This window comes from Enterobacter cloacae complex sp. 677-3DZ2D5B, assembly GCF_004136695.1.
GTDB classification, from domain to species: Bacteria; Pseudomonadota; Gammaproteobacteria; order Enterobacterales; family Enterobacteriaceae; genus Enterobacter; species Enterobacter hormaechei_C.
In genome coordinates, this window is the sequence record NZ_QFLS01000010.1 from 1 (window position 1) to 325,142 (window position 325,142).

At 55.5% G+C, this 325,142-nt stretch carries 331 protein-coding genes, 5 tRNA genes, 1 rRNA gene, 1 other RNA gene, 3 pseudogenes and 1 other annotated feature; of the genes and pseudogenes, 204 read left to right on the top strand and 137 right to left on the bottom strand.

Annotation, left to right across the window (positions count from 1 at the left end; genetic code table 11):
* Positions 1-197 precede the first annotated feature (197 nt).
* The 3 genes from rrf to dkgB all read left to right on the top strand — a co-directional run bounded on the left by rrf (position 198) and on the right by dkgB (position 1,409).
* Positions 198-313: ribosomal RNA gene (gene rrf, locus DD597_RS15880) — 5S ribosomal RNA — on the top strand.
* A gap of 55 nt (positions 314-368) precedes the next feature.
* Positions 369-445, top strand: a tRNA-Asp gene (locus tag DD597_RS15885).
* Between the two features lie 160 nt (positions 446-605).
* Entirely contained in the window at positions 606-1,409 is an 804-nt protein-coding gene (dkgB, locus tag DD597_RS15890) for a 2,5-didehydrogluconate reductase DkgB (protein ID WP_023315437.1), read from the top strand.
* A 30-nt stretch (positions 1,410-1,439) separates the two neighbouring features.
* On the opposite strand, the gene yafC is transcribed toward dkgB, so the two are convergent.
* Entirely contained in the window at positions 1,440-2,345 is a 906-nt protein-coding gene (yafC, locus tag DD597_RS15895) for a DNA-binding transcriptional regulator YafC (RefSeq protein ID WP_015571393.1), read from the bottom strand.
* Positions 2,346-2,448: 103 nt separating this feature from the next.
* On the opposite strand from yafC, the gene DD597_RS15900 reads away from it, so the two are divergent.
* The 3 genes from DD597_RS15900 (at position 2,449) to DD597_RS15910 (ending at position 5,413) form a co-directional block, all read left to right on the top strand.
* The gene (locus tag DD597_RS15900; RefSeq protein ID WP_003863248.1) at positions 2,449-3,624 is read left to right on the top strand and encodes an MFS transporter; all 1,176 of its coding nucleotides are present in this window, start codon (positions 2,449-2,451) and stop codon (positions 3,622-3,624) included.
* Between the two features lie 137 nt (positions 3,625-3,761).
* Positions 3,762-4,562: an endonuclease/exonuclease/phosphatase family protein gene (locus DD597_RS15905; RefSeq protein ID WP_003863247.1), complete on the top strand. Its 801-nt coding sequence runs from the start codon at positions 3,762-3,764 to the stop codon at positions 4,560-4,562.
* A gap of 77 nt (positions 4,563-4,639) precedes the next feature.
* A complete protein-coding gene (locus DD597_RS15910; protein ID WP_003863245.1) occupies positions 4,640-5,413 on the top strand; it encodes a class I SAM-dependent methyltransferase in 774 nt (257 codons plus the stop codon).
* 52 nt (positions 5,414-5,465) lie between these two features.
* Here DD597_RS15910 and mltD read toward each other — a convergent pair whose 3' ends face one another.
* On the bottom strand, positions 5,466-6,830 hold the full coding sequence (mltD, locus tag DD597_RS15915) for a murein transglycosylase D (protein WP_022650424.1): 1,365 nt from the start codon (positions 6,828-6,830) through the stop codon (positions 5,466-5,468).
* Positions 6,831-6,898: 68 nt separating this feature from the next.
* Entirely contained in the window at positions 6,899-7,657 is a 759-nt protein-coding gene (gene gloB / locus DD597_RS15920; protein ID WP_022650425.1) for a hydroxyacylglutathione hydrolase, read from the bottom strand.
* Between the two features lie 32 nt (positions 7,658-7,689).
* Between gloB and DD597_RS15925 the strand changes: the two genes are divergently transcribed.
* On the top strand, positions 7,690-8,406 hold the full coding sequence (locus tag DD597_RS15925) for a class I SAM-dependent methyltransferase (RefSeq protein WP_017383714.1): 717 nt from the start codon (positions 7,690-7,692) through the stop codon (positions 8,404-8,406).
* On the opposite strand, the gene rnhA is transcribed toward DD597_RS15925, so the two are convergent.
* Positions 8,407-8,985 (bottom strand): ribonuclease HI, encoded by a 579-nt coding sequence (gene rnhA, locus DD597_RS15930; protein ID WP_160840538.1) that lies wholly within the window; start codon positions 8,983-8,985, stop codon positions 8,407-8,409. It abuts the gene before it with no gap.
* On the opposite strand from rnhA, the gene dnaQ reads away from it, so the two are divergent.
* Positions 8,939-9,670: a DNA polymerase III subunit epsilon gene (gene dnaQ / locus DD597_RS15935; protein WP_003863237.1), complete on the top strand. Its 732-nt coding sequence runs from the start codon at positions 8,939-8,941 to the stop codon at positions 9,668-9,670. The two genes, rnhA and dnaQ, sit on opposite strands and share 47 nt — an antisense overlap.
* 132 nt (positions 9,671-9,802) lie before the next feature.
* Positions 9,803-9,879 (top strand) — tRNA-Asp (locus tag DD597_RS15940).
* A 99-nt stretch (positions 9,880-9,978) separates the two neighbouring features.
* Here DD597_RS15940 and DD597_RS15945 read toward each other — a convergent pair.
* Both DD597_RS15945 and fadE read right to left on the bottom strand, forming a co-directional pair.
* Positions 9,979-10,749: an amidohydrolase gene (locus tag DD597_RS15945; RefSeq protein WP_129256398.1), complete on the bottom strand. Its 771-nt coding sequence runs from the start codon at positions 10,747-10,749 to the stop codon at positions 9,979-9,981.
* A 108-nt stretch (positions 10,750-10,857) separates the two neighbouring features.
* Positions 10,858-13,302: an acyl-CoA dehydrogenase FadE gene (gene fadE / locus DD597_RS15950; protein WP_063855849.1), complete on the bottom strand. Its 2,445-nt coding sequence runs from the start codon at positions 13,300-13,302 to the stop codon at positions 10,858-10,860.
* A 239-nt stretch (positions 13,303-13,541) separates the two neighbouring features.
* Between fadE and lpcA the strand changes: the two genes are divergently transcribed.
* Positions 13,542-14,120, top strand: coding sequence for a D-sedoheptulose 7-phosphate isomerase (lpcA, locus tag DD597_RS15955; RefSeq protein ID WP_003863232.1), 579 nt, complete (start codon positions 13,542-13,544; stop codon positions 14,118-14,120).
* A gap of 48 nt (positions 14,121-14,168) precedes the next feature.
* Positions 14,169-14,936, top strand: a complete 768-nt coding sequence (locus DD597_RS15960; RefSeq protein WP_017383120.1) for a class II glutamine amidotransferase — start codon at positions 14,169-14,171, stop codon at positions 14,934-14,936.
* Here the strand turns inward: DD597_RS15960 and dpaA are convergent.
* Entirely contained in the window at positions 14,907-15,647 is a 741-nt protein-coding gene (dpaA, locus tag DD597_RS15965) for a peptidoglycan meso-diaminopimelic acid protein amidase (RefSeq protein WP_023315473.1), read from the bottom strand. The two genes, DD597_RS15960 and dpaA, sit on opposite strands and share 30 nt — an antisense overlap.
* A gap of 300 nt (positions 15,648-15,947) precedes the next feature.
* Between dpaA and DD597_RS15970 the strand changes: the two genes are divergently transcribed.
* The 8 genes from DD597_RS15970 to dinB all read left to right on the top strand — a co-directional run bounded on the left by DD597_RS15970 (position 15,948) and on the right by dinB (position 23,153).
* Positions 15,948-17,291: a Na(+)-translocating NADH-quinone reductase subunit A gene (locus tag DD597_RS15970; protein WP_032608602.1), complete on the top strand. Its 1,344-nt coding sequence runs from the start codon at positions 15,948-15,950 to the stop codon at positions 17,289-17,291.
* A 2-nt stretch (positions 17,292-17,293) separates the two neighbouring features.
* On the top strand, positions 17,294-18,529 hold the full coding sequence (locus DD597_RS15975) for an NADH:ubiquinone reductase (Na(+)-transporting) subunit B (protein WP_022647143.1): 1,236 nt from the start codon (positions 17,294-17,296) through the stop codon (positions 18,527-18,529).
* Complete coding sequence (locus DD597_RS15980; RefSeq protein WP_003863221.1) at positions 18,522-19,316, top strand: Na(+)-translocating NADH-quinone reductase subunit C; 795 nt, start codon at positions 18,522-18,524, stop codon at positions 19,314-19,316. The genes DD597_RS15975 and DD597_RS15980 overlap by 8 nt, the downstream gene beginning before the upstream one ends.
* The gene (locus tag DD597_RS15985; protein ID WP_003863219.1) at positions 19,309-19,947 is read left to right on the top strand and encodes an NADH:ubiquinone reductase (Na(+)-transporting) subunit D; all 639 of its coding nucleotides are present in this window, start codon (positions 19,309-19,311) and stop codon (positions 19,945-19,947) included. The genes DD597_RS15980 and DD597_RS15985 overlap by 8 nt, the downstream gene beginning before the upstream one ends.
* Before the next feature lie 6 nt (positions 19,948-19,953).
* Positions 19,954-20,550, top strand: a complete 597-nt coding sequence (nqrE, locus tag DD597_RS15990; protein WP_003863217.1) for an NADH:ubiquinone reductase (Na(+)-transporting) subunit E — start codon at positions 19,954-19,956, stop codon at positions 20,548-20,550.
* Positions 20,551-20,560: 10 nt separating this feature from the next.
* Entirely contained in the window at positions 20,561-21,784 is a 1,224-nt protein-coding gene (gene nqrF / locus DD597_RS15995; protein ID WP_003863214.1) for an NADH:ubiquinone reductase (Na(+)-transporting) subunit F, read from the top strand.
* 2 nt (positions 21,785-21,786) lie between these two features.
* A complete protein-coding gene (nqrM, locus tag DD597_RS16000; RefSeq protein ID WP_003863212.1) occupies positions 21,787-21,987 on the top strand; it encodes a (Na+)-NQR maturation NqrM in 201 nt (66 codons plus the stop codon).
* Positions 21,988-22,094: 107 nt separating this feature from the next.
* A complete protein-coding gene (gene dinB / locus DD597_RS16005) occupies positions 22,095-23,153 on the top strand; it encodes a DNA polymerase IV (protein ID WP_003863209.1) in 1,059 nt (352 codons plus the stop codon).
* 55 nt (positions 23,154-23,208) lie between these two features.
* Here dinB and pepD read toward each other — a convergent pair whose 3' ends face one another.
* On the bottom strand, positions 23,209-24,666 hold the full coding sequence (pepD, locus tag DD597_RS16010; RefSeq protein WP_003863206.1) for a cytosol nonspecific dipeptidase: 1,458 nt from the start codon (positions 24,664-24,666) through the stop codon (positions 23,209-23,211).
* A gap of 259 nt (positions 24,667-24,925) precedes the next feature.
* On the opposite strand from pepD, the gene gpt reads away from it, so the two are divergent.
* From gpt to crl, 3 genes are all read left to right on the top strand, one after another.
* The gene (gene gpt, locus DD597_RS16015; protein ID WP_003863205.1) at positions 24,926-25,384 is read left to right on the top strand and encodes a xanthine phosphoribosyltransferase; all 459 of its coding nucleotides are present in this window, start codon (positions 24,926-24,928) and stop codon (positions 25,382-25,384) included.
* Positions 25,385-25,488: 104 nt separating this feature from the next.
* Positions 25,489-26,733 carry an esterase FrsA gene (frsA, locus tag DD597_RS16020; RefSeq protein WP_023295967.1) on the top strand — a complete coding sequence of 415 codons (1,245 nt, stop codon included), beginning with the start codon at positions 25,489-25,491 and terminating at the stop codon, positions 26,731-26,733.
* A 56-nt stretch (positions 26,734-26,789) separates the two neighbouring features.
* Positions 26,790-27,191, top strand: coding sequence for a sigma factor-binding protein Crl (gene crl, locus DD597_RS16025; RefSeq protein ID WP_003863201.1), 402 nt, complete (start codon positions 26,790-26,792; stop codon positions 27,189-27,191).
* Between the two features lie 132 nt (positions 27,192-27,323).
* On the opposite strand, the gene phoE is transcribed toward crl, so the two are convergent.
* Positions 27,324-28,376 (bottom strand): phosphoporin PhoE, encoded by a 1,053-nt coding sequence (gene phoE / locus DD597_RS16030; RefSeq protein WP_003863199.1) that lies wholly within the window; start codon positions 28,374-28,376, stop codon positions 27,324-27,326.
* Positions 28,377-28,681: 305 nt separating this feature from the next.
* Between phoE and proB the strand changes: the two genes are divergently transcribed.
* From proB to DD597_RS16060, 6 genes are all read left to right on the top strand, one after another.
* Positions 28,682-29,785, top strand: coding sequence for a glutamate 5-kinase (proB, locus tag DD597_RS16035; protein ID WP_023324200.1), 1,104 nt, complete (start codon positions 28,682-28,684; stop codon positions 29,783-29,785).
* Between the two features lie 11 nt (positions 29,786-29,796).
* The gene (gene proA / locus DD597_RS16040) at positions 29,797-31,050 is read left to right on the top strand and encodes a glutamate-5-semialdehyde dehydrogenase (RefSeq protein WP_129256399.1); all 1,254 of its coding nucleotides are present in this window, start codon (positions 29,797-29,799) and stop codon (positions 31,048-31,050) included.
* Positions 31,051-31,161: 111 nt separating this feature from the next.
* Positions 31,162-31,237: transfer RNA gene (locus DD597_RS16045), tRNA-Thr, on the top strand.
* A gap of 568 nt (positions 31,238-31,805) precedes the next feature.
* Positions 31,806-31,964 carry a hypothetical protein gene (locus DD597_RS24880; RefSeq protein ID WP_023315491.1) on the top strand — a complete coding sequence of 53 codons (159 nt, stop codon included), beginning with the start codon at positions 31,806-31,808 and terminating at the stop codon, positions 31,962-31,964.
* Positions 31,965-32,069: 105 nt separating this feature from the next.
* The gene (locus tag DD597_RS16055; protein WP_032608608.1) at positions 32,070-32,612 is read left to right on the top strand and encodes a type IV secretion protein Rhs; all 543 of its coding nucleotides are present in this window, start codon (positions 32,070-32,072) and stop codon (positions 32,610-32,612) included.
* Positions 32,613-32,614: 2 nt separating this feature from the next.
* Entirely contained in the window at positions 32,615-32,971 is a 357-nt protein-coding gene (locus tag DD597_RS16060; protein WP_032608610.1) for a putative T6SS immunity periplasmic lipoprotein, read from the top strand.
* Positions 32,972-32,993: 22 nt separating this feature from the next.
* Here the strand turns inward: DD597_RS16060 and yecR are convergent, their stop codons facing one another.
* A complete protein-coding gene (gene yecR / locus DD597_RS16065; RefSeq protein ID WP_071785715.1) occupies positions 32,994-33,185 on the bottom strand; it encodes a YecR family lipoprotein in 192 nt (63 codons plus the stop codon).
* Here yecR and DD597_RS16070 point away from each other — a divergent pair.
* Positions 33,178-34,376, top strand: a protein-coding gene (locus tag DD597_RS16070) for an IS3 family transposase (protein ID WP_096888931.1) whose coding sequence is annotated in 2 segments (ribosomal slippage) — positions 33,178-33,457 and positions 33,457-34,376 — 1,200 coding nt in all. Because the reading frame shifts where the segments join, the coding sequence is not laid out codon by codon here. The genes yecR and DD597_RS16070 overlap by 8 nt on opposite strands.
* Positions 34,377-34,482: 106 nt before the next feature.
* Here the strand turns inward: DD597_RS16070 and DD597_RS16075 are convergent.
* The 6 genes from DD597_RS16075 to DD597_RS16100 all read right to left on the bottom strand — a co-directional run bounded on the left by DD597_RS16075 (position 34,483) and on the right by DD597_RS16100 (position 41,598).
* On the bottom strand, positions 34,483-35,229 hold the full coding sequence (locus tag DD597_RS16075) for a cyclopropane-fatty-acyl-phospholipid synthase family protein (protein WP_129256458.1): 747 nt from the start codon (positions 35,227-35,229) through the stop codon (positions 34,483-34,485).
* A 10-nt stretch (positions 35,230-35,239) separates the two neighbouring features.
* The gene (locus DD597_RS16080) at positions 35,240-35,497 is read right to left on the bottom strand and encodes a YjhX family toxin (RefSeq protein WP_003863178.1); all 258 of its coding nucleotides are present in this window, start codon (positions 35,495-35,497) and stop codon (positions 35,240-35,242) included.
* Positions 35,498-35,756: 259 nt separating this feature from the next.
* A complete protein-coding gene (locus DD597_RS16085) occupies positions 35,757-37,694 on the bottom strand; it encodes a bifunctional diguanylate cyclase/phosphodiesterase (RefSeq protein ID WP_045337345.1) in 1,938 nt (645 codons plus the stop codon).
* 17 nt (positions 37,695-37,711) lie between these two features.
* Entirely contained in the window at positions 37,712-38,206 is a 495-nt protein-coding gene (locus DD597_RS16090) for a molybdopterin-dependent oxidoreductase (protein ID WP_032608616.1), read from the bottom strand.
* A 383-nt stretch (positions 38,207-38,589) separates the two neighbouring features.
* The gene (locus DD597_RS16095) at positions 38,590-40,374 is read right to left on the bottom strand and encodes a diguanylate cyclase (protein ID WP_032608617.1); all 1,785 of its coding nucleotides are present in this window, start codon (positions 40,372-40,374) and stop codon (positions 38,590-38,592) included.
* A 114-nt stretch (positions 40,375-40,488) separates the two neighbouring features.
* Positions 40,489-41,598, bottom strand: a complete 1,110-nt coding sequence (locus DD597_RS16100) for an AI-2E family transporter (RefSeq protein WP_003863175.1) — start codon at positions 41,596-41,598, stop codon at positions 40,489-40,491.
* 157 nt (positions 41,599-41,755) lie between these two features.
* On the opposite strand from DD597_RS16100, the gene mmuP reads away from it, so the two are divergent.
* From mmuP to tauD, 6 genes are all read left to right on the top strand, one after another.
* Positions 41,756-43,156, top strand: a complete 1,401-nt coding sequence (mmuP, locus tag DD597_RS16105) for an S-methylmethionine permease (protein WP_129256400.1) — start codon at positions 41,756-41,758, stop codon at positions 43,154-43,156.
* Positions 43,143-44,075, top strand: a complete 933-nt coding sequence (gene mmuM, locus DD597_RS16110) for a homocysteine S-methyltransferase (RefSeq protein WP_022650442.1) — start codon at positions 43,143-43,145, stop codon at positions 44,073-44,075. Before mmuP ends, mmuM begins: the two co-directional genes overlap by 14 nt.
* A 173-nt stretch (positions 44,076-44,248) precedes the next feature.
* Entirely contained in the window at positions 44,249-45,211 is a 963-nt protein-coding gene (tauA, locus tag DD597_RS16115; protein WP_022650443.1) for a taurine ABC transporter substrate-binding protein, read from the top strand.
* A gap of 10 nt (positions 45,212-45,221) precedes the next feature.
* Positions 45,222-45,989 carry a taurine ABC transporter ATP-binding subunit gene (gene tauB / locus DD597_RS16120; RefSeq protein WP_003863171.1) on the top strand — a complete coding sequence of 256 codons (768 nt, stop codon included), beginning with the start codon at positions 45,222-45,224 and terminating at the stop codon, positions 45,987-45,989.
* Positions 45,986-46,813, top strand: coding sequence for a taurine ABC transporter permease TauC (gene tauC / locus DD597_RS16125; protein ID WP_129256401.1), 828 nt, complete (start codon positions 45,986-45,988; stop codon positions 46,811-46,813). The genes tauB and tauC overlap by 4 nt, the downstream gene beginning before the upstream one ends.
* A complete protein-coding gene (gene tauD, locus DD597_RS16130; protein ID WP_086581509.1) occupies positions 46,810-47,661 on the top strand; it encodes a taurine dioxygenase in 852 nt (283 codons plus the stop codon). The genes tauC and tauD overlap by 4 nt, the downstream gene beginning before the upstream one ends.
* Positions 47,662-47,730: 69 nt before the next feature.
* Here tauD and DD597_RS16135 read toward each other — a convergent pair whose 3' ends face one another.
* Both DD597_RS16135 and hemB read right to left on the bottom strand, forming a co-directional pair.
* Complete coding sequence (locus DD597_RS16135; protein ID WP_023315497.1) at positions 47,731-49,455, bottom strand: lysophospholipid acyltransferase family protein; 1,725 nt, start codon at positions 49,453-49,455, stop codon at positions 47,731-47,733.
* A 128-nt stretch (positions 49,456-49,583) separates the two neighbouring features.
* Positions 49,584-50,558: a porphobilinogen synthase gene (gene hemB / locus DD597_RS16140; protein ID WP_003859169.1), complete on the bottom strand. Its 975-nt coding sequence runs from the start codon at positions 50,556-50,558 to the stop codon at positions 49,584-49,586.
* A gap of 452 nt (positions 50,559-51,010) precedes the next feature.
* Between hemB and DD597_RS16150 the strand changes: the two genes are divergently transcribed.
* Both DD597_RS16150 and DD597_RS16155 read left to right on the top strand, forming a co-directional pair.
* Complete coding sequence (locus DD597_RS16150) at positions 51,011-53,785, top strand: autotransporter outer membrane beta-barrel domain-containing protein (RefSeq protein ID WP_129256402.1); 2,775 nt, start codon at positions 51,011-51,013, stop codon at positions 53,783-53,785.
* An 88-nt stretch (positions 53,786-53,873) separates the two neighbouring features.
* A complete protein-coding gene (locus tag DD597_RS16155; protein ID WP_129256403.1) occupies positions 53,874-54,500 on the top strand; it encodes a helix-turn-helix domain-containing protein in 627 nt (208 codons plus the stop codon).
* Between the two features lie 2 nt (positions 54,501-54,502).
* Here the strand turns inward: DD597_RS16155 and ampH are convergent, their stop codons facing one another.
* On the bottom strand, positions 54,503-55,663 hold the full coding sequence (gene ampH / locus DD597_RS16160) for a D-alanyl-D-alanine-carboxypeptidase/endopeptidase AmpH (protein WP_003859164.1): 1,161 nt from the start codon (positions 55,661-55,663) through the stop codon (positions 54,503-54,505).
* A gap of 351 nt (positions 55,664-56,014) precedes the next feature.
* Between ampH and sbmA the strand changes: the two genes are divergently transcribed.
* Positions 56,015-57,235, top strand: coding sequence for a peptide antibiotic transporter SbmA (sbmA, locus tag DD597_RS16165; RefSeq protein ID WP_003859162.1), 1,221 nt, complete (start codon positions 56,015-56,017; stop codon positions 57,233-57,235).
* Between the two features lie 12 nt (positions 57,236-57,247).
* The gene (locus DD597_RS16170) at positions 57,248-58,345 is read left to right on the top strand and encodes a DUF1615 domain-containing protein (protein WP_003859160.1); all 1,098 of its coding nucleotides are present in this window, start codon (positions 57,248-57,250) and stop codon (positions 58,343-58,345) included.
* Here the strand turns inward: DD597_RS16170 and DD597_RS16175 are convergent, their stop codons facing one another.
* The gene (locus DD597_RS16175) at positions 58,346-58,648 is read right to left on the bottom strand and encodes a DUF2755 family protein (RefSeq protein WP_003859159.1); all 303 of its coding nucleotides are present in this window, start codon (positions 58,646-58,648) and stop codon (positions 58,346-58,348) included.
* Positions 58,649-58,896: 248 nt separating this feature from the next.
* Between DD597_RS16175 and DD597_RS16180 the strand changes: the two genes are divergently transcribed.
* Positions 58,897-59,118: a DUF2754 domain-containing protein gene (locus tag DD597_RS16180; protein WP_003859157.1), complete on the top strand. Its 222-nt coding sequence runs from the start codon at positions 58,897-58,899 to the stop codon at positions 59,116-59,118.
* Between the two features lie 3 nt (positions 59,119-59,121).
* Here DD597_RS16180 and ddlA read toward each other — a convergent pair whose 3' ends face one another.
* Positions 59,122-60,219, bottom strand: coding sequence for a D-alanine--D-alanine ligase (gene ddlA / locus DD597_RS16185; RefSeq protein WP_003859156.1), 1,098 nt, complete (start codon positions 60,217-60,219; stop codon positions 59,122-59,124).
* A gap of 104 nt (positions 60,220-60,323) precedes the next feature.
* Here ddlA and DD597_RS16190 point away from each other — a divergent pair, with 104 nt between their 5' ends.
* The 5 genes from DD597_RS16190 to adrA all read left to right on the top strand — a co-directional run bounded on the left by DD597_RS16190 (position 60,324) and on the right by adrA (position 64,680).
* Complete coding sequence (locus DD597_RS16190; RefSeq protein ID WP_003859154.1) at positions 60,324-61,007, top strand: extensin family protein; 684 nt, start codon at positions 60,324-60,326, stop codon at positions 61,005-61,007.
* A 169-nt stretch (positions 61,008-61,176) separates the two neighbouring features.
* Positions 61,177-62,391: a multidrug efflux MFS transporter gene (locus tag DD597_RS16195; RefSeq protein WP_015571317.1), complete on the top strand. Its 1,215-nt coding sequence runs from the start codon at positions 61,177-61,179 to the stop codon at positions 62,389-62,391.
* A 208-nt stretch (positions 62,392-62,599) separates the two neighbouring features.
* Positions 62,600-62,860, top strand: coding sequence for an anti-adapter protein IraP (gene iraP, locus DD597_RS16200; RefSeq protein WP_129256404.1), 261 nt, complete (start codon positions 62,600-62,602; stop codon positions 62,858-62,860).
* Between the two features lie 293 nt (positions 62,861-63,153).
* On the top strand, positions 63,154-63,474 hold the full coding sequence (gene psiF / locus DD597_RS16205) for a phosphate starvation-inducible protein PsiF (RefSeq protein ID WP_022650447.1): 321 nt from the start codon (positions 63,154-63,156) through the stop codon (positions 63,472-63,474).
* 102 nt (positions 63,475-63,576) lie between these two features.
* Positions 63,577-64,680, top strand: coding sequence for a diguanylate cyclase AdrA (gene adrA / locus DD597_RS16210; RefSeq protein WP_023324219.1), 1,104 nt, complete (start codon positions 63,577-63,579; stop codon positions 64,678-64,680).
* 16 nt (positions 64,681-64,696) lie between these two features.
* Here the strand turns inward: adrA and proC are convergent, their stop codons facing one another.
* The gene (gene proC, locus DD597_RS16215) at positions 64,697-65,506 is read right to left on the bottom strand and encodes a pyrroline-5-carboxylate reductase (RefSeq protein WP_022650449.1); all 810 of its coding nucleotides are present in this window, start codon (positions 65,504-65,506) and stop codon (positions 64,697-64,699) included.
* Positions 65,507-65,603: 97 nt separating this feature from the next.
* Between proC and DD597_RS16220 the strand changes: the two genes are divergently transcribed.
* The 5 genes from DD597_RS16220 to ppnP all read left to right on the top strand — a co-directional run bounded on the left by DD597_RS16220 (position 65,604) and on the right by ppnP (position 68,240).
* Positions 65,604-66,062, top strand: coding sequence for a YaiI/YqxD family protein (locus DD597_RS16220; protein WP_003859141.1), 459 nt, complete (start codon positions 65,604-65,606; stop codon positions 66,060-66,062).
* Positions 66,063-66,206: 144 nt separating this feature from the next.
* A complete protein-coding gene (aroL, locus tag DD597_RS16225) occupies positions 66,207-66,731 on the top strand; it encodes a shikimate kinase AroL (RefSeq protein WP_023315502.1) in 525 nt (174 codons plus the stop codon).
* 44 nt (positions 66,732-66,775) lie between these two features.
* Positions 66,776-66,967: a protein YaiA gene (gene yaiA, locus DD597_RS16230; RefSeq protein WP_003859135.1), complete on the top strand. Its 192-nt coding sequence runs from the start codon at positions 66,776-66,778 to the stop codon at positions 66,965-66,967.
* A gap of 236 nt (positions 66,968-67,203) precedes the next feature.
* On the top strand, positions 67,204-67,881 hold the full coding sequence (locus tag DD597_RS16235; protein ID WP_003859133.1) for an AroM family protein: 678 nt from the start codon (positions 67,204-67,206) through the stop codon (positions 67,879-67,881).
* Between the two features lie 71 nt (positions 67,882-67,952).
* On the top strand, positions 67,953-68,240 hold the full coding sequence (gene ppnP / locus DD597_RS16240) for a pyrimidine/purine nucleoside phosphorylase (protein ID WP_003859131.1): 288 nt from the start codon (positions 67,953-67,955) through the stop codon (positions 68,238-68,240).
* A gap of 47 nt (positions 68,241-68,287) precedes the next feature.
* Here the strand turns inward: ppnP and rdgC are convergent, their stop codons facing one another.
* Positions 68,288-69,202 (bottom strand): recombination-associated protein RdgC, encoded by a 915-nt coding sequence (gene rdgC, locus DD597_RS16245; RefSeq protein ID WP_003859129.1) that lies wholly within the window; start codon positions 69,200-69,202, stop codon positions 68,288-68,290.
* A gap of 123 nt (positions 69,203-69,325) precedes the next feature.
* On the opposite strand from rdgC, the gene mak reads away from it, so the two are divergent.
* Positions 69,326-70,231 carry a fructokinase gene (gene mak / locus DD597_RS16250; protein WP_104468595.1) on the top strand — a complete coding sequence of 302 codons (906 nt, stop codon included), beginning with the start codon at positions 69,326-69,328 and terminating at the stop codon, positions 70,229-70,231.
* 97 nt (positions 70,232-70,328) lie between these two features.
* Here the strand turns inward: mak and sbcC are convergent, their stop codons facing one another.
* On the bottom strand, positions 70,329-73,460 hold the full coding sequence (gene sbcC, locus DD597_RS16255; protein ID WP_129256405.1) for an exonuclease subunit SbcC: 3,132 nt from the start codon (positions 73,458-73,460) through the stop codon (positions 70,329-70,331).
* Positions 73,457-74,662 (bottom strand): exonuclease subunit SbcD, encoded by a 1,206-nt coding sequence (sbcD, locus tag DD597_RS16260; RefSeq protein ID WP_129256406.1) that lies wholly within the window; start codon positions 74,660-74,662, stop codon positions 73,457-73,459. Before sbcD ends, sbcC begins: the two co-directional genes overlap by 4 nt.
* 187 nt (positions 74,663-74,849) lie before the next feature.
* On the opposite strand from sbcD, the gene phoB reads away from it, so the two are divergent.
* The 7 genes from phoB to DD597_RS16295 all read left to right on the top strand — a co-directional run bounded on the left by phoB (position 74,850) and on the right by DD597_RS16295 (position 86,098).
* Positions 74,850-75,539, top strand: coding sequence for a phosphate response regulator transcription factor PhoB (gene phoB / locus DD597_RS16265; RefSeq protein ID WP_003859122.1), 690 nt, complete (start codon positions 74,850-74,852; stop codon positions 75,537-75,539).
* A 21-nt stretch (positions 75,540-75,560) separates the two neighbouring features.
* On the top strand, positions 75,561-76,856 hold the full coding sequence (gene phoR / locus DD597_RS16270) for a phosphate regulon sensor histidine kinase PhoR (RefSeq protein WP_023315505.1): 1,296 nt from the start codon (positions 75,561-75,563) through the stop codon (positions 76,854-76,856).
* A gap of 409 nt (positions 76,857-77,265) precedes the next feature.
* Entirely contained in the window at positions 77,266-78,585 is a 1,320-nt protein-coding gene (gene brnQ / locus DD597_RS16275) for a branched-chain amino acid transporter carrier protein BrnQ (RefSeq protein ID WP_129256407.1), read from the top strand.
* 81 nt (positions 78,586-78,666) lie between these two features.
* Entirely contained in the window at positions 78,667-80,040 is a 1,374-nt protein-coding gene (proY, locus tag DD597_RS16280; protein ID WP_058659163.1) for a proline-specific permease ProY, read from the top strand.
* A 163-nt stretch (positions 80,041-80,203) separates the two neighbouring features.
* Positions 80,204-82,021, top strand: a complete 1,818-nt coding sequence (gene malZ, locus DD597_RS16285; protein WP_023315506.1) for a maltodextrin glucosidase — start codon at positions 80,204-80,206, stop codon at positions 82,019-82,021.
* A gap of 91 nt (positions 82,022-82,112) precedes the next feature.
* Complete coding sequence (locus DD597_RS16290) at positions 82,113-84,722, top strand: DUF2339 domain-containing protein (protein WP_059294128.1); 2,610 nt, start codon at positions 82,113-82,115, stop codon at positions 84,720-84,722.
* The gene (locus tag DD597_RS16295; protein ID WP_045330266.1) at positions 84,719-86,098 is read left to right on the top strand and encodes a DUF3999 domain-containing protein; all 1,380 of its coding nucleotides are present in this window, start codon (positions 84,719-84,721) and stop codon (positions 86,096-86,098) included. The genes DD597_RS16290 and DD597_RS16295 overlap by 4 nt, the downstream gene beginning before the upstream one ends.
* Positions 86,099-86,147: 49 nt before the next feature.
* Here DD597_RS16295 and DD597_RS16300 read toward each other — a convergent pair whose 3' ends face one another.
* Positions 86,148-86,750 carry a peroxiredoxin C gene (locus DD597_RS16300; RefSeq protein WP_003859113.1) on the bottom strand — a complete coding sequence of 201 codons (603 nt, stop codon included), beginning with the start codon at positions 86,748-86,750 and terminating at the stop codon, positions 86,148-86,150.
* Positions 86,751-86,877: 127 nt separating this feature from the next.
* A complete protein-coding gene (gene acpH, locus DD597_RS16305; protein WP_023315511.1) occupies positions 86,878-87,459 on the bottom strand; it encodes an ACP phosphodiesterase in 582 nt (193 codons plus the stop codon).
* A gap of 92 nt (positions 87,460-87,551) precedes the next feature.
* Between acpH and queA the strand changes: the two genes are divergently transcribed.
* The 7 genes from queA (at position 87,552) to DD597_RS16340 (ending at position 94,210) form a co-directional block, all read left to right on the top strand.
* Positions 87,552-88,622 carry a tRNA preQ1(34) S-adenosylmethionine ribosyltransferase-isomerase QueA gene (gene queA / locus DD597_RS16310; protein WP_006809916.1) on the top strand — a complete coding sequence of 357 codons (1,071 nt, stop codon included), beginning with the start codon at positions 87,552-87,554 and terminating at the stop codon, positions 88,620-88,622.
* A 53-nt stretch (positions 88,623-88,675) separates the two neighbouring features.
* Positions 88,676-89,803 (top strand): tRNA guanosine(34) transglycosylase Tgt, encoded by a 1,128-nt coding sequence (tgt, locus tag DD597_RS16315; RefSeq protein ID WP_003859110.1) that lies wholly within the window; start codon positions 88,676-88,678, stop codon positions 89,801-89,803.
* A 22-nt stretch (positions 89,804-89,825) separates the two neighbouring features.
* On the top strand, positions 89,826-90,158 hold the full coding sequence (gene yajC / locus DD597_RS16320) for a preprotein translocase subunit YajC (RefSeq protein WP_003859109.1): 333 nt from the start codon (positions 89,826-89,828) through the stop codon (positions 90,156-90,158).
* Positions 90,159-90,185: 27 nt separating this feature from the next.
* Entirely contained in the window at positions 90,186-92,033 is a 1,848-nt protein-coding gene (gene secD, locus DD597_RS16325; protein WP_003859106.1) for a protein translocase subunit SecD, read from the top strand.
* Between the two features lie 10 nt (positions 92,034-92,043).
* On the top strand, positions 92,044-93,015 hold the full coding sequence (gene secF / locus DD597_RS16330; RefSeq protein ID WP_003859105.1) for a protein translocase subunit SecF: 972 nt from the start codon (positions 92,044-92,046) through the stop codon (positions 93,013-93,015).
* Positions 93,016-93,153: 138 nt separating this feature from the next.
* A complete protein-coding gene (locus tag DD597_RS16335; protein WP_023315514.1) occupies positions 93,154-93,519 on the top strand; it encodes a VOC family protein in 366 nt (121 codons plus the stop codon).
* A 10-nt stretch (positions 93,520-93,529) separates the two neighbouring features.
* On the top strand, positions 93,530-94,210 hold the full coding sequence (locus DD597_RS16340) for a YafY family protein (protein WP_022650457.1): 681 nt from the start codon (positions 93,530-93,532) through the stop codon (positions 94,208-94,210).
* Positions 94,211-94,328: 118 nt separating this feature from the next.
* Here the strand turns inward: DD597_RS16340 and DD597_RS16345 are convergent, their stop codons facing one another.
* Positions 94,329-95,213 (bottom strand): nucleoside-specific channel-forming protein Tsx, encoded by an 885-nt coding sequence (locus DD597_RS16345; protein WP_032610182.1) that lies wholly within the window; start codon positions 95,211-95,213, stop codon positions 94,329-94,331.
* A gap of 268 nt (positions 95,214-95,481) precedes the next feature.
* A complete protein-coding gene (locus DD597_RS16350; protein WP_003859100.1) occupies positions 95,482-96,021 on the bottom strand; it encodes a DUF3251 domain-containing protein in 540 nt (179 codons plus the stop codon).
* A gap of 152 nt (positions 96,022-96,173) precedes the next feature.
* Here DD597_RS16350 and nrdR point away from each other — a divergent pair, with 152 nt between their 5' ends.
* From nrdR to thiL, 5 genes are all read left to right on the top strand, one after another.
* Positions 96,174-96,623 (top strand): transcriptional regulator NrdR, encoded by a 450-nt coding sequence (gene nrdR / locus DD597_RS16355; RefSeq protein ID WP_003859099.1) that lies wholly within the window; start codon positions 96,174-96,176, stop codon positions 96,621-96,623.
* Between the two features lie 4 nt (positions 96,624-96,627).
* Positions 96,628-97,731: a bifunctional diaminohydroxyphosphoribosylaminopyrimidine deaminase/5-amino-6-(5-phosphoribosylamino)uracil reductase RibD gene (gene ribD / locus DD597_RS16360; RefSeq protein ID WP_129256408.1), complete on the top strand. Its 1,104-nt coding sequence runs from the start codon at positions 96,628-96,630 to the stop codon at positions 97,729-97,731.
* 87 nt (positions 97,732-97,818) lie between these two features.
* On the top strand, positions 97,819-98,289 hold the full coding sequence (gene ribE / locus DD597_RS16365) for a 6,7-dimethyl-8-ribityllumazine synthase (RefSeq protein WP_003859098.1): 471 nt from the start codon (positions 97,819-97,821) through the stop codon (positions 98,287-98,289).
* Between the two features lie 21 nt (positions 98,290-98,310).
* Complete coding sequence (gene nusB / locus DD597_RS16370; protein ID WP_006809908.1) at positions 98,311-98,730, top strand: transcription antitermination factor NusB; 420 nt, start codon at positions 98,311-98,313, stop codon at positions 98,728-98,730.
* Between the two features lie 77 nt (positions 98,731-98,807).
* A complete protein-coding gene (thiL, locus tag DD597_RS16375; protein ID WP_023315516.1) occupies positions 98,808-99,779 on the top strand; it encodes a thiamine-phosphate kinase in 972 nt (323 codons plus the stop codon).
* Between the two features lie 69 nt (positions 99,780-99,848).
* On the opposite strand, the gene DD597_RS16380 is transcribed toward thiL, so the two are convergent.
* From DD597_RS16380 to xseB, 4 genes are all read right to left on the bottom strand, one after another.
* On the bottom strand, positions 99,849-100,823 hold the full coding sequence (locus DD597_RS16380) for an aldo/keto reductase (protein WP_023315517.1): 975 nt from the start codon (positions 100,821-100,823) through the stop codon (positions 99,849-99,851).
* A gap of 62 nt (positions 100,824-100,885) precedes the next feature.
* Positions 100,886-102,748 carry a 1-deoxy-D-xylulose-5-phosphate synthase gene (gene dxs / locus DD597_RS16385; RefSeq protein ID WP_045330256.1) on the bottom strand — a complete coding sequence of 621 codons (1,863 nt, stop codon included), beginning with the start codon at positions 102,746-102,748 and terminating at the stop codon, positions 100,886-100,888.
* A gap of 24 nt (positions 102,749-102,772) precedes the next feature.
* Positions 102,773-103,672, bottom strand: coding sequence for a (2E,6E)-farnesyl diphosphate synthase (ispA, locus tag DD597_RS16390; RefSeq protein ID WP_048210518.1), 900 nt, complete (start codon positions 103,670-103,672; stop codon positions 102,773-102,775).
* Positions 103,673-103,915, bottom strand: a complete 243-nt coding sequence (xseB, locus tag DD597_RS16395) for an exodeoxyribonuclease VII small subunit (protein ID WP_003859094.1) — start codon at positions 103,913-103,915, stop codon at positions 103,673-103,675.
* A gap of 178 nt (positions 103,916-104,093) precedes the next feature.
* Here xseB and thiI point away from each other — a divergent pair, with 178 nt between their 5' ends.
* Complete coding sequence (gene thiI / locus DD597_RS16400) at positions 104,094-105,542, top strand: tRNA uracil 4-sulfurtransferase ThiI (RefSeq protein WP_022650463.1); 1,449 nt, start codon at positions 104,094-104,096, stop codon at positions 105,540-105,542.
* A 125-nt stretch (positions 105,543-105,667) separates the two neighbouring features.
* Here the strand turns inward: thiI and yajL are convergent, their stop codons facing one another.
* The gene (gene yajL / locus DD597_RS16405; RefSeq protein ID WP_023315520.1) at positions 105,668-106,258 is read right to left on the bottom strand and encodes a protein deglycase YajL; all 591 of its coding nucleotides are present in this window, start codon (positions 106,256-106,258) and stop codon (positions 105,668-105,670) included.
* The gene (gene panE, locus DD597_RS16410; RefSeq protein ID WP_110108166.1) at positions 106,221-107,132 is read right to left on the bottom strand and encodes a 2-dehydropantoate 2-reductase; all 912 of its coding nucleotides are present in this window, start codon (positions 107,130-107,132) and stop codon (positions 106,221-106,223) included. Before panE ends, yajL begins: the two co-directional genes overlap by 38 nt.
* 125 nt (positions 107,133-107,257) lie before the next feature.
* On the opposite strand from panE, the gene DD597_RS16415 reads away from it, so the two are divergent.
* The gene (locus tag DD597_RS16415) at positions 107,258-107,749 is read left to right on the top strand and encodes a YajQ family cyclic di-GMP-binding protein (protein WP_017383179.1); all 492 of its coding nucleotides are present in this window, start codon (positions 107,258-107,260) and stop codon (positions 107,747-107,749) included.
* Between the two features lie 32 nt (positions 107,750-107,781).
* Here the strand turns inward: DD597_RS16415 and DD597_RS16420 are convergent, their stop codons facing one another.
* From DD597_RS16420 to DD597_RS16450, 7 genes are all read right to left on the bottom strand, one after another.
* Positions 107,782-109,143, bottom strand: a complete 1,362-nt coding sequence (locus tag DD597_RS16420; RefSeq protein WP_032608641.1) for an MFS transporter — start codon at positions 109,141-109,143, stop codon at positions 107,782-107,784.
* Positions 109,144-109,258: 115 nt separating this feature from the next.
* Positions 109,259-109,906, bottom strand: coding sequence for an L-fuculose-phosphate aldolase (fucA, locus tag DD597_RS16425; protein WP_022650466.1), 648 nt, complete (start codon positions 109,904-109,906; stop codon positions 109,259-109,261).
* Between the two features lie 28 nt (positions 109,907-109,934).
* Positions 109,935-110,930: a LacI family DNA-binding transcriptional regulator gene (locus tag DD597_RS16430; protein WP_022650467.1), complete on the bottom strand. Its 996-nt coding sequence runs from the start codon at positions 110,928-110,930 to the stop codon at positions 109,935-109,937.
* A gap of 60 nt (positions 110,931-110,990) precedes the next feature.
* Positions 110,991-112,580 (bottom strand): FGGY-family carbohydrate kinase, encoded by a 1,590-nt coding sequence (locus tag DD597_RS16435; RefSeq protein WP_032645866.1) that lies wholly within the window; start codon positions 112,578-112,580, stop codon positions 110,991-110,993.
* 11 nt (positions 112,581-112,591) lie between these two features.
* The gene (locus DD597_RS16440) at positions 112,592-113,542 is read right to left on the bottom strand and encodes an ABC transporter substrate-binding protein (protein WP_000858088.1); all 951 of its coding nucleotides are present in this window, start codon (positions 113,540-113,542) and stop codon (positions 112,592-112,594) included.
* A gap of 46 nt (positions 113,543-113,588) precedes the next feature.
* Positions 113,589-114,572, bottom strand: coding sequence for an ABC transporter permease (locus DD597_RS16445; RefSeq protein ID WP_017383183.1), 984 nt, complete (start codon positions 114,570-114,572; stop codon positions 113,589-113,591).
* Positions 114,573-114,574: 2 nt separating this feature from the next.
* Complete coding sequence (locus DD597_RS16450; RefSeq protein ID WP_032657379.1) at positions 114,575-116,074, bottom strand: sugar ABC transporter ATP-binding protein; 1,500 nt, start codon at positions 116,072-116,074, stop codon at positions 114,575-114,577.
* A gap of 407 nt (positions 116,075-116,481) precedes the next feature.
* Here DD597_RS16450 and fucI point away from each other — a divergent pair, with 407 nt between their 5' ends.
* Genes fucI through fucU form a run of 3 tightly spaced genes read left to right on the top strand, consistent with a single transcriptional unit; the run spans position 116,482 to position 120,134 of the window.
* Positions 116,482-118,260: an L-fucose isomerase gene (fucI, locus tag DD597_RS16455; RefSeq protein ID WP_032657382.1), complete on the top strand. Its 1,779-nt coding sequence runs from the start codon at positions 116,482-116,484 to the stop codon at positions 118,258-118,260.
* Positions 118,261-118,309: 49 nt separating this feature from the next.
* The gene (fucK, locus tag DD597_RS16460) at positions 118,310-119,713 is read left to right on the top strand and encodes an L-fuculokinase (RefSeq protein ID WP_181014319.1); all 1,404 of its coding nucleotides are present in this window, start codon (positions 118,310-118,312) and stop codon (positions 119,711-119,713) included.
* Positions 119,706-120,134 (top strand): L-fucose mutarotase, encoded by a 429-nt coding sequence (gene fucU, locus DD597_RS16465; protein WP_022650472.1) that lies wholly within the window; start codon positions 119,706-119,708, stop codon positions 120,132-120,134. Before fucK ends, fucU begins: the two co-directional genes overlap by 8 nt.
* A 41-nt stretch (positions 120,135-120,175) precedes the next feature.
* Here fucU and cyoE read toward each other — a convergent pair whose 3' ends face one another.
* The 7 genes from cyoE to DD597_RS16500 all read right to left on the bottom strand — a co-directional run bounded on the left by cyoE (position 120,176) and on the right by DD597_RS16500 (position 127,538).
* The gene (gene cyoE, locus DD597_RS16470) at positions 120,176-121,063 is read right to left on the bottom strand and encodes a heme o synthase (RefSeq protein WP_003859062.1); all 888 of its coding nucleotides are present in this window, start codon (positions 121,061-121,063) and stop codon (positions 120,176-120,178) included.
* Positions 121,064-121,074: 11 nt separating this feature from the next.
* A complete protein-coding gene (locus DD597_RS16475; protein WP_006809888.1) occupies positions 121,075-121,401 on the bottom strand; it encodes a cytochrome o ubiquinol oxidase subunit IV in 327 nt (108 codons plus the stop codon).
* Positions 121,401-122,015 carry a cytochrome o ubiquinol oxidase subunit III gene (locus DD597_RS16480; protein ID WP_003859057.1) on the bottom strand — a complete coding sequence of 205 codons (615 nt, stop codon included), beginning with the start codon at positions 122,013-122,015 and terminating at the stop codon, positions 121,401-121,403. The genes DD597_RS16475 and DD597_RS16480 overlap by 1 nt, the downstream gene beginning before the upstream one ends.
* On the bottom strand, positions 122,005-123,996 hold the full coding sequence (gene cyoB, locus DD597_RS16485; RefSeq protein ID WP_022650473.1) for a cytochrome o ubiquinol oxidase subunit I: 1,992 nt from the start codon (positions 123,994-123,996) through the stop codon (positions 122,005-122,007). The genes DD597_RS16480 and cyoB overlap by 11 nt, the downstream gene beginning before the upstream one ends.
* Positions 123,997-124,012: 16 nt before the next feature.
* Positions 124,013-124,960, bottom strand: coding sequence for a cytochrome o ubiquinol oxidase subunit II (gene cyoA, locus DD597_RS16490; RefSeq protein WP_003859054.1), 948 nt, complete (start codon positions 124,958-124,960; stop codon positions 124,013-124,015).
* A gap of 478 nt (positions 124,961-125,438) precedes the next feature.
* The gene (ampG, locus tag DD597_RS16495) at positions 125,439-126,914 is read right to left on the bottom strand and encodes a muropeptide MFS transporter AmpG (protein WP_023324230.1); all 1,476 of its coding nucleotides are present in this window, start codon (positions 126,912-126,914) and stop codon (positions 125,439-125,441) included.
* A gap of 45 nt (positions 126,915-126,959) precedes the next feature.
* Complete coding sequence (locus DD597_RS16500; protein ID WP_003859052.1) at positions 126,960-127,538, bottom strand: lipoprotein; 579 nt, start codon at positions 127,536-127,538, stop codon at positions 126,960-126,962.
* A 303-nt stretch (positions 127,539-127,841) separates the two neighbouring features.
* Between DD597_RS16500 and bolA the strand changes: the two genes are divergently transcribed.
* The 11 genes from bolA to DD597_RS16560 all read left to right on the top strand — a co-directional run bounded on the left by bolA (position 127,842) and on the right by DD597_RS16560 (position 138,920).
* On the top strand, positions 127,842-128,159 hold the full coding sequence (bolA, locus tag DD597_RS16505) for a transcriptional regulator BolA (protein ID WP_003859051.1): 318 nt from the start codon (positions 127,842-127,844) through the stop codon (positions 128,157-128,159).
* A gap of 331 nt (positions 128,160-128,490) precedes the next feature.
* Positions 128,491-129,789 (top strand): trigger factor, encoded by a 1,299-nt coding sequence (tig, locus tag DD597_RS16510; protein ID WP_015571277.1) that lies wholly within the window; start codon positions 128,491-128,493, stop codon positions 129,787-129,789.
* 260 nt (positions 129,790-130,049) lie between these two features.
* The gene (gene clpP, locus DD597_RS16515) at positions 130,050-130,673 is read left to right on the top strand and encodes an ATP-dependent Clp endopeptidase proteolytic subunit ClpP (RefSeq protein ID WP_006809880.1); all 624 of its coding nucleotides are present in this window, start codon (positions 130,050-130,052) and stop codon (positions 130,671-130,673) included.
* A 127-nt stretch (positions 130,674-130,800) separates the two neighbouring features.
* Positions 130,801-132,075, top strand: coding sequence for an ATP-dependent protease ATP-binding subunit ClpX (gene clpX, locus DD597_RS16520; protein WP_006809879.1), 1,275 nt, complete (start codon positions 130,801-130,803; stop codon positions 132,073-132,075).
* 184 nt (positions 132,076-132,259) lie between these two features.
* Complete coding sequence (lon, locus tag DD597_RS16525; protein WP_006809878.1) at positions 132,260-134,614, top strand: endopeptidase La; 2,355 nt, start codon at positions 132,260-132,262, stop codon at positions 134,612-134,614.
* Between the two features lie 210 nt (positions 134,615-134,824).
* The gene (gene hupB, locus DD597_RS16530) at positions 134,825-135,097 is read left to right on the top strand and encodes a nucleoid-associated protein HU-beta (protein ID WP_002444653.1); all 273 of its coding nucleotides are present in this window, start codon (positions 134,825-134,827) and stop codon (positions 135,095-135,097) included.
* A gap of 212 nt (positions 135,098-135,309) precedes the next feature.
* A complete protein-coding gene (ppiD, locus tag DD597_RS16535; RefSeq protein WP_032657391.1) occupies positions 135,310-137,181 on the top strand; it encodes a peptidylprolyl isomerase in 1,872 nt (623 codons plus the stop codon).
* Positions 137,182-137,329: 148 nt separating this feature from the next.
* Entirely contained in the window at positions 137,330-137,710 is a 381-nt protein-coding gene (locus tag DD597_RS16545) for a helix-hairpin-helix domain-containing protein (protein ID WP_003859045.1), read from the top strand.
* Between the two features lie 97 nt (positions 137,711-137,807).
* Complete coding sequence (locus tag DD597_RS16550; protein WP_003859042.1) at positions 137,808-138,206, top strand: YbgC/FadM family acyl-CoA thioesterase; 399 nt, start codon at positions 137,808-137,810, stop codon at positions 138,204-138,206.
* 47 nt (positions 138,207-138,253) lie between these two features.
* Complete coding sequence (locus DD597_RS16555) at positions 138,254-138,604, top strand: type II toxin-antitoxin system RelE/ParE family toxin (RefSeq protein ID WP_023324235.1); 351 nt, start codon at positions 138,254-138,256, stop codon at positions 138,602-138,604.
* On the top strand, positions 138,591-138,920 hold the full coding sequence (locus DD597_RS16560) for a DNA-binding protein (protein ID WP_022650480.1): 330 nt from the start codon (positions 138,591-138,593) through the stop codon (positions 138,918-138,920). The genes DD597_RS16555 and DD597_RS16560 overlap by 14 nt, the downstream gene beginning before the upstream one ends.
* A gap of 3 nt (positions 138,921-138,923) precedes the next feature.
* Here DD597_RS16560 and queC read toward each other — a convergent pair whose 3' ends face one another.
* Positions 138,924-139,619 (bottom strand): 7-cyano-7-deazaguanine synthase QueC, encoded by a 696-nt coding sequence (queC, locus tag DD597_RS16565; protein ID WP_015571271.1) that lies wholly within the window; start codon positions 139,617-139,619, stop codon positions 138,924-138,926.
* 66 nt (positions 139,620-139,685) lie between these two features.
* Positions 139,686-141,386, bottom strand: coding sequence for an SgrR family transcriptional regulator (locus DD597_RS16570; protein WP_023324236.1), 1,701 nt, complete (start codon positions 141,384-141,386; stop codon positions 139,686-139,688).
* Positions 141,387-141,487: 101 nt separating this feature from the next.
* Between DD597_RS16570 and cof the strand changes: the two genes are divergently transcribed.
* Positions 141,488-142,306, top strand: coding sequence for an HMP-PP phosphatase (gene cof / locus DD597_RS16575; protein WP_003859037.1), 819 nt, complete (start codon positions 141,488-141,490; stop codon positions 142,304-142,306).
* A 40-nt stretch (positions 142,307-142,346) separates the two neighbouring features.
* On the opposite strand, the gene DD597_RS16580 is transcribed toward cof, so the two are convergent.
* A complete protein-coding gene (locus DD597_RS16580) occupies positions 142,347-143,393 on the bottom strand; it encodes a PLP-dependent cysteine synthase family protein (RefSeq protein ID WP_003859036.1) in 1,047 nt (348 codons plus the stop codon).
* Between the two features lie 115 nt (positions 143,394-143,508).
* On the opposite strand from DD597_RS16580, the gene DD597_RS16585 reads away from it, so the two are divergent.
* The 5 genes from DD597_RS16585 (at position 143,509) to amtB (ending at position 149,399) form a co-directional block, all read left to right on the top strand.
* Positions 143,509-143,967, top strand: coding sequence for an Lrp/AsnC family transcriptional regulator (locus DD597_RS16585; protein WP_015571267.1), 459 nt, complete (start codon positions 143,509-143,511; stop codon positions 143,965-143,967).
* Positions 143,968-143,997: 30 nt separating this feature from the next.
* Positions 143,998-145,752 (top strand): SmdA family multidrug ABC transporter permease/ATP-binding protein, encoded by a 1,755-nt coding sequence (locus DD597_RS16590; RefSeq protein ID WP_032608655.1) that lies wholly within the window; start codon positions 143,998-144,000, stop codon positions 145,750-145,752.
* Positions 145,745-147,526: a SmdB family multidrug efflux ABC transporter permease/ATP-binding protein gene (locus DD597_RS16595; RefSeq protein ID WP_129256410.1), complete on the top strand. Its 1,782-nt coding sequence runs from the start codon at positions 145,745-145,747 to the stop codon at positions 147,524-147,526. Before DD597_RS16590 ends, DD597_RS16595 begins: the two co-directional genes overlap by 8 nt.
* 212 nt (positions 147,527-147,738) lie before the next feature.
* Positions 147,739-148,077 (top strand): P-II family nitrogen regulator, encoded by a 339-nt coding sequence (glnK, locus tag DD597_RS16600; RefSeq protein ID WP_006809867.1) that lies wholly within the window; start codon positions 147,739-147,741, stop codon positions 148,075-148,077.
* A gap of 35 nt (positions 148,078-148,112) precedes the next feature.
* On the top strand, positions 148,113-149,399 hold the full coding sequence (amtB, locus tag DD597_RS16605; RefSeq protein WP_022650485.1) for an ammonium transporter AmtB: 1,287 nt from the start codon (positions 148,113-148,115) through the stop codon (positions 149,397-149,399).
* A gap of 93 nt (positions 149,400-149,492) precedes the next feature.
* On the opposite strand, the gene tesB is transcribed toward amtB, so the two are convergent.
* Entirely contained in the window at positions 149,493-150,353 is an 861-nt protein-coding gene (gene tesB, locus DD597_RS16610) for an acyl-CoA thioesterase II (RefSeq protein ID WP_032657403.1), read from the bottom strand.
* Between the two features lie 203 nt (positions 150,354-150,556).
* On the opposite strand from tesB, the gene DD597_RS16615 reads away from it, so the two are divergent.
* Entirely contained in the window at positions 150,557-151,084 is a 528-nt protein-coding gene (locus DD597_RS16615; RefSeq protein WP_003859018.1) for a YbaY family lipoprotein, read from the top strand.
* A gap of 37 nt (positions 151,085-151,121) precedes the next feature.
* On the opposite strand, the gene DD597_RS16620 is transcribed toward DD597_RS16615, so the two are convergent.
* Entirely contained in the window at positions 151,122-151,433 is a 312-nt protein-coding gene (locus DD597_RS16620; RefSeq protein WP_003859016.1) for an MGMT family protein, read from the bottom strand.
* A 170-nt stretch (positions 151,434-151,603) separates the two neighbouring features.
* Between DD597_RS16620 and ffs the strand changes: the two genes are divergently transcribed.
* The 3 genes from ffs to DD597_RS16635 all read left to right on the top strand — a co-directional run bounded on the left by ffs (position 151,604) and on the right by DD597_RS16635 (position 152,410).
* An RNA gene (gene ffs / locus DD597_RS16625) (signal recognition particle sRNA small type) lies at positions 151,604-151,700 on the top strand.
* 246 nt (positions 151,701-151,946) lie between these two features.
* Entirely contained in the window at positions 151,947-152,198 is a 252-nt protein-coding gene (locus tag DD597_RS16630) for a hypothetical protein (protein WP_006809862.1), read from the top strand.
* Positions 152,195-152,410 (top strand): hypothetical protein, encoded by a 216-nt coding sequence (locus tag DD597_RS16635; protein ID WP_015571263.1) that lies wholly within the window; start codon positions 152,195-152,197, stop codon positions 152,408-152,410. Before DD597_RS16630 ends, DD597_RS16635 begins: the two co-directional genes overlap by 4 nt.
* 70 nt (positions 152,411-152,480) lie before the next feature.
* On the opposite strand, the gene DD597_RS16640 is transcribed toward DD597_RS16635, so the two are convergent.
* On the bottom strand, positions 152,481-153,902 hold the full coding sequence (locus DD597_RS16640) for a PLP-dependent aminotransferase family protein (RefSeq protein WP_048209268.1): 1,422 nt from the start codon (positions 153,900-153,902) through the stop codon (positions 152,481-152,483).
* An 84-nt stretch (positions 153,903-153,986) separates the two neighbouring features.
* Between DD597_RS16640 and DD597_RS16645 the strand changes: the two genes are divergently transcribed.
* The 3 genes from DD597_RS16645 to DD597_RS16655 all read left to right on the top strand — a co-directional run bounded on the left by DD597_RS16645 (position 153,987) and on the right by DD597_RS16655 (position 158,939).
* Positions 153,987-154,598 carry a YitT family protein gene (locus DD597_RS16645; protein WP_023324239.1) on the top strand — a complete coding sequence of 204 codons (612 nt, stop codon included), beginning with the start codon at positions 153,987-153,989 and terminating at the stop codon, positions 154,596-154,598.
* Positions 154,599-154,675: 77 nt separating this feature from the next.
* Positions 154,676-155,746, top strand: a complete 1,071-nt coding sequence (locus tag DD597_RS16650; RefSeq protein WP_023315532.1) for a LacI family DNA-binding transcriptional regulator — start codon at positions 154,676-154,678, stop codon at positions 155,744-155,746.
* A gap of 103 nt (positions 155,747-155,849) precedes the next feature.
* A complete protein-coding gene (locus tag DD597_RS16655) occupies positions 155,850-158,939 on the top strand; it encodes a beta-galactosidase (RefSeq protein WP_129256411.1) in 3,090 nt (1,029 codons plus the stop codon).
* Between the two features lie 51 nt (positions 158,940-158,990).
* On the opposite strand, the gene DD597_RS16660 is transcribed toward DD597_RS16655, so the two are convergent.
* Positions 158,991-160,550 carry an EAL domain-containing protein gene (locus DD597_RS16660; RefSeq protein WP_023315534.1) on the bottom strand — a complete coding sequence of 520 codons (1,560 nt, stop codon included), beginning with the start codon at positions 160,548-160,550 and terminating at the stop codon, positions 158,991-158,993.
* A gap of 216 nt (positions 160,551-160,766) precedes the next feature.
* Between DD597_RS16660 and DD597_RS16665 the strand changes: the two genes are divergently transcribed.
* Both DD597_RS16665 and ykgO read left to right on the top strand, forming a co-directional pair.
* Complete coding sequence (locus DD597_RS16665) at positions 160,767-161,027, top strand: type B 50S ribosomal protein L31 (RefSeq protein WP_015571255.1); 261 nt, start codon at positions 160,767-160,769, stop codon at positions 161,025-161,027.
* A 2-nt stretch (positions 161,028-161,029) separates the two neighbouring features.
* On the top strand, positions 161,030-161,170 hold the full coding sequence (gene ykgO / locus DD597_RS16670) for a type B 50S ribosomal protein L36 (protein WP_003859006.1): 141 nt from the start codon (positions 161,030-161,032) through the stop codon (positions 161,168-161,170).
* Here the strand turns inward: ykgO and DD597_RS16675 are convergent.
* Positions 161,167-161,877 carry a GNAT family N-acetyltransferase gene (locus DD597_RS16675; RefSeq protein WP_022650493.1) on the bottom strand — a complete coding sequence of 237 codons (711 nt, stop codon included), beginning with the start codon at positions 161,875-161,877 and terminating at the stop codon, positions 161,167-161,169. The genes ykgO and DD597_RS16675 overlap by 4 nt on opposite strands.
* A 101-nt stretch (positions 161,878-161,978) precedes the next feature.
* Between DD597_RS16675 and DD597_RS16680 the strand changes: the two genes are divergently transcribed.
* Positions 161,979-163,439, top strand: a complete 1,461-nt coding sequence (locus DD597_RS16680) for a PLP-dependent aminotransferase family protein (RefSeq protein WP_032608667.1) — start codon at positions 161,979-161,981, stop codon at positions 163,437-163,439.
* On the opposite strand, the gene DD597_RS16685 is transcribed toward DD597_RS16680, so the two are convergent.
* The 6 genes from DD597_RS16685 to acrA all read right to left on the bottom strand — a co-directional run bounded on the left by DD597_RS16685 (position 163,411) and on the right by acrA (position 170,248).
* The gene (locus tag DD597_RS16685; protein ID WP_022650495.1) at positions 163,411-163,878 is read right to left on the bottom strand and encodes a YlaC family protein; all 468 of its coding nucleotides are present in this window, start codon (positions 163,876-163,878) and stop codon (positions 163,411-163,413) included. The two genes, DD597_RS16680 and DD597_RS16685, sit on opposite strands and share 29 nt — an antisense overlap.
* A gap of 116 nt (positions 163,879-163,994) precedes the next feature.
* Positions 163,995-164,546, bottom strand: coding sequence for a maltose O-acetyltransferase (gene maa, locus DD597_RS16690; RefSeq protein ID WP_129256412.1), 552 nt, complete (start codon positions 164,544-164,546; stop codon positions 163,995-163,997).
* Between the two features lie 208 nt (positions 164,547-164,754).
* Positions 164,755-164,973 carry an HHA domain-containing protein gene (locus DD597_RS16695; RefSeq protein WP_015571250.1) on the bottom strand — a complete coding sequence of 73 codons (219 nt, stop codon included), beginning with the start codon at positions 164,971-164,973 and terminating at the stop codon, positions 164,755-164,757.
* 27 nt (positions 164,974-165,000) lie between these two features.
* Positions 165,001-165,375: an Hha toxicity modulator TomB gene (gene tomB, locus DD597_RS16700; protein WP_006809850.1), complete on the bottom strand. Its 375-nt coding sequence runs from the start codon at positions 165,373-165,375 to the stop codon at positions 165,001-165,003.
* Between the two features lie 510 nt (positions 165,376-165,885).
* A complete protein-coding gene (acrB, locus tag DD597_RS16705; RefSeq protein ID WP_022650497.1) occupies positions 165,886-169,032 on the bottom strand; it encodes a multidrug efflux RND transporter permease subunit AcrB in 3,147 nt (1,048 codons plus the stop codon).
* Between the two features lie 22 nt (positions 169,033-169,054).
* Positions 169,055-170,248 carry a multidrug efflux RND transporter periplasmic adaptor subunit AcrA gene (gene acrA, locus DD597_RS16710; RefSeq protein WP_022650498.1) on the bottom strand — a complete coding sequence of 398 codons (1,194 nt, stop codon included), beginning with the start codon at positions 170,246-170,248 and terminating at the stop codon, positions 169,055-169,057.
* A gap of 141 nt (positions 170,249-170,389) precedes the next feature.
* Here acrA and acrR point away from each other — a divergent pair, with 141 nt between their 5' ends.
* A complete protein-coding gene (acrR, locus tag DD597_RS16715) occupies positions 170,390-171,043 on the top strand; it encodes a multidrug efflux transporter transcriptional repressor AcrR (RefSeq protein ID WP_032608669.1) in 654 nt (217 codons plus the stop codon).
* 113 nt (positions 171,044-171,156) lie between these two features.
* Positions 171,157-174,504, top strand: a complete 3,348-nt coding sequence (mscK, locus tag DD597_RS16720) for a mechanosensitive channel MscK (RefSeq protein ID WP_032657418.1) — start codon at positions 171,157-171,159, stop codon at positions 174,502-174,504.
* 1 nt (position 174,505) lies between these two features.
* Here mscK and rsmS read toward each other — a convergent pair whose 3' ends face one another.
* Together rsmS and priC are read right to left on the bottom strand one after the other, a co-directional pair.
* Positions 174,506-174,682 (bottom strand): pleiotropic regulatory protein RsmS, encoded by a 177-nt coding sequence (gene rsmS / locus DD597_RS16725; RefSeq protein ID WP_023315540.1) that lies wholly within the window; start codon positions 174,680-174,682, stop codon positions 174,506-174,508.
* Between the two features lie 12 nt (positions 174,683-174,694).
* Positions 174,695-175,222, bottom strand: coding sequence for a primosomal replication protein N'' (priC, locus tag DD597_RS16730; RefSeq protein WP_045346373.1), 528 nt, complete (start codon positions 175,220-175,222; stop codon positions 174,695-174,697).
* Between the two features lie 50 nt (positions 175,223-175,272).
* On the opposite strand from priC, the gene DD597_RS16735 reads away from it, so the two are divergent.
* The 9 genes from DD597_RS16735 to DD597_RS16775 all read left to right on the top strand — a co-directional run bounded on the left by DD597_RS16735 (position 175,273) and on the right by DD597_RS16775 (position 184,662).
* A complete protein-coding gene (locus DD597_RS16735; RefSeq protein ID WP_045346375.1) occupies positions 175,273-175,650 on the top strand; it encodes a DUF454 family protein in 378 nt (125 codons plus the stop codon).
* Positions 175,651-175,801: 151 nt separating this feature from the next.
* Positions 175,802-176,353, top strand: coding sequence for an adenine phosphoribosyltransferase (apt, locus tag DD597_RS16740; protein WP_000127359.1), 552 nt, complete (start codon positions 175,802-175,804; stop codon positions 176,351-176,353).
* Between the two features lie 88 nt (positions 176,354-176,441).
* Entirely contained in the window at positions 176,442-178,370 is a 1,929-nt protein-coding gene (gene dnaX / locus DD597_RS16745; protein ID WP_045330208.1) for a DNA polymerase III subunit gamma/tau, read from the top strand.
* Positions 177,700-177,764, top strand: a sequence feature (DnaX frameshifting element). It overlaps the preceding gene by 65 nt.
* Positions 178,371-178,423: 53 nt before the next feature.
* Positions 178,424-178,756, top strand: a complete 333-nt coding sequence (locus tag DD597_RS16750) for a YbaB/EbfC family nucleoid-associated protein (RefSeq protein ID WP_003858972.1) — start codon at positions 178,424-178,426, stop codon at positions 178,754-178,756.
* Positions 178,756-179,361 carry a recombination mediator RecR gene (gene recR / locus DD597_RS16755; protein WP_006809843.1) on the top strand — a complete coding sequence of 202 codons (606 nt, stop codon included), beginning with the start codon at positions 178,756-178,758 and terminating at the stop codon, positions 179,359-179,361. The genes DD597_RS16750 and recR overlap by 1 nt, the downstream gene beginning before the upstream one ends.
* Positions 179,362-179,471: 110 nt before the next feature.
* Positions 179,472-181,346, top strand: a complete 1,875-nt coding sequence (htpG, locus tag DD597_RS16760; RefSeq protein ID WP_023324248.1) for a molecular chaperone HtpG — start codon at positions 179,472-179,474, stop codon at positions 181,344-181,346.
* A gap of 217 nt (positions 181,347-181,563) precedes the next feature.
* On the top strand, positions 181,564-182,208 hold the full coding sequence (gene adk / locus DD597_RS16765; RefSeq protein ID WP_006809841.1) for an adenylate kinase: 645 nt from the start codon (positions 181,564-181,566) through the stop codon (positions 182,206-182,208).
* 124 nt (positions 182,209-182,332) lie between these two features.
* Complete coding sequence (gene hemH, locus DD597_RS16770; protein ID WP_022650505.1) at positions 182,333-183,295, top strand: ferrochelatase; 963 nt, start codon at positions 182,333-182,335, stop codon at positions 183,293-183,295.
* Between the two features lie 62 nt (positions 183,296-183,357).
* Entirely contained in the window at positions 183,358-184,662 is a 1,305-nt protein-coding gene (locus DD597_RS16775; protein ID WP_022650506.1) for an inosine/guanosine kinase, read from the top strand.
* A gap of 93 nt (positions 184,663-184,755) precedes the next feature.
* Here DD597_RS16775 and ybaL read toward each other — a convergent pair whose 3' ends face one another.
* Complete coding sequence (ybaL, locus tag DD597_RS16780) at positions 184,756-186,432, bottom strand: YbaL family putative K(+) efflux transporter (RefSeq protein ID WP_022650507.1); 1,677 nt, start codon at positions 186,430-186,432, stop codon at positions 184,756-184,758.
* 232 nt (positions 186,433-186,664) lie between these two features.
* On the bottom strand, positions 186,665-187,885 hold the full coding sequence (locus DD597_RS16785) for an MFS transporter (protein ID WP_015571242.1): 1,221 nt from the start codon (positions 187,883-187,885) through the stop codon (positions 186,665-186,667).
* A 164-nt stretch (positions 187,886-188,049) separates the two neighbouring features.
* Here DD597_RS16785 and ushA point away from each other — a divergent pair, with 164 nt between their 5' ends.
* A complete protein-coding gene (gene ushA / locus DD597_RS16790) occupies positions 188,050-189,702 on the top strand; it encodes a bifunctional UDP-sugar hydrolase/5'-nucleotidase UshA (RefSeq protein WP_022650509.1) in 1,653 nt (550 codons plus the stop codon).
* Between the two features lie 120 nt (positions 189,703-189,822).
* On the opposite strand, the gene ybaK is transcribed toward ushA, so the two are convergent.
* From ybaK to copA, 3 genes are all read right to left on the bottom strand, one after another.
* Positions 189,823-190,302 (bottom strand): Cys-tRNA(Pro)/Cys-tRNA(Cys) deacylase YbaK, encoded by a 480-nt coding sequence (gene ybaK, locus DD597_RS16795; protein WP_003858950.1) that lies wholly within the window; start codon positions 190,300-190,302, stop codon positions 189,823-189,825.
* Between the two features lie 198 nt (positions 190,303-190,500).
* On the bottom strand, positions 190,501-191,295 hold the full coding sequence (locus DD597_RS16800) for a TraB/GumN family protein (RefSeq protein WP_045330198.1): 795 nt from the start codon (positions 191,293-191,295) through the stop codon (positions 190,501-190,503).
* Positions 191,296-191,345: 50 nt separating this feature from the next.
* On the bottom strand, positions 191,346-193,844 hold the full coding sequence (copA, locus tag DD597_RS16805; protein WP_003858946.1) for a copper-exporting P-type ATPase CopA: 2,499 nt from the start codon (positions 193,842-193,844) through the stop codon (positions 191,346-191,348).
* Positions 193,845-193,952: 108 nt separating this feature from the next.
* On the opposite strand from copA, the gene cueR reads away from it, so the two are divergent.
* Entirely contained in the window at positions 193,953-194,363 is a 411-nt protein-coding gene (gene cueR / locus DD597_RS16810; RefSeq protein WP_017383222.1) for a Cu(I)-responsive transcriptional regulator, read from the top strand.
* Here cueR and DD597_RS16815 read toward each other — a convergent pair.
* From DD597_RS16815 to DD597_RS16825, 3 genes are all read right to left on the bottom strand, one after another.
* Positions 194,360-194,812 carry an NfeD family protein gene (locus DD597_RS16815; RefSeq protein ID WP_129256413.1) on the bottom strand — a complete coding sequence of 151 codons (453 nt, stop codon included), beginning with the start codon at positions 194,810-194,812 and terminating at the stop codon, positions 194,360-194,362. The genes cueR and DD597_RS16815 overlap by 4 nt on opposite strands.
* On the bottom strand, positions 194,809-195,723 hold the full coding sequence (locus tag DD597_RS16820; protein WP_003858941.1) for an SPFH domain-containing protein: 915 nt from the start codon (positions 195,721-195,723) through the stop codon (positions 194,809-194,811). The genes DD597_RS16815 and DD597_RS16820 overlap by 4 nt, the downstream gene beginning before the upstream one ends.
* Before the next feature lie 154 nt (positions 195,724-195,877).
* Positions 195,878-196,732 carry a hypothetical protein gene (locus DD597_RS16825; RefSeq protein WP_023324252.1) on the bottom strand — a complete coding sequence of 285 codons (855 nt, stop codon included), beginning with the start codon at positions 196,730-196,732 and terminating at the stop codon, positions 195,878-195,880.
* A 142-nt stretch (positions 196,733-196,874) separates the two neighbouring features.
* On the opposite strand from DD597_RS16825, the gene fetA reads away from it, so the two are divergent.
* Both fetA and fetB read left to right on the top strand, forming a co-directional pair.
* Positions 196,875-197,546 (top strand): iron ABC transporter ATP-binding protein FetA, encoded by a 672-nt coding sequence (fetA, locus tag DD597_RS16830; RefSeq protein ID WP_015571235.1) that lies wholly within the window; start codon positions 196,875-196,877, stop codon positions 197,544-197,546.
* Positions 197,539-198,321, top strand: coding sequence for an iron export ABC transporter permease subunit FetB (gene fetB / locus DD597_RS16835; protein ID WP_017383223.1), 783 nt, complete (start codon positions 197,539-197,541; stop codon positions 198,319-198,321). Before fetA ends, fetB begins: the two co-directional genes overlap by 8 nt.
* 51 nt (positions 198,322-198,372) lie before the next feature.
* On the opposite strand, the gene DD597_RS16840 is transcribed toward fetB, so the two are convergent.
* From DD597_RS16840 to tesA, 3 genes are read right to left on the bottom strand one after another with little or no spacing between them, the layout of a single operon-like run.
* A complete protein-coding gene (locus tag DD597_RS16840) occupies positions 198,373-199,227 on the bottom strand; it encodes a co-chaperone YbbN (protein ID WP_003858935.1) in 855 nt (284 codons plus the stop codon).
* A gap of 58 nt (positions 199,228-199,285) precedes the next feature.
* Positions 199,286-200,095 (bottom strand): SDR family oxidoreductase, encoded by an 810-nt coding sequence (locus tag DD597_RS16845; protein ID WP_006809829.1) that lies wholly within the window; start codon positions 200,093-200,095, stop codon positions 199,286-199,288.
* Positions 200,076-200,708, bottom strand: coding sequence for a multifunctional acyl-CoA thioesterase I/protease I/lysophospholipase L1 (tesA, locus tag DD597_RS16850; protein WP_003858933.1), 633 nt, complete (start codon positions 200,706-200,708; stop codon positions 200,076-200,078). Before tesA ends, DD597_RS16845 begins: the two co-directional genes overlap by 20 nt.
* On the opposite strand from tesA, the gene ybbA reads away from it, so the two are divergent.
* From ybbA to DD597_RS16865, 3 genes are all read left to right on the top strand, one after another.
* Positions 200,679-201,365 carry a putative ABC transporter ATP-binding protein YbbA gene (gene ybbA, locus DD597_RS16855; RefSeq protein WP_129256414.1) on the top strand — a complete coding sequence of 229 codons (687 nt, stop codon included), beginning with the start codon at positions 200,679-200,681 and terminating at the stop codon, positions 201,363-201,365. The genes tesA and ybbA overlap by 30 nt on opposite strands.
* Positions 201,362-203,776, top strand: a complete 2,415-nt coding sequence (gene ybbP, locus DD597_RS16860; protein ID WP_048241268.1) for a putative ABC transporter permease subunit YbbP — start codon at positions 201,362-201,364, stop codon at positions 203,774-203,776. The genes ybbA and ybbP overlap by 4 nt, the downstream gene beginning before the upstream one ends.
* A gap of 182 nt (positions 203,777-203,958) precedes the next feature.
* The gene (locus DD597_RS16865; RefSeq protein WP_022650515.1) at positions 203,959-205,104 is read left to right on the top strand and encodes a porin; all 1,146 of its coding nucleotides are present in this window, start codon (positions 203,959-203,961) and stop codon (positions 205,102-205,104) included.
* A gap of 125 nt (positions 205,105-205,229) precedes the next feature.
* Here DD597_RS16865 and mnmH read toward each other — a convergent pair whose 3' ends face one another.
* The 5 genes from mnmH to ppiB form a co-directional block, all read right to left on the bottom strand.
* Entirely contained in the window at positions 205,230-206,300 is a 1,071-nt protein-coding gene (mnmH, locus tag DD597_RS16870; protein WP_129256415.1) for a tRNA 2-selenouridine(34) synthase MnmH, read from the bottom strand.
* A gap of 84 nt (positions 206,301-206,384) precedes the next feature.
* On the bottom strand, positions 206,385-207,452 hold the full coding sequence (purK, locus tag DD597_RS16875; RefSeq protein WP_003858922.1) for a 5-(carboxyamino)imidazole ribonucleotide synthase: 1,068 nt from the start codon (positions 207,450-207,452) through the stop codon (positions 206,385-206,387).
* Positions 207,449-207,958: a 5-(carboxyamino)imidazole ribonucleotide mutase gene (gene purE / locus DD597_RS16880; protein WP_129256416.1), complete on the bottom strand. Its 510-nt coding sequence runs from the start codon at positions 207,956-207,958 to the stop codon at positions 207,449-207,451. Before purE ends, purK begins: the two co-directional genes overlap by 4 nt.
* Before the next feature lie 118 nt (positions 207,959-208,076).
* Entirely contained in the window at positions 208,077-208,799 is a 723-nt protein-coding gene (gene lpxH, locus DD597_RS16885) for a UDP-2,3-diacylglucosamine diphosphatase (RefSeq protein WP_022650517.1), read from the bottom strand.
* A 3-nt stretch (positions 208,800-208,802) separates the two neighbouring features.
* Positions 208,803-209,297, bottom strand: a complete 495-nt coding sequence (gene ppiB, locus DD597_RS16890; protein ID WP_000256009.1) for a peptidylprolyl isomerase B — start codon at positions 209,295-209,297, stop codon at positions 208,803-208,805.
* A 175-nt stretch (positions 209,298-209,472) separates the two neighbouring features.
* On the opposite strand from ppiB, the gene cysS reads away from it, so the two are divergent.
* Positions 209,473-210,858 carry a cysteine--tRNA ligase gene (cysS, locus tag DD597_RS16895; RefSeq protein WP_045337209.1) on the top strand — a complete coding sequence of 462 codons (1,386 nt, stop codon included), beginning with the start codon at positions 209,473-209,475 and terminating at the stop codon, positions 210,856-210,858.
* An 89-nt stretch (positions 210,859-210,947) separates the two neighbouring features.
* Here the strand turns inward: cysS and DD597_RS16900 are convergent, their stop codons facing one another.
* The 5 genes from DD597_RS16900 to folD form a co-directional block, all read right to left on the bottom strand.
* Positions 210,948-211,475 (bottom strand): metal-dependent hydrolase, encoded by a 528-nt coding sequence (locus DD597_RS16900; protein WP_045337208.1) that lies wholly within the window; start codon positions 211,473-211,475, stop codon positions 210,948-210,950.
* A gap of 73 nt (positions 211,476-211,548) precedes the next feature.
* Complete coding sequence (gene malI / locus DD597_RS16905) at positions 211,549-212,565, bottom strand: Mal regulon transcriptional regulator MalI (protein ID WP_022650520.1); 1,017 nt, start codon at positions 212,563-212,565, stop codon at positions 211,549-211,551.
* 83 nt (positions 212,566-212,648) lie between these two features.
* Positions 212,649-214,148, bottom strand: a complete 1,500-nt coding sequence (locus DD597_RS16910) for a PTS transporter subunit EIIC (RefSeq protein ID WP_058659359.1) — start codon at positions 214,146-214,148, stop codon at positions 212,649-212,651.
* 233 nt (positions 214,149-214,381) lie between these two features.
* Positions 214,382-214,594: a ribosome-associated protein YbcJ gene (gene ybcJ, locus DD597_RS16915; protein ID WP_022650521.1), complete on the bottom strand. Its 213-nt coding sequence runs from the start codon at positions 214,592-214,594 to the stop codon at positions 214,382-214,384.
* 2 nt (positions 214,595-214,596) lie between these two features.
* Positions 214,597-215,463 carry a bifunctional methylenetetrahydrofolate dehydrogenase/methenyltetrahydrofolate cyclohydrolase FolD gene (gene folD, locus DD597_RS16920; RefSeq protein WP_006809817.1) on the bottom strand — a complete coding sequence of 289 codons (867 nt, stop codon included), beginning with the start codon at positions 215,461-215,463 and terminating at the stop codon, positions 214,597-214,599.
* 310 nt (positions 215,464-215,773) lie between these two features.
* Between folD and fimA the strand changes: the two genes are divergently transcribed.
* From fimA to sfmF, 6 genes are all read left to right on the top strand, one after another.
* Positions 215,774-216,337: a type 1 fimbrial major subunit FimA gene (gene fimA / locus DD597_RS16925; protein WP_003858911.1), complete on the top strand. Its 564-nt coding sequence runs from the start codon at positions 215,774-215,776 to the stop codon at positions 216,335-216,337.
* 69 nt (positions 216,338-216,406) lie between these two features.
* Positions 216,407-216,949 (top strand): type 1 fimbrial protein subunit FimI, encoded by a 543-nt coding sequence (gene fimI, locus DD597_RS16930; protein WP_003858910.1) that lies wholly within the window; start codon positions 216,407-216,409, stop codon positions 216,947-216,949.
* 34 nt (positions 216,950-216,983) lie between these two features.
* Positions 216,984-217,676, top strand: a complete 693-nt coding sequence (fimC, locus tag DD597_RS16935) for a type 1 fimbria chaperone FimC (protein WP_023315554.1) — start codon at positions 216,984-216,986, stop codon at positions 217,674-217,676.
* A 14-nt stretch (positions 217,677-217,690) separates the two neighbouring features.
* Positions 217,691-220,249 (top strand): fimbrial biogenesis usher protein, encoded by a 2,559-nt coding sequence (locus tag DD597_RS16940; RefSeq protein ID WP_129256417.1) that lies wholly within the window; start codon positions 217,691-217,693, stop codon positions 220,247-220,249.
* Positions 220,242-221,249 carry a type 1 fimbria D-mannose specific adhesin FimH gene (gene fimH / locus DD597_RS16945; RefSeq protein WP_003858903.1) on the top strand — a complete coding sequence of 336 codons (1,008 nt, stop codon included), beginning with the start codon at positions 220,242-220,244 and terminating at the stop codon, positions 221,247-221,249. The genes DD597_RS16940 and fimH overlap by 8 nt, the downstream gene beginning before the upstream one ends.
* Before the next feature lie 9 nt (positions 221,250-221,258).
* Entirely contained in the window at positions 221,259-221,780 is a 522-nt protein-coding gene (sfmF, locus tag DD597_RS16950; protein ID WP_023315556.1) for a fimbria assembly protein, read from the top strand.
* Positions 221,781-221,830: 50 nt separating this feature from the next.
* Here sfmF and fimZ read toward each other — a convergent pair whose 3' ends face one another.
* The 3 genes from fimZ to DD597_RS16965 form a co-directional block, all read right to left on the bottom strand.
* Positions 221,831-222,463: a fimbria biosynthesis transcriptional regulator FimZ gene (gene fimZ, locus DD597_RS16955; protein ID WP_003858901.1), complete on the bottom strand. Its 633-nt coding sequence runs from the start codon at positions 222,461-222,463 to the stop codon at positions 221,831-221,833.
* A gap of 809 nt (positions 222,464-223,272) precedes the next feature.
* Positions 223,273-223,989 carry a response regulator transcription factor gene (locus tag DD597_RS16960; protein WP_022650524.1) on the bottom strand — a complete coding sequence of 239 codons (717 nt, stop codon included), beginning with the start codon at positions 223,987-223,989 and terminating at the stop codon, positions 223,273-223,275.
* A 24-nt stretch (positions 223,990-224,013) separates the two neighbouring features.
* Complete coding sequence (locus DD597_RS16965; RefSeq protein ID WP_045330287.1) at positions 224,014-224,676, bottom strand: EAL domain-containing protein; 663 nt, start codon at positions 224,674-224,676, stop codon at positions 224,014-224,016.
* A 303-nt stretch (positions 224,677-224,979) separates the two neighbouring features.
* Here DD597_RS16965 and DD597_RS16970 point away from each other — a divergent pair.
* Positions 224,980-225,056: transfer RNA gene (locus tag DD597_RS16970), tRNA-Arg, on the top strand.
* Positions 225,057-225,071: 15 nt separating this feature from the next.
* Here DD597_RS16970 and DD597_RS25195 read toward each other — a convergent pair.
* From DD597_RS25195 to DD597_RS17070, 22 genes are all read right to left on the bottom strand, one after another.
* Positions 225,072-226,229 (bottom strand): site-specific integrase, encoded by a 1,158-nt coding sequence (locus DD597_RS25195; protein WP_232969542.1) that lies wholly within the window; start codon positions 226,227-226,229, stop codon positions 225,072-225,074.
* Positions 226,112-226,447: a helix-turn-helix domain-containing protein gene (locus DD597_RS16980; protein WP_071886183.1), complete on the bottom strand. Its 336-nt coding sequence runs from the start codon at positions 226,445-226,447 to the stop codon at positions 226,112-226,114. Before DD597_RS16980 ends, DD597_RS25195 begins: the two co-directional genes overlap by 118 nt.
* A 106-nt stretch (positions 226,448-226,553) precedes the next feature.
* Entirely contained in the window at positions 226,554-227,084 is a 531-nt protein-coding gene (locus DD597_RS16985; protein WP_129256418.1) for a hypothetical protein, read from the bottom strand.
* A 9-nt stretch (positions 227,085-227,093) separates the two neighbouring features.
* Positions 227,094-227,333 carry a DUF4222 domain-containing protein gene (locus DD597_RS16990; protein ID WP_032652766.1) on the bottom strand — a complete coding sequence of 80 codons (240 nt, stop codon included), beginning with the start codon at positions 227,331-227,333 and terminating at the stop codon, positions 227,094-227,096.
* Positions 227,311-227,649, bottom strand: coding sequence for a phage protein NinX family protein (locus DD597_RS16995; protein ID WP_058691403.1), 339 nt, complete (start codon positions 227,647-227,649; stop codon positions 227,311-227,313). The genes DD597_RS16990 and DD597_RS16995 overlap by 23 nt, the downstream gene beginning before the upstream one ends.
* Entirely contained in the window at positions 227,649-227,867 is a 219-nt protein-coding gene (locus DD597_RS17000; RefSeq protein WP_045896259.1) for a TraR/DksA family transcriptional regulator, read from the bottom strand. Before DD597_RS17000 ends, DD597_RS16995 begins: the two co-directional genes overlap by 1 nt.
* 339 nt (positions 227,868-228,206) lie before the next feature.
* Entirely contained in the window at positions 228,207-228,473 is a 267-nt protein-coding gene (locus DD597_RS25200; RefSeq protein WP_255571210.1) for a hypothetical protein, read from the bottom strand.
* A gap of 99 nt (positions 228,474-228,572) precedes the next feature.
* On the bottom strand, positions 228,573-228,818 hold the full coding sequence (locus DD597_RS25205; RefSeq protein ID WP_232969532.1) for a hypothetical protein: 246 nt from the start codon (positions 228,816-228,818) through the stop codon (positions 228,573-228,575).
* Positions 228,815-229,033 carry a hypothetical protein gene (locus tag DD597_RS17015; RefSeq protein ID WP_112032411.1) on the bottom strand — a complete coding sequence of 73 codons (219 nt, stop codon included), beginning with the start codon at positions 229,031-229,033 and terminating at the stop codon, positions 228,815-228,817. Before DD597_RS17015 ends, DD597_RS25205 begins: the two co-directional genes overlap by 4 nt.
* Positions 229,030-229,689: an MT-A70 family methyltransferase gene (locus DD597_RS17020; RefSeq protein WP_129256419.1), complete on the bottom strand. Its 660-nt coding sequence runs from the start codon at positions 229,687-229,689 to the stop codon at positions 229,030-229,032. Before DD597_RS17020 ends, DD597_RS17015 begins: the two co-directional genes overlap by 4 nt.
* Positions 229,686-229,838 (bottom strand): DUF1317 family protein, encoded by a 153-nt coding sequence (locus tag DD597_RS17025; RefSeq protein ID WP_032665753.1) that lies wholly within the window; start codon positions 229,836-229,838, stop codon positions 229,686-229,688. Before DD597_RS17025 ends, DD597_RS17020 begins: the two co-directional genes overlap by 4 nt.
* Positions 229,838-230,167 (bottom strand): hypothetical protein, encoded by a 330-nt coding sequence (locus tag DD597_RS17030; RefSeq protein ID WP_129256420.1) that lies wholly within the window; start codon positions 230,165-230,167, stop codon positions 229,838-229,840. The genes DD597_RS17025 and DD597_RS17030 overlap by 1 nt, the downstream gene beginning before the upstream one ends.
* A 20-nt stretch (positions 230,168-230,187) precedes the next feature.
* Positions 230,188-230,736: a 3'-5' exonuclease gene (locus DD597_RS17035; protein WP_129256421.1), complete on the bottom strand. Its 549-nt coding sequence runs from the start codon at positions 230,734-230,736 to the stop codon at positions 230,188-230,190.
* Between the two features lie 8 nt (positions 230,737-230,744).
* On the bottom strand, positions 230,745-231,320 hold the full coding sequence (ssb1, locus tag DD597_RS17040; protein ID WP_129256422.1) for a single-stranded DNA-binding protein SSB1: 576 nt from the start codon (positions 231,318-231,320) through the stop codon (positions 230,745-230,747).
* Positions 231,321-232,187 (bottom strand): ATP-binding protein, encoded by an 867-nt coding sequence (locus DD597_RS17045; protein WP_045897885.1) that lies wholly within the window; start codon positions 232,185-232,187, stop codon positions 231,321-231,323. It abuts the gene before it with no gap.
* 11 nt (positions 232,188-232,198) lie between these two features.
* Positions 232,199-232,357 (bottom strand): hypothetical protein, encoded by a 159-nt coding sequence (locus DD597_RS24885; RefSeq protein ID WP_165298139.1) that lies wholly within the window; start codon positions 232,355-232,357, stop codon positions 232,199-232,201.
* Positions 232,354-232,551, bottom strand: coding sequence for a hypothetical protein (locus DD597_RS17050; protein ID WP_032667076.1), 198 nt, complete (start codon positions 232,549-232,551; stop codon positions 232,354-232,356). Before DD597_RS17050 ends, DD597_RS24885 begins: the two co-directional genes overlap by 4 nt.
* A gap of 78 nt (positions 232,552-232,629) precedes the next feature.
* Positions 232,630-232,836 carry a cell division protein FtsZ gene (locus tag DD597_RS17055; protein ID WP_001752704.1) on the bottom strand — a complete coding sequence of 69 codons (207 nt, stop codon included), beginning with the start codon at positions 232,834-232,836 and terminating at the stop codon, positions 232,630-232,632.
* Entirely contained in the window at positions 232,833-232,991 is a 159-nt protein-coding gene (locus tag DD597_RS24890; RefSeq protein WP_165298141.1) for a hypothetical protein, read from the bottom strand. The genes DD597_RS17055 and DD597_RS24890 overlap by 4 nt, the downstream gene beginning before the upstream one ends.
* A complete protein-coding gene (locus tag DD597_RS17060; protein ID WP_129256423.1) occupies positions 232,988-233,497 on the bottom strand; it encodes a hypothetical protein in 510 nt (169 codons plus the stop codon). The genes DD597_RS24890 and DD597_RS17060 overlap by 4 nt, the downstream gene beginning before the upstream one ends.
* Before the next feature lie 154 nt (positions 233,498-233,651).
* Positions 233,652-234,290 (bottom strand): hypothetical protein, encoded by a 639-nt coding sequence (locus tag DD597_RS17065; protein WP_129256424.1) that lies wholly within the window; start codon positions 234,288-234,290, stop codon positions 233,652-233,654.
* Positions 234,291-235,015: 725 nt separating this feature from the next.
* Positions 235,016-235,768: a LexA family transcriptional regulator gene (locus DD597_RS17070; protein ID WP_129256425.1), complete on the bottom strand. Its 753-nt coding sequence runs from the start codon at positions 235,766-235,768 to the stop codon at positions 235,016-235,018.
* 41 nt (positions 235,769-235,809) lie between these two features.
* On the opposite strand from DD597_RS17070, the gene DD597_RS17075 reads away from it, so the two are divergent.
* From DD597_RS17075 to DD597_RS17210, 25 genes are all read left to right on the top strand, one after another.
* Entirely contained in the window at positions 235,810-236,043 is a 234-nt protein-coding gene (locus DD597_RS17075) for a hypothetical protein (RefSeq protein ID WP_000102594.1), read from the top strand.
* A 17-nt stretch (positions 236,044-236,060) separates the two neighbouring features.
* Positions 236,061-236,606 (top strand): toxin YdaT family protein, encoded by a 546-nt coding sequence (locus DD597_RS17080; RefSeq protein ID WP_129256426.1) that lies wholly within the window; start codon positions 236,061-236,063, stop codon positions 236,604-236,606.
* Positions 236,607-236,689: 83 nt separating this feature from the next.
* Complete coding sequence (locus DD597_RS24895; protein WP_015571544.1) at positions 236,690-236,836, top strand: hypothetical protein; 147 nt, start codon at positions 236,690-236,692, stop codon at positions 236,834-236,836.
* Complete coding sequence (locus DD597_RS17090) at positions 236,829-237,728, top strand: DNA replication protein (RefSeq protein WP_129256427.1); 900 nt, start codon at positions 236,829-236,831, stop codon at positions 237,726-237,728. Before DD597_RS24895 ends, DD597_RS17090 begins: the two co-directional genes overlap by 8 nt.
* Positions 237,718-239,151, top strand: coding sequence for a DnaB-like helicase C-terminal domain-containing protein (locus DD597_RS17095; protein ID WP_129256428.1), 1,434 nt, complete (start codon positions 237,718-237,720; stop codon positions 239,149-239,151). The genes DD597_RS17090 and DD597_RS17095 overlap by 11 nt, the downstream gene beginning before the upstream one ends.
* On the top strand, positions 239,151-239,450 hold the full coding sequence (locus tag DD597_RS17100) for a protein ren (protein WP_129256429.1): 300 nt from the start codon (positions 239,151-239,153) through the stop codon (positions 239,448-239,450). Before DD597_RS17095 ends, DD597_RS17100 begins: the two co-directional genes overlap by 1 nt.
* Positions 239,447-239,923 (top strand): hypothetical protein, encoded by a 477-nt coding sequence (locus tag DD597_RS17105; RefSeq protein WP_232969533.1) that lies wholly within the window; start codon positions 239,447-239,449, stop codon positions 239,921-239,923. The genes DD597_RS17100 and DD597_RS17105 overlap by 4 nt, the downstream gene beginning before the upstream one ends.
* The gene (locus tag DD597_RS17110) at positions 239,920-240,111 is read left to right on the top strand and encodes a hypothetical protein (RefSeq protein ID WP_129256430.1); all 192 of its coding nucleotides are present in this window, start codon (positions 239,920-239,922) and stop codon (positions 240,109-240,111) included. The genes DD597_RS17105 and DD597_RS17110 overlap by 4 nt, the downstream gene beginning before the upstream one ends.
* Before the next feature lie 3 nt (positions 240,112-240,114).
* Complete coding sequence (locus DD597_RS25210) at positions 240,115-240,732, top strand: hypothetical protein (protein WP_232969534.1); 618 nt, start codon at positions 240,115-240,117, stop codon at positions 240,730-240,732.
* Between the two features lie 33 nt (positions 240,733-240,765).
* On the top strand, positions 240,766-240,948 hold the full coding sequence (locus DD597_RS17125) for a hypothetical protein (protein ID WP_006808975.1): 183 nt from the start codon (positions 240,766-240,768) through the stop codon (positions 240,946-240,948).
* Complete coding sequence (locus tag DD597_RS17130) at positions 240,948-241,196, top strand: DNA polymerase III subunit theta (protein WP_129256431.1); 249 nt, start codon at positions 240,948-240,950, stop codon at positions 241,194-241,196. Before DD597_RS17125 ends, DD597_RS17130 begins: the two co-directional genes overlap by 1 nt.
* Entirely contained in the window at positions 241,193-241,816 is a 624-nt protein-coding gene (locus DD597_RS17135; protein WP_129256432.1) for a hypothetical protein, read from the top strand. Before DD597_RS17130 ends, DD597_RS17135 begins: the two co-directional genes overlap by 4 nt.
* Positions 241,817-241,995: 179 nt before the next feature.
* Positions 241,996-242,451, top strand: coding sequence for a YbcN family protein (locus DD597_RS17140; protein ID WP_032104836.1), 456 nt, complete (start codon positions 241,996-241,998; stop codon positions 242,449-242,451).
* Positions 242,451-242,621, top strand: coding sequence for a NinE family protein (locus DD597_RS17145; RefSeq protein ID WP_129256433.1), 171 nt, complete (start codon positions 242,451-242,453; stop codon positions 242,619-242,621). The genes DD597_RS17140 and DD597_RS17145 overlap by 1 nt, the downstream gene beginning before the upstream one ends.
* Positions 242,614-243,255, top strand: a complete 642-nt coding sequence (locus tag DD597_RS17150; protein ID WP_129256434.1) for a recombination protein NinG — start codon at positions 242,614-242,616, stop codon at positions 243,253-243,255. Before DD597_RS17145 ends, DD597_RS17150 begins: the two co-directional genes overlap by 8 nt.
* Positions 243,252-243,635 carry a hypothetical protein gene (locus DD597_RS17155; protein ID WP_129256435.1) on the top strand — a complete coding sequence of 128 codons (384 nt, stop codon included), beginning with the start codon at positions 243,252-243,254 and terminating at the stop codon, positions 243,633-243,635. Before DD597_RS17150 ends, DD597_RS17155 begins: the two co-directional genes overlap by 4 nt.
* A 109-nt stretch (positions 243,636-243,744) precedes the next feature.
* Positions 243,745-244,434 carry a bacteriophage antitermination protein Q gene (locus DD597_RS17165; RefSeq protein ID WP_129256437.1) on the top strand — a complete coding sequence of 230 codons (690 nt, stop codon included), beginning with the start codon at positions 243,745-243,747 and terminating at the stop codon, positions 244,432-244,434.
* A 190-nt stretch (positions 244,435-244,624) separates the two neighbouring features.
* Positions 244,625-244,867 carry a hypothetical protein gene (locus DD597_RS17170; protein ID WP_063407865.1) on the top strand — a complete coding sequence of 81 codons (243 nt, stop codon included), beginning with the start codon at positions 244,625-244,627 and terminating at the stop codon, positions 244,865-244,867.
* A 41-nt stretch (positions 244,868-244,908) separates the two neighbouring features.
* Positions 244,909-244,984, top strand: a tRNA-Arg gene (locus DD597_RS17175).
* Positions 244,985-245,449: 465 nt separating this feature from the next.
* Entirely contained in the window at positions 245,450-245,851 is a 402-nt protein-coding gene (locus DD597_RS17180; RefSeq protein ID WP_001514183.1) for a putative holin, read from the top strand.
* A complete protein-coding gene (locus DD597_RS17185) occupies positions 245,848-246,123 on the top strand; it encodes a phage holin family protein (RefSeq protein WP_001514184.1) in 276 nt (91 codons plus the stop codon). Before DD597_RS17180 ends, DD597_RS17185 begins: the two co-directional genes overlap by 4 nt.
* 2 nt (positions 246,124-246,125) lie before the next feature.
* Positions 246,126-246,668 (top strand): glycoside hydrolase family 108 protein, encoded by a 543-nt coding sequence (locus DD597_RS17190; protein ID WP_022651099.1) that lies wholly within the window; start codon positions 246,126-246,128, stop codon positions 246,666-246,668.
* Positions 246,665-246,937 (top strand): hypothetical protein, encoded by a 273-nt coding sequence (locus DD597_RS17195; protein ID WP_022651100.1) that lies wholly within the window; start codon positions 246,665-246,667, stop codon positions 246,935-246,937. The genes DD597_RS17190 and DD597_RS17195 overlap by 4 nt, the downstream gene beginning before the upstream one ends.
* A gap of 331 nt (positions 246,938-247,268) precedes the next feature.
* Positions 247,269-247,520, top strand: a complete 252-nt coding sequence (locus tag DD597_RS17205) for a hypothetical protein (protein WP_022651101.1) — start codon at positions 247,269-247,271, stop codon at positions 247,518-247,520.
* A 104-nt stretch (positions 247,521-247,624) separates the two neighbouring features.
* Complete coding sequence (locus DD597_RS17210) at positions 247,625-247,840, top strand: hypothetical protein (protein ID WP_022651102.1); 216 nt, start codon at positions 247,625-247,627, stop codon at positions 247,838-247,840.
* Positions 247,841-247,899: 59 nt separating this feature from the next.
* Here the strand turns inward: DD597_RS17210 and DD597_RS17215 are convergent, their stop codons facing one another.
* Complete coding sequence (locus DD597_RS17215; RefSeq protein ID WP_022651103.1) at positions 247,900-248,235, bottom strand: hypothetical protein; 336 nt, start codon at positions 248,233-248,235, stop codon at positions 247,900-247,902.
* A gap of 27 nt (positions 248,236-248,262) precedes the next feature.
* On the opposite strand from DD597_RS17215, the gene DD597_RS17220 reads away from it, so the two are divergent.
* The 24 genes from DD597_RS17220 (at position 248,263) to DD597_RS25045 (ending at position 268,300) form a co-directional block, all read left to right on the top strand.
* The gene (locus tag DD597_RS17220; RefSeq protein ID WP_015571553.1) at positions 248,263-248,835 is read left to right on the top strand and encodes a terminase small subunit; all 573 of its coding nucleotides are present in this window, start codon (positions 248,263-248,265) and stop codon (positions 248,833-248,835) included.
* Positions 248,822-250,294 carry a DNA-packaging protein gene (locus DD597_RS17225; protein WP_129256438.1) on the top strand — a complete coding sequence of 491 codons (1,473 nt, stop codon included), beginning with the start codon at positions 248,822-248,824 and terminating at the stop codon, positions 250,292-250,294. The genes DD597_RS17220 and DD597_RS17225 overlap by 14 nt, the downstream gene beginning before the upstream one ends.
* 11 nt (positions 250,295-250,305) lie before the next feature.
* Positions 250,306-251,757 (top strand): anti-CBASS protein Acb1 family protein, encoded by a 1,452-nt coding sequence (locus tag DD597_RS17230; RefSeq protein WP_129256439.1) that lies wholly within the window; start codon positions 250,306-250,308, stop codon positions 251,755-251,757.
* On the top strand, positions 251,693-252,697 hold the full coding sequence (locus DD597_RS17235; RefSeq protein WP_129256459.1) for a phage minor head protein: 1,005 nt from the start codon (positions 251,693-251,695) through the stop codon (positions 252,695-252,697). The genes DD597_RS17230 and DD597_RS17235 overlap by 65 nt, the downstream gene beginning before the upstream one ends.
* A gap of 18 nt (positions 252,698-252,715) precedes the next feature.
* Positions 252,716-252,973: a hypothetical protein gene (locus tag DD597_RS17240; protein WP_097339131.1), complete on the top strand. Its 258-nt coding sequence runs from the start codon at positions 252,716-252,718 to the stop codon at positions 252,971-252,973.
* 72 nt (positions 252,974-253,045) lie between these two features.
* Entirely contained in the window at positions 253,046-254,416 is a 1,371-nt protein-coding gene (locus DD597_RS17245) for a DUF2213 domain-containing protein (RefSeq protein ID WP_097339130.1), read from the top strand.
* Positions 254,416-254,877 (top strand): hypothetical protein, encoded by a 462-nt coding sequence (locus tag DD597_RS17250; RefSeq protein WP_015571555.1) that lies wholly within the window; start codon positions 254,416-254,418, stop codon positions 254,875-254,877. Before DD597_RS17245 ends, DD597_RS17250 begins: the two co-directional genes overlap by 1 nt.
* The gene (locus tag DD597_RS17255; protein WP_097339128.1) at positions 254,874-255,929 is read left to right on the top strand and encodes a major capsid protein; all 1,056 of its coding nucleotides are present in this window, start codon (positions 254,874-254,876) and stop codon (positions 255,927-255,929) included. Before DD597_RS17250 ends, DD597_RS17255 begins: the two co-directional genes overlap by 4 nt.
* A 33-nt stretch (positions 255,930-255,962) precedes the next feature.
* Entirely contained in the window at positions 255,963-256,196 is a 234-nt protein-coding gene (locus tag DD597_RS17260; RefSeq protein ID WP_129256440.1) for a hypothetical protein, read from the top strand.
* Between the two features lie 2 nt (positions 256,197-256,198).
* Positions 256,199-256,579 (top strand): hypothetical protein, encoded by a 381-nt coding sequence (locus tag DD597_RS17265; protein WP_097339127.1) that lies wholly within the window; start codon positions 256,199-256,201, stop codon positions 256,577-256,579.
* Entirely contained in the window at positions 256,579-256,749 is a 171-nt protein-coding gene (locus DD597_RS17270) for a 50S ribosomal protein L13 (RefSeq protein ID WP_129256441.1), read from the top strand. The genes DD597_RS17265 and DD597_RS17270 overlap by 1 nt, the downstream gene beginning before the upstream one ends.
* A gap of 151 nt (positions 256,750-256,900) precedes the next feature.
* Positions 256,901-257,251, top strand: coding sequence for a hypothetical protein (locus DD597_RS17275; RefSeq protein ID WP_006808949.1), 351 nt, complete (start codon positions 256,901-256,903; stop codon positions 257,249-257,251).
* A 2-nt stretch (positions 257,252-257,253) separates the two neighbouring features.
* On the top strand, positions 257,254-257,622 hold the full coding sequence (locus DD597_RS17280) for an HK97 gp10 family phage protein (protein WP_129256442.1): 369 nt from the start codon (positions 257,254-257,256) through the stop codon (positions 257,620-257,622).
* Positions 257,619-257,846, top strand: a complete 228-nt coding sequence (locus DD597_RS17285) for a hypothetical protein (RefSeq protein WP_129256443.1) — start codon at positions 257,619-257,621, stop codon at positions 257,844-257,846. The genes DD597_RS17280 and DD597_RS17285 overlap by 4 nt, the downstream gene beginning before the upstream one ends.
* On the top strand, positions 257,843-258,226 hold the full coding sequence (locus DD597_RS17290; protein WP_129256444.1) for a hypothetical protein: 384 nt from the start codon (positions 257,843-257,845) through the stop codon (positions 258,224-258,226). Before DD597_RS17285 ends, DD597_RS17290 begins: the two co-directional genes overlap by 4 nt.
* A gap of 58 nt (positions 258,227-258,284) precedes the next feature.
* Complete coding sequence (locus DD597_RS17295; RefSeq protein ID WP_063137383.1) at positions 258,285-259,040, top strand: Ig-like domain-containing protein; 756 nt, start codon at positions 258,285-258,287, stop codon at positions 259,038-259,040.
* Positions 259,041-259,090: 50 nt separating this feature from the next.
* Positions 259,091-259,834 (top strand): DUF6246 family protein, encoded by a 744-nt coding sequence (locus tag DD597_RS17300; RefSeq protein ID WP_129256445.1) that lies wholly within the window; start codon positions 259,091-259,093, stop codon positions 259,832-259,834.
* A gap of 72 nt (positions 259,835-259,906) precedes the next feature.
* The gene (locus tag DD597_RS17305; protein WP_032619448.1) at positions 259,907-260,281 is read left to right on the top strand and encodes a membrane lipoprotein lipid attachment site-containing protein; all 375 of its coding nucleotides are present in this window, start codon (positions 259,907-259,909) and stop codon (positions 260,279-260,281) included.
* Between the two features lie 57 nt (positions 260,282-260,338).
* Positions 260,339-262,663 (top strand): tape measure protein, encoded by a 2,325-nt coding sequence (locus tag DD597_RS17310; protein ID WP_129256446.1) that lies wholly within the window; start codon positions 260,339-260,341, stop codon positions 262,661-262,663.
* Positions 262,663-263,160 carry a hypothetical protein gene (locus DD597_RS17315; RefSeq protein WP_047716496.1) on the top strand — a complete coding sequence of 166 codons (498 nt, stop codon included), beginning with the start codon at positions 262,663-262,665 and terminating at the stop codon, positions 263,158-263,160. Before DD597_RS17310 ends, DD597_RS17315 begins: the two co-directional genes overlap by 1 nt.
* Positions 263,160-263,630 (top strand): hypothetical protein, encoded by a 471-nt coding sequence (locus tag DD597_RS17320; protein WP_049126293.1) that lies wholly within the window; start codon positions 263,160-263,162, stop codon positions 263,628-263,630. The genes DD597_RS17315 and DD597_RS17320 overlap by 1 nt, the downstream gene beginning before the upstream one ends.
* On the top strand, positions 263,593-264,009 hold the full coding sequence (locus tag DD597_RS17325) for an NlpC/P60 family protein (RefSeq protein ID WP_232969535.1): 417 nt from the start codon (positions 263,593-263,595) through the stop codon (positions 264,007-264,009). Before DD597_RS17320 ends, DD597_RS17325 begins: the two co-directional genes overlap by 38 nt.
* Positions 263,996-266,473 carry a host specificity factor TipJ family phage tail protein gene (locus DD597_RS17330; protein WP_129256447.1) on the top strand — a complete coding sequence of 826 codons (2,478 nt, stop codon included), beginning with the start codon at positions 263,996-263,998 and terminating at the stop codon, positions 266,471-266,473. Before DD597_RS17325 ends, DD597_RS17330 begins: the two co-directional genes overlap by 14 nt.
* Positions 266,474-266,533: 60 nt before the next feature.
* The gene (locus DD597_RS25045; RefSeq protein ID WP_129256448.1) at positions 266,534-268,300 is read left to right on the top strand and encodes a phage tail protein; all 1,767 of its coding nucleotides are present in this window, start codon (positions 266,534-266,536) and stop codon (positions 268,298-268,300) included.
* 32 nt (positions 268,301-268,332) lie between these two features.
* On the opposite strand, the gene DD597_RS17340 is transcribed toward DD597_RS25045, so the two are convergent.
* Genes DD597_RS17340 through DD597_RS17350 form a run of 3 tightly spaced genes read right to left on the bottom strand, consistent with a single transcriptional unit; the run spans position 268,333 to position 271,041 of the window.
* Positions 268,333-269,766: a glucosyltransferase domain-containing protein gene (locus DD597_RS17340; RefSeq protein ID WP_063444410.1), complete on the bottom strand. Its 1,434-nt coding sequence runs from the start codon at positions 269,764-269,766 to the stop codon at positions 268,333-268,335.
* Complete coding sequence (locus DD597_RS17345; protein WP_063444411.1) at positions 269,756-270,682, bottom strand: glycosyltransferase family 2 protein; 927 nt, start codon at positions 270,680-270,682, stop codon at positions 269,756-269,758. Before DD597_RS17345 ends, DD597_RS17340 begins: the two co-directional genes overlap by 11 nt.
* Positions 270,679-271,041, bottom strand: a complete 363-nt coding sequence (locus DD597_RS17350; RefSeq protein WP_045332015.1) for a GtrA family protein — start codon at positions 271,039-271,041, stop codon at positions 270,679-270,681. The genes DD597_RS17345 and DD597_RS17350 overlap by 4 nt, the downstream gene beginning before the upstream one ends.
* 113 nt (positions 271,042-271,154) lie before the next feature.
* Here DD597_RS17350 and DD597_RS17355 point away from each other — a divergent pair, with 113 nt between their 5' ends.
* The 9 genes from DD597_RS17355 to DD597_RS17395 all read left to right on the top strand — a co-directional run bounded on the left by DD597_RS17355 (position 271,155) and on the right by DD597_RS17395 (position 282,957).
* A complete protein-coding gene (locus DD597_RS17355; RefSeq protein WP_111946973.1) occupies positions 271,155-271,544 on the top strand; it encodes a S24 family peptidase in 390 nt (129 codons plus the stop codon).
* Positions 271,545-271,994: 450 nt separating this feature from the next.
* A complete protein-coding gene (yahO, locus tag DD597_RS17360; protein WP_003858898.1) occupies positions 271,995-272,270 on the top strand; it encodes a DUF1471 family periplasmic protein YahO in 276 nt (91 codons plus the stop codon).
* Between the two features lie 200 nt (positions 272,271-272,470).
* Positions 272,471-274,654, top strand: a complete 2,184-nt coding sequence (locus DD597_RS17365; RefSeq protein WP_023324262.1) for a TonB-dependent siderophore receptor — start codon at positions 272,471-272,473, stop codon at positions 274,652-274,654.
* A gap of 127 nt (positions 274,655-274,781) precedes the next feature.
* Complete coding sequence (locus DD597_RS17370; RefSeq protein WP_129256449.1) at positions 274,782-276,755, top strand: PhoX family phosphatase; 1,974 nt, start codon at positions 274,782-274,784, stop codon at positions 276,753-276,755.
* 102 nt (positions 276,756-276,857) lie between these two features.
* The gene (gene pheP, locus DD597_RS17375; protein ID WP_023324264.1) at positions 276,858-278,246 is read left to right on the top strand and encodes a phenylalanine transporter; all 1,389 of its coding nucleotides are present in this window, start codon (positions 276,858-276,860) and stop codon (positions 278,244-278,246) included.
* Positions 278,247-278,498: 252 nt separating this feature from the next.
* Positions 278,499-279,734 (top strand): MFS transporter, encoded by a 1,236-nt coding sequence (locus DD597_RS17380; protein WP_060579797.1) that lies wholly within the window; start codon positions 278,499-278,501, stop codon positions 279,732-279,734.
* Between the two features lie 15 nt (positions 279,735-279,749).
* On the top strand, positions 279,750-280,775 hold the full coding sequence (locus DD597_RS17385) for a sugar phosphate isomerase/epimerase (protein ID WP_045332440.1): 1,026 nt from the start codon (positions 279,750-279,752) through the stop codon (positions 280,773-280,775).
* The gene (locus tag DD597_RS17390; RefSeq protein WP_032645862.1) at positions 280,768-281,910 is read left to right on the top strand and encodes a Gfo/Idh/MocA family protein; all 1,143 of its coding nucleotides are present in this window, start codon (positions 280,768-280,770) and stop codon (positions 281,908-281,910) included. Before DD597_RS17385 ends, DD597_RS17390 begins: the two co-directional genes overlap by 8 nt.
* A gap of 75 nt (positions 281,911-281,985) precedes the next feature.
* The gene (locus DD597_RS17395; RefSeq protein WP_032608772.1) at positions 281,986-282,957 is read left to right on the top strand and encodes a LacI family DNA-binding transcriptional regulator; all 972 of its coding nucleotides are present in this window, start codon (positions 281,986-281,988) and stop codon (positions 282,955-282,957) included.
* Here DD597_RS17395 and DD597_RS17400 read toward each other — a convergent pair whose 3' ends face one another.
* On the bottom strand, positions 282,958-284,202 hold the full coding sequence (locus DD597_RS17400; protein ID WP_023315564.1) for a mechanosensitive ion channel family protein: 1,245 nt from the start codon (positions 284,200-284,202) through the stop codon (positions 282,958-282,960). It lies immediately after the preceding gene.
* A 67-nt stretch (positions 284,203-284,269) separates the two neighbouring features.
* Positions 284,270-285,706 (bottom strand): MFS transporter, encoded by a 1,437-nt coding sequence (locus DD597_RS17405; protein ID WP_129256450.1) that lies wholly within the window; start codon positions 285,704-285,706, stop codon positions 284,270-284,272.
* 107 nt (positions 285,707-285,813) lie between these two features.
* Here DD597_RS17405 and DD597_RS17410 point away from each other — a divergent pair, with 107 nt between their 5' ends.
* From DD597_RS17410 to DD597_RS17415, 3 genes and pseudogenes are all read left to right on the top strand, one after another.
* Positions 285,814-286,683 (top strand): helix-turn-helix transcriptional regulator, encoded by an 870-nt coding sequence (locus tag DD597_RS17410; RefSeq protein ID WP_003858886.1) that lies wholly within the window; start codon positions 285,814-285,816, stop codon positions 286,681-286,683.
* 191 nt (positions 286,684-286,874) lie between these two features.
* Positions 286,875-286,976: pseudogene (locus DD597_RS25340) on the top strand (type II toxin-antitoxin system RelE/ParE family toxin); the annotation flags it as partial.
* Positions 286,957-287,244, top strand: a complete 288-nt coding sequence (locus tag DD597_RS17415; protein WP_003858885.1) for a helix-turn-helix domain-containing protein — start codon at positions 286,957-286,959, stop codon at positions 287,242-287,244. The pseudogene DD597_RS25340 and the gene DD597_RS17415, both read left to right, overlap by 20 nt.
* 36 nt (positions 287,245-287,280) lie before the next feature.
* Here DD597_RS17415 and nfsB read toward each other — a convergent pair whose 3' ends face one another.
* The 3 genes from nfsB to DD597_RS17430 form a co-directional block, all read right to left on the bottom strand.
* A complete protein-coding gene (gene nfsB, locus DD597_RS17420) occupies positions 287,281-287,934 on the bottom strand; it encodes an oxygen-insensitive NAD(P)H nitroreductase (RefSeq protein WP_003858884.1) in 654 nt (217 codons plus the stop codon).
* A 120-nt stretch (positions 287,935-288,054) separates the two neighbouring features.
* Positions 288,055-288,423: an MmcQ/YjbR family DNA-binding protein gene (locus DD597_RS17425; RefSeq protein WP_003858883.1), complete on the bottom strand. Its 369-nt coding sequence runs from the start codon at positions 288,421-288,423 to the stop codon at positions 288,055-288,057.
* On the bottom strand, positions 288,413-289,003 hold the full coding sequence (locus DD597_RS17430; protein WP_047734313.1) for a TetR/AcrR family transcriptional regulator: 591 nt from the start codon (positions 289,001-289,003) through the stop codon (positions 288,413-288,415). Before DD597_RS17430 ends, DD597_RS17425 begins: the two co-directional genes overlap by 11 nt.
* A gap of 191 nt (positions 289,004-289,194) precedes the next feature.
* Between DD597_RS17430 and DD597_RS17435 the strand changes: the two genes are divergently transcribed.
* Entirely contained in the window at positions 289,195-290,298 is a 1,104-nt protein-coding gene (locus tag DD597_RS17435) for a RomA family MBL fold metallo-hydrolase (RefSeq protein ID WP_023315566.1), read from the top strand.
* 32 nt (positions 290,299-290,330) lie between these two features.
* Positions 290,331-290,720 (top strand): RamA family antibiotic efflux transcriptional regulator, encoded by a 390-nt coding sequence (locus DD597_RS17440; protein ID WP_058648735.1) that lies wholly within the window; start codon positions 290,331-290,333, stop codon positions 290,718-290,720.
* Between the two features lie 58 nt (positions 290,721-290,778).
* Here the strand turns inward: DD597_RS17440 and DD597_RS17445 are convergent, their stop codons facing one another.
* Positions 290,779-292,923 carry a TonB-dependent siderophore receptor gene (locus DD597_RS17445; protein ID WP_023324272.1) on the bottom strand — a complete coding sequence of 715 codons (2,145 nt, stop codon included), beginning with the start codon at positions 292,921-292,923 and terminating at the stop codon, positions 290,779-290,781.
* A gap of 123 nt (positions 292,924-293,046) precedes the next feature.
* On the opposite strand from DD597_RS17445, the gene DD597_RS17450 reads away from it, so the two are divergent.
* On the top strand, positions 293,047-294,615 hold the full coding sequence (locus DD597_RS17450; RefSeq protein WP_129256451.1) for an alpha/beta hydrolase-fold protein: 1,569 nt from the start codon (positions 293,047-293,049) through the stop codon (positions 294,613-294,615).
* On the opposite strand, the gene DD597_RS17455 is transcribed toward DD597_RS17450, so the two are convergent.
* Positions 294,601-294,849: a DUF1158 domain-containing protein gene (locus DD597_RS17455; protein ID WP_003858875.1), complete on the bottom strand. Its 249-nt coding sequence runs from the start codon at positions 294,847-294,849 to the stop codon at positions 294,601-294,603. The genes DD597_RS17450 and DD597_RS17455 overlap by 15 nt on opposite strands.
* A 488-nt stretch (positions 294,850-295,337) precedes the next feature.
* Between DD597_RS17455 and DD597_RS17460 the strand changes: the two genes are divergently transcribed.
* The 3 genes from DD597_RS17460 (at position 295,338) to DD597_RS17470 (ending at position 302,384) form a co-directional block, all read left to right on the top strand.
* A complete protein-coding gene (locus tag DD597_RS17460; protein ID WP_129256452.1) occupies positions 295,338-298,046 on the top strand; it encodes a cation-transporting P-type ATPase in 2,709 nt (902 codons plus the stop codon).
* A 108-nt stretch (positions 298,047-298,154) separates the two neighbouring features.
* Positions 298,155-299,219, top strand: a complete 1,065-nt coding sequence (locus DD597_RS17465) for an efflux RND transporter periplasmic adaptor subunit (protein WP_129256453.1) — start codon at positions 298,155-298,157, stop codon at positions 299,217-299,219.
* Positions 299,220-299,228: 9 nt separating this feature from the next.
* Entirely contained in the window at positions 299,229-302,384 is a 3,156-nt protein-coding gene (locus tag DD597_RS17470; RefSeq protein WP_129256454.1) for an efflux RND transporter permease subunit, read from the top strand.
* On the opposite strand, the gene DD597_RS17475 is transcribed toward DD597_RS17470, so the two are convergent.
* Positions 302,314-303,435, bottom strand: a complete 1,122-nt coding sequence (locus DD597_RS17475; protein WP_023324277.1) for a YbdK family carboxylate-amine ligase — start codon at positions 303,433-303,435, stop codon at positions 302,314-302,316. The genes DD597_RS17470 and DD597_RS17475 overlap by 71 nt on opposite strands.
* 105 nt (positions 303,436-303,540) lie before the next feature.
* Here DD597_RS17475 and DD597_RS17480 point away from each other — a divergent pair, with 105 nt between their 5' ends.
* The gene (locus DD597_RS17480) at positions 303,541-304,431 is read left to right on the top strand and encodes an oxidoreductase (RefSeq protein ID WP_058658487.1); all 891 of its coding nucleotides are present in this window, start codon (positions 303,541-303,543) and stop codon (positions 304,429-304,431) included.
* A gap of 52 nt (positions 304,432-304,483) precedes the next feature.
* Here DD597_RS17480 and DD597_RS17485 read toward each other — a convergent pair whose 3' ends face one another.
* The 4 genes and pseudogenes from DD597_RS17485 to DD597_RS17500 form a co-directional block, all read right to left on the bottom strand.
* The gene (locus DD597_RS17485; RefSeq protein WP_045335862.1) at positions 304,484-304,918 is read right to left on the bottom strand and encodes a hypothetical protein; all 435 of its coding nucleotides are present in this window, start codon (positions 304,916-304,918) and stop codon (positions 304,484-304,486) included.
* Positions 304,915-305,271: a tlde1 domain-containing protein gene (locus DD597_RS17490; protein ID WP_006809708.1), complete on the bottom strand. Its 357-nt coding sequence runs from the start codon at positions 305,269-305,271 to the stop codon at positions 304,915-304,917. Before DD597_RS17490 ends, DD597_RS17485 begins: the two co-directional genes overlap by 4 nt.
* A gap of 10 nt (positions 305,272-305,281) precedes the next feature.
* On the bottom strand, positions 305,282-305,773 hold the full coding sequence (locus tag DD597_RS17495) for an Hcp family type VI secretion system effector (RefSeq protein WP_003858859.1): 492 nt from the start codon (positions 305,771-305,773) through the stop codon (positions 305,282-305,284).
* A gap of 343 nt (positions 305,774-306,116) precedes the next feature.
* Positions 306,117-306,340 (bottom strand): annotated as a pseudogene (locus DD597_RS17500) (glutamate-cysteine ligase family protein); the annotation flags it as partial.
* Here DD597_RS17500 and DD597_RS17505 point away from each other — a divergent pair.
* Both DD597_RS17505 and DD597_RS17510 read left to right on the top strand, forming a co-directional pair.
* Positions 306,336-306,488 (top strand): annotated as a pseudogene (locus DD597_RS17505) (ketopantoate reductase C-terminal domain-containing protein); the annotation flags it as partial. The pseudogenes DD597_RS17500 and DD597_RS17505 overlap by 5 nt on opposite strands.
* A gap of 369 nt (positions 306,489-306,857) precedes the next feature.
* Positions 306,858-307,526, top strand: a complete 669-nt coding sequence (locus DD597_RS17510; RefSeq protein WP_023296073.1) for an epoxyqueuosine reductase QueH — start codon at positions 306,858-306,860, stop codon at positions 307,524-307,526.
* Positions 307,527-307,749: 223 nt separating this feature from the next.
* Here DD597_RS17510 and DD597_RS17515 read toward each other — a convergent pair whose 3' ends face one another.
* The gene (locus DD597_RS17515; RefSeq protein WP_023315576.1) at positions 307,750-307,944 is read right to left on the bottom strand and encodes a hypothetical protein; all 195 of its coding nucleotides are present in this window, start codon (positions 307,942-307,944) and stop codon (positions 307,750-307,752) included.
* A 290-nt stretch (positions 307,945-308,234) separates the two neighbouring features.
* Complete coding sequence (locus tag DD597_RS17520) at positions 308,235-309,116, bottom strand: LysR family transcriptional regulator (RefSeq protein ID WP_045335859.1); 882 nt, start codon at positions 309,114-309,116, stop codon at positions 308,235-308,237.
* A 105-nt stretch (positions 309,117-309,221) separates the two neighbouring features.
* On the opposite strand from DD597_RS17520, the gene budA reads away from it, so the two are divergent.
* The 4 genes from budA to DD597_RS17540 all read left to right on the top strand — a co-directional run bounded on the left by budA (position 309,222) and on the right by DD597_RS17540 (position 313,096).
* On the top strand, positions 309,222-310,001 hold the full coding sequence (gene budA / locus DD597_RS17525; RefSeq protein ID WP_003858848.1) for an acetolactate decarboxylase: 780 nt from the start codon (positions 309,222-309,224) through the stop codon (positions 309,999-310,001).
* A complete protein-coding gene (gene alsS, locus DD597_RS17530; protein WP_176602847.1) occupies positions 309,973-311,694 on the top strand; it encodes an acetolactate synthase AlsS in 1,722 nt (573 codons plus the stop codon). The genes budA and alsS overlap by 29 nt, the downstream gene beginning before the upstream one ends.
* Before the next feature lie 20 nt (positions 311,695-311,714).
* Positions 311,715-312,485 (top strand): (S)-acetoin forming diacetyl reductase, encoded by a 771-nt coding sequence (locus tag DD597_RS17535; protein WP_003858846.1) that lies wholly within the window; start codon positions 311,715-311,717, stop codon positions 312,483-312,485.
* 137 nt (positions 312,486-312,622) lie between these two features.
* Positions 312,623-313,096, top strand: coding sequence for a cold-shock protein (locus tag DD597_RS17540; RefSeq protein WP_129256455.1), 474 nt, complete (start codon positions 312,623-312,625; stop codon positions 313,094-313,096).
* 69 nt (positions 313,097-313,165) lie between these two features.
* Here DD597_RS17540 and DD597_RS17545 read toward each other — a convergent pair whose 3' ends face one another.
* From DD597_RS17545 to DD597_RS17565, 5 genes are all read right to left on the bottom strand, one after another.
* Positions 313,166-313,870 carry an ABC transporter ATP-binding protein gene (locus DD597_RS17545; RefSeq protein WP_045332421.1) on the bottom strand — a complete coding sequence of 235 codons (705 nt, stop codon included), beginning with the start codon at positions 313,868-313,870 and terminating at the stop codon, positions 313,166-313,168.
* Entirely contained in the window at positions 313,857-314,693 is an 837-nt protein-coding gene (locus DD597_RS17550; RefSeq protein ID WP_003858843.1) for an ABC transporter ATP-binding protein, read from the bottom strand. Before DD597_RS17550 ends, DD597_RS17545 begins: the two co-directional genes overlap by 14 nt.
* Entirely contained in the window at positions 314,686-315,519 is an 834-nt protein-coding gene (locus DD597_RS17555; protein ID WP_003858839.1) for an ABC transporter permease, read from the bottom strand. Before DD597_RS17555 ends, DD597_RS17550 begins: the two co-directional genes overlap by 8 nt.
* On the bottom strand, positions 315,519-316,532 hold the full coding sequence (locus tag DD597_RS17560; RefSeq protein WP_045335855.1) for an ABC transporter permease: 1,014 nt from the start codon (positions 316,530-316,532) through the stop codon (positions 315,519-315,521). The genes DD597_RS17555 and DD597_RS17560 overlap by 1 nt, the downstream gene beginning before the upstream one ends.
* A 71-nt stretch (positions 316,533-316,603) precedes the next feature.
* A complete protein-coding gene (locus tag DD597_RS17565; RefSeq protein ID WP_045324548.1) occupies positions 316,604-318,172 on the bottom strand; it encodes an ABC transporter substrate-binding protein in 1,569 nt (522 codons plus the stop codon).
* 200 nt (positions 318,173-318,372) lie between these two features.
* Here DD597_RS17565 and DD597_RS17570 point away from each other — a divergent pair, with 200 nt between their 5' ends.
* Positions 318,373-319,071, top strand: coding sequence for a GNAT family N-acetyltransferase (locus tag DD597_RS17570; protein WP_003858833.1), 699 nt, complete (start codon positions 318,373-318,375; stop codon positions 319,069-319,071).
* A 102-nt stretch (positions 319,072-319,173) separates the two neighbouring features.
* On the opposite strand, the gene betA is transcribed toward DD597_RS17570, so the two are convergent.
* Genes betA through betI form a run of 3 tightly spaced genes read right to left on the bottom strand, consistent with a single transcriptional unit; the run spans position 319,174 to position 322,925 of the window.
* Positions 319,174-320,838, bottom strand: a complete 1,665-nt coding sequence (gene betA / locus DD597_RS17575; RefSeq protein ID WP_129256456.1) for a choline dehydrogenase — start codon at positions 320,836-320,838, stop codon at positions 319,174-319,176.
* Between the two features lie 13 nt (positions 320,839-320,851).
* On the bottom strand, positions 320,852-322,324 hold the full coding sequence (gene betB / locus DD597_RS17580; protein WP_129256457.1) for a betaine-aldehyde dehydrogenase: 1,473 nt from the start codon (positions 322,322-322,324) through the stop codon (positions 320,852-320,854).
* 13 nt (positions 322,325-322,337) lie between these two features.
* On the bottom strand, positions 322,338-322,925 hold the full coding sequence (gene betI, locus DD597_RS17585) for a transcriptional regulator BetI (protein ID WP_129256461.1): 588 nt from the start codon (positions 322,923-322,925) through the stop codon (positions 322,338-322,340).
* Positions 322,926-323,053: 128 nt separating this feature from the next.
* Between betI and betT the strand changes: the two genes are divergently transcribed.
* The gene (gene betT / locus DD597_RS17590) at positions 323,054-325,087 is read left to right on the top strand and encodes a choline BCCT transporter BetT (RefSeq protein ID WP_003858825.1); all 2,034 of its coding nucleotides are present in this window, start codon (positions 323,054-323,056) and stop codon (positions 325,085-325,087) included.
* Positions 325,088-325,142 lie beyond the last annotated feature (55 nt).

Genomic DNA, 325,142 nt, shown 5'->3' on the forward strand with positions numbered 1-325,142 from the left:
CTTAACCTTACAACGCCGAAGATGTTTTGGCGAAGAGACGAAATTTTCAGCTTAGATTCAGAGTCCGAAGGATTTTGCGCTGAGACAAGGCGGCAAACGAAGGAAAGGAAGGAGCATACTGAGGTATGTGACTGACTTTACGAGAGCAGCCAACGCAGTATCAGTGCGAAAGACACAGGACAGAGCACAAGAATTTGCCTGGCGGCTGTAGCGCGGTGGTCCCACCTGACCCCATGCCGAACTCAGAAGTGAAACGCCGTAGCGCCGATGGTAGTGTGGGGTCTCCCCATGTGAGAGTAGGGAACTGCCAGGCATCAAATTAAGTAGTAAGCCGGTGCATGAATCCGGTGGTTACAGAAGTATTCGGTGGAGCGGTAGTTCAGTCGGTTAGAATACCTGCCTGTCACGCAGGGGGTCGCGGGTTCGAGTCCCGTCCGTTCCGCCACTTATTAAAAGCCCTGAGCGTTAGCTCAGGGCTTTTTTCTTATCTGTCGTTTGATTGTTGCGAAATTAGCAAAAATCCTCTGCTTTTTACGATCTTTTTCGTCATAACAACTACAGCGATAATCTTCCTCAGTTTACGAACATAACGATTGAGGAATCATATGACTATCCCTGCACTGGGTCTGGGCACTTTTCGCCTGAAAGACGATGTTGTTATTGCATCTGTTAAAACCGCACTCGAGTTGGGCTATCGTGCTATTGATACGGCGCAGATTTATGATAACGAAGCTGCCGTAGGCCAGGCCATCGAAGAGAGTGGCGTACCGCGCGACGAACTTTTCGTCACCACTAAAATCTGGATTGAGAATCTCAGCAAAGACAAGCTGATCCCAAGCCTGAAGGAAAGTCTGAAAAAGCTGCGTACTGACTATGTTGATCTGACGCTGATCCACTGGCCATCTCCTGATGATGCCGTCTCTGTGGAAGAGTTTATGCAGGCGCTGCTGGAAGCAAAAGAGCAAGGCTTAACGCGTGAAATTGGCATCTCTAACTTCACCATCCCGTTGATGGAAAGGGCCATCGCCGCAGTGGGTAAAGAGAATATTGCTACTAACCAGATTGAACTCTCTCCTTACCTGCAAAACCGCAAAGTCGTGGACTGGGCGAAACAGCATAGTATTCACATCACCTCGTACATGACGCTGGCATATGGTAAGGCGCTGAAAGATGAAGTGATTGCGCGCATCGCTGAGAAACACAATGCGACAGCCGCACAGGTGATCCTGGCATGGGCGATGGGTGAGGGCTATGCCGTGATCCCGTCTTCAACCAAACGTGAAAACCTGGCAAGTAACCTGTTAGCGCGGGATCTCCAGCTTGATGATGAAGATAAAAACGCGATCGCTGCACTGGAATGCAACGATCGTCTTGTCAGCCCGGAAGGGTTAGCACCAGACTGGGATTAATAAAAACCCTCCCTCTGTACCTTTAAACCCTCACACAGCTCCTCCGGGAGCTGTTTTTATATGTTCGCTAAGGAAGTCGATAAAAGCGCGTATGCGCGTACTTACCGCTCTGTCACTGTAATACACTGCGCTAAAAGGCATCTCTACAGGTAAGCGTTTGTCAGCCATCAGTTCTACAAGCTGACCCGCAGCTATTTCCTTATCAATCATATAGTCTGATAAACAGGCGATCCCATTTCCTTCAAGACAAAGCTGTTTCAGCGTTTCTCCGCTATTAGACGAAAGTCCGCAGGTGATCTCATGAAGTTGTCCGTCATGACAGGCTACGGGCCAGGTGTTCAGCGAGACAGGTTCCGTAAAGCCCAGGCACAGGTGCTGCTTCAGCTCCTCAACGGTCTCCGGTTTGCCATGCTCTGCAATATATTGCGGTGACGCGATAATTTTGCGATAGCTGGTGAACAGAGGGCGAGCGCGTAAGCTTGAATCCGTCAGGGTTCCGGCGCGGATCGCCACATCCACTTTACGCTCAATAAGATTGATAAACGTTTCCGAGGAGACCAGAGACAGGGTCATCTCCGGGTAGCGCTCACGAAAGGGCTTAATCAGCGGCATCAAAAAATGAAGCACGACCGGCGTAGCCGCATCGATGCGCAGCAATCCGCGCGGGGTGCTGCGCGATTCCATTATTTCCGTTTCTGCCGCCGCCATCTCCTGCAAAACGGACTGCACGCGTCGAAAATAACGTTCACCTTCTTCCGTCAGGCTGAGCTGCCGCGTTGTCCTATTAAGCAGACTCACTCCGAGCTTCATCTCCAGCTTTTTCACCGAGCGGCTAATGGCGGAGTTCGCCTGCCCGAGCTGTTCGGCCGCACGGCTGAAGCTGCCGCTTTCAACAACGGCAACAAAGATAGTCAGTTCTTCCGATGTGGCTTTCATTATTGCATCATCCGCAAAATTCTATTGAGATTCTAACCATTTTTGTTATTTAAACACTGGCGCATACTGCCTGTCATCTTAATCCTGAAGAGACGGAGTATTTATGCCACTGGCGCTTCTTGCCCTGACGATCAGTGCCTTCGCAATTGGCACGACCGAATTTGTTATTGTAGGACTTGTTCCCACCATTGCTGAACAACTCGCCATTTCGCTGCCTTCTGCCGGGCTGCTGGTATCTATTTACGCGTTAGGCGTCGCTGTTGGGGCGCCTGTGCTGACCGCATTGACTGGGCGCTTTGCGCGTAAAAAACTGTTAGTTGCCCTGATGGTGCTCTTCACCGCCGGCAATATTCTGGCGTGGCAGGCTCCGGACTACACCACTCTGGTCATCGCCCGTTTGCTGACTGGCCTCGCGCACGGTGTCTTCTTCTCCATCGGTTCCACGATTGCAACCAGCCTGGTGCCAAAAGAGAAAGCGGCGTCAGCCATTGCGATTATGTTTGGCGGCTTAACCGTTGCGCTGGTCACCGGCGTGCCGTTAGGAACGTTTATTGGGCAACATTTTGGCTGGCGAGAAACCTTCCTCGCGGTATCGCTGTTGGGCGTGATTGCTCTGGTAGCCAGCCTGCTGCTGGTACCCTCCAGTATTCCGGGGCGCGCGAGCGCCAGCCTGAGCGATCAGGTTAAGGTTCTCACACACCCGCGCCTGCTGCTGATCTATGCCGTTACGGCTCTGGGTTATGGAGGTGTGTTCACTGCGTTCACTTTCCTTGCACCGATGATGCAGGAACTGGCTGGTTTTTCTCCGGGCGCAGTGAGCTGGATTTTACTGGGCTACGGTATCTCCGTCGCAATCGGCAATATCTGGGGCGGCAAACTTGCGGATAAGCATGGTGCGGTACCGGCGCTGAAATTCATTTTCGCCGCGCTGGTTGTCCTGCTGATGATTTTCCAGTTCACCGCGTCGATACAATACGCCGCGCTGGTAACCGTGTTGGTTATGGGAATATTCGCGTTTGGTAACGTACCGGGATTGCAGGTCTATGTTGTACAGAAAGCCGAACGCTATACGCCCAATGCGGTGGATGTCGCATCCGGCCTGAATATCGCCGCATTCAATATCGGCATCGCACTCGGATCGGTTATCGGCGGGCAGACGGTTGAACACGTTGGATTAACCCAAACGCCATGGATTGGTGCGGTAATTGTGCTTGTCGCTTTCCTCCTTATTGGTCTGAGTGGACGGCTTGATAAACCCGCTCGTGTCGCGCTTGGGTAAGTATCAGTAAGTGCTTGCTTACAAAACTGGAAAGCGGTTTCTCAGTAATTGCGTTGAAAGTGTGACCTAAAATCCCTATAACATTAGAACCAGTCCGTTTTCCGGGCTGGTTCATGTTACAGAGGCCGTTTCCAAAAGTGCGAAAAAATACCTATGCCATGCGTTATGTTGCCGGAATGCCCGCGGAGAGGATCTTGCCTCCGGGGTCGTTTGCGAGCCTGGGTCAGGCATTACCAGCGGGTACGCCATTAAGCAGTGACGAAAAAATTCGCGTACTGGTGTGGAACATCTTTAAACAACAGCGTGCGGAGTGGTTATCCGTACTTCAAAATTTTGGTAAAGATGCGCATCTGGTTCTGTTACAGGAGGCGCAAACCACGCCTGAGCTGGTCAGGTTTGCAACGACAAACTATCTTGCAGCCGATCAGGTGCCTGCCTTTGTTCTGCCACAGCATCCTTCTGGGGTGATGACCCTTTCAGCCGCACATCCGGTCTATTGCTGCCCGCTGCGTGAACGTGAGCCGATCCTGCGTCTGGCAAAATCGGCGCTGGTCACAGTCTATCCGTTGCCCGACACCCGTCTGCTGATGGTGGTAAACATTCATGCGGTGAACTTCAGCCTCGGTGTTGATGTGTACAGTAAGCAGTTACTTCCCATTGGCGATCAGATTGCTCATCACAGTGGGCCGATCATTATGGCAGGGGACTTCAATGCCTGGAGCCGTCCGCGTATGAACGCGTTGTACCGCTTCGCGCGTGAAATGTCGCTGCGTGAAGTTCGTTTTAACGATGACCAGCGCAAGAAAGCGTTTGGCCGTCCTCTTGATTTTGTCTTCTATCGGGGTTTAAGCGTGCACGACGCCTCCGTTCTGGTGACGCGCGCCTCCGATCATAATCCTCTACTAGTTGAATTCAGTCCCGGCAAACCTGATAAATAATGGTGCGTCAGGTCTGCCGTGGGGCAGGCCTGTGCGGGTGCTGCCCTTTATTTTTTAACCCATAAAAGGACAGCAACATGACAACAACACACTCCCATCATGACAACGTCGAAAAACAGTTTGGTTCGCAGGCAAGTGCCTACCTGAGCAGCGCCGTGCACGCCTCTGGCCGCGACCTGGTGCGTCTCGGCGAGCGGCTCGCCGCGTTTCCTGACGCGCACGTGCTGGACTTAGGCTGCGGGGCAGGGCATGCCAGTTTTACCGCCGCAGAGCAGGTTGCTCAGGTGACGGCGTATGACTTATCGAGCCAGATGCTCGATGTGGTCGCTGAAGCGGCGAAAGCGAAAGGACTGAATAACGTCACGACGCGCCAGGGCTACGCTGAATCATTACCCTTTGAGGATGCATCGTTTGAGGTTGTGATTAGCCGTTACTCTGCACACCACTGGCATGATGTGGGGCAGGCATTACGGGAAGTGAAACGCGTACTCAAACCGGGCGGAATCTTCATCATCATGGACGTGATGTCTCCCGGACATCCGGTACGAAATATCTGGCTCCAGACGGTTGAAGCGCTGCGTGATACCTCGCACGTGCAAAACTACTCCAGTGGAGAGTGGCTTACGTTTATCACCGAAGCCGGCTTGATTTCACGCTCATTGATAACCGACCGTTTGCCGCTGGAGTTTGCGTCATGGATTGCGCGGATGCGCACCCCCGAGGCATTAACTCAGGCGATCCGATTGTACCAGGAGAGCGCCTCTGCTGATGTGAAGGCGTACTTTGAGCTGCATGACGATGGTTCGTTTACTAGCGACACCATTATGGCTGAAGCGCAAAAAGCAGGATAAACAAAAAAGGCACCGAGGGGAATCGGTGCCTTTTTAACAAGCGAACGTACTATCAGGAATCTGGCGTAGCGCTGTTTTTCACAAACAACGTCAGCTGGTCGCCAGGTTGCAGGTTGTCAGTATCGTTGTTCCAGCGCATCACATCTTTGATGTTTACGCCGTGACGCTTAGCAATACTGGACAGCGAGTCGCCTTTACGTACGCGATAGGTAATGCTATCGCTGTTTTTAGCGAGACGCTGTGCGCTGCTACCTGCACCTACGTTCAGCGTTTGACCCACTTTCAGACCAGATCCGCGCAGATTATTCCACTGCTGGAGATCTTTCGCATTCACGCCAAGACGTGATGCAATACCTGAAAGCGTATCACCTGAACGCACCTTATAGCTGCGGCTGCTTACAGGCGACGTATCAGCGATCAGCGTGGACTGAACGGCTGCGATTTCACCCGAAGCTAAAGACTCTCGTAACTGTTCCGCATGTTTCTGCGGAACCATCACATAGCGTGGGCCGCTAGCACCCAGCGTGGAGCCTTTAACACCTGCATTAAAGGTTTTAAGCTTACTTACCGACATACCCGTCATATCGGCAACCTGTTGAATATCAACCGGGCTGCTGAGGCGGACACGCGCCAGTGCACGACTTTCGTCTGGTGTTGGCAGTTGTACACCGTAACGTTTGCTGTTCTTGAGAATGTCACTCAGTGCCAGCATTTTCGGTACGTAAATCTTTGTTTCCTGTGGCAGTGAGAGCGACCAGAAGTCTGTGGATTTTCCACGCGCTTTATTCGCTTTCATTGCCTTCAGTACACGACCTTCACCACTGTTATACGCCGCGACAGTCAATAACCAGTCGCCGTCAAACATCTTGTTCAGACGTTGCATCATGTCGAGAGCGGCTGTCGTTGAAGCGACAACATCACGACGCGCATCGTAGTTGCGGGTCTGCTTTAAACCATAATTTCGCCCTGTGCTCGGAATGATCTGCCAGATGCCTGCTGCATTGGCGCCAGACGTCGCGTGCGGGTCAAAAGCGCTCTCCACTATGGGTAGTAGTACCAGTTCCATAGGCATGTTACGTTTCTTAACTTGCCCGGCTATCCAGTACATATACGGCTCTGCCCGTAATGTTACATCGTGGAGATAGCTCTTATTTCTCAAATACTTCTGTTTCTGTTCGCGAATCCGGCTGTTTTCCGGAATTCCCATCTTTAGCTCGTCGCCAATAGAGGCCCACAAGTCTTGTTCCTGCGCGAAGGATGTCCCATCGTCCAACCATCGCGCCTGACTCGTAAACTTCCCTGCTTCCCCTTGACCAGCCGCAGAAAGGCTCTGTGCGTGCTGTTGTACGTTGCTGCCGTTTTGTGACTGGCAACCTACAAGCAGGACAGAGGCGAGTAATATCGCTTTTGCCTTCATGTGTGTGTCAATAGTTGCTTAAAAGACGAGCGATGATAACGGCGAAATTTTGAAAAGGCAACCCGCAATTATCTGAAGTTATCTTTCTTTGACCTTAACCATGCAAATCGCGCTTCAGGTTGTAGCAAATTTGTTTCTTGATTAATTTTATTAATTAAATCAACATCATCAGTTCTTAAAAATAAATTAATTTGTCGTTCATTTTTCAGAATTACGGGGAGTGTTTTTTGGTTTTTTGCACGTAACTCCTTCACTTTCAGGTAATAATCCTGAATCGCCCGATCCTCAGGCAGCACGCTTGCAGCAAACTTCATATTCCCTAATGTATACTCATGTGCGCAACAAATTACGGTGTCGGCTGGAAGCGCATTAATTTTTTGTAAAGATTGATACATCTGTTCTGGCGTGCCTTCAAACAGCCTTCCACAGCCGCCAGAAAACAGCGTGTCGCCACAAAAAAGATAAGGTTTGCTGTAGAAACAGAGATGACCGGAAGTGTGACCTGGCGTAGCAAATACGGAAAACTCCCACCCGAGGATGAGGATACTTTCGCCTTCTTCGACAACTTGCGTCGTACCCTTATCCTGTGTCTCTGCCGGTCCGTAGACGGGAAGATGAGGATAGCGCGCAAGGAGATCGGGAACACCGCCGACATGATCGTGATGGTGATGGGTAAGTAGGATCGCTTCAGGCTGCCAGCCGTTTTCTTTTATCGCGTGCAGGATCGGTGCGGATTCGCCTGGATCAACAATGATGCATCTGCGATCGTCGTCGACTAAAACCCAGATGTAATTGTCCTGAAAGGCGGAAATACTGATAAGATTCATGCATTACCTCTTATAGCGTGGCGGGTGTTTTGATGAAACCGGCAAGGATACCTCAGACTGTCGCACCACCGGAACGTTGGGCAGAGTTGCCCTGGGGTGAATATTATCGCGAGGCCTTAGAACTTCAGCTTAAACCCTGGCTCGCGAAAATGTATGGTTTTCACCTGCTTAAGATTGGCAATCTGAGCGCAGAAATCAATACCGAAAGCTGCGCTATCTCGCATCAGGTTAGCGTATCGCTTAATGGCTCCCCGGTTCAGGTGAAAGCGGATCCGCTGCATTTGCCGTTTGCGGAAAAATCCATTGATGCCTGTCTGCTCGCCCATACGCTGCCCTGGTGCAGCGATCCCCATCGTCTGCTGCGGGAAGCCGACCGCGTTTTGATTGATGACGGCTGGCTGATCCTGAGCGGTTTTAATCCGCTGAGTCTGATGGGGCTACGTAAACTGACGCCCGTTCTGCGCCGCACGCCGCCCTATAACAGCAGGATGTTTACCATGATGCGCCAGCTGGACTGGCTTTCACTGTTAAATTTCGAAGTGCTGAGCTATGGGGGTTTTCAGGTCATCCCCTGGACGCGTAAAGGCGGGGTTTTATTAAGCACCCATTTACCCGCGCTGGGCTGCATGCAATTTATTGTCGCGCGTAAGAGGACGATCCCCCTTACGCTCAACCCAATGAAGCAAAGCAAATCAAAAACGCGGATCCGCCAGACCGTGGGGGCCACGCGGCAGTACAAAAAACCGTGATCAGGATTCAGGTTGATAACCTGCATCCTCATGGGTTGGGTTGGATGCCGCCGCGCGAGCCAGCTCGTCACAGCGTTCGTTTTCAGGATGACCGGCGTGCCCCTTTACCCACTCCCATTTGATTTCGTGCTGACCGAGGGCGGCATCAAGACGCTTCCAGAGATCGACATTCTTGACCGGTTTTTTCTCTGCCGTTTTCCAGCCGCGTTTTTTCCAGTTGTGGATCCATTGGGTAATGCCCTGGCGGACATACTGGCTGTCGGTACTCAGCACCACGTCGCAATGTTCTTTTAACGCTTCCAGCGCCACGATGGCCGCCATCAACTCCATGCGGTTGTTGGTGGTCAGGAAATAGCCTTCACTAAAGGTTTTTTCATGCTGGCGATAGCGCATAATGGCACCATAGCCGCCGGGCCCTGGGTTACCGAGACAAGATCCATCGGTGAAAATTTCTACCTGTTTACGCATCTCTGGTAGACTTCCTGTATTTGAAACGTTCAGTAAAACGATAAGTCTGACATAAATGACCGCTATGAGCACTGCAATTACTCGCCAGATTGTTCTCGATACCGAAACCACCGGTATGAACCAGATTGGCGCCCACTACGAAGGGCATAAAATCATTGAGATTGGTGCCGTTGAAGTGGTGAACCGTCGCCTTACGGGCAACAACTTCCACGTTTACCTCAAACCCGATCGGCTGGTGGACCCGGAAGCGTTCGGCGTTCACGGAATTGCCGACGAGTTTTTGCTGGATAAGCCCACCTTTGCCGACGTCGCAGATGAATTTCTCGACTACATCAGAGGTGCGGAACTTGTCATTCATAACGCGTCGTTCGATATCGGCTTTATGGACTATGAGTTCAGCAAGCTCAACCGTGATATTCCGAAGACGAATACGTTCTGTAAAGTCACGGATAGCCTGGCGCTGGCAAGGAAGATGTTCCCCGGCAAGCGTAACAGCCTTGATGCCCTGTGCTCTCGCTATGAGATAGACAACACCAAGCGAACGCTGCACGGCGCGTTGCTCGATGCCCAGATCCTGGCCGATGTCTACCTGACCATGACCGGCGGGCAAACGTCGATGAAATTCAGTATGGAAAATGAATCCCAGCAGACGCGGGATGAAGGGGGAATTCAGCGCATTGTGCGTCAGGCGAATCGCCTGCGGGTTGTTTTAGCCAGTGATGAAGAACTGATGAACCATGAATCTCGTCTCGATTTAGTGCAGAAGAAGGGCGGAAGCTGTTTGTGGCGCACGTGAAAATGTGCCGAAACGTTTGTTAAATCACCGTTTGGGTGAATTTTGCAGCAAACGATTCAAAACCTGAGAAAAAGCGTTGACGAGTTCAGAGGCAAACCGTAATATTCGCCTCGTTCCCCAAACGGGAACAGTGGAGCGGTAGTTCAGTCGGTTAGAATACCTGCCTGTCACGCAGGGGGTCGCGGGTTCGAGTCCCGTCCGTTCCGCCACTATTCAGGCCCACGTTATTTATAACGTGGGCCTTTTTCATTTCTGCTTTTCCCTGATGTTACGCAAGGCGATAAGCCAGGGTACATCGCGGGTTGCGTTTATCCGATCGTAAACTGATCTGCATCCTGCCAGGCCGGAAACTTCTCCCGATACTCCTTTAACGCCGTTAACGAGATCTCAGCGTCAATTCGTGTTGCCTGATGCGGCTCGGCGGTGGCAATAATCTCACCCTGCGGACTGATCACCCGGCTGTCACCGCGATAGTGATGCCCGTTGCCGTCCGTTCCTACGCGGTTACAGCCAACGACATAAGCCTGATTTTCAATCGCGCGCGCGGTCAGTAAAGCCTGCCAGTGCAGGGAGCGTGGGGCGGGCCAGTTGGCGACGTACAACGCCAGGTCATAATCGTTGCGGTTGCGCGACCACACCGGGAAGCGCAGGTCATAGCAGACCAGCGGCAGAATACGCCAGCCACGCCATTCAAATACCACGCGTTCGCTTCCGGCTTCATAATGTTGATGTTCATCCGCCATGCGGAACAGGTGGCGCTTATCGTAGAAATGCACCTTTCCCTCTGGCTCGACCAGCAGGAAGCGGTTAACCGGCCCGCGTTCGGTCTGGAGGGCGACGCTACCGGCAATCAGCGCGTTTGTCTCCTGCGCTTTGGCGTGCATCCAGGCCACAACCTCGTCCTGCGGCATCGACTGTTTTGCAGCCTCCATCGCAAAACCCGTGGTGAACATCTCCGGCAGGACAATCACATCGCGACCGTTAATCTCTTCGAGCTGGCGATCGAAATGGCGAAGGTTGGCTGGACCGTCCATCCAAACTAAAGGCTGCTGCAAAACAGAAATCTTCAAACCAGGCACGATACCGACTCCTTAAAAGATCGCTTTTTGACACTGTAGCACGTCATTACGAGAAAATGTGGCATTAAAAAACCCCGCACGGAGCGGGGTTGATGGACGCTAAACGTCTTATGCGGCTTCAGGTTTGCGGTGCTTCTCCGGCAGCTTTACCGGCTGTGTCGCCAGCTCTTCCGGTTCGAAATCATCCACGTTAATACTGCGCAGACGGCTCTCTTCGGCTTTCACCAGGAGTGCGGCTTCGCTGTTGTCGATGATGCCGCCCGCCAGGGCCTGTTTTGCCAGCTCGTCCAGGCGGGTGAACGGCAGGTTTTTACCCAGCTGTTTGCAGATCTTCTGGTGAATCGGGTCGGCGGCCATCACGTCCAGCAGCGCCTCTTCCAGCAGGCCGACAGGGTTATGCGGGGTAGGGGCCAGATACTGGCCGCGGCCAATACGGGAGCGGGTTGCGCTCGGAACCTGAAGGATCTTCGCCACTTTATGATCCAGCTTGTCAGACGGCGCCAGGTAATGACGACCGGTCGGGAAGATCGCCACGCGCAGGGCACCTGCCACAAAGCGGTTCGGGAAGTTCGCCAGCAGGTCGTCAATAGCCTGTTCTGCCTGATACAGCGCATCCTGTACACCCCAGTGCACCAGCGGCAGATCCGCTTCCTGACGGCCTTCGTCGTCGTAGCGTTTTAGAACCGCAGAGGCCAGGAAGATCTGGCTCAGCACGTCGCCCAGACGGGCAGAGATGCGCTCGCGACGCTTCAGGCTTCCGCCAAGAACGGCCATCGAGACGTCAGACAGCAGGGCCAGGTTAGCGCTCAGGCGGTTCAGGTGCTGGTAATAACGTTTAGTCGCATCGCTGGTCGGCGTCGCGCTGGTGAGGCCGCGCGTCAGGCCGAGCCAGAAGCTGCGCACTTCATTGCTGCCCACGTGACCGATATGTTTGAACAGCAGCTTGTCAAAGGCATCCACGTCGTTATTCTGCGCGGCGGCCATCTCTTCCAGCACGTACGGATGGCAGCGAATGGCGCCCTGACCGAAGATCATCATGCTGCGGGTCAGGATGTTTGCCCCTTCAACGGTGATGGCAATCGGAGCGCCCTGATAGCTGCGTGCCAGGAAGTTGCCTTCACCGAGCATGATCCCTTTACCGCCTGCGATATCCATTGCATCAATAATTGACTGCTGTGCACGGTGGGTACAGTGGTATTTCACAATTGCCGACAGCACGGCGGGTTTTTCGCCCAGCATAATTCCGTAGGTAATCAGCGAGGCTGCGGCGTCCATCACGTAGGCATTGCCCGCAATACGCGCCAGCGGCTCTTCGATACCTTCCATCTTGCCGATGGAGATTTTGAACTGACGGCGGATATGCGCGTAAGCCCCAATCCCCATCGCCACCGATTTCAGACCGCCGGTTGAGTTCGACGGCAGGGTAATGCCGCGGCCCACAGACAGACATTCTACCAGCATACGCCAGCCCTGACCGGCCATTTTCGGGCCACCGATGATGTAATCAATCGGGACAAAGATATCCTGACCGCGGGTAGGACCGTTCTGGAACGGTACGTTCAGCGGGAAGTGACGGCGACCAATCTCAACACCTGGGGTCGAGGTTGGGATCAGCGCACAGGTAATGCCCAGATCTTCTTCACCGCCCAGCAGTTTTTCCGGGTCAGAGAGTTTGAACGCCAGGCCCAGCACCGTGGCGATAGGCGCGAGGGTGATATAACGTTTGTTCCAGGTCAGGCGCATGCCCAGCACCTGCTGGCCCTGCCACTCGCCCATGCAAACCACGCCGGTATCGGGGATCGCGCCGGCATCAGAGCCCGCCTCCGGGCTGGTCAGCGCGAAGCACGGAATTTCCTGGCCACGCGCCAGACGCGGCAGGTAGTGATCTTTCTGCTCTTCTGTACCGTAATGCTGTAACAGCTCGCCCGGGCCTAAGGAGTTTGGCACGCCAACGGTAATCGCCAGGATCCCGGAGACACCCGCCAGTTTTTGCAGCACGCGAGCCTGAGCGTAAGCGGAGAATTCCAGACCGCCATACTCTTTCTTAATGATCATCGCGAAGAAGCGATGCTCTTTCAGGTATGCCCACAGCTCAGGCGGCAGGTCGGCCATTTCGTGAGTGATGGCAAAGTCGTTTGCCATGCGGCACGCTTCTTCTACCGGACCATCAATAAAGGCCTGTTCTTCGGCGGTCAGACGCGGCTGTGGATAGTTGTGAAGCTTTTTCCAGTCCGGGTTGCCCTGGAACAGATCGCCTTCCCACCAGGTCGTACCGGCGTCAATCGCTTCTTTCTCTGTACGCGACATCGGCGGCATCACTTTACGGAATCCCCTGAACACCGGCACAGAGATCATCGACTTACGCATCGGCGTCAGGTTAAACGGTAGTAAAATGATGGCCAGGGGAACAAGAACCCAGATATTCCACAGGCCAGCGACGCCAAGTGCAGCCGTCCAGGCCAGAAGAATCAGGCTACTCAGGAATAAACTGACACGGTGATAGAACAACACACCGAGCAGTACAACGGTTGCGAGAATGCTCAAAATCATCATAAAGAAAAGCTCCCTTGCTTGTAGGAGGTCTGACCACTTGTGATGATATGGTTGTAGTTGATGTCATTTCCTTTAGCAATGTGTTTACAAAATAATTACAACCTGGTTCACATTGTTCGCGTTTTAGCCGGCACAAAAAATCAAAACGCCGGACGATTCGCATGGCTTTAGCTTCTCGCTTTTACTGCTATCCGGTACACTCCACTGTGTTATTTCATCAATACTGAAGGATTATCCTCATGTACCAGGATCTTATTCGTAACGAACTGAACGAAGCGGCGGAAACGCTGGCGAACTTTCTGAAAGATGATGCCAATATTCACGCTATTCAGCGCGCGGCGGTCCTGCTTGCCGACAGCTTCAAAGCCGGCGGTAAAGTGCTCTCCTGCGGTAACGGCGGTTCCCACTGTGACGCCATGCACTTCGCCGAGGAGCTGACCGGACGCTATCGCGAAAACCGTCCGGGCTACCCGGCGATTGCGATTTCCGACGTGAGCCACATCTCCTGTGTAGGCAACGACTTTGGTTACGACCACATCTTTTCCCGCTACGTTGAAGCCGTAGGCCGTGAAGGCGATGTGCTTCTCGGTATCTCCACGTCCGGTAACTCCGCTAACGTGATCAAAGCGATCGCCGCCGCGCGTGAGAAGGGCATGAAAGTTATCACCCTGACCGGGAAAGATGGCGGTAAGATGGACGGTACAGCGGACATTGAAATCCGCGTTCCACACTTCGGTTATGCCGATCGCGTTCAGGAAATTCACATCAAAGTGATCCACATCCTGATCCAATTGATCGAAAAAGAGATGGTTAAGTAAGACTTCGCTGGGGGGCGCCGGTGTCCCCCGCTGTTGTGGAGGTGATCTATGTGCGAACTGCTCGGGATGAGCGCCAATGTGCCAACCGATATCTGCTTTAGTTTTACCGGGCTGGTTCAGCGCGGTGGAGGAACCGGGCCGCATAAAGACGGCTGGGGCATTACCTTCTACGAAGGCAAAGGATGCCGCACGTTTAAAGATCCACAGCCCAGCTTTAACTCCCCCATTGCCAGACTGGTGCAGGACTATCCTATTAAATCCTGTTCGGTGATCGCCCATATCCGCCAGGCCAATCGCGGCGAAGTGGCGCTGGAAAATACCCATCCGTTTACCCGTGAACTGTGGGGCCGTAACTGGACCTATGCGCACAACGGGCAGCTCTCGGGCTATAAATCACTGGAAACGGGCAACTTCCGTCCGGTGGGCGAAACGGACAGCGAAAAAGCATTTTGCTGGCTGCTGCACAAGCTGACAGAGCGCTATCCCCGTACGCCCGGCAACATGACCGCCGTTTTTAAGTACATAGCGTCACTGGCGTCTGAGTTACGCGAGAAGGGCGTCTTTAATATGCTGCTGTCTGACGGGCGCTACGTGATGGCGTTCTGCTCGACAAATCTGTTCTGGATCACCCGACGTGCGCCGTTTGGCGTCGCCACGCTGCTCGATCAGGATGTGGAAATTGATTTTCAGAAGGAGACCACACCGAACGATGTGGTCACTGTCATTGCAACGCAGCCACTGACGGGCAACGAAACCTGGCAAAAGATCATGCCAGGCGAGTGGGCGCTATTTTGTCTCGGGGACCGCGTAATTTGACGCCAGCTGCGGCTGAACCACTTCATGGCTGAGCGGTTTACTCACCACGTAACGGCCATTGACGATGGACACCACCGGCGGCTTATGGGTCTGCTCGAAGTAGTCATAGCCCGGTTTTAGCTGTTTCCAGAAATCTGTGTAAACAGAGTACTTATGGCGTGCCATGTTCGCATCCGTCATACGGAACGGATAGATGCTGACCTGAACATTCGGCTGACCGAAGACCAGTGCGCCCGTGACAAACTGGAAGATTTCATCAATGCCGGAATCCGTCATCGCATAACAGCCGACAGACACGCAGGCGCCGTGGATCATCAGGTATTTCCCTTCGTAACCGTGCGCACGGTCGAAGGCATTGGGGAAACCGATGTTAATCGCTTTATAGAAGCGGCTGTCCGGTTTTAGCTGGTTACGCTGAACGTTGTAAAACCCTTCCGGACTTTTGAAGTCACCCTGCCGCTGTTTCGGCCCCAGCCCGCCAGAATAGTTACAGATTTTGTAGCTATCGAGCAGCTGATACGTCTCGCCCATTTTGACAAACAGATCGAGTGTGCGCTCTTCCTTGAAGATTTGAATATAAACCGGGGATCCCATCAACTGCTGTTTATACTCTTTACTGATCGGCGTCGTTGAACTATTACTGCCAAGCAGCCCGGCAAACGACATGCACGGTATCAGAAGCATCGCAATGAACAATGCGATTTTACGCATACTACTGGTTCCTTGATAAAACAATGACCAACTTGCCAGAACGGCAAAAGACACCCGAAATCAGACTAATCTGGACAGGAGCGCTCACATTAGCACCGATGGAGATTTTCGCAAGAGCCAACCTTTGCGTTTACAAATTAGTTTTACTTTATAACCCATTCACATTGTCCTGACTCCAGGAACTTTGCGCAATAGCTCGCATTTCGGCGCGCCAGACGGCGGATTTGCTGCCCCTGGCAGGGCCGAAAATGGTACACTCCGGCCTCTCTGGATTGTTGTTCATGGATACCTGCTAACCACATGTTTAGAATCAGAAAAGGACTCGATCTGCCAATCTCTGGCGTGCCTGAACAGCACGTTACCACCGGCGCCAGTATTCATCATGTCGCCATTGTAGGTGATGATTACGTGGGCATGCGTCCTGCGATGCTGGTACAGGAAGGCGATCGCGTAATAAAAGGTCAGGCACTCTTCGAGGATAAAAAAAATCCTGGCGTTATGTTTACAGCCCCAGCCAGCGGCACCGTTGTTGCCATCCATCGTGGTGAGCGTCGCGTCCTGCAATCGGTTGTTATTCAAATTGAAGGTGATGAGAAACGCGAATTTGCGCGTTTTGACGCCGCCGATCTCGCCACCCTCAGCCACGACGTGGTGCAGACGCAACTGCTGGAGTCGGGACTGTGGACGGCGCTTCGCACGCGGCCCTATAGCAAAACGCCCGTGCCAGGCACTGTGCCGGCCGCTATCTTCGTTACGGCCATCGACACCAACCCGCTCAGCGCAGATCCGCAGCCTCTTATCCTGGCGGAACGAAAAGCTTTCGATGCCGGCCTCACCGTGTTAACACGCCTGACGCCGGGCAAAGTGCATGTCTGCCAGGCCAGCGGCGGTAAGCTGGGCGGTCATCCGCAAGGGCAGGTGGCCTTTAATGAATTTGCCGGCCCGCATCCGGCGGGGCTGGTGGGAACGCATATTCATTTCCTGGAGCCGGTAAGCCTGACGAAACAGGTCTGGCATCTTAATTATCAGGACGTGATCGCTATCGGTAAGCTGTTCACCACGGGTGAGCTGTGCGCAGAACGCATTATTGCCATCGGCGGCCCTCAGGCAACCCAACCGCGTCTGGTTCGCACGCTGCTTGGGGCAGACCTGACGGCGCTGTTGGCTGGCGAAACGAAAGAGGGTGAAAACCGTATTATTTCCGGTTCGGTGCTGAGCGGCAGGCACGCGACAGGCCCGATGGCCTGGCTGGGTCGTTTCCATCTTCAGGTGAGTGTTGTGCTTGAAGGACGCGAGAAAGAGCTGTTCGGCTGGGTACTGCCTGGCGCAGAAAAATACTCGGTAACCCGCACCACGCTCGGCCACTTCCTGCGTCATAAGCTGTTTAACTTCTCCACCAGCACCAACGGCGGTGAGCGCGCCATGGTTCCGATTGGCAACTACGAACGCGTGATGCCGCTGGATATTCTGCCCACCGTGCTGCTGCGGGATCTCCTGGCCGGTGATACCGACGGTGCCCAGGCGCTGGGCTGTCTGGAGCTGGACGAAGAAGATCTGGCGCTGTGTACCTATGTGTGTCCAGGTAAATACGAATATGGACCCGTATTGCGCGAGGTGTTAACCCGCATTGAGCAGGAAGGATAAACATGGGCTTAAAACACCTCTTTGAAAAAATTGAGCCGCACTTTACCGAAGGGAAGCTCAAAAAGTACTACCCGCTGTATGAAGCGACAACGACCATTTTCTACACGCCGGGTCTGGTAACGAAAGGCGCGGCGCACGTTCGCGACGCCATCGACCTCAAGCGAATGATGATTCTGGTTTGGTTTGCGGTCTTCCCGGCCATGTTCTGGGGAATGTATAACGTTGGGTTGCAAACTATTCCGGCGCTGCACCATATGTATGATGCAGAGCAGCTGGCGCAGGTGATTCAGTCTGACTGGCACTATCGTCTGGCACAGTCGCTGGGGGTGAGCTTTGCGGCAGATGCCGGCTGGATCAGCATGATGACGCTGGGCGCTGTCTTCTTCCTCCCCATCTATATGACTGTCTTTATCGTGGGCGGTTTCTGGGAGGTGCTGTTCGCCATTATTCGCAAACATGAGATCAACGAGGGCTTCTTTGTTACCTCTATTCTGTTTGCGCTGATTGTTCCGCCAACGCTGCCGCTCTGGCAGGCGGCGATGGGGATCAGCTTTGGCGTGGTGATTGCCAAGGAGATCTTCGGCGGGACCGGACGCAACTTCCTCAACCCGGCGCTGGCAGGACGCGCGTTCCTGTTCTTTGCTTATCCGGCGCAAATCTCGGGCGACCTGGTGTGGACGGCAGCAGACGGATTCTCCGGCGCGACGCCACTTTCACAGTGGGCGGCTGGCGGCGGCGAAACGCTGGTCAATAATGCAACCGGACAGCCTGTCACCTGGTTTGATGCGTTTATCGGCAATATTCCAGGCTCCATCGGTGAAGTGTCTACCCTGATGATTTTGATCGGCGGGGCCATCATCCTCTTTGGCCGCGTGGCGTCCTGGCGCATTGTCGCTGGCGTCATGCTCGGGATGGTACTCACCGCCACGCTTTTCAACTTCATTGGTTCAGACACAAACCCGATGTTCTCCATGCCGTGGTACTGGCACCTTGTGCTGGGAGGCTTTGCGTTTGGCATGATGTTCATGGCCACCGATCCGGTCTCGGCTTCGTTTACCGACAGAGGTAAATGGTGTTACGGCGCGCTCATTGGGGTGATGTGTGTACTGATTCGCGTGGTCAACCCGGCTTATCCGGAAGGGATGATGTTGGCCATTCTGTTTGCCAATCTGTTTGCGCCGCTGTTCGACTACCTGGTCGTGCGCGCCAACATTAAGCGGAGGAAGGCGCGTGGCTGAGATCAAAAATAACGACAGCATCAGCAAAACGCTGCTGGTGGTGCTGGTACTGTGTCTGGTTTGTTCCATTGTCGTGGCCGGTTCTGCCGTAGGGTTGAAACCGCTACAGCAGGAGCAACGTGCGCTGGATAAACAGCGTAACATCCTGGCCGTTGCCGGGCTGATGCAGGAAGGCATGACGAAGGATGACGTCGCAGCGGTGTTTGCCGAACGTATTACCGCACGGCTGGTGGATTTAAAAACCGGGGAGTTAATGGATAAAGACCCGGCGAAATACAACCAGGCGCTGGCGCTAAAAGATCCGCAAATGAGCACCACGCTTGACGCCTCGCAGGATCCGGCAGGCATTAAGCGCCGCAGCAATGTCGCGGAGATTTACCTCGTCCGTGACGAGCAAAAACGCATTCAGAAAATCGTGTTGCCCATCTATGGCAACGGTTTATGGTCAATGATGTACGCCTTTGTGGCGCTGGATACCGACGGCCGTACGGTTAAAGGCATTACTTATTACGATCAGGGCGAAACGCCGGGGCTGGGGGGCGAAGTTGAGAACCCTAACTGGCGGGCACAGTTTGTTGGTAAAAAAGTGCTCGACGACAACGGCCAGCCTGCGCTGAAGGTGGTAAAAGGGGGCGCGCGTCCCGGCGATGAATTTGCCGTTGATGGCCTTTCCGGCGCCACGCTCACCTCTAACGGTGTGCAGCACAGCTTTGATTTCTGGATGGGTGAACTGGGCTTTGGTCCCTTCCTGAAGAATGTACGTGAAGGAGCGCTGAATAATGGCTGATACGGGTGAACTGAAAGAAGTTAAAAAGGTGCTGATTGGCCCGCTGTTAGCCAATAACCCGATAACGCTTCAGGTGCTGGGGGTGTGCTCGGCGCTGGCGGTCACCACCAAGCTGGAAACGGCGGTGGTCATGACGCTGGCGGTAACGCTGGTGACAGCTTTTTCCAGCATGTTTATCTCAATGATCCGCCACCACATACCCAACAGCGTAAGGATCATCGTGCAGATGGCGATCATCGCCTCGCTGGTGATCGTGGTCGATCAGCTCCTGCGCGCCTTCGCCTATGAAACCTCGAAGCAGCTTTCGGTGTTTGTCGGCCTGATTATCACCAACTGTATCGTGATGGGGCGTGCTGAAGCCTATGCGATGAAAATGCCGCCGCTGGCGAGCTTTATGGACGGTATCGGCAACGGCCTGGGTTACGGCGTAATCCTGTTGACGGTTGGTTTCCTGCGCGAACTTATTGGCAGCGGCAAGCTGTTTGGCATTCCGGTGCTGGATACGGTACAGAACGGCGGCTGGTATCTGCCGAACGGCCTGTTCCTGCTGGCCCCAAGCGCATTTTTCATTATCGGTTTGCTGATCTGGCTGATTCGTACGTTGAAGCCTGAACAGCAGGAAAAGGAGTAACCGACAATGGCTCATTACCTGAGTTTATTTGTGCGCGCGGTGTTTGTTGAAAACATGGCGCTCGCTTTCTTCCTGGGCATGTGTACGTTCCTTGCCGTTTCTAAAAAGGTATCGACGGCATTTGGTCTGGGCGTGGCAGTTACCGTTGTGCTGGGGCTTTCCGTTCCGATTAACAACCTGGTATTCAACTTCGTGCTGCGCGATGGCGCGCTGGTGGAGGGGGTTGATCTTAGCTTCCTGAACTTCATCACCTTTATCGGAGTGATTGCGGCGCTTGTTCAGATCCTGGAGATGATCCTCGATAAATACTTCCCGTCGCTGTACAACGCGCTGGGGATCTTCCTGCCGCTGATCGCCGTGAACTGCGCCATTTTTGGCGGTGTTTCCTTTATGGTTCAGCGTGATTACAACTTCAGTGAATCGGTTGTGTATGGCTTCGGTTCCGGTATCGGCTGGATGCTGGCGATTGTTACCATGGCGGGGATCCGTGAAAAAATGAAATATGCCAACGTACCTGCGGGGCTTCGTGGCTTAGGGATCACCTTTATCACCACCGGCCTGATGGCGTTGGGCTTTATGTCCTTCTCCGGTGTGCAGCTATAAGGGCTAACAAATGGAAATTATTCTTGGCGTGGTGATGTTCACGCTGATAGTACTGGTGCTGTCAGGGCTGATCCTGGCGGCGCGTGCGAAGCTGGTCAATTCCGGGGATGTGATCATTGATATCAATGACGATCCGCAGAATCAGATCCGTACCCCGGCAGGGGATAAGCTGATTAACACGCTCTCCGGCAACGGGATTTTTGTCTCGTCTGCCTGTGGCGGCGGTGGCTCCTGTGGCCAGTGCCGTGTGACGGTGAAAGAGGGCGGCGGTGATATTCTGCCAACGGAACTGTCGCATATTACGAAGCGTGAAGCGAAAGAGGGATGCCGTCTGGCGTGCCAGGTCGCTGTGCGCCAGAACATGAAGATTGAGCTGCCGGAGGAGATCTTCGGCGTGAAAAAATGGGAGTGCGAAGTTATCTCTAACGATAACAAAGCCACGTTCATTAAAGAGCTCAAGCTGCGTGTCCCTGAAGGGGAGAGCGTCCCGTTCCGTGCGGGTGGGTATATCCAGATTGAATGTCCGGCACACACCGTCGCGTATGCTGACTTCGACGTGCCCGAAGAGTACCGGGCCGACTGGGATAAATTTAACCTCTTCCGCTTTGTTTCCGAGGTAAAAGAGCCCGCGCTCCGCGCCTATTCCATGGCTAACTACCCGGAAGAGAAGGGCATTATTATGCTCAACGTGCGTATCGCCACGCCGCCACCGAATGTGCCTGATGCCCCCCCTGGCGTCATGTCATCCTATATCTGGTCCCTCAAGCCTGGCGACAAAGTGACGATTTCCGGCCCGTTCGGCGAATTCTTTGCCAAAGATACTGACGCGGAGATGGTCTTTATCGGCGGCGGAGCGGGTATGGCGCCGATGCGTTCGCATATCTTTGACCAGCTCAAACGACTTGGCAGCAAGCGCAAGATCAGCTTCTGGTACGGAGCGCGTTCACTGCGCGAAATGTTCTATGACGATGAGTTTGAACAACTGGCACGTGATAACCCTAACTTTACCTTCCATGTGGCGTTATCCGATCCGCAGCCGGAAGATAACTGGACAGGCTATACGGGCTTCATCCACAACGTGCTGTATGAAAATTACCTCAAACAGCACCCGGCACCGGAAGACTGCGAGTTCTATATGTGTGGTCCACCAATGATGAACGCGGCCGTGATTAAGATGCTAAAAGATCTTGGCGTGGAAGATGAGAACATCATGCTCGATGATTTCGGAGGCTGATTATGCTGACCTTTCTGGCGACCTTTGCAGTGTTTGTGCTGGTGATCTTCGGCATGTCCTTAGGCTGGATCATCAAGCGTAAAAGCATTCAGGGCAGTTGCGGAGGCATCTCTTCCATCGGAATGGAAAAAGTGTGCGATTGTCCGGAACCGTGCGATGCGCGGAAAAAGCGGATGGCTCGCGAGCAGCAACGCATTATTTAGTCTTCCTGGTCGGGTAAGGCAACGCCGCCACCCGACAATTCCCATGCACACTTCTCAACCCTCATTTGTTTACTGTATACTTATCCAGTAACGAGTGAGGGCTTACTATGCGCAAAATAATCCATGTCGATATGGACTGCTTTTTTGCCGCAGTGGAGATGCGTGACAACCCGGCGCTGCGGGATATTCCCATTGCCATTGGTGGCAGCCGGGTACAGCGCGGTGTCATCAGCACCGCCAACTATCCTGCTCGCAAATACGGCGTGCGCAGCGCCATGCCGACAGCGATGGCGCTGAAACTGTGCCCGCATCTCACTCTTTTGCCCGGACGTTTTGATGCCTATAAAGAAGCATCGAGCCACATTCGGGAGATCTTTTCCCGCTACACCTCACTTATCGAACCGTTATCGCTGGATGAAGCCTATCTTGATGTCACCCACAGCGTGCACTGCCACGGCTCCGCCACCCTGATGGCGCAGGAGATCCGCCAGACTATTTTTAACGAGCTGAACCTGACGGCATCGGCGGGTGTCGCGCCGGTCAAATTTCTCGCCAAAATCGCCTCCGATTTAAATAAGCCCAACGGCCAGTACGTTATCACTCCGGAAGAGGTTTCGGCGTTTTTAAAGACGCTGCCGCTCAGCAAAATCCCCGGAGTGGGCAAAGTCTCCGCCGCGAAGCTGGAAAGTATGGGGCTACGCACCTGCGAAGACGTTCAGCGCAGCGATCTGGCGCTGCTGCTTAAGCGTTTTGGCAAGTTTGGCCGCGTACTGTGGGAACGCAGTCAGGGCATTGATGACCGGGATGTGAACAACGAACGGCTGCGTAAATCGGTCGGCGTTGAACGCACGCTGAGCGAAGATATCCATGACTGGACCGAATGTGAAACCATTATTACGGAACAACTCTATCCTGAACTTGAACGACGCTTACTGAAGGTCAAACCGGATCTGCTTATTGCCCGGCAGGGCATCAAACTGAAATTTAACGATTTTCAGCAGACGACGCAGGAACACGTCTGGCCACGCCTCAACAAAGAGGATCTTATCGCGACGGCAAAAAAGGCATGGGAAGAACGGCGGGGCGGGCGAGGGGTGAGGCTGGTGGGGCTGCACGTCACCTTGCTGGATCCGCAGCTGGAGCGTCAGCTGGTGTTGGGGCTGTAGATTACGCTAATTGTAGGCCCGGTAAGCGTAGCGCCACCGGGCAACAGACGACGAATTACTTCGCAGGGATTGCTTTCAGCAGCTCAGTCAGCAGCGTCCAGTAGTGACCGACGCTTTCAATATGAACCTGTTCATCCGGGGAGTGTGGACCCGTGATGGTCGGCCCAATGGAGACCATGTCCATATCCGGATACGGTTTCTTGAACAGACCACACTCCAGACCCGCGTGAATAACCTGAATGTTCGGGGTGCTGTTGAACAGTCGCTGATAAGTTTCACGCACCAGTGCCATGACCGGAGAACTTGCATCCGGCTGCCAGCCCGGGTAGCTGCCTTTTGCAGACGTTTTCGCGCCCGCCAGGGTACCCAGAGATTCCAGCATGCTCACAACGTACTCTTTACCGCTGTCGATCAGGGAACGGATCAGGCAGATGATCTCTGCGCTGTCGTCACCCATGGTCACCACGCCCACGTTCAGGGAGGTTTCCACCACGCCTTTCGCCACGTCAGAGTTGCGAATAACGCCGTTTGGCGTTGCGTTCAGCAGCTGGACGAACGTGTCACGAGACTGTGCGGTCAGCGCGGCTTTATCCGTCGTAACGGACTCCAGCACCACCGTCAGGTTTTTCTCTTTTGCAGACAGTTCGTTTTTCAGGATCTCCAGATACACGCTGGAGAGTTTTTTCAGTTCGTCCGCTTTCGACGCAGGCACTGCCAAGGTAGCGAAGGCTTCGCGAGGGATCGCGTTACGCAGAGTACCGCCGTTGAAGTCCACCAGACGCAGATCCAGTTCAGCGGCATGGCCCGCCAGGAAACGCGCCAGCAGTTTGTTGGCGTTGCCCAGGCCCAGGTGAATATCACCGCCGGAGTGACCGCCTTTCAGCCCTTTCAGCGTCAGCTTAAAGGTCTCGAATCCAGCAGGGATCGCTTCGCGGGACAGCGGCAGGGTAGAGATGAAATCGATCCCGCCCGCGCAGCCCATGTAGATCTCACCTTCTTCTTCGGAGTCGGTGTTGATCAGAATGTCCGCTTGCAGCCAGTTTGCCTGGAGACCGAACGCGCCATCCATGCCCGCTTCTTCAGTCATGGTCAGCAGCACTTCCAGCGGACCGTGTTCAACGCTGTCGTCAGCCAGCACGGCCAGCGCGGAAGCCATACCAATACCGTTATCTGCGCCCAGGGTCGTGCCGCGCGCCTTCACCCACTCGCCGTCGATGTACGGCTGAATCGGGTCTTTTGTGAAGTCGTGAACGGTGTCGTTGTTTTTCTGCGGAACCATGTCCAGGTGCGCCTGCAATACCACTGGCTTACGGTTTTCCATACCTGCGGTGGCAGGTTTGCGGATAAGAATATTGCCAACCTGGTCACGTTCAGCGTGCAGACCTTTTTCCTTTGCCCAGCCCATAATATGTTCGGCAAGCTGTTCTTCGTGATAGGAAGGGTGCGGAATGGAGCAGATTTTGGCAAAAATATCCCACAGCGGCTGTGGAGATAATTGAGACAGTTCAGACACGATAGGTCTCCTTGTCGTTGCGCTGCAAAACAATGTTGCAGGTCACAGGGTTAGCAGGTTAATCGTTACCACAAGTCAGGCTTGCGAGATGCAACTGAGAATACCACTTTCTCCCGTGGCTGGTAGCATTAAGCATGTAAAAACTCAGGCTCATGGCGCGTAACACTGGTTTTTAGTGCGTCAGATCTCTATAATCTCGCGCAACCTGGTTCACCCTCATTTTTTTTAAGCCGTATATAAACAGGCTGGGACACTTCACATGAGCGAAAAATACGTCGTCACCTGGGACATGTTGCAGATTCACGCACGCAAACTGGCTGCGCGTCTGATGCCTTCCGAACAGTGGAAAGGCATTATTGCCGTCAGCCGTGGCGGTCTGGTACCGGGGGCGCTGCTGGCACGTGAGCTGGGTATTCGTCATGTCGATACCGTATGTATCTCCAGCTACGATCACGACAACCAGCGCGAACTGAAAGTGCTGAAACGCGCGGAAGGCGACGGTGAAGGCTTTATCGTTATCGACGATCTGGTGGATACCGGCGGTACTGCGGTGGCTATCCGCGAAATGTATCCAAAAGCGCACTTCGTCACTATCTTCGCGAAACCAGCGGGTCGCCCACTGGTTGATGATTACGTCATTGATATCCCGCAGGATACCTGGATTGAACAGCCATGGGATATGGGCGTGGTCTTCGTACCGCCTATCTCTGGCCGTTAATTTCAGTACGTAACTTTACACGCCCGGTTATGCCGGGCGTTGTTCTTTTTACCCTGCCACGCGTTACAATGGTCTTCATATGACGTATCCATGGAGGCAACGCAATGACGCAGGCGAATCTCACCGAAACTCTCTTCAAACCCCGTTTCAAGCACCCTGAAACGTCGACGCTGGTGCGTCGGTTTAATCCGGGGACAATGCCTGCCGTTCAGTCAGCGTTAGACGGTAAAAACGTGCCCCACTGGTATCGAATGATTAACCGCCTGATGTGGATCTGGCGCGGCATCGATCCGCGTGAAATCCTCGACGTGCAGGCGCGTATCGTGATGAGCGAGTCCGAGCGTACCGACAGCGATCTCTACGATACGGTAGTGGGCTACCGTGGTGGAAACTGGATCTACGAATGGTCAAAGCAGGCCATGCTCTGGCAGCAAAAAGCGAGCCAGGAAGAAGATGCCACTCTCAGCGGCAAGCACTGGCTGCATGCGGCAAACCTTTACAGCATCGCTGCATATCCGCATCTTAAAGGCGACGAACTGGCAGAGCAGGCGCAGGCGCTGGCAAACCGGGCTTATGAAGAGGCTGCGCAGCGGTTGCCTGGCCGGATGCGTGAAATTGAGTTCGCCATTCCCGGCGGCAGCCCGGTGACCGGATTCCTGCATATGCCGGAGGGGGAAGGGCCGTTCCCGACGGTTCTGATGTGCGGTGGACTGGACTCGTTACAAATTGACTATTACAGCCTGTATGAGCGCTACTTTGCCCCAAACGGAATCGCCATGCTGACGCTTGATATGCCTTCCATTGGTTTTTCATCCAAATGGAAACTTACGCAAGACTCCAGCCTGCTGCACCAGCATGCATTAAAAGCGCTGGAGAATATCCCCTGGGTTGATCACACCCGGGTTGGCGCGTTTGGCTTCCGCTTCGGCGCTAACGTCGCGGTACGGCTTGCCTACCTTGAATCTTCACGCCTGAAGGCCGTCGCCTGTCTTGGTCCGGTGGTGCATGCTCTGTTAAGCGATCCTGCGCGTCAGGGTAGCGTTCCTGAGATGTATCTGGACGTACTGGCGAGCCGACTTGGCATGCATGATGCTTCAGACGAAGCGTTGCGCATTGAACTTAATCGTTATTCATTAAAAACGCAGGGCTTACTCGGCCGCCGCTGCCCAACCCCGATGATGTCCGGTTTCTGGAAGAACGATCCGTTTAGCCCGGAAGAGGAGTCACGCTTAATCACGTCGTCATCTTCTGATGGTAAATTGCTGGAGGTGCCCTTCAGCCCGGTGTACCAGAATTTTGACAAAGCGCTGAAAGAGATCACACGCTGGATCACGCAGAGATTGTGTTAATAGTTTGCTAAATTTCGTTGGTTTGGTAAAACAGTGCTTCACAAAAGGAGATCGCAATGACGTTACCGAGTGGACACCCGAAAAGTAGACTGATTAAGAAGTTCATGGCTCTTGGCCCGTATATTCGAGAAGAGCAGTGTGAAGAGAATCGCTTTTTTTTCGACTGCCTGGCTGTTTGCGTCAACGTGAAGCCTGCACCCGAAAAACGTGAGTTCTGGGGCTGGTGGATGGAAATGGAAGCACAGGAAAACCGTTTTACCTATACCTATCAGTTTGGCCTGTTTAATAAAGACGGGCACTGGCAGGCGACGAGCATCAAAGATCAGGAAGTGATCGATCGCCTGGAGCATACGCTAAAAGAATTTCACGGCAGAGCTCGCGACCTGCTGGCAACATTGGATCTGAAGCTGGAGCCTGCGGACGATTTTTCCAGCGAAGCGGTGAAACTGAGAGCCTGATGATGTCCCAGCCCCGGGTGGCGGCTACGCCTTACCCGGTCTGAAAAATGTACTATCCCGTACGCCCGGTAAGCACAGCGTCACCGGGCACAAAAAAACCGGCTCAGCGCCGGTTTTTTTATTACCACAACATCAGAACTGGTAGGTCATGCCCAGCGCAACGATATCATCGCTGCTTACGCCCAGTTTATTATCGTCATCAATCTGATTGATCTTATAATCAACAAACGCAGACATATTTTTGTTGAAATAATATGTCGCACCTACGTCGATGTATTTCACGATATCTTCATCGCCGATACCTTCGATATCTTTGCCTTTAGACTGCACGTAACCCAGAGATGGACGCAGACCAAAGTCAAACTGATATTGCGCGACCACTTCGAAGTTTTGCGCTTTATTTGCAAAGCCACCGGAAATAGGGGCCATATTGCGGGTTTCGGAATAGATAGTGGCCAGATAAATATCATTGGCATCATATTTCAAACCGGTTGCCCAGCCTTCTGCTTTTTTACCTTCGCCGCGTGCCTGAAGGTTTTGCTCGTTGGTGCGGTCGGAGCTGGCATACGCACCAATCACAGAAAAATCGCTGCCGCCGAAGTCATAGCTCAGTGAGGTACCGAAGCCGTCACCGTTTTGCTTCTTCACGTCGCGGTTTTCATTTTTGCCCTGGTATTGCAGGGTCATATTCAGGCCGTCAACCAGGCCAAAGAAATCGGTATTACGGTATGTGGCCAGACCGGAGGCGCGTTTCGTCATGAAGTTATCGGTCTGTGCCAGGCCGTCACCGCCAAACTCCGGGAACATATCGGTGTATGCGGCGACGTCATACAGCGCGCCCAGGTTACGGCCATAATCCAGTGAGCCGAAGTCTTTCAGTTTCAGCCCGGCAAATGCCAGACGTGTTTTTTGAGAAGAGTCGCTTTCAGCTTTGTTACCCGCGAACTCAGCTTCCCAACGTCCGTAGCCCGTCAGCTGATCGTTAATCTGCGTTTCACCCTTAAAGCCGAAACGAACATAAGTCTGGTCACCATCCTTAGCGTCATCATCACTGATGTAGTGCATTGCTTTTACTTTGCCGTACACGTCCAGTTTATTCCCGTTTTTATTATAAACTTCTGCTGCCTGAACAGATGCGGAAGCAACTACGCCCATTACCACTAATGCCAGAGTGCTCTTTTTCATTTTCAATCCTGATTTTATAAAAACGCGCTAATATTCGCTGAGTAATAAGATTCGGCTTATTACCCCGTGAAAAACAGGAAGGGTTTTATCGTTCGTGGGTGAAAGTTTTATGACAAAGTAAGAATATGTCTAAAAAAGTATGTTTTAATTTTTCGGTAATAAAATTGTCAAAATGTGCCGCTACGCTTCCTGATCCCGCGCAACAAAGTGACGGGTCATGCGCTAAGGCAGTTGGCAACGGGGCTGACACCTGTTAAAACGTCTGACTGACATCATTTTCCCTTATTGTTGAACGGCAGAGAATCATGAGTGACAGCCAGACGCTGGTGGTAAAACTCGGTACCAGTGTGTTAACAGGCGGATCGCGCCGCCTGAATCGTGCCCATATCGTTGAGCTTGTACGTCAGTGCGCTCAGTTGCATGCCGCAGGGCATCGTATTGTAATTGTGACATCCGGGGCGATTGCCGCCGGGCGTGAACACCTGGGCTACCCCGAACTCCCCGCGACGATTGCCTCCAAACAGCTGCTGGCCGCCGTGGGACAAAGCCGACTCATACAGCTCTGGGAACAACTGTTCTCCATCTACGGCATTCACGTCGGGCAGATGCTGCTGACGCGTGCGGATATGGAAGACAGAGAACGTTTCCTGAACGCCCGCGATACGCTGCGCGCGCTGCTGGATAACCATATCGTTCCGGTCATTAACGAAAACGACGCTGTTGCCACCGCTGAAATCAAAGTGGGCGACAACGATAACCTCTCTGCGCTGGCGGCGATCCTGGCAGGGGCTGATAAGCTGCTGCTTCTGACCGATCAGCAGGGGCTGTTTACCGCTGATCCGCGCTCTAATCCACAGGCTGAACTGATCAAAGACGTTCACGGCATTGACGATGCGCTGCGCGCCATCGCGGGTGACAGCGTTTCTGGTCTGGGGACAGGCGGCATGGGCACCAAGCTCCAGGCCGCGGACGTGGCGTGCCGGGCCGGTATCGACACCATCATCGCCGCGGGCAGCCGTCCGGGCGTAATCGGTGATGTGATGGAAGGCATCTCTGTGGGTACTCGCTTCCACGCCCAGGCGACCCCGCTGGAAAACCGAAAACGCTGGATCTTTGGTGCGCCCCCGGCTGGCGAACTGACCGTGGATGAAGGCGCGACCGCCGCTATTCTGGAAAGAGGAAGCTCGTTACTTCCAAAAGGAATTAAAAGCGTGACAGGCAACTTCTCGCGTGGTGAAGTGATCCGAATCCGTAACCTTGAAGGTCGCGACATCGCTCATGGCGTAAGCCGTTATAACAGCGACGCGCTGCGTCGGATTGCTGGCCACCATTCCCAGCAGATCGACGCCATCCTGGGCTATGAATATGGCCCGGTTGCCGTGCATCGCGACGACATGATTATTCGTTAAGGAGCCAGAACATGCTGGAACAAATGGGCGCAGCCGCGAAAGCCGCCTCGTATAAACTGGCGCTCCTTTCCAGCCGCGAGAAAAACCGCGTGCTGGAAAAAATCGCTGATTATCTGGAATCGCAGTCGCAGGAAATTTTGCTCGCCAACGAGCAGGATCTGCTGGAAGCGCGTCGCAACGGCTTGAGCGAAGCGATGCTCGACCGTCTGGCGCTGACCCCGGCGCGTCTGAAAGGTATTGCCGACGACGTCCGTCAGGTGTGCAACCTCGCCGACCCGGTAGGGCAGGTGATTGACGGTGGGGTGCTCGACAGCGGGTTACGCCTTGAACGTCGTCGCGTGCCGCTTGGCGTCATTGGGGTGATTTACGAAGCGCGTCCAAACGTGACCGTGGATGTCGCCTCCCTGTGCCTGAAGACCGGTAACGCCGCGATCCTGCGTGGCGGGAAAGAGACCTGGCGCACCAACGCCGCGACGGTAAATGTCATTCAGCAGGCGCTGGAGGAGTGTGGTTTACCGGCGGGTGCCGTGCAGGCGATTGAAAGCCCCGACCGTGCTCTGGTTAACGAGATGCTGCGCATGGACAAATACATCGACATGCTCATCCCACGCGGCGGTGCGGGCCTGCACAAGCTGTGCCGCGAGCAATCTACCATTCCGGTGATCACCGGTGGTATTGGCGTATGCCATATCGTGGTGGATGACACCGCGGAGGTAGAACCTGCGCTGAAGATTATCGTCAACGCTAAAACCCAGCGTCCAAGCACCTGTAATACGGTAGAAACGCTGCTGGTGCATCAGGGCATCGCCAGTACCTTCCTGCCAGCGCTGAGCAAGCAGATGGCGGAAAGTGGCGTCACGCTGCATGCGGACGAGAAGGCTTTCGCCCTGCTGAAAGACGGTCCGGCGAAGGTCGTTCCGGTTAACGCGGAGCAGTACGACGATGAGTATTTGTCGCTGGATCTGAACGTGAAGGTAGTTGCGGATCTCGATGACACTATTGCGCACATTCGTGAACACGGAACCCAGCATTCTGACGCGATCCTGACGCGCACCCTGCGCAATGCCGATCGGTTTGTGAATGAAGTGGATTCGTCTGCGGTTTACGTCAATGCCTCGACGCGCTTTACCGATGGCGGCCAGTTTGGTCTGGGCGCGGAGGTGGCGGTGAGCACACAGAAGCTGCACGCCCGCGGTCCGATGGGGCTGGAAGCGCTGACCACCTACAAGTGGATCGGCTTTGGTGATGATACCATTCGTGCGTAAATAATCGCGGGTGATGCAAAAATAGCCGTTTGATTCAAAAGGGCATTGACGCATCACCCGGTTAGATCTACTCTTTTGCCCCGTGGTTACGCTCGTAACCGGCCTTTCAGGGCCGATATAGCTCAGTTGGTAGAGCAGCGCATTCGTAATGCGAAGGTCGTAGGTTCGACTCCTATTATCGGCACCATCTAAGAAAATCAATCACTTATCGTCAAAAACCTAAAGGATTGTATCTTTCATTATCATCCTTGATAACACTTGGTAAACGCCTTTGCGTTGTATCGGCTCAAGGATTGTACAACGTACTGGCGGGTAGTTACCAGGCTCAAGCCCGAACAGCATTAGAAATTTTGCCATCCCTTGAAGCTGAAAGAGTTGCCGGACTCTCTAAACACATCACTTGAACCATTAGCGATACGTTCCGCGCTTCGTGCGGCGCTCAATGATGCTACACCTTGTGAAAGGTCACAGAGAATAAACAGGCGTAATGTTGGGAAGACTAACCGGATCGGGAAAGAATCCGGCTCTGCCACGGTTTCGATCACCGGAGTATAACGATCACCTGATAAGAGAACGTGCTAAGGCTTTATCCTCCCTGCGAAGGGATTACACCCTGCGGTAGCGCTATGCGCCGCCTTTTCTTATGTGCCCAACACGGCACGTAATGATCATCTATTATCTGCACCATTGTAACTTTCGTTGTACTGTCTCTCTGCTGTACGTTGAACGCTGGCAGATTCAGCGGAGGGGATACCATGTCAAAAGCCACGAATACAGCAGCCACTAAGCGCAACAACCGTAAGATTCACGCCCGTAAATTCCTGGCAACACCAGAGGGGAAAGCCTGGCTTGCTAAGAAGCAGGAAGAGCGAGAGGAAATCAAGTTGGCGCGAGCGGCTAACAACATGTTTTAAACTACCGAACACGCCGCTAATTGGCTTCTATTGTCCAAAATCTGTTAGTTGCGCATTTCCTGCTCTCTGGATACCCTGATATAAATCATACAAGGAGGACAGTTTATGAGCGCACAGGCAGAGGAAGGAACATTACGCCGGATGACCTTAGGCGAGATTGCAATGGCTCGCAGAGTGTTCGGTGATTCGATAGTGTATAGCCGTGTCTGGATTCATTGCGACAGCTATTTACCGTTCGGCCTCCAGAAACAGAACTACGCGATGACTCCCAACGGGGAGTTGTGGTACAGAAAACAGATGTACAGGGAAGACTTTTCCGCAAACTCAGTTTTCGTTGAAGATAAATATGTTTTCATCCATGAATTGGGGCATGTGTGGCAACACCAGCACGGGCAATGGGTGAGAATGCGGGGTGCGTTTAGCTGGGCTGCTGAATATACCTACAGGCTGGATAAAGAAAAGCTCACTGATTACTCTCTTGAGCAGCAAGCCTCTATTTTAGCTGATTACTGGTTACTGCTGGTTTATGGGATCAGTAAGTGGTCTTACTATCAGAGACCAGGGCGCATGGGGATGTACAGGGGCGTAGACAAATTGCAGGATGTCCCTTCGCTTTACCAGAAAATCGTAACAGGGAAGGGGCGTTAAACATGAAAAACAAAATGTTGCTGGGTGTTGTATTCCTCTTAACGGGATGCCCTGGGCCTGGTGATCGAATGGTAGATCGTGAATCTACAACGGCATTTATCAAAGATAATCAAGTTTGTGTGGTGTCACCACTGGAGCCACAGGAACGGATCACTGCTATCCAAATCAACAGTGATAATAGCGACTCTCTTCACAATATTTTTGATGACAAGCCTGTTTATGTACCGAAGGGTGAGTGTCTTCCTGTATTCGGATTTAAGTTTACACCTGGAGAGCGGTATAACTTCGCGTATGACGTCCAATCTGCTAAATCAGGGGCGTATTTAGTCACTGCTGAATTTTCTTATCCCAAAGAATAAGGGGGCATTCTGCCCCCAAATCTTATTTCTTCAAGTCACCAGTACATTGATATTCCATTGTGACCATTGTTTCCATACATCCGCTTGAGGATGGTTGAGAACAAACAGAAGTTGAACCACCGAAAGGCTCAGCACCAGAATAGCCCCATGCAGCGCAACGCTGTGTGAAGTGGTTTACTGAATTTGGCCACCTGAACAGAGGTGATATGCTCATCTCAGAACAATACAGGTGTCCCAATGAAAAAAGAAATTTCAGCGCAGAGTTTAAACGCGAATCCGCTCAACTGGTCCTTGATCAGAACTACACCGTTGCAGCTGCGGCCAGTGCTATGGACGTGGGGCTTTCTACCATGACGCGATGGGTAAAGCAGTTACGGGATGAACGACAGGGTAAAATACCTAAAGCCTCCCCTATAACCCCGGAACAGATTGAAATACGTGAGCTAAAGAAAAAGCTACAACGCATTGAAATGGAAAACGACATATTAAAAAAGGCTACCGCGCTTTTGATGTCAGACTCCCTGAACAGTTCTCGTTAATCGAAAAACTCAGAGCGCAGTATCCTGTGGTCACACTCTGCCAGGTGTTCGGGGTTCATCGCAGCAGCTACAAATACTGGGTGAAAAGCCCCGAAAAGCCAGACGGCAAGCGGGCTATATTACGTAGCCAGGTTCTGGAGCTGCATAACATTAGCCATGGCTCTGCTGGCGCGAGGAGTATCGCCATTATGGCAACCCTGAGAGGTTTCAGAATGGGACGCTGGCTTGCCGGCAGACTCATGAAAGAACTGGGACTGGTTAGTTGTCAGCAACCCACCCACCGGTATAAACGTGGTGGCCATGAACACATTGCTATCCCAAACCACCTTGAGCGACAGTTCGCAGTGACAGAGCCTAATCAGGTGTGGTGCGGCGATGTGACGTATATCTGGACAGGCAGGCGCTGGGCTTACCTCGCCATTGTTCTCGATTTGTTCGCCAGGAAACCGGTAGGCTGGGCAATGTCATTCTCACCGGACAGCAAGCTAACCATCAAAGCGCTGGAAATGGCGTGGGAAACCCGAGGTAAACCAGCGGGAGTGATGTTCCCCAGTGACCAGGGTAGCCACTACACAAGCAGGCAGATCCGGCAGTTATTGTGGCGTTACCGGATCAGGCAAAGTATGAGCCGACGCGGAAACTGCTGGGATAACAGCCCGATGGAACGCTTCTTCAGAAGTCTGAAAAACGAGTGGGTGCCAGTGACAGGCTATATAAACTTTAGCGAAGCAGCTCATGCGATCACAGACTATATCGTCGGGTATTACAGGTCGGTAAGGCCGCATGACTATAACGGTGGGTTACCCCCAAACGAATCGGAAAACCGATACTGGAAAAACTCTAAAGCCGTGGCCAGTTTTGGTTGACCACTTCAAACAACTCAACCCATCTATGCTGCACTTTCTGGCTGAATGCTTAACCCTGTCTGTTGAACGGCGGCATAACCCTAAAGGCTATACCGCCAGCGCCATATTATCGCGCCATTAACGCAAACACTCCCCAGCCAAAGTACTCCCGCGTGTACGTCACATGACGTTCAGGCGCTATCGTCAGCTCCGCCCGAACCTCCTGCGCGAAGTCATCGTCTGGGTTTTCCTCCAGCCAGCGCCGCATGGTCATCCATTTTGCGGCTTCGTACCTGTCCCAGCCTTCCTGGTCAGCCAGCACCATTTCAACCAGGTCATAGCCCTGTTGATCGAAAGACGCAACCAGACCGGGCAGAGTGAGAAAGTCTGTAATCGACGAGACGCCGCAGGCCTGGGCTGTCTCCTCCGTCGCGGGTACCTGACGCCAGTACGGTTCGCCGATGAGCATTATTCCCCCGGGCTTGAGGCTTTTTGCCAGCAGATCCATCGTCCCGGCTACGCCCCCCGCAATCCAGGTTGCGCCAACGCAGGCCGCCACGTCACATTTTTCATTCGCGACGTAGCCGGCCGCGTCGTTATGAATGAAATGGACGCGTTCGCTGACGCCGAGTTCCTCTGCGCGCCGCGTGGCCTGCGCGGTGAAGAGCGGGCTCATATCGATACCGATACCGGTAATGGCGTGATCCCTAGCCCAGGTACAAAGCATCTCTCCCGAGCCGCTGCCGAGATCGAGAATGCGAGTGCCTGGCTTCATGCGTAACACGCGGCCCAGCGTCGCGTACTTCTCTGGTGTAAAGGGGTTATGAATGCGGTGTTCGCTTTCGCTAACAGTAAAAATACGTGGGATATCCATCATCCTCTCCTTAACGATTATCAGGCTGAGCGCGAACGTTGTTCAGCCCGGTGGTGTTAATGCGATAGGGCTGACCGTTAACGGATTTGATCAGCTTTTTGGTTTTGAGCTTTTTGAAAACGGCGAGCGTGCAGTCAGCCAGCAGTAGCCCTTCGCGGCTATAGCATTCAACGGCGGTGACGCGGCCGGAGGTATCGCGGACGTGCACAATACGGCCACCTTTGGCGAGAACGTGTAAGGTACGTTGTTCCTGACGGGATAAATTCATACTGGAAAACCTGTTTAATCATCATGTGCAAAACGTGCAAACACACAGCGGTGTCCGCATACGATTTCGGCGCATTGATAATCAGTCCGGCCTGGAAAGGTCGGGAAGCTGATTATCGGATGATTACATTCTCCAGCATCAAAGCCTCGGTTTGAGTTGATAGGTATTTACGGGGTGAATGATAACACCTGGTTATTGTCAGTGAATACCCAGGGGTGAAAAATGTGATCCCGGTTGGTATCGGGCTGAGGAGAGGGGATCATTCCTGGCCGCTCTTAATTTTGCTGTCGACCTGAGGCTGTGGTTTGCTGAAAAGATATCCCTGCACAAGCTCGCAACCCAGAGCCTGAAGCCGCTCAAGCTGCTCTTCGGTCTCAACGCCCTCAGCTATGACGCCCATATTAAGGCTTTTAGCCATACCGGTAATCAGCTTCACAATATTAAGCGCATCTTCCTGCGTAGATATCGGATTGACAAAAGATTTATCGATCTTGATTTTATCAAAATTCAGTTCGCTGAGTCTGGAGAGCGACGAATAGCCCGTGCCAAAATCATCAATGGAGATTCTTACGCCCAGTGCGCGGAGTTTTTTCAGAATCGCAATGGGGTTATTTCTGTCACTGAAGAGGGATGACTCCGTGACCTCTAACTCAAGACGGTTAGCCGGGAGCCCGGTTTCAGCCAGAACGGACTGCACCGTATTAATAAATGATTTGCTGCCCAATTGAACAGGCGAGACGTTGACGGAGATCCTGGCCGGAACAGTCCAGGAGACCGCTTCCCTACAGGCCAGTTTAAGTACGGTTTTACCTATCTCGTTGATCATGCCTGTTTTTTCAGCGGCGAAAATAAAGCTATCTGGGGAGAGCACTCCCTTTACAGGATGCATCCAGCGAATCAGCGCTTCATAGCCGTAAATTTCCTTGCTGACGGAATTCACAATAGGCTGGTAATAAACAACAAATTCATCATTCTCTATTGCTCTTGCCATATCATTTTCAAGGGTTCTGCTTTCCTGCAACTTCTGTAGCATTCGCTGGCGGAATACTTTGATTTGCTGAGAACCTTCTTTCTTGGCTTCATAGAGCGCCAGATCGGCAAATTTATAAAGGTAATCTGAACGTCGTTCGTTATCCGATAAAACAATACCCACGCAGGTGGCTATTTTGATGAGTTGATTATTGATTGTATAGGGCTTGCTGATGCTATCACTGATTTCTCGCGCGCGTGAGACGGCTGCGGTTTCGGTTAAGCCACTGGAGAGAAACGCAAATTCGTCGCCGCCCAAACGATAAAATGTCTCTGAAAAGCGGCCCAAAGCATTAAGGCGCGTGGATACCTCACGTAACAGTAAATCCCCGGTATCATGACCGTAGGTATCATTCACCTCTTTGAACCGGTCTAAATCGAATAACATCACCGTGACCGAAATATGTTTTTTCTCAGCCTGTAGATTAAGTTTATTGAGATCATCCCAAAAGAAAAGACGGTTTTTCATGCCGGTAAGGGAGTCATGATAAACATCGTATTCCAGTTTTGTATTCTGGATTTGCAGGGTTTCTTTGGATAGCTGAAGTTCTTCAGCCAGCGTTTTCACCTGCATATGGGCTTTCAGGATATTTTTATTTTGATAGATAATCAAAAAGCCCAGTATGAAGCTTAAAATAACCAGCAACAGAGAAAGTGCCGAGTAAATATAATACAGAACCTGTATTTTAAGGTTGGTTTCATTGATTGTATTAACATCTTTTGTTAAAGCCGTGGATGAAAGCTGGCTTAGCGGGGCATCCAGTGAATGCATATTGTTCAGATAGAGCTTTAACTCTGAACGGCTCATTTTCTCAAGATGACCATCCAGATAGTTCAGTATATTTTCCAGGCGTAAGGCGAGCGCCTGATGCGCTTTTTCGCTGTTTATATAACGACCCAGGCCGCCCTCTTTCAATAAATCATTCTGGCTCAGCATGATTTCCAGGCGCATGCGAACCTGGTCTACCGTAACGTCATCAGTCTCGGTTGCGTACAGTCCAATCCATGATTCAAATCGGTAATATTCAGATACCAGTTGGGCTACAGACCAGGACTCAGTGTAGTGAGTCAATTTTTGCAACTCTTGCTGACGATCGTAAACAAGAAATGCTATATATCCCGTAGTGATAAAAAGAGAAAAAATGATACCAACCAGTATCCTGTTCATTATGTTCTCCTGAACTACTATTCAATCTTCATTTTGCTGACCTGCCATGCCGATCGCGAGTAATAAATCTGATTATTGAGTTCAGGAAGACTGTCATAAGGGTAGACGATGAATGACGGACCTTTATCGCGGATGCGCATATATTCGCCATTGACCTTTAAAGCCAGGATGGCGTTGTATTTCTGGAAGTCGCTGAGAGGGATGACGGTAGTGTAATCATTGAGTGCAATCACATTCAGGACAGAACCCTTTGCACCCACATACTCCATGAGTTTGCGCATCGGGATACCCTCAAACTTCGTGCGGCCATTATACCAGGGAGAGGTCGTCTGGAAACTCACCATGCCCAGTTTTTCAAGGCTGGCAATATCAAAAACGGCATTTCCATTTTCGTTCGTATTTTCTATATTACCGTTAATGGTTAAGATGGGTTTGCCCACAGGCTTTGGCAGTTCGCCAGCCCAGCTTAAACTTTGTACCAAAAAGCAGCACAGCATTAGGATTATTCGCATATTGGCCTCCTCTTTTTAACAGAAGTATAAGAATTATAAGTTATTTATCCTATAAGTTTGTCTATTTTGTTGAACGCCACGCCTTTTTGCAAACGCTACTTGATTAAAATCATAAAAATCAAAATGATAGCTGTATTTTGCCCCGTGATTGCAGACCGCTGGCTGAAGCTTACGTTTTTTAAAACATAAAAACTTAGTGTAATAAACCACCCGAGTTTAAAAAATGATCGCTTTGATTTATTGATATATTTACGCACCCCCATTTTTTATCAATGGTGGCATCGTTAAGATGAATTTATTTGTACAAAGAATGATAACGCACCCTCAATGTGAGGGAATAAGAGAGTGCGCGTACCTCTGACGTCGTTGGCACTGAGTTTCGCTTAACCCGCCTCCAGCATACTGAAACTGACGATCCGCGAGCGCCCCAGCTCTTTCGCCCGGTAAAGCGCAACGTCTGCCGCGCGCAGCAGGTCGTCGCTTTGGGCGTGCTGCGGGTAACTGGCGATCCCGATCGACACATCTACCGGGCCAATCTCAGCAAGCCCATAACGTAGCGACAGCGTATGGACGCCGTTATAAATCTCCGTTGCGCAGGCGTGAGCCGCTTCCTCATCCGCACCCGTAAGTAGCACCAGAAACTCTTCGCCACCAAAGCGGAAGGCCAGGCCGGCATCGTGCACGGCACGCTGTACAATTGTCGCCACGCTCTTAATCACATGATCGCCAGCCTCATGGCCGAAGCGATCGTTAATGCTTTTGAAGTGATCGATGTCGATCATCATGCAGCTCACCGGTTCATCATTGCGCATCGCCTGAGCTATCTGAGTGCGCAGGGTATCTTCAAGGTGGTGGCGGTTACGCAAGCCGGTGAGCGGGTCGAATAGCGCTTTTTCCAGCAGGGCATCGCGCAGACGCTGGTTGGCCAGCGCCAGACCCAGGGCTTCCGCCATTAATTCGAGATAGGCGCGGGACGGTGCCGTTTCAGGCGTGATGTTCTGAAACGACAGCAAACCAATGGCTTCCCCCTGCGCAATGAGCGGCACGCAGAGTGAACTGTCTTTTTGTGATTCAGGCAGATGCTGGCAACCGATATCCGGCTCGCCATTGACCGGTGGGTGGCTCTGACCACGGCGTATGGCCCAGCATTGATCGGGGTGGAAAGCATTTTTTTCTCCCTGGGGAGATAACCATTCCGCCGCACAGCGCATCTCCCACGGGTTTCGATCCAGAATATACAGACGCCCGGCGACACCCGGCGCAATGTTGGGAGCAAACAGCTCTGCCACCTCAATCACGTCGCTAACGTTCTCGCAGCCCTGCAAGCGCTGGGTCATTCGCGCGAGCAGCTCGCGGATGGCCCAGTCTGCGTCGCGTTCTTTTTCAAGCCGCTGCCTTGCCAGCCCGTTCTCGCGGAAAATGCGAATAGCCTGCGCCATATCGCCTATCTCATCGACCTGGTTGAAATTTGGCGTTTCGACGGCGTAATCCTGTGAGGCCAGCCGGTGAACCACATCACTGAGGCGCACCACAGGGCGCAGCACGCGGTGCTTGAGAATAAAACCCATCACGAATAAGAAGAGCAGGGCGGTCAGGCCGACCATCATTTCAGAGGCGGTACGCAGGGTTTTTGACGTGTTGGTCGCTGCCTGGACATCGGCGATAATGCGCTTATCCAGAAGCACACGAAAATGGTCAATCTTGCTTTGGGCGCGTTCCATTTCAAGTTCGTAGATTTTGCCGAAGAGTAACGCAATGGCCTGTTGTTCCTCACCCCGGGCGACGCTGGCAATTGCTGCCTGCTGTTCATCCTGTAGGTCATCGACAATCTTCAGCCCTTCGTACAGCAGCGCCAGCTCTTCGCCCGTTGCGCCCGTATCTTTTAACTGGCCCAGCTTGCGCTCGATATTCTTCAGTTCGCCTTCTTTCGCCTGGTACGTTTTCAGCACATCGGGCTCTTTTTTGATGGCGTAAAGGCGCGCTAAGTCGGAGAGCATCCAGGTTTCTGCTTCAATCTCTTCCGTAAGCTGGTCAAAAATTTGTCGTTGCTTAACAGCCTGACGTTCTACGTTGTCGGCATGGGAAGCCATCAGCATGACGATACCGGAGGCAATGGTCAGGCACACCGTGACACCATAAGCCCAGTTTGTGATCGTGGCGATTCGCACCTGTTGGATCCTTCTACGACAAATGTGGAAGAGCGTTCATTAAAGATTATAGAAAACCCCTGATTTATCGCGAAAAAAAAGGCGGCACCGGGCCGCCTGTCAAAACGCGTTTAGTTAGAGATCCGGAGGATTTTTTCCTTCTTCGATAAAATCTGCGTCCAGCTCCTCGGCGTTGCCTGCGTGGTCGCGGCCGGAGAAGAGGTTCCAGCAGGCGATAAACAGGGCGGCAATCAGCGGCCCAATCACAAAGCCGTTAATGCCGTACAGCTCCATACCGCCGAGCGTGGTGATCAGTATCAGGTAGTCCGGCATTTTGGTGTCTTTGCCCACCAGCAGCGGACGTAAAAGGTTGTCCACCAGCCCGACGATAATGACAAAGAAGCCCACAATGAACAGACCCTGCCACAGCTGGTGAGTGGCAAACAGGAAGATGGCGGCGGGAACCCAGACGATAGCCGAGCCGACGGCGGGCACCAGGGAGAGGAACGCCATCAGCGCTCCCCACAGTACGCTACCGTCAATACCGACGATGGCAAAGGCGATACCGCCAAGCGTACCTTGAACCACCGCCACGACCGCCGTACCTTTTACCGTAGCTCGCGAGACGCCGACAAACTTCGCGAACAGGTGCTGTTTGACGAAGTCAGACAGCGGCAGCGAGTCGAGGATCTGGCGCACCAGATAGGGCCCGTCTTTGAGCAGGAAAAACAGCAGGTACAGCATAATGCCGAAGCTAATAGCAAAGCCGAACGTCCCTTTACCAATCAGGAACGCGCTACCCGCCAGATACTGTCCGCCCTGTAACGCGACATCGGAAAGCTTTTTCTGGATCTGCGCGGCGTTGGTCAGGTTGTGATCCGCCAGGAAGCCGCTGGCCCAGTCCGGCAGGCGGTTGAAGATACCGGCGATGACTTCCGGGAACTGCGTGTTGTTCTGTTGCAGCTTGGTGTAAACCATGTTCAGTTCCACCGCGAGCGAGGAAAGGATCACCATCAACGGAATAAACACGATCAGGCAGATAATGCCGAGTGTGAGGAGGGAAGCCAGCCCGTTGCGATCGCCCAGCGCGGTACGCAGCTTGTTTTTCACCGGGTTGAAAATGATGGTCAGGATCGCGGCCCACAGAATCGCCGAGAAATAGGGTGACAGCACGTCAAAGAAAGCCCAGGTTACAAGGGCCAGGATGAGAATAAAGAAACCTTTGGTCAGTCCGTTAAATCGCATAGTGAGTCCTGGTGAAGAAGAAACTGTGTCGACTATAGAACTGATTTAAGGATTTACCAATAATTGCGCCGAAGTCGTGCCGGGTGGCTTTTTGTTAACAATCGCGGTATAACACCCTTCTTTGGATGTTTAGATGTCCATACGTTTAGAAGGTAATATGCAAACAGAACAACAAAACGGGCAGCTTAAGCGCACCATGAAAACCCGCCACCTGATTATGCTCTCGCTGGGTGGCGTTATCGGCACAGGGTTATTCTTCAATACCGGATACATCATTTCGACAACTGGCGCGGCGGGCACGCTGCTGGCGTATCTTATCGGTGCGCTGGTGGTCTGGCTGGTTATGCAGTGTCTGGGCGAGCTCTCCGTGGCGATGCCGGAAACCGGGGCGTTCCACGTCTACGCCGCTCGTTATCTCGGCCCGGCGACAGGGTATACCGTGGCGTGGCTGTACTGGCTTACGTGGACAGTGGCGCTGGGATCGAGCTTTACCGCAGCCGGGTTCTGTATGCAGTACTGGTTCCCGCAGGTTCCCGTCTGGACGTGGTGCGTCGTCTTTTGCGTGGTGATTTTTGCTCTTAATGTGATTTCCACGCGTTTCTTCGCCGAAGGGGAATTCTGGTTCTCGCTGGTGAAAGCCATCACCATCATCGCCTTCATTATTCTCGGCGGAGCGGCGATCTTCGGTTTTATCCCGATGCAGGATGGTTCACCGGCGCCGGGCTTGAGCAACATTACTGCCGAAGGCTGGTTCCCGCACGGCGGTCTGCCGATCCTGATGACCATGGTGGCGGTCAACTTTGCCTTCTCAGGTACAGAGCTTATCGGCATCGCGGCAGGGGAAACGGAAAACCCACACAAGGTTATTCCGGTTGCTATTCGCACCACCATCGCCCGGCTCATCATCTTCTTTATTGGCACCGTGTTTGTGCTGGCGGCGCTGATCCCGATGCAGCAGGCTGGCGTGGAGAAAAGTCCGTTTGTGCTGGTGTTTGAAAAGGTCGGCATTCCGTATGCGGCGGATATCTTTAACTTCGTGATCCTGACGGCGATCCTCTCGGCGGCGAACTCGGGCCTGTACGCCTCTGGCCGTATGCTGTGGTCTCTGTCTAACGAGAAAACGCTGCCGCGCTGCTTTGCCCGCGTCAACAAAAACGGCGTGCCGCTGACGGCGCTCTCCGTTTCCATGCTGGGCGGCGTGCTGGCGCTGTTCTCCAGCGTGGTCGCGCCGGATACGGTGTTTGTGGCGCTGTCAGCCATTTCCGGTTTTGCGGTGGTGGCAGTGTGGATCAGCATCTGCGCGTCGCACTTTGTGTTTCGTCGCCGTCACGTGCAGTCCGGGCAACCGCTTTCGGCGTTGCAGTATCGCGCGCCATGGTATCCACTGGTGCCCGTGCTTGGATTTATCCTCTGCCTGGTGGCCTGCGTCGGCCTGTGGTTTGACCCCAGCCAGCGTATTGCCCTTTATTGCGGGCTTCCGTTTGTCGCCCTGTGTTATGGTGCGTACTATCTGACCCGAAACCTGACCACGCAGGAGCCTGAACATGTCGCAGAATAATCCGCTTACCGCCCTCCTTGAAAACCAGCCGTTTGTCGTGCTGGATGGGGCAATGGCAACGGAGCTGGAAGCGCGCGGTTGTAACCTTGCCGACAGCCTCTGGTCGGCTAAAGTGCTGATGGAAAACCCGGAGCTGATCCGTGACGTACACCTCGACTACTACCGCGCGGGGGCACAGGTGGCGATCACCGCCAGCTATCAGGCGACACCCGCGGGCTTTGCCGCTCGCGGGCTGGACGAGTCGCAATCCCGGGCGTTGATTGGCAAAAGCGTAGAGCTGGCACGCAAAGCGCGGGAAGCGTACCTGGCTGAGAACGCAAATGCAGGCACGCTGCTGGTGGCGGGATCTGTGGGCCCTTACGGCGCGTATCTGGCCGATGGTTCCGAGTATCGCGGCGATTACGTGCGTAGCGCTGAAGAATTCACCGCCTTCCACCGCCCGCGTGTAGAGGCGCTATTGGATGCGGGCGCGGATTTGCTGGCCTGTGAAACGCTGCCTTCGTTCACTGAGATTAAGGCGCTGGCGGCGTTGCTGACGGCGTATCCCCGCGCCCGGGCATGGTTCTCATTTACCCTGCGTGACAGCGAGCACCTGAGTGACGGAACGCCGCTGCGGGATGTCGTTTCTGCGCTGGAAAACTACCCGCAGGTTGTCGCGCTGGGGATCAACTGTATCGCGCTGGAAAACACCACCTCGGCGCTGACGCATCTGCACAGCCTGACATCGCTGCCGCTGGTGGTCTATCCGAATTCCGGCGAGCATTATGATGCGGTGAGCAAAACCTGGCATCACCACGGTGAAGCGTGCGAGACGCTGGCGGGGTATTTACCGCAGTGGCTGGCGGCTGGCGCTAAATTAATCGGGGGATGTTGCCGGACCACGCCGAAAGATATTGCTGCGCTGACGGTTCAGCGCTGAGGTCTTTGCCGGGTGGCGGCTGCGCCTTACCCGGCGAAACAACCGCACAAAATTCACTATCCTTTCCCGCTTTTTTTCTAAAAACGAATCGTCATTAGCGATTCTTTTTTATTCCTTTATCAAAATTCTCGCGCCGGAAATACTGCTCTCATAACAACAAGGGAGCAGACATTATGGCAATTTCATCGCGGATCACACTTCTCGGCGCACTGGCGCTGTGGGCATTTCAGGCGCAGGCGGTGGACGTCACCGTCGCGTATCAGACTTCCGCTGAGCCGGCGAAAGTCGCGCAGGCGGATAACACCTTCGCCAAAGCGAGCGGGGCGAACGTCGACTGGCGCAAGTTCGACAGCGGCGCGGCGATTGTGCGGGCGTTAGCCTCGGGCGACGTGCAGATTGGCAACCTGGGCTCCAGCCCGCTGGCGGTGGCCGCCAGCCAGCAGGTGCCGATTGAAGTTTTCCTGCTGGCGTCGCAGCTCGGAAATTCCGAAGCCCTGGTGGTGAAGAAAAGCATCACGAAACCCGAAGATTTGATCGGCAAACGCATCGCGGTGCCGTTTATCTCCACCACGCATTACAGCCTGCTGGCAGCGCTGAAACACTGGGGCATTAAGCCCGGCCAGGTGCAGATCATCAACCTGCAACCTCCGGCCATTATTGCCGCCTGGCAGCGTGGCGACATCGACGGAGCATACGTCTGGGCGCCCGCCGTCAACGAACTGGAAAAAGAGGGCACCGTGCTGACCGACTCCGAAAAAGTGGGGCAGTGGGGCGCGCCAACCCTTGATGTCTGGGTGGTACGTAAGGACTTTGCCGAGAAACACCCTGAAGTGGTGAAAGCCTTCGCCAAAAGCGCCATCGACGCACAGCAGCCATACATCAGCAACCCGGATGAATGGCTGAAACAGCCCACCAACCTGGAGAAACTCTCACGTCTGAGCGGCGTGCCGGAAGCTGACGTGCCGGGGCTGGTAAAAGGCAACACCTATCTGACGCCTGATCAGCAGGTCCAGCAGCTGAACGGGCCGGTAAGCAAAGCGATTGTTGACACTGCGACGTTCCTGAAAGAGCAGGGCAAAGTGCCTGCGGTGGCGGCGGATTACAGCCAGTTCGTGACCGATCGCTTTGTGAAATAAGGGGGCTGCAATGCTGAACATTACAAACCTGTCTGCCGATTACGGCGGCAAACCCGCCCTGGAAGCGATCAACCTGACGCTGGACAGCGGTGAACTGCTGGTGGTGCTGGGACCGTCCGGCTGCGGGAAAACGACGCTGCTGAACCTGATCGCCGGGTTTGTACCGTATCAGCACGGCTCGATCCAACTGGAAGGGAAACGGGTCACGGGGCCGGGCGCAGAGCGCGGCGTGGTTTTCCAGAACGAAGGGTTACTCCCGTGGCGAAACGTTCAGGAAAACGTTGCGTTTGGTCTGCAACTGGCCGGTGTAGCGCGTGAACAGCGCCTGAATACGGCGCGCGATATGCTGAAAAAGGTCGGGCTGGAGGGGGCTGAAAAACGCTTTATCTGGCAGCTTTCAGGCGGGCAGCGTCAGCGCGTCGGGATCGCCCGTGCGCTGGCGGCTAACCCACAGCTGCTGTTGCTGGACGAACCTTTCGGGGCGCTGGACGCCTTCACCCGCGAGCAGATGCAAACCCTGCTGCTGCGCCTGTGGCACGAAACCGGCAAGCAGGTGCTGTTAATCACCCACGATATCGAAGAGGCCGTGTTTATGGCGACGGAGCTGGTGCTGCTCTCACCGGGGCCGGGACGCGTGCTGGAGCGCCTGCCGCTTGAGTTTGCCCGGCGCTATGTGGCGGGAGAACCGGTACGCAGCATCAAATCCGATCCGCTGTTTATTGAACAGCGTGAATACGTCTTAAGCCGCGTGTTTGAGCAACGGGAGGCGTTCTCATGAGCATTGTTTTCAGTGAAAAAACGCGGCGGACGCGCCTTGCCTTACGCTGGCCGTTCTCTCGCCAGCTCACTTTAAGCGTCAGCACGCTGGTGGTGTTGCTGGCGGTATGGTGGGCGGTTGCCGCGCAGCAGTGGGTCAGCCCGCTGTTTCTGCCCCCGCCAGGCCAGGTTCTGGAAAAACTGATTACTATCGCCGGGCCGGAGGGCTTTATGGATGCCACGCTCTGGCAGCATTTAGGTGCCAGTCTGACGCGTATTCTGGTGGCGCTGCTGGCGGCGGTCATTATTGGCGTTCCGGTGGGGATCGCGATGGGACTGAGCCCGACGGTACGCGGCATTCTCGACCCGCTGATAGAACTTTACCGTCCCGTCCCGCCGCTGGCTTACTTGCCCCTGATGGTGATCTGGTTTGGCATCGGGGAGACGTCAAAGATCTTACTGATATACCTGGCGATTTTTGCGCCGGTCGCGATGTCGGCCCTGGCTGGCGTAAAGAGTGCACAGCAGGTACGCATACGTGCGGCGCAGTCGCTCGGCGCCAGCCGCGCGCAGGTCCTCCTGTTCATCATTTTACCGGGCGCGCTGCCGGAGATATTGACCGGGCTGCGCATCGGCCTTGGGGTGGGCTGGTCTACGCTGGTGGCGGCAGAGCTGATAGCCGCCACGCGCGGCCTTGGGTTTATGGTGCAGTCGGCGGGAGAGTTCCTGGCGACCGATGTGGTACTGGCAGGGATCGCAGTGATCGCCGCGATCGCCTTTGGATTAGAACTGGGACTGCGCGCGCTACAGCGTCGCCTGACGCCCTGGCATGGAGAAATACAATGAGTGAACGTCTGACGATTATCCCGTTGGGGCCGTACATTGGCGCGCAAGTGTCGGGCCTGGACGTAACCCGTCCGCTGAGCGATAACCAGTTTGAGCAGCTGTACCACGCGGTGCTGCGTCATCAGGTGGTGTTCCTGCGTGAACAGGCCATTACCCCGCATCAGCAGCGCGCGCTGGCCCTGCGTTTTGGCGACCTGCATATCCACCCCGTCTATCCGCATGCGGAAGGGGTGGAGGAGATTATCGTCCTCGACACCCACAACGATAACCCGCCGGATAACGATAACTGGCATACCGATGTGACCTTTATCGACACTCCGCCAGCCGGGGCGATTCTTGCGGCGAAGCTGCTGCCAGAGACGGGGGGCGATACGCTGTGGGCAAGCGGGATCGCAGCGTTTGAGGCGCTCTCCGCGCCGCTCCAGACCCTGCTGAGCGGCCTGCGGGCGGAGCATGACTTCAAAAAATCATTCCAGGAATATAAGTACCGTAAAACGAAAGAGGAGCACCAGCGCTGGCTGGATGCGGTTGAAAAACATCCTCCGCTGCTGCACCCGGTGGTGCGTACGCATCCGGTGACCGGAAAGCAGGCGCTGTTTGTGAATGAAGGGTTTACCACGCGTATCGTGGACGTAGCGGAGAAAGAGAGTGAGGCGCTGCTCGGCTTCTTGTTCGCGCATATCACCAAACCGGAGTTTCAGGTGCGCTGGCGCTGGCAGGAGAACGATCTGGCGATCTGGGATAACCGCGTCACGCAGCATTACGCCAATGCGGATTATCTGCCGCAGCGAAGGATTATGCAGCGGGCGACCATCCTGGGGGATAAGCCGTTCTACCGTGCGGTTTGAGCCCCTCACCCTAACCCTCTCCCCAAAGGGGCGAGGGGACTGACCGGTGCGGTTTTCACCCTCTCCCTTTTAGGGAGAGGGCAGGGGGGAGGGTATTAAGTGCGCCTCTATATACCGCTGATAGCGGTTCGCCTTCAGATAACACAGATCCACCAGCACCAGCCCGTCGATACAGTTATTGAACGCCGGATCGCTGCCGAAATCGATAAACTGCACGCCGCCTGGTTCGCATAGCTCGGAATACTGTTTGTAGAGCGGCGGGATGCCGCAACCCAGGTTGCCGAGCAGGGATTTGAGCTTTGTCAGGTCATCCACGTAATCCACCCCGCCAAATTGCGCCAGCACGTCTGGCAGGGATGCGGGATAGGGCTGGCGCGAGGCGGCTAGAGGATGCGTCGCCGGGAACCACAAGCGGTAAAAGGCGACCAGCAGATCCCGCGCGGCAGGCGGTAACCCCCCGGAGATGGAGACCGGGCCAAACAGGTAACGGTAATGAGGATAGCGTGCCAGATAGGCGCCAATACCTGACCACAGATAGTCCAGACCGCGACGCCCCCAGTAGCGCGGCTGTATAAAGCTACGCCCCAGCTCAATGCCGTGCTCCAGTATGTCCTGCATTTTTTCGTCGTAGTGGAACAGGCTGTAGCTGTACAACCCCTCGACGCCGCGCTTTTCCACCTGCATGGCCGTTGGCATAAAGCGGTACGCGCCGACAATCTCCAGGTCATCGTCATCCCACAAAATGAGGTGCAGATAGTCATCATCGTAGCTGTCCGTATCCCGCCGCTTCCCGCTGCCTTCCTCCACGGCACGAAAGGCAATCTCGCGCAGCCGCCCCAGCTCGCGCAGCAGAGGCGCCTCTTCCTGCCCGTTGCGCTGCCAAAGATAGATGGCCTTACCATCGCTCGTTTTTCCCAGACACTCGGCCTGCGCCAGTTCGCGCTTCAGCGTGGCCCTGTCTTCCGGGCGGGCAATGGCGCACTGGGTTTTAAAGACGCCAGGCAATCCCTTGCCAAGACGTATCACGTGCTGACGACACTGCTCGGCCATCTCACGCGATGAAAGGGTAGAACTAAACCGGTCATTCCAGGCAATCTGCTGGCCGATTTTGATCGGCAACTGACTGTGACGGCGGCGAAACATCTGTTGCATCAACAGCAGCATGGATACCGTTGGCGAGACCAGGGTACTGGCATAAAACAGCAGGCTGTTGTGCGCCTGGATATGTACCGGAAGTAGCGGCACCCGTAATTTGCCAGCCAGCTTGATAAAGCCCGGATGCCATTTTTTATCGCGTATGCCTTTGCGCGTTGGGCGGGAAACTTCGCCCGCCGGAAAGAAGATCAGCACACCGGCGTTTTGCAGGTGCTGCTCCATCTGTATCAGCGAAGCTTTTGCGGTTCTGCCGCCCATATTATCCACGGGAATAAACAATGAACTGAGGGGCTCAAGGTGGGACAGCATCCTGTTGGTAACAACCCTGACGTCGCGGCGCACGCGGGAAACGGCGTACAGCAACGCCAGCCCATCCAGCGTGCCAGTGGGGTGGTTCGCTATCACAATGAGTGGGCCGTGTTCGGGGATTTGTTCGAGATCGCGGGCGGAAACGGAGCAGTGAATATCAAGGTGTTCCAGAACCTGATCCACCATATCCAGCCCTTTCAGGTGACGGTGGCTGGCGGCAAACTGCTGAAATTCGTCTTCGTGAAGCAGTCTTTTTAACAGACTTTTTTGCCAGGGTGCGGGCCTCGCCTGAGGCCAAAGGTCATCAAGAACGCTGTCGAGACTAAACATTGATCACTCCTCCTGCCGTCTTGCCCAGACAGTAGAAGGAGGAGATGTCGTTTGTATTGCAGTTTGGTGAAGATTAGCGCAGAGAGCAGGCCGGGTAAGGCGAAGTCGCCACCCGGCGCTAAAGCGGATTAACGCAGAATTTTCTTCTCGGCCAGATCCAGCGCGAAATAGCTGAAGATCAGATCCGCGCCCGCACGTTTGATCGCCCCCAGGCTTTCGAGGATCACTTTCTCTTCGTCGATGGCACCCGCCTGCGCGGCGAATTTGATCATCGCGTACTCACCGCTCACCTGGTAGGCGCCCAGCGGCAGTTCGGTGCGTTCGCGAATGTCGCGCAGGATATCCAGGTACGCGCCAGCCGGTTTCACCATCAGGCAGTCAGCGCCCTGGGCTTCATCAAGCAGAGATTCACGAATCGCTTCGCGGCGGTTCAGCGGGTTCATCTGATAGGTTTTACGATCGCCTTTCAGCGCCGTGCCCGCTGCTTCACGGAACGGACCGTAGAAAGAGGAGGCGAATTTGGTGGAGTAGGACATGATGGCGGTGTCGGTGAAGCCCGCGGCATCCAGCGCATGGCGAATCGCCTGTACCTGCCCATCCATTGCCGCAGAAGGCGCAATGAAATCCGCACCCGCGGCGGCGGCAACCACCGCCTGCTTGCCCAGATTCAGCAGGGTCGCATCGTTGTCCACGCCGTGATCGCACAGCACACCACAGTGGCCATGAGAGGTGTATTCGCAGAAGCAGGTATCGGACATGACGATCATCTCCGGCACACTCTCTTTGCAGATGCGCGACATGCGTGCCACGAGGCCGTCTTCTTTCCAGGCATCGCTGCCGGTCGCGTCAGTGTGGTGGGAGATACCGAACGTCATCACCGAGCGGATGCCCGCATTCGCAATGCGTTCGATCTCGCGGGCCAGATGCTTTTCAGGAATGCGCATCACGCCCGGCATCGCGTCGATGGCTTTGTAGTCATCGATCTCTTCTTCAACAAAAATCGGCAACACCAGATCGTTTAAGGTCAGTGTTGTCTCTTCAAACATGGCGCGCAGTGCGGGTGACTTGCGCAGGCGACGGGGACGTGCAATTAAATCGGTCATGGTATGCCTGATGTTTGTGGAACAAAGAGGTATAGTGTACCTGAAAGCAGGGAGCGGTGTTTTACTAAAGTTGTCTTTTAGATTTTCGAAATCGACTAATATACGCTGCATGTATTTAGTCTATATTATAAATCTTATTCTGATGTTCAGCGTGGCGTGTAATATTGGTGAGGCTTCTATATTGGTTTGGGATTATAAATATAAATGATTAATTGCTTTTTATTATATGTGTCGAAGCAACTAAAGTAGTTTGCAATCAGTTGAATTTATAATATTTATTCATAATGATTGATATTGCCGTGGGTTTATAAGCTTATTTGTCTGAATACGGACTTAATGGAATCATTCATTGAACCTTTTCGAAGTGAAACTGCATAATTCCTTCCGCAATTTAATGTTGCTAAATGATTTGATGGACAAACTTGCTTACGTCCCTGAGGAGGGATGACCCAATGCAAACATGGAAAAAGAAACTGGTTGTATCACAACTTGCATTAGCCTGCACACTGGCTATCGCTTCTCAGGCCAATGCGAAAGATATATCCGGCACGACATATAATACTTTTGGATATGACAATACTGCGTCCACGCCCTGGTATTATGGTTATGCTGACTGGAATTATTCAGATGCCACACATGATGGTGACATTTATCCGGTCGTCAATAAATCAACCGTAAACGGAGTTATTTCGACATACTATCTGGATGATGGTGTCAATGGCCGTGCGAACGCGTTGAGTATTTCTAACAGCACCATTAATGGCATGATCACCTCAGAGTGTATGACCACGACGTGTGCAGATGGCGTAGATACTGACGGCACCGCTCATACCCAGTATGATCGTTTTAGCCTGACCGTTGATAACTCCACCATCAACGATACCTACGAGCATTACGCGTATGATGTCGTCAATGGCGAAACCACTGAAACGCATTATCTGGACACCTATGATCTGGGTAACGCCATCACGCTGGACGTCGAATCTGATATCGTTATTCAGAACAATTCCCACGTTGCGGGTATCACGCTGACGCAGGGTTACCAGGATCTGGATAACACGCCATACGACGGTGTTGAAGGCGTTGCTAACAGCAGCAATGTCTTTACCGATACGCTGGTGGTGAAAGACTCTGTGCTGACCTCCGGTGCGTACAGCGATCTGGGTACCAGCGGCTTCTACGGTCAAACGGCGAAGCCGAGCGACTACGGTGAAACCAACGCCACGGCTGCGGATGATGCGGCGCTGATCGTTGTGGCTGGCGCGTCTGATAACGCTATGCAGACCACCGCTACCTTCGATCACTCTACCATTACCGGCGACATCCTTTTCTCCAGCACCTTTGATCACAACTTCTACGAGAATGGCGATCCGGCAACGGATACCACCGATGACGGCATCTATAACCCAACTACCAACGGCTGGGATGATACCGACAAGCTGGATGTCACGCTGACCAACGGCAGTAAATGGGTGGGTGCCGCGCAGTCCAGCGTTGAGGCCATCGGCACGGCGCAGATGTATGGTGAAGGCTACAGCAATGTAGACTGGCATGCACTTTCTCCAAACAGCATCTGGCCTGATTCTACCTTTGATAGCAACGGTCACGTTGCAGGTGAAGAGGTTTATCAGAGCGGCCTGTTCAACGTGGCGCTGGATAACGGTTCCGAGTGGGATACCCGTAAGATCTCCAACATCGACGCGCTGACGGTGAACAACCAGTCTCAGGTCAATGTTGAAAACTCCGGCCTGCTGGCGGATTCCATCACCCTGACCAATGCGTCTAGCCTGAACATCGGCGACAACGGCGCGGTAGCAACCGATAGCCTGTATCTGGATAGCTACAGCCGTGCGGCACTGACTGAAGAGACAGCTGAGCTGTATGCCAACACCATTACCGTGGACAACGGTGCAGAGCTGGCGCTGGGTCTGGGTCAGGTTGATACGCACAATATGGTGCTGACCGATGGCGGTGTACTCAACGTTGCCAGCCGCGATTATGTGCTGAACAGCGACCTGAACAACGCACGGTATATCACCAACGATCGCAATAAAGCGGACTACGACTATGGTGTTGTCGCGCTGAACTCTGACGGTCATCTGGCGGTGAACGGTGACGTTGCCGGTAACTATAAAGTGCGCATCGACGATGCGACCGGCGCAGGCTCCGTAGCTGACTACAAAAACAAAGAGATCATTCGCGTCTATGACAATAACGCGGATACCGCTGCCAGCTTTACTGCGGCAAATAAAGCTGATTTAGGTGCATACACCTATCAGGCGCAGCAGAAGGGCGACACCGTTGTTCTCCAGCAGGAAGAGCTGACTGACTACGCCAACATGGCGCTGAGCATTCCTTCTGCCAATACCAACATCTGGAATCTGCAACAGGATACCGTGGGTACCCGTCTGACCAACAGCCGTCATGGCCTGGCAGATAACGGCGGCGCATGGGTGAGCTATTTCGGCGGCAACTTTGACGCGGATAATGGCACCGTTAGCTACGATCAGGACGTAAGCGGCATTATGGTAGGTCTGGACACTCAGATCGACGGTAATAATGCGAAGTGGATTGTCGGTGGTGCGGCTGGTTTCGCGAAAGGTGATATCAGCGATCGTACGGGTCAGGTCGATCAGGACAGCCAGACTGCGATGATCTACGCGTCGGCGAAGTTCATGAACGATATCTTCCTCGACAGCTCACTGAGTTACACCCGCTTCAACAACGACCTCTCTGCCACCATGAGCAATGGTCAGTATGTTGACGGTAATACCACGACTGACGCCGTTGGTTTCGGGATGAAACTGGGCTATGACTGGAAACCAAACCTGTCTGGCTACGTCACGCCTTACGCGGCGATCTCTGGCCTGTTCCAGTCCGGTGATGACTACCAGTTAAGCAACGACATGCGTATCGATGGTCAGTCTTACGACAGTATGCGTTATGAAGTCGGCGTGGATGCAGGTTATACCTTCAACTACGGCGGCGAGCAGGCATTAACGCCTTACTTCAAACTGGCTTACGTGTATGACGATGCTGACAACAATGCTGATATCAACAACGACAGCATTGATAACGGCGTAGAAGGCTCTGCGGTTCGCGTGGGACTGGGTACTCAGTTCAGCTTCACGAAAAACTTCAGTGCTTACACTGATGCGACTTATCTGGGCGGCGGCGACGTTGACCAGAACTGGGGAGCAAACCTGGGTGTGAAATATACCTGGTAAGAAAAAAACGCGGGGGATTTTGCCCCCGCTTTTTTATGTGCTTTAAAAATAATAAAGAACCGACAGATACAGATGACTTGAGGTATGCATGAACGTTAATGCGAAACCACTTTCTGAATTAAGCCGGCTCATTAAGTGTCTGGAAATCGCCGGTACCCCATTTAAGACCGAACCACAACAATTAATAACTACCGGCAATAATGATGATGAACCATTGACCGTTCTCATACAATCCGGTCTGACTGCCGTCCACCGTAAATCAGACGAATTACTTATGGGTATTGCGCGGGCACCGTATATCCACGGTTTAAGCGCATGGATAAATGACAACTATCTTGAATATTCTCTGATTGCACAAACACCTTGTACCGGATTTTATTTGCCTGCCTCTACTGCATGCGAACTTATTCAAGAAGCGCATGTTTGGCAAGAAGCTTTCTGCTGGCTGTCATGGCTAAACCATTTACTGGGAAAACGTGATATACAGCTGATTGGAAATAATTCCTATAGCCAAATTCGGGCGATGCTGTTGAATATGGCCGAGTGGGATGATGCGCTACGTTCAAAAATTGGTGTTATGAATCATATTCAGCGTAGCACGCGTATTTCTCGTTCGGTCGTTGCGGAGGTTCTGGCGGCGCTGCGTCAGGGGAACTACATCAATATGAGCCGGGGCAAACTGGTCAGTATCAACCGTTTGCCCACGGACTATTGAGATCAGTTAGAGGCCGTAAGCACCTGCGCTTTATTGGCGCTCAGCTCGGCCACCAGATTATTTACGCCATCACTCATATTCACGAAGCGTGTATTTGGCGACCGGGTGACCACCACAAAAGCACCTACGTTTGATTGCGGAATCATCGCCATATAGGTGATGAATCCGCCACCTCCACCGGTTTTTTGAATAATCCCCGGTCGGCCATCTTTTGGCGCCATATACACCCAGCCCATGCCGAGGGCATCGGCTTTACCGGGTACATCCATGCCAATGACGCGACGTAACTGAGCACGCTGGTAGATGAGCGTCTGCATGCGGTCGGCCTGATTGCTGCGCGCGTAAAAATCCGATGAGAGGAACTGTTGCATCCAGCGCATCATGTCGCCAGGCGTAGAGTAAACTCCACCGCTGCCAATGGCGGCCAGCGTGTTATTGCACGGGCTGGCCCCTTTTTCCGCCACCATCAGACGCTTGCACTGGTCCGGGGAGGGGGTGTAAGTGGTATCTTTCATCCCGAGCGGACGCGTGATCTGCTCCTCAAACAGTTGAGGGTAGGGCTTACCCGAGGCCGTCGCTAAAGCGTCGGCCAGCAGATCAAACGCCAGGTTAGAATAGCCAGCCTGCGAGCCCGGGGCCGATTTCAGGGTTGCTGTGCTCAGGTAGTTCCAGCGTTGCTCACGGGTTGGCCAGACAAAGACAGGGCGATGCGCAGCGCCACCGGGCTGTTCTCGCGGCAGGGCGCTGGTATGGGTCGCCAGATTCACCAGTCTGATCGGCGTTCCCTGATATGTCGGAACGCGAGCGCCGGGCGGCGCATATTTGCTGAGCGGATCGTCGAGTTTCACCACGCCCTGATCGAGCAGTTTCACCAGCATTTCGCTGGTCATCAGCTTGGTTATCGACGCGACACGGATAACGGAATCCAGCTGCGGACGAACGTTATTTCCCGGTCGTGTTTCACCGAAGCTGCGAAATACCCGCTGGTTACCGTCGATCACGACCAGCGCCATTCCCGTCGCACCGCTGCCGTAATAAATAAGGTTCGCGTAGCGATCGGCGATGTCAGAGGCCAGAACCGGGGCCGTCAGAGGCTGTGCTGCCTGGGCGGTGGACAGGCTCACCGCACACAGCGCGGCGATAGAGAGCAGACAACGTTTCAACGAAAAGCATCCATCAAGTGAATAAGGAAAGTTACGGGTAGTTATACTACTAATCGGCGTCGGGCAATGGCCCGATTTGCATAACGATAGCGAGAAAAACGTAACCGTGGGTAAATTTGAATAATTTACTTGCAGCGTGGCTCCCATTTTGTGACATCGACCGTATGATAGACGCTACGATCGCTGTTGCGAATGAAACGCACCGAAACAATTCCTGAAAACGGGGAAGCGAACTAATAATTCACCCGCAGGTCTCACTTTTTTGCCTGAGCCGGGAGGCTGGTACAGGCAAGGTTTCGTGTGGCGATATGTTGAACGCAGCAACAGCCATAACAACAAGAAGGAAGCACAATGTTTAAGTCTTTTTTCCCAAAGCCGGGGCCCTTTTTCCTGTCGGCATTTATTTGGGCACTGCTGGCTGTCATTTTCTGGCAGGCCGGTGGCGGCGCGTGGCTGACCCGTCTTACGGGGGCAACGGGCGATATTCCCATTAGCGCAGCGCGCTTCTGGTCCATGAGCTATCTGCTTTTCTACGCTTATTACGTGCTCTGCGTAGGGCTTTTTGCCATGTTCTGGTTTGTCTATTCTCCTCACCGCTGGCAATACTGGTCGATTCTCGGCACGTCGTTAATCATCTTTGTCACCTGGTTCCTGGTTGAGGTGGGCGTAGCGGTCAACGCCTGGTATGCGCCGTTTTACGATCTGATCCAGACGGCGCTGAGTTCGCCGCATAAAGTGACCATTAACCAGTTCTACCATGAGGTGGGGATCTTCCTCGGCATCGCCCTCATCGCCGTGGTGATCGGCGTGATGAATAACTTTTTCGTCAGCCACTATGTGTTCCGCTGGCGTACCGCGATGAACGAACACTATATGGCGCACTGGCAGCACCTGCGACATATCGAAGGTGCCGCACAGCGTGTGCAGGAAGACACCATGCGTTTTGCCTCTACTCTGGAAGATATGGGCGTGAGCTTTATCAACGCCATCATGACGCTGATCGCCTTCCTGCCGGTGCTGGTGACGCTCTCGTCGCACGTTCCGGAGCTGCCGATTGTCGGCCATCTGCCCTACGGCCTGGTGATTGCCGCGATTGTCTGGTCGCTGATGGGAACGGGGCTGCTGGCGGTGGTAGGGATCAAGTTGCCGGGGCTGGAGTTTAAAAACCAGCGCGTGGAAGCGGCCTACCGTAAAGAGCTGGTGTATGGTGAAGACGATGCCAACCGTGCGTCACCGCCTACCGTGCGTGAGCTGTTTGGCGCCGTACGTCGTAACTACTTCCGCCTCTATTTCCATTACATGTATTTCAATATCGCGCGCATTCTTTATCTTCAGGTTGATAACGTTTTCGGGTTGTTCCTGCTGTTCCCGTCCATCGTTGCGGGTACGATTACGCTCGGTCTGATGACCCAAATCACCAACGTCTTTGGTCAGGTTCGCGGTTCGTTCCAGTATCTGATTAGCTCCTGGACTACGCTTGTGGAGCTGATGTCCATCTACAAACGTTTACGCAGTTTCGAGCGTGAGCTGGACGATAAGGACGTGCAGGAAGTCACCCATACATTAGGTTAAAAAGGAATTGCTATGCCATTTGCCGTACCACGTGCATTACCTCTGACGTTACTCGCCGCTTTCGTGCTGGCGGGCTGTGCCGAAAAAGGGGCTGCCCCGCTCAAAGAAGGGGAGAAGCCTGTGGATGTGGCGAGCGTGGTGCGGCAGAAGATGCCCGCCAGCGTGAAGGATCGCAGTGAGTGGGCTGATGCGCTGGCAACGACCTTCAAAAGCCAGAAGATCGCGCCTACCGAAGAGAATATCTGCTCGGTGCTCGCGGTGGCGCAGCAGGAATCGATGTATCAGTCAGATCCTGTTGTGCCTGGCCTGAACAAAATCGCCTGGAAAGAGATCGACCGCCGGGCCGAATCGATGCATATCCCGGTTTTCCTGGTACATACCGCCCTTAAAATCACCTCGCCAAACGGTAAAAGCTATAGCGAACGGCTGGATACGGTGAAAACCGAGAAGCAGCTTAGCGCCATTTTCGATGATTTCATCAATATGGTGCCGATGGGGCAGAAGCTGTTTGGATCGCTGAATCCGGTGCATACCGGCGGTCCGATGCAGGTGAGTATCGCATTTGCGGAAAAGCATACCGACGGCTATCCGTGGGATATCGATGGTACGGTGCGTCAGGAGGTCTTCTCCCTGCGCGGTGGGCTGTGGTTTGGGACGTATCACCTGCTGAATTATCCGGCCAACTACGATAAACCGCTGTATCGCTTTGCCGACTTTAATGCGGGCTGGTATGCCAGCCGAAATGCAGCCTTCCAGAATGCGGTAAGCCGCGCCAGCGGTGTGAAGCTCGCTTTGGATGGCGATCTCATTGCATACGGCAGCAGTGAGGCTGGGACCACCGAACGTGCGGTGCGAAAACTCTCGACGAAGCTGGAAATGAGCAACAGCGACATTCGCCGACAGCTGGAGAAGGGCGACAGCCTGGCGTTTGAGAAAACGGATCTCTATAAGCAGGTCTTTGCGCTGGCCGAGAAGAAAAGTGGAAAGGCATTACCCAGAGCCATTCTGCCAGGGATTCAACTGGAAAGCCCGAAGATCACGCGTAACCTGACGACCGCCTGGTTCGCGAAACGCGTGGACGATCGTCGGGCACGCTGTATGAGACTGTAATCAGTGGCGATTGCGCCAGCGCAGGACGAGGGCAATCACGCCCAGAACCATGCTGCCCGCGAGGAAGGGAATGAGTCCAAATACGGTGCTCACGCCTAAACCGATTTCAACGCGTGGGCGGCCTGTATCCTGCACCTGCATCAGATGCTCATACACGCCAGGAGCATGCACCAGCATATTCAGCAGTTGGGTTCCTGCCCAGAAACAAAACAGAACAAACAGGGCATAGGCAATATTCCCCGCCGTGGAGGTTTTTGGTTGTTTTCCGCCAAAAATCGGTTTCGACAATGTAAAGTCTGCCATAAGACCTCCCGAAAATATCACTCTGTTTTAATACGCGTCGTACAGGGTGAGTGTGACAGGTCATAGCATTTGTCAATATCAGAATCGTGGGAAATTCGGTTCAGGATTTCTCCTGGATTGTCGAATTCTGCATCACGTCACAAATTGATAACATAAGTGAAACTGCGCTGCTTTTCAGAATTTACGTATCCGCCACAGACGCCTTTATCAAACTGTGAGAGGATAGTTTTTTTTCTGCCGGAGTTGTCATGAAGCTCACTTCCAAACTACGCCGTGACTGGCATTACTACGCCTTTGCGATCGGGCTGATCTTTATTCTCAACGGTGTTGTCGGGCTGCTGGGATTTGAAGCGAAAGGCTGGCAAACCTATGCGGTTGGGCTGGTGACCTGGGTAATCAGTTTCTGGCTGGCGGGATTCATTATCCGCCGTCGCCCCGATGAGACGACGACGGCAGAGAAAACCGACTAACCGTTAGTTAACGGAGCTTTTCAGGGCGCTGTCAGCGGCGTGACGCTCCAGCGCCAGTTCAATCAGGCGGGTGATCAGTTCCGGATAGCTTATCCCGCTGGCCTGCCACAGTTTCGGGTACATGCTGATATTGGTAAAGCCCGGCAGGGTGTTGATTTCGTTAATCACCACCTCGTTATCCGGCGTCAGAAACACGTCGACGCGCGCCATCCCACAGCATCCCAGCGCCTGATAGGCTTCAACGGCGATCGCGCGGATCTTGTCGTTAACGTCAGGATCGAGCGCGGCGGGGACCACAACCTGGGCACCTTTGTCGTCAATATATTTGGTGTCGTAGGAATAGAAGTCGCTGTTCAGCACTACTTCACCGCAGGTACTCGCCTGCGGGAAGTCGTTGCCCAGTACGGCGCACTCAATTTCGCGTCCGTTAATTCCCTGCTCAACCACCACCTTATGGTCAAACTCAAAGGCCAGACGAACGGCTTCGTTAAACTGCGCTTCGCTGGTGACTTTGCTGACGCCAACGGACGAGCCCTGATTTGCTGGTTTCACAAATAGCGGCAGGCCGAGTTGCGCCTGGATCTGCGCGAAGCTATGTTTATCGCGGTTGGCACGAGTAAGCGTCACGAACGGCGCAATATTCAGACCGGCGTCGCGCAGGAGACGTTTTGTGACGTCTTTATCCATGCAGGCGGCAGAGCCCAGCACATCGGAACCGACAAACGGCAGGTTCGCCATCCGCAGCATGCCTTGCAGGGAGCCGTCTTCGCCCAGCGTGCCGTGAACGATAGGAAACACCACGTCAATCTGTGCCAGCGCCTGCGCGTTCCCGGCATCGATAAGCTGTCCCTGTACCACGCCTGGAACCGTTGCGACGCTGATATCAGAAGGATTAAGGGCGATGTGCGCCGGATCGTCAGCGTGTAACAGATACTGGCTGGCATCGTTAACATGCCACTGGCCCTGTTTATCTATGCCCAGCAGCACCACGTCAAAACGGCTTTTATCAATCGCATCAACGATATTTTTAGCCGATTGCAATGACACCTCGTGCTCTGCCGATTTTCCCCCAAAGACAATACCTACGCGCTGCTTTGCCATCTCACTCTCTTCCAGTCTGACGAAAAGCCAATAACATACCACGATGCCCGGCGGGTTTCGCGGCCTTCTGCCATAATGTTTTGAGGGATGCTGAAGGGGGGCGCGTGAAAGGAAAAGGTCTGTTTATTCTTATTGTTATTGCCGGGATCGTCACGGTGGGCTACCGCTGGTTGCCGTCGCAGTACAACCCTTTCGTGCCGCTTACGCTTGACGATCCGCCCGGAAAAATAACCCAGTTTAAACTTCGGCGTTTAACCCCCCAGGCGTGCGAAAGCCTGTTAACGCAGGCGAACCAACGTCGGCTTATCCGTACCCAGGCGGTCGCTGACAGCGCCGGGGAGTGTCCACTGAGTAACGTGGTGCGCGTACGTGATTTTGGCCCGGTCAGTCTGAACAGCAGCTTTCTTGCCAGTTGCCCGCTGGCGTTAAGTTCGGCGCTGTTTGTCAGCCAGCAGGCCCGGCCGCTCACCAAAACCTGGACGGGAAGCGAGCTTGCGCGTATTGAACATCTGGGCAGCTTTGCCTGCCGCAATATCTACAGCCGCCCGGATGCGCGGCGCAGCGAACATGCCACGGCGGATGCGCTGGATATCAGCGCTTTCAGGCTGGCAAACGGACAGCGTGTTACCGTTCTAAACGGCTGGAAAGCGGAAAAGACGCAGCCCTGGCTACAGGCGCTGCTCTCGGCAAGCTGTGGTTATTACGGTAACGGTCTGGGACCGGACTATAATGCCGCCCATGCCAACCATTTCCATCTGGGAATGCGCGGATATGGATTATGTCGATGAAGCATAATCTTCCGCCGAAATTTGGATAAATTGTGACTTATTTCACAAATATGATGACTGGGAAGATAAAACACCAAAGTCTGCAAGGCCGCATCTCTGGCGCTATGTCATTGCGCGTAACTTGCTAATCTGTCGGCGAATTCGCCTAAAAATGAAGACTATTTCTGTTATGGAATCCTGGAAAGTTAACCTCATTTCAGTCTGGTTCGGCTGCTTCTTCACCGGACTGGCTATCAGCCAGATATTGCCCTTCCTGCCGCTGTATGTGTCGCAGCTGGGGGTCACTTCCCATGAAGCGCTCTCCATGTGGTCCGGCCTGACGTTCAGCGTGACGTTTCTGGTCTCCGCCATTGTGTCGCCGATGTGGGGTAGCCTGGCAGATCGCAAGGGGCGCAAGTTGATGCTGCTCCGCGCCTCGCTGGGGATGGCGATAGCCATTTTGCTCCAGGCCTTCGCCACCAACGTCTGGCAGCTGTTTATTCTGCGGGCGATAATGGGGCTGACCTCTGGGTACATTCCGAATGCCATGGCGCTGGTGGCCTCACAGGTACCGCGTGAGCGAAGCGGCTGGGCGCTCAGCACGCTTTCCACCGCCCAGATCAGCGGGGTCATTGGCGGCCCGCTGCTCGGCGGCTTCCTGGCGGACCATGTCGGGCTGCGTGCGGTCTTTATCATTACTGCGATCCTGCTGACGATCAGCTTTCTGGTCACCCTTTTTCTGATTAAAGAGGGCGGGCGGCCTGTTGTCAGCAAATCCGAACGCCTGAGCGGAAAAGCGGTTTTCGCCTCGCTGCCTTATCCTGGCCTGATGATTAGCCTCTTTGTGACGACGATGGTGATCCAGCTTTGTAACGGCTCGGTGGGGCCGATTCTGGCGCTGTTTATCAAGTCGATGGCGCCGGACAGCAGCAACATTGCGTTTCTGAGCGGGATGATTGCCGCCGTGCCGGGCGTGTCGGCGCTGATGTCTGCTCCGCGCCTGGGGAAGCTGGGCGACAGGATCGGTACGGCACGTATTCTGATGGCAACGCTCATCATTGCGGTGATCCTTTTCTTTGCCATGTCATTCGTCACCACACCTCTTCAGTTGGGCATCCTGCGCTTCCTGCTTGGCTTCGCGGATGGCGCCATGCTGCCCGCTGTTCAGACGCTGCTGGTGAAATATTCCAGTGACCAGGTAACCGGCCGCATTTTTGGCTACAACCAGTCGTTCATGTATTTAGGCAACGTAGCGGGTCCGCTTATTGGCGCCTCGGTCTCGGCGATGGCGGGTTTCCGCTGGGTATTTGCCGCGACGGCGGTGGTGGTACTGCTGAATATTATTCAACTGGCCTTTGCCTTACGCCGTCGCAGGCGAATCGCTGAGGCAAAGTCGGCCCGGTAAACACGATAATATATTATTTATTCTTATGAACGCCGCATTTTTATATAACGAAATGCGGCGCCTTTCTTTTAGAAAAACGTTTCGCTTTCTCCACGAAATATCTTTTTTGGCAGCGATGTCACTTTTGCATAAGATAAAGCCAATCCATGCTTTTCATTATTCAGTGAGGGTGTTAATTTCAGGGGAAATCACATAAGGAAATAGCACCATGAAAAATCTCATTGCTGAGTTGTTGGTTAAGCTTGCCCAAAAGGAAGAAGAGTCGAAAGAGCTGGTTGCCCAGGTCGAGGCGCTGGAAATCGTTGTGACGGCGCTGCTGCGACAGATGGCAAAACCAGAGCAGGAGGCGTTGATCGACAACGTTGAAGACGCGCTGGAAAAAGCTCGCCCTGATTCACAGGTTCCCGCAGAGGATGCGGAGCTGCTTCAGCAATACGTAAAAAAGCTTTTGAGGCATCCTCGCAGTTAACCGGCCAGAGGTGAAATGACATGTCACAGAATTGTCATGCAGGATGCCTGGCGTCGCTCTGTTTTTATTTTTACACATTTTTCAGGGTAAATTAAATTGAGACAGAGCACAGTTTTCACCGCATAATTTCTGCTATTAATTACCGCCTCCCTGCCGGCGAAACCGGATAATGATCATTGTGCCGCTACAGGGCTGAAATAACCGCGGAGCCCGGCGAAAATCAGGTGCGCAGGGTGGTTTTTTTTCCGTAACGAACCAGACTTAACGTGGAACTTCACATAAAGGATGGTGCAATGAAAACAACAATACTGATTACCCTGCTCTCTGGCCTGTGTCTGATGGCATCAGCACATGCGGAAGAGAAAACGTTGACGCCCCAGCAGCAACGCATGACGACCTGTAACCAACAGGCGACATCGCAAAGCCTGAAAGGGGATGCCCGTAAAACGTACATGAGCGACTGCCTAAAAAATGGTGCGACAAAACCCGGTGAAAAAAGCCTGACCCCGCAGCAGCAAAAAATGCGCGAGTGCAATGCCCAGGCGACACAGCAGATGCTGAAAGGCGACGATCGCAGCAAGTTCATGAGCGCGTGCCTGAAAAAACAGGCGTAGTGCTAACGGGTGAGTCACGGCTGTGGCTCACCCAAAATTTCATACTTTCCCCGCTATCCCCCTCTCTATAATTTGGGAAAATGTTTCAGAATATTCCCAAAGATGATGAATGATGAGTTTTATGACAGTCACGAGAACATTCGGGAAGCGTGGCACCAGCAGCTTTCTCAGGATGATTCATACCGTTCCGGTCTGCGATTTGCCCGGCGAATACGGCTGGCACGCATCGTTGGTCTGGCGGCGCTATTTGTTCCGCTTGCCAGCGTTCTGGTGAGCCAGTTTCTTTCCGGCGTCTGGTGGTTATTGCTGGTGGGCTGGGTCTTTGTCTGGCCCCATCTGGCCTGGCAGCTGGCTTTTCGTTCGGCTGAACCCCACAGAAGTGAAATTGTTAATCTGAAAATCGATGCCATTCTTGCCGGTGTCTGGATGGGGCTAACAGGGTTCAATGCACTACCAACGGCGGCGCTGATCATGATGATCGGCATGAATATGATGGGATCGGGGGGATGTCGCTTATTTCTGACAGGACTGGCGCTGCTTGCCCTGTCTGCTCTGCTCACCGTGCAATCCACGGGTACTCCTGTGCTATTGACCTCTGAACCGCTGGCGTTGTGGCTGACGCTCCCCGTGCTGGTGGTCTACCCCATGCTGTTTGCATGGCTCAGCCACCGCACGGCGATCCGGCTGGCAGAGCATAAGCGTCGGCTTGAGCTGATGAGTACCCGCGACGGAATGACCGGCGTGTTCAATCGCCGTCACTGGGAAACGCTGCTGCGTTACGAATTTGAGGCCTGCCGTCGCAGCCATCGACAGGCGACGATACTGCTCATTGATATCGATCACTTCAAGACGATCAACGACACCTGGGGGCATGACGTGGGAGATGAAGCGATTGTTGCCATCACGCGCCAGCTTCAGCTGACTCTGCGCTCCGGCGATTATATTGGCCGCTTTGGTGGGGATGAGTTCGCGGTGATCATGTCCGGCACGCCTGCCGACAGCGCGATTGCAGCGATGTCGCGCGTCCATGAACGGCTGGTCAACATGCCGCTGCACGGAGCACCAACGGCGAGGTTGTGTATCAGCGTTGGGGTTGCCCCCTGGGGGGCGCAGTTCACCCACTATCGTGAATGGCTAAAGGCGGCGGACGTGGCCCTCTATAAAGCCAAAAATGCCGGACGGGGCCGTACCGAAGTGGCCGCCTGACGCCCGGCGTAGCGCATCAGGACTTACTGAGCTTCTCTGATTTTTCCATGCATTTTTCCATCGCCTCGATCACGGCGGAGCGGAATCCGCGATCTTCCAGCACGCGCACGGCTTCAATGGTTGTGCCCCCCGGCGAGCACACCATATCTTTCAATTCGCCCGGATGCTTACCCGTTTCCAGCACCATTTTGGCCGAGCCCATCACCGCCTGCGCTGCAAATTTGTAGGCCTGCGCGCGCGGCATTCCGCCCAATACGGCGGCATCGGCCATGGCTTCGATAAACATAAATACATACGCCGGGGCAGAGCCGCTCACGCCGACCACCGGGTGGATCATCGGTTCGGCAATCACTTCCGCTTCGCCGAAGCAGCGGAAGATATTCAGTACATCTGCCACGTCTTCAGATGTGACCAGCGCGTTCGGGGTAACGGAGGTCATACCGGCATTCACCAGCGACGGGGTGTTTGGCATGGCGCGAACAATCTTACGGTCGTGACCCAGCGCGCGGGCGAGCTGATCGAGGGTCACGCCTGCGGCAATCGACACCACCAGGGTCTCTTTGTTAAGGCTGGAGGTGATCTCGCTCAGGACTTTAATCATGATATTCGGCTTAACGGCGCCAAAGACAATATCCGCCACCTGAGCCACTTCCTGCGCGCTTTCGGCAGCGTTGACACCATACTCATCACGCAGCGCCGCGACTTTATCCGGGGATGGGGTATAGACCCAAATCTGCCCCGGCAGCACCTGCCCGCTGGCAATCAGTCCGCCGAGGATAGCTTTGCCCATGTTTCCGCAGCCGATAAACCCGATTTTCTTATCCATCACGTCTCTCCGTTATTATGCGTTGTTATCTCTCATTGATAGCTTAACAACGAAATGCAGGCGACAATAGTCGCCAGAATCATAATGGGGAGAGACGATGGCGATTTGGGTTGATGCGGATGCGTGTCCGAATGTGATTAAAGAGATTTTATTTCGTGCTGCCGAGCGCGTGCAGATGCCGCTAACGCTGGTCGCGAACCAGAATATCCGCGTGCCGCCCTCCAGATACATCCGATCTCTGCGCGTTCCGGCCGGGTTTGACGTGGCGGATAACGAGATAGTACGCCTGTGTGACGCAGGAGATCTGGTGATCACGGCGGATATCCCGCTGGCTGCCGACGTGCTGGCGAAGGGGGCCGCGGCGCTTAACCCGCGCGGCGAGCGCTACTCTCCGGCAACGATCCGGGAGAAGCTCACCATGCGTGATTTTATGGATACGCTGCGTTCCAGCGGCGTGCAAACCGGTGGGCCGGACAGCCTGTCGCAGCGCGATCGCCAGCAGTTTGCCGCCGAGCTGGATAAATGGCTGCTGGAAGTGAAGCGCCGCCCGGCGTAGCCCACCTCCGGGCGGTTTTGTGGTACAGTTTGGCTTCCACAGGCTTGTCATTCCGTACCGCTTTGCAGTAAAGTTAGCGCAACATCTACTGCAATCATTTCTTTACAGCCTTCAGTTATCCGGCAGCAAGGGGAACACCTGGTTATGAACCCACCCATCTTTTTAGTTGGCCCTCGCGGCTGTGGGAAAACCACCGTTGGTCTGGAGCTGGCGCGTTTGTGCCAGAGTCAGTTTGTCGATACTGACCACTGGCTTCAGGAGAATGCGGGTAAGACTATCGCCGATATCGTTGAAGATGAGGGTTGGGAGAGCTTTCGTGCGCGTGAAACGGCCACGCTGGAAGCGGTGACCGCGCCGTCAACCGTGATTGCGACCGGTGGGGGCATTATCCTGGCGTCGTATAACCGCCAGTTTATGCGCGAAAAGGGTGTCGTGATCTACCTCTGTGCCCCGGTCTCTACGCTGGTGGGGCGGCTGGAGGCGTTTCCGGAAGAGGGGCAGCGCCCGGCGCTGACCGCGAAACCGCTGAGTGAAGAGGTCAGCGAGGTCCTCGCCGAACGCGATGCACTGTACCGCGAGGCGGCACACCACGTTGTGGATGCGTCGGCGTCACCCGAAAAAGTTGCGATTCAGATTATTACCGCCCTGCGTTTGGCTTGCGCCAGCTAACAGCCGTCTATACTCATAGCTCAGACATAAAAAAAGGATGAGCTATGCCAACCAGACCTCCCTATCCACGTGAAGCCCGCATCGTTACCGTTGAAAAAGGTAATGGTGATCAAACCGTAACCTGGTACCAGCTGCGTGCCGATCACCCTAAACCTGATTCGCTGATCAGCGAACATGAAACCGAACAGGAAGCGCTGGATGCGAAACGGCGCTATGAGGATCCTGAGAAGTCCTGACAGGAATCCGAATTCGTTACAACCGTGCCTGAATCACACTTTTAACTTATCGCTGATGTTAAGCAGCAGTTAATATTTAGTTATTACAGGTGGATTCGGAAAGGCCAGTCGATCTTTACACTACGGTGTTGAGATCCCCTGCTACGCTTGGTGCTGTTTTGTTGAATAAATGAACAGTGCAGCGTAGTGAGCCTGCACCTGTGTGGCAGTTGTGGTAGTAACGGAAGGCGATCAAAATGAAGGCGACGTTGGCGATCCTCACGATTGGTGTGGTGCCTGTAAGCGAAGTATTACCGCTCTTAACCGAGCATGTCTCTGAACAACAAATTACGCATCTCAGTCTGTTAGGGAAGCTCAGTCGGGAAGAGGTCATGGAAGACTACGCGGTCGGAGAGGGGGAAGATCCCCTGGCAACGTTACTCAGTGACGGTAAACTGGCGCATGTGTCGCGCCAGAAAATCGAGCGCGCGCTACAGGGCGTGATCGAAGTGCTCGACAATCAGGACTATGACGTCATTTTGCTGATGAGCACGGCACCCGTTAAAGGACTCAGCGCGCGTAATGCCATTCTGCTCGAACCGATGCGGATTATCCCCCCGCTGGTGGCCTCTATTGTTGATGGTCATCAGGTTGGGGTCATCGTTCCCGTTGAGGAACTGCTGGATAACCAGACGGTGAAGTGGGCTGCGCTGGAGCACACCCCGCTGTACGCGCTGGCTAACCCGTTCTGGGACAGCGAAGCGAAGCTGATTGCGGCTGGGCAGGAATTGATCGACAGAGGGGCGGATGTCCTGATGCTCGACTGCCTGGGCTTCCATCAGCGGCATCGTGATTTATTGCAAAAGGCGCTGGATGTTCCGGTGCTGCTCTCTAACGTCCTGATGGCGCGTCTGGCGTCAGAATTACTGGTGTAATGATTTTGCGTGACAGGTCATGAGCATGGCCCCTATAGTGGATTTTTCTCTATAAATATAAGGGCCAGTTCATGCTTCAAAGTAACGAATACTTTTCCGGTAAAGTGAAATCCATTGGTTTTACCAGCAGCAGCACTGGCCGCGCCAGTGTCGGCGTAATGGCGGAAGGGGAATACACCTTTGGCACCGCAGAAGCGGAAGAGATGACGGTGGTCAGCGGCGCGCTGAACGTCCTGCTGCCGGGTGAAACGGAGTGGAAAGTATATAGTGCCGGGCAGGTCTTCAACGTGCCGGGCCACAGCGAGTTCCATTTACAGGTTGCAGAGCCAACCTCTTATCTGTGCCGCTATCTGAAATAAAAGCATGCCGGGTGGCGCATTCGCTTACCCGGCCTACGTTTTGCCTGTCAGCGCTGCGCTTCGCCGCCGAGACCTTCCACCAGGTTCTGAATCAGCGCCGCCAGCTCGCCGGTCATCAGGATAAAGTCTGCGTCAAAGCGCTGAGCATAATCTTCGCGGTCGATATCTTCGTTCTGATCGCGCAGTTCATCGCAGAATTTCAGGCGCTTCACGGAGCCGTCATCACACATCACAAACTGAATGCGCTGCTGCCAGTCGAGTGCCAGTTTGGTCACCACTTTGCCCGCTTCAATGTGCACGGCGATTTCGTCGCTCACCAGTTCCTGTTTCTTCGCGCGGATCACGCCGCCATCTTCCAGCAACGCTTTCAGCTCTGCTTCATCAAGGATCTGGAAGCCCTGCGCGGCAGTCCCGCTGCGCACCCACTCGGTCAGGGTCAGCTCAATCGGCGTTTCCAGCGCCAGCGGTACCACCGGTAATGAGCCAAGGCTCTTACGCAGCAGCGCCAGCGTATCTTCGGCTTTTTTGGCGCTGGCGCAGTCCACCATGATCAGCCCGTTAACGGTGTCGATCCACATCATGGTCTGGCTAAAGCGGCTAAACGCGCGCGGCAGCAGCGAGTGCAGCACTTCATCCTTCAGCGAATCTTTTTCGGTTTTTTTAAGCTTACGGCCCTGTTCAGCTTCCAGCTTGAAGATCTTCGCTTCGAGTGCCTGCTTAACCACGGGCGTCGGCAGGATCTTCTCTTCTTTGCGGGCGCAAACGATGATTTGCCCCGTGCTGCTGGCGTGGGTCAGCGCATCGCTTTGAGAACCCATTGGCGGAACCCAGCCGGTTTTTGCCATATCCTGGCTACCGCAAGGGGTAAAGGAGTAAGCGGCTAACTGTTTTTCCATCTCTTCTGCACGCAGCGAAACGTCGCGGCTGAGACGGTAAACCATCAAATTTTTGAACCACAGCATGATAATTTCCACGGCCTTGTCGTTAAATCAGCGGGCATGATAACGAATTGTCGCATCGCTTGCATTGCTAATCGGGAAGCGGGCTTCTACTCTGTTGATAATCAAAATAATGAGGAGTGTCTTGTGCGTATTGGGATTGATTTGGGCGGCACCAAAACAGAAGTCATCGCGTTGAGCGAGCAGGGGGAGCAACTGTTTCGCCACCGTCTGCCTACGCCGCGCGATGATTATCACCAGACCATAGAGACGATTGCCCGCCTGGTCGATATGGCAGAGCAGGCAACGGGCGAGACGGGCACAGTCGGGATGGGGATCCCTGGCTCCATTTCGCCGTATACCGGCGTGGTGAAAAACGCCAACTCCACCTGGCTCAACGGTCAGCCGTTTGATAAAGACTTAAGTCAACGCCTGAACCGGGAAGTGCGTCTGGCGAATGACGCAAACTGCCTGGCGGTGTCTGAGGCCGTGGATGGCGCAGCGGCTGGCGCGCAGACCGTATTTGCCGTAATTATCGGCACCGGCTGCGGGGCGGGCGTGGCCTTCGGAGGGCGCTCGCATATTGGCGGCAACGGCACCGCGGGCGAGTGGGGGCACAACCCGCTGCCGTGGATGGATGAAGATGAACTCAAATACCGCGCCGAAGTGCCGTGCTACTGTGGCAAGCAGGGCTGTATAGAGACCTTTATCTCCGGTACGGGGTTTGCCACCGATTATCATCGTCTGAGCGGCCAGCCGCTGAAAGGTAACGAGATTATGCGTCTGGTTGATGAGCAGGATCCGGTGGCTGAACTGGCGCTCAGCCGCTACGAAATGCGGCTGGCTAAGTCACTGGCGCATGTGATCAATATCCTCGATCCGGACGTGATTGTGCTGGGCGGCGGCATGAGCAACGTCGACCGACTTTACGCCACGGTGCCAACGCTGGTGAAACAGTGGGTATTTGGCGGCGAGTGCGAAACGCCGATCCGCAAAGCCGTCCACGGTGACTCCAGCGGCGTGCGAGGCGCGGCGTGGCTGTGGCCGGAATAAACGCAAAACGGCAACTTGCGTTGCCGTTTTTGATGTTTGTACCCTCTCCCACAGGGAGAGGGCCAGGGTGAGGGCATCAGACCGCACCGTCCCCCATTCAATTCACCGCAAACTCCCTGTCCAGCCTGCTATACCCCAGCCCGTTGATCTTCTTCACCTTGATCTGCACCGGAATACGCTCTTTCATCGCCTCAACGTGGCTGATCACGCCGATGGTTTTCCCGGTGGCGTTCAGTGCGTCGAGCGCATCCAGCGCGGTGTCCAGCGTTTCACTGTCGAGCGTGCCGAACCCTTCATCCAGGAACAGCGAATCAATGCGCGTTTTGTGACTGACCAGATCGGAAAGCGCTAAAGCCAGCGCCAGACTGACCAGGAAACTCTCCCCGCCGGAAAGGGTACGGGTATCGCGTATCGCATCGGCCTGCCAGGTATCGACCACTTCCAGCTCCAGCGCGTCGCTGGCTTTACGCTGAAGCAGATAGCGGCCATGCAGACGGTTGAGCTGCTGGTTGGCAAGCCACACCAGATTATCCAGCGTTAGCCCCTGGGCGAATTTACGGAATTTATCGCCGGTGCTGGAGCCTATCAGCGCATTGAGATAGCCCCAGTCGTCGGCCTGACGCGCCGCCTCCTCAATCTGCTGCATAAGCGCCTGCTGGTGCAGACGGTTATCGGCGTCCTGTTTGAGCTGCTGGCGGATCTCCCCCTGATGCGTGGTGTTGTCCCGAAGCTGTTGCGCCAGCTGATGTAACTGCGCCTGAAGCGTTGCGGCATCGGTTTCCAGCCCCTCGGGGCGCTGTGCCTGATGCGCCTGAAGCTGCTGGCTTGCCTGCACCGAAAGCGCCGTGGTCTGCTGGAGCTGGTTTTCCAGCGTCTGCTTTTGCTGTTCAAGCTGGCGGATCGACGCTTCATCCAGCAGGGCGGAGAGAAATGCCTCCCGATCGGCAAAGCAGCTCGCGGTCAGCGCGGCGTTGAACTGAGCCTGTGATTGCTGGAGCCGTTCACGCTCAAGCGTCTCCTGCTGCTGGAGGGTGGTGAGCTGGCTTTGCAGCGACACGCATTCGTCGTGGATGCCGCGCCACTTCTCAGGTATAACCGCGTCGGCTTCTGTATCATCGGTAACCGGCAGCGTCTCCAGGATTGGCATCAGGGCGTTAATACGTTCCTGAATCGTACCGTGCTGGGCCTGTTTTTCCTGCCACAGGGTATATTCAGCTTCGCGTGCGCTCAGCCAGGCGCTTTCGGCCCCTTCATCGGGCACGCTAAGCGACAGCGACTCTAGCGAGGCCGCCAGCGCCTGACGCGTCGCCGTCAGCTGCTGCTGGTACTGGCGCGCCTGATCTTCCTGTTCATTGAGCTGGTTTTGCTGCGTCAGACGCTGGCTAAGCTGATACAGCTGGCGTTCATACTGCTCCTGTTCGCTCATCCAGGGGGCAATATCATCCTGAATATTCAGCGCTATGTTCAGGGAGGCACAGACCTCCAGCCACTCTTTAGTGAGTGCTTGCTCTTCCTGAGAGAGAGCCTGTGCTTCCTCAGTCTCGCGCTGGATCTGTTGGGTCAGCGCATTCACCTGCCCGAGCACCAGCAATCCTTCCTCTTTTAGCGCGGCAACCTCTTTCTCCAGCGCGTCGCGGCGGCGCTGATTGTCAGTCAGTTCAAGCGCCTGATACTGCACAACTGCCGGGTGTTCGCGTGAACCGCAGAGCGGGCAAGGCTTACCCGCTTCCAGCTGAGCACGATAATTCTCAAGATCCTTGATTGTCGCCTCACGCTCACAGAGCGCTTTCAGGTCGGCATAGTGCTGATTTTTTTCTTTGAACTGCTGACGCCGCAGGATCAGCGTTTCATTGAGCTTACCCTGCTCAGCCTGCGCTTTCTGCACGCTTTCCGCATTCTGGCGCAGTCGTTTTTGCAGCGGCTGATAGCGAGCGTGAAGCGCAGTCAGACGCTGGCGGAGCGCCCGCGATTGTGCCTGTTGCTCCATTGCCGTCGCGAGATCCTCAGCCGTCAGCGTCAGCGTACTCTCCGGCAGCTCAGCCAGCTTCTGACGAAGCTCAGCCATGCGCGCTGCCTGGGCAACAAGCTGATTTTTATCGCGATTCAGCTGCGTAAAATGCGCCCGCCAGCCGGCAATTTCCTGTCCCCACTGACGGAAACGATCGTGTTCGGTTAGCCACTGCGTCAGCGCCGTGTGCTCTGTCTGCAACTGTTCACGGTTGCGCTGCGCACCGTTGCGGATACGCGCGCGCTGTGCCGCTCTGTCGAGTAAGCGAGTATTTACTTCGACAATTCGCTCTGCGGTTTGCGACAGGCGGGCGGTCTGCTCCTGCTGGTGCTCCCATAGCGGACGTAGCTGGGCGGCGGGTTGCGCCAGCTGGAGCTTCGCCAGTTGCGGCGCGGCGTCCGTCAGAGCCTGTTGCGCCTGCTGCTGCGAAGCGGCTGCGCGCTGCTGCTCACGTATCAGCTCGTCGTTACGCGTAAGCCACTGAAAATCTTTCTGTTGGCTCTGCTGCTGTGCCAGCAGGATTTTCTCTTCGTCAGTGAGCGCCTGCAAACTTTGCTGCAAGTGATGCTGCTGTTCCTCGCTCAACAGCACAACCCCTGCGGCCTGCGCTTCGCACATCTCCAGCGCGTTACGTGCCGCTTTGTGTTTTTCAAAAACCATGGCGGAAATCTGGCCGTAAATTTCCGTGCCGGTCAGTTCCTCCAGCAGCTCAGCGCGATCGCTCGGTTTAGCATTCAGGAAGGCGGCAAACTGCCCCTGCGAGAGCAACATCGAGCGGGTAAAGCGACCATAGTCCAGCCCGGTGAGTGCGGCGGTTTGTTCCAGCTTATCCGTGACTTTGTCGGCCAGAATTTTGCCGTCTTCGCAGCGGGCCAGCTCTACGCGCGGTGCCTGTAAGTTCCCGTCCGGCTGGTTGCGGGCGCGGTTCTGGCTCCAGAAAGCGCGATAAGCAACGCCTTTGACCTCAAATTCCACTTCCGCCAGGCATTCGGCGGTATCGCGCGTCATCAGGTCGTTTTGCGCCTGAGAGACCTTATTAAGACGCGGCGTTTCGTGGTACAGCGCCAGGCAGATGGCATCCAGCAGCGTGGTTTTACCCGCGCCGGTTGCGCCGGTGATGGCAAACAGCCCGTTGCTGGCGAACGGCTCCGCGGTGAAATCAATTTTCCACTCACCCTTTAGCGAATTCAGATTTTTCAGACGCAGGCTCAGAATTTTCATGCGTTTTCGTCCTCGTCATGGAGGGAGTGCAGGGTCTGGGCAAACAGCTCGTTAAGCCTGGTGCGTCTGGCCTCGTCCACCTCTTCATGCGCAAGCCGCCGCGCGAACACCTCTTCAACCCGAAGTTCGCTAAGCGTTTCACGCTGGGCGTTGAGCAGTATTTTCTCGCGCTGCTCGCGGCTGCGGCGTACCAGCAGTACTTCCACGGGAAGGTCTTCCGTCAGCGTCTGAATTTTACGCTGCATATCGTACAGGTAGTCGTCGGTGGTGATTTCGATATCGAGCCAGACGGGGGGATTAAGCGCTGCGCCGCGCCACTGCTCAAGCTGAGCGGTAATGGCGGCCAGATCGCCTTTCAGCACCGCCAGCGGCTGGGTGACCGGCACCTCGAGCGTCTCAACGGCGCTAAGTTTGCCTTCGGTGAAGCTCACCAGATGGACGGATTTGGCTTTGCCCGTTTCGTCAAAACTGAGCGAAATGGGCGAGCCGCTGTAGCGGATATGCTCGCAGCCGCCGACGATCTGGGCCCGGTGAATATGCCCGAGGGCAATGTAGTCGGCGGGGGGGAAGTTTTGCGCCGGAAACGCGTCCAGCGTACCGATATAGATCTCGCGCACCGCATCACTCTTACTGGCTCCGACGGTGGTGAGGTGTCCGGTGGCAATGATCGGAATGGCCTGATCGCCGCGCAGGGCGCAGGCTTCCGTATGCTGCTGGTGATAATAGCGGGTGATGGCCTGCAACAGATGCTGCTGTTTTTCGCTGCCGGACAGACCCGCCTGGCTTTGCACGATATCGCGCGGGCGTAAAAACGGGATTGGGCACAGCACCGCGCCCGGCGTGCCGTCGCGTTTTTTCAGGATCTGCGGCGCGTGCCCGGCGCTGGCCACCACGGTGGTATTGAGGAACGCCAGAATATCGCGGGATTCATTCAGCGTCGCCACCGAGTCATGATTTCCGGCGACAATCACCAGGTGACAACCGGTTTGCTGGAGGTTGACCACAAAACGGTTGTATAGCTCACGCGCATAGCTCGGCGGCGATCCGGTATCAAAAATGTCGCCCGCCACAATAATCGCGTCCACCTCGTGAGCCTGAGCCGCCTCCAGCAGCCAGTTCAGGAACGCTTCATGTTCCGCGGCGCGGCTTTTGCTGTAAAAATTTTGACCCAGGTGCCAGTCTGAGGTGTGAAGTATGCGCATAAAAGATCCGTGGCAATAATAAGAAAGCAGGATTATAAACTTTCGTGGAACGGAAAATAACCGCTGTAATAAAACAACAGTTTGCCATTTATAGTGGTAATGTTTTTCATAAATCTGTCATAAATCTGACGCATAATGACGCCGCATTACAGACTTGTAACTTAAATACGATAAGACAGGGCAAAGTATGGCGAGACGTATTCTGGTCGTAGAAGATGAAGCTCCGATCCGTGAAATGGTGTGCTTCGTGCTTGAACAAAATGGCTTCCAGCCGGTTGAAGCGGAAGATTATGACAGCGCGGTGAACCAGCTGAATGAACCCTGGCCCGATCTGATCCTGCTGGACTGGATGCTGCCTGGCGGTTCCGGATTACAGTTTATCAAGCATATCAAACGCGAGGCGATGACCCGTGATATCCCGGTGGTGATGCTGACGGCGCGCGGCGAGGAAGAGGATCGCGTGCGCGGTCTGGAAACCGGCGCGGACGATTACATCACCAAACCGTTCTCCCCGAAAGAGCTGGTGGCGCGTATCAAAGCCGTGATGCGCCGTATTTCACCGATGGCGGTGGAAGAGGTGATTGAGATGCAGGGGCTGAGCCTGGATCCTACCTCACACCGGGTCATGACCGGCGAAAATCCCCTCGATATGGGACCGACCGAATTTAAACTCCTGCACTTCTTTATGACACACCCGGAGCGCGTTTACAGCCGCGAACAGTTGCTGAATAACGTCTGGGGAACTAACGTCTATGTCGAAGACCGAACGGTTGACGTCCATATTCGCCGCCTGCGTAAAGCACTGGAACTGAGCGGCCACGATCGCATGGTACAGACGGTCCGCGGCACGGGTTATCGCTTCTCGACCCGTTTCTGAACAATGACAGGAGTGTGACGCGTGCTGGAACGTCTGTCATGGAAAAGGCTCGTCTTTGAACTGATCTTATGCTGTATTCCGGCCCTCATTCTGGGGGCTATCTTTGGCTATCTGCCGTGGTTTTTACTGGTGGCCGTGACGGGATTGCTCGTCTGGCATTTCTGGAATTTACTGCGTCTTTCCTGGTGGCTGTGGGTCGACAGAAGTATGACACCTCCGCCGGGAAGCGGGAGCTGGGAACCGCTACTCTACGGCCTGCACCAGATGCAGATGCGTAATAAAAAGCGCCGTCGTGAGCTGGGAAGCCTGATCAAACGCTTTCGTAGCGGTGCGGAGTCGCTGCCGGACGCGGTGATCCTGACGACGGAAGAAGGGACCATCTTCTGGTGCAATGGCCTCGCACAGCAGCTGTTGGGCCTGCGCTGGCCGGATGATAACGGTCAGAACATCCTCAACCTTCTGCGCTATCCCGAGTTCACGCTGTATCTGAAAAAGCGGGATTTTTCGCGCCCGCACAATCTGAAGCTCAATAACGGTCGCCATCTGGAGATCCGCGTGATGCCCTACAGCGATCGGCAGTGGCTGATGGTGGCGAGGGACGTTACCCAGATGCACCAGCTTGAGGGCGCGAGACGTAACTTCTTTGCCAACGTCAGCCACGAGCTGCGTACGCCGTTGACGGTGCTTCAGGGCTACCTGGAGATGATGCAGGAGCAAACGCTTGAGGGGGCGCCGCGTGAGAAAGCGCTGCATACCATGCGGGAGCAGACGTTCCGCATGGAAGGGCTGGTCAAACAGCTGCTTACGCTTTCAAAAATTGAGGCTGCCCCGTCGCTGGCGCTAAATGACATCATTGATGTGCCGATGATGTTGCGGGTGGTGGAGCGCGAAGCCCAAACGCTGAGTCATAATCAGCACACCCTGAGTTTTGACGTTGATAACACGCTGAAAGTGCTCGGCAGTGAAGATGAGCTGCGAAGCGCTATCTCAAACCTGGTCTATAACGCCGTGAATCACACCCCGAAAGGGACGCATATCGCGGTGCGCTGGCAGCATACCCCGGCGGGCGCTGAGTTTAGCGTCGAGGACAACGGGCCGGGGATTGGGCCTGAACACCTCCCGCGTCTCACTGAACGGTTCTACCGGGTGGATAAGGCGCGCTCGCGGCAGACCGGCGGAAGCGGACTGGGGCTGGCAATTGTGAAGCATGCCGTCAGCCACCACGAAAGCCGGCTCAATATCGAAAGCACCCTCGGTAAGGGCACGCGCTTTAGCTTCGTGATTCCGGAACGATTAATTGCCAAAAAAAGCGCCTGACAGCGTGTGTGTCAGGCTACCTTTCCACGGGCCAGCGATTGCTGGCCCGTTTGCTTTGCAGTCAAGCGAAACGCGGATGAATATTATACGGCTGGTGCTTTTTTGTTCGCATGATTAGCCATGAGTTTTTCTTATACATGGCATATTATGTTGGTCTGGATTTTCATGCTGGCATATTGTTCTGGTTTTACGATCCCTTCTTGCCTTTAAACGTTATAAGCGTTTAAATTGCCCCCCATATACTGTCAGACCGACTGTATTTGCGTGGTAAATCGAAAAACTATTCTTCGCCACGCCAGGACGGGAGCATATCCCGCTGAAATTGAGCAAATTTTCCGCTGTATCGTCCCATCAGGGATGGCGAAAATCTCAACGTATTCAACACCACATCCACAGGCAGTAAGGTTTTATGACCCATCACTTGAAATCGCGTGACATTATCGCGCTGGGCTTTATGACATTTGCGCTGTTCGTTGGCGCAGGTAACATCATTTTTCCTCCAATGGTTGGCTTACAGGCGGGTGAACACGTCTGGACGGCTGCGTTTGGCTTCCTGCTTACTGCCGTGGGCCTGCCGGTACTGACCGTTATCGCGCTGGCGAAAGTCGGTGGCGGTGTGGACAGCCTCAGCACCCCGATTGGCAAAGTGGCTGGCGTTCTGCTGGCAACCGTCTGCTATCTGGCCGTTGGCCCGCTGTTCGCGACCCCGCGCACGGCGACCGTCTCCTTTGAAGTGGGTATCGCCCCGCTGACCGGTGACGGCGCGATGCCACTGTTTATTTACAGCCTCATTTACTTCGCCATCGTGATTCTGGTTTCTCTCTATCCGGGCAAACTGCTGGATACCGTGGGTAACTTCCTGGCACCGCTGAAAATTGTGGCGCTGATTGTGCTGGCGGTTGCGGCCATTGTCTGGCCTGCGGGGCCCATCAGCTCCGCGATGGACGCCTACCAGAACGCGGCGTTCTCAAACGGTTTCGTGAACGGCTATCTGACGATGGATACGCTTGGCGCGATGGTGTTTGGTATCGTTATCGTTAACGCCGCGCGTTCCCGTGGGGTGACCGAAGCGCGCCTGCTGACTCGTTACACTATCTGGGCTGGCCTGATGGCCGGTGTCGGCCTGACGCTGCTGTATCTGGCGCTGTTCCGTCTGGGTTCAGATAGCGCAACGCTGGTCGATCAGAGCGCAAACGGCGCGGCGATCCTGCATGCTTACGTGCAGCACACCTTTGGTGGTGCAGGCAGCATGCTGCTGGCGGCGCTGATTTTCCTGGCCTGTCTGGTGACGGCGGTGGGTCTGACCTGCGCCTGCGCGGAGTTCTTCGCTCAGTATCTGCCGCTCTCTTACCGCACGCTGGTGTTTATCCTCGGCATCTTCTCCATGGCGGTTTCAAACCTCGGTCTGTGCCACCTGATCCAGGTGTCAATTCCGGTGCTGACGGCTATCTATCCGCCATGTATCGTGCTGGTGGTGCTGAGCTTCACCCGCCCGTGGTGGCATAACTCGACGCGAATTATTGCGCCGGCCATGTTTATCAGCCTGATTTTTGGTATCCTTGACGGGATCAAAGCATCAGCATTTGCAGAAATCCTGCCAGCCTGGACACAGCGTCTGCCGCTGTCCGAGCAGGGTCTGGCCTGGCTGATGCCTTCCGTTGTAGCGCTGGTTCTTGCGATTATCTGGGACCGTGCGGCCGGGCGTCAGGTGACATCCAACGCCCATTAATCAACGGCAACAAATTGTTTAACCACGGGGCTTAAGGCCCCGTGGTTTTTTGTTTTTTTCGTGTTGAATGGCAAGATTTTAATGGAAAGCACTAACAAACTTAAACGTGGATTGAGCACCCGCCACATCCGCTTTATGGCGCTGGGCTCGGCTATCGGCACCGGTCTTTTTTATGGCTCGGCAGATGCCATCAAAATGGCCGGTCCAAGCGTTCTGCTGGCCTACATCATCGGCGGTGCCGCGGCCTATATCATCATGCGTGCGCTGGGGGAGATGTCGGTTCACAACCCGTCTGCCAGCTCGTTTTCACGCTATGCACAAGAGAACTTAGGCCCGCTGGCCGGGTTTATCACCGGCTGGACTTATTGCTTTGAAATCCTGATTGTCGCCATTGCCGATGTGACGGCGTTTGGCATCTATATGGGAGTCTGGTTCCCTGCCGTGCCGCACTGGATCTGGGTGCTGAGCGTGGTGCTGATTATCTGCGCCGTTAACCTGATGAGCGTGAAGGTGTTTGGCGAGCTGGAGTTCTGGTTCTCCTTCTTCAAGGTCGCGACCATTATCATCATGATCCTCGCCGGTTTCGGCATCATCATCTGGGGTATCGGCAACGGTGGGCAGCCAACCGGCATCCATAACCTGTGGAGCAACGGCGGCTTCTTTAGCAACGGCTGGCTTGGGATGGTCATGTCGCTCCAGATGGTCATGTTCGCCTATGGCGGAATCGAGATTATCGGCATCACCGCCGGGGAAGCGAAAGATCCGGAGAAGTCTATTCCGCGCGCCATCAACTCGGTGCCGATGCGTATCCTGGTGTTCTACGTGGGCACGCTGTTTGTGATTATGTCCATCTACCCGTGGAACCAGGTGGGCACCAACGGCAGCCCGTTTGTCCTGACTTTCCAGCATATGGGCATTGCGTTTGCCGCCAGCATTCTCAACTTTGTGGTGCTGACCGCCTCGCTGTCGGCCATCAACAGTGACGTGTTCGGCGTGGGCCGTATGCTGCACGGCATGGCGGAGCAGGGCAGTGCGCCGAAGGTGTTTGCCAAAACGTCGCGTCGCGGCACCCCGTGGGTAACGGTGCTGGTCATGACCGTGGCGCTGCTGTTCTCGGTCTACCTGAACTACATCATGCCGGAGAACGTCTTCCTGGTGATTGCGTCACTGGCGACCTTCGCCACCGTGTGGGTATGGATCATGATCCTGCTGTCGCAGATTGCGTTCCGTCGCCGCCTGTCGCCAGAAGAGGCCAAAGCGCTGAAGTTTAAAGTGCCGGGCGGCGTGCCAACGACCTTTGTCGGTCTCATCTTCCTGGTCTTCATCATTGGCCTGATTGGTTATCACCCGGATACCCGTATCTCCCTGTACGTGGGCTTCGCGTGGATCGTCCTGCTGCTGGTGGGCTGGATGTTTAAATGTCGCCGCGATCGTCAGCTGGCGGAAGCACAGTAAGGTAAAAATGCCGGGTGGCGCTGCGCTTACCCGGCCTACATTCCCTTTTGCCCTGGAAAAAATCTCCTCCTCCGTTCTCCTCCCCCAATAATCCCGAACACGATGAGCTATCTTTAATCACCCTGTGGCAAGGTGACGTCAATTTCATCAAAGGGGATTCGTGATGTTAAACGCCTGGCACCTTCCGGTTGCCCCATTTGTTAAGCAAAACAAAGACAACCTTGTGATTACGCTCTGGCTGGCAGGGGACAATCAGCCTGAACGTGTGACCCTGCGCGCCGAAGTGGATAACGAAGAAACGTCGCTGAAAATGCACAAAGTGCGCAGCCAGCCGCAGCCGGGCGTCACGGCGTGGCGGGCAAATATCGATTTGCGCAGCGGGCAACCGCGTCGCCGCTACGGCTTCAAGCTGCTGTGGAACAACCGCCAGCTGTGGTTTACCCCGCAGGGTTTCAGCCGTTTCCCTCCGGCCAGGCTGGAGCAGTTTGCCGTGGATCACCCGGATAACGGCCCGCAGTGGGTTAACGATCAGGTCTTTTACCAGATTTTCCCGGACCGCTTTGCGCGCAGTGAAAAGCGCACCGTCGATCAGGACAAGGTTTATTACCATCATGCGGTCGGTCACGACATCATTCTGAAAAAATGGGACGAGCCGCTGACCGCCCAGGCGGGGGGATCGACCTTTTACGGCGGCGATCTCGACGGTATCAGCGAAAAACTGCCGTACCTGAAAAAGCTCGGCGTGACGGCGCTGTACCTGAACCCGGTGTTTAAAGCGCCAAGCGTGCACAAATACGATACGCAGGACTACCGCCACGTTGACGAGCAGTTTGGCGGTGACGAAGCGCTGCTGCGGCTGCGGCACAACACGCAAAAAGAGGGTATGCGCCTGATCCTTGATGGCGTGTTCAATCACAGCGGTGATTCTCATGCGTGGTTTGACCGTCACAATCAGTCGATGGGCGGCGCATGCCATAATCCGGACTCACCGCAGCGTGACTGGTACAGTTTTGACGAGAATGGCCGCGCCCTGGACTGGCTGGGCTACCCGAGCCTGCCGAAGCTCGATTTCCAGTCGCCATCGCTGGTGAATGAGATCTACGGCGGCGACGACAGCATCGTGCGCCACTGGCTGAAAGCGCCGTGGAACATGGACGGCTGGCGGCTGGACGTGGTGCATATGCTGGGTGAAGCAGGCGGGGCGCGGAATAACCTTCAGCATGTCGCCGCCATTACCCGGTCGGCAAAAGCGGCCCGGTCGGAAGCATTCGTCTTCGGGGAGCACTTTGGCGACGCGCGTCAGTGGTTGCAGGCTGATGCAGAAGACGCGGCGATGAACTATCGCGGCTTCACCTTCCCGCTGTGGGGTTTCCTCGCTAACACCGATATCTCTTACGATCCGCAGCATATTGACGCCGAAACCTGCATGGCGTGGATGGAAAACTATCGCGCTGGCCTGTCGCATCAGCAGCAGCTGCGGATGTTTAACCAGCTCGACAGCCACGATACCGCACGCTTTAAATCGTTGCTGGGTAAGGATGTGGCGCGTCTGCCGCTGGCGGTGACCTGGCTCTTTACCTGGCCGGGCGTACCCTGCATCTACTATGGCGATGAAGTCGGGCTGGACGGCAACAACGATCCGTTCTGCCGTAAAACCTTCCCGTGGGAGCCTGAAAAGCAGGATCAGGATCTGTTCAGCCTCTACCAGCGCATGGCGACGCTGCGCAAGCAGAGCCAGGCCCTGCGATACGGGGGCTGTCAGGTGATGTACGCCCACGATAACGTGGTGGTGTTTGTCCGCGTCTATAACCAGCAGCGCGTGCTGGTGGCGATCAACCGGGGCGAGGCGTGTGAAGTCGTGCTGGAAGATTCACCGCTGCTGGCTGGTAAAATGTGGAAGAGCAAAGAGGGTAAAGCGACGTTCCAGGGGAGCGTGCTCACGCTGCCAGCGATCTCCGCTGCGGTCTGGTTCGGCAGCTAAGCGCAGGCAGAATGGTTTTCACCTTTTAAGATGGCGCAAATGCAACGATTTGTGTCAATCTTAACGGATCGTTTACGGTGAAGGTGGAAACATGGACGAGCTTTACATCCTTGGCTGTTTGTTCCTGGTTTTTGCGCTGGTCGTGGCACCCGTGCTCGCGGTGATAGGCTTTAACCGAAGCACGGCGGCGCGGCAGGAGATCGCCCGGCTTCGCCAGCGCATTGAGGCGCTCGAGCAGCGTAGTGTGGCTGAGAAAGCACCGGAGCAGGTGCAGACCGCCGCGCCGGTGAAGACGCCAGCGCCGGTGTCAGAGGCCGTTAACGCACCTGTCGATCCCTGGCGTCCCGAACCGCCCGTCACTGAAGCAGAGCCTGTGCCTGTACCGGCGGCAAAACGTCCTTCCGCCTTTGGCGGCATCCTGTCCTCGCTGACGCGCTGGTTTATGCAGGGCAATCCGCTGGCAAAACTGGGGATTGTACTGCTCTTCCTCGGACTCTCTTTCCTGCTGCGCTATACCGTTGAACATTCACTGTTTCCGCTTGAGCTGCGTCTTGCCGCCACGGCGCTGTTTGCCATGGTTCTGCTGGCCGTTGGATGGCGGCTGCGGCACAGGCAGCGGATCTACGCGCTGATCCTCCAGGGCGGAGCGACCGGCGTGCTTTATCTGACCGTCTTTGGCGCATTCCGGCTGTGGCAGATGCTGCCGATGACGCTGGCGTTTGCGCTGCTGGTGGTGATTTGCGCGGCGAGCGTCGGGCTGGCCGTGTTGCAAAAGGCGCTGAGCCTTGCCATGCTGGCGAGCCTCGGCGGATATCTTGCGCCGCTGCTCCTGTCTACCGGGGGCGGTAGCTTTGTGGCGCTATTCTCCTTCTATCTCCTGCTGTCCATCGGCATTCTCGTCATCAGCATCTGGCAGCACTGGCGCGAGCTCAACCTGCTCGGGCTGCTCTTCACGTTTGGCGTTGGCGGGGTGTGGGGACTGAGCGACTACCAGCCGGAAGACTATGTTATTTGTCAGCTGTTCCTGATTGCCAATACGCTTATTTTTGGCGTGTTTAGCGTGGCGCTGTCGCTGCGGGCGCAGGAAAAAGGCAAACAGATTATTGACGGCGTACTGCTGTTTGCTCCGCCGCTGATTGGTTTTGGGATGCAGTATGGCATGACGTCTCACTGGACGTACGGCCCGGCGCTAAGCGCGCTGGGCTATGGTGCGTTTTACCTCTCGCTGGCGTTTCTCGCGCTGCGGCGTTACCCCTCCATCGGACGACCGCTGGTTATGGCGGCGCTGGCGATCGGCGGCGGGTTTGCCACGCTTGCCATTCCGCTGGCGCTTTCAGCGCGCTGGACGGCGATGGCCTGGGCGCTGGAAGGGCTGGGTATTCTTTGGTTGGGCGTGCAACAGCAGCAGCGGCGCATGAGCTATAGCGGGACGGCGTTGCTGGTGCTGGCGCTCGGCAGCGCGATATGGGCGCAAATGGACGGCGTCACTTCGCTGAGCCTCCTGCTTATTTTCGCAGTGCTCAGTCTTTGCTGGCTGGCTGCGGCCTGGCTGTGGCAGAAAATCGCGCTGCCGGGCAGCTGGGCATTGCTGGCCGGTGGGTTGCTGTTCTGGTTAGTGGCGTTGCTGGGCGCGTCGCAGTTGTTCCTGAAGCAGGAGTTATCGCTTCTGGCAGGCGTGCTGGCGCTGACGGCGGCGTCGACCTGGGGATGGCGGCAGGCTGCCGCTCGTCTGGCATGGTGGGAGCTGGATGCCAGCAAATGGCTGCTGTGGCCGGTGATGCTGCTGATGGTGCTGTATCAGGTCTCGCACCAGCAGATTCTGGCGGCCGGCTGGGCAAATCTGGCCTGGGCTATCGCGCTGCCTGCCGCCCTGATGCTGCTGCGGCGCGACGAAGATAAACTTCTGCCGCGCATCTCAATGGGGCTGCATCTGTCGCTGTTGTGGATGATTTTACTCGCCCTTGCCGCCGAGCTTTACTGGTTTGCCCGCTCCCTGCCATGGGGCATGGCGGCCTGGGGAAGCGGCATTGCGATGGCTGTCGGCGGTGGGGTGATTATGGCGCTCTCCGCGGCCGTACGGCGTCGCGGGTGGCCTTTCCGGGTATGGCCTGCGCTCTACGCCTGCCTTGCCGCGATCCCTGTGGTTGTGGCGCTGGTGGTATTGCTGGTCGTGACCAATTTCCAGGACGGTGTGGTCTATCGACAGACCTGGCTGCCGCTGGTGAACCCGCTTGAGGAAGGGGCGGCGTTCGCGCTGCTGGGGCTGGTAGTATTTTATCGGGCAGTGGATCGCTACTATCCGGCATCGCTTGCGCAGTCCCGACCGTGGCCCGCCGTTGTGCTGATGGCGCTTGGCTTCTGGTGGCTCAACGGCGCGTTGCTGCGTGCGCTGGCGTGGTACGGCGAGGTGGCCTGGAACATGGAATCACTGTGGCATTCGCGGCTTATTCAGACCACCTTTGCCCTGTTCTGGATGTTCTGCGCGCTGGTGGTGATGATCCGCGCCACCCGTCAGGCCTCCCGTCAGCAGTGGCTTGGCGGTGCGGCGCTGCTGGGGGTGGTCATGCTCAAACTGATGCTGGTGGACAGCGCGGGCGGTGGCGGCCTGGCGCGCGCCGTCGCGTTTATTGGCGTGGCGATCCTGGTCCTGATTGTGGGCTATTTCTCGCCGCTACCGCCTAAAGCAGGAGAAGAAAAATGAAATGGATGAATGCGGTTGTTTGTGCAGCACTGCTGGCCATGGCCGGTCCGGCATTCAGCGAGGGCGCGCCAGCGGAATCCCCGCGGGATTATGCCTACGGCCTGTCCCTTGATACCTCTGCCTCTTCGCCGTGGTATCGGGTCATGCTGCCGCTGGCGATTTATCAGCAGAGCACATCGCCCGATCTGCGCGACGTGCGCGTGTTTAATCAGTCGGGCGAGCCTGTACCGTTCAGCCTGGTTACTACGACGCGTCCGCAGCCGGCACCGACCACCACGGCGCTGCGCCTTTTTGCGCTTAACGCCTCGCCGGGCGGGGAAGAGGACAGCGGCGATAAAATTATGCTACGGGCCAGAAACGGCGTGGAAATTGTGCTGGAAGGGCAACACGCTGCGGCTGCCGGACAGCACTATCTGCTGACCCTGCCGGAAAACGCGACGGAGGTTCCGCTCTCTCAGCTCCAGCTTTTCTGGGACACGCCGCAGGGCTCGTGGCAGGGGACGGCATCGGTCTATTACAGCGAGGATCTGAAAAACTGGTATACCTTGCGCGAAGAGATGCCCCTGCTGGACGTGATGAGTGGACGGGAGCGCCTGAAGCTCGACCGCATCGATACCGATCTGGTGTTATCACCTGAGGCGAATCGCTATCTGCTGCTGGTGCTGAACACGGGACGTTCTGCCCTGACGTTAACCGGCGTCAACGCGATTAACGCGCCTGCGCCGCCGGAATCAGAGCACATTAGCCTGGCGGGAGAGGGGGAGCGGTTATCCGAAAGCGAAGCCGTGTGGCGCTGGAAACATCCGCAGCCTCTGAGTGCGATCGCCTTCATGCTGAATGGCGACGGCGTTCTCCCGGCAGAAATAGCCTGGCGGGGGGCGGACAAGGATCGATGGCATACGCTGAAAAAAGAGGTGATCTACCAGCTCGGCGGCAAAACGGCTGAACCTGTTCCGCTCCCGGGCGGGCTGGTCGAGGCGGTAAAAATTAAGACCCTCAATGCGCGACTGCCCGAGAACCTGCCAGGCGTGATAGGGCAGCGCGTGCGCTACGATCTGGTGTTTAACGCGCAGGGGAAGGGGCCGTACCTGCTCGCGTGGGGGAACGGGGCTGCGAAACCGGCGAGCGTGGAGACGGATATGCTGATCCCGACCGAACTGCGTAAAACCTACGATCTGGCAGCCCTGCCGATGGCGGATACGCTGGAACCTGTCCCGCTGGGTGGCGAGGCGCGTTTAACCGCGACGTCTGCGGCTGAGCAGGAAAGCAGAATGAAAACGCTGATGGTCTGGGGCGTACTGATTGCGGGGGTGATGGTGCTTGCGGGTATGGCATGGCGCATCTGGCGCGAGGTAAAAAAAGACGGCGCAGCATAAGCCATAAAAAAACCCGCGTATTCGCGGGTTTTTTCGTAAACCGTGCCGATTACAGGCTGGATACGTTCTCAGACAGGTATTTAGCTACGCCGTCTGGGGAAGCCGCCATACCTTCTTTACCTTTTTCCCACTGAGCCGGGCACACTTCACCGTGCTCTTCGTGGAACTGGAGCGCGTCAACCATGCGCAGCATTTCGTCGATGTTACGACCCAGCGGCAGATCGTTCACAACCTGGTGACGAACGATGCCGTTTGCATCGATCAGGAAAGAACCACGCAGTGCAACGCCAGCGTCCGGATGTTCGATACCGTAAGCCTGCTGGATTTCGCGTTTGATGTCCGCAACCATCGCGTATTTCACCGCACCGATGCCGCCGTTTTCGACAGGGGTATTACGCCATGCGTTGTGTACAAATTCAGAGTCGAAGGAGACGCCAACCACTTCCACGCCACGCTTCTGGAATTCTTCGTAACGTTTGTCGAACGCGATCAGCTCAGACGGGCAAACGAAAGTGAAGTCCATTGGCCAGAAGAACAGAACGGTCGCTTTACCGTTGGTATGCTGTTTGAAGTTGAAGTTTTCAACGATTTCACCATTGCCCAGAACGGCGGCAGCTGTAAAATCCGGAGCCGGACGAGTTACCAGAACCATATGATTCTCCTGTAGATACTAAGGTTATTTGGAACGCAACGCGGGCCAGTATAGAGGCAGTACGGGAATAAGACAAAGAGGTGGTAACAATCGTTCCACCAGCTTTTACCTATCAATCATACCGGCATCACAGTTCTTTATTTTTCGCCTGCGTCATCATACGCGGGTAGAACTGCCAGAAGCGGGTTTCCAGCGCATCGTAATGTTCATCCAGGTCATGCCATGAGTCGCGCAGCGCGTCCAGACGCGGTCGACGGCTCGCCATGCCGTTCAGGACGTTCTGAATGAAATCCATCTCGCGGTATCGCTCCAGCCAGCGTTCAGACCAGAGATAGTTATTCAGATTCACAAAGCGCGGCGGGGAGTCCGGCAAAATGATCGACACCTGCGCGTGGGCGTAGCGCACAAACTCAGGCAGCGACATATCAGGCGACAGCTGCGGCCAGTGGCGCGACAGGAAATGATCCCACATGACGTCGAGCGTGATCGGCGCCACCCGTCGCGTTTCGGGGCGGAACCAGGTTTTGGCTTCCGTCACTTCCGGCAGGTTATCGGTCAGCACGTCGATGCGGCGGTGCATAAAAATCCCGTCGACAACCTCAGGGGAATACTCTTCCGCCGGGTTACCGCGTACAAAATCGGCCAGCAAATTGCCGGAGAGGGAGCTGTCCGCGAGGTGAGCGAGATGCAGGTGAGCGAGAAAATTCATGCGTTTTCGTTGTCCGGTGGCGGCTAGTTGTTGCAGCAAAAGGGTGTGAGCACTAGACTATGCCGCCTGTTTTTAAGTCACGAGTATACGTCATGCGCGTCGCCGATTTCTCCTTTGAACTACCTGAATCCCTGATTGCTCACTACCCCATGCCTGAGCGTAGCAGCTGTCGCTTGCTGTCACTGGACGGGCCAACGGGCGCGCTGACGCACGGTACTTTCACCGATCTGCTCGACAAGCTCAACCCTGGCGATCTGCTGGTCTTTAATAATACCCGCGTGATCCCGGCGCGTCTGTTTGGCCGTAAAGCCAGCGGCGGCAAGATTGAGGTGCTGGTCGAACGTATGCTCGATGATAAACGTATTCTGGCACATATTCGCGCCTCCAAAGCGCCTAAGCCGGGCGCGGAGCTGCTGCTGGGGGATGACGAGAGCATCAAAGCGACCATGACCGCGCGTCACGACGCGCTGTTCGAGGTGGAGTTCAACGACGAACGCACGGTGCTTGATATCCTCAACGCCATCGGCCACATGCCGCTGCCGCCGTACATTGAACGCCCGGACGAAGAGGCCGACCGCGAGCTGTATCAGACCGTCTACAGCCAGAAGCCGGGTGCGGTGGCGGCGCCAACGGCGGGCCTGCACTTTGATGAACCGCTGCTGGAAAAGCTGCGCGCCAAGGGCATTGAGATGGCCTTCGTGACGCTGCACGTCGGCGCGGGGACCTTCCAGCCGGTGCGCGTGGACAGCATCGAAGATCACATCATGCACTCTGAGTATGCCGAAGTGCCGCAGGAGGTTGTGGATGCGGTGCTGGCGGCGAAAGCGCGCGGTAGCCGCGTCGTGGCCGTCGGTACAACGTCGGTACGTTCCCTTGAGAGCGCTGCGCAGGCCGCGAAAAGCGAGCTGATTGAACCGTTCTTTGGCGATACGCAGATTTTTATCTACCCGGGCTATCAGTACAAAGTCATTGATGCGCTGGTGACCAACTTCCATCTGCCTGAATCGACGCTGATTATGCTGGTTTCCGCGTTTGCGGGGTATCAGCATACGATGAACGCCTACAAGTCTGCGGTAGAACAAAAATATCGCTTTTTTAGCTACGGTGACGCGATGTTTATCACGTACAATCCGCAGGCTTTGAATGAGCGTGTCGGGGAATAAGTCCGCGGCACTGTGTTACAACGTTGGACTGTTTTTCTGACGTCGGAGAAAAAATGAAATTTGAACTCGATACCACCGATGGTCGCGCGCGTCGCGGTCGTCTGGTGTTTGATCGCGGCGTGGTAGAAACCCCCGCGTTTATGCCTGTGGGCACGTACGGCACCGTAAAAGGAATGACGCCGGAAGAAGTTGAAGCCACTGGCGCACAGATTATCCTCGGCAACACCTTCCACCTGTGGCTGCGTCCAGGCCAGGAGATCATGAAGCTCCACGGCGATCTGCACGACTTCATGCAGTGGAAAGGCCCCATCCTCACCGACTCCGGCGGTTTCCAGGTCTTCAGCTTGGGCGATATCCGTAAGATCACTGAGCAGGGCGTACACTTCCGTAACCCGATCAACGGCGATCCAATCTTCCTCGATCCAGAAAAATCCATGGAGATTCAGTACGATCTCGGCTCCGATATCGTAATGATCTTCGACGAATGTACGCCATATCCAGCGGACTGGGACTACGCCAAGCGTTCTATGGAGATGTCCCTGCGTTGGGCGAAGCGTAGCCGCGACCGTTTTGACTCCCTGCAAAACAAAAATGCGCTGTTCGGCATTATCCAGGGCAGCGTTTACGAAGATTTACGCGATATCTCGGTTAAAGGTCTGGTAGAGATAGGCTTTGATGGCTACGCTGTCGGCGGTTTGGCTGTGGGTGAGCCGAAGGAAGATATGCACCGCATTCTGGAGCATGTCTGCCCGCAAATCCCGGCGGATAAACCACGATACCTGATGGGTGTGGGTAAACCAGAAGATCTGGTGGAAGGCGTACGTCGCGGCATTGATATGTTCGACTGCGTTATGCCAACCCGAAACGCGCGTAACGGTCATCTGTTCGTTACCGATGGCGTGGTGAAAATCCGTAACGCGAAGCATAAGAGTGACACCAGCCCGCTCGATTCCGAGTGCGATTGCTATACCTGTCGCAATTATTCTCGCGCGTACCTGCATCATCTCGATCGTTGCAACGAGATTTTGGGGGCGCGTCTCAATACCATTCATAATCTTCGTTATTATCAGCGCTTAATGGCTGGTTTACGTAAGGCTATCGAAGAGGGTAAATTAGAGAGCTTCGTGACCGATTTCTACCAACGTCAGGGGCGGGATGTTCCACCGTTGAACGTTGATTAATTTTAATAATGAGGGAATTTGAATGAGCTTTTTTATTTCTGATGCGGTAGCAGCAACGGGTGCACCAGCGCAGGGCAGCCCGATGTCTCTGATTCTGATGCTGGTTGTGTTCGGTCTGATCTTCTACTTCATGATCCTGCGTCCACAGCAGAAGCGTACTAAAGAGCACAAAAACCTGATGAACTCCATCGCGAAGGGCGATGAAGTCCTGACCAATGGTGGCCTGGTGGGTCGCGTAACCAAAGTAGCGGAAAACGGCTACATTGCTATCGCCCTCAACGACACCACTGAAGTGGTTATCAAACGTGACTTCGTAGCTGCCGTTCTGCCGAAAGGCACCATGAAGGCGCTGTAATCCCAACTTTTCCCAAAGGGAACTGCCGTGTTAAACCGTTATCCTTTGTGGAAGTACATCATGCTGGTCGTCGTGATTATCGTCGGCCTGCTGTACGCGCTTCCCAACCTGTATGGTGAGGATCCGGCCGTTCAAATCACTGGCGCGCGCGGTGTCGCCGCCAGTGAGCAAACGCTGATCCAGGTCCAGAAAACGTTACAAGAAGAAAAAATTACCGCTAAGTCTGTGGCACTGGAAGAGGGCGCAATTCTTGCTCGCTTCGACACCACCGACACGCAGCTCCGCGCACGTGAAGCGCTGATGGGCGTGCTGGGTGATAAATATGTCGTGGCGCTTAACCTTGCTCCTGCAACCCCACGCTGGCTGGCTGCGCTGAACGCAGAGCCAATGAAACTGGGTCTTGACCTGCGTGGCGGCGTTCACTTCCTGATGGAAGTGGATATGGATACCGCGCTCGGCAAGCTACAGGAACAGAATATCGACAGCCTGCGCAGCGATCTGCGCGATAAGGGCATTCCGTACACCACCGTACGTAAAGAAGATAACTACGGCATGAGCATCACGTTCCGCGACAGCGCGGCACGCGATCAGGCTGTGACCTATCTGTCTCAGCGTCACCGCGATCTGGTTATCACCTCTCAGGGCAGCAATCAGCTGCGTGCGGTAATGACCGACGCGCGTCTGAGTGAAGCACGTGAATACGCCGTTCAGCAGAACATTAACATTCTGCGTAACCGTGTAAACCAGCTGGGCGTGGCTGAGCCACTGGTACAGCGTCAGGGTGCAGACCGTATCGTGGTCGAACTGCCGGGTATCCAGGATACCGCCCGTGCGAAAGAGATTCTGGGCGCGACGGCGACCCTGGAGTTCCGTCTGGTTAACTCCAACGTTGACCAGGCTGCTGCGGCTTCAGGCCGTGTGCCGGGCGATTCCGAAGTGAAGCAGACCCGCGAAGGCCAGCCGGTTGTGCTGTACAAACGCGTGATCCTGACCGGTGACCATATCACCGACTCCACTTCAAGCCAGGATGAGTACAACCAGCCGCAGGTTAACATCTCGCTGGATAGCGCAGGTGGCAACATTATGTCTAACTTCACCAAGGACAACATCGGCAAGCCGATGGCGACCCTGTTCGTGGAGTACAAAGACAGCGGTAAGAAAGACGCCAATGGCCGTGCCGTGCTGGTGAAAGAGGAAGAGGTGATTAACATCGCCAACATCCAGTCTCGTCTGGGTAACAGCTTCCGTATTACCGGTATCAGCAACCCGAACGAAGCGCGTCAGCTCTCTCTGCTGCTGCGTGCCGGTGCGCTGATTGCGCCAATTCAGATTGTTGAAGAACGTACCATCGGTCCAACCCTGGGTATGCAGAACATCAAACAGGGTCTGGAAGCGTGTCTGGCCGGTCTGGCGGTGTCCATCATCTTCATGATCTTCTTCTATAAGAAGTTCGGCCTGATTGCGACCTCCGCGCTGATTGCCAACCTGGTGCTGATCATCGGTATCATGTCCCTGCTGCCAGGGGCGACGCTAACCATGCCAGGTATCGCGGGTATCGTTCTAACCCTTGCGGTGGCGGTCGACGCCAACGTACTGATAAACGAACGTATCAAAGAAGAGCTGAGCAACGGTCGTTCTGTACAGCAGGCGATTGAAGAAGGCTACAAAGGGGCGTTCAGCTCCATCTTCGATGCGAACGTAACAACACTGATTAAGGTTCTTATCCTGTATGCAGTGGGTACTGGCGCGATCAAAGGCTTTGCGATTACTACCGGTATCGGTGTCGCAACGTCGATGTTTACCGCTATTGTCGGCACCCGTGCCATCGTGAACCTGCTGTACGGCGGCAAGCGCGTCAAAAAGCTGTCTATCTGAGGAGTGCGTTGTGGCACAGGAATATACTGTTGAACAATTGAACCACGGCCGTAAAGTCTGGGACTTTATGCGCTGGGACTACTGGGCCTTCGGCATTTCAGGTTTTCTGCTGATCTTGTCCATCGTCATTATGGGCGTGAAAGGCTTTAACTGGGGCCTGGATTTCACCGGTGGTACGGTGATCGAAATTACCCTGGAAAAACCGGTCGATATGGACCAGATGCGTGAGTCTCTGCAAAAAGCGGGCTTTGAAGAGCCGCTGCTACAGAACTTCGGCAGCAGCCGCGACATCATGGTGCGTATGCCGCCGGTACACGATGCCAACGGCAGCCAGGAGTTGGGCAGCAAGGTCGTTCAGGTTATTAACGAAACGACCAGCCAGGACGCAACGGTTAAGCGTATTGAGTTTGTCGGCCCGAGCGTTGGTGCTGACCTGGCGCAGACCGGTGCGATGGCGCTGCTTGTGGCGCTGATCTCGATCCTGATTTACGTCGGTTTCCGCTTTGAGTGGCGACTGGCGGCAGGCGTGGTTATCGCCCTGGCGCACGACGTGGTGATCACCATGGGCATACTGTCCCTCTTCCACATTGAGATTGACCTGACGATTGTGGCATCCCTGATGTCCGTTATCGGTTACTCACTGAACGACAGTATCGTGGTATCTGACCGTATTCGTGAAAACTTCCGTAAGATCCGTCGCGGCACGCCGTACGAAATCTTTAACGTGTCGTTGACCCAGACGCTGCACCGTACGTTGATCACCTCCGGCACCACCCTGATGGTGATCCTGATGCTGTTCCTGTTCGGTGGCCCGGTGCTGGAAGGCTTCTCGCTGACCATGCTGATCGGTGTGTCTATCGGTACGGCCTCGTCTATCTACGTCGCGTCCGCGCTGGCGCTGAAGCTGGGCATGAAGCGCGAGCATCTGATCCAGCAGAAAGTCGAGAAAGAAGGGGCGGATCAGCCGTCCATTCTGCCGTAAGCGTCTTATGCGGTATCGAAATCCCGGCCTGCTGGCCGGGATTTTTTTTGTCTGCATCTCACAAACACTCCTGACAGTATGCTGTCAGGAGCCCTGTCGTAGACTCCTTCTGAACCCTAACAACAGGCAGGAGGACGTATGAAAAGTGTTATTAACTGGTTTGAAATTCCGGTCGCCGATATGGATCGCGCCATCAAATTTTATGAGTCGGTGATGCAGGTCGCGCTGCGGCGCGAGAAGATGGACGTGGCTGAGCTGGCGGTTTTCCCGCACGAGGATCCGGCCACCGGCGGCGCGCTGGCGAAATTTGACGGCGTTACACCTTCTTCGCAGGGCGCTATTATTTACCTGCATACTGACAATCTGGCGGCCACGCTCGATCGTATTGCTTCTGCGGGCGGTGAGTGCGTGTTTGGCCCGCTGGAACTGCCGCAAGGCATTGGCACTATAGCCCTGTTTACCGACAGCGAAGGTAATCGCGTCGGCCTCCATCAACCGGTATGAGAGTAAACCGATGACCCGACGCGCTGACCGTTTGTTCCAGATTGTGCAGATCCTGCGGGGCAGGCGTCTGACAACGGCAGCGCATCTGGCGGAAAGGCTTGGCGTGTCCGAGCGCACGGTGTACCGCGATATCCGCGACCTGTCGCTTTCCGGCGTGCCGGTGGAAGGCGAGGCGGGAAGCGGATATCGGCTAATGTCGGGTTTTGATTTACCCCCGTTGATGCTGACCAACAAGGAGTCCGAGGCGCTGATGGTGGCGATCCGTCTGCTCAAAACCTGGGGCGGGGAATCGCTGTCGCGCGAGCTGGAGTCGGCCCAGGAAAAAGTGCTGGCGATCCTGCCAGAAGAGAGCCGCCGCAAAGCTGAACAGACGCGAATTTACGCGCCGGATATTGCCCTTCAGCCACACTCCCGTAGTGGTTTCGACGTGATCCACCAGGCAATTTCTGCCCTGCGTGTGCTGGCGCTGCACTATCGCGATGAAGCCGGGCAGTTAACCTGGCGTGAGGTTCAGCCGCTGGGGCTGTTCTTCTGGGGTGAGCACTGGCTGCTGGCCGCGTGGTGTGAACGGCGCGATGACTATCGATGCTTCCGTCTCGACCGGTGTTTGCATATTACGCTGACGGAAAGACACTTTAGCGAAAGCGCGGACAGGTCGCTGGCGGATTTTTTGCGCAAGGTGAAGCAGTAAAAAGCCGGGTGGCGAGGTAAAAGCAAAACGGCAACGATGTTGCCGTTTTTTGTGTTTGCGCCCTCTCCCGTGGGAGAGGGAAGGGGTGAGGGCACCAGCCCGCACAATCCCGCACTGATTAGAAGTTGTAACCCACGACCAGGTAACCGCCCCAACCGGTAGAACGAACGCTGAAGTCGCCGTTGCCGAAGTTCAGGCTGGCGTCGTCGTTCCACTGACCACCGTTGTGCCAGTAACGCGCAACAACAGAGTAGTGCCAGTGATCGTAGTTCAGCGCCAGGATGTGGCTGGACGCGATGGAGTCGTTAGTGCGCGCTTTTCTGCCGTTCAGGTCGCGGAAATCGTTATCGCCCAGGTCTGAACCCCAGTCAAAGTTGGTGAAGCCGATATAGCTCAGGTTGCCGCCCCACAGTTGGGTAATTGGCACAAAGTATTTCACTTTGAAACGGTAGCCATCCCACTCGTTCTCGTTCGCAGCGCCGTAGTTCTGCCACTGGTATTTTGCGTAGACGTTCATGGACAGGCTCATCGGCAGGCCAGTCTCAATGTCTGTACCCAGACCCATATACCAGGTGCTCTGGCGACCGGACTTGTTGCGGCCCATGTCGTAGATGTAGTTGTTTGCGAAATACCACTCTTTGAACGGACCAAACGCCAGACTGGTACCAGTCAGTTTATCAATGGAGAAGCGTGGTTCGATCTCCATGAACAGTGGGGAACCGTGGTTCCAGATACCTTTCGCGTCGGTGTTACCGCCGAAGAATACCGGTGCGTCCATGTAGCCATAGAAATCAAACCAGTCTTTTTTTGCGAATGCTTCGTACTCGAGGTAAGTATCGTTACGGATCTGCGGTCCGAAACGGGTATGGTAGCTGCCTACCACGTTAACGCTCTGGTGCCACCAGTCGGAGAGGTATTGTGGTTTGTCGTTTTCCGCTGCGTTAACAGTGAAAGAGGAGGACAGTGCCAGAACTGCACCGGCTGCGAGTAATGTTTTTTTCATAATCATGCCACTGATTGAAATTCCCTTCCGGGAGTGAAAAATGCGCGAATTGCGTTTCTAAATATTTCGTGTTTCTGCGGAGCCTATTATAGGAATCCTTGCTCACAAAAATATGTGTTGTTTCACATATCTCTCACATACGTAATCGATTGCGTTCACGTTTGCGTACTTTAGACGGGCGCGATTGTAGCGGCAATCATTTATGTTGCCAATCCATACGAAATGTAAATGTTAGCGGAGTGACATTTCACTCCGCTAAAAGGGCGGGTTATTGCGCGGCGGGTTGAATGTCGTGAATACGGATAAAGCCCAGCTGTTCTGGCGTCAGTCCGCTCAGCTGGAGCGGGATGTCAACATCGCTCGGCGCCAGCGTGCTGGCGGGGGCGGTGAAGAGCTGATTCTTCACGTTCACTTCCTGATAGCTCTCCGTGGTGCCCTGAATCTGGCCCCACTCTACGGTGCCGCTGAACGCGGGCAGCGGATCGTTGGACTCACCCTGAATGCGTAATGTTGCGCGAGTACCATCGGCATTCGCTGCAACATTCACCAGAGACATCTTTAGCGTGCCAATCTGGCTGTTCAGACGCGCGGGCGTGTTTGCACCTGGCAATAAATAAACGCCATTGCTGGATTTGGCATTCAGCGCGTTCTGCTGGGTGATCTTCACGGTTTCTTTATTAAGTTTGTCCATCGCCACGTTAAGCGTATTCACGCTTTGTTTCATCTCGCGGACTTCGCTTTGCTGTGCGCAGGCGCTAAGCGTGAACAGGCTCCCCACCAGCACTATTTTCAGGTAACGTCTTGTCATTGCGTTTAATTCCTTGAAATCACAGATTGCTGCAATGGTAGACAGGATAGTGCCGTCAGGCATAGATCCTTTGTCTCAAAAAGCTCTTCCTTTGTTGTCGGGCCAGTTCAGGGTAAAATAGAAATCAGTTAACCAGATAACAGGGACATCGTATGCATTGCCCATTTTGCTCCGCTGTGGATACCAAAGTCATCGACTCACGTCTTGTAGGCGAAGGGTCTTCCGTGCGTCGTCGTCGGCAGTGTCTGGTGTGCAACGAGCGTTTTACCACCTTCGAGGTGGCAGAGCTGGTAATGCCGCGCGTGGTAAAAAGTAACGATGTGCGCGAACCGTTCAATGAAGAAAAACTGCGTAGCGGGATGCTCAAGGCGCTGGAAAAACGGCCCGTCAGCTCCGATGACGTCGAAATGGCGTTAAACCACATTAAATCTTATCTGCGGGGGTTAGGTGAGCGCGAAGTGCCGAGCAAAATGATCGGCAATCTGGTGATGGAACAGCTGAAAAAGCTCGATAAAGTCGCCTATATCCGCTTTGCCTCCGTTTACCGCAGCTTCGAAGACATCAAAGAGTTTGGCGAAGAGATCGCCCGCTTACAGGATTAAGACCATGCACGACGAGATGTACATGGCGCGAGCCATGAAGCTGGCGCAGCGCGGTCGGTTTACCACTCACCCTAACCCCAATGTCGGGTGCGTCATTGTTAAAGATGGTGAGATCGTGGGGGAAGGTTTTCACTATCGCACAGGCGAGCCGCATGCTGAAGTGCATGCCTTGCGCATGGCGGGGGAGAAAGCGCGTGGCGCGACGGCCTATGTGACGCTGGAGCCATGCAGCCACCATGGGCGTACGCCGCCGTGCTGTGAAGCGCTGATTGCGGCGGGCGTCTCGCGCGTTGTCGCCGCCATGCAGGATCCTAACCCGCAGGTAGCGGGCCGCGGACTGTATCGTCTGCAACAGGAAGGAATCGACGTCAGCCACGGCCTGATGATGCAGGATGCGGAAGCCCTGAATAAAGGCTTCCTGAAGCGTATGCGCACCGGCTTCCCGTTTATCCAGCTTAAGCTTGGCGCGTCACTGGATGGCCGCACGGCGATGGCGAACGGCGAGAGCCAGTGGATCACCTCGCCACAGGCAAGGCGCGATGTGCAACGTCTGCGCGCGCAAAGCCATGCTATTCTCACCAGCAGTGAAACGGTACTGGCTGACGATCCGGCCATGACCGTACGCTGGGAAGAGCTGAATGCAGATACGCAGGCGCTCTATCCGCAGGAGAACCTGCGTCAGCCGCTGCGCATTATTATTGATAGCCAGAACCGCGTGACGCCGGAGCACCGCATCGTGCAGCAGCCGGGGGAAACCTGGATTGCACGCACCAAAGAAGATACGCGCGAATGGCCGCAAGGCGTGCGCAGCATTACGGTGCCGGAACATAACGGGCATCTGGATCTGGTGGTGCTGATGATGTTGCTCGGCAAACAGCAGGTCAACAGTATCTGGGTTGAAGCCGGTCCGACGCTCGCCGGCGCACTGCTTCAGGCGGGGCTGGTGGATGAGCTTCTCGTCTACGTTGCGCCTAAACTGTTAGGTAACGACGCGCGCGGCCTGTTTGTGCTGCCCGGCCTTGAAAAACTGGCCGATGCGCCGCAACTCTCATTCAGTGAGATTCGTCCGGTAGGCCCGGATGTCTGCCTCCATTTAACGACAGCGTAATTGCTCCTGAAATAGGGAAGCAGTACGCAAAGTATTATGATAAAATCCGCCCCCCTGCGGGGCCAAATGAACCCGTAAAGGAAGAGTATGAACATTATTGAAGCTGCTGTAGCTACCCCGGACGCTCGCGTCGCCATCACCATTGCGCGTTTCAACAACTTCATCAATGATAGCCTGCTGGAAGGTGCGGTTGACGCCCTGAAACGTATCGGCCAGGTTAAAGATGACAACATTACCGTCGTTTGGGTACCAGGTGCTTACGAACTGCCACTGGCAGCGGGCGCGCTGGCGAAAACCGGTAAATACGACGCGGTGATTGCGCTGGGTACTGTTATTCGTGGCGGCACTGCGCACTTCGAATACGTTGCGGGCGGTGCAAGCAATGGTCTGGCGCACGTTGCGCAGGATGCTGAAATTCCTGTCGCGTTCGGCGTGCTGACCACCGAAAGTATTGAACAAGCCATCGAACGTGCTGGCACCAAAGCCGGTAACAAAGGTGCAGAAGCTGCACTGACCGCGCTTGAAATGATCAATGTATTGAAAGCCATCAAGGCCTGATTTTTTTGTAAGGGGAATTCCGTGAAACCTGCTGCTCGTCGCCGCGCCCGTGAATGTGCCGTCCAGGCACTTTACTCCTGGCAGTTGTCCCAGAACGACATCGCTGATGTTGAATACCAGTTCCTGTCAGAACAGGACGTGAAAGACGTTGACGTTCTGTACTTCCGTGAACTGCTGTCGGGAGTGGCGACTAATAGCGCGTATCTCGATGGTCTGATGAAGCCATACCTGTCCCGTCTGCTCGAAGAGCTGGGCCAGGTCGAAAAAGCAGTGTTGCGTATCGCGCTGTTTGAGCTGTCTAAACGTGATGATGTGCCGTACAAAGTGGCCATCAACGAAGCGATCGAACTGGCGAAAACCTTCGGCGCTGAAGACAGCCACAAGTTTGTTAACGGCGTGCTGGATAAAGCCGCACCTGCGATCCGTCCCCACAAAAAGTGATCCGCAAACCGGAGTTCTGCATTGCCTGACGGGCAGTGCGGCTCCGGTTTTTTCTTTTATTTGCTGAGGCATAACGTATGGCATGCGGCGAATTCTCCCTGATTGCCCGTTATTTCGACCGTGTCAGAACCTCTCGTCTTGATGTTGAAACCGGCATTGGCGATGACTGCGCACTTCTCAATATTCCCGAAAAACAGACGCTGGCAATCAGCACCGACACCTTAGTGTGTGGGCGACATTTCCTGCCCGACATCGATCCTGCCGATCTGGCGTATAAAGCGCTGGCGGTGAACGTCAGCGATCTGGCGGCAATGGGCGCCGACCCGGCCTGGCTGACGCTGGCTCTGACCTTGCCAGAGGTGGATGAAGCCTGGCTTGAAGCCTTCAGCGATGCCCTGTTTGAGCAGCTGAATTATTACGATATGCAGCTGATTGGCGGTGATACCACTGCCGGTCCGCTGTCGATGACCCTGGCAATCCACGGCTATGTGCCTGCCGGGCGCGCGCTGAAACGTTCGGGCGCAAAACCGGGCGACTGGATCTACGTGACCGGTACGCCGGGGGATAGCGCGGCAGGGCTGGCAATCCTTCAGAACCGTTTAACGGTTGAAGATGCTGACGATGCGGCGTACCTGGTGAAGCGCCATCTGCGGCCCACGCCGCGTATTTTGCACGGTCAGGCGCTGCGCGAGCGGGCCAGTTCGGCTATCGATTTGTCTGACGGGCTGATCTCCGATCTCGGCCATATCCTGAAAGCCAGCGGCGTGGGCGCGCGGATCGATCTGGATCTGTTTCCTCTGTCAGAGCCTTTGCGTCGCCATGCCGAGCCTGAGCAGGCGCTGCGATGGGCGTTATCCGGTGGAGAAGATTATGAGCTGTGCTTCACGGTGCCTGAGCTGAATCGCGGAACACTGGATGTGGCGTTAGCGCATCTGGGGGCGAAATTTACCTGCATCGGGCAGGTGATGCCGGAAAGTGAAGGGCTGCTGTTTGTCCGCGACGGCGCCCCGGTTACGCTTGACTGGAAAGGGTACGATCACTTCGCGTAATTTTGTGCGCTCTGTATTGCCGGGTGGCGCTGCGCTTACCCGGCCTACGGATTTTGTTCCCTGAATTGTTTATTTAAACCCTACCACCGGATGTTGCTGATACGGCGTCTCCAGCTCGGCAATCTGCTCCGGCGTCAACGATAAGTCCACCGCACTCAACAACTCATCCAGCTGTTCTTCCCGCGATGTGCCCACAATCGGCGCGGCGACACCGCGCTTGCTCAGCAGCCACGCCAGTGCCACCTGCGCGCGCGTTGCACCGATATCGTCGGCGATCCCGGCTAAGCGTTCGGCAATTAACGCATCGCTGGTTTCTGTATCGTCATACAGGTTTTTACCCACTTCGTCCGATACCAGCCGGGCGGTGGTTTCGCCCCACGGACGGGTTAACCTTCCGCGCGCCAGCGGGCTCCACGGGATCACCGCCACGCCTTCCTGGTAGCAGAGCGGCAGCATCTCGCGCTCTTCTTCCCGGTAAATCAGATTGTAGTGATCCTGCATGGTGACAAAGCGCGCCCAGCCGTGCTGTGCCTGGAGATCGAGCGCCTGGGCAAACTGTGAGGCATGCATGGACGATGCGCCGATGTAGCGCGCTTTACCGGCTTTCACGACGTCGTTCAACGCTTCAAGCGTCTCTTCGATCGGGGTGTTGTAATCCCAGCGGTGGATTTGCAGCAGGTCGACGTAATCCATGTTCAGGCGTCTGAGGCTGTCATCAATAGAACGCAGGATCTGCGCGCGAGAAAGGCCTTCCGCCAGGTCGCCTGACGGGTAGTACACCTTAGTGGCAACCACAACGTCATCACGACGGGCAAAATCTCGCAGGGCGCGGCCAACAATCTCTTCGCTGCTGCCGTCGGAGTAGCTGTTGGCGGTATCGAAGAAGTTGATGCCGCCGTCAATGGCGCGCTTGATGATGGGGCGGCTGCTCTCTTCCGGCAGCGTCCAGGCATGATTTCCCCGGTCAGGCTCGCCAAACGTCATGCATCCCAGGCAAAGCCGGGACACCTTAAGGTCCGTTTTTCCTAATGTCGTGTATTGCATGGTTCCGCTCCTGCTGTTTAAACAATACGTTTAAGCATAGCAGGAGCAGAAAAGGGGAGGGATCAGGCCAGCCAGGTGCGGATTTTGGCTTCGATACCGGCGGCGTCCAGACCAATGTCGGCGCGCGCCTCATCCTGAGTGCCTTGCGGGATGAAGTGGTCCGGCAGGCCGAGATTAAGCACCGGAACGGCTTTATGGTTCGCCATCAGCACTTCGTTCACGCCGCTACCCGCGCCACCCATGATGGCGTTCTCTTCCAGCGTGACCAGCACGTCATGGCTTTCCGCCATGCTCAGAATCAGAGATTCATCGAGCGGCTTCACGAAGCGCATATCGACCAGCGTCGCATTCAGGTTTTCAGCGACTTTTGCCGCTTCCGGCATCAGCGTACCAAAGTTCAGGATCGCCACTTTTTCACCGCGACGTTTCACCAGACCTTTACCGATGTCCAGTTTTTCCAGCGGCTGTAATTCAACGCCAAGGGCATTACCGCGTGGATAGCGTACCGCGCAGGGACCGTCCTGATAGTGGTAACCGGTATACAGCATCTGACGACACTCATTTTCGTCGCTTGGCGTCATGATCACCATGTCCGGGATACAGCGCAGGAAGGAGAGATCAAACGCGCCCTGGTGCGTCTGGCCGTCAGCCCCCACAATGCCCGCGCGATCGATAGCAAACAGCACCGGCAGCTTCTGGATGGCAACGTCATGGATAACCTGATCGTAGGCGCGTTGCAGGAAGGTAGAGTAGATCGCTACCACCGGCTTGTAGCCGCCAATCGCCAGGCCCGCAGCAAAGGTTACCGCGTGTTGCTCGGCAATGGCGACGTCGAAATACTGGTCCGGGTATTTTTTGGAAAATTCCACCATGCCGGAGCCTTCACGCATGGCAGGCGTCACCGCCATCAGCATGTTGTCTTTCGCCGCCGTTTCGCACAGCCAGTCGCCGAAGATTTTTGAGTAGCTTGGCATCCCGCCGCTGCTTTTCGGCAGGCAGCCGCTGGTATGGTCGAACTTAGGCACTGCGTGGAAGGTGATCGGATCTTTCTCCGCCGGTTCGTAACCACGCCCTTTTTTGGTCATGATATGCAGGAACTGAGGGCCTTTCAGGTCGCGCATGTTTTTAAGCGTCGTCACCAGACCCAGCACATCGTGGCCGTCCACCGGGCCGATATAATTAAAGCCCAGCTCTTCGAACAGCGTACCCGGTACGACCATGCCTTTGATGTGTTCTTCGGTACGCTTAAGCAGCTCTTTGATCGGCGGTACGCCGGAGAAGACTTTTTTACCGCCTTCACGCAGTGAGGAGTAAAGCTTGCCGGACAGCAGCTGCGCCAGATGGTTATTCAGCGCGCCGACGTTCTCGGAGATCGACATTTCGTTATCGTTGAGGATCACCAGCATGTCCGGTTTGATATCGCCCGCGTGGTTCATGGCCTCAAAGGCCATCCCGGCGGTGATCGCCCCGTCGCCAATCACGCAGACAGTGCGACGTTGTTTATTCTCTTTTTCGGCGGCAACGGCAATACCAATGCCCGCAGAAATGGAGGTGGAAGAGTGGCCGACGCTTAACACGTCATATTCACTCTCGCCGCGCCACGGGAACGGGTGCAGGCCCCCTTTCTGGCGAATGGTGCCAATTTTATCGCGACGTCCGGTCAGAATTTTGTGCGGATAGGCCTGGTGGCCGACATCCCAGATCAGCTGATCGAACGGCGTGTTATAGACGTAATGCAACGCCACGGTCAGCTCAACCGTGCCAAGTCCGGAGGCGAAGTGGCCGCTGGAGCGGCTAACGCTGTCGAGCAGGTAGCGACGCAGCTCGTCACACAGCTTCGGCAGACTCTCTTTCGGCAACAGACGTAACTCCTGAGTGGAGTCAACTAACGCCAGTGTCGGGTATTTGGCAATATCAAAACTCATCAAAGGCTCATCGAGATTTATAGTTTATTTATCACGCTGGATTATGTAGTCCGCTAGCGCTTCCAGTGCCGAGGTATCCAGCGATTGCGCGGCCAGCCCATTCAGCGACTGGCGGGCATCGTCTATCAGATCCCGGGCTTTACGTTGGGCATGCTCAAGGCCCAACAGGGCGGGATAGGTACTTTTGCCAAGCTGCTGATCCGCACCCTGACGTTTTCCCAATGTTGCAGTATCGCCCACCACATCCAGAATGTCATCCTGAACCTGGAATGCCAGACCGATACTTTCTGCGTATCTGTCCAGAATCGGCAGGGCTTTACGCCCGCGTTCACCCGCGCTCAGCGCGCCCAGGCGAACGGCTGCACGAATCAGTGCGCCCGTTTTGTGACGGTGGATGCGCTCCAGCTGTTCCAGAGTAACCTGACGACCTTCAGCCTCTAAATCCAGCGCCTGGCCGCCGCACATCCCGGCGACGCCGCTGGCCATTGCCAGTTCGGACACCATTGCCAGACGATCGCGATCGCTCACTTCAACCATCGGCGCATCGCTCAGAATGGAGAAGGCCAGAGTTTGCAGCGCATCACCCGCCAGAATGGCATTCGCTTCGCCAAATTTGATATGGCAGGTTGGCTGACCGCGACGCAGATCGTCATCGTCCATGGCTGGCAAATCATCGTGGATCAGGGAATAGGCGTGGATACACTCCACGGCGGCTGCCGGGGCGTCCAGCGTGTTATCGCTGATACCGAACATGTTGCCCGTGGCATACACCAGGAATGGACGCAGGCGTTTACCCCCCAAGAGTGCGCCATAGTGCATGGCTTCAACCAGTGGAGTGTTCTGAAAAGGCTGCGGCTCAATGAAACGGCGCAGCGCGTCGTTGGCGCGGATGACGCGCGCCTGAAGCGCGTTGGAAAAATCCATTTACTCGGCGTCCGGTGTGAATGGCGTGGTTTTAGCGTCTTCGCTGTCGGAAAGCAGGATCTGCACACGCTGCTCGGCCTGCTGAAGCTTTACCTGCCCCTGGCGCGCAAGCTGCACACCGCGTTCAAATTCGTTGAGGGCATCTTCCAGCGGTAAATCGCCGCTCTCGAGGCGGGTAACAATCTGCTCAAGCTCACTCAGCGCAGTTTCAAAACTGGCCGGTGCGTCGTTCTTCTTCGGCATAGTGAATTAACTCTTATATTCTTCGCCCCAACATGGTAACGGACTCGGGGCAATTATCAAATAACGCGAGTGGCGCGATGGTGGTATACTTGCGCGCCTGGATGCAGCCACGGGTGTGGGCTGCTGTATCATTTTCCACTACAAGCCTTTATAAGCTTGCCTAAGAAACATTGCCGCCATGAAGTTTATCATTAAATTGTTCCCCGAAATCACCATCAAAAGCCAATCTGTGCGTTTGCGCTTTATTAAAATTCTCACCGGGAACATTCGTAACGTATTAAAACACTACGACGAAACGCTCGCTGTGGTGCGTCACTGGGACCACGTTGAAGTCCGCGCGAAAGACGAAAGCAAACGTCTTGATATTCGCGACGCGCTGACCCGTATCCCGGGTATTCACCATATTCTGGAAGTGGAAGACGTTCCGTTCAGCGATATGCACGATATCTTCGAAAAGGCGCTGGTACAGTACCGCGACCAGATCGAAGGCAAAACCTTCTGCGTGCGCGTGAAGCGTCGTGGTAAACACGAGTTCAGCTCGATTGAAGTCGAGCGCTACGTTGGCGGCGGTCTGAACCAGCACGTTGAGACGGCGCGCGTGCGCCTGACTAACCCGGACGTTACCGTTAATCTTGAGATCGAGAACGATCGTCTGCTGCTGGTTAAGGGTCGTTATGAAGGTATTGGTGGTTTCCCGATCGGCACGCAGGAAGATGTGCTGTCGCTGATCTCGGGCGGCTTCGACTCCGGTGTCTCCAGCTATATGCTGATGCGTCGCGGCTGCCGCGTGCACTACTGCTTCTTTAACCTGGGCGGCGCGGCGCATGAAATCGGCGTACGTCAGGTGGCGCATTACCTGTGGAACCGCTTCGGCAGCTCTCACCGCGTGCGTTTTGTGGCGATCAACTTTGAGCCGGTGGTCGGGGAAATCCTCGAAAAAGTGGACGACGGCCAGATGGGCGTGGTCCTGAAACGTATGATGGTGCGCGCGGCGTCCAAAGTGGCTGAGCGCTACGGCGTGCAGGCGCTGGTCACCGGTGAAGCGCTGGGGCAGGTCTCCAGCCAGACGCTGACCAACCTGCGTCTTATCGACAACGTGTCTGATACGCTGATCCTGCGCCCGCTGATCTCTCACGATAAAGAGCACATCATCGATCTGGCGCGTAAAATCGGTACTGAAGATTTTGCCCGTACCATGCCGGAATATTGCGGTGTGATCTCAAAAAGTCCAACCATTAAAGCGGTGAAGGCGAAGATCGAAGCGGAAGAAGAGAACTTCGATTTCAGCATCCTGGAAAAAGTGGTGGCGGAAGCGTCCAACATCGATATCCGTGAGATCGCCCAGCAGACCGAGCAGGAAGTGGTTGAGGTGGAGACGGTCAGCGGCTTTGGTGCTAACGATACGATTCTGGATATCCGTTCTGTTGATGAGCAGGATGACAAGCCGTTGCAGGTGGAAGGCGTGGAGGTGGTTTCGCTGCCGTTCTACAAGCTGAGCACCCAGTTTGGCGATCTCGACCAGAGCAAAACGTATCTGCTGTGGTGTGAGCGTGGGGTCATGAGCCGTTTGCAGGCGCTGTATCTGCGTGAGCAGGGCTTCGCGAACGTGAAGGTGTATCGCCCGTAGTTTATTGTCGAGGAGTGCGGCCTGATGCCCTCACCCCGTCCTTCTCCCGCAGGGAGAGGCCGCAAACATTAAAAACGGCAACCTCGGGTTGCCGTTTTGCTTTTACCTGGCGCCACCCGGCTTTTTTATTCGTAGTAGTTATAAATCCCCGCCGCCATCACCAGTGATGACGCGACTTCGTACGCTTTTTCGCGCCCAACCAGCAGGTCAATAATCTTCAGGCCAAAATCAATGGCGGTGCCCGGCCCCTGGCTGGTGAGCAGGTTAACGCGCGGATCCCAGACCACGCGTTTATCCACCCACTGGTCTTCCGGAATTGTATCCTTCAGACCAGGGAAGCCGGTCATATTGCCGATGGGGAAAATGTCGTGCGGAACCAGCACCGTACCTGCGGCTGCACAGATTGCCGCGATGATACGCCCGGAAAGATGAAACTGACGAACGGTTTCAACCAGCAGCGGGCTGTCGCGGAAACACTCAGCCCCCTTCAGACCACCCGGCAGAACGATAATGTCGTAATCACCGTCCGCCACCTGTACAAGCGGTGCATCCGCCAGAATCTTCACCCCACGCGAGCAGGTAATCGCCAGGCTTCCGTCGCTGGCGACGCTGGCGGTAGTAACCTTAATACCACCACGTACCAGCAAATCAATGGTGGTGACCGCTTCTGTCTCTTCGCTACCAGGGGCGAGGCATACCAGTGCCGATGCGCTCATACTCACTCTCCTTTCGTTTTACTAACTCAAACAGACGGCTATTTTCCGCAACGGTAATGCCGTGTGCCCGGGCGCGTTTTAACAGATAACCGGTAATGTAATCAATTTCGGTATGCCGCATAGCCCGGATATCCTGCAACATTGAGGAGATATTTTCTGCCGTACTCTCAATGACCTGGTCGACATAATAACGTAAATCGGACTCTGAGGTGTGGTAGCCTTCGCGTTCAATGACGGCGGCAACTTCCCGGCAAATCAGCGCTACCCGATGAGGATGCTGGCGCAGTTCACCGTTAGGGCAATCCAGCAGGGCGGTCAGCGGATTAATCGCGCAGTTCACCGCCAGTTTGCGCCACAGTTCCGCGCGAATGTTATTGTGCCAGGCGACGTCAGGCAGCGTGCTTTGCAGGGTATCCGCAAGATAGCTGTAATCGCCGGGCTGTTCACGCGCGGGACCGATATGAGTGATACCACTGGCAACATGGATAATGACGTTACCGTCGCGACGCGCCGCGTGGGTGGTTGTCCCCATCAGCAGCGGTTGCCGGACAGATTTTAGCTCTTCAATGGTACCCATACCGTTGTGAATCAGCAGGATTGGCGTGCTTTCAGGTAACTGGGCGGCCAGGCTTTTCACCGCATCGGAGACCTGCCAGGCCTTCAGCGTGACCAGCAGCAAATCGCTGGTGGCAAGAAATTCCGGATCGTTTGCCGTCAAAGACTCATTAAAAATTGAACCGTCTGTACCCATCACGTTCACACTGCAATAGGGCTGGGGAATTCGCAGCCAGCCCTGAACGTCGTGTCCCTGTTTGCATAGCGCTGTAAGCCAGAGTTGGCCAAGGGCTCCGCATCCAAGCACTGTTACTTTCATCGTTCCTCCTCACCTGCAACGGCGCCAGGTGCTATGACGCTAAGTATAGCGCCATCAGCTAAGCTTCTCGTTATGCCTCGTTGCGGGTATTATGCAACGCAACAAAAATGAAGGGAGAAGAAAAGATGCCATCTTTCGATATTGTTTCTGAAGTTGATTTGCAGGAAGCGCGTAACGGCGTAGAAAATGCTGTCCGTGAGGTTGAGTCACGTTTCGATTTTCGTGGCGTTGAGGCGACCATTGAACTGAACGACGCGAACAAGACGATCAAAGTCCTGAGCGAGTCTGATTTCCAGGTCAACCAGTTGCTGGATATCCTGCGCGCCAAGCTGCTCAAGCGCGGCATTGAAGGGACCTCACTCGATGTGCCGGAAGATTTTGTTCACAGCGGCAAAACCTGGTTTGTGGAAGCGAAGCTGAAGCAGGGGATTGAAAGCGCCGTGCAGAAGAAAATCGTGAAGCTTATCAAAGACAGTAAGCTCAAAGTGCAGGCGCAGATCCAGGGGGAAGAGATCCGCGTGACCGGAAAATCCCGTGATGACCTGCAATCCGTGATGGCGCTGGTGCGTGGCGGCGATCTCGGTCAGCCATTCCAGTTTAAAAACTTCCGCGATTAAGACAATCATGCCCGGCTAAACCGGGCATTTTTTCAGGCCTTCAGCGCCTGCTCTACCTCAAAGCGGTTAGTCACTTTGCTGTCAATTTTGACATACGCACTGCGCTCTTCCGGGACAATCAGCACTTCGCTCACGCCCTCTGTCGCTTCCAGACGCTGTTGTAACGCGTCACCGATTGCCACGTCATCGGGAATTTCTACCCGCAGGCTACTCACGTAACGCGGCTCTTTCATGGTGCTGGCCACAAACAGCCAGAGCATCGCCAGCAGCGCACCGGCGAGGAAAACGGTCTGGGAGTCAAACAGACCATCCACCCAGCCGCCGAGTGACCCGCCGATCGCCACGCCGAGAAACTGGCTGGTGGAGTAAATGCCCATCGCGGTGCCTTTGTATCCTGCCGGAGACTCTTTGCTGATAAGCGACGGCAGCAGGGCTTCCATCAGATTAAAGGCCAGGAAGAACAGTTGTACGCCAGCGATCAGCTCCCAGAAATGCGGGCCGGCGCCCCACAGCACAATCTCGGCAATCAGCAGTAACGCCACGCAGCCCACGAAGACGCGTTTCATTTTGCGCTTCACTTCGGCGTAAATAATGAAGGGCACAACGGAGACAAACGAGATCAGCATTGTGACCAGATAAATTTTCCAGTGCTCTGCCGCCGGAAAACCTGCTGAGGCCAGTTGACCGGGCAGGGCGACGAAGGTGGACATCAGCAGAATGTGCAGGCACATAATGCCGAAGTTCAGCTTAAGCAGGCGCGGCTCGGCGATGACTTTGCTGAAGCAGCCTTTGACCATCCCAGATTCACGGTTGAGGACGTGGTTTTTACTGTCAGGTACAACCCACAGCGTGAGTGCGATCCCGATGGTCGCCAGCACCGCAATCATCCAGAACAGGGCGTGCAGGCCGAGCGCATGAGTGATAACGGGCCCCAGCACCATGGCAATGGCAAACGTGACGCCAAAGCTGACGCCGATAAACGCCATGGCTTTGGTGCGGTTTTGCTCGCGGGTTAAGTCTGACAGCAGCGCCATCACGGCGGCGGCAATCGCCCCGGAACCTTGCAGGGCGCGCCCAAGAATAATTCCCCAGATGGAGTGGGAGAGGGCGGCGATGATGCTGCCGAGCACAAACACCAGCAGCCCGCCGACAATCAGCGGTTTGCGACCCACTCGGTCGGAGAGCAAGCCAAAGGGGATCTGGAATATTGCCTGCGCCAGGCCGTAGATACCGATCGCCAGACCGATCAGCGCTTCGCTGGCACCCTGTAACGCCATGCCATATGTGGTCAGAACGGGCAGGACCATAAACATGCCAAGCATCCGCAGCGAGAAAACAGTCCCTAAACCCCAGGTCGCACGCAGTTCGCCTGGCGTCATTTTATAATCGTTCATTACCACCTCTACCAAAAAGCAGGCCATAGTTTAGGCGGGGTGATAAGTGCGGTAAATAGGTGTTTGTTTAAGAGATATTACGAGGGTGTGATAAAAGCACCCCCGGATAAAAAAATTACGCCTCGACGCGCAATCCGTAGCTTTTGAATTTCTCAAGAACAATGGCAATTTCATCGTCACTGAGTACCGGAACGGGATCCACTATCGCCAGCGTGGTCAGGTAGAGTTTTGCCAGCACCTCTACCTCCTGCGCCAGCCACAGTGCCTTTTCAAGATTTTCTTCGCAGGTTATCAGGCCGTGGTGCTGTAAGAGCGTCGCTTTGCGATCGCGTAACGCGATCGCGACATGCTCTGAAAGCGCGCGCGTCCCGAAGGTCGCGTAAGGGGCGCAGGGAATGGAGTTTCCCCCGGCGGCGGCAATCATATAGTGAATAGCAGGAATGGGGCGGTTGAGTATCGAGACGGCGGTACAGTTAACCGCATGGTTATGGACGACGGCGTTAGCATCCGGGCGGGTCTGATACACAACCTGATGAAAACGCCATTCGCTGGAGGGCAGTTTATCTTCTTCGTGTCGCCCCTGTGCATCTACATAGACGATACTCTCTTCGGTCAGATGCTCGTAGGGAATTCCGGTCGGCGTAATCAGCATGCCGTCGCGATAGCGAACGCTGATATTGCCGGCGGTGCCCTGATTTAACCCCATGCGGGTCATCTCAAGGCAGGTGTCGATAATGTCTCTGGCTAATCGGGCTCGTTCCATTTTTTATTCTCCGGGTACAGTTTTATTTTTACTGGCGGGAACGTTTGACCAGCTTCATATCGACTTTCGCCGTCTCGTTGACCGCTTCGCCGTCGATGGCTCGCTGCATCAGTTCAAACGCTTTTTCCGCCCAGGTATCTTCGTCCTGCTGCATGGACCAGACGCTGTTAGGCAGGAACCCCAGCATGGGGTGCTCATCGAAGGTGCCGATATTGATGTGTTGGGGCACGGTGCCGGTACGCGTCCGCAGGGCTTCGATTGCCCCTTCCAGAACGGGTAACGATGAGGCGATAAACGCCTGCGGAACACCCTGGCTGTCGATAAGCGAATCCATCAGGGCATATCCGCCCTCCGGCGTATTGTCAGGCCCTTCGATGACCCACTCGCGATGGTGAATACCGGCTGTTTTCAGGGCCTGTAAGTAGCCGTTCAGACGGTCCGTAATACTGGGCAGTGCGGTATCGCCCACAAGGAACCAGAGCGGCATTTTTCTCTCTGCCAGCATGTTGCGGGCCAGTTCATCCCCCCCGGCCTCGTTATGACTCTCAACCAGCGCGTTGTCAGTAAAGCCAAAATCCCGGTCGAGGAGCACCAGTGGTTTTTGGATCTGCCGCAAATGATGCTGCTGGTTTTCCAGCGTCGAGGGAACGATAAACAAGCCGTCCACGTTGCGCGCCATCAGCGCTTTGACCAGCTTGTTTTCGTAATCCACATCGTTGTAAGTACAGCTGATCATCAGTTGGTAGCCCGAACGGCGGCAGCGCAGTTCGAGTTTCTCGGCGAGCGTTGCAAAGAACACGTTCGAGATGTTGGGCACGATGAGCCCCAGCGTCTCGGTTTTGTTTAGCTTAAGACTGCGCGCCGAATGGTTGAGGGTATAGCCGAAGCGCTCGACGTGCTCATTAATTCGGGACTGTGTTTTCACGCTGATCCGATACTGTTCGGCTTTCCCGCTCAGTACCAGCCGCACGGTGGTGACGGATAAATTCAGATCCTTCGCTATCTGTTCAACTGTTTTGGCCATCGCTACGCCTCAATCCTTAACGTACGTAAAAACTGCTGATAAAGCATACGCATCCTGCCATTACATTTCCTGCTGCATCAGGAGATTAAGCGCCTGCTGCTGGGTCCACAGCATCAGGTACGCCTCATATTTTTGCCGGTGGAAGGCCGCGGTTTCCGGCCGACGGGTGATGATGTCGCCGGCTTTGACCATTTCCCGGGTAGCGTCGGTGAGCGTTGTCCATGCACCGCTCGCCACTGCGCCGCAAATGGCCGCGCCGAGAGTGACGGCATCTTCTTCGGCTAAAAGATGAATATCGCAGCCCGTGGCATCGGCATACTCCCGCAGCCAGAGCCGGTTATGGGTGGCTCCTCCACAAATGACAATGCGCGACAAGGTGTGCCCGTGTTGTTTCAGGGTATCCATAATATGTCGTGTGCCATAGGCTATGGCCTGTAGCGTGGCCAGATAGAGCCTCGCCAGCGCACGTTCACCGGTTTCTAATGTCAGACCGACCACGCTGCCCCGCGCATCCGGACGCGAACGCGGCGAGCGGTTGCCGTGATGATCGGCCAGAATGTGCAGGTTGCGGGTGGGATATTTTTCTTCCTGTTCAAGCGCGGCTACCCAGTCGTTGAGCAGCGCCACCGGATGGCGTTGCGCCGCTTCTGCTTTTGCAAACAGATCTGCGCTGGCTCCGTGCTCGCGCAATGTCCAGTCGACCAGCGCCCCGGCAGCACTTTGCCCGCCTTCCGTCAGCCAGTAGCCCGGCAGCATGGCGCTCCAGTAAGGCCCCCAGACGCCGGGCGTATGGATCTCCGTCTGACTGGCAAGCATATGGCAGTTCGAGGTTCCGCTGATGAGCGCCAGCGTGCCCTCCGGGTGTGAGCCCGTCAGCGCCACGCCACCCGCGTGGGCATCGATCATGCCGCTTGCCACAACCACCTCTTCGGGCAACCCCAGAGCTTGCGCTGCCTGTGGGCTGAGTTTTCCGACGCATTCAGCGACGTCCAGAATAGTATCGGGAATTTTTGTCAGTAAGGTCTCCAGCCCCACCTCCCTGAGCAGCGATTCGCTGAACTGCGCCTCATGCGCAAGGTAGTTCCATTTGCAGGTGAGGGTGCACAGGCTGGCGGCGTCCTGGCCCGTTGCTTTCCAGACCAGAAAATCGGCAAGGTCGAAAAAGCGCCAGGCCTGATTCCATGTTTCAGGATGATGTCGCTGCAACCACAGCAGTTTTGGCAGTTCCATTTCAATACTCACCTCGCCGCCCACGTAGCACAAGGCCGGATCGCGTGTGGCATTGATGCGAACGGTTTCTTCGTGAGCACGATGATCCATCCACATAATGATGTCCTGCGATGCCGGACTGTCGGGGGACACGCTCAGGCCGTTACCCTCAGCATCCAGCGCGACCAGCGAGCAGGTGGCGTCGAAGCCAATCGAACGAATGGCGTCGGGTGAGATCCCTGAGGAGTCGACGGCTTCCCGCACCACCGCGCAAACCTGCTGCCAGATCTCCGCGGAGGACTGTTCCACGCGCGCGTTGCTGGCGTGAAACTGCGAAATCGGACGGGTCGCGAAGCTCAAACGCTCGCCTTGCGCAGAGTAAAGCCCAGCACGAACGCTGGCTGAACCCACATCGACCCCGAGGAAATAGCCGTCACTCATCATGAACTTCCTTATTTTTTACCAAACGGATGTAACAGTTTATCAATTTCAGGGGTGTTGATATTCTGCGCATTGACATATTTCACTGGAATATCAATTTCTTTAGCCACCGTCTGTCCGGAAATCACCGCGTTCAGCGCCTTTATGCCCTGATAACCAATCTGGTACGCGTCCTGCACCACAAAGCCCTGAATCACGCCGTTTTTGAGGAAGTTAATGATGGCTTCGGTGCTGTCAAAACCGATGACTTTCACTTTGCCCTTCAAATTCTGGCTGTCGATCGCGTTCGCAACGCCCAGGGTTGAGCCTTCGTTGGTGGCATAAATACCGGCGATATCCGGGTTGGCCTGAACCATATCAATGGTTTTATCCATCGCCTTTTGCGGGTCGCCATCGCTATATTGCACCGGCAGTACCTGAATATTCGGGTACTTCTCTTTCATTCGCTCGCTGAATCCTTCAGAGCGCTCAATGGCGGACGTCGTTCCGGCTACGTGGGCGATAATACCCACTTTCCCCTTCTGACCTACCTGCTCCGCCAGCGCATCCGCAGCCTGTGCGCCCGCCTTACGGTTATTGGTGGCGACAAAGCTGGCTGGGATATCGGAGTTCACGCCCGAGTCGAAGGTCACCACTTTGATCCCCCGGCTGTTGGCGGTTTCGACCAGCGGGGCAAGGGCGTTTGCATCAAGCGCGGCCAGCAACAGGCCGTTTGGCTTTTGTGCCATGGTGTTTTCGACTAACTGGATCTGCTCGGCGATTTGCGTTTCATCGGCAGGGCCAACGTAGCTGGTTTTGTCACCCAACTCTTTTGCGGCAGCTTCCGTCCCCATTTTGACCGTCTGCCAGAATTCGTGCTGGTAACCTTTACTGACTACCGGCAGGTTCAAATCTTTTGCCAGCGCGCTGCTGGACAGGATGGCAACGAGCGACAGGGCGCTCAGGATATGGCTGGTTTTCATTATTTTGCTCCGTTGTAGGGTTGGCAGGGCTTGTTGTATCGAGAACCTAACGCATTCTTTTACGTAACGTGTCCAGGTAGACGGCGGCAACGACGACCACGCCCATCGCCACCATCTGCCAGAACTGGGACACGCCCATGAGATTGAGGCCGTTTTTCAGCACGCTCATAATGAACGCGCCTATGATGGTGCCGCCAATCGTGCCCACGCCGCCCATCAGACTGGTACCGCCGATCACTACCGCCGCAATGGCTTCCAGTTCATAACCTACGCCTACGGTTGGCTGGCCTGAATTGAGACGAGAGGCGAGGATCACCCCGGCCACGCCGGTTAACAGGCCGCATAAGGCGTAAACGAAAATTTTCACTCGCTGGACTTTGATCCCGGAAAGATGTGCCGCCGTTTCATTGCTGCCGACAGCGTAGATATAGCGGCCCATCACCGTTTTCTTCAGGATCCACATGGCGATCAGTGCCACGATGACCAGGTAGAACACCGGATAAGGCAGGACGTCGAACAGGCGACCCTGCGCTAGCAGCTTGAACTGCGGGTAGTCAGAAAAATAAATTGCGCGGCCATCGGTCATCACCATATTGATGCCGCGTACCGACATCATCAGGCCGAGGGTGGCAATAAACGGTGGTATGGTCATTTTGGTGACCAGAAACGCGTTCACATAGCCGCAAAGCCCGCCGGCGAGCACGCCTGCCAGAATACAGACCGGCAGCGGCATACCAAACCCGGCGGCGATGCCCACCGCAACCCCTGAGAACGCCACCACCGATCCGAGCGACAGGTCGATCCCGGCGGTAATAATCACAAAGGTTACGCCAATGGCCATGATGCCAATCACCGCCGTTTGCAGGGCGATAGTCATGATATTTTCAGTATTAAAGAAGAACGGTGAGCTGAAGCTGAAAAACAGAACCAGCAATACCAGGCTAAAAAGAGGCGCCAGACGCATCAGGAGCGCTTTATTTATTTTCATCGTATGACTTCCGCTTTGCGGCGATGGAACGGTAACGGACATGATTAATCCTCCAGCGTGGCGTATTGCATGATTTTTTCCTGGGTGGCGTGCTCAGCCTCTATTTCGCCGGCAATGTGGCCGCTGCGCATCACAAGTATGCGGTCGCACATTCCTAATACTTCCGGCAGTTCGGATGAAATCATGATGATCGATTTACCTTTAGCGACAAGGCGGTTCATTAGTTCATAAATTTCCAGCTTGGCGCCAACATCAATTCCCCGGGTTGGCTCATCAAAAATTAAAATATCGGTATCTTTACAGACCCAGCGGGCAATAATGATCTTCTGTTGATTACCGCCGCTTAAATTCAGTGCCGCCTGTTCCAGATGCGGCGTTTTTATTCGCAGCGCATCCACCAGTTTCTGGCTGGACTCCCGGCAGCGTTTTTCATCGACATTACCCGCGACGCCAGCGTAGTCCGGGTAATTGCCGAGCATAATGTTCATCTCAACGGAAAGGCCGAGGGCGAGTCCCTCTTTCTTGCGGTCTTCTGTTAAATAGCTGATGCCTTTCTCAATGGCGTCAGCCACGTCTTTAATCCGTGTGGGGGTGCCGTTCAGCGTCAGGGTACCGGCGTCGATCGCATCGGCGCCAAACAGGGCCCGGCCCAGTTCCGTTCGGCCTGCGCCCATTAAGCCAGCGAGGCCGAGGATCTCACCGCGCCAGAGGGTAAAGTTGATGTCGTGCAGTACACCATTTCGCGTCAGGCCGTTCACCTCCAGCACTTTTTCTCTGCGCTGAGGCGGCGGCCGTTTTGGGTAGATGTTATCGAGATTGCGGCCAACCATCATGGCGATAAGCTCGCCGATCTGAACCGTTTCATAATCCACGGTGGCGATGTATTGTCCGTCGCGCATGACGGTCGCGCGATCGGCGATCAGCGCCAATTCTTCCAGACGGTGCGAGATGTAGACTATCCCCGTGCCCTGAGCCTTGAGCATCCGCGTGACGTCAAACAAACTCTCGATTTCACTTTCGGTCAGCGCGGCGGTGGGTTCATCCATGATTAGCACTTTGGCATTGACCGAAATCGCTTTGGCAATTTCCACCATCTGCTGCTGGGCTACGGTTAATTCACTGACGCGCGCGTCCGGGGCGATTTTTAAATTCAGCGTGTGCAGTATTTTCTCAACCGCCTGTCGCTGGGCGCGTTTATCTAACTGCCAGCGGCTATTTTTGCAGAATTCGCGGCCAATAAAGATATTCTCTTCCACGGTTAAATCGGGGAAGAGATTAAATTCCTGATGGATAATCGTAATACCTGCGTGCTGAGCACTTAGCGGATCGCTGAATGATACGGATTGCCCTTCAAAGCGAATTTCACCGGAATCGGGTTGGTAAACACCGGATAATATTTTCATCAGCGTCGATTTACCGGCACCGTTTTCACCTAACAGGGCATGTACTTCGCCGCGGCGTAAATCGAAATCAACCTGATTCAGCGCCAGCACGCCGGGAAAGCGTTTGGTGATGCACGTCATCTGAATAAGAGTCTCTGACATTGCAAAATTCCTGTGTTGGAAAGGCAATCAATCACAAGCCACAGTGATTTGGTTAATAAGCTAACTCGACTTAGCTTTCGTCCTTAAAAGCTATTTTAGGGTCATAATTTAGCCAAATCATTTGTATTCAAATTGTGACGCCGTGCAAAGGTATTTTGTTATTTAATTGAATTTAAACGATATATTTAGTTTTTGCTGAATCGTAATACCTGACGCTGATCGAATTTTGACCTCTCATCGTGAAACTGCTCACAGATCCTGCACATTTATCTTGTCTCATTTTTAGGGAGAACTCTAAGCTAATTCGAGTTAGCAAATTTCACCACTTTCCGTTCACGGTGCTGCCCGGGCGCTTTTTCACGGCTATGCCCCTGAGACGGATAGGTTAACCAACGTGAGGAAGGGCTATGAAAACGATAAAAGCGTTACCCCGGATTGGCATTCGACCTGTTATTGATGGCCGCCGAATGGGCGTACGCGAATCTCTGGAAGAGCAGACCATGAACATGGCGAAAGCCACGGCGGCGCTACTCACTGAAAAATTACGCCACCCCTGCGGTACGCCCGTAGAGTGCGTAATTGCCGACAGCTGCATTGCCGGAATGGCGGAATCCGCCGCTTGCGAAGAGAAGTTCAGCACGTGTCACGTTGGTCTGACGATCACCGTCACCCCATGCTGGTGCTACGGGAGTGAAACCATTGATATGGATCCGCTGCGCCCGAAAGCGATCTGGGGCTTTAATGGCACCGAGCGTCCGGGGGCGGTATACCTCGCAGCGGCGCTGGCAGCGCATAACCAGAAAGGGATCCCGGCGTTTTCCATTTACGGCCACGATGTACAGGATGCGGGCGACGAGACCATCCCGGCAGACGTTGAGGAAAAATTGTTGCGTTTCGCCCGGGCGGGCCTGGCGGTCGCCAGCATGAAGGGGAAAAGTTATCTGTCGGTGGGCGGTGTCTCAATGGGGATCGCGGGCTCGATTGTCGATCACAACTTCTTTGAATCCTGGCTGGGGATGAAGGTGCAGGCGGTGGATATGACCGAACTGCGTCGCCGCATCGATCATAAGATTTACGACGAGCAAGAACTTGAGCTGGCCCTGAGCTGGGCGAAGGCACATTTCCGTTTCGGCGAGGATAAAAACGCAGAGCAGTATCGTCGCAATGAACAGGAAAATGCCGCGATCCTGCGGGAGAGCCTGCTAATGGCGATGTGCATCCGCGACATGATGCAGGGCAACCCTAAACTCGCTGCAATGGGCCGCGTGGAGGAATCGCTGGGCTATAACGCCATTGCGTCCGGTTTCCAGGGGCAGCGCCACTGGACGGATCAGTATCCAAATGGTGATACCGCAGAGGCGCTGCTGAACAGCTCTTTCGACTGGAACGGTATTCGCCAGCCGTTGGTGGTGGCGACGGAAAATGACAGCCTTAACGGGGTAGCGATGCTTTTTGGGCATCTGATGACCGGCACCGCGCAGATTTTTGCTGATGTACGCACCTACTGGTCGCCGGAGTCGGTTGAGCGTGTTACCGGCCAGAAGCTCACTGGCCGGGCTGAGCACGGCATTATCCATCTGATCAACTCCGGCTCGGCGGCGCTGGACGGTACAGCGGAGCAGAAAGACGCCGAGGGGAAACCGACCCTGAAACCACACTGGGACATTACTGAGCAGGAAGCCAGCGCGTGCCTGGCCGCAACCCACTGGTGTCCGGCGGTGCATGAATACTTCCGCGGGGGCGGTTTCTCATCAAACTTCCTCACCCGGGGTGGCGTGCCATTTACCATGACCCGCGTAAACCTCATCAAGGGTGTGGGTCCGGTATTACAGATAGCGGAAGGCTGGAGTGTTGAGCTGCCGGAACACGTACATGACATTCTTAATAAGCGCACCGATTCAACCTGGCCTACCACCTGGTTTGCCCCACGCCTGACCGGTAAAGGCCCGTTCAGCGACGTCTATTCGGTGATGGCGAACTGGGGCGCTAACCACGGGGTATTAACCGTCGGGCACGTCGGCGCTGATTTCATCACCCTGGCGTCCATGCTGCGCATCCCTGTATGCATGCATAACGTACCGGAGGCGCTAATTTATCGGCCGACGGCCTGGGGCGCTCACGGTATGGATCCGGAAGGGCAGGATTACCGCGCCTGTGAAAATTACGGACCGTTATACAAACATTAAGCTGGCCTGCCAGCCTGCTCCGGCGGGCTGGCAGCCTGTGGGGATCGCGATGAAAAAATGTTTTCTGGTTCTCGATTGTGGCGCGACGAACGTGCGCGCCATTGCGCTGGATCCCGAAGGGAATATTGTGGCGCGCGCCGTGGTGGCGAACGAAAGCGAAAGCGCCGCTGAAAATCCGGCCTGGCACCAGTGGTCGCTCGACGCCATCATGCACCGTTTTGCCGTCTGTTGTCAGAAAATCAGCGCAGCGCTGAGCGAGCATCAACTGTGCGGAATGAGTGTGACGACCTTTGGCGTGGATGGCGCACTGGTAGATGAGCAGGGAGAACTGCTTTACCCGATCATCAGCTGGAAGTGCCCGCGAACCGTGCCGGTGATGGAAGCGGTTGCCCGTTCATGCTCCCCGGCAGAACTACAGCAGATCACCGGCGTTGGGCAGTTTAGTTTCAACACGTTGTATAAGCTAGGCTGGCTTCAGGACAACCATCCCGATCTGTTACAGCGTGCTCACGCCTGGCTTTTTATCTCCTCGCTAATCAACCATCGCCTGACCGGAAAGATGACGACCGATCTCACGATGGCCGGTACCAGTCAGATGTTCGATCTGCATCAGCAGCGCTTCAGCGAAACGATCTTAAGCAAGATCGGCGTGCCTCATTCCTTTTTCCCGCCGCTGGTTTCCCCCGGAGAAAGGATTGGTGAATTGCGGCCCGACGCTGCATCCAGGCTCGGATTGCCTTGCTGTGTGCCGGTGATCTCCGCCGGGCACGACACGCAGTTTGCCCTTTTTGGCGCCGGGGCGGGAATTAATGAGCCAGTTCTCTCTTCGGGTACCTGGGAGATTTTAATGGCGCGCACCACGCAGGTTGATACCGCTTTGCTGGGGCAATACCCGGGCGCGACCTGCGAACTGGATAGCCGGACGGGGCTCTATAATCCGGGAATGCAATATCTGGCGTCTGGCGTACTGGAGTGGATCCGCGCGCTGTTCTGGTCGCCTGGTACCGACTGGGACATTATTCTGGCTCAGGCGGCGGCAATTCCGAACGGCGCGGATGGCGTCACGATGAATACCCAACTGCTCGACTCTCCACTCGCCGGCTGGCAGGGCGTTACGCTCACCACCACGCCAGCCCATTTTTACCGCGCAGCCCTGGAAGGACTCACGGTGCATCTGCAAGAAAAATGCCTGGCGCTGGAGACGATCGCGCAATTTAAGGCGCGTGAACTCCTGCTGGTGGGGGGAGGTAGCCGCAATATGCTGTGGAATCAGCTCAAGTCCAATGCGCTTGGGATCCCGGTGAAGGTTCTTGAAGAGGCTGATACGACCGTGCTAGGGGCATCTTTGTACGGATGGTGGGGCGTCGGAGAAACGGCCAGCGCTGAGGCTGCTCGCGATCGGGTCCACTATCGTTACCGTTATTTCTATCCTGAGGAGCAACCTTGTGCTTAAAACGATATCCCCTCTGATTTCACCCGAGCTGCTGAAAACGCTGGCAGAGATGGGTCATGGTGACGAGATTATTTTTGCAGATGCTCACTTTCCCGCACACAGCCTGGGGCCAAAGACGATCCGCGCAGATGGCCTGCTCATCAGCGATTTGCTGGCCGCGGTGATACCGCTGTTTGAACTCGACAGCTATGCGCCACCGCTGGTGATGATGGCCCCTGTCGACGGGGATACGCTCGATATCCAGGTCGAAGCGCGCTATCGCAACGCACTCTTTGGTGAGGCGGAAGGGGAGGGGATTACGCGTATTGACCGTTATGCGTTTTATGCGCGGGCACAGAAAGCGTACGCCATTGTGGTGACGGGCGAGACCGCGAAATACGGCAATATACTGTTAAAGAAAGGGGTTACGCCGTACCCATAAAAAAACGCCGGGTTAAACCCGGCGTTTTTACTTAAGTCTTCTTACCAGACGTAAGTCAGCAGGTTTTGTGAATCAGGCACCATGAAGTCTACGGACATCATCACGGACAGGGAGGTGATGGCGACAATCGAGAACACAAACAGCTTGCGTGCCCAGACCTTGTCATCTTCCACTTTGTAACCGCGCAGGGCCATGCCGAGCCACCAGACGCTCACCGCAGCTGCTACCACCAGATATTTATATCCGGCGTAACCGCCCAGAGAGAGCATCAGCGTTGCCACGGCAAAAGCGATGATGTAGAGCGTGATGTGGTTCTTGGCAACCGAAATGCCTTTCACGACCGGCAGAACCGGAATGTTCGCCGCCTGATAATCCTTAAAGCGGAAAATCGCGATGGCGTAGGAGTGCGGCATCTGCCACAGGCTAAAGATAGCCAGCAGGATCAGCGCACCGCTGTCGAACTCGTTCGTGACGGCGCAGTAGCCAATCACCGGCGGCGCAGCGCCGGAGAGAGAACCAATTAGCGTGCCGTAGACGGAGTGACGTTTCATATACAGGCTGTAGACGCCTACATACACCACGAACCCCATCACCCCCAGCCAGCAGGCCAGCGGGTTAGCACCAAACCACAGCAGCATAAAGCCAGCAATACCCAGCAAGGTGGCGTACACCAGCGAGACGGAAGGGGCAATCAGGCCTTTAACCAGCACCCGATTTTTGGTCCTTTCCATCTTCTTGTCGATATCCATGTCGATGTAGTTGTTAAATACACAACCGGACGCAACCACCAGTGACACACCGACCAGGGTGTAAATAAAGAGGGTGTAATCAATGCTGCCTTTAGAGGCCAGCAGGAACCCTCCGATTACGGAGATCAGGTTGCCAAAGATGATGCCTGGTTTCGTGACTTGCAGGTATTGCTTAAACATACTCGCCGCTCTTAGTGAACCATCATGTTGTAGTTAAGATTCCACATAATCCAGATGGAACCGACTACCAGGATAGCGATGATAATCACGGTAAAGATAAAGGCCGTCATGTTCCAGCCTTCATCGGACTTGGTGTTCATGTGCAGGAAGCAAACCAGATGCACCAGAATCTGAATCACCGCGGTCACCAGGATTGCGCCCAGGATAACCGGCTTAGATGCAGAACCGTTCATCACCATCCAGAACGGGATCACCGTCAGAATGATCGACAGGATGAAACCTGTCATGTAGGTTTTTACGCTGCCGTGGGAAGCGCCATGATCGTTAGAATGACTCATTACATCGCCCCCATCAGATAGACAACAGAGAACACACAGATCCATACCACGTCCAGGAAGTGCCAGAACAGGCTCAGGCACATAATACGGGTACGGTTAGTACTGGTCAGGCCGCGACGGGAGATCTGGAACATCAGTACCGCCATCCAGATCAGACCCGAGGTCACGTGCAGACCGTGGGTGCCGACCAGCGCGAAGAACGCTGACAGGAAGCCGCTACGATCCGGGCCGAAACCTTCCATGATCAGGTGATGGAATTCATAGATTTCCATCCCGATAAAGCCAGCACCAAACAGCCAGGTCAACGCCAGCCAGGAGACAACCTGGCTCTTGTTGTTTTTGTACATGGCGATAGCCGCCATGCCGTAGGTGATGGAGCTGAATAACAGCAGTGCGGTTTCAACCAGTACGAACGGCAGCTCAAAGATGTCCTTACCGGTCGGGCCGCCCGCTGTGCCGTTCACCAGAACGGCATAGGTTGCGAACAGACAGCAGAACAGGATGCAGTCGCTCATCAGGTAGATCCAGAAACCGAAGACTTTCGTCGGTCCTGTATCATGGTGCGCATGTTCATGCGCGTGGGCAGTCGAGTGCGCCAGAGTATCAGTTGCCATTTTTCAGCCCCGCTTTAGAAATCTCGTCAAAATGCTGGTTTTCCAGCTTTTCAACTTCACGGACTGGTACGTAGTAGTCCACGTCCTCGTCAAAGCTCTTCACAATCCAGCTGATTACGATGCCAGCGAAGCCAACAATCGCCATCCACCAGATGTGCCAGATCATTGCGAAACCAAATACCGTTGCGAAGGCGGCAATGACTATGCCCGCACCGCTGTTTTTCGGCATATGGATCTCTTCGTAATGTTCAGGTTGCTTGTACGCTTCACCTTTTTCTTTCATTTCCCAGAATGCGTCACGCTCATGAATGTGCGGCACTACGGCAAAGTTATAGAACGGAGGTGGAGAAGAGGTAGACCACTCCAGCGTACGGCCACCCCACGGGTCACCGGTCAGGTCGCGGTTCAGGTTACGGTCACGGATAGACACGTAGTACTGAATCAGCTGGCACAGAATACCGCAGGCAATCAGCGCTGCGCCGCCCGCTGCAATCATCAGCATTGGGTGGAACTGCGGATCGATCTGCTGGCTCAGACGACGGGTCATACCCATGAAGCCCAGCACGTACAGCGGCATAAATGCTACGAAGAAGCCAATGATCCAGAACCAGAACGCGCGTTTACCCCATTTCTCGTTCAGCGTGAAGCCGAACGCTTTTGGCCACCAGTAGGTTACGCCAGCGAAGCAGCCGAAGACCACGCCACCGATGATAACGTTATGGAAGTGCGCAATCAGGAACAGACTGTTGTGCAGAACGAAGTCAGCACCAGGTACCGCCAGCAGTACCCCGGTCATCCCACCTACGGAGAAGGTCACGATGAAGCCGATGGTCCACAGCATGGCTGAGTGGAACACGATACGGCCCTGGTACATGGTGAACAGCCAGTTGAAGATCTTAACCCCGGTCGGGATCGCGATAATCATGGTGGTAATACCGAAGAAGGCGTTTACGTTGGCGCCCGCACCCATAGTGAAGAAGTGGTGCAGCCAGACGATGAACGACAGAACGGTAATACATACGGTTGCCCACACCAGAGAGGTGTAACCAAACAGACGTTTACGCGAGAAGGTTGCCGCGATTTCGGAGAACACACCGAACACCGGCAGAACCAGGATGTACACTTCCGGGTGACCCCAGGCCCAAATCAGGTTGATGTACATCATCATGTTGCCACCCATATCATTCGTGAAGAAATGGGTACCCAGATAGCGATCCAGGGTCAGCAGCGCGATGGTGACGGTCAGAATTGGGAACGACGCGATAATCAGGACGTTGGCGCACAGAGATGCCCAGGTAAATACTGGCATCTTGAACATCGTCATACCTGGTGCACGCATCTTCAGGATGGTCACGAAGAAGTTAATACCGGTCAGAGTGGTACCGACACCGGAGAGCTGAAGCGCCCAAATCCAGTAGTCAACGCCCACGCCCGGACTGTATTCAATTCCCGACAGCGGCGGGTAGGCCAGCCAGCCGGTCTGAGCAAATTCGCCCACACCCAGTGACAGGTTAACCAGGATAACGCCGACAACCGTGAACCAGAAGCTCAGGTTGTTCAGGAACGGGAACGCAACGTCGCGCGCGCCGATTTGCAGCGGAACGACCACGTTCATCAGACCGATTACCAGCGGCATCGCCACGAAGAAGATCATGATAACGCCGTGGGCGGTAAAGATCTGATCGTAGTGGTGCGGTGGCAGGAAGCCGGCTTCGCCCGCAGACGCAAGCGCCTGCTGGCTACGCATCATGATTGCATCCGCAAAGCCACGAATTAACATGACGATACCGACGATGCAGTACATGATACCGAGTTTTTTGTGGTCAACCGAAGTCAGCCACTCATTCCACAGGTAGCTCCACTTACCGAAGTAAGTGATCAGGCCAACTAAGGCCGCGCCACCAATGATAATTGCAGCCACCGTAACCATAATAATCGGTTCATGGTAGGGCACTGCATCCAGTGTCAATTTTCCGAACATTTTCTTCCTCGGCCCCTTAGTGAGCGGTTTCCGCGTGGCTCATGTCCATGCCTTCCATACCCTGGTGCGTGTTGTGCTCGCCTTCAGGCTGGGTCATGTCCATGCTCATGCCGTGATCCATAAATTTGCCAATAACATCTTTGAACAGATTCGGTTTCACGTTAGAGAAGTACTCCACCTTGTTGTATTCGCTAGGTGCAGCCACTTTTTCGAACGCCGCCATGTCAGACATGGTGTTGGTAGACTGCTTCGCTTTTGCAACCCACTGGTCGAAAGTCGCGCGGTCTGGCGTAGCGATAGCTTTGAACTTCATACCCGAGAAGCCCGGGCCACTATAGCTGGCGGAGATACCGTCGTAGGTGCCTGCTTCATTCGCGATCAGGTGCAGGTTAGTCTGCATACCGGCCATCGCGTAAATCTGGCTACCCAGACGTGGGATGAAGAAGGAGTTCATTACGGAGTTGGAGGTCACTTTGAACTGAACCGGAGTGTTCGCCGGGAAGGCGATTTCATTCACGGTAGCAATGCCCTGTTCTGGATAGATGAAGAACCATTTCCAGTCCATGGAGACCACTTCAATGGTAATAGGTTTTTCATCGTGAACCAGCGGTTTGCTCGGCTCAAGTGCGTGAGTGGTTTTCCAGGTCAGTACAGCAAGGAACAGGATGATCAGAATAGGTACCGTCCAGACCACAGCTTCCACTTTATTGGAGTGTGACCAGTTAGGGCTATACTTCGCATCTTTATTGCTCGCACGATACTTCCAGGCGAAACCAACAGCCATCAAGATGGCAGGAATAACCACAATCAACATCAGGCCAAAAGCCGTCAGTATCAATGAACGTTGTTCCAGTCCAATCTGTCCTTTGGGGTCTAGTAGTGCAGAATCGCAGCCACTGAGTAATACAGTGCCTGCGAATAATGACAACCATCCCAAACTTTTATTGTATTTCCTGAGTCTCATTTAACGACCTCAATTCCACGGGAGTCTGGTGGCGTTTAAAGTGTGGGGGCATTTTACGGGAAGGTTACATTACTGTAAACATCATTAGCCCTGTGTCAGGAAGGTGTTACCGGGTTCTGCCGCACATGTCACAAGTGTTGCAAATTATGTCGCGTTTTCCGGGGGAAGCCGCACGGAGTGGGCGTTATAACGAAAGGGTGCCCCAGCATACCGCAAAAGGGACAATTGGTATAACCATTGCGGAAAATACACAAATAATTAACAATTAATTATCAATAAAAAGACAACTAAAAAACGAAAATTCAATCTTTCGAATGCTGAATCGTTTAACGGAAAATAGCGTAGCGAAATAAGCTCCAATAATTTCCGAATGCTATCCCGCACAAAACAACAAATATTTTTTTTGCCGATGGCGGTTATTTCGCCGTTATAATTTCGTGTCGTTATTACAACGGGAAATAACCTTTCGCTTTTTACTTCATGTCATCTGCGTTTTCCGCAGTGACATGAAATCCAGCATCCCACCGGTCAGGATACCCACGATGGCGAGAAACACGCCTGCATCAAGCAGCTGGGTTTCAAAAGGAAGCGACAAGGTGGTCGTCGCATTGATAATGAGTACCGCGAGCCACACTACCAGCGCAAGACAACCTGCCATCAGCAGACGCAGGGCAAACCGGTAGGCAGCCTGATATTCCGTGCGCGGCATGAAGTGTTCCGTCCGCTGGGTATATTCCAGCGTCTGGCGACAGACCAGCAACAATAAAATCCCCGGCACAGCCGCCACCACCGAGAAGAGATAAAATGTCGGCCAGCCGTGGGCTTCAACAAACCAGCCCGCGACGGGACCTACGTACACGCGCCCGACGGCTGAGAGGGCAGAGAGCAGGGCAAACTGGGTGGCGGAAAATGACTTATTGCACAGCGTCATCAGCAGGGCGACAAATGCCGCTGTGCCCATACCTCCGCACAGATTTTCAAAGAATACCGCCGTCGCCATGCTGATCATATGCTTGTCGGTGATCGACAGCAGCCAGTAACCGGCATTCGAAGCGCCCTGAAGGATGCCGAAGATCAGCAGAGCACGGAACAGCGACAGACGCTGCATCAATACGCCGCCGTACAGCGCGCCGACGATCGTGGCAAACAGCCCCAGGGTTTTGTTCACCACGCCGACCTCCCCCGCATCAAACCCGACGCCGCGGATCAGGAAGGTGGTGGTCAGACTCATGGCGAAAGCGTCGCCGAGCTTATAAAGGACAATCAGCAGCAGGATCAGCCAGGCATTATTGCGACCAAAGAAGTCGCGGAGCGGTGCGGCGACGGCCTGCTCCAGCGAGCGGGGAACCGGAATCACATCGCTCGGTTCAGGCGCGAATAGCGTGGCAAAAATGCAGGGGATCAGCAGAGCGGCCATCAGCCAGTACATTCCCTGCCAGCCGAGATAGCGGTCGGCAAGCCAGAGGGCCAGCCCGCCGGAAACCAGCATACCCAGGCGGTAGCCAAGCACGCTGATTGCCGCACCGGCACCACGCTCTTCCGCTGGCAGGACGTCCGTCTTCCAGGCGTCAAAAACAATGTCCTGCGAAGCGGAGCAGAAGGCGATGACCACCGCAAGCGCGGCCATCCAGCGCAGCTGTGTTGACGGCTCAAGGAAACCCATTGCGGCAATGGCCAGCAACAGCAGCACCTGCGTCATCGCTAACCAGCCGCGACGGCGCCCGAGGAACGGTGGGGTATAGCGATCCATCACCGGCGACCACAGGAACTTAAAAACGTAAGCCTGGCCGACGAGCGAGAAGAAACCAATGGTTTTAAGATCGATGTTCTCAACCGTCATCCACGCCTGTAACGTGCCGGAGGTGAGCGCAAGGGGCAAACCGGAGGCGAAACCAAGGATCAGCAGAATAGCTGATTTCGGTTGCTGGAAAATGCGTAAGTAGTGACTGGACATGTTCTTATGAACTGACCCGGTGAAGCACCGGGTCAGTCAGCAGGATTAACGGGCGTTCTGCTTGATGAAGTCGTGAATGCTGGTGTCCTGTGCCATGTCGGCAATGGTGTCAGTCAGCACGCTGTTAACCGCGTCAGCGATATTTTTGTTGGAGGCCTGGAATGCGCCTTCAACGGAATAGCTCGCACGGTAGTTTTTGTTCATTTTGTTGCCGTTCTTCGCGGTAGCGATGATGGCGATATCGGCTTTAGTCGCAATGTTGTAGCGAACGTTACCCTGGGAGACGTCAGCGTACAGGTTGTTCACGATGATTTGCAGATCAACCGCGCCGCTTGGGCCAATCATGTAGCCGCGGGAGGTCATCTGTTTCTCCAGCACTTCCTGCAACAGGAAGCGCAGGTCGCGGGAGGCGGTCAGCGTGACCTGTTGGTTGTCGCGAGTCACTTTCGCCAGCGCCTGGTCCTGACGCTGATCGGCGCCATTAATGCTGACCGTAACGCCCATCAGGCTTGGATCCTGCTGAGGCAGGGTAATTTTTGGTGAAACGTCAATGGTCGTCGGCGGAGTCGCGCAGCCGGCGAGCATAAAGAGTGCTACCAACGGAAAGAAGAGTTTTTTTAACATTTTCGGGTTCTCAACGAATCGTAAGCAAAGAGAGAAAAATTGCCGCCATCATAACATCGCTAACGGCCAGGGGAAGTGGTCAACGCATGTAAATTCATCGCCTTGTCCGAAAACTGACCACCTTTCCGCTTTTCTCTGCCTGTAAGTGACAAAACGTATGAACCTCATAGTGAACTTCATTCGTTTGGGTGAGAAAATCAGACGAAAGCTAAATATTTGTTGTCAAGGTGTAATGGAACCGGTAAAAGCGGCTAATATTTAAAGGGATGGGTGACATCTTAGCGTTGTCGGAGGAGTGATTTCATGATGATACGTGAACAGATAGAAGAAAAATTAAGGGCAGCGTTCAACCCTGTGTTTCTCGAAGTTGTCGACGAAAGCTATCGTCATAACGTGCCGGCAGGTTCTGAAAGCCACTTTAAAGTGGTTCTGGTCAGCGATCGCTTCACGGGAGAACGTTTCCTGAACCGACACCGCTTGATCTACAGCACCTTGACGGAAGAACTCTCCACAACCGTACATGCGCTGGCGCTGCATACCTACACCATTAAGGAATGGGAAGGGCTACAGGATACGGTATTCGCATCACCGCCTTGTCGGGGTGCAGGCACCATCGCCTGATAAATCGGATTTGCAACCGCCGGAGTTTTTCCAGTATGTTGCTTACAGATTTCGTCAAGACGGCCTTCGGGCCGTTTTGTTTTGTCTGAGTTTTGAGCGGATGGCGCGTTTTTAAGGCTAAAAATAGCCTTAAAGTGTGAAAAAAGCCGCAGCAACATGCTCCAACCGTTCTCGACTCACCTAAGTGATGCCGCTATAATGCCGCGTCTTATTGAATGTCTTCGGGATGATTCTGGCGACAGGGAATGTGAATCTGCACATAAGAGAGCATCCCGGTATAACAGACAGATTCAGAGTTGACCGAGCACTGTGATTTTTTTGAGGTAACAAGATGCAAGTTTCAGTTGAAACCACTCAAGGCCTTGGCCGCCGTGTAACGATTACTATCGCTGCTGACAGCATCGAAACTGCTGTGAAAAGCGAGCTGGTCAACGTAGCAAAAAAAGTACGTATTGACGGCTTCCGCAAGGGCAAAGTACCAATGAATGTTGTTGCTCAGCGTTATGGCGCTTCCGTGCGTCAGGATGTGCTGGGTGAACTGATGAGCCGCAACTTTATCGACGCGATCATCAAAGAAAAAATCAATCCAGCCGGTGCGCCGAACTACGTTCCAGGCGAATACAAGCAGGGCGAAGACTTCACCTACTCCGTAGAGTTCGAAGTGTACCCGGAAGTTGAGCTGAAAGGTCTGGAATCTATCGAAGTTGAAAAACCGATCGTTTCCGTGACCGACGAAGACGTTGACGGCATGCTGGATACCCTGCGTAAGCAGCAGGCGAACTGGAAAGAGAAAGAAGGCGCTGTTGACGCGGAAGACCGCGTAACCATCGACTTCACCGGTTCTGTAGACGGCGAAGAGTTCGAAGGCGGTAAAGCGTCTGATTTCGTACTGGCGATGGGCCAGGGTCGTATGATCCCAGGCTTCGAAGACGGTATCAAAGGCCACAAAGCGGGCGAAGAGTTCACCATCGACGTGACCTTCCCTGAAGAATACCACGCTGAAAACCTGAAAGGTAAAGCAGCGAAGTTCGTTATCAACCTGAAGAAAGTGGAAGAGCGCGAACTGCCAGAACTGACTGAAGAATTCATCAAGCGTTTCGGCGTGGAAGATGGTTCTGTTGCGGGCCTGCGTACCGAAGTGCGTAAAAACATGGAGCGCGAGCTGAACGGCGCTGTACGTAACCGCGTGAAGTCTCAGGCGATTGAAGGTCTGGTGAAAGCGAACGACATCGACGTTCCTGCTGCCCTGATCGACAGCGAAATCGACGTTCTGCGCCGTCAGGCTGCACAGCGCTTCGGTGGCAACCAGCAGCAAGCGATGGAACTGCCACGCGAGCTGTTCGAAGAGCAAGCGAAACGTCGCGTTGTTGTTGGCCTGCTGCTGGGCGAAGTGATTCGTACCCACGAGCTGAAAGCTGACGAAGAGCGTGTGAAAGGCCTGATCGAAGAGATGGCTTCTGCATACGAAGATCCATCAGAAGTGATCGAGTTCTACGGTAAGAACAAAGAGCTGATGGACAACATGCGCAACGTCGCGCTGGAAGAGCAGGCTGTAGAAGCGGTACTGGCGAAAGCGAAAGTCACCGAAAAAGAGACCTCTTTCACCGAACTGATGAACCAGCAGGCGTAATTTCGCCCCAACGGTTTAAAGTTTGAACAAAAAACCCGTTGCCCTCCGGCGACGGGTTTTTTTTATCACAGCTTTAGTCCTGGAAGGGTGCTAAAACGCCCTTTCAGTGTTAGCGTTACAACAAAACGTTGTTATGCTTGAAATAGGGCATGGCGACCCCCATTAGTATGTAATCACGATGATTGAGACTGGCTGATAATCCGTCCATAAGGTTACAATCAGTACAGCAGGTGTTTTCAATTTTGAACCAGGAGACGGAAATGTCATACAGTGGCGAACGAGATAACTTTGCACCCCATATGGCGCTGGTGCCAATGGTTATTGAACAGACCTCACGCGGTGAGCGTTCTTTCGATATCTATTCCCGTCTGCTCAAGGAACGCGTTATCTTTCTGACCGGCCAGGTGGAAGACCATATGGCTAACCTGATCGTGGCGCAGATGCTGTTCCTGGAAGCGGAAAACCCGGAAAAAGACATTTACCTGTATATCAACTCGCCGGGCGGTGTGATTACGGCGGGCATGTCTATTTATGACACCATGCAATTCATCAAGCCGGATGTCAGCACCATCTGTATGGGGCAGGCGGCGTCCATGGGGGCTTTCCTGTTAACCGCAGGGGCGAAAGGTAAGCGTTTCTGCCTGCCTAACTCCCGCGTGATGATTCACCAGCCGCTGGGTGGTTACCAGGGCCAGGCGACGGATATTGAAATCCACGCCCGAGAAATTCTGAAAGTAAAAGCGCGCATGAATGAACTTATGGCGCAGCATACGGGTCAACCTCTCGAGCAGATCGAGCGCGATACCGAGCGCGATCGCTTCCTCTCTGCGCCAGAGGCAGTTGAGTACGGCTTAGTCGACTCCATTTTGACCCATCGTAATTGATGCCCGCGACGCGAGTGTGCCGCTATACTAAGGTAGGGCGGCACGTTGCCTGTAAGCAGCTTGCGTCTGAGAATGGCATTTGCGTCGTCATGTGCGGCACATAGAACTTAAAAAGAGGTTTGGACTCATGACAGATAAACGCAAAGATGGTTCGGGCAAACTGCTGTACTGCTCTTTTTGCGGCAAAAGCCAGCATGAAGTGCGTAAACTGATTGCCGGGCCGTCCGTGTATATCTGCGACGAATGCGTCGATTTATGTAACGACATCATTCGCGAAGAGATTAAAGAAGTCGCGCCGCACCGTGAGCGCAGCGCGTTACCAACGCCACACGAGATTCGCCACCACCTGGACGACTATGTTATTGGTCAGGAGCAGGCGAAAAAAGTGCTGGCGGTGGCGGTATACAACCACTACAAACGTCTGCGTAACGGCGATACCAGCAATGGCGTAGAACTGGGCAAAAGTAACATTTTGCTGATCGGGCCTACCGGTTCCGGTAAAACCCTGCTGGCAGAAACGCTGGCGCGCCTGCTGGATGTTCCGTTCACTATGGCGGATGCCACCACCCTGACCGAAGCCGGTTATGTGGGTGAAGACGTTGAAAATATTATCCAGAAGCTGCTCCAGAAGTGCGATTACGACGTACAGAAAGCCCAGCGCGGGATCGTCTATATCGATGAGATCGACAAAATCTCTCGTAAATCAGACAACCCGTCCATCACCCGTGACGTCTCGGGCGAGGGCGTGCAGCAGGCGCTCCTGAAGCTGATTGAAGGTACGGTTGCGGCTGTTCCACCGCAGGGTGGGCGTAAACATCCGCAGCAGGAATTCTTGCAGGTTGATACCTCTAAGATCCTGTTTATCTGTGGTGGTGCGTTTGCAGGCCTGGATAAAGTGATCTCTCACCGTGTGGAAACCGGCTCCGGCATTGGTTTTGGCGCAACGGTGAAAGCCACGTCTGAAAAACCAAACGAAGGCCAGCTGCTGGCGCAGGTTGAGCCGGAAGATCTGATCAAATTCGGTTTGATTCCGGAATTTATCGGCCGTCTGCCGGTTGTGGCGACCCTGAACGAACTGAGCGAAGACGCGTTGATTCAGATCCTGAAAGAGCCGAAAAACGCGCTGACCAAGCAGTATCAGGCGCTGTTTAATCTGGAAGGCGTTGAGCTGGAATTCCGTGACGAAGCGTTGGACGCGATTGCCAAGAAAGCGATGGCGCGTAAAACCGGTGCCCGTGGCCTGCGTTCTATCGTGGAAGCAGCATTGCTCGACACGATGTACGATCTTCCTTCTATGGAAGACGTCGAAAAAGTCGTGATCGACGAGTCCGTCATTGGTGGCCAGACCAAGCCGTTACTGATTTACGGTAAACCGGAAGCGCAGCAGGCATCTGGCGAATAATTCACCATTTCATACAATCAGTTAATCAAAAAGGGGGGATTTTATCTCCCCTTTACTTTTTCCGTATTCATGGCGTTGAATGTATGGGAAACATCCCCATATACTGGATTACATGTTAATGGTTGTGTGAAGCACAGTTACATGACCAGTTTACCTGGCGGACACTAAACTAAGAGAGAGCTCTATGAATCCTGAGCGTTCTGAACGCATTGAAATCCCCGTATTGCCGTTGCGCGATGTGGTGGTTTATCCGCACATGGTCATACCCTTATTTGTAGGGCGGGAAAAATCTATCCGTTGCCTCGAAGCCGCCATGGATCATGATAAAAAAATCATGTTGGTCGCGCAGAAAGAAGCATCAACGGATGAGCCGGGTGTAAACGATCTTTTCACCGTCGGGACCGTGGCCTCTATTTTGCAGATGCTGAAGCTGCCAGACGGCACCGTGAAGGTGCTGGTGGAAGGCTTACAGCGTGCGCGTATTACCACTCTGTCAGACGATGGCGAGCACTTCTCTGCGAAGGCAGAGTACCTTGATTCACCGGAACTTGATGAGCGCGAGCAGGAAGTGCTGGTACGCACCGCGATCAGCCAGTTCGAAGGCTACATCAAGCTGAATAAGAAAATCCCACCTGAAGTGCTGACGTCGCTGAACAGCATCGACGATCCTGCACGTCTGGCGGATACCATCGCTGCGCATATGCCGCTGAAGCTGGCTGACAAACAGTCCGTGCTGGAAATGTCCGACGTTAACGAACGTCTGGAATACCTGATGGCGATGATGGAGTCTGAGATCGATCTGCTCCAGGTTGAGAAGCGCATTCGCAACCGCGTCAAAAAGCAGATGGAAAAATCGCAGCGTGAGTACTATCTGAACGAGCAAATGAAAGCCATTCAGAAAGAGCTCGGCGAGATGGACGATGCTCCGGATGAAAACGAAGCGCTGAAGCGTAAGATCGACGCGGCGAAGATGCCGAAAGAGGCGAAAGAGAAAGCTGAAGCTGAGTTGCAGAAGCTGAAAATGATGTCTCCGATGTCGGCGGAAGCGACCGTTGTACGCGGCTACATTGAGTGGATGGTGCAGGTTCCGTGGAATGCCCGCAGCAAGGTCAAAAAAGACCTGCGTCAGGCCCAGGAGATCCTGGATACCGACCACTACGGCCTGGAACGTGTGAAAGACCGCATTCTTGAGTACCTCGCGGTACAGAGCCGTGTGAACAAAATCAAAGGCCCAATCCTGTGCCTGGTAGGGCCTCCAGGGGTGGGTAAAACCTCTCTGGGTCAGTCCATCGCCAAAGCGACAGGGCGTAAGTACATCCGTATGGCGCTGGGCGGCGTGCGTGATGAAGCGGAAATCCGCGGTCACCGCCGTACCTACATCGGTTCCATGCCGGGCAAGCTTATCCAGAAAATGGCGAAAGTGGGCGTCAAAAACCCGCTGTTCCTGCTCGATGAGATCGACAAAATGTCTTCAGACATGCGTGGCGATCCGGCGTCGGCGCTGCTGGAAGTGCTTGATCCAGAGCAGAACGTGGCGTTTAGCGATCACTACCTGGAAGTGGATTACGACCTGAGCGATGTGATGTTCGTGGCGACGTCGAACTCCATGAACATTCCGGCACCGCTGCTGGACCGTATGGAAGTGATCCGTCTGTCCGGTTATACCGAAGACGAGAAGCTGAACATTGCCAAACAGCACCTGCTGCCGAAGCAGATTGAGCGTAACGCGCTTAAAGCCAACGAGCTGACCGTTGAGGACAGCGCCATTGTCGGCATTATTCGTTACTACACCCGTGAAGCGGGTGTGCGTAGCCTCGAACGTGAGATCTCTAAGCTGTGCCGTAAGGCGGTGAAACAGCTGCTGCTGGATAAGAGCCTGAAGCACATCGTGATTAACGGCGACAATCTGCATGCGTACCTGGGCGTTCAACGCTTCGACTACGGTCGCGCAGACAACGAAAACCGTGTTGGTCAGGTGACCGGTCTGGCATGGACGGAAGTGGGCGGCGATCTGCTGACCATCGAAACCGCCTGTGTTCCGGGCAAAGGCAAGCTGACCTACACCGGTTCGCTGGGTGAAGTGATGCAGGAGTCCATCCAGGCGGCGCTGACCGTGGTACGCGCGCGTGCGGAAAAACTGGGTATCAACCCGGATTTCTACGAAAAACGCGATATTCACGTTCACGTTCCGGAAGGGGCGACGCCGAAAGATGGCCCAAGCGCGGGTATTGCCATGTGTACTGCGCTGGTTTCCTGCCTGACAGGTAATCCGGTTCGTGCTGATGTGGCCATGACCGGTGAAATTACGCTGCGTGGTCAGGTACTGCCTATCGGCGGGTTAAAAGAAAAACTGCTGGCGGCACACCGCGGTGGGATCAAAACCGTATTGATCCCTTACGAGAATAAACGCGATCTGGAAGAGATTCCGGACAACGTTATTGCCGATTTGCAGATCCATCCGGTGAAACGCATTGAGGAAGTTCTGACTCTCGCACTGCAAAATGAACCGTCCGGAATGCAGGTTGTAACCGCAAAATAGTGACCTCGCGCAAAGAGCGCCAATAAAAACAAGGCTGGTAAGTCATTTCGTACTTGCCAGCCTTTTTTTGTATAGCTAATTTAGATTGCTGATTGGGTTAGCCATCAACAACGGGTGTTGTAAGGTCATAGCAGGACTGATATAACTGCTGCGCGGTCGCGCTGTGAAGGATTCAGGTGCGATATAAATTATAAAGAGAGGAAGAGAACAGTGAATAAATCTCAACTGATTGACAAAATTGCTGCGGGTGCTGATATTTCTAAAGCGGCAGCTGGACGTGCTTTAGATGCTTTAATTGCTTCTGTTACTGAATCTCTGCAAGCTGGGGACGACGTTGCACTGGTAGGCTTCGGTACTTTTGCGGTTAAAGAGCGTGCAGCCCGTACTGGCCGCAACCCTCAGACCGGCAAAGAGATCACCATTGCTGCCGCTAAAGTGCCGGGTTTCCGTGCAGGTAAAGCGCTGAAAGACGCAGTAAACTGATTGCTTTCCCGCTCCAGGGAAGCTGAAAAGTACAAGGGCGCATCGTTTGATGTGCCTTTTTTGTTTGTCCAGACCTGATTTGTGCGAGTTTATGCGAGTTGTGGGCTGACAATTGCCCTGTTTTCTTGTCACAATACGCCTTTACGCGCGACGGTCAGGATTTTCCGTCAGCGTCAGGTAACCAGTCACCTACAGCGGAGTGTTGTTACACCATGATGGACAGCTTACGCACGGCTGCTAACAGTCTCGTGCTCAAGATTATTTTCGGTATCATTATCGTGTCGTTCATATTGACCGGTGTGAGTAGTTACCTCATCGGCGGTGGCGCGAACTACGCCGCAAAAGTGAATGGCCAGGAAATTAGCCGTGGGCAGTTCGAGAACGCTTTTGCTGGTGAACGTAACCGCATGCAGCAACAGCTGGGCGACCAATACTCTGAACTTGCAGCCAACGAAGGCTATATGAAAAACCTGCGTCAGCAGACGCTAAACCGCCTTATTGACGAGGCGCTGCTGGATCAGTACGCGAAAAGCCTGGGTCTGGGCATCAGCGATGAGCAGGTTAAAAAAGCCATCTTCTCGACGCAGGCTTTCCAGTCTAATGGGAAGTTCGACAACGCGCGTTACAACAGCATTGTTAACCAGATGGGTATGACGGCTGACCAGTACGCTCAGGCACTGCGTAACCAGTTGACCACGCAACAGCTAATCAACGCGGTGGTGGGCACCGATTTCATGCTGAAAGGCGAAACTGAAGAGCTGGCGGCACTGGTGGCGCAGCAACGCGTGGTGCGTGAAGCGACGATTGATGTCAACGCACTGGCAGCGAAACAGCAGGTTAGCGACGCTGAAGTTAATGCTTACTACGAGCAAAACAAGAACAACTTCATCTCTCCGGAACAGTTCCGCGTAAGCTATATCAAGCTGGATGCAGCTGCGATGCAGGAAAATGCGACTGACGCCGAGATCCAGTCTTATTACGACCAGCATCAGGATCAGTTTACTCAGCCGCAGCGTAACCGTTACAGCGTGATCCAGACCAAAACGGAAGCAGAAGCGAAAGCCGTGCTGGATGAGCTGAACAAAGGCGCTGATTTCGCCACCTTAGCGAAAGCAAAATCTACCGACATTATTTCTGCCAAAAACGGCGGTGATATGGGCTGGCTGGAAGAGTCAACTACCCCGGATGAGCTGAAAAATGCAGGCCTGAAAGAGAAAGGCCAACTGTCTGGTGTAATCAAATCCTCCGTCGGCTTCCTGGTGGCGCGTCTGGACGATGTTGTGGCGGCGAAAACCAAGCCGCTGACTGACGTTCGTGATGATATCGCTGCGAAAGTGAAGCAGGAGAAAGCGCTGGATGCCTTCTATGCTCTGCAACAGAAAGTGAGCGATGCCGCAAGCAACGACAACGAATCACTGGCGGGCGCTGAGCAGGCTGCTGGCGTGAAAGCGGTTGAGACGGGCTGGTTCAGCCACGAAAACCTGCCGGAAGAACTGAACTTCAAACCGGTTTCAGATGCCATTTTCAATGGTGGTCTGGTCGGTGAGAATGGTACGCCGGGCAGCAACTCAGACATCATTACCGTTGACGGTGACCGTGCGTTCGTACTGCGCGTCAGCGAGCACAAAGCCGAGGCAGTGAAGCCCCTGGCGGAAGTGAAAGATCAGGTGGTGGCGCTGGTGAAACACAACAAAGCGGCACAGCAGGCAAAACTGGATGCAGAGAAAATTCTGGCCGACCTGAAAGCCGGTAAGAACGATGCGCTGAAAGCGGCTGGCCTGAGCTTTGGTGAAGCAAAAACGCTGAGCCGTACCGGTCAGGATCCTGTCAGCCAGGCGGCGTTTGGTCTGAGCCTGCCGGCGAAAGACAAACCTGTCTTTGGCACCACGACCGATATGCAGGGTAACGTGGTGGTTCTGGCACTGGATGAAGTGAAAGCCGGCACGCTGCCAGACGCGCAGAAGAAGGCCATGGTTCAGGGAATTACCCAGAACAATGCCCAGATTGCTTTCGAAGCGTTGATGAGCAACCTGCGTAAAGAAGCCAAAATCAAGCTGGGTGATGTGGTCACTCAGGAGCAATAATTACGTGTCTGCTCGCAGATTTTCGTAACGTTCTGCAAAAACTAAAGGCCGCTTTCGCGGCCTTTTCCATTTCTGCAATCTGCTGTTTGTCCCTGTTTTCCCGTGCGGCTATCGTGGCATGGCTGTCAACAAACAAGGAGAAAACAGCATGAAATGTGGAATCAAAGCACTGTTAATTACACTGGCTATTGCCACTTCCGGGATGAGTGCGGGCGCGCTGGCGGCGTCACCCTCGTCTAAAGCCCAGGCTGCACAAACTCAGGCCGATGCAACGTCACAAGGTCAGGTTAAAGCCAACGCGACGGCCAGCACGAAAGCCATTGAGGACGAGGGTACGCGGGTCAGTATTAATACTGCCTCTGCGGACGATCTTGCCCGCGTAATGAATGGCGTGGGCCTCAAAAAAGCGCAGGCCATCGTCAGCTATCGTGAAGAGTATGGTCCTTTCAAAACCCTTGACGATCTCAAGCAGGTGCCGGGTATGGGCAGCGCGCTGGTTGAGCGCAATCTCGCACACCTGACGCTGTAATCGCGTAATCACTTGCACTGCGGCAAAAATTTGCCAGGATAAAGAGGTCATACCAGTTATGACCTCTGAACCTATAACAACGAAAGGCTATTGCGCTATGCAGACACAAATCAAAGTCCGTGGTTATCACCTCGATGTTTACCAGCACGTCAATAACGCCCGCTACCTTGAATTTCTTGAAGAGGCGCGCTGGGACGGCCTGGAGAACAGCGAAAGCTTCCTGTGGCTAACCGCACACAACATCGCGTTTGTGGTCGTCAATATCAACATTAACTACCGCCGCCCGGCTGTGCTGGGGGATGTGCTCACCGTGACCAGTGAGGTTCAACAACTGAATGGCAAAAGTGGTGTATTGAGCCAGGTCGTTACGCTGGAGCCAGAAGGGCAGATTGTGGCCGATGCGCTGATCACCTTTGTCTGTATCGATCTCAAAACCCAGAAAGCGTTGCCGCTGGAAGGGGAGTTGCGCGAAAAGCTGGAGCTGATGATCGCGTAAATTTTTGTCTTTTATAAAAGACAAGAAGGGTTTTCAGGGATAAAATCATGAACAGGGACTACGTTGTTAAACGTTACCGAACCCGCGACGGAAAAATACCGTTTGAGGATTGGGTAGCAAAGTTGAGACGAAAGGATCCGGAGCTGGCGTTTCGGATCCTTCTGCGAATCGACCGCGCTGAGAAGGGGAATTTTGGCGATTACCGTTATCTCAGAGAGGGTGTCTGGGAGTTGAAGGTTGATAGTGGTCCCGGTTATCGAGTCTATTTTGCGGTCCAGCATCGGGAAATCTTATTGTTGCTGATCGGCGGTGACAAAAAGAGCCAGAAAGCGGATGTGATGCTGGCAATAGATTACTGGAAAGATCATCAAAAGGATAAACTCCATGAGCAAAAGTGAGCGAAAATTCTCAAGTACCGTCAGCCATGATGAAGCTGTAGTCAAAATGCTGCGCGAAAATCCTTCTTACGCGCAACTCTATCTGCAAATTGCACTGGATGAAATTTACGAGGACCAGGGGATCCCAGCCTATTTGATTGCCCTCAGACGCGTTATCGAAGCGCGCGGCGGTATTGGAGAGATTTCAGCCAAAGCGGGGCTTTCACGTCAGCAGCTATACCGTACCCTGTCCGAAAATGGTAACCCAACGCTGACTACACTGATGAAAATTACCCGTGCTGCCGGTGTAAAACTGTTCGACAGCACGGTCAGGTAGCCCTTATTTCAGCCCGGTCTTTTTCTGCATTGCGGCCATAACGCCCGCTTTATCCGCAAAATAATGATTCAGACCGTTCGCGCGCAGGTTACAGGCGGCACACTGCCCACAGCCGTCCCCTTTAATGCCGTTGTAGCAGGTCAGGGTCTCGTTGCGAACGACATCCAGCTTGCCCCAGTAGTCGGCCAGCGCCCAGGTTTCAGCCTTATCCAGCCACATCAGCGGCGTTTCGAAGCGGGTCTCTTTTGCCATTCCCAGATCGACGGCGTGATTGAGTGCTTTCACGAATTCATCCCGGCAGTCCGGGTAGCCAGAGAAGTCGGTTTCGCACACGCCCGTGATCACCGCTTCGGCCTTCACCTGATAAGCGTATATTGCCGTCAGGGTCAGGAAGAGAATGTTGCGGCCCGGTACGAAGGTGTTCGGAATGCCGCTGGCATCAGGTTCGTAATCAGGCACCGGAATGCTGTCGCGGGTGAGGCTGCTGACGGCCAGTTCATTTAACAGCGTCACGTCCAGCACTTTATGAGCGCGGGCGCCCAGTTTGAGAGCCAGTTCACGAGCGACATCGATTTCAGCGCGATGACGCTGACCATAATCAAAAGTGACGCAGTGCACTTCATCATACTGGTGAAGCGCCTGAATCAGGCAGGTGGTGGAATCTTGTCCTCCGCTGAACACGACGACGGCACGTTTCATAGATCATCTCGACAGTTACAGTAAAAGCGTCATGTTAACGCCTGGCTAAAGCGGCGACCAGCTTCTTCACGCGTTTGGTGGAGGAAGCCAGGCTTCGGTGAAGTCAAACCAGCCGCGAGTGTTAAGGCGTATGCCGTTGACGCCCGGAGGCGCGCTGATTTGATACTGGTAGTTAAAGAGCGGCGTCAGGACGGCTGTCTCCATTAACCGGCTGAATATAGCCTGAAGTCCTGCGTGTCGGTCACGCTCGTCGGCCTGCGACTGCACCGCATCCAGCGTGGCCTGCAAATGGGCGAATGCCGGTGCGCTCAGCAGATGCGGCCAGAGCGCATCGCAGCGGAGCCACTGCTCAAGCGTGTACGCCGGCGCTTCGCCAATCAGTCTGTCTCCCATCATGATGTCTGCATCGGCAAGCTGCTGGCACCCGTCCCACGTTTTGGCGTCGTGAAAGATGACGGTCAGTTCACAACCCTGCCGCGCAAGGTATGCTTTTAACTGGCTGGCCATGGTGTGAAGCTCAACCGGCAGGTGGTAGACCAGCGTCAATGCCTCTGGCAGCGCAACGTCGGTTAAATCAGGCCACTGGGGGATCGCCCAGCCGGGAAGCAGTTCCTCGGTAGGAGTGATGAGCCCTTCGTTCAGGGGAAGCGTGTGCAGCAGCGTTGAGAGATGAATGATATTAATCAGCCGCTTTGCCTGAAGTTCGCTCAGACGTGGACTCTGTTTTAGCGTGAGGTAGCAGAAGCCCAGACTGGTGCTGTTACTCACCAGCCGCAGGCTGGCCAGCTCGTCGGCCTCGCCAATGGCGATTTGCACCGGGTGGCGACAGCTGGTGCCCAGACTGTAGTCAAAAAGCTGGGGCGTGATCCAGTACTCGATAGCCTTAAGCAACGGATGGCCAAGATGATACTGCTCGTGGCTTTCCAGACGCACCAGTTCAGGCTCAAAAACGCTCAGCCGAAAGGGACCGCTGCCTACCACAGGGTAATCGGGATGCGCCAGACGGCTACAGTAGGTTGCCAGCCTGTGCGCCAGCCAGTAGTCAGGTTGATGGAGAATAAACGTCAGGCACTGCGGGTGCGTGGTTTCGATACGTAAGACGCTGCGGAACAGCGTGCCCATGCCGGGCTGCGATAACAGCGCCGTCAGGCTTTGCCGGAGCTGTGCCGTCTCTATTTTATCGCCGTTATGCCAGTGCAGGGTGGAGCGAATGTAGAAATGCCAGCGCAGGCCGTCAGCAGAGACTTCCCAGTGATGCGCCAGATCGCCCGTGGGTTCACTGCTGTTACCATTAAAACGCGTCAAACCAGAGAATACCTGTCCCGCCAGATGCTGCTCCGCCCGGCCAGGGAGAAACCCCGGCTGAAGCGGCTCCAGCGAGCGATAGTAGGGAATACGCAGCGTCGGCGTATCGTTCTGCCACTGCCCGCCCATAAACGGATGCAGCAGCGATCGCAAATCTTCAGGCGCGAGCTGGGCCAGCTCCAGCGCGTTGTGCTGCTGTCCACTTTTCAGGGCCTCTTCCATCATCGTATTACGCAACGAATCCGGGGTGACGTGAAAGCGTAATTCCCCACGCTTACCTCGTCCGGAGCGGGCGTGCCAGCTTAGCCAGCCCGCCTCCTGCGCCTGGCGCAGCAGGGTGCGAACATGTCGCTCGCTGCAAAAGCAGCGGCTGGCAAGTTCACTGATGGTCACCTGCTGTGGTGCGCCGGCAGACGGGTGCCACAGACGCTGATACTGGTTAAGACGGTTAAGCTGGCGCATGAAAAACCCGGAACAATAATTATCATCTATTCACTATTACTTCCGTATATCCCACGTAATACTGATGCACAAGTTAACCGCATCACATTTCGGGAGTAATCATGGCTCGGCTCGCTGCATTTGATATGGACGGCACGCTGTTAATGCCGGATCACCGTTTAGGGGAGAAAACCCTGAACACTCTTAAGCGCCTGCGCGAGCGTGAAGTTACCCTGACGTTTGCTACTGGTCGTCATGTGCTGGAGATGCGCCATCTGCTGGGGACATTTGCCCTCGATGCGTTCTTGATCACCGGCAACGGAACGCGCATTCACTCCGTCGACGGCGATGTGCTGCACCGTCAGGATCTGAATCCGGAGGTGGCGGACATTGTCCTGCACAGCACCTGGGATACGCAGGCCAGCGTGCATGTTTTTAATGATGAAGGCTGGTTTACCGGGCGTGAGATCCCGGCCTTGCTGCACGCACACGTTTACAGCGGCTTTAAATATCAGCTTATCGATTTGCGCCGCATTCCGGCACACAAGGTGACCAAGATCTGCTTCTGTGGCGATCACGACGATCTCTGCCGTCTGCGTATTCAGCTTAACGAGGCGCTGGGCGAACGGGCGCACCTGACCTTCTCGGCGGTGGACTGTCTTGAAGTGCTGCCGGTGGGCTGTAACAAAGGATCCGCGCTGGCGGTGCTGAGCGATCATCTGGGGCTGACGATGCAGGACTGTATGGCCTTTGGTGACGCCATGAACGACCACGAGATGCTGAGCAACGTAGGTCGTGGGCTGATTATGGGGAACGCGATGCCGCAGCTTATCGCCGCGCTCCCGCATTTACCGGTTATCGGACACTGTCGTAACGAAGCGGTGTCCCATTTTTTGACGCATTGGCTGGACAAAAATAACCTCCCATATTCCCCCGAATAGTGAGACCCTTCCAGCAAGCCAGGCTAAAGCCTGGCTTTTTTTATTTCACCAGCTGCGAAATCTGCGCTTTCCACGGCTCAACATCGCCAATATTGGCCTGCACCCATTCTGCGTTGTAATAGGTGTCCAGGTATCGCTCCCCGCTGTCGCACAGCAGCGTGACGACAGAGCCGGTACGGCCTTCTTCACGCATCCTCGCGGCCAGCTGTAGCGCGCCCCACATATTGGTGCCGGTAGAAGCCCCGACTTTACGGCCAAGCTGTGTCTCCAGCCAGTGCGCCGTCGCGACGCTGGCGGCATCCGGCACGCGGAGCATCTCATCCACAACGTCCGGAATGAATGAGGGTTCGACGCGCGGGCGACCAATCCCTTCGATCTTGCTCCCCACGGGGCTGCGCAGGCTCGCATCGCGGGATTGCCAGTAATCGAGGAACACCGAGTTTTGCGGGTCAACCACCATCAGCTGCGTATCATAACCCTGACAGCGGATATAACGTCCGATGGTGGCGGAGGTTCCGCCCGTGCCCGCGCTCATGACAATGTAAGAGGGGACAGGATGCGGCTCATGGGTCATCTGGCGGAAAATGCTGTCCGCAATGTTATTATTGCCGCGCCAGTCGGTGGCGCGTTCGGCGAAGGTGAACTGGTCCATATAGTGACCATTCAGCTCGCGGGCCAGCATTTCGGAGGCCGCATAGATTTCGCAGGCGCTGTCCACAAAGTGGCAGCGTCCGCCGTAAAATTCGATCTGTTCAACTTTACGTTTCGCCGTGCATGAGGGCATCACGGCGATAAACGGCAGACCCAACAGGCGGGCAAAGTAGGCTTCGGAGACGGCAGTTGATCCGGACGACGATTCAATAATCGTGGTGCCTTCTTTAATCCAGCCGTTACATAAACCGTATAAAAAGAGTGAACGCGCCAGGCGATGCTTCAGGCTACCGGTAGGATGGGTACTTTCATCTTTCAGATAGAGCTGAATACCGGGAAATCCCGGCAGAGGCAGGCGGATTAAGTGGGTGTCTGCCGAGCGCTGATAGTCGGCATTTATTTCGCTGATGGCATGTTTAACCCAGGTGCTATTCATCGTAGTTATCCGTTTGTCATTTTGTGCCCAGCATAGCGAAAAGCACAGAAAAAATTGTTGCTATCTGACCTTTAAAATAGAATGTAAGGAGAATAATTTTCTCTTCGAGGTGGCTATGTTAGATAAAATTGACCGTAAGCTGCTTTCTTTGCTGCAAAGCGACTGTACCCTCTCTTTGCAGGCGCTGGCAGATGCCGTTAATCTGACCACCACACCGTGCTGGAAGCGCCTCAAGAAGCTGGAAGATGATGGCATTCTGCTGGGACGTGTGGCGCTGCTGGATCCCGAAAAACTGGGGCTTGGACTGACCGCCTTCGTCCTGATAAAAACGCAGCATCACAGCAGCGAATGGTACTGCCGCTTCGTCACGCAGGTTTCCGACATGCCCGAGGTGCTCGGCTTCTGGCGCATGGCGGGGGAATACGACTATCTGATGCGCGTTCAGGTGGCAGACATGAAGCGCTACGATGATTTTTACAAGCGGCTGGTCAATAGCGTACCGGGCTTGTCCGATGTCACCTCCAGCTTCGCCATGGAACAGATTAAATACACCACAGCGTTACCCATTGAATAACTTCTTAAAATACCTTCAGGAAAAGACCGCGTGCGATTATTTGCCCAATTAAGCTGGTACTTTCGTCGGGAGTGGCAACGCTACCTCGGCGCAGTGGCCCTGCTTATTATCATTGCCATTCTGCAACTGATCCCCCCCAAAGTGGTGGGCTACGTCGTGGATGGCGTTACCGAACAACATTACACCGCCGCACGGGTGATAATGTGGGTCGGTACGCTGGTGCTGACGGCCGTGGTGGTTTACCTGCTGCGTTATGTCTGGCGCGTGCTGCTGTTCGGTGCGTCCTATCAGCTTGCCGTTGAGCTGCGCGAGGACTTTTACCGTCAGCTGAGCCGCCAGCACCCTGAGTTTTATCTGCGTCACCGTACCGGGGATCTCATCGCCCGCGCCACTAACGATGTAGACCGCGTGGTGTTTGCCGCCGGTGAAGGGGTGTTAACGCTGGTGGATTCCCTGGTGATGGGCTGTGCGGTATTGATTGTGATGTCTACGCAAATTAGCTGGGAGCTCACGCTGCTGGCGCTGCTGCCAATGCCGCTGATGGCGCTGGCAATTAACCGCTACGGCGAGCAGCTCCATGAACGCTTTAAGCTGGCGCAGGCGGCGTTCTCGTCGCTGAACGATCGCACCCAGGAGAGCATGACCAGCATCCGCATGATCAAAGCGTTTGGTCTGGAAGACCGCCAGTCCGCGCTGTTTGCCGCCGACGCCGCCGATACCGGCGCGAAAAACATGCGCGTGGCGCGTATTGATGCCCGTTTCGATCCGACAATTTATATTGCGATTGGTATGGCGAACCTGCTGGCGGTGGGCGGCGGCAGCTGGATGGTGGTGCGAGGCACCATGACCCTCGGGCAGTTAACCAGCTTTGCGATGTACCTTGGGCTGATGATCTGGCCGATGCTGGCGCTGGCCTGGATGTTTAATATCGTTGAACGTGGGAGCGCCGCTTACAGCCGCATCCGCGCCATGCTGGCGGAAGTGCCGGTCGTGAACGATGGCAGCGAGCCGGTACCGGAAGGTCCGGGTATTCTCAAGGCTGATATCCGCGCCTTTATCTACCCGCAAACGGAACATCCGGTGCTTGAGAACGTCAGTTTCACGCTGCGTCCTGGTCAGATGCTGGGCATCTGCGGCCCGACGGGTTCCGGTAAAAGCACCATTCTGTCACTGATTCAGCGCCATTTTGACGTGAGCGAAGGCGATATCCGTTTCCACGACATCCCTCTGCCACGTCTGCTGCTGGATGACTGGCGCAGCCGCCTGGCGGTCGTCAGCCAGACGCCGTTTTTGTTTTCAGACACCATTGCCAACAATATTGCGCTCGGGTGTCCGACGGCGACACAGGACCAGATCGAGCACGTGGCGCGTCTGGCCAGCGTCCACGAGGATATTCTGCGCCTGCCGCAGGGCTACGACACGGAAGTGGGTGAGCGGGGCGTTATGCTCTCCGGCGGACAAAAACAGCGTATCTCTATTGCCCGCGCGCTACTGCTGGACGCTGAGATCCTGATTCTGGATGATGCGCTGTCCGCGGTTGACGGGCGTACTGAACATCAAATTCTGCATAACCTTCGCCAGTGGGGAGAGGGGCGCACGGTCATCATCAGCGCGCACCGTCTGTCGGCGCTTACCGAAGCCAGTGAAATTCTGGTGCTTCAGCACGGACATATTGCCCAGCGTGGTCAGCATGAGCAGCTCGCCGGGCAGACCGGCTGGTATCGGGATATGTACCGCTATCAACAGCTTGAAGCCGCGCTGGATGAGGAGGTGGCCGATGCGTAAGTTTGGACAGATGTGGCCGACGTTAAAACGGCTGCTGGCCTATGGCTCACCGTGGCGCAAACCGCTTTCCATCGCCGTGCTGTTGCTGTGGATCGCCGCGATTGCGGAGGTGACCGGTCCGCTGCTTATCAGCTATTTCATCGATAACATGGTAGCGAAAAGCTATTTGCCTCTCGGCCTGGTCGCCGGGCTGGGCGTGGCGTACGTCGGGCTACAGCTGACGGCGGCAGGGCTGCATTACGCGCAGTCACTGCTCTTTAACCGGGCCGCCGTGGGCGTGGTGCAGCAGCTGCGCACGGACGTGATGGATGCCGCGCTGCGCCAGCCGCTGAGCGAGTTTGATACCCAGCCGGTCGGGCAGGTTATTTCGCGCGTCACCAATGACACCGAGGTGATCCGCGACCTCTATGTAACCGTTGTTGCAACGGTTCTGCGCAGTGCCGCGCTAATTGGCGCGATGCTGGTGGCGATGTTCAGCCTGGACTGGCGGATGGCGCTGGTGGCAATCACCATTTTCCCGGCGGTGCTGATCGTGATGGTGATTTACCAGCGCTACAGCACGCCGATCGTGCGCCGCGTGCGCGCTTACCTTGCAGATATCAATGATGGCTTCAACGAAGTGATCAACGGCATGAGCGTTATTCAGCAGTTTCGCCAGCAGGCGCGTTTTGGTGAGCGAATGGGGGAAGCCAGCCGCTCGCATTATATGGCGCGGATGCAGACGTTACGCCTGGACGGTTTCCTGTTACGTCCGCTGCTGAGCCTCTTCTCGGCGCTGGTGCTGTGCGGACTGCTGATGCTGTTCGGCCTGACGACGCGCGGAACCATCGAGGTGGGGGTACTGTACGCGTTTATCAGTTACCTCGGACGCCTTAACGAACCGCTGATTGAACTCACCACGCAGCAGTCGATGCTGCAACAGGCAGTGGTCGCGGGCGAACGTGTATTCGAGCTCATGGACAGGCCGCGTCAGACCTATGGCGATGACGAACGCCCGCTGGAAAGTGGATCCATAGCGTTTGATCATGTCTCGTTTGCCTACCGCGACGACCAGCTTGTCTTGCAGGATATCAACCTCGAGGTACCGTCGCGTGGTTTTGTCGCCCTGGTTGGGCATACCGGCAGCGGCAAAAGCACGCTCGCCAGTTTGCTGATGGGCTACTATCCGTTGACGCAGGGGGAGATCCGTCTGGACGGACGGCCGCTTGCCTCGCTTAGCCACAACGCGTTGCGTAAGGGCGTCGCGATGGTGCAGCAGGATCCGGTGGTGCTGGCGGATACCTTTTATGCCAACGTGACGCTGGGACGCCCTTTCACCCCTGAGCAGGTATGGGAGGTGCTGGAAACGGTGCAGCTGGCGGATCTGGCGCGCGGGTTAAGCGAGGGGATCAATACCCGGCTGGGTGAGCAGGGCAACAACCTCTCCGTCGGGCAAAAGCAACTTCTGGCGCTGGCGCGCGTGCTGATTGAGACGCCGCAGGTGTTAATTCTGGATGAAGCGACCGCAAGCATTGACTCCGGTACCGAGCAGGCGATCCAGCAGGCGCTGGCTGCCGTGCGGGATCACACTACGCTGGTGGTGATCGCCCACCGCCTGTCAACGATCGTCGATGCCGATACCATTCTGGTTCTGCACCGTGGCCAGGCCGTTGAACGGGGTACGCACAGAGCGCTGCTTGAGGTAAAAGGACGCTACTGGCAGATGTATCAGTTGCAGCTGGCAGGCGACGAACTGGCCGCCAGCGTGCGCGAGGAAGAGTCACTCAGCGCCTGATGCACCATAACAAGGCAATGCGCTAACAGACTTAACCGTTGGTGCAAAACTGAAACGCACCCTGCACTGCCATGGTGCGTTTTTTTTTCACTTTTTCCCGGCGCATGCGCGCCGCGGCGCTTTCCTCCTCACCTTTCACTTCTGGCACACCCTTTGCAATATCACTCTCGTGTTAGCTGCGGCCATTACCGAATTCTGACTGGAGGGGATATATGAAGCTGGTTACGGTGGTAATCAAACCATTCAAACTCGAAGACGTGCGTGAAGCGCTGTCTTCCATGGGTATTCAGGGACTGACTGTCACCGAAGTGAAAGGCTTTGGGCGTCAGAAAGGTCATGCCGAGCTTTATCGCGGGGCGGAATACAGCGTTAACTTCCTGCCAAAAGTGAAAATTGATGTGGCGATTGCCGACGATCAGCTTGATGAGGTGATTGATGTCGTCAGCAAAGCGGCCTACACCGGAAAAATTGGCGACGGCAAAATTTTCGTTGCCGAACTACAGCGCGTTATTCGCATCCGTACCGGCGAATCTGACGAAGCGGCGTTGTAAGTAACTCCTGGCACACAGTGATAGGGATCAAGAAAATGAAGAAAGCAACAATGAAAACAGGTCTGGGGTCGCTGGCACTGCTGCCGGGCCTGGCAATGGCTGCACCTGCTGTGGCAGACAAAGCCGATAACGCCTTTATGATGATTTGCACCGCGCTGGTGCTGTTCATGACGATTCCGGGGATCGCGCTGTTTTACGGCGGCCTGATTCGCGGCAAGAACGTACTCTCCATGCTGACGCAGGTTGCCGTCACGTTCGCGCTGGTGTGCGTGCTGTGGGTGGTTTACGGTTACTCGCTGGCCTTCGGGGAGGGCAACGCCTTCTTCGGCAACGTTAACTGGGCGATGCTGAAAAATATCGAACTGACCGCGGTAATGGGCAGCTTCTATCAGTATATTCATGTCGCGTTTCAGGGCTCATTCGCCTGCATCACCGTGGGGCTGATTGTGGGCGCGCTGGCTGAGCGTATCCGCTTCTCTGCGGTACTGATTTTCGTGGTGGTCTGGCTGACGCTCTCCTATATCCCGATTGCGCATATGGTCTGGGGCGGTGGTCTGTTGGCTTCCCATGGCGCGCTGGACTTTGCGGGTGGTACCGTTGTGCACATCAACGCCGCGGTAGCAGGCCTGGTAGGCGCCTACCTGATTGGCAAGCGCGTGGGCTTCGGGAAGGAAGCATTCAAGCCGCACAATCTGCCGATGGTCTTTACCGGCACCGCCATCCTCTACTTTGGCTGGTTCGGCTTCAACGCAGGTTCAGCCAGCGCCGCTAACGAAATCGCTGCACTGGCCTTCGTGAATACCGTTGTGGCAACCGCCGGCGCTATCCTCTCATGGGTATTTGGCGAGTGGGCCGTTCGCGGCAAGCCATCGCTGCTGGGTGCCTGTTCCGGGGCGATTGCCGGTCTGGTAGGTATTACGCCAGCGTGCGGTTACGTGGGCGTAGGCGGTGCGCTGCTGATCGGTATCGTCGCAGGACTGGCGGGGCTGTGGGGCGTTACCGCACTGAAACGTGTTCTGCGCGTTGACGATCCGTGTGATGTATTCGGCGTGCATGGTGTGTGCGGCATTGTCGGCTGTATCATGACCGGTATCTTTGCTGCCCAATCTCTGGGCGGTGTGGGTTACGCAGAAGGCGTAACCATGGGGCATCAGGTGCTTGTACAGCTGGAAAGTATCGCGATCACCGTTGTCTGGTCGGGTGTTGTGGCCTTTATCGGTTACAAGCTGGCTGATATGACCGTTGGGCTGCGCGTGCCGGAAGAGCAGGAGCGCGAAGGCCTGGACGTCAACAGCCACGGCGAGAATGCCTATAACGCATAATTTGAGTGCCTTGCCGGGCGGCGGCTTCGCCTTACCCGGCCTGAAAAAGCGTAATTTGCAGGCCCGGTAAGCATAGCCACCGGGCTTTTTACCTCACCCGCGATTACGCATCACACCTTCCTGCACGGTAGAAGCCACCAGCACACCATCCTGGGTGTAAAATTCCCCGCGAACAAAACCGCGCGCGCTGGACGCAGAGGTACTTTCCACGCTGTAAAGCAGCCACTCGTTCATATCGAAAGGACGATGGAACCACATGGAATGGTCAATTGTGGCTACCTGCATCCCTTTTTCCAGGAATCCCACGCCGTGCGGCTGTAGCGCAACCGGCAGGAAGTTGAAATCCGACGCATAACCCAGCAGATACTGATGCACGCGTAAATCTGCGGGGACGCTGCCGTTGGCGCGGATCCACACCTGGCGGGCGGGCTCAGCGGTATGCCCCTTCATTGGGTTATGAAATTCGACCGGGCGGATCTCCAGCGGTTTATCGCACAGAAACTTCTCTTTTACCTGCGGCGGCAACAGATGCGCGAGTGCGCGGGCTATTTCGGTTTCCGATTTCAGATCGTCCGGCGACGGGGCAGACGGCATCTGTTTTTGATGCTCATAGCCCGGCTCTGGCGCCTGGAAGGAGGCGGTCATGTAGAAAATGGGTTTCCCATGCTGGATGGCCGCCACGCGACGGGCGCTGAAGCTTTGGCCGTCACGCAGAACTTCCACGTCGTACACAATCGGTTTAGCGCTGTCACCGGGGCGTAAAAAGTAGCTGTGAAACGAGTGCACCAGACGGTCTGCCGGGACGGTCTCCTTGGCGGCATACAGCGCTTGCCCCACGACCTGGCCGCCAAAAACCTGGCGTAAGCCTAAATCTTCGCTCTGTCCGCGAAATAGCCCTTCTTCTATTTTTTCCAGGTTAAGCAATGTCAGCAGATTGTTCAGTGCCTGACTCATAGTGGTCCTCAATAAACGCCGTGGCGAAAGATACGCTGAGTATAACGCAGAAACGATAGTGGTCCGATGGGTAGAATAATCTTAATACCTGGGCAAAATTAGGCATAAATCCGTGATTTGTGCCACACTTGTTTACGTTATGTGAATAAAACGACATCGGATGGGATCGATCCCGCCGGTGCATTGATGATAAGGAGACTTCAATGAAACTCGTGCCTATGTTAAGCGGTGTTGCAATGGCGGTGGCGTTGTCCGCCTGTGCGGATAAGAGTGCCGATGTAGCGGTACCAACGGCGACCCCAAACGGGATTAACACCCTTTCACAGCAAGCTATTCGACAGCCTAACGTGTCCGGTACCATCTGGATCAAACAGAAAGTCGCTCTGCCGCCGGACGCGGTTTTAACGGTCACGTTATCCGATGCGTCTCTGGCGGATGCACCGTCTAAAGTCCTTGCTCAGCGTGCAGTTCGTACAGAGGGTAAACAGGCGCCGTTCAGCTTCGTGCTGCCGTACAACCCGTCTGACGTCCAGCCTAACGCGCGTATCCTCCTGAGCGCGGCGGTAACGATCAACGATAAGCTGGTCTTTATCACCGATACCGTACAGGAAGCGGTCAACAAAGGCGGCACCAAAATCGACCTGACCCTGGTACCGGTGCAGCAAACTGAAGTGCCTGTTGCAACGCAAACCAATCAGCCGACTCTGCCTACACCCCCAACACAGATGTAATTTTCCTTCGCCCTCTCCATGTTGACGGGAGAGGGCGTCAGTACTCCCAGCGATACTTCTGCATATCAATCTGTCCTGCCCCGGACACCTGTACCCCTTCTGAGAGTAATGCCTGACGCTGGCGCTGCAAGTCTGGCCCGGTGAGGGAAATGGCGCCATGGCGATTGACGACCCGGTGCCACGGTAACGTGCTTCCCTCCGGTAGCCTTCTCAGCACGCCTCCAACCTGACGCGCCGCGCGCGGAGAACCCGCCAGCCGGGCGACTTCCCCATAGGTCGTGACACAGCCTTCCGGAATCGAAGCCACGATTTGCCACACTCGCTGTGGGAAAGTGTCATGTTCGTCCATTGTTTCTCCTGCGGGAAATCAGCGAAGGGTAATGTTATACGAAGATAAAGAAGATTGTCGGGGCAGTTTGCGCAATAATCCAGCATCCGGTTGTCAGCGGCTTGCAATTGAGGTGCTCCACAGGGATAATGCGCCAGCGCGTTGGTTATCAACGCTCTCAATGGGGGCTCTGTTGGTTCTCCCGCAACGCTACTCTGTTCACCAGGTCAGGTCCGGAAGGAAGCAGCCAGGGCAGACGACGTGGGTGCCGGGATGTAGCTGGCAGGGCCCCCACCCATTTGTGATCCTCTCAGTTGTTCCCCTGAATAAACCTTCTAAATTATGTGACTATTGTATTTTCTGTAATACAGCCTTCATTTAACTGAAATAATAATGTCATAAACCTGTAATAATAGACTGTCATTTTATTTTCGGATGCCTTTATTCTGTCATAAGCTAAAAAATATATATCTGGATAACAAACTTATCTTCGTGTATTAAATTAAACACGTGTTCCGAAAGGATGTGACAATCATGGTTACTGCGGTTTTAAACGTTAAAATTGATGAAGCGCTAAAAGAAAGACTTCGCCACTATGCGGAAGACAATAATGAGAATTTAAGCGTGACCACAGAGAAACTGCTGCTGCTGGCTTTTGAAGCAGTAGAAGAGGCGGGAGTATCGGAAGAGGATGTTGATAATCAGCATACGGAAGAAGAGAGCGTAACTCCATTTACTCCTAAAGAAATCAAAGCACTACGTAAACTTCTGAAGAAGAGAAAATGAAACAACAACTATCGACTGCCAGTGACTACAACGAGGCCTGCAATCTGTTACGTTCCGGCTACGTGAAACATGTTCGTCTTGGCTGGAATGTAGGAAGTGATGAGTTCTTTCGAATTGCGTCTGACTGGTGTGATACCGGTGCAAAAATAAAGAAAGAAGGGGATAATTTCATTATTTCGCTGAAAGGCTTCCCGATTCCTCCTCAACATTAAGCTGTTCTTCATGAAAACTGCTGACTGCATGCGTTACAGTCAGCAGTTTTTATTGTTTCTGGCGAATAATTTACACCAGGCTCCGTTTTACTGGCGCTACACTTTTATTTAACGCACGCCACAGCGGTTTGATCCGCAATAATGCCTCTTCAAGTTCTGGCGGACTGAGTGAGAAGGGCATTCGCAGATAGCGGTCAAACGCGCCTGAAAGCCCAAAGCGCGTGCCGGTGCCCATAATGATGCCTGTCGTCTCGGCGCGTGCCGCCAGCTGCGTCGCCAGCATGCCGGGTAATTCAATCCAGTATGAGAGCCCTCCCTCCGCTTCCTGAAACCGCCATTCGGGGAAATGTTCCCGCAGCATCTGGCCGCAGCGGTCGCGACGTTCTGCCAGCATTTCCCGCCGGGCAGGCAGGAAGGTTTCACTGTTTTCGATAAGCCACAGCGTGGCCAGTTGTTCCAGCACCGGAGAACCCAGATCCAGCGTGTCGCGCGTCTGCGCGAGCGTGGCGATAGTGCGGGACGAGGCGCGGATCCAGCCGAGACGCAGCCCACCCCAGAAACTTTTGCCTGCGGAACCCAGCGTCATCACCGCGGCCTCCGGGTTAAAGGCGGCCAGCGGCGGCGGCGGGGGAGCATCGAACCAGAGATCGACCATGGTTTCATCCACCACCAGCGTGGTGCGGGTTTGCGCGGCGATGTCGGTTATGGTCTGGCGCGTCGCGGCATCCATGCAACGCCCGGTCGGATTATGAAAATCCGGCATCAGATAGGCCAGACGCGGGGCGGTCTGGGCGAGCGTTGCGGCAAAACCGTCGGTATCCCAACCCGTTTCAGGCAGCGAGACGCCCACGGGCCGGCATAGCGCTCCCTGAATGGCGGCTATTGCCAGCGGGTAAGTGGGATGATCCACCACCACGCGATCCCCGGGACCGGTCATCATTCTTAAGATCAGGGCAAAGCCGCTGACGGCGCCGTTCACCACCATCACTTCGTCTGCCCGGGTGGGCAGACCGCGTGCGGTGTAGCGGGCGGCGATAGCTTCACGCAGCGCCGGAAGCCCAAGCTGATCGTACCCGGTCAGCGCCAGATTCGGCGTGATGGCCGTCAGCGCGTGGGCGTAGGCCTGGTGGATCTCTGGCCCCGCGTTGAGCGCGGCGGTTGAGAGATCCAGCGCCGCACTGGCTGTGGAAAGCGTGGGCACGGCGCGGCTGTCTGGCAGGATCGCCCGCGAACCGCTGCCGTGACGGCTCTCCAGATAACCTTCTTCCCGCAGATGCGCCAGCGCGCTGCTGATGGTGGTGCGGCTTATGCTCAGTGCGGTGGCCAGCTCCCGCTCTCCGGGCAGGCGCGTGTTTAGCGCCAGCCTGCCATCCAGAATCAACAGGCGTAACGCGTCAGCCAGCTGGCGCCACAGCGGGGTACGGGAAGAGGCTTGCTGCCAGTGCCCTAACAGGCGTACCAGAGACTGGCTTCCAAAACGACGTGATGACATGTGCAGTCCACTATTTGAAAACTGGACATTAATCATAGTGCCATTTTCACCGAAGATGGAACCTGGTTCTTCGGAGAAGAGAAAATGGTACGTCGTCTGGTACAACTTTATGTCGGTTTAGGCCTGTACGGGCTTTCAACCGCGATGTTTATTCGTTCGGATCTGGGTGTCGACCCTTGGGATGTCTTTCACCTTGGCGTCGCCATCCAGACAGGGATGAGCATCGGCACGGTGATTATTTTAACCGGGGCAGCGGTGCTGCTGCTGTGGATCCCGCTGCGTCAGCTGCCGGGGCTGGGCACTATCAGTAATGTGATTTGTATTGGTCTGGCGGCAGATGCGTCAATGGCGCTGATCCCTGAGCTCACCTCGCTGCCCGTGCGCATCACCCTGCTGGTTTCCGGCATTGTGGTTAACGCCCTTGCCACCGGGATGTATATCGGCGCGGGTTTTGGCGCAGGTCCGCGCGACGGCCTGATGACCGGCATACACGCCCGGCTGGGCTGGTCGATCCGCAGCGTGCGTACCGCGATCGAGGTGACTGTGTTGATCGTCGGCTACCTCCTCGGGGGAGCGTTTGGCGTTGGAACCGTGCTGTATGCATTAACCATCGGCCCGCTGATCCAGCTCTGTTTGCCGTGGTTTCGCCAGAGACCGCGCATTCAGAAAGCTGCACAGCCGGAGCGGATTGTTTAATTTTGCGAAGCGCTCACAGGCTATGATGGCGTAACTGTGTCAGAATAGAGACTTCTCTTTTCACGACGCCAGAATGTATGAAAGCGATCACTCTTTATGACGTTGCCCGCGTGGCAGGCGTTTCTTATCAGACCGTTTCCCGGGTGATTAACGACGCGGAACACGTTTCTGCCCGTACGCGGGAAAAGGTCCGGCAGGCCATGGCGGCGCTACACTATGTGCCCAACCGTGGCGCGCAGCAGCTGGCCGGGAAACGCACCCGTACGCTGGGGCTGATGACCAGCGATCTGGCGCTACATGCGCCGTCGCAAATCGCCTCAGCTGTAAAATCCCGGGCAGTGGAGCAGGGGGCTAGCGTACTCATCTCCATGGTGGAGCAACCCGCGCAGTGTCAGGCTGCTTTGCAGGAATTACTGGCGCAGCGCGTAGAGGCGCTGCTGGTGAACGTTCCGCTGGAAGATGCCCTGGCAGAAATGCTTCAGGAAATGGCCTCGCCGACCCCGGTTCTTTTTCTCGATGTGTCCCCCACAGCTCGGGTTAACAGTCTCGTTTTCAATGCCGAACAGGGCGCTGCCCTGGGGGCAGAGCATCTGCTTTCGCTGGGGCACCAGCGAATTGCGCTGCTCGCCGGGCCGGAAAGTTCTGTCTCTGCCCGGGCTCGTCTGGCGGGATGGAAAACCACGCTCGCTCAGGCCGGCGTGGAGGCGTTTGCGGTGGCGCAGGGCGACTGGAGCGCGGCTTCGGGCTATGAGAAAGGGCATCAGCTCCTGGCGGGCGCGCAGCTGCCGGAGGCGATCCTCGTCGCTAACGATCAGATGGCGCTTGGCGTTTTACGCGCCTGTGCGGAAAAAGGCGTTGCGGTACCGGGGCAAATCTCGGTTGTCGGGTTTGATGATACGGCTGACAGCGCGTGGTTTTCACCTCCGCTCACCACCGTTCGGCAGGCGTTCCGCGAGGCCGGTGAGCGCAGCGTGGAGTGGCTGATGGCACCTGCCCATCACGACGAATGCTGGCAGGAACAACTTCCCGTTACGTTGAGCGTGCGTCATTCCACCGCGCCGCGCGCCGCACAGCAGGCCGATCGTGAAGATCTTGCGCAACAGCTCAGAACGCTGGCGCTGCTGGCGGAGAAACTGGCGCGCAGCTAGCACTTTTGTGATCGTGCTCGCCTGGTGACGATCAAAGTCTTTACCGCTACCGTTTACCAGGGCATGTTGGCTAAAATTGTGAGCGCTTCGCAAAGAGGTTGATATGTCTTCTACATTGCCGCTGACTCTCAGCGCACTTCTGGCGCGTCGTGACTGGGAAAACCCGGGTGTGACGCAGTGGAATCGTCTGGCCGCACACGCGCCTTTTCATAGCTGGCGCGATGAAACCTTCGCCCGCGAGGATAAGCCTTCGCGGAGCAAGCGTCTGCTTAACGGCATCTGGCGATTCAGCTTTTTCCCGGCGCCAGAGCAGGTTCCGGAGGCATGGATAACGGACGATCTGGCTGATGCCGTTGAGATGCCCGTGCCGTCGAACTGGCAGATGCAGGGATTTGATACTCCCATCTATACCAACGTCACCTATCCGATAAATGTGAACCCGCCCTATGTTCCGGCTGAAAACCCAACCGGTTGTTACTCGCTCACATTTGAGATGGATGACGCCTGGATGTGCAGCGGGCAAACCCGCATTATTTTTGACGGGGTGAATTCAGCTTTTCATCTGTGGTGTAACGGCCAGTGGATGGGCTATTCGCAGGACAGCCGTCTGCCTGCGGAGTTCGATCTCAGCGCGGTGCTGCGACCGGGGCAGAACCGCCTGGCGGTGATGGTGTTACGCTGGTGCGACGGAAGCTATCTGGAAGATCAGGACATGTGGCGGATGAGTGGCATTTTCCGTGACGTCTCGCTGCTGCACAAGCCGGAAACGCGAATTGCCGATTATCAGATCGTGACCGATCTGAATGCCGAATGCGATCGGGCGAAACTCCGGGTTGACGTTGCGCTGGAAGGCACACGCTACGCCGAATGCGAGGTGGCGTTTACCCTGTGGCGTAACGGCGAAGCCTGCGCGCAAACCACGCAGCAGCCCGGATCGGCCATCGTGGACGAACGCGGCAGTTGGGCAGAACGGCTTAGGGTGGCGATACCCGTGAACGCTCCTGCGCTATGGAGCGCTGAAACACCGGAATGCTATCGGCTGACAATGTCGCTTCGGGATGCGCAGGGTAACGTGCTGGAGACTGAAGCCTGCAATGTCGGTTTCAGACGCGTCGAAATCAGCAACGGCCAGCTGAAGCTTAACGGCAAACCGCTGCTGATCCGCGGCGTGAACCGTCACGAACATCATCCTGAGAAGGGGCAGGTGATGGATGAGGCGACCATGCGCCGCGACATCGAACTGATGAAGCAGCATAACTTCAACGCCGTGCGCTGCTCGCATTATCCGAACCATCCTCTGTGGTACACGCTTTGCGATCGCTACGGCCTGTACGTGGTTGATGAGGCGAATATTGAAACCCATGGCATGGTGCCAATGAGCCGCCTGGCGGACGATCCGCGCTGGCTGCCTGCCATGAGCGAACGCGTAACGCGTATGGTGCAGCGGGACCGGAATCATCCGTCCATCATCATCTGGTCCCTGGGGAATGAGTCCGGGCATGGGGCGAATCACGATGCGCTGTACCGCTGGCTGAAAACCACCGATCCCACGCGGCCGGTGCAGTATGAAGGCGGCGGCGCCAGTACGGCGGCAACCGATATTGTCTGCCCGATGTACGCTCGCGTCGATCAGGATCAGCCGTTCCCGGCGGTGCCAAAGTGGTCGATTAAAAAGTGGATTGGTATGCCGGACGAAACCCGTCCGCTGATCCTGTGCGAGTATGCCCACGCGATGGGCAACAGCTTTGGCGGCTTTGCCAGCTACTGGCAGGCATTCCGCAGCCATCCCCGGTTGCAGGGCGGCTTTGTCTGGGACTGGGTCGATCAGGCGCTGACGAAAAAAGCGGAAGACGGCACGGTATTCTGGGCCTACGGCGGCGATTTTGGCGATAAGCCCAACGACCGTCAGTTCTGCCTCAACGGACTGGTGTTTCCCGATCGCACTCCGCATCCCGCCCTTTACGAGGCGCAGCGTGCCCAGCAGTTCTTTACCTTTACGCTGGTGAGCACCGCTCCGCTGGTCGTCGAGATCCAGAGCGATTATGTGTTCCGTCATACTGACAACGAGTATCTGCGATGGTCGGTGGCGCGTGACGGTGCGGTACTGGCTTCCGGCGAAACCCCCCTTTCTGTTGCGCCCGAGGGGACGCAGCACGTTGAGATCCCGCTGCCTGAACTTGTCGCTGAGCCGGGCGAGGTCTGGCTCAACGTGGAGATCGTTCAGCCGCAGGCCACGCCGTGGTCGCCGCCCGGCCACCGTTGTGCCTGGGATCAGTGGCTGCTCCCGGCGCCGCTGTACCTTGCGCCACCGAAAGCAGGCGGAACCCCTCCGCAGCTAACGGTGCAGGACGAGGCGCTGGACATTACTCATCAGCAGCAGCGCTGGCAGTTTAGCCGTCTCACCGGAAACTTGACCCAGTGGTGGAACGAGGGCGCTGAAACGCTCCGTTCTCCGCTAACGGATAACTTCACCCGCGCGCCGCTGGACAATGACATTGGCGTCAGCGAGGCGACCCGCATCGATCCGAACGCGTGGGTGGAACGCTGGAAAGCGGCAGGGATGTATGAGATGTCTGCGCGCCTCCTCCAGTGTGAAGCGGAGCAGCATAACCGTGAGGTGGTGGTGACCACGCAGCACGTCTGGGAGCATCAGGGTAAAGCGCTGTTTATAAGCTGCAAGGTCTGGCGGATTGATGACCACGGGGTGCTGCACGGTGATGTGCAGGTGACGGTGGCGTCTGACATTCCTGAGCCCGCTCGCGTGGGCCTGAGCGTTATGCTGGCGGATATCCCGGAAACGGTGCGCTGGCTGGGACTAGGCCCGCTGGAAAACTATCCGGACAGAAAACTGGCGGCGCAGCAGGGGCGCTGGGCGTTACCGCTGGAAGAGATGCAGACGCCGTATATCTTCCCGACGGAGAACGGTTTGCGCTGCGACACCCGCGAGCTGACGTTTGGCTCCCATCAGTTGCAGGGACAGTTCCATTTCTCCCTGAGCCGTTATAGCCAGCGGCAGCTGCATGAGACAACGCATCAGCACTTGCTGCGGGAAGAGGCTGGCTGCTGGTTGAATCTTGATGCGTTTCACATGGGCGTAGGGGGGGACGACTCATGGAGCCCGAGCGTAGCCCCGGCCTTCATTCTGCAAAACCGCCGGCTGCGCTACACGTTTAGCTGGCAGCAGAACGGCTGAGCCGAAACGTGCGGCCACTGCCGTGGCCGCACGTAACACCGCACAATCGGTTTATTTCCTGAGGTTGTGCGCGGCCCAGAGAATGAAATCCTCTTTAGGCAGCGCCTTGCTGAAATACCAGCCCTGGCCGTACTGCACGCCGTGGCGATGCAACCATTCGATCTGCCCTTCAGTTTCAATGCCTTCTGCGACCATCGCCAGTTTAAGCGATTTGGCCATTTCGATGATGTGGGGAGTCACGTGCTTGTACTCCAGCGCATCCACAAAGGATTTATCAATCTTCAGAGTATCGACATCCAGATCCTGCAAATAGCTCAGGCTGGAGTAACCCGTGCCAAAATCATCAATGTAGATAGCGTGCCCGGCGCGGCGAAATGCAGCGATAGCAGGTACGCTGACGGCAGGATCGGCAAACCCGCGCTCGGTTAATTCAAGGGCGATCTGGCGCGGGTGGACGCCCCATTTGTTGAGCAACTGACTCAGCTGGCGAGGCAGCTCGGGGGACGTTAAATCCGATGGCGCAAGGTTGACAGAAATATGCAGTTCCGGGTGATGGTGTAGCCAGGCGCCTAGATCCTCAAATACCTCATTTACCACTAGCCGCGTCAGCGTTGAAATAAGCCCTGTCTGCTCAGCCAGCGGAACAAAGAGATTAGGCGACAGGTTACTGCCATCTGGCTGCGGCCAGCGCATCAGCGCTTCAGCACCCACCAGTTTTCCACTACACAGCGCCACGATGGGCTGGTAGTGAACCTCGATCTCCCGGTTGTTGATCGCGTCGATCAGGCGGTGACGCGGGGACAGCAAACGGCGGAGAATGCGCAGGACAATAAGGGCAGCAACCAGGCTTAGCAGTATGCCAGCCGGTAGCCAGATGATCAGTTGCTGGTGCCAGGAAGCCGCCAGCGGTTTTAACGACGCCCAAGCGATCACCGTAAACCCCAGTTCGGGTACAGGTTTCATCACGTACATTGAGCCGTTGTATTGCACGCGCGTAACGTCCTGCTGCTCCTTAACGACAGAGAGAATATACGGGTCGAGAACATTGCTTCTGGCAAATATATGATGGGTTGAGCTGCCCACCAGGGCGGCATCCATTGAGATTTCACCAAACGGAACAACATCCACAAGCGACGCCGGATCGACCATTACCAGATAATGTCCTTTCCCCAGAACGGCCATATAACGCTGAATGCCGAGGTCGTTTTGCGAGGTGAGCCACGCGCTATAACCATCTTCGGTGATCCGCATTGGGGGCGGTAAGATCGCCGTATCACTGGATTGTTCAAGCGATGAGCAGAGCGGTTTCAGGTTATCGATATACATCACTTCCTGGATATAGCGCCATGAGAACGCGACCCGGCGCATTTCGCGTAAATGCGGGGGAGTGCAGGGCGGGGCGTGGAATGTCTGTAGGTGCGTGAGCGCCTGTTTTGCCTGCGCAACGACTCTGTCGGTACGGATCAGGACACGCGAGGCATAGCTGTCCAGCGCGTCCACAAATTTCTCCTCAGCCTGACGATGCGCCAGCCAGATACTGAGGCACACAGGGACCAGCACAGAGAAGATCAGTACGCCTGTCACCAGGCTGACCAGATGTCGGGTTCGCATGCTGTTTTATCCTTCCCATATGCCCGCCCCGGGCCTGGAGTTTGCGCGCCAGAGGAAAAAGTTTTTATCGGTAAATGATATATTTATAGCATGCAACCGTCTCAGGCAGGTATCTGAATAAACCTTTCAAAAACAGGCTGCGCGTCACAGGGGTTGTTTTTGCAGCAAAGCTCAGATAGTATTTTGTTATGTTATAACAATACATGAAGGCCAGAGATGAAACCGAATATCCATCCAACCTATCGCACCGTTGTGTTTCACGACACCACGGCTAATGAATATTTTAAAGTTGGCTCAACGATTAAGACAGATCGTGAAATTGAGCTTGAGGGGAAAACGTATCCTTACGTTACTCTAGATGTCTCCTCTAAATCACATCCGTTTTACACCGGGAAGCAGAAGACCTTCTCGACAGATGGCAGCGCGGCACGCTTCCGCAAGCGTTTTGGCGGCTTTCTTGATGCGAAGCGAGGCTAATCATGCAGGTGCTTAACTCATTGCGCAGTGCAAAACAGCGTCACCCGGATTGCCAGATAGTCAAACGCAAGGGACGCTTATACGTGATTTGCAAATCTAACCCGCGCTTTAAGGCGGTGCAGGGGCGTAAAAAAAGGCGCTAGACGCGCGTTTCTCGCCAGCTTTCCAGGGATCTTTTCTGTTTGCCATCGGCAGTAAAATTGTCGGTGGCAAGCCAGCTTTCAAAGGCGCTCGCCAGCGCTGGCCACTCTTTGTCGAGAATTGAAAACCAGTCGGTGTCCCGGTTTCGGCCTTTAATGACCAGCGCCTGGCGAAAACGCCCTTCAAACTGAAAGCCAAGACGCAGGGCCGCTTTGCGGGAGGGTTCGTTCAGGCTATTGCACTTCCATTCATAACGCCGGTAGCCCAGGGTATCGAACACGTACCGCATCAGCAGATACTGCGCTTCTGTCGACATGGGCGTGCGGCTTAACAGTGACGAGAAGTGAACATGTCCCACTTCCACGACGCCGTTTTTAGGATCGATCCGCATCAGGGACAGCGTCCCGACAGGAGACTGGGTCTGGTTATCGATAACGGTAAAGTGGATGGGATCGGCTAATTCGCTTACGCTCGCCACCCATTCGGCAAACTCCTCTGCGGTGGCATCGGGCTCACGCAGCAGCCACGTCCAGCTTCGGGTATCTCCGGCCACGGAATACGCAGAGAACAACGCGTGGGCATGCTCCATGCGCAGCGGCTCAAGCCGACAATAGCGACCCTGAAGTACCACCCGGGACGGGTGCGGCCGAGGCTGCCAGTCGATAAGGCTTTCCCCTACAGGTTGACCAAACTCATTGAATGTATTCATCTTTATTTCCATGATGTTAAGAAGATCTCCAGATTAATGAATTGCTGGTTCCTTAAAAAGAACCACCAGGTTATGTTTTTCTGGTACCACAAGGAGGAATGATGAATATACCGGGTGATGAGCTATACACCTTGCTCCATGCTGCGCTGAAAAAACGTGGGACAGAGACGCTCCAGCGCGCGCTCTATCTTGCTTTGCGGGAGGCCATACTGTGCGGAAGGCTTCGGTCCGGCAGCCATTTGCCCGGCTCACGAACGCTGGCGCATCAGATCTCGGTGTCCCGAAATACCGTCAACGCGGCGCTGGACCAGCTCACGCTCGAAGGTTATTTGCTGCGTAGCCGCCAGGGCACGCGGGTGGGGCAATTCGCTCCTCGTACGATTGCCCGGACATTACCGGACCCGGACGTCAGGCTGACAAAACGTGTCGCCCGGCTGCCCGCGCCTGTGCCGCGTGACACTCCGGTGATGGCGTTTACGCCGGGAACGCCTGCCATCAACTATTTCCCCTTGCCGCTGTGGCGGCGGTTGTACGATCGCGTCCTGCGCGAGGAGGGAAGCGCCCTGTTAGGGTATGGCGACCCTGCCGGCGAGCCGTCGCTACGGGCCGCCATTGCCCGCCATCTTGCGCTCTCCCGCGGCATTGACTGTGACGCCAGCCAGATAGTGATAACCGAAGGGGCGCTGGAGGGCGTCAATCTGTGCACAATGCTGTTAAGCGAGCCGGGGGATGTCGCCTGGGTGGAAAATCCCGGCTATAGCGGCGCCAAAAGCGCTTTTGTCAAAACCGGCCTGGCGATGACCGGCATACCGGTGGATGACGAGGGGATGTGCTGGGAAGGGCTGTGTGCGCCTTCACCCACGCTGATTTTTACCTCGCCATCGCATCAGTTCCCTTACGGAAGCGTACTCAGCGCGCGGCGGCGTCTGGCGCTGCTGGAACTGGCCCGGCAGCACAACGCGTGGATCATTGAGGACGATTACGACAGCGAATTCCGTTATACCGGTGAGCCCGTCCCGGCGATGCTGGGTATGGTCAACAACGCGCCCGTTGTGTATCTGGGGACGTTCAGCAAAACGCTGTTTCCGTCGCTCCGAATGGGGTTCATGGTGTTACCGCCAGCGCTGGCGAAGGCGGCACGTCCCGCCATCGGCTCGCTGCTGCGCGGCGGGCATCGCGCTGAACAGCGCACCCTGGCGCTGTTTATTGAGGAAGGCCACTATGCGCGACATCTTGCCGCCATGCGCCGACTTTATCGTAAGCGATACCGCCAACTGCGAGAGGTGCTAAGCGCAGAGCTTCATACGCCGCATCGCGTTCTTGCCGGAGAAGGAGGGATGCACCTGGCGCTGGCGATTGACGGTATCGACGACCAGCGGCTGGTGGAGCAGGCAAGAGCGTTTCAGCTGGCACCCGCTGCGCTGAGCGGATATTACCTTGAGACGAAGCAGGGGCAAACCGGTCTGGTTTTAGGTTACGGCAATACCTCTGCTTCGCAGTTTGCGCCGGGTATCCGACGTCTTCAGGCGTTAATTACGCAGCAGTGGGGCGGGAAAGGGTAAAGACATCATAAAAAGAGAGCTGGCCCTTGGTGGTGACCATTTTCTGCAACTTCTCTTTTTGCCCGGCTTCGACAGCCGGCGAGTGCAGGATGCTGTCGATCAGCTCCTTCGGCACGTAACGCGTGTTGTACCACTCCCCGTTGTAGCACACGCGGAAATCGAGTACGTCGATATCTTCATACCGGTAACGCGGATTGACGTCGAAAAAGAAAAACGCGTTAAACACCACGAACAGCACTACCAGCAGCCAGACGGAATCGACCAGCGTTTCAGACTTCAGCATGACGATAAGCGTTGCCAGCCAGGCGGCGTACATGGCGACGAACAACCCGGGGTGTTTGCGAATAAAGCTGATGCTAAAGCGCGGGCGATTGTCGCGCTTTTCGCGAGTATTGAGATCGTCGATGGTGGCGGTAAGCAGGCGCTGTATCTCTGTCATTTTTTGCCTTTATGATTGTTGAAAATACAGGTGATCTGCTTATTTTATGAGAGGGGTTTACGCGATGAAAGTAACAGTTATGCCAGGAAAAAGCATAACAGTTACTCAGGATGCGCTTAGAGCATTTTAATGATTTTCGCCGGATTGCCGCCCACGACAGCATTGGCCGGCACGTCTTTGGTCACTACCGCGCCGGAAGCGATAACCGCATTATCGCCAATGGTTACGCCCGGGTTAATGATCGCACGTCCGCCGATCCAGACGTTATCACCAATGGTGACCGGTTTACCGTACTCCAGCCCGCTGTTACGTTCGGTCGCATCCAGAGGATGCGTGGCCGTATAAATGTGCACCCCCGGCGCAAGCATACAGTTATCGCCAATGCGGACAGGGCAGACATCCAGCATGACGCAGTCAAAGTTGGCATAAAAATTTTTGCCCAGATAGATGTTATACCCGTAGTCGCAGCGGAAGCTCGGTTCTATATAGGCGCCTTCGCTTTGGCCCAGCAGGTCAGCTAATAAGGCGCGACGTTCGGCCTTCTCATCGGGTGCGGTATGGTTATAGAGGTGAACAAGATGACGCGCGCGTAAACGGTCAGCCCTCAGCGTGTCATCGCCAGGGCGGTAATATTCACCTGCAATCATCTTCTGTTTTTCTTCACTCATGGGAACCTCTCTGGAATCGTTTTACGCAGCGTAAAGAGGATTAACCAGAAAGGGAACGTTCCCTAAAAGCGGCTGTGACGGGAGTCACAACATTTATGCGCATAAATACGTTTTATACGGGAACCTGGCGTTTGCACTTGAAGCGTAATTCGAAAGGTAAATTCAGCTTAACAACGGGCGTAATGCCTTTACAGTCTCTCTTCAACGATTAACGAACAAATTTCCATACCGAAGAGGGGATCTTGTCATACAGTTTATTCATGGTTAGTTCAGCCAGACGATGGTCGGCAGCTGAATAAAATACCGCCAGTTCATTATCAGAGAGCTCGTATTTATTTTTTTCAATAACACGTTCGAGGGTGTCAATTGACTGGCAGCGTCGCAGGCGCATCAAATAATCGACTTTTGTTAATGGTTTATCAGACATAAATTCACCTTAGTAATTGTAATAATTTTAACAGGAAAGACTAACCGGATTAGCTCTGCTGACATTAGTGAAGCAGCGAAATAGGCGGTTTCCTGATTTACGCCATTTCTGCAAATCCTGTGCGTTAATGCCGTAGCTGCTGAACAACATAAAGGTGTCGTCCAGGTATTCATCAATTTGCTCTATCAACTTATTATCTTCATTGTACTTAATTTTATAATTAAGTGCGAAGGTGGCGATATGCTCGATCAGCTCGTTAAGCTGTAAATTGATAGCAGACGTTGGATCGTTCACCCAGCCATGGTTACTTTCTTCAAGATTGGCAAGGCAGTCATGGTACAAGGATTCGCAGAGAAATTTCAACTGCGCGATATCATGCCTTTTTGGCGAGTACTCGTCCATAGCGCATCCCCTTCTGAGTGATTTTTTACTCACCGAACATCATGTCGGGATGGATACAACTTGCTTAGCCACATGGGAGCTGTGTTCCTGATAACTCTAACTATAAGCCACTCTGATCAAGATTTCACCGCGCTATTACGAAAAATTACAATTAAATCGTTACTGTGCGAGCCTTTACGCAAATGTACCTTTTGCAGCAACCACGTTAATCAAATAAAAAAACATTTTTTATCGGTTCCTTAAAATTCATTGAGTTAGCGCAAAGTTTCATGTGAAGTCCGAAACCAGATATCTTCAGATAATTTCCGTTACTTAGGAATAGTCCGAATAATTTACGCCGCAAAATGATAATAAAAGAAGGCTGAGTCCCTGGTGTAAGTTATCGGCCTATTATGCCAGGCCTCATTTAAAAAGAAGAAAATAAATAGAAAAGCAATAGGTCTATTTTATGATTTTTTCTGAAAATGAAAAAGGCCGCAAATGCGGCCTTTTTATCATGTGAAACCGGTATCAGTGATGTTCTACCGAATGATTGTGCTCAACATCTTCATTTTTGCGGCTGAAACGGCGACGAACCACCACGAAGAACACCGGTACGAAGAAGATGGCGAGAACGGTCGCCGTGACCATACCACCCATTACACCCGTACCTACCGCGTTCTGTGCGCCGGAGCCCGCGCCGGAGCTGATAACCAGCGGCATAACGCCGAGGATAAACGCCAGGGACGTCATCAGGATTGGACGCAAACGCATACGAACGGCTTCCAGCGTGGCTTCAATCAGGCCTTTTCCTTCTTTCTCCATCAGATCTTTGGCGAATTCGACGATGAGTATCGCGTTCTTCGCCGACAAGCCAATGGTTGTCAGCAGGCCCACCTGGAAGTAAACGTCGTTGGTCAGCCCACGGAAGGTTGCGGCAAGCAGTGCACCGATAACCCCCAGCGGAACCACCAGCATAACGGAGAACGGAATCGACCAGCTCTCATACAATGCCGCCAGACACAGGAACACCACAATCAGTGAAATGGCGTACAGGGCAGGGGCCTGGTTACCGGACAGACGTTCCTGATAGGACATGCCGGTCCAGTCGTAGCCGATACCCGCAGGTAGTTTGCTGGCCAGTTCTTCCATCAGGTTCATGGCTTCACCGGTGCTTCGGCCTGGCGCTGCCTGACCGAGGATTTCCATCGATGGCAGACCGTTATAGCGTTCCAGACGCGGCGAACCGTATTCCCAGCGCGAGGTTGAGAAGGCGGAGAACGGCACCATCTGGCCATCGCTACCGCGAACGTACCAGTTGTTGATATCGTTCGGCAGCATGCGGTACTGCGCTTCGGACATGACGTACACTTTCTTCACGCGACCACGGTCGATGAAGTCGTTAACGTAGCTACCGCCCCAGGCGGCGCCCAGCGTGGTATTAATGTCACTGATGGAAACACCCAGCGCCTGCGCTTTTTCCTGGTCGATATCGATCTTGTACTGCGGCGTATCTTCCAGACCGTTAGGACGTACGCCCACCAGCAGGTCAGGGTGTTTTGCCACCTCGCCAAACAGCTGGTTACGCGCCTGCGTCAGTTTTTCGTGGCCCAGACCGCCCTGGTCAATCAGCTGGAAGTCGAAGCCGGTCGCCGTACCCAGTTCAACAATCGCTGGCAGGTTAAAGGCGAAGACCATCGCATCTTTAATCTGTGAGAAGGTGCCCATCGCGCGGCCGGTAATGGCTTCTACCTTGTTCTCTGCACCTGGACGTTCAGACCAGTCTTTCAGAGAAACGAAGGCGATACCGGTGTTCTGACCACGACCCGCGAAGCCAAAGCCGTTAACCGCAAACACGGATTCGACGTTGTCTTTCTCTTTGGTCAGGAAGTAGTCGGTCATCTCATCCAGCACTTTCTGCGTACGCTCTTGCGTCGCACCGGCCGGAAGCTGCGCCATACTCAGGAACACGCCCTGGTCTTCATCTGGCAGGAACGAGCTTGGCAGACGAACGAACAGGAATGCCATCCCCACCACGATGATGATATAGAGCAGCAGGTAACGACCGGTGCTGCGCAGGATGTTACCCACGCTGTCGGTGTAGTGGTGCGTGCTCTTATCAAACATGCGGTTGAACCAGCCGAAGAACCCTTTATGCTCGCCGTGTCCGCCTTTCTGAATCGGCTTCAGCATCGTCGCGCACAGGGCTGGCGTCAGGATCAGCGCAACCAGTACCGACAGCGCCATCGCCGAAACGATGGTGATGGAGAACTGACGGTAAATCGCACCGGTAGAGCCGCCAAAGAAGGCCATCGGGATAAATACCGCGGACAGTACCATCGCGATACCGACCAGCGCGCCCTGGATCTGGCCCATAGATTTACGGGTTGCTTCCTTCGGCGGCAGGCCTTCTTCCGCCATCACACGCTCGACGTTTTCGACCACCACGATGGCGTCATCCACCAGCAGGCCGATGGCGAGCACCATCCCGAACATCGTCAGGGTGTTTATCGAGTAGCCAAATATCGCCAGAACCGCGAAGGTCCCAAGCAATACAACCGGTACGGCGATGGTTGGGATCAGCGTCGCGCGGAAGTTTTGCAGGAACAGGTACATTACCAGGAAGACGAGGATGATCGCCTCAACCAGGGTTTTTACCACTTCGTGAATCGAAATTTTTACGAACGGCGTAGTGTCATACGGATAAACGATTTTCAGACCTGACGGGAAGAACGGTTCCATCTTCTTCAGCTCTGCACGAATAGCCGTCGCGGTGTCCAGGGCGTTAGCGCCGGTCGCCAGTTTGATACCCAGACCAGATGCCGGCTTGCCGTTGAACTTCGCGATAACGTCGTAGTTCTCGCCGCCCAGCTCCACTTTCGCTACGTCACGCAGGCGAACCTGCGAACCGTCCTGATTCACTTTCAGCAGAATTTTGCTGAACTCATCCGCGGAGGTCAGACGGGTTTGCGCGATGATCGAGGCGTTAAGCTGCTGGCCCTTGACCGGCGGCGTACCGCCTAACTGACCGGCTGCCACCTGGGCGTTCTGCGCTTTGATGGCGTTAATCACGTCAACCGGCGTCAGCTGGAAGTTGTTCAGTTTATTCGGATCCATCCAGATACGCATGGCGTACTGGGAACCAAACAGCTGAACGTCACCCACACCTGACGTACGGCTGATGGCGTCCTTCATGTTGGCGCCCACGTAGTCGGAAATATCCTCCTGCGTCATGGTGCCGTTGGTGTTGATCACGCCGACAACCATCAGGAAGCTACTGGACGATTTCTCGACGCTCACGCCCTGCTGTTGTACTTCCTGCGGCAGCAGAGGCATCGCCAGCTGCAATTTGTTCTGCACCTGAACCTGCGCAATGTCCGCATCCGTACCGGATTCAAAGGTCAGGGTGATCTGAACCGTACCGGTTGAGTCACTGTTTGAGGACATGTACATCAGGTTATCGATACCGTTCATGTTCTGTTCGATAACCTGCGTAACGGTATCCTGCACCGTTTTCGCATCAGCGCCCGGGTAGGTTGCGGAGATCGTTACTGCCGGTGGCGCAATCGTTGGATATTGCGCAACAGGCAGCTTCAGGATCGCAAGTCCCCCGGCCAGCATGATGATAATGGCGATCACCCACGCAAATATGGGGCGATCGATAAAGAAATTAGGCATGTCTTAACGGCTCCTGTTTAAGTTAAGACTTGGTTTGTTCTGACTGGCCAGCGGCCGACGCTTGTTGTTTGTCGTCAGATTTCACTTCCTGCGCTTTGACCTGCGCGCCAGGACGAACTTTTTGCAAACCAGTAATAATCACGCGATCGCCATCTTTCAGACCTTCCGTCACCAGCCACTTATCGCCAATCGCCTGCGTTGCAGTGATATTGCGCATTTCGACTTTGTTATCGGCACCCACAACCAGCGCGCTCGCATCGCCGCGTGGCGTACGGGTCACACCCTGCTGAGGAACCAGAATGGCGCTTGGGTTAGTCCCTTCCTCAAGACGGGCGCGTACGAACATACCCGGCAGCAGGGTTTTATCCGGATTCGGGAAAATGGCCCGGATGGTGATTGAGCCGGTGGTCTGATCGACGGTCACATCAGAAAATTCCAGTGTACCGGTCTGCGAGAACTCGATACCGTCGTTGGTAACCAGTTCAACCTTGGCTTTACCGTTTTCCTGTTTCAGTTGACCGCTTGCCAGCTCCTGTTTGAGACGCAGGAAATCGTTGCTGGACTGGGTAACGTCAACATAGATCGGGTCAAGCTGCTGCACGGTGGCCAGTGCGTTGGTCTGACCGTTTTGCACCAGTGCACCTTCGGTGACGGCAGATTTACCAATGCGACCGCTGATAGGGGAGGTCACTTTGGTGTAGGCCAGGTTAATACGCGCGGTTTCTACCGCCGCTTTCGCCGCCACAACGGCCGCGTTGGCTTGCTGCGCATCGGCCAGGGCTGAATCATAATCCTGTTGGCTGATGTACTGCGTGCCGAGCAGCTTCTTGTAACGATTCAACGTCAGCTGCGAAATTTTGGCTGCCGCTTCTGCTTTCGCCAGATCGCCTTTAGCGCTCTCATAAGACGCCTGGTAGGTTGCTGGATCAATCTGATACAGAGACTCACCTGCCTTGACATCACCGCCTTCGGTGAAGTTACGTTTCAGGATGATACCGCTTACCTGCGGACGCACTTCCGCAATGCGATAGGCGCTGGTGCGGCCCGGTAGTTCTGTTGTCATCTGGAGAGGTTCGGATTTGAGCGTCACGACGCCAACTTCTGGCACCTGCTGAGCTCCTTGTTGAGCCTCTTTGTCGTCACATCCTGTAAGCGCTAAGCTGCCTGAGAGCATCAGAACGACCGCCAGAGGCGTTAACCCTCTGTTTTTGTTCATATGTAAACCTCGAGTGTCCGATTTCAAATTGATCAAGGGTCCTGAGTCTAAAAACCCATTGCTGCGTTTATATTATCGTCATGCTATGGTACATACATTCATAAATGTATGTAAATCTGACTCCTGTAAATTCATCAACGTATGGCACGAAAAACCAAACAACAAGCGCTGGAAACCCGACAACACATTCTGGATGTGGCAATGCGTTTGTTCTCACAGCAGGGTGTTTCGGCAACCTCGCTGGCACAGATTGCTCAGGCCGCGGGCGTCACGCGGGGAGCGATTTACTGGCATTTCAAAGACAAGTCCGATCTGTTTGGTGAAATCTGGGAGCTTTCAGAGTCCAGCATTAGCGATCTTGAGAGTGAGTATCGGGCAAAATTCCCTCACGATCCACTCTCTGTGTTAAGAGAAATTCTAGTATATATCCTTGAAGCGACAGTTGTTGAAGAGCGCCGCCGTCTGATGATGGAAATCATCTTCCATAAATGTGAGTTCGTTGGCGAAATGGCGGTGGTTCAGCAGGCGCAACGCGACCTGTGTCTGGAAAGCTACGATCGCATCGAACAGGTCCTCACGGAGTGCATGCAGGCCAAAATGCTTCCTGCTACCTTACTCACCCGCCGGGCGGCGATCCTGATGCGCAGCTATATTTCCGGCCTGATGGAAAACTGGCTTTTTGCTCCGGAGTCGTTCGATCTCAGATCAGAGGCGCGCAGCTATGTCGACATTTTTCTTGAGATGTGCCAGCTCTGTCCGACCCTTCAAAGTAAGCATCACCCCCGTTCTACCTGATCGGGTACGGGAAAAATCGTAGACCCTTTCCGTCGTACTATTCTGCTTCAGCCGGGCGTGATATCCTTCATGCCCGACTATTTCCGGTCATTTCTCACATCACATTCACAACTATGCTGCACACCAATCGCTCGCAACATCCTGTTCTGGCCCTGTTTTTGATCCTGCTGTTTTACTTTGCAGCCGCGCCGCTTTCCTGGGCCCGTGCAGACAACGGCAGTGACATTCCCACGCGTGCTGATGTTCAGGCGCAACTCGACACCCTGAATAAGCAGAAAGATCTGTCCGCCCTGGAAAAACTTGTTCAGCAGGACCTGACGGAAACCCTGGAAACGCTGGACAAGATAGAGCGCATCAAAGCCGAAACGGCCCAGCTGAGGCAGAAGGTCGCTCAGGCGCCGGAAAACATGCGTAAGGCTACGGAGGCGCTGAATGCGCTCAGCGACGTCGACAACGACGATGAAACCCGAAAAACGCTTGCCACGCTGTCGTTGCGCCAGCTTGAGTCGCGCGTGGCGCAGCTGCTGGACGATCTGCAAACGGCGCAGTCCGATCTCTCAACCTATAACAGCCAGCTGGTTTCGCTGCAAACCCAGCCTGAGCGCGTGCAGAACGCCATGTACTCCGCATCGCAACAGCTACAGCAGATACGTAACCGTCTGAATGGCGTCACCGTTGGGGAAGGGGCGCTTCGCCCCACCCAGCAAACGCTGCTGAATATCCAGCAGACGCTGCTAAACGCGGAGATTGAACAGCAGCGTAAGAGCCTGGAAGGCAACACGGTGCTACAGGATGCGCTGCAAAAACAGCGTGACTACGTGACCGCGAATATCAACCGGCTTGAGCATCAGCTTCAGCTGTTGCAGGAAGCGGTAAACAGCAAGCGCCTGACCCTGACTGAAAAAACGGCCCAGGAAGCGGTCTCGCCAGACGAGACGGCGCGTATTCAGGCCAACCCGCTGGTGAAGCAGGAGCTGGAGATTAACCACCAGCTGAGCGAACGTCTGATCCAGGCGACTGAAAACGGCAGCGCGCTGGTACAGCAGAATATCAAGGTCAAAAACTGGCTGGATCGCGCGTTGCAGGCCGAGCGTAACGTCAAGGAGCAGATTGCCGTCCTGAAGGGCAGCCTGCTGCTGTCGCGCATTCTCTACCAGCAACAGCAGACGCTGCCGTCCGCCGACGAGCTGGAAGACATGACCAATCGCATTGCGGATTTGCGTCTTGAACAGTTTGACGTCAACCAGCAGCGCGATGCGCTATTCCAGAGCGATACCTTCGTTGCCAAAGTGGAAGAGGGCCATTCAGGTGAAGTGAACGCTGAAGTTCACGACGCGCTGTTGCAGGTGGTGGACATGCGCCGCGAACTGCTCGATCAGCTCAACAAGCAGCTGGGCAACCAGTTGATGATGGCGATTAACCTGCAAATCAACCAGCAGCAGCTGGTGAGCGTTTCTAAAAGCCTCCAGGAGATCCTGACCCAGCAGATTTTCTGGGTGAACAGCAATAAACCCATGGACTGGGACTGGTTTAAATCTTTCCCGGAAACGCTGAAATCCCAGATAAAAAGCATGAAAATTACCGTGAACTGGGAGAAAGCCTGGCCTGCGGTAATGATTGCCTTCCTGGCGGGACTGCCTTTGTTGCTCATCGCTGGCGTAATACGCTGGCGTTTGAAATGGCTGAAACAGTACCAGGCGAAGCTGGCCTCGGAAGTGGGGCAACTGCGTAACGACAGCCAGCTGCACACCCCGAAAGCGATCCTGATCGATCTGATCCGTGCTCTGCCGGTCTGCCTGTTGATACTCGCCGTGGGCCTGATCCTGCTGACCATGCAGTTGAATATCAGCGATCTGCTGTGGGCGTTCAGCAAGAAGCTGGCGCTGTTCTGGCTGGTGTTTGGCCTGTGCTGGAAAGTGCTGGAAAAAGATGGCGTCGCCGTCCGCCACTTCAACATGCCGGAAAAACTCACCAGCCACTGGCGTCGCCAGATTGTACGCATCAGCCTCGCGCTGCTGCCGCTGCACTTCTGGTCAGTTGTGGCCGAGCTTTCGCCGCTGCATCTGATGGATGACGTACTGGGGCAACTGGTGATTATGCTGAACCTGCTGCTGATTGCCGTCCTTATGTGGCCGATGTGCCGCGACAGCTGGCGGGATAAAGAGTCCCATAATCTTCGTCTGGTTACCGTAACGGTGCTGGCGATCATTCCGCTGGCGCTGATGGTGCTGACGGCGACGGGTTACTTCTATACCACGCTGCGTCTGTCAGGCCGCTGGATCGAAACGGTTTATCTGGTGATTGTGTGGAACCTGCTGTTCCAGACCGTGCTGCGTGGTTTGAGCGTAGCGGCGCGCCGCATTGCGTATCGTCGTGCTGTTGCCCGTCGGCAGCATCAGGTGAAAGAGGGGGCTGAAGGGGCAGAGCCGCAGGAAGAGCCGACTATCGCCCTGGAGCAGGTCAACCAGCAAACGATGCGTATTACCATGCTGGTGATGATCGCCCTGTTTGCGGTGATGTTCTGGGCCATCTGGTCTGATTTAATTACCGTCTTCGCTTACCTCGACAGTATCACGCTCTGGCAATACAACGGTACCGAAGCGGGCGCTGCGGTAATGAAAAGCGTCACCATGGGCAGCCTGCTCTTTGCGCTGGTGTCGTCAGTGGTTGCCTGGGCGTTGATCCGCAACCTGCCGGGTCTGCTGGAAGTGCTGGTGCTCTCAAGACTGAACCTGCGTCAGGGGGCGTCGTACGCCATTACTACCATCCTGAACTACGTCATTATTATTGTCGGGGCGATGACGGTATTCGGTTCGCTGGGCGTCTCGTGGGATAAACTCCAGTGGCTGGCGGCAGCGTTGTCGGTGGGTCTCGGCTTCGGCTTGCAGGAGATCTTCGGTAACTTTGTCTCTGGCCTGATTATCCTGTTCGAACGTCCGGTGCGTATCGGCGATACCGTCACCATCGGCACCTTCTCCGGGACCGTCAGCAAGATCCGCATCCGTGCGACCACCATTACCGACTTCGATCGTAAAGAGGTGATCATCCCGAACAAAGCCTTTGTGACCGAGCGCCTGATCAACTGGTCGCTCTCGGATACCACCACCCGCGTGGTGATCCGACTCGGGGTGGCCTACGGTTCAGATCTGGATAAAGTGAAAGAGGTCCTGCTGGAAGCCGCGAAATCACATCCTAAAGTGATGCACGATCCTGCGCCTGACGTGTTCTTCACCACCTTCGGGCCAAGCACGCTGGATCATGAGCTGCGCCTGTACGTACGCGAACTGCGCGATCGCAGCTACACCGTCGATGAGCTGAACCGCACCATTGACCGTCTGTGTCGTGAAAACAACATTAATATCGCCTTCAACCAGCTTGAAGTGCACCTGCGTAACGAGAAAGGTGACGAGCATACGGAAGTGAAGCGCGAAATTAAGGGGGACGACCCGACTCCCGCCTGAATTATTTCCCTCTCCCCACTGGGGAGAGGGCAGGGTGAGGGGGGAGTTTCCCCTCAAAATCCCGCCGCACAATCTCCAGCGCTTTCAGCACCGTCTCAGCCGGGATCGCATGATTCTCCAGCAGCATAATTAAATCGACGGCCAGTTTGACCTCATCGGGGGCATTTTCCAGTGACATCAGCGGCTCCTGTTAACGGGTCAGGCGTTCAATGACGCGTTCAATCTCATCCAGCGCCTGACGGCAGCGGACGATGCGGCCTTCCAGCGCGCTGATTTCACGCATTAATAACTGCTGCTCTTCCAGCGTTTCGCTGATGTTCAGGCGGGCTTCGCGCTCACGCTTCATCTCAAACAGACGGCGCTCAAACTCCTGGTTCTCCAGCCGCTTGCGCTGCCATTTTCCCAGTCCCGGCGAGGCGCTGTCCCACGCCCGTAGCGGCCAGGCGGCAATTTCCCGGTGCAGGGCGGTGATCTGCTCGGTAAGATGCTCCGCAAGCCACGCGACCTGTTCCTGCTGTTCACTCTCAACCGCGTGGCGAAGCTCGTCGAGGTTGGTCTGCGCTTCAGCAAGGTAATCCTGAATGACGGTGCTGCGGGTGCGGAAGAGCTGCCGGTCAAAGCGCGGTTTCAGCGTGGCGTGGCCCATCAGCGGTGTGGCCTGCGCCCGCAGCGCGATCAGCTGATTTTGCAGCCTCTCAAGAAGCAGTGCTGTTTTCAAGGCGCTCTCCAGTGGTAAAGTAGCCGTTCAGTTTGATAACGATTCGCATTATGCAGCGTACTATTTTAATCATCATTGGCTGGCTCGCGGTAGTGCTGGGTACGCTGGGTGTGGTTTTGCCCTTGCTGCCGACCACCCCGTTTATCCTGTTGGCCGCCTGGTGCTTCGCCCGCTCGTCGCCGCGTTTTCACCACTGGCTTCTGTACCGCTCGTGGTTCGGCGGCTACCTGCGGCACTGGCAAAAACACCGGGCTATGCCGCCCGGGGCCAAGCCGCGCGCCATTGCCTTCATCCTGATCACCTTCGCCGTCTCGTTATGGCTGGTGAAAATGATGTGGGTGCGCATTCTGCTGCTGGCGATCCTGGTTAGCCTGCTGCTCTTTATGTGGCGGATCCCCGTGGTTGATGAAAAGCAACAAAAGCACTGAAGCCTCATCATGGCGGTTGCAATTATGGCGCACAGCCAGTAAATTCGACCGTTTTCGAGCACAGGTGCGCCTGGTCAAAGGTTAAACAACTGTTACTTTGACCGACTCGTCGCGCGCCGTGAGTAACACTGTTTCATTTAGGCACAAACCGATGACCGCAACTGCACAGCAGCTTGAATATCTGAAAAATAGCATCAAAAGTATCCAGGACTATCCAAAACCTGGCATTCTTTTCCGCGATGTCACCAGCTTGCTGGAAGACCCGAAAGCGTACGCCCTCAGCATTGAACTGCTGGTTGAGCGTTATAAAAACGCCGGGATCACCAAAGTAGTAGGTACTGAAGCCCGTGGCTTCCTGTTTGGCGCACCGGTTGCGCTGGCGATGGGCGTGGGTTTTGTGCCGGTGCGTAAGCCGCGCAAACTGCCGCGTGAAACCATTGCTGAGAGCTATGAGCTGGAATACGGCACCGATCAGCTGGAAATTCACGTTGATGCCATCAAGCCAGGCGACAAAGTGCTGGTGGTGGACGATCTGCTGGCAACCGGCGGCACCATCGAAGCGACCGTGAAGCTGATCCGTCGTCTGGGCGGGGAAGTGACCGACGCGGCATTCATCATCAACCTGTTCGATCTCGGCGGCGAGCAGCGTCTGGAAAAACAGGGTATTACCAGCTACAGCCTGGTGCCATTCCCGGGACATTAATCCCATATCTCACAACCTCGCTCAATGGGTGAGGTTGTGATAGCATTCCCCTCCATTAATTCACCTTCCAGCGTTGCAGAGCCTGCCCATGAGTTATCAGGTGTTAGCCCGTAAATGGCGACCACAAACCTTTGCTGACGTTGTCGGTCAGGAACATGTGCTGACGGCCCTGGCGAACGGCTTGTCGCTAGGTCGCATCCATCACGCCTATCTTTTTTCCGGCACCCGCGGCGTCGGTAAAACCTCTATTGCCCGTCTGCTGGCAAAAGGTCTGAACTGCGAAACCGGGATCACCGCCACCCCGTGCGGCGTGTGCGACAACTGTCGTGAGATCGAGCAGGGGCGTTTTGTCGATCTGATTGAGATCGACGCCGCCTCGCGCACCAAAGTGGAAGACACCCGCGATCTGCTCGACAACGTGCAGTACGCCCCGGCGCGCGGCCGCTTCAAGGTCTATCTGATCGATGAAGTGCACATGCTGTCGCGCCACAGCTTCAACGCCCTGCTGAAAACGCTGGAAGAGCCGCCTGCGCATGTCAAATTCCTGCTGGCGACCACCGATCCGCAAAAGCTGCCGGTCACGATCCTCTCACGCTGCCTGCAATTCCATCTGAAGGCGCTCGACGTTGAGCAGATCCGCGCTCAGCTTGAGCATATCCTCGATGAAGAGAACATTGTCCATGAACCGCGCGCGCTGCAACTGCTGGCCCGTGCCGCGGACGGCAGCCTGCGCGATGCGCTGAGCCTGACCGACCAGGCGATTGCCAGCGGTGACGGTAAACTCTCCACCGACGCGGTCAGCACCATGCTCGGCACGCTGGATGACGATCAGGCGCTGTCGCTTATTGAAGCGATGATCGCCGCCAACGGTGAGCGGGTGATGACGCTCGTCAACGATGCCGCCGCCCGTGGCATTGAATGGGAAGCGCTGCTGGTCGAGATGCTCAGCCTGCTGCACCGCGTGGCGATGCTGCAACTGTCCCCGTCGGCCATTGGCGCAGACATGGCGACCATTGAGCAGCGGATGCGTGAACTTGCGCGCACCGTGCCGCCGGCTGACGTTCAGCTTTATTATCAGACGCTGCTGATCGGCCGCAAAGAGCTGCCGTTTGCACCGGATCGCCGGATGGGCGTTGAAATGACGCTGCTGCGCGCACTGGCCTTCCATCCGCGCAAGCCACTGCCGGAGCCGGAAACGCCCCGGCAGTCCTTTGCGCCGGTTGCGCCGACCGCGGTAATGTCACCGCAGCAGGTGCCACCGCAACCGGCATCGCCGCCGCCGCAAAACGTGCCGCTGTCGGATGCCACCAGTTCGGTGCTTGCCGCACGAAGCCAGTTGCAACGTGCGCAGGGAGCAACCAAACCAAAAAAGAGTGAACCGGCAGCGCCTGCAAGAGCGCGGCCGGTGAACAACGCCGCGCTTGAACGACTGGCCTCGGTAACGGAGCGCGTGCAGTCGCGTCCGGCACCGTCCGCGCTCGAGCAAAAAGCCCCGGCGAAAGAAGAGGCATACCGCTGGAAGGCGACTACCGTTGTTGAAACGGTCAAGGAAGTGGTCGCCACGCCAAAAGCGCTGAAAAAGGCGCTGGAGCATGAAAAAACGCCGGAGCTGTCCGCGAAGCTTGCGGAAGAGTCCATCGAGCGCGACGCTTGGGCCGCAGAGGTCAGCAAACTGCAACTGCCGAAGCTGGTTGAGCAGGTCGCGCTGAACGCCTGGAAAGAGCAGGACGGTAATCAGGTGCGTCTGCACCTGCGCCCTGGCCAGCGGCACCTCAACTCCCCAGGCGCGCAAAAGGCGCTGGCCGAGGCGCTTACCGCATTACAGGGTGTGCCGGTTGAATTGACTATCATTGAAGATGATAATCCGGCGGTGAAAACGCCGCTCGAGTGGCGACAGGCGATTTATGAAGAGAAGCTCGCGCAGGCGCGCGAGTCGATTATCGCGGATAACAACATCCAGACCCTGCGCCGGTTCTTCGACGCCGATCTGGATGAAGAGAGTATTCGCCCCATTTGATCGTGAGTCTGACTTACGGTTGTAATCCTTAACGTGAAAGAAGAGAGAAGCCTATGTTTGGTGGAAAAGGCGGTCTGGGTGGCCTGATGAAGCAGGCTCAGCAGATGCAGGAAAAAATGCAGAAGATGCAGGAAGAGATCGCTCAACTGGAAGTCACGGGTGAATCCGGTGCCGGTCTGGTCAAGGTGACCATCAACGGTGCGCATAACTGCCGTCGCGTGGAAATCGACCCGAGCCTGCTCGAAGACGACAAAGAGATGCTGGAAGATCTGGTTGCAGCCGCGTTTAACGATGCCGCTCGCCGTATCGACGAAACCCAGAAAGAGAAAATGGCCTCTGTTTCCAGCGGTATGCAACTGCCGCCGGGCTTTAAGATGCCATTCTGATGCAAACCAGTCCGCTGCTCACGCAGTTAATGGAAGCACTGCGCTGCCTGCCGGGCGTTGGCCCGAAGTCGGCGCAGCGTATGGCGTTTACGCTATTGCAGCGCGACCGCAGCGGCGGGATGCGCCTGGCGCAGGCTCTGACCCGCGCCATGTCAGAAATTGGTCACTGTGCGGATTGCCGTACCTTTACCGAGCAGGACGTATGCAACATCTGCACGAACCCGCGTCGTCAGGAAAACGGTCAGATTTGCGTGGTGGAGAGTCCGGCGGACATCTACGCCATCGAACAAACCGGGCAGTTTTCCGGCCGCTATTTTGTGCTGATGGGGCATCTCTCCCCGCTGGACGGCATCGGCCCGGACGATATCGGTCTCGATCGTCTGGAGCAGCGCCTGGAGTCGGAAACCATCAAAGAGGTGATCCTCGCCACCAACCCCACGGTGGAAGGGGAGGCAACCGCCAACTACATCGCCGAACTGTGCGCGCAGTACGGCGTTGACGCCAGCCGCATCGCCCACGGCGTGCCGGTCGGCGGTGAGCTGGAGATGGTCGACGGCACCACGCTGTCGCACTCGCTGGCCGGACGTCACAAGATTATTTTCTGACCAAACGGAGGCTGCGCGCGCGGCCTCCGCTTGAAAATTTCCCCCTTTATCCCCATCTCTCACTCAACGTTTTACAACCCCATTAAATGGCATTGTTGAGGTCGACTTAGATGAAAGGACAAGAAACCCGTGGTTTCCAGTCAGAAGTAAAACAGCTTCTGCACCTGATGATCCATTCCCTGTATTCCAACAAAGAAATTTTCCTGCGTGAGCTGATTTCCAACGCCTCCGATGCGGCGGACAAGCTGCGCTTCCGCGCGCTGTCTAACCCGGATCTGTATGAAGGCGACGGCGAACTGCGCGTGCGCGTCTCGTTCAATAAAGAGAACCGCACCCTGACGATTGCCGATAACGGCATCGGGATGAACCGCGACGAGGTGATCGACCACCTCGGGACCATCGCCAAATCCGGCACCAAAGCGTTCCTTGAGTCCATGGGCTCTGACCAGGCGAAAGACAGCCAGCTGATTGGTCAGTTCGGCGTAGGCTTCTACTCGGCGTTCATCGTGGCGGACAAAGTCACCGTGCGCACTCGCGCCGCGGGCGACAGCGCCGAGAACGGCGTGCTGTGGGAATCCAAAGGGGAAGGCGAGTACACCGTTGATGACATCACCAAAGCGGATCGCGGCACCGAAATCACCCTGCACCTGCGTGAAGGCGAAGACGATTTCCTGAACGACTGGCGCGTACGCTCCATCATCAGCAAGTATTCCGACCACATCGCGCTGCCGGTTGAGATTGAAAAACAGGAAGAGAAAGACGGCGAAACCGTGGTTTCCTGGGAGAAAATCAACAAGGCGCAGGCGCTGTGGACGCGTAACAAAGCTGAAATTAAAGACGACGAGTACAACGAATTCTACAAGCACATCGCCCACGACTTCACCGATCCGCTGACCTGGAGCCACAACCGTGTGGAAGGTAAGCAGGAGTACACCAGCCTGCTGTACATCCCGGCACAGGCACCGTGGGACATGTGGAACCGCGATCACAAGCACGGCCTGAAGCTGTACGTGCAGCGCGTGTTCATTATGGACGACGCCGAGCAGTTCATGCCGAACTATCTGCGCTTTGTGCGCGGCCTGATCGATTCCAACGATCTGCCGCTGAACGTCTCCCGCGAAATTCTGCAGGACAGCACCGTCACCCGTAACCTGCGCAACGCCCTGACCAAACGTGCGTTGCAGATGCTGGAAAAACTGGCGAAGGACGATGCGGAAAAATACCAGACCTTCTGGAAACAGTTTGGCCTGGTGCTGAAAGAAGGTCCGGCGGAAGACACCGCGAATGTGGAAGCTATCGCTAAACTGCTGCGCTTCGCCTCTACGCACAACGACTCCTCCGCCCAGACCGTGTCGCTGGAAGAGTACGTCTCCCGCATGAAAGAAGGGCAGGAGAAGATCTACTACATCACCGCCGACAGCTATGCGGCAGCGAAGAGCAGCCCGCACCTGGAGCTGCTGCGTAAGAAAGGCATCGAAGTGCTGCTGCTGTCTGACCGCATCGACGAATGGATGATGAACTACCTGACCGAGTTCGACGGTAAGGCGTTCCAGTCCGTTGCCAAAGCTGACGAGTCCATCGACAAGCTGGCAGATGAAGTGGACGAAAGCGCGAAAGAAGCCGAGAAGGCGCTGGAGCCGTTCATTGAGCGCGTGAAAACCCTGCTGGGTGACCGCGTGAAAGAGGTGCGCTTCACGCACCGTCTGACCGATACGCCAGCCATTGTCACCACCGATGCGGACGAAATGAGCACCCAGATGGCGAAACTGTTCGCTGCGGCGGGCCAGGCCGTGCCGGAAGTGAAATATATCTTTGAGCTTAATCCGGATCACCCGCTGGTGAAACGCGCGGCGGATACCCAGGACGACGCCCGCTTTGCGGAGTGGGTTGAACTGCTGCTGGATCAGTCCCTGCTGGCCGAGCGCGGTACGCTGGAAGATCCTAACCTGTTCATTAAACGTGTGAATGCGCTGCTGCTGGCGTAATCTTCCCTCACCCCGACCCTCTCCCACAGGGAGAGGGTGAAAGAGTTCCCTCTCCCTGTGGGAGAGGGTTAGGGTGAGGGCACCAGACCGCACTCTCCCAAATTATCTCCCCTCATTAACCGTTTCAGCCTCCCCGCCTTCCTTGAGCGATACCCGTTCTGGTGGTATTGTTTAGCGCTTTTGAAAAATTGAATCGACATTTGAGGGGATTTTCGCAATGCGTATTATTCTGCTTGGCGCTCCGGGCGCGGGTAAGGGAACTCAGGCTCAGTTCATCATGGAGAAATACGGTATTCCGCAAATCTCTACTGGTGACATGCTGCGTGCCGCTGTTAAATCTGGCTCCGAGCTGGGCAAACAAGCTAAAGACATCATGGACGCAGGCAAGCTGGTGACCGACGAACTGGTTATCGCGCTGGTAAAAGAGCGCATTGCTCAGGAAGACTGCCGCAATGGTTTCCTGCTGGACGGCTTCCCGCGCACCATTCCTCAGGCTGACGCCATGAAAGAAGCGGGCATCAACGTGGATTACGTGCTGGAGTTCGACGTACCGGACGAGCTGATCGTTGACCGTATCGTTGGCCGTCGCGTACACGCTGCTTCTGGCCGCGTTTACCACATTAAATTCAACCCACCTAAGGTTGAAGGCAAAGACGACGTGACCGGCGAAGAGCTGACCACCCGTAAAGACGATCAGGAAGAAACCGTGCGTAAACGCCTGGTGGAATACCATCAGATGACCGCACCGCTGATCGGCTACTACACCAAAGAAGCGCAGGCGGGTAACACCAAATACGCGAAAGTGGACGGCACCAAAGCCGTGGCTGACGTACGTGCAGAGCTGGAAAAAATTCTCGGCTAAGCGCACCTCTCTCACCCGGAGCCCCGGGTGAGAAAAATTCTCATCTTACCTATTGCAGCAATGGGTTTCGTTTAAACGCATTTCCGCTACAATTGACAGCCTATCAAATGGTTAAGAGGCGTGAATGAGTCAGGCGAAAACCGGCATCCTGCTTGCCAATCTGGGCACCCCAGAAGCACCTACTCCAGCGGCGGTAAAACGCTACCTGCGACAATTTTTAAGCGACACGCGCGTCGTGGATACCCCAAGACTGCTGTGGTGGCCACTGCTGCGTGGCGTCATTCTGCCGATTCGTTCCCCGCGTGTGGCAAAGCTCTATCAGTCCGTGTGGATGGAAGAGGGCTCGCCGCTGATGGTGTACAGCCGTCGTCAGGAGAAGGCGCTGGCCGCCCGCCTGCCGGACATGCCCGTTGCGCTCGGCATGAGCTACGGTAAGCCGTCCCTGGAAAGCGCCGTTGACTCTCTGCTGGCGCAGGGCGTTGAACACATTGTGGTGCTGGCTCTATATCCGCAGTATTCGTGCTCCACGGTAGCTGCCGTCTGGGACGAACTGGGGCGCATTCTGGCGACCCGCCGCCGTATACCGGGTATCACCTTTATCCGCGACTACGCCGATAACGAGCTGTACATTCAGGCGCTTGCCAGCAGCGCGCGCGCGTCGTTTGAAAAACACGGCGAGCCGGATCTGCTGCTGCTCTCCTATCACGGTATTCCGCAGCGTTTCGCGAACGAAGGGGACGATTACCCCCAGCGTTGCCGCGATACCACCCGCGAGCTGGTCTCCGCCCTCGGCCTGCCGCCTGAGAAGGTGATGATGACCTTCCAGTCGCGCTTCGGCCGTGAACCTTGGCTGACCCCGTATACTGATGAAACGCTAAAAATGCTGGGCGAGAAGGGCGTGAAGCACATTCAGGTGATGTCGCCGGGCTTCTCGGCGGACTGTCTGGAAACGCTGGAAGAAATTGCCGTCCAGAACAAAGAGTTCTTTATGGAGGCGGGCGGAACGAAATACGAATATATTCCTGCGCTTAACGACTCCCCTGAACACATCGACATGATGGTGTCACTGGTCACCACCCGCCGCTGATCGCGTTACGGGCCGGGTTTGTGCTACCATTCCCGGCCCGTATTCTTTGCACAGTTCAGACCATGAAATTTCCCGGTAAACGTAAGTCCAAACACTATTTCCCCGTCGATGCCCGCGATCCGCTGTTACAGCAAATTCAGCAGGAAAGCGAGACCAGCGCTGCCTGGGTGGTCGGTATCGATCAGACGCTGGTGGACATTGAAGCCAAAGTGGATGATGCGTTTGTCGCACGTTACGGTCTGAGCGCCGGGCACTCGCTGGTGATTGAGGATGACGTTGCTGAAGCGCTGTATCAGGAGCTGGTGCGCGAAAATCTTATCACCCACCAGTTTGCCGGCGGCACTATCGGCAACACCATGCACAACTACTCCGTACTGGCAGACGACCGCTCGGTGCTGCTTGGCGTGATGTGCAGCAATATCGAAATCGGTGGCTACGCCTACCGCTACCTGTGCAATACCTCCAGCCGCACCGATCTGAACTATTTACAGGGCGTTGACGGGCCGATTGGCCGCTGCTTTACGCTGATAAGCGATTCCGGCGAGCGTACCTTTGCCATCAGCCCCGGCCATATGAATAAGCTGCGCGCTGAAAGTATCCCGGAAGAGGTGATCGCGGGCGCGTCTGCGCTGGTACTGACCTCCTATCTGGTGCGCTGCAAGCCGGGCGAACCAATGCCGGACGCAACCATGAAGGCAATTGAGTACGCGAAGAAATACAACGTGCCTGTGGTTCTGACGCTGGGCACCAAATTCGTCATTGCCGACAACCCGGAGTGGTGGCAGGCCTTCCTGAAAGAACACGTCTCGATTCTGGCGATGAATGAAGAAGAAGCCGAAGCGCTGACCGGCGAAAGCGATCCGCTGCTGGCGTCTGATAAGGCGCTGGACTGGGTGGACCTGGTGCTCTGCACCGCCGGGCCGGTCGGGCTGTACATGGCGGGCTTCACGGAAGAAGAGAGCAAGCGTAAAACCCAGCACCCGCTGCTGCCGGGCGCAATCGCCGAATTTAACCAGTATGAGTTCAGCCGCGCTATGCGTCATAAAGACTGCATCAACCCGCTGCGTATCTTCTCTCACATCGCACCGTATATGGGTGGCCCTGAGAAGATCATGAACACTAACGGCGCGGGCGACGGCGCGCTGGCCGCGCTGCTGCACGACATTACCGCCAACGCCTACCACAAAACCAACGTGCCGAATTCCAGCAAACATACCTTCGACTGGCTGACCTATTCCTCGCTGGCGCAGGTGTGTAAGTACGCGAACCGCGTGAGTTATCAGGTGCTGAACCAGCATTCTCCGCGCTTAACGCGGGGGCTGCCGGAACGGGAAGACAGCCTCGAAGAGGCTTATTGGGACAGGTAAAAGTAAAACGGCAACCTGTGGTTGCCGTTTTTAGTGTTTGTTCCCTCTCCCTGCGGGAGAGGGTCAGGGTGAGGGCATCAGGCAGCACAAAACTTACCCCGTTACTGCCTCTTCAACCGGCGGTTTCGTCAGCATTGTCAGCATCGTATTCGCAATCTCACGCTCACCCATCACCACCTGATTCGCGCCGCGCTCGGTGATGTACTCCACTTCGTCATCATAATGGGCGCGGGCAATGATTTCGATATGCGGGCATTTTTCACGGGCTGTGGCGACAATCTCGCCAGCCTCGTAACCGTTCGGGATAGTGAGCAGCAGCCAGCGAGCGCAGTCCAGATGCGCCAGATTCATAATCTCTTCGTTAGCCGCGTTGCCCAGCACCGCGCGGATGCCGCGCTCGCGAAGTTCGTCGACGCGGGTGCGTGACGTTTCAATCACTACAAGTGGAATGCCCTGAGCCATCAGTTTTTCACCCAGTAGGCTGCCGACGCGGCCAAAACCGACCAGCAGCGCGTGGTTGCAGATATCCACCGGGATCTGTTTCTCTTCTTCTGTCGCCTCTTCCAGCGTCAGCTCTTCGAGGGTTTCGGTCTTCTCGAGATATTTCTCCAGCAGGGCAAACAATACCGGGTTCAACATGATGGAGAGGATCGCCCCCGCCAGCACCAGATTTTGCCCCGCCTGTGGCAGCAGGTTCAGGGCCATCCCCAGACCGGCAAGAATAAAGGCGAACTCGCCAATCTGCGCCAGGCTGGCGGCGATGGTCAGCGCCGTGCGCGGCGAGTGACCGAACATCCGCACCAGGAAGAAGGCGGCAACGGACTTACCAAAGATGATGATTGCCAGCGTACCCAGCACGGCCAGCGGCTGCTGGATGAGGATCAACGGGTCGAACAGCATCCCGACGGAGACGAAGAACAGCACCGCGAATGCATCCCGCAGCGGCAGGGTATCGTGCGCGGCGCGGTGGCTCAGCTCGGACTCGTTCAGCACCATCCCGGCGAAGAACGCGCCCAGCGCAAAGGAGACGTCAAACAGCTCGACGGCGCCAAAGGCAATGCCCAGCGCCAGCGCAAGGACTGAAAGCGTGAACAGTTCACGCGAGCCCGTGGCGGCGCTGCGGGACATTATCCACGGCACCAGACGGCGGCCCACCAGCATCATGATGGCGATAAACGCCACAACCTTACCGATGGTAATGCTCATATCCAGCGCCAGCGAGGCGAAGCCGATATTCTCTTTTTCCATCATCCCGGCGACGGCGGGCAGCAGAACCAGCGTCAACACCATTACCAGATCTTCAACAATCAGCCAGCCTATCGCGATTTGCCCGCGCTGGCTGTCTATCAGCTGCCTCTCTTCAAGCGCGCGCAGCAGCACCACGGTACTGGCGGTTGAAAGACACAGCCCAAATACGATACCGGTCATGATTGACCAGCCCAGCACCGCCGAAAGCGCCATGCCCAGCAGCGTCGCCACCCCTATCTGGGCGATCGCTCCCGGTATGGCGATCGACTTTACCGCCATCAGATCCTTCAGGGAAAAATGCAGCCCGACGCCAAACATCAGCAGGATCACGCCTAATTCCGCCAGCTCAGGCGCCAGTTTGGTATCTGCGACAAAACCCGGCGTAAAGGGCCCTGCCAGCACGCCCGCCAGCAAATAGCCTACCAGGGGCGAAATACGCAGTTTATTGGCAATCATGCCGAGAATAAAAGCGAGCACAAGTCCACCAACAATGGTGGTGATAAGCGGTGTGGCGTGGTGCATTCCGTCTCCTTTTGCGATGGGTGATCCATTTTTGGTGCAAATACCAAAAAGCCGATTAATAGTTTATGACAATTTTTACGCTTATGTTTATGAATAATTGTTGAAAACACAATAAAAAGACAATAAGCATGAAAAAAGGCAGATTTTGATAAATTTGCTGAGGGGAGGGAGAGGAAAGCCTTATGGCATCAGGTTATCCGGCTGCCAAAGTTTAACTTTGGCAGCCGTGAAGTTACGCTTTATGACGGTTGTCAGGCAGGAATATGGTCAACATCCCCAGAAGTGGCAGGAAAGCGCAGATTTTATAGACCAGGAAGATGCTGGTGTGGTCGGCAACCATCCCTAACACGGCTGCGCCAAGGCCGCCCATGCCAAAGGCAAAACCGAAAAAGAGGCCGGAAACCATACCGATACGTCCCGGCAGCAGCTCCTGCGCGTAGACCAGGATGGCTGAAAATGCCGATGCGAGAATAAAACCAATAATCACCGTCAATATTCCGGTCCATTCCAGCGTTGCGTAGGGTAAAACAAGCGTAAACGGTGCAACGCCGAGGATAGAGCCCCAAATCACATATTTACGTCCGATTTTATCCCCCACAGGGCCGCCAATCACCGTGCCTGCCGCCACCGCAAACAGGAAGGCAAAGAGGTGGAACTGGGCGTTTTGTACCGATAATCCGAATTTTTGCATCAGATAGAAGGTGTAATAGCTGCTGATGCTCGCCATATAAAAATATTTCGAGAAAATCAGCACCAGCAGCACACTGACGGCAAGGATCACCTTATTGCGCGGAAGGGGGTTGGTTATCTTCGCGGCAGGTTTTCCCTTATTTACGCGATGCTGCGCGGCATACCAGCGGCTGATTTGCGCCAGGACGACAATCGCCAGCAGCGCGGCCAGCACAAACCACGCCACGTTGCCTTTACCGTAGGGCGCGATAATCACCGCCGCCAGTAGAGGACCGAGGGAGCTACCAAAGTTCCCCCCCACCTGGAACAGAGACTGCGCCAGCCCGTGGCGTCCGCCGGAGGCCATACGCGCCACGCGGGACGATTCCGGATGGAACACCGATGAACCGGTTCCCACCAGCGCCGCGGCAACCAGTACCGCCTCAAAGCTGCCCGCCATGGCCAGCAGCACTAGCCCGCTCAGGGTGAAGCACATCCCAATGGGCAGCGACCATGGCATCGGGTATTTGTCCGTCCAGTAGCCCACCACCGGCTGTAGCAGCGAAGAGGCCAGCTGGAAGGTCAGGGTGATCATTCCGATCTGCACGAAGGTTAATGAGAACTCAGACTGCAACAGCGGGTAGATCGCCAGAATCAGCGACTGGATCATGTCGTTGAGCAGATGAGAGAGACTGATTGCGCCTAATACTTTAAAGGAAGTGCGCGATTTCGGCGGCGACGCCGGAGCGCCCTGGACGGGCTGGGTTGATTCACTGATTGCCATAAATACCACGTCGATTTGTTATTAGAGATGCAGGGAGTAATTATTATCCGACTAACATACCCGTCCGTGACATTTGAAGAAAGTCGCAATTCTGAAAACTTATTTGTCTATTCTTGTGAGTCACTGTAATTTTTGCGTTTGTCTATGAGTCAGGGAGAGAGAAGATGAAGTTAATGAAGCGTGGCGTCGCGCTGGCGCTCATCGCCGCATGGGGGCTAACAAGCCTGCCCGCGCAGGCGTATGAAAAAGATAAAACCTATAAAATTACCATTCTGCATACTAACGATCATCACGGCCATTTCTGGCGCAGCGAATACGGTGAATATGGCCTGGCGGCGCAAAAAACGCTGGTGGACGGCATTCGTAAAGAGGTCGCGGCCCAGGGCGGCAGCGTGCTGTTGCTGTCGGGCGGGGATATTAATACCGGCGTACCGGAATCTGATTTGCAGGATGCCGAGCCTGATTTCCGCGGCATGAATTTAATTGGTTACGATGCGATGGCGGTCGGAAACCACGAGTTTGATAATCCGCTGAGCGTGTTGCGCCAGCAGGAGAAGTGGTCCAAATTCCCGTTCCTTTCCGCCAATATTTATCAGAAAAGCACCGGCGAGCGCTTGTTTAAACCGTGGGCGCTGTTCAAGCGTCAGGATCTGAAGATCGCGGTCATCGGCTTAACCACCGACGATACGGCCAAAATTGGCAACCCTGAATTTTTCACCGACATCGAATTCCGTAAACCGGCGGACGAAGCGAAGCTGGTGATCCAGGAGTTGCAGCAGAATGAAAAACCGGATGTGATTATCGCGACCACCCACATGGGGCATTACGACAACGGTCAGCACGGCTCTAACGCGCCGGGCGACGTGGAGATGGCGCGCAGCCTTCCTGCGGGCTCGCTGGCCATGATTGTGGGCGGTCATTCGCAGGATCCGGTCTGCATGGCTTCTGAGAATAAAAAGCAGGTAGATTATGTGCCCGGCACGCCGTGCGCGCCGGATCGTCAGAACGGGATCTGGATTGTACAGGCCCACGAGTGGGGTAAATACGTTGGCCGCGCGGATTTCGAATTCCGTAACGGCGAGATGAAGCTGGTGCACTATCAGCTCATCCCGGTCAACCTGAAGAAGAAAGTGACCTACCCGGACGGCAAAAGCGAGCGGGTACTCTACACGCCAGAGATCGCTGAAAACCAGCAGATGCTCTCTCTGCTGACGCCGTTCCAGAGCAAAGGGAAAGCGCAGCTGGACGTGAAGATTGGCACGCTTAACGGGCGACTGGAAGGAGACCGCAGCAAAGTCCGCTTCGTGCAGACCAACATGGGGCGTCTGGTGCTGGCCGCGCAGATGGCGCGCACGAATGCGGATTTCGCCGTGATGAGCGGCGGCGGTATTCGTGACTCCATCGAAGGCGGAGACATCACCTATAAAGACGTGCTCAAAGTGCAGCCGTTTGGCAACGTGGTGGTCTATGCGGACATGAGCGGGAAGGAGGTGATTGACTACCTGACCGCCGTGGCGCAGATGAAGCCAGATTCCGGGGCGTATCCGCAGTTTGCTAACGTCAGCTTCGTCGCGAAGGACGGTAAGCTCAACGATCTCAAAATCAAAGGCGAACCGGTTGATACGGCGAAAACCTACCGCCTGGCAACGTTAAGCTTTAACGCCACCGGCGGCGACGGCTATCCGCATATCGATAACAAACCGGGCTATGTAAATACCGGGTTTATTGATGCGGAAGTGTTGAAGCAGTTTATCCAGCAAAATTCACCGATTGACGTGAACGCGTATGAGCCGAAAGGTGAGGTGAGCTGGCAGTAGTGTTGTGCGGCCTGATGCCCTCACCCCAACCCTCTCCCACCGGGAGAGGGCGCGAACACAAAAAACGGTAACGCCTGTTACCGTTTTGCTTTTACCTCGCAGCGCCACCGGACAATTTTCTCAATCCCGGCGCGCAATATCCGCAAATTTCGCGTCCAGCATTTTCGCCAGATCGCCTGCGGACAGTTCTATATCCAGCCCGCGTTTGCCGCCAGAAATATAGATCGTTTCAAATTCTTGCGAAGGCGCATCGATCAGCGTGGGCAGACGCTTTTTCTGACCGAGCGGGCTGATCCCGCCGACCAGATAACCCGTTGTGCGTTGCGCAACCATCGGGTCTGCCATATCGACCTTTTTCGCTCCCAGCGCTTTGGCCACTTTCTTCAGATCAAGCTGTCCGGCGACGGGCGTCACTGCCACAGCGAGGTGCTTCATATCGCCGTTCACCGCGACCAGCAGCGTTTTGTAGACCTGGTCCGCGTTCAGCCCCAGCTTGCGCACCACTTCATCACCAAAGTTGGTTTCGTTCGGATCGTGATCGTAGGTGTGGATCCGGAAAGAAATTTTGTTTTTTTCGAGTAATTTAACGGCGGGAGTCATGGCTATCCTTCTTACGACAGACGATTCATGCCAGCAGCATACGCCTGACGTTTGTCTAAAAAATAGCACCATCTTGCGCAATAGTATTGGCAGTGATGGTCACTTTGAGCGACAATCGGCGTAGCCGAAGGTCACTTCGGTATAATAAAAACGATGAAATTCCTCTTTGACGGGCCAATAGAAATATTGGCCATTTTTTTATTTCAGCAGCGACGGCAAATTCCCTTCTCCGTACAAATGCAACGCGCCAACCGCGACAACATAACGACCGGCAGGCAGGGCATATAGCGTCTCCCGCCACGCCTGGTTGCGCGCGTTCATCAGCACATCATACAACGATTCACTGAACGTCGACGGTAACGCCAGCTTACCGTCTGCGGGCGGCGCATCCAGCCACCAGCCAATCATCGTTTGCAGCAGACGCGCGTTGGTGTGCCAGTGGGTCAGGGTATCATCCAGCAGTATCAGGCCGTCATCGGGAAGCTGGCGAAGGAGCGCAATCTGGCTGTCCGTGCCTTCCAGTTCAATGATGGACAGGTTGCGCGCCCTTGCCGCATTCAGCAGTTGATAATCGATACCGTAATCGCCGCGCAGCCCCAGGCGCTGCGCCTGGGTTGCCTGTAGCACCATGGCAATTTGCCACAGGGGCAGGGTGTCGAGCATAGAGAGCGAAACGCCGGTCTCATCCGCAAGACGGGTAAGCTCAGCCAGCTGCGTCTCGTTAAGACGTTCCGCCAGGGGGCGGTCGCTTTCCAGCCCGGCAAACGGCGATTCATGGCCGGAGATGTCGGCTTCGACGATCAGCGCGTCGGCGCGCTTCAGTAGTTTAATCAGGCCGGAGGGCAGGGGGGACATATCCTGCGTGCCCATATGAATGCTTCCCACCAGGTGCAGATGCTGCCCGCCCGGAAGCGAAATATCCATACCGGGCCAGGCATAACGGCGGGGAAAAAGGGCGCGAAACGATGTTTTTATACGATTAAACAGACCCATACGCGCTCCATAAACGGAAAGGTTCATGCTAGCGCGTACGGGTACAAGGTTCAATCTTTCGGTTTAAACCGCAGCAGACGGTTAGCGTTGCTCACCACGGTAATTGACGAGAGCGCCATCGCCGCACCCGCAACAACCGGGTTCAGCAGGGTACCGGTCAGCGGCCACAAAATCCCGGCGGCAATCGGAATGCCGAGCGAGTTATAGACGAACGCCCCCAGCAGGTTCTGCTTCATGTTGCGCAACGTGGCTTTCGAAATCGCCAGCGCGTCCGCCACGCCCATCAGGCTGTGGCGCATCAGGGTGATCGCCGCGGTTTCAATGGCGACATCGCTCCCGCCGCCCATCGCAATACCTACGTCAGCCTGCGCCAGCGCCGGGGCGTCGTTGATGCCGTCGCCCACCATCGCCACCTGGCGACCCTGACTTTGCAGGTTCTTGATGGCGTCCGCTTTGCCGTCCGGCAGCACGCCCGCGATCACCTCATCAATACCGGCTTCTTTGGCGATGGCGTTAGCGGTGGTCGGGTTGTCCCCGGTCAGCATCACCAGACGATAGCCCGCGCGGTGCAGGCGCTGTAAGGCATCTACGCTGTCCTGGCGTAACGGATCGCGCACGGCCAGCAGCGCCGCCACCTGACCATCCCTCGCCAGCAGAACCGGCGTCGCGCCCTGAGAGGCCTGCGCGTTCAGCTCAGCGTCCAGCGCGGACGTATCAACGCCGTGTTCAGTCAGCAGTGCCTGGTTTCCCAGCAGCAGCGTATGGCCTTCGGCTTCACCGCTGACCCCTAAACCGCGCAGGGTGCGGAAGTTACTTACCTGCGGCAGACGAGCATCACCGGCTTTCTCCAGGATGGCGCGCGCCAGCGGGTGGCTGGAGCCTTGTTCCAGCGCGGCGGCCAGGCGCAGGGCATCCGTCTCCGTACAGCCAACGGTACTGACGGCCACCACCTGCGGTTTGCCCTCGGTGAGCGTGCCGGTTTTATCAAAAACAAGGGTGTCCAGCGTGCTTGCCCGTTGCAGGGCGTCAGCATCACGGACCAGTACGCCAAATTCGGCGGCGCGTCCGACGCCAGAGATAATCGACATCGGCGTGGCCAGGCCAAGGGCACAAGGGCAGGCGATGATCAGTACCGTGGTGGCGATCACCAGGGTGTAGACAATCTGCGGCGCCGGGCCGAAGAAATACCAGATTGCCGCGCTCAGCAGGGCAATACCGACGACCACCGGCACAAAAATGGCGGAGATTTTATCGGCAAGCTGACCAATCTCCGGCTTACTGCTCTGCGCCTGGCGGACCATGCGAATGATGCGTGACAGCGTGGTATGGCTCCCGACCGCGCTGGCGCGGAACAGCACGCTGCCGTCCTGCACGACCGTACCGGCATGCACGGCGTCGCCCTGAGATTTCTGCTGAGGAATCGGCTCGCCGGTCAGCATCGCTTCATCCAGCCAGGCATCGCCCTGGGTGATTTCACCGTCGACGGGCACGCGGTCGCCGGTGGTCAGGCGCAGCGTCATTCCCGGCTGTACCTCTGAGAGCGGAACGCTTTTTTCCCCGTCGTCCGTGACCACGCGGGCCGTCGGCGGGGTTAAATCAAGCAATCTTTCCAGCGCTTTCGACGAGCGCTGACGCGCGCGGGCTTCGAGCATATGGCCTAAGTTAATCAGACCGATAATCATCGCACTCGCTTCATAATAGAGATGGCGCGCCTCCATCGGGAACCACTGCGGCCAGACGTTAACGCTCATCGAATAGAGCCACGCCGCGCCGGTCCCGAGGGCGACCAGGGTATCCATCGTCGCGGTGCGGTTTTTCAGGCTCTTCCAGGCGCTGGTATAGAAATGCCCGCCTGCAAACACCATCACCGCAAGGGTAATCAGACCAATCACCAGCCACAGGGTGCGGTTGTCAGCGGTGACCATCATGTTGTCACCCATCATGCCCCACACCATCACCGGAATACCGACCAGCAGGGCGACAATCGCCTGCCAGCGGAAGCGCTTCATGGTGGCGACAGCCGTTTCCTGCTGGCGCTCGCGGCGCTCGGCATCATCTTCGATGGCCTCCGCCCCGTAGCCCGCTTTCTCCACGGCCTGCACTAACTCTGCGGCGGAGGCGCTGCCCATCACCAGCGCAGTACGCTCCGCCAGGTTTACCCGTGCCTGTGCTACACCCGGTACCGCCTGTAAGGCGTTTTGTACCCGGGAAACGCAGCTGGCGCAGCTCATGCCGTTGATCAGCAGCTGTTGGCTGTCATCAATGTCATCAGCTACCGGAAGCTCAGGAGTGGCCGCTGTCAGTGCTTCCGACGGGGATGATGACTCTGCCAGCGGTTTAGCCTTTGGGTGGCTTAACTCCGCCCCGTAACCGGCCTGTTTAATGGTATCAATCAGCGCGTCGGCGCTGGCGCTGCCGGTCACGGCGGCATGATCGATAGTCACCTCAGCGCTTTCCACGTCAGGACGCTGCTCCAGGCTTTCTTTAACGCGTTTGACACAGTGGCCGCAGGAGAGGCCGTCCAGTGTCAGGTCAATAGTGTGAGACATAACAAAACTCCCGTATAATGTTCTGGTCAATTGTTGACCTTCACTCTGCTTTTCGCTAACTGTTATGAAGGTTAAACCTTCCATCAAGGGGAAGGTCAAGGGGGAAATGTGAATATCAGCGATGTTGCGAAAAAAACCGGCTTAACCAGCAAAGCGATTCGCTTTTATGAGGAAAAAGGGCTGGTGACGCCACCGTTGCGCAGTGAGAACGGCTACCGCAGCTATACGCAGCTGCATCTTGATGAACTGACGTTACTGCGCCAGGCAAGACAGGTAGGATTTAACCTTGAGGAGTGCGGCGAGCTGGTTAACCTGTTTAACGATCCGAAACGCCACAGTGCCGACGTGAAAAAACGTACGCTGGAAAAAGTGGCGGAGATCGAACGCCATATCATCGAATTACAGGCGATGCGTGAGCAACTGTTACAGCTGGCAGAATCCTGCCCGGGAGATGACAGCGCCGAGTGCCCGATTATCGACAATCTTTCCGGCTGCTGCCACCGTAAAACCCACGCCTAACAGGCTTTAACCCGCAGGGTAATACCTTCCACCGCGATGACCTCAACCCGCGTGCCGGCGCTGAGGTCATCATCGGCCACCACCGGCCACGAACTGTCCCCCACGCGCATATGACCGCGTCCGTTTATTAGCGTGTTATCAAGCGTAAAGCGTTTACCCACGATCTGCTGCCCACGCTGGTTGAGATGCGCGTCGACCGGCTTCTGCACCTTCACCCGTTTGTTCAGCCAGCGCCACCACAGCCAGGCGGCCAGCAGCGTCAGCACGGCAAACAGCGCGCCCTGCCACTCCCAGCCGACAGGCAGCAGCCAGACGACCAGCCCAGTAATCACCGCGGCAACCCCGCTCCACAGCAGATAACCGTTGCCGCCAAGCATCTCGGCGGCCAGCAGCAGTCCGCCAAGGCTTAGCCAGAACGCATGAGGATGTGCAACGATGAGCTCAATCATTTTTTACGCTCGTTTCCGCCGTCTTTGATCAGTTCGGCAATTCCGGCGATAGACCCCATCAGGCTGCTGGCATCCAGCGGCATCATCACCACTTTGCTGTTGTTCGCGGAGCCGATCTCCTTCAGCGCATCGGTATATTTTTGTGCGACGAAGTAGTTCACGGCCTGGATATCCCCGGCGGCAATCGCCTCGGAGACCATTTGCGTCGCGCGGGCTTCCGCTTCTGCCGAACGTTCACGCGCTTCCGCCTGGAGGAAGGCAGACTGACGGTCGCCCTCGGCTTTCAGGATCTGCGACTGTTTTTCCCCTTCCGCTTTCAGGATTTCAGCCTGACGCACCCCTTCGGCTTCAAGAATATAGGCACGCTTGGTACGCTCGGCCTTCATCTGCGCGTTCATGGAAGCAATCAGCTCTGCCGGTGGGCGCACGTCGCGGATCTCAATGCGTGTCACTTTGATCCCCCACGGATTGGTGGCTTCATCCACAATGTGCAGCAGGCGGGTATTAATGCTGTCGCGCTGGGAGAGCATTTCATCCAGCTCCATCGAGCCAAGCACGGTACGGATGTTGGTCATGGTCAGGTTGACGATCGCCAGCTCCAGGTTGCTCACCTCATAGGCCGCTTTTGGCGCATCAATCACCTGAATAAAGCACACCGCATCGATGGTGACGTTGGCGTTATCCTTGGAGATGACTTCCTGAGAAGGGATATCCAGCACCTGCTCCATCATGTTGATCTTGCGCCCAATTCTGTCCATGAACGGGACGATCAGGCTTAAACCCGGCTGAAGGGTATTGGTGTAGCGACCGAAGCGTTCGACGGTCCACTGGTAACCCTGCGGGACAATTTTGACGCCTGCGCCCACGATAACCAGCGCAACGAAAATAAGGACGGGAACAACGATGAGCATAAAAACCTCCTGTTTTGCATGCCGTAACGAGAAAAACTGCGTATTTGTTGAACGTAAGTATATCGGCTAACGAACAGGATTTCGCCCCTGTAAAGAGGTGGGAACCGGACTGGCAGAAATAAAACGCCCCGTTCGGGATGCGGGGCGCAAAGCGTTACTTTTCAGACCAGGTATAGCTGAAGTCAGTGATAAACCCATCCCCGGCGTCAGCGATGGCTTTTGATAATCCCTGATAGTATTTTTCCAGGCCGATGGCCTCTATCTGCTGGATCTGCTCGCGAACGGGAGCGCAGAACAGCACCGCATTGCCCGCTCCGACACGTTTGTTGTTCGGCGGCAGATCGCCAGTAATCGCTTTAAACCAGGTTCTGATCCCTTGCTTTAAGTTGTGCGGCGCTTTTGTAAGATCCTCCTGGCCGGTCAGCACCTGTAGGGTAGGGAATTCATTAGCATTGACGGCGGTTTTCATACGCGCAAAGAACGCGGTAAAAAGCTCAAAAGAGCCGAGATCCGTAACGCGAGGCTTGGTAGTTTTTCCGTTTTTATTGCCCATTTTTCCGGCAGGGGCTGTAGGTGCCGGAACCACATTGACCTTATGCAGATCCAGACCAAACAGCAGATTGCAGTGCGCCCGGCGTTCTTTAAGCGGGTAGGACATCAGCACGTCAATAAACGCCGTCGCCTTCACATCGGCCAGGTCATGGTTAATCAGCCATTGCGAGCGGGCAAATTCCGCAGGGGAAACGAACCAGTCAGGCACCTCAGTAAAGCGTCTGGATTTACCCTTGCCGTCAAACTCGAGAAAGTAAGCCCCATCATCGAAAGCAAAATAGCAGTTTTTAAAGCTACCGATTGTGGTGTTAACGATGAGCGCCTTCTTAACAAAATCGACCACCTCTGCCCCCATGACAAAACGCGTGAGTTCAGAAGAATTGATGACTTCCATTAATGTTTCCACATCAGGAACACCAGGCTTCAGGGAGGAGAACTCATAAAAGATATGTGTCATGTTGCTGACTTCCTGTAGTGATAGAGGTGACAATAAACAGGCAAAAAGTTTAACACTTGCTATAGGTTAAGGCTATTCGCGCTGCGTAGCGGAAAGGATTATGCTTAAGGCTCTTCTTATCACAGCGGTTAATGGAATCGGAATGAATAATAAAAAAAATCTTCTGGATATCAGGGATGTTGGCTTTCGTGTGGGTGATAACACCATCCTTCAGCACGTCGATTTTTGTCTCTCTCCGGGCGAATTTAAACTGATAACCGGTCCCTCCGGCTGCGGCAAAAGCACCCTCCTGAAAATCGTGGCTTCGCTACTGAGCCCAACGGAGGGAACCATCCTGTTTGCAGGAAAAGATATCGCCACGCTTTCACCGGAAAGCTATCGCCAGCAGGTGTCATACTGCGTGCAAACGCCGTCCCTGTTTGGCGACACGGTGTACGACAATCTGGTTTTCCCCTGGCACATCCGCAACCAAACGCCTGATCCGAAAAAGTTTACCGACGATCTGACCCGGTTCGGGCTTTCGCCGGAGACGCTGACCAAATCGATCGCCGAACTGTCGGGCGGGGAAAAGCAGCGCGTCTCGCTGATCCGTAACCTGCAATTCTTGCCGAAGGCGCTGTTGCTGGACGAAATCACCAGCGCGCTGGATGACGCTAACAAGCGCAACGTCAATGACATTATCCATCGCTACGCCCGGGAGCAGAATATTGCCGTGCTGTGGGTGACGCATGATTCAAATGAAATTACCCATGCGGATGATGTCATCACGCTCAGGCCGCAGGGCGGGAAAATGGAGGAGGCTCACCGTGGGTGAACATAACATAACTAACGAATCGCTGGCGCTGTCAATGGTCCTGGTGCTGGTGGCGATTGTGGTCAGCTACCGGGAAAAGCTGGGGCTGGAAAAAGATATTCTTTGGAGTATCGCCCGCGCGGTCATTCAGCTCATCATCGTCGGCTATGTGCTGAAATACATCTTCAACGTCAATCATGCCGTGCTGACCCTGTTGATGGTGCTGTTTATCTGCTTTAACGCGGCATGGAACGCGCAGAAACGCAGTAAATACATCGATAAAGCGTTCATTTCGTCGTTGATCGCCATCACTACCGGGACCGCGTTAACGCTGGCTGTGCTGGTGCTTTCCGGCTCGATAGAATTTACGCCGATGCAGGTGATCCCCATTTCCGGGATGATTGCGGGCAATGCGATGGTGGCGGTCGGGTTGTGCTACAACAATCTGGGGCAACGGTTCAGCAGTGAACAGCAGCAGCTTCAGGAGAAGCTAAGCCTTGGCGCGACGCCGAAGGTGGCCTCGGCGAGGTTGATCCGCGACAGCATTCGCTCTTCGCTAATCCCAACGGTGGATTCCGCCAAAACGGTGGGTCTGGTGAGCCTGCCGGGCATGATGTCGGGGCTGATTTTTGCCGGTATCGATCCGGTAAAAGCCATTAAATACCAGATTATGGTGACGTTTATGCTGCTCTCTACGGCGAGCCTGTCCACCATCATTGCCTGCTACCTGACCTATCGGAAGTTTTACAACGCTCGCCACCAGCTGGTGGTGACGCAGTTGAAAAAGACGGGGTAATATCTGCTTTTGTAGGCCCGGTAAGCGTTAGCGCCACCGGGCATTTTTTTGCTAGTAGAGCAACGCGTACAGCTGACGACGATATTTCGACGCCAGCGCGTCACCGGTACCCAGCGCGGCCAGGATCTCCTGGAACATCTTCCGCGCCTGTCCGTCTGCGGCGCCCAGGTCCTTCTGAAGATGGCTAAACAGCAGCTCCAGCGCCTCTTCGTTACGCCCCACCTGATGAAGCTGAAGCGCCAGCTGGCTTGCCAGCGCGGCATCCTGCGGGTTGTCCGCAACCTGCTGCTGAAGCTGTTGAATTTCAGGGGTATCCGCCGCCTGTTTCAGCAGGTCAATCTGCGCCACCAGACCCTGATAACGGGTATCCTGATCCTGCATCGGCACCGTTTTCAGCACGGCTTCCGCGTCTTCAGGGCGGTGCAGTGCAATCTGGGTCTCTGCCAGCAGCAGACCAATCTGGCTGTTCTGGTTCGACAGCTGCCAGGCGTCTTTTAACAGCGGCAGCGCCTCGTCGTACTTGCCTTCCTGCATTAGCGCCATGGCTTCCTGCGCTTTCAGCTCTTCTTCGCGCGGCAGGACTTTATCCAGCAGGGCGCGGATCGCCTCTTCGGGCTGCGGCCCCTGGAAGCCATCCACCGGCTGACCGTTCTGGAACAGGTAGACGGTTGGGATCGCACGCAGGCCAAACTGGGAAGCCACCATCGGTTCGGCGTCACAATCCAGCTTCGCCAGAATGAACTGACCATTGTACTGCGCGGCAAGGCTTTCCAGGACCGGCGTCAGTTGCAGGCAGTGTTGGCTGCGTTCAGACCAGAAGTAGAACAGCACCGGTTTAGTCATTGACTGTTCGAGCGTCTGTTGCAGGTTAGCTTCAGTTATGTTGACGATATTCTGTACGGACATGCGGCATTCTCTTTTATCGGTTTACTCTTTACATGGGGGTAAGCGTGGTCGCTTCAACTCAACCCTGCAAAATTTTGTCCATCATCCGCCCCGGCAGCAGGCGTTTCAACCAGCCGACGGCATGGGTCACCAGCGTGACCGGATAGCGCATTTTAGGGGTATCGCTCTCAAACGCGTGGCGCACTTTGGCAACGACGGCTTCTGGCCCAAGCGTAAAACGCGCCGCGATGCCGGGATTTTCGACCGGTTTGTCCGCCTGCGTCTGGTTAACGTTTTCCGTAAAGCGGGTGCGGATCGGGCCGGGTTCAATCAGGCTGACCTTAATACCGCTGTGGCGCAGCTCCATGCGCAACGCATCGGACCAGGCTTCAAGCGCATATTTACTGGCAGCGTAAGCCCCGCGGCCCGGCGTGGAGATCAGGCCCATCACCGAGGAGGTCATGACAATCCGCCCTTCGCCGTGCGGCAGCATGGCCGGGAGAAGGCGCATGGTAAGCTGATGCGCCCCGAAAAAGTTTGCGGAGAACTGCTGCTCCAGCTGTTCCCGTGAGAGAGTCTGTAGCGGGCCGTACACGCCGTAGCCCGCATTGTTGAACAGACCGTAAAGACGGTTGTTGGTCAGGGCGATAACCTCATCGGCGGCCTGCTCTACGCTCTCTGGCGAATCGAGATCCAGCAGAATGCCGGTAAATCCCAGTCCTCGCATGCGTTCGACATCCTCGGGTTTGCGGCAGGCTGCCAGCACCCAAAACCCCTGACGTTTCAGTTCAAGGGCGCTTTCAAGGCCAATTCCGCTGGAACATCCTGTTATTAAGACCGATTTTTGCATAACTTTACCTGTCAGGTTCTCAGCTGTTTGACGAGTCATGTTTTACTAAAGGAGCCAGCCGGGTTGCCATCCAGTCGGCAATAAACGGCTGGGCATCGCGATTGGGGTGAATGCCATCATCCTGCATCCACTGGGGTTTCAGATAGACCTCTTCCATGAAAAATGGCAGCAGCGGAATATCAAACTCTTTGGCAAGCTTAGGATAGATCGCGCTAAACGCCTCATTATACCGACGGCCGTAGTTAGCGGGCAGGCGAATTTGCATCAGCAGCGGCTGGGCATTGGCGGCCTTAATGGTCTGCAAAATGGTCCGCAGCGTTTGCTCCGTTTGCTGAGGCTGGAAGCCGCGCAAACCATCATTACCGCCCAGTTCGACCAGCACCCAACGCGGTTGATGCTGCTTAAGCAGGGCAGGCAGACGCGATAAGCCTTGCTGCGACGTATCGCCGCTGATGCTGCCGTTCACGACAGAGGCCCGGGACTGCCATTTATCATTGAGCAGGGCGGGCCAGGCCGCACTGGCGGCCATACGATAGCCCGCGCTCAGGCTGTCGCCCAGAATCAATAACGTGTCCGCAGCCGCCGCGCGGAAGGTCATCAGCATCAAAAACAGGAAGGGCAAATGCCAGCGGAAAACATTGTTGAAGTTCATCGTCTTAAGAAGTCCGTCGGTCAGGGGGAACACGAGCTTTCCATCCTCACCGGAGTTGAACTCGTTGTCAAACGTGCCGAAACCATCGCCCTGATTGGTGAATCCGGTTCCGGTAAGTCCACGCTGCTGGCCATTCTCGCCGGTCTGGACGATGGCAGCAGTGGGGAAGTGAACCTGGTCAGCCAGCCCCTCCACGCGCTTGATGAAGAGGCCCGCGCCGCGCTGCGAGCCCGGCATATCGGGTTTGTCTTTCAGTCATTCATGCTGATCCCGACGCTGAACGCGCTGGAAAACGTTGAGCTACCTGGCCTGCTGCGCGGTGAAAATACCCGTGAAAGCCGCGATCACGCGAAGGCGTTGCTGGAACAGCTGGGGCTGGGAAAACGTCTCGACCACCTTCCGGCACAGCTTTCCGGCGGTGAGCAGCAGCGCGTGGCGCTGGCCAGGGCGTTTAACGGGCGCCCGGAAGTGCTGTTTGCCGATGAGCCAACGGGCAATCTCGACCGTAAAACCGGGGACAAAATTGCCGATCTGCTGTTTTCCCTCAACCGCGAGCACGGCACCACGCTGATTCTGGTTACCCACGACCCGCAGCTGGCCGCCCGCTGCGACCGCCGCCTGCGGCTGGTGAACGGTATTCTTCAGGAGGAAGCATGATTGCCCGCTGGTTCTGGCGCGAGTGGCGCTCGCCCTCGCTGCTGATTGTCTGGCTGGCGTTGAGCCTGGCGGTGGCCTGCGTGCTGGCGCTCGGTAGCGTCAGCGATCGTATGGAGAAAGGGCTTAGCCAGCAGAGTCGGGAATTTATGGCCGGGGACCGGGCTCTGCAAAGTTCTCGCCCCGTGCCGCCGGGCTGGATTGAGGAAGCGCGCACAGAGGGGCTGAAAGTAGGGGAGCAGATCACCTTTCAGACCATGACCTTTGCGGGCGACACGCCGCAGCTTGCCAGCGTAAAAGCCGTGGATGACATCTACCCGATGTACGGTGATTTACAAACCAGCCCGCCGGGGCTAAAACCGACGGCCGGTACGGTCCTGCTGGCATCGCGACTGATGGCGCTGTTGAACCTGAAACCCGGCGACAGTATCGACGTCGGCGACGCGACACTCAAAATTGCCGGGGAAGTGGTGCAGGAGCCCGACTCCGGATTTAATCCGTTCCAGCTTGCGCCGCGCCTGCTGATGAACACCGCGGATGTGGCGAAAACCCACGTCGTCCAGCCGGGAAGCCGTGTCACCTGGCGGTATAAGTTTGGCGGAACGCCAGCTCAGCTGGAGGCGTACGAAAAATGGCTCCTGCCGCAGCTCAAGCCGGAACACCGCTGGTACGGGCTGGAGCAGGATGACGGGGCGCTCGGCAAATCTCTTGAGCGTTCTCAGCAGTTCCTGCTGCTGTCGGCGCTGTTAACCCTGCTGCTTGCCATTGCGGCGGTTGCCGTGGCGATGGGGCACTACTGCCGCAGCCGTTACGATCTGGTGGCGATCCTCAAAACCCTCGGCGCGGGCCGCGCGCAACTGCGCAAGCTGATTGTCGGCCAGTGGCTGATGGTGCTGGCGCTGTCGGCTCTGACCGGCGGGGCGATAGGGCTACTGTTTGAAAAGCTTCTGATGGTGCTGCTCAAACCGGTACTGCCCGCCGCATTACCGCCTGCCAGCCTCTGGCCGTGGCTGTGGGCAATCGGCGCGATGACGACGATCTCCCTGCTGGTGGGGTTACGCCCGTACCGACTGCTGCTCGCCACCCAGCCGCTGCGCGTGCTGCGCCGCGATGTGGTGGCCAGCGTTTGGCCGCTGAAGTTCTACCTGCCGGTGATTATTGCGGTGGCGGTCGGGCTGCTGGCCTGGCTGATGGGCGGCAGTACGCTGCTGTGGGCGGTGCTGGCGGGCGCGGTGGTGCTGGCGCTGCTGTGCGGCGTAGTGGGCTGGATACTGCTTAATGTGCTGAGAAAGCTGACAGTTAAATCACTTTCCATACGGTTAGCGGTTAACCGACTGCTGCACCAGCCGTGGTCTACCCTCAGCCAGCTCTCGGCATTTTCGCTGTCGTTTATGCTGCTGGCGCTTCTGCTGGTGCTGCGCGGGGATCTGCTGGATCGCTGGCAGCAGCAGCTTCCGCCAGAAAGCCCGAACTATTTCCTGATCAACATCGCGCCCGAGCAGGTGACGCCGCTGAAGGGCTTCCTGTCCGAGCATCACATTATTCCCGAGTCGTTCTATCCGATCGTGCGCGCCCGACTGACGCAGATCAACGGCCAGTCGACGGAGGGAAATAAGGATGAATCGCTCAACCGCGAACTCAACCTGACCTGGCAGGCGAAACGTCCGGACCATAACCCGATCGTTGCTGGCACCTGGCCGCCGAAAGCGGGGGAAGTGTCGATGGAGGAGGGGCTGGCGACACGCCTGAACGTGAACCTCGGCGACAGCGTGACCTTCACCGGTGATACCCAGGATTTCACCGCCAAAGTTACCAGCCTGCGTAAAGTGGACTGGGAAAGCCTGCGGCCAAACTTCTTCTTCATCTTCCCGCCGGGTGCGCTGGACGGACAGCCCCAGAGCTGGCTCACCAGCTTCCGCTGGGAAAACGGCAACGGCATGCTGACGCAGCTTAACCGGGAATTTCCGACGGTGAGCCTGCTGGATATCGGCGCGATCCTTAAACAGGTCGGGCAGGTGCTGGAGCAGGTAAGCCGCGCGCTGGAGGTGATGGTGGTGCTGGTGACGATCTGTGGCATATTGCTGCTGCTGGCGCAGGTGCAGGTCGGCATGCGTCAGCGTCATCAGGAGCTGGTTGTCTACCGCACGCTGGGGGCCAGTAAACGGCTGCTGCGCGCCACGCTGTGGAGCGAATTTGCCCTGCTCGGGCTGGTGGCGGGCCTGGTGGCGGCCATCGGGGCGGAAACGGCGCTGGCGGTACTCCAGAGCAAAGTCTTCGACTTCCCGTGGGAGCCCGACTGGCGGCTGTGGCTCACGCTGCCCGTCTGCGGCGCCGTGCTGCTGTCCCTGTGCGGCGGCTGGCTCGGATCCCGGCTGTTGAAAGGTAAAGCGCTATTCCGCCAGTTTGTCAGCTAGTTTACTGACGTGATGATGACGCACCGGCATTTCTGCTGGTGCGTCATTGCTTAACGGCACAAATCGTTAATGTCCCTGCATTTAGTAGCACAAAACATTAAAAACCCGCCCACACAGCCCGAATTTTTCCGGTTAATATTCACCAGCTAAATATTTAGTAGCGTGTCTATCAAGGAAAAAGAATGACTATAAGAAAAACAGCGCTGGCGACAACGATCGGCGCAGCAGTGGCATTGGCTTCTTTCGCATCCCAGGCGGAAATCACTCTTCTGAAACAGGATCCGCAGGCGGGTAACCCGCTGAGCCGCCTGAACTTCACCGTTGGCGGTAGTATTCGTCCTCAGTTCCAGAACATGACCGGCGATGACGGCAAAAACGGCTACAAGCGCAACGGCTTTGACGGCGGTACCCGCTTCCGTTTCGCGGCAGACTACTACCTGTTCGATGACATCAGCTGGATCACTTACTACGAGCTGGGTGTGAACATTCCGGCGCAGTTTAACTGGGATAACCACTACGCCGACGGCGCGCACGATACTTCACGCCGTATGCTCTACACCGGTCTGAAGAGCGACACCTGGGGTACGCTGACCTTCGGCCAGCAGAACAGCGTGTACTATGACGTGGTGGGCGCAAAAACCGATATCTGGGACTACGACATGATTGGTCAGGCGCCAGGTAACGGGATTAATGGCGACTACGACGGCTCTTACCGTTCACGCCAGATGCTGAAGTACAAGAAAACCGTGGGCGATGCTGACATCTACGCCTCTTACCTGTTTGAAGACAGCGAATACCTGCCGGGCAACGGCCTGCGCTACAAGCGTAAAGGCGGCGGTTCACTGGGTATCGATTATCACCTGACCACCGATCTGACCTGGGGCGCAGCGTGGAACTACACCCGCGCGGACATGCGTAACCCGGACAACGGCGACAGCAAATCCTACGACCAGAACATCCTTGGTACCGCCCTGAGCTGGACGCCGGATAACTGGACCTTCTCCGCAGGCGGCGGCTGGTATCAAAACTTCCTGACCACCAAAAAAGTGTCCGTTAACGACTACTTCGCCGGTGATGCATGGGGTATTGAATACTTTGCGGGTTACAAGTTCCCTGTTGGTCAGTATGCGGTGAAATCCATCCAGCCGTACTTCATGGGCGACCGTATCGAGTACGTGAATGGCCGTAACTACCAGCGCATCGACAACGGTGTGGGTATCAGCTTCCAGCTGGATTACGGTTTCCGCGTGGATTACGAACACGTGTTCACCTCCAGCACCGACAACCTGGGCGACATGAACCTGGTGCGTCTGCGTTACGACTTCTAAGTTGTCATGTAGGGTGCGGCCTGATGCCCTCACCCTGACCCTCTCCCACGGGCAGAGGGAAAAAACATTAAAAACGGCAACCCAGGTTGCCGTTTTGCTTTTACCTCGCCACCCGGCTTTATTTTTCAGCGATCGAGCCACTCAGCAATTTCTTCGTACGTCCCGCGATACACAATCTTCTCCGCCTTTTTCTCCAGCTGATAGCCGTACATCGGGTCGTAATAATCCTTCAGCAGCGGCACAAGCCAGCTGAAGTGCGCGTCAGTGCTGCCAGTACGCTGTTGCTCGACAAGCGCGGCATCCAGCAGGGCGGTAAATTCCGCGAAGCGTTGCAGCCCCAGACGGCGACGAATGGCGTACAGGCCGTGATGCAGATATTCGCTATACGCTTTCCAGCCCGCTTTCTCGCCGTAGGCAGCAGAAAAATCGGCCCACATATGGTCGAAATACTCTTCGCGCAGGCGCTCCAGGCGGACTTCAAAGGGGTCTTCGACGACAACGACAGGGGCGTCAACCATGCGGTCGCGCAGGCATTCCGGCAGGTGGTTAGAGCCAATCATCCGGCCTTCATCTTCCAGCACCCAGCGCGCGGCGTCTTTTTTTAGCAGTTCGACGGCAAGGTGATTTTCAAAACTGGCCTGGGAAAGCTGCGGGGTGAGCGTGCGACCAAATGATGAGCCGCGATGGTGCGCCAGCCCTTCCAGATCGATGCCCTGCGCATGCTGCTTAACCAGCAGCGTTTTACCGTTTCCGGTACAGCCGCCGATAAGCACCATCGGTTTTTGTGACTGCTCAATGGTCACCTGAATCGCCGTCTGACGCAGGGCCTTATAGCCGCCGCGGATCAGCGGATAATCGATTCCCGCCTCTTTCAGCCAGGCCTGGGAGATGTGTGAGCGCTGGCCACCGCGCGCGCAGCAAAGGTAGCCCTCAGGATGGGCCAGGCTGGCTTCCCGCCAGGCGTTGATGCGCACCTCTCGCGTCTCGCCGTTGACCAGGCTATGGCCGAGCGCCAGCGCGGCGTCCGGACCCTGGCGTTTATAGCAGGTGCCGACGGCGGCACGCTCGTCGTCGTTCATTAAGGGCAGGTTGAGTGCGGCGGGCATCGCACCCTGGGCAAATTCGATCGGCGCGCGAACGTCGATTAAAGGGGTATCGGACGCGAGGATCGCGCGATAGTCCGTTCCATCGTTCATGGTGATTCCAGAAGAAAACTGAGCAGCAATGGGCGGGAATTGTACGCCGGGGAAGGGGAAGGTCAACTCCCCGGCGGGGGATACTTACTTCAGTTTTGACTGCGCCCAGACAATGCCGCTCGCGTATTCTGGCGGCAGCAGGGGAACAATCGCTTCCAGCGTAGCGCTCAGGCGGTCCGTGTCAGTATCGTTCAGGTTCAGGTGGCCGACCTTACGCCCCGGACGTACCTCTTTGTCGTACCAGTGCAGGTGCACCAGCGGCAGCTTCAGCCAGTTGTAGTTCAGATCGGTGCCGATCAGGTTGATCATCACCGACGGGCTGGTCACCACCGGCTGCGGCAGCGGCAGGTCAGTGATGGCGCGCAGGTGCAGCTCGAACTGGCTGATGGAGGCGCCGTTTTGCGTCCAGTGACCGCTGTTGTGCACGCGCGGCGCAAGTTCGTTGATCAGCAGACCCGACGGCGTGACGAAACACTCCATCGCCATTACGCCCACATAGCCCAGCTCATGCATGATGGCAGAGAGCATTTCTTCCGCCTGCGCCTGCTGGTCAGCATTGGCCTGCGGGAAGGCGACGCTGGTGCGCAGAATCCCGTCCTGATGCAGGTTATGCGTTAGCGGGTAAAAAACGGTGTGCCCGTCATGCCCGCGCGCGCCAACCAGCGACACTTCACCGCTAAAGTTAATGCCCTGCTCAACGATGCACTCGCCGTAGCAGTCATCCGGCAGCTCGGCGGTGTCGTTCGCGCGCAGGCGCCACTGCCCGCGGCCGTCGTAGCCGCCGACGCGACGCTTCACAATCGCCAGGTCTCCCAGCATCGCAAAAACGTCATCCCACTCGCGCTTATCGGAAAGCAGCTGCCACGGCGCGGTCGCGAGGCCGAGCTTGTCGAACAGCTGCTTTTGCGTCAGGCGGTCGGCAATGATCGGAAACACGTCGCGGTTTACAAAGGCGTTATGGCGCGCCAGCTCGCGGGTCAGGGCGGTTTCCGGCCAGCGTTCAATTTCGGCGGTGATCACGCTCTGGTGGAACGGCACGGCTTCCGGCTCGGCATCCAGCCCGACGGGCCAGACGGCAATACCCAGCGGCTCACCGGCCTGACGCAGCATCCGGCCAAGCTGACCATTACCAAGAACGCAAACCTGCTTCATGCTGCACCCCGCGGATCCGGGTTATCCAGCACCTCGTCGGTCTGGGCTTTACGCCACTCCGCCAGACGCTGATGTAACTCTTTATCATGCGTCGCCAGGATCTGCGCGGCCAGCAGGGCGGCATTTGCCGCACCCGCTTTACCAATCGCCAGCGTACCGACAGGAATACCGCGCGGCATCTGGACGATAGAGTAAAGGCTATCAACCCCGCTTAACGCGGCGCTTTGCACAGGAACACCCAGTACCGGCACCAGCGTTTTGGCGGCAATCATGCCCGGCAGATGTGCTGCGCCGCCCGCACCGGCAATGATCACCTCGTAACCGTTCTCTTCGGCGCTTTCGGCGAAGCTGAACAGTTTATCCGGCGTACGGTGCGCGGAAACCACTACGACGTGGTGCGGAACATTCAGGATTTCAAAGATTTCGGCGGCGAACTGCATGGTAGCCCAGTCGCTTTTGGACCCCATCACGATGGCGACACGCGCCGGATTATTGCGGGAAGACATGCGTCTTAAAACTCCTGTGGTGCGGAACACACTGCTTTCGAGGGCACAGAGAATAGCATGTAATACCGGCAAGGAAAACGGTTGCGTGGTCGGGAAATGGGCGAAAAGACGGGGAGGGTTAAAACGGGAAGGCGATCAGTTCAACACCTTCCGGCGTGACTTTGACCATCGATCCTTCGCTGTGCCAGGCCCCTAAAACCACGCGATGGGCGGGCTCGCCGTTGGCGATAAGGGAATGAACATCGGGACGATGGGTATGGCCATGGATCAGCCACTGAACGCGATGCTTCTCCATCACCTTCACCACCGCCTGCGGGTTGACGTCCATGATGGTCATCGATTTGCTGCTGTTGGCGGCCTTGCTGCCCGCGCGCATTCTGGCGGCGATGCGGTTGCGAATAAACAGCGGCAGGGCGAGGAACACTTTCTGGATCCACGGGGTGTGAACTTTGGCGCGAAACGCCAGGTAGCCGGTATCGTCAGTGCAGAGCGTGTCGCCGTGCATGATCAGAATATTGCGGCCATAGAGGTTTAGCACCTGCTCTTCCGGCAGCAGCGTCATGCCGCTCTCGCGGGCGTAGCGCTGGCCGATCAGGAAATCACGGTTGCCGTGAATGAAATAGCAGGGGACGCCGGAATCCACCAGCGTTTTAATGGCCGCAGCCATCTCACGGTGCAGCGGGTTCGGATCGTCGTCGCCAATCCAGGCCTCAAACAGGTCGCCCAGAATGTACAGCGCGTCGGCGTTTTTCGCTTCACCGCGTAAAAAACGCAGAAAACCGGCGGTTATCGCCGGTTCTTCTGTTTGCAGATGTAGATCCGCAATAAAGAGTGTCGCCACGAATTACTCGCTGACGGTCACGCTTGTAATCACAACGTCTTCTTTAGGAACGTCCTGGTGCATACCGCTGCGGCCAGTAGAAACGGCTTTGATCTTGTCGACCACGTCCATCCCTTCAACCACTTCTGCGAATACGCAGTAGCCCCAGCCTTGCAGACTTTCGCCAGAGAAGTTCAGGAAGTCGTTGTCCGCTACGTTGATGAAGAACTGTGCGGTTGCAGAATGTGGCGCCTGAGTACGGGCCATTGCCAGCGTACCACGGGTGTTTTTCAGGCCGTTGTTCGCTTCGTTTTTGATCGCTTCTTTCGTCTCTTTCTGGCGCATGCCAGGCTCGAAACCGCCGCCCTGGATCATAAAGCCGTTGATCACACGGTGGAAAATAGTGTTGTTGTAGAAACCTTCGCGGCAGTAGTCCAGGAAGTTTTTAACTGTTTCAGGCGCTTTGTCATCAAAGGTTTTGATTACGATATCGCCATGATTAGTGTGGAAAGTAACCATTTTTGCATCCTGTTCCGTTATTGTGGTGCGTCGACCCGTGCTCGGGTCACATATAGGGGCTTGTTATAGCATAACCACAGGACACGATCACCTTGCATTGTGTGCTGACCGTACTCCGAATTATGGGTATTATAAGGAACAAACAATCCACACACGTGTTTACATGGAATCTTCGATGTTAAAAATCTTTAATACAATGACGCGCCAAAAAGAGGAATTTAAACCTATCCATGCCGGGGAAGTCGGCATGTACGTGTGTGGTATTACGGTTTACGATCTCTGTCACATCGGCCATGGCCGTACCTTTGTCGCGTTCGACGTGGTGTCACGCTACCTGCGCTTCCTGGGCTACAACCTGAAGTATGTGCGCAATATCACCGACATCGACGACAAAATCATTAAACGTGCTAATGAAAATGGCGAAAGCTTTGTCGCGCTGGTGGATCGCATGATCGCCGAAATGCACAAGGATTTTGACGCCTTAAATATTCTGCGCCCGGACAGCGAGCCGCGTGCGACCCACCATATCCATGAAATCATTGATATCACCCAAAAGCTGATCGAGCGCGGTCACGCCTATGTGGCGGACAACGGCGATGTGATGTTCTCGGTGCCGACGGACCCAACCTACGGTGCGCTTTCCCGCCAGGATCTGGACCAGCTCCAGGCCGGTGCGCGCGTGGACGTGGTTGACGTGAAGCGTAATCCGATGGACTTCGTGCTGTGGAAGATGTCCAAAGCGGGCGAACCGAGCTGGCCATCCCCGTGGGGCGAAGGGCGTCCGGGCTGGCACATTGAATGTTCCGCGATGAACTGCAAACAGCTGGGCAACCATTTCGACATCCACGGCGGCGGTTCAGACCTGATGTTCCCGCACCACGAAAACGAAATCGCGCAGTCCACCTGTGCTCACGGCGGCGAGTACGTGAACTACTGGATGCACTCCGGGATGGTGATGGTTGACCGCGAGAAGATGTCGAAATCGCTGGGCAACTTCTTTACCGTGCGCGACGTGCTGAAGTATTACGACGCGGAAACCGTGCGCTACTTCCTGATGTCTGGCCACTATCGCAGCCAGCTGAACTACAGCGAAGAGAACCTGAAGCAGGCGCGCGCTGCGCTGGAGCGTCTGTATACCGCACTGCGCGGCACCGACAAGTCTGTTCCGGCCGCAGGCGGCGAGGCGTTCGAAGCCCGCTTCGTTGAGGTGATGAACGACGACTTCAACACCCCGGAAGCCTACTCCGTGCTGTTCGACATGGCGCGTGAGGTGAACCGCCTGAAGTCAGAAGATATGGCGGCGGCCAATGCGCTGGCGTCTCATCTGCGTAAGCTCTCTTCCGTGCTCGGCCTGCTGGAGCAGGAGCCGGACCTGTTCCTGCAAAGCGGCGCGCAGGCGGACGACGGTGAAGTGGCGGAAATTGAAGCACTGATTAAAGCACGTTTCGAAGCGCGTCAGGCGAAAGACTGGGCGGCGGCAGATGCGGCGCGTAACCGTCTGACCGAGATGGGCATTATTCTGGAAGATGGCCCGCAGGGAACCACCTGGCGTCGTAAGTAATTTTCTCCTCACTCTAACCCTCTCCCACAGGGAGAGGGAATTGTTAGGTTTTCTCCCTCTCTACGTGGGAGAGGGCCGGGGTGAGGGCATCAGCGCGCACGTTTTCGCCACCACAGCAACCCCATCAGCACCATCCCCGGCAGCCACACCCACAGCAGTTCTGAAATGATTACCTGATGCCCGTACGGCGTGGTATAGCGTGACAGCGCAAACGGCGCGACCTTGATCACCTGCCACGGCGCAAAGAAGCGCTCATCTGACCACGGCCACAGCCAGCCGACGCCTTTCCCGCCGGTGGTGATCGAATCCAGCAGGCTGTGCGACAGCAATGACACGGTTAAAAACAGCCAGCAGCGCATCACGCTGGCCCTGAACCATCGTCGGCCTGCCAGCACGCAGAGTATCGGCACCACCAGGGCAAACAGTAGCGAATGAGTGAAACCGCGATGGCCGAAAATATTCCCGTAGGCAACACCGAATTTAAACGCCAGTACGTCGGCATCGGGCAGCATGGCGAGGACGATCCCGGCAAACAGCAGGCGGGGTGGGATGACGTTGGTTCCGAGCCCTAAGCCCAGACACAGAGGTACGGCAGCGTGGGTGATAACGGTAGGCATTGCATTTATCCATGGCAAATCATGGAAATATAGCAGTCATCTCGCGCTAAAAGACCCATGCTAAATTCTGATTTTACGCCGATTCCCGCGCGATAAGCTGCCCGGAGAGGGTTATGCGCTGCGTTTGCAGGTCCGGCTCTTTCAGCCTGCGGATCATCAGCCCTGCCGCCTGGCGGCCGGTCTCTTCGCTGGCAGACGAAACGTAAGTCAGTGACGGCGACGTGAGATTAACGTGGAGCATATCTTCAAAACCAATCAGCGCCACCTGCTGGGTTAAAAACACGTCTTTACCCACCGTGCGCCCCACCTGGTGAATACCTGAGATCGAACCGATCATCGCGTCCGGTGAATGGCAGAGCAGGGCGGTAATCGTGTTGTTCTTCTCCAGCAGCTGGCGAGTCGCCATGGCCGCCGCCTGCGTGTCATCGGTGCAGGCTGGAGAATATTCCTCACGCCAGATCAGACCGTTCTGCGTCATCGCGCTGCGAAAACCGAGCAGGCGCTGCTCGCGGATACGGCACCCGTCGCGCCCGCCAATATAGGCGATGGTGCGGTGCCCGCGTTCGATAAGATAACGCGCGGCCAGGTTCGCCGCCTGGCGGTTATCGCGCATCACCAGATTGCATTTCTCTTCCAGCAACGACTGCGAAACCGCCACAAGCGGCAGCGGGCAGTGGCGAATGTGTTCCGGGAGAGAGGCGGTGCGGGTGTCCGACGCCAGGTAGATGACGCCCGCCACGCCCTGCTGCTTAAACGAGAGCAGGGTACGCTCAAGATGTTCGCCGTCATTCAGCGGCTGGCCGAGAAAAACCATATAACCCTGCTTCTCCAGCTCCTGAACGATACTCGCCATCACCTTGATGGAAAAGCTGTCGCTGAAGTCGCGCAGGATCAGGCCGATTAAGTTGGAGGTGTTGGCGCGAAGATTGGCAGCGGCGACGTTATGAACATAGCCCAGCGTTGTGATGGCGGCATTGACCTTCCCGATCGTCGCCTCTGAGATCTTCCCTTTCTGGCGCAGCACCAGCGAAACGGTAGAAACCGACACGCCCGCATGCTTTGCGACATCAATGATGCTGACTTTCTTCAAAACCGCTCCCTGAAATTTACCGATTATCAGCCAGATAAGAGGCGACCCCCAGCGTACAGGAGACGCCTCCTTCAGGCATCTTATTATTTGCCAATCATCGTGGACATCGTCTGGGCGATAAACTGTGCTCTGGCCCCGAAAATCACCTGTATCCCGTTATCGCCCACGAACACCACGCCGCGCGCGCCAAGCCCGTTCAGCCCGTCCCGGTCCACCGCTTCGCTCTTCGCCACTTCCAGACGCAGACGCGTGATGCAGGAGCCGACGGAATCAATGTTCTGCGCACCGCCCAGCAGGCCGATGATTTCGGTGGCAAGTTCGGAATCGGACTTGTCATTCGCGCTGGCGGTCACTTCGGTGCGGCCCGGCGTTTTCACGTCGAAACGGCGGATCACGAAGCGGAAGGTGAAGTAGTAGATTAATGCCATCGGAATGCCGACGATAATGGCGCTCAGGAAGTTGGTCTGATAGCCGTTAAACGACGGCAGGATCCCGAACGACAGGTAGTCGATAAAGCCCGCCGAGAACGACTTGGCGATATGCGCATGCAGCAGGTACATGGTCATGTACGCCAGGCCTGCCATGATGGCGTTGAAGACGTAAAGGATCGGCGCCACGAAGATAAAGGTGAACTCTACCGGCTCGGTGATGCCCGTCAGGAAGCAGGTGAGGGCGGCGGAGAAGAGAATACCGGCCGCGATTTTCTTATTCTTCGTGTGCGCTTCGTGGTACATCGCCAGACACGCCGCGGGCAGTGCGAACAGCATCAGCGGGAACTCGCCCTGCATGAATTTCCCGGCGTTCTGGTAGGTGTCGCTGCTGAAGGATTTCACTCCCTCTTCCAGCATCTTGAACCAGATGGTCTGGTCGCCGTGGATCACCTGACCCGCCTGGGTAGTGTAATCCCCGAACGAATACCAGAAGGAGGGATACCAGATGTGGTGCAGGCCGAGCGGGATCAGCGCGCGCTCCACCAGCCCGAAGATAAAGGTCGAGGCCGCCTGGTTATCGCCGTTCACCACCACGGACAGGGCGTCGATGCCGGACTGAATATGCTGCCAGACGTACGGCAGCAGCAGGCCGAGCAGGAACGACAGAAACGCCGTCGCAATCGCCACAAAGCGCTTGCCGGAGAAGAAGCCGAGGAATTCCGGCAGCTGCATGGTGTGGAAGCGGTTGTAACACCAGGCCGCAAGAATACCGCAGATCAGGCCGCCAAAGACGCCCATCTGTAACGTCGGAATGCCGACGACCATGGCGTATTTCCCGCCCTGGGAGGCCATTTCCGGCGTAATGCTCAGCACGGTGCTGATGGTGATGTTAGTGACAAACACGGAGACCGCCGCAGAGAGAGCGGCAATGCCGGATTCCGAAGCCAGTCCGACGGCAGAGCCGATGGCGAAGAGCATTGGCAGGTTATCAAAGATAACCCCGCCTGCGTTCATCATCAGCGGCAAGTGGAACTTATCGCCGAAGGCCAGCAACAGGCCCGCAGCGGGAAGCAGTGAAATTGGCAGCATTAAGGCGCGACCAATCATCGATAACTTAGACAGCGATTTAACAAACCCTGATATCAGGCTCATGCTGATTTCCCCCGAGTAGCGCTTTTTTTGCGCTGTTATTGTAAGTAGAACGTTTTAGTAGAACGTTCTACTTATCGTGGGGAAAGTCTGAAAATCGCGCAACTTAAATTTCACATTTCGCCAGAGGGAATAGTGATTATTTGAAGTTGATCGATAATTAACCGTGATGGGTGTGAGGGGATGTTTATCCCCTCTCCCTGTGGGAGAGGGTTAGGGTGAGGGCATCAGACAGCTCAGGCCGTCACGGTCACGCTCTGACCTGCGAAGCTCACGGTCTGACCCGCGACAATTTTGCAGCGCTTGCGGGTTTCCACCGCGCCGTCTACTGTTACCTGCCCGTCGGCGATGACGATTTTCGCCTGCGCGCCGCTTTCGCTCCAGCCTTCCAGCTTCAGCAGATCGCACAGCTCAACGTGCGGGTGTTTACCTAAAGAAAAAGTTGCCATGATTACGCGTCCTCTACGTCGTGATACTCCTCGCACGCCTGCAAGGTATTCTGAATCAGTGTTGCTACCGTCATCGGGCCAACGCCGCCCGGGACCGGAGTAATATAGGATGCGCGCGCTGCGGCATCTTCATACACCACGTCGCCAACCACTTTGCCGTTTTCCAGGCGGTTAATACCCACGTCCACGACGATTGCGCCCTCTTTGATCCACTCGCCCGGAATAAAGCCCGGCTTGCCGACCGCAACGATCAGCAGATCGGCGTTTTCGACGTGATGACGCAGGTTTTTGGTGAAGCGGTGGGTGACGGTGGTGGTGCAGCCCGCCAGCAGCAGCTCCATGCTCATCGGACGGCCCACGATGTTGGAGGCGCCAATCACCACGGCGTTCAGGCCATAGGTATCGATGTTATAACGCTCCAGCAGCGTCACGATGCCGCGCGGGGTGCATGGACGCAGGCGCGGCGCGCGCTGGCACAGGCGGCCTACGTTATACGGATGGAAACCGTCAACGTCTTTGTCCGGCGCGATACGCTCCAGCACCTTCACGTTGTCGATGCCCGCAGGCAGCGGCAGCTGAACCAGGATACCGTCGATCTCTTTATCGGCATTCAGGGTGTCGATCAATTCCAGCAGTTCCGCTTCGCTGGTGGTTTCCGGCAGATCGTAAGAGCGGGAGACGAACCCCACCTCTTCACACGCTTTGCGTTTGCTGCCGACATAAATTTGCGAAGCCGGGTTGCTGCCAACCAGCACAACGGCCAGCCCGGGGGCGCGAAATCCGGCGGCTTTACGCGCCTTCACTTTTTCCGCAACCTCAGAGCGCACCTGCTGCGCAATCGTTTTACCGTCAATAATCTTTGCTGCCATCAGAGAGAAGATTCCGTCTGTAACGTTAGAAAGGGGGGATTGCCTGTATTTTGTCAGAAGCGAGCGCCGCTGTCAGTCACCCTTTACGAGATTTCATCGATGTCCCGCAAAATCCCTTCTCAGGGCATGGTCAATTTCTTAGAGGTGATTAGGATGTGACCTGGCTAAATGGCAGCGTTTTGACATATTACAAAATAGATTCCTGAGCTACTTTGTCCTCTCCGAAATAAGCCTTCAATTTTTTAATTGAACGTATTTCTTATTCCCGAATATGCGCGGGAAGGGTTATTTACATTTTAAAGGAATAGACATGAAACTCAGCAACATTGCTTCTACTGTTATTGCAACTCTGGCCCTGGTCGCGGGTGCCGCTCACGCAGAAGATCCGGTAGCGCCTGTATCTGTAAACGGTGGTACGGTGCATTTTAAAGGTGAATTAGTGAATGCCGCGTGTTCAGTGAATACTGACTCTTCAGAGCAGACGGTTAATCTTGGCCAGTACCGTACCGCGAAATTCACTAAAGTGGGTGACACCACCTCCAATATTCCGTTCACCATCGAACTGAACGACTGCGATCCTGCGGTAGCGAAAACCGCTGCTGTCGCGTTTACCGGCCAGATCGACGCCACCGACAAAACGCTGCTGGCGGTAAGCTCCGGTAACAACGACAACTCCGCGAAGGGCGTAGGTATTGAGATCCTCGACAGCAAATCCTCCACGCTGACCCCGGACGGCGCAACCTTCTCTGCGGCGCAGAACCTGATTGAAGGGACTAACACCCTGAACTTCACCGCGCGCTATAAAGCCACGGCGGCGACCACCGAGCCAGGCCAGGCAAACGCGGACGCAACATTCGTAATGAAATACGAGTAATGCCTGAGTACAGGGATGTGGCTGGCCTCAGGGAAGAGGTCTTTTGATCGCCTATACCGGGAGCGAAGGATGACAAGGACTGGGATACTGCTGTGCGCCCTTGCGATTGCCCCAGCGGTAAACGCACATACCGTGGTTATTGACGGCGGCAAAGTACACCTCAGGGGAGAGCTGGTTAACGGCGGCTGCGCCGTGGCCCCGGACAGCCAGAATATGCGCGTGGATATGGGGCAATACCGCACAAACGCCTTTTCCGGCGTCGGCAGCTTTTCCACGGTTAATGTGCCTTTCACCGTACGTCTGCTGGATTGCAGCGTGGACGTCTCCCGCACCGTGGGGATCCAGTTCCAGGGAGTGACACCGGCAGAAGACCCGCAGGTTTTCCTGGCGACATCGCGGCCGGGGGAAAATGCGGTCAGCAGTGGTGTCGGGCTGGCGCTTTTTGACGAACAGCAACGTCAGATCATCCCGAACGCGACGGCGGTGAGCTGGTTACCCATTAACACCCGCGAGCTGGTATTTCATTTCAGCGCCCGCTACCGGGCAATTTCCGAACACCTTGTACCAGGCACTATTCAGTCGAATGTCTGGTTTACGTTGATTTATCCCTGACGCCTGCGAACTAATTATTAAAGGTACGGTTGTGATGAACACCCTGATTAAACCTGGACTGTTTTTATCTTTTATTTTGATGATGGTTTCTGCCAGCACGAATGCGTCCGGCGGAATTGCGCTGGGTGCGACGCGCGTTATTTATCCGGCCGATGCCAAACAAACGTCGCTGGCGATCACCAACAGCAATAAACAAGAGCGCTATTTAATTAACGCGTGGATAGAAAATGCCAACGGGCAAAAGGAAAAAACCTTTGCCGTCACGCCGCCGCTGTTTGTCAGCGAGCCGGCCAGCGAAAACACCCTGCGCATTATCTACGCAGGCCCGGCGCTGCCTGCCGATCGCGAATCGCTCTTTTACATGAACGTCAAAGCGATTCCCTCCGTCAGCAAAAAACATCAGGACGGCAACAACGTCCTGCAACTGGCTATTCTGTCACGTATCAAGCTGTTTGTTCGCCCGGCTAACCTGGCGATGCCGCCGGAAGAGGCGCTCTCACAGCTGCGCTTTGAGCGCGTCGGCAACCATCTTAAGGTGAGCAATGCCTCACCGTATTACGTCACGCTGGTCAATCTGAAGCTCGGCGGACAGACGCTGGATAACCTGATGGTTGCTCCTAAAAGCTCGGCGCAGCAGGTGCTGCCTGCCGCTACGAGCGGCACGCTCTCCTGGCAGAGTGTGAATGACTATGGCGCCATTACGCCGGCGCGTAGCGTCAGCCTGTGAGCAGAGACAGGGCGATGAACACTCAATGGCGTTACTGCCCGGTTGCGCTGGCACTGATGGCAACGCTCTGGCCACTCGCTGGCTGGGGCGAAAGCTACTTTAACCCGGCGTTTCTCTCCGATGACACGGCGAACGTCGCGGATTTGTCGCGTTTTGAAAAAGGCCACCAGCAGGCACCGGGCGTCTATCGCGTCGATATCTGGCGTAACGATGAGTTTATCGGCACGCAGGACGTGCGGTTTGAGCAAGCTGACAACACGCCGCCGGTCGCAGGCGGTTTGTCGCCGTGCATTACGCGCGCGATGCTCGATCGCTTTGGCGTCAATATCGCCGCCTTCCCGGAACTGAGCAACGTGCAGGGCGATACCTGCGTTCCGCTCACCACGGCTATTCCGGGCAGCGAAGCGGCGTTCAACTTCGCCTCGTTGCGCCTGAACGTCAGCCTGCCTCAGGTGGCGATGCAAAACAGCGCCCGCGGATATATTCCGCCTGAACAGTGGGATGAAGGCATCCCTGCCGCGCTGCTGAACTACAGCTTTACCGGCAACCGGGGCAGCGACGACGACAGCTACTATCTGAACCTACAAAGCGGGTTGAACTATGGCGCCTGGCGATTACGCAATAACGGCGCGTGGCGTTATACCGAAAGCAACGGCCAGCGGCACAGCAGCTGGCAAAATATTGGTACCTGGGCGCAGCGTACGATCATCCCGCTGAAAAGCGAGCTGGTGCTTGGCGACAGCAACACCGGAAACGATGTCTTCGACAGCGTCGGTTTTCGCGGTGGTCGCCTCTATTCGTCCGACAGTATGTACCCGGACAGTCTGCAAGGTTACGCGCCTACCGTGCGCGGAATCGCCCGCACCCCTGCCAAAGTGGTGATCCGCCAGAACGGATACGTGATTTACCAGAGCTATGTGCAGCCGGGGGCTTTTGCGATAACTGATCTTAACCCGACCTCCTCAAGCGGTGACCTGGAGGTGACGGTGGAAGAGAAGGACGGCAGCCAGCAGCGCTACACCGTCCCGTATTCCACCGTTCCTCTGCTCCAGCGTGAAGGACGCTGGAAATACGATCTGGTGGCAGGGGACTATCGCAGCGGCAACAGCGAGCAGGACACGCCGTTCTTTACTCAGGGTACGATGATTGCGGGTCTTGCCGACGGCTACACGCTGTACGGCGGAACGCAGCTGGCCTCGCGCTATACCGCCATCGCCATTGGCGCGGGTAAAAACCTCGGTGACTGGGGGGCGGTTTCACTTGATCTCACCCATGCCCGCAGCCAGCTTGCCGATGATAGCCGCCATGAAGGGCAGTCCCTGCGGTTCCTGTACGCAAAATCCCTTAACGGATTCGGCACCAACTTTCAGCTGCTGGGCTATCGCTACTCGACCAAAGGCTTCTACACCCTCGACGATGTGGCCTGGCGCACAATGGAAGGCTACCAGTATGGCGACGATCAGGACGATGACGGCGTGCCGGACGTGCAGAGCTATCACAACCTGACGCTGAATAAAAAAGGGCGTTTCCAGCTCAATATCTCCCAGTCTCTTGGCGATTACGGCTCGGTGTACGTGTCGGGCAGCCAGCAAAGTTACTGGGGCACCAGCGAATCCAACGTCTGGTATCAGCTTGGCTACGCGGGCGGGATGAAAGGGGTCAGCTACGCCTTATCCTGGTCGTGGAACAAGGCCGTCGGCATTGATGGAACCGACCGGATCGCCTCGTTCAACGTCTCCGTCCCGTTCAGCCTGTTCACCCGTCACGGCTACCGTCGCGATAACGCGATCGACCGGGCCTATGCCACGGCCTCTGCCAGCCGTAACAGCGACGGTGATACCAGCTGGCAGACCGGGATCAGCGGAACGCTGCTAAAAGATCGTAACCTGAACTACAGCGTTACGCAGGGCCACACCAGCAATAACGGTGCCAGCGGCAGCGCCAGCGCTAACTGGCAGGCAACGTACGGTACGCTGGGCGTGGGCTACAACTACACGCGGGATCAGCACGACCTCAACTGGCAGCTTTCCGGCGGTGTGGTAGGGCATTCAGACGGCATCACATTCAGTCAGCCGCTGGGCGATACCAACGTCTTGATCAAAGCGCCGGGCGCGTCAGGCGTGAGCGTCGAAAACCAGACCGGCGTCAAAACAGACTGGCGTGGCTATGCGGTGATGCCGTACGCCACGGTGTACCGTTACAACCGCGTGGCGCTCGACACTAACACCATGAGCAACAACACCGACATTGAAAATAACGTTTCCAGCGTCGTGCCGACGAACGGTGCGCTGGTGCGCGCCAGTTTTGACACCCGCATCGGCGTGCGCGCGTTGCTCACCGTTAAGCGTGATAACCAGCCTGTGCCGTTTGGGGCGGTGGTGCGTGAGACGCAGAGCGGCGTAACCAGCATGGTGGGAGATGACGGTCAGATTTACCTGAGCGGGCTGCCACTGAGCGGGGAGCTGCTGATTCAGTGGGGAGACGGGAAGCAGTCCCAGTGTCGTGCGCCCTACAGCCTGCCAGAACAGAGCCTGCAACAGGCGATCACACTTAAGGGGATCCGCTGTGAATAAAATCCATTATCTGGGGCTATCCCTGCTGGCATTTTTGCCGCTATCTCAGGCGTTCGCCACCGTCTGCGTCAATGAAAATGGCGTGCCGACGGAGGTGTATTACGACCTGACGGATAAATTCAACAGCTCCAATAACCAGGTGGGGCAGATTGTCACACTCAGCGAGAAGTCTCAGTGGGTGGGTGTTAACGCCGTCTGTCCCAAGGGAACGTCCGGGAACACCACCAAGCGCAGCTATGTTACCGATTTCCCGGTCACGGGCACCAGCGATGGTTACCAGTATCTGAAGCTTAACGACTATCTGGACGGAGCGATGAAAATCACCGACAGCTACGCTGGCACCTTCTATCCACCCAGAAAGTACATTCAGATGGGGAGCCATCCGAACGTGTCTAAAAACAAACCGTTTGGTGTACAGGATTCCAGCCTCGTCTTTCGGCTTAAGGTGACCCGACGCTTTATCAATATGGTGGTGATCCCCCGGGCGACCATGTTCCGGGTTTACGTCACCACGACCTCCTCGGATCCGCTCACCACGCCGGTTTATACCATCAGCTACAGCGGGACCATTCAGGTGCCTCAGAGCTGTGAAATTAATGCCGGGAATGTGGTGGAGTTCGATTTCGGAGACATCGGCGCCTCCCTGTTCAGTAAAGCGGGCATCGGGAATAAGCCGGAGGGGATCTCAGCGCAAAGCAAAACCATCGGCATAAAATGCACCAACGTCGAGGCGAACGCCATGCTCACGATGCGTGTTGAAGCGGAGAAGGTTTCAGGCAGTACGCTGGTTTCCGATAACGCGGATGTGGGTTTTGTGATTGCCAACAGTAATGGCGTGCCGCTGACGCCCAACAACCTGACCAGCAAAATCCCGTTCCGTCTGGACGACAGCGCTCAGGCACAGGTGGGGATCCGCGCGTGGCCCGTCAGCGTGACCGGTAAAAAACCTGCCGAGGGGCGTTTTACCTCTCGCGGCTATTTACGCGTCGACTACGACTAAGGAGCAGATATGCGAAACGGAATACGGTATTTAGCCGTCGCGCTCTTTGCGCTTTGCTCCCCTGCACACGCAGAGACGGCGCTTGGGGAAATTAACATTCAGCTCTACGGCAATATCGTGGATTTTACCTGCGTGGCGGAGGGGGACGACAGCAATAAAACCGTCACGCTCGGCACCTGGCCCACGAAACAGCTCCGCACAACGGGGAGCCGGACGCAGCCTGTGCCGTTCACCCTGAAGCTGACCGGATGCCCGCCGGGGGCAGCTTCGGTCACATTTACGGGGAAGATGGACGGGCATGATAACAGCCTGCTGGCGCTGAATGATGCCAGCGCGGCCAGCAACGTGGCCGTGGAGATCCTTGACCGGGATAAAACGCGCCTCGCGTTGCAGCAGGCCAGCCAGACGGTGGCGGTGGATGCGCAGGGAAATGCAGAACTGTCGTTTTATGCCAATTATATCGCCACGGCGGATAATCCGCAGCCGGGCCGGGCTGACGCCGATGCAACGTTCATGATCAATTATAATTAATCGTATCCACTCTCCCTGTGACGATTATATGTTGCAGGGAGAGAGAGGGATTACAGTAATTCGTGCGCTTTCGCGTAATCAATTAATTCAACGATACTTTGCACGCCCAGCTTGGAAAAGATATTAGACTTATGGGCACTAATTGTTTTGTTGCTAAGTAATAATTGATCCGCAATCTCCTTATTAGATAATCCGTTCGCCAGATATCGCAGAACCGTCACTTCACGATTCGATAATGGCATATCCACAGCGGCGCCCGTCCGCGACCCCAGATGGTTTATAAAACTTAATGTTTCTGAAGGGAAGAAAGAATAGCCCGTCAGTATCATTTCCACCGCGTTATAAATTTCCCCCAGATCTTTTCGCTTACTGACAAAACCATTTGCCCCGGCGCGGATGGCGCGTCCTGCGTAGAAGGCTTCAGATTTTGAAGAGAGGAAAAGAACCTTAATGTCTTTATTTAAGTTCCTGATTCTTTTCAGTAATACGAACCCATCCGTGCCCGTCATTTCAATATCGAGAATGACCAGGTCAATGGGGTGGTTGCGTATACAGTCAAGCACTTCGTGGCTGTCGCCTGACTTCAGTTTGACCTGGATGTTTTTATTTTTCTGTAGCAGGACTTCTATCGACATTCTGACGATAGGGTGTTCGTCCATAATGATAACGGATGCCGGTTTCATTTTTTATGCCTCAGATTGTTAAAAGCGTTATGCTGAGTTTTGTTAAAACTCTCGAAAAGCCGGAAGGATAATTGCGCAGATCCTTGTACGGTAAATGTCCCTGGGAAGAGCGAAAGCATCCTTGTTTACGTAGTGGTGATATCAATGCCTCAGCGCAGTTATCTCATAAGGCTGGTTATGGCAAAATGATTTTTCTTATTCGCGTGTCAAACACGTCTTATTATACCGTTTAAGTATTGTCCGAAAAGCCTGTAAATTAATATCCATATATTGCTGATTATTATGTTCTGGATCTGAATCACTAACTTTTTAAAATTAGCAAAAATGTCCTGATATTGCATTTACCACACACTTTCATCTTTATGTAATAACAAAAAATAAACGATTTTACTGTATGTTAAATTAATGTTAATAGTGAGCGGACTGTGACAATCAGCATCCCGCCTGCCCGCCATCCCTGAAATCCGCCATTTCGTGCGTCATCTCTCCGTTTCAAACGTCTCCTGGCAAATTGCCGTTCCCAACAACAGAACAGCACTATCTGCTGTTTTCTTCACCTCTCATCGCATTCTTTTACAGGTAAATCGCTTGTTTTTACACCATTATCATCCTGTTAACGGAAGCGCCAGAACCTTAACGCATGGATAAAATCACTCTCGTTGAGCGTACCAGCAGCATTTCGCATGGTTTAAGGTCAAGAATTAGGAATAGTTATAAAATCGAAAGTTTTGTTAAAAAACACAAAAATTTAACATTTTTCCTAAGTAATTTCCTAAAGGTCTTTAGGAATTAAGAAGTTACTGAATACGTTAATACGTGAAATCTGAGAGGTTGTTGAGAAGATGTAGCAACTCATGACGATGATTCAGTCCAAGTTTCGCCAGGATGCAGCTGAGACGGTAAATAATGCGGCTATATGGGCGGTTCTGTAACTGCGCGATCTGACGCAAGGAGCTACCCTGTGACAGCGCCTGTAAGATCGGCCATTCATCCCGTGAAAACCACTCTTTGCGGTTGCCGGCGGGTGCCGGTGCTTCCAGCAAGGTTTGTTGCATAGCCAACGCCGTAAGCTGGCGTTCAAGCACATGAAAAGGGCCAGCCGCTTTACAAAACAGGCGAGCATCATAATCATCGGCGCGGACGAGCAGGTAGGGTGTCAGGTAGGGGGCGAACAGGCTGTGGCGGCGTAATCGGTCCAGCAGGTCAATGAGCGGCGAGGCGCGGCTTTCAATGTCAACTACCAGACGCGATGAAGGCCAGTGATTTAAATCACTGAGAGCGGCATCCAGCGTGGAATAGTCGCAGCAATTGCTCAGGGGCGACTGCCCGCTCAGAAAACCGGAACGGAAATAATTATCCTGTGTGACCAGAATGATAAAGGGAGCATCGGTTTTGCGGGTCTGGTTGATTGACTGGCTCAAATATTCGAGACGATCAAAAAATGGGAGAGCAAAAGGCGAGTGCGTAGAACCCAGTGAATCACTTCCTGTCCGACGACGCCGGTAACGGCGTACTGTCATTCGCATAGCTTCCCTCTTGGCGATGACCGTTCAGTCCTCCTGCCATCTCCAGGATGGCCAATAATATCCCTGACCGAAGCGCGCGCCAGCATGAAGCGCGCATGTACGGTCCCGTTCTGTTTCAATGCCTTCAATAAGCACATTCGCAGCAATTTTTGAACAAAGGGTGACCAGCTGTGTCAGCGCCGGCGTTTCACGTAAACGCCAGAAAGCGATCTTATCGATTTTTATTCCGCTTAACGGCAGGCGACAGGATAAAAATGCTTGCCCTGACGCTTCATCAATATCATCCAGCCAGATCCGGTGTCCCCGCGCGGTCAACTGCTGAAGCGCACAACTCACCCTCTGACGTACCGGGTCTGAGAGTGAAAAGAACGAGGCAGGTTCCACGAGTTCAATGTTCAGCGGTGGGCTGTTAAGTTGCAGTAAACGCTGGAACATTTCCGGTATGGTCAGAACGGTTATCGGCAAATTTATGAAAAGGTTGTCACAAGGGAAGGGGTTTTTTAACGCGGCGATCTGTGCTTCCAGCAAAACAAGCGCCCGGGTGGCTGACCAGTCCTGGAAAAAGCTTTCGCTTTGCTGATGCGGCGACAGCACGCTGAGCACTTCGGCCCCCACCGCGCGTGAAGAGGAGAGGGCGACAATAGGTTCAAGCTTAATGCCTGTAATGTCGTGTGAGATGTGCTGCACGCACGAGGGAAAACCTGTCTGCTCTGGCGCTGTCACTCCGTCGTCCTGTTCACTTCCAGCCTCCAGGCGGCCGGGATACCGCAGGACAGTGTGAAGGTGAAGTAAACAGGAAAACAGCAGGCGTTACTTAAAAGCGGCTAAGCCTTTTCGCAGCCCGTAAAAGAGGGATAAATGTTGAAAAAACAGCCGTATTTACAATCAGCTAGTCATTATCGCCAGAGAAGGCGGAAAAGGCATTGACTCACTACGCATTGACCGTATAATTCCAGGCGTTTCACCACCGCGAAGTACACTCTTCTCCGTGCGCCCTTAGCTCAGTTGGATAGAGCAACGGCCTTCTAAGCCGTAGGTCGTAGGTTCGAATCCTACAGGGCGTGCCATTTAAAAACAGGCGCTTACGCCAGTTTCAAGCCAGCCTGATTTTCTCCTTGTGTCGTATTTGTGTCATGGTTGCCAAAAATGGCATCAATTTTCCGTGCGTGTTCGCTTAAGTGGTTCGGTGCCAGGTGAGCGTATCGACGGACCATTTCGATGGACTCCCAGCCGCCCATTTCTTGCAGAACGGACAACGGCACGCCGGACTGAATTAACCAGCTCGCCCAGGTATGCCGTAGGTCGTGAAAACGGAAGTCCTCTATACCCGCTCTTTCCAGTCCAATGCGCCAGGCGACATTGTCATCCACTCGCATTTTGCGGACAGCCGGAGTGACGGTTTTATCCGGGCGCGTTGATGGCTTCGTGTGAACGAATACCCACCTGGAACTTTTCCCGATCTGATCCCTTAACACCCTGCATGCGGTATCATTCAGAGCCACGCCGATAGCCTTGCCCGCCTTCGCGTTCTCCGGATTTACCCATGCAACCTTTCTCTGCATATCGACCTGCTGCCACTCCAGATCAATGATGTTGGAGCGGCGCAGGCCGGTTGCCAGTGCAAATATCACCACCGGCTTTATCGACTCCGGCATGCAGGCAATTAACCGTTCTGCCTCGTCCCTGGTCAGCCATCGGATGCGTTTGCTGATCGGCTTTTTGGTTTTTATAACCGGGGCCGTTTTAATCCAGCCCCAGTCATTAGCCGCAGCCTTGAACAGAGATCGCATGAACGAAAGGTGCTGACTCTTTGTGGCCTGGCTTACCGGTTTCTCAACATACGGAGGCGGTTCCTTCCCACGCCGTATAGCCGCGTCCCTGCGTGACTCCCAGATCTGAATATGCTTACGGTTGACCATCTTAGAAACAGCCTCGTTAACCTGCTCGGCTGTGATGGTCGAAATATCCCGCCCGGAGAAATGCCGCAGGAAGTATTCTATTTTGGTCTTGTCGTCATCAAGTGACCGCTTATGCTCCTTCTCGCGGATCCACCTGATGCAACATTCCTCGAATGTCCTCGTCGGAAGCTCCCCAATTTTATCTACCCGCCACGCTTCAGCCTTCAGCTTGTCGTGCAGCTCCTGCGCTTGTTTCTTGTCCCCCGTACCAAGAGATCGTCTAATTCTTTTCCCTGACGGCGTAACGAAATGACAGTGCCAGACGCCGCCTCTGAGGGTGATTGACATAAAATTTCTCCTTTATGTTCACCCGCGCTCGCAGGAACAGGATCGCGCGGGTCATGTAAATACGCAATACAGGCGACGTCGGTCGTTCGGTATTTGTTCCCGATCTTCTTCCCGGCCAGCTGCCCCGAGTCGATAAGACGGTAGACAGTTCTCGGTGAGGTGATTAGTAGCTCGGCCGCCTGTCTGGCTGTCAGTGTTTTTGCCTCAACCATGCATTTCCTCCAGGCAAAAAAGAACCCGGCGCGGGGCCGGGCAAAAGGGATCACGAGGTGGCGCTTTCGCACCCAATAGCCAGCTCATAACTGGCTATCAGTTGCGTCAGTGGAAGCTAATGCAGCCATTGTTCGAGGCCATTTCCATGGCTGACTGCCAGTGCTTGTATTGCTCGAAGAAGAGGCTGCCGATCTCTTCAGCCTTGTCATGGAAGGTTTTAAAATCAGCCAGTAATTTCGTCGCAACAGCTGTGCCAATAAATCCTTCGCAGTCACTGAAGTTGATCAATTCATAGAATGGGCCGCTATCGGAGTTGAGCACACCACCAAAATGGTTAGCTTCTTTTCCATGTCCACTCTCATATTCACCAACCGGGTAGCCAGCAATTTCTGCAAGCTCGTTACGCCACCAGTAATAGCCGCCATAACCTACGCCGTGACCTGTGCAGTCTTCATATGTATAAACAGCCCCATCGACCAGCTCATCCGCACGACCCGGGAAGCTTGGGTTTTTCCAAACGTGAAAGTAATACGCTTCTACCACCACTCCATTGCTGTTATAGACAGCCTCGCCATCATCATTCAGATGAGCGTCCAGGCGCTTAATGTTGCTGTACGCAGTAATGTCTAATCCCATAATCTCTCCTCATGCCGCGCGCTGGGCGCGCAGCTTCTTCAGGTGTTCTGCTGTTTCTATTTCTTCGGCGATCCGCTCAGCCTGTGCTTTGGTCAGCGGCTCGAAATCCTGATTAAAGCGGCCCATGCTGGCGATGCAGGTGCGACCGTTGCGGATGTAGTGGATGACTTCGTGGGTAACGCGGATTATCTTGCAGGGCGCGCCGTGGGGATCGGCGTACCAGGTATTAGGCTGGATTATCCTGAACATTGGCTGACTCCTGCATCATGAGGAAGACAATCATTGCGGCACGAAGTGGGTTATCGTTAAAGCTATATGCATCGTTGGGATGAAAAGCCTCCGCCCCCCAACCGCCTCTTTTGTCCGCTTCGCTCATTGCGTAAATGCTGATTTTATTTGCGGTGATAATCGGCCATGCATCTGCCGGGTTATTGCACGGATCGAAGAATTCCCACTTTCCATCCCTGACAATTAGGACGCCTCTCCCCGTCATTGAGCCAATTAGTCTTGAAGCTATCTGAACCTTTCGATTAACTTCCTTATCACTCAACTTGCTGTAATCCATCAAATCCCCCTCTGCTTATTCCTCAATTCGATGACGCTCTGGCAATCCGCGCAGGTCTGGCAGCCGGGAACGGCAGCGCGCCGCGGCTCGGGAATCGGTTCGTCGCATTCTTCACAACGCTCAGCTGATACGTCGTTACGGTTCACTCGGTGAGCGGAAAGGGCAGCGTTACGCTGAAGCTCTTCAATCTCTGCTGCGGTATCGATGATATCGGCCATAATCACTGCTCCCATGTCTTAAGATTCTCCCCGCAAAAGGGGCAGAAGTTCATAGCGATTCCACGTCCGACATACTCGCCGGAGTGTAGTTGCGCAATATCGATTGCCGGCTTGCCAGTGTTGAAATTCACTCGCTCAGGGATAAACGCGCCTTTCGATCGATATGATGGGTTTCCATACTCGAGGGCCTTAGCCAGCATGTCGCAGCGATTAATTAGATTTCCATCCAACGTACACTTATCGCTCATGGTCAATGCTCCCGGAACTGTCGGTTAATTCGGTTGTAGATGAACGCCAGCAATAAAAAGGGAGCCTTAAGCTCCCGGGTGATGAACGATTTCATGCGGCTCGCTCCGCCATTATTTCGGCCTTCTGCTCTTCGTTGAGCATGTCGTCAGAGACGATCGCCACGCGATTGCTGGCGCTCCACGATACTGGAGCACTTTCCTTCAGAGCCTTATTCAGCGCCTCAGCAGCATCACGCACAGCTTGCGGCAAGCAGTAATAGTCATCACCATCAGGCATTATCTCTTCGCAGTGCTGTTCCAGGTCGAACTCCGGCGGGTAGTTAGGCTCGCAGATCATTAACTGCAACTCGCTCGGCATCAGGGAGTGCTCATAGCAATAGTCAGCCAGCGATTCAGCGTCGAAAAAGTACTGGTCACTGTCAAAGATAACGAGCGGCTCTCCCGCCCATACCGCGCGCTAAAAGGTGGCGAACTTAGCCTGTCGGCTTTCGCGGTGGCATTCTTCGCAATAGCCATGAGTGCTATGAATAGGGTGTTCGTCAGGTTTGTTTTTACACTTGCGATGAGTAGCGCCGCACCAGCGCGCCTGGTGCTCGTCACCGCCCCAGAAACGACCTTGGCGGTCCACCCAGCCAGTTACAGTCTGGATGATGGCCGCTTCATCGCTGTCCATCATCACGATTTTTTCAGTTTTCATATTCATTGTTCGGCTCCAAACCGCCCGTTCAGGCGGCCAGTTTTGACGACGAACTCCAGGAGGCTAACTCCCAGAGCTTCAATTTTCTTGTGATGCTTGTTGATGATGGGAGGTACCGTTTCGTTCCAGTTAGGCTTTGGCTTCTTGCGCATGGCCTGCTGGATTTCCTCGGTGCATCGGCGGCAGGCCGCGCGGATGGCGTTGTCATTTTCTGGCGTCATGCGGCCTCCGTCTTAACAACATCGATGGCGCAGCCGGGCAGCAATTCAACCGCGGCGGTGGCGCACTGATTTCCCCAGTGGTGCCAGCCTGGCGCCGCGCTGCGGCTGAACAGCTCAATGCGCGGAACATTACCGTAAAGCAGTTCCAGCCGATGACGCACTTCCCACGGCTTTTCGCTGTGCGCTCCGAGCGGGCTGTATACCACCTGCTTAATCCCGGCGTGCTTACGTTCCAGCCCGGCGCCGCGGGTGGCAATCAACAGGTCTTCGGTGTTGGCCCGGGTGTGATTGCCGCCGTTCATGCGCGTCTCTGAGTTAAGCAGATCGAGGAAGTCGTAAAAGTCGGCAACTTCACCCTCGGCCAGGGCTTTATTGATGCGTAGCTCGGCGTTCTGATTCAGCTTCACCCAGGTGAAGCCCTTCATCGTGCGAACGGTAAAACCCCAGGCCTCAGCCAGTTCGATGGCCTCCTGGTTATGCGTACCGGTGTACCACATCGCCAGCACTGCGTTTTCGGCGGCAAGTTCCCACACTGGCAGACGCTTGATGTCGATTAACTTCATGGTGGAGTAGTGATCGGCAGCGGCGCCGTTACTGATTGTGTTGCCGTAAGACCAGGGCGGGTCGACATACAGAAGTGAGTATTTCGCTGTCATGCCGCCTCCTGCCTTTCCCGATATTCCTCAGCGAGCCGCTGCGCCTTTAATGGATTGCTGACCACTTCACCCCATGGCATTAGCCAGCCGTTACCAATGAAGGGAAGGCACAGATTTCCTACCCTGATGTCGTCGTGAGCGTGAGTCATCATTCACTCCTTACCGCGCCGCCGCGGCCGAAATAATCAATTTGCCCATAGCGAGTGCGTGAGGGGAGTTTAGGTCCACAGGCTTCGTATTGAGGCTGGAAAGAGGCCATAAAGTTGTCGTGCCATAGCTTGGCTTCGTATCGACGTAGAAGCTTCTCGGTCCAGTAATCATCCTCCGCCTGCTGAATCTCTTCTGGCGTTCGGTTATCAACCCGCTTCTTACCCAGGCTCTCCTCAAGGTAAGCGCAGACCCGAGCGATGACTTGCTCCTTTGTTTCCAGTTTTTTGGGCGCACGAAAGTATCCCGCCCCTTGAGGAGGTTGTGACATTTGGTATTCCTTAGCGGGGGTTATTTGATTAACTTCTGCCAGATAGCAGAGACATACTTGGCCTGATGAATAGCATCATCCAGCGCACTGTGGCGGGTGCCTTCAAATGGCATATCGCGCTTAGGGTCGAAGCCGATCGCTTTACCCATCTCAACTACTGTGCGGACATCTCGGTCATTCCACCATTGCCACGGCGCTTCCTGCCCGATCAGTGCATAGCTGTTACGGAGAATGACGCAGTCGAACGATGCACCGTTGCCCCATACCTGAACGAATCTCGGCCTGGCGTGTTTGGCGATGAATTCAGATAGCCAACACAGAGCGGTGGAAAGCTCTTTGGTATCATTGGTTAACGCCTTTCGCGCATCCTCGCCTTGCTCCATCCACCACAGGATTGTTGAGGCGTCAGGCCGGGCGCGAAACCTCATTGATGACTCAAGCGATACATTCACCTGGAAGTCATCGCCTGTTGCGCCAGTGTTCGGGTCGAAGAATACAGCGCCAATGGAGATGATCGGCGCGTATGGTCCGCTCCCCATCGTTTCGAGGTCAATCATTAAGTGGTTCATTTTCATCCTTAAATTGCGTGAATAGCATGGCGAGGGAAGGGAAGGGTTACAGGAGCAAATGGAATATCGTCGTCGAAATCCATTGGTGGTTCGTTAGATGGGGCTGGTGCCGACTGCTGCTGCGGACGTGACTGTGCGCCGCCGCTGAACTGGTTGCCGACCTGCGGATGCTGATACTGACCCCAACCGCCATGCTGCTGGCTCTGGCCGCCACCTACCGGTGCGCCACCGCCCTGACGGCCACCCAGCATCTGCATGGTGCCGCCAACGTTGACCACCACTTCCGTGGTGTATTTTTCCTGACCGGATTGATCTGTCCATTTGCGGGTGCGCAGTTGACCCTCGATATAGACCTGAGAGCCCTTGCGCAGGTATTCCCCGGCCACCTCAGCCAACTTTCCGAACAGAACAATGCGGTGCCATTCTGTTTGCTCTTTCAGTTCGCCAGTGGCTTTATCTCGCCATGACTCCGAAGTTGCCAGCGTCACGCTGCACACTGCGCCGCCGGACGGAAGATAACGGACCTCGGGGTCTTGCCCGAGGTTACCGACTAGGATCACTTTGTTTACGCCTTTGCTAGCCATTTATGCCACCTGTTCATTGCCGGTTAATTCTGCCTTTCTGGCCTCATATACTTCCTGTGCTTTCACCTGCTCTGGCGTGTCTCGTAATGTCCTAAAAGCCTCTGCCCAGGCAGTTTTAAGTTGTTCGAAGGAAGGCGCTGATTCTGCTGTGGAGACAAAGTGAGCAAGGTCTATTTCTGCTTTAGAGCGACCGTCGTTTAACCACCCCATAAGTCGCTTGCCAACTGTCTCATCCATCACCGTGTAATCAGCATTTGAGAACAAGCCAGTTCGATCTTTTGATGCAGTAGCCGTGTGAGTTTCATGGTTGATGTCGAGAACAGTAGTAAATTCATATTCAACGCCGTCTCGCTGCTCAGTCTTCATTCCCAGCTTCACAACCTTTTTGCTTCCTTCCTGTTGTGCTGTTTCCGTTTTGCTTCGCATGGTGGCAACCAAGTGGCAATTAACACGAAGAATTGCGTCAAGAAACTTGCGATGACGTGGAGTTAATGCGCTCCAGGCGGCGTGGGTATTGCCCTTGAATTTTGTTTTGGCAATGGTGTCCAGATCATCAAGGCAGCCACCAACGCCGCTCCATTCATGCGAGATTGAGTCGATGACGAGGTTGTCATAACCAGCCGCTTCCGCAGCGCAAATGGCTTCAATAAATCGCTCAGGGCTGAATGGGGGATCCAATTCCAGAACATCGAAATCAAATTCATTCGAGTAGAGTGATGCGCTTCCCTTTTCGGTATCAATAACCGCTGTTTTCCCACCCATGCTTTTGCATATCATCAGCGCGCTATAAGTTTTCCCTGAACCGCTTGGCCCGGTAAGTGCCAGCCGTAGCTTGGCTTTCTTCCTCATGGCTTTTTCGAATTTCATAGCAATCTCTCTTAATTAAAATTACCGGCAAATTCATCCCAACTAATAACTGGGTTTTGCCGCTCGGCTGCCAGATTCACTGGCTCGTCGTTCCCCTCAGGCTTATCCGGCAATACGTCACGCATAAGGCGCAGGAATGACTCTTCATCCCGCCGTTCTGCGGCCGTCATGCTGCGCGCTCCTGATGAGTGATGATGTAACCCTGCTCAGCCAGCCACTCGATGACTTCTGCGCCATCGAGCTGGGGTAGTACGTCACGGGTTTTAACTGTGCCGGCTAGGACAACGCCTTCCATCTCAACTTTGATGGTGTTGTGTGGCCCGACGGACGTGCGCATATCAACGCACTCGCATGTGATATTCATGGCTGAACTCCTGAAATTTAGATGTGCAGATCCCGCCCGCGTAATGCCTGGCCGATCGGTTGAATAGGGTGGTTGGTATCAGTGAACCATCGGCTCGCCGCGCTCATTCAGCAGCACAACGACGGAATCACTTTTGATGATGGTTTTTTCGAAGATGTTGAAGGCGTACAGGCCTTTCTCAACGTTCGCAGAGGCGCGATAAGTTTTGCCGTGGTGTTGCAGCATTGTGCCCGGTAAAACCTCGCTACGTGGCACTGATGCTGTTCCGTAGTGCATTCCAATCATACCTTCACCTCAACCTGTTCCAGGAGGCCAGCGATATGCATCTGCCAGCTGTTCAGCACCAGTTTTTCCCGCGGTGCCGATACCGACGTCAGCTGCCACTCGTTATCGTTGAGCTTTTTGGCTGTGTACTGCTTGCCGTTGTGGGTGACTGTCATGATGCCTCCCGGGCTTTGGCGTTTGCCGCATTGATGGCGTCAATGTTCATCAGGCAGTAGATAGCGCATTCAGCGTCGTAATCACTCAACCCGCCGCTTGCCAGCTTATTAAGTGCGGTGCCAGTTAAGCCGATCTTGAAGCAGATAGAGCCGTGTTTAGGGCCATATCCATAGCGATGGTCTTCACGCTGATCGCTCCATTGGGCGTAGTTTTTTGTGCCAAAATAACGCTCGCTCAGACGGGTGAACCCCGATGCAATGTCGTTAATCGCGTCTTCAACACACCCGCGTCGCTCCGCGCTTTGTTTCGGGTCTCCGAAGTTAATGATCGTCATGCCATGCCGAACCATATCAACCGTTAGACCTTTATTGGCCTGGTTGATGCCTTCAGACACTGCGATCAGCTCTTTACAGATGCGTGAGGTGTCATCAACAAACTTCTCCTTCAACTGAGCCAGTTCGGCTTCAATTGCCATTTTCTTTTTGGTCAATTCGATAAGAGTCATAATCATCTCCGCGCTTAAGGCCGCGCCGCCGAACGGTTAATACAAGACTTCTGCGCTTGTGCGAAAAAAACAAAAAAAGTGGCGGTGGATGGCCGCCGGTTGTCATAACTAAGCCGCCTCGGTGAAGCGACTGAGGTATGAAAAAAGCCGCTGGTTAGGCGGCTTTGATTGCTCGAATTGTTGTCCAAGTCACGGAGTGCTCCGCCGTCAGTTTGAAGTGGCGCTCGCACTCATGGCATTTATGCTCTTCTTGGCAGGCGTCGTATGATTCATCGGTGGAAATTTCAGCCCTACACCATGGGCAGCGAGCCTCATCTTCGTGCCAAAAATCCATCTCATCATATTCATCATCAGGGACGATCCGAGCCTCTGCTTCTGCAAGACGCTTTTTGTTAATTAGTTCCTGACAGTCATTGCAACGCCATCCGTCACTGCAACCCCAAACAGCACCAATTCCATCAATGCCTGGAGATTTCGCTGCACGCTCTCTATCTACACCGCAATCAACGCAGACATCATGCTTGTCACAGCGAACATAGGCCCATTTCATAGGAGAGCCATTGCAATGATCACAACCCTCAACCCAATGCCAAACCCCATCAATTTCCTTTGAGTACCAACTCCTTTCTGGTGGAGTGATTTCAAAGTCGCATTCCTGGATGCACTTTCCACCCTGGACAATCCGCTTTCCGAACATCTGAACTCTGCCACTTCTGACACGTTCAATCCCTGAGAAGAGGCGAGGGTCGTTGATGACCCCCCGGATAATCTCCCCATCAATTCGTTGACTCATACCCTTACCCTCTGTCGTTACCCGCTGATGCGGGAGAAATGCTTTGGTCGGTGTAGTGCCTGTCGCACAGGTAGAGCGTTTGCCGCGTGCTAATAGCAGCCTTCACCACACCCCAAAACATTCCGCGGTGTGCCCCGGCGTAATCCGGGGCTGAATGTTGGTTTTCAGTCGTCACTGTTACCTGTTACATAACTCCTCCGATACGGTGCGCCGCGTCGAAAAGGGTGGCAGCGGCTAGCCATTTGAACGTGATGCCCAATCGGGCGTGAAAGACTCTGTGATTCAGCCCAGCCCACTCAACTTCGAATGGACTGGAATAAATCTGTTTGCGCTTCGCACCTCTCATCCCATCCGTGTTTCCCGTTCTCACGCCTTTATCGCTCTCGCGAGGGGGTAGCCTCACACCGACCGGATCGCGCCCGGTGCTACGCCGCACATTTGCGTTGGGGTCTAAACAGGATTACCGAGTGCTGTTCCGACTTTGCATGTTGTTAAAAAGCAGGCGACTTGCTGTCCGCCGCTGGCTCACTTCGCTCAGCTGTCGATGTTTCGTTTCGATGGGGTAAATTTAGCGTGATGCTAAATTATGCGCAATAGCAAAATGCTAAATTGTTAGTGGGTTTTATTTAGCGTATTGATTAATAAGCGATTAAAAATTTACAGCACAGGGATTCGGGACGTAAAAAAGCCCGCGCGATGGCGGGCTTGATGGGGTTTGCGTGAGGTTATGGGATGTTTAGTATTTTGGCATCAACCACAACGCCGATAATTTTGCAGTTTCCATTAACCTCTAGCATTGGATATGCGGGGTTAAGTGGCTTAAGGAAGCGTCTGCCGGCATCGATTACAAGCTTCTTAAAGGTCGCTTCGTTATCACCTTCCAGCTTTGCTACAACCAGCTTCCCGTTGCGCGGTTCGACTTCAGGGTCAACAAGTATCGCTGCTCCCTCTGGTATGCTCAGGCCGGCCGGGGAGGTCATAGAATCCCCTTTAACGTCCAGCCAGAATGAATCTTCTGAGCAGTCAACAGTCGTGTCATACCAGCGATCTATCGCTCTTCGGTGATAAGGTTCTACAGCTTCCATCCATTGCCCCGCACTTACCCAGCTGATTACAGGATAACTTCCTTTTGTCTCGTTCAGTCCTCGAAATGCAACGTTCGAAGGCTCTTCACTGGCGTGTAAAACATCCATCCAGCCAAAAGGCAGATCAAGCGCAGTTTCAATTTTGCGAGCCATCTTATCGCCGATATTGCGATGAGGGTTTGGTCCCAGTAGCTGGCTAAGCGCAGCCGGACTTGTCTCGATGAGCTCGGCAAACTGCGCTTTGGTCATTCCAGACTCGTGCTGACGCTTATCGTACAGCGCTTCCAGGTTGGCTTTTCTGATTTCTTTATTTTCCATACCTGCATTGTTACTGCTTTTAGCAAAATGATAAATGTGCAAATTGCTAAATGATGCTTGCGTAGTATTTAGCATAACGCTAAACTCCAAATCAAACGACTCACCCGGAGACACCAATGAGCACTGAACTACACCGCTGGCGCAAGGCCGCCACTACCGACGAATGGGCGCAGCTCGCAAAGTTGGCTAACACGACGCCAGGTTACCTGGACCAGATCGCCTACGGAAATCGCCGGGCATCTCCAGAAATGGCATCTGCTATCGAGAAAGGCACGAAGAATTTTCACCGCCAGGCTCCGGTCCTAAAAGAAAGCCTGGTATTCGCATCGCCGCGTGATACTGCGGCCTAACCACGAAAGGGAAAGCAATGCATTCACTTGCGTATCAACAAGGTAACAAATTTTCGCCAACGGCGATGATTTACCAGAATCGCCGGGAGCCTGATTCCAAGGCGTTAAACATCGATGGGATCCGCGCAGCTGTTCGCGCCTGGGCAGCTGAATGCCGCAGCCGTGAATTTGTCGCAGCGCTGATTGTTGAAGAGTGGCGGGCAACCGGCGGCACCGGTCTGGATATCCCGACTGACTCGCACCGCCAGATGCAGAAGGTGTTCCGCTGGATTGATGGCGACACCGAATACGCCGCCAACAATATTCGCCAGCTGGCCCCGGCAATCATGTCCGTCCTGCCGCTGGAGTACCGCAACCGGCTGTCGCCGCAGAACGACACGATGTCTCTGATCGCATCCGCGATGAAAGAGTGTGCCGAGGCTAAGCAGGCAGTGCTGCTTGACGCTCCAGAGCATCAGAAGCTGAAAGAGGTAAGCGAGGGTATAGCGTCGCTGTTCCGACTCATGCCGGAGCAGGTAGGACCGCTGATGACGATGGTGACGTCGATGCTGGGGGTTATGTGAGAACTACAGAAATGGCGAAAGCCGGTCTGCGCGAACAGAACCGACTTTCAGATGCAAAAACGAGAGTAGTTGCAGGAGGAATAATGGCAAAAAATCCACGCTATTACCATACCGCTGTACATAAAAACATAACCCGCGACCGCTTCATCCGCTCGGTTAATCCGATTGTGGCAGAGAAGATGCGCGCCATTCTGGAAGAACTGAAACGTAAGGAGAGTGGCCGTGGGTAACGTATCCAATTTAGCCGAAGCCAGAGAGGCCAGAAGGCTCCAGAAACCGCGCACGAATGACGGTAAGGGGTTTGCCTTGCTGCACCGTAAAATTATGGATGTGCCGTTCTACAAGGACGCTGAGGCGGCTCATTTATGGGTTCACCTGCTCCTGCGCGCTAATCACGAACAGACAATGGTTTCGACTGATGTTGGCGATGTGATCTGCGAACGCGGAGAGTTCATTACCGGTCGTAACACACTGGCAATGGAAACGGGTTTGACCGCTGATCGCGTTAAATCACTGCTCCGTAAATTCCAGAACCTGGGCATGATCACCACCAAATCGAACAACCGTTTTACCGTTCTAAAAGTGGTCAAATATGACGAATATCAGTCAAATTTTTGTCCAGCCGATGTCCAGCCGTTGTCCAGCGCAAACGCAGTTATATCAATGCCTGCGGAGGCGGAGTGTCCAGTCGATGTCCAGCCGGTGTCCACAGATAACAATATATTAAATAACTTACTACCTAACGGTAGTAAGTATGTCGCAAATGACCAGAAACCCGCTGAAGAGAAAAAGTCCCGTTTGTCATGCGATGAAGTATGGCAATGCCTGAAAGACGAACTGCCTGAAGCTCGGGGATGGAGATGCCTCACTGATGAGCGACGCATTCTGATCCGCACCTTCTGGGGTAAGGCTAACAAGATTGCCCGCAACCTGGACGGAAAGCCGATGGATATGGACGGTTTCAGAAGCTATCTGCGCTACATCGCTCAGAACTGCCGCTGGATGCTTGAAGACCGACCAGACCAGAAATCCGGGAAGACCTGGCGCCGCATGAAATTCGATAAGTTCCTGACCGAAAAGCTCTACATCGAAGTGCGCGAGGGGGATCGTGATGACCGCTGAATTCATGGCTGTACCTCATAACCTCGAAGCAGAGCAGAGCGTTATCGGTGGCCTGCTGCTGGATGATGACAACAGCGAGCGAGTCCAGAAGGTTCTGGCGATGCTCAAGCCTGAGTCGTTCTACAGCCGACCTCACCAGCTGATCTTTGCCGAGATGCGCCAGATGTTCCGCGACAACAAGCCAGTCGATGGTCTGACACTGTTCGACGCGCTTGAAGGCAAAGGGCTCGCGGAGCAGGTAGGTGGCTTTGCTTACCTGGCGGAGATCGCCAAGAACACTCCAAGCGCTGCAAACATCGTGGCATACGCAGCATCAGTCCGGGAAGCCGCAATGGAGCGCTACGGTATCAACCGCCTGACCGAAGCTACCGAGCTGCTGTATTCCCGTAACGGCATGAGCGCTACGCAGAAGTACGAGGCCATTCAGGGTATTTTCACCCAACTCGCAGACCATTCAAAAACCGGCAGTCGCCGTGGGTTGAGATCGTTTGGCGAGGTTATGGATGACTGGGTAGCAGATCTGGAGAAACGCTTTGACCCTTCAGGCGAACAGCGCGGCATGAGTACCGGTATCCCGTCGCTCGATCGACTGCTGGCACCGAAAGGTCTGGTTAAAGGCTCTCTGTTCGTGATTGGCGCAAGGCCAAAGATGGGCAAGACAACCCTTTACGGGCAGATGGCAATCAACTGCGCGATTCGCGAGAAAAAGCCAGCGCTGATGTTTAGCCTGGAAATGCCCAGCGACCAGATCCTCGAAAAGCTTGTTGGGCAGAAGTCCGGCGTAAACCCGAGCATTTTTTACATGCCCGCCACGGATGACGCCGATGACCAGTACCAGGGCGATTACGACGGCGACTTTAAGAAGGCGATCGCCACAGCCGGGCGATTGAGTGAAATCGACATGCTGTACATCGACGATACTCCTGGCCTGTCACTGGCTAACATCGTTAGCGAAAGCCGACGAATCAAACGCGAGAAGGGCTGTGTAGGCATGATTCTGGTTGACTACCTGACGCTGATGACCGCCGAAAAAGCCGACCGTAATGACCTGGCCTACGGCATGATCACCAAAGGGTTGAAGAACCTCGCCAAAGAGCTTGGCTGCGTCGTCGTGCTGCTGACCCAGCTCAACCGCGAACTGGAGAAGCGAGTGAATAAACGCCCGTTGCCGAGTGATTCCCGCGACACAGGACAGATTGAGCAGGACTGCGACTACTGGGTTGGCATCCACCGGGAAGGTGCTTTCGATGACAGCGTGCCGCCGGGAGAAACCGAGTTAATCCTGCGACTCAACCGCCACGGCAGTACCGGCACGGTGTATTGCAATCAGATTAACGGGGCAATTTACGACACAGACCAGCAGGCCGCCGCCGCAGAACGCCGCGGGCGCGAGCAGCAGCCGAAAAAGAAAGGGGGCTTCTGATGAAAGGCAAACAGGCAATTCTGCGTTATCTCGAAACGCACCGGACCTTCACCGCGAAGGATGTGGCCACAGAGTGCGGCATGACCATCAACTGCATCACGAAGAACGCTATCGATCTGGAGCGGGCTCGGAAGATTGTGCGCGTGAGCAAGGTCTGGAGAACGGTGACTTATCGCCTGGCGACGCCGGAAGAGCAGGACGGCACCGCGCGCAGCTGCACCAACGGAATATTTCAGGAGTGCCGCAACAGCGCGGCAATGAAGCGAGTATTGATGGTTTGGGGGAGGGTAGAGGTATGAGAGTGAAACGTTATGAGTGGGTGGCCTGTGATGAGCATTCGTGCCATTGCGACGTGGTAGAGAGCGCTGAAGGCGATATGGTCGATTACGAAGACTACGCCGCACTTGAAGCCAGATGCGCGGCGCTGGCTGCGGAGAATGCACTTCTGAAAAAATCGGAGCCAGCACCATTCAGTAAGCTGATGATGGAGGCGCTTGATATTTATCAGGCTGGCTCTGATGAGGTGCCAGAGCTGGCAATGCTAAGCGCGTACAAGAAGCTGCGTGATGGTCTAAAAACCCCGGACACCGACGCTTTCCTGGCTGAGGTTCGGGCTCAGGGTGTGGAGCGGTTGGCAAAGGCCTGGTACGCCATTGCAAACGAAATAGACCCAGGAATTAGCATCAGCGATTCATCTCGCCTGAAGTATCGTCAAAGAGCAGATGACGCAGCTGATTTTGCGAATGAAATCCGCCAGGAGGCCGCCCAATGAGCAACATCGACAAACTGCAGATAAGCGCCGAAGACGTTGAACCTGGCGATGTGGTTATCACTTCTCACGGTAAGCGCTACACGGTCAAATCATTCTGGATGGAGGATGACACCGTTACCCTGTTCGGAACTGATGGCTCTGAAACCGAATATGACTACGACGAAATGCTCGACGTTGAGAGGGGCTAACCCATGAGCACTATTACCAAAGAGCAGGCGCAGAAAATCATTGAAGCAGCCGATGAGGTTATTACCGCACTGGCCGGAACAAACGAGGATGTTCACCCCGAAAGCGACAGCATGCTCCGTTTATGGGATGACTTGAATGATCGTTACGCACCACCGGAAGTTGTGCGAGAGCTGGCGCGTATCGCGCTGGCATCGCTCGAAGCGGAGCCTGCGATTCACCGCTGGCGTCGTGTGACCGTTGAGCCATACGGCCCTTATCCTTGGCATTACGGTAATTTTATCGGCTTCTCAAAACCCGTTGAGGGAATTGAGGATGAGTATTTTTACTCCGCCCCGCCAGCGCCGGTATCAATGAAAGACCACCAGATTCGTGAGCTGGTAAATGAGCTGCGCGACATCGCTGTTGAGTACCACGGCACGCAGCAGCTGCGCGAACGCATCGCCAGAACCGTGCGCGCCGCCATGCTTCAGGGTGCCGATGGCAACTCTCCGGTGATTCCGGATGGTTGGGTGATGGTGCCAGAAGAACCCACCCATGAAATGCTTGAGGCTGGTGATGAACAATTCGGAACTTACGATGTGTATCGCCGGATGATAGCGGCATCACCGCAGCAGAAGTGATCTATAATCCCCTCAAATAACCGAGGGGGTTTTATGTCTAACGAAGAAATGACTCCAGCAGAAAAATATAAAGCTTCAATGAAAAGACATAAAAAGTTCTGGAGGAAATCACAAATTGCAAATGCGAAACGGTTTGATGCTGGAGAGGTTGAATCTGTTGATGGTTTTAGATCTCCTTATGAGACCAGAAAGAAGAGAGGGAGGACTGCTGACTGATGTCTGACTGGAACATTGCTGCAAAGCCGCAGGAAGATCGCGATAAGGTTAACGTTGACCTGGCAGCCTCCGGAGTCGCGTACAAAGAACGTCTGAATATGCCGGTTATCGCTGAGGTGGTGATGCGCGAGCAGCCAGAGCATTTGCGGGATTACTTCCTTGAGCGTTTGCGATATTACCGTGAAATGAGTATCACCCTGCCTAAGGCATCTGACCCTAGATATTTAAAACAGGAGGAAGTTAAGTGAGTGAGCAATATGCATATAACGTTAAAATCAATCATGACTTTGGGTTCTTCTTAGATCCAAAACATTATGCCCCTCTGCTGAGTGTTAATGATGAGACTGCTGTTCTTACTAAATTATCGCTCATACTCGAAAACTTTCTTGTTGTTTACATCGATAATGTACGCGACCCAGAAACTAGCAAGTATGTTTATGCATCAAGAAAGTATTTCGCACCTAAACTTGAGTTATGCGTAGCACTTGGTCTACCGGTTCCTCTGGCTGATGTCATGTCCGCCATCAATTCTTTAAGGAATCAATATGCGCACGATATACAGAGGGTTATGACAACAGAGGATGTAGATAAGATAGAGAGATTGCTGAGTAACATTACGCCTGAATTGGTTAATTTTTATGACGCGATGAATTTGTCATCTATAACTCCACTTTTTGTTGATGGGATCAAGAGCCTCCAGTTTTTGAGGGAGTTGCCTTTTGCAACTCCAGATAAGCAAAGAATGAGCGCTCGCTTAGTCGCAATTTCTTATGCGCTGTCCAATTTCTGTGCTTTTTTCCTCATTAATAAATTAGCAAGCAAAGGGATTTTTAAATCCACAAGGGTAGAGGCCGCAGATCAAGATTAACTTTGATTTTCCATAATCAACCCGCCATAATCATGTCATCGGAGCCTGAACAACTCCGGTGACTTCTGCGCATTTAAGGGGACTTAAATGCGACCACAATCTGAACTCCTCACCTTGTCACAGATGCAGAAATGCACCTGCGATTTTCTGCATTCTGCGGTTTCCGTCAAGGAGGCCGTATGACTCTGCCAGTTGACGGAATCAAACTCCATCGAGGCAACTTCGCGGCCATCGGCCAGCAGATTCAGCCATTGCTGGATGCCGGGCAGTGCTTCCGCCTGCAGGTTAAGCCGTGGCGAGAGAAGCGCAGCCTGTCACAGAACGCGCTCAGCCACATGTGGTACACGGAAATCAGCGAGTACCTCATCGCCCGCGGTAAGACCTTCGCTACGCCTGAGTGGGTCAAAGACGCGATGAAGCACACCTATCTCGGCTACGAAAGCAAAGACCGTGTAGATGTCGTGTCCGGCGAGGTCACCACCGTCCAATCCCTCCGCCACACGTCAGAGCTGGAAACCGGCGAAATGTACATCTTCCTGTGCAAAGTCGAAGCCTGGGCGATGAATATCGGCTGCCACCTGACCATCCCGCAGAGCTGCGAGTACCAACAGCTGCGCGATAAGCAGGAGGCCTGATGTCTACTCCACTTTCCCGCGTCATCACCAACGAAATATTCCGCGTCCCGGCGCGCCGCCAGCGCAAGGCCGCGGTTAAGCCGTCCGACATCCCGACACTGAAAGACTATACCGCCCGTCTGGTGGATCAGAAATGGCTGCGTCTCGCGGCACGGAGGAAACATGCGTAAACCATCCCGCCGTAAGTGCAAAGTATGTGGTGAATACTTCGTGCCGAAATTTCACGATATCCGGATCCGCTGGTGCAGCCCGGAGCACGGCGCAATCCTCGCAATGGAAGAACGCGAGAAGGAGAAGGTGAAAGCCGCTGCCAAGCGCATCAAGGAGCAAAAAGAGGCTGAGAAGGCCGGGCGCAAACGCCGCAAGGAGCGGCTGGCAGAGCTACGGCCTTCCGGGTACTACAAGGCGCAGGCTCAGCAAGCTTTCAACGCCTACATCCGGGCGCGTGATGCTGATTTGCCATGCATCAGCTGCGGAGAGACCAATCCACCCGATCTGCACGGTGGCCAGTGGGACTGCGGCCACTTCAAAACGGTCGGCGCCAACCCTGAGCTGCGCTTTGAAGAACGCAACGCCCATAAGCAGTGCAAATCCTGTAATGCCGGTGCCGGCAAGTACACCGCCAAAGAGGCCACGGTAGCGCAGCAATACGAAGCTGGCCTAGTCGCTCGTTACGGCCAGAAATACGTCGACTGGCTCAACGGCCCCCACGAAATGACCAACTACCGCCGTGAAGACTTCATACGGATCCGCGATGAGTACCGAGCCAAGCTCAAAGCATTGAAACAGCGGGAGGCCGCATGAGCACAGAAACCGAAATTGAACTGGGCAAGGTTGTCGCTTTCCCGTCAAAGAATAACGACCTGCAGGATGGGCTGGTCATTCAGCGCGAAGGTCAGAAGGTAATGTGCCTGCACTCCACTGTTTGGGTGAACGAAAAAGACCGGACCTTACGGTGCCGGAAGTGCGAAACGCTGATCGAGCCTTTTGACTTCCTTATGACGCTCTGCGACCAGGAGTCTCGCTACATGGAGAGCGTGAAATATCTCCGCCGGGAAGAAAAGCAGCGCCGTCAGAATATCGAGAAGCTCATTCAGATTGAGAAGAACGCCAAGTCCCGCATACGCCGCGCCGGGGATAAGTCACCACTTCCTCTCTGGCAGAACGAGAGGGTGGACGAATGACACGTGACCAGATTATTCGGTACCAGGCCGAGAGCGTTAAGCGCGCCAACCTGCAGCCAGTAGCAAACCACAGCCAGAACAAAACCAATCAGTCACAGAAGGAAGCCGCATGAACAGTCAGCAACTGGAATACGTACGTCAGCAGCTCATTGTGGCGACCGCAGATCTGAGCGGTGCTACGAAAGGGCAGCTGGTAGCTTTCGCCGAGAATGCACAGTTCACCGCGACGGCGCGTAGTCGGGGCCGGAAAAAGGTATTCGACAAGGATAAGCAGCGCATGGTCAACCCGGACGGCCCGCCAATGAGCGGCAGCCAGTCGCGCGGCAAGGGCTCATCGATCGCTCTGGTGGGGCCGGTTGAGTTCGTGACAGCATCTTGGCGCCGCGCTGTCCTGTCGCTGGAGGACCACCAGAAAGCTTGGCTGCTGTGGAACTACAGCGAGAACGTTAGCTTTGAGCACCAGGTGGCGATCACCCAATGGGCCTGGTCAGAGTTCCGGGAACAGCTCGGCACGAAGAAAGTGGCCGGCAAGACGATGGATCGCCTGAAGAAGCTAATTTGGCTGGCGGCTCAGGACGTCAAAGCGGAGCTGGCTGGCCGTGAGACTTACGAATACCAGGCGCTGGCGGAGCTGGCGGGCGTTGCGAAATCCACCTGGACAGAAACGTATTTGCCTCACTGGCTGGCTATGCGTAACAGCTTTAAGCGACTCGATAGCGGTGCGCTTATCTCAGTAACGCGATCACGTTCACAACAAAAGGCGACAAATTTAGATGTAAGTCTTGCAAAACCGAACTGAAACGCATATATTTCATGTAAATCTGATATCGTCGCCATAGCTTCGTAGGTCGACAAAGAATTGAGAGCCCCGCCATCGTGCGGGGCTTTGTTTTTTGTGCTTTCTGTAAACCAAGTGGCCGTTAAAAGTTAAAAATCATTTTTTACTTATGTAAAATGTGGCCTTCAGTTAAAAACAGAGGGTCCTCATCATGAAGAACTTCCAGCTTTATGTTGGCGGCACTAACAACATCACCTATCGTTACGAAATAAAAAAGGTGGATGATGCTTTTAGTGTTCGAATATTCAACGTCATAGACAAGGCGCATAAAGAAGTCGGTAGTAAATCACTTCGTTTTGTAACAGCCCATGATGTTATCGATGAGTGCACATCGCATTACAGGAGACATGCTGAAGGCTTCAGAGGCTTTTTGCGTGGTCTCAAAATGTGGTGAAGTACAACTTAACAAACAGGTCGCTTAGGCGGCCTTTTTTATTGCCTGTAGCTCAGAGGAAAGAGCAACCGCCTTCTAAGCGGTTGGTCGCTGGTTCGAATCCAGCCAGGCGAGCCATCAGCAAAACAAGTCGTCATCGCGGCGGCTTTATCTTGCATCAGGTGCATAACTGAATTCGCGAATACGTTATGCCGTCCGCTCCACGAAACGGAGTGCGCAACAGGAAAGAGCATTTGTAGGGTTCGACTCCCTGCCATGGGGTTGCGCCACATGATGCGAGTCATGAGTGCTCTGTCCGTTGTGGTGAATGCGCAGGCTGATGCGCAAGGGCAAGAATCTTTCGCTGGATTCGGTGTGGCCACGTAGCCCGCTGTAGGCAGTCGCAGCAAGCCGGAGATCAGCACCGGCCACCACAAACCAAACCCACTACCTGGGACCCTTCGGCCAGAGAGCCGGCATTGCCTTACCCTCATCTTCCTGGCTTGTCGCCAGGTTTTTTATTCCAGGCTCCGGGAACCATCATCGACACGCCTAATTGTTAAATCGTCCCGAGGGCCTGAACCAACTACACACGGAATAAATATGTCTGAGACCTTCACTATCGTAGGCGTTGGTCTTACATCGTCATCAGTCGGTGTAACCTTTGCCACGCTGTTTCCGGAGGCGACTCCAGCAGTGATGCTCGGATCACTCGCCGGAACGGCGCTATACGTTCTGACCTCAGATCCCCATCAACTCTGGAAGCAGGCTATCTTTGCGCTGATATCGTTTATCAGTGGCGTGTTCTTCTCCGTACCCATGGCGAAAATCATGGCCGGAATCATCAACACGCCGTTAAGCCTGATGAAGCCACCGGCCAGCATTGAGGTATCGCCAGCTGTCGGTGCAATTGTCACTGCTTCCATTTCCGTGGCAGTCCTGCTGCGTATTCTCCGCAAATCCAAAAGCGGGAAGATGCCGGGGCTGGGGGAGGAAGATAAATGACATGGCAGCTTCTTCTGATGGATGCAAACGCCATAGTTTGCCTGTTAATCATGGTCAGGCTGATGTTTTTCAGGAAGGAGGGAAAGCGTCATCGCCTGAGTGTCGCGGTACTGGCCTATCTGGTCATCCTTGCCGCAGGATTCAATGCCTTCAACATTCTGCTCGGCCACTACGTTCAGGTTAACCTCGGCGATCTGCTGCTTAACTCCGTCATCTGCATGGCGGTGTGGCTGGCGCGCGGGAACCTGGCGAAGGTCGTTATAACGGAATAGCCATGACCAAAGACGATATCTTTAACACCATCCTCGGCAAAGAGGGCGGTTATGTTGATCACCCGAACGATAAGGGCGGACCAACGAACTGGGGAATTACTCAGGCAACTGCCCGCGCGCATGGTTATACCGGTGATATGCGAAACCTTACACGTGAGCAGGCTCTGGCGATCCTTGAGTCTGATTACTGGTATGGCCCGCGCTTTGACCAGGTGGCAGAAGTATCCCCTTCTATTGCCGCCGAACTTTGCGATACCGGTGTGAACATGGGGCCATCGGTGCAGGTTAAATGGTTCCAGCGCTGGCTGAACGTTTTCAATAACCAGCAGCATTTCTATCCGGATCTGATCGCCGACGGGCAAATCGGCCCACGTAGCATCAGCGCGCTAAAGTCCTTCCTGGAGAAACGAGGCGGCGAAGGGGAAATCGTATTGCTTCGCGCACTGAACTGTAGCCAGGGCCAGCGTTATCTTGAGCTGGCAGAACAGCGGCCGGCTAACGAGTCATTCGTTTATGGCTGGATGCGCGAGCGGGTGAGCCTATGACGACACTCAAATCTGTACTGGCGGCAATCGGGGTTGCGATCCTGATGGTGCTTGGTGCCTTTGGTCTGGGCCGTTTTCGCGGGCGTGAACAGGCTGAAGAAAAATCAGACCGGCAGCGCACAGAAGAAAAGGCCGCATCCGCTGAAGCAGTAGCCAAACGCCGGGTAGAAGCAACGAAAGAGGCCAGCAATGTACAGCAGAATGTTAACCGCATGCCTGATGACGATGTTGATCGCGAGCTGCGGGACAACTGGACCCGTAAAGGTTGAAGTAGTGGACACGGCTTGCGACTGGGTTAAACCCATATACGGAACGGATCACGACTGGGATGTTCTGGACCGCCAGACGAAGAAAGACATCCTGGCGCATAACAAAGCGTGGCAGGTGAACTGCCAGAAAACAAAAGAATCTGGGGCAAAGTGATGAAAACTAACCAGTGCAGTGAAGGTTTCGACAACCCATCCAAGTTCCGCGAGGAATGGGATAAGCAGACCGAAAATAAGTAGGTCGTTACAGAAGCTCTTCACTGAGGGGCTTCGATAATGCTTTTAAAATAATGGCTTAAGTAATAATCTGATCCTTCACAAAAAAGGAGGCATCATGAAGTACGCTAAGCTTATTTCTACGCTTATTTTCGAGAGTTCAGATGGGGAAAAATATAAGTACGATATTTTTCAAGATTTCCCTGCGGCAGATTTCTACGCTGTAATTCATGCCCAACAGGAGGTCTCTACTGAAAAGTACGGCAACTGCCCGACATGGATAGTAATCAACGGCTATTTACGGTTGGGTCCGCTTAACCCAGTTGCATGTGATGAAGAATGCAAAGCTCATTTCATGAATCATTATTGACGGCGTAGCCCTCATCCCCTTAGTTGGCAGGGCTTTGATTGCCATCACAAAGGCCACTCCATCCTAGTGGCTTTTTTAATGGCTTCAACCTGAAGGGCTAAATCATGTCCAGCATCTACCAAATCACCCTGACCACCCAAACAGGCGAAACCTTCACGGGCAAGATGTCACGACGTCAGCCTGAGCTGGTGAACGGCTTTGTGCCGCTGGCGACCGAGACGGGCGAGTGGCTTTACTTCGCTCCTGACGACGTGAAGCGTGTGCAGTTCACGCCAGTACCGGCAGAGCAGACCGAACTGTTAAACGAGATGGCAGATTAGCCGAAACAGAGGCGACCACGCTGATAGATCAGGCCGCCAAATATAAAAATGGTTATGAATTACTCGCGCTGAATTCTTTCCCATTCAGCCTTGTAATGCTCCTTCTCGTCGACGCATGAAGGGCATAGCAGCCCTCCATAATACATTTCATTTTCAATAGCACTTTCGAGATCGTCACCCTCAAGGATGACTTGGCAGTCGTTATGATGTCCTCCCGGGTTGGTTACTCCATCACATTTCTCGGTTAAGAAAGGGTCTAAAACAGCCTGTTGCTTTGCGGTTAGGCTGTCGTACCCATTATCAACTGCTCTTTGGGCTATTCCTGGAACCATCGCATTTTGATTATGAAAACGATCATGTTTTAGCATCGCATCAAGAAGTGATTCTGTAGACATATAAACTCCTTTTAACTTGGAATAAACATGGCACTCACCGACAAGCAAGAAATGTTCTGTCGCGAGTACCTCATCGATTTAAACGCCACGCAAGCGGCTATTCGGGCGGGGTACAGCGCAAAGACAGCTAACCGCACCGCGTCCGAAAACCTGTCAAAACCTGACATCCAGTCCAGAATTGCCGAACTTAAAGCGCAACGCAATGATCTGGTTGGTATAAATGCGACATACGTCCTGAATCGTCTCGTTGAGATTGACCAGATGGACGTGCTGGACATCCTCAAAGACGACATGAGTCTGAGGCCAGTAAGCGAGTGGCCTTCATCCTGGCGGAGATATTTGAGCGGCTTCGATGTGGCTGAGATGTTTGAAGGCCGTGGTGAGGAGCGTGAGATGGTCGGGCTTCTCAAGAAAATTAAGTGGCCGGATAAAGTCAAAAACCTCGAACTGCTTGGGAAGCACATAGATGTGATGGCTTTCAAAGAGCAGGCCACCCATGAGCATACAGGCAAGAATGGTGGGCCAATCGAAATGGCTACACTGACCAAAGAAGAGTATAAGGCTGCCCGGCGGGAGATGTTGGAGGATGACGACTGCTGAGCAAAAGGCTTACGCCCGCAAGATTGAGTGCGAAGAGGACGGGCTTTACTACGCTCGATACTTCTTCAAGCAACGTACTGGCGGCAAGATGATTGTCGCGCCGCACCACAAGGTGATTCAGCAGACGCTGGACCGCGTCATTGATGGTGAGATTCAGCGCCTGATCATCAACGTCCCGCCTGGGTACACGAAAACGGAGCTGGCTACCATCAACATGATGGGCCGCGGACTGGCACTGAACTGCCGGGCTCGCTTTATGCACCTGTCCTACTCGCACAACCTGGCGCTGCTGAACTCCTCAACCGCGCGCGGCATGATTAAGTCGCAGGCCTACCAGTCAATGTGGCCGATGGCGCTGCGCGATGACGCTGACAGTAAGGCGATGTGGTGGACCGAACACGGTGGCGGCGTCTACGCGTCGTCAGCTGCCGGGCAGGTTACCGGCTTTCGTGCCGGACACATGGAGCCAGGCTGGCAGGGCGCGCTGATTATCGATGACCCGGTTAAGCCAGATGACGCTTACTCGGAGATCGTCCGCGACGGGGTAAACAACCGCTTTAACGAGACAATCAAATCACGACTGGCGATCGAGACGACGCCGATGATTGTCATCATGCAGAGGATCCACTACCACGACCTGAGTGGCTATCTGCTGCGGGGCGGGAGTGGTGAGAAGTGGCATCATCTGAATCTGCCTGTTCTCATCGATAGCAGCCGCAGTTACGAAGAAACTTATCCGGAAAACACCCACGCTATCCCGATTGACCACGGATTGCCTGATGGCTGGCTGTGGCCGTTTAAGCACAACGAATCGCACCGCGTATCCCTGTTCTCTCACCGGCGCACCGCCGAAGCGCAGTACATGCAGAACCCGAAACGCTTCAACGCGGAGGGGGCGCTGTGGAACGAGGAGATGATCAGCGCCGCACACGCGATGCGGATCACCCAGGAACTGGCCCGTACGGTCGTTGCAATCGACCCGCAAGCTACCAACAGCGAAGAGAGTGACGAATCAGGCATTGCCGTCGCCAGTGTTTACGGCAGCGGCGATGAGCGTCAATACAGCCTCGACGCGGATTACAGCGGGAAGTATTCACCCAACGGCTGGGCTACCAAAGCCATAGAGGCCTACGAGCAACACGAAGCTGATGCGATCGTCATCGAAACCAACCAGGGCGGCGATATGGCAGAGGACACGCTCCGCAACGCCGGGTTTACCGGCCGCGTTATCCGTGTGCATGCCAGTAAAGGCAAGTATGCACGCGCAGAGCCTATTTCTGCGTTGTATGCCCAGGGGCGCGTCGCTCATCGCGGCAGCCTTTACGAGGTAGAAAACCAGTTCATGGAATACGTGCCATCCACTGCGAAAAAATCACCTGACCGCCTCGACGCTGCGGTTTATGCACTAACCGAACTATCAGAACCACAATCACTCGGCATGTTGGTGCGATCGCGCTGACGGAGGACATCGTGACCGAAAGCGAAATGAAACAACAGCGCGCCAGTAACTCCAGTGTTGAGAGGGAGCGTAATAAAAACCTCTCAATGCTGTTTAACGGCACCAGTAATACCAAACGCCAGCGACTCTACCAGGAGTTCGGTTACCCGCTGCACCTCACGTTTGATGACTTCTACCGGGCGTACAGGCGTAATGCCGTGGCCGGTGCCGCCGTGACGCGTATGCTCGACGGGTGCTGGGAAGACTACCCTGATGTTTACGAGGGTGACCAGACAAAGGACGCATCGAAGCAAACGGCTTGGGATAAGCGTGTCAACAAGCTCCTGAAACGCTGCTGGGAGCAGATTAAAGGCGCAGACCGTCGCAACCTGGTGGGGCGTTACTCTGCGATCCTGCTTCAGATTAAAGACAGCAAGAAGTGGTACGAACCTGTTGACACCACCATCGTGGGAAGGCTTCAGGAAAAGGCACTCGTTAAGCTAATTCCTGCGTGGGAAGCGCAAATCGACCCTGTTAACTGGGACGATAATCCGGACAGCGAAACGTTCGGTGAAGTGACGATGTATTCGTTCACAGAGTTGCCGGTTGACGGAAACTTTGACGCCCGCCCGGGCAGAATCATCAACGTCCACCCGGATCGCGTAATCATCCTGGCTGAAGGCTCTGATGATGGCGTGATGACGTCAGGCAAGTCGCTGCTTGAGGCTGGATTCAACAAGCTGTTGGACATAGAGAAAGTTAGCGGTGGTGCGTCTGAGGGCTTCCTGAAGAACGCCAGTCGCCAGCTCAACTACTCGTTCAGTGAGAAGACGAACTTCTCCGCACTTGCCAAAGCCCTTGGCGTTGCTGAGGGGCAGCTTGCTGAAGCGCTTGATCAGCAGGTTCGTCGCCTTAACGACAGCACCGACAGTGCAAGCTTTATGCAGGCAGGTACCGCCGAGGTGTTGAGTGTGGCAGCAGCTGACCCAGAGCCGACATGGCGTACCGCGCTTAGCGAGTTCTGCGCGACCGTTCCTATCCCTGTGAAAGAGCTCGTTGGGATGCAGACGGGTGAACGCGCCAGCACTGAGGATGCCAAAGGTTGGGGGCGCACCAGGATGAGCCGCCGGAAAGGCTTCCTGACCGACGTAATCACCGACGTGGTTTCGCGATTCTGGACGCTTGGCATTATTCCACCGGCTCAGAATGAAGAAATCACCGTAGGCTGGTCTGATCTGCTGGCGCCGAGCCAGGCAGAGAAGATTGCCAACATGGACAAACTCGCGGACGTGGCCGTTAAGTCGACAAACGCGTTTGGACGCTCGGCTATCGAAGAGAACGAGATCCGCGCTGCTGGTGAACTGCAACCACTGCCTGAGCTTGATGATGAGGTTCCGCCTGATGGCAACAAACCAAAACCTGATCCTCTGGCCGACCCTCAGTCAGAAGCCGAAAAGTCCAGTGATACCACGGTCGAAAGTTGACCCCACGATGTCGCGCAAGTCCGTCAGCAAGATGGAGCGCGACATTGAGGACCGGTATTACGCGATAAAGGTGGCGCTGAAAGCTCTGTTCGACCAGCGCCTGACCGGGCGAGAGCGTGAGGGTAACAGCCATAACTGGCACTTCCTCTGCCACGATAACGGCGAGGATATGCGGCTCTACCAGGTCAACGCAGGCAAGTTCATCTACGACATGTCGGCGCAGGAACTGGCTGACCTGCTGGAGGCAGTGCAGGCCATTCTCGATGACCATCTGCTGGATGGTGGCGAGCAGAACCTGTGGGCGATGGATTACGTCGTCGCAGAAGCGCAGCGCGGAACGCTGGAGGCCTTCAACAACCTCTCGCAGCAGTCGCAGGTGTACGCCAGTCAGACAACGCTACAACAGCTTTTAAGCAGCCCCGGTCACCTTAATCAGGTGGCGGCGGCCAGGCTGACAACGTTCAGTGACTGGAAGGTCATCAGCGACACTGCCCGAGGCGATTTGACCAACATCATCACCGATGCGGTAGCGCGCGGCGTGAATCCTCGCGAGACGGCCAGCGTTATCAGCAAGCGACTCGACGTTTCGATGTCGAAGGCGAAGACCATCGCTCAGACTGAGCAGGTCGGCGCGCTGCGCCAGGCACAATGGAACGAAACGGAATGGGCCGCTGACCGGCTTGGGTTGAATACCGGCCTGCTGTGGCTGTCAGCGCTTAAGCCGACCACCAGGTGGTGGCACGCCTCTGAACACGGAAAGGTAAAAACGACAGATTGGGTCAGGGAATTTTACTCGCGGGATGGTAACAAATATCACTGCTATTGCGGTCAGATTCCTGTTCTGCTTAACGACGACGGCAGCATCTTCAACGAGGGGCTCGCGGACAAGCTGAAAAAAGAACGTGAAGATTGGAAAAAGAATGTCGATAATAATCCTTGATATATATGAGGATTAAAAATGAGCCAAAATATTAAAGATGTTAAATTTGAGTGGAAAGAAATATTCAAGACAGACATGGAGATTGCTTATCGTGTGACGTGCAAAATTTCGGGTGACGACGGCAGGACTGTAGAGACTAATGAAATATTGAAGCTAAATAAATTAGCTCCTATTTTTCTTTCTCAAGAGAACTCTCCCTCATTGTCGAAAAGTGCCGAAGCTTCTGCATATAAAAGCGCTGTCGAATTGTTTAAGGCATCTGGAAACGTGCAGTAAATAAATATCATGCTCATCAAACCCGCTGCGGCGGGTTTTTTATTGCCTGAAATCCACCAATGAGGACGCAACGTGAAGCTATCCAGCATCCACGTTAAATCCCTCGCCATCAACGCCTCCAACATCTCAACGACCACCATCAACGGCCAGGAACACTACGTCATTCGTGGTGCGGTCCCGATCGTCGATGACATCGTGATGAATGGTGGGCTGTACCCGGCGGAGGAGATTAACAACAGCTACCAGACGATGGAGCGCAAGTTAATGCCGATCGGCCACCCGATGGTGAACGGCAAATACGTCAGCGCCAACGACCCGCAGGCGGTCAATGACTACTACGCGGGGGCATGGGCTCAGAACGTCAGCAAGGCCAACGACAAGGTCGTGATGGACGTTTACGTCAATAAGGCTGTGGCAGACACCAAGCCTGACGGTAAACGCCTTATCCAACGCCTGGACGACATGATTTCCGGCAATAACGCCGACCCGATTCATGTCTCTACCGGTCTGCTGCTGAACAAAGAGCAAAAGGCAGGAGAGTCTAAGCAGAAGAAATACTCCTGGGTTGCTCACAACATGCAGTTCGACCACATCGCGATCCTGCTCGACGAGCCAGGTGCCGGTACGCCGGATGAGGGTGTCGGCATGTTCGTTAACTCTGACGGGCAAGAGGCTGATGTTGAAACGACGAGCCTCATCGATGCCGCCAACAGCATGAAAGAAGGCTGGTGGAACAAAGTGAAGTTCTTCATCAGCAACGCTTCAGAGATGTCATTCGACGACATCTACCAGGCGCTGCGCATTTCCATCAAGCAGGACGACAAAAAGTGGCGCTACGTCGTCAGCGTCTGGCCTGACCATTTCGTTTATGAAGAGGATGGCGAAAACGCCAAGCCTAAGCTCTTCGACCAGAAGTACCTCATCTCTGACAAGGTCGTAACGCTTGTCGGCGATCCAGTAGAAGTCGTGCGCAAACCAACTGAGTACGAAGTCAAAACCAACGGAGAAACAAACCCGATGAAAGAGAAGATGATCGCCGCGCTCAATGCCGCAGGCGTTAAAACCGAGGGGCTGACCGACGATCAGGTCTGGGATGCCTACAACCAGCAGATGCAGAAGAAAGATGGCGGCGGCGACCCGTGCCAGGCTCAAATTAACTCTGACGTGATCACCGCGGCCGTTAATGCGGCGCTCACCCCGCTGAATGAAAAGTTGGGCAAGCTGGAAACCCAACTGCAGGCGAACGCTGAAAGCGAACTGAAGACCAAGCGCGATGCGGTTAAAGCGAAATTCTCGTTCATGACCGAAGCAGCGGTTAACTCCCTGTCCGGTGACGTGCTGAACGACCTGTACTCACAGTGCCAAACCAGCACCGGTCTGAACCCTGCATTCCAGGGGAATGGCACTCAGAGTGAAATCCTTAACATGGAGGCACCTGAATAATGGCTCTCGCACCTCGTTTCCATACCGTAATCGCGGGCCCGGCCCGTAAGAATGACCCTCAGGTAATTGAGGCGATCTGCAAAGTCGCCATTCTCCCTGGCTCTCTTGTTGAACTTGATGCAAGTGGGCAATTCATTTATCACGCCACTGCTGGCGGCCCTGGTGTGGCGCTTGCCATGCAGCACAACTATATCGGCGGCGGCGATATCCGAGACGCGGTTCCCGCTGGTGATACTGGCGCGGCGATCATGTGTGAAGACGATGTTGACTACCACATGCGCGTCAAAGCCGGGGAAGTGCTGCTGGAAAATGAAGGACTGGTTTCTGCCGGTGACGGCACGCTGGCCAAGTCAACCACACCAGCCACCGACCAGGTCCTCTTTTATTCACGCGAAAAAATCACCGTTGGCGCTGAAGCTCAGCTCGTGAAAGTTCGCAAATCAGGGAAAGCAACCGCATGAGCATGATCGTATTCAACAAAAAGCTGGTTACTGAATATAACCAGGTAAAGCAGGCGTGGAATCAGCTGCTGATGCAGCGTGAGTCCTTCAACATCAACCAGAACACTATTTCCGCCCAGTATGGCGGCGCACTGGAAGTTAACCAGGCCGCGCTGATCTCCAAAGACTACTGGCGTGAAGTGGACAACATCACCACCCGAGTCTTCCGTAATGACGAAGGCAACGGCCTGCTGGATGATCTGCTCGGTCTCGGTACGCCGATCTCTATCGGTAAAACTGCGGCGCTGTATCGCGTTTCCAGTGATGCTGGTAAGGTTCATCGCACACTGACGGGCCACGTTCCGGAAGAACTGGATAAAGTCATCTACGACGAAGCTGGTGACCCAATCCCGATCTTCAACACCGGCTACAGCCGTGAATGGCGTGAGTGGAACGGCATGCAGTCGGAAAACCTCGATGCGATGGCTGACGATCAGGAAGCGCACGTTGCGGCTATCCGTGAAGACATGGCTGACTACATGTTGTCAGGCGATGCGAAAGTGAAGGTGAAAGGCTATGTTGGCGCAGGTATCACCAACCACGCCAACACCAACCAGGTGGATCTGAGTGCATCCGGTCTGAATATTGACCTGACCACCTCAACTCCTGATGAATCAGTGGCATTCTTCACCGGCCCGTTCGCCAAACTTCTGGATGATAACTACGTGCAGGAGAAGGTTAAGCTGTGGGCATCGCCTGACATTATGCGCAACCTGAACCGACCATATTCAGATGCTGCCGGCTTCAAAGAAGGCACGGTGCTGGAATACATTCTGCGCTACGGCCGCATCGAGTCGTTCAACCAGACCTTTAAGCTGACCGGTAACCACTTCATTGCCTACGTACGCAATTCGCAGTACATCAAGACGCGCATCGCCGCGCCAGTGGGTACCTTCATGATCCCGCGTCAGAATCCGTTCGACAACTACAACACTCTGGTCTGGAGTGCTGTCGGTCTTCAAATCAAGCGCGATTTCAACGGTCGCTCTAAAGTGTTCAACGCACAGGGTTAAGGGGGCTTCGGCCCCTTCTCTACGGGAGAGAGCATGAAAAAGTTAAAGGTCGAGAAGACTGGCTGCTGGGGAACAATTAACGGCGTATTCCAGCAACTTCCAGTAGATCATGAGTTTGTTGCGATTGACGTTCCACCGGCTTTCGCTGGTCGCGTATCGGTGGTGGGCGAAGTTGAAGAGCAGGAGCTTGAAGTTGCTACGCCTAGCGCTGACGATAAAACCGCAGAGCAGGCTGACACCTCCGCTAAATCGAAAAAGGCGAAATAACCATGGCTGACCCAATCACAGTGGCAGACGTGCAGGCGTTCCTCGGTGAATTGGGTTACTCCATCCCGGGCGCGCTGCTGGATCCGATCCTCTGCGTGGTGAACAAGATTATCCCGTGCCTCGATGGCGCAGGGTATGACGACTGCACCTCGAAGCTGATCCTGATGTACGCCGCCGCGCTTATGGCTACGTCGTCCGGCGCGCGTCGCATCAAATCGCAGGGTGCGCCGTCTGGCGCGTCCCGCTCGTTTGAATATGGTGACGACAGCATTACCTGGCTGCGCGACTCGTTGGCCCGTCTCGATACCAGCGGATGCACCGGTGAGTTACCGATCAGCGCTGGTAATAGTGTCGGCCTGTTCATGGTGGTCGGGGGCTGCTGATGAAGTACAAATCAGTAACAGAAGGCAAGCCGAAGCCTCTCACCCGCGTATGGGTTGAAACCGACACCGGGCGGGAAACTACCGGCTACGTGAAATCGGATGGTGAGTGGTTCATCAACTGTCCGCACATTCGGGCGACTGGCGCGAAAGTGCTGAGGTGGAAAGAATGAAGCGAGGCGGGTTACTGAAAAACGGCCGACTTTATCGTGTTGGTGAAGTCGTCATGGACTCTTACATCCCACCGAATCCCATTAAGCGCAGTGAGCAACTGAAAGGCCAGTGTGGAAACGTGACGGTTGTTTTGAGTTGTAAGGAGGGCTGATGTCATCGGTAGCGAACTGGAGCTATACCGCCACGGCGACCATCTGGCGCAAGCTGGAAGGCAATGACGAATACGGCGACCCGCTGGGCTATGCCGAACCTGAGCAAATCCTCTGTGATTACGAAGGCGGGCTCAGCAAGAAGTTAGCCAGCCTAGGTGCCGAAATCGTCGTGAAGAACACCGTCTGGACGGAGTTCGCGCTGGCGGCCGCAGGTGATTACCTGCTGATAGGCGTGTCTACTGAAGCTGACCCGGTTGTGGCCGGTGCCGACGAGGTGCGGCAGGTTATACGCTATGCCGATACGTTCGAGCGCCTTGCGGATGATTACGCCATCCTGACGGGGGTGTAGCCATGGGCATCAAAGTGCGCGGTGTTAAGCAGTCGAAAGCCGGGCTCAACCGCATCATAAACGACGTGAAAGGGCGAAAGGTCGTCAGGGCGCTACAGTCAGCAATGATAATCGGCAGCTCACAGGCCGCACTTTACACGCCGATCGACACCTCAACACTGCTTAATAGCCAGTATCGGGAGCTGATAAACAACGGCGTTAGGCTGACAGGGCGGGTGGGGTACTCGGCCAACTACGCTGTGTTCGTTCATGATCCGAATGTGCCGCAAACCTTCCGTCGCGCCACCGCGCAGAAAGAGTTCCTCACCAAAGGCTTTGAAGACACCCGCAGCCAGATTGATGCCGTAATGCGCAAGGAGCTTTCAGTATGAAACGAGAGACATTCCACCATTTTGCAGACGGCCGCGGTCGTCGCCAGATTTTCGTTAATGGAAATAGAATTAGCCGCGTAATTTGGGCTGACGAAGAGAAGAGGGTGTTGTGTTTTCATCCTTATCCGCTAAGGCGTCATCGTAAAGAACCTTTCAGTGTTTACTCCCGGAAGCTGCGCGGGAAAATCACTGTTCTCTTTGAAAAAGAGGGCTTGAAAGCATGACCCCAGCCATGTACGAGCGCGTGCGTAACTATTTCGTTGATGCCGGGCTTACTACTGGCTTCATCGTTCAGCTGCTGGCATGGGACGATACAAAGAAGTTAACCGACGCATTCATCGTGTTCAGGCCTAACGGCGGTACCGACATTCGAAATGACCTCGGATCTGATCACTACGTGCTGGTGGATGTCATCTCCGCCAAAGATAAGCGCCGCGCAGCCGCTGAGAAGGCACAGGAAATCATTAATTTTGTCGAACAGAACGACATTACCGACGAATGCCTTGGCCTGATTCAAAACCTCGGCAATATGCCAGCACCTATCCTGACCGAAGAGGGCCGCCTGGTCTTCAGACTCCAGTTCATGTGCGTTTACGGCGAATAACCCCATCACCAACCCATCAGGCTGCCATCCGGCGGCCTTTTTTATTTGAGAGGTACACATGCAAGGCTGTGCTAATGATTTTGGCAAGCTGATCGGGAAAGTAGCTGTGCTACGCATGGCCTTTGGCTGCCCCGACGCAGTGCCAGCGCTTTCCGAGTGGAAGCGTCTCGGCGCTATGACGACCAAGGGCATCGACTATTCGATGAACACCATCAACTCCGAGGCAGATGATGCTAAAGGGCTGGTGGAGAACCTGGTCAACAACATGGATCTGACGATCTCCGGCGAAGGTGAGTTTCGCAAGTCTGATAAAGATAACGAGATCGGCGCGTGGCGTCTGTCGAAGTATATCTTTGACGAAGTCCAGGCTGGCCGCCAGCCTAACCTGTGGGTGCGGTTCGACTTTGCGGGTGAGAACGCCGGTACTTACATCCAGGGTTACATGAACACCACGTCATGGTCTGGTGATTTCGGTACTAACGATATCTCCACCTTCTCCGGCGAGTGGAAGGTCTACGACGCCGACACCGTTGTGTTTGAAGTGGCTGACTCCATCGCGGCCACTGGCGTTGAAGTAACTCCTGCAACTGCTTCTCTGGTCGTTGGCGCAACCCAGCAACTGAGCGGCGCGGTTCAGCCAACAGATGCGACTAACAAAGCGATCACCTGGACGACTTCGGATCCATCCATCGCCACCGTCAGTTCAACCGGCCTGGTGACAGCAGTTGCCGAGGGCACCGCGACTATTACGGCTACCACTGCTGACGGTGATTTCACCGACACTTGTGCAGTTAACGTGACTGCCGCACCGTAATCACTACAAAGGGCGGCGTGCTGCCCTTGATACTGGTTATGGAGAGCGATATGACCCCTTTGAAAGAAATTGGCGAGTGCCTGATTGGTGCTGGCGACCGTGAATACTTCTTCCGCCCATCGTTCCGTAACATGACTCGGATCGGCGAGCCAGAGCATATCGTCCGCACCTTCTATTCGCTGTTCAATGACAATGTGGCAAAGATGCTTGAAGCGGCGCGAGAGATTCACAGTGCGATACCAGAGCATCAGCGCAGATTTTACGCTCATTACTTCGGCGATGTTTCCATGCCTCGGTGGGCACTTGATGCAGCAGGCTCTGCCGCGTTTGTGCGTGAGGCGCTTCTCTCGGCCATTAATGTCATCCAGTCCTGCTGTGACGAGGACGTTTCAGAGCTGACAGGCTGGCATGAGCCATCACGCACTGGACGGCGAACGTTTGTATGGCGCCGCGGAGCGCTTCCGCCGGAGAACCTGATTCTGATAGCTCAGTCGCTGATCATGCATGGTGTAATCGGCCGAGCGAAGGTTCGTAAGTTGCAGAAGCACGAAAACAAGGAAACGACACCGGAGTTTCATGCGACTGAATACATCATGGCGGCGCGAAACCATTTTGGGATCGGCAGGGAAGAGGCTGAAAACCTTACCATGACCGAATTCGCCATGATGCTTAACGCCAAATACCCTGACCAGAAGGGCTTCACCAGGGAAGAGTATGACGCTGTTATGGACGATGACGATCGGCGTTGGCAGGAAATGATTGAGCGCGAAAAATCAGCAAAGAAAGCGGCCTGAGTTAATAATGGATGTACCTTAATCGCCTGACCGGGCGTAATATGGCTCGACAATAAAACTCAGGGGGTAAGAGTGAAAAAAATACTTTTGGCTTTGGTGATTCCACTGGTTCTGGCTGGCTGTAAGCCGGGCGAGGAAAAGGCAATTTCGCTGGCACAATCTGAAGTGTCCGCCAATCTACTGGATCCTGACAGCGCACAATTCCGTAACGTGAAAGTCGTGAAGATGACAGATGCCGATGACGGTCATGTTAATGCTGTTGTTTGCGGGGAAATTAACGGAAAGAACGGTTTCGGTGCCTATGCAGGGTTCCATCCTTTCTTTGTTGAGCTGAAAATGAAATCGAAGGGGATGTTCTCAAAAGGCGTCGACTACACCCTTGGTGATCACTTCCTCAGTTCGAAAGATACGCCTCCACCACCGGCCTACACAGAACGATGCCAATAAACGACACGAATAACTAACCCACCACTCGGTGGGTTTTTTTATGCCCGGAGAAAACTGATGTCTGAGAAAGCAGGCGAGATTTATTACGACATCGAGGCCGATGTATCTGGCTTGCTCAAGGCGCAGGGAAAGGCCAATAAGTCGCTCGACTCCATCGGCAACTCGGCGACCAATGCAGCCAAAAAGATGGATGAGTTGCAGACGAACATCAACCGCGTCGCCGGGGCAATTGCCGCCTCACTCGTTGTTGACTGGGGTAAGGCGTTTCTCGTTGCTGCTGACAACATGAGCCAGCTCAACGCTCGTATAGAGAGACTTACTGGTAGCGCAGCGACAGCCTCGCAGACTATGCAAAGTCTGATGCGCATCAGTTCGGCAACTGGCGGTTCGTTACAGGATACAGCTAAGCTGTGGGAGACTCTCAGCACCGCGTTGCGCGATACCGGTGCGACGAACGGTCAGGTCATCCAGCTCACCGAAACACTTCAGAAAATAGGTCGCATTGGCGGATCCTCGGCAGAGGAAATGGCGAATGCGCTGCGCCAGTTCGGGCAGTCAATTTCCTCCGGCACTGTCCGGGCGGAGGAGTTCAACTCCATCCTTGAGCAAATGCCGGAACTGGCGCGCCAGATTGCCGCCGGGATGGGTGTAAGCATCGGAGAGCTTCGTCAGCTGATGCTGGACGGGAAACTGACGGCAGAAGATGCTCTTAACGCCATTCAGAAGCAAACCGGCTCAGTCAATGCAGAGTTCGAGAAACTCCCGCGCACGCTTTCACAGGCCAATACCGCGCTGACAAACTCATTCCTGTCGATGATCGACTCTGTTAACCAGGCAACAGGTGCGAGTAACGGCCTGGTGGCAGTCATCGATTCAATGACTGCTGCACTCGACCGGCTGGTGGGTAAAGCGGCGTCGGCAGATGCTCAGATATCGGATCTGAACAGCACCGCTGAAATGTTTACTCGCCGCGCGCGCACCTGGTCATGGCTTGGGCTTGATGGCTGGGAGGCGCAAAACAAAGCGCTGGCCGGGCTGAGTAATAAAGCCGCCATGCTGGTTGGCGACCTGGCCGCTGTTTCCAAAGCATCACAGACCGCGGCTAACACAAAGCCGATCGAGATTAAAACGACCGCCTCAGCTACTGGCAGCAAAGCGAAAGGCGGAAAGTCTGCGGCACAGAAAGAAGCTGAGCAATACGCCAAAGCTCAAGAATCTGTTAATCAAAAGCTGGATGAACTGAGGCAGAAGGCCGAGCTGTCAGCTGGCAGTGTTGGTGAACTGTCCAGAGCGCAGGCCGTGCTTAATGCGCAACAGTCTCTCGGTAACACAGCCACGCAGGAACAAGTTCTGCTGGCCGGGCAACTGGCAGGAAAAGCCTGGGACAATGCCAACGCATTGCGTGAGCAGGCCAAGGCTGAACGGGAGCGCACAGAGGCTGCCAATAAGTTCAGTACCATCCAGGGTAAAACCAGCAAAACTGCCGGGCTGGATAGCCAGTATCAGAAAGACATTGCTGACATCCAGCTTTACGCCCAGCTTTACCCGCAGAAGATCGGGGAGGCTGAGGCAGCGCGTGCCGCTATCGAGCAGCAGTATCGTGATCAGCGTAACGCTGCAATGTGGGAAGAATGGGCGCAACAGAACGCGGCCACTCAGGCAGCGGCGGCGGCTTTCGACTCTCTTGGTTCGGTGGCCAGCAATGCGCTGACCGGCATTGTCACAGGCAGCATGTCAGCCAGCGATGCGATGAGAAGCATTGGCATGACCGTGCTGAACAGCGTTGTTAACTCGTTCGTTCAGATGGGCATTGAGTGGGTTAAGTCGGCCCTCATGGGACAGACGGCCACTACCGCGGCGGTTGCGGCATCCACCACGGCACAGGCGGCTGGCATCGCAACCACGACGGCGACATCTACCGCGGCGGCGGCGGCCACAACGGCAGCATGGACTCCGGCGGCCATCATGTCATCCATCGCATCATTCGGTGGCGCGGTAGCGATCGGTATCGGTGCTATGGCTGGCATCCTGGCACTGTCAGGAAAGCGTAAGAACGGCGGGCCTGTCTCGGCTGGTGGGATGTATCAGGTCGGCGAAGGCGGCATGCCGGAGATCTACCAGGCCAGTACCGGTAAGCAGTACATGATACCGGGCGACAATGGCAGGGTGATCAGCAACAAGGAGATGACTGCTGGCGGCGGAGGGGTAGTTATCAACATCCAGAACTACACGTCATCGTCCGTTGATGCACAGGCTGGCACTGATGCAAATGGTGGGCTTACCGTTGATGTCATTGTTGCAGACCTGAACAACGGCGGGCCAATCAGTAACGCCATAACCAGCAACATGAATGTTAAACGCACGCCAAGGGGGCAGGGCTGATGCCAATTATCGACTATCCCGACTGGCTGCCGCTGGCGCAGAAGGCCAGCAAAAACATGACGCTCGATACCGGGTTCCAGACCGATCAGCCAGCGGTCGGCCCGGCTATCTTCCAGAACCTTACCGACGACCTGAAAGTGACCTGGTCTCTGACGTGGATCTTTACCCTGGCTGAGGAGCGAGCTTTTCAGCAGTGGCTGCGCAGCCCGAACTATCTCAACCGGGGACTGAACTGGTTCCGGATGAATATCAACCTAGGTGGCAGTGGCCTCCAATTGCAGGAGCTTCACTTCACGCAGATGCCGGTACAAACCAGTATCGACGGCGGAGTGGTGACCTGGACGGGAACCGTTATTGCCAACCACCTGTACAACGCCGATGACGAGTTTGACGACGTAATTGTTGAGTTGCCGCCGCCATGGCCTTCAGTGCTTGATATCGTGGTGACTGGCTATCCGGACGGACGCGATCCGGAATCTTTACCGAGAGTGCCGTGATGCCTACCTTCAGAGCTTATAAGCAGCAACGCCCGACGCGCGGACTGTACGATACCATCACGTTCTACCATCCATCATTTGGCTATGTGCGCCTGGTCGATAAGCAGTTCTTCCCGAAGACGCTCGGCGGCCAGATGTTCATGCCAGCGCGTTTTGAAATCGAAGAGAGCCAGCAGAGCGGAACTCCGGTGATCGATGCGACCGTGAAGTTAGGGCGGCTGTCGTCTGACATCAAAGCTCTCATGAAGCAGTGGAAAGGGGCGGCTCGGCTAACAGCTATTACGGCCACGCGGCAGATCTTCGACAGCGGCGATGTGTCGGTACCGATAAAGTCGTGGCAGCTTTACGTCAAGACGGTGGACATCGATGCCGACGCCGCATCGGTCACTCTGTCTGTCACCAACCCGCTTAACAACAACATCGGAAGGCTCTATGACCCAACGGAATACACTGGCCTTCAGTACCTCTGATTTTATCAGCAGGATGATAGGCGTGCCGTGGGCTAACCGGGCCTGCTCATTCGAAAAGACTGATTGCTGGGGGCTGGTTGTGCTGTATTACCGGCACGTTCTCGGCATTGAAATACACCAGACACCGGACTACGAAGCCGGTGAGGATTTCTTCACCTGCTATCAGGGAGACGTCGTTTTCTGGCGCAGGGTCGATAAGCCGGTGGAGGGCGGGATATTCGTCGGGTACCGCGGCGCGCAACCGGCGCATGTTGGGCTGGTGCTTAACAGGCAGGCGCTGCATTCACGCGGCGAGAACGGAAGCGTGCGCATGGACTCGTTGCTGGTCATTCAGCGGGCATTCACCAAAGTGGAGTTTTTCGAATATGGCGCTGGTTGAGATATCGAATTTTCCAGGAACGCCTAAGCTGCGTTGCAGGGTGCCAAACGGCACCCTTTTTTATGACTGGCTGGCGGCCAATGACGCCACTTTCCACCGCGATCTGCTGATCGTCCGCAACGGCGTAAAGCTGGGCGACGATGATGAGCTGGCGTTTGAGCTGAGCGAGTTGGACCACATCCAGATATTCGACCAGCCAAGGGGTATTGTCGATGACATCCTGAGCCCGATCTTTAAAGTGGTTGGTCAGGTATTTTCTTTCCTGGCGCCGAAGCCAGCTATTGCAAACAACGGCGGTAATACCGTCGACTCGCCCAACAATAGCCTGACCGGTCAGACAAACACCGCGCGCGTCTACAAAGCCAAGCCGGACATCTACGGGCAGATTCGTTCGTTCCCGGATCTGATCCAGGAATCAGTATTCGAATACGTACACCAGACTTCCACAGACGGCGGCCTGAAGTACGTCACTGAATGGATGTGTATTGGGATCGGCAAATACGATTACGAGTCTGTGCGCTACTCAGAATCAAGCCTGGGCTCTCTGGCTGGTGCCGAATTCCAGTTTTTCCAGCCAGGAGAAGTTATCCCGCAGATCGTCGAGGGATACGGGTTCGATGACGTCGACGGGCAGGAGGTCCCCGGGCAGAACGAAGCCAGCGACTTCCCTATAGAAACAGCAACGGCAAACACGGTGGTCAGCGGAACGTATTCCGGCGGCCAGATAGCGATGAAAATCGTGAAACAAGCTGAGTTCGACTATTTCATGGGGCTGGTGCTGCCGCACGCGGTGACCTTCACCATCAATGTGACGTACAGCACGGCCTCCGGCAACGTGACTACCGATGCTACATTCTCCGGCACGCTGATTTCCGCCGTTGAAACAAACGACGGTGCAGTGGTTAACCCGGTGCGCTGGTACACGTTTACGATGAACCAGCTCGAAGGACCGCAGGACATCCCGGCGAATGCCACGATCAACACCACGAAATTCATCCTCAACGATAACGAGGCGTTGGTGGTTGGCCCATTCTTCTCACCGGTTGAATCCACTCAGCTGTGGCTGCATACCCAGTCCAGCCTCGGCGGGAAGAAGGAGACAAACTGGAAGGTTGTCATCTGGAAAATCGACGACGACTACAACCAGGTCCCGGGAACGCAGCAGACGTTCACGTACCGGCAGACGACGCCGCACCAGTCAACGAGTGAGGTATTCTACCGCACTGACAAAATCACACCGACCGGCGGCTTCGGGAAGTACGCCGTCAGCTTCCAGCGCACGGATAACTCCGGCGACGCGTCACTGCTCAAGGTCGAAGAGATCCACAGCATCAACATCAGGACAAACGTCGTTCACCCGACCGACACGCTTGTGCGAGTAAAAGTCCGGGCGACAGAGAACGCTCTTGGCAGCCGCGAGCGCAAATATAACGCACTGGTGACGCGCCATACCATTACGTACGACCTGGACACGCAGACGGTGGATTACACCCTGAGGCCGTCGCGCTCGTTCGCTGATGCAGTGGCTCACACCTGGCTCATCATGGGTGAGCAGCCGGTAAGCAGCATTGACCTGTACGGGCTGTACTCGATCGCCGAAAGCCTGCCTGATGAGCGACTGGGCTACTTCGACTACACGTTTGACGACGAGAACGACTCACTCGGCGATCGCGTGCAGGCGATCTGCAATGCGGCGTCGGTGGTGGCGTACTGGGATGACGGCGTGCTGACGTTTACTCGAGACCAGAAGGTTGATTACCCGGCGGCCGTATTCAACCGGGCGAACATGAAGACTGACGAGTACAAAATGACGTACGAAGCTACTCTTCCGGGCGGTTATGACGGCGTTCAGGTGTCCTACGTCCACCCGACAACGAACAACAAGACGTACATCAACTACCGGGTTCTGAACGGCGCTATCGTTGAACAGGAAGCGGAGAACCCGAACAAGCTGGAGATCGTCGGCTTCCGTAATGAGTATCAGGCCCGGGAGCGAGCTCTGCGAGAAACCAAGCGCCTGATCTACTCGCGCGTGAAGATGAACGCCAAGGTGTTTGAGGACGGCATTATCCAGGTCGGTAGCGTCATTCAGATGCCCGACATCTACGACAGCAACCAGCAACAGGGTTACATCACCGGGCGCGCCGGTAATAACTTTGATACCAGCGAGCCGATCACGTTTACCGGTTCGATGTATGTGCTGGTGACAGACAGCCTGGGTAACCCGACGCTGCGCTATCCAGCGGCTGCGCGTGGCGACACGAAGTACGGATTCACCGCGGCTATCCCCAACATTCAGCTCAATATCTGGAACGGAGACACTGTGCAGCTCCCGTCGCGCTATCTCATTGCGACAGTTGAGGAACTGGACAGTCAGCTATGGACGGTCAATAGCATCAAACCGAACACAGATAACACGGTATCTCTGACCGTCGCTGAATACAGCGACGCCATCTACCAATAAGAACCGTCCCCCCGACCAACCGAACCCGGCCACCGCGCCGGGTTTTTTTATGGAATCAATATGGCTACGCAACCTACCAATTTGCCTGTACCAAGCGAATCTTATCGCGACCTGAAGTTTAACGCGGGGAAAATTGACGAATTCGTTACGTCTTTAACGCTGCAATACATCGATCGCTTTGGCAATGCTCATTACACCATCGAAGGCCTGCGCTGGCTTGCGCAGCAGGCTATTGCCCAGTATGGATGGATACCTGTAGGCACCTTCCAGGATGGTGCTACGTTAACTACTCCTAATCAAATACTGAAAGATGAAACAGATGGAGAATATTACCGTTGGGATGGGGCCTTTCCAAAACTTGTACCTTCCGGATCCACTCCTTCAACATCCGGAGGAACTGGCGTAGGGGCATGGCTTAGCGTGGGGGATTCTACTCTTCGTGCTATGCTAGCAGCGCCAGGAGGAGACAAGCTGATAGGTAGTTCATGGGGTGGGTCTAGCGTTTGGGAGGATTACCCTTACAAAGGTAGCGTTAAGCCGTCGAAGGTTATTTACCCATCGATGAATACTACTCAGATACAGTCAATCCTTTCATCAGCTGGTCAGATATACGTTTCATCAGGAACTTATACAACCAGCACGGCATGGGCGATATATCCAAACACGGAAATTTGGTGGGATCCTGGAGCAACATTATATCCCGCAAACAATAACATGACTGTAATGACCTGTGATCCGACAATTTCAGGCGGAAATGGGGTAAGGAATGTTAAGTTACACAACGTAAGAATTGACATTAGTGGGAAGACAGGTTGTAAAGGATTTGTAGGGATAAAATTCAGAAACCATGGCCATCTTGACATGATGTGGGTCAATATGGGAACTGCCGCAAACAGCGTTGGAATTGAAATTGGCACTCTATGTTACGGTCTAAAAGTAGATGGTTGTGAAGTTATCGGTGGGGGCAGTGGAGCTATTAGGCTTCTTTTAAGAAACGGCGCAAATGCTATAACAGTTACTGGTTTTGATGGTTATTCAGGCACGCCAGAAATTGATATGCCCCAGTACGGAATAATTGTTAGACATGGTCTTAATGGTGAGACGACGTGGGACTATGTGAATACATTCCCGACTGAAGCCGTAGTATTTGTAGGTGGATTTAGTCAAAATTGCAGTCAATATGGGTTCCTTGACCAAGCGCAAGGCACTAAGGTTTATGGTATGTACTTCGAGAACAACAGTTCATCAGATGTACGTATGTCTTCCTCAGTAGGTGCTTTGTTTCACAGATGCACCCATTCATCTCCGACTGCCGGATTACCTGCCAATGCCTACAGCGCGAGCAATGGTACACTCAATGCATTAATTGATGAGCCAGTGTACGGTAGTCGTGCTGGCGGCTTCTTCAAGATTGATGGTGGCTCAGATGGGACTGTCACAGGTATTGTGGTTAACATCAACACATGGAAGTCAGACCAAGGCATCACAGAGGCAGACCTCGGTGTGCTTAGTGCAGCCAAGGTCAATCGCCATGGCGTGCTACAGTTGCCTGCCGGCACTCTGAACCTTAACATGGGCTTCCGGTGGTATCGTCGTAATGTGACCTCAGGTGAAAACATTGCATTCACTGGTACGCCTTACGATGGGCAGGAAGTTAACATTCTGCTTCGTGGTTCAAACATTGCATCCCTGTCTGTTGCAGGTGTCCCTGTGAACGTGACAGGTGCCAACACATCTACTATCAAGATGACAATAGTTAAGCTTGTCTACTCGAAAGTAGTAGGTGCTTGGGTTATCAGCACTGGAGAGTGGAACGCGACAGCATAAAGAAGTGTAAGGGCTGCAATGCAGCCCTTATATCAGTAAGATCCTACCTTTTCACCAATTTTAACCACAACAACATTGTCGATAATCCTGATAGAATCCTTGGATGGCCACACGTTCATCTCAGAAACGTCTTTCTTAACATTTTTTGCAAAACTTCTTGGCGCTGGAATTGTGTTCGCAATTCCATAAGATGAGATAAAGCTCGCTATTCTTGCTGTATTCCCACCATCCCATGCAAAGAAAGAACTACCAAAAACATTAGACTTAGGTAGCTTGTTCCACTCACCTCCATTCGAACCACCATAAAAGTATATTTTGAACTGTTTCCCAGAAATGCTTGGTTGTACTGACTCAGCTGCATTAACTATTGCACTAGCCATCCTGACATCATACTGTCTGGCAAGGAAATCTGAGTGAAATAAAGCAGAGGCATTAACAGATGAAGAACACAGCAAACCGAAAGATGCAGCAGTTGAAAGCGTTCTTTTATTTATTAACGATAAAGCCAAAGTTAATATAAATGAAAATGCGACTGGAGCAGCCGTGAAAGTTCTTGGGGCCTGATTAGCACCGAATAGATAAACAATAACAAAAGGCATAAAGGCAATGCACGGCATCATAATTGCTTCTACATGCATTCCCTTCACAAAAAGATACACGGCGACCATTAAGGCTACCAGTATAGCTAATGTATATACATTAATGCCGTAGAAAATATCGAAACTTAGAAGCCCTGCTGTGAATCGGTATAAGAAGGATATGGTCTCAGATGGCGTGATATTACCCCAACTAACCGTCTGGCTAAGATATGAGCTTGAGTTAATATCAAATATTAACTGAGCTATCTTATTCAAGATGAAATACAAGCCAATAGAAATTAAAGTTAACACGGCAACCAAAGATAGCAATCTTAGAGACTGCTTCATTGGCATTCTGTTAGATACAACATAACACATTGCGATCAAAGGAACAAAGTTGAACATGGATTGGTAAATTGATATAGAGCCAACCATACACAGAATAGATAAAGTTACATTTTTCTTATTCCTATCTCCCGCAAGGATCAACCATGCAGACAAAGCACCCAATAAAAAAGATATAGCTACCGTATCTGCTTGATTAATAAATTGAATTTGATAAGCAAGCTGAGGAATAGAAAAGAATAAAACAGAGCAAATGCTTGCCAAGAATATGTCTTTGAATAAAGTAATTGATATAATAAATGAAGATAAGGCAAAAATAAAAAGTCCAAATGCCACAGTTGCAAATGGAACATATGGTTCTGGGAGGATGTAAAGCTTTAACAGCGAATGTAGCCACCTGCCGAGAGAAATTGTTACTGAAAAATTATCTCTATATTCACCATCAATTGAAATAGTGAAATTAAATAGTGCATATCCATAAGCTGCCAATGAAGATATGACAGAACACAGAATCACTGGCAAGTATTTCTTGTCATAGTGCATTTTTCTTTCCTTTCAAAATATATCTCGGTCTTTGTTTTACTTCTATGTATATGCGCCCAATGTATTCACCAAGTACGCCGATCCCAATCAACTGAACTCCACCAAGGAATAAAACTGATACCAGGAGCGATGGATATCCTCTTACAGCGTTTCCAAAGGCAATGGTCCCGATAATCATCCACGCTCCGTACAGGAATGCTGCACCGGCAACAAAGAGGCCGATGTAAGTCCACATGCGAAGCGGGAAAGTGGAGAAACTAGTGATACCCTCAAGTGCCAGGTTCCATAGCTTCCAGCCGTTGAATTTCGTGCTACCGGCCACTCGTTCTGCGCGGGCATATTCAACGACATCGGTGCGGCCACCAACCCAACTCAGAACTCCTTTCATGAAGAGATTGCGCTCCGGCATGAGCTTTATGTTTTCTACAACGTCGCGAGACATGAGCCGGAAGTCGCCAACGTTTTCCTCAATTTTCGGATTACTGATTTTATTGTGAAGCTTATAGAACCACTCTGCGGTCTTGCGTTTCAGGCGGCCATCGGTGGATCGGTCAGCGCGTTTAGCGAGCACCATATCTGCACCGTCCTGCCATTTTTCGATCAGGTGCGGAATAACCTCGATAGGGTCCTGCAAGTCGACGTCAATTGGGATAATCGCTTCTCCGGTGGCACAATCAAGACCAGCGAATAGCGCAGGCTCTTTCCCAAAGTTGCGAGTGAACGACAACGGAACCACAAGCGGATCGGCAGTAGCAAGCGCGTTAATAATTGATTCTGTCGCGTCTTTACTGCCGTCATTGATGAATACTATCTCTACTTCATGCTGCTGAAGCCCTTCAAATTCCCGAACCGTTTTATAAAAAATAGGTATCGCGTCTTCTTCGTTGAAGACGGGAACGACCAGAGAAATTTTCATTTCGCATCCCTAAAGACAATGAACTTTGAATAGATAAAACCGCACACCAGACTGATTGCGGAGAAGAGAATGAGAGTCACAATTGGAGCCATACCGGACTTATCGGCAGCCCAACCAACAGCTGCGCTCAAGGATCCCATAAACCCGACATACAGCATGTAGCGCATCGTGGTTGTCGAGGACTTAAACGTGAACCTGGCGTTTGCAAAGAAGCTGAACGACACCGCCACGACGAATCCGGCAAAGTTGCCAAGTGCCTGGCCTGTATGAAATGCGTAGATGCAAACGGCAAACACAACCCAGTGAATGAGCGTATTGATAACACCTATTGATGTGTACTTGGCGAATAACTTTAACATGATAAAAATCAGTGAATTCTGAAAGGCCTGAAGTGTAGCACCACAAAGACTATTGATCGATACCGCCGATCGATAATACTGTATGCATATACAGTAACTATCGGAGGTGAGTTATGGGATTCCCGAGTCCAGCTGCTGATTACGTTGAATCGCGCCTGTCTCTTGATGAGGCGCTTATCCAGAAACCTGCTGCTACGTACTACATGCGAGCGGGTGAGACCATCTACCGCTGCGGCATCATGAAGGATGCACTCTTGGTCATCGATTCGTCGCTTAAGCCATGTGACGGCTCGCTGCTTATCTGTGACTGCAACGGTGAGTTTAAAGTAAAGAGGTATCGCACATACCCTCAGCCGCATCTTGAGAATGTGGCTAACGGGAAAAAGGAGAGGCTACCTGGCAATGACGAGGGTATTAGCGGATCGCTACCAATATTCGGGGTAATTACGTACATCATCAACGATGCGCGAACAGGTGAGTTTGATGATTGCCCGGTGATGTAGAAAGGAAATTACACGGCTATACCATGAGGCATGGCTGTGTACTCTCTGTGTCACAGATGTGTCATGCATTGCAGAGTCACGACGAAACTCAGAGGCTTATAACGACACGTAATGACACAAATCCGGTGCGAGCGCGGAAAAACTAATGATATTACAGTGTGTTAAATAGTACTCTACGTTCTTCTAAGCCGTAGGTCGTAGGTTCGAATCCTACAGGGCGTGCCATTTAAAAACAGGCGCTTACGCCAGTTTCAAGCCAGCCTGATTTTCTTCATGAAACACCCATCGCGAAAGTAGCGTTAACGCACATTTTTCACAGCACAATTGACTGTTATAACAGTATTTTTCTTACGCTGTGGCAATTTTATTATTCCTCTACCATGCTCATATCACCTCACTCTCACTCGTGGGGCTTTTTGTAGTTGCTGATTAATCTCAAGGAAAAAGGTTATGAAAAAAACGACTGCTATTTTGATGGGCGCTGCATTTCTGTTTACCACCAATACCTTTGCGGCTGAACTGCTGACGAAAAACGAGTTTGAGAAAGTTGAATCACAGTATGAAAAAATCGGTACCGTGAGCACGGCTAACGAAGTCTCTGTCGACGATGCGAAAAAAGAGCTGGTCGAAAAGGCCGATAAAGAAGGTGCTGATGTACTGGTGCTGACTTCCGGTAATACAAACAACAAAATTCACGGCACCGCCGATATTTACAAGAAAAAATAATACCTTAGTAACCACCCCTGTTTCGGGGTGGTTGCGCGCCCTACCTCCCACCCAACATTGTTTCTTGCCGCTTCTCGCTCAGAGAGGCCGTTGACACTTGATTACGTTTACATAATGCGTATAGTTCTCATTTGCATTTCTTTTAATAACTTTTAAGGCCCGACAACGGGTCATTTTTGCGCGCACGTTAAGAGCTCATTATGAACAACACCACAATGCACAAAACGCTGCTGGCGATTGCCATCGGCGCGGTAACCCACTCCGCTTTTGCGGCGGATGAGAAAAAAGAGGACACCATCGTCGTCCAGTCCACGGCGGGGAGTGATTTCAAACCCGGCGGCGACCAGCTGGTGCCCGCCTTCCTTGACGGGCAGGTGGCGAACGGCGGGCGCATGGGTATGCTCGGTCAGCAGAACGCCATGGACGTGCCATTCAATATCATCAGCTACACCTCGAAGCTGGTGGAAGATCAGCAGGCGAAAACCATTGCTGACGTGGTTGCCAACGACGCGGGCGTGCAGTTCGTTCAGGGTTACGGCAACAGCGCGGAAACCTTCCGCATTCGCGGCCTGAAGTTTGACGGCGACGACATGACTTTTGGCGGATTGTCCGGCGTACTGCCGCGTCAGGTGGTGGATGCCCAGATGGTCGACCGCATCGAGATCTTCAAAGGGGCCAACTCCCTGATGAACGGCGCCGCAAGCTCGGGCGTGGGCGGGATGATCAACCTTGAGCCAAAACACGCGGGCGACACCCCGCAGGCGAAAGTGGGTGTGGACTACACCTCGGATTCCCAGATTGGCACCACGCTGGATGCGGGTCGTCGCTTTGGCGATAACGACCAGTTTGGCGCGCGTGTGAACCTCGTGCATCGCGAAGGGGAAACCGGCGTGCCGAATGACCGCCGCCGCACCACGCTGCTCTCCACCGGCCTGGATTACAAAGGCGACCGTTTCCGCACCTCGCTGGACCTGGGCTACCAGAAAAAAACCTTCCACGGCAGCCCGACCAGCGTCAACATCTCGGCGGTGGATTTTGTGCCTGAACCGCCGAAGAACGATCGCAACTTCTCGCAGAAGTGGGCCTACAGCGATATCGAAAACGAGTTCGGGATGTGGCGCAGCGAGTATGACATCACCGATAGCTGGACGGCGTATACCGGTCTCGGCGCGCAGCACGCGCACGAAGAAGGGATCTACAGCGCGCCGAAGCTCCTCGATAAGAGCGGTAATGCGGTGGTCAGCCGTCTTGATACCAACCGCATCAGCGATTCTGTCAGCGGCATGGCGGGCATTCGCGGTAACTTCACTACCGGATTCGTCTCGCACAAGGTCAATGTTGGCTATTCGGCGATGACCAAAAACGAAAAGATCGCGTGGAAAATGTCGGCGACGAAGGATAATCCGACCACCAACATCTACCACAACACCGGCGTCGATATGCCGGACAGCTCCAACCTCAACGGCTCAGGCGGCAAATACAGCGATCCGCTGACCAGCGGGCGCACCCGCACGCAGGGTTGGCTGCTGAGCGATACCCTGGGCGTGCTGGACGACAAGCTGCTGTTCACCGCAGGCGCGCGGCATCAGAAAGTGGTGATTCGCGGGTACAACAAAATCACCGGTGCGGAAAACGACGCGGACGGTTTCGACGGCAGCCGCTGGATGCCCACCTACGGCGTAGTCTATAAACCGTGGGAGGAAATTTCCCTCTACGCCAACCACACCGAGGCGTTACAGCCCGGTGAAACCGCGCCTCGCTCAGCAAACAACTACGGCCAGAGCACCGGTATCGTTCACTCTAAGCAGAACGAAGTGGGCGTAAAGGCGGACTTTGGCCGCGTGGGCGGCTCCCTGGCGCTGTTTGAGATCAAAATGCCGTCGGCGATCCTTGACGACAGCGGACACTACGGCCTGGATGCAGAACAGCGTAACCGCGGCGTGGAGCTGAACGTCTTCGGCGAGCCAATGCTCGGGATGCGTCTGAACGCCAGCGCCACCTGGTTGCAGGCCGAGCTGACCAAAACCAAAAACGGCGTCAATCAGGGCAACGATGCGATCGGTATTCCGAGCTTCTACGCCGTGCTGGGCGCAGAGTACGATATCAAGCCGATTGAAGGCCTGACGGCGACCGCGCGCGTTAACCACTCCGGCACGCAGTATGCCGATCTTGCGAACAGCAAAAAGCTGGACAGCTACACCACGCTGGATCTGGGCATGCGCTATCGCTTCGCGGTGAACCACAATGAAAATCAGATGACCGTACGGGCAGGTATCGACAACGTGACCAACGAGAACTACTGGTCAAGCGTGGACGATTCCGGTACTTACATTACTCAGGGCGAGCCGCGTACCTTTAAGGTCTCGGTTGGCTACGAGTTCTAAGCGTTCCACCTCGTTATCCGGGGCAGGGACGCCCCAATCCCTTCGTTGTCGTGTTATAAAATTGTAATAAAAGCTTCTTACACTGGTCGCCACAACCTTACCTCTTGGCCAATGACAGGAAGCCGCTATGGGCAGACCCCTCAAATCCGTATTTAAAAAAGAACATCGCGACGATATCAGTAACCGCAGCGCTAACCCGGTATTCTCCGAGGTTGCAGAAGTGTTCCTCTCGCGCCGCCGTTTTCTCCAGATGGGGGCCGTAGCGGGGGCTGCCGTATCATTCCCGTATCTGATCACACCCGAAAATGCCATTGCCGCGGTATCGAAGCCTTCCGCGCTGGCAAAAGCGGTTTCCCTGGGCTTTACCAGCATCGACGTCTCTACGGAAGACACGGTCAGGGTGCCGGAAGGTTATATCGCCCGCCCGTTCTATCGCTGGGGCGATCCGACGGGGATCAAGGACAACATGCCGGCCTTTAAGCCGGACGCCAGCAATACCACAGACGAACAGGCTGTGCAGGCGGGCATGCACCACGACGGCATGGCGTGGTTTAGCCTGCCGCAGGGGGCGCAAAACCCGGAGCATGGACTGCTGGCGCTGAACCATGAGTACATCGACAACGGAATGCTGTTTACCGACGGTACGGCGAACTGGAGTCTCGACAAAGCCCGCAAGGGGCAGAACGCGATGGGCGTGTCGGTGGTGGAAGTGAAAAAAACGGGCAGCGGCTGGGAGGTGGTGCGTCCGTCTTCCTTCGCCCGGCGTATTACCGTCAATACGCCGATGCAGCTTACCGGCCCGGCGCGGCATCAGGATTTAATGAAAACCGCCGCCGACCCGCAGGGGGAACGCGTTCTGGGCACCATGCAGAACTGCGCCAACGGCCACACGCCGTGGGGCACCTATCTCACCTGCGAGGAGAACTGGTCGGATATTTTTGTCAAAAAAACCGATCTCAACCCGCTGGAAAAACGCTACGGGATCAGCGACAGCGATGAATCCTACCGCTGGAACGAGGTGGACGAGCGATTTAGCGTTGATAAAACCCCTAACGAACCTAACCGCTTCGGCTGGGTCGTGGAGATCGATCCCTACAACCCGACCTCCACCCCGCGCAAGCACACCGCGCTCGGCCGCTTCAAGCATGAGGGGGCCGCCGTCACGCTCGCCGCCGATAATCGCGTGGTGGTCTACATGGGCGACGACCAGAAGTTTGAGTACATCTATAAGTTTGTCTCGGATAAAAAATACGATCCCGCGAACCGGGAAGCTAATATGCAGCTGCTGACGTCCGGCACGCTGTACGTCGCCAGGTTCAACGAGGACGGCAGCGGCGACTGGCTGCCGCTGATCTTCGGGCAAAATGGCCTGGATAAAAGCAACGGTTTTGCAAGCCAGGGCGATCTGCTGATTAAAACCCGTCTGGCGGCCGACGTGGTGGGAGCGACGAAAATGGACCGCCCCGAGTGGATAGCGGTCGATCCGCACGCCAGCGGCAGCGTCTACTGTACGCTGACCAACAACAGCGATCGCGGTAAAGAGGGCAAGGCACCGGTCGACGCCGCTAACCCGCGTGCCAACAACTTGTTTGGGCACATCATGCACTGGCACGAAGAGGGTGCCGATCCTGCCGCCGCACGCTTTAAGTGGGATATTCTGGTCATGGCCGGGCGCACCGACGGCGACGATCCCAAAGCCAAAGGCTCGATGCAGGGCGCGGCATTTGGCAGCCCGGATGGGTTGTCGTTCGATCACCAGGGCGTGCTGTGGATCCAGACCGACGTCTCTTCCAGCACCATCAATAAGAAAGCCTACGAGGGGATGGGCAATAACCAGATGGTGGCCACCATTCCGGGCACCAACGAGTATCGCCGTTTCCTGACCGGGCCGCGCGGATGTGAAATCACCGGCATTGCGTTTACGCCGGACAACCGCACGCTGTTTATCAACATTCAGCATCCGGGGGAGGGCGGGGATGATATTACCGACCCGGCCAATCCGCGCGCTGTTTCCAACTGGCCAGACGCCAGCCCGAACGGGCGTCCGCGATCGTCAACGGTGGTGATTACCAAAGCGGACGGCGGGATCATCGGGTCGTGACGTTTATCCGCCGGGCGCATGCGCTGGCCCGGCGTTAAGCTTGCTACCACCAGCATGAAGTGTTAAAACGTGCCCCTTCTAAAAAAGAGACAGGGGTAGGGCGTGAAAGACGCGTCATCCGCTTCAGGCCATGGTAGCGCTGAAGCTTCGTCGGATCAGAGTCCGACGCTGCAACGTGGTTTGCAAAATCGACATATTCAGTTAATTGCCCTTGGCGGCGCGATCGGTACCGGGCTCTTTCTCGGCATCGGCCCCGCCATTCAAATGGCTGGCCCGGCGGTTCTGCTGGGTTACGGTATCGCCGGGATTATCGCCTTCCTGATCATGCGCCAGCTCGGCGAGATGGTCGTTGAAGAGCCGGTGTCCGGCTCCTTCGCACACTTTGCCTATAAATACTGGGGGCCGTTCGCAGGTTTCCTCTCCGGCTGGAACTACTGGGTGATGTTCGTGCTGGTGGGCATGGCCGAGCTGACCGCCGCCGGCATCTATATGCAGTACTGGCTCCCGGACGTGCCAACGTGGATTTGGGCCGCGGCCTTCTTCATCATCATTAACGCCGTTAACCTTGTGAACGTCCGCCTGTATGGCGAGACCGAGTTCTGGTTCGCGCTGATCAAGGTGCTGGCGATTATCGGCATGATCGGCTTTGGCCTGTGGCTGCTGTTCTCCGGCCACGGCGGCGAGCGCGCCACGATCGATAACCTGTGGCAGCACGGCGGCTTCTTGGCGACTGGATGGAAAGGGCTGATCCTCTCGCTGGCGGTCATTATGTTCTCCTTCGGCGGGCTGGAGCTGATTGGCATCACCGCGGCTGAAGCGCGCGATCCGCACAAAAGCATTCCGAAAGCGGTCAACCAGGTGGTGTACCGTATCCTGCTGTTTTACATCGGCTCGCTGGTGGTGCTGCTGGCGCTCTACCCGTGGGTGGAAGTGAAATCTGACAGTAGCCCGTTCGTGATGATCTTCCACAATTTGAACAGCAACGTGGTCGCTTCGGCGCTGAACTTCGTCATTCTTGTGGCGTCGCTGTCGGTCTACAACAGCGGGGTTTACTCCAACAGCCGCATGCTGTTTGGCCTCTCCGTACAAGGCAACGCGCCGAAGTTCCTCACTCGCGTCAGCCGTCGCGGCGTGCCGGTCAACTCGCTGTTCCTTTCTGGCGCTATCACCTCGCTGGTGGTGCTGATTAACTATCTGCTGCCGAAAGAGGCGTTTGGCCTGCTGATGGCGCTGGTTGTCGCCACGCTGCTGCTGAACTGGATCATGATCTGCCTGGCGCACCTGCGCTTCCGCGCGGCGATGCGCCGCAAGGGGCGCGAGACGCAGTTTAAAGCGCTGCTCTATCCGGCGGGGAACTACCTCTGTATCGCCTTCCTCGGCCTGATTCTGGTGCTGATGTGCACCATGGATGAGATGCGCCTGTCAGCGATGCTGCTGCCGGTGTGGGTGGTGTTCCTGTTTATTGCATTTAAGCTCTCGCGCAAAAAGTAGCGCGGTTTTCTCCCTCTCCCTGTGGGAGAGGGCCGAGGTGAGGGCACCAGACCGCACCAAACCAGACCACACCACACTGCCTGCCTTCACGCCCGGTGGCGCTGCGCTTACCGGGCCTACAAAGTATCACTCCACCTTTATCGTGACCCCCCTCCCAATTCCGTTTCGATCCACAGGATCTTTATTTTGTAATCGATTACTTTTTATTTGAACTGTTTTGTAATCGATTACTTTTTCCGGGTGAGGCTTATCATGGTGTCAACTGAAAGTAGTGAAAAGGCGATAGTGCAACACCGGCTGCTGGTGCCGCGTCTGTCGCTGATGATGTTTCTGCAATTTTTTATCTGGGGTAGCTGGTCGGTCACACTTGGCCTGGTGATGACCCGGCACAACATGTCTTTGCTGATTGGCGACGCGTTCTCTGCCGGGCCCATCGCTTCCATTCTTTCGCCGTTCGTGCTCGGGATGCTGGTGGACCGCTTCTTCGCCTCGCAGAAGGTGATGGCGGTGATGCACCTCGCGGGCGCGGTGATCCTCTGGTTCGTGCCGGGGGCGCTGATTGCTGAGAATGGCGCGCTGCTGATTGGCCTGCTGTTTGGCTACACGCTCTGCTATATGCCGACACTGGCGCTGACCAACAACATTGCGTTTCACAGCCTGGCGAACGTGGATAAAACCTTCCCGGTAGTGCGCGTGTTCGGCACCATCGGCTGGATCGCGGCGGGCATTTTCATCGGCGTCACCGGCGTGGCGTCCAGCGTCACCATCTTCCAGGTGGCGGCGGTCAGCTCCGTGCTGCTGGCGGTCTACAGCCTGACGCTGCCGCACACGCCAGCGCCGGCAAAAGGCCTGCCGGTTAAGGTGCGGGATCTCTTCTGCGCGGACGCCTTCGCGCTGCTTAAAACCCGCCACTTCTTCGTCTTCTCCGTCTGCGCGATGCTGATCTCTGTCCCGCTCGGCACCTATTACGCCTACACCGCCTCGTATCTGGCGGATGCCGGCATTGCCGACGTCAGCACCGCCATGTCCTTCGGGCAGATGTCTGAGATCGTCTTCATGTTGGTCATTCCTCTGCTGTTCCGCCGCCTGGGCGTGAAAGTCATGCTGCTGATCGGCATGCTGGCGTGGTTCGTGCGTTATGCCATGTTCGCGTTGGGCGTCAGCGAAGAGGGGCGCATTCTGCTGTACCTCGGCATTCTGCTGCACGGCGTCTGCTACGATTTCTTCTTTGTCGTCGGCTTTATCTATACCGACCGCGTGGCGGGCGAAAAGGTCAAAGGCCAGGCGCAGAGCATGATCGTGATGTTCACCTACGGCATCGGCATGCTGCTCGGCTCTCAGATTTCCGGCGCGCTCTACAACCGCCTGGTGGCAGGACAGACCGTGCCGCAGGCGTGGGTCACATTCTGGTGGATCCCGGCGGTGGCTGCCGCGGCGATCGCGCTGATTTTCCTTCTCACGTTTAAGTATGACGATGACAAGGCGTAACGTTCAGGAGGTGGTATGAGGACAATGAAAGGACCGGGCATTTTTCTGTCGCAGTTTATTGGCGCAGAAGCGCCGTTTAATTCGCTCGACGGGCTTGCTGAATGGGCGGCAGGTAAAGGTTATAAGGCGGTGCAGATCCCCTGCAACCATCCGCACATCTTTGACGTCGAGAAAGCCGCAGAGAGCCAGGCCTACTGCGACGACATCACCGCCAGGCTGGCCGCACACGGGCTGGTTATCAGCGAGCTGTCGACCCATCTGGAAGGGCAGCTCGTGGCGGTGAATCCGGTTTACAGCGAGGCGTTTGACCACTTCGCACCCGCCGCCGTGCGCGGTAACGAGGCGGCGCGCCGGGCGTGGGCGACGGAAAAGCTGAAGCAGGCGGCGGTCGCTTCGGCCAGATTAGGGCTGAAGGCGCACGCGACCTTCTCCGGCTCGCTGGCGTGGCCGTTTTTCTATCCGTGGCCGCCGCATAACGAGCAGCGTTTTCAGGAAGCGTTCGAGGAGCTGGCAACCCGCTGGCGGCCAATACTGGATACCTTCGACGAGCAGGGGGTGGACGTCTGCTTTGAGCTGCATCCGGGGGAAGATCTGCACGACGGCGTGACCTTCGAGCGTTTTCTGGCGCTGGTGGATAACCATCCGCGCTGCAACATTCTCTACGACCCGAGCCACATGCTGCTTCAGCAGATGGACTATCTGGCCTTTATCGATATCTTCCACGCGCGCATTAAAGCGTTCCACGTGAAGGACGCGGAGTTCCGACCCAGCGGGCGCAGCGGCGTCTACGGCGGCTACCAGCCGTGGATCAACCGCGCCGGACGCTTTCGCTCGCCCGGCGACGGGCAAATCGACTTTAAGGGCATCTTCAGCAAGCTGACCCAGTACGACTACGACGGCTGGGCGGTGCTGGAGTGGGAGTGCTGCCTGAAGGATGGCGATACCGGCGCGAGTGAGGGCAGCGAATTTATCCGCCGCCACATTATTCCCGTTTCCGGACGGGCGTTTGATGATTTCGCCGCAGGGGGCAGCCATGATTAACGTCGGGATTATCGGCAGCGGGTTTATTGGCCCGGCACACATCGAGGCGCTCAGGCGTCTCGGGTTTGTGCAGGTGGTCGCGCTCTGCGACGGTTCGCTCGTTAAGGCGCAGGAAAAGGCGCGCCAGCTAAATGTCCCGCATGCTTACGCCAGCGTGGAAGAACTGCTCGCGCACCCCAATCTGCATGCGGTGCACAACTGCACGCCGAACCACCTGCACGCGGAGATTAACCGCCAGATCCTGCGCGCGGGCAAGCACGTGTTTTCCGAAAAGCCGCTGTGCATGACGCCGGACGAGGCGCGCGAGCTGGTGGCGCTGGCGGAGCAGGCGGGCGTGGTGCATGGCGTGAGCTTTGTCTATCGTCAGTTTGCGATGGTGCGACAGGCGGCGAGCATGATGCGCGCGGGCACCCTCGGGCGGCTGTTCGCCTCGCACGGCAGCTATTTGCAGGACTGGATGCTGCTGGAAACCGACTACAACTGGCGGGTGGATGCCGCGCTCGGCGGCGCATCGCGCGCGGTGGCGGATATCGGCTCCCACTGGTGCGATACGGTACAGTATGTGACAGGCAGGCGCATTACCGAGGTGATGGCTGATTTATCCATCGTCTGGCCGAGGCGCAAGGCCAGCGCGGGTGGTCATCAGACCTTCTCCCATGACGAGCAGGCGGAGTATGAAGTCAAACCGGTCACCACCGAAGATTTTGGCTCGGTGCTGTTCCGCTTTGACGACGGCAGCAAGGGCAGCTTTAGCGTCTCGCAGGTGAGCGCGGGGCGAAAAAACCGCCTGACCTTTGAAATTAACGGCAGCGAGCAGTCGGTGGCGTGGGATCAGGAAATCCCGCAGCAGCTGTGGATCGGCCATCGCGCGCGGGCAAACCAGACGCTCACCGACGATCCAGGCCTGATGAACCCTGACGTGGCCGACAGCGCCCACTTCCCCGGCGGACATATCGAAGGCTGGCCGGACGCCTTCAAAAATATGATGGCGCAGTTCTACCGCGCCGTGCAGGCGGGCGCGATGCCGGATACGCCGCAGTTTGCGACGTTTCACGATGGCGCAAACGTGATGTATATCATTGATGCCATTGTGAAAAGCCATCAGCAGCAGCGCTGGGTGCGCGTGGAACAATAACGCGTTGCCCGGTTCGCCGGGCAATAAATTTATGGTAGCCTGCACAAAACGCTAACCGCAGGATGTGTCGTCGCTATGTCAATTCAGAAAATCGCTCAGCTGGCCGGGGTCTCCGTGGCGACGGTCTCCCGCGTGCTGAATAACAGCGACACCGTGAAGGCGAAAAACCGCGAGCGCGTTCTGCGGGCGATTCAGGAGAGCAACTACCAGCCAAACCTGCTCGCCCGTCAGCTGCGCACCGCCCGCAGCTATATGATCCTGGTGATGGTGTCCAACATTGCCAACCCGTTCTGCGCCGAAGTGGTGAAGGGCATCGAAGCCGAGGCGGAAAAGAACGGCTATCGCATTCTGCTGTGCAACTCCGGCTCGGATATTGAGCGCTCCCGCTCGGGCTTAAGCCTGCTCTCCGGCAAAATCGTCGACGGCATTATCACCATGGATGCATTCTCGAAACTGCCGGAACTGGCCGCGCTGATTGGCAACGCGCCGTGGGTACAGTGCGCTGAATACGCCGATGCGGGCGCGGTCTCCTGCGTCGGCATCAATGATGTGGACGCTTCACAGCATGCCGTCAGCCAGCTGGCCGACGGCGGCCGCAAGCGTATCGCGATGATCAACCACGATCTCAGCTACAAATATGCCCGCCTGCGCGAACGCGGCTACAAGAGCGTGATCCACCTGCGGGATCTGGACTATCAGGCGGTGGAGTATGCCAGCGATCTCAGCTCCGGGGCGGGCATGGCGGCGATGCAAAACCTGTTAAAAGATAATCCGCCGGATGCGGTATTTGCCGTTTCCGATACGCTGGCGGCGGGCGCGCTGCGCGCCATTCAGCAGGCAGGTCTTCGGGTGCCGGAGGATATTGCCGTGGTCGGCTTTGACGGTACGGAGCTGGCGGACATGATTTCGCTCACCACCATCGAACAGCCGTCGCGGGATATCGGGCGCAAGGCGGTCGATCTGCTCTTAAATAAGATCGACAACCCGGACGCGCCCACGGAAAGGGTGATGATGGACTGGCGCTTTATTTCCCGCGCCAGCACCTGATTATTGCGCGATGACGCCAGCCAGGGAGCGAATATCGTTCCCGGTTGGCGACTGGTGAATACGCAGGCCAAATTCATCCACCACCGCGAAAATATGATCGAAGATGTCGGCCTGAATATCTTCGTATTCCGCCCAGATCACCGTGTTGGTAAAGGCATATATTTCAATCGGCAGCCCGTTGGCATCCGGCGCGAGCTGGCGCACCATCAGCGTCATATCTTTACGAATACGCGGGTGGTTACGCAGATATTCATTCAGGTAGGCACGGAAGGTGCCGATATTGGTCATCTTGCGCAGGTTTAATACCGATTCCCCTTCGCCGTTCTGCTGATTCCACAGGTTAATTTCCTCATGACGCGCCGCCAGATACGGCTTCAGCAGTTTCGCCTGAATCAGTTTTTGCTGCTCCTGCTCGTCGAGGAAATGAATGCTGGTGGTATCGATATTCAGGCTGCGCTTGATGCGGCGACCACCGGAGGCGGACATGCCGCTCCAGTTGATGAACGCATCGGACACCAGCGCCCAGGTCGGGATGGTGGTGATGGTGTTATCGAAGTTGCGCACTTTAACGGTGGTCAGGCCGATGTCGGTCACCGTGCCGTTGGCGCCGTATTTCGGCATCTCCAGCCAGTCGCCGAGCTTGAGCATGTCGTTGGCTGAGAGCTGAATACCGGCCACCAGGCCGAGTATCGGGTCTTTAAAGACCAGCATCAGAACGGCAGCCATCGCACCCAGGCCGCTTATCAGAATGGCGGGTGACTGACCGATCAGCAGGGAGATAATTAGTATCCCCACCAGAATGGCGCTTACCAGCTTGATGCCCTGGAATATCCCCTTCAGCGGCAGCTGTGACGCGGTGGCCATTTTCTGCGACAGATTGAAAATCACGTCCAGCAACGAGAAGAAGGAGAGCAGGGCATAAACCATCACCCACAATTTCGCGCAGGTGGTAAGTAATTCCGCCGCTTCGCTGCCTTTTTGCAGCCACAGAACCGCCTGAACGTTGACGATTATCCCCTGGAGGGTAAACGCCAGACGGTGAAATAACTTGTTCTGCGTAATGATCTGCAACCATAAATGGCTGCTGGCCTGGGCGCGTTTCTCGAATGCGCGCAGCACCACTTTGTGCAGAATAAAATGAACGATAATGGCCGTAAGAAAAATAATACCAAAGATAATCACTAAAGAGGTGGTGTGATTAATTTCAATCCCTAACTCTTCAACCTGAGCAATTAATTCCTGCATAACGTCTCCTGTATTGATGCAGCCCCATAATGGCGGCTGCGGATCTATTATGCAAATTCAGGCAGTTTTATTTTGTCGCCGGAGAGGCCTTGACGACCGGTAAACACAGACGATGGCGCAAACGCAGCGTGGCCAGCGCCAGCACCACCATCATGGCCGTTTCCACCATCAGGAAGACATTGACCGCCTGGGTATAATCTCCGTGATGATTTTGCAGTCCGTGCAGCAAAATCGCGCCGAAAATGGCCGGGCCAAGCCCCAGCGCAGCCTGTTGCAGCGTGCTTAAAATCGCGCTCGCGGCCCCCGCGTCGTCAGGCTGAATATCACGCATCCCGATACGGTAGAAGCTGTTTACAATCAGCGCCTGCCCGTAACCCACTAGCCCGGTGGCCGGGGCCAGCGTCAGCGCGGTATTCTGCATTCCCCAGTGACGGAACGTGGCGATCAACGCCACCAGACCGACAAGCTGAATCGCAAGTCCGGTCAGCAGGATGGCGCTGGTGCTGTAGCGGGCAATCAGGCGTGGGGCGAACCAGGCAGAAATAAAATAGGTGACGCCAAGCGCGATAAAGCTGTTCCCGGACTGCCACGGCGCCATCCCCAGACCGCTTTGCATGGTCAGCGCCATACAGAACATGAACCCGGACCAGACGCTGAAAAAGAGTATCCCGATTAGCACGCCAAAGCGGATGCTGCGCAGCTGCAACAGGCGCGGCGCGATGAGCGGGTGGGCATTCTCACGCTCTTTTTTGCGCGCGTTCAGCACCATTACACAGACCAGCGGCACAATCGCCAGCAGTGCGGCCTTCAGCGGCCACGACCAGTGCCACTGCGGGCCGAGCGCCATCGGGAACAGCAGACAGCACAGTATTGCCGTCAGCAGGACAGTCCCGGTCCAGTCAATGCGCGACGGCGTGTCGCGGCGGGTTTCCGGCACGTAGCGACGGCTCAGCGCCAGCACCACCAGACAAATCGGCACGTTGATAAAGAAGGCGTTGCGCCAGCCTAGCCCGGCGATGTCCGCCGACACCAGCCAGCCGCCACCCATCTGGCCGACGATAAACGCAATTCCGCCGATACCCCCGAACAGGCTGATCGCTCTGGCGTGTGCCGTTCCTTTTAACGTCACATGCAACGTCGCGAGAATTTGCGGCATGATCAGCGCGGCGCCCGCACCCTGAATAATGCGCGCGCCAAGCAACTGTTCGATATTGCCCGCCATGCCGCACAGCAGTGAGGCCAGGCCAAAACACGCCACGCCCCACATAAACAGGCGACGGCGGCCAAGGTTATCGCCCAGCTTGCTGCCGGGTGCCAGGCAGACGGCAAAGGCCACGCCGTAGAGGGCGACGATCAGCTCCAGTTCAGTGGCGGTGGCGTGTAACGAATGGGTGATGGAATCCAGCGCCACGTTGGTGATTGAGGTATCAATCAACGGCAGCATCTGGCCGGTTAACAGCAATATCAGGCCCGCACGACCCGGTGAAACAACTGACGTATTCATGGTGACTCCATTGCGTCAAACAGCGTAGAGTCGTAGCATCAATCATCTGATAAACGGGTACCAGTTCTTACTTATACTGGTACTGACACTACCATGCAGGAGATGTTATGGCGCTGATGTCTGAACCTGTCACCTCTCTCCAGGATGACACCCGCAAGCAGCTGGGCGCGTTTTTGCGTGCCCGGCGCGAAAGCCTCGATCCGCAGCGCCTCGGCTTACCGCGCAGCGGCCGCCGCCGCACGCCGGGCCTGCGCCGGGAAGAGGTGGCGATGCTCGCGGATGTCGGCGTGACCTGGTACACCTGGCTGGAACAGGGCCGGGACGTCAATCCGTCCAGCGCGGTGATGGCCGCCATCGCAAAAGCGCTGCAATGCACCCCGACCGAAGCCCGGCATCTTTTTGTGCTCGCCGGTTTGCCGCCGGGCGAAGCCCCGCAGGCGGTGTGCTGTGAGGGGATCAGCGAAGGCACGCGTCGCCTGCTGGATACCCTGATGCCGAAACCCGCCAGCATTCAGAAACCGAACTTTGATATCGTGGCGTGGAACGACAGCTTCGGACACCTGATGGGCGTCGATTTCAACGCTATCCCGCCGGAAGATCGCAACTGTATTTACCTGTTCCTCACCCATCCGGCGTGGCGCGCGCGGCTCGGCAAACGTGACGACGTGCTGCCGATTTTCGTCTCCTACTTCCGCGCGGCAATGGCTGAGCACCGTGGCGACCCGCTCTGGGAAGCGAAGCTGGCGCGTTTTTTTGCGGTGTCCGAAGAGTTCAAAACCCTGTGGCACCAGCGTAACGACGTGCGCGGCGTGGAGAACCAGCTCAAGCTGTTCACCCATCCCGAGCTGGGGGATTTTCATCTCCAGCAGATGTACTGGTACTCCGCCCCGCGAAACGGATCGCGGCTGCTGGTCTATTTACCCGTGGATGAGGCAGGGGAGAGGGCGATGGCATGGCTGGCGGAGCAGGGGATATAAATTTTTTGCGAGGGGCTTTCAGGGAATCAACGCTGCTCCGGTCCTGCCTGGAATAAGCTGGTAAGGTGAATCACGAAAGGCAAAATTAGCCTTTAATGCAAATTGCCTTACATGCTAATATTATCAGGGATGACATACAGTGTTCAGACTTATCGTTCATGCGGCAGTCAGGGAGGAGATCCTCTCATTGCCTGCGGATGTTTATCAAGAAGACGCAAAAAACGCCCTCTGCTGAACTCCGTCTGGCACTGAAACGACAACAGGAGATGTTGGATGAGCAAGAAGATTATTGACTGGGATGAACTCAGAGCTGAACTGTTAAGCGATTCAGAAATTCAGGCTTCCTTTGATGCAGAAGAGCGCAAGGAGCGTCTGCGGGAGATGCTGGCGCAATGGCGCAATCATGCTGGTCTGACGCGCGCCCAGGTGGCGGAGCGGATGGGCGTCAGCGCACCGACGGTATCACGAATGGAAGCAAATATTACCCGGGCGAGTCTCGATACATTAACGCGTTATGCGCTGGTGTGCGGGGTAAAGCATCCGCAGATAACGCTTTACTGAAAACGGGCACGCCGATAGCCGGCGTGCCAGAAGCGCTTAGCACTCAGTCACAATCGTGCTCAGCGGCAGGCGAGATTTCGGCAGCGTGGCGTTGAAATCTTCCACGCTGTGATGCCCGACCGGGACCACCACCAGGCTGGTGAAGCCTTTCTCTTTCAGGCCAAACTCTTCGTCGAGGATCGCGGCGTCAAACCCTTCGATTGGTACCGCATCCAGGCCCATCGCGGCCACGCCCAGCAGGAAGTTGCCGACGTTAAGGTAAACCTGCTTCGCCATCCACTGGTCGTCATCTTTCAGATCCACGCGGTGCATGTCGGCAAAATAGCAGCGGCCTTTGTGGTTCGCGGCTTTTGCTTCTGGCGTGGCGAAACGGCCGTCAGCCTCTTCCTGATCGACAACGCGCTCAAGCCAGGCATCGTCCATCGCGGTTTTCGCGCAGAACACCACTACGTGAGAGGCATCCAGCATTTTGCGTTCGTTAAACACATAGGTGCCCGCCGCGGATTTTGCCACGCGCGCTTTACCCTCTTCAGTGCTGGCAACAATAAAGTGCCACGGCTGGGAGTTGGTGCTGGACGGGCTGTATTGCAGCAGCGTTTTGATTTTTTCCGCTTCTTCTGCGGTCAGTTTTTTGGCTGGGTCGAACGCCTTGGTAGAGTGGCGTTTCAGGGCGACAGAAATAATATCCATAACAACTCCTGGTGATGAAATTCGCCCGCGGGCGGGCGTGAAAGGAAAGCAGATTACCGCGCGAAGCGGGAAAAGATAAGTGCGATTCGAGCGCTTATTCTGTTCGTCTGAGACGAACAATCAGGCTGGGCGAATCCACTTCTGATCTTTTTTCGGCAGTTTATCAACGACCAGATTCCACGAATCCGTAATCAGGTCGGTGACCAGTTCAGGCGTGATGTCGTCCGTGCCATAAAGGGAGATCCAGTGTTTTTTATTCAGATGGTAACCGGGCTCCACGCCACGGTAGATCTGCTGATTGAGCAGCGATTTTTCCGGATCGGATTTCAGGCTGACGTGGGCCCGACCGTGTGCGGTCGCCATCAGCATAAAAATTTTCCCGCCCACCTTAAACACGTCATACTCCGGGCCAAACGGCCAGCAATGTTCGGTAAAAGGCATCTCCAGCGCGACGCGTCTGGCATGTTCCTGCAAGGATTTACTGTCCATGGTTATCTTCCTCAGCAAGCCCGCGCCACATGGCTTCAAAGCCCAGCGCTTTAAAATCGACGGCACGGGACGGATCGCGGGCGGCAAACTCCATGGTGGTTTCAGCCAGCGATAAGAACATTGCATCACCGAAGGTCTTAAACTCGTCAGACATAAACACCGGGCGGATCGAACGACGACACAGTTCATGCAGTTCCGGGAACATGTCTTTCACCGCCTGCTCGGTTTCGGCGTTCAGCTTTTCACTGACGCCAATCTGACGGATAGCCGCATGCGCCAGGGGGTTACGAATGCCCCAGTCCACATAGCTGTTCCAGATATTGCGGGTATGCTCTTTTGGCTCGGTGATGGTGCGATCGAGATTCGCCAGCATGGTCTGGCAGAGATCCTGCTTCAGATGCAGGTAGAGGGCATTCAGCAGATCGTCTTTGGTAGCAAAGTAGCGAAACAGTGTCCCTTCAGCGACGCCCGTATTACGGGCAATTAACGCCGTTGAGGCGGCAATACCTGACTGCGCAAACGCAGCCGTTGCTGCTTCCAGTAAGGCCTGTTTTTTATCTTCACTCTTCGGACGTGCCACTAAATTTTTCCTCCCGTCAATTGTAAAAGCCCTGATTGAAACACGAGCCTTGATACGCTGCAACGCGGAATGTCAAAGATCGAAAACCTTCTTGACGGCGTAATCATCCTATCTATAATGAGTGCTTACTCACTCATAATCAAGTATCACCCGCGCAAACCATCGGATGGGGCGCGTAGGCGGGTCAGGAAATGAAAAAGCCTCTATTCATCTGCGTGGTGTTAGTCATGATTATTGCTTCAGCTGCCAGTTTACCGTTTGTACTGAATGCCGGATTTGGCCAGCCACCGCAGGGTGCGCAGCTCTCTGAAGTGGAAGCCTCTCCGCACTATCGCGACGGGCAATTCCATAACACGCTCCCTACGCCGGGCTTTACCGGGCAACAAAATATGCTGGTGGCGTGGTGGCAGTTCCTTACCCGTAAAACCGAAAACGCCCGTCCTGCGCAGCCGCTGCCGCTGGTGAAAACCGATCTGGCGAGCCTGTCGCCTGAACAGGACACGCTGGTGTGGCTCGGCCACTCCTCCTGGTATATGCAGCTTGCAGGGAAACGCATCCTGATCGATCCGGTTCTGAGTAGCTACGCCGCACCGTTCTCGTTTCTCAATAAAGCATTTGCGGGGGAGTACCCGTGGCGTGCGGAGAGCATGCCGGAGATCGACCTGCTGATTATCTCCCACGATCACTATGACCATCTGGATTACGCCACCATCAAGGCGCTGCTGCCGAAGGTTAAGCGCGTGGTCACGCCGCTGGGCGTGGGTTCGCATCTGCGCTACTGGGGGATGACCCCGGAGATAATCGACGAGCGGGACTGGAACCAATCGGTGCATATCAGCGATGCGCTGACGGTACATGTTCTGCCCGCGCGCCATTTTTCCGGGCGCGGCATTAAGCGTAACCAGACCCTGTGGGGGAGCTTTATGTTTGTCACCCCAGAGCGAAAGGTTTACTACAGCGGAGACTCCGGTTACGGCCCGCACTTCAAGGCTATTGGCGAGCAGTTTGGCGGAGTGGACTTAGCCATTATGGAAAACGGGCAGTACGACCAGGACTGGAAGTACATCCATATGCATCCGGCGGAAACGGCGCAGGCCTCGGCAGATCTCAATGCCAAAGCGGTCGTACCGGGACATAACGGGCGTTTTGTGCTGGCGAAACATACCTGGAACGATCCACTGATCCAGCTGGCGAAAGCCAGCAAGGATAAAAACTACCGGCTGCTGACGCCGGAGCTGGGCGAGCCCGTGCGGGTGAGTGATACCACGCAACAATTTCGCGAGTGGTGGGAATAATGTTTAAGCGAGAAGCAGAGGGGGAGAGCAGTATGACGATTTCCGCTCAGGTCATTGATACGATTGTCGAATGGATCGATGACAACCTACACCAGCCGTTACGCATCGAAGAGATTGCCCGCCATGCGGGTTACTCAAAATGGCATTTACAGCGGCTGTTTATGCAGTACAAAGGCGAAAGTCTGGGGCGCTACATCCGCGAACGCAAGCTGTTGATGGCGGCGCGCGATCTGCGTGAGTCAGACGAGCGCGTGTACGATATCTGCCTGCGCTACGGGTTTGACTCGCAGCAGACGTTTACCCGCATCTTTACCCGCACCTTCAACCAGCCGCCCGGTGCGTACCGCAAAGAAAACCACGGTCGGGCGCACTGGAAAACATCCCCTCACCCCGGCCCTCTCCCCAAAGGGGCGAGGGCGTAATCGTCCCCTCTCCCCTTTGGGGAGAGGGTTAGGGTGAGGGGATCAGACCGCACCATGCTTACCAGCTGTAATTCACCGTCGCCGTCACCGTCCGGCCAATCCCGTAGAAGCACGCCGTATCGCTTGCGCACGACGCCACATACTTTGTGTCTGCCACGTTATTGACGTTGAACTGCACGCTTGCCCCTTTCAGGCTGCGGTTCATCTCGCCCAGGTCGTAGCGCAGCATCGCGTCATACAGATCCACCGATGGCACCTTGAAGGTATTCTTCGCATCGCCGTAGCTGGTGCCGATGTAGCGCATCCCCACGCCAGCGGTCAGGCTCTTCAGCGCGCCGCCCGGAACGGTATAGCTGGCGAACGCCGATGCCATATGTGCCGGAATGCGTGCAGGCGTTTTGCCTTCAGTTCCCGCCACCGTGGTGCTTTCGGTTTCTGCATCGGTGTAAGTGTAGGAGCCAATCAGGTTGATGTTATCCATCAGCGTGGCGTGGATTTCCGCTTCAGCGCCTTTCGAACGCACCTTGCCCGCATTTTCGAACCAGCCTTCAGCGCTGTTATAGGTCGCGACGTTGTTCTGAGTTAAATCGTACAGCGCCAGGGTCATCAGCGTGGTGTCGACCGGCTGATATTTCACGCCAATCTCGGTCTGCTCCCCGGTAGTAGGCCTGAATGGCGCAACGCCCGGCGCACGGTTGGTTTGCAGGTTCGGTTCAAACGAGGTGCTGTAGCTGATGTACGGCGACAGGCCAGAATCAAACGCGTACAGCAGGCCAGTGCGCCAGGTAAATTTGCTGTCGTTCTGCTGCGTAACGCTGTTATCGGTGAAGTCGCTGGTACGCACTTCGCTCCAGTCGTAGCGCCCGGAAACCAGCCACTCCCAGTTATTCCAGCTCATCTGATCCTGAAGATACAGGCCCATCTGGTCGAGATTTTGCTGCTCGTCGGACGCCGTTTTGAAGGTACTTTCATCCACGTTCACGCCGTAAACCGGGTTTGTCCAGTCAAGGTCATACTGTGAGCCGCTCCCGCGCGCCAGCAGCTGTTTATCCTTGCTGGTCTTGTAATCAAACCCGCCGAGCAGGGTGTGGCTGACGCTTCCGGTCTCCAGCTGATATTCCAGCTGGTTATCAAGGCCAAATTCGTTGGTCGTGCGCGCTTCACGCTGGGCGCGACGGGTCAACACCGTGCTGTTGGCCGCGCTGTTGGCGTAAACCAGATAACGATATTTCTGCTTGATGGTGGCGTAACGGGCGTTCTGGCGGAAGGTGAGGTTGTCGGCGAACTGGTGTTCCAGCTCGTAGCCAATCATCGTCTGCTCGCGCCAGGATTGATTGTAATTCGGATCGCTGACGTTAAAATCGCGCGGGATGTACTTCCCGTCGGCACTTTTCACCGTGCCATACGCGGGCAGGAAGTTGCGGTATCCGGCATCCGGATCTTTCTGGTAGCTGGTCAGCAACGTAAAGCGGGTCTGATCGTTCGGGTACCAGGTGATTGCCGGGGCGATCGCCATCCGCGTCTCTTTATAATCGTCCACCTGATTATGCTGCGTACGGGCGATACCGTTCACGCGATACAGCACGCGGCCGTCGTCGCTCAGCCTGCCGCCGAAATCAAACGCACCTTCGGCGAGATCGTTATTGCCGGTGCGGAACTGCACGTTGTGAATGGCCTCCGCCGTCGGGCGCTTGCTGGTCATGCTGATTAACCCGCCCGGATTCACCTGTCCAAACAGGACCGAGGCCGGGCCGCGCACCAGCTCCACGCGCTCCAGCAGCCACGGGTCAACTGTGCCCGTCTGTGATGAGGCCGTTGCGCCAAAGCTTAAGCCGTCGAGGAATTTCGGCACGTAGCTAAAGCCGCGCACAAACACCTCGTCGTTACGGTTAGACGAGCCCCGGTACTCGGTAAACACGCCCGCCGAGTAGCGCAGCGCCTGCGAAACGGAGGTGACGTCCTGCATGTTCATCTGATCGCGGGTGATCACCGATACCGACTGCGGCGTCTTCACGATCTCCGCGCTGGTCTTGGTGGCGGAGAGCGTTTTCGTCGCCACAATGCCTTTTACGGGCGCAGTGGGCTCTTCACTCACGCCCTGCGTCACCGTAATCGTTTCTTCTTTCGTTTCTGCCTGAGCCGCGACGCTGGTCGTCGCCAGACTCAGTAGCCAGAGCCGCATTATCTTATTATTTTTAAACATTTTTATTGAACGTCCTTGGTTGCTATCGCCATAAAAGCACCGGTAAATCGCCGTTGATGATATTGCAAATTATTACCATTTTCATTAGCGTTGTTAACAAATTTCGTTGGGGAACAAGCGGTAATGAAGAGGGTATGGAGTGGGTTGCTGTTGGGGATCGGCGCGCTGCCCGCCGTGGCGGCAACGTGCGAGCAGACGTCCCGGCAGGGCGATATTCAGGGAAAGTTTGATGCCAGCGGCGAAGTCTGCTTCTCCCTGCCTGAACTGGGTGAAAACTACGTTTCCGCCACGCTGAATGGCGTGACGGACGCGCGCCTGCTTGATGGGCAAAACCGCCGCATCCGCACGCTGATCGAAAATGGTCCTGCGGACGGGGAACACACGCTGCTGTTTGCCCTGCCGGTGAAACAGAACACCTCGCTGGTGCTACACGGAGAAGCCGGTAAGCCGTGGCGTTTTCAGTGGCGGATGAAAGAGACCTCTCCGTTACCACGCGTGCAGATGCTGGTGCCTGAAAGCCCGACGCTGAAGGCGCTGGCAAGCGTCATTTCTGCCGGTGGAAGTACCGAGGCGTTCTGGCAGGCGCAGCGTCGACGGGGAACGCCGATGGTGGAGCCGGTAGATGCGAGCCATAAGCGCGTGACCTTTCTGTGGCGCGGCGCGCGGGATAACGTCTTCATTCTCGGCTCGCCGGCGGGGGATCACGATCCGCTGTTCCGCCTGGGCAACAGCGATGTCTGGTTCCGCAGCTATGTAGTCCCCGCTGATACGGTAATGCAGTACAAGCTCGCGCCCGATGTGCCGATCGTCGAGGGTTCCACACGCGATCAACGCCGCGCCATCCTGGTAAGCGCGCAGGCCGATCCGCTCAACCCGAATACCTTCGGGGAGCAGAAGACCGATCGCTGGAATCGCTTTTCTCTGCTCGATCTCAGCCCGGCGCGCTACTGCTCCGTTCAGGCCACGGCAAAGCCGCTGGTGCACGGGACGTTGAGCCGTCAGAGTTTTTCCAGCCACATCCTTGGCAACGCCCGCGACGTGATGATCTACAAACCGCGCGGCGCACAGCCCGCACGCTGGACGTTAATTCTGTTCGACGGGCAGATTTATCAGGACGAATACCATTTTGCCAACGTGCTGGACGGTCTGATTGCCCGGCATCACCTGCCACCGATTAACGTGGTGTTTATCGACAGCCTCGATCACGCCCGTCGCGGCAACGAGCTGCCGCCGAACCCGGATTTTGCTGACTTTATGGCGCACGAGCTGCTGCCGTGGCTGCGGGGGAAGGGCATCGGCATGCAGCGGCAGAAAACCGTACTGGCAGGATCCAGCTACGGGGGAATTGCCTCTTCATGGGTGGCGCTGCGCTATCCGCGCCTGTTTGGCAACGTGCTGAGCCTTTCCGGTTCTTACTGGTGGGCGCCGGAAGGTGACGCCCCGGGCTGGCTGACGCGTCAGTACCAACAGTCTCCACCGTATCCGGTGCGCTTCTGGTTACAGGCCGGGAAGTTTGAAACCGCGGGGCCGGGCGGCGGCATCTATCGCACCACGCAGGATTTTGAACAGGTGCTGAGGAAAAAAGGCTACCGCGTCAGCTTCCACCCCTCATCCAGCGGCCACGACTACGCGGCCTGGTGTGAAGCGCTGATCCACGGGATGCGCGATCTCACTGGCTTACGACGCCAGTGAAAACCAGCGGCGCCAGATGAAACGCAGGATAAAGAATTCGATGGCGCCGAGCACCAAAAACCACAGACAGAACAGAATGGTGTACAGCTGATTCAGATCGACCATATGAAAGGTCTGAACCAGCTTCTGCGCCAGCACCAGACCCAGCGACGGCGCAGGTAACAGCAGGCAGGAGAGCAGGGCCATCAGCAAAATGCCCCCTGCGGTGAGCAGCGATTCTAACGGGTGTTTCATCGTAATGTTAATCGTCAGTTAAAAATGTCATTGTCCGGCATCCTGAAACGTAAAGCAATATCATCCCCGCTGGCAAAATTGGGTGAAAGGCCACCGTTATTCTGCGAATTAATAACAGAAAACAGATAATATTTTCGGGGCGATTAAATTAATATCGCGTTATGTAAATAAACGTCTTTCTCATGAAAATAATTTTACAAAGCTATAGGTGCTATATCCAATTAACGTCGCAATAACAATGGCTGCGACAATGTATAACGCCAGGCGCCGTGCGCGATAAATACCAAACATGCTTCCTCCTCGTTTAGTGTTGGTTTAGAAATATTTTGTAAAAATCAACGCGTCGAAATAATTTTAATCAGTTTTGAATAACCGGGTAGTCAATATATTGCGGTAGATCAATTTAACCCGCAAGACTTAAAAATGAATTATTTAAAGCCAGAAAGGAATTCCGGCTTCCGTCCACCGGATATTGAAGGAAAAATACCATGACCAAAAAAAATTTCTCGCAGAATATGCCACCCGCAGGCGGGCAGGCGTACCAGCAGACCGTAGAGCAGGTGCTTGCTCAGGCGCAGAGCCAGGCTAATGGCCTGGACCGCGCCGAGGCGCAGGCACGTTTGCAGAAACATGGCCCGAACGCGCTGCCGGAGAAAAAAGGCAAGCCGGGCTGGCTGCGTTTTCTCGCGCATTTTAACGATGTCCTGATTTACGTCCTGCTGGCAGCCGCCGTATTAACGGCAGTAATGGGACACTGGGTTGATACGCTGGTTATTCTGGGCGTGGCGGTAATCAATGCCTTAATTGGCCACATTCAGGAAAGTAACGCGGAAAAATCCCTGAAGAGTATTCGCAATATGCTCTCCAGCGAGGCGCGCGTTATTCGTAACGGCAACCATGAAACTATCCCGACGACGGAAATCGTCCCGGGCGATATTATTGTGTTGCGCGCAGGAGATCGTATTCCGGCGGATATGCGCTTAATCGAAGCGCATAATTTACGCGTGGAAGAGGCTATTCTGACCGGTGAATCCACCGTGGTGGATAAACACACGAACCCGCTGAGCGGCGAATTACCGCTGGGCGACCGCACGAACCTGGTCTTTTCCGGTACGACGGTCAGCGCGGGCGGCGGCGTGGGCGTGGTCATTGCCACGGGCCAGGAGACCGAACTCGGCCACATCAACCAGATGATGGCGGGCATTGAAAAACACCGCACCCCGCTGCTGGTGCAGATGGACAAGCTGGGCAAAGCGATCTTCGCCATCATTCTGGCGATGATGGCCGCGCTGTTTGTCTTCAGCCTGGTGTTCCGCGAGATCCCGATGGGCGAGCTGCTGCTCTCCCTGATTAGCCTGGCGGTCGCCTCCGTACCGGAAGGTCTGCCGGCAATTATCTCCATCATCCTCTCTCTGGGCGTGCAGGCGATGGCGCGCAAGCGGGCGATTATCCGCAAGCTGCCGACGGTTGAAACCCTGGGCGCGATGACCGTGGTCTGCTCGGATAAAACCGGCACCCTGACCATGAACGAGATGACGGTGAAAGCCATCATCACCGCCGACACCTGCTACCGCGTGGACGGCAACAGCTACGAGCCGGTGGGCAACATCTATCTCGAAGGCAGCGATGAGCCGGTGCAGATCCAGCCGGGCACCGTGCTGGAGCAGTACCTGCGCACCATCGACCTGTGTAACGACAGCCAGCTGATTCAGGACGAGCGCGGCCTGTGGGGCATCACCGGCGGCCCGACCGAGGGCGCGCTGAAGGTGCTGGCGGCCAAGGCCAACCTTGAGCCGGTCGTGACCACGCTGGTTAACAAGATCCCGTTCGACTCGCAGTACAAGTACATGAGCACCCACTACCAGATTGGCGGTGAGGAGCAGATCCTGATCACCGGCGCGCCGGACGTCATTTTCGCCCTCTGCGCGCAGCAGCAGACCCGTCACGGTGCAGAAGCCTTCAACCGCACGTACTGGGAAAGTGAGATGGAGCGCTATGCGCGTCAGGGGCTGCGCATGGTCGCCGCGGCGTTCAAGCCAGCGAACGGCGAGCAGGCATTAACTCACGACGACCTGAGTCACGGCCTGATTTTCCTCGGCATTGCCGGGATGATGGATCCGCCGCGTCCGGAAGCGATTGAGGCGATTAACGCCTGCCAGCAGGCGGGGATCCGCGTGAAGATGATCACCGGGGATCACCCGCAGACGGCGATGAGCATCGGCCAGATGCTGGGGATCACCAACAGCGAGCAGGCGGTTACCGGCTATCAGCTGGAGAAAATGGACGACGCCGAGCTGGCGGAAGCGGCGGTAAAATATGACATCTTCGCCCGTACCAGCCCGGAGCATAAGCTGCGCCTGGTGAAAGCGTTGCAGGATAAAGGCGAAATCGTCGGTATGACCGGTGACGGCGTGAACGACGCGCCGGCGCTGCGCCAGGCGGACGTGGGTATCGCGATGGGCATCAAAGGCACGGAAGTCACCAAAGAGGCGGCGGACATGGTCCTGACGGACGATAACTTCGCCACCATCGCCAGCGCGGTGAAAGAGGGGCGTCGCGTTTACGACAACCTGAAGAAGACCATTCTGTTCATCATGCCGACCAACCTGGCGCAGGGGCTACTGATTGTGATTGCGCTGCTGGCGGGGAACATCATTCCGCTGACGCCGGTGCTGATTCTGTGGATGAACATGGCGACCTCCGCCACGCTCTCCTTCGGCCTGGCCTTTGAGGCCGCCGAGCGCAACATCATGCGCCGCCCGCCGCGCCAGACCGGGCAGCACGTGATGGATGCCTACGCCGTCTGGCGCGTGGCCTTCGTCGGCACCATGATTGCCATCGCCGCCTTTGCGCTTGAAGCCTGGCTGGCCCCGCGCGGGCACAGCGCGGAGTTCATCCGCACCGTGCTGCTCCAGATGCTGGTCTGCGCCCAGTGGGTGTACATGATTAACTGCCGCAATACCGAAGGGTTCTCCCTGAACCGCGGCCTGCTGGCGAACAAAGGGATCTGGCTGGTAACGGGCGTGCTGTTCCTGCTCCAGGCGGCGATCATCTACCTGCCGTTTATGCAGATGCTGTTCGGCACCGAAGCGCTGCCGCTGCGCTACTGGTTCGTGACGCTGGCGGTGGCGGGGGTGATGTTCTTCGTCGTCGAAATCGAGAAGCGACTGACCCGCAGGTTCCGTAAGGCTGCATAACTTTTTGCCCTCACCCTAACCCTCTCCCACAAGGAGAGGGAACCCTGACCTCCCTCTCCCTGTGGGAGAGGGCCGGGGTGAGGGAAAACAACGCCGAGGTACTTCTTAATGAAACTCCCACTCCTGTTCGCGCTCCTCGCCTGCACCCTGCAACCCGCGTTCGCCGCAGTCATTCCCGTGCGTGTTGCCACCGTGGAGCAAACCGCCCACGCCGCCGAGCGCCAAATTCCGGGCCGCATTGAAGCTATCCACACCGTTGAACTGCGTGCACGTACGGAAGGCGTCATCACCAGAATCCACTTCCGCGATGGCCAGTATGTGAAAAAAGGCGACGTGCTGTTCGAGCTGGACGACGCCGAGCCGCGCGCCGCCCTGCGTCTGGCGCAGGCCGAAGTGAGAAGCGCCGAAGCCACGCTGCGTCAGGCGCAGCAGCAGCTGTCCCGCTTCGAAAGCCTGGGCAGCAGTAACGCCATCAGCCGCCACGACGTGGACAACGCCCGCATGCAGCGCGACGTCGCCAGCGCCGCACTGGAGCAGGCGAAAGCCCGTCTCGACACCCGCAGCGTCACTCTCGACTACACGCGCATTATTTCACCGATTGACGGGCGCGTGGGGCACAGCAACTTTCACGTCGGCAGCCTAGTGAATCCTGCCAGCGGTGTGCTGGTGGAGGTGGTGCAGCTCGATCCGATCCGCATCGCCTTTGCGCTGGAAGAGGGCGCGTTTGCCACCAAAGCCGGACAGCATGCGGATATCAGCGCCATGAAGCAGGCCTGGCAGGCGCTGATTGACAGCAACGGCCAGCGCATCAGCGGGGAACTCACCTCCGTGGACAACCGCATCGACCCGCGTACCGCCAGCGTGATGCTGCGTGCCGAGTTCGCCAACCCGCGCCATCAGCTGCTGCCCGGCGGCAATGTGAACGTTTACCTGCGTCCGGCAAGCGAGCTACCGGTGCTGACTCTGCCCGCCGCTGCCGTACAGCAGAATGGCGACGGGTTCTTCGCCTGGGTGATTAACGCCGAGGATAAAGCCGAAATGCGTCCGCTGAAGGTCGCCGGGCAGATCGGCCAGCAGTTCCAGATTGCCTCCGGCGTGAAGCCCGGTGAGCGAGCGATTACTGACGGTGCGCAGCGCGTGCAGCCAGGCGCAGCCGTCCAGATATTGAATTAAGGAGCCATCATGCTGACGTTTTTCATCAAACGCCCGCGCTTTGCGATGGTGATTGCGCTGGTCATCACCCTGCTGGGGGCCATCGCGCTGAGGATTATTCCGGTGGAGCAGTACCCGCAGATCACCCCGCCGGTCGTGAATGTGTCAGCGTCATGGCCGGGCGCCAGCTCGGCTGACGTGGCGGAGGCCATCGCCACGCCGCTGGAAACGCAGCTGAACGGCGTGGATCACATGCTCTATATGGAGTCCACCAGTTCGGATGAGGGCTCTTACAGCCTGAACATCACCTTTGCGGCGGGCACCGATCCGGATCTCGCCGCCATCGACGTGCAGAACCGCGTGGCGCAGGCCGTGGCGCAGCTGCCGACCGAGGCGCAGCAAAACGGCGTGCAGGTGCGCAAGCGGGCCACCAACCTGATGATGGGGGTAAGCCTTTACTCACCGAACAACACCCACACGCCGCTGTTCGTCAGCAACTACGCCAGCACCCAGGTGCGCGAGGCGCTGTCGCGTCTGCCGGGCGTCGGGCAGGTACAGATGTTTGGCGCACGGGACTACAGCATGCGCATCTGGCTGAGGCCGGACCGCATGAACGCCCTGAACGTGACCAGCGATGACGTGGCGCAGGCGCTGCGCGAGCAGAACGTGCAGGGGGCGGCGGGCCAGGTCGGCACGCCGCCGGTGTTTAACGGCCAGCAGCAGACGCTGACCATTAACGGGCTGGGGCGCTTAAACCAGGCCGACGACTTTGCCAATATCATTATCCGCGCCGGGGAGATGGGGCAGCTGGTGCGCCTGAAGGACGTCGCCACCATCGAGCTTGGCTCGCGCAGCTACAGCTCTGGCGCGCAGCTGAACGGGCATGACTCCGCCTATTTGGGTATCTACCCGACGCCGTCCGCCAACGCCCTGCGCGTGGCCGATGCGGTGCGCGCGGAGCTGGAACGGTTATCCACGCGCTTCCCGGACGATCTGGTCTATGAAGTCAAATTCGACACCACCTCGTTTGTGGCCGCCACCATCAAAGAGATTGGCGTCTCGCTGGCGCTGACGATGCTGGCGGTGGTGGTCGTGGTGTCCCTGTTCCTGCAAAGCTGGCGCGCGACGCTGATTGTCGCCCTTGCCATTCCGGTGTCGCTGGTGGGCACCTTCGCGGTGCTCTATACGCTCGGCTACTCCGCCAATACGCTGAGCCTGTTCGCCATCATTCTGGCGCTGACCATGGTGGTGGATGACGCCATCGTGGTGGTGGAGAGCGTCGAAACCCTGATGGCGGAAGGGCAGAGCCGCACGGCGGCGACCGCGCTGGCGCTGCGCCAGATTGCCGGGCCAGTGATTGCCACCACGCTGGTGCTGCTGGCGGTGTTTGTACCGGTGGCGCTCCTGCCAGGGATCGTGGGCGAGCTGTACCGCCAGTTCGCGGTGACGCTCTCGACCGCCGTCACGCTCTCAAGCCTGGTGGCGCTGACCCTGACGCCCGCGCTCTGCGCGATGCTGCTGCGTCCGCGTCCGGCACAGCCCGCCGCCGTTTTCCGTGGGTTCAACTGCGGGCTGGACGCCACGCGCACGCTTTACACCCGGATCGTGAGCGTGTTCAACCTCCGTCCGTGGCTGGCGCTGCTGGCCACCGCAGGCGCGGCGGCGGTGGTGGTATTCAGCTTTATGTCGATGCCAAAGGGCTTCCTGCCCCAGGAGGATCAGGGCTACTTCTTCGCCAGCGTCCAACTGCCGGAGGCAGCCTCGCTGGAGCGCACCGAAGCGGTGATGACCACCGCGCGCGAGCTGATCGTTAAAAACCCGGCGGTAGAAGACGTGATTCAGGTCTCCGGGTTTAACATCCTCAACGGCACCAGCGCATCGAACGGCGGGTTTATCTCCATCATGCTCAAAGACTGGAGCGAGCGTCCGCCGCTGGATGAGGTGATGGGCACCCTTCAGCGACAGCTGCTGGCCCTGCCGGAAGCCACCATCATGACCTTTGCGCCGCCGACGCTGCCGGGGCTGGGCAACGCCTCCGGCTTCGACCTGCGCATTCAGGCGCAGGCGGGGCAAAGCCCGGCGGAGCTGGAGCGCGTGACGCGTGAGGTGCTGGCGAAAGCCAACCAGCACCCGCAGCTGAGCCGCGTGTTCACCACCTGGAGCAGCAACGTGCCGCAGATGACGCTCACCGTTGACCGCGAGCGCGCGGCCCGCCTCGACGTGCCGGTGTCACGCATCTTCAGCAGCCTGCAAACCGCTTTTGGCGGCACGCGCGCCGGGGATTTCAGCGTCAACAACCGCGTCTACCACGTGGTGATGCAGAACGAGATGCAGTGGCGCGAGCGCGCGGAGCAAATCAGCGAGCTGTTCGTGCGCAGCAACAGCGGCGAGCGGGTGCGTCTGAGCAACCTCGTCACCATCACGCCGACCGTCGGCGCGCCATTTATTCAGCAGTACAACCAGTTCCCGTCGGTATCGGTGAGCGGCTCGGCAGCGGAAGGGGTGAGCAGCAGCACCGCAATGGCGGCGATGGGCGAGATTCTGGCGGAAAACCTGCCAGCCGGGTACGACTACGCCTGGAGCGGCATGTCGTATCAGGAGCAGCAGACCGGCAATCAGGCGATATGGATTGTGCTGGCGGCGGTGGTGATGGCGTGGCTGTTCCTCGTCGCCCAGTATGAGAGCTGGACGCTGCCGGCGAGCGTGATGCTCTCGGTGCTGTTCGCCATCGGCGGGGCGCTGGTCTGGCTGTGGCTGGCGGGCTACGCCAACGACGTGTACGTGCAGATTGGTCTGGTGCTACTGATAGCCCTCGCCGCCAAGAACGCAATTCTTATCGTGGAGTTTGCCCGCGCCCGGCGCATGGACGGAATGGCGATTGTCGATGCCGCACGGGAGGGAGCATCGCGCCGCTTCCGCGCGGTAATGATGACCGCCGTGTCGTTCATTATCGGCGTCCTGCCGATGATGCTGGCGACCGGGGCGGGTGCCCAGAGCCGCCGCATCATCGGCACTACGGTCTTCAGCGGCATGCTGGTGGCGACCGTAGTGGGGATAGTGTTCATCCCGGCGCTGTTCGTGCTGTTCCAGCGCCTGCGCGAGTGGGGCCACGGCCTTACGGACTCGTCGCCCACAGCTCACAGTGCTTCTGCACCAGAGAAATCAGCGAGCCGCCATCGGCGATAAAGTCCCGCATGCGCTGCGCCTCGCTCTTGCCCTGCTTTAACAGCAGGGCAATTTCCTTGATTGCGCTTGTCGCGCCGAGCTTCTCGGCGGACGGCGCAACCTGCTCCAGCAGCCAGGCGATATCTTCCGCCACGGTTTTGTGCTCGCCGGTATGCACGTCTGTCAGAATGCCTTCCAGCCCGTAGCGACAGGCCTGAAAACGGTTAAAGCGATACAGCAGAAAATCCCGTTCCTGATGCTTATACGGCCGCGTGGTCAGCAGCCAGTGCGACGTCGCCTGAATAAGCCCGGCGATGTTAATCGCGTGGCCGAGCGTCAGCGGGGTATCCATCACCCGTACCTCAACGGTGCCAAAATGCGGGCTGGGGCGGATGTCCCAGTGCAGATCCTTAATGCTGTCGATCATGCTGGTGGAGCTCAGGCGGCGGAACAGCCCCTCGAACTCCTGCCAGCTGTTGACCCACGGCATCTGTCCGTTATCCGGGAAGCCCGAGAAGATGTTGAGACGCGATGAGGCGAACTTCGTGTCCGTGCCCTGCATATACGGTGATGCGGCGGCCAGGGCGATAAAGTGCGGCACAAAGCGCGACAGGCCGTGCAGTAGATAAATTGCGTCGTCCCCGGTCCGACAGCCGACGTGTACGTGCTGGCCGAACACCGTCGCCTGCAAAATCAGATAGCCAAAGCGCTCCAGCGTGACGTTATAGCGCTCGTCGTCACACACCTCCTGACGCTGCCACTTCTGGAATGGGTGCGTTCCGCCGCCGCAGATCTGGATGTGATGCTCCGCCGCCGCGCGCAGGATGCTCTGCTGCATCACCGAGAACTGCGCCGCCGCCTGGTCGATGGTCTGGCACACGCCGGTGGCGATTTCGAGCATGCTTTCGGTGATGTCGTGTTTGACTTCGCCCCCTTTGATGTCGTCTTTGACGGCGGCGATGAGGGCAGAGGAGTCCTGGCTCAGATCGTAACCCGGCGGGTTAACCACCTGGAGTTCGAGCTCAATGCCGAGGGTATAAGGTTCAGAGGATTTGAAGTCGGGTAAGGGCATGGCGCACTCCGTTGTCTGTTATGAGTTGAGTATAGACAATGGGCGTGGCGCGCTCTTTTCAGGGTGGTATAACTGATTGCAGGCTTAGCAAAAGGGGAGTGACCCATGTCTGACTATCCAACCATTGCGCTGACAGGACCCGGTGCGATTGGGACCACCATCGCCGCGGTGCTGCATGAAGCGGGCCGCACGCCGCTGCTGTGTGGTCGCACCGCGCATCCGGAACTGCGCCTGCGTCATGATGAGGGTGAAATTGTGGTGCCCGGTCCGGTACTCACCGATCCCAGCGTCATTACGCGCCCCGTTGACCTCGTTTTTTTGGCGGTCAAAACGACACAAAATGCCGACAGCGCCGGGTGGCTGCGTGCCCTGTGCGATGAAAACACCGTGGTCTGCGCGCTGCAAAACGGCGTGGAGCAGAAAGCCCAGCTTGCGCCTTTGGTTAATGGCGCAACGGTGCTGCCCTCGGTGGTCTGGTTCCCTGCCCAGCGCGAGCCGGATGCCTCCGTCTGGCTGCGCGCCAAACCGCGCCTTACGCTGCCGGACGTGCCGCAGGCGCAGCGGGTGGTGGAGGCGCTTCGCGGCACGCGCTGTGACGTTGAGCTCTCGACAGATTTCACTACCGTCGCCTGGCGCAAGCTGCTGCAAAACGCGGTCGCCGGGCTGATGGTGCTGGCCAATCGCCGTGCCGGGATGTTCAGGCGCGAGGATATCAGCGAGCTGGCGCTGGCCTACCTGCGCGAGGGGCTTACCGTCTCCCGCGCCGAAGGGGCGAAGCTGGACGATGCGGTGGCGGAGGAGATCCTGGCGAACTTCCAACGCGCGCCCGTGGATTTAGGTACGTCGATTCTCGCTGACCGCCAGGCGGATCGCCCGATGGAGTGGGACATCCGCAACGGCGTGATCCAGCGCTATGGCCGCAGGCACGGGATTGCGGTGCCCGTCAGCGACGTGGTGGTGCCGCTGCTGGCGGCGGGGAGTGAGGGGCCGGGGTGAGCCAGGGTCTGGCGAGAAGGAAGACCCGGCCGTTGTGCGCCGGGTAACTCTCTTACTTACCCTGACGGGTTTTCTCAGCGTTTAGCTCTTCCATTGTTGCTTCCAGGATCCAGAGGCACTGAGCACCCTCAACCGTATCCAGCAGCGCCCGGCGGGTGCGCTGATAGAACGCGTCGACTTCGGCGGGGGATTTCTCTAGAGGCGGCGTGCAGACGATATCGCTGCCAACCATGTGCGGCCACTTTCCCGCGTCAATGGTCTGGAGCGCTTTCAGTGTGGCGCTGGTGTTTGTTGTGAGCGCTGCGGCCAAAGCATCCTCCAGCAGTTGCGCCTGCCTGGCGTCAGCCGTGGCAGCCAGCGTTGGGGCTTGCTCAATCCAGTGTGTGTCACCTGAGGCGATTCCATGAAGTGCTGATGGCCAGTCAGTGCTGGCTGCAATGGCTGGGACAGTGAGCGCACAAAGCACCAGGACGATTGGATATTTCATCGCACTACCTCAAGCTCACCGCCGTCACGAAGGATTTTACGTCGCGTTGACAGTGAGAGAATAATGCACCCCTCCGAAGCAAATCCGGCTGGACCGTACTTATGGTCACCATGAATGCGGAACTCTGAACGACCAAAACTCTCTCCCGAAGTTTGCTCAAGGATAATGGTAATGGGTCCTTTAGAATTCGAATGTCCCGCAATTTTATATGTTCCGCGCGGCAATGGACCCAGACCCTTCACATGCTGACGGTCCGGATTATTTTTATTGGTAAGGGCACCGGAATATCCTGTCTCAATTAATTTGCCGTCTTTATACATCTTGCCAGTTGATTGCTCATACTTCCATCCCATAACGTTCTCCTTATGCCGTCTTACGGTCATTCCAGCTATCTGAATGCATGATGTTACCGTCCACGTAGCGCCAGGTAATTTTTTCATAGAGCAGCTCTACCAGCTCAAGATGGTTATGCTTCTCATAGTCAGGATCTTTGATATCAAGCATCATTGGACAGACGCTGGCGATCTTCACGCCTTCCAGAAGGGTGGAAAAATATTCCACTTCCTGACCAGCATCGTTGATACGGTAAAACTTTATCTCTGCGGATTTTAGCTTCTGGCCCGTGCTAACAGCCTTGTACAAATAGGGGCTGGAAGCGTCGATCTCTTTATCGAAAGAATAGGGGGAATGGATGCGAAGACTTGTCGCCTTGCCGTTATGCTTGTCCGTGGGCTGCATTATGCCGTGATTTAAGGCGATAATCTCGATGCTACCTTCACGTCCATATATATCGACAGAGCCTTTTATATCAGCGCCGCCGTCATCTTTAAGCCATAAATAAGCGGGAATAGCCATTTGTTTAAAACTCCATTTAAGGAAATCCTGAAAAGACCTTATGGTTTAGCGAGTTACGTAACTAGTGCAACGCTAGCGCGTACAAAATTGGCCGTCAATTTTGTACAGGGTGGATATAAAACGATCTGCGGTTTCGTTGATGCAAATTAAGAAAGTATGGGGGCTTATGGTTTGGATCTGGATAAATTGTTAATGATTAATACGGTGGTTTTGCTTAAATAATAATTAAGTGAATATTAATTGAAGATGTAATAAATACTTGAATGTTTATTGGGTATTCTGTCTATTTGACTCTTTATTAATTGTTTAAAAACGCATAACGGCTCGTCTGAATATCCACCTATCCGTAGCGACACACCTGAAAACGGTAAAGAGGTACCGCAGAAAATCCCGTTCCTGATGCTTATAAGGCCGCGTGGTCAGCAGCCAGTGTGACGTGGCCTGGATCAGCCAGGCGATATTAATCGCGTTGTTGAGCGTCAGCGGCTTATCCGTCGACCGCACCTGCATGGTGCTAATGTGCGGGCTGGGGCGAATGTCCCAGTGCAGATCTTTAATGCTGTCGATCCTGTCCGACCGTCAGGCGGATCGCCTGATGGAGTGGGACATACGCAACGGCGTGATCCAGCGCTATGGCCGCAGGCACGGGATTGCGGTGCCCGTCAGCGATGTGGTGGTGCCGCTGCTGGCGGCGGGGAGCGAGGGGCCGGGGTGAGAGAGATAGTGGTATTAACGTCTGGGGAATTGGTCTGGGTGAAAACCTCGCATCAGTTCCCTACAAACGCACTCACCGGCAAACCAAAACGCTTCGCCAGCGCGCATATGATCCAGCGTTAACGTGCCTGATCTATCTTGGTCTGAAATATTTGTTTAAGTTGCGTAGCGTATTCAGGAATTGCTTGCTGAGAAGAAGTGCAGCGGAGATAGTTTTGCTAACCAGGTTATATAGAAACGTGTGAAAGATGCGTCCGCTATGTGTCAATAACAGGCATTGCGGGATATGTATGAGACTGGCCGCCATTCCCGATAGCACAGCTCTGATGCTACACTGTTTTCAGTCCTCATTACCTCATCAAATAAATTTATGACTACCGCTGATTTCAAACGCCCTAAACTAGAACTCCCAAACGGGGCTGATAAACTGCTGCTGCACTCCTGTTGCGCTCCGTGTTCTGGTGAGGTAATGGAGGCGATCCAGGCCTCAGGGATCGACTACACCATCTTCTTCTACAATCCGAACATTCATCCGCAGAAAGAGTATCTGATTCGTAAGGATGAGAATATTCGCTTTGCCGAACAGCACGGCGTACCGTTTATCGATGCGGATTACGATACAGATAACTGGTTTGAGCGCGCCAAAGGCATGGAATGGGAACCCGAGCGCGGCATTCGCTGCACCATGTGTTTTGACATGCGCTTTGAGCGGACTGCGCTTTACGCCGCTGAAAATGGCTTCAACGTGATTAGCAGCTCACTGGGCATCTCTCGCTGGAAAAATATGCAGCAAATCAACGACTGCGGTCAGCGAGCCGCCGCCCACTATCCGGGTATGGTCTATTGGGACTATAACTGGCGGAAACAGGGCGGTTCGTCGCGCATGATTGAAATCAGCAAGCGCGAGCAGTTCTACCAGCAGGAATACTGCGGCTGCGTTTATTCACTGCGTGACAGCAACCTGCACCGCAAATCCCAGGGCCGTCCTCTCATTCAGATCGGTAAGCTTTACTACGGTAAAGAAGACGACCAGGCCTGATTTTATGTCACGCCCTCTGTGGCGTGACCGCCTTCCTGTGCATTCCTCTAACAATTGCATGCCCCACCCGGCACGAACAGTAATTTTTAGTCATGAGATGGCTGAAAGTCGATCTGGCATCGAAGCCTGCTAAACGCTCTTAACCGTCATTCATCAAACAACGTTGTCCTTTGTGTAAGGCCGACTCAGTGAGCCGTTATATAAGGCTCCTTCACAAACTCCGCTAACAACCCAGCAGTTGCTTACAGAGCGTAGAAAATGTCACCGCATCGTCCATTTCCACCAGTACGCTCACGTACGCCGCACAGGTGCCAGCCAGTTCAAAGAGATCCGCAGAATCGGGAAGTTGCAGGTGAAGAAGGTGATGAACAGCGCTTTCTTCAGCGTGTACGTATGAAAATCCAGGGGTAGTCGCCATTTAGCATCCTCGTTGTCCAAAAAAAATGTCATGTCATGCTAACGGGTTCCTACGCCCGGTTACGGATGTGCCGCAACGCAGGCACTTTACGACCGCGGAGAAGGGATGAAAAGGGATGCCCCTGAATTACATAAGGTTGCTTAAAAGTTTGCGAGGCGGCTTCCAAAGGGCATTGCCGGGTGGCGGCTGCGCCTTACCCGGCCTACAAAACCGCCAACAAGCCAACCAACCCGCGACACGAACCGTAGGCCCGCGCAAGCGCAGCGCCGCCGGGCACAGCCACACCGTAGCTACCCCTCGCTCATCATCGCCAGAAACCGCTTCACCGTCCGCGAACGCTCAAATCGCCGCCAGCAGAGTGCGATATCGGTATAAAGCTCTGGCGAGCGCAGCGCATGGTAGGTGACATTCGGCGGAGAAATAGCGGCCATGGATTTCGGCACCAGCGCGAACCCGCCGCCCGCGGAGACCATGCTCAGGGAAGAGGAAAGTTGTGAAGATTGCAGCGTGTGTTGCATATGGATCCCGGCCCGCTCGCAGCTGCCGTAAACGCGGTCATACAGCCCCGGCGCGACCTCCTGGGGAAACAGCACCACCGGCGTATCCCGCAGCTCCTCCAGCGCCAGATCGCCACACGCCGCCAGGGGATGATCGCGATGCAGCGCCACCATCATCGGCTCCCGGTCGAGGATTTTTAGCTCGAACACCTTACTGCTCTCGCACGGCAGGCGCACAAAGGCGATATCCAGCTCACCCTCCGCCAGCATCGTCGTCAGCGACGACATATTGGCTTCCACCTGGTGAACCTGCACCGCCATGTTCTGTACCTGAAACTGGCGAATCAGGGCGAAGATTTTGGGATGAAAAGCATCTGAACTGGTGATGCCAATCGACAGGCTGCCGTTCAGCCCGCGCGCGATGCCCCGGGCTTTCTCCAGCGCGGCGTCGCTCAGCGCCAGGATCTTACAGGCGTCCTCATAGAAGGCTTCTCCCGCCTCGGTCAGCTCCACGCCCCGCGTCAGGCGCCTGAACAGCGGCGTGCCCACTTCCTCTTCGAGCCGTTTGATCTGCTGACTCAGAGGAGGCTGTGAAATACCCAGCGCTTTGGCCGCCCTGGTGAAGTGTCGCTCGCGTGCTACCGCGACAAAATAGCGCAGATAACGAAGTTCCATATCAAAAACGTCTCAAACCAGCATGGATTCTATATTGGAACTCTCTGCTGAATCGGGTCAACATTTATTTAACCTTTATAAATAAAGTTGAAGAGGACGGGCATGATGATGCATTCATCTGCATGCGACTGTGAGGCGAGCTTATGCGAGACCCTGCGCGGATTCTCGGCTCAGCATCCTGACAGCGTGATCTATCAGACATCGCTAATGAGCGCCCTGCTAAGCGGCGTCTACGAAGGGGAGACCACCATCGCCGACCTGCTGGCGCACGGCGATTTTGGTCTCGGTACCTTTAACGAGCTGGACGGTGAAATGATTGCCTTCAGCAGCCAGGTGTACCAGCTGCGCGCCGACGGCAGCGCCCGCGCCGCGAAGCCGGAGCAAAAAACGCCGTTCGCGGTGATGACCTGGTTCCAGCCGCAGTACCGCAAAACCTTCGACGGGCCGGTCAGCCGTCAGCAGATCCACGACGTGATCGACCAGCAAATCCCCTCCGATAACCTGTTCTGCGCGCTGCGCATCGACGGCAATTTCCGCCACGCGCACACCCGCACCGTACCGCGCCAGACGCCGCCGTACCGGGCGATGACCGACGTGCTGGATGACCAGCCGGTGTTCCGCTTTAACCAGCGCGAGGGCGTGCTGGTCGGGTTCCGTACCCCGCAGCATATGCAGGGGATAAACGTGGCGGGCTATCACGAACACTTCATCACCGACGACCGACAGGGCGGCGGCCATCTGCTCGACTATCAGCTGGAGAACGGCGTGCTCACCTTCGGCGAAATCCACAAGCTGATGATTGACCTGCCCGCCGACAGCGCGTTTTTACAGGCCAACCTGCACCCCAGCAACCTTGATGCGGCTATCCGCGCCGTCGAAAACTAACAGGAGAACTACCGTGAACAGTGAAAAACAGTCACGTCAGTGGGCGCACGGCGCCGATATGGTTGTCGGCCAGCTGGAAGCGCAGGGTGTGAAGCAGGTGTTCGGCATACCGGGCGCAAAAATCGACAAGGTCTTTGACTCCCTGCTGGACTCCTCCATCGAGATTATCCCGGTGCGTCACGAGGCGAACGCGGCGTTTATGGCGGCAGCGGTAGGGCGGCTAACCGGCAAGGCCGGAGTCGCGCTGGTCACCTCCGGGCCGGGCTGCTCCAACCTGATAACCGGCATCGCCACCGCCAACAGCGAAGGTGACCCGGTGGTCGCGCTGGGTGGGGCGGTGAAGCGGGCAGATAAAGCGAAGCTGGTGCACCAGAGCATGGATACCGTCGCCATGTTCAGCCCGGTGACCAAATACGCCGTGGAGGTCAATTCGCCTGACGCGATTGCCGAGGTGGTGTCGAACGCGTTTCGCGCTGCCGAGCAGGGCAGGCCGGGCGGGGCGTTTGTCAGCCTGCCGCAGGATATTGTCGACCAGCCCACCACGGGGGCGATTTTGCCCGCCAGCGGTCCCGCGCTGATGGGGCCAGCACCGGAATCCGCCATTAACGACGTGGCGAAGCTTATTGAAAAGGCCAAAAACCCGGTCATCTTACTCGGCCTGATGGCCAGCCAGCCCGCCAACAGCGCCGCGCTGCGCAAGCTGCTGGAGAAAAGCCGTATTCCGGTCACCAGCACCTACCAGGCCGCCGGGGCGGTGAATCAGGAACACTTCACCCGCTTCGCCGGACGCGTCGGTCTGTTTAACAACCAGGCGGGCGATCGGCTCCTGCATCTGGCGGATCTGATCATCTGTATCGGTTACAGCCCGGTGGAATACGAGCCGTCCATGTGGAACAGCGGTGACGCCACCCTGGTGCACATTGACGTGCTGCCCGCCTATGAGGAGCGCAAGTATGTTCCCGATCTGGAACTGGTTGGGGATATTGCCGCCACGCTGAATCTGCTTGCCAGCCGAATCGAGCACAAGCTTGAACTCAGCCAGCGCGCCTCGGAAATTCTTGTCGATCGCCAGCATCAGCGGGACCTCCTCGACCGTCGCGGCGCATCGCTTAACCAGTTTGCCCTGCATCCGCTGCGCATCGTGCGCGCCATGCAGGACATCGTGAACAACGACGTGACGCTCACCGTCGACATGGGCAGCTTCCACATCTGGATCGCCCGCTACCTCTACAGCTTCCGCGCGCGTCAGGTGATGATCTCCAACGGTCAGCAGACCATGGGCGTGGCGCTGCCGTGGGCGATTGGCGCGTGGCTGGTCAACCCGGGGCGCAAGGTGGTGTCGGTCTCCGGGGACGGCGGCTTTTTGCAGTCGAGCATGGAGCTGGAAACCGCCGTACGCCTCAACGCCAATATTCTGCACATCATCTGGGTGGATAACGCCTACAACATGGTGGCCATCCAGGAGGAGAAAAAATATCAGCGTCTCTCCGGCGTGGAGTTCGGCCCGGTCGATTTCAAAGCCTATGCCGACGCGTTCGGTGCGAAAGGCTTTGCCGTCGAGAGCGCCGATGCGCTCGAACCGACGCTGCGTGCGGCAATGGATGTCGATGGCCCGGCCGTGGTGGCCATTCCCGTCGACTACAGCGATAACCCGCTGCTGATGGGCCAGCTCCATCTCAGCCAGATTTTGTGAATCAATATAAGGACAGAGAAATGCAAAAAGTGGCTCTCGTAACCGGCTCCGGCCAGGGGATTGGCAAAGCGATCGCGCTTCGCCTGGTGAAGGATGGTTTTGCCGTTGCTATTGCGGATTATAACGAAGAGACGGCGAAAGCGGTCGCGGATGAGATCACCCGCAACGGCGGGAAGGCCGTCGCCGTGAAGGTGGACGTCTCTGACCGCGAGCAGGTGTTCGCGGCGGTGGAAAAAGCCCGCACTGCGCTGGGCGGTTTTAACGTCATCGTCAATAACGCCGGGGTGGCGCCGTCCACGCCCATCGAATCCATCACGCCGGAGATTGTCGACAAGGTCTACAACATCAACGTGAAAGGGGTGATCTGGGGCATTCAGGCCGCAATTGACGCCTTCCGCAAAGAGGGGCACGGCGGCAAAATCATCAACGCCTGCTCCCAGGCGGGCCATACCGGCAACCCGGAACTGGCGGTCTACAGCTCCAGCAAGTTCGCGGTGCGTGGCTTAACCCAGACCGCCGCGCGGGATCTCGCGCCGCTGGGGATCACCGTTAACGCCTATTGCCCGGGCATCGTCAAAACGCCGATGTGGGCGGAAATCGACCGTCAGGTCTCCGAGGCGGCGGGTAAACCGCTTGGCTACGGGACGGAAACCTTTGCCAAACGCATTACGCTTGGCCGTTTGTCCGAGCCGGAAGACGTGGCCGCCTGCGTCTCTTACCTCGCCGGGCCGGATTCCGACTACATGACCGGTCAGTCGCTGCTGATTGATGGTGGGATGGTGTTCAACTAAATACACAATACTAAAAAGCTCTGACATGAACTTTCCCCTGCTCCCGTGCAGGGGCTTTTTTTTGTCTCGTCAGCCATTGTGCATTACACTGCGCGCTGCAAAACTTTAGTCTTGAGATCTGACAGGCGGTAACAGCGATGAACGGTACAATCACAACGTGGTTTAAAGATAAAGGCTTTGGATTTATCAAAGATGAAAACGGCGACAACCGCTACTTTCATGTGATTAAGGTCGCCAACCCTGATCTGATTAAGAAAGATGCGGCGGTGACCTTCGAGCCAACCACCAACAGCAAAGGCCTTTCCGCGTATGCGGTGAAGGTGATCCCCGAAAGTAAGCACCTCTATATTGCAGGCGAGCGCGTGAAGCTCACCTCGATCAAATCCTTCGTGGTGTTCAGCGAGGAAGAGCACGTTGATACTAAAATCGACAAAGAGAACGCGGTGCTGTCGGTGGGGCTGCTGATGAACAGCATCAAACCAAAATCCGAGAAAAAGCCGGGCAAAATGCGCACGGTGAAGAAGCTGGCGATCACTACCTTCCAGAACACGACGCTGATCTTCACTGAAGATGAGATCGACATCGACGCCACGGTGAAGCTGCTGAAGTAACGTTTTGCCGGGTGGCGGTTACGCCTTACCCGGCCTACAAAATGCGTGCGGCACTCGCCGCCGCACGGTTTACCCCATCCTGTGCTCGCCCCGCAACATTGCTTCACGGTCAAATACCCGCTGGATCTCCCCGTGCGCCATAAATGCCGCCCGGTCGGACATATGCGCAATCACATCCGCATCGTGGCTCACCAGCAGGTAGGTCATGCCGTGCTGCGCCTTCAGGCGGTTGAGCAGGTTCAGAATCTCCGCCTGTACCGACATATCCAGCGCCGAGGTCGGTTCATCCAGCAGCAGAAGCTGCGGGCGCAGCAGCAGCGCGCGGGCAATGGCCACGCGCTGACGCTGTCCGCCGGAAAGCTGATGCGGGTAACGCCTGCCCGCATCGGCAGCCAGACCTACCTGTTGCAGCGCATCCGCCACTTTTTCGGCAACCTGGCTTTCGCCGTGGATGTTTAACGGCTCCGACAGGGTGCGGGCAATGGTGTGGTTCGGGTGCAAAGACGCCCACGGATCCTGGAACACCATCTGCACGTTGCGGCGAAGCGCGCCTTCAAAACGTCGTCCTGGCCGTAAATTTTCCCCGAGGACGGAAATGTGGCCATTCCACTCGGGCAGCAGCCCCGCCAGCACGCGCAGAAGAGTCGATTTGCCGCAGCCGGATTCACCGATCAGGCTGAAGGTTTCACCTTTTTCGATGGCAAAACTGGCGGCGGAAACCGCCGTTTTTTCACCAAAACTCACCCGGAGCTGGTTAACCTCAACGAGTGCCATTGTCGTCCTCCTTCCACGGTTGCGAACGGTCGAGCGTCGGCAGCATCTTGCCAAACGTCCCGGCGTTCGGGCGGCAGGTCCAGAGCGTGCGCGTGTAGGGATGGGTTGCCTGCGGCAACTGGCTCGCCGCCATTTCATCAACGTTCTCACCCTGATACATCACCAGCACGCGGTCGCAGTGTTCCGCGACGAGCGGCAAGTCGTGGCTGATTAACAGCATCGCCATCTGCCGCGCCTCGCACTGCTGTACCAGCAGCTCCAGGATCTGGTTGCGCAGGCGTGCGTCCAGCGCGGAAGTCGGTTCGTCGGCGATCAGCACCTGCGGGTTGTTGACGAGCGCAATGGCGATCATCACGCGCTGGCCCATGCCGCCGGAAAGTTCGCCGGGATAGCGCTGGAGCACGTGCTCGTTCAGCCCCACGGCGCGGATGATATCGTGAATGCGCGCCAGTCGTTCGGCGCGGGGCAGGCGCTGATGGAGGGTCAGCGCCTCATCAAGCTGGGCGGCGACGGTTTTCACCGGGTTTAGCGCGTAGCGCGGGTCCTGTAGAACCATCGCAATGCCGTTGCCGCGCAGCGCCTGCCAGCGGCGGCTGTTCAGGGTCAGCAGGTCGTTGCCAAGCACGTTAAGCCGCTTAGCGCTCACGATGCCGGGCTTGCGCACCAGCCCCATCAGGGCGCGGGCAGACATGGACTTGCCGGAGCCGGATTCTCCCACCAGCGCCAGCCGCTCTTTGCCCAACGTAAAGCTCAGGTTGTTGACCACGCGCGCGGCGGGGTAGTCGATATTCAGCGCATCGACGATGACGCGGTGTTCAGTCATGCTGTGGCTCCAGTACGTCGCGCAGGCCATCGCCCAGCAGGTTAAAGGCCAGGCTGGCAAACAGAATCGCCCCGCCTGGAATGGCGGCAATCCACCACTGGTCAAAAATGACCTGCATGCCGTCGGCAATCATCGCGCCCCATTCCGCCATCGGTGGACGCGCGCCCAGACCAAGGAAGCCCAGCCCGGCAGCGGCCAGAATAATCCCGGCCAGATCCAGCGCCAGTCGCACAATCGCGGAGGGCAGGCACAGGGGCAGAATATGGCCGACCAGCAGGCGCGGGCCGCGAATGCCCATCATCTCCGCGGCGGCCAGATAATCGCTGTGGCGCAGACGCTGGATTTCACTGCGCGCCTGGCGCGCATAGGCAGGCCAGGTCGTTAAGGCCAGCGCCAGCGCGCCGTTCACCAGACCGGGGCCGAGCATCGCGACAAACGCGAAGGCGAGGATCAGGCGCGGCATCGACATCACCACGTCGGTAAAGCGCATCAGGATGCGCTCCATCCAGCCGCCGTAGTAGCCTGACAAAATCCCCACCAGCAGACCGGCGGGGAGGGTAATAACGGTGACTAAGGCCACCAGCCCCAGTGCCGGACGGGTGCCGTAGATTAATCGGGAGAGCAGATCCCGCCCATAGCTGTCAGTACCCAGCCAGTGCTGCGCGTTGGGCGGTTGCAGACGCGCGGCGGCGTCCTGCCAGTTGGGATCCTGCGGCGCAAGCCACGGCGCGAACAGAGCAATAAGCACCAGCAGCGCGATGGCGATCAGCCCGCAAAACGCGGCAGGGGAGCGGCGCAGGCGGCGTAAGAAGAGATAAAACGGCATTAGCGCACCCTGGGATCGGTCGCCCGCACAAGCAGGTCGGTAAGGTTATTGATCAGAACAAAGCAGACGCCAATCAGCAGCGTGCCGCCCATCACGGCGGTGGTGTCACCGGCGAACAGGGCCGTGGTGAGGTAGCGCCCGATGCCCGGCCACGAGAAGACGGTTTCGGTTAATACCGCGCCCTCCAGCATGCTTGTGTAGGCCAGCGCAATCACCGTCAGCAGGGTGCTGCGAATGTTCGGCAGCACGTGACGCAGCAGGATGGTCATCTCTCCGGCGCCCTTGGCGCGGGCGAGCAATATGTACTCTTTGTTCATCTCGCTCAGACAGGCGGAGCGCGTCAGGCGGGTGATGCTTGCCAGCGAGTAGTAGGCCAGCAGCAGCACCGGTAGCACCAGGTGGCTGATGGCGTTGCGGAACGCCTCGCGGTCGCCGGAAAGCCAGGTATCCACCAGCGCAAATCCGGTTCGTGGCTCGACGGTGAATTGCCAGATGTCGTCCAGCCTGCCGGGGCCAACGCTCCACTGTAGTTTCGCGTAGAACAGAGCCAGCATCAGCAGGCCGAGCCAGAATATCGGCACCGAATTGCCGAGCAGGGTGAGCGTTCTGATCGCTAAGTCCAGTGGCGAACCGGCGTAGCGGGCGCACAGCACACCCGCAATCACGCCGAGTACTGTGCCGATAATTAGCGCCAGCGTTGCCAGTTCCAGCGTGGCGGGAAAGGCGTGCAGCAGGTCCTGCAATACCGGCTGACCGGTAGCGCTGGCGGTGCCTAAATCCCCGTGAGCGAGGTTTTGCAGGTAGTGCCAGAACTGCACCGGCAGGGGCCGATCCAGCCCAAGCTGGTGGCGTACCTGATCGTAAGTGGATTGGCTGGCGTGATCGCCGACGATCTGCAATACGCGATCGACCGGGGAAAAGGCAGAGAGCGCAAACGTGACCAGCAGTAGCCCGAACAGCGTGAGCAGGAGAGTCAGCAGACCCTGAAGCATGCGGGTGGAAAGATGTGGCATGGGAAAATCGTTATCCTGAAAATATGCACGAACGACCCCCTCTCCCACGGGAGAGGGAGAGGGGGGAAAAGCTACTTCATAACGCGATCGTACCAGACCATATCCGCGTTCAGCCCCTGCTGATACCCCTTGACGTTATCGCGCACCACGATCTGAGTTTTGCCCTGGTCAACGAACACGTACGGCGAGGTATGCTGTAACTGTTCCTGCATCTTCTTATACAGATCCAGACGTTTCGCCGGATCCGGCTCGGCAACCGCCGCCAGCGTGGCCTTGTTCAGCTCCGGGATTTTCCAGCCGTTCAGACCGGCCACGGTGCTGGACTTCCCGTCGTTCCACGCGAAGGCGCTGGCGTTGGAGTGCGCATCGAAGTAATCCGGGATCCACAGACGAATCGCCGCCTGATGCTGCTTAGCGCGCACGCGGGCGTACACCTGGCTACCCGCAGCGGGCAGCAGATCCACCTTCACGCCACCCTGAGCAAAGCTCGCCTGCATGGATTGCGCGATGGTGATGAACGGTGGTTTATTCTCCACGTCCAGCGTGAAATGCGCGTCTTTGATGCCCGCCTTGGCGAGGATCGCTTTTGCTTTTGCCGGGTCAAACGTGAACGGATTGTCCTCCAGCGCGCCCGGCAGGCCGACCGGCAGGAAGCTCTGATGAACAAAATACTGGCCTTTCAGCAGGTCTTTGGTGATGCCTTCATAATCCACCAGCCAGCGCGAGGCTTCCCAGAACGCTGGATTATTCAGCAGCGGGTTAGCGCTGTTACCGGTGTTAAACACCAGATAGTTTTGCTCGGCAGAAGGGATGCTCAGTACCTTCACGCCCGGCTTGCCGCTGAGGGCGCTTATCTGGTCTGCACCCAGATCGCGCGCCACGTCCGCATCACCCTGCTGGATCAGCAGGCGGCGGGAAGCGGGATCGGGGACGTTTTTAATGATGATGCTTTTAAGCTTCGGCGCGCCGCCGGGCGCGGAGTCGTTGGCTTCCAGCACGATGGCCTGATGCGGCTGGTAAACGCGCATTTTGAACGCGCCGCTGCCCGCAGAGTGCATTTTTAACCACGCGTTGCCGAAGTCGTTATCCTTCACGTTCGCCGCAACCTGTTTTTCATCGACGATTGAGGCAATCGGCGTGGAGAGAATATTCAGCGCCACCGACGGGCTAACGTCGGCCGTCCAGTGAAGCGTGAGGGTATGGTCGTCCACTTTCTTTAGCTGGCTGGCGATGTTGCTGGCGTCCCAGCCCAGTACGTTGAGGATAAACGCCGGGGATTTGTTCAGCGTCACGGCGCGGGTATAAGAGAAGATCACGTCTTCCGGGCGCAGCGGGTTGCCGGAGGAGAATTTCGCATCGGGTTTAAGCTTGATGGTCAGGGTTTTTGCTGCCGCGTCCGCGTCCCAGCTTTCTGCCAGAACCGGCGTGATTTTTTCCGGATTATCGCGGTCCGGCTGTACCAGACGCTGGTACAGGCTCGGCACGGTCTGGATGCTGGAAAGCTCGTTGGCTTCGGCCGGGTCAAGGCTCACGATATCATCCAGACCCTGGGCGACAACCAGCGTGTTGGGCGGGGTAGCGGCGTGAGCAGCGCTTGAGAGCGCAGCCAGCACCAGTAACGGCAGCAGTTTTTTAGTCATAGCGATCCCTGAATAAAATATATTGTGATTGTTTTATGCACCGTTACGGTAGGCTGGCTGAGGATTTCCTCAAAGTCGAAATTCTGCTTTGCTTATGCCATCCGGGAATAACGCATTCGGTCTGGTTATGAGTCACCTCTCTTTTCGTTCGCTTTTTAACCTGCTATAACAAACTCCTTACCTTTCAGGGAGTCACCGCCGTGCCCGAAATCAATCAACATGGTCAAACCGTTAACGATATTGTCCCGGACTGGAAATGCGCCCGCGCGTTAACCCGTACTCTGCTCACCGGCCAGTATTGCCGCCTGGAGCCGCTGGATGCTGACCGCCATTCGGCTGATTTGTTTGAAGCCTATGCGCTGGGTGACGACAGCGACTGGACGTGGCTTGCCAGCACCCAGCCTGTGAGCGTTGAGGCCACTGCGCACTGGGTGCTGGGAAAGGTGCTGGATGACGACCTGGTGCCCTTTGCCGTTATCGATCTGCGCACCGAAAAGGCGGTAGGGCTGGTCAGCTATATGGCGATAGAACGCTTTCAGGGCTCGGTTGAGATCGGCCACGTCACCTGGTCGCGCAGGATGAAGGGCACCCGCGTGGGTACCGAAGCGGTGTGGCTGCTGCTGAAAAATGCCTTTGAGCATCAATATCGCCGGCTGGAGTGGAAGTGTGATTCGATGAACATCGCCTCACGCAACGCGGCGGAGCGGCTGGGGTTTGTCTGGGAAGGGCGCCTGCGCCAGAAGCTGGTGCGTAAAGGCCGCAACCGCGACAGCGATATGCTTTCGATTATTGACGGCGAATGGCCGGAAAAGGATGCGGCTCTGCGGGCCTGGCTGGCAGCGGAGAATTTTGACGGGGAAGGGCGGCAGGTCAGGCGGTTAGAGGAATTTCGGACGTAAAAGCCTTACCCCTCACCCCAACCCTCTCCCCAAAGGGGAGAGGGTGTTCAAGTTCCCTCTCCCCTTTGGGGAGAGGGTTAGGGTGAGGGGAGAAGTTCGCACTCAGCGGCGAACCGGCGCCCCGTTCGCCACATAATACGCCGCCGTGCTCTTCGCCAGCGGCTCGCGCCTGCGAATGGCGTCGGCAATCTTTTCGCCAATCATGATGGTGGTGGCGTTCAGGTTGCCGGTGATAATCTGCGGCATAATCGACGCATCCACTACGCGTAACCCTTCCAGCCCGTGAACGCGGCCTTCGCCGTCGACCACCGCCATTTCGTCGTAGCCCATCTTGCAGGTACCGCACGGGTGGAAGGCGGTTTCGGCGTGGTTGCGCACGAACTCGTCCAGCTGTTCGTCGGTCTGGCATTCGACGCCCGGGCTGATTTCACGACCGCGATACTTGTCCAGCGCCGGCTGATGCATGATCTCGCGGGTGATGCGGATCGCGTCGCGGAACTCCTGCCAGTCCTGCTCGTGGGACATGTAGTTGAACAGGATCGCCGGATGCTGGTGCGGATCGCGCGACTTGATGCGCACGTGGCCGCGGCTCGGGGAGCGCATGGATCCAACGTGGCACTGAAAACCATGCTCTTTCACCGCGTTCGAGCCGTTGTAGTTAATCGCCACCGGCAGGAAGTGATACTGAATGTTCGGCCACTCGAACTCCTCGCGGCTGCGGATAAACCCGCCTGCTTCGAAGTGGTTGCTCGCGCCCACGCCCGTGCCGCCAAACAGCCACTCCGCGCCAATCTTCGGCTGGTTCCACCATTGCAGGGCAGGGTAGAGGGAGACCGGCTCCTTACATTCATACTGAAGATACATCTCCAGGTGATCCTGCAAGTTTTCACCCACCCCGGGTAAATCATGTACCAGCGGGATATCAAACTGCTTCAGCAGTTCAGCGTTGCCCACGCCGGAGCGCTGGAGGATCTGCGGAGACGCGATGGCGCCCGCGCACAACAGTACCTCTTTCTTCGCTGTCGCTTTTGACGGAATGGTGCTTTCGCCTTCCAGCCACTCGACGCCCACCGCGCGCTTGCCGTCAAAGATAATGTGATCGGTCATGGCGTGGGTGCGGATGGTCAGATTCGGGCGCGGTTTGGCCTGATCCAGATAGCCGCGCGCGGTGCTGGCGCGTCGGCCCTGCGGCGTGACCGTGCGATCCATCGGGCCAAAGCCTTCCTGCTGATAGCCGTTGAGATCGTCGGTGCGCGGGTAGCCCGCCTGCACGCCTGCCTCCACCATCGCTTCAAACAGCGGGTTCACACCCGGCTTAGAGGTGGTGACGCTCACCGGACCGTCGCCGCCGTGGTAGTCGTTCGGCCCCACGTCGCGGGTCTCTGCCTTGCGGTAGTAGGGCAGGCAGTTGAGATAGCTCCAGTGCTCCAGACCGGGTTCTTTCGCCCAGTGGTCCAGATCCATTGCATTGCCGCGCACGTAGCACATGCCGTTGATCAGCGACGAGCCGCCCAGCCCTTTACCCCGTCCGCACTCCATGCGGCGGTTGTTCATGAAAGGCTCTGGCTCGGTTTCATACGCCCAGTTGTAGCGCTTGCCCTGCAACGGGAAGGCCAGCGCGGCAGGCATCTGGGTGCGGAAGTCAAAGCGGTAGTCCGGCCCGCCCGCCTCAAGCAGCAGGACGGTGGTGTTTGGATCTTCAGTCAGTCGTGTTGCCAGTACGTTGCCGGCAGAGCCGGCCCCGATAATGATGTAGTCAAATTGCAAATAAACCTCCCGGTTAAAATATGGACTGGAATTTACCCATCTCAACCTGGATGGACTTCACCTGGGTGTAGCTCTGAAGCGTCATGACGCCGTTCTCACGGCCAATGCCGGAGTGTTTGTAGCCGCCCACCGGCATCTCTGCGGCGGATTCGCCCCAGGTGTTGATCCAGCAGATGCCCGCTTCGAGCTGATGAATGGCGCCGTGGGCGCGGTTCAGGTCGGCCGTGACGATGCCTGCCGCCAGCCCGTAGTCGGTGTCGTTGGCGCGGCGAATCGCTTCTTCATCGGATTCGTAGGTGAGGATGGACATCACCGGGCCGAAGATCTCTTCGCGCACGATGGTCATCTCGTCGGTGCAGTCGGTGAACACGGTCGGGGCCACCCACGCGCCGTTATCGAAGCCTTCGCCCTTCAGCACGTCACCGCCGCACAGCACGCGCGCGCCTTCCTCTTTGCCTTTGGCGATGTAGCGCAACACGCTGTCGCGGTGCGGGAAGCTAACCATCGGGCCAAAGTTGGTGCTTTCATCGAACAGATCGCCCGCGCGGATGCGGCCCACGCGCTCAACGATTTTTTGCTCAAACGCGGCTTTGAACTTCGCGGGCACGAACACGCGGGTGCCGTTGGTGCACACCTGGCCGGAGCTGAAGAAGTTGGCCATCATGGCGATATCTGCCGCGAGATCCAGATCCGCATCGTCAAACACTATCAGCGGGGATTTACCGCCCAGCTCCATCGTCACCTCTTTCAGGGACGAGGCCGCCGAGTTCGCCATCACCTTTTTGCCGCTGGCGACGCCGCCGGTAAAGGAGACTTTGGCGATGCCCGGATGCTCGGTCAGGAACTGGCCGGTCTCTGCGCCTACGCCCGGCAGGACGTTAAACACGCCGTCCGGCAGGCCCGCCTCGGTGTAGATCTCCGCCAGTTTCAGGGCGGTAAGCGGCGTCACTTCGCTCGGCTTGAAGATCATTGCGTTGCCCGCCGCCAGCGCCGGCGCGGATTTCCACAGGGCGATCTGGATCGGGTAGTTCCACGCGCCGATGCCCGCCACCACGCCCAGCGGCTCGCGGCGGGTGTAGACGAATGAGGTGTCGCGCAGCGGGATCTGGCTGCCTTCCAGCGCCGGGATCAGCCCCGCGTAGTACTCCAGCACGTCCGCGCCGGTGACGATGTCGACGGTCGAGGTTTCGGAATACGCTTTACCGGTGTCGAGGGTTTCCAGCGTTGCCAGCTCGTTGTTACGCTCGCGCAGGATATCGACGGCGCGACGCAGGATGCGCGAGCGCTCCATGGCGGTCATCGCCGCCCAGATTTTTTGCCCGCGCTTTGCGCTTTCGACGGCGCGGTCCACGTCTTCGCGCCCGGCGGCCTGCACGGTCGCCAGAACTTCACCGTTCGCCGGGTTGATGGTCTCGAAGGTGCGACCGCTGGTGGCGTATGTATAACCACCATTGATATAAAGCTGCTGTTCTGCCATTCGGGACATAAATTCTCCTCGGTTAGTCGGTCGGTAAATGCTGGCTGATAAAGTGGCTGGTAAGCGACTGGGCCAAGGTTTTATCCAGCGGTTTGCCGCTGAGCGCAGCGCGCAGCCACAGCCCGTCAATCAGTGCGGCGAGCCCGTAGCCCGCCTCTTCAGCCTGTTCACGCGGCAGCTCGCGGCGGAACTCGTACACCAGGTTTGAGAGCAACCGACGGCTGCTGACCTGCTGCAAACGGTAGAGCATCGGCTGATGCATGCTGCTGGCCCAGAAGGCCAGCCAGGCCTTCATCGCCGCGCCGCTAACCTGAGTTTCATCAAAATTGCCGCCGACAATCGCCTGCAAGCGCTGCTCTGCACTGCCGTCCGGCAGGGCACGTAAACGGCTTAATACCGCGTCGCGCAGCTGACCGGTGATGTCGCGCATGGTCGCTTCCAGCAGACCGTTTTTATCTTTGAAATAGTGGCTGATGATCCCCGTGGATACGCGCGCCCGACGGGCGATCTGCGCGATGGTTGCGTCATGCATTCCCACTTCATTAATTGCTTCCAGCGTGGCATCGATTAGCTGCCTGCGCCGGATCGGCTGCATCCCCACTTTGGGCATTTTTGCCACTCCATTCATCAGCGTTGGTAATCTATTAAAGCGGTTTTTGATTGGACGTTCAATATAAAATGTGTCTTAATTGTTGCGATTTTGGATTTCAATAGTTACAAAAACAGTGGGGATACTGGATGACAGACCTTTCACAAGACAGAGAAAAAGACAAAATCAACCCGGTCGTTTTTTATACGTCCGCCGGGCTGATTTTGTTGTTTTCCCTGACGACCATCTTCTTTCGTGATTTTTCTGCCGAGTGGATTGGGCGCACTCTGGACTGGGTGTCAAAGACCTTCGGCTGGTACTATCTGCTGGCCGCGACGCTTTACATCGTGTTCGTGGTCTGCATTGCCTGCTCGCGCTTCGGTTCGGTAAAGCTCGGGCCAGAGCAGTCTAAGCCCGAGTTCAGCCTGCTGAGCTGGGCCGCAATGCTGTTTGCCGCAGGCATCGGCATCGACCTGATGTTCTTCTCCGTGGCGGAACCGGTCACGCAATATATGCAGCCGCCGGAAGGGGCAGGGCAGACGATGGAGGCCGCGCGCCAGGCGATGGTCTGGACGCTGTTCCACTACGGCCTGACGGGCTGGTCGATGTACGCCCTGATGGGCATGGCGCTCGGATACTTTAGCTATCGTTATAATTTGCCCCTTACCATCCGCTCCGCGCTGTACCCGATTTTCGGCAAAAAGATCAACGGTCCGATTGGCCACAGCGTCGACATTGCGGCGGTGATCGGCACCATCTTCGGCATCGCCACCACGCTCGGAATTGGCGTGGTGCAGCTCAACTACGGGCTGAGCGTGCTGTTTGACATCCCGGATTCGATGGCGGCGAAGGCGGCGCTGATTGCGCTGTCGGTGATTATCGCCACCATCTCGGTGACCTCCGGCGTGGATAAAGGGATTCGCGTGCTCTCCGAACTGAACGTCGCGCTGGCGCTGGGGCTGATCCTGTTCGTGCTGTTTATGGGCGACACCTCGTTCCTGCTCAATGCTTTGGTACTGAACGTGGGTGATTACGTGAACCGCTTTATGGGCATGACGCTGAACAGCTTCGCCTTTGACCGTCCGACAGAGTGGATGAACAACTGGACGCTGTTCTTCTGGGCGTGGTGGGTGGCGTGGTCGCCGTTTGTCGGCCTGTTCCTGGCGCGTATTTCGCGTGGGCGCACCATCCGTCAGTTCGTGATGGGCACGCTGATCATCCCGTTCACCTTTACCCTGCTGTGGCTGTCGATTTTCGGCAACAGCGCGCTGCACGAGATCATCCACGGCAATGCGACTTTTGCCCAGGAAGCGATGGCGCACCCGGAGCGCGGCTTCTACAGCCTGCTGGCGCAGTACCCGGCGTTCACCTTTAGCGCGTCCGTAGCGACCATCACCGGCCTGCTGTTCTATGTCACCTCGGCGGACTCTGGCGCGCTGGTGCTGGGGAACTTCACCTCGAAGCTCAAGGACATTAACAGCGACGCGCCGAACTGGCTGCGCATCTTCTGGTCCGTCGCCATCGGCCTGCTGACGCTCGGCATGCTGATGACCAACGGTATCTCTGCGTTGCAGAACACGACGGTGATCATGGGCCTGCCGTTCAGCTTCGTGATCTTCTTCGTGATGGCCGGGCTGTATAAATCGCTTAAGGTGGAAGACTACCGCCGCGTCAGCGCCAGCCGCGACACCGCCCCGCGTCCGCTGGGCGCGCAGGACAGGCTGAGCTGGAAAAAACGCCTCTCGCGCCTGATGAATTACCCCGGTACGCGCTACACCAAACAGATGATGGAGACGGTCTGTTTCCCGGCGATGGAAGAGGTGGCCCAGGAGCTGAAGCTGCGTGGCGCCTACGTGGAGCTGAAAAACCTGCCCCCGGAAGAGGGCGAAAATCTGGGGCACCTGGATCTGCTGGTGCACATGGGCGACGAGCAGAACTTTGTCTATCAGATCTGGCCGCAGCAGTATTCGGTGCCCGGGTTCACCTACCGCGCGCGCAGCGGGAAGTCGACCTACTACCGCCTGGAGACGTTCCTGCTGGAAGGCAGCCAGGGGAATGATCTGATGGATTACAGCAAGGAGCAGGTGATTACGGACATTCTGGACCAGTATGAACGGCACCTGAACTTTATCCATCTGCACAGGGAAGCACCGGGGAATAGCGTGATGTTCCCGGATGTCTAAACGGATTCTTAAAATACCTTCAAACTGTATATAAATGGGTCTTCCCCGATCATGG

Coding starts and splice junctions, on each gene's coding strand:
- dkgB (WP_023315437.1), top strand. CDS start 606: ATGACTATCCCTGCACTGGGTCTGGGCACTTTTCGCCTGAAAGACGAT.
- yafC (WP_015571393.1), bottom strand. CDS start 2,345: ATGAAAGCCACATCGGAAGAACTGACTATCTTTGTTGCCGTTGTTGAA.
- DD597_RS15900 (WP_003863248.1), top strand. CDS start 2,449: ATGCCACTGGCGCTTCTTGCCCTGACGATCAGTGCCTTCGCAATTGGC.
- DD597_RS15910 (WP_003863245.1), top strand. CDS start 4,640: ATGACAACAACACACTCCCATCATGACAACGTCGAAAAACAGTTTGGT.
- mltD (WP_022650424.1), bottom strand. CDS start 6,830: ATGAAGGCAAAAGCGATATTACTCGCCTCTGTCCTGCTTGTAGGTTGC.
- gloB (WP_022650425.1), bottom strand. CDS start 7,657: ATGAATCTTATCAGTATTTCCGCCTTTCAGGACAATTACATCTGGGTT.
- DD597_RS15925 (WP_017383714.1), top strand. CDS start 7,690: ATGAAACCGGCAAGGATACCTCAGACTGTCGCACCACCGGAACGTTGG.
- dnaQ (WP_003863237.1), top strand. CDS start 8,939: ATGAGCACTGCAATTACTCGCCAGATTGTTCTCGATACCGAAACCACC.
- fadE (WP_063855849.1), bottom strand. CDS start 13,302: ATGATGATTTTGAGCATTCTCGCAACCGTTGTACTGCTCGGTGTGTTG.
- lpcA (WP_003863232.1), top strand. CDS start 13,542: ATGTACCAGGATCTTATTCGTAACGAACTGAACGAAGCGGCGGAAACG.
- DD597_RS15960 (WP_017383120.1), top strand. CDS start 14,169: ATGTGCGAACTGCTCGGGATGAGCGCCAATGTGCCAACCGATATCTGC.
- dpaA (WP_023315473.1), bottom strand. CDS start 15,647: ATGCGTAAAATCGCATTGTTCATTGCGATGCTTCTGATACCGTGCATG.
- DD597_RS15970 (WP_032608602.1), top strand. CDS start 15,948: ATGTTTAGAATCAGAAAAGGACTCGATCTGCCAATCTCTGGCGTGCCT.
- DD597_RS15975 (WP_022647143.1), top strand. CDS start 17,294: ATGGGCTTAAAACACCTCTTTGAAAAAATTGAGCCGCACTTTACCGAA.
- DD597_RS15985 (WP_003863219.1), top strand. CDS start 19,309: ATGGCTGATACGGGTGAACTGAAAGAAGTTAAAAAGGTGCTGATTGGC.
- nqrE (WP_003863217.1), top strand. CDS start 19,954: ATGGCTCATTACCTGAGTTTATTTGTGCGCGCGGTGTTTGTTGAAAAC.
- nqrF (WP_003863214.1), top strand. CDS start 20,561: ATGGAAATTATTCTTGGCGTGGTGATGTTCACGCTGATAGTACTGGTG.
- nqrM (WP_003863212.1), top strand. CDS start 21,787: ATGCTGACCTTTCTGGCGACCTTTGCAGTGTTTGTGCTGGTGATCTTC.
- dinB (WP_003863209.1), top strand. CDS start 22,095: ATGCGCAAAATAATCCATGTCGATATGGACTGCTTTTTTGCCGCAGTG.
- gpt (WP_003863205.1), top strand. CDS start 24,926: ATGAGCGAAAAATACGTCGTCACCTGGGACATGTTGCAGATTCACGCA.
- frsA (WP_023295967.1), top strand. CDS start 25,489: ATGACGCAGGCGAATCTCACCGAAACTCTCTTCAAACCCCGTTTCAAG.
- crl (WP_003863201.1), top strand. CDS start 26,790: ATGACGTTACCGAGTGGACACCCGAAAAGTAGACTGATTAAGAAGTTC.
- phoE (WP_003863199.1), bottom strand. CDS start 28,376: ATGAAAAAGAGCACTCTGGCATTAGTGGTAATGGGCGTAGTTGCTTCC.
- proB (WP_023324200.1), top strand. CDS start 28,682: ATGAGTGACAGCCAGACGCTGGTGGTAAAACTCGGTACCAGTGTGTTA.
- proA (WP_129256399.1), top strand. CDS start 29,797: ATGCTGGAACAAATGGGCGCAGCCGCGAAAGCCGCCTCGTATAAACTG.
- DD597_RS24880 (WP_023315491.1), top strand. CDS start 31,806: ATGTCAAAAGCCACGAATACAGCAGCCACTAAGCGCAACAACCGTAAG.
- DD597_RS16055 (WP_032608608.1), top strand. CDS start 32,070: ATGAGCGCACAGGCAGAGGAAGGAACATTACGCCGGATGACCTTAGGC.
- DD597_RS16060 (WP_032608610.1), top strand. CDS start 32,615: ATGAAAAACAAAATGTTGCTGGGTGTTGTATTCCTCTTAACGGGATGC.
- yecR (WP_071785715.1), bottom strand. CDS start 33,185: ATGAGCATATCACCTCTGTTCAGGTGGCCAAATTCAGTAAACCACTTC.
- DD597_RS16075 (WP_129256458.1), bottom strand. CDS start 35,229: ATGGATATCCCACGTATTTTTACTGTTAGCGAAAGCGAACACCGCATT.
- DD597_RS16080 (WP_003863178.1), bottom strand. CDS start 35,497: ATGAATTTATCCCGTCAGGAACAACGTACCTTACACGTTCTCGCCAAA.
- DD597_RS16085 (WP_045337345.1), bottom strand. CDS start 37,694: ATGAACAGGATACTGGTTGGTATCATTTTTTCTCTTTTTATCACTACG.
- DD597_RS16090 (WP_032608616.1), bottom strand. CDS start 38,206: ATGCGAATAATCCTAATGCTGTGCTGCTTTTTGGTACAAAGTTTAAGC.
- DD597_RS16100 (WP_003863175.1), bottom strand. CDS start 41,598: ATGCGATTTAACGGACTGACCAAAGGTTTCTTTATTCTCATCCTGGCC.
- mmuP (WP_129256400.1), top strand. CDS start 41,756: ATGCAAACAGAACAACAAAACGGGCAGCTTAAGCGCACCATGAAAACC.
- mmuM (WP_022650442.1), top strand. CDS start 43,143: ATGTCGCAGAATAATCCGCTTACCGCCCTCCTTGAAAACCAGCCGTTT.
- tauA (WP_022650443.1), top strand. CDS start 44,249: ATGGCAATTTCATCGCGGATCACACTTCTCGGCGCACTGGCGCTGTGG.
- tauB (WP_003863171.1), top strand. CDS start 45,222: ATGCTGAACATTACAAACCTGTCTGCCGATTACGGCGGCAAACCCGCC.
- tauC (WP_129256401.1), top strand. CDS start 45,986: ATGAGCATTGTTTTCAGTGAAAAAACGCGGCGGACGCGCCTTGCCTTA.
- tauD (WP_086581509.1), top strand. CDS start 46,810: ATGAGTGAACGTCTGACGATTATCCCGTTGGGGCCGTACATTGGCGCG.
- DD597_RS16135 (WP_023315497.1), bottom strand. CDS start 49,455: ATGTTTAGTCTCGACAGCGTTCTTGATGACCTTTGGCCTCAGGCGAGG.
- hemB (WP_003859169.1), bottom strand. CDS start 50,558: ATGACCGATTTAATTGCACGTCCCCGTCGCCTGCGCAAGTCACCCGCA.
- DD597_RS16150 (WP_129256402.1), top strand. CDS start 51,011: ATGCAAACATGGAAAAAGAAACTGGTTGTATCACAACTTGCATTAGCC.
- DD597_RS16155 (WP_129256403.1), top strand. CDS start 53,874: ATGAACGTTAATGCGAAACCACTTTCTGAATTAAGCCGGCTCATTAAG.
- sbmA (WP_003859162.1), top strand. CDS start 56,015: ATGTTTAAGTCTTTTTTCCCAAAGCCGGGGCCCTTTTTCCTGTCGGCA.
- DD597_RS16170 (WP_003859160.1), top strand. CDS start 57,248: ATGCCATTTGCCGTACCACGTGCATTACCTCTGACGTTACTCGCCGCT.
- DD597_RS16175 (WP_003859159.1), bottom strand. CDS start 58,648: ATGGCAGACTTTACATTGTCGAAACCGATTTTTGGCGGAAAACAACCA.
- DD597_RS16180 (WP_003859157.1), top strand. CDS start 58,897: ATGAAGCTCACTTCCAAACTACGCCGTGACTGGCATTACTACGCCTTT.
- ddlA (WP_003859156.1), bottom strand. CDS start 60,219: ATGGCAAAGCAGCGCGTAGGTATTGTCTTTGGGGGAAAATCGGCAGAG.
- DD597_RS16195 (WP_015571317.1), top strand. CDS start 61,177: ATGGAATCCTGGAAAGTTAACCTCATTTCAGTCTGGTTCGGCTGCTTC.
- iraP (WP_129256404.1), top strand. CDS start 62,600: ATGAAAAATCTCATTGCTGAGTTGTTGGTTAAGCTTGCCCAAAAGGAA.
- psiF (WP_022650447.1), top strand. CDS start 63,154: ATGAAAACAACAATACTGATTACCCTGCTCTCTGGCCTGTGTCTGATG.
- adrA (WP_023324219.1), top strand. CDS start 63,577: ATGATGAATGATGAGTTTTATGACAGTCACGAGAACATTCGGGAAGCG.
- proC (WP_022650449.1), bottom strand. CDS start 65,506: ATGGATAAGAAAATCGGGTTTATCGGCTGCGGAAACATGGGCAAAGCT.
- DD597_RS16220 (WP_003859141.1), top strand. CDS start 65,604: ATGGCGATTTGGGTTGATGCGGATGCGTGTCCGAATGTGATTAAAGAG.
- aroL (WP_023315502.1), top strand. CDS start 66,207: ATGAACCCACCCATCTTTTTAGTTGGCCCTCGCGGCTGTGGGAAAACC.
- yaiA (WP_003859135.1), top strand. CDS start 66,776: ATGCCAACCAGACCTCCCTATCCACGTGAAGCCCGCATCGTTACCGTT.
- DD597_RS16235 (WP_003859133.1), top strand. CDS start 67,204: ATGAAGGCGACGTTGGCGATCCTCACGATTGGTGTGGTGCCTGTAAGC.
- ppnP (WP_003859131.1), top strand. CDS start 67,953: ATGCTTCAAAGTAACGAATACTTTTCCGGTAAAGTGAAATCCATTGGT.
- rdgC (WP_003859129.1), bottom strand. CDS start 69,202: ATGCTGTGGTTCAAAAATTTGATGGTTTACCGTCTCAGCCGCGACGTT.
- sbcC (WP_129256405.1), bottom strand. CDS start 73,460: ATGAAAATTCTGAGCCTGCGTCTGAAAAATCTGAATTCGCTAAAGGGT.
- sbcD (WP_129256406.1), bottom strand. CDS start 74,662: ATGCGCATACTTCACACCTCAGACTGGCACCTGGGTCAAAATTTTTAC.
- phoB (WP_003859122.1), top strand. CDS start 74,850: ATGGCGAGACGTATTCTGGTCGTAGAAGATGAAGCTCCGATCCGTGAA.
- brnQ (WP_129256407.1), top strand. CDS start 77,266: ATGACCCATCACTTGAAATCGCGTGACATTATCGCGCTGGGCTTTATG.
- proY (WP_058659163.1), top strand. CDS start 78,667: ATGGAAAGCACTAACAAACTTAAACGTGGATTGAGCACCCGCCACATC.
- malZ (WP_023315506.1), top strand. CDS start 80,204: ATGTTAAACGCCTGGCACCTTCCGGTTGCCCCATTTGTTAAGCAAAAC.
- DD597_RS16290 (WP_059294128.1), top strand. CDS start 82,113: ATGGACGAGCTTTACATCCTTGGCTGTTTGTTCCTGGTTTTTGCGCTG.
- DD597_RS16295 (WP_045330266.1), top strand. CDS start 84,719: ATGAAATGGATGAATGCGGTTGTTTGTGCAGCACTGCTGGCCATGGCC.
- DD597_RS16300 (WP_003859113.1), bottom strand. CDS start 86,750: ATGGTTCTGGTAACTCGTCCGGCTCCGGATTTTACAGCTGCCGCCGTT.
- acpH (WP_023315511.1), bottom strand. CDS start 87,459: ATGAATTTTCTCGCTCACCTGCATCTCGCTCACCTCGCGGACAGCTCC.
- queA (WP_006809916.1), top strand. CDS start 87,552: ATGCGCGTCGCCGATTTCTCCTTTGAACTACCTGAATCCCTGATTGCT.
- tgt (WP_003859110.1), top strand. CDS start 88,676: ATGAAATTTGAACTCGATACCACCGATGGTCGCGCGCGTCGCGGTCGT.
- yajC (WP_003859109.1), top strand. CDS start 89,826: ATGAGCTTTTTTATTTCTGATGCGGTAGCAGCAACGGGTGCACCAGCG.
- DD597_RS16335 (WP_023315514.1), top strand. CDS start 93,154: ATGAAAAGTGTTATTAACTGGTTTGAAATTCCGGTCGCCGATATGGAT.
- DD597_RS16340 (WP_022650457.1), top strand. CDS start 93,530: ATGACCCGACGCGCTGACCGTTTGTTCCAGATTGTGCAGATCCTGCGG.
- DD597_RS16345 (WP_032610182.1), bottom strand. CDS start 95,213: ATGAAAAAAACATTACTCGCAGCCGGTGCAGTTCTGGCACTGTCCTCC.
- DD597_RS16350 (WP_003859100.1), bottom strand. CDS start 96,021: ATGACAAGACGTTACCTGAAAATAGTGCTGGTGGGGAGCCTGTTCACG.
- nrdR (WP_003859099.1), top strand. CDS start 96,174: ATGCATTGCCCATTTTGCTCCGCTGTGGATACCAAAGTCATCGACTCA.
- ribD (WP_129256408.1), top strand. CDS start 96,628: ATGCACGACGAGATGTACATGGCGCGAGCCATGAAGCTGGCGCAGCGC.
- ribE (WP_003859098.1), top strand. CDS start 97,819: ATGAACATTATTGAAGCTGCTGTAGCTACCCCGGACGCTCGCGTCGCC.
- thiL (WP_023315516.1), top strand. CDS start 98,808: ATGGCATGCGGCGAATTCTCCCTGATTGCCCGTTATTTCGACCGTGTC.
- DD597_RS16380 (WP_023315517.1), bottom strand. CDS start 100,823: ATGCAATACACGACATTAGGAAAAACGGACCTTAAGGTGTCCCGGCTT.
- dxs (WP_045330256.1), bottom strand. CDS start 102,748: ATGAGTTTTGATATTGCCAAATACCCGACACTGGCGTTAGTTGACTCC.
- ispA (WP_048210518.1), bottom strand. CDS start 103,672: ATGGATTTTTCCAACGCGCTTCAGGCGCGCGTCATCCGCGCCAACGAC.
- xseB (WP_003859094.1), bottom strand. CDS start 103,915: ATGCCGAAGAAGAACGACGCACCGGCCAGTTTTGAAACTGCGCTGAGT.
- thiI (WP_022650463.1), top strand. CDS start 104,094: ATGAAGTTTATCATTAAATTGTTCCCCGAAATCACCATCAAAAGCCAA.
- yajL (WP_023315520.1), bottom strand. CDS start 106,258: ATGAGCGCATCGGCACTGGTATGCCTCGCCCCTGGTAGCGAAGAGACA.
- panE (WP_110108166.1), bottom strand. CDS start 107,132: ATGAAAGTAACAGTGCTTGGATGCGGAGCCCTTGGCCAACTCTGGCTT.
- DD597_RS16415 (WP_017383179.1), top strand. CDS start 107,258: ATGCCATCTTTCGATATTGTTTCTGAAGTTGATTTGCAGGAAGCGCGT.
- DD597_RS16420 (WP_032608641.1), bottom strand. CDS start 109,143: ATGAACGATTATAAAATGACGCCAGGCGAACTGCGTGCGACCTGGGGT.
- fucA (WP_022650466.1), bottom strand. CDS start 109,906: ATGGAACGAGCCCGATTAGCCAGAGACATTATCGACACCTGCCTTGAG.
- DD597_RS16430 (WP_022650467.1), bottom strand. CDS start 110,930: ATGGCCAAAACAGTTGAACAGATAGCGAAGGATCTGAATTTATCCGTC.
- DD597_RS16435 (WP_032645866.1), bottom strand. CDS start 112,580: ATGAGTGACGGCTATTTCCTCGGGGTCGATGTGGGTTCAGCCAGCGTT.
- DD597_RS16440 (WP_000858088.1), bottom strand. CDS start 113,542: ATGAAAACCAGCCATATCCTGAGCGCCCTGTCGCTCGTTGCCATCCTG.
- DD597_RS16445 (WP_017383183.1), bottom strand. CDS start 114,572: ATGTCCGTTACCGTTCCATCGCCGCAAAGCGGAAGTCATACGATGAAA.
- DD597_RS16450 (WP_032657379.1), bottom strand. CDS start 116,074: ATGTCAGAGACTCTTATTCAGATGACGTGCATCACCAAACGCTTTCCC.
- fucI (WP_032657382.1), top strand. CDS start 116,482: ATGAAAACGATAAAAGCGTTACCCCGGATTGGCATTCGACCTGTTATT.
- fucK (WP_181014319.1), top strand. CDS start 118,310: ATGAAAAAATGTTTTCTGGTTCTCGATTGTGGCGCGACGAACGTGCGC.
- cyoE (WP_003859062.1), bottom strand. CDS start 121,063: ATGTTTAAGCAATACCTGCAAGTCACGAAACCAGGCATCATCTTTGGC.
- DD597_RS16475 (WP_006809888.1), bottom strand. CDS start 121,401: ATGAGTCATTCTAACGATCATGGCGCTTCCCACGGCAGCGTAAAAACC.
- DD597_RS16480 (WP_003859057.1), bottom strand. CDS start 122,015: ATGGCAACTGATACTCTGGCGCACTCGACTGCCCACGCGCATGAACAT.
- cyoB (WP_022650473.1), bottom strand. CDS start 123,996: ATGTTCGGAAAATTGACACTGGATGCAGTGCCCTACCATGAACCGATT.
- cyoA (WP_003859054.1), bottom strand. CDS start 124,960: ATGAGACTCAGGAAATACAATAAAAGTTTGGGATGGTTGTCATTATTC.
- ampG (WP_023324230.1), bottom strand. CDS start 126,914: ATGTCCAGTCACTACTTACGCATTTTCCAGCAACCGAAATCAGCTATT.
- DD597_RS16500 (WP_003859052.1), bottom strand. CDS start 127,538: ATGTTAAAAAAACTCTTCTTTCCGTTGGTAGCACTCTTTATGCTCGCC.
- bolA (WP_003859051.1), top strand. CDS start 127,842: ATGATGATACGTGAACAGATAGAAGAAAAATTAAGGGCAGCGTTCAAC.
- tig (WP_015571277.1), top strand. CDS start 128,491: ATGCAAGTTTCAGTTGAAACCACTCAAGGCCTTGGCCGCCGTGTAACG.
- clpP (WP_006809880.1), top strand. CDS start 130,050: ATGTCATACAGTGGCGAACGAGATAACTTTGCACCCCATATGGCGCTG.
- clpX (WP_006809879.1), top strand. CDS start 130,801: ATGACAGATAAACGCAAAGATGGTTCGGGCAAACTGCTGTACTGCTCT.
- lon (WP_006809878.1), top strand. CDS start 132,260: ATGAATCCTGAGCGTTCTGAACGCATTGAAATCCCCGTATTGCCGTTG.
- ppiD (WP_032657391.1), top strand. CDS start 135,310: ATGATGGACAGCTTACGCACGGCTGCTAACAGTCTCGTGCTCAAGATT.
- DD597_RS16545 (WP_003859045.1), top strand. CDS start 137,330: ATGAAATGTGGAATCAAAGCACTGTTAATTACACTGGCTATTGCCACT.
- DD597_RS16550 (WP_003859042.1), top strand. CDS start 137,808: ATGCAGACACAAATCAAAGTCCGTGGTTATCACCTCGATGTTTACCAG.
- DD597_RS16555 (WP_023324235.1), top strand. CDS start 138,254: ATGAACAGGGACTACGTTGTTAAACGTTACCGAACCCGCGACGGAAAA.
- DD597_RS16560 (WP_022650480.1), top strand. CDS start 138,591: ATGAGCAAAAGTGAGCGAAAATTCTCAAGTACCGTCAGCCATGATGAA.
- queC (WP_015571271.1), bottom strand. CDS start 139,619: ATGAAACGTGCCGTCGTCGTGTTCAGCGGAGGACAAGATTCCACCACC.
- DD597_RS16570 (WP_023324236.1), bottom strand. CDS start 141,386: ATGCGCCAGCTTAACCGTCTTAACCAGTATCAGCGTCTGTGGCACCCG.
- cof (WP_003859037.1), top strand. CDS start 141,488: ATGGCTCGGCTCGCTGCATTTGATATGGACGGCACGCTGTTAATGCCG.
- DD597_RS16580 (WP_003859036.1), bottom strand. CDS start 143,393: ATGAATAGCACCTGGGTTAAACATGCCATCAGCGAAATAAATGCCGAC.
- DD597_RS16585 (WP_015571267.1), top strand. CDS start 143,509: ATGTTAGATAAAATTGACCGTAAGCTGCTTTCTTTGCTGCAAAGCGAC.
- DD597_RS16595 (WP_129256410.1), top strand. CDS start 145,745: ATGCGTAAGTTTGGACAGATGTGGCCGACGTTAAAACGGCTGCTGGCC.
- glnK (WP_006809867.1), top strand. CDS start 147,739: ATGAAGCTGGTTACGGTGGTAATCAAACCATTCAAACTCGAAGACGTG.
- amtB (WP_022650485.1), top strand. CDS start 148,113: ATGAAGAAAGCAACAATGAAAACAGGTCTGGGGTCGCTGGCACTGCTG.
- tesB (WP_032657403.1), bottom strand. CDS start 150,353: ATGAGTCAGGCACTGAACAATCTGCTGACATTGCTTAACCTGGAAAAA.
- DD597_RS16615 (WP_003859018.1), top strand. CDS start 150,557: ATGAAACTCGTGCCTATGTTAAGCGGTGTTGCAATGGCGGTGGCGTTG.
- DD597_RS16620 (WP_003859016.1), bottom strand. CDS start 151,433: ATGGACGAACATGACACTTTCCCACAGCGAGTGTGGCAAATCGTGGCT.
- DD597_RS16630 (WP_006809862.1), top strand. CDS start 151,947: ATGGTTACTGCGGTTTTAAACGTTAAAATTGATGAAGCGCTAAAAGAA.
- DD597_RS16635 (WP_015571263.1), top strand. CDS start 152,195: ATGAAACAACAACTATCGACTGCCAGTGACTACAACGAGGCCTGCAAT.
- DD597_RS16640 (WP_048209268.1), bottom strand. CDS start 153,902: ATGTCATCACGTCGTTTTGGAAGCCAGTCTCTGGTACGCCTGTTAGGG.
- DD597_RS16645 (WP_023324239.1), top strand. CDS start 153,987: ATGGTACGTCGTCTGGTACAACTTTATGTCGGTTTAGGCCTGTACGGG.
- DD597_RS16650 (WP_023315532.1), top strand. CDS start 154,676: ATGAAAGCGATCACTCTTTATGACGTTGCCCGCGTGGCAGGCGTTTCT.
- DD597_RS16655 (WP_129256411.1), top strand. CDS start 155,850: ATGTCTTCTACATTGCCGCTGACTCTCAGCGCACTTCTGGCGCGTCGT.
- DD597_RS16660 (WP_023315534.1), bottom strand. CDS start 160,550: ATGCGAACCCGACATCTGGTCAGCCTGGTGACAGGCGTACTGATCTTC.
- DD597_RS16665 (WP_015571255.1), top strand. CDS start 160,767: ATGAAACCGAATATCCATCCAACCTATCGCACCGTTGTGTTTCACGAC.
- ykgO (WP_003859006.1), top strand. CDS start 161,030: ATGCAGGTGCTTAACTCATTGCGCAGTGCAAAACAGCGTCACCCGGAT.
- DD597_RS16675 (WP_022650493.1), bottom strand. CDS start 161,877: ATGAATACATTCAATGAGTTTGGTCAACCTGTAGGGGAAAGCCTTATC.
- DD597_RS16680 (WP_032608667.1), top strand. CDS start 161,979: ATGAATATACCGGGTGATGAGCTATACACCTTGCTCCATGCTGCGCTG.
- DD597_RS16685 (WP_022650495.1), bottom strand. CDS start 163,878: ATGACAGAGATACAGCGCCTGCTTACCGCCACCATCGACGATCTCAAT.
- maa (WP_129256412.1), bottom strand. CDS start 164,546: ATGAGTGAAGAAAAACAGAAGATGATTGCAGGTGAATATTACCGCCCT.
- DD597_RS16695 (WP_015571250.1), bottom strand. CDS start 164,973: ATGTCTGATAAACCATTAACAAAAGTCGATTATTTGATGCGCCTGCGA.
- tomB (WP_006809850.1), bottom strand. CDS start 165,375: ATGGACGAGTACTCGCCAAAAAGGCATGATATCGCGCAGTTGAAATTT.
- acrB (WP_022650497.1), bottom strand. CDS start 169,032: ATGCCTAATTTCTTTATCGATCGCCCCATATTTGCGTGGGTGATCGCC.
- acrA (WP_022650498.1), bottom strand. CDS start 170,248: ATGAACAAAAACAGAGGGTTAACGCCTCTGGCGGTCGTTCTGATGCTC.
- acrR (WP_032608669.1), top strand. CDS start 170,390: ATGGCACGAAAAACCAAACAACAAGCGCTGGAAACCCGACAACACATT.
- mscK (WP_032657418.1), top strand. CDS start 171,157: ATGCTGCACACCAATCGCTCGCAACATCCTGTTCTGGCCCTGTTTTTG.
- rsmS (WP_023315540.1), bottom strand. CDS start 174,682: ATGTCACTGGAAAATGCCCCCGATGAGGTCAAACTGGCCGTCGATTTA.
- DD597_RS16735 (WP_045346375.1), top strand. CDS start 175,273: ATGCAGCGTACTATTTTAATCATCATTGGCTGGCTCGCGGTAGTGCTG.
- apt (WP_000127359.1), top strand. CDS start 175,802: ATGACCGCAACTGCACAGCAGCTTGAATATCTGAAAAATAGCATCAAA.
- dnaX (WP_045330208.1), top strand. CDS start 176,442: ATGAGTTATCAGGTGTTAGCCCGTAAATGGCGACCACAAACCTTTGCT.
- DD597_RS16750 (WP_003858972.1), top strand. CDS start 178,424: ATGTTTGGTGGAAAAGGCGGTCTGGGTGGCCTGATGAAGCAGGCTCAG.
- recR (WP_006809843.1), top strand. CDS start 178,756: ATGCAAACCAGTCCGCTGCTCACGCAGTTAATGGAAGCACTGCGCTGC.
- htpG (WP_023324248.1), top strand. CDS start 179,472: ATGAAAGGACAAGAAACCCGTGGTTTCCAGTCAGAAGTAAAACAGCTT.
- adk (WP_006809841.1), top strand. CDS start 181,564: ATGCGTATTATTCTGCTTGGCGCTCCGGGCGCGGGTAAGGGAACTCAG.
- hemH (WP_022650505.1), top strand. CDS start 182,333: ATGAGTCAGGCGAAAACCGGCATCCTGCTTGCCAATCTGGGCACCCCA.
- DD597_RS16775 (WP_022650506.1), top strand. CDS start 183,358: ATGAAATTTCCCGGTAAACGTAAGTCCAAACACTATTTCCCCGTCGAT.
- ybaL (WP_022650507.1), bottom strand. CDS start 186,432: ATGCACCACGCCACACCGCTTATCACCACCATTGTTGGTGGACTTGTG.
- DD597_RS16785 (WP_015571242.1), bottom strand. CDS start 187,885: ATGGCAATCAGTGAATCAACCCAGCCCGTCCAGGGCGCTCCGGCGTCG.
- ushA (WP_022650509.1), top strand. CDS start 188,050: ATGAAGTTAATGAAGCGTGGCGTCGCGCTGGCGCTCATCGCCGCATGG.
- ybaK (WP_003858950.1), bottom strand. CDS start 190,302: ATGACTCCCGCCGTTAAATTACTCGAAAAAAACAAAATTTCTTTCCGG.
- DD597_RS16800 (WP_045330198.1), bottom strand. CDS start 191,295: ATGGGTCTGTTTAATCGTATAAAAACATCGTTTCGCGCCCTTTTTCCC.
- copA (WP_003858946.1), bottom strand. CDS start 193,844: ATGTCTCACACTATTGACCTGACACTGGACGGCCTCTCCTGCGGCCAC.
- DD597_RS16815 (WP_129256413.1), bottom strand. CDS start 194,812: ATGATTGAGCTCATCGTTGCACATCCTCATGCGTTCTGGCTAAGCCTT.
- DD597_RS16820 (WP_003858941.1), bottom strand. CDS start 195,723: ATGCTCATCGTTGTTCCCGTCCTTATTTTCGTTGCGCTGGTTATCGTG.
- DD597_RS16825 (WP_023324252.1), bottom strand. CDS start 196,732: ATGACACATATCTTTTATGAGTTCTCCTCCCTGAAGCCTGGTGTTCCT.
- fetA (WP_015571235.1), top strand. CDS start 196,875: ATGAATAATAAAAAAAATCTTCTGGATATCAGGGATGTTGGCTTTCGT.
- DD597_RS16840 (WP_003858935.1), bottom strand. CDS start 199,227: ATGTCCGTACAGAATATCGTCAACATAACTGAAGCTAACCTGCAACAG.
- DD597_RS16845 (WP_006809829.1), bottom strand. CDS start 200,095: ATGACTCGTCAAACAGCTGAGAACCTGACAGGTAAAGTTATGCAAAAA.
- ybbA (WP_129256414.1), top strand. CDS start 200,679: ATGCCAGCGGAAAACATTGTTGAAGTTCATCGTCTTAAGAAGTCCGTC.
- tesA (WP_003858933.1), bottom strand. CDS start 200,708: ATGAACTTCAACAATGTTTTCCGCTGGCATTTGCCCTTCCTGTTTTTG.
- ybbP (WP_048241268.1), top strand. CDS start 201,362: ATGATTGCCCGCTGGTTCTGGCGCGAGTGGCGCTCGCCCTCGCTGCTG.
- DD597_RS16865 (WP_022650515.1), top strand. CDS start 203,959: ATGACTATAAGAAAAACAGCGCTGGCGACAACGATCGGCGCAGCAGTG.
- mnmH (WP_129256415.1), bottom strand. CDS start 206,300: ATGAACGATGGAACGGACTATCGCGCGATCCTCGCGTCCGATACCCCT.
- purK (WP_003858922.1), bottom strand. CDS start 207,452: ATGAAGCAGGTTTGCGTTCTTGGTAATGGTCAGCTTGGCCGGATGCTG.
- purE (WP_129256416.1), bottom strand. CDS start 207,958: ATGTCTTCCCGCAATAATCCGGCGCGTGTCGCCATCGTGATGGGGTCC.
- ppiB (WP_000256009.1), bottom strand. CDS start 209,297: ATGGTTACTTTCCACACTAATCATGGCGATATCGTAATCAAAACCTTT.
- cysS (WP_045337209.1), top strand. CDS start 209,473: ATGTTAAAAATCTTTAATACAATGACGCGCCAAAAAGAGGAATTTAAA.
- DD597_RS16900 (WP_045337208.1), bottom strand. CDS start 211,475: ATGCCTACCGTTATCACCCACGCTGCCGTACCTCTGTGTCTGGGCTTA.
- DD597_RS16910 (WP_058659359.1), bottom strand. CDS start 214,148: ATGAGCCTGATATCAGGGTTTGTTAAATCGCTGTCTAAGTTATCGATG.
- ybcJ (WP_022650521.1), bottom strand. CDS start 214,594: ATGGCAACTTTTTCTTTAGGTAAACACCCGCACGTTGAGCTGTGCGAT.
- folD (WP_006809817.1), bottom strand. CDS start 215,463: ATGGCAGCAAAGATTATTGACGGTAAAACGATTGCGCAGCAGGTGCGC.
- fimA (WP_003858911.1), top strand. CDS start 215,774: ATGAAACTCAGCAACATTGCTTCTACTGTTATTGCAACTCTGGCCCTG.
- fimI (WP_003858910.1), top strand. CDS start 216,407: ATGACAAGGACTGGGATACTGCTGTGCGCCCTTGCGATTGCCCCAGCG.
- fimC (WP_023315554.1), top strand. CDS start 216,984: ATGAACACCCTGATTAAACCTGGACTGTTTTTATCTTTTATTTTGATG.
- DD597_RS16940 (WP_129256417.1), top strand. CDS start 217,691: ATGAACACTCAATGGCGTTACTGCCCGGTTGCGCTGGCACTGATGGCA.
- sfmF (WP_023315556.1), top strand. CDS start 221,259: ATGCGAAACGGAATACGGTATTTAGCCGTCGCGCTCTTTGCGCTTTGC.
- fimZ (WP_003858901.1), bottom strand. CDS start 222,463: ATGAAACCGGCATCCGTTATCATTATGGACGAACACCCTATCGTCAGA.
- DD597_RS16960 (WP_022650524.1), bottom strand. CDS start 223,989: ATGCGAATGACAGTACGCCGTTACCGGCGTCGTCGGACAGGAAGTGAT.
- DD597_RS16980 (WP_071886183.1), bottom strand. CDS start 226,447: ATGGTTGAGGCAAAAACACTGACAGCCAGACAGGCGGCCGAGCTACTA.
- DD597_RS16985 (WP_129256418.1), bottom strand. CDS start 227,084: ATGGGATTAGACATTACTGCGTACAGCAACATTAAGCGCCTGGACGCT.
- DD597_RS16990 (WP_032652766.1), bottom strand. CDS start 227,333: ATGTTCAGGATAATCCAGCCTAATACCTGGTACGCCGATCCCCACGGC.
- DD597_RS16995 (WP_058691403.1), bottom strand. CDS start 227,649: ATGGATTACAGCAAGTTGAGTGATAAGGAAGTTAATCGAAAGGTTCAG.
- DD597_RS17000 (WP_045896259.1), bottom strand. CDS start 227,867: ATGGCCGATATCATCGATACCGCAGCAGAGATTGAAGAGCTTCAGCGT.
- DD597_RS25200 (WP_255571210.1), bottom strand. CDS start 228,473: ATGCCGAGCGAGTTGCAGTTAATGATCTGCGAGCCTAACTACCCGCCG.
- DD597_RS25205 (WP_232969532.1), bottom strand. CDS start 228,818: ATGAATATGAAAACTGAAAAAATCGTGATGATGGACAGCGATGAAGCG.
- DD597_RS17015 (WP_112032411.1), bottom strand. CDS start 229,033: ATGACGCCAGAAAATGACAACGCCATCCGCGCGGCCTGCCGCCGATGC.
- DD597_RS17020 (WP_129256419.1), bottom strand. CDS start 229,689: ATGACAGCGAAATACTCACTTCTGTATGTCGACCCGCCCTGGTCTTAC.
- DD597_RS17025 (WP_032665753.1), bottom strand. CDS start 229,838: ATGACTCACGCTCACGACGACATCAGGGTAGGAAATCTGTGCCTTCCC.
- DD597_RS17030 (WP_129256420.1), bottom strand. CDS start 230,167: ATGTCACAACCTCCTCAAGGGGCGGGATACTTTCGTGCGCCCAAAAAA.
- DD597_RS17035 (WP_129256421.1), bottom strand. CDS start 230,736: ATGAACCACTTAATGATTGACCTCGAAACGATGGGGAGCGGACCATAC.
- ssb1 (WP_129256422.1), bottom strand. CDS start 231,320: ATGGCTAGCAAAGGCGTAAACAAAGTGATCCTAGTCGGTAACCTCGGG.
- DD597_RS17045 (WP_045897885.1), bottom strand. CDS start 232,187: ATGAAATTCGAAAAAGCCATGAGGAAGAAAGCCAAGCTACGGCTGGCA.
- DD597_RS24885 (WP_165298139.1), bottom strand. CDS start 232,357: ATGACGGCCGCAGAACGGCGGGATGAAGAGTCATTCCTGCGCCTTATG.
- DD597_RS17050 (WP_032667076.1), bottom strand. CDS start 232,551: ATGAATATCACATGCGAGTGCGTTGATATGCGCACGTCCGTCGGGCCA.
- DD597_RS17055 (WP_001752704.1), bottom strand. CDS start 232,836: ATGATTGGAATGCACTACGGAACAGCATCAGTGCCACGTAGCGAGGTT.
- DD597_RS24890 (WP_165298141.1), bottom strand. CDS start 232,991: ATGACAGTCACCCACAACGGCAAGCAGTACACAGCCAAAAAGCTCAAC.
- DD597_RS17060 (WP_129256423.1), bottom strand. CDS start 233,497: ATGACTCTTATCGAATTGACCAAAAAGAAAATGGCAATTGAAGCCGAA.
- DD597_RS17065 (WP_129256424.1), bottom strand. CDS start 234,290: ATGAGTCAACGAATTGATGGGGAGATTATCCGGGGGGTCATCAACGAC.
- DD597_RS17070 (WP_129256425.1), bottom strand. CDS start 235,768: ATGCTAAATACTACGCAAGCATCATTTAGCAATTTGCACATTTATCAT.
- DD597_RS17075 (WP_000102594.1), top strand. CDS start 235,810: ATGAGCACTGAACTACACCGCTGGCGCAAGGCCGCCACTACCGACGAA.
- DD597_RS17080 (WP_129256426.1), top strand. CDS start 236,061: ATGCATTCACTTGCGTATCAACAAGGTAACAAATTTTCGCCAACGGCG.
- DD597_RS24895 (WP_015571544.1), top strand. CDS start 236,690: ATGGCAAAAAATCCACGCTATTACCATACCGCTGTACATAAAAACATA.
- DD597_RS17095 (WP_129256428.1), top strand. CDS start 237,718: ATGACCGCTGAATTCATGGCTGTACCTCATAACCTCGAAGCAGAGCAG.
- DD597_RS17100 (WP_129256429.1), top strand. CDS start 239,151: ATGAAAGGCAAACAGGCAATTCTGCGTTATCTCGAAACGCACCGGACC.
- DD597_RS17105 (WP_232969533.1), top strand. CDS start 239,447: ATGAGAGTGAAACGTTATGAGTGGGTGGCCTGTGATGAGCATTCGTGC.
- DD597_RS17110 (WP_129256430.1), top strand. CDS start 239,920: ATGAGCAACATCGACAAACTGCAGATAAGCGCCGAAGACGTTGAACCT.
- DD597_RS25210 (WP_232969534.1), top strand. CDS start 240,115: ATGAGCACTATTACCAAAGAGCAGGCGCAGAAAATCATTGAAGCAGCC.
- DD597_RS17125 (WP_006808975.1), top strand. CDS start 240,766: ATGTCTAACGAAGAAATGACTCCAGCAGAAAAATATAAAGCTTCAATG.
- DD597_RS17130 (WP_129256431.1), top strand. CDS start 240,948: ATGTCTGACTGGAACATTGCTGCAAAGCCGCAGGAAGATCGCGATAAG.
- DD597_RS17140 (WP_032104836.1), top strand. CDS start 241,996: ATGACTCTGCCAGTTGACGGAATCAAACTCCATCGAGGCAACTTCGCG.
- DD597_RS17145 (WP_129256433.1), top strand. CDS start 242,451: ATGTCTACTCCACTTTCCCGCGTCATCACCAACGAAATATTCCGCGTC.
- DD597_RS17150 (WP_129256434.1), top strand. CDS start 242,614: ATGCGTAAACCATCCCGCCGTAAGTGCAAAGTATGTGGTGAATACTTC.
- DD597_RS17155 (WP_129256435.1), top strand. CDS start 243,252: ATGAGCACAGAAACCGAAATTGAACTGGGCAAGGTTGTCGCTTTCCCG.
- DD597_RS17165 (WP_129256437.1), top strand. CDS start 243,745: ATGAACAGTCAGCAACTGGAATACGTACGTCAGCAGCTCATTGTGGCG.
- DD597_RS17170 (WP_063407865.1), top strand. CDS start 244,625: ATGAAGAACTTCCAGCTTTATGTTGGCGGCACTAACAACATCACCTAT.
- DD597_RS17180 (WP_001514183.1), top strand. CDS start 245,450: ATGTCTGAGACCTTCACTATCGTAGGCGTTGGTCTTACATCGTCATCA.
- DD597_RS17185 (WP_001514184.1), top strand. CDS start 245,848: ATGACATGGCAGCTTCTTCTGATGGATGCAAACGCCATAGTTTGCCTG.
- DD597_RS17190 (WP_022651099.1), top strand. CDS start 246,126: ATGACCAAAGACGATATCTTTAACACCATCCTCGGCAAAGAGGGCGGT.
- DD597_RS17195 (WP_022651100.1), top strand. CDS start 246,665: ATGACGACACTCAAATCTGTACTGGCGGCAATCGGGGTTGCGATCCTG.
- DD597_RS17205 (WP_022651101.1), top strand. CDS start 247,269: ATGAAGTACGCTAAGCTTATTTCTACGCTTATTTTCGAGAGTTCAGAT.
- DD597_RS17210 (WP_022651102.1), top strand. CDS start 247,625: ATGTCCAGCATCTACCAAATCACCCTGACCACCCAAACAGGCGAAACC.
- DD597_RS17215 (WP_022651103.1), bottom strand. CDS start 248,235: ATGTCTACAGAATCACTTCTTGATGCGATGCTAAAACATGATCGTTTT.
- DD597_RS17220 (WP_015571553.1), top strand. CDS start 248,263: ATGGCACTCACCGACAAGCAAGAAATGTTCTGTCGCGAGTACCTCATC.
- DD597_RS17225 (WP_129256438.1), top strand. CDS start 248,822: ATGACGACTGCTGAGCAAAAGGCTTACGCCCGCAAGATTGAGTGCGAA.
- DD597_RS17240 (WP_097339131.1), top strand. CDS start 252,716: ATGAGCCAAAATATTAAAGATGTTAAATTTGAGTGGAAAGAAATATTC.
- DD597_RS17250 (WP_015571555.1), top strand. CDS start 254,416: ATGGCTCTCGCACCTCGTTTCCATACCGTAATCGCGGGCCCGGCCCGT.
- DD597_RS17255 (WP_097339128.1), top strand. CDS start 254,874: ATGAGCATGATCGTATTCAACAAAAAGCTGGTTACTGAATATAACCAG.
- DD597_RS17260 (WP_129256440.1), top strand. CDS start 255,963: ATGAAAAAGTTAAAGGTCGAGAAGACTGGCTGCTGGGGAACAATTAAC.
- DD597_RS17265 (WP_097339127.1), top strand. CDS start 256,199: ATGGCTGACCCAATCACAGTGGCAGACGTGCAGGCGTTCCTCGGTGAA.
- DD597_RS17270 (WP_129256441.1), top strand. CDS start 256,579: ATGAAGTACAAATCAGTAACAGAAGGCAAGCCGAAGCCTCTCACCCGC.
- DD597_RS17275 (WP_006808949.1), top strand. CDS start 256,901: ATGTCATCGGTAGCGAACTGGAGCTATACCGCCACGGCGACCATCTGG.
- DD597_RS17280 (WP_129256442.1), top strand. CDS start 257,254: ATGGGCATCAAAGTGCGCGGTGTTAAGCAGTCGAAAGCCGGGCTCAAC.
- DD597_RS17285 (WP_129256443.1), top strand. CDS start 257,619: ATGAAACGAGAGACATTCCACCATTTTGCAGACGGCCGCGGTCGTCGC.
- DD597_RS17290 (WP_129256444.1), top strand. CDS start 257,843: ATGACCCCAGCCATGTACGAGCGCGTGCGTAACTATTTCGTTGATGCC.
- DD597_RS17295 (WP_063137383.1), top strand. CDS start 258,285: ATGCAAGGCTGTGCTAATGATTTTGGCAAGCTGATCGGGAAAGTAGCT.
- DD597_RS17300 (WP_129256445.1), top strand. CDS start 259,091: ATGACCCCTTTGAAAGAAATTGGCGAGTGCCTGATTGGTGCTGGCGAC.
- DD597_RS17310 (WP_129256446.1), top strand. CDS start 260,339: ATGTCTGAGAAAGCAGGCGAGATTTATTACGACATCGAGGCCGATGTA.
- DD597_RS17315 (WP_047716496.1), top strand. CDS start 262,663: ATGCCAATTATCGACTATCCCGACTGGCTGCCGCTGGCGCAGAAGGCC.
- DD597_RS17320 (WP_049126293.1), top strand. CDS start 263,160: ATGCCTACCTTCAGAGCTTATAAGCAGCAACGCCCGACGCGCGGACTG.
- DD597_RS17325 (WP_232969535.1), top strand. CDS start 263,593: ATGACCCAACGGAATACACTGGCCTTCAGTACCTCTGATTTTATCAGC.
- DD597_RS17330 (WP_129256447.1), top strand. CDS start 263,996: ATGGCGCTGGTTGAGATATCGAATTTTCCAGGAACGCCTAAGCTGCGT.
- DD597_RS25045 (WP_129256448.1), top strand. CDS start 266,534: ATGGCTACGCAACCTACCAATTTGCCTGTACCAAGCGAATCTTATCGC.
- DD597_RS17340 (WP_063444410.1), bottom strand. CDS start 269,766: ATGCACTATGACAAGAAATACTTGCCAGTGATTCTGTGTTCTGTCATA.
- DD597_RS17345 (WP_063444411.1), bottom strand. CDS start 270,682: ATGAAAATTTCTCTGGTCGTTCCCGTCTTCAACGAAGAAGACGCGATA.
- DD597_RS17350 (WP_045332015.1), bottom strand. CDS start 271,041: ATGTTAAAGTTATTCGCCAAGTACACATCAATAGGTGTTATCAATACG.
- DD597_RS17355 (WP_111946973.1), top strand. CDS start 271,155: ATGGGATTCCCGAGTCCAGCTGCTGATTACGTTGAATCGCGCCTGTCT.
- yahO (WP_003858898.1), top strand. CDS start 271,995: ATGAAAAAAACGACTGCTATTTTGATGGGCGCTGCATTTCTGTTTACC.
- DD597_RS17365 (WP_023324262.1), top strand. CDS start 272,471: ATGAACAACACCACAATGCACAAAACGCTGCTGGCGATTGCCATCGGC.
- DD597_RS17370 (WP_129256449.1), top strand. CDS start 274,782: ATGGGCAGACCCCTCAAATCCGTATTTAAAAAAGAACATCGCGACGAT.
- DD597_RS17380 (WP_060579797.1), top strand. CDS start 278,499: ATGGTGTCAACTGAAAGTAGTGAAAAGGCGATAGTGCAACACCGGCTG.
- DD597_RS17385 (WP_045332440.1), top strand. CDS start 279,750: ATGAGGACAATGAAAGGACCGGGCATTTTTCTGTCGCAGTTTATTGGC.
- DD597_RS17390 (WP_032645862.1), top strand. CDS start 280,768: ATGATTAACGTCGGGATTATCGGCAGCGGGTTTATTGGCCCGGCACAC.
- DD597_RS17395 (WP_032608772.1), top strand. CDS start 281,986: ATGTCAATTCAGAAAATCGCTCAGCTGGCCGGGGTCTCCGTGGCGACG.
- DD597_RS17400 (WP_023315564.1), bottom strand. CDS start 284,202: ATGCAGGAATTAATTGCTCAGGTTGAAGAGTTAGGGATTGAAATTAAT.
- DD597_RS17405 (WP_129256450.1), bottom strand. CDS start 285,706: ATGAATACGTCAGTTGTTTCACCGGGTCGTGCGGGCCTGATATTGCTG.
- DD597_RS17410 (WP_003858886.1), top strand. CDS start 285,814: ATGGCGCTGATGTCTGAACCTGTCACCTCTCTCCAGGATGACACCCGC.
- DD597_RS17415 (WP_003858885.1), top strand. CDS start 286,957: ATGAGCAAGAAGATTATTGACTGGGATGAACTCAGAGCTGAACTGTTA.
- nfsB (WP_003858884.1), bottom strand. CDS start 287,934: ATGGATATTATTTCTGTCGCCCTGAAACGCCACTCTACCAAGGCGTTC.
- DD597_RS17425 (WP_003858883.1), bottom strand. CDS start 288,423: ATGGACAGTAAATCCTTGCAGGAACATGCCAGACGCGTCGCGCTGGAG.
- DD597_RS17435 (WP_023315566.1), top strand. CDS start 289,195: ATGAAAAAGCCTCTATTCATCTGCGTGGTGTTAGTCATGATTATTGCT.
- DD597_RS17440 (WP_058648735.1), top strand. CDS start 290,331: ATGACGATTTCCGCTCAGGTCATTGATACGATTGTCGAATGGATCGAT.
- DD597_RS17445 (WP_023324272.1), bottom strand. CDS start 292,923: ATGTTTAAAAATAATAAGATAATGCGGCTCTGGCTACTGAGTCTGGCG.
- DD597_RS17450 (WP_129256451.1), top strand. CDS start 293,047: ATGAAGAGGGTATGGAGTGGGTTGCTGTTGGGGATCGGCGCGCTGCCC.
- DD597_RS17455 (WP_003858875.1), bottom strand. CDS start 294,849: ATGAAACACCCGTTAGAATCGCTGCTCACCGCAGGGGGCATTTTGCTG.
- DD597_RS17460 (WP_129256452.1), top strand. CDS start 295,338: ATGACCAAAAAAAATTTCTCGCAGAATATGCCACCCGCAGGCGGGCAG.
- DD597_RS17465 (WP_129256453.1), top strand. CDS start 298,155: ATGAAACTCCCACTCCTGTTCGCGCTCCTCGCCTGCACCCTGCAACCC.
- DD597_RS17470 (WP_129256454.1), top strand. CDS start 299,229: ATGCTGACGTTTTTCATCAAACGCCCGCGCTTTGCGATGGTGATTGCG.
- DD597_RS17475 (WP_023324277.1), bottom strand. CDS start 303,435: ATGCCCTTACCCGACTTCAAATCCTCTGAACCTTATACCCTCGGCATT.
- DD597_RS17480 (WP_058658487.1), top strand. CDS start 303,541: ATGTCTGACTATCCAACCATTGCGCTGACAGGACCCGGTGCGATTGGG.
- DD597_RS17485 (WP_045335862.1), bottom strand. CDS start 304,918: ATGAAATATCCAATCGTCCTGGTGCTTTGTGCGCTCACTGTCCCAGCC.
- DD597_RS17490 (WP_006809708.1), bottom strand. CDS start 305,271: ATGGGATGGAAGTATGAGCAATCAACTGGCAAGATGTATAAAGACGGC.
- DD597_RS17495 (WP_003858859.1), bottom strand. CDS start 305,773: ATGGCTATTCCCGCTTATTTATGGCTTAAAGATGACGGCGGCGCTGAT.
- DD597_RS17510 (WP_023296073.1), top strand. CDS start 306,858: ATGACTACCGCTGATTTCAAACGCCCTAAACTAGAACTCCCAAACGGG.
- DD597_RS17515 (WP_023315576.1), bottom strand. CDS start 307,944: ATGGCGACTACCCCTGGATTTTCATACGTACACGCTGAAGAAAGCGCT.
- DD597_RS17520 (WP_045335859.1), bottom strand. CDS start 309,116: ATGGAACTTCGTTATCTGCGCTATTTTGTCGCGGTAGCACGCGAGCGA.
- budA (WP_003858848.1), top strand. CDS start 309,222: ATGATGCATTCATCTGCATGCGACTGTGAGGCGAGCTTATGCGAGACC.
- alsS (WP_176602847.1), top strand. CDS start 309,973: ATGCGGCTATCCGCGCCGTCGAAAACTAACAGGAGAACTACCGTGAAC.
- DD597_RS17535 (WP_003858846.1), top strand. CDS start 311,715: ATGCAAAAAGTGGCTCTCGTAACCGGCTCCGGCCAGGGGATTGGCAAA.
- DD597_RS17540 (WP_129256455.1), top strand. CDS start 312,623: ATGAACGGTACAATCACAACGTGGTTTAAAGATAAAGGCTTTGGATTT.
- DD597_RS17545 (WP_045332421.1), bottom strand. CDS start 313,870: ATGGCACTCGTTGAGGTTAACCAGCTCCGGGTGAGTTTTGGTGAAAAA.
- DD597_RS17550 (WP_003858843.1), bottom strand. CDS start 314,693: ATGACTGAACACCGCGTCATCGTCGATGCGCTGAATATCGACTACCCC.
- DD597_RS17555 (WP_003858839.1), bottom strand. CDS start 315,519: ATGCCGTTTTATCTCTTCTTACGCCGCCTGCGCCGCTCCCCTGCCGCG.
- DD597_RS17560 (WP_045335855.1), bottom strand. CDS start 316,532: ATGCCACATCTTTCCACCCGCATGCTTCAGGGTCTGCTGACTCTCCTG.
- DD597_RS17565 (WP_045324548.1), bottom strand. CDS start 318,172: ATGACTAAAAAACTGCTGCCGTTACTGGTGCTGGCTGCGCTCTCAAGC.
- betB (WP_129256457.1), bottom strand. CDS start 322,324: ATGTCCCGAATGGCAGAACAGCAGCTTTATATCAATGGTGGTTATACA.
- betI (WP_129256461.1), bottom strand. CDS start 322,925: ATGCCCAAAGTGGGGATGCAGCCGATCCGGCGCAGGCAGCTAATCGAT.
- betT (WP_003858825.1), top strand. CDS start 323,054: ATGACAGACCTTTCACAAGACAGAGAAAAAGACAAAATCAACCCGGTC.